The following is a 461,373-nucleotide window of genomic DNA, read 5'->3' on the forward strand; positions in this document are numbered from 1 at the left end:
GTAGGCCTTGTTTTTTATAAAAGTTTAATGCTTTTTCATTATATTCCCATACACCTAACCAAATTTTTGTTTTATACAACTCGCGTGCTTTTTTAATTGCAAAATCAAAAACATTTTTCCCTTTTCCTCCACCTTGTGATTGAGGTAAAAAGTATATTCTTTGAATTTCTAAGTAGGATTCACCCATTGCCTCAGTTTGTGCATCGTCTATATTTAATTTAAAATAACCTACAATTTCATTATTGCTGAGATAAAAATATGTGAATGAATGTTTATTATTCAATTCGTCTTTTAACGTTTCCACATTATATGCCTGTTTAAAATAGGTTTCAAAATCTTCCTGTGTATATCCACCTTCTTTGAATGTATGTTTAAATGTTGTAATACAAATTTCTCTTAACCGATGTACTTCCGATTGTTTTACCAATTCAATATTATCTGTCATACTGCATGCCCCCTTTTTACCATCTTGTCAATTAGTATACTAAAATGTTAAATATGTTACTATACGACTTAATATATTTTTTTGACAACTTAAAGTATAGTGGAATGACATAAACTTTACGATTATTAAAATTAAAACGCTTACTTTTAAATCAGCGCTTTTACACTTATTGTGAAATTCACAATATCATGATAAAGTAGTTCTAGTTTTTTAATTGTTCATAAATATATATACATAAGGGAGTGCCATAAGGCAATGACAAAAACATTTAAAGCTTTTGTGGTCAATGAACAAGACGGCAAAGTAACAAGCGAATTTAAAGATATGACAATAGATGATCTTCCAGAAGGTGAAGTGTTGATTAAAACGAAATACTCTGGAATTAATTATAAAGATGCATTAGCTACATTAGACAATTCAAAAATTGTTAACAGTTATCCAATGGTGCCAGGCATCGATTTAGCAGGTGTGGTAGCTCACTCTGACACACATGCTTTTGAACCAGGAGATGAAGTCATCGTTACAGGGTACGGTTTAGGAACAGACCATTTCGGAGGTTTTAGTGAATATGTTCGCGTAAAAGAAGAATGGATTGTACCTTTACCTAAAGACCTCACACTTGAAGAAGCTATGATATATGGGACAGCAGGTTACACAGCTGGTTTAGCAATTGAAAAATTAGAGCATAATGGACTATCTGTAGAAAAAGATCAAGTGCTTGTAAGAGGTGCAACAGGTGGTGTAGGAACATTAGCGATTATGATGTTAAATGGCATTGGATATGATGTGATCGCTAGTACAGGTAAGACTGAAGCTACTGAAACACTTAAAACCATAGGTGCAAAAGATGTTATTTCAAGAATTGACAAAGAAGATAATAAACCTTTAGGTAAACGCACATGGCAAGCAGTCATCGATCCAGTTGGTGGTGACAGTTTTTCACAAATCATTAAGCAACTTAATTATAATGGTAGCGTTGCGCTCATTGGCATGACAGGAGGCGCTACATTCGATAGTTCAGTCTTTCCTTTCATATTAAGAGGTGTAAACGTTATAGGTATTGACTCTGTATATACAGAAATGAGACAACGGAAACATATTTGGCGTCGTCTATCAAAAGATTTAAAACCAGATCAATTACATGATATAAAACATAATATAAACTTTAAAGATATTAAAAACAGCATAGATGAAGTGCTTCAACATAATAATTCTGGTAGAATTGTTATCGAATTCGACGCATAAGTTGATTTTATAAAACTCCGCACATCAAACAAAAATTGATGTGCGGAGTTTTATTTGATATCAACTTATATAACTATACATTTTTATTTAAACTACAAAAATATTACAATTCATATAAATATATATCAATAGATAAATTTATTATACTTTAACATTTACAATTAAAATATGAAAGCGTATACTTATTATTATTGAATATTATCAGGAGGGTTAATATGGGAATCAAAGTGAATAAAAAGCTCATCTTTTTCCTTGGTGCATTGGGAGGATTACTCTATGGTTATGACATGGGGGTTATATCAGGTGCACTGTTATTTATAAAAGATGACATACCGTTAAATAGTTTTACTGAAGGACTTGTCGTTGCATCGATGTTAGTCGGCGCTATCTTCGGCTCCGGTGCGAGTGGACCTATGTCTGATAGATTAGGTCGTAGACGTGTTGTATTTATTATCGCTATTATTTATATTGTCGGTGCATTAATTTTAGCCTTAGCACCATCAATGCCAGTATTAGTAATTGGTAGACTTGTTATCGGATTAGCTGTCGGTGGCTCAACAGCAATCGTACCAGTATATTTATCTGAAATGGCACCTACCGAACAACGTGGTTCGTTAAGTTCCTTAAACCAATTAATGATTACAATTGGTATTTTATCTTCATACTTAATTAACTATGCTTTCACTCCAATCGAAGGATGGAGATGGATGCTCGGTTTAGCAGTATTACCTTCACTCATTCTATTAATCGGTGTAGCATTTATGCCTGAAAGCCCTAGATGGCTACTTGAACACAGAAGTGAAAAAGCTGCTCGTGACGTTATGAAATTAACATTTAAGGAAAGCGAAATTGATAAAGAAATTGCTGATATGAAAGAAATAAATGCTATTTCTGAAAGCACTTGGAATGTATTAAAATCACCTTGGTTAAGACCAACATTGATCATTGGTAGTGTATTTGCTTTATTACAACAAATTATAGGTATTAACGCTATTATTTATTACGCACCAACGATATTTAGTAAAGCTGGTCTTGGAAATGCAACTTCTATATTAGGCACAGTTGGTATTGGTACCGTAAACGTCCTTATTACGATTGTAGCAATTATGATTATTGATAAAATAGATCGTAAGCGATTATTAGTCATCGGTAATATTGGTATGGTAGCTTCACTATTAATCATGGCAATATTAGTTTGGACAATTGGTATCCAATCTTCTGCATGGATTATGGTTGCTTGTCTAACGCTTTTCATCATCTTCTTTGGTTTTACTTGGGGACCAGTACTTTGGGTTATGTTACCAGAATTATTCCCTATGCGCGCACGTGGTGCTGCAACAGGAATCGCTGCTTTAGTACTATCTATTGGTAGTTTACTAGTTGCGCAATTATTCCCTATTTTGACTGATGTTTTATCAGTAGAACAAGTTTTCTTAATCTTTGCAGCTATCGGTGTCTGTGCTTTAATCTTTGTTATTAAATACTTACCAGAAACACGCGGACGTAGTTTAGAAGAAATAGAAGCTGATTTAAGATCTAGAACAAATGCAACTGATGTCAATGTTAAAGAATCCAAATAAACATTACATTGCTAAAACAAAATTAATATGAGTTTTTAGGGTATAAAGCCTATTCTCAAAATAAGAGAGCTAATCCGTTCTGGATTAGCTCTCTTTGCATCTTGCAAATTAATCCGTATAGCTTCCTAGAAGATGGTTTGGTATCATTCTCCCTGAATATGAACGCGTTGTATTATCGTTAAAAAATGATATCAATTAGCACAAAATAATACACGTCCATTACTCTATCTTTATGATAGAGCAATGGACGTGTGTTTCATAGATAACTATCTTTAAACTACTGCTTCGCATTTAAACATTCTTCAACATATTTAAATTTAGTATTTGATATACATCCCACAAGAATGAGGTTCAGTAGTCGTAAATCCGAATTGTTCATACAATTGATCTGCAGGATAATCTGCCATTAAACTCACATAAGTACCATCTTCTGCAACAGATGATATATATTTCATAATATTAGTCATAACCTGTTTACCATAACCCTGACCTTGATAACGTGGTTCTACTGCTATGTCAATAATTTGAAAAGCAGTACCGCCATCTCCAATTACTCTGCCCATCGCTATTAATAAGTCATCATCATATATTGTAATGTCAAAGCATGCATTTGATATCCCTTTTTCTGTCGCCTTTTGTGATTTTTCACTTAACCCAGCTTTTTTTCTCATATTTCTATAATCTTGTACTGTTGGCGCTTCGTACTTTATTTTAACCATGTATTTTCATCCCCCAGACTGCTAAAACATGATTTATAAATATTTTTTCATCACTACTTTATTAGATTCTTTGAATGCATCATTATGACTCGATACATAACCTTCAGGAGCTGCTTCTGGTTCAACATAAAGCTTTGCTAGATTAGCTGCGTTTGCTGAGTCGCTAAAAGCACTCGCGATTAAGTGTGCTTTTGCTTCATGATAAATAATATCACCACAAGCGTATAGACCTTCAATACTCGTTGCAGTGTTACCAAACCCTTTAATATTATATTCACTATGCATATCAACTTGAGTTGTAGATTGTTCTAATAATGTATTTTCTCTATCGAATCCATGACTGACGATGACTTCGTCAAAAGCACGTACCACTTGTTCCCCTGTTTCAATATTTTCCAATATCACTTGTTCTATACGCGACTGGGTAACGTCTCCTATTAATTGATAGATATGTGTGTTGGGTAACTTTTCTACTGACAATCCATCTAATATATTTTTCATTGCTTCATAACCCTTGATATCCGCTTTTCGATAAATTAATGTCACACTTTTAGCATAGCCACTTAAATCATTTGCCCAATCTAGAGCAGAGTTACCTGCCCCTGAAATCAATACGTTTTTGTTTTTAAAATGTTTTAAAGATTGCACAACATAATGTAAGTTTGTTAATTGATATCTTTCTGCTCCCTTGATATCAAGTTGTTTTGGATTAATGATGCCACCACCAATGGCAATAATAACAGATTTGGATTTATATATATTTCCTTTATTGGTCTCTACTTCAAAATGACGTTCAGCCAATTTCCTAATATCTATCACACGTTCCTCTAAATTTACTTTAGGATTAAAATGTAGTCCTTGATTAACAGTATCTTGTATAATTTCATAGCAAGGTTTCGGTGCCAATCCCCCGATATCCCAAATAATCTTTTCAGGATACACGTGCATTTTACCTCCTAGCTTATCTTGAATATCAATAATTCTTACATTCATCCCTCTTAATCCAGAATAAAAGCTCGCGAACAGACCGGCTGGTCCACCACCGATAATGATTACATCATCCATAATAATCCTCCCATATGTACTACTTATTAATACCTATTATCCTATTATTGATAATGCTTATCAATTAAAAAGGGTGACTTTTTAATAATTAATTACTTTATATGTATAATGGCTTTAAAATAAAATAAAAAGACGATCAAATTCGTATCGATCGTCTGCTATATCTATGATTGCTATATTTGTTTTAAAAATCTATTTAGAGAAATTATTTTTCTGATTTTTTGACAATGGCGTTTTTAAGCAAGAAGAATAATAAAATAAAACCAGCTGTAATCACTGTATGCCCCATTCCTGCATAGCCAGCAAATGATTCTGGAACTTTAAGTCCCATCACTTGGTAAGTGCCTTTCGTAAACATCATACCAATCGTTACCAATACACCTATATTATACACAATAAAGAACCAATTAAATAAATAATAACTACTCAAATTAAATACTTTTGTTACTGGTAATAAAATGAGATGCATAAACATTCCTAATATTAACGTATGCGTATGTACTACTACTAATTGTGTATCACCTGTAAAGTCATAAGCAAGTGTTAATTCACGATAATAAAAACCACTAAGCAATCCTAAGATTGTATAAATTAAAAAAGCGTATAATATTCTGCGCATTCAAAATCCTCCTTAAAAATTATTATAAAATAAATTTAATTAAAATACAGTGACAATTCACCAAACTTCACAAAAAAGCCAGTAATCAAAATCTGATTACTAGCTTAATCACTTATGCTTTATCTTTCTTTACGAGACTTTTTAAAAATTGCTATGAGCGCTAATATAATAGCTATGATAGATACAATCCATAAAGCGATAGAATCATTGCCCGATTGATTATTTTCAGAATCAACATCAGCTTTTTTGGATACTTTAGTCATAGGTGATGGTTTTTCTGCGTCTTCATCACCATTCCATTTTACAGTTTCTCCATCGTCATAAGTTTGATAAGCATCCCATTTAAATTCGCCTTCTTTATCAGGATTTGCTACTTGAATAGGTAAATCGACAAATTCATTGGGTCCAATACCTTTATCTTTAGCTGTCCAAGTGATTTTGGTAATATTACCATCGTCATCTTTAGTTAATTTATGATCAAATGTTTCCTGTGGTGCAACACCTACAACATTTACACCTTTGGGTACTTTCAACTCTATTTTTGTCGTGTTCGCTTCTTTTTCTACTGGAACTCTAACATCATATTTTTCATAAGAACCTGGTTCACTTGTGTCAGGATTCATAGTCACATGTGCATGAGCACTTTTGGAAAATACTAAAACAGTAAAACAAACTGCGATGGCTAAAATAAATTGTCTTTTCATCTTTTAAACTCCTATCCTGGGATATTTAATTGACTCATAATTACACCTGCTAATATGAGTAAAATACCTATACTTAGTTCTATGATTAATGCAAATCTATTTGTCTGACGATGCTTACCAAGCGCTCTAGTTGTTTGATAAAATCCTAACGTCATCATCACAAATGTTAGCAGAATCTTAATAAGTAATAAAACGCTCCACGTTTGAATATTTTTCCACAATGTTAAGACATTAGTTTGGTCAATTGACATAAGGACACCTGATATGACAATTAACATGACAGCGCTAATATTTACTTTTAATAAAAAAGGTCTCATTTGATTTACTGCAAATTGTTTTTTACCCAATACCATCACCACTAAGTATATCAAAGCGCCTAACCAAAATGAGATTCCAGTAATATGGATCACTCTGATAAAAATCGACCATATTGGTACAGATTGAGACCAAGCATGTCCAGACATACTAAGCGCAATTAATATTAGACTTGGAATGAATATATACCAACTTGTAGCCATATTTTTCAAAGTGAAAAGCAATAATAATATGATAACTGCAATCATTGTTAATATGAATGGTGTTTGCAATAAAGTTGCTTTTTGTAGACTTAACACATCTGACACAACATCAGAAGATAAAGTTATCATATAAATTAAAACTGTGATAACGGAAATCATGACCAACGTCAAAATGGTTGGCATCGTGTATGTTTTAAAATTTAAATGAGGTAAACTTTGTCTTTTAGCTAAGCGGTTGACAAAATAAAGGCCGGTAAGTGTAATCAATAATCCTTCTATTATAAAGCGCGTAACCCCAAACCAAAAATCTGCCTTTTCATAAAACGGTGGTGCTGTATCAATTCCATTTGCTGTCTGTTTTCCAACTGAAAATTCAAAACTATCATTGATCTCATGGCCATCTGCAGACATTGTATGCCACTTTATACTGTGCGTACCTTTATTTAAATTTTCAATAGGAAATGTCAATGTTTGAGAGGAACCTGTTGTACTTGGTTTTACTTCAGTCAATTCAGAACCATTGTCATCATAAATCTTTATGCTTGAATACTTTGAATGGACTGGTTCATTAAATTGTAATGTTATTTCTTTTGGCGCGTTTTCAACCACACTATTTTGTGCTGGAGTAACTTTTTCTAAAGTTGCATGTGCTGAAACTTGCTGAGAACAAGTAACTATCCCAATGATCAACGAAATTATAAATATAACATAAGAAAACTTATGAAGTTTAAATGTTAATTGCACTTTCATCCCCTTTTTCAAAAAGTTTATATTATCAATGATATTAAATGAAATATATATTCACAATATAAATTTCATTTTGTCATTTTTTGGACAAATAATTATAAATTAAATATTATTGTTCCAATTAATTAGAAATAAAATATTAGTTTTGTTTCCATTAAAAATATTTATAATGTGTTGTTATAAAAATAAGTATTAAACTAATGCTAAATTTGTTTTTATTAGAAATGCTAAGTTACAAATTATGTATAAATTTAAATAGCAAAGGACTAATCCGTCGACTCTCACACGGACTAGTCCTTTGCTTTAATTATGCGCTTTAGGCCCCAACTTCTTATTCTTCAAGAATGATATGGTTTACATAAATATAACGCATTAAAATTCATCTTGTTCAACTTGCACAATTTTATCTACTTTACGTTGAGAACCGCCTTCCCAACTTACATTTAAGTATGCTTCAACATTTTTTTTAGCAACTTCTATACCAATAATTTGTGCACCCATAGTCAGTATTTGAGCATTGTTACTTAACTGTGCACGCTCTGCAGAATAGTAATCATGCGCCAAAGCAGCGCGTATGCCTTTTAATTTGTTTGCTGTTATCGCAACGCCAATGCCAGTTCCACAAATAAGAATACCACGTTCATTATCTCCTTGTTGGATGCTTTTACCAACTTTAGCAGCAACATCTGGATAATCCGTCTTCTGCACAATGATGACAACCAAAATCTTCGACTTCATGGCCGAGTGCTTCTATATGCGTTTTCACTGCCTCTTTTAAGTCGTAACCATTGTGGTCTGCACCGATTGCTATTTTCATTCTAACTCCTCCTTATATACTTATCACTTCACTTATACATATGATTTAAATGTATTTAACATCAGATACGCTGACATCGCGCCAGGATCTACATGACCTTGCGCACGATAGCCTAATCGCTTAGAACGGCCTTTATTTGAAACAATATCCTTTGTACTTTCCATACCTTTTTTAGCCTCTAAAAGTGCAATCTCAAATGCTTCCTTGAAATTAATACTTTGATATTTAGATGTTTCTAATGAAAGATAGAATGGTTCAAGTGTATCAATCATCGTTTTATCACCTATTTCAGCTTTACCTCTTGCCTTAATTCCTTTACTGAATGCAATCCAAAATTGATATAAGTCTGTATCATCTAATTCAGTTTTATTTTTCACTGCAACTGCTGACTTTAAAAAACCTGAAGCATATAAAGGACCTACAGATGACCCGACTGCATCCAAAAAGCTTTTACCAACAGCAACACTGATTTTTGCAATATCATCTTGTACTTGTAACTCGTTATGAATCGTACTTTTTACAGCTTGATAACCAATATTCATCGTCACACCATGATCACCATCACCTATTTTTCTATCTAATTCACATAAGTTATCTTTTTGTTCTTCAAACAACTCAGCTAATGCTAGGATGAATGATTTATATGTTTCACTTGTTAATGTCATTACAATTTCCTCCTAGACTTCTTTAAAATTTGGACAATCGACAGGATGATCTATACATGACTTTAACGTTTCGTCCACCTTCATCAATGTTACTGAGAAGCCACCCATTTCCATTGATGTAATAAAATTACCAATATACGATTTGTACGTCTTTATATTTTTTTCATTTAATATTGCATCAACTTCTTTATTGATAATATATAATTCCATTTGTGAAGTTGCACCCAACCCATTTACTAACACAACCACTTCATCATCTGATTGATAAAGACCTTCTTTCAAAATGTTTTTCATAATAACTTGGACGGTTTCTTTTGCTGTGCGAATCGTTGTTTTTTCAATACCTGGTTCACCATGATGTCCTAATCCAATTTCCATCTCATTATCTTCAAGATCAAAACTTAGTTTTCCTGTTTGCGGTAAATAACAAGGACTTAACCCAATGCCCATCGAACGTGTATAATCATTTGCCAGTTGTGCAATACGACGTACTTCCTTCAAATCATAGCCAAAATCAGCAGCAGCACCTGCAGCTTTATAAACCAGTAATTCACCTGCTATGCCACGTCTCTCTTCAATTTCCTTCGCTGAAGCAACATCATCATTTCCTATAACTACTGCTGTTTCAATATCATCTTCGACTTCTGTCATTTCGCTGGCCATTTCAAAATTCATTAAATCTCCTGCATAATTTCCATAAATATATAACACACCATGGCCGTCATGAATTTCTCTAGTTACAGCTTGTATAGGAATTGGTGAAGGTGAAGCGAAAATATTACCTATTGCCACACCATCAGCCATACCTTGACCAACATATCCGATAAAAGCTGGCTCATGTCCTGATCCTCCACCAATTAAAACACTCACTTTACGATTAGGGTGTCGTTTTTTCCAATTAAAGCTCTTTGATGCAAGTTTGAACGTCTAATATATTCAGGATAAGCAATTAAATATCCGGCCATTAATTCTTCTATGACGTCATCAGGATGATTAATCATCTTTTTCATTTAAAGTCTCTCCTTTTAACTATCTATGTTATCTATTACTTTGCTGTTTTAAGGTACAAGCACAATTTTCAATGACTTATCTCCTTTTTTCATCAATTCAAAGCCTTCTTCAAAATCTTGCAGTGGCAATTGATGCGTTACTACGCCTTCAGTTGGATAATCACCAGTTTGTATACCATTTATCACAAGCGGATAACAGTAAGGTCCTAAATGACTACCCATTAAATCTAGTTCTTTACGATCAGAAATGATGCTCCAATCAACAGTTACTGGATCCCCAAATACAGAAAATTCGACAAATCTTCCTAGTTTTCTAATTGCACTCAAACCCTGTTCAACAGATTTAGGATGTCCTGTCGCTTCAATGTAAGTATCACAACCATAGCCCTCAGTCATATCCTTAATTTCTTTTACTATGTCAACTTTTGCTGGATTCATTACAATGTCTGCACCAAATTGTTTCGCTAATTCTAAACGATCATCTTTCATATCTAGTACAACCAAAGTTTCAGCGCCAGATTTTTTAGCAGCTCCTATCATGCCAAGCCCCAGTGTTCCAGCACCAGATAATACAACGAAATCTCCTAATTTGATGTTTGCACGTTGCACTGCATGTAAACTACAAGCATATGGTTCAATTAGAATTGCTTTTTCTATAGGTAGATTTTCAGGAACTTTATAATTTATTGCTTCTTTAGTGAATTTCATGTATTCAGCCATACCGCCATTGACATTATTTTGGAAACCGTATAAATCGTGTTTTTCACACATCCAATACTCTCCACGTTTACAAAATCTACATTCCCAACAAGGTACAATCTGTTCAGAAATGACACGATCACCTATTTCAAAATCAGTCACATCTTCGCCTTTCTCAACAATACGTGCAATAAATTCGTGGCCCGGTATCATCGGTGCTTTAATATTAAGAAGGTTGCGTTTCATCACCCCAAAAACTTGGCGCTCCGCCATACGCTTTAATATCTCCTGCACAAATACCACATGCTTCAACTTTCACTATAATTTCTTTTGAATTCTCAATTGTTGGCGTCTCTACTGTTTCATATTTATAATCCCCTGGTGCATATGCTACAACTGCATTCATTTTGTCTGGATAATTTTTATTTGTCATTTTCAACAACCCCTTCTCTTATTAGTAAACGCTTTCATTTATAACTATAATTCTAATATATATTTTCATTCTTTCAAATATTTTTTCGTTTATTTTCGTTTTGCTTTTGTTTTGTTATTTTTATAAAAAATTGTGTTAAACTAAATTATGAACATAAGGAGGTTGCGAATCATATGAAAATGTATGCAGATGAACGACGAGAGCACATATATACTTATATAAAGTCACATAAAAGAGCTACTGTAAAACAACTTTCAGATTACTTAAGCGTGACAGAAGCAACAGTTCGGAGCGATTTACGGCTTTTAGAAAGTGAAAATAAGATTACACGTACACATGGCGGAGCAAAAGTTAATGATACGATGACTTCTAAGTTAAACTTTTCTTACCGCTTAACACAAAAGCATCGTGAAAAACATAAAATAAGTGAGCATGCGTTAAATAAAATCGAACCGCAACAATGCATACTCATCGACGCAAGTTCAACTACATATGAGCTTGCAAAATTAATATCTGAGACAACAATGGAACTTACGATTATTACAAATGGATTGGAAAATGCAGTACTCTTAAAAGAAAATCCAAACTTAACAGTGCTCGTAGTTGGAGGGTTTGTATCACAAGATTCAAATGCAATTACCGGAAACATTGATTCACAAATTTTAGAAATGTATCATATTGATTATTTCTTTTTATCTGCAAACGGTTTTACCTTAGAAAATGGTTTGACTGATTTTTCATTACCTGAAGTTCAACTCAAAAAGCAGATGATTCAAGAAAGTGAAAAAGTAATTGCTCTGATAGACCACAGTAAATTTGATATTTCATCTACTTTATCATTTGCTAAAATCACTGATATTACTGAAGTTATTACTGATGAAAATCCCCCCAAAAAATGGCTACAAAACATGCCATTTAAGTTAACTGTTGTTTAATTTCAAAATTAACAATTTAAAAAGCTGTATCAATTAGAATAATTTAATACCTAATTGATACAGCTTTTTTTACTTAAAATAATTATCCAATCTTTTTATATACCACCTGACCATCCAACAGTAGTGAAGATATACAACACAATTGAACCTACGATGACCCAAATTAAAAACAATGGTGCCATAAATTTAAACCATGAACTAAAATTAGCTTTCGCAATAGCAATCGCACCTACTGTCGCACCCAATGTTGGTGTAATTAAATTACCTAATCCACCGCCAAAAGATAGTGAAGTTAACAGTATTTGGTCATTCACACCAAGTGTATGTGTAACTGGTTGTAATATTGGAACCATGACACTCATTAAACCTGAACCAGATGGCACTAAAAAATTAAATACTGTTGCTACTAAAAATATTAATATTGATACGACACCAGCTGACGAACCATCAAGTTGTGTCGTTAATCCGTTGACAATCGTACTTAAAATCTTACCTTTTTCTAGAATGACGCTGATTGTGTTTGCCATGATAATAGCAAAAGCAACCACTAGCATTGGTTTCGCTCCTGCTAGAAATCCATCCACCATTTCACTAGGCCGTTTACTTTTTATTAAGTAAGCAAGCACAAAACTAATACCAAAAACAGTAATGAATACACCATTTCCATATTTCTCAGTCCAACTTAACATGCCGTTACCTATTGCTAATACTATAGGTGTAAAAATCACTAATCCTACTACAACCAAATCTCTCCAATTAATTGTTCTATCTTTCAAATCAATTTCTATATTTGTTGTTTGCACATTATTTTGTTGCCAAGATGTAGTATTCATCAAACTTTTATTTGGTGATTTAATAACCCTTCTCGCATACCAGATAACATATAATAAAGTGACCAATAAAAACACTGTATACATAATTGCTCTCCCACCATATCCTGAATATAAAGTGACTTCCGGATAAACGATTTGACCAATTTTAGCCATACCTGAAGGAGAAACTGAAAATGCCATATACAAAGGTAGGAAGGTCATGCCAAGGGCAATAATTGGATCTAATTTTAACCTATTCGCTAAAATGACACCGAGCGTGACAAAAACAATCATCTGATCGCCACCTACAAAAAACCCTATAAACGCCATTAAAGAAAATAATCCTATAATGAGTGGTAAAGCACCTGCGTGTTCAAATCTATATATCATATAATTAGTTAACTTTGTCACTGAGTCCAATTGCAACATACCTCCAATTGCCCCACCAACAAATAGCAATAAAGTTACAGTTTGAGCTGATTGTATACCCCCATTTAATATTAAGGTAATTGCATAAAACGGATTAACTGGATTTTGTGAAATAGCATGATAAGTTCCTTGTACAATTTCACCACTTTTTGTCGTGTCAAATTCACCAGCAGGAATGACATATGTCAGTAAACATGCAAACATCATCATCATCAACATCATTAATAACACGTGTGGCAATTGAAATTTTCTTTTTTCTTTTATTTTTAATTGGTCTTGTTCAACATCTGTTTGCGAATGATGTGAAGTTGCACTATATTCAGACATTCTATTTCACTCCTTAAAAATCATTTAAATTAGATATGCTCTACTTTTGTGTTTCGATATCGATTTTCTTTAAACGGAATACCAAGATGATCACGTAATGTACTACCTTCATAAGATTTCGAATAATAACCTTTTGTTTCTAATATCGGTAACACTTCTCTTAAAAATTCATCATATATTTCACCATAGACATGTGGTCCAAAGATAAAGCCATCTGCTGCACCTTGTTCAAACCATTCAATTATTAATGCTGCTACTTCTTCATAAGTGCCTGTAAATGGTGAACGTCTTACAGTTTCTTCTAGAGCAACTTCTCTTAACGTTAAATTTTGTGATTTCGCACGTTCAGCAATTGCATCAGTAGTTGCACGAAAACTATTTTTCCCTACGTCACCTAACTCTGGAAATGGTGCATCTAATTCGTATTGAGTAAAGTCATGGTGATCATAATATCTTCCCAAGTAGTCTAAAGCCTCTTCAATTGTTGCTAATGATTTAAGTTCATTTAATCGTCGCTCTACTTCGGCTTTATCTTTTCCAATGACTGGTGCTAGCATTGGATAGACTTTAACATGGTCGGGATTACGCTCAAATGCTTGGGCTTGTTTTTTAATACTGTCATAATTACTTTTTGCAATTTCAAGTGACTCACCAAGTGTAAAAACGGCATCAGCATATTTAGCTGCATATGCCTGTCCTTTAGGAGAAGCTCCTGCTTGGAATATAACAGGTTGTCCTTGTTCTGACCGACTTGCATTCAAAGGACCTTTAACTTGGAAATATTGACCTTTGTAATCTAAAGTATGCATTTTACTTTTATCAACATATTCACCATTTTCAACATCGAACGTAAACGCGTCATCTTCGTACGAATCCCATAATCCTTGTACAACTTGGATATGTTCTTCAGCAATATCATATCGAACATCATGTTCTGGATGATCTCCTTTACTATAATTGTCAGCACTCCCAGCTAAAGGCGAAGTTACCACATTCCAGCCTGCACGACCTTTACTAATGTTATCAATGGTTGAAAGTTGTCTGGCCACTGTGAACGGTTCACTATACGAAGTTGAAATCGTACCAACTAATCCAATTTGCTGCGTTATAGGAGCAAGAGCTGCTAAAAATGTTAAAGGTTCATGTCTATCTAAAAAATGTGGTATCGATTTTTCATTAATATATAATCCATCTGCTACAAAAACGAAACTGAAGCCAGCTTTTTCTGCTTTGCGAGCAATTTCAAGTTGAAATTCAAAATTTGTACTTGCATCACTTGGAACCTCACTTGATTTCCAAGCATGCATATGACTACCAGGACCGTTCAACATAATTCCAAAATCTATTTTTTTATTTGTCATTTTACCCCTGCTTTCAAAGTCGATTTTTTATATACACGCGCTAATTGCTCTACTGTTTTTAATCGTAATGAATGATTTTGAACGGGCATATGAAACATAAATTCATCAACTTCATCATCTATATTTAATTCATGAATCTGTTGTTTTATGGACTCAGCTGTACCATTAAATACCTCTATTTGTTGTGCTTCAATTTCAAATGTCCTTGAACTTTGCTTTTTAAAATCATCAATTTGATGTTCACTTGATACCGTTAATTTTTGACCCTCATCAAAGTGTAAAACATAGTTTGTACGCCCTTCTTCAATTAATGCGTACTCCGCTTCGCTATTTGATACAACAGCAGCCAAGGCCACAATGATTCTCCCCTCAGGGTAAAATGCTTTGTATGTACGAATGGCTTTTTGTAAAAGTTCATTATCAGAATTCAAAAAATATGCATAAATAAATCCTACTTTTTCTTCTGCTGCAAAACGCGCTGATCGTTCACTGCCACCTAAAAGAAAAACATGCGGTTTTTCAACCTCTTTATTACGAATCGTTGTTTTTAAATTTGAATATGGATTTTCTTTAGGAAAGTTTCCATTATTAAATTGATTTAATAGATGAAATTTATCATTGAATGATGTAGGTGAACTTTTGATATCTTCTTGTAATGCTTGTGTCGCTAGAGGAAAACCACCAGGTGCTTTACCTATACCTAAATCTACTCTTCCCGGAGCGATTTGGCTCATAAAATGAAACTGCTCAATCACTTTAAATGGACTATAATGCTGTAGCATAACCCCACCAGAACCAATGTTTATTCTACTTGTTTGGTTTAATAGATGTGTAACTAATATTTCAGGACTCGTACCAACGACTTCTTGTATATTATGATGCTCTGCAACAAAATATCTTGTATAATTCAGGTTTTCTGCTAATTGAGCGAGTTCAACTGTTCTCTTTATCCCGTCGCTAACTGCTTCATTATGATCTATCGGACTTTGATCAAGTATACTAATAGATGTCATAAACAATCCCCCAATCGATTTCTGAAAATTATATTAGTTTCAATCTTATGCTCACGGTAACATTTTGTCAAGTATCCTTATCGTTTTACTAAGGATTAAGAGAGGGATTGCTTTTACCGTCTCGAGTACTCCATTTTTTACATACCATTTATCATTTAAATTGAAAATTGTTAACCAAGTACACTTTTCTCATAAAAAAAGAGCAGATTAACATCATCCTTTAATAAAGTGATGTTATTCCGCTCTAATTTAAAAGACTAAGCATAAAATTTATTTCTGTTATGGCTTGCCTCATTATATGATATTAAATTTTGCATACATTGTGGTTAAAATAACTTTTTAATATGACCAACCCAAAGTATGTTCCACTTCATCATCCTCATGTTCAATATTATCTATATCAATCATAGATTCTGAAATGTTTCTAGAATGGTAACCAATACGCTCTAAGATAGCAATCATATCTAGATATAGCAAACCACCTTCTAAAGAACATTCTCCAGAACTTAAGCGCTTGATATGTTTCTTCCTAAGATCATGTTCTAATGTATACGAATCGTTACTCAAACGAACGATTTCATCTTTTTTAACTCTGTCATATACGTTAAACATATCAATTGTTTTTTCAAGTGACGCATCGACATGGTCATATAGTCTTTCAATACTTTGTTCTGCTTTTGCAGATATTTGAATTGATTCTGTTTCTTTTTTCTTTAAATCCAATAAATAAGCTTCCGTTAAACTTGCTACTTTAATAAACGTTCGATTAACATCGAATAACACAGACATTCTTTCTGCATCTTGTTTGGATATCTTCTTCTCAGAGATTTTTGTTAAATATTGTCTTACATTGTCATACATACTTTCCACAGCTGCATGCTTCTGAATTATATCTTTTTCTGTTTTATCATCATAGTTCTTAGCATATCTAAACATATCGAAAATCATATGACCTATATTTTGAATTTCATCTTGAGCTTCTTGTAACGCGATGTTAGGAGCTCTGTTGATTAAATTTTTATCTAACATTCTTGGTTTATATTTTTCATTCAAGTCTTCGCCTGGTACTAACTTCGTCACTATCCATGCTAGGATGAAAATAAATGGCAATTGAATAATTGTGTTTGTTACATTGAACGTACCGTGTGCAAATGCAATAACCATTTCAGGCTTTAAATTCATAATCCCTTGCATCCATTCAATAACTAATTGATAGAGAGGCATGATTATTAAGAAAATGATAGCGCCAATTACATTGAAGAGTACATGTACAGCTGCCACACGTTTTGCCGCCAACGAGCCTGCTAAACTGGCAAGTACTGCCGTGATTGTCGTACCAATATTATCGCCTAAAAGTACAGGAAGTGCACCGTGTAAACTAATTAAATTATTGGCAAAGAATCCTTGTAAAATACCAATTGTGGCACTTGAACTTTGGATAATTACTGTTAATAATGTACCTGCTACCACACCATATAATGGATTCGAAGACATATCTAACATAATTTGTTTAAAAGAGTCTAAATTTGCTAATGGTTTAACTGCACCACTCATAAGTTCTAAACCATAGAACAATGTACCAAAACCAAATAAAATCATACCCACATTTTTCACTTTACGTTTTTGAATAAAGAAAATTAGAAATGCACCAATTGCTAAAATTGGCAGCGAATACTCACCGATATCAATACCTATAATAAATGCAGTAACTGTAGTACCAATATTCGCTCCCATAACTACTCCAATTGCCTGACGCATTGTCATAAAGCCTGCACTAACAAGACCTATAGTAATTACTGTTGTACCCGAACTACTTTGAATTAATATCGTTACAATCATACCAGCCAAGACACCCATTAAAGGGTTACTTGTAAAAGTATTTAAAATGCTTCTTAATCTATCACCAGCTGCGGCTTGTAAACCGTCTCCCATTTGTTTAATACCATATAGAAAAATACCTAATCCACCAATAAAGGTAAAAATAATCTCCATTACAGAAGAATCCATCGTTACACCTCTTTAAAATATTTGTAAACTATGTGAAGTATAACTAATTTTTGTTAAGCTAATGTTAATTTAGCATTAAAATTACATCGTATTTTCTCAACATTTCTGTAATCTTATTTCACCAATACATGCAAACCTTTCCAAATTCGTTAACCATGCAGATTTTACAATATGATACTTATAAAATCCTTAAATTAATCCTTTCTACAAGTATTACAATTAAAATTGAAAGATACTTGTCAACCGCTCTAATCTTCGCTAATATAATTAAGAATTTAATGAAGGGAAGATTTGTATTGTGATTACTGCTTATAAACATACTCAAACACAAGAAATAATAACATCAACTTTAGACCATGATGCTTCATGGATCAATGTCGTTGACCCAAATTGGGAAGAAATAGAACATTTAATAGATTTATACCATTTACCAGAAGATTTTATTAGAGACCCTCTAGATACTGAGGAAAGTTCTCGTGTTGAATACGATGAAGAAACGGGCTATTCCCTCATAATCCTTGATTTGCCAGTTGTTAATGATACAAATCTTAATGTGCTCTCGTTTATAACAATTCCTCTAGGTATTATTATTGGTAATAAAAAAATATTTACTGTATGTAATGTGGAAAATGAATTTCTAGAAAAATTTAGCCATCAAAATTTAAATTTACATTTTCATAGCCGATTCGCGCTCAATATTTTATTAACGATCGCGAATCATTATAATAGAAACCTTAGATTATTAAATAAAACGAGATTACGTATAGAACGTGATTTAAAAAATAATGTTACAAACAAACAACTATATAATTTAATGGAAGTTGAAAAGAGTTTAGTTTATTTCTTAGCAGCTTTAAAAGGTAATGAAACGATAGTAAAGAAACTTTTCAGATTACCTGCAATCAAACGATTTGAAGAAGATGAAGATTTGTTGGAAGATTTAGTCATAGAAAATAATCAAGCTTTAGAGACCACACGATTATATACGGATATATTAGAAAGTATTACAACTTCATATGCATCACTACTTTCAAATGAAATGAATAATACGATGAAAACATTGACATTATTTACTGTCTTTTTAACATTACCAACTTTGGTATTTAGCTTTTTCGGCATGAATGTTCCATTACCTATTAATGAACATAGCTATGTCTCTTGGGTTATCGTGATCGCTATTTCATTAATTATCGTTTCATGTGTAGGCGCATTTCTATGGCGAAAGCAAAAGTTTTGATATAAAGCAAACACACATTTAAAAATAACTAGATATAAAACTTATGCTCAATATAAAAGATTCAATCATGTGTTATTGTACTGAATCTTAAAATTTGTACTTTGGTTTTCTGTAATATTCTAAAGGCTTGTTTTCTCAAAAATTTTAGGAGACATGCCTTTTAAATTTATTTCACTTATTTTTATTAAAATTTATATATTTGAAATAGCTTGTCAACTCAGATTAAGGTTCAAAAATAAAAACGTCAATTTCTATATGATTAGAATTGACGTTTTTAAATATTATAATCCAAACTATTTTTTGGCTGATGATAAAAATGAATATTAGCTGAGTTTAATTTGATACTGGCCTTAACCTAAAGGCATAATATCTTCTTTAGTAATATCATCGTAATAATATTTTATTTTATAGATAAAATAATCTTTCAATCTATTCATGTTTTCCAATGTGCTTGAAGCTTGTTCCAAATGAATTAACCACGATCTTGCTGGACACTCGGTATCATAAAATTCTTTATGGATTCTTACTGTTTTTCTATTAACAGGCAATTGATATTTTTTTAAAATTGCAGCTGCTAGCCAAAAGCTAACCTCTTCTACCTTCATAAATGCACTATCTGTTAATATACCATTGATTTTAGACTGACATCTCTCGATACCAATATAATGCGTATTGGCAAATGTATTTCCGCAGTGCCATTCAGTATATTGTGTTGGATGAAACCAGTAACATGTGTTTTGGTCGATGTAGACGCTCGCCCATCCTTTTTCTAATTCGTTTTTTTCAATGCGCTTATTTAACCATGTAATGTAATTTTTGGCAGAATAATTTTCGGCATCATCGTGTAGAACGACACCTAAAATATCTTTTTTTAGTTCAGTGATTTTCTCTTCTATTTCATAATAATTTGAGTATATATGCTCCATTATTTCCCTTCTTTAATATTTAAATTTTTGCAGCATTAGTTCGTTTAATTGATTTATTTCAAAGTTAATGATGTGCACAATTTAATTTTATCGATTGAATTAGCGCTTGAAATAAGAAAATAGTTATATTTAATATATTAATATTCACAACTATTTATTATATAATGTAATTTAGTCAATATAACAATATGTTATCAGGAGTTGCTAGATAGAATGGAACATGCCACATTATGTATCCACGATTTTTTAACTACAGACACGCAACGTTGTATCAACCAAGTCATACTGTTATTTTCATTAAATAGTAAATTGAATATCAATATTAATGGTAAACAAACTTCGGTTGAAAACAATATCGCTATCATCAATCATAGTGATTTATTTTGTATAACTCACGCAGAACAACTTGTTGAACTAAAAATACCAATACAACAAATCATCCCGCTTAATCAATTATTTTTTAATTGTTATTATGATGCAAAAGCATTGCATGCTCAAGAATACTTGAAGTATTTAATACTAAACATGATTGAAAAATTAAATACTATGAATTCAATGGAATTACCTCAATTAACTGAGCTTATTTCTACCTTAGAGCAAGAAACTAAGAAATCAACTGATTATGTTTATATACCGACAATCCATTCTGAAAATGAACTTTTAAATAAAATATCAGATTATATTCAAAAGCACATTACACAACATATCATGTCCAAAGAAATTTCTTCAATTTTTTATATTTCTAGTTCATATATATCGATTTTATTTAAAAAATATTTAGGTATTAGCTTTAAACATTATGTAGTAAGTTTAAAAATTGCGCTTTCTCTTAATGAACTTATTAATAGTAACAAAACCATTTATCTTATTTCTGAAAATATGGGTTTCAATCATTATGCTAACTATACTCATCAATTCAAATATCATCTAAAGTTAACACCGCTTGCTTACAGAAAAAAGCTTAATATATTGCACAATAATCCTATTACGTTATTAACTACTGATATTAGCGGATATTCACACTATTTCAAAGCCTACTTAGATGACCATAATCAATCACTTGATAACGAAATTATCAATTTAGACCACTTAAAGTATAATGATTTGGCAAAACAACCTACCATCTTTATTCATATTGATAATCTAATGGATATAATTCAAACAAATTTAAATCAAAAACTTAATTTTAGTGACCTTACAAACTGCTATTTACTTATAAATAATGTGAGCAATCTAGCATCAGCTTCACTCAATTTAAATGGGATTGTCAATTTTATCGATGCTATTTTTTCTAACTGTATAGGCGTAGTTATTAGAATTAAATCCATGGAAGAATATAAAAAAATAGAACAAGTGATTTCCCAATTTTTAATATTCAAACCTAAATATCATGCTAATGGTAATATGTATAACTTTATGATTCTATTTGATTCAGAATACTTAAAGTTAAATGATATAAACAGATTGTACATTAAAGTCAGAAGTTTAAATATTAATATCAAATTAGCAATCAATGTAGAAGGCGTGTTAACCCAAACTCAAAGCCTTAAACACACTTTTACACTCTTACATAGATTTAATTTTGACTTTAATTTTATTGATGTAGAACGTAGCGAATTACGTACAATGTTATTAAAGCATAGCCATCAATTCGATAATGTATCAAGTTATAGTGATTATTATAATAAATTCGTCACACTTTCTAAGCTACAACCTAATAAATGTGTGTACTCAAAACTTACTAAAAATCACTTCACTCAATATAATCAAAAAGCGCCTTTAGGAATATCAGAAATTATGCAACATACAATACAATTAATTAAAAATGGTTCTGCTGTTGGCTATGAACTAATGAATAAATGTATATATGACGTTGCATTAATGAATCATCACGGCATATATGAACCCATTGTATATATAATGCAATTCTTAAAGCCATTTTATGGAAAAGCGATATTAATACAACCTAATTATTTAGTTGCAAAAGATAAACAATGTACACATTTACTATTATTCAATGCCAATACGCACACAACGTTAAACAAGCGAAAATTTATATTAAAACAACAAACAATTATTTCAAAATTAATTTTATTTATACGTACGTTAAATAGAGAACATGGTTTTATAGATTATGCTTTACCTCCTATATTTAATGATATTTTCATTGAACAATCACTGTTAAAAAATATAGAACGTTCAAATATGCCAAAATCAGAATTACGACACACTACCTATCCACACACACCTATTGAGTTTGATATTGGTCGAGATGAGGTGAAATACATTCGCTTATCACCTACAAATAAATAATAGTGCAGCATAGACATGAAACTTTAAAAATAAGTACATATTAGCACAATTTAATTTAAAAGTTTTGTCATCGCTTATACTTCAATTGCATTATGCTAAAATATCAGATATAACTGAAGTAAAGATATATAAAGGAGAATCTAATTTTGAAAAATAAAATGTTTGCAATTATTATCAGTGCAGTAATGGTGATTGTAGCTATTGTCTTAGTTATTATGATGGTTTCTGGTGGTCAAAAAGAGACATACTTCGGCTACATGAAAAATAGTACAACTGCTGATAAAGTAGTGAGTGAAAAAGACCATGAAGTAGAGGAAAATGTAAAAATACCTTCTAAATCAGGATTTAATCCTAAAAAAGGTGATTTTGTAAAACTTATTAAATCTGAGGACGAAGACACTTATAGTAAAATGGAAGTCGTTGATCACGATGACATTCCGCATGGTCTAATGATGAAAATTCACGATATGGACATGAAAGGCATGTAAATAAGTAAAACCGCGTCACAAAACAGCCCCATAAGCACTTCTTAGAAGTGAAGTGCTTATGGGGCTGTTTGTTGTTTGTGCCTTAAATAACATTAATTTTGTTTAACCCATCACTTGTTTTCAAAAACATCCTACTGTTGTTGTTTTATAATTAACATAATATAACCGTAATTAACAAAAAAGCACTGAATAGATTTATTTTCTATTCAGTGCAAAATATCAGAATTTTAATTTAGTTTATATCGATTTTAGATAGGCTTGACCTTTCTCTTTGTCATAAGCATTTTCCCATTTTGCAATAACAATGGTAGATAATGCGTTACCTAATACATTTACACAAGTTCGTACCATATCTAATAGTCTATCGACACCGATAATCAATGCCAGTCCTTCAGCTGGTAATCCCATTGTTGTCAATGTTGTAATAAGTACTACAATTGATACTCCTGGTACGCCCGCCATACCTTTTGAAGCAACCATCAAAGTAACCATTAACATGATTTGTTGGCCGATGGACATATCGATGCCATACATCTGAGCAACAAATAAGGCTGCTATTGATTGATATAATGCAGATCCATCAAGGTTAAATGTATATCCAATTGGTACTACAAATGATGTAATATCTTTTGGAGAACCAAAGTTTTCCATTTTTTTCATTATTATTGGTAACACAGATTCAGAACTTGATGTTGAAAATGCTAATACTAGTTCATTTTTTAGTATTTTAATAATAGAGAAAATACTAATACCGCATAATCTAGCTACGATACCAAGTACAACAATAATAAAGAATATCATTGCACCGATAACCACTAATAATAATTTTAATAGTGGTATTAATGCTGAAGCACCAAAAGTCATAATTGTCGTACAAATAAATGCGAATACGCCAATAGGTGCTAATTTCAATATTTTATTAATCATCCAAAACACAGCTTCTAATGAACCACTTAAAACCGCTTTTACAGGTTCTGCTTTTTTACCAATTGCTGATAATGCAACACCAAAAAACACTGCAAAGAAAATGATTGGTAGTAATTCACCTGAAGTCAAAGCCTCAAAAAGATTTTGAGGCACAATGTTTACAATTGTATCGATAAAGTGATTTCCATATGTAGAAGATTCGGCAGCTTTTGCCGAGGATTCATATGTTGAAATATCACCTTTGGGTAATTTATCTGGATCTAAACCTTTCCCTGGTTTAAATATATTCGCAAAAAGTATACCTAGTCCTATAGCTATTGTTGTTATAATTTCAAAATATAAGATTGTTTTAAAACCGTAACGTCCCACTGTTTTAGATTCACCTACATTGGATATAGATAATGCTAGTGAACAAAAAACAACTGGAATTACAATCATTTTTATTAAATTCAAGAAGACATCGCCAAAAGGCTTAATGTAATTTGCAATTTCATCGTGCCCATAAAGTAATAGGCCTACGATAACACCTAATACCAAAGCGATAATAACTTGCATTGGTAAACTGATTCTTCTTATAATTGCCATGATGTTTCTCCCCTTTTTCTGACATTGCTTAATTATATCAAAATAATTTTTATATAGATATAAATTTTTTCGGTAAAAAGAGTTGATATTACACTTAATTTTTATTTTTACTCATTATATATATATATAAGTAACATAATTATTTTGACAAATATACAAAATTGGCGTTAAAGACTATGATATCACGCTATGATCGCTTACTAAAAGTTAGATATAATGATATAATCACAAATAAAACCACTACTCTTTTAGTCTATTTTTTATTTGAGTAACATAAGAAATCGGTATGATTTTTATATACATTTCACTTGGAATAGTGCTCAAAATGCTTATGTTTTTTAATTTTTACTAAAGTAATCTATACGATAAAAGCATTCAATAAAAAATGGCTGATGCCATAAATAAATACGGTACCAGCCAACTTTATCTTATTTTGCTTTAATCTATAAAATAATAACATCATTAAAAATAACTTTTAATCTTTAGGTTGATATTTTTCTTTAAAAGCATTATGTTTTGCGCCTTTGACATTTTTCTTAGTTTCTGGATCAAAACCTTGCACCAATATACCTTTATATGTACTAATCGGTTGAACGACATAAGTATGATCTGAATCATCTTTAAATTTAATTTCTTTATAATACAAACCTTTTTTAGCACTATATAATGTTTTCTCTGTTTGGATTTTATCAGTTAGATGAGTTTCATCTAAATAGTTATCAACTAACTCTAAATTTTTGTGACCTTGATAAGTTCTTAAACCAAAGAAAAAAATTACAGCCAAAATTAACGAAATAATTAATAGTCCTAGTATTTTCAAAAACGTCTTCATTATTTATCTCCTTTTAAGTAAAAACAATTATTATACATACTCCATTGTTAATCCTCATACTCTTAAATTCCTAGACTACTTATTAAAATTCATAATATTAATATTATGAACGATAACAAATAAATTATAAAGTATTATTACCTTTTGTAACAAAATGTTCTTAATTTTTCGCTTATGTATAACTGTATATATTATAAAATATACATATATTCTTTATTACTTTTTGAATAATCCGTTCAGGACAATTTCACCTAACTTTAATATGAATGAAATCAATAAAATAACTCAAATAACACTTTCACAACAGTATAAAAATATTATGAATAAAGACACAACTGTTCCTTGACAATGTACGTAGTTCATAATAAGGTTAAATTTCAAAAGGGGTGATTAAATGGAGGACAAATTAAGTTACTTAGAAGAACAACTGTGCTTTCTATTTTATGTTTCATCAAAAGAAATAATAAAAAAATATACTTCATATTTAAAAGAGTATGATTTAACATATACTGGTTATATTGTTATGCTCGCAATTAAAAAAAATGAAAAAATCAACATCAAAACACTTGGACAACGCGTTTATCTTGATTCAGGTACGCTAACACCATTACTAAAAAAATTAGAAAAAAAAGGGTTTGTTAGTAGAACACGTGAGATTGATGATGAACGTAATTTACAAATTGCACTTACCGAACATGGTGCAAAAGTTCAAGATTCATTATCCGGTGTCTCTAGAAAAGTTTTTGGTGAATTTGATATGGATATCGATGAAGCCGTTCACTTAAAAGAGACACTACAAAATTTTGTGAATAAACATTTCACTAAAGAAATTTAATATATTAAGAGGCAAAGAAACGTTTAAAGTGTGTAGTTTATTTATGCTATTTTAAACTTAAACTTGCCTCTTTTTTATTTTTTCTAATTATACTTATGTTAACAATCATTGATACGCCATTTTTGATATGATCGTACATTTAGAATAATCAACGCTCATAGTTTGACTTTCTTTGACTAATGTATTATAATATAAATATAAGGTTAAAGGAGAGGTGAAAAATGATGCAAAACACTCAAAATCTTTCTACAGATATTCTAGAAAATTTATTAACTGAGCATCATGATTTTAAAGTAGATGTATATGAATCAAGTGCTGCATATCAAGTCATGGCTGAACTGCCAGGTTACAGTAAAGAAGATATAGATATTCAATTTGATGAAAAGACATTAACAATCAGTGTTACAAATACTTCTACAACAACTCAAAACCAATATAATTACTTGATTAAAGAGCGCAATTTTAATAATCAAAGTAGACAATTTATATTTAAAAATGTAGATGAACCTAATATTAAAGCAATGCTAAACGATGGTATATTAAATGTTACGTTACCTATTAACCATACAAAAAAACAAATTAATATTGATTAAATCGTAACAAAATAAATTTATTATATAAGGAGAGATGCTTTATGGCATTCAATATGAAACCATTCGATAATTCATTTTTCGATGCAAATCCTAGTGATTTATTCAGAGACTTTGGACGTCAATTTTTCGATCAATTTCCAGGAAGTAATAGCATTAAAACAGATGTCAAAGAACTTGAAGATGCTTACGTAGTAGAAGCAGAATTACCAGGTATGAAAAAAGAAAATATTAATCTTCAATTTGAAAATAATGTTTTAACAATAGAAGGCAAACAATCATTTGAAAATAATAAAGAAGATGAAAATGGACGCATGATTCATCAAGAACGTAGCTTTAGTGATGTAAAACGTCAATATCAATTTGATAATGTTGATGAAAATGGCATTAAAGCTGCTTACGAAAATGGCATGCTAAATGTGACGCTACCTAAAAAAGAGAAAAAAGAGTCTTCTTATAATATTCAAATTGATTAAACATTAAAAGCAACACTTCCTAAAAGTGAAGTGTTGCTTTTTTTATTAAATTTATAGTTTCAGTTTACACTTTTAACCATTCTCGACATTGTTGTTAATGCTATAATTCCAAATATCGCTAGTAATAAAAACGCTAAATGACTGGAACCTGTAACTATTGTGACATAAGAAATAACAATCGGTGGGAAGAATCCCCCCAAACCGCCCATCATAGAAACAATACCATTTGCAGTACCTGCCTCTTTACTAAAATATAAAGGCACAAGTTTAAAAATTAGTCCATTCCCCAAACCTGCACAAACACTAATTAGTAAACAACCTATCGTAAATAATAAAATATGGTTTGAGCATCCTAAAATAATTGCGCCTACAATCATCAATGTAAAATCTATCATCAATAACATTACCGCATTAAACTTATCTCCTAATATACCTCCTAATGGTCTCAAAAATGTTGCAAGTGCAATGAATACACCTGAGCGTAAACCAGCATCCACTTCACTAATACCAAATTGTTGCACTAAATAATTCGGTAAAAATAAACCAAATGCTACAAATGCACCAAAAGTAATGAAATACCAGAATGATAAGTAATATAATTTCGAATCTTTAAATAAACGTTTAGTTTGTTCAACTAAAGGCACCTTTACTTTTTCCTCTTTCGGATCACCAAAAAAGAACATGAAAATAGCAAATATAACGATCACTACTAAATAACTTCTGACCGTCGATTGCCATCCAATCATTGATGCAATTGAAGGAGCTAAAAATGAAGAAATTGCAGTTCCAATATTACCCATGCCATAAATTCCATTTGCTAAACCAACACGCTCTTTAGGAAAATATTTAGGTATTGATGTCACACCAACAGAAAATATCGCACCTCCAACGCCTAAAAAAAATCCTGATGCCATAAGCATTCTTGTCCCTTGAGCCTGACTCAAAAAATAAATTGGAAATAATAAAATGATAAAACTACAGAAAAACACCCATTTAGCTCCTATTATGTTCGTTAAATAACCAAAAGGTACTCTTAATATAGAACCTAAGATCACAGGTATGGCTAAAATAATTGAAAGTTGATTCCCAGTTATATTAATTTCTTGAGATATAAATGGTATTAGTGGTGCAATAATGCTCCACGCCATAAAACCCACAACTAAACTTAAAGATTGTAAAGTTAACTGAAATCCACCACTAGCTTTGTTCATTACATTCACCTACATTTAATTTTTTATCATTAAGCCTAGTATTCTACAAGTGCCTACATCAATATAATTTATTATGAAGTATTAAGAACTAAATTATGAAAGGTAAAACCGGTATAATATACGAAGTTTGTGAAATGTTAATCTTGTAGAATACTGGCTATATAGCTATTGTAAAATCTTTGTGAAATAATAAACATAAGGATTATCCCTTAAGTTCTCTAAAATTTCCCCTATTCTTTTTTAAATGAAAAATTCAACGTGAATTTTATTTGCACAAAAAACTAGAAAAAAGTTAAAGAACATTAGAAGAATACGGACTCATTTACCTAGGTTAATGGATAAATTTCGTATGTAAACGAAGACCAAAATAACCTTTGCTATATTAATCAAAATACTGATTCTAAATCATGTTTACTGATATTATTTATAACGAATTAATAACATACTGACACTAAGCAAAGAATAGATATCAATGTCAAAGTTCAAACCGTATCCACACGCAAGTATGCACGGTAAAAAATACAGTTTAGTCATATAAAAAGGATTAATCCATTAACGATACGGATTAATCCTTTTTCATTAGTTGTTTGATAAAACACTATATCCTAAAAATCTACATAAGTTTATAAATAAATTATGTCTCTATTCTTGTCATTTATTGCTCAAAGTAGCTCGATTAAAAATCAATCAGTTTTTTCTTCATCGCATATTCTACTAATTCTGGTTTTGATTTTAAATCTAATTTTTGCATAATATGTGTTTTATGTGCTTCTACTGTTTTTACAGATACAAACAATTTTTCTGCAATCTCTTTATTACCATAACCTTTGGCAATCAAAGGTAATATTTCAATTTCTCTTTTAGATAAAATTTTAAAAGGATCTGATGTAGCCGCTTCATCATTGGAACTATTACTAATAAATTCATTCACTAAAGAAGTCGTTAATTTCATATCTACATATGTTTCACCTTGATATACAGTTCTTATTGCTAAAATAAGTTGCTCATCTGGAGCATTTTTTAAGATATAACCTTTGGCGCCATTTTTTAATACATGAAATAAGTACTCTTCGTCATCGTACATTGTTAATATTAGAATTTTTGTTTCTGGAAAACTTTCCGCTATTTTATTAGTAGCAATCAATCCTGATTCTCCAGGCGGCATACTCAAATCCATAATTAATACATCTGGTTTATGTTCCATTACTTTTTGATAGGCTTCTAAGCCATCAGCAGCTGTTCCGACAACTTCCATATCATCTTGATAGTTTAGAATCATAGAAAATCCTGTTCTGACTACAGCATGATCATCCGCAATAACTATTCTCAAAGTTTATTCTCCTTACTCCCTTAAATTGGAACTTCCAAAGTCACTATTGTACCTCTTCCAATTTGACTGTCGACATTTACTTCAGCATTTACTAATTCTGCACGTTCATACATACCATAAATACCTAATCCAGTACCTTGTGGCTTATCAGTTTCACTAAATCCTGTACCTCTATCAACGACTTCAGCTATTAACCTATTACGATTATAATGTAAGTCAATTTCAACTTTGTCCACATTAGCATACTTAATTGCATTAAATAATGCTTCTTGTACTACTCGATAAACAACCGTTTCTATTTCATTGTCAAACCGTTGTGCATCTATACTTGAATGATAAATAATCTCCATGCCGTAATTAGATTCAACTTGTTTAAAATATGTTTTGAACGCTGCATCTAATCCTAAATCATCCAAAGATGAAGGCCTCAATTCAACAGAAAGGTTGCGTATATCATCAATGAGTTTGGACATAAGCCCTTCTATATGTTTTGAGTCAGCAACTAAATCTTGTATTTCTTGCTGATATTTTAACAACCTTAACTCAACATCAATATTCAGCATTTCTTGAACAACGCTATCATGTAACTCTCTTGAAATACGTTTTCTTTCATTTTCTTGAGCAGAAATTGTTTTTTGCATCATTTTACGTTGATACATCTTATCATGACGTTCAATTTGCGGAGATACATTTTGCAATGTAAATACTTTGATATCTTTTACCGGATCAATCGTTTGATACGTTGCAGTAAATGGTTCAATCGTACCTCTATTGGTTTTCATAAATACTTGAAAGCTTGTATTACCAACTTCTTCGGCTTCAAGAAAACAATTTTTGCAAGATTGTAAATCAAACTCATTAGTATATCCATCACATCGATTACAAATCATATTAGTCATATCTCGATAGTCCTCATCATTGGAAATGATATCTTTTGCAGCTTGATTCTTAGCAATAACTTTCCCCTTATTATCAACAAACACTATTTTTTCTCTTGTATTATTGAAATACTGCAATAATAATTCAGTCATATCTTCCATTTGATTTACTTGCACGATCATCACCTAATCTTCTTCTTTAAAAATGCCTAAAACATCAGCTATCGAAATGTCACCATGTGCCAAAGGTAATGGATTTCCATCTCTCTGACCTAATAACAAAACACCGTAAACTTGTCTGTTATACCACAAAGGTATAGCCACCATGGCAGTTAGTAATTCAGTTAAAACAATAGGATATTTATGTTTTTCTGAGGGTAATAAAATTTGATTTACGTCTTCAATGATCATGCGTTTACCCGTTTTCATAACATTGCCAGCAAGTCCTTTACCTTTTCTTAAGACGATTAACTTATATCTATTATTTAAATTGCCGGAAACATAATGCCATTTAATCGGTGATACTTGATTTTCTTGCTCATAAAATGCTAAACCTGCAAAGTCAAAACCTTCTCTAGTACGTATTAAATTTAAAGCTGCTTGATAATCAATTTTATTATTTAAAGGCAATGAACCCAATGCATGACCTCCTTTCACACCTTATGTTTACGATAAATGATATAGCTTCTACTCACATATGTTAACGGTACGCTCCACACGTGAACTAGTCGCGTAAATGGCCACAATGCCATAATGGTAAAGCCTAACAACACGTGAATTTTAAATGTTATAGGTACATTAGCCATTAATGTTGCATCAGGTGAAAAGACAAATAAATCTCTAAACCAAATAGATATTGATGCCCGATAATCAAAATCTGGTGTTACTGCATTGGTCACTAAAGTCGCATAACAACCCATGCAAACAATGATTAACAATAAAAAATTCACAATAATATCTGAGGCTGAGCTTAGTTTTCTAATGTTTTTCTGTGTAATGCGTCGTGTGGTTAACAACAGCATACCTATCAATGTTATTATACCAAATATACTACCAATATACACTGCACCAATGTGATATAAGTGGTCATTCACACCTAACATTCGTAACCAAGAGGCAGGTATGATTAAACCAACAAAATGTCCCATTGCTACTGGAATAATTCCCAGGTGAAACATTAAACTTCCCCATTGTAATCTTTTTTTCTCTATGAATTCACTTGATTTTGCAGTCCATGAAAATTTATCGAATTTAAATCTTGCAATATGTCCTAGGAAAAATATAGCAACACATAAATAAGGAAATATAACCCATAAAAATTGGTTAAACATTCGCTTTCACCTCATTTGTTGGCTCAATACATACTTTTAATGTCTCTCTTAACGCTTTAATTAAATAATAATAAGGACTATTTCGTTCTGCTAAATGATTTGCCATAGCATAAGTACCGTCTTCAATAATCATGATGACAAATTCAATGTTTCCTTTTGCTCTTGGATCATTTTGCCATTGTGCCACATATAAAAACTCTAGCATCAATGGTAAAAAATCAGATAGTTCATTGTCTGCCATTTTAAGTCCAAACATTTCATATAAAACTTTCAATTTCGCTAATAATTGTCCTCGTTCTTTTTGTGTATCAAATTTGTTATAAGTCATATACAAAGTGGCATTTTTATTAAAATCAAATGTATTTGAATATAATTGTTGAAATTCTAAAAATGTATACTCATGTACCTGCTGACGATATGTCATAAGATCCTTATAAGCTGGGTGTTGTTTATGAATGATGCTTTCAAAAGTATTAGGATGCAAAGTCATTTTTTTTGGAAATTCCAATTGTTGTGCAAAATACCCCAGTGTTTCTTGAAATGATTTAAACTGTTCTATGTTAATCACGGAATATCCCTCCATAGAAATTATCATTATATATTGCTTGCCCTGACTTTTCAGAAGTCGTTCCTACTGAGACCCCACATCCTTCACAATTTGCACCAAAATACTCTCCACCGTATCCTTGACTACCTTGTGCACGATACGTATCCATATACGCTTCCTTATGTGAAGTTGGAATAACAAATCTGTCTTCATGTTTTGCAATTGCTAATAAACGATACATATCTTTTGTTTGACGTTCAGTCAAACCCAATCTCGCTAATTTATCTTCATCAAAAGGTTTATTTGTCACTTGAGCCCGCATATAACTTCTCATCATGGCCATTTTTTGCAATGCTGCTTTGACCGGTTCTGTTTTTCCAGCGGTAAATAAGCTAGCTAAATACTGTATTGGCAAACGCATTTCTTCTATTGCAGGGAATATCATATCTGGATTTCTATTAGCATCTATAGCAGTTTTACCTTCGAAATAACTCATGATTGGACTCAAAGGTGGACAATACCATACCATAGGCATTGTACGATATTCTGGATGTAACGGAAATGCAAGTTTATATTCAATGGCTAATTTATATATAGGTGAATTTTGAGCTGCTTCTATCCATTCCATAGATACACCATCTTTTTGTGCTTGTTCAATGATACTTTCATCGTATGGATTTAAAAATAAATCTAATTGTTTTTCATATAAATCTTGTTCGTTTTCAGCTGTAGCAGCTTCTTCAACTCTATCCGCGTCATATAACAGAACACCCAAATATCTCATACGTCCAGTACATGTTTCCGAACATACTGTTGGTAATCCCGCTTCAATTCTTGGAAAGCAAAAAGTACATTTCTCTGCTTTATTTGTCTTCCAATTAAAATATACTTTTTTGTATGGACAACCTGTCATGCAGTACCTCCAACCTCTACACGCTTCTTGGTCAACTAACACAATACCATCTTCGTCGCGTTTATACATCGCTCCAGAAGGACATGAGGCAACACAGCTTGGATTCAAGCAATGCTCACATAATCTTGGTAAATACATCATAAAGGTTTGATCAAATTTAAACTTAATGTCCTCTTCAATACGTTGAATATTTGGGTCTTCAGGCCCTGTAACATGACCACCTGCCAAATCATCTTCCCAATTTGGCCCCCATTTTAAATCTAATTTATCACCAGAAATAATGGAATGTGCTTTTGCTACTGGCAAATGATTTCCTGCTTTAGCCTGAGTTAAGTGTTCATAATTATATGTCCATGGTTCATAATAATCTTTAATTACAGGCATATCTGGATTATAGAAAATTTTACCAAGAGCAATTTTTGACCATTTACTACCAGACTTTAGTTCTAATTTACCTTTTTTGTTTAAAAACCAGCCACCTTTGTAATGTTCTTGGTCCTCCCATCTTTTTGGGTAACCAATACCTGGTTTCGTTTCAACATTATTAAACCACATATATTCTGCACCTGGACGGTTTGTCCAGGTACTTTTACAAGTCACACTACACGTATGACATCCTATACATTTATCTAAATTCAATACCATTGCAACTTGTGCTTTAATCTTCAAGCCAGTCAACCTCCTTCAGTTTTCTCACTGCGACGTAAACATCTCTTTGATTTCCTATTGGTCCATAATAATTAAAGTGATAACTGATCTGAGCATAACCCCCAACAAGTTGTGTTGGCTTCAAATGAATGCGTGTAGGTGCATTATGAGAACCACCACGAGTGTCTGTCAGTTGAGATCCAGGTGTCTCAATGTGCTTATCCTGAGCATGATACATAAACATCGTTCCCCTAGGCATACGATGTGATACTACAGCTCTAGCTGTAACTACACCGTTACGGTTATAAACTTCTAGCCATTCATTATCTTGAATATCATGTGCTGCTGCATCCTCAGATGAAATCCATACTGTCGGACCACCTCTGAATAATGTCAACATATGTTGATTATCTTGATAAGTAGAGTGAATATTCCATTTACCATGTGGGGTTAAGTACCGTAAGACAAGCGTACTTTCATCTAACTGCACTTTCTTATCACGTGAACCAAAAACCATCGGCGGTAAAGTCGGCTTATAAACTGGTAGATTTTCCCCAAATTGTTGAAAAATTTCATGATCAATATAATAACTTTGTCTCCCAGTTAGTGTTCTAAAAGGCACTAAACGTTCTATATTCGTAGTAAACGGAGAATACCTTTGTCCATTTTTATTAGAACCAGGAAAAACAGCCGTTGGAATAACTTCTCTTGGTTGTGCGGTGATATTTAAGAACGTTATTTTTTCAGATGCACGTTCACTGGAAATATCTTTAAGTTTCATTCCTGTTTGTCGTTCCAAATCTGCATACGATTTTTGTGATAATTTACCATTTGTAGCTGAAGATAGATTTAATACAACATCTGCAGCACGTCTTGCAGTATCTATTCTAGGAAGCTCATTTCTAATGGAATGTTCATCTTCATCATGCCAAGTACCTACCATGCTTTTTAGTTCTTCATATTGTTCTGCCACAGTATAGCTCACACCATGTGCACCAATCTTAGCTTTTTCTAATAAAGGTCCTACCGTAACGAACTTGTCATAAATTTTTGTATAGTCCCTGTCAACCACTGCAAATCCCGGCATAGTCTTTCCAGGAATTGCCTCTATTTCATTTTTAGTCCAATCTTTCACTTGACCATTTACATTAGAGATTTCTTGTGAAGTATCATGAGCTAGCGGTGTGGTTACAATATCTTTATAGAGCCCGTTTAAATGTGTTTTAGCAGTTTCGGATAAGGATTTACTTAATGTTTTAAAGATATCCCAATCTGAACGAGACTCCCACAAAGGATCAATGGCTGGATTAAATGGATGTACAAAAGGATGCATATCTGTCGAAGATAAATCGTGTTTTTCATACCAAGTTGCTGCTGGCAAGATAATATCCGAATATAACGGGGTAGAAGTCATTCTGAAATCCAATGATACCAGTAAATCTAGTTTGCCTTCAGTATCATCTCTCCATTTGATTGCTTCTGGTTTTGTATCTTCATTTGCTTCTGCCATCAAACCAGATTTAGCACCTAGTAAATGTTTCATAAAATATTCTTGACCTTTTGCTGAGCTTGAAATTAAATTAGAGCGCCATAAAAACAAAGTTTTTGGATGATTTTCTTTAGCGTCTGGGTCTTCAATTGCAAATTTAGTATCTCTTGATTTTACAGATGCTATTGCTCTTTTTAAAATTTCATCGTTATTAAATGATCCATCATCTTTTGCTTCTTCTCCAAATAACAAACTATTTTTATCAAATTGTGGATAAGATGGTAGCCAACCTAATTTGGCTGCTAATACGTTATAATCTGCTGGATGTTGATGCTTGATATTTTCTGCTAAAGGTGACTTAATACTATCTACGTTTGATTCTTCATATTTCCATTGATCCGTAGCAAAATAAAACCAACTTGTACCATTTTGTAAGCGCGGTGGCCCTTGCCAATCTTTAGCAAAAGCTATGGTGTTCCATCCTTCAATCGGTCTACATTTCTCTTGACCTACGTAATGCGCCCAACCACCACCATTAACACCTTGGCATCCGCAGAGTAATACAAGATTCAAAATAGCGCGATATATCGTATCTGAATTAAACCAATGATTTATGCCTGCACCCATAATAATCATTGATTTACCTTGTGTATCGATAGCATTCTGTGCAAACTCTCTTGCAACTTGTACAACAACATTAGCATTCACACTTGTCACTTTTTCTTGCCAAGCAGGTGTGTAATACGAGGACGCATCATTGTATCCTTGTGCTTCTAATCTATGTTCAAAACGTTGTATACCATATTGACTCGTCATCAAATCATACACAGTCGCAATATATTTTTTTTCACCGTTAGCTAATTCAATTTTCTTAGCAGCAATGGGTCTTTCAAAAATGCCATTCCCTTCATTATTGAAATAAGGAAATTGAATTTGTTTGATATCATATTGATCTTCTGCAAGGCTTAGCGCTGGATCAATTTTAAATCCTTGTTCATCTTCTAATTTAAGATTCCATTGTTTATCTTCTTCCCAACGTTGACCCATTGTCCCATTAGGTATGGTTAATTGCTGCTGTGTTTTATCGAAAACAACAGGTTTCCAATCACCATTTGGTGTATCTACCCCTAAATCTTCTGCTCTTAAGAAGCGACCTGCTTTCAAGCCATTGGCATCCTCATCTAACATAATGATGAACGGCATGTCTGTATACTGTTTAGAATAGTTGATAAAATAATCATTGGGCTGATTTACGTAATATTCTTGCAAAATCACATGTGTCATTGCTTGCGCAACTGCTGCATCTGTCCCAGGATGTGGTGCTAACCAATGATCCGCAAACTTTACATTTTCTGCATAATCAGGCGCAACAGAAATGACTTTCGTACCTTTATAACGTACTTCTGTCATAAAATGAGCATCTGGTGTTCTAGTTAATGGCACGTTAGACCCCCACATCATAATGTATGAGGCATTATACCAATCACTTGATTCTGGTACGTCCGTTTGTTCTCCCCAAATCTGCGGAGATGCCGGTGGTAAATCTGCGTACCAATCATAGAAACTAAGCATTTCTCCTCCCAATAAACTAATGAAGCGGGCACCAGAAGCATAACTCAGCATAGACATTGCCGGAATCGGTGTGAATCCTGCTATTCTATCTGGACCAAATTTTTTAATCGTATATATAATTTGAGCCGAGATTAGTTTGGAAACATCTTTCCAGTTCGTTCTTACAAGCCCACCTTTTCCCCGAGCCTGTTTGTATATCTTAGCTTTTTCTTCGTCTTCTACTATAGATGCCCACGCTGCAACCGTATTGTCATCATGCTCTTCTAATGCATCTATCCATAATTCCCATAACTTACCGCGAATATATGGATATCGAATTCTTAAGGGGCTGTATTCATACCAAGAAAATGACGCACCGCGTGGACAACCTCTCGGCTCAAATTCAGGCATATCTGGCCCACAACTTGGATAATCAATTTGCTGATTTTCCCAAGTAATCACTCCATTTTTGACAAACACTTTCCATGAACAAGACCCAGTACAGTTAACACCATGTGTCGTTCTCACTACTTTGTCATGACTCCAACGTTCGCGATACATCTTTTCCCATTCTCTACTTTTACTTTCAAGTACTGACCAATTACCATTGAATTTTTCAGTTGGTTTAAAAAATTTCATACCAAATTTTTTCATTTTATACATCCTCTCAACATCATTACAAATAAGAAATATATTCTATGAACATCTTTGTCGTAATTACTTTTCATTTCTTAGTTAAATTGTACGTTTATTAATCCTTTCTATATATTAGGGATTTACCTAATTGAATATCAAAAAGCCCTAATTATTTCTAAAATTCATTTTAAATATGTAATATGCCATAGTTTATGGTAGATCTTTATTAATATAAAAAAGAACTAATCCACTAAAAATATGAACTGCACCCTGTCAAGTAGACAGTGAAAAAAACAAAATGTTTATGGCTACCTTATATTTACGATATAAGGGTAGCCATTTTTAATGTTATTCTTTCTTGATTAAAAAATTCTATATATGAATTAATTGCTTTTATTGCTGTAGCCTTGTCTTTAAAAATCACTTTTTTTCTTCCTCTAAACAATTCACTTTTAATAGTTCCCCATACACCTTCCATAGGTCCATTATCTATGCAACATCCTGGTCGTGACATACTTTGTTTTATACCAAGTTGCTCTAACGTAACTTTAAATAATCTGCTTGTATATTGATATCCTCTGTCGCTATGCAAGAGTATACCTTCGGTATTCGGCACAAGTTTGACTGCTTTTTTGAGCGTATCTAATACAAATTTATTGTTATTTGAGGTACTTAATTTATGACTGATAATCTGTTTGCTGCCTAAGTCATAAATAGCACTTAAGTAAAGTTTTTTACCATTGCTGAGTTTGAATTCTGTAACGTCAGTTAACCATTTTTTATTTGGGATTTGTTCTTCAAATTTTCTATTTAATATATTATGTGCTGTAATTTCAGGTGTTGTTTTAATATATCGTTTTCTTTTAGGGCGGATAGTAGATTTTAGATTAAGTTGATTCATCAATCTATAGACACGTTTATGATTTACTTTTTGATGTAGTTTAAGTCTTAAATATATGTATATACGACGATATCCATATATGCCTTTGTATTTATTGTAGATATCAACGATATCTTTGATCAATTTTTGGTTTTCAATTTCTTTATTTGATGGTTTGCGATGTAACCATTTATAGTAACTTGAACGTGATATCTTTAATACTGAACATAACCAAGCTATCGGATAAAGGTTTTTAAATGCTTTTACCGTTTGGTATGATGCTTTTTGTCTGATGCCTGTTTCATCAACTTCCTTTCTATTTCTTCTTCCTTTTTTAAAACGTCATTTTCCATTTGAAGAAATTTATTTTTCTCTTTAAGTATCTTAATTTCAGCTTTTAATGCCTCTTCAGGTGTTAATACAGACTGGGGTTTCCCTTTTCCACGTCCATCTTTAAGCCCATCATACCCATGCAAGTTGTACTTTTTTACCCAGTTATATACTTGGCTATAATTGATGTTAAAATGATTTGCTGTTGTCTTATACGATTGACCATGATTCATATAATAATCAACGATTTCCACACGATCTTCAAATGTTAATGATTTATATTTCAATTGATACACCTCGGGTTTTGGAGAATATGTTTTTAATATTTTACCCGATAAATACTTTGAAATCCATTTGTTTACAGTTGAAGTAGTGGGGATATTATATTTAACTACTAAATCAGTTAAAGATAGGCCATCATTTATATATTCGTGCACAACTTTAAGCTTAAATTCATTTGAGTAGGTATTATTTCTCTGAATTGGTAAAAGCACCTTTATTCCATGCTTCTTAAATTTATAATAGTTAATCAATAATGTTCTAGGAGAACAATTTAAATTTAATTTTTGAATTACATTTTTCATACTATATCCTTCTTCATATAAGCTGAAAGCTTTTTGATAAGTTTCAGGTGATAATTTTCTATGAGTCATAAAAAAACTCCCTTCAAAGTTTACATTTTTAAGTGTCTACTTTGAAGGGAGCATATCAAATAATTAACGGATTAGTTCCTTTATTTATGAAAATATTAAAATTTCAATTATATTGGCTTGCTGCTTAAAAGCATGGTTCGAGTCTCATTATATAGTCAAAAATATCAATGACTCTGAATCATTTAAAGATAAACTTTCTAGTACAACAAATTTGATTATTACATTAGTTTAATATGTTCATCAAATAAATATTGTCCTTTAATATCGTTCATAAATTCAATCTGTGTTTTATGGTAAATAGATGTATCTATAGCATCAATCAAACAAAAATGACCTTCACTATAGAGCAATAATGCCTTTTCTAAAGCTATTTGATGTTCACCAGTAATCAAATAACTTTTAGTTTGAGACTGACTTAAACGCGTAACATAAGGTAGTTCAGCCATTAAATTTCCTACTAAAACGACACCTGGCATAAACGAACAACTTTGTGTTTCAATCAATTGGTCAATCGTTGTTAATGTACCTTGGATCAATTGTTCTTTATAAGTAGATACATTATATATCACTACTACTGGATAATCTTTCTTGGTTTGTTGGTATATTTCTCGCATCATCGTTTTTAAATTTCTAATACCCATATAAATGGCTAATGTGCCACCAGATAATAATTTGTCCAATTCTACTTTATCAGTATGCATTTTACAAAAATGTCCCGTCGTATAAGTAACATGTGTCGCAATTTGACGTGCGGTAAGCCCTTGTTTCATGCTTGCAACAGCCGCACTAGCAGAAGTAATACCTGGTACGATTTCGCACTCAATGTTCTGTTTATTTAGCGCTGAGACTTCTTCATGTGTTCTTCCAAAAATAGCTGGATCTCCGCCCTTCAACCTTACAACGCAGTGGTGTGAATAAGCAGCATCAACAAGCAATTTATTGATTTCCTCTTGTTGAATATGTTTATGGTAAGGTTTTTTTCCAACATCAATTATTTCTACACCTGGACTAACCATCTGAATGATAAATGGATTCACAAGGCGATCATATAATATAACATCTGCTTTTCGAATTAAGCGTTCAGCTTTTCTCGTTAATAATTCTGGATTGCCGGGACCCGCACCGATAAGGTATACTTTTCCAACCTTATTCAAATCCATACATACACATCCCCATCCTGCACCTCTGTTCTGTATACCTCAACGCAACCTTCATCTGGCGCTTGTACTAAACCACTATTCAAGTCTATTTTTTGATCATGTAATGGACAAAAAACATAATCACCACTCATTGTCCCTTCTGAAAGTGGACCATCTTTGTGAGGACATCGATTTTGAATGGCATGAATACTACCTTCTTCCGTTAAAAAAACACCAATTTCTTTATTGTGTAATTTAATTTTTTTACCGACTAATGGTGTAAGTGTGTCTATTGATGTTACTTTAATCCTATTTTTGGCGCTCATATTTTACACCTTCTCCACTTCAAATATTTTTTGCTCTTTTTTACTATTTATAATCTCAGACCATGGCTCTTTTTCCACTGCACATTTAGCTTCTAAAATTCGTGCATAAAGTACATCTTGTTTTGCTTTATCCAACAAAATACTACTCACATGATTAAATCCTAATCGATTTAACCATGGTGCAGTACGTTCTGCATAGTTACCTGTTTCTCTATAATATTGCATCAATGCGCCACAAAGTTTTAATACTTCTGTTTCAGTTTCTACAGTTGTTAAATATTGTCCAATCGTAACTTCTGTACCGCCGTTACCACCAATATAAATTTGATATCCATTTTCTACTCCAATAACACCAAAATCTTTAACCCCTGATTCGACACAGCTTCTAGGACATCCTGAAACTCCCATCTTAAACTTGTGTGGTGTATCAATATATTCAAATGTTTCTTCTAAACGGATAGCTAATGTTGTTGTATTTTGTGTTCCAAATCTACAAAAAGCTTCACCTACACAACTCTTCACGGATCGAGTCTTTTTGCCATATGCTGATGCTGAACGCATGCCTAATTCTGACCAGATTTGTGGCAATAATTCTTTCTCAATGCCATAAAGTCCAATACGTTGTGAACCAGTCACTTTGACTAGGGGTACGTTATATTTTTTAGCTACTTCACCTAATTTTATAAGTTGTTCAGCATCAGTTACGCCACCTCTCATTTGAGGAATGACAGAGAAGGTACCATCATTTTGGATATTAGCATGATAACGTTCATTCGCAAATCTTGATTCAATTTCATCAATATGTTCGAATGGATAAATCATATTAAGATAATAATTAATGGCAGGACGACATTTAGGACAACCATTTTTATCCGTAAAATTTAAAACATGACGAACTTCTTTAGAAGTTTTAAGTGATTTCGCTCTAATTTGCGTTACGATTTGTTCTCGTGTTAAATCTGTACATGCACATATGCCTGTAGGTTTAGCCGCAATAAAATCATCACCCAGTGTATGTTCAAGAATTTGTCCTATTTGTCCCTTACATTTCCCACAAGAATTACCAGCTTTTGTTAGTTGTGTCACTTCGTCAATACGCGTTAAGCCATTTTGCTTTATAGCTTCAACAATAGTGCCTTTATTTACACCATTACAGCCACAAATGGTTTCGTCATCAGCCATTTCTGCGACATCAAAACCACTTGATTCTCCAACTTTGTGCAGCAATGATGCTATCTTGTAGTCTTGTATGGTTTCTTTTTTCTTCATCATATTAAAAAATCTAGAACCTTCTTCTATGTCGCCATATAACACCGCACCAACGATATGACCTTCTTTAAGAAATACTTTTTTATAATGTTTATGCATGCTATCAAAGATTGCGACACCTTTTACTTCATCACTCTCATGTATCAGACCAGCACTATATAAATCGCATACCGAAACTTTTAATGATGTAAATGTAGTAGAACCTTGGTATCCTTCAGTAGGATTATCAGTTAAATAATCTGCAAGTACTTTGCCTTGTTCATACAATGGTGCTACTAAACCATAAGTTTTCCCTCTATGTTCAGCACATTCTCCTACTGCAAAAACATGCTTATCAATTGTCTGCATAAAATCATTTACAACAATTCCTTTATTGACTTCAAGTCCAGATGCTTGTGCCACTTGCGTGTATGGACGAATACCAACAGCCATAACCACTAAATCTGCTTTTAAAATCGAACCGTCAGACAATTTGATGCCTGTTACATCTTTTTCACCTAAGATTTCTTCAGTACTTGCTTGCATCCTAAAGTGCATACCTTGTTTTTCTAAATCTGATTTAAGCAATTCACCAGCTTTTTTATCTAACTGCATTTCCATCAACCATTTTGCAAGGTGAATCACAGTTACATCCATACCTTGATCCATGAGTCCACGTGCACATTCTAAACCTAATAATCCACCACCTATAACGATGGCATGTTTTTTAGTCTGTGCAATCTCAATCATGCGTTCAGTATCTTCTATTGTTCTCCAACCTATGACACTATTCAATTGAGCCCCCGGTATTGGTAACACAAATGCATTTGAACCTGTTGCAAAAATACAAATATCATAAGTAAGGTACTTTCCTTTTTCTGTTACAATTTCATTGTTCTCACGATTCACTGATACGACAGGATCATTTACGATAAGCTTAATACCATATGACTCATACCATTCATAACTATTCATAATCGTTTCATCAACAGTCATTTTTTTCTGTAAAATATTCGAAAGCATAATTCTATTGTAATTAGGATAAGGTTCCCTACCGATAATCGTAATCTCATAACGTTCAGTATCTCTTTCTAATATTTCTTCTATCGTTCGTAGACCTGCCATTCCATTACCAATCATAACTAATCTTTTTTTAGACATGATAATCCTCCTTATATACCTCTATCAAAAATTTTTCCACTGCATGAGATATTTTTTTAACTTTGTTATAATCATTGCCATTTGATCTAAATAAAATATTTATATTTTTATATTGAATTTCAGACATATTATAAAAATCTGATTGTGTTTTATCTCCTGTGTGATTAACAAGCTGTGTTGGTCGTGAATCCTTTTTTATTTGGTTATTAACATGTGTGTCATTCGTAGCAATAATAATAATATCTGCCTTTTCAATATCATTTGGGTCATAGCATTTTGTTATTAATTTCAAATTTGCGTGTTTGTCTTGAAAAAACTCTGGCAAAAATGTCTTACTTACGATAGTTAATGAAGCTATTGATTCAGTCTTTAATTGTTGAAATTTTCGATAAGCAACCTTACCTCCACCTATAATTACAAGATGTTTATTCGCTAAATTAAGTTGGACTGGGTACATTGCGATATACCTCCAATTGTGTAATTTGATCCTTGATTATTATTTCTAATATTGGATGAAAATTTAATGATTCCGTGTATTCAATATGATGTGCCATATGCATTTTTGAAATTTTATTTTTCATTTTATTAACTAAATAACCATCATATAAAAAGATAGGAACAATCAATATGTTCTGTGTTTCTTCTAATATCTTAGGCAATATTTTTTGATAATTATATTCACCATATAGCGTCAACATATCAATTGATTTATTAACAATATTACATTGCTGAATCAGTTGTTTAAGTTGAAAAATAGGTTGCTCATAGTTTTCACTACCATGTGCAATAAGTACCACTTTATTTATTGATGGCCTATTGAACAATGCTGTATTAATTTTTTCTTCAATAATGTTGACTAAATGAGGATGCGTACTTAGTGGTGGTGTAATACGGTAACTCATATTTGGAAAGCCTTCTTTAATATGCTGTAAGATTTCTGGGATATCTTTTAAATAATGTTTTGCTGAAAATAATACTAACGGTACAATATTAAATACAAATTCACCTTGCTTTACTAAAGTCGAAATCACATTATATAAATCGTTCGTATCACTTTCTAAAAATGCGATTTGATAGTTGATATTACTATTTTTAAAAAGTTGAGATGTCAAATATTTCAGATCTTGATTCTGAGCACCTCGTCTCATACCATGTACAACGAGAACATTTTCTCCCATAATGACGCCCTCCCTCTACCCTTGCATTGTAATATATTTCCATTAATTTTTGTGAATACTTTCACATAAAAATATAAAAATAGGGAATTCCCTTAGCTAAAACCTAAAGGAATCCCCTACTACATATCATCATTTAAAATGGCGGTTGTCCTAATACTTCTTCATCAAAACGTTCTGGAATTAATACTTTTCTCATAATAACACCTAAATCACCATCGTCATTTTCATGTTCCGCATAAACTTCATAACCTCTTCTTTTGTATATATCTAATAGCCATGGATGCTTACGAGCAGATGTACCCAATGTCACTGCTGGTACCTTAAGCGTATCTCTAAGGAAGGTTTCTTCAACGTATTTTAATAACTTGCCGCCCAATCCTTGACCATCATACGAAGGTTTTGTAGCAAACCACCATACAAACGGATAAATAGAAATACGTCGTTTTGTCTCCCAAGGATAACGTACAGTTATCGTTGAAATAATTTCCGTGTTATTTTCCAAGACAAAAGTCGTACCCGTTTGTAAATTTTTTTCGACCATTTCAACACTAGCGTTGACAGATGGCCAATCAATTCCTAATTCTCTTAATGGTGTAAATGCTTCATGCATTAATTTTTGCAATGCTTCAGCATCATCTATTTCAGCAATTCTAATATTATAGTCAGACATTTTGTCACTCCTTAGCGTTTCTCTTAAAGCTTCATTTTATTAAATCTCAAACATTAATTTACAGTAATACAATATGGTTTCTTGATAAATGAGTCAATTTTTTTGTTTTATAGATAAAAAATAAAAGACAATACGATTTCATTAACGAAACCGCATTGTCTTTCTACTTTATCTTAAAATCAACTGCGCAAACTATCGCGTTTACCGTTTAAATAAGCGTAAACCAGCCCAACAAATATACCTCCACCAATATAATTACCTATAAAAGCAAAGACTATATTTTTTAAAACGTGTAGCCATGCGACAGCGTCAAAATTATAAAAGAGCATACCAGCATATAAACCTGCATTAAATACTACGTGTTCATAACCCATAAATACAAAGACAATAACACCACAGGCTATGAAGAAAGCTTTAGATAAACCATCTTTAAATTGAATTGATACGTAAATTCCAATATTTATGAAGAAATTACAGAAAATGGCTTTTACTAAAATGGCATACCATGTCGTATCTATGGTCTTTCCATCTACAAGCGTTGTTAAACTTGTCACCATTTCCGTTGTCATTATAGGCGTAAACTTCATTAACCCAAATAATACAATACCTCCAATAATATTAAAAAGAAGCATACTAACATGATGAGTAACGTCTTGTTCATACCGATAAGTTTATAATACCATCCAACTGTTAAATACATAAAATTACTCGTTAATAATTCTGAATGTGTTAATACGATTAATACTAAGGCTAAACTGAATGAAATAGCGCCTAATAAGTTAACGAGTCCTTCATTTGCACCATCAAATTGTGTTTTTATTGCAAGCATGAAAACTGTTACAATGGCTAACAAAAATCCAGACATAATCGATTTTAATGCATAACGCCCAGGTGTTTGGTCAAACATTACATCTTTCATTTGAACTTGATTATTAATGTTCTTAATTGTTTCGCCTGACATATATGTATCTTTGATGGCTTTATTATTCTCTATCAACATCGACACCCTTCCCCTTTAAAATATTTAGATTTCAAACTTATAGATTCATTGTATTATTTTTTATTCAAATTTAATAGACGTACTTCTATTTTACATAAAAAAACACCTCCGTATAAATTCTTTTTAATGTGAATTCAACGAAAGTGTCTTTATTTCACTCCAAATATTAGAGACAGTTCATAACGAATTAGCGCTCATATTGGAGCGTGGATAGCTCTAACTTAATCGCGCTGCTTGCTGTTATTTTTTAAATTTTGTTAATATATGTAGGCCATAAGCAAAAATACCATAGCCTGTTAAAGTACGTAATAACCATTTGAATGTACTGCTACTTAAACATTTTTCATTTAACATCATAGCTGGTACAAGCGTACTTATCGTATATAAACCTAATACTTTTAAATAACGTTTATTCAATACACTCACCTCTTTTCACTTTTATTATAACTAAAAGCTAAAGTGTACAAGTGTTTCAATTCTTACATATCTATGACTATTTATTTTTTAAAAGTGTTTCTAAATTATCAAATGTGCTATTCATACCCGCTTCTACACCCATATCAAGTAACTGTTGTGCTGATTTAGGATCTGGTAGTTCTGCAGTGGATATAATACGTGTTGAATTCTCACCTTTCTGTTCCAATTGAATGACATTACGCATACTAGCCATATTTTTATCAATATTACCTTCTTTATCAGTAAAGTAATCGTTATAATCAATTAAATAAGGTGCTTTGACTTCATTATACTTTGTTAATGTATAACTTGTACCTTGATCAGTATATATTGCAAAAAACGCTTGACCTCCAGTCACAATATTAAATTCGAACACTTTTGTTGTTGCACCTTGAGGGTGGAACCATTGTTCAAATAAAGACTGCTCAGTATATGCGTCAAATATTTCTTCTGCAGTTGCTTCAAAATCTCTTTTAAATATAATTTTATTTTCATTTACTTCTATACTCACTTAAAACGCTCCTTTTTATTCATCATTCATAATTACATAAGATGTCACTGTTTTAATTTTGGCATTTTTACGATTGCTTTCAAACTCAATAAAATCCGCAAAGTAGACTGCTGTGCCATCACTATTTAACTGAGTACCATGCATTGCACCAAACTTTCCGTGTGTTAAATTATGCGTCACTTCTATTCTTTTAATATCTACTTTATGCGCTTCAATTTCATTGTGAAATTCATCTAAACTGTTCAATTCAAAAGCACCAGGCACTTGCCACTTGAAATTTGACACAACTGTTTGTGATAACTTATTCTTATCAGCTAATGCAGATCCAATTAGAAAATCTAACATGATTCGCCGTTTGGGTGCATTATCACACCCTAAATCTCCAACCATTTCAAATGGAAATTCTGAAGCCGCTTCATTTTTAAATGATAGTCCTGCTTCTGTTAACGCATTTTCTAATATGCTGATTGCTTTAGGTCCTACGCCATGAGTATCTAATATAGTAGTTCGTTCATATTTTGCTAATTCTTCTAAAGTATTTATACCGATCGAAGCTAACGCATTCGTTGCTGGACGACCAATTTTAGGTAACATTGTTGCCACTGAAATCCCCCTTTTTAATACTTTATACCCGCATAAAAAGATTTTAAATTTTATATAACAAAAAAAGATCCAAGACAAACATCAGTCTTGGACCTTTTTACTATAATTTTTGTTATTAATCTTCTAATGCAAATTCAAGGCTTACTTGGAAGTTTATATCCTTACCAATCATTACGCCACCAGTTTCAAGTGGTTGGTTAAATGTCACACCATATTTTTCACGGTTAATTGTGCCATTAGCGATGAATCCTGCTGTTGTAGCTCCATTTAATGGGTTTTTACTTTGACCTTCATATGATAATTCAAAAGTTTCTTCTTCAGTTACATCTTTAATTGTTAAATTACCAGTAACTGAATTTCCATCTACTTTTGTTACATCAAATTTAATTTCAGGGTAGTTTTCAACATCTAAGAAATCACCACTTTTTAAGTGATTATCACGATCACCAACGCGAGTGTCAATTGAATCTGCTTTGATTGTTAAACCACCTTTAATTGTACTTAAATCATTTAAATCTCCTTCAAGTGAAGCTTCGAATTCATTAAATCTACCTTTTATATTTGAAATCACCAGGTGTTTAACTGAAAATTCTACTACTGAATGTGCTGGATCAAAATTAAATTTTGTCATAAAAATTCATACCTCCAAATTATTAACTTTCTATTGATACATTTATTATATCAGATATATTTTATATATCAATAGAAAAGCTCATATTTGTGTTTCTATGAAAAATATTCCCGTAAAACAAAATTTTACTCATTATCTATATAAATAATTAATTTCACTTAAATCCACACATTGATTTAGACTTTAATGTGCTAACATTTCTTTTTTAATTTGTGCTTTTGTTAATTCACTTGAGTAATATGTTGGCCAATTGTCTAATTCTTTTAATACTTTTTGTTTATTATCTCCCATAAATATATGGAAATGTTCTGCTTTTTTAGGTGCAATATTATGATCGCTAAATTGTACATATTTTGGTAAATCTTTATTGCTGCCTACTCGTTTAAATGAATATCTGACACCTCTATTACCTTTTTCATATTTCAAAATATCTTTCCCATCGTATTTGTATTGGCCAGTTAAGGTCTTACCGTCTTTTTTAAAAGTAACCGTATCCTCCGTAATATTTATATTACTAATATTTGTCTTATATCCTTTTTGGTAATATGCTTTATATTCTTTTGCAGTCATTTGATTATCTTCTTTTGCTTTGTGTTTCATGACATCATCTAACGTGCCATCTTTTAAAAACGGATAAACTGATTGCCATTCTCCTTCATAATCAGTTAATTTTCTATCTTTTACTTGACTATCCTTAAAGTAGCCATCAGCAATTGCTTTTTCATGTTTATTATGTGCGTGTTCATCATCTGTTTTAACATTGTCATTTAATGCCATATCAAGATGTTTTATATTTTTTTTCATTAGGGATTGATATGTCAGTTTATTATCTTCTGCTTGTTCTTTTGATAATGACTCCATGTTATTAAACTTCAATGGTTTTGCTTTTGTTTCTTTGCGAATCGTATCTGTGACTTTATTAGAAACATTGGCTTCATACAAAATGTATTTTGCTCCTGAATCATTAATCTCTTTCACAATTTTTGCTAATGCTTTTTGAGATGGATCTTCAGCATTCATGTTTTGTATACCTTTTTGGACAAATCCATATCTTTCTGAAAGATAACCAATAGATTCATGTGATATATATACGGTATTACCTTGCTTATCTTCAGTGATGTTTTGCATTTTTTGATCTATGCCCATCAAATCTTCTTTCAACTTATTATAGTTCTTTTCATAATAAGATTTGTGTTTAGGATCTTGCTTTATTAATTTATCTTTGATCTCTTTTGCAAAGACTTGATTAAATTTTGGGTCTAACCATACATGAGGGTCATAGCCGCCATGATGATGTCCATGTTCATGATGGTGACCATGTTCTTCATGTTCTTCGTCGTGTTGATCAGTTAATAATTCGCTTTTATCAATTTTATCTCCTAACGATACCTTTTTATCATCCTTTTTAATTGTTGCTGCCACTTTTTTAGCAATAGGATCCAAATCGTCACCTGTATACAGGAACATGTCTGCTTTACTCGCATTCATAATATCTTTTTGTGTTGGCTCATATGTATGTAAATCTGCACCAGTAGGATAAATAGATTTAACTGAAACATACTTTCCACCTATTTGATTGGCAAATGATTTTAATGGAAATACAGTAGTATTAATTTTTATTTTGTCATTATCTTTTGATTCGTTAGACTTTGTGGCACTACAAGCAGTAACGATGATCGCTAATATAATGACAAATGACAGTATGTATATTGACTTTTTCATTCTTATTCCTCCTCAGATAGTAATCATTACGATTTAAAATTATAACTGTACTTTTCGAGATATGCAATACATATTTTGATTTTTTCGTAATTGTTTCGATTTAATAAGTTAGTCCTTCTTTTTCATATAAACTAAAAAAGCCAGTTCCTAAATGTTTTATAAAACGTTCAGGAACTGGCTTTTGATATTAAAGTTTAAATCTAAATTTTAATATTTAACTTTCTTCAAGTATTTTTTTATAGTTCTTATATTTATACGGGTCCTCTACTTTTTTACCTGCTACAAAAACTGTAGGTGCTGTTTCAATATGGTTTTCTTTATATTGTTTTTGATCTTGTTCGGCTGATTTCCATGATTTACTATCTTTTGTTTTATAACTCGCTTTTATCTTTTCTTTTTTACCATTTGAAATTTCCAATTGATTTATTTGTTGATCAACGAGTTGTTCGGTAATCCATTTTTTTTCTGAGTTCGGTTGTTGCTTAAACATTAACTTTTGAAATTTTAAATATTGTTTAGGTGCATATTGCCTTACTGCATGACCTGCCCTTGAACCTATAATTGAATCTTTTCCTAAAAATGCCATATTAACAAATTGATAATCTACTTTTTTCGTATCAATATATTCTTTTTTTAATTTAGGCATAATATGTTCTTCTACTTTTTTACAATATGGGCACTTAAAATCACCATACTCAATAATTTTAATCTTTCCACCTTTTCCATATTTGTCATCTTGATGTACATTTTGATTGTCATTCGAACATGCGGAAACAAAAATGACTACTGCCATTAATAACAAACTTAACCAACATTTCTTCATTTGTTAAAAACACACCTTCTTATCTTGTTTTATTCTTCTAAGTTCATATTTTCTTCTTTATAATCCGCATCATGTGCATGTGAATATGATTTTGAATTAAAGTTTTTTAAGTAATGTGCTTTACCATCTGTTATTTTATATGTATAAAAATGAACTTCATCATCATCTTTTAATGGTTTATAAGCAATAGTCACATATTTACCTTTGTCATACACATAGATATTCGCATTCTTTTTTTCAAACTTAGATTCCACATCGCCATTTTGCTTATCAGCTAAAATCTTTTGTTGTTTTTTCTGTTGATGCACTGCTTTGTCAATCTCATCAGCATATTTCCCACTACTGCACCCAGCTATAATGATTATTGAAATGAACACCATCGTCATTAATTTTTTCATATTTACACTCCTAATATTACTTCTCATATCTAATATTATTTAACCATAAGTTTTATCTTACAACGAAAATCTTTGATGTGCTAGAACTATAACATTATTTTTATATTTATATAAAAACACTTCCGAAAAATTCATTCATAAATGAATTTAACGAAAGTGTCATATTTACCGTAAAAAATTAAATTTTCACCTATGGTACAACTTTATACTAGCTATAACTCAATTAATTTCATTTTCATCATATTAGTGCCACTTTGATTGCTAATGCACCGTAATTAAGTTCATCTGTTTGTGAATAAATTTGATATATAGCCGCTAATTTTTGAGAAAGTTGATCATCTGCTTTCGCTCCAACTTCTTCATTTGTATATTGATTCAACAGTGACTGAAACGAAGAAAACACTACAATTTCCTTAACTTGGACTGTTAATGTTTCTTCATTCATTAAATTTTGGAATACAATATAATCGCCGCTTTTAATTTCTTGTCTTTTTTCATCATTCAATCTAATTTCAATCGTTTTGACTTCGTTTTTCATTAATTGAAAAGGTTCATTATTTAAATGCATCGAGTGTTCTATAATCCATACGCTCCATTCATAATATTTATATTGATATCAAAGTATCATAATATTAATATCATTTACAAGACAATTTCGCTTAATGCAGTACGATGTCGCAAATTTAATTATTCAGCATTCTTTTCTTCTAATTTAAGTTGTCTTTTGCTTTTCAACATAAACACACTTATTAAACTGATAATTGATATAATGACTGCAAACCAAAAGGCACCGTGATACCCACTTAGCAATGCTTGATGTTGAATTTCTGCTGTCATTTGTTTTTGGCTCATATCTTTAAACTCAGACATATTTGGTGTGTAGTTTTTAGCAACCTGACTCATAATTGTAATCAAACCTGCTGTACCAATTGATGCAGATATTTGTTGTATAGTATTTGTCATCGATGAACCATGGGCATTCATTTCTGGCGCTAATTGATTCATTGTATGTGTCATTAATGGCATTAAACCAAGTGCGATACCAATCATACGAATAGCATATACAGTAGCTAATATCGCTGATGAAGTATGTTCATCCATGATTACAAAATAAGAAGTTGTTACAACTACAATAAACATACCAATGAATGCTAATATTTTAGCACCATATTTTTCATAGAGTAAACCTGAAATCACTGACATAATCCCCATTACGATAGCTCCAGGTAATAAAATCAATCCTGATTGAAGTGCTGAGTCATTCATAATATTCTGCACAAACATCGGTAACACTGTTTCAGAACCAATCATTGAAATCATGGTAAAAGCCATTATGATAATACCTACGGCAAATTGACTATCTTTGAATACTGAAAAATCAAGCAGTGGATTTTCCAAACGTGTTTGACGAAATATAAAAGCAGCAACTAAAATAATGCCACCAATTACAGTAGTCAATACAATTGGATCGTTCCAGCCATCACGAGAAATTGAACTTGTACCGTATAGCAAACCACCAAAGCCGAACACAGATAAGATTATTGATAAAATATCAATACGTGTCTTTCGATTAGTACCAACATTTTTGACGAATTTAAGTGCACCAATGAAAGTAAGTGCAGCTATTGGAGCAACGACATGGAATAATGAACGCCAATTTAAATACTCTACTAAATAACCAGACAGTGTCGGACCAATTGCTGGAGCTAAACCAATCACCAAACCAAAAGTCCCCATATATTTACCTCTTTCATGAGGTTCAAATACATCTAAAATCGTCGTCATCATCAGTGGCATCATGATACCAGAACCAAGTGCTTGAACAATTCTTGCACTTAATAAAACAGAAAAGTTTGGACTAAATCCTGCAATTAAAGTCCCGATAAAAAAGATAAATATTGCAGTTAAAAATACTTTTCTTGTTGAGTATCTTTGAATAATCATTGCTGACAATGGGATTATTACACCATTGGTCAATAAAAAGGCCGTAGTAAGCCACTGTACTTGTGTGTAATCTATTTTAAAATCTTTCATTATGCTTGGTAATGCTGTAGTTAGTAAGGTTTCATTTAATAATCCAAAAAATCCACCACACAACATCATCAAAATCATTATAATTTTCGTCTTTTGATCCATTTTTGTACTCCTATTTTCTATTAATTTATCAACTCTTTTTAGTCGCATTTCTGCATTATACATATTTTAGTTTAATTTATCATTAAAAATACTTAAAATATTAGTTTTATTTTAATCTTTTATTTTGAGAGATTTAAAAAATAATTATAAATCGTAATAATTACTATTTACATTTCAGGTTTTTTCTTACATAATATCTATAGATAAAGGAGGTCCTCACCATGAAATTAGATTTACAAACAGCACGTCGTAATTTAAATAGTCCTAATATTAAAACACGGAAACGTGCACGCAAAATTATCCAACAACATAAGCGCAATAAATAAAAATAGAAGTAACACTTCAAAACCAATGGTAATTTGTTTCTGGTTTTGTCGCATTACTTCTAAAATGTGGCTTGATTCCTGAAAATATACATTTATATACTTCAGGATCAGCCATTATTTTATTTAAACGATTCATTATCTATTTATGAGGTCTATTTTTACTTACATTTATTGAAAAACTATAAGTAATATTTATTTATTACTTTTAAATCATCTGTTAAATCATAAATCAAAGGCGCCCCAGTTTTAATTTCATATCCTACAATATCTTCATCTGATACATCTTCTAAATACTTAATTAATGCACGTAATGAATTTCCATGTGCTGAAACAAGCACAGTTTTTCCATCTAATAACTGTTGTGAAATTTGGTCGTTCCAATAAGGAATCACCCTAATTAAAGTGTCTTTCAAACTTTCTGATTCAGGCATAACTCTTCTATCTAAATGTTCATATTTTCTATCATTTAAGTAATCTTTTCTTTGTTCTTCACTTTGTTCAGGTGGTGCTATGTCATATGAACGTCTCCATATATGTACTTGTTCTTCTCCAAATTTTTCTCTTGCTTTATCTTTGTTTAAACCTTGCAATCCACCATAATGACGCTCATTTAAGCGCCAAGATTTAATAACAGGAATAAATAACTGTTGAGATTCATCTAATAAGTGAAATGTAGTTTTAATGGCGCGTTGTAATAAAGACGTAAAGGCGATATCAATCTCTATACCCTGTTCTTTTAATTTTTTTCCCGACGTTACTGCCTCAGTTCTTCCCTGTTCTGATAAATCTACATCAGCCCAACCTGTAAATAGATTCTCAGCATTCCAAACACTTTGTCCATGTCTACATAAAATTAGTTTTGGCATAATATTCCTTCTTTCCATTGAATAAAATTATATTATCACCCGTTTTACAAAAATATTACAGTGATATACAGATATAAATCTTGTTACGACAATACTTTATCTATAATTTCTCATGCCATACATTAAAATTATAACAATTTACACTTAATTTTGAAATGATTGTATTCATTTATTCATAAATGACTTTTTATTTTTATTTTACTGTAACCTGTCTATAAAAAAATGATGTTATAGTTGTAAACGTTGATAAACCGAGCAATACGACAGACAAAAATAAGCACTTTTAAAACAACTATGCAGATTAACAAATACAATTTGAAATTATTTAAAACAAACAATTATTAGGAGGATTTTTCAAATGAAAAAATTATTATTAGCTTCATTCGCATCAGTAACAATCGCTACTGCTGGTGTTGTTTTAACTTCAAATACATCTACAGCTGATGCTGCAGAAACTACTCAAGCAAACAATGATGTATATAGTGAATTTATTGCTGCTGGTGGTACAAAAGCACTTTGGGATAACATTGTAATGCCAGAATCAAGCGGTAACCCAGATGCGGTGAATGAATTAGGATATAGAGGTTTAGGACAAACGAAGGAAGCTTGGGGTACTGGATCTGTAACTGAACAAACAAAAGGTATGATTCAATACGCTGAAGAACGTTATGGCTCAATTGATGCAGCAATTGAATTCCGTGCTGCAAATGGTTGGTGGTAAAACGAATTTTATGCATTTCTTCAATATGTAAAAAAATAAAGCCCCACTTCTCAATTTATTGAGTTAGTGGGGCTTATGCATGGGCTGAATCTCAGGTGTTCCTCTATATTTTTTTTAAATTCTAGTCATTCTTGCCAGGGTGGAGCAGTGAAATCTTTTTGATAAAAATAGATTTCTGTTCCACTCGTTTTTTTACTATAAAATAAGCTAATAAAATTTCAGTTTATACATCAATATTCATTAAATACCTTAATTCAGGTTATCCTTTAGTAGTTTATTAACTTAATATGAATATAAGTCATGATAATAATCAAAATTATTTACTTTCTCGACATCTTAGTTACTGTATTGACTGTGGCTCAGGATGCACATAAACTGAAGAAATGCCTTTGCTATGCATATGTTGTTCTACTTTGTCGCAAATGTGATGTGCTTCCTCTAAAGACAAATCTGATTTTACTACAATCGTTACATCTACAAAAACACTACTACCGTGGTAACGACCTTTAATATTTTGTACTTCTATTACATCTTCAATTTCTAACACATAATTTTTATAAGCTTCTAATTCTTGCTCGTTAAAACCGTCACTTAATGTAAAAATTGATTCTTTAAAGATACCAAAACCAGTATATATTATAAGTAAGCCTAAAATAATGGCTAATATCGTATCAATGATTGGAAATCCAAATTGTGTAAATACTAAACCAATTGCAGTTCCTAAACTCACTAACGCATCCGACAAATTGTCCTTAGCTGCAGAATTCAGAGAACTACTTTGGGTATGATTAGCAATTCTTTGATTAATATAAAACACAGCTAGCATAATCAAACCACTAATGACACTGACATAAATATTTATAATATTAGGAGTATGATGTTCGTTTGTGAATAATTCAGGAACATTCTCTATAATGACTTGAATACCTACAAACATTATAATAAATGACACGAGTAATGATGATATATTTTCAGATTTCAAATGTCCATATGGATGGTTTTGGTCTGCAGGTTTAATAGAAATTTTCAACCCAATAATTACGGCCAAAGAAACAATAATATCTGTCATGTTATTTAAACTATCTGCTTTTACAGCTGCAGAATCATATAAATAACCTACAATAAATTTAGTCACTGATAATATGATATAGACGATTAAACTTAAAAAGGCACCTTTTTGTGCTGTTTCCAATTTTTCTTTTTGACTCATCTTACGTTCCACCTTCAGTATGATTGAATACTTATTATGACTCAATACAAACATATTTACAACGATTTTTATTCAAAAATTATTTAATATAAATAAACTAATTATTTTTTTAGCCAATCCTAATATTAATTATAAAATTGAGCAAAAATAAGAGACCAAGTTTGAAACAAATCATATTTTTGATTCCGAAACTTGATCTCATAAAAATAACTATATTTAAAATGTTGGTCTATTAATCATTTAACTAATCTCTCAAAATATATTTAGAGAGCACAAATGTTATAGGTATCGTAATGATAAGCCCTGCAAAAGGTGCTATCACAGATGATATACCAAACCATTGTACAAAAATGTACAATAATAAAGTTTGCATGCCCATATTGACAACTTGAGTTAATGGAAACTTTAGGAATTTACTCCAAGTTGGTGTCACTTTATAAACAAAGTAACAATTTAAATAATAAGAAATAACAAAACTAATGATAAATCCACTGATATGACTAACTAAATAATTCATTTCTAATAACTTCAATAAACAAAGATAGACAATGTAATAATTTAAAGTATTCATACCGCCTACAATCACAAATTTAATCACTTCATAGTGTGTTTTAGTCAAATTCATTTTTTACTCCTTAGTAAATTTCCATGTCTTTTTGAATAATTGCTATTAAAAACATATTATTAACGCGCTATATCTAGTATAATACTTTATCATATAAATGTATGTTTTGTATTATATTAATAATTACAACGAGCTCAATTAATATGCTCGTTTTTAAATATACATGGTATTTAATATATTACTTTTATAAGTAGTTACAAAACGAGATAACATGTATATAATTAAACATTAAAGAGTATTTTAAAGGAGTTTCAAACATGGACAAGATTTCAAATCGTCAACTGCCAATTATGGTCATTATTGTGTTAGGTATCATGACTACATTTGGCCCTTTAACCATAGATATGTATGTGCCATCATTACCGAATGTGCAACATGACTTTAGTACATCTGTATCTCAAGCACAGCTTACTTTATCATTTGCAATGATTGGTCTTGCTATTGGCCAATTTATATTTGGACCTTTGTCTGATGCATACGGACGAAAAAAAGTTGCTTTGTTTATCATTTCAATCTATGCGCTCGCTTCTTTACTGGCGGTTTTCACTGCTTCCATGGGTGTCTTACTCACTTTGCGACTCGTTCAAGGTTTAACTGGCGGAGGCGCGATAGTAATTGCCAAAGCTACTATGGGAGACCAGCATGAAGGAAAAGCATTAGCTAAAGGACTAGCAGCATTACTTGTAATTAATGGTATCATTACGATTATTGCGCCAATCATAGGTGGATACGCACTAACGATATCCAATTGGAAAGCAATATTTGTAATTCTGGCAATCGTAAGTGTTATTATTTTATTTTTGTCGATCCGCCATTTAGAAGAAACACATCAACCAAATCGAGCAAAACTTAATTTTAAAGTTATTTTTAAAGATTTTGCTCATTTGTTAAAAACGCCTGCATTTATTATTCCAATGATTTTACAAGGCTTAACGTACATAATGTTATTTAGTTTTTCATCTGCGGCACCGTTTATTACACAAAAAATTTATGACATGACGCCTCAGCAATTTAGTTATTTGTTTGCTTTTAACGGCATTGGCCTTATTATTATGAGTCAACTTACAGCCTTACTTGTGGCATATATAAATCGCTACTTTTTGCTAATTATTTTAACAATCGTTCAAATAATTGGCGTTGTACTTATTATTGTGGCATTAACACTGCATTTGCCGTTATGGGTATTAATTATCGCATTCTTTTTAAATGTATGTCCTGTAACAGGTATCGGACCTTTAAGCTTTGCATTAGCAATGGAAGCGCGTACTGGTGGTAGTGGTAATGCTTCCAGTTTACTAGGTCTATTTCAATTTATACTTGGTGGTATCATGTCACCATTAGTAGGATTACAAGGTGAATACAGTATCTTACCATATACGATTATTTTACTAATCACTGCAGTGCTAATCATTGGGTTAGAAATTGGGTTAAAGTCGTTTCTTATTAATAAGCATATAACATGAATTAAAGCTTAAAAAATACATTCAAAGCATTATCAACTTTCACAATTAATTTAATAACATATGTATTAATTTGGAAAACTTAGGTTAAAAAATTAATATAGACGCCGCTAAATTCATGTTTCAACATGCCATTTAGTGGCGTCTTTTCTTTTGCTTGCTCAATATACCAATCTATAAAATGCTATAAACACAATAAATGCCCAATTCTACTTGACTTGAAATAGAAATGGACGATTACATGACACAATTGTGTTTATATTTCTAACATTGTTGATTTCAAACTTCTATTCTACTATTTGATTGGAAACCAAATTTCAGTAATATAGTCGTTTGAATGTAATTCACCTGGTTTATACAACTCAAAAAAAGGAGCGCTTCGCAATTCATAATCTAGAGTATGTAAGATTTTTCTGTGAATGGTTTGCATTGCTTGTTTAATCGATTCTGGAACTGGACCTTTGGCATCAAATACTAAGTATCTGCCTTCTACTAATTCTACGTGTTCCAAATCACTTTGCGTTTCCTCATTTGTCACACCTATTAAATAATGCATTTCGCCATTTTCTTTAGGAAGACAAACACCTAATAACCCTTCGAGGTATTGATTACTTTGTGATATCAAGTGATTTTTGTAACCCATTGCTTCAAATTCCATCCAAAACTTAAAAATATTTTATTGTGCTTTTTGTCCAGTTGCATATGCTCTTTTTACCCCTACAACTGGCACTGGAATGTCGGATAATGTTTCTATTCTATAATCCATTGTTTTCAACCCCTTTCGCATATTATAACCATTTTCATTAAAATATATCTAATATTAACTATGATTTAAGCATCTTTGTAGTCACTTAAATCGATATAGATATATAATAAAAGCAATCATCAATGTTAATAAATCTTTAATATTCGATACAGGAGTCACTATCTATGAATAAAAAAATATTAGCCGTTAAACCAATTAGCCAATTGTTCCCGATACCTATGATTATGGGGTGCGAAGGCATAGCAAGTGCAATGATATTACAATTCAATAATCACAAAATACCAGCAACACATATCATGAAACACTGGCCGAAACACGCAAATAATCCATATAAAGGCTATGTAGGTCATCACTTATGGGTAAAATGGGGTTATCATCAAACGATTTTCCCTACAGCCTTAGCACCCTATTTACAAACGTATGATAAACGTATTGTTAATAGTACTGGGAAATCACTGGCTTCATTATGTGACGTCATTGATAAAGGGCAACCTGTCATCATTTATCACACTGTTTTAGGTCAAAAGCCTTTTAGCAAAACATTTAAAATTGATAATACACATCATCAATTGGTATCAAACATTCATGTTACCGTGCTGATTGGTTATGACGATAACCATTATTATTATATTGATCCATTATGGTCTAATTTATGGAAATCAATTATTATACCTGCTATTTTTCCGAATAAATATCAAATTATAAAAATTAACAAACAGAAATTAGAAAGCAGTTATAATGCTCCTGGACGTATGAGCATTCATTTACAAAAATGATTAATTAATTTCTATTTTGTGTAACGCATGGTTGATTTCCTGTTCTATATCTGGTGTATGCCATTCCCGTTGATAGCCTAAACACGGACAAATATATGTCACGTTGTTTTCTTCAAAAACATTTCGAAAATGAACATGGCCCATAATACTATATCTAATATCATATTGGGTATAAATTTCATCAAAATCCGAAGTACCTATAAATGCATTAAAATAATCAAATATTCTATGTGGCATTGGTACTGCGAATTTACGATGAGTCACGATGTGTGTCATTAATATAATTTTTTTATCTTTTACTTTTTCAATATCCTTCATCGCTTGTTTGGCCGCTATCATTGATAATTTTTGGTCTTCAATTTGCCAATCTATTTTCACTTTATCTTGCCAAGTAGCGCCATAATATTTCCTACGTGCAATGCGTTCCAAAGAGAATTTAGAGTGTGCATATGTATAGTCATACCAACCTGTATTACCTACAATCGCCCACGCTTCATTTATGACAAAAGGATCATCTATTAAGCAATTATCCATTTTGATATAAGTATCCAAGATTTCAGAAGAAGTCGCCCCAGTATCCGTTGACCAAAAATCATGATTTCCCGGTACAAACAGTACTTTTATCATTGTTTGTATCTCGATTTCCTTCACAAATGATTGCGTTAACTTATAATGATTTGAAACATCTCCAGCGATAAGTAATAATTCAATTTTTTGTTGCTTAATTACTGTAACTAATGCCTGTTCATAATCTTTGGGCGTTAGTTTATTATGTCTATCGATATGTAAATCTGAAATCATGCCTATTAACATATTTATCACATTCCTCTACTCGTTTAACAATTTCATTATGACACAACTTCATTTTATTCTTTAAATATTCCGCTTGTATTCATTTAAGTTTCGTTCAGCAAATCATTCTGTATATCAAACATACCTGTAAGTCATTCATTAAAATGTTTTTCGAAATTATTTAAATAATATTTAAAAATTGTATGCAATTGTGTTAAAGTTACATTGTTCAAAACCCGAGCAGGAGGAAATAACATATGAAGAAAAATTGGATTGTCTTAATGATGACGATGCTACCTTTACTTTTAACTGCTTGTGATTATTCAAAACAAGAGGATAGAAGTGGCTGGTTTTACTTTATTTTTGTAAAACCCATTGATATGTTTTTGCATGGATTGGGAAAGTTGTTTAACGACAATTATGGGTTAGCCATCATCATGATTGTACTGACCATACGCCTTATCTTAATGCCGTTTATGTTAATACAAGTTAAAAACATGCATCTGATCAGAGAAAAAACAAAGATAGTACAACCGCAAATTGATAACATCAAACAACGCGTAAGAGATGCGCAAACACAGGAGGAAAAACGTGAAGCTAATAGAGATTTGATGACCACTTATAAGCGTTATGACATTAATCCAATAAAAAGCGTTATCGGTTGTTTACCAATTTTAATACAGTTGCCCATATTATTTGGTTTAATCGTGACACTTAAATTTCCTAGCAGTGGTGGAATAGATCAATTCCCTCATTTTTTATGGTTCAATTTAACAAAACCTGATTTATGGATGTCATTAATTGCAGCTGCTATTTATTTCATACAACCTCTTGTAAATGCAATGCATTACCCTAAAAATCAACGCAAAACATATTATGTGATGATGATATTATCACCTATTTTTATAACTTACATATCTTTACATTCTGCAGCAGCACTTGGTTTGTATTGGACATTTAGTGGTTTGTTTTTAATTTTACAAATGCACTTTGCTCATTCATATTACAGTAAACAAGCAAAACAAGAGGCTTTAAAACTTGCGGATTCCCTCAATTAAACAAATATTGACTAAACAATGAGTCATGTTACTTTATTGAATTTTAAAATTCTTTCATTTACTTGTAATGAATTCAAAAATTTCTTTTACACATCGTTAGATGCTATAATATTTACAATTTGATAAACAAAGGGGGAAGATGTATGGAGTTTACAATAAGAGCATTAACTGAAGCAGATAAGTATGGTAAAGCACTTGTCCACTATGAAAGTTGGTTGGAAACTTATGACCATTTATCTAAAAATAATTACTTAGAAAACCTAGACAAAGCTCAATTTATCAGAAAGTCTTATTTGCACAATGTTCCGACATTAGTTGCCCTCGTCGAAAACGAAGTAGTAGGTTTCATATCTTATGGCAAAACGGAATCCTCATCTTCTTCTGACGACTGGAGTGAAATCTTCGCACTTTATTTATTGGAAGATTATCAGCGTCATATGATTGGTTATGCACTTACACAACGTGCCTTGGAATTATCTTATCCTGACAATGTAACCCTATGGGTAGTTGAAGAAAATAAAAATGCAATTCATTTTTATGAGCAAGTTGGATTTAAGTTGAGCAATGATAAACAAGCTACTTATTTTGGAAAAACTTATTATGAAGTTCGTATGAATTATTCAAGAAATGAACACGATTATTAAAATAACAAGTTACGACTTTATTACTACATTGTTTTACGCACTAAAAAAAGCAATGACACCCGCTATCATCATAGTATGTGTCACTGCTTTTTTATTTTAATATATGTTCTAAAAATAATTTAATGCGTTTCACCTAAAGCAATTTTAATGTCCTCATCTGATTCTATAATCGCTTTGAGAGCAGCTTCCAAGCCTTCTGCAATCGTTTGAATAGACATGGATGGTTTTTCAGGTTTGTCTGTGACTTGTTGAGGGATAAAAGGCACATGTATAAATCCAAATTTAATATTTGGAAATTGTGTTGCTTGTAAAAATCCAAGTTGATACAAAATATGATTACATACAAAAGTACCTGCTGTATTAGACAATCTCGCTGGTACCCCTGCAGACTTAATCGCCTCTGTCATACGTTTAACTGGTAAATTGGAAAAATATGCGGCATCGCCTGATGATTGAATAACTTCATCTATCGGCTGGTTACCTTCATTATCAGGTATACGCGCATCATCAATGTTTATACCTACACGTTCTGGCGTCAATTCAAATCTTCCACCTGCTTGTCCAATTGCCAATACAACATCATATTGTTCTTGTTTTAATTTATTAACTATAGTTTCTTTGCTTTTATTAAAAACTGTAGGTATTTCTATCTTATCAATCTGATGTGTTTCAATTTCATTTGGCAATAATTTAACAGCTTCCAATGCTGGATTAATCTCTTCTCCACCAAAAGGATCAAACCCTGTTACTAATATTTTCATCATTAACATCCCCTTTTCATTTTTTAATTTATACTTTTTACATTTTAAAACGCCCAAACATACATTAATCCTATATGCACCAAAATTAATATAAGTGCAATAGGCGCTTGCGCTTTAATCACACCGAATTCTCGTTTCATTTCTAATAAAGCAACTGGTAAAGTATTAAAATTAGCTGCCATAGGTGTCAATAATGTACCACAAAATCCACCAGTCATAGCCAGTGCACCGGCTATAACAGGATCTCCACCTTGTGCGATAACAAATGGAATACCGATACTTGCTGTGATAACGGTAAATGCAGCAAATGCATTACCCATTAACATTGTAAAAAGCACCATGCCAATAACATATGCTGCCGCACCTATAAGATGATTGCCCTCTGGTAAAAAAGAGGATATGCCTTTAGAAATAACATCCCCCACACCACTCACTGTAAAAAGTACGCCTAATGCAGCCAAGAACTGTGGTAGTATACCAACTGTTCCAATTTGTTGGGTTAGACGGTCACTGTCGTAAAGTATATATTTACCATTTGGCTTAATAACAATATATGCAGCAAGTAACCCTAATATCGAAGAAACACCTAAACCTATTGCTCCTCCTAATGGTGTCCAATTAGAAACGATAATCGCAGCTATAGCTAAAACAATAGCGGGGATAAATAATTTATTTCCATATTTTTGTGAACCCACGTTTCCCTGTGCTTCGTTGACATCTATAATATTTTTAATAACCACTTGTTTACATAGCGTTAATATTCCCATAACTATGATAAATATGCCATTGATTACGTTAGGTATATAAGGACCGGCAATAAATAAAATAGCTAATAAAATCCAAAATAAAGCTGTACCATATTTTTTGCTATTTGTTGATGCTTTTAACACGCGATATGCCGTATAAAGTAATTGTAAACCAATTAATATGTAAAATAGTTCTAAAATTTGATTTAATGTATGCTCACTCATGTCTTTCCACCTGCTTTTTACCATATTTCCGATCTAAATATTTATCAAATCTAATATTATTTATCCACACAATAAAAAAGACAATAACAGCTATAGGTAATGACGCTAATACAAGATCAATGGCATTCACTTTAATATCTAAAGACTGAAACGTACCAACCATTAACAATACACCCGCTGCCCCTACAAACAAATTTTGACCGAAGAAATTACCATAATTTTCCATCGCAGAAGTCTGCGCTTTAATCTTTTCGATATCCTTTTCGTCTACTTCATGTTCTTGCAAATGATAGCGTGTTCTTAACGCACCCTGTACCATTGGATTAATCAATGGACGTACAAACTGTGGATGTCCTCCGATACGTATTGATGCAACACCTGCTAATTCTCTAATGAATAAATAGATAGTCATCAATCGCCCACTCGTAACTTTATTCACCTTACCAATCATATTCGAGGCCTGCTTTTTTAAACCAAAACGCTCAATTAACCCCACCATAGGTAATGTTAAAATAAAAAGTGTAACTAAACGATTATCAACAAAAGCTTTTCCTAATGTTTCAAGAATAACGTACAAATTTAAACCTGATACAAGTCCCGTCGCTACAGCGGCGATTAAAATCACAGCAATCGTATCAATCTTGAATAAAAAACCAAGTACTATAATTAAAATTCCAATCAATTTTAACCATTCCATGTTATCTCCACCTTTCTTCTTTTATATTAAAGGTTTACTTTTTTTAATACAATGAATTTTCAGATAATTTTTATACCTTAACAACATAAACAAAAAAGTCCAAAACATCTTTTACATGTTTCAGACTTTTAATGACAACGGCTTATAAGCGATAAATTTTAATTTTTCATTTTTGGAAAATCACTTGAACATCTTTGTTAAAACGCGTGTATTATACTTATTCCTCTACTACGACATTAAAGTTCGCCATAATTCATACGTCTAAACACTTGCTATCTCATATCTTCATTCGCATTTAAAATGCTATAACCATTTTAAAGTGGCCTCCGCTTCATTACGAGAAGGTAGCAATGTTTCAATGATTAATAAAATCGTACATATCCATGCAATCACATTAAGTATGATGGCTATGCTATTGATTTGAATCAAATCAAATGAAATGTTCATAATAATAGACACAACTATAAGAATGATGGCAGAAGTTCTTCTTCTCCCTGCATCATAAAATCGTCGCAATGTTATAGCAAACATTGGTATAATCATTGCCAATACAAAAATCCCAACCAATATTGACAGGATTGTAGCAACAATAAAAGCACCTGAAATAAAAGCACCTGAAATAAAAGCAATAACACCAATAATAGCTACAATAAATATACTAACAATATGAATCAGCACCGGTGTCCAGAACTCTAATCTATTGGATTTACTTTGAAAATCTATATATTTTTTCCAAAAATCTTTATACGCCTCTATCATATTTGACACCCCATTTTTCAATTAAAGTTATTTAAACATTTATTATTCATAATAGCGTAATCGCACACCTTCTAACAAGTACTAGCTACATATCTAGTTTAAATATATGACTTAACTACTTTTTCTAGCACGACAGGTAATTCTATTAATGCGCTCTGCTTATGCAGACGCTCACTTAATTTATGAGCATCTTTGCCGATGGGTCCTATCAACAATGTAGGTGCACTGATGGCTTTTATTGATTCAAAAGGAATAGTGTATGTACGATTGAAATTTGGCGTATTTTGCTCATATATAACCATCTGTTCCATATCTCCATCAAACTTTAAATAACTCGTATCACTGATGCCATTAAAATAATATACTTGTTCACTACTACGCTGAAATTGTTCATTTAGTGTATGTTTCACTAATTCTATAGTTGAGGATACGTGCTTGTCGGATGAAGCATTAACAGCTGGATAATAAGGTGAAGCAAAAAATGTCACTACAGCTGGCGCTATATTCTTACATATTTGCATCAGCTTATCTGCAACATGAATATTCTGTAAATGTAACTCTGACGTTTCTTGAAGTGTTTGATCTATAAGATTAGTGATTGCTTCTTCACCGTACTGTTTAACAGCATATTGCTTAAGTTGCTCATATGTCAGAACATTAATTTTTTTATCGAATTGGTAATCTTCTGTTTCTAATACAGATAGCCAATCCGATTCACAACGCTCAACAGCAGTGATGACCGTATTTATGAATTCTCTAAAAACATCTTTAGGTGTTTTGTTAAATAGAAAGAAGTTAAATAATCCTATGGTTTTGTATGGCGTTTGCACATCATATGTATCTTTAATATCTTTCATCATTAATGTTACAGGTACAGGTGTGGATTCATTTTCAAAATGTTCTTTTAGCTGTGTGTTATATTCTACCGCTTGTGTAATATAACTCATCATAAAGTTAGCACTCAAACCTTCAAGAGGCTGACCGACATGTGTTTCCTTTCCATAACACAGTACTGCTGGCATGATTTTACCAATTGATCCTGAATATATATAATGTTTTTCATCTGAAGTAGCTTGCTGAAAAGTAGGTTCACTATTCAAATGTAATTGTATATCTAAATCGTAGTTAGCTTTTAATTCTGCTAATTTTTCTACCGCTTTTCTCATACCAGAAGAATTTACTTCCTCGTCTGGAACCGTAACTAAAATCAAATTAATATCCCATTGTTCAATGGATGCTAATTCAATTAAAGACATATGCAACATGAGACCTGCTTTCATATCCATAATCCCACGACCAAATAAGTAATCTTCACTAAGTAAGTCTTCTACAGCCCCTTTATCTAAATAATTTTGGTTTTCTAAAAAATACTGCTTTAATTTATCAGGATTACAAGCTAAATCATGAGCTAAACCAAATTCCGACACATCGACCGTATCATAATGACTAACAAGTACAATAGTTTTACCGGATTGGGAACCCTGATAAAAAGCAATTAATGCTTCTTTATCATCATCCGTTAGTATTTTTTGAATTTGATTGGGATTGGTCTTAAAATATTTAAGTTGAAATAACAATTGGTTTACCAGATTAGGGAATGTTTTCTCTCCTTGTGTATTCGTAATTGATTGGTGATTTACAAGTTGTTTTAGTAAAGTTAAACGATCTTGTTCATTTTGCCATAAAGTTTGCATCAATCCAGACCTCCTTGTAAGCGTTTACTAAATTATAATATGATTTCCCAATGATAACCAATAATTTTACTGTACATTTCAAACTAATTTACGCATATGAGGTTTGTCTATATCCTAATTTTTTCATATATACTACTCTAAAAAATGCACCCTTCTATGCTTGATGCTTAATCTAGCATAGAGGATGCATTTCATTTTGTTATTTACTTCAAAAATCTTATTACCATAACTAATTATTAAATTGCTTTTTCGGAACTAATAACCATACAAATACAAATGCAATGATTGCTAATGCAGCATTAAACCACAGTCCATACATGGCACCAACATGAATATTGTCACGAGCTGACATAATCGTAAATATTGTCCCTGAAATAGCTACGCCAAATGAGTTACCAAGTGAAGATGCCATTTTATATACACCAGACGCGACACCTACCTTATCTTCTGGCGCAGTAGTAACAGCTGTATCTGTTGAAGGTGTGGCATACATACCTAAGCCTACACCATAAATTAAGTAACCTAACACACAACTGATGACATAAACAGGCGTAGGTAAAAAGGTTAACGAGATTAATAGAATCCCTATCGCATTAAGCCCTGCACCTATAAGCATTGGTTTTTTAGGACCGACTTCCTGTAGAATTTTTTCTCCGACTCTAATCATGATTAAAACAGCTACTAAATAAGTAATAGTCATCATACCAGATTGGAATGAGGTGAAATGTAATCCCGATTGAAAATAAGTATTCGCAACAATAAGCGTTCCTGCTACAGCATTTAGTAAAAAGTTTGACACTGTAGCACCACTGTATGCTTTATGTTTAAAAAGTTTAAAATCTATCAATGGGTTTTTAACTTTGTTTTCAAATAATATAAATACAATAATTGAAATGATGAATATCACAATTAACATCAAAATAAGCGGTGAAAAGAAACCATAATTTGAAGATTGTGTAATGATTAAATTGACACTCAGCATTGCAACTATTAATATAATTAGCCCTACAAAATCAAATTTGGCACGTTTTGATGCCTCGGTTTGAACGGCTTTCGTTTCTGGCGTGTGTTTGATTAAATACATAGACACTAAAGCTACTATTATTGAAATAATAAATATAGATCGCCATCCTACAAAGGTAGCCATGATGCCACCAAAAAACGAACAAATTCCAGTACCACCCCATGAACCGATAGACCAGTAACTTAACGCACGTTGTCGCCTTCTTCCAATATAGTATTCATTTATAATTGCTAATGTCGAAGGCATGATACATGCTGCAGATAGCCCCTGTATTGCTCTCCCAAGTACTAACAAAGGGACAAATCCTGGAATGATAATAAGTAATGATCCAAGAACGCTTAAAGTCAAACCGATATAAGTCATTTTGACCCTACCATATCGATCTGCAAGTCCTCCTGTACCTACAACAAACAAACCACATAATAATGCGGTTAAACTTACGGCTACGTTAATCGTTCCATAACTAGTTGTGAAAGATGTTTCTAATGCAGGAACGATATTAACGAGCGATTGAGCAAACAACCAAAATGTTATTACGCTTAAAAAAATACCTAAAAGAAGTCTGTTATCTCCTTCAAATGGTTGTTCTGATTCCATATTATTTTGCCTCCTAAATCCCCGTAAAACAACCATAATCATTATTAATGATTTAACTTGTCCAGCTCCAAAACATTTTCTCTTGCCTTATAATAATGATTACATGGTAAACATGACTTTTTAAAATTCAAAACATTTTTTAAAAAAGTCAATAAGATAAAAATAACATTTACTTCAATTTATTGCTAAAAAAAGAGCACGCAAAGTGTATTAAGTAACTTTTTAATTATTCCACAAAATATATTGATAGCGTTTAGAAATTTTATTTTTTCTATAAGAATAATTAATACATAATCAAAATTATGTATTATACTAGATAGACAAATTATCTATAAAGGTGTATGAGATGTTAAATTTATTTATTTTATTACTAGAACGTGTAGGTCTTATTATTATTATCGCTTATATATTAATGAATATTAATCACTTTAAAACAATGATGAATCAAAGAGATAAACGAAGTTCACAATGGCAGCTCATCATCATTTTCGGGTGTTTCTCTATGATTTCAAACTTCACAGGTATACAAATCAATGGCAATGAAGTCGTTAATGGTAGCGTCTATAATCACTTAGATCCTGAGGCTTCTCTCGCAAATACGCGCGTACTTACCATAGGTGTTTCAGGGTTAATCGGAGGACCATTCGTCGCTATTTTTGTCGCAATGATTTCAGGCATTTATCGTGTTTATATTGGTGGTGCTGATGCTTATATTTATCTGATTTCATCTATATTTATTGCGCTAGTATCCGGTTATTTTGGTTATAGAGCAATGCGTGCACGTCAGTATCCTACCATAGTTAAAGGTACTATCATTGGAGGTACTACAGAAGTTATTCAAATGATTTGTATCTTAATCTTTTCTGATAATACGGAGCATGCTTGGTCACTAGTTAAATTAATTGCTTTACCTATGATTTCAATCAACTCAATCGGTACAGCAATTTTTTTATCAATTATATTATCGACAATCAAACAAGAAGAAGAAACACGTGCTATTCAAACACATGATGTTTTACAACTGGCAAATGAAACATTACCATTTTTCCGCTCAGGATTAAATGAACATTCTGCCAAACAAGCAGCTACCATTATTTTAGATCTTATGCGTGTTTCGGCAGTCGCTATCACTAATCGTAAAGATATATTAACGCATGTAGGTGCAGCAAGTGATCATCATGTTGCCCAAAAACAAATCATTACCAATCTTTCAAAACAGGCAATACAAGCAGGTACTTTAAAAGAAGCATATTCAAGGGAAGATATTGGTTGCAATCATCCTGAATGCCCGCTTGAAGCAGCCATTGTCGTTCCATTAAGAGTCAAGAATGATGTTATTGGTACTTTAAAACTATATTTTACTAATAGGCACGATGTTTCTCATTCCGACAAACAGTTAGCATCTGGTCTTGCAGAGATATTTTCTAGTCAACTTGAATTAGGTCAAGTTGAAACACAAAGCGCTTTAGTTAGAGATGCCGAAATCAAATCACTACAAGCACAAGTAAATCCGCACTTCTTTTTCAATGCCATTAACACAATTTCTGCCTTAGTCAGAATTGATAGTGAAAAAGCAAGAAAGTTACTGTTACAGCTCAGCCAATTTTTCCGCTCAAATTTACAAGGTGCACGTAACAATACGATTTCACTTGAAAAGGAATTGCAACAAGTTGAGGCTTATTTATCATTGGAACAAGCACGTTATCCAGACCGTTTTGATGTTTCATTCAATATTGAAGATTCATGTTATGGTGCACTTGTACCACCATTTGCAATACAAATACTTATAGAAAATGCCATCAAACATGCCTTTAAAAACCGTAAATATAACAATCGTATTATCGTAACCGCTTATAAAACAGCAGATGGATTATATATATCAGTTGAAGATAATGGTTCAGGAATCCCTGATGATAAAATTAATAATATAGGTAAAACACGTGTTTATTCTGATTTAGGCACAGGTAGCGCCTTAGAGAATTTAAATCACAGATTAGAAGGCTTATTTGGCATTACAGCTAAAATGCATATTCATTCCGGCAAAGAAGGTACCAACGTAAGTTATACTATTCCATTTTTCATAAGAGAGGACGAAAAACATTGAAAGCAATTATTGTAGATGATGAACCTTTAGCGCGTAACGAACTTCATTACTTATTAAATGAAATTCGTACGTTTGATGTAATTAATGAAGCAGAAAATGTTTCAGAAACATTAGAACTCTTACTTTATGATCGTTATGATTTAATTTTTTTAGATATTAATTTAATGGAAGAGAGTGGACTCGATTTAGCAAATAAAATTAACAAAATGCAAAACCCACCACATATTATTTTTGCGACGGCACATGATACTTTCGCCGTTAAAGCTTTTGAGCTAGATGCGACGGATTATATTTTAAAACCATTCGAACAAAAACGTATTGCACAGGCCATCCATAAAGTTGAAACAGCGCTCGATCACGATACTTATAAACAAGCAAATGATGTCAGCCAGCATCAAAATGATGCACACAAAGAAAATACGCCAACTTCACAAATGGTTTTACCTATTGAAGTAGATGAGCGTATTCATATCATTAATTTAGAAGATATTATTGCTATTTCTGTTAATAACGGTATTACTACGATCAACACCTTACAAGAAAATTATCATACAACTGAACCACTTAACCATTACGAAAAAAAAATTGCGGATCCTTTGTTTATGAGAATTCACCGTGCCACGCTTGTTAATAAAGTACACATACAAACAATAGAACATTGGTTTAACTATACCTATCAACTTACGATGACAAATGCATTAAAATTCCAAGTCAGTCGCTCATATATGAAAACGTTCAAGCAGAATATGGGCTTACTTTGAATGTCACACCGTAATTAATGCAACTCAGTATATACGTTTCGTAATTCACCTTTAAAACGACTAGTAGCAACCGTTTTCATATTATAATTAACTCAAGATTAATTCGGGAGGAAATACATTATGGAAACAAACAAAAAACAAGCTGAGAAGCAGCCTAGTCATTCAAAAACGTATAACTTTTTTCATCAAGTACTAGTGTTGGCAATCATCATGCTTTTATCAAATATTATCGAAAGTTTCATGCCTATTCCAATGCCAGCATCAGTGATAGGTCTAGTCTTATTATTTATCGCTTTATGTACAGGGATTGTTAAACTTGGGGAAGTTGAAAAAGTGGGTACGACGCTAACAAATAATATCGGTTTCTTATTTGTACCTGCAGGTATTTCAGTTATTAATTCTTTAGGCGTATTAAGCCAAAGTCCGATCTTGATTATATTGCTAATTCTCATTTCTACAATCTTATTATTACTATGCACAGGATTTTTCTCACAAATGTTAATTACAAAATCATTTATACCTAAGAAAAGAAAACCTAAACAGTTAGCGGAGGAAAAATTATGATTGAACATTTAGGCATTAACACACCATATTTTGGAATTTTATTATCTATTATACCTTTTATCGTAGCAACGATATTATTCAAGAAGACGAATGGCTTCTTTTTATTTACACCATTATTTGTCAGCATGGTCTTCGGTATAGCATTTCTAAAGTTAACAGGTATAGATTATGCAAATTATAAAATCGGTGGCGACATCATCAATTTCTTTTTAGAACCTGCAACTATCTGTTTTGCGATTCCTTTATATAAAAGACGTGACGTACTTAAGAAATATTGGAAACAAATCCTTGGTGGTATTGCTTTCGGAACGACAGCTGCTTTGGTATTTATCTATTTCATTGCAAGTGCTTTCCAATTTTCAAATGAAATCATTGCATCTATGTTACCACAAGGTGCTACCACTGCCATTGCTTTACCAGTATCAGCCGATATTGGTGGTATTAAAGAACTAACATCATTGGCAGTAATCTTAAATGGTGTCATTATTTATGCTTTAGGTTCCAAACTCATTAAATTATTTAACATTACAAACCCTATTGCTCGTGGGCTCGCACTTGGTACAAGTGGCCATTCATTAGGAGTGTCATCTGCACAAGAATTTGGTGAGACAGAAGCTTCAATGGCCTCTATTTCACTAGTAATCGTAGGTGTAATCGTAGTCGTTGTTGCACCAATTTTAGCAACAGTCTTACTATAATATCTAAAATCACAACGATAAAAAGTTAGAACATAAACAATGCTTGCTCAAGCTTAAGCGTCAATTTCTATGATAAATATAGAAGTTGACGTTTTCTTTAGTTTTATGAAACCTAAAATTTTCTCCCCCCGTTTTTTCTTATATTTAATACAGTTTAATTAAATATAAATGTTTATATCATTTTATATACGTTTTGAAATTTTTTAAAAATTAACGTTACATGTTTCCCGAAAGATTTTACTTTACATAGAATATAATTTTTAACAATTATCAGAAAATTAAAATAACATCCTTTTATATCCTTGTATTTTGATAAGAATTATAGTACTATGCATTTATTATAAACATTGGAGGTTCTATTAAATGACATTATATTTACTCGAAGCAAATAATCTTGATTTCGCAAAGTCTAAAAAAGACTTAGAAGATAAAGCAGCAAAACTCACTACTGGTGAAGTACCAACACTAATTGAAGTACAAGCAACAGAAGATTTAACACATGGCTATTTTATTGTAGAAGCGAATAGTGATACAGAAGCTAAACAATTTCTTGAAGATGCATCTATCAACATTAATTTAGTTAAAGAAGTGCGTTTAGTAGGTAAAGACTTAGAAGAAGTTAAAAAAGGTGATGCACACGTTGATTATCTTGTTACGTGGAACATCCCAGAAGGTATCACAATGGATCAATATTTAGCGCGTAAAAAGAAAAATTCTGTCCACTATGAAGAAGTCCCTGAAGTTCAATTCCAACGTACTTATGTATGTGAAGATATGTCAAAATGTATCTGCTTATATGATGCACCTGATGAAGACGCCGTTCGTCGTGCAAGAAAAGCTGTAGATACACCTATTGATGATATTGAAAAATTATAACTAAACTTTCTCTTTATATTTATAATTCCATAGGTTTAGTTAGCAAAAGTTATTTATAAGTATGTATCATACTCGTCACACCATTGCTAGCTAACAATCTTATTTAAGCTAAAAATTGGGGTAAACTTATAAATAACCTAAACACTATTCAAGGAGCGGCAATATGAAATCAAATGATACATTTTAGATTTCTGCCGCTTTTTTTTCATCAAAAAAACATATTAATTAGATAGGAATAATAGAGGTGTTGCCATGATTCGCATTAATCACATCCAACATCAATTTGGAGACCATCGTGTTATCGATGATTTTAATTTAAATATTGAAAAAGGTAAAATAGTTACTTTTCTAGGTAAAAGTGGTTGTGGAAAGTCTACCATGTTAAACATTATAGGCGGATTTTTAACACCTTCGTCAGGTACTGTTAAAATTGAAGATCAATTAAAACAAAATCCATCACCTGATTGTTTAATGATTTTTCAGCATCATAATTTACTGCCGTGGAAAAACATTAATGACAACATTCGTTTAGGATTAAATCGCGAAATGAGTGATGATGAAATCAATAATTATTTAAAATATGTTGATTTAGATCATAAAGGAAAGACGTTTCCAGAGCAATTATCTGGAGGAATGAAACAACGCGTAGCACTTTGCCGTGCACAAGTCCATCAACCCAAAGTCATATTGATGGATGAACCATTAGGCGCACTGGATGCTTTTACACGTTATAAATTACAAGATCAACTTGTACAACTCCAAAAACAATCTACAGCTACGATTATATTAGTTACGCATGACATTGATGAAGCCATTTACCTTTCTGATCACATTATCTTACTCGGCGATGGCTGTAATATTATAAGCCAATATTCAATTGAACAATCACATCCGAGAAATAGAAATGATAGTTATTTATTAACTTTAAGAAATAATATTATGGAAAAATTCGCATTAAACCACCATCAAGCAGAACCTGAATATTACATATAAGGAGTTGTAACTATTGAAAAAAATAATCATCTTTCCAATAATTATGATCCTTATACTAAGTGCATGTAATAATCAATCTATACAGAAGAATAATCAACATAATCAACCGCAAAAGACTTTAAAAATTGGTTATTTGCCAATTACACATTCTGCTAACTTAATGATGACTCAAAAAGTAAAAGCACAAGCTAAACATAATGGTTATAAATTAAAATTAATTAAGTTTAATAATTGGCCAGATCTTATGGATGCATTAAATAGTGGGAGAATTGATGGCGCATCAACCTTAATAGAATTAGCTATGAAATCTAAACAAAAGGGTGCTGATATTAAAGCAGTTGCGCTAGGACACCACGAAGGTAACGTCATTATGGGACAAAAAGGTGAAACGGTAAACAATTTTAATAATGAGCATCAATATCGATTTGCCATCCCTCATCGTTATTCAACGCACTACTTATTATTGGAAGAAATGAGAAAACAATTAAATTTGAATGCTCAAACATTCAGTTATCATGAAATGGCTCCAGCAGAAATGCCAGCTGCCCTAAATGAACATAGAATTTCTGGATATTCTGTGGCCGAACCATTTGGCGCATTAGGAGAAAAGTTAGGCAAAGGAAAAACTTTAAAACATGGTAATGAAGTGATTCCCGATGCATACTGTTGTGCTTTAGTACTTAGAACTGACTTAATAAAAGATCAAAAACATGTTGCTCAAAGTTTTATATCTGATTATAAAAAAGCTGGATATCGAATGAATGATAAATCACAAAGTGTTGATATTATGTCTAAGCACTTTAAACAAGATCGAAAAGTATTGGAACAATCCGCAGAATGGACATCATATGGCAATTTATCAATTAATGAAGATGGTTATCAAAAAATTACACAGTTGATTAACCAACATCAACTTTTCGAAACACCATCTTATAAATCATTCGTTGATCCAACATTGTATAAGGAGGCATAAGCAGCATGTCAGGTAATTTAATTAAAAAGCAAACTTTACCTATACTAACATTTATACTTTTCTTATTTATTTGGCAATGTGTCATTTGGATTGGAGATTATAAACCGATATTACTCCCAGGTCCTATCCTAGTAGCACAGAGCATTTGGCATTTTATTATTACCGGGGAAATATTTACCCATCTGGGCATCAGTTTATTTCGATTCTTTATTGGATTTAGTATCGCTATTTTAATTGGTGTCCCAACAGGTTTTATTTTAGGTCGAAGCACCTTATTGCACACTGCAATAGAACCGTTATTTCAACTTATACGACCTATTTCACCTATAGCTTGGTCGCCATTTGTTGTTTTATGGTTTGTTATTGGCAGTTTACCAGCAATGGCTATCATCTTTATCGCTGCTTTTTTCCCGATTGTATTTAGTACGATTAAAGGCGTTAGGAATGTTGAGCCACAATACTTAAAAATTGCGTCAAATATGAATTTAAGTGGTTGGACGTTATATCGTAACATCTTATTCCCCGCTTCATTTAAACATATTATGGCTGGTATTCACATGGCAGTGGGAACAAGTTGGATTTTCTTAGTTTCAGGTGAAATGATTGGAGCCCAATCTGGACTAGGATTTTTAATCGTAGATGCGCGTAATATGTTAAATTTAGAAGATGTATTATCAGCGATCTTCTTTATTGGACTCTTTGGATTTTTGATAGATAGAATAATTAGTTATTTAGAAAAATTAATTTTAATCAGATTTGGAGAATAAAGGAGTAATTTATATGACTTTACAAAAACGTATTGAAACAGAATTAGATCCCTATGTTATTGAAATTGATGAAGGGAGTTATTACCCACGACCATTCATTCAAGGCTTATTTAGAGATGGCTATTTTTCTGAAAATGACTTAAAAAATAATCTAGAAGTCATTGAAGAAGTCTCAAAATCCTGCTTAACTACAGGTTTTTGTCTATGGTGTCAATTAGCATTTTCAACTTATTTACAACACGCAAATCAACCACATTTAAATAAAACTTTACAGCAACAGTTGTTAAATGGAGAAATTTTAGGAGCAACAGGTTTATCTAACCCTATGAAATCTTTTAACGATTTAGAATCATTCAATTTAACACATCATTATAATGACAACACATTAATTATTAATGGCAAATTACCTGCAATAAGTAATATTGCGTCTGATCATTATTTTGGAGCAATTTCTAAAGCAAATGATACAGATGAGTTAGTGATGTTTATTGTAAAAGCGAATCAAAAAGGTATAACTTTAGATGAAAAATCAAATTTCTTAGGTGTCAATGGGTCGGCTACATTTGCTATTGAAATGAAAAACGTAGAGATTCCTGAATCACAAATTATAACAAAAGAAGCAAAAAGTTTTGCTTCTGCCATTCGACCACAATTTGTAGCTTTACAAATTCCTATAGCGCTCGGTTCAATCAGAGCTTCGTTAGATTTAATTCATAAATTTTCTGACGCACAAAATGGCATCAATAAATACTTAGAATTCGATATCAATGCGTATGAAAACCAATATAAACAGCTTAAAAACGCGTTTTATCATATTATTGAAAACGATGATTTAGACGATAATTTTGCTGAACTGATCAAAATTAAAAAAGAAGCTGGTTACCTATTATTAGAAGTAAATCAAGCTTCGATGGTAAACGGTGGTTCTAGAGCATATTCTCCACGTGCGCCACAAGCTCGTAAATTGAAAGAAGGTTTCTTTTTTGCTGCACTTACACCTACATTGAGACATTTAGGAAAATTAGAAGAAGAATACCGCACTACAGTTTAGTAAACGAGTATAGATGGAAAATCAAAATCATCGAAACATAATGACGACATCAAAAATTCGACAATGATATAAAATGATCGTCTAATATAAAAATAAATGGCTAATCCCTATCATCATCAAGTGGATTAGCCATTTTGTATTTAAATTGATTTCGTCGTCTCGACTTTAAACGTTACTCAGTGATATGAGTCAGCATATATTACCCTTTTACTAACCAGTCTATAGCACGTTTGATAGCATAGTCCCAATAAGCATAATCATGCTCACCTGGCCCATCCTCAAAACAATATGAAATTTGCTTTTCATCTAGATATTTAATAAATTTTTTATTATCTTCATGTAGTGCATCTTCTGTACCACACATAATTAATAAATCTGGTATCTCTTTACCTTGTTGAATTGCCTGGTCAACTAAATAATATGGGTCTAAGTCATTACCTGTAGCATTTTTTGAAACACCTGCAATTGCTTCTCCAGAATAATCGTACCAATCATAATCCATGAACGTCTGAGCATCATATACTGCCGATAAGGGACAAGCCTTTGCAAATCGATGTCCCTCAGCTAATGCAAACTTGATTGTTCCGTAACCTCCCATGGAATGACCAGCGATAAAATTATCTTCTCTCTTTTGTGACAAAGGTAAAATTTGATGTGCATAATCAAGTACTTCTAGCACATAATCATAATACTTATGACCAAAAACCATATTACTATAACCACTGTGATCTGCATTAGGCATAATAACTGCAAGTTGATGCTCATTCGCATAGCGCTCTATATTTGTGTAACGCATATACGAAGTTTCATCACTAGACAAACCATGCAGTAATAATAGTGTTTTTAGTGGTTTAGGCTGTGTACCTTTTTTGAAATAACTTTCATCCTCTGGAAGAATTACCATAAAATGATGATGCATACCTATTGTCTTTGAATTGTAATTAATCGATAATAGTGCCAATGATTTCACGACCTTCTATTCATTAATACTTTGCGGCTTAGTTTTACCTCTTTTTTCTGCTTTATGTGCAGGATCTAAACGTTTCTCCAATAATCTTAAACCGACATCTATAATAATAGCGATTAATGCGATTGGTATCGCACCAGCTAAGATAAACGTTGTACCATCTGTAGCGTTTGTTCCTCGGATAACGATGTCACCTAATGTAGGTGCACCAATAAATGAACCAACTGCTACAACACCAATTGCAACAACCAGTGCAATTCTTAATCCACCTAATATGACTGAGAGTGATAAAGGTAACTCAATCATTCTTAATACTTGATTTCGCGTCATACCCATACCTTTACCAGCATCTTTAATATTCGCATCAACACCCATTATACCTGTATAAGTATTTTTTATAATCGGTAATAGCGCATATAAAAATACTGTTACCACGACTGTAGTAGTACCTAATCCCATGACAAGCATGAGTATCGCTAACATTGCAATAACCGGAACGGTTTGAATAATATTCGCGATAGTAATAATAACACCAGAAAACTTACTATATCTTGCAATTATGATACCAATTGGAATACCAACAATAGATGCAAAGAGTACACCGTAAACAGACATTAATAAGTGTTTTAAAAATAAATCCCAAAGGTAGCCATAGTTGACTGAATAATATTCTACTAATTGTTGTAATAAATTACCTTCCATTAGTTTTGACCACCTTTCTTATCATTTTCAAAATAATTATGTTTTTTTAAGAAGTTCTCAGCAACGACTGCTGGCTCTTGTCCTTCACCATCTGCTTGATAATTAAGTTTTTGCATTTCAGATGTCGAAACTTTTTTGTCTAGTTTATTGATGATTGGTTTTAACTCTGGATGTTTATCTAACAATTCATTCGTAGCAACCGCACTTGCATCATATGGTGGGAAAAATTGTTTATCATCCTTTAAAACTTTTAAGTCATATGCTGCAATACGTCCATCCGTTGAATAACCTACAGCTACATCTAAATTATTAGAGTTTAATGCATCATATACTAAACCAATTTGCATTGGTCTGATAGTATCAAATTTAAAACCATATTCTTTTGTAAATCCAGGATAACCGTCACCTTCACGGTTTAACCAAGAACTATCTACACCGAGTTTAAGTTCAGGATGCTTTTTCAAATCAGATACAGTTTCTAAATTATATTTTTCTGCTGTTTCCTTAGTGACCATAAATGCGTATGTGTTAGCAAAACCGTAAGAGTTAAAGAAGGTTTGGTCGAATTTTTTTTGGAAACCATCTTGAGTTGCTTCCATAGCTTTTTTAGGATCTTTAATTGGATCTTCATTTAAGGCACCAGTTAAATCAGTACCATTATATCTAGCACCTGACATATTCGCGTCACCATTTACTAACGCATTGTGTTGAATGGTACTTGATCCTAAATTATTAATTAAAGTGGGTTTAATTTCACCATTTGTATCGTGTTCTATTAACAGTCTCAACATATGAGACATAATTTGTGATTCACTTGTTGCAAGTGCTGTGATTTTAATATCTTGTTCTGAACTGTTGCTACCTAATCCTGGTAAACTACATCCAGATAAGACCGTCAGACACAACACAAGCACAATACAATATTGTTTCAATTTCTTCATAATGTCCTCCTTAAATTATCTGGATACTTTTAACCCCTTAGGTACAGCCCATCTTTCTACTAGTGACAGTAGGAAATCTACGATCAATGCTAAAGCAGTCACTAATACTGCTGCACTTACAATCATTAATGGGTCATACAAGTTTAATCCATTAAATACAAAATCACCTAAACCACCTGCGCCTACATAACTGGCTAAAGTTGCCCAACTAATTACGTAAACAGAAGATAAACGAATACCTCCTAGTATAAGCGGTAAGGCTAACGGTAATTCCACATCTTTCATTAATTGAAAACGTGTCATACCCATACTTGTGCCTGCTTCTTTAATGTTATCATCTATGTTTTGAACACCTAATACAGTATTGTTTAAGATTGGCAATAATACATAAATAAACAAAGCTACAATTGCAGGTAATTTACCCACACCAAAGATTGGAATCATGACTGCTAACACTGCTAATGTTGGTATCGTTTGTAACACACCAGCAATAGTTAGCACAATATTAGATGTTCTTTTCATTTTTGATAATAAAATACCCAATGGTACAGCGATGACGATAGCAATTAACAAAGCGATGATTGAGATATAGAAATGTTCAACGGTTTTTGATATCAGTTGACCACCATACTGCTCTACAAAATCTTTCATTACTTATCAGCTCCTACATTATCGGGCTCAACAATAGCATTTTTTTGTGCACTAACATCTTCGTCTAACTCGCCCCAAATACTATCGTAAACGATGTCAACTAAGTTTGCTCTTGTAACTAGTCCAATCAATGTCTCTTCATCACTATCTACAACTGGTACATTTCTTACATTTCGTTTTAATATCGTACGCACCGTATCTTGTAATTTACTATCTACTCTTACTCTGTATATATCACGTTGCATCGTGTCAATAAGTTCTTTATGAGCTCGTAAGCCTTGGTTAATATCTTCTATATCTAAATATCCAAGTAATCTATCATTATTACCTACGACAAATAACGTATCGACACGTCGGTCTCTCATAACCTTAACCGCTTCATTTAATGAACTATCTGCATGTACAGTTACTGGTCGGATCATTGCATCTTTGACGGTTCTCATATTAGGTCTATCTTGAATCAATCTATTTTGACCGATAAAGTCACGTACGAAATCGTTTGCAGGATGTCGTAAAATATTATCTGGTGTATCATATTGAACAACATTCCCTTCAGACATAATACAAATTTTATCTGCCAATTTAATCGCTTCATCCATATCATGTGTGACAAAAATAAATGTTTTACCTAATTTTTGTTGCAGTTCTTTAACCAAATCCTGTAATGTATCTCTCGTAATTGGATCTAACGCACCGAATGGCTCATCCATTAAAATAACATCTTGTTCAGCTGCTAAAGCACGCACAACACCAATACGTTGTTGCTGTCCTCCAGACAATTGTGAAGGATATCTATCTAAGTATTCTTCTGGTAAATCTACTAATTTTATCAATTCTTTAGCTTTTTTCTCTTTCTTTTCATCAGACCATTTTAATAATTTAGGTACTAAGACTATATTCTCTTTAATGGTCATATGAGGCATTAGGCCAATTTGCTGAATCACATAACCAATTTTTCTACGTAATTCAACGGCGTTCATTTTGCGCACATTTTTACCATTGATTGCAATTTCGCCTTCTGTAGCTTCTATCATTCTATTTATCATTCTTAAAGCAGTGGTCTTCCCACTCCCACTTGTACCGATAAACGCTATAAATTCACCAGATTCGATTTCCAATGATATATTATCTACAGCTTTTTTTGTGCCACCATAGACTTTAGATAAGTTTTTTATACTTAACATGTGTTAATTCCTTTCTATTTTTGTATTTTCATTTAACATTTCATTTATAAATATAGGGCTAACTGTGGATGTTATACAAATCCGAAAATAAGTAAAAACATGTAGCACAACTAGCCCTACTTTGTTCATGTGTTGGTCAAAAATATCAATTTTGACTAATTTTTTTCATCCTATATCTATTAAGATAACTCAACAAATGAAAATAAACAATTTATAACCTTAAGTTTTGTTAATTAAACTATTGAAATTAATTGTCAATTCAATAGCTCAAAACAATGTTTCAAAAATATTATTTTCGTTTTATGCCAATCAGTCGACCTAATTCTTTTGGCGCTTCATGAATTGTTCCAACTTTAGCATAATCATCTATAGCATTTTTTATTTGTTCAGGGAAAGCTGCAGGTCTGCCTATTGTAGTGTCCATGCCCATAAGCATTACTTCATATGTTGCACAACGGTTATTTTGAGCATCTACTAAAGTCATAAAAACGTGTAAACGCTTGGCATCATAATCATATAGACTTACGTTCACAGTAATAAGCTCAGCTACGCTTATTTCTTTTAAATACACTACATGATTTTCTAAAGTGAACACTGTATAATTCAATTTTTTAATTGTACTCACATCTAAGCCTAGTGATGCCAACCATGCATCTGTGGCATCACTAAATACTCGATTATATTCAGCATCATTCATGTGCTGATTATGATCGACCCAAATATCTTTAACAGTGGTTTGATATTGAAATTGAGTCATATGAACCTCCAATTATTTAATACCCTTTTTCATTGATGCAGTGTCTTCTGGCCAATATGCTTCAGCTAATTCTTTCACTTTAACTAGGAATTCATTACGCTTTTGATCTAATTCTGACATCGTTTGCCCTTGTGAAGCCGTTTCACAACCATTTACCACATTATCATATAAATCCTGAGTTAGTTCAGGCGCAATTAATTTTGTCCATGGTTTCTTCAGTGCTGGACCAAATTGTTTCAACATATGACGCATGCCGCCTTCTCCTCCAGCAAGATGGAATGTCATAAATGGTCCATACTGTGCATAACGTAAACCTGCTGCATGGGTAAATGCTTTATCTACTTCTTCAGTAGTTGCTATTCCTTCATTAACAATGTGTAATGATTCTCGCCATAGTGCCTCCATCAATCTATCTGCGATGTGTCCTTCAATTTCATGTCTGACATGTAGCACATCCATACCAATGCTTTCGTACACTTTTTCTGATTCTACTGTGACAGCTTCAGTTGTTTCTTTACCAGGTACAATTTCAACTAATGGCAAAATGTATACTGGGTGAAACGGATGTGCAACAACCAAACGTTCAGGATGTTTTAAATTTTGTTGTAATTCTGAAGGCATAATGCCAGAAGTACTAGAACCAATAATGGCATCCTGACGTGCATAGGTATCGATTTCAGATAATACCTGTGCTTTTAGTTCTTCAATTTCTGGAACATTTTCTTGAATATGATCTGCATCTTTAACAGCCTCTTCTAAGCTTACCGTAAACGATAAATTCTCTAAAGATGCACCCTCTGCTAAACCTTGTTGCTCAGCATATGGCCAGTTTTGTTTCACTTGTTTTAACATGCTTTCATAAGCACCTTCACTGGGATCTGTCGCAATTACTTCGTGACCATGCGCTAAAATACGCGTAATCCAACCACTACCTATAACGCCCGTACCTACAACTGCAAATTTCATTATTTGCCTCCTTTAGGATCTCTAAGTTGGTATTGCTCACGCGCTTCAGCCGGTGTCATTGGCTCTATATCTAATGTTTTTAGTATTTCAACTGCACGTTCAACTAGTTGTTCATTTGAAGCTTTAACACCTTTTGATAAATACAAGTTATCTTCTAAACCTACGCGGACATTTCCACCACGTTTCGCCGCTTCTTCTACAGTAGGTAGTTGCATTCTCCCAATACCAAAAGCTGACCAATGTGCATTTTCAGGAATACGTGTTTTAAAATATTCAATTGTCTCTGCATCGTTTTCAGCACCCCATGGAATACCTAGACAGAATTGGAACATGGGTTCGCCTTCAATGAGACCTTCATTAATTAATTGTTTTGCAAATGAAATATGCCCACTATCAAAGCATTCTAATTCAGGTTTTACACCTGCATCTTTTACTAATTGTGCTTGTTTTCTTAACCAATCAGCTGGGCTTAAGTAAACAGCGTCACCCATATTCACACTACCACAATCAAGTGTGCACATTTCTGGTAATAATGCGCCAATCGCTTCATGTCTTTCTTCAGGTGTTTGCATATCTGAACCTTCACCTGCTGTATATGGATCTTCTAGGTTAGGGATAAAATCTCCGCCACCACCTGAAGTAATATTAATAATAATATCTTCATCAGCTTCTCTTATTAATCTTACTGCTTCTTTAAAAAATTCAACATCATGGCTTATGCCGCCTGTTTCTGGGTCACGTGCATGAATGTGTGCAACAGTAGCCCCTGCTTTCGCACATTTAATTGCTGAATCTGCAATTTCCTGAGGTGTTACAGGAACACTTTTATTTTTTTCTACAGTATCTCCAGCACCTGTTAAAGCTGCTGTTAGCATAACTTTTTTCATATATAAACCTCCAACAGAGTTTTGATCACAGTTGATAGTGTACCAACCGGACGGTTTAGTTTCAACCCTTGCTACAGCTAAAAAAAGGGATAAGTGATGGTTTCTCATCACTTATCCCTATAGCATCAATACTTTCAACGAATCGAAAATTTTATTATTTTTTTATAATTTCAACTTTTTCATGCATCTTTTAATCCGATTTGTTTGTTTTCTGTATAAGATGTTAGTCGTTCTAAAACTTTTGCTCTCATTGTTTCATCAAGTGCGTCTAGTCCAAATATTTCCGATAACCATAAGCCGTCCACTGCTAAACGTATGATTGTTGCATCGACTTTATCAATGCCATCTTTTTCAATTTTTTCTTGCCAATCTTTATAAGTATCTTGTAGTGGTAATAATAAATTACTATTAATACCCTGTGCAGCCAGCATACCAGAAGTAATTGATGCATTTTCTGAACGGTGTTCTCTAGTAGCTTCAATAAATGCACGCAATAATTTGCCAACTTCTTGTGACTCATTTTTAACATGTTCATTCACATTATTTCGATACAACTCATCTGCATGATCCACAAGTCCTTGTATCAATGCGAATTTATTTTTAAAATGATACAGTAAACCACCTTTACTAACACCTGCTTTTTTAGCAACTGCATCAAGTGTTAAATACTCACTACCTTGCTCATTTACGATAGCCGCTGCTGCTTCTAATAGTTGAATACGTTTAGACACTCTTGCCATATCTACACCTTCTCTTACAAAATATTACTTGATTCATCTACTATATTTATATTTGAGCAAACTATAAACGATAAATGACAAAGTTGCAAGATTAATCTAGATTTTATAAACGACGCGTTATCTATTTTTAAATAAATACGATGGTTTGGTTCAACCAAAATACGATTGAAAAATTTTGACAACCACGAACACTTTTTTGTCATTGAAGACTTAAGTCATGCTATAGCTTAATTGGTTACTTATCATTCATGCCTTTACCTTCTAGGATATGATTGATATACTTTTCGACTCTATTTTCCCTTGTTGAAGCAAGTTTAGCTTGACCTATATAATACATATATTGACGTTGTCTTCCAGGCGTTAAATTATTAAATGCTTCTTTTAACTCTGACGATGCTTCTAATTTATTTTTCAATTCCTCAGGCATATCGAATTCTTCTGTCGTTTTCATCGGTACTTTTTCACCCGACTTTTCTACTCTAATAGCTTCTTCTACATACCAAGCAATTTCATCTTTACGTCGTTCTATTTCTTCTAAACATTCAAATCTCAACTGGCGAGCAGCTTGAACATTTTTCGTTTGTTGAATTAAAGTATGATATGGGTCTTTCATAATGGCACCTTTTTCAAATAACAATGCACAATAGTGTTTAAAATCTTGAATGATAACAACATTTTTATTGTCCAAAGTATAACAAGGATGCATCCATTTATAATCTTCTGTTAATTCTGTTTGATTGATTATATTTCTTAATACTTTAAAAGCATCTTGCCATTGATCTAAGCGTTCAATAAACGCATCTACTTTATCGTTTTTAATTGATTCACTCATAAAAAACCGCCTTTTATTTTAATTTTACTATAAATATATACATTTAATCTATATTATCTTTTATATCATGTTAACGTCTTATTTTCTAAGAATATAATACTTATTTATATCTTTAATAATTCAAAATATTTCTTTAAACCATTTTTAAATGTGCTCAATTCAGATAATCCTTTATTGATCTTCTTCACACTACTCTGGTACAAAACCTATATATTGTAATACTAATACAATTCAAAAATACATTTGTTTTACTTATAATTTAATATAAGTAAAATTATATAAGTATTTATATATATTACTGATACACTTCGCTTTTCTCTGTTACACTTATAAATAATTACTTTTTAGAAGTGTGAACAATCATTGTTCAATTTTTTGTAAGCGCTTTAATATTTGGAGGGGATATTTTATGCAACAAGAGAGTGTTTGGCTAACAATTATGGGGCTAATTATTATTATTTCCATTGTTGGTTTACTAATTGCTAAACGTATTAGTCCAGTTGTAGGCATGATTTTAATACCGAGTGTAGGGGCACTCATATTAGGTTACAATATAGGCGATTTAGTAAAATTCTTTAATAGTGGTTTAGATCAAGTCATTAACGTCGTCATCATGTTTATTTTTGCAATTATTTTCTTCGGCATCATGAGTGACGCTGGCTTATTTAAACCATTGGTAAAGCGTTTGATTTTGCTTACTAGAGGTAATGTTGTAGTTGTTTGTATTGTAACTGCACTTATCGGAATATTCGCGCAACTCGATGGTGCTGGTGCCACAACATTTTTATTATCAATACCAGCATTATTACCGTTGTATAAAGCATTAAATATGAATCGGTATCTACTACTTTTGTTACTCGGACTGAGTGCATCGATTATGAACATGGTGCCTTGGGGCGGTCCTATGGCTCGTACAGCTTCAGTAATTCATTTTAAGAATGTCAATGAATTATGGTATGGTGTTATACCTGTTCAGATTATCGGTTTTATTTTAGTTTTACTATTCGCTGTATTTTTAGGTTTTCGAGAAAAAGCAATCATACAACGTAAAATCAATTCGGGAAAAGTAACTAATACACAAGATGTGGATATACATAAATTGGTTGAAATATACGAACAAGATCAAGATATTAAATTTCCAATTCGTGGTGTTGCCGTTACGAAACCTTGGATTAATTGGATTAACGTGATACTTACGCTCGCTATCATCGTAGTAATGCTAGCTAATATCGCTCCGCCTGAATTTGCATTTATGATTGGTGTTGCGATTGCTTTGATTATTAACTTCCCAAATGTAGACGAACAAATGAGTAGGCTTAAGGCTCATGCGCCAAATGCACTTATGATGGCTGCCGTGATTATTGCAGCGGGTATGTTTTTAGGTGTACTTAATGAAACTGGTATGCTTGAGGCAATAGCAGTAAGCTTCATCCACATTATACCGAATGCCGTAGGGCCATACTTACACATTATTGTCGGTATTTTCGGTGTACCACTAGATTTATTAACGAGTACGGATGCTTATTATTTCGCAATCTTACCTATTGTTGAACAGACAGCCGGTCAGTTTGGTGTGTCATCTGTGTCAACAGCATATGCAATGTTAATTGGAAATATTATCGGTACGTTTGTCAGTCCATTTTCACCTGCATTATGGTTAGCAATAGGGCTTGCAGAAGCAAATATGGGAACATATATAAAGTATGCGTTCTTTTGGATATGGGGTTTTGCCATCGTCATGTTAATTATCGCTATGTTAATCGGAGTCGTTACATTTTAAGTTCTAAACTGTGTGACTTTAGTAAAAACATTTGCACAAAAATTTAAAAAACAGGGTGTCGAACTGAAATTACATTTCAATGTTCCACGCCCTGTTTTATTTATTTATAACTAAATTTTGCAGACTTATATTACCATTAGTCCATGCTCAAATCATGATGCTTTATTGTATTTAGCGACATTTTTAAGGCTAATCACTAAAATAAATGCTACAAACGCAATTGCAGCTGAAAAATAAGTCGTTGCGTAGACATTTAAGTTCGATACTACTAATCCACCTACAATACCGCCGATACCGATACCTGCGTTTAAACTAGACATATTCCAGCTCATCACTTGGCTCGTATCACCCTCAACATGTTCTATAATGCCACTTTGCACAGCTGGATTCGTACTCCATTGCATGATATTCCAAATGAAAATAATCATGAGTAATAAACCTGTACCTGGTAAAAACATATTAAGAATAAGCATCATAACAATAAATACGGCTGTCGCAATAACCAACCAGCGTTTGCTCGTAAGTCTATCTGATAAAAAGCCACCCATTGATGTTCCGATTACACCTGCAATTCCATTGATTAATAATGCAATGGACACAAAGGATAGTTGATGCCCACCGGAAAGGATTAACGGATTAATATAAATAAACGTCACCGAGTTGGCTACTAATAATAAAAACGTGATACCTAAATATTTTGTAACTTCAGCGGGTCTTAACACTTTGGAATAAGCGTTTGAACGATTTGAACTTGTCTCTGTGTCAGTGTTTGACGATAGATGATCACTTAGCTTCGGTACATATATATACATTAGAATACCAACGAATAAACTAATAACCACAATAAATAAAAACGTATATCTCCAACCGACTAAATCACCAATGACTGTCCCGATTGGCACACCAAAAACATTTGCCCCACTAAAGCCGGAATACACAATACCAATCATTTTCCCTCGGTGTTGTGGCGCAGTTAATAACGCAGTTAAAGCTAATATTTTAACCACAATTAATGCTGCAGCTGCAGATGATAAGATACGTCCAATCACTAAAATAGAAAAATTAGGCGCAATCGCAATAGTGATATTGCCTACAACAAATGTTAACAGTGCCCACAATAAAACCATTCGTGGTGAAAAACGATTTGTTAGCTTTACTAAAATAGGTCCTGCTACTGCAAAAGTAATGGCATATAAGGTAACTAATTGTCCAATGATTGCTTCAGAAACATGTAAATCACTACTCATCAAGTTCATAATACCTGCAACCATCATTTCAACCATTCCTACAATAAATATACTTAATATAAAGGTAAATATGCGCATAACTGACATAAATATCCTCCTCTCTTTAATCTGATTTCAAAAATTCTATAACTGCTACATTATAAACCATTCGTCAATATATATGAATACTTAGCAATACATGCTATTAAATTCATTTCAAAAAACAGGAAACGCAAGAAATATCAATAACCATTTTGATACTTCTTGACGTTTCCTGCTCATCTAAATTTAAAATTTCTCATCAAATAGATTTGATTTTAGTAATTGTCATCATGTTTATTATAACAAATATACATCAAAAACTTTTAGCGATTGTCTTTGGGGATATGTCGCGCAATTAATTGGTCTCGTTCATTAAAGAATTGACGATAACTCAAGTATGTTGCAATCAACGCTGACATAATTGTCGCTGTCGTATGAATAAATACTACTAAAAGTTGAAATTTAACAGCTTCCAATGGATCTACACCACCGATAATCAACCCTGTCATCATACCAGGAATCAAAACAATACCATACGTTTTCACTGAATCTATCGTTGGCACAATTGCCGTTTTGATACTTTCACGAATCGTTCCTTTGGAAGATAGTTTTGGATTAGCACCTAATGCCAATTTGGCTTCGATTTGACTCATTTCTTTAACGAATTCACGATCTAAATTTTGATACGCAAGATTAATAGCAATCAAACCATTACTTCCAAGCATGCCTGCAATTGGAATTACTTCATTAGGTTTGAATTCAATTGCGCCAGTGATCACAATACCGACTAATGGTAGCGCTACGCCTATAAATATGGCAATAAAAGAAATCCAAAATACATGATGCATCACAGGTGAAGATCTACTGATCGTGTTCCACGATGCATTAATAATGATGATCAATACAAACAAGAGCAACAACCATGTTTGGTTTACATCAAATATAAAATGAAGTAAATAACCTAAAATCACCAATTGAACAACTGCTCTTAAAGTTGCAACGAGTAAATCTTTAATTATGTGTAATTTTTCTTTATATGACACGATGATTGGAAAAAGTAGGAGTGTCGCAGTAAGTACTAAAGCAGTGGTACTCATCATAATTCCTCCTCCTTTTCAATTTGTCCATCCACAATTCTAATGCGCTTTTGGAAATGTCTCATACTTTGATCGTTACTATGTGTAATCCATAAAATTGTTGTACCTTCCTCCGCAAGCTTAAAGATTAAAGATTCAATTTTTTCACTGTTATGTACGTCTAAAGCACTTGTTGCTTCGTCTAATAATAATACTTTGGGTTTATACATTAGCTGTCTCGCAATCGTTACACGTTGCCGTTCCCCACCAGAAAGATGGTTTACGCTTGTATCAAAGTTATAATGACCTAACCCTACCGACTTCAAAAGTGCTTTAGCTCTTTTACGATTAAACTTATCATTTCTAATTTGAGCGGGGAAAGCTAAGTTATCACCAATAGTACTTTCAAACAAATCGCTTTCTTGTAATAAATAACTAATTTCCATTCTTAACTTTTCTGGACTAATATCTTCATATACTTGATTATTAAAATATAATTCCCCTTCTGTAGGACTTATCAAATTATTCATTAAGCGTAACAAAGTACTTTTACCACTTCCTGAAGGCCCAACAATCGCAATCGTTTCTCCTGCTTCGATTTTCAAATTAATGTTATTGATAATTTGTCGGTTATCCACCTGGTATGAAACATTTCTAAGCTCTAACATTTTGAACCTCCTAGGTCATATATAGTTTATACCCTATTACGACTGTTTGATTTCCTATCATTGTAGCATTCAATCGTTTTATTCAAAACACAACATTAAATATCACACGCAAACATTATTTTAAAAATACAATCGCAATAAAAGATATTAAATTATTAAAAGCATGCAGTGATATGGATACTGCTAAGTTTTTCCCACTTTTCAAATATACAAATACTAGACCAATCGCAATAAAAATATAGCTTCCGATTTCAAATGGGGATGTAGCCCCTAATACATGAATACCAGCAAATAATATAACTGATAATACACTTGCAGCAGCATATGTAATTTTTTTACCTAATTCATGAATGATGAGATGCCTAAATAATAACTCTTCAATAATCGGCGTCAAAATAACAATATCTAAAAATAAAAATGGGAGCATCCAATTGTCTCGAAATAGTGCTTCTAAAATCAATTGATTCTGTGTTTCATGATATTGTAATGACTTCGGTAAAAAAGTCATAAGCCAATCATATAAATTATTCAACAAGAGCGTAGATATGTATGCTATAAAAATAAGCAAAATATATTTACGAACTGATTTTAACCTGTTGATCGCAATTGCTGTAATATTATCTTTAGTATGCATGCCATAAAAACTTATGATGATACATATTTCAGCAATAACACCACCAAAAATCAGTATATTCATATCACTTAAACGATACTTACTACCAATATTTAAAATGTCATATGATACGATTAATATCAGCGTTAATATAAGTGGTATAAGATAATTAGCAATGATGTATATAGGGATTAACCAAAAGTCTTTTTTAACAATTTTCTGATGTTGCCATATATGCTTTTTGGTTAATGGCGTTGCTGATGATTTGTCAGTCATATGTCACCTTCCTTGTAGCTGTTTAACAATAATATAACACAATATTTTATCATTATTATAAGTTGATTTACTTTTCTATTTGAAAATTACAATTAACCATTCTACCCCTTTACAGTGGAACACATTGTAAATTGCATAATTTATTGTATTATATAACTATATTAAGGGGGAATGTTACATGACTATTTTGACTATTTTACAGTTTATCGTCAACGTAATCATTGTCGTTTGTTTAATAAGCGTACTTGTTTTAGGGGCTGTATTGCTTTTTAAGGATAAACGACAAAAGCAACATAGCGTTTTACGCAATTATCCATTACTTGCACGTATTCGATATTTTGGTGAAAAAATAGGTCCAGAATTACGCCAATATTTATTTTTAGCAGATACCAAAGGCAAACCTTTTTCTCGTAATGATTACACCAATATTGTATTAGCTGGTAAATATAATTCAAGAATGACTAGTTTTGGTACACAAAAGGATTATGAAGATGGGTTTTACATTCAAAATACGATGTTTCCGTTGCAATCTAAAGAATTACATATTAATCAATCACCGTTGATTTCATCATTTATTTATACAATTGATAATGAACGACTCTTTAATCGTGACGAACATCGCACAAAAGCAGAGATAGATCCATTTTATTTAACAGATGAAGATGCCATTATTTTAGGTCCTGAACTGAAACATCCGTTCAAACTTAAAAGGCTTGTTGGTCAATCAGGAATGAGTTATGGCGCATTAGGAAGTCATGCAATCACGGCGCTATCCAAAGGATTAGGACAAGCTGGAACTTGGATGAATACAGGTGAAGGCGGTTTATCAAAACACCATTTATCGGGCGATGCAGATATCATCTTTCAAATAGGTCCAGGTTTATTTGGCGTACGAGATAAATCGGGAGAATTTGATATGAATGCTTTCCAAAGTTTAGCAAATGAAGATACGGTCAAAGCTTTTGAAATCAAGTTAGCACAAGGTGCAAAAACAAGAGGCGGCCATATGCAAGGTAATAAAGTCACACAAGAAATTGCTGATATTCGTAATGTTGAACCTTGGAGGACGATTAATTCCCCTAACCGTTTTGAATCTATAGATAATCCAACCGATTTATTAGAATGGGTTACACAATTACAAAATGTAGGTCAAAAACCTGTTGGTTTTAAAATTGTAATCAGCAAAGTATCAGAAGTAGAAGCGCTCGCACAAACAATGATTGAAACAAATCAGTTTCCGAATTTTATTACTATTGACGGCGGCGAAGGAGGCACTGGTGCAACATTTCAAGAATTGCAAGATGGCATAGGTTTACCTTTATTCACTGCTTTACCAATCTTAACAGGTGTACTCGAAAAGTATGGTATACGCAATCGAATTAAAGTATTTGCTTCAGGGAAACTTGTAACACCTGATAAAATTGCGATTGCATTAGGTCTAGGTGCTGATTTAGTCAACGTTGCAAGAGGTATGATGATTAGTGTCGGATGTATTATGAGTAGGCAGTGTCATATGAACACATGTCCTGTAGGTGTCGCAACAACAGATCCAAAACGTGAAAAGGGATTAATTATAGATGAAAAAAAATACCGCGTCACTAATTTTGTAACCAGCTTACATGAAGGCTTATTTAACATTGCTGCCGCTGTAGGTGTAACTTCCCCAACTCAGATATCGAAAGAACACATCATTATCAAAAAGAAAGACGGTAACATTCAATCCATACATGATTATAAATTAAACTTACTAAATCATAATTAACTTCAAAGATTAAAACAAACACCTCTTTTAAAAATAAGCTTCAACAACATTTCGAAGGATAAGATAAGCATACGTCTGGGACGAATCACTGATGTCCAGACGTATTTATTTTGCAAATAGATATTTAAGTCCGATGGTTCATTATCATATAAAGCGATTCAATTGCTTTGTTAGCTTAGATTCTATCGTTTCTTGTTGATCTTCTAATGGATTGAATTCAAATAAATTACCATTAATAAAAACGGTCGGAATGCCTTTAATTCCTCTTTCAAATGCTTCTTCATGAATCGCTAACGAACGATCGTCAGCTTCTTTATGAGGTGTAAGATTATATTCTTCTTCCATTTTGGCTTCAATTGTCGAAAAACTTACTTTCCATTGAGCTTGTGTTTGATATAACTCACGAATAATATCTAAGGTTTCTTCAGGTCGTTGATAGTTTAAATATATATTTGCTATTGTTCCTTTTAATAAGCCTTGCTTCGTTTTATCAAAATGTTTAATTGTATGTTGAACCTTCCCTTGATCAATGAATGGCTTTAATACAGTGTCTGCAGCGAAAAAGAAGTTTTTACAGTATGGACAAGCTAAATTGATAAAAGACTCCACTTTAATCGGTGCTGATTCTGAGCCTATTGTTAAATAATTAATTTCTGTCATCGTCTATCCCTCCACTTTGTTTATAATTATATTGAATCATGGACAGGTATTGAATGCACACGTTTAGCCTTACAATAGCGTGCAACGTAAACTTCATCTGATGTTATGTACATTAAATTAATAACACAAAGCTCAAACAATTAGCTTATATCGAAGTTCATGATAAAATGAATATAAATATTTGATTAGGGGGTATAACATGAACAATTCAATAAAATTACTAGAATCATTAACAAATGTTGACGGTATTGCAGGTCATGAAAAAGCAGTAAAAACACTTATGCGTGATTATTTGACGCCGGTAAGTGATGAAATTATTGAAGATAATCTGGGAGGTATTTTCGGTAAAAAAACGACCTCTACTGGTAATAAGACATTAATGGTGGCGGGTCATTTAGATGAAATTGGTTTTGTAGTTACTAAAATTGATAAAGATGGATTTTTAAAATTCACACCTATTGGTGGTTGGTGGAACCAAGTGATGTTATCTCAGAAAGTAACTGTCACAACTGATGAAGGCAAGAAAATCAGAGGTATTATTGGCTCCAAACCACCACATGCTTTATCACCCGAAGAACGTAAAAAAAATGTAGAAATAAAAGATATGTTCATTGATATTGGGGTTAAAAGTAAAAAAGAAGCTGAACAATTCGGCATTGAAATAGGCAATATGATCACACCATACAGTGAGTTTGAAACACTAGCTAATAGCAAGTATTTAACTGCCAAAGCTTTTGATAATCGCTATGGTTGCGCCCTTGCTGTAGACGTTTTAAACAACCTTAAACAAGAATCCATTGATATTAATTTAGTTTCAGGCGCTAATGTACAAGAAGAAGTAGGTCTTCGTGGTGCTAAAGTTGCAGCTAATAAGATTAAACCTGACTTAGCCCTTGCTGTCGATGTAGCTGTTGCCTATGATACACCAGGCATGTCTGGCCAAACTAGCGAGACAGCTATTGGACAAGGACCTGTAGTCATTATTATGGACGCTTCAAACATAGGCCATGTTGGTTTTACAAACCATATTAAAAAAATAGCTAAAGCACACAATATAGATATCCAGTTAGATTCTACACCTGGTGGCGGTACTGATGCTGGAAGTATTCATGTTGCCAATGAAGGTGTGCCTACGGTCTCTATTGGTGTCGCTCTACGTTATATGCATTCAAACGTCTCTGTATTGCATACAGATGACTATAAAAATTCGGTTGCCTTAGTCACTGAAATCGTTAAATCTTTAAACGACGATGCCGTAGATAACATCATTTGGTAAACCACTCAAATCTATAAAAAATAAAGCCGTAAACAAAGTGCTACCACTAATGTTTACGGCTTTTTGGTGCTTCTTAATAACTATTAAACTCAAATAATATCACTTTCACTCTAAATTATTCTGTAGAATCTTTCCAACGCGCATCACTCAACATTTCTCCTGGCCAAGTATATGCCGTCACACCACCATCAATTGTAATGGTTTCACCAGTTATAAAAGAACTGTCATCAGAAGCCAAGAAAGCAATGAGTTTACCTACTTCATCAGGTGTGCCCAAACGACCTAAAGGCGTAACCCACTTCTGATTTTCTCTAAATATTTTTCCTTGTTCATCTTCTTTAGTACCTGTTAATTTATCTACAAGTGGTGTTTCTATCGTACCTGGTGCGACTGCATTCGCTCTAATATGCTCACGTCCATATTCTATCGCTGTTGATCGAGTGAAATTGATGATACCTGCTTTTGCAGCATTATATGCTGAACGATTTAAATCTGCAGCATTTCCAGAAAATGACGCCATATTGATGATAGAGCCACCATTTGACATCATTAGTGGTAAAAAGAATTTAGTCATCAAAAATGTACCTCTTAAATCAACATTCATAATTCTATCAAACACATCGATTGGAAATTCATGAATACGTCCAGCGGCATTATCAATACCAGCATTATTACATAAAATATCAATATGATTATAATCTTCTTTAATAGATTGCGCAAGCCGTTCTACTGCATGTGCATCTGATACATCTACATTATATCCTGAAGCTTTATTACCGCCCTGGTTAATTACTTTTACTGTATCATGTACAGATGCAGAAATATCAATCGCTAAAACATGTGCCCCTTCTTTTGCCAATATTTGTGCAGAAGCAGATCCTATGCCAGTACTAGCGCCTGTTACCACAGCAATCTTATTTTCTAATCGTCTCATCTATGAACTTCCCCTTTCATTTCCCTACTGTTCAATATTAATTTATCTGTAATACATTTCCTTTTTAAATCAATTTTAAAACCTTTGTATAAAGCATTCATAGATGCCTTTTGCTTGGAAACATAAAATTTATCATACTCATTTCAAAATGAGTTTGTTATAATTTCGATAACTTATTGGGGAGGTAATAATAATGGGGTCAAATACCAGAGAAAAATCGACAATTATAAATAAATTTCTAAATATTGTAGAAAAAATTGGTAATAGATTACCTGATCCAAGTATATTGTTTTTTCTAATGTGTCTTGGGCTCGCAATCATTACATGGGTTGTTTCACTTTTTCATGTCACAGTAAAACATCCTGGAACAGGTAATACCATTGGCATCAAAAATATTTTAAGCAAAGATGGTATTGCTATGATTTTGAATGATGCGATCAAAAACTTTTCTGAGTTCCCTGCACTCGGTTTAGTATTATCAGTGATGCTTGGGGTAGGTATTGCTGAGAAAACAGGTTATTTTGATAAATTAATGGTACAAATTGTTCATAAAGCACCCAAGCAAATCATCGTGCCTGTAATAATACTTATAGGTATTATTGGCAATTCTGCAGGAGATGCTGCAACGATTGTTTTACCACCGTTAACAGCGATGGTCTTCATAAAATTAGGCTATCACCCTATTGCCGGGTTAGCGATGGCTTACGCATCAGCACTTGGTGGTTTTTCTGCGAATGTCATGATAGGAATGTCAGATGCATTGCTTTATGCCTTTACAGAACCAGCAACAAAGATTGTTTCTGATAAAATTGCAGTTAATGTAGCGATGAATTGGTACTTTATTGCAGCTAGTGTCGTTGTATTATTGCCAACAATTTATTGGGTTACAATGCGTTTTGTCATCCCCCGTTTAGGCTCATATGACGATACACAGTCTAATATTAAAGTGGATGATACTAATCAAGGATTAACACTTAAAGAAAGTAAGGCTGTGTTTTGGGCAAATATAAGCTTTTTCACTACACTTATTTTACTTATCATTATAGCAATACCACAAAATAGTTTCTTACGTAATGCCAAAACTGGCAGTTTATTGAATGATTCTCCTATTATTAATGGGGTTGGTTTAATTATTTTACTTATTTTTTTGGTGCCTGGTTTGGTGTACGGCATGTTAATGAAGGAATTTAAAAATTCTAAAGATTTAGGTAAAATGCTTGCTGATTCTATGGCTTCTATGGGGTCTTTTATTGTTATTGTCTTTTTTGCAGCACAATTACTGGCATTTTTAGAATGGAGTAATTTAGGTGTGATTGTAGCAGTACAAGGTGCTGAAGTACTTCAAGATCAAAACGGTATCGTCCTTATTTTAGAAGTGATTTTTTTAGGTGCGCTCATTAACTTATTAATCGGTAGTGCATCTGCTAAATGGGGAATTCTTGCTCCAATATTTATTCCAATGCTGATAATTGTAGGATTTCATCCTGCATTCACACAAATGTTGTATAGAATTGGAGATTCAATTAGTAACCCAATTACGCCAATGATGCCTTATTTGCCATTACTTTTATCTTATGCTCAAAAATATGATAAACACATGAAATTAGGCTCACTGTTATCTAGTTTAATGCCTTATACCATTATTCTAAGTATTGTATGGCCTATATTCATGATTATATGGTACTTACTTGGCTGGCCATTAGGCCCTGGAGGCCCTTTACACATCAATGAATAAGTCAAAAACAATATTAAATTTCAAACTATATAAAAATCATTACCGTGAATTGAACAATATTCAATTGATGTATCACAAATCATGCTATTTATTGTAATATTAAAGAGAAAAGTGGGTAAATAAATTTATAAACAACTATTTACCTCATATATACAGGAGGAGATTATGGAACGCATAGGATTAGTAGACATCGGATCAAATACAATAAGGTTAGTTATTTTTGAGTTCGATACTAAAACAGGATTAAATGAAATTTTAAATATTAAAACGCCCGCACGCTTAAGTCAATATTTAACCGATGATTTAAAGATGAACCAAGATGGTATCGATGTGTTGACAACAACATTACACAGCTTTAAAAGCGTCGCTAATAAATTTGAAGTAAACGAATTACATCCTGTTGCGACAGCTGCTATTAGACAATCTACCAATCAAAAAGAAATCATCAAACACATTAAAAGCGAACTTGACATCAACATCAAAATTATTCCTGATCAAGACGAAGCTTTTTATGGTTTTTATGCCATCACTCATACTACAGATGTAGAAGATGGTGTTTCTATCGATATTGGTGGTGGGTCTACAGAAGTCACTTTATTCAAAGATAAAACGATCATTGAAGCGCATAGTTTCCCATTTGGCGTTGTAACATTAAAACGAAAATTCTTCGAAGATAAAGATCATAATGATAAATCTGCAATTAAAGCAATGGAAAAATTTATAGCTAAGCAATTCGAACATCTACCATGGTTACAAGACCAAAACATCGCTCTAGTCGGTATTGGTGGATCAGCTCGTAACGTAGCACGCATTCATCAGTCAGAACATTCTTATCCCATTGGTGGTGTTCATAACTACTCAATGACTGAAGAAGATATGAATGAGGTATATAAAATAATTAAAAAGAGTTCACGTGATGACTTAAAAGATATTGATGGATTAAGCAGAGACCGTATAGACATCATATTACCAGCAGTATCCGTATTCAAAACTTTATTCGAACAAATCAATGCAACCCACTTCACTTTCTCACGTAAAGGGCTACGTGAGGGCTATATAATGAAGTTGATATCCGAACGTCACCCACAAGAATTTAAAAAAGAAAATATTAGAAAAGACGCATTATATCATTTAGCTAATGAATATAGCATCGAAGAATCTAGTGCAAAACAACGCGTTAAATTGGCTCAATCATTGTTATCACAACTGATTGACTTAGATAAAATTCAAGTTACTAAAAAAGAGCAAGAACTTTTTGCGGAAGGTGCATATTTATATTATTTAGGAAGATTTATTGACGCAGATTCTAGTTCACCGCATACGTATTATATTATAGCGAATTCAATGATTGATGGTTTTCCACATGAAGATCGCGTCAAACTTGCAATGTTAGCAAGCTTTAAAAATAAATCTCTTTTAAAATTTTATAGCCAAGAAACCGCATGGCTACGTGGCAAAGAGTTGGATCATATTCAATTTTTAGGCGGTATTATTAAATTTGTAAATGCCCTAAATATATCACATACTAGCCCAGTGGAGCGTGTGGCATTACAAGAAGAAGATGGTGCTTATACTTTGTATGTCCGTTATATTGGTGAACCGATTGCTGAAGAGTATCAATCACTTAGACAAAAAAAGCATATCGAGAAAATTTTAAAAGAAAATCTTTCTATCATCTTTACAAAATCTTAAAATTCATATGATAAATTGTACGTAGCAAAATATGTTAACAAGACTACAATAAGGTGGAATTAGAATTATGCAAAAGAAATTGGGAGAGAGAGATTTAAATTTACCACAATATTATAATAATAGAGAGCTCAGTTGGTTAGATTTTAATTATCGCGTATTACAAGAAGCTGAAGATAAAAACAATCCTTTATTGGAACAATTAAAATTTATTTCTATATTTAGCTCTAACTTGGATGAATTCTTTATGGTGCGTGTGGCCGGATTACAAGATCAAGTTAAAATGGGCTATGATAAACCTGAGAACAAAGCACAACTCACACCTAAAGAACAACTTGAGCAAATAAAAATAAAAAATAAAAAATATGTAGATTTACAGTATGCACGTTATAACGAATTAGTAGAACTGTTAAAACAACATCGTGTGGAAGTAACAAAACCTGAATCTTTACCAGAGTCTTTATTACCACAGTTAGAACGTGAATTTAAAACAGGTATCTTACCTACATTAACACCATTAGGTATCGATGCTTATCATCCTTTCCCAAAATTAAACAATAAAAGCTTGAATATATTTGTAGATATTGATACCGATGATGCAATTAATTCGGCTATTGTACAAATACCATCATTAATTCCAAGATTTTATACATTAAATCAAGGTCAAACTCAATACGTTGTAATGTTAGAAGATATTATCACTTATTATATTAATGAGTTATTCACTGGCTATGAAGTGTTAAATACCTTCACCTTTAGAATTACACGTAATGCCGATCTAACCATCCATGAAGATGGTGCCGAAGATTTGTTAATTGAAATAGAACGCTTCTTAAAAGAGCGTAAACGCGGAACAGCAGTACGTTTAGAGATAGACGGAAGACAAGCAACTTATGAAGACGTTGTTTGGATTATCAATCAGTTGGAAGTTCATGATAATGATGTCTATTTTGTAGACGGTCCATTAGATTTAACACTGCTTTTCGATCTTGTAGACCATTTATCTAATAGTTTAAAACATTTAACATATAATAAATATCTACCACAACCACCTCAATCTTTGGGTAATGAAGACATTTTTGATTTATCATTAAAACGTGATATTTTCTTTCATCATCCCTATGAATCCTTTGAACCAATTGTAGATTTCATTCGTGATGCTGCAAATGATCCGAACACGATTGCTATTAAACAAACATTATATCGTGTAAGTAAAGATTCACCAATCATTAATAGTTTGAAAACAGCTGCAGAAAATGGTAAACAAGTAACTGTGCTCGTTGAATTAAAAGCACGTTTTGATGAAGAAAATAATGTTCACTGGGCAAGAATGTTAGAAGATGCAGGCTGTCATGTTATTTATGGTATGACATATTTGAAAACGCATAGTAAAATTTCGCTTGTGGTCAAACGCAACAATAACAAACTCACATCTTTCGTACATTTAGGTACTGGAAACTACAACGATAAAACAGCTAAGCTCTATACAGATATGGGCATTATCACAACAAATCAAGAAATAGCAGAAGATGCTATTAACTTCTTTAACTACCTCAGTGGATATACATTGAAACCAGAATATAATAAACTCATTGTAGCTCCATACGACATTCGTGATGTATTCTTAGCTCGAATAGACAAAGAAATCAAATCACATCGTGAAAACGGTAATGGAAAAATTATGATGAAGATGAATTCATTAACAGATAAAGATATTATTCTTAAATTATTTGAAGCTTCTCGTGCTGGTGTCAAAGTTAAATTAATTATTCGCGGTATTTGTTGTTTAAAACCAGGCATCCCAGATGTCAGCGATAATATTGAAGTAGTAAGTATCGTTGGTCGTTTCCTTGAACACTCTCGTATCTATTACTTCCATAATAACGGTGATGAAAAAATTTACCTCTCTTCAGCGGATGCAATGACACGTAATATGATTAAGCGTGTAGAAATATTGTTCCCTGTCGAAGATAAAAACATTGCTAAACGCTTATTAGATTATATGAATTTACAATTGTCAGATAACCAAAAAGGTCGATATCAGGACGAACAAGGTTATTATCATTATATTCATAATAATTTATCACCATTAAATTCACAGGCTTATTTAATGAAAGAAGCGATGACATTTGGCCAAAAATTAAAAGAAGCTTCTACCCTACCACAAGAAGTTCCTATACAACATAAAAATCGATGGTTTTCTAAACTAAAAGATACGTTTAAACGATGATAAAGAACCACTTCCCAACTTGTTGGGTTAGTGGTTCTTATGCTTTCGAACGGCAGAGAGAAAGTAAACTTATTCACTTCCCAACTTGTTGGGTTAGTGGTTCTTATGCTTTCGAACGGCAGAGAGAAAGTAAACTTATTCACTTCCCAACTTGTTGGGTTAGTGGTTCTTATGCTTTCGAACGGCAGAGAGAAAGTAAACTTTTTCACTTCCCAACTTGTTGGGTTAGTGGTTCTTATGCTTTCGAACGGCAGAGAGAAAGTAAACTTATTCACTTCCCAACTTGTTGGGTTAGTGGTTCTTATGCTTTCGAACAACAGAGAGAAAGTAAACTTTTCCACTTCCCAACTTGTTGGGTTAGTGGTTCTTATGCTTTCGAACAGCAGAGAGAAAGTAAACTTTTTCACTTCCCAACTTGTTGGGTTAGTGGTTCTTATGCTTTCGAACAGCAGAGAGAAAGTAAACTTTTTCACTTCCCAACTTGTTGGGTTAGTGGTTCTTATGCATGAGCTAAAGCTCAGGTAACCCTTATTGCGAAATCATCTTTATCGGTTTCGTATGATATCCTCTTATTAAATAAAAAAATTCATCTCATTCTCAACTTATAGCATTTTGAAATATCAGTTATATAACATCTTATGTATCTAATTTTGCTATAATAAACACTAAATACTATTAACTTTATGAGGTGGTCACTTATGATAAATGTTGAAAAATTAAAAAGTAACTTTCCTTTAGTCAATGACATGCAACAATATAAACCGATATTTTGGAAAAATCCAAATTTTCGTAATGATGAAACATTCCCTTTTTCATTAGATGATATAGAAGATGCTGCAGCAAGGTTAGAACGTTTTAGCAGTTATATACGTAATGTTTTTCCTAAAACTGAAAAAGACCATGGTCTGATTGAATCCCCACTAAAAGCAATCCCTTTTATGCAACAAGCATTAGTTGACTCTGAACACCTTGAGCAAAGTGGTAAATTATGGCTTAAATGCGATAGTCATCTTGCTATTTCAGGCTCTATAAAGGCAAGAGGTGGTATATATGAAGTTTTAAAACTAGCTGAATCTATCGCTATAAAGGAATGTGGTTTAAAATATACAGATGATTATAAAATTTTATCCGAATCAAAATATAAAGCGTGCTTTCGTAAATATACTGTTGCTGTCGGTTCAACTGGTAACCTAGGTTTAAGTATTGGCATCATAAGTGCACAATTAGGCTTTCAAGTTATTGTACATATGTCTAGTGATGCGCGCCAATGGAAAAAGGACTTACTTCGGTCACGCGGTGTGAAAGTTGTTGAACACCAATCTGATTATCAATATGCAGTTGCTGAAGGACGGAAGGCTGCAGAAAACGACTCTACTTGTCATTTCATAGACGATGAAGGTTCTGCTGATCTTTTCTTAGGTTATACAGTTGCTGCTTTACGGTTAAAAACACAACTTAGCAATGAAGGTATACAAGTAGATGCACAACATCCCCTTTTTGTTTATCTGCCTTGTGGTGTTGGTGGAGGTCCAGGTGGTGTTGCCTTTGGATTAAATCAAGTATTTGGCGATCATGTGTATTGTCTTTTTGCTGAACCTACACATGCACCATGCATGACATTAGGAATGATGACACAACTGCACAACCAAATAGCTGTAACAGATATTGGATTAGACGGTCGTACTGATGCAGATGGTCTTGCTGTTGCCAGACCTTCAAAACTCGTTGGTCATATAATGAATTCATTATTATATGGTGCTTTTACTGTAGAAGATCAACAAATGTACCGATATTTATATTTGCTTAGTCAAAAGGAACGTATATTTGTCGAACCCTCTGCAGCATCAGGGTTTGCAGGTTTAAAAGCAGTGTTGAAACATACCGACAAAACTCATTTTAATTTATCTAATGCCAATCATATTGTATGGGCAACTGGTGGTAATATGGTACCTAAGGAAGAAATGTTAAAATATGTGGCTCAAGGCAAACAATCATAAACGTCAACGATTTAAAAACATACCTGACAACAAACATTTAACTTTAAGTATACACCCCACTTTATGTTTTGCTCGATACCTTATCTAAAAAACGCATATATAATAACCTTGCTTCTTTTTCAATGATGGCATTAGGCTTGGTTAAAATTTATAATAAATATAATATGTTCGAAGTGGCATCATCACACTTACTTTCACTCTAAAACCTAAAACAATATTTTAGGTTTTATTTTTTTATATAAATATGATAAAAGCGTCTAAAGTCACGTTGCTAAGAATATTTTCTGAATATTTATTGAATTCTAAAATCAACTGTGTTAAAGTATGTTTTATCAATTCACTTTAGTTCGGTAGAGAAACAAAGTATTTAATAAAGGATGGTCATTATATTATGGATACGAAAGCACTTATTAATAACAAAGAATATGAATTATCATTTTTAAAACATTTTCAACAAGCGGATTTTAAACTTGTTGATTTTAGTTTTATAGAATCATTATCCTGGCAATCACTTACGCCTGATGATTTACAACAAATGACAGAGCGTAGCTTTTGGCAACATGACCATCATATTTTTGCTTTGCGCAATGATTTCACTGACCAATTATTGCGTTACTACAGTAATTATCAACCTGAACAACAACGTTTAGCTTATAGTGGTCCAATCGTCAGAAATAATGAAGTTTACACTCAATTAGGTATAGAACATTACAACCCAACTGTTACAGATATGCAAAACGATTTTAAAACGTTTTATAACTTTATTAAATATACATTGAATGATGATATCGACTTTGTCATTTTAGGACATTATCAATTAATCGATTTATTATTAGCAGCTAGCGAACAAAGCCAATCGATATTAAATCTTATACAAGAGCGAAATATTTCAGAGTTAACTGCACAGTTAGGTCTTGCGCATCCTGTGGTACAGTTGCTCACTACAAAAACAACGGAACAACTTGATTTATTAACACAACTATTTCCGCATGACCATCGCACCATCCAGTCTTTACATCGGTGGGAACAATGGTTTAAATCACAAAATATTACTGAAATTCATCTTGATATAACCCCTAGACCACCACGTTCTTATTACAAAGGATCATTCATGAAATGTCATTTAAAAAATAATAAAACTCAGCGTCTCACTGGTGGGTTTTATAAAGGGAAATTAGAAGGCTTTGGACTAGGTTTTATACTATAAACAAGGAGTGAAAATCATGCTTACTGTCGCATTGGCAAAAGGTAGATTACTTAAAAGTTTTATAAAGTATTTAAATGAAATAAGAGAAACTGAAATAGCATATGCACTTGAACAAAGAGAGCGTCAATTACTTATAACAGTTAATGATATACAATTTATTTTAGTCAAGGGTAGTGATGTACCGATATATGTTGAACAAGGCGTTGCAGATATTGGCATCGTCGGCAGCGATATTTTAGAAGAAGGTAATTATTTTATTAACAACTTACTGGATTTACCTTTTGGCGAATGTCACTTTTCACTTGCTGCTAAACCAGAAGCTTATCAATTTAAAAAAGTAGCTACTTCATATACCCAAACAGCACGTCAATATTTTGAAGCACAAGGTTTAGATGTTGAGCTTGTAAAACTATCAGGTTCAATTGAATTGGCATGTTTGGTAGATATGGTAGATGGCATTGTTGATATTGTTCAAACTGGTACTACTTTAAAATCAAATGGCTTAGTTGAAAAAGAAAAGATTAAAAACATCAATGCTAAACTCATTACAAATAAGGCATCATATTTTAAAAAATCAACTGAAATTGATGATTTAATTAAAACTTTGGAGGTGACGCTCATTGATTACAAATAAAGAAACATTTATGAATAACTACCTGAACCAATCTGAACTAAACGAAGATTTATATCCAATCGTAAAAGAAATTTGTGATCAAGTGAAATTTCGAGGGGACGACGCCTTAAAGGAATACAATCTAAAACTAGACAAAGTAGAAACATCACAATTATCAGTTTCTAAGGAAGACTTATTTACTGCTTATCAACGCATTGACTCATCTATACGGGAAGCTCTTGAACAAAGTCATGACAGAATTAAGGCATATCAAATGTCTATTAAACAAGATCACCAGCAGGATAATTCAGAATGTTACGAAATATATCACCCGTTAGAGCGTGTCGGTGTCTATGTCCCAGGTGGTAAAGCTAGCTATCCCTCCACCGTGTTAATGACTGTAACACTTGCTAAAGTTGCTGGTGTTAAAAATATCGTCGTCGTTACTCCACCACAAATTGAAGGTATACCTGATATTGTACTTGCTGCCTGTTATATTGCTGGTGTTGATCAAGTTTACCAAGTTGGTGGCGCACAAAGTATTGCTGCACTTGCGTATGGTACTGAGACAATTCCTAAAGTGGATAAAATAGTTGGACCTGGAAATCAATATGTTGCCTATGCCAAAAAATATTTATATGGGCAAGTTGGCATTGATCAGATTGCTGGTCCAAGTGAAATTGCACTAATCATTGATCGATCGGCTGACATAAATGCCATTACTTATGATGTATTTGCTCAAGCAGAACATGATGAACTCGCTAGAACATTTGTCATCAGTGAAGATAAAGACCTATTACAACAATTAGAAAATAATATTCAAAAAACTCTAAGACAAATCAAACGGCAACCTATTGTTGAAGCCAGTTTAAAACACAATCACTTCTTAATTTCAGTAGAAAACTTTACTGAAGCTTGCGATTTGATGAATCAAATTGCACCGGAACATGCATCTATACAAACACAATGTCCACATGACTATATCAACCATGTGAAATATGTAGGTGCACTCTTCTTAGGACATTATTCTCCAGAAGTTATCGGAGATTATGTTGCTGGCCCAAGCCATGTACTACCTACAAATCAGACTGCTCGTTTTACCAATGGTCTATCTGTGAATGATTTCTTAACGAGACATTCTGTCATAGATTTATCACAACAAACATTTAAAAACATTGAACAATCCGCACGTAAATTAGCACATATTGAACACTTGTATAATCACGAACAATCCATAGAAATTCGAACAACAAAGGAGCCACAAAATGATTAGAATTAATAAAAATGAAAGTCCACTTAAACCATTATCTAATGAACAACTTGCAAGAATTATTCAACAGGCAGCATTCAACTTTTATCCTGATGATGAGTATGAACGCTTCAAACGAGCTTATGCAGCTTTTCATAATATTTCTCCTGATCAAGTCATAGCAGGTAATGGTTCTGATGAGCTCATTCAAAAATTAATGTTAATCATGCCAGAAGGACCGGCATTGACCTTAGATCCTGACTTTTTCATGTATCAAGCTTATGCCAATCAGGTAGCTCGACCTATTGAATTTGTACCAGCAAATTCGGATTTAACATTTGATTTAGAAATGATTTTAAAACGAATTGATGAAGTACAGCCTGCATTCTTTATTATGAGTAATCCACATAATCCATCTGGCTTACAATATAGTACGACATTTTTAATGGCTATTGCAGATAAGATGCAATCATTGGGTGGTTACTTTATCATTGATGAAGCTTACTTAGATTTTGGTGAATCTTATGATATTAAGATGCAACCTCATGTAATTCAAATGCGTACGCTCTCGAAAGCGTTTGGTATCGCTGGCTTAAGACTAGGTGTGCTCATCGGTACTAATGATACCATCAAACTCATCCAAAGCATTGAGCATCCGTATCCTTTGAATACAATTACGCTTCGTATCGCGATTTATATGTTTGAAAATCAAACAATGACTCGCGCGTTTATAAAGCAACAACGACAGCTTGCCCGAAAATTAAAAGATATGTTTCATGAACTTGTTGACGATGTCATGGTAGTCTTCCCTTCTGCTACAAATTTCGTATTAACCAAAGGAGAAGCTGCGCAAAGTTTAGGTGCTTATATTAAAGACAATGGATTCCTTCCAAGATTATACGATGAACCAGAAATGTCTGACTATGTACGATATTCTATTGCTACAGATGAACAATTAGATCAATTATTTATACTTATTAAAAATTGGAGGTCGCAATATGATACTAAATAAAACACGTAATACAGCAGAAACACAATTAAGCATTTCTCTGGCTGATGACCACCGTGAAAGTAATATCCATACAGTCGTTGGGTTTTTGGATCATATGTTGACACTCTTTACTTTTCACAGCCAATTATCCTTATCTATAGAAGCAAATGGAGATGTTCAAGTCGATGATCATCATGTGACAGAAGATATTGGTATTGTTCTTGGACAGTTACTGTTGTTGATGGTAAAGGAACGTAAATATTTTCAACGTTACGGGGTTAGTTACATACCCATGGATGAAACACTTGCGCGTACAGTCGTAGATATTAGTGGACGACCTTATTTATCTTTTAATGCTCAATTCAGTAAAGAAAAAGTAGGTACATTTGATACTGAACTCGTTGAGGAATTTTTCAGAGCACTTGTTATCAACTCACGTCTAACAACGCATATTGACTTAATTCGCGGTGGAAACACACACCATGAAATAGAAAGTATATTTAAATCTTTTGCTCGTGCGCTTAAAGATGCATTAGTCTCAAATGACGCTAATATCACTCCTTCTTCTAAGGGTGTGATTGAATGATTGCAGTGATTGACTATGGTTTAGGAAATATTAAAAACATACAACGTGCGCTTAATCGTTTAGGTTTTAATGCAATTTTAACATATCGTGTAGAGGATATTGAGGCAGCAGATACCCTTATATTACCTGGTGTAGGTCATTTTAAAGATGCTATGCAAGCGATTGAAAAACGGGGATTAAAGTCTATTTTACAAAATATATCACATAAACCGATCATCGGTATTTGTCTAGGTATGCAATTGCTTTATGAACACAGCGCAGAAGGTGATGTAGAAGGATTACAACTTTTCCCAGGAAATATCATACCTATTCAAACACCTTATCCGGTACCGCATTTAGGGTGGAATAATTTAATCAGCAATTATACAACATTAACGCAAGATGTATATTTTGTACATTCCTATCAAGCTGAAATGTCAGATCATGTTGTTGCTTATGCAGACTATGGCACGTTGATTCCTGCAATTGTTCAATATAAAAATTTTATAGGTATCCAATTCCATCCTGAAAAAAGTGGTGAAGATGGTTTAGCGATACTTAATCAAGCTCTGAAAGGTGGTTTCTTCTAATGATCAATATTTGGCCAGCTATTGATTTAATTAATGCAACAAGTGTGAGACTGACTGAAGGAAAATATGATTCAGAAGAAAAAATGACGCGCAGTGCCGAAGATAGCGTCGTTTTTTATGACAAGTTCGACTGTGTAGATCGTATTCATATTGTAGATTTAATCGGTGCCAAGCAGCAAACATCTATTGAACAGGACTACATCAAACAATTAAGAAGCCTGACCAATAAACCTATGGAAGTTGGTGGCGGTATACGTAGTTATCAAACACTCAAAGCTTATTTTGCTGACGGTATAGACTATTGTATTATTGGGACAAAAGGCATTCAAGATACTGAATGGTTAGCCAAAATGTCTCATCAATATCCGTACAAACTCTATTTATCAGTAGATGCATATCAGCGCGAAATAAAAATAAACGGCTGGGAACAAGATGCACATCTAGACTTATTCGATTTGGTTCAGCAAATCGAATCGCTACCATTGGGAGGTATCATCTATACGGATATTTCTAAAGATGGTCGCATGACTGGCCCAAACTTTGAAATAACAGCACAGCTTGTCAAAGCAACACAAAAACCTGTCATTGCTTCTGGTGGTATTCGTCATCAACAAGACTTAGAACAATTAGAAAAATTTGGTGTTCATGCAGCAATTGTTGGTAAAGCTGCACACAACCCTGCATTTTGGGAGGGATTATCATGATTAAAAAAAGAATTATCCCCTGCCTAGATGTGAAAGATGGCCGCGTTGTCAAAGGCATACAATTTAAAGGGCTACGTGACCTTGGAAATCCTGTGGATTATGCACTTTATTACAACGAGCAAGGTGCAGATGAATTAGTCTTTTTAGATATCTCTCGAACTGAAGCTGGCCATGGGCTTATGTTAGATGTTATTGAAGAAACTGCTGAAAAACTATTCATTCCACTTACAGTTGGAGGCGGCATTTCCACAATTGATGACATTTCCCAGTTGCTAAATCATGGTGCTGACAAGGTATCTCTAAACTCTAGTGCATTAAAGCACCCTGCTTTTATCCAAGAAGCCAGTGAAAAATTTGGAAGCCAATGTATTTGTATCGCTATAGATAGTAACTTTGATACAGAGTTAAATGATTATTTTTGCTATACACATGGCGGAAAGAAACATACAGATAAACGTGTCTATGACTGGGTTCAAGAAGTGGAGGCGCTTGGCGCTGGCGAATTATTAATAACAAGCATGACACACGATGGGATGAAACAAGGCTTTGATGTTAACCATTTACATGAGATTGAACAACTTGTGCACATCCCTATTATTGCTTCTGGTGGTGGCGGCAATCCAGAGCATTTTGTAGATTTATTCAAACAAACAAATGTCTCGGCAGGATTAGCTGCTAGCATACTGCATGACAAAGAAACCACAGTAAATGAAATTAAACAATCAATGGCTCAAGGAGGTATTCCAATAAGATGACACAACAACCTGATTTTAGTAAAGGGCTTATTCCTGCCATACTACAAGATGTTCAGACAAAACAAGTGCTTATGCTTGGTTATATGAATGAAGATGCATACAACAAAACGTTAGCTGAGGGGAAGGTTTGTTTTTATTCACGTTCTAAAGACCGCTTATGGACCAAAGGAGAAACTTCTGGTCACACCCAAGTCGTTCAAAATGTACACCTAGACTGTGATCAAGACACCTTATTGATAGATGTAATTCCCAATGGACCAACTTGTCATACTGGGAGCCAGAGTTGTTTCAATACAACGGTTCCTTTCTATGTACAACAGCTCGAAGACACTGTATCTTCAAGCGCTAACTCTAATAAAGAAAATTCATACACACAATATTTATTGAATGAAGGTTTAGAAAAAATCACGAAGAAGTTTGGTGAAGAAGCTTTTGAAGTCGTAATCGGTGCTATGAAATCTAATCAAGAAGAAGTAACAAATGAAACTGCTGATTTAATGTATCATCTTTTTGTACTTTTACATGCATTGAACATCAAATTTGAAGATATTGAGAAAACTTTGTCAAAACGTCATCAAGTTTCCAATAACTTTAAAGGAGAAAGATCAGATATAAAAAATTGGTAAATTCGATTTACTGATTGCTTCATGATTTTTCATAATCAGTTAATTTCACTCATATATCAAACTATAGGCTAAAACAGATCATAACTGTTTTAGCCTATAGTTTTGAATTTATTAATTTTTTATACAAATAACACCATCAAATCTTCATCATAATACCGTTTGCCATCATAAAGTGCCTTTGGTTCAGTGCCATATTTCTGAAATCCTAATTTTTCATATAATTTAATAGCACTTTGGTTTTCCGTAAGAACCGATAAACCTATAGTTTTAACCACACCTTGTTCAGTGACAATATCTATCATTTTTTGAATTAGTTGTTGAGTAAATCCTTGTGTTCTATATTGTGGATCACAATATACACCGACTAAATTACCTCTGTGCATCACTTTTTCTAATATTTCTCGATAAAAAGTTGCATAACCGATTAATTTTCCATCGTCAAATACACCCATTGTAAAATGTCTTTCGTTCGACCCTATCCTCTCTTCAAAACGTTCAATTGGTAAATGAAGCTCACGTTGATAAGTTGAAGCAAAACCTGTAGGATCAGTTTGTAGAGACTGTAAGCGCAATGAGCGATATGCTTCTACATCGCTTTTCTTAAGACATCTAAACTCCATGCTCTACCTACTTTCACATTATATTATCACTTTACTATTAACTGACTCAACGTCGTAACATTAAAAATATATATTAGACTGGTCTGACAGTAATTTCATTTACATTTACATGTGAAGGTTGTTGTAATGCATAAACTACCGCTTCAGCAATATCTTTGGGTTCTAGCTTTTTACGTTCTCCCCAATCTGTCTGGCCACTTAAAGGCGTATCTACCATACCTGGCGATATGCTTGTCACTCGAACGCCAGTTTTAGCCAGCTCTTTTTCCAATCCTTGCGTAATCGTGTGCACTGCAGCTTTCGTTGCACTATATATTGTACTCATTTTCGTCACTTCAAAACCTGAGATCGAAGCAATGTTAATAATATGACCACTAGATTGAGCTAAAAATGTTGGTATGACTGCATTAATGCCATATAGTGTCCCTTTCACATTTGTATCAATCATTGATTCCCAAGCCTTTACATTACCGTCCGTTACAGCAGAAGACATCATTTGACCCGCACTATTTACAAGTATATCCAAGCGACCGAATTGTTCTTTTGCATATGCTATTAAACGTTCAACTTCTTGTTGCTGTGTCACATCCACTATTAAATATTCAACCTGTGCATGATGTTCGTTTGAACGAATACGATTCACAACATCTTTCAGCTTTGTTTCATTACGACCAGTTAATAGTAATTGTATACCGTGACTTGATAGCACCTCTGCTATGCTAGCACCAATGCCACTACTAGCACCAGTGATGATTGCAACCTTGTTCTCTAATTTAACCATCGAATCTTCCTTTCATCAAACGTATTTTATATTTTATACCCTGTCCTCAAAGATTGTACCATGTGCCCTCCCCCTTGAAACAATGAGTTAGCTCATAAGCATGTGTACTTGTCATATACACTAAATCATTATAAAGTGGGTATATCATACATAACTCACTTATCTTTTAATAAATTAGGAGGATGATCCATGAACTTCACTGAAAGAATAAAAGAACTAAGAAATAATATTGATAGTACAAGTTTCGACTTTCGTTTTGAACAATTGTTTAATGAAGAAGAGTGGCTTGGACTATCGCTTAACCAGCGCCAGCAATATGAACGTGAATTCAGAAAATATGTCACCCAAAGTAATGTATTGCGTATTTCATATGCTTCACAAGATCACATTCGCATGCGTATGTATAACTCTATTTATAACTATAATGAAATCAAACATAACTTTAAATCTTATGTTTAATCATGATGAGAAAAGCCTACGTTACTGGATGAACAGTAACATAGGCTTTTCCACTTTGTAAGGGCTCTAAATAAATCATGAAAGGTGATACTAGGGAGAATAATATTCATGAAGTTTTACACACAAGATACGATAAAGTATATGTGTATAAACTTCAATGCTACTAGATGAATACAGTGTATTAATTACTTACTAGTAGCTTTTTTTCTAATCCATAGTTGTATAATTTTTCTGCATCAATATAAGCTATATAATCAATACTTCTGTATCCATCTTTAATGTCATTAATAATGCCTTGATTCACACCAGTATGTGTGTATATATCATAACTGCTTTCATTTGAAAAAATGACTTCTTCAATTACTTTTCTCATTTAATAATCACTCCGTATTTTTTCTTTCGTTAGGCATTGTTATCTTCTACACCCTTATCATAATTGATAACGTTAAGAATTTAAAGTGTTTTGTGATTAATTTCACAAAATAATCACTTTTAGTCCTTTTTAATATATTTCACACATTTTTAAATTGACAAATTGTTTAATTTTAAAAAATGATTGATTTTAAAAATACGCATCATAGGTTAACGATAAAATTCCATTTATAGTACTTATTTCGTTAATATTACGCTTAATCACGAAGCGTTAGTTATAGCATTAGATAAATTGCTGTCATATTTTAGCTAATCATTTAGCTCAAACGCACTGAATTTAATTTTTCTACAAATGCATGTGTTTGATGAATAATCATATCTAAGTGGTTTTTTTGTGTCCCTTTAGTTAATGCATTACCAATACCGATAGCATAGGCACCGCTTTTGTACCACTGCTCCATATTTTCTAATGACATACCACCATAAGGTATAATATGTATATTGGGGAAGATTTCACGAATGTTTTTCAAAAAAGGTACACCTAATATATTTGCAGGATACAACTTAATCACTGGTACTTCATACTGTATCGCTTTAGTTACTTCATCTTTCGAACCACATCTTGGCATGTAAGGTGTTTGGTATACATTACAAATATGCGCTATTTGAACGTCTAAATGCGACGTTGCTATATAGCGAGCACCATTTATAATCGCTACACGTGCGGTTACAACATTTTGAACTGAACCTGCACCAATGATAATTGATTTACCAAATTTTTGGGTTAACGCTTTTATGGCCAATTCTGCATAGGGCGTGTTAGATGTTATTTCAATATTTTTCATACCACCCTTAATCATTTTTTCACTTTTCAATATAGCATCATCACAAGTAGATCCCTTAACTACTCCTACCAAGTAGTTTCGGTGTAATTGTTCCAAAGTCAGCAATTTATCCATTAGCGTCTATCCTTTCCAATCCATTTTATTTCATTGTAATTTTTATCTAATTTTCGTCAATCGATGACTACGTAACCCTTTCATAGTAAGATTCATTATATTTTGTTAACAATTCGACCAATCATTAGTATCTATGTAGCATATTGATGTTTTATTTACAAAATGGATGCCTTAGATGACATACATCAAAAATAAAATCTAAGCACCTTTGATCACGTACTTCTCTCAAAACAGCCAATATTTTTATTAATAAAATAACTATTTTAGTAATAAAATGACATAAAACACCTGCTTTGTGATTACACTCACAAAGTTATACGAAATGCGCTAGTTTTTTTCTATTATGAATGCTAACTTTAATATTATAAAGAAAGCGCTTTATTATATTCTTGAGTTTTGCTTACAATAGTATTTTAAAAGTAAGGCAATGGTATATGATAAAGCACATATTTTAACTTGAGAGGAACAGATTAAATGATTGATTCTTTATCACATTACAAACCTAGGTTTAAAAAATTAATTTGCGTTGATTCTGACGGGTGTGCCATCGATTCTATGACTATCAAGCATGAGCGGGCATTTGGTCCAGCTATTGTTGAAGAATGGGATTTAGAAAATATAGAGTCCAAACTATTAAAGCGCTGGAATGATATAAATTTATATGAAATCACTAGAGGTATTAATCGCTTTAAAGGATTAGAACGCATGTTAAGTGAACTTGTTGAACAAGGGATTCATATTGAGGGATACGAGCATATTAAGCAGTGGGTGCAAACAACAGATGCTTTCTCTAATCCAGCACTCGAAAAAGCTATATCAAACAATCCGCAACAAAATGGATTACAAAAAGCATTATCATGGTCCCACCGTGTTAATGCAATTATCAAAACCTTACCAAGTATTGGACCATTTAAAAACGTACAAACGTCTCTACAAAATGCTTCAACTTTTGCTGATATCGCAATTGTGTCATCAGCAAATTTAGCGGCAGTAGAATATGAGTGGGAAACATACAAATTAACAGACTATTTAAGTGGCATGTTCGCACAAGAAGCAGGTACAAAAGAGCACTGTTTAGCGCACTTAAAACAATATTACAACTTAGAAGACATCATCATGTTAGGAGATGCCAAAGGAGACTTAGAAGCAGCAGAATCTCATGGTATGTACTTTTATCCAATACTAGCAGGTCATGAAGATCAATCGTGGCTAGACTTTAACAATAAATATTTAAAATTGTTTAAAGATGGTCATTTCAACCAATATACACATGACACTTTAAAACAAATATTTTTTAATAATTTTGAAGGAGAGAACTAACACTATGGTTAAAGTAGATTTGACAGCATCACCCTATCATTTAAATGACAATCAAATAGCATGGGTAGAAGAAACACTTGGTACATTAACAGACGAAGAAAAAATTGGTCAATTATTTTTTAACTTATTTTCTTTAGAAGGTGGCAAAAAATTTTTTGACGCAGACTTAACTAATAAAGATATACTTGAACGTTATCACATTGGTGGCGCTCGATATGAAGGTGGAAACAAAGAAGAAGTTCAAAACTTACTCAATGATTTACAAAGGCATACGAAAGTTCCAGTGCTTGTAGCAGCAAACTGTGATTCAGGAGGAAATGGTGCATGTAAAGATGGTACATATATCGCAAGTGCTGCTCAATGTGAAGCTGCCCAAGATACAAAAGTTTCATATAATGCTGGTCTCGTTTCAGCACGTGAATCCTCAGCACTTGGTGTACACATTAATTTCGATCCCTGTGTAGACATACTTAAGAATTGGCGCAATACAATCGTTAATACACGTGCATATGGCACAGATGCTGAAACAGTTATTAAATATTCAAGTGCATTTATTGACGGCTTTAATGCTGAACGCGATATGATTACATGTATCAAACACTTCCCTGGAGACGGTACGGAAGAGCGTGACCAGCACTTGGTGCTTGGAGTAAATGAACTATCTACCGAGGAATGGGACGACAGCTTCCGAAAAGTTTATCAACATCACATTGATCGTGGTGTACAGATGATAATGGCAGGTCATATTGCACAACCTGCTTATTCAAAAAAATTAAATCCAAGTCTCGAAGATAAAGACATTTTACCTGCAACTCTTTCTTCTGAACTAATTACTGATTTACTAAAAGATGATATGAAATTTAATGGTTTAGTCGTTACTGATGCTAGCCATATGTTAGGTATGACTGCTTCTATGCGTCGCGAAGATTATGTTCCATTAGCCATTGCAGCTGGTTGTGATATGTTCTTGTTCTTCAATGATTTGGAAGAAGATTACCAATTTATGCTCAATGGTTATAAAAACGGGGTCATCACAGAAGAGAGATTAAATGATGCCGTAAGACGTATCTTAGGTTTAAAAGCACAACTCAATCTTCACATGAAACAAGAAGACGGTTCAATCATTCAACCTCAAGAAGCATTAGATATTATCGGTTGTACAGAACATTTAGAAATGCGCGCAGAAGCAGCTGATTTAGGCATAACACTTGTAAAAAACACTTTAAATCAATTACCTATCCGACCTGAAACACATAAAAATATTATGCTTTATGTGATCGAAGGCGAAAAAGATGGCATCTATAAATCAGCGAATAACGTCACAGATGATATTATAAAAGAACTCGAATCTCGTGGATTTAATGTGACATTAAATGATGGTTCAACACGTATTAAAGGTAAAACATTAGAATATCGTGAAAAAGTAGACGCTGCATTAGTATTTGCAAATATTATCGGCTATGCTGCTGAAAATAACTATCGCATTAAATGGGGTACAGCCATGAGCAATGAAATACCGTGGTATGTACATGAAGTACCAACCGTGTTTATTTCTACCAATTTCACGACTCACTTGCATGATGCAACAATGGTTAAAGCTTATATAAACGCTTATCATTCCAACAGAGAAAATATTAAACAAACCATTGATAAGATTATGGGAGAAAGTGAATTTAAAGGTCAATATAATGACTTAGTATGGACAGAAAAATGGCAAGCAAAATTATAAAAAAGCGAGTTATAATATCATGCTTAGGGTATAATACCTATACTTAAATTAAGGACTAATCTCTCAGATTAAGATGAGATTAGTCCTTTTTATATTGAAATGCTTTCGTATAGGTATGGATAGCTTTAACTAGAGTAAGTTTGTTCGAGCTGTATGCATTCACTTATATCATTATCTACTGCGTCAACACAGTGCCCTTTCGTCTCCTTTTATAACGATCATAAAGCTAAACAACTAATTTATACTAAAACGCACTAAGCATACAAAGTATATTTTATTATATATAATGCCGCTAAATCATATTATTCAATTTGATACCCCCTTTTCTATAAAACCAAAATAACCCTAAAGCTTGTTATAGGCTTCAGGGTGAATATACTTATAATTGTATTTAGTTGTTTATGATTTATAGCCAAAGTTAGGTATGTTTTCCCAACGTTTCTTGAAATAATGTGCAACTGCTTTAGGGCGACGTTCAAGCGTGAATATTCCTTTTTTGTTTCCTTGGACACGGATAATATCTGCAGATGTTTCAAAATCTGCAAAATTCCATGTATGTTCACCAATAAATTGTGGATATTGATCAATGACTTCATGATTTGCTTCATAATAACGAATTTGGTACTCTTCCGTAAATAATTCATCATTTAGTGAATGTAATCCTGCTACTGTGTCCGCACCATATTCTGTAAACATAATTGGCTTATGCGGTTGTTTTTCACTCCAACCATCTAACTCAGTTCTTAAAGCTTCTTTAGCAGCTTCCAAGTCGCCTGTTTGTGTATACCATCCGTAATATCTGTTCAGACATAATACATCTACTAAATCTTGAACTTGGCAATTATCCGGCTGTGACATTAAAATGGTTACGATTGTTACAGGTCTGTTTTGTGGATCGCAAGAACGTGCTAAGTTGACCAAGGGCTCAAAATATTCTTTTGCGCCTTCTTCAGTTGAAGCTGGTTCATTAGCTATTGACCACATTACTACACATGCATGGTTTTTATCTCTATCAATCAAATCTTTGATAACAGATTCGTGTGCTTTTTTCGTTCCAATTTCTTTAAATGTATCTCTTGTAGACACACCATATAATACAGTGCTAAAGTTTAAATGCACGCCGACAGCAGTTGTTTCATCTATGACAACAATACCTTGTTCATCTGCCAATCGCATCATTTCTTCAGAATAAGGATAGTGTGACGTTCTAAATGAGTTACCGCCAATCCATTTAATCAGATTGAAATCCATAACGTTTGTTACTTCATTTAATCCTCGGCCATTATAATAGGTATCTTCATGCTTACCAAATCCTTTAAAATAAAACGGTTGATTATTGATTAAAAATTGCCCCTGTTTTACTTCCACAGATCGTATACCAAAACGCTCAGTATAACTATCTACAGCTTGGTTATTATCTACTAACGTTACTTCTAAATGATATAAGTAAGCATTCAAAGGTTGCCATAAATGCGGCTGTTCAACCTTGATAGAACCCTGTGCACCAGTCGTTTCTGCTACAACCTTTCCCGCTTCATCTATCAATTTAATTAAGATATCATCCACTGGTTCATTGATGGAAACATTATAATTTATTTCTGCCACATCATTTTTAACTTCTGGAACAATTTCAATATCTTTTATAAATGTTTGTGGTGTTGTATAAATTTTAACGGGTCTATGCAAACCAGCATAATTGAAAAAGTCAAAATTAGGTTTATTTCTTTTAATCAAATTACCATCTTTGTCTGTGGTTTCGCTATAATTACCAACAGGTAAAGTCGTTTCGTCTAATATATTATTTACACAAACCGTTAAACGATGTTTTCCTGTAGAGAATTTTTGATTTAATTCCACTTCAAATGGTAAAAATCCTCCTTGATGTGATGTGACTTCTTGACCATCGATATAAACAGTTGCTTTATGTGTAGCTGAACCAAATCTCAACACAATACGTTCATCTGATAGTACATTAGGTATCGTAAACATTCTTTCATACCAAACGTTTCCTACATGATTACGTATGTTTGCAGTTACGCCTTGATCATTATATGAACCAGGTACTGCCATAACTAAATCAGTGTCCAAAGGTTTCGTTACATCTATTTGATCATAGTTCTCTTCTAATTTAAACTGCCAAACACCATTTAAGTCTATGATACTTCTCTGTTCATTTGTTACTGGATATAGCATATAAATGCTCCTCTCATAAAATTAAATACAAAATAGTTATAATTCCTCTCTAAGTGCTAGTTCTTTAACAATTTGTTTATGTTTCTGATCTGTTAATGGGTATGCAATGAAGAAAAGTATCACTGCAACTAAACAAATGACCGCGGGTACCACAAAGAATAATATTTTCAAACCGAATATTGTATCAGGCGTTTGTGCCGCATTAGGTACATAACCAATAATTGTTAATGCCATACCTGGTATAAAACCTGCTAAGCCTTGTGAAATTTTTCTAGTAAAACTATAACTTGCATAAATAATACCTTCAGATCTAAGTCCTGATTGCCATTGTCCGTATTCTACAACATCAGCTATAAACGCCCATGTCACCGTATTTGGAATAACTAAGAATAATTGTGCAATCGTGTTAAATATTAAGAAAAGTACAATTTGCTCTGAAAATAACGAAAAGTTCACAATTTGGAAAATAATAAAACCACTTACGCCTATGACTGCTGTCATTTTTTTACCTACTTTTTTACTTAAGAAAGTAGTTAGGAATAATGCTGGTATTAAAACAATAAAATTCAATGTACTTACAATTCCTATTAAATTATCAAAACCAAGTACATTTTTGTAATAATATAGTTGCGCACCTTGTTGTAAAAATAAAGCAGTAATCGTTAGCAATGTATAAATTGCTAAAATTATAAATGGTCTATTTTTCAGTAAATTAAAAAACGCTTTACGCCCTAAACCTTTTACTTGTGGACGTTCAATTGTATGACGCTCTTTAACCCCCTTATAACACAACATATGTAGTGTCACACCTGCAATTGCAAGTATTCCTACTGCAATCGGATAACCAATCGCATGATTCGGAAATAGACTTACTAACGGAATAATAACAATGCCTGAAATAAACATGGCACCTTGTGACCCTAAATTACGAAACACTGATAATTGTGTTCGATCATCCGCATTAATCGTCATTGAGGCAGACAATGAACCATAAGGTATATTCACGACAGAATAAGCAGCATTGAATAGTAAATATGTTCCAAATGCCCATATAATTTTACCTGTTTCACTGATATCAGGAGAAATAAAAGTTAAAACAGTCAATATTGCTAAAGGAACGCTCCCATATAAAATAAATGGTCTAAATTTTCCTCGTTTTGAAAAATTCTTCTGATTATCGACAAGAGTTCCTACACCCGTGTCTACAAATGCATCGAAAAATTTAGCAACTAAAAATACGAGACCACCAACGGCAGACGGAATTCCCAAAATATCTGTATAAAAAAGCAATAAATAAATTTGCCCCATATCAAACATTAATCCGTTACCTAAATCCCCAAATCCATAAGCTAGTTTTTCTTTGAATTTCAATTTCGGTGATTCAATTTCATTAAATTTTTTCAATTTCTTATTTGCCGGTTTTAATCTGGCTGTAACCATAAGGATTACCTCTTTCCACTATCGAAACAACATTTGTACACCTCATCTTTGCAGTTTCATAGTCTGTTTTATTGAATGTGGCCATCAATCATAACTTCCCCCCATAGAATTGAAAGCGTTTTCTTACGTACATAAAAATTTTTAACCCTCTAGAATAGATTCGCTTATTATTTTCACGTGCATACACCCTTAACACTTTTTGATAGAGCTCTTACTTTTATTATATTTTTATAATGGCAACAGTCAATAAAAAATAACAACGTTGTTAAAAATGTGTCTTACTTATCCATCTATGCTATTTTTTTTCAACTATTGCTAAAGTCTGTAATAACGCCAATCCAAATTGATACTATACTTTATTACATGCAATTGCGCGAAAAATATTAAATTAGCTCTAAGTTTAATGTGAATTAGTGCTATTTTAATTATTTTCAGAGATAATTATGATTTTTTTGATATTTTCCTAATTTTTTTTACAATTTTTTTATTGAATATTTAATTTTCTGATTTTTCATTATATCTGCTAATAAAATTCTTTATGTTCTGTCCGATATTTTAATGGTGTCTTGCCATATTGCTTTTTAAAACATTGTGCGAAATAACTTTGTTCCTTAAAACCAACATATTTTGCCACTTCGGCAACAGTCATTTTTGTCCGAGCTATTAAGTCACGCCCTTTTTTTATTCTTAGTGCTGTAATAAATTGCGATAAAGATTGATGACATTCCTGATTAAAGATTCTTGATAGATAACTAGGCGCCAAATTTACATAATTCGCTAATTCTTCTAAAGTTAAATTACTATCTAAGTTTCTTTCAATATATTGAATCACTTTACTTACTTTAGGGCTAAAGGCATTCGCTTTAATTTTCATAGCCCTTTCTGCATATTCCTTAACAATTGTATACGTTAATTCTTCTAATACTTCTACATCCAATGTCCGATCAATCATTGCAGCATATCGAGCGGATATTTCATCGATGTGTATGAGACTTACACCCGCTTTTTCACCAGCTTTACGGCATAAAGTATTGATCAAATATGCTTTATATTGTTCATTTGATAAATCATCCTTCACTCGACGTAAACCAGTCACAGACAAACTCATCTTTTTTAAAATCGTTAATGCTTCTTCGACATTTCCGTTTTCTACTGCAGTCAACAATTGATTTTCTAAATTATATCTATATTCTATTTCTTGTAATGTGTAATCACTTTGAAGCTTAGAATCAGCTAAAAATGTTTCATTTGCATGAAAACTGAAGTCAATTTCTACCGTTTCGTAGACAATATTTCTTTTCTTCAAAAAACGAATTGCTAAACGACACATTTTTTGTGCTTTAACATGATGACATATTGGTATTTTAAGTAGATATTGTTTCAGTGTAGGCAGCTTAGAAATTTTAATATTTAAATTTAGTAACATTTCATTACATTGGCGCTCATTGGGTCGTTTATCCATATAAGGTCCAATAATATATATTTTTCTATATTTTTTAAATTTAAAAATCAAAAAGCTTACATTAAAACTATTTTTATAGTGATAAATTTTATTACTTTGCATATGCACAATAAAATGTTTTAACTCATTTCTATATTGTTTTTTGGTAGTATTCATAAAGGGTGTCTTAATATGGTTACTAATTGCCTTTATGTTGTCCATATCATAACCTTCTAACTGAATACCCAACAATTGTATAGCATGCATTTGCAATATTTCTAGCGTTTCATTTTTCATAAAAAACACCCCATTCCTTATATTTTTATTATATCTAAATATTAAGGAATAGAGTATCAAATGAATAAAAAATATTTAATTTATTTTTAGAATTTTATATATTTAGGCATGTAAGGCTATTGATCACTCTGTGTCTATTGTTTCTTACCAAATTTTAATTTAAACGGCGCATAGAATAAGACAAAGATAAGCACCAAACCTAAATAACCGATTAATGGATAGAAGATTGCTACTAAATCCGTAAATCCGACAAAACTTAAGCAAAGTCCTACAAGGATTGTAATAGTATAAAATATCTTAAAACGTATAGAATCTACAACAGTGAAACGTGTTGCAAATGCATAAAACATACCCAGTCCTGTATTGAATATCATACCAAATATCACGATTGCCATAATGATACCTAGAATTGGTGATATATGGTTCACAATACCTAACATAGGCATTTCCATATTACCGACAATATTGATTTGTGTAAAAATTGCTAAATGACTTAAGACAATCATAGCACCCAAAATCAGGCCACCTACTAAGCCTCCAATTGCTGCTACTTTTGAATTTTTTTCTGCTCCACCCATTACAATAGCCATTGAAGCACCTACTGCTGTATTAAATGAAGCATAATTAATACCTGCAACAAACCAATTAGGCAATGTCGAAGGCTTCGCATCTGAAATTGTATTTAATTCAGAAAATGGTACATTTGTAGTTAAGAAACTATAAATCGAAATAATTAATATAAAAATAATTAAAAACGGCGTAATATTGCCAATAACTTTAACTACACCTTCTACCTTTAACATTCCTGCAAGGATGATTAATACAGTCATTAATAATGTACCAACGAGCGATGGTACCCCAAATTGTTGATTTAAGTTTGACCCAGCACCTGCAATCATCACTACACCGACACCAAACAAAGTAAAGATAATGACTAAATCAATAATCCATCCCAATAATTTTCCAAATAATGATTTTCCAGTAATATTATGTATAACGACTTTATGTGAATCTGTATCAAACTTACTCCCTAACCAAACAAGCATCATCCCAACATAAGCAAACAACGCTGTGGTAATGATAGCACCCAAAGTGCCCAAAATACCAAAACTAGTAAAATATTGCAGCACTTCTTGTCCAGAAGCAAATCCAGCACCAACGATGACACCGATAAAAGCACTAGCAATCAGTAATATTCTTTTCATCATGTTACCCCCTTATTGAGTCTACTATATACAACTTAAATAAAATTTCAATTATAATAGCTATGATTATTGTATATTTGACATCTAAACTACTTAAAATTTCTACGATTACTCAATTTTATCATTTTATCCATAATTTATGTTGAAATACTTAAAAGACTGAGCAATTCATGCAAAATAACATTTGGAACATATACCCTAGAAAAATAACATACAGATGATTTAATTCAATCCATCTGCGCGATTCATTGTTACTCATCAATACTACGACTTATTTATGTCTAAATTCACATTAAAATATTTTTAAAAATATGGACCTATATTAACCCAAGTAGTAAATCAATGGCCTAACTATACTTAAAACAATATTGAAAAAGGCAATTTCTATATTATTTCAATAGAAATTGCCTTTTTTCACTTGTTCAAGAACTTTATGTTCCAGACTCTATTTCGTAACACACACCCATTTATATGTGTTTTTATGTGATTTTATTATACAAAGATACTTAATATAAAAATAAAAACTAATCCTGAAACAGAAATAACCGTTTCAAGTAATGACCAAGTTAGAAACGTTTCTTTAACAGTTAAACCAAAATATTCTTTAAACATCCAAAAGCCTGCGTCATTCACATGAGATAAGATAACACTACCTGCGCCAATTGCTAATACTACTAATGCAACATTCACGTCCGATGATTGTAGTAATGGCAATACAATGCCTGTTGATGAAATTGCGGCTACTGTAGATGAGCCTAAAGCAATTCTTAAAACGGCTGCAACTACCCATGCTAGTAATATAGGAGACATTTCAGTACCTTCAAACATTTTAGCTATTGTGTCACCAACACCACCATCTATCAGTACTTGTTTGAAAGTACCACCGCCGCCTATAATTAAAATCATCATTCCAATAGGATAGATTGCGTTTGATACAGAATCCATGATTTCAGCATTTTTTCTACCTTGTCTGACACCCATTGTTATAATTGCAAACAAAACGGCAATTAACATCGCTGTACCAGCAGTACCAATAAAGTAAATGAAGGATTCAAAGCCATTTGTAGCTTCTTCATTACCCGTCACTAACTGAACAATTGTAGAAAGTAACATAAGAATAACTGGTGAAATTGCAGTTAGTAAACTGATACCAAATCCAGGCATTTCAGACTCTGAAAATTCTTTTTGTGCACCTAAAGCTGAGATATCACCTTCGCGTTGATAAGCAGTTGGCGTAATTTTTTGTGCCACTTTATTAAATAATGGCCCTGCAATAATGGTAACAGGTATTGCTATGATTATGCCGTAAAGTAACACATGACCTAAATTAGCTTGTAGTTCTTTAGCAATTACAACTGGTCCCGGATGTGGTGGTAAGAATCCGTGTGTCACAGATAGTGCTACAACCATAGGAAGTCCAATTTTTAATTGTGATACATTCGCGCGTTTTGCAATTGTAAATACTAATGGTATTAATAGTACTAATCCTACTTCAAAGAATAACGCTATACCTACAATAAAGGCTGCAATCAACATTGCCCATTGTACGTGTTTGTATCCAAACTTTTTAATCAATGTATCGGCAATACGTGTAGCACCACCACCATCAGCCAATAGTTTACCTAAAATCGCACCTAAACCAAAAATTAGAGCAATATGTCCTAAAGTACTTCCCATACCATTTTCAATGGTTTCTATAATTTTATCTAACGGCATTCCGAGTAAAATAGCAGTGATAATAGATGTAATAATTAATGATATAAATGTATTTAACTTCAAGAATATAATCAATGATAATAATACAACGATACCTATAACCACTGTAATTAATGGCCAAATTGTTTCAAACATAATTGTTCTCCCCTTCAACACTTAACATAATCGTTCATAATATCAAAAGGGCTTACCCTCTCAATGATAACGCTTACTTAAATGTTTAAAATTTTAAATTTTTTAAACTGAATGAAATGATAGCCTTAAATGGAATTTACATATTTTTATTTATAGCTTATCATTCACTCAGTTTGTACCAATAAATCGTATCTACTATTTATCTTCAACCACATGTTCACGCTGAAACGTAGCGATTTCAGCATAGCGTTCTTCTAATGAGCGACTTAAATTGATGAAAATTGAAATGAGTTTTTGATAAACATTCACATTATCTTGATTTGGACGATGCTGATTTGTTGTACCCACCATTTCTTCAATAATAGAAAAATCTTCAATTTCACCAAGTGCCTTCATGCCAAGTACACAAGCGCCTAAACATGAGCTTTCATAACTCTCTGGTACGATTAAATTCGTATTAAAGATATCTGCCATCATTTGCCGCCACACTTCACTTTTAGCAAACCCTCCCGTTGCTTTTATCGTGGACGGTGTTTCATTCATTACTTCGACTAATGCTAAATAAACTGTATAAAGGTTATAAAGAACGCCTTCTAACGCTGCTCGAATCATATGTTCTTTCTTGTGAGCTAGCGTTAAGCCAAAGAATGAACCTCGTGCATCTGCATTCCACAATGGTGCACGTTCACCTGCTAAATATGGATGGAATATCAACCCATCTGCGCCCGGTTTCACACGATTAGCAATTTTAGTCAGTACATCATAAGGGTCGACGCCTAAACGTTTTGCTGTTTCCACTTCACTCGCCAATAATTCGTCACGTAGCCATCGTAATACCACGCCTCCATTATTCACTGGTCCTCCAATGACATAATGATCTTCCGTCAAAACATAACAGAAAATTCTACCTTTATAATCTGTTCGTGGTTTATCTATTACTGTTCTTATGGCGCCAGAAGTTCCAATGGTTACAGCAACTTCACCTTTTTTAAACGCATTTACGCCTAAATTTGACAATACGCCATCACTAGCACCTACAATAATTGGCGTATTTTCGTCAATACCCATTAATGTTGCGTAACGACGTTTCATTCCTTTTAATATATGTGTTGTCGGCACAATTTCAGGCAATTGAGATTTACGAATGCCTAACAACGCTAATGCTTCTTGATCCCAATCTAAATTCTCTAAGTTAAACATGCCAGTAGATGAAGCCATCGATTGATCAATCACATAGGTTTCAAATAACTGATAAAAAATATATGTCTTAATGTCTGCAAACATCGCTGTTTGATTATATATTTCTTGTTGTTCGTGTTTCATCCAAAATATTTTAGATAGAGGTGACATTGGATGTATAGGCGTACCTGTTCTACTGTATATCGCATCACCGTCATATTTGTCTTTAATCATTTCTGCATATTTTGTCGCACGATTATCTGCCCAAGTCAAATTCTCAGTTAATCGTTGATGACTTGCATTCATTGCAATCAAACTATGCATTTGAGCACTAAATGAAATTAATTTCAAATCATTTTTATGAACATTGGCTTCCCTCATAACATATTTAATCGTCATCAATACTGCATCAAATAACTCATCAGGATTTTCTTCTGACACCTCCACATTTGGTGTATGCAAAGGATAGCCAATATTATGTTTCATAATAAACTGCCCTTTTTCATCATAAAGCACTGCTTTTGTACTTGTCGTACCTATATCAACACCTATCATGTATTTCATAGTTTTTCCTCCTATTGTACCTCTTGTTTCACAATTACTCTTTCATCCAAAAACTATCTATATCTTCGCCAACATCGTCAAAATTCAAATGAAATGCTTCTCTTAGTTTTGTTGCACTTTGCTTTGCAACCGCATCGATAAACACTTCATGATTATGATGAATTCGTTCAAAATCAACCGGATTTTCAGTCATACGTTTGCGCATGGATAACAAGATAAGCGCTTCCATCACTGGCTTCAAATTGTTCCAAAATGTTTTTAGATACTGATGTTTAGAAGCTAATATCGTCACTTCATGAAATTTCATATCGTGTTCTGTAAATGCCTCTGCGTCTTCAAATTTAACAGCAACTCTCATCATTTCTAGTTGTTTCCGCATTTCTTTAACAATTTGCTCATGATTATCTTTTTTTATCTTATTAAAAGCAAATGATTCTAGCATAATTCTTAAATCATACAGTTCTTTTTTTTCATTATCATTAAAAGGTAAAACGTAGGCGCCCATACGTTCTAAATGAATCAACTGATCTTGCTTTAATAATTTAAATGCATCTCTTACTGGAGAACGACTCACATTAAATTCATTGGCAATTTGGTTTTCGGTTAACAATGTGTCTGGTGTAATCATGCTATCAACAATCCTTAAACGTATTTCCGAAGCAATCATTTCACCTTTAGAAACACCTTCAAGCCATTGTTCTGGATAAATATATTCCAAACGACTTCACCTCTCCACTCAATCGATATACTTGTATACAAGTATAGTAATATACATCCTGTATAATTGCAAGCGCTTGCAATTATGCGGAGCGTCTCCCAATTCCATAAAAAATCGGCATATCAAGTTTTCACTCGACATACCGATTTTTTCATTTTAATGATTTCCTGTTTTTAACGTTGTTACACAATGATGTGTTTGGTAACAATGCGGGCATTGTAATTTTCTAGTTTTAGGTGTATGTGCAGCAAACATCCACGTCGACAATTTAGGTTTAAATATTTGTTGACAATTCGGACATAAATAACTCACACGTTGATATATCCCTTTTGTCATAATGCCAGCATAAATTACTAGAATAGGTAATGTTGATAAAAAAGGCATCCATTTTTTTAATAATACGCTAGCGATGATAGATGTATATTGTATTATGATCGCAGGACTCAGCTTATATAGCAGTGGCATGTATAACGTCATGCCACGCTGATTTTGAATGACATATTTATGTGTGTTAATCAATTTTTCAATAGGTGCTTGCGCATCTTCACTGATACTGCTTTCCAGTTGTTTCATTTGATAAGCAGTAAGTTTCAATTTTTCAATTTCTTCATTAATTTCAGTTTTCTTTAGATGTAACATAACTTTTACTGCTTGTAACTTTTTGTCATCTGTTAGTAATATTTTTATGTCTTTCAATGAAAAACCTATCGATTTCAATATTAAGATAATTTCTAAATTTACTTTGCTTTGTTCGTCAAATAATCGTCTACCATTACTTGATGATGGCATCGATTGTAGGAGTCCTTTTTTATCATAATACTGAATTGTTCTTACTGTTACATTGCAATGCTTTGCTAGTTCTCCTGTTTGATATAGTGTCATAAAATAACCTCCTTGACGTTAATCATACATGGTGACCTAACGTAACGAGCAAGTGTAACATTCGTTTTTAGTGCATAATATTTGTTTAAGACTCTAATTCTCAAAAATTTCGGAATGAATATTTTGCATTTTACTTTCAACAGTTGTAATTTCATTGGCACATTGTTTTAAAATTTCCCTATAATCCTCTGTATTTTTATTATTTTTGTAACGTATTTTATGTTCTAAACTCGCCCACATATCCATACCTATTGTTCTAATTTGAATTTCTACTGGTACTTTTTCTACAGAATTCGCTAAAAACACCGGTATTGACACTACAATATGCAAACTTCTATAACCGTTATCTTTTGGATTCATAATATAATCTTTTCGTTTTAATAACTGAACATCCGCCTGTTTTAACAATAATTCTTCAATAACATAAATATCATCTATATAATTACAAACAACTCTTATACCTGCAATATCATAAATATATGCCTTCGCTGACGCTGTGTTGATTTGATATCCTTTTCGATCTAACTTTTTAATCAGACTTCTCATTTCCTTAACACGACGTTCCATGTGATGGATTGGATTATGTTTATACAATTGTTGAAAATGATCGTCTAAAATATCAAGTTTAGTGCTAATTTCTTTTAGTGCGGATGAATATAATTGCTCTAAAGCAACAAAATCAATGACCATTTCAAATGCTTCTTCATAATTATTTATATATGATAAACTCTCTTTAAATTCTTCTTTCAAATCATCCATATTCAACGTTGGTTTACGTTCAATGTACATAAATGGTACCTCCAATAATTCATCTCTTTCCAAACATTATAGCTAAATTTAAAGACTACTTGAAACAATACAGTGAATATTTATCAATGAATGGTTCGAGTCAGAGATTACTTGATATGTGAAAGGGCATTTTTCAGTTTCGGCTGTTTGAGCTCATAAAAATCCATAGCTGCCTATTGTTTGTTCTAAAGCCAACTACTTCAATTGACATGTTTTGTTTTTTCACTTATACATACAAAAGTCTCTATTCTACTAAATCAAATACATTTTCAGCTTCGCCTTCACGTTTTTTCACACTATTCGTCCATTTTATGTTCAATAATTTGAGTCCTTCTATTATCTGCAATGTTACGTGCTCGCTTCATAGCATCTGCCTTTTTATCGAAGCTATCCGTAGCTTGTTTCGCACCATCAGACTTTATTTTCCACTCACTATTCTCATAATAGACATGAACATCTTTATAATTTAATTGTGGATTTACAGATTGATCACGTTCATGCACAGTGATTTTTTTATTTTTCAACGCTTTCAATTCATCTTCAGTCGCATTTTTGTACCAATCTTCAGCTTGTTTTGTAGCGATTGGAATCGCATTGTCCTCTTGATATCCATCTTTAAGCATTGCATTTCCAATGTCTATCGCTTTTTTTCTTTCCAAGTTTTCCATATTTTTCCAACTTTGTGGATAATCTTCCATCGTCCAAGGCATGTGATAAAACCTCCATCTTCAAAACTTATATTAATTCTCTTTTACCTCTTTTTTCCTTTAACAAACTAAATAAATGCATTAAAAATGATATAAATATTTAAGACAACTATGATTTGTTCAATAATTGAAAGGGAATGAAGAGTAAGAATCAGTGTTAAATAAAAGGAGGTTTAACTAACATGAATCTATCCATTGGCTTAATCCCTTCTCCTGACATGCCTCATAAATTAATCAACAAAATTTATTCAGAGCTCCCAAAAGATTTCACAAAACATGTAGATAATGGCGTGGAATGGCAATTTGAAATACACGTTGCATCTATGATTGGTACTGCGGAACATATGGATAAAGTTTTGGATATTGCATCCAATATGAAACAACAAAAAAATTGGGATTATACAATTTGTATTACGGATTTACCTAATTTTTCTAAAAATAAAAGTGCATTATGTGATATTGATTTCGATACTAAAACAGCACTTTTATCATTACCAGCGTTGGGAAACTTTAAGTTAAAAGAGAAATTAAGACAGTGCTTAATATTTATTATTGAATATTTACATTCTTCTGGTAGAAACAAAAACACTTTAAACTTTAAGCATTTTAAATTGACTCAATTTAAAGAAGTCATACCTAAGGATAATAATGAAAATTATAGATCCCGTATCATTGCCAAATCTACATTTTTAGGTTGGCTTCATTTGATTTGTGGCATGACTTTTGCCAATGAACCTTGGTCTGCCATTTTTGATTTTAAAAAAATCATATCTGTTTCATTTGCCACAGGAACTTATATAGCAATATTTTCTACACCTTGGGATATCAGTCTTGATTATAGTTACTGGCGGTATATTTTACTGATGTTACTATCTGTATTAGGCATGGTTGGTTGGCTAATTTATTCTTATAAATTATGGGAAAGACCTAGCGCTAATACACAAAAACTTTATCGCTTTATTTATAACATCACGACCTTCACAACCTTATTGACCATCACCTTTTTAAATTTTATAGTACTATATATCTTGTTATCTCTAAGTACAATATTATTTGTACCTCCCGAGTTGTTTTCAAATTGGACATCATTAAACAGTGAGCATCCAACTATTTTAAATTATATTAACTTAATTTGGTTTATTACGTCATTAGGTATACTCGCTGGCGCTATGGGATCCACTGTTGAAAATGCTGAAAAAATTAAACGTGTGACGTATTCTTTTAGACAATACTATAGATCTAAATCACTGGAACAAGAAGATGAAGATAGCTCTAGCGCATATGCAAAAGCTGATTACTACGAGGGCGAAAAACAATCACATCATGAGGAGGGATTAAATGAACACAACAACGGCTAAAATAGGTATTATTGCTGCACCGGGCGTCACTGAAAAAGTAGCGCGTAATCTTGAAATTGATTTGCCCCACATCCTTAGTGAGCAATATGAGCATTCAGTTAAATGGGAAATCGATACAATTATTGATCCTTTGACTGGTTCAGCAGAAAGCGTCCAACAAATTTTCAGTAAAATTGCTGATTATCAAGAGCATAATCAATGGCATTTTACAATTGGACTCACTGACCTACCGATGATTGAACAACAAAAAGTAGTTGCCATTGATATCAATAGACAAAATGGTGCTAGTTTAATTTCTATCCCTGCTTATGGATGGCGTCCAATCAAAAAAAGAATTCAAAACTCTATATTGGCTATTCTAAAGGCAATAGATGAATTTAAGCATTCTGAAAAAATTAACAATAATCATGACGCTATGTCATTGATGAATGCACAGTTTCCTTTATCAAATTTACAATCACGAACTGTTTACTTTGAAAATACTACCTCTCAACATACGCAATATTACGTATCGTCCAAGTCTAAAGGTATTTTTCGTCTTGTTAGTGGTATGACATTTGCAAACAACCCATTTAACATGTTAAAAAGCTTAAGTAATGTTGTGGCAATCGCCTTCACTACAGGTGCCTTTGGAATCATTTTTACGACAATGTGGAATTTAAGCTTTGTATATTCTGAGTGGCGCTTGTTATTAATGATGCTTGTAGCAATTTTCGGTATGATGATTTGGATGATCATTGCACATAATTTATGGGAATCAAAAAAAGAGAGCACGAATAAGCAAATCACTACCTTATACAACTTAACTACAACGATGACTTTAACTGTTTCAGTTATTATTTATTACTTTATTTTGTTCTCACTCTTTTTGATTGCAAGTTTAATTGTGCTCCCCTCAGATTATTTAGGTCAAGCATTACAATTAAAAACATCTGCAGGTTTAACAACTTACATAAACTTAGCTTGGTTTGCTGCATCAATTTCGACTGTAGCTGGTGCAATAGGTGTTGGTCTAAATAATGAAGCACTCATACTTGAAAGTACTTACGGATATAGACAAAAACAGCGATACAAGCAATTGCATAAAGAACAACAACAACAAGAACAACAACAACAAGAACAACAACAAAGAAAAGCACAAGAAGATATAAAGAAAAAAAGACAAGAAGAAGAAGAAAAAGCTAGAAAACAACAAGATTCCAACTAGATATCGGAAAGTAGAAATGCTTATTAGAGCATTGTTATTTTTCCATATTTGTAAAGACTTCACAAAACACTTCATTAAATTTTAAATATAAAACAAGCCAATGTCATCGGATATTAACTACCGTAACATTGGCTTGTTTTGCATTATTCATGAGGTGATTTATTTGCTTGTCTTGCATTTTGACAATTATGTTGAATACTCATTAAAGAAGTTCTAATGTGCATGTATTGTGGTAAAGTTGCCATTTCTTGAACATTGATATTAGAACCGATTTCAAAATGTTTAGCAATGTTTTCAAATACTAACAAATACTCTCCCATGGTTTCATCATTAATATGGTAACGTTTTTCATTACTTAATGCCCTCGTCAGCATAAAACTGATTTCTTCTAGTGCATATATACTAGGATAATAGTATTGTATAACCCTTTTATTACTAAATACTTCACCATTCGCACTATTATATATTTGTTTCATATTGTTTAGTTGAACACTTAAATGCAACATTTCTTTTTTATCTCGCTCTCTCGATGAGTATTTGTTGCTTGAAAATAAATAATGGAATAACACTGCTTCATTACGAGCTACTGTAGCAAGCGTGCCTGGTAACATTGAAGAAGCAGTCTTTCTACCTATGATCAGTAGCGAAACAACAGCAATAATAATACCAACAATCACATCAATAATTCGTGGAAGTGCTATTAAAATCGAGAGATGGTTCGATGCTAAACCATTTAATAATATAACTTGAATTGTGATAAATATAACTGCAAATGAATAATTTGCTCCAACAAATATTTCTGTTATACCTGCTGCAACCGCAAGGAGTAATATAGCGATAGGTACAGGTGGTGTAGACAATAGTATTAATGACAGTACAAGTACACCTATAATCGTACCGATACCTCTTGATCCAGCACGTTCAAAACTGTGTAATGTAGTTGAACCTAATAATACTGTATGCGTACTAAGTGGAATCCAATATGCTTTGTCAAAATCAAACATCAATGCGATAAAAATCGCAATTGCCATAATAACGATATAGCGTATAGTATTTCTAAAGACAAATGAATCTATTGTCAAATTCGTAACTAATCGATGACCATAAATAGGTACACGTATATCCACTTCGTGTTCCAGTTGTGCATCATTTGCATTCATTATGGCATCAACTTTGAATATATTATCTACAAGTTTTTGATAAGCTTCATCAATATCAACTTGGCGTGTCCATGTTTTATTTGTCTTACCTTGCGTATATACTAAATTGATTACGTAGTCTACCATCAATTTAATATCTTGAGGTAAAGGCCGTACATTTTTTTCATTTAATTCCAGTAATTCTGAATGTATACCTTGTGCAATATTATGTAGCAATATTAAACGTTGGAATTGTGGTGACTTTTGAGATTTGGCAGAACTTGCAGTGATGAGTTGGTTATCAGTATTTCTAAAAGCAGTCACTGCAAATCGGGATGCTTTTGAAAATGCTTTTGGATCATCAAAATTATAAACTAATTGTTTTATAATATTATAATCATTTTTAATTGATTTAACTTCAGCTGATTCTTTTGAAAGTAAAATCACCACGATTACTACAAATGTTGCTAATAAACCTCCGATAAATACTGAAACACCTCTTATTAATGCTTCATCTGGAGCAACTGGTAAATTAATTGGCAAACTAAATGCCACAATAAAAAAAGTTGATGATGGTCCAGGAATGTTTAATGAACTAAATACATAATACGGTATTACTGCTACAATCAATAATAAAATACCAAATATGATGGGTTGATTGACAGTTAACGTGCCTAACATCATCGATAATGCAAATACTATTGAAGTAAAAAATACTGTACGAAGTTTAGACTTTGCCGTACCGCCAAACACATAAATATGTGCTAACGTACCTGTTGAAATTAATAGACCGATTGAAAAATAATCGACTAAATAACCAATCATTAATGGTAAAAACATTAGTATCGCTTGTCTAATACCTTTAGCAACATCGATTTTCATAGCATTAAATTTTGTGAGTGACTTTAAATATTTAATCAATGGCGATTCACCTCTCCTTTTTATTTTATTTTAACCATGATATTTCATCTGATTTGATGGAAAAACATAAAAAAGACGGGTTAGAAATCTAAAATTTATATTTCGATCTCATAGTCCCGTCCCCGTTAAGGTCATTTTGTTTTGTGAAAAACTTGTTATACATAGCTTTAAATATAAATACTTTGCTTTTATACAATATTAAAAATATTTAATTTATCCTTCAGCTCACTTTATCAAATACATAAATCTACAACTGGGGAAGTACATTGTAAAATAGTTCATTTCACAAATTTTGGTTGAGAAATCAGATACATTTTAATTAACGATTACTAAACTATTTTAACACTTTTATTGGTTTCTGCTAGGGCATTTCCTACAAATCGTTATAATGAATATGTTTAATCATTACTATATTCTACTTTAACGAGTAATTTTATTCTGATTGTTTGATGTCTTCGTGCACTGTTGAATAATCAATATCAGATTCTAAAAATGTCGCGTTATTTACTGGGAAATGTTGTTCAAGTGTTTCAATATTACTTATTTCTACATTGCCATGATTCATTTCAAAATCCAATACATGTCCACCTACTGTTTTATCTCTATCTACAAAATGTAAATGGAAACCTCCGGCAGCTATGACATGAAAAAGTGTTGGTGCATAAAAACCAACAATCGTACCTTCAATTTGATCATAATGAAACTCTGGTTGTTGTTTAGCCGATTCAATTAGTTTAGTATACGGTTTTTCTTGTTTTGGCATCATTCTAACATGTACGTTTTCAAATTTCCCAGATATTTTAACCGCAAAAAATAAGTTTTCACTGGCAGCGTGGCTTTTAGTTTGATTTAATACATATTCAGAATCAGTAATATGTCTCACTTCAAAACTAACATCCGGTTGAAATGGTGTGACCGTAGAAAAAGGTGTCATTTCACTACCATCTAGTTGTTTGAAATTACCATGTGCATCAGCATGATAAGCGACGCCGTCTAATATAATAACTTCACCGTCTGATCCTGTTAACGTACCGATACCTAAATCACCATGTTTTAAAATTTCATTCATTTCCATAGTGCCATCTAATAATCCAGCCATCAATGTACCGAGCGTGCCATGTTGATATAGCATGATATTTTCTCTCCTTATATCAGTATCTTTTTTAAAAATTTCACTATTCACAACATACTATTATACAATATAATTGTGTTTTCCAATAACTTTGTGCTCACAAAGCATTAATGAAACATGAATATTTCTCGATACCAACCTTATATGCTTTGCTTTAAAACTATGATAAAACACACTTTGATTTCATTTATATATATCGATTCAAGCTATAAATAAACGTCAACTTCGTTTTACCAAGATGGCATCCATCATAGGAAAATGTTCAGTTAATACGCTTCAATATTTCAAAAAAATGAAAGCGCCCGTTTCTATTCAATTGAATTTGAAACGGGCGCTTATGCGTTAATCATAGATGTTTATCTTCTATACGCTTATTTTATTAATTATTTAATTGTAGCAACTTCTATTTTAGGCGCTTCAAGTAAATAAGTTTCTATTTCTTTAAAAAATGTTTGAAAATGTTCTGATTGATTATGTGCTTCTAATGCAGCTTGATCTTTATATTTTTCTATAAAAGCAAAAGTTTGAGCTTCATTTGTATTTTCAAAGTGCGCATAATATAATGCACCTGCTTCTTGATTTGCTGCAATGACTAAGCGTTCAACCTCTGCTAAATAATTTTCTCTATGTTCTGATTTAATCTTCATTACTGCAGTTACTAAAATCATATATAACCTCCTGAGATAATCGCTCTTGCAAAGTTTGTTTATAAGAGTATTAAAGTTCTTCTTTTTCAATGATTAACGGTTGATCCGGTTTAACAAAAAACCACATAATTATTGCAAACACGACTGGGATAATAACTAATTCTAATGTCACTGTCCAACCAACAATATCAACCATCATACCTGCTAATAAAGGACTCAGCAATGCACCGATATTGCCCCATAAATTCATCCAGCCAGATACTGAACCAGAAAAATTACGTCCTAAATCTGTAGCTGCCGCCCAACTCATTCCTGTAGCAATTCCTATTCCGCCTAAACATAATGACAACCACAGCACATTTGCTACTAAATTGTTTGTTTGAATTGACATGAATAATGAGATACAAAATACCACAAAACCGATGATTGCAATGGACGCTCTCGCAACAAATCTTGATTTTCCATTTTGTAATAGCTTATCAGAGATTGCACCGCCACATAATATTAATAAGAACATAGCAATCCATGGTGCACCTGCTGCCCAAGCCATATCAGGGTCAGTTAATTTAACATTATATTGTTCCGTTAGATATGTAGGTAACCATATTAAGAATAGTGACACAACAAATTGTACAACAAAATATTGTGCAGCCAATGCATAAAAGCTAAATCTTCTTAGGAAGATATTCCACGGCGCGTTACTTTTTTCAGTTTTTATGATATCACGGTTTTCCATAATATATCTTTTTTCTGCTTCATTTACCATTTTATGTTGTTCCGGTAAATCTTTTGAAATAATAATCCATAATAATGCAATGACAATACCAATAGCACCAAAAATATAAAATACAGCTTGCCATCCAAACATATTAACGATAGCAATCGTAACTACAGGTGCAATCACTGGTCCAAAATATGAACCCGCTAACAATGCACTCGAAGCACGTCCTTTTTCACCTTTAGCAAACCAAAATGAGTTAAACACTGCATTCGAAGGATACATAGGTGCCTCACCTATACCAAATAAAAAACGTACAGCATATAATAAACCATGATTTTTAACAACACCAGTTAAAATCGTGAAAGCACTCCACCATACGAGCGCAATTGTTAACATTTTTTTAGATCCAAATTTTTCTGCCAAAAAACCAGAAGGTACTTGCATCAACGCATACCCTAACGAGAAAAATGATGCTAATAAACCAAACTGTGTTTTCGTCAAATGTAAATCTTCCATCATAGGTCCTGCAATAATGGAAATATTTGATCTATCCATATAAGCAATTACACCTATAATGAAAAACGCAATAGCAAAATACCATCTTATATTTGTTCTTTTTTGTTCCATTTTTTTACCCACACTCTCTCCCTATTTCACTAGTCATCATATGACCTATTGTGTGCCTAGATATTACCACAATATGAAATCGCTTACAACTACTTTTTTCATTTTATGATAATACCTTATTCATTCTTATGAGCAGCGTACACAGTTTATGTGACAGGTATTAACACCAGTTCTTTAAAAACCTAAATCTTCACTATAATATTAGTTGAAATAAGTTTTTCTTAAATCCGTCAGTGCATTGAAATTTCAAGGCAACAAATTTATTAATTATCTTTATATTACCTTAAATATGCATTACACATTAATTTAGATTATAATACAGAAGTAATTAAAAAATACCATCATGTTTGATTAAGAAAAGGAGCGACACTTATTGCCATGGAACAAATACTGACAAACTTTATAAATTCATGGGGTTATACTGCTATTGCAATATTAACCCTATTAGAAAATATATTACCTTTTATTCCATCTGAAATTATTTTGACATTTGCAGGACTGATGACAGTTAAATCTGATTTATCCATACCTTTACTTTTTATCATATCTACCATTTCATCGTTAATCGGTTTAATCATACTTTATTACATCAGTAGTATCGTCTCTGAAGCACGTTTATATCGTTTTGTTGATAAATATGGAAAATGGATCAAACTCAAAGGAAAAGATATTGCTCGCGCTAATGAATGGTTTAAAAAATACGGTGCTATTGCAGTCTTTCTTTGTCGCTTTATTCCTGTTTTACGCGTATTAATCACCATACCAGCAGGCATTAATAGAATGAATATTGTATTATTTACTATTCTTTCGTTAATAGGTACTACAATTTGGAACATTGCACTCATCTTCTTAGGTAGCATGTTGAGCAACAGTTTTGATACGTTAATGAATGGCTTACACACTTATTCATATATTATGTATGTCATCATCGCTATAGCTGTCGTATATCTCTTTATTCGTATCTACAAAAAGAATCGCACACATCAATAAGTGTACGCTTTGCTTTAGTTTAAAACTTTTTACGTCACTTGCTCGTATAACTGATATCTATCTTAGCAATCAGACAAAATCCGTAGGGTTTTTGTCTGATTTTTTTATAAAAAAAGACTAACTTCCCCCTTTGAAGTTAGTCTTTCACGATCTTTAATTTCTCCCTAAAATTTTGAGCAGAAAATTTTCTATTACTTATGTGCTCATTGAATATTTATATAATCAAAATACTACCCCTTTATCAAACTACAATGATAATGATTACTTATTACCTTTTACTATTTGACGAACTTCTTCTAAATCGCCTTCTACATCAATTTGAGGTTTCTTCGTCATTTTACTAACTAAAATGGTAACAATTAAACTTGTTAAAAATCCTGGAACAATCTCATACAAATTAAAGAAATCATTAATTTCACCTAATGGTTTAACAAACGCAATCCAAACAATTACAACAATTGCACCTGAAATCATTCCGCTGACTGCACCAGTACGACTTAAACCTTTCCAATATAAACTCATTAATACAAGTGGTCCAAATGCAGCACCAAAACCTGCCCAAGCGTTACCTACAAGATTTAAAATTGTATCATTAGGTGACCATGCAATGATAATTGATACAATTGCAACTAAAACAACTGACATACGTCCCACAAAAACAAATTCCTTTTCATGTTTTTTTGCTGCTTCCTCACCACGGAACAATTTATAAAAATCTTCAGTTAATGAACTTGATGTCACCAATAGTTGTGACGAAATCGTACTCATAATCGCTGCTAAAATAGCTGCAAGTAAGAAACCGCCCACAAGTGGATGGAACAATATTTGACCCATTAATATAAACAGTGTTTCTGGATCCTCAAGTGTTACACCACCACGATTGACAAATGTAATACCTACAAGACCTACACCAACTGCACCCAGTAAGCTAATTGCCATCCAACCTATGCCAAAACGTCTTGCTGTCGGTAATTGTTTCACTGATTTAATAGACATAAAACGCACAATAATATGTGGTTGTCCAAAATAACCTAAGCCCCAAGCAAAGAATGATATGATACCAATAACCGTTGTACCTTTAAATAAATCAAGGTTTGTCGGTTTCAAATCTGCCGCTTGCGATAAAGTATCCAATCCACTTAATTGCATCATCGCTACTATTGGTACCATGACCATAGCAATTAACATGATTACCCCTTGGAAAAAGTCTGTTAACGACACGGCTAAATATCCGCCGAAAAAAGTATACGCAATTACAATAATAGCAACTAATAATAATCCAAAATGGTAGTTTAAACCAAAAGCACTATCAAATAATTTACCACCTGCAACCATTCCAGAATGAGTATACAGTGTAAAGAACACGACAATAATACCACCTGATATAATTTTAACCACATTTGATTGATCATCTAAACGATTTCTAAAGAAATCAGGTAATGTTATTGCATCTCCAGCTTTTACTGTATACACACGTAATCGTGGGGCTACAACGAGATAATTTATGTATGCACCAATAGTCAGACCGATTGCCAACCATGCAGCTGATAACCCTGTCGTATAAACTTCACCGGGCAATCCCATAATCATCCAACCACTCATATCTGATGCTCCAGCAGATAATGCTGTAACATAAGGTCCTATGTTTCTACCACCTAACATATACTCACTGATATTACCTGTCGCTTGCTTATAGCCGTAATATCCAATGACTAATAGCACAACAAAATACGCACCAAGCATAATATATGTCTGCCAGTTTGGATTTACTTGACTGGATAACGATGCTCCCAAAGTAAACATAAAATAAACTCCCTTTTTATAATTTTGTTACATGCACTTATTATACAAAAGTTTAAAAATTTTTAAACCGCTATTTAAAAAATATTTTTTGAAAATACATTCCAAATCACCTTTAACACGCTCAAAACAATTGTTATCAAGCTGTTTTTATCGTTTTAAATAATATGTGTATTTTTACAATTTTAGGGTTAAATACTTATTTTTCTAATTCAAAAAAATGTATGTTTCCTACAACATTTACATTTATATGATAATTTTCTTATTTGAGTAACATCGTTATTTTTAACAATTTCACCGCTTTTTTGACAAAAAAATGAAGCCATTCCCATTAATTAAAAGATAGTATAAATAATGTAATCAATACTAGACACTCACCCCAAAATTAATGCTACAATATTACACATACAATGGAAACGTTTTATTAAATAGAATGAGTAACAAAACTACCTAATTGGAGTGACATAAATAATGCATGATGCAACAGAAAAAAGTGTAAAAGAAAAATATTTAGATTTATTATCTCAACAATTTAATAACAGAGAGGAATTAGCAACTGAAATTATAAATCTTGAGTCTATTTTAGAACTTCCAAAAGGCACGGAACATTTCGTCAGCGACCTACATGGAGAATTCCATGCATTTCAGCATGTATTAAGAAATGGTTCAGGAAATGTTCGTTCTAAAATCAGTGATATATTTCAAGATACTTTGACACGCCAAGAAATAAATGAATTTTCGGCACTTGTATATTATCCAGAAGAAAAATTAAAATTAATTAAAAATAGTTTCACCTCAAAAGAGCGCTTAGATGAATGGTATATCACAACGATTAATCGTCTTATCAAATTAGTCACTTATGCTTCTTCTAAATATACACGAACAAAATTACGCAAAACTTTACCTAAAAATTATATTTTTATAATAGAAGAGCTGTTATATAAAAGTAATAAATATAATAATAAACATTCATATTATCAGACACTAATGAATCAAATTATTGAACTCGAACAATCAGATGATCTGATTATCGGTCTGTCCTTTACAATTCAACATCTCGTGGTGAACCATTTACACGTTGTAGGTGATATTTATGATCGTGGTCCAGAACCTGATAAAATCATGGACACCTTAATTGACTATCCTTCTGTAGATGTACAATGGGGAAATCATGATGTCTTGTGGATTGGTGCCTATGCTGGTTCTAAAGTGTGCTTAGCAAATTTACTCAGAATTTGTGCGCGTTATGATAACTTAGACATTATTGAAGATGCTTATGGTATTAATTTACGTCCATTATTAACACTTGCTGAAAAATACTATTCAGGTGACAATCCTGCTTTCAAACCTAAAAATGCTGAAGGACTGTCTCAATCCGAAATAGAACAAATCACTAAAATTCACCAAGCAATCGCAATCATCCAATTCAAACTAGAAGCACCTATCATTAAGCGTAGACCTAACTTTGAAATGGAAGAACGATTAGTGTTGGAAAGCATCGACTATGAAAATCATACAGCCACACTTTATGGTAAAACTTATGCTTTAGAACATACTTGTTTCCAAACAATTGATCCAAGCAACCCTAACGCATTAACTGAAGATGAACACGAAGTAATAGAAAAATTATTATTATCAGTGCAACAATCTGAAAAATTAAAACGTCACATGACATTTTTAATGCAAAAAGGGAAACTTTACCTTCCTTATAATGGCAATTTGCTAATTCATGGTTGTATTCCTGTGGATGAAAATGGAGAAATGGAATCTATGGTTATTGATGGTGAAAAATGCTATGGCAGAGATTTGCTTGACCATTTCGAATACTTTGTAAGAGAGGCATTTGACCATAAAGACATACATGATGATCTAGCAACGGATCTTGTTTGGTATCTATGGACAGGTAAGTATTCGTCCTTATTTGGAAAAAGAGCAATGACAACATTTGAACGTTATTTTATTAATGATAAATCAGCACATAAAGAAACTAAAAACCCTTATTACTATTTACGTGAAGACGTAAATATATGCAAAAAAATGTTAAAAGATTTCGGTTTAGATCCAGAAGAAGGACATATAATCAATGGCCATACACCAGTTAAAGAAATTGACGGCGAAAACCCAATCAAAGCAAATGGTAAAATGATTGTCATCGACGGTGGATTTTCAAAAGCCTACCAATCTACAACTGGTATTGCCGGCTATACTTTACTCTATAATTCTTTTGGAATGCAGCTTGTAGCACACCAACACTTTAATTCTAAAAAACATGTCTTGCTCAATGGGGCTGACGAGCTTTCTATAAGACGCGTGGTAGACAAAGAGTTAAAACGTAAAAAAATACGTGATACTAATACTGGTAAAGATATACAAGAAAAAATTGATGTGTTAAAAGTATTGATGCATGACCGATTTGTCAACTAATTTTATCCATGACTTCTTCATAAAATGATAATGAAATGATGCTGTATCCAGTGACTAAAAGTCCAAAAAAACAACGCGGCGAATGCTACGTTGTTTCATAAAAATATAGAAAACGACACTATTTATAAACGCCGTTCTCTTAAATTGCAAACTTAATCAAATCACCATTTTCTAGGCTGTTAATCCCTAAATCCCATGGGTATACAGCCTAGTTTTTTTAGGTTCTGACTTTATGAATATTTGCAACTTGTTTACTCAACCTTTGAGCTGCTTCGTTCTCTCAAAAAATACAAATGTATATATGATATGAACTTTATGATTTATTTCTCGTTTCGTTTAAGATAAAATAAATCATTGTGATGTTTATTAAATAAGTATGATTACCATATGTATGGCAAGAAAGGATTCCAATTATATGTCTAGTTTAAAAGAAAGTATCATCGTTGCTTTTGCGTTTGTAGGTGTTGTTGTGGGTGCCGGCTTTGCGACGGGCCAAGAAATTTTCCAATTTTTTACTAGCAATGGTAAATTTAGTGTTTTAGGCGTTATTATCACCGGATTTATCATTACCATAGCTGGTGTATTTGTATTAAATACAGGCTACCGATTGCGTTCACACAGCCATACTGAGCCCATAAAGTTTTACCTACCTCGAACAATTGCGACAATGTTTGATATGATTTTAACACTGTTTTTACTTGCATTAGCTATGATAATGACAGCTGGTGGCGTTTCAACGATTCATGAAAATTTTGATATACCTTATGCTATTAGCGCTTTGATTTTAGTCATTATTATCTTGGCTACTTTATGCTTAAAATTTGATCGTTTAATCACTGTTTTAGGCATGGTTACACCATTTTTAATTATTATTGTATCAATAATTGCTATTTATTATTTCACTACTGGAAGTTTTGACTTTGATTCAGCGTCGCAATATGCCAATAGTGGCACACGTACAGATAAATGGTGGTGGTTTGATGCAATTAATTATGGCAGTTTGCAAATTGCAGCTGCGTTTAGTTTTCTTTCTGTAATGGGGGGACGTATAAAATCTGAAAAGGCAACATATTTAGGTGGTATTTTAGGTGGCATGGTCATAACGTTTTTATTATTAATGTTAAACCTTGGTATGGTCACAGAATTTACAAAAATAACAAATGTAGCGTTACCGTCACTTTTATTGGCAAAACAAATTTCACCTGTGATTGGTCATTTTATGGCCATTATCATGGTATTAGTGATTTATAATACAGTTGTGGGATTAATGTATGCATTTGCCTCTCGTTTCACAGAACCATATAAACAAAATTATTATATTTTAATTATAATTATTGCAGTTATTACATTTGCTACTACGTTTGTCGGTTTTATTGAGTTAATTGGAAAAGTATTTCCATTGATGGGACTCTTTGGTTTTATTTTGTTAATTCCTATATTAATGAAAGGTATCTTTTATAAATCACATTCATCATAACAAAAACCTCTAGACGAGAGTTTCAATATTATCATCATTCAATCATAATATTGAGTTGGTCTAGAGGTTTTTTATTTTGCTATCGCATCACTTACATATCATTATTCTAATTAAATTGTTATTTATTCATCTTCTAATAATGATTGGCCCGCAATAATGCCTTCACGTGTCAACTCGTGACTATTCACCCATATTTGTTTAACTGTTGCGCCAGCTTGATTAAAGATATCAATCACATGTTGACTATCCTGAACAGAAACGATAGGGTCATTTTCACCCATTGATAATAATACCTTGGAATTGGATAAATCTTTGTCATTTACTGACTCTAAAGGATATAAAGGTGCGTAAAGTAGTGCTTTGTTAAATGAAATATCTGGGTGTAACATCATGCTTATCGCAATATTAGAACCATTAGAGAAGCCTACTGGTATAGCTTGGGTCAAATCAAAATGATACGTTTCAGCCGCTTCTTTTAAAAATTGTATTAAATTGTTTGTTCTATATTTCAAATCTTCAACATCATATTGTCCTTCACCATATCTCTTGAAGAAACGATTCATACCATTTTCCGAAACTTCTCCTCTTACACTTAGTACATTATAACTTGCATTTAATGCTTGTGCTAAAGGTAAAAGATCATGTTCATCTCCACCTGTGCCATGTAATAAAATAAAAGTTGGACCGTTTAAATCACCTTGTTTAAAAATGTGTTCCATTATTTATCATCTCCTTATTAATATACTTATATTCGAATAGGTGGTAATAATTTCAATAATGCTTCTCTTTGGTCCTCATATTGTGGCGGTAACATAAGATGTGTACCCAAGTCTTCAAATCGTTCATCTATCGTAAATCCTGGTCCTTCAGTAGCAAACTCAAAAATAATGCCACCACGTTCTTTCATGTAAATAGCATTAAAATAATTGCGATCTTTCACTTCCGTTACATGATAGCCCTTGTCTTTCATTTTCATTTGCCAAGCTTTGTGTTCCTCATCATTAGGTACTGACCAAGCAATATGATGCACGACACCAACACCCCATCGTACACGCACATCGGCAACTTCTTTTTGAACTATCACATGGTGTCGCCATTCTCCTTTAGTTTCAAGGTGAATATGACGCTCATTTTCATCTATTAGCTCTAACCCCATATCCTCATTTAATGTTCGTACTGTTTGATATGGCTCAATTGATAGCATGCTAACACCATGAAAACCTATAATATTTTCTCCACTATCGTACGTATGCGCTTCATCAGTTTCCACAAGTGCTAATGGTAACGCATGTGTATCTGAAAATTCGACCGTAGCTTTATTAAATAATTGTGTTCTCGCAGTTTCTATCCCATGTGATTGCAAATGTTTTTCCCAATCTTCCAATGATCCTTTAGGCACCCGAAATGCTATACGTTGAACCTGACCAGAACCGATACGTCCTTTATAATTGTTGGGCCAATTAAAAAATGTCAATATTGTTCCATTATCCACATTGCCATTCGCAAAATATAGATGGTACGTGGAAGGATCATCAAAATTCACTGTTTTCTTAATTAATTTTAAATTGAGTATATCTCTATAAAATTGAATATTCTCTTCTGGATTACCTACAATCGCCGAAATATGATGAATATGACTAATATCTTCCATAAAATAACTACCCTCTCACTTTTTAATATTAAGATTTAAGCAATCTCACAATTTAATGCGAACGTCTTGTATCAAATGGACGCACTTCTGATTCTATATAATCACGTTTTTCTTCTAAAAATGGTGGTAATGCAAGGCTTTCGCCCAATGTTTCATATGGTTCATCTCCCATAAATCCAGGTCCATCTGTAGAAACTTCAATCAAAATATGACCAATACGTGCATATAATGCTTCAAAATAAAATCTATCTACTAAGCCTGAGTTACCAATACCATACTGTTCATATTTTTCTAACCATTTAGATATTGCCTCATGATCTTTTAATCTGAATGAAACATGATGCACTTCACCATAACCTTGTCTTGCTTCTGGTCCAGTTGCATCTTTTCTTAAAAAGACTTGGCCACCATTACCACCTTCACCTACTTCTAATACTGCAACGTTTTCTTCTTCTATAATTGTTGTCATACCAAATATATCTTCTAAAATCTTTTTAAAGTCTTCAAAATAACTAACAGTTATTTCAATCGGGCCTAGACCATAAATCGCTTTATCTGTTGGTACTGGGCCTTCTTTCCATGGTTGACCAGCTGCCACACCTTTATTGTTTTCATCTGAGATTAATTGATAACTTTGTCCATCTGCTTCTTCAAAAGGCAATACCTTTTTACCAAATAATGTTTGAATGCCTTCATGTTTAATATTATATTCATTAAATCTTTGTTCATAATATGCTAACGCTGCATCATCAGGCACACGAAATGACGGACGTGTAATTGAATTTGTACCAGAATGCCCTTGAGGAACATTAGGAAAATCAAAAAATGTCATATCTGTACCTGGAGAACCAACATCATCTGCAAAGAATGTATGATAAGTATATATATCATCTTGGTTTACAGTCTTTTTCACAAGTCTCATTCCTAATACTTCAGTAAAAAATTTATAGTTTCGTTCAGCATCATCTGTGATTGCTGTTACATGGTGTATTCCTAATAATTGAGTGTTTGTCATAATAAAACTCCTTTTTCCATTATATTTATCTCGATTTCGAAGTAATTTTGAATAAAATTTTTTAAGTGCTACGACTTATTGATAGGTTGAGCACTTAATTTTTTTAAAGCTTGTTGCAATGTTGCTAATTCTTCGTTTGACAATACTGAGAAAGTTGATTCTAACGTAGCTGCATGTTCTGGAAATATATCATTCATTAGTGCATGTCCTTCTTCTGTAATTGAAGCATTCGTTACGCGCTTATCCTGTATATTTCGAATTCTTACTACATATCCTTTTGCTTCTAACTTATCAACGACATATGTGATACTGCTACTCGCAATTAAAACTCTGTCACCAATACGTTGTATCGGCTGATCACCTTTATTATATAATAACTCTAAAACTGCAAACTCCGTTATATTCAAACCATAACGTTGAATATCATTTCTAACGATTTGTTCTAAATGATCTACGGTTCGATTTAAACCAATAAAGGTATTCAATGACTCTTTAGTACGATTCATTGCATCACCAACTTTCAATTTATTTCGATTTCGAGATAAATTATAATACCCTTTTGAACATAAGTCAACACATTAAGTATAAAAAATATACTAACATCCGATTACTTAACAAAACCAAAGTTTTATGATTATTTCTCAAACCGTTTCTTCTGCTCAAATAAGTGGTATATATCATAGTGTGGAGGTGTCGTAATGAATAAATTATTTATAAACAACCAATTTGTAGAAAGTGAGTCTAATGACACAATGAATGTCATTAATCCTGCGACAGAAGAAATCATAGACACAATTACATTTGCGACTAAAGACGAAGTAAATTCAGCTGTGGAAAAATCTAAACATGCACAATTAGAATGGGAAAAGGTCCCTCAACCAACACGTGCTGACCATGTAAAAATGCTAATTCCGTTATTAGAAGAACATAAAGAAACAATTGCAAAATTATATGTTCAAGAACAAGGTAAAACACTCAATTCAGCAATCGGTGAAATAAACAAGGCAATACACTTTATAGATTATATGACAAGTCAAAGTATGAATAGCAAAGGTGAAGTGATTCAAAATAGTCGTGAAAATGAGACGATACAATTAACTAAAAAACCTATTGGTGTGACAGCAGGTATAGTACCATGGAATGCACCCATCATGGTATTAATGAGAAAGGTCATTCCTGCTGTAATCTCAGGTTGTTCTGTAATAATAAAACCTAGTGAAGAAACATCATTAGTAACTTTAAAAATTGCAGAATTGTTCCGACAATCAACGATTCCTCCGGGTCTTATTCAAATTGTTCCTGGTAAAGGAGAAACTGTAGGTACGCAATTAGCAGAACATCCAGATATACAATTAATATCAATCACAGGTAGTATGCGCGCGGGTAAATCCGTTTATGCCAAAAGTGCCCAAACGGTTAAAAAAGTTAATCTTGAACTTGGCGGTAATGCGCCTGTAATAGTGACACCAAATGCCAATTTAAATAAGGCAGTTGATTACATTGTGGCTGCTAGAATTAATAACGCAGGACAAGTATGTACTTGTCCTGAACGCATCTTTGTTCATCATGATATTCACGAAACTTTCATTAATAAACTAAAAGATAAAATGGAGACTCTAAATGTAGGCGATCCATTCGATGATCAAACTGATTTCGGTGCAATTATCAATCAAAAACAATTAGCAAGCATAGATGAAAAAGTTCAAAAGGCAATTCAAAATGGGGCTCAATTAATTACAGGTGGCAGCATCATAAATCGTTCTGGTTATTTTTATGAACCAACGATTTTAGACAAAGTTAGTCCAGACGACGAAGCTTTTAAAGAAGAAATTTTCGGCCCTGTACTACCTATAATTAAATATTCTGATTTTGAAGCAGCTATTGAACACGCCAATCACACAAATGCCGGTTTATCATCTTATATATTTTCAGAAGATTTAAAAGAAGTAATGACAGCAACTGAACGTCTTAAATTTGGTGAGGTTTATGCAAATTGTGAAGCAGAAGAAGTTGTGAATGGATATCATGCTGGTTGGAGAGAGTCAGGTATTGGAGGCGCTGATGGTATTCGTGGGCTTGAAGAATATTATAATACAACAGTGTCTTACATCAGATATGATTAAAAATGTTAATTATTGAAAAATACAAAACATGTTGAAATGACTAAATGTATATTAAAAAACGATGATAGTACTTTCTATCACAAAATCAAAAGAGGTTGAGACAAATTTTTTGTCTCAACCTCTTATCTTTATATTAAAATTACTCATTAAGTGCTTTATTTAATGACTTCATATTTTCTTTCATTAAACCTTGATAAGATATTTGTTTATCCTCTATATCTTCTTTTGATAAGGTTGCCATATTATGAAATTTTAATGGGGTTGTATTAGATTCTTTTTGAATAACATTTGTAACTTTAGATGTTATATTTTGTTCATATAATACATAAGGTTGTTTAGTTTTATTTATATTTTGAACGATATTCATGAGTTCACGTTGACTAGGTTCTTCATTATTCATACCACTAACACCTTGCTGTTTAAAATGATAGCGATTTGCAAGATAACCTATAGAGTCATGAGAAATTATGGCTGTATCACGTTTAGGATGTTGTGTGATTCGTTTCATCTCATGATCAATTTCATTCATATCCTTTATCAAATGATTATAATTACGCGTGTAATACGTTTTGTGCTTAGGATCCTTCTCGATCAAATCATTTTTAATCACCTTAGCAAATTTTTTATTTAACACCGGATCTAGCCATACATGTGGATCTCCCCCCCCATGATTATGACTTTTATGTGATTCATGATGTTCATGTTCGTCATGTGCTTCATGATTTGAAATTAAATCATGGTGATCAAGGTGTGCAGCAACAGGTAACTTCAAATTATTATTTTTAATTGAACTTGCAATTTTCTTAGCAACGGGATCCATTTCTTCATTCGAATAGATAAACAAGTCACTTTTAGCGATATTAATCATTTCTTTTTGTGTCGGTTCAAAAGAGTGCATATCTGCACCAGGTGGATAAATCGAATCAACTTCTACATATTTGCCTCCAATCTGATTAGTGAAACTTTGGAATGCAAAGGCTGTCGTATATATTTTTAATCTATTGTTCGAACTGACGTCTTTTTTCTCAGAATTTATATTTCCGCATGCACTTAACAATACGATAAATATACAGGTCAGAATAAGTAACATAATTTTTTTCAAAAAACGCCCCTCCAAATCGAAATTATTCCGTTAAAACTATAAACTTATTTTTACATTTTTTCAATGGTTTTTTATTATTCTTCAATTTTTACTAACATCATTTATGCTTGAAATATATGCTTAATTTTAAAATTTGTTTAACTTAAGGCAAAATGTGATATTAAATATATATGATGTTAATAACATGGAGGTGTTAGAATGGCGGAAATCAAACAAGGTACAAATAAATTTTATGTAGGCGATAACGAAGATAATCCACAAGCGGAGATTACATTTCAATCTCAAGGTGACAATCATATAATCATTGACCATACAGGTGTACCAGATGAACTTGGTGGTCAAGGTTTAGGTTCACAACTTGTAAAATCAGTAATTGACTATGCACGTGATAACAATTTAAAAGTCTCCGCGACATGTCCTTTTGCTAAGTCAGTTATTGAGAAAAAACCAGAATTTCAAGATGTATATGCAGATTAATTAGGTGTCTACAACCTTTTTAAAGTCCAAAATAAATTTGGATATAAAACATCTTAAACTAAATCATCATTTTGAATGAGCCTGGGATGAATCAGTAGTCCCCCAGGCTCGTTTGCTTTGTTTATTCTTTAAACCTACATTCGATTCTAATGCATAACGAACGCACTTCCATAATTATAAAATATAGAGCTGCCTCAATAGTTCTTTGACTGCAACCCTTTTATTTTGACTTTTGATTGTTTAGTTTCATTTAAATTTTGTAATAACGTTAATTTCCATACTTCATTGATTTTGTTCAAAAATGGGTAATTTAACCATTTTGTAATGCATACATATTATAATAAATACCATTTTTTTTAATCAGCGTTTCATGTGTACCTTGCTCTACAATTTCTCCGTGATTTAATACAAGTATTTTATCTGCATCCTGAATCGTAGAAAGTCTGTGTGCAATGGCTAAAGTGGTTCTTCCCTTTCTCATTGTATTCAAAGATTGTTGTATTTGTTCCTCTGTTTCAGAATCAATGTTTGCTGTCGCTTCATCTAAAATAAGTATTTTAGGATTTGTAGCAATTGTTCTTGCAAATGCTATCAATTGTCGTTCGCCACTTGAAAATGAGCTTCCTTTTTCAATCACTCTATGTTGATACTGACCTGACAATTTTTCAATAAAATGATGCGCATGTACAAATTCTGCTGCAGCTTTTACTTGTTCAAATGTCATCGTTGGATGATACAGTTTAATATTTGATGCAACCGTACCATAAAATATAAATGCGTCTTGAAGCACTAGCCCTATTTTCTGTTTTAATTCTTGTTTAGGGATTGTTTTTATTGAATGTCCATCCACATTAATGCTCCCTCGTTCAAATTCATAAAAACGCATAAACAAATTTATAATTGAACTCTTCCCAGAACCTGTATGACCAACAAGAGCTACCATTTCACCAGGATTAACGGTAAAATTAATATTTTTTAATACATCTGTCTTTCCGTCATAGCTAAAACTGACTTCTTTAAATTCAATCTTTCCTTCTTCAATTGTGTACGATGGTACAGGTTGTTGTTCAGGTTCGTATGTGTCATCATCAATTAAAGTAAATACCCTACTCGCTGAAACTAAAGCTTGTTGCAAAATATTTAAATTTTGACTCACTTGATTAATTGGTTCAAAAAACCGTTCCATATATTGAACAAATGCAAATACAACGCCAGCCGTAATACCTGTCGTAAAGCTTATGATACCAAAATATCCCAAAATCATAACTACTGCAAAAATAGCTAGAGAACTTATTGCAGGTCTCAATAGTAAACTATCAAGTTTCACAGTTTTTAACATATATTGATAATGTTCATCATTAATACGATTGAATTCACTGTTTAATCTTTTTTCTTGGTTAAATGCCTGTATTATCTTCATGCCTTCTATAGACTCTGCTAATTTTGTATTTAAATCGGACAATTTTTGTCTGGATTTTGCAAATAAAACAGCTGAGTATTTACGATAACTCGCAAGAATAAATATAATAACTGGTAAAAATATTAAAGATATTAAAGCCAATCTCATCTCTAAAATAAACATCATTATATAACTAGAAATCATCATAAAAAAGGCTATAAGAAATGTTGAAAATACGCCTATAATCATATCAACAATTGTCTCAGTGTCATTCGTTAACCTAGAGACTATACTACCACCTGATACCTTATCAAAATATTTCATTCCCAATTTACCTAATTTATTAAAAGCGTCAATTCTTAATTGTTGAATCACTTTAAAAGCAAGATATTGAAAAAGATATTGACTTAAATACATTGTTACTGCACCTATTATTTGAATACTAATAAAGATAATCATCAGCCATATCATTGCTTGTTGGGGAAAAACGCGTGGCGTAAGATAATCATCAATAAATACTTTCACTAAGTAAGGCGTCAACATACTTGCAATCGTTGATATTGTTAACGTTAAAAATGCTAAAGCAATAGTTCCTTTATAAGGGGTCGTATACTTAAATAACCTAATCAAAGCCTGAGCTTGATCTTTTGCAGTTAAATTAACTTTCTCAGCCATTGGTATCATCCCCTTTCGTTAAGTCATCTAAATTACGCGTGAGCTTTTGTTGTAAAGCTTGAGCTCGATATGTTTCGTAATACCATCCTTTTTGATTCATCAAAGTAGAATGTGTGCCCTTTTCCACAATCGTTCCTTTATCCATAACAATAATTTCATCCGCTTGTTTCACAGCACTCATCCGATGCGCAGTAATAATATTAGTTTTTCCTTTTCTTAGTTTTTTTAAATTGCTTAGTATCACTTCTTCGGTTTTGGCATCTACTGCAGAAAGGGAATCATCAAGTATTAATACCTCTGGGTCTATTAATAGCGCTCTCGCAATGGATATTCTTTGTTTTTGTCCTCCTGACAATGATACGCCTCTTTCACCTACCACTGTTTGATATTGATTAGGAAAAGATAATATATCTTCATGAATATCACTTGCTTGACTTGCTGCAAATATTTGATTATCACCTATTTTTTCATTACTAAATGCAATATTATTACGAATTGAAGTTGAAAATAAAAAGTGTTCCTGTGGTACATATCCAAACTGATTTCTCAAAAGCTGTACATTATAATCTCGAATAGGATGCTCACCATATGTGATTTCATGCGTTTCTTTTGTATCATACTCTCTAAGTAGCAATCTAATCAGCGTACTTTTCCCTGAACCAGTTCTTCCAACGATGCCCACAGTAGTACCCTCCCTAACTTCAAAATGTACATTATAGATACCTTCTTTCGAATCACCCGGGAAATTAAATTCTTTAATATTAAAATCAATATTTCCAAAGGGTCTAGTGTTAAGTTTATAATCTGTATCTATATCATTAGGGGTATTTTCTATTTCTTCAATTCGTTCATATGATGCCTTTGCCCTTTGAACGATATTAAAAAATAGTCCTAGTGCTAGTAATGGCCAAACGAGCATCCCTAAATATGTCGTGAACGTAATCAGTTGACCAAGTGTGATTGTATTATTAAAAAGCAATTTTGCACCAAATACGATTGATAAAAAGTAACTCATTCCTATCACTAATGTGATTGTTGGATCAAATAATGCATCAATTTTCGAAACTTTTAAATTTTTATCAACTACATCATCACTTAAATCTTTAAAATCTTGTTGGTCACTCGCTTCATAACCGAATGTCTTAGTTACTTTGATACCAGCAACACTTTCTTGAGTCTTATCGTTCAATCTACTAAACGCTGCTTGTGCTTTTTTAAATCCTTTACTAAGTAACGATCCATAAAAACTTGTTAACAATACCATAAAAGGTAGTGGTATCATTGCAATCAATGTTAATTTCCAGCTTACTGTTACAGCCATTGTAATCACCACTGTTCCACCAGTTATCAAAGAATCTGCAATCATCAATATTCCAGCACCCGCGGCATTTTGCACTGCTCTTATATCATTAGTTGCATGTGCCATTAAATCACCAGTTCTTCGATTTTGATAAAAGATAGCACTCATAACTGTATACTTTTTATATAAATATGTTCTTAATACTTGCCCCAACTTTTGACTAGTTCCAAATATTGATAATCTCCATATATACCTTAATACATAAGTTAAAATTGCTACCAATACTAATACCAAAAGATAAATCATTAATAGTTTAGGCGTTAATTTGTTTCCCACCATATCGTCAATAGTTTTACCTATAATCTGTGGAGGTAAAATTTCAATTAAAGCAATTAAAAATAATGTACTCAATCCAATAAGATAACTGCCTTTATGTTGTTTGAAAAACCATCCCAATTTCCAAAAAACTTGCATACGCTCACCCCACTCCATCCTCCAAATTGTCCATGTTCACATATTACCATATGTTGTTAAATGTAAATATAGAAGTGATATTAAACTTTATGTAATTCTACGTCATGAGACAATTAAATTGACTTGGTATACTTTTTATATTAATTTGTATCTATAACTCATAACCGAATATAAAGGAGCAAGGCGATGACTTTTCACGATAAATCAGCAATTCAAGTAACAAATATCACCTTAAACATTAAAAATTTACAAACGATGTTGAATTTTTATTCACATATTTTAGGACTTAAAGTGGTATCAACAAATGATACTTCTGCAGTTTTGCAAGTAGGTTTGAGCGGCCATACAATTACGTTATGTGAAATACCAGAGGGACGTCAGCCTTCTTTAAGTGAAGCAGGACTATTTCACGTAGCATTTCTACTGCCCGACCGCAAAGACTTAGCTAATTTCTTATTTCATATTTCGCAATCAAACATTCCGGTTGGTGGTGGAGATCATCTAGTAAGTGAAGCTTTATACCTTAATGATCCAGAAGGGAATGGCATTGAAGTTTATTTCGACAGACCTAAGTCTGTATGGTTGTGGGAAAATGATAAAGTGAAAATGGATACGTTACAAGTAGATACGAATGATTTACTTAATCAAAGAACAGAGATGGGCTGGGATGAAATGCCAAATAATGCGAAGATTGGACATTTGCATTTGAAAACATCCGACTTAACCATCGCTCAACATTTTTACATTGAGCAACTAGGTCTCCAGCATATTTCTAACTTCCCGCAAGCTCTATTTATGTCATCTAAATATTATCATCACCATATTGCAGTAAATACTTGGCACTCACGCTTACCTAGAGTTGAAAATGATACAAGCTATGGATTAGCCCATATCGATATTTATAATCCAAGTATCGATACTGAAGAAACTTTTATTATAGATGGTTTAAGTATTAGATTACACAATAATATGTCATTAATTGCTGATAAAACTTAAAAACAGTGACATCACACGCCATCAGTATAATAATTCAACTCACTTTTAAAGTTCATAAAACAAAGAAAACGTCAATTTCTGTAATGAGAACAGAAATTGACGTTTATAATTCAATACATTGTATGAATGAATTGGCTTTCTTTTTTATGAATTTTAAATATTTGAGTTCTCGTAATGCTTATTATTCAACCCACTCTACTACATGTGATTGAGGTTGACGTACTTTTTCTTTTGCTGCGCTTTCTCTATAACCAAATGCAACCATTACAGATGGTGCAAAATGCGCTTCATCCATCAAGCCTTCATCACTTAAAAATTGCGTTACAGCATCTAAATCAAATCCTTCCATAGGGCAAGAATCAATATTTAATAATGCTGCACTCGTCATCATATTACCTAGTGCAATATATGTTTGTTTTTTAGCCCACTCCAACAATGTCTGCGCACTATCATTAATATGGAAACTTGTTTGGAAATTATCAAATTTTTCTTCTGTAGCAGGTATACTGTCTTCGCTATATTGTTTAATGTCTCGAATCATATGTTGTACAAATGGTGATTTAGAATTTACGTTTTTTCGCGCTAATAAAATTACAAAATGGCTTGCTGTCTCTAACTGCCCTCTTGCACCCCAACTTATTTCTTTTAACTTATTTCTAATTTCAGCATTTTGTACTACGATAAATTTCCACGGTTCTAATCCTAGAGAGCTTGGAGACAATCTACCCGCTTCTAAGATTGTGTTAAATTCACTTTCACTTATCTTTTTATCTGAATCAAACCTTTTTGTTGCATGTCTAAAATTAAACGCATTTATAATTGTCTGTTGCATATCATTCATTTCTTGTTTGCCTTCCTTTCCATTTGTATCTTATATTTTTTAGTATAAGATAGGTTGTTAGACGGATGAAAGTAATATGTTTAAGCGTAATACTGCCAAAATTTTAAATATTAATTTTTCATTTTAGTACTTTATCTTCAATAATTGATAAAACACCTTGTTTATCATTTGACGGTGCTACATACTTTGCAATTTCGAATAAGGTTTCATCTTCACAATTTTCCATTACATAACTATGTGTTACTAATTGCAGCATATCTAAATCATTATTTGCATCTCCAAAAGCCATGAGTTCATCTTCCGATAGTTCCCATTTTTTTAATAATCTTGCTAACGCATTACCTTTGGTCATACCAGGTAAAATGATATCGATACTATCTCGACCACTCGATACAAGTGATAAATCTTGTGAAAAGCGATTTGACAAATCTTCATCAAGTGTTGGATGTGTTGTTCTATCTATATTTAAGGCTATTTTTACATATTCGTCTTCTGGTAAATTTTGCAAGGATGCTATTTCTTTTAATTGTCGGTAATAAAAATGTGCATCTTTTTTAAATGATTGTCCATTATTCTTTAATATGTAAGCACTTTTTACGCCACAAACAATTATTTCATTGATACCACGCGTGATGTTTAAGTAATTAACAATATTATGGAAAACATCTTTTTCAAATGCTTGATAATCATACAACGTATTGTCTTCATAAATAACCGCACCGTTTTCCGCAACAAAAAACATAGCTTTATCTCCAAAAATAGATTTTAATTTTGCGTATTGATTACCACTTGCTGCTATAAATTTAATATTTTCATTTTTTAATTGTTGAAAGATACGATTAAACCTTTCTTGATCATATTGTTTTTTTGAATCCAAAAATGTACCATCCATATCTACTGCGATTGCTTTTATCATACTTATCATCCCCTCGAATACTCTGCTTATATCTGTAATTCATTATATCCATAATTTTCGAGGAATTAAAATGAATCACATATTTTATGCTGTAAATAACATGATTTTCAAAAATTAAAAAAAGAGGCAGAATAGAACGCATATACACAATATGCTTCATTCTACCTGCCTTTAATAACTTATTCATTTTCTCAAAAATATTTTGAGATAAACAGAAGTAAATTGTTTTATAACAATTCAACGCATCATTTATTATACCTAACTACATAAAGCTTTAGACTTCTTGATCGTCTTCTTTCATACGGACTATAGAGACATAATTAGATTTTTCTTTAATATCATAGATGGTTAAACCAGTAATGTCTTTTTGTTTGCCTGGCACAATAATACTTATGATATAAGAGAAAACAAAGGCTACTATAAACGAAATAATTGATACATAGAATGGTGAATTACCGCCACCCATACCATTAAAGATATAAGCAAAAATAATTCCAAAAATTAATCCCATCAGCACACCGAATGTATTCGTACGCCGTGTGAATATACCAACCGCAAACACACCAGCCAATGGCACACCCACTAATCCAGTAATTAACAAGAAAAGATCCCAAAGATCATTAGAATCTGCTGCAATTAGATATATAGACATGCCGAATCCAAATAAACCTGAAAGAATAATCATCCATCTCGCAAATCCTACTTCGCTTTTTTCATTTTTCTTGCCGAAGAATCTGTGCTTAATATCAACAGAAATACAAGCTGAAATTGAATTTAAACTTGAAGAAATGGTTGATTGTGCCGCTGCAAATATGGCCGCTATCAATAATCCAGCAACAAATGGTGGCATTTCAGTAAGTATAAAGTATGGTACTACAGATGAAGTATTAAAATCTTTAGGCAATGCACTTTCATGACTATAAAATGAGTACATCATTGTTCCCATACCATAGAATAAGGGCGCTGATATTAAAGCTAATAACCCGTTCGTCCATAAAGACTTTTTAGTTTCTGATATAGAATCTGACGCTTGATAACGTTGTACCACATCTTGACTTGCTGTGTATTGATGCAAGTTATTAAAAATGTTTCCTAAAAAGATGATAGGAATTGCTGCCGCGGCAGTATTAAATTTCCAGTTATCAGCACTAATGATTTTACTATGTTCCAGTGCATCACTGACAACGGTGCCCATTCCCCCTTGAATGTGGACGACACCTGAAATAATAATTGCTGCTGCCCCACCTAATAGAATGACACCTTGAATGAAATCACTCCATACTACACCTTCGAAACCTCCAAGAAATGTATAAAGAATACATAAGATACCAACCAAACTTGCCACAACATACGGGTTCATATCTGACACAGATGTAATCGCTAATGTAGGTAAATAAATGACAATGGCTACTCTCCCAATATGGAATAATACAAATAGTAATGAACCAATAACACGAATACTAGGTCCAAAACGTGCCTCTAAATATTCATACGCAGATGTCACTTTTAATTTTTTAAAAAATGGTACATAAAAGTAAATAAGTAAAGGAATAATTGCTACAATCGCAATATTACCTGCAATATATGACCAGTCTGTTAAAAATGCTTTTTCTGGCGTAGACATAAAAGTAATCGCACTCAAAGTCGTTGCATAGATAGAGAACCCTACTGCCCATGAAGGCAAACGACCACTAGCCGTAAAGAAACTATCTGTACTTTGGCTTGCGCGTTTGGTAAAATATGTTCCGACTAAAAGCATAACTAAAAGGTAAATAACTACTGCTATCCAGTTCCATGTACCAAAACCAACTTGTTCCATTTAATTCATCCCCTTATACGGTAACCTACAAATCGTATTTGCTAATTAATGTTTCTAATTTAGCTCTGTTATTTTCATTGAATGGTTTAAATGGGCGTTTCGGTAAACCTCCGTCAATGCCACGTGTCGCTAAAATTTCTTTTAATGTAGAATAAATGCCCATAGACAACACATTTTCAATTATGTCGTTAGTATCATGCTGAATTTGATATGCTTCATCAATTTGACCGCTTTTAGCTTTTTCAAAAATTTGTCTTGCGCGTCTACCATTAACGTTATAAGTAGACCCAATTGCGCCATCCACACCAGAAATAGCTGCTTGCACTAACATTTCATCAAAACCTGAAAGTATTAATTTATCTGGATACGCTTTTCGAATACGTTCTAATAGGAAAAAATTAGGGGCTGTATATTTTACGCCAACCACTTTTTCATGATTAAATAATTCACCAAATTGTTCTATAGAAATGTTAACGCCAGTTAAGTCTGGAATTGCATAAATAATTAAATTATTTTGTGTCGCTTCAATTAATTCAAAATAGTAATCTTTGATTTCTTCAAATGAAAATGGATAATAGAACGGTGTAACTGCTGAAATCGCATCATATCCTAATTCAGTTGCATATTTACCTAGCTCTATTGCTTCGTTTAAATCTAACGACCCAACTTGAGCAATCAATTTTACATTTTCATTAACCGCCTCTTTCGCAACTTTAAAAACTTGTTTCTTTTGTTCTTTATTTAATAAGAAGTTTTCACCTGAACTGCCGTTAACATAAAGTCCATCTAAGCCTTCAGTTTCAATGGCATTTTGAGCAATTTGCGCCAATCCTTTCTCTTTAACCTGACCATCTTCATCAAATGGTACTAATAATGCTGCATATAAACCTTTTAAATTCTCTTCCATCGTATAACCCTCCATCTATATATTTAAGTTATTATTCAAAATCATTTATATAACTGTATAATGCTTTAAAAAATATCTTTTATTTATTCTATTTACAGTTCAAATTGTAAACGCTATCATAGAGTGTGGCAATAGAATTTTGAAAAAATACATCATTTCGAAACAATATAAATGAAAACTTTTTTCAATATCGATTTTCTTTTAAAAATTAAGGAGGATTTGTATATGCATCCATATAAGATTGCTATTGATATTGGAGGGACAGAAATTAAAGCAGCTGTAGTTGATCAATCATTAAATTTTATAGAATATATCAAAACACCTACCCCTAACAACATAGATACATTTATTAAGGATAAAATTTATAACATTGTAGTGACGTTTCAAAAATCTTATCAAATATCCCCACTTTATGTCGGCATTTCTAGCGCAGGCGTTATAGACGAACGCCGTGGCATAGTTGAATACGCTGGTCCAACCATACCCAATTACGTAGATACTGACTTCAAGTGTTTGCTTAAACCATTAAATGCTCAGGTGAACGTATTTAACGATGTCAATGCAGCTTTGTTAGGGGAATTGGTTTTCCATGATTACAGCGCACAAAATATTTTTTGCTTAACACTGGGTACAGGAATTGGGGGCGCTTTTTATAATAAATATTCCCAACTATACAACGGGGAACGAAATCGTGCTAATGAAATTGGTTATTTACTTTTTGATAGACAAACAAACAAAACATTTGAACAACGTGCCTCAACAACTGCCTTAAAAACACTCATGTTAGAAAAAGGATTTATTTATCAAGACAATGTACCAAAATTATTTGAACTCGCAGATCAACAAGATAATCTTGCATTATCTATACTCAATCAATGGAGTGATTCAATCGCAGAAGGTATCGCTCAAATACAGATTATTTATGATCCCGGTTTAATTCTGATCGGTGGCGGTGTTTCTTCACAAGGACAAAATTTATTAAAATACATCGTACCTAAAGTCGAACATTACTTACCTGAGCAATACGGTCATGCTCATATACAAACAACGCGTACACAGAATCATGCTGCACTTTATGGCGCAGTCTCTAAATTTTAAAACAGCTATTGACGACGTTATGCTGTTATAGCCATGAAAATTACGTCCTTTATGTACCAAAACCATCAAAAATCCTACTATCAAAGAAATATTGATATTAAGCCAATTTTTCGTTTATGCAGGTATTTACTGTTGCACACGAAGAAAGCGGTCATAAATAAACACAATTAAGCGAGCACAGCACTTACTTGTTTCTTCATACTTTGAAATATATCCACCATATTAATGTCCATGGACTACAAAAGCGCCAAATTCTATATAATCTCAATAGAATTTGGCGCTTTTGTTTTAATCAAGGATACTTATATGCCTAACGAACCTCGTAACATTTATTTACGTGTTTACGTTCACAATGACTCTATTCATTTAACACTACTTTTTTCGTATGTTGATATACATTATGCATATATGTATCATCTAATAATAAGTAACTGACAATATCTATTAAAAACAATGTTGCGATTTGAGTATTAATAAATTGTGTGTCTTTATTTCTAGATTGATCAGTTGTTATGAGCACTAAATCTGCACACTCAGTAATTGGACTTCCTTCATAATTCGTTATAACTACGACATAAGCCCCACGTTCATGTGCTACTTTGGCTGCAGCTATAAGCTCTGTAGTTTCACCACTATTTGAAATCGCTACAAATGTATCTGATGCTGATAACAAAGAAGCAAATATTTTCATTTGATGAGCATCTGTAGACACATTCCCTTTCAAACCCATTCTCATCATACGATAGTAAAATTCTGTAGCTGATAATCCAGAACTACCAAGACCTGCATAAATGATTTGTCTACTTCGAATAATTTGGTTAACAAAGCTTTGAATTTTTTCATCAGAAATAAATTCTCCTGTTTGCTGAATAATATTTTGATGATATTTATGAATACGTTGAATTAAAGGACTATTTTCTATTACTCTTTCCGACATTTCTTGCTGTAAATTAAACTTCAAATCTTGAAAGTTCTCATAATCTAATTTATTACTAAATCTTGTAATCGTTGCAGGCGAAGTACCAATCGCATATGCTAATGAATTAATTGTTGAAAATGTGTCGTCAAAGTCATTGTTTTGAATATACGCTACGATTTGTTTATCTGTTTTAGTAAATAAATGATGGTAACGTTGCACGCGATTTTCAAATTTCATATTATCTATCCTCCCATCCCAATCATAGCTATAGTATAAATGAAAATGTTTTTCATAACAATGAAATATATTGATTATTATTTTCTTGGTGTTATATTAAAAATATGAATCTATTAGATAGTAAAGTATTTTATTAAATCTACTAAAGTTACGGAGTGTATTATTATGTTACCACAAGGATTAATTGTCTCATGTCAAGCCTTGGAAAATGAGCCGTTACATTCATCTTTTATCATGTCAAAAATGGCTTTAGCTGCATATGAAGGTGGTGCTGTTGGCATTAGAGCAAACTCTAAAGAAGACATTATGGCGATAAAACAAGAGGTGAATTTACCTATCATCGGTATTGTCAAAAGAGACTATGCAAATTCTGATGTTTTTATCACCGCAACACGTAAAGAAGTCGATGAATTACTAGAAAGCAAATGTGAAGTTATTGCCTTGGATGCTACACAGCAGGAGCGTCCTGAAGAATCATTACAAGAACTTGTTTCTTATATACGTCAGCAAGCACCAAATATAGAAATTATGGCTGATATCTCTACACTTGAAGAAGCACAATATGCTGATAAATTAGGTTTTGATTACATAGGAACGACCCTTCGAGGCTATACTGCTTATACTAAAGGACATATTTTGTATGAAGATAACTTCAAATTTTTAAAAGATGTGATTTCACATGTTCATGCAAAAGTTATAGCTGAAGGAAATGTCATCACACCTGAAATGTTTAAACAAGTTACAGACTTAAATGTTCATTGTACAGTCGTCGGAGGTGCGATTACACGCCCTAAAGAAATCACCAAAAGATTCATTCAAGCAATTGAAAATTAACATTTAAAAAAGCCCGTATTCAAACCCATGTTTTTACTTGGTAATGAATACGGACTTTTTATATGATTTTTTATTTAACGGTGCATGTTATAGTGCTTCGGCAATAAATATTTTTCTATCTTCCCACTCACCTGTTTGTTCATTGTAATTATCACATGTAATTAATGTTAGTTGCTTCTTATTCGATGCTTGTTCGTCCAACACTTCAACTTCATCTGGTTTCACATCATAAATTTTAGTAATCTGATACGTTCTTCGCTCATCTCCAACTTTAAAATAAACTTTGCTTCCCTTTTTCGTTTCAGGTAACCTAGAAAATTGATAATCCGAATGACCCGTTAATGTATGACCTGCAATTGCGATATTTTGATCCTCTAATGATTCGTTTGATTCCACAAAACTTACGCCTCTATCTAATTGTTTCGGCGTGGCCGGGCCAGGATAAACAGGTGTTTTAATATCTGCATCAGGAATTGATAAATAACCTGCCATCTTTGTCTTATCTTTAGGTATTTCTACTTTCTTTTTTTCAGAAGTTTTAGATTGTTGGTCATAATGTTCTATTTTATTTTCATTGTCTTTTTGAGTAAAATAATTATCAATCTTTGGTTTCATAAATAAATAAATTGCTATTATAATGAGTGCCACACCAATTAATGTGACAAGTCTACTTCCCCATTTTTTCATGTCACGCATGCTCCTTTGTCCAAATCAAAACATTCATTATAAGTATAGCACAACTCATTATCTAACAAAGCATATTTTTTTTGCATTAATCCTTTTATAGTTTTAAAAATTAATAATGTGGTAGATACTAAAGTATTCAATATATATAAAGGAAGTGTTTGTATGTCAGTATTTTCTAATGATGAGCATGTAAAGATATTGTCTGACATTGTTGAAATTCAATCTGTGAACGAAAAAGAACTTGATGTCGCACATTATTTACAAGATTTATTTAATAAATTCGGAATTCAAACCAAAATCGAAAAACTGGAAGGCGAAAACACAAGAGCTAACTTAGTTGCAGAAATTGGTGACGGAAAACCTGTGGTTGGTATTTCAGGGCATATGGACGTTGTCACTACAGGTGATGAAAATTTATGGAATTATGATCCATTTAAGCTTACAGAAGATAATCAAGGAAGATTACACGGACGTGGTTCTGCAGATATGAAATCAGGACTAGCCGCTTTAGCAATTAGTTTAATAGAAATTAAAGAAGCAGGTACATTAAATCAAGGTACTATTAGATTTATGGCGACTGCAGGAGAAGAAGTAACGAGTGACGGCGCTGCATTATTACATGAAAAAGGCTATATGGATGACGTCGAAGCCCTATTAATCGCAGAGCCTTCACAAGATGGCATTGTTTATACACATAAAGGTACCATGGATATTCAAGTGATATCCAAAGGTAAATCTTCACACAGCTCAATGCCTGAATTAGGTTATAATGCGATTAATCCATTGGTCGATTTTATTCATTATTTAAATAAAGCGTATAACAAAGTTGATATTAAAAGTGAGTTGCTCGGTACGCCAACAATGAATTCAACAATCATATCCGGTGGTGACCAAGTCAATTCTATACCAGCGTATGCTGAGTCACTGTTTAACATGCGTACCATACCAGATTATGATAATAATAAATTTGAGGCGTTATTTAACAGTATAAAAGATCAAGTTAACCAAGAAAGTGACGCCGATATAACTGTTAACCCTTATGTAAATCGCGATCCTGTATATACTAAGGGAGATAATACATTCTTAAAATTAGCTAAATCTTTAGGTGATTCCTATTTTGATAGAAATCTGGATGTGACTTCTTCTACTGCAACTACAGATGCATCATATTTAATGAAAGATAAAGATGAAAGTTTCTCATTTGTAATGTATGGCCCAGGTGAGACTGGACAAGCACATCAAGTTGATGAATATGTTTATAAAGATACTTATCTAACTTTTATAGATTTATATAGCCAGTTATTACCACAATATTTAAATACGGCTAAATAAAATCACTAAGCACGTGATATAACACGCTTACAATCACTAAACAAAGCTTAATACAGAAACTGCGTACTCTATAAATGGCTAATCCATACGAAGTGGATTAGCCATTTTGTATTTAACATTTTCAATTTTACCATCACATATTTAGCTAGAATAAATAGTATAAACATTCAAAACTGACATCTATTTTTTCATTCAAATTACTATGATGATTTTTCACTTTTAATGACTGTAAATACTCTCTGGACAATCTTAAATGTTTATTTATTCATCTCTAACCAATTAATTAATTCATTTAAATTATTAACTGTTATTGTAGGATTTTGTCCATTATAATCAAAATGTCCATTTTGTCTATTCACCCAAGCTGTATCAAAACCGAAATTGGTTGCTCCCGTTACATCCCAAGAATTAGAAGAAACAAATAATATCTCTTCTCTTTTCAGATGATGATATTTCAAAATCAATGCATAACTTGCAGGGCTGGGTTTATATTGTTTAATTTCATTAACGCTCATAACTGTATTAATATTTTCACCTAACTCAGAATTATCAATCAATGGTCTAAGCATATTATCATTTCCATTAGATAGTATACCAACATCGATATTCATATTATTAAGTTGCGCAAGTATTTTAGGTACTTCGTAAAAATACTCTAAATTTAAAAAAGCATCAAACAACCTATTTATATCTTCACGATCATATTTTATTTTGTGTTCATCCATTGTATAACGTAAAGCTTCTTTCGTTAACTCATCAAAGGAAATATATCTTTGCATAATTTGTTTTAAAAACATGTGATTTAATTGCGTTTTTCTCCACAGCTTTGAAATTGATGTTGCTTGTTCATCATCAAATTGCGTCATACCTTTTTTTAAAGAGGACATGTCAAAAAGTGTTCCATAAACATCAAAAATAATTGCTTTATACATTTTAAACCTCCTATTCAAAACACACATTTACTTATTCTTTATCACATTTCAACAAAGTCAAACAGTTTATTCTCATTTTTATTTTTATGTAAATTGATAAGGACAATTGTAAAGATATTCACTCTATCGTTTGTTAATTTTTTGTAAATTTCTTTAAATATAGCTTTATTACACTACAAATCGGTTATAGAACAGTAAGAAGGGAGGCTGGTTGTTATGAGAAGGATGTTTCTATTAGATTTACTAAACCTCTTTTTTATCGCCGTAGGTTACATGTTGATGATTACTTTGATTTTACTTTCTTTTGACTTCTTACAAATAAAAACAACCGGTTCAGTATTTTTAGAATCATTAAGTTCAGTTACTATTTTCCAATTTTTCAGCAATCCTATTTTTAACGGATTATTCACTTTATTTTTAATTGTATCTTCCCTAATATTTCTGTACAAAGCATTTGAACTTTATCAAAAAAATAAGTAATTATCATTGCTCTTCAATTAATTCAAAGCTTAATTTTATATCACTACAAATAAGCACCTATTTTTTATTTATAACGCATATCATTTATTTATTTTAATTTTTTTGAATTTTATATTGTAACAATACATTTTAAGATATATAATATTCTAAGAGAATGTTTCGTGCTATATCTCTAGGCTTTTATTGCCATCTATCATCATAGTTATATTCCATTCCCAGAATTAAACTTTATGCACCCATTAACACTAATGGTATCGCACTGCATTCTCAACAAATGTGCTAAAGTTGCTCATTTGAAAAGAGATCTAAAATCACTTTCAGGCAGTGATTTTAGATCTTCTTATAATACTATTACTTTAATTTTCCATTAGGATAAACCATAACTTTTAATGATCCGCTTTTATTGGTTCTTGCTCTTTCCATTGCCTCTTGTGCATCTTCCAAATCATATGAATCGGTAAACATTGTATTTAAATTAGCTGCAGTTGAAGATAACATCTCAATGCCCATTGGATAAGTATTGGCATATCTAAAGATACCTACGACATTAATTTCATGGTTAGCGATAAAAGGTATATTTAACTCAATATTTTCTTGTTGTGGCAAGCCAACTATTGCTAAAGTTCCGTCATTGTTCAAGACCGCTAGTGCATTTTGTAAGGCTGTTGGATTACCTGCAGTTTCAAAAGCATAATCTACACCGTTATGATTTGTTATTTCATTAATACGGGTAATAACATCTTCTTCTTTAATATTTATAACATGTGTTGCACCAAGTTCTAATGCCTCATCCAATCTTATTTGTTCAAGATCTGACACTATAATCCTTGTAGCACCAAAAGCTTTTGCTGCTACAACAGCCATCAAACCAACTGGGCCCATACCCATTATTACTACTGTGGAACCTGGTTGAACATTTGCACGCTTACATGCTTGTACGCCAACTGAAAATGGTTCATTTAATGTTGCTTCTTCATATGATAGTGCATCAGGAATATGGAATAAAAATCCCTCAGGATGACTTATATATTGACTAAATGCACCATCAATAGGAGGCGTAGCTAAAAACTTAACATCAGGACATAAGTTATATTTACCAGCTTTACAGTATTCGCACTCTCCACAGGGAACTCCAGGTTCAATGGCAACTCTATCCCCGGGTTTAAAATGTGTTACTTTTGAGCCGATATCAGCAACGATTCCTGAACATTCATGTCCTAAAATCAATGGTTTTTCAACAACAAATTCCCCTACACGACCGTGTTCATAATAATGAACATCCGATCCACAAACACCTACCGCCATCACTTTTACTAAAACATCTGTAGGTCCTAATTTAGGAACGTCTACTTCTTTAAGTTCCATCTCAAATGGTTTATTTAATAATGAAATGTTCATAGTTTCTGGAATATTATTATTCATTTTAAATTCCTCCTAATAGTTAATTAATATTTAATAAGTTTTCTGTTATCGTTTTTGTCTGAGCGTATATATTCTTATAAATTTCAAAATACTGTTTATATTTTTTATGATTTTCTATATTTGGTTTATATGTCTCTCCTAGCGCTATAAATGTTTCAGCACATGCTTGCATTGTATTAAACCAACCTAATCCATATGCAGCTAACATGGCTGCTCCTACACCTGGACCTTCTTCATATTTCAATGCAGTGACTTGAGTATTGAAAATATCTGCTTGCATTTGTAACCAAAAACTACTTCTAGCGCCACCACCAATCGAAATAATTTCATCAATATGCCTACCGTTTTCTCTCATATATACAATGGATTCATATAGTGAATAAGTAATGCCTTCCACTGTAGCTCGTGCAAAATCCGCTTCTTCTGTATTACTATTTATCCCAATGAAACTTCCTCTAATATATGCATCACCATGTGGTGTTCGCTCACCTTGAATGTATGGTGAAAACAACAAACCATTTGCTCCAATAGTAGATTTCTCAGCAAAATTCAAGATTTCATCAAATGAATATGCTTTAAAAAGCTTTTCTTTGAGCCAATTTAAACTATGACCTGCACTTAATGTGACACCCATTGCATACGACATATTAGGCATGGCATGTTTAAAGAAGTGAATGTTATGTCCATAATCTACTTGATTATTTGTAGTACACGATAAAATCACACCTGAAGTTCCTATACTACATAACGTTTGACCTTCATTAATAACACCTGAACCTAAAGCGCCACATGCATTATCTGCACCACCAGCAAAAACAGCAATATCTTCTTTAATGTTTAGTTCTTTTTTAACTATTTCTGTAACATTACCTACATAACTATGCGACTGTACTAACGGTGGGTATATATCACCAAGTTCCAACTTGTCCCCAATTTCTTTTTCCCAGTCATTTGTTTTTGGATTGAAAAGAAGCGTACCTGCTGCATCACTATATTCCATAGCAATATGACCTGTTAGTCGATAGCGTACATAATCTTTAGGTAACAAAAACACTTCTAATTGTTGCCAATAATTTGGTTCGTTCTGTTTCATCCATAAAAGTTTAGGTAATGTAAAACCTTCAAGTATAGGATTATTTAAAAGTGTCTTCCCAAATTTGTTTTCTAATTCCTCGCATTGTTTAGTAGTTCTAGTGTCATTCCATAGTATTGCATTTCTAATAGGTTGGTATGTTTTATCCAGTGGTACTAAACCATGCATTTGTCCAGAAAACGAAAGGGCGCTAATACGTTTATTTGTCATTGTCTCTGTATTTATTAACTTTTTTATACCTTCTTTTACTGCCTCCACCCATGATTCAGGATCTTGTTCACTGTAGCCAATATATGGCTGACTCAATTTCAAAGGAATACTTGATTGTTCAATAACATGACCACTTTTATTCACAGCAATAATTTTCACTGAACTCGTACCTATGTCTATACCAAGTACAACCTGTTCCAATTTACATCTTCCTTTCTTAATAATTTTCAATTTGTGCATTTAATGCTTCAACTTTATCGTCCCCAATGCCTGGTTGATGAACTTTAATATAATAAGTGATTGCTGCACCTACGAAATAACAAATAGCAAAAGCCCATACGACGCCTACTTCGTTGAATAACGGTAATATAAGCGTGGCAATTAATGGTGCAATAAAATTACTCAATCCAGCAGCAAGATTATGTGAAGAAAGTGTAGCACCAATATGATCAGGCTCTAAAGCTGTAAAAATTGCAAAAATAGGTACAAATGCTGATTGTGTAATACCGAATAATACTGCACATAAAATTGCAATTGCAAACACATCACCACTAAGTAGTGGTAAATAATAAAATAATAATGTCGTGATGCCACAACCGATACAACCAAATAACATCACTTGACGTTTCCAACCAATTTTATCAGCAATAATACCCCAAACTACATCACCAACGATACACGTCACATGCATTGTTCCCCATGTCCATAACCATTGTTGCATTGAAAATCCAATAGTTTCCGTGAATAATACTGGAAAGATAATAACTAGCCCAAACAAAGACAATTGATTAATGATGCGTACGATAAAGACTTTAATAATTTCTGGATTCTTATAAACTACGCCGATATCTTTTAATACTTTAGTATATCTTTGTTTAACCGAAAGCGTTATATTCGGCTTTACATCCCGTTTTCCTACAACGATAAATGCAATTAAACCTCCTATAAAAATCCATATTAATGACATCCATAGTGTTCCATTAAAACCTATAAATGGAATAGTGAAACTAGGTAAATAAGTACCAATTACCCCCATTCCAACTGAGAACATTGCCCAAAACCAACCAATTGCTGTGGCTAATCTTGCTTTATCAGTGATATAGGTTACCCATACTAAGAAACCATATAAAAACAAAGGATAACCTAATCCTCTAATACCATATAACACTAACATCATAGGCAAATTTTCCATTCCTATTCCAAACACTAAAAAAAGCACGTGGAAAATTAACCATATTATTGTTCCTAAAGCCATTATTTTCCTAGGACCGTAAACATCAGATAAAACAGCCGCTAACCAAGAACCCACAACTACCATCACGCCATATACTGTAAACACTAAGGAAGCTTGACCACCAGAAAAACCGATATCAACAATATTTTTTGATAAAAATGCCTGTTCGATCCCATCTCCTGTCATAAAAATAAATATAGCTATAAGTGCAATAAAAATAATTTTCGGGATTCCCATCCATGTTTTTGGACTATCTTTAGAAATTGTAATGTTATTCAAAATATTTCCCCCTTATTTAAAAATATAACTAAAATAAACTTAAACGTTTAAGTTTTAGCGATTAAGTTAACGGGATTAAAATCAAATGATTTCAAAAACCCGTCTTGCTTAAACAATTCATAATACAATATCTGCTCCACTGTATATAATCATAACAACAATCAACAAGTATCAGACTTGGAATACATTTTAGTTTTTATCATAATGACTTATCTTTTATAAATGAACAAGATTCACGTATGATTAGTTTTGTATTTAGTTCAATCGAAGAGACATTTTCCCCTTGAATTAGATGATTGATCATTTCTCCTGCGACACGACCTATCTCTTTTGTAGGTTGTGAAATGACAGATAATTTTGGAGTATAAATTTCATTCCAGTAACTATCATCAAAACCAATGATAATCATATCTTGAGAAATTTTTTTGCCACTTTCTTTTATTGCCTGTAAAGCACCTAATAACAATAAATGATTAGTTGCCACAACAGCCTGAACCTGTTTGTTAATTAATGATTTAGTCGCATGATACCCACTGTCAATTTGTGCATCCGTACCCAATTGCTGATTGCTATAATAAATGAGTTGCTCATCTAACTTAATATTATTTTTTTTCAACGCTTGTTCATATCCAGATTTCCGTTCTGACGTTGTGCTAATATCAGGATTCGCTAACAGTAACCCTATATTTTTACAGGTACTATCAATAATTCTCTGAGTTGCATCAAACGCTGCTTTCTTGTTATCCACGCTTATAGAAGGTAAATATGTACCATCTACTTTCCTATCTATAGTCAAGATAGGTGTTTGGCTCCACTCTTTTTTAAATTTTAATTTAGACTTCACTGGAACTAATATAATAGCGCTTACATTTCGCGCGATAAATGTTTCTATCAACGCTTGTTGTTTTAACTCGTTTTCCTCAGACGACACAACAGCTACATGCAATTGATGTTTTTGACATTCGTTGTTTAATTCTGTCAGTATCTCAGTAAAAAAAGGATTTTGATCAGGTACAATAAAAACAATTAAATTAGACTGCCCTGTTTTTAAACTTCTTGCAAATTGATTCGGTTCATAATGCAATTTATCAATTGCATCTAATACTTTCTGCCTCGTCTTTTTTCCTAATTCAGTACTTTTGTTATTCAATACATTGGAAACGGTCGCAATTGATACCCCAGCAACTTTTGCTACATCATGAAGTGTAGGTTTATTTTTTTCCATGCCACTCACCTTAAACGTTTAAGTTATTTGCTTCGACTTATTCATGTCAGCTAGATTCATTATATATATTCACCACAATAAATGCAAGCGCTATCATTAATATTGAGATTTTTCATTTTCGAGTAAATTAAATAGAAACCTATCATTTTATTACTACAAAAGGCATTTTATTTTCCAAAATAGTGATTTTTCTATCTATACTCATATCCAAAACACGAATTATTAATTCTTAATATCATTTTAACAAACTTTATTTGTAACCTAACTATTTTGTCTGTGTCAGTTGTACAATAACGTTAATCATTTAATTGTGAGTGTAACAAAATAAAGTAAAGGTGATCTTTGTGATAAGCTCTCTATCAATAAAAAATCATTATATGACTGAGTTGGCAAGATGCATAAATGAAATTATTATTTTAATTCCTATAAATAAATCATGTAAAATAAATTTAAATGGATCGATGATAACTATTGATCACGCTTGTATAATCAATAATGCAGACCTTTATCAATATATCGATATTGAAAATTTAATAGAACTTAAGATTCCATTACCTTTATTTATAGAAAAAGATAAATCCATCGCTAATGCTTTGTTTGATATCAAACAAATTAAATATATAGAGCAATTTCGAAACTTAGTTTTGCAAAAATTACAGAATCATAATCAAAATAGAAAATGTATGCATCTTTATATATCTAATATTATTGAGTTTTTACTTAAAGAAGCAAAAGTTGATTTAGACGATCAATATCTACCTATTTTGTATACTAAACACCCTCTGGTTCAACGTTTGACTCAATACATACATAAACACATCAATGAACCTTTAACTACAAAACAAGTATCTAATGCTTTTTATATATCACAATCATATATATCTATTTTATTTTCCAAAATATTAAATATGAACTTCAAACAATATACAAGTTCTCTTAAAATTGCATTATCTTTATTTGATTTATTAGAGAAAGAACAAAGCATTTACGACGTCGCATTAAAATATAGTTTCACTAATGTTAGTACATATTCTAAAAATTTCAAATTCTATATAAAGATGCCGCCAAAATTCTATATTCATCAATTCAGAAAAAATGATTTAAATTCACCATACCAAGTTTCGTTAAGCACTCCCAACTTAAGCAAGACTATCAACAAATTATATAATTTTTCTCATAATCAACATATTTCGTCTAATCAAATCGTCTTGAATAAACTGAAGTATACTCAGAAATTTAATATGACACGTACTTTTATCACGTTTAATGATTTACATAAGTTAATCTCATTTAATCAATCTACTTTTTCAATTAATATGCTGTCGCTAATTTCAAAACCAAATTTAATTTTACTTCACACTAATTTCGATGATTTAAACAAATTAGACCATCACAATGTATTTGTTGCAATCAAACAATTGCTTATCAAAGGTTTTGAAATAACTTTGAAAGTTGATAATCCATCCTTTTCACAATCAATTGATTACCAAATTATAAAACTATTGACTTCATTAACGCTGCTTAATGAACATATTTCAAATGTCAGTTTACTTATTGAAACAAACCATAAAACATTTAAAAATGATCAAAGATTAATTGATAACTTTAAACAACAGTTCCCCACTATAAAATGTGCGGTTAATGTTGGACATATCTTGGAAAACAGTGGCAACTTTTCAAGATTTCAAAAAAATATTAGTTCATTAAATGCTGATTTTTATTTCATTGATACAGATTGGTATTTACTAAAAAACATTATATCAAGAAACTGGTTCAACGCTGATAATGCTTTTGATACCCATCAGACCATTATGTTATTTTTAAATCAATTACATCCAACTATTGCCAAAAAAGTGGTTTTTAATAATCTCACACATACCAATTTAAAACATTATTATAAAGATATGTCCATTTCGCCACATATCTTACTGATGCATTTGTTAATTGATTTTCAAACATTAATTGGTGGCTTTGCATTTCCATATTTTTCTGAAGATGATGAACAATTTATGCTGATTAATCATAATTGTAGTACCATGCCAATCGTTCACGTTTTCAGTTTATTAAAACCTTTTTTTAATTTGCATATTGCTAAATTCCCTTATGGTTTAATTGGTAAATCTAAACATCATTTTCACATGCTATTATTTAATAGTTTAAACTATTCAACACCAACATCTGACCTAATTGCAAATATTGTTCATAATTACATCACTGATTTTCCAGTTTACACACGAGTGCTTAACGAAAATCATGGTATCATTTCACATTTGATCCCAAATAACCTGGACTTAAGCGCTATTGATTCCAAAATTCTCGAACAAATCAACAAGGCTAATACTCCACTTTCTAAGTTAACGATGCATAGTTATCATAATTTACTAACTATTACAGTTACAAAATCAGAAATAAAATATATCATGTTTCCGATTAATTCTTGATTTATCAAAAATACATTAAAAACATGACAAACGAGATAGATATCAATAATATCTATCTCGTTTAATTATTTACATCTTGTATTTTTCAAATGATATTAAAAAATGATTGTAAATATTCAATTGTATCGTTGTTAATTTCATATTGCTTTTTTACTTTTCCTTTTTCTAAATGAAGCACTTCATCTGCACAAGCGAGTAACATTTCATAATCATGAGTTATAACTAATACTGTGTGTCCTTCATTTGCCAATTGGTTAATAATTGTACTCATTTCCCGCATATGGTGACCATCTAAACCGCTAGAAGGTTCATCAAAAATCAATATATCCCTTTTCGTTTCTACTGCACTAGCAATAGCTAAACGCTGCTTCTCACCTCCAGATAGTGACAAAGGATGTCTGTCTAGATGTTCAGAAATACTATAGTTTTGCAAACACCGCTTAATTGTCTCATCATTTAAAGTTGGATTACTTAACCTCAGTTCTTCTTCCACACTTTCAGCAAATAATTGATTGTTAACATCTTGAAATACCAAATAAGCTTCTGCAAGACTTTGTTGTGGTGTTACCCACTTTTCTCCAGTATTAATAGTCCCTTTAAATTTTTTCTCGACTCCAGTTAAACAGCGCGCAAATGTTGATTTACCTGAACCATTATGGCCAATAATCGCTGTCACTTTTCCCTTACTGATACTGATATCATCTATATCTAAAACTAATTTTTGCCTTCTCTTATATCTAAAATAGTAATTTTGTAAACTTAAGTAACCCACTTTATTATTTACTTTAGTTTTTACTTGCAATTGTTCTAAATGAATAGCTCTTAATCCTAGCTTTGCTAATTGTTTATTTGATAACTTATTAAATTGTTCATTTTTATAAATTGCACTTATTTTTCCGTCATCCATTATCATAAAACGGTCAGCTATTTTAGTTAAATAGTGTAATCGATGTTCAGCAATAATAATTGTTTTACCTTCCGCTTTCCAAGTTTTGATCATTTTTTGTAACTTTAACATTGTATTAAAATCTAAATTTGACGATGGCTCGTCCAAAATAATCAATTCGTGACCATATACTTGAATAGCACTGCAAGCTAGCAATTGTTTTTCACCGCCAGACAAATTAAATATATCCCTATCTAAAAGGTGTTTAAAATTAAACTGTTCAGCGGTTTCTTTGATTCGTGTCATAATCCGACTAGCTGATACACCATAATTTTCAAGTTCAAATGCCAGTTCACTTGTCGTATTCAAACAAAAAAATTGTGATCTTGGATTTTGGAAAACTGAACCACTTTGCTGTGTTAACTCATAAACATCTTGTTGCTGTGCATTTTTATGATTTATTAAAATTTGACCTTCTATCTGTCCTTTATAAAAATTAGGAATAATACCATTTAGCAACCTTGTTAAAGTTGTTTTTCCACAACCTGAAGTTCCTGTTAAACAAATAACCTCACCATCATCAATAGTAAGGTTAATATTATTTAATATTTTACTTTTGCTTTCATCGTATTTAAAAGATACGTCTTTAAATTGAATCATATCCTACCCTCACATTACATAATAAATGATACAAAGGAACAGTATTAACACTAACAACAACCAATCTAACCAACGTATTTTAAGCGAAATGATTGATGTACGTCTATGCGTTAAATTCAACCCACGTGTAATTGAAGCAATAGTTAATTCGTTACCAATTTTCACAACACTGTTTAGTAATGGAACAACTCGATATTCAACATATTGTATTGGATGTATAAAAGCAATTTTCAAAGATATACCTCTCATCTTCATAGCATCCTTTATAGCAGCCGATTCTTCTCTAATTGTCGGTAAAAACCTAAACATAACGGCAATTGGAATCGTGATTTTTCTAGACAATTTCATTCGTTCTAAACCTGTTATTAGCACTTCAATTTGTGTGGTTTTAAATATATAATAGCCCATTGCGAGGGATGGTAAAAAACGTGTTATGATGCCTGCCGGTACAAAAATTAACAATGTAGCAACTTGGTTACCATCAATCGTTACAAACGCTTCTCCATACCACGCCATCACAGTTAATATCAAGATGACTAGCCCTATAGTATATTTTTTAATGCATAATAATAATAATGCTGGCACAAGTATGATTACTGCCCTTAAATACACTTCAACACCTGTAACGCCGCCTGTTAATGCAACGAGTGATATCATCAAGATAAGCGCAATTTTAATTCTAGGATCTAAATTTAGTAAGTGGCTTTGTGGGATCGTTTGACTATACATGTTAAATCATACCTGTACGTTTGAAATGTTTTTTTAAAATTAATTTTGCTATATAAACGCCGATCCATGCACCAATGATTGTAGTAATAATAATAACTGGTATCATTTCTACAGAAAATAAAGTGGCGACCGTTTGCTCATATTCAATACCGTATTTATCTTGAATAAAGGATAAATATGAATTTCTCATAAAGTAAAATGGTATAAATGTACCAATGGGCCAAAAGGAAAAGAGAATGTACCCTAAACAATTGTGTTTCCAACTTTTATAACGTTTCATAGCCATTAAGCCATCAGCTAGTAATATCACAGGAATACTAAATACCAACGCAATCCATGGATGTCCCATAATAGCTAAAATAAGACTTACAATCGTTCCGCATATTGTCAATGCACCAAATTTTTGAACTTTTGATATTAGAAATATAATAGGTATGCCACCTACTAAACCAACCATTGCAGGAAGCAATAACATGAATATAGGTATAATACCTAAAATGCCAGGAGGTGCTATAAAAATAAAATATATAGCCGTAAAGAGTCCTATATTTATTAAATCTTTAACTTCTATCTTACTATTGTTCATCTAAAACTCCCTCTTTACATATAACGATAAATATTATTAATACAAGTAAACATAACTATGCTATAACATTAGTGTAGACTCAAGATACTATAATTGAAAACAATTATCAATTACATCGAATTGTATCGCTCATATCATTTATATTATAAACGAAAAACTTCTCAAAACCTAACTATCCATTTCATCGTTTTATATATTTCATCTTCCCTATGTTTTGCTCAATTATCAATACATCATTTCTATAAAATTTTAATAAATGCATATTTTGTCTTCATACAACGCATTTCGCAAGATTATATGTGTCATATTACAAATTTTAAGTGTTATTCAACTTTAAATTTTCAGAATATATTTACAATTCCGAATTTTCTTAGTATATTCATACGTATCACCATTTCATTATATTTAAGAATATTAATGAAATTATATAAAACATATTTAATAACACCTCACTCTTTAAAAAACGGCGGGATATGAAGTTAAAGGTGCGAATTGAATTTGTATAACTTTTAAACCAATTTATATTGAGTAATACATGGGAGGAATGATATTTATGGACAGAATGGAAAAAGCCACTCAATTAATCAATGAAGATAGTCAGTATTTTGCTAAACCAGGACGAATAAAATATTATCCATTAGCTATTTCTCATGGTTATGGTGCAACACTTGTTGATATGGACGGCAATACATATATCGATTTACTTGCTAGTGCTAGCTCACAAAATGTAGGGCATGCACCCCAACCAGTGTCAGATGCTATTAAATCACAAGTAGATAAATTCATACACTATACGCCTGCTTATATGTATCATGAGCCTTTAGTTAAACTTGCTAAGAAACTCTGTGAAATCGCACCAGGAAACTACGAAAAACGTGTTCTTTTCGGACTTTCTGGTTCAGATGCAAATGACGGTATCGTAAAACTTGCAAGAGCATATACAGGAAGACCTTATATCATCAGTTTCGTGAATGCTTACCACGGATCAACTTATTGGTCATTATCGATGTCCGCAATAAGTCTAAACATGAGAAAAAATATGGTCCAATGTTGCCAGGCTTTTATCATATTCCATTCCCTGATAGCTACAGAGGCATGTTTGGTAGTCCAAATGCTAACACCGTTGATGAATACCTCGCGCCACTTAAAGAAATGTTTGAAAAGTATGTACCAGCTGATGAAGTAGCTTGTATCGTTATTGAAACAATACAAGGTGATGGGGGATTATTAGAGCCAGTAGATGGCTACTTTGAAGCTTTACAAGATTTATGCAAGACACATGGCATTTTATTAGCAGTGGATGATATCCAACAAGGTCTTGGTCGAACTGGCGAATGGAGTTCAGTTTCACATTATCATATTGAACCGGATTTGATTACCTTTGGAAAATCATTAGCAGGTGGACTACCTATGTCTGCAATTATAGGACGTGCTGAAATCATCGACACATTAGAAGCGCCAGCACATTTGTTTACAACAGGAGCTAACCCAGTAAGCTGTGAAGCGGCCTTGGCTACAATTGGTATGATTGAAGATGAGCATTTACTTCAAGCGAGTACAGAAAAAGGTGAATATGTACGCAAACGCATGGATACGTGGATCGAACGATTCAAAGCAGTTGGGGACGTCAGAGGCAAAGGATTGTCGATTGGTATTGATATCGTTGCTGATAAAGACAGTAAAACACGTGATGCGGAAGCGGCATTAAAAGTTTGTAATCGCTGTTTTGATAATGGCGTCGTGATTATTGCAGTAGCTGGAAACGTACTCCGTTTCCAACCTCCATTAGTCATAACGTATAACCAACTTGATACGGCATTAAATGTCTTAGAATCTGCAATTGAAGATTTAGCATCTGGAAAATTAGATAATTACGACATTGCTGGTCAAGGTTGGTAAAATTGGGGGAATCAATGATGCAACAACAAATTAAACTCACAAATATTATAAAACTTAGCGGTGCTTACATCGCTTATCTCATAGGATCTGGTTTTGCAACAGGACAAGAAGTGATGCAATTTTTTGCTTCCTTTGGCATATATGGTATATTCGGAGCTTTAGTTAGCGCATTATTGTTCTGTTTACTTGGTTCAACTTTAATGATGAAGGGATTTGATCTTCAATTAAAACAACCTGGCAGAATATTTAAGTATTATTGTGGCAATATCCTGGGAACAATGATTGAATACTTTACAATTATTTTTATTTTTAGCATTGTTGTCATCATGATTGCTGGTACAGGAGCTGTAGTTGCAGAGCAATTCCATCTTCCCAATCTAGTTGGTGTACTAGGTATGGGCATTATTGCAATGATTACAGTGATTTTAGGTTTAAAAAAATTGGTTGATATTATTGGTACTGTAGGTCCGATTATCGTCATCTTGACAATAGGTATTTGTCTAATTGTCTTTTTCTCAAATATCGGTAATTTATCTAATATGCTCTATTTACCAGAAAGCGCTAAAAATTTACAACCAACAACACATTGGTGGCAAGCTGGCGGTTTATTTTTTTGTTATAACATCTTAGCAGGAAGTATTTTCTTTTCACAGCTTGGTCAACAATCTAATAGTAGAAAAGAAGCAGGTATTACAGGTATTGTTGGTGGCTCTGTGTTGATGTTAACTGTGGTTGTAATGATTATTGCACTATTAGTGCATTCTGATCATGTATTTGAATTAGAGGTTCCTGTACTTTATTTAGGTAATACGATTGCGCCATTGATAGCATTTATATTTTCAGTATGTATTTTATTAGGCATTTATTCTACAACTGCACCAATGTATTGGTTAGTTAAAAATGAATTTATGAAGATTTTTCCAGCAAAACTTAGCGTGCCTGTTACAGTTGTGTTAGGTGTTATTTTTATTATTTGTGGTACTTTACCTTTTGGAGAATTAGTTTCCATTATATACCCATTTGTAGGTTACATAGGTGCAATTGTTGTAGTTATTATCTTTGCGCGTACGTTATATAATAATTTCGCCAATAAGCACAGTACATGAATGATAGAAATTAAAACTCAATAAAAAAGTCCAAGACATCATTTGATGCCTTGGACTTTTTTATACATTTTTTAAACAATCTACCTGTTACCCACATCATGACCGATTTCTACTGTTTTATCATTTTTATTATATAGTGCAGCTTGTACACTACCAAAGTTAGGGTCATTACGTTTTTCTTCAATTTCAAATCCTAAACTTTTGAAAATGTCTATATCTTGCTGATCTGTGGCATTTTCGTAAAAGATTTTTCCTCCATCGTTATAAAAACGTGGTTTATCAATAGATTCTTGTAGTGTGCCATCGCTACGTAAGTAATCAATAATCACCTCATTTAATGTAGTTGGAATTTTGTTACCACCTGGCGTTCCTATACCCATGTAATAATCAGGTCCAACTACGATGCTCGGTGAAGTAAATGAGCGTGGTTGCTTATGCTTAGCACCATAGTTTGGACTAGATGGATTAGAAGAGAAGTTACTTAATGAATTATTCATATAGAATCCTTCTTTTACATACTCCCCTGAACCAAAGAAGCTTGCTAACGTATTCGTTGTACTTGTCAACTGTCCATCTTTATCAACAACCACAAAGTGTGTTGTGCTCGTATTATCGATGTTATTTGTATTGAAATTACTTTCAAAATTAATTTCATTTAATCTACCTAACAGGTAATCTTGAGAAAGATATTCATCATAGTCTTCATCTTGTCCATTTACAATATCCCTATTTCGGTACATCAAGTCTCTAGATTTTAAAATACCAGTGATATAATCCAAACGATCACCTTGAGCTGCTTGATTATTAGTAGCTTCATCAATTTCTAAACCTTGTAGCATCAGTGATCCTCCTAAAGGATTAGATGCAGCATAAACTTTATTATTTAAATAGTCTGTACTTACTGGCTCTTTTTTCTCTGTTTTATAACTTTGGAAATCTTTTTCGGTTAGTTTGTCATCCGTTTGCTTAGTGATACTTTTACCAACTTTATCATAGAAATAATTAGGCCCGTTATCTCTAATACCTTTTAATGTTTTAGCTAAAGCTGGTTGCTTAATGACATCACCTTCTCTTTTGGTTTGCTCTCCTTCAAAGAAAGGTGAATCTCTATCTACATCTGAACCATATAGTTTCAAACTTCTTTCTAATTCTGAATCAACTTCAAAGCCTTCTTCAGCTAAAGGAATAACATAGTTCATGATTTTCTTTCTATCCATTTTTCCTGCCTCTTTATGAGCGTCTTCAAGACCTCGAACGAAACCTGGAACACCAATTTTATCTTTTTGCTTGTAATTAAAAGAAGAAATATCTTTATACTGCCATTGTTTTGGTGCAACATTTTCTTGACCATCGTAAGCCAGCATCGCACCTCCACCGCCTAGGCCAGAAGAGTGTGGTTCAGTGACAGCAAGGGCATATGACACTCCGATTGACGCGTCAACTGCGTTACCACCATCTTTCAATATTTTTTCTCCAACACGTGTAGCAATCGGATTATTTGAAGCTACACCGTAATTTTTATCCGATATGTCTTGTTGATGATCCGCAATTTTATTTTCATATAAATCATCTTTATCATAATTATCCTTTTTTGTAATCATATAAAATGCAAAGGATATGATAATAGTAAGGAGTAATATTACGATGAGCGTTTTTTTATTATAAATACTCATAGCTAAGCTCCTTTAGATAAATATTGATGGTGTGAAGATTTAAGTTCATTTTGTTCATAACGGTCTAAACCTTCGTTCGCTCTAGCGAATACAATTAGTAAGAATATTATCAACACAACTACAATTATTGTAATACTTACCCAATGATCTTTAATGTTCATACGTATAACCTCCATTCTCTTTTTTAAGATTTATATTGTCACCTTTAATATTATTTAATAATTTTGTTTCTTCAATTTTGTTAGGTGTAGATTTAGTCAATTTACCGCCCACTGATTTGATAGGCGTAATCATGAATTTAGAATTTTTACCGTTCCAATTCTGTTGTACAGCTAAACCTTGTTTATTTTTTGATAAAAAACCTTCTGAAGTTACATTACCTAAACTATAAAAAATGCTGGCATCTTTATAATTTTCAATTTCCTGAACAACTGTGTTATGTCCGACGATGACATCAGCACCTGCATCTACGAGTGAGTGTGCATACTGTTTTTGCCTTGTTGTTACTGATCTTTCATCGGTTATACCCCAGTCCACATTAACGACTACATAATCATTTTTTTCTTTCAATTTTTTTATTAATGGAACATAAATATTAGGTTCCAAGCTGATGGATGTAGTGTTTTTTAAAGGATCTGTGTAATCAGACTCAACGTCTGTAAATGAAACATTAGCTACTTTTTTACCTTTTACTGTTTGTTGTACTGTTTTACTGTTGATAGGATTAGAACCATTACCAGTTAAAAAATTATATCCATTTTGTGCCTCAACAGCTTTACTAAAATCTCTTGCTGTAATGTTATCAGTAACTTGATTTATAATATTTAAACTTTTAATATTTAAGCTTTTTAAAAACATTACATTTTCTAAATTTTTATTAATATTTGTTTTTCTATCATCTGAAAACTTGGTTAAATTCAAGCTTGCTGTAGAATAATCACTATCTTTTAACATGTTTTCGACAGCACTAAAAGTATCATTAATATTGTTTTTTCTTGTATGATTGTTTAATTCCACATTACCTAGATATGTTAGCTTAATTTCATCTTTTCCTTTATTCATAGCTTTAACAGGTTCAAAATCCTGTTGCTTTAATACAAATACTAACAAAATGATCGCTATAATTAATATCAAGACGGTATATATGGAATTCCTTCTTTTATGGCGCTTTGTCCACTTCAAAACACGCTCATCGATAGAAAATCGTTTAGATTGCTTCATATATCTGCTCCTTACTAATTAATAAAGCTATAAAAGAATAAGACAATGTATGTAATACATGTTAATAACATACACGTAGATAAAGTTATTACGACACCTTGTTTTTGTATAGTATTTGCGATGATACCTGGTATTACAACACCAATACCGGACATTTCTACCATCTCAAATGGCGTTAATGGATAAATTAAATCAAATATAAATTTTAAAACCATTCCAGTTAATATCATTGCAGCAAATTTCCTACGCCCATAAAGAATAACAAAGCAGCTAATACCATGGTTCACAATAAAATATGTAATGCAACTAATGATTAGTACAGATAGCAGCATGATTGGTTGATCGAAAATCAGCGCTAGATATCCTGGAACAACTAATCCAGCAGGACTAATGCCGAATTTTTCGGCAAATATGAGGCTTAAAACAATCCCCACGAATAATGAAAAATATAACTCTGAACCTATCATATTAATGTATCCCTTCTATCTATATATTGTGCGATTTCTTTTCCTGGTCCATGAATATTACCAACACAGAATATCAAAGCATTATGTGATTCTGCATAAAGCGCACGTTCAACTTCACTTATATTTTTACCTTCAAAATTCAAATATTTTTTATCGGGTAATTCTCTCATCACTTCCGATACCATTTGGGTACTTTTTCCAGTACAAATTAATGTATCGAACGGTACATCTTTTATGAAATTTTCTACAAATTGTCGGGTTCTATCTACCCTATCTGAGCGACAATTTAAAATTATAACAATTCTTTGATATGGGTAATTATATGATTCTACTTTATTTAAAATTGCTTTAGTAGATTGTGGCTCATTTGCTGCAAAGGCATTCACATAGACATTCGTTGTATTGTTTGCATTAAAGTATTTAACTTCAACAGCACCTACATCTGGTGGTGCGTTTAACATACCTCTTAAGGCAGTGTCTCTGTCGATGCCTAATGCTTCAGCAACTCCCATTGCAATTGCTACATTATCCGGAAAGACAATATATCCAAATTCTCGTAAATATGATTCTGGTACTTCTTCTTTATCGACTACAATTAATTTTGTTTTACGCCGTTTAGCTACTTTAGCAAAAAATTTAGTATAGTCGTCCTTCATTACCACGAGATGTCCTTTATATGGAATCGTTGCTGTAAATGCTTGAGCAACTTCGTCTAAAGTTGGCCCTAACACATCCATATGGTCTTCCATCACATTAACAATGACACCAATGTTCGCTTTCACTAAATCTTTTTGGAATGTAATTTGATAGTCTGGATTAACTGCCATACACTCATTGACTAATGCGTTAGCTCTTTGTTTCACAACTTTTCTGACGATATCTCGTTGTTCGCCGATATTTGCACCCTGAGGTTTCCTATATACTGGATATTCTCTTGGTGTAAACCAGTACATCATACGTGCATCTGTACCAGTTGTTTTACCAATCACGCGGTATTTATCTTCCCGCAAAATACTGTAAATCAAGCGTGTAATCGTTGATTTACCTCTAATACCATTTATATTAATACGTATAGGAATCTTTTCTAATCTGTCAGAATGTCTTCGTTTCTCGACAATTCCTAACCATAGAATAACGCCTACACAAATTATGATTAGTAGCAAACTCTGTCCCTCTTTTCATCAGCGTATTTATTAATTACATGCTAAAATCATTAATTTAGCCAAAAACCATTACAAAAATGACCTTGAATTTATAATCTAATCATTATACCTTTCAATAATGACATGCTACCACGTAGTTGTTGATTTTATATAAAGTCTATAAATTAACTGTTAATTGAATGTAAATACACATTTACATTTAATGTAAAATTATATTAAAGATTATATTAAATACTTTCATATCAACGATAATGCTTTTTCTTCAGTTAAAAATTTTAAGCAAAAAATAATATAAAAATTTTTCATCAATTACTAATTAAAGTTAAAAATACGAAATATAATATTTACTTGAAATTTACACATTATTAAAATTCGAATGTTATCTTAAGGATGAAAGGAATTAAAGATATTCTAGGAGGATGGACATGAGCAAACCTGTAAAGTTAACTGTTTCACTCTATCTCATTATTGTTGCGCTTATAACTTGTGGTTATTTAATCATGATTTTAGTAGGCAGTTTCCAAGGCAATGATATGCGTGGTGCAGTACTTGATACAGATAATACGAGACATATTGAAAATGTAGATGAGACTAACAACACAACAAAATCTTCCGAACCATCTACTTCATCTACACAAGAAAATCGTTCTACCCCTAAACATTTGCAATCTAAACACATAGGTCAACCAACAATCAACCAATATAAAACGATAAAAACATGGTCTTTAGATAATGACGCATCTAAAAACCATGTTTAATTTTTGTAACTTATTTTTGACAATTTGTTCAAATTCTCATTATTATGCCTTTTTACGAAGGGGTTTAACTTCAAAAAGTCTGAATTTTCAGATATAATTATGGTGTTAGTTTTCTTATTATATCTGAAATGGGGTTTTTATTATGAGTAAGTTTACTGATCAAGAGAAAATTCAAATCTTAGAAGACTTGATTAGCATTAAATCCGTTAATAACAATGAAATCGAAGTTTGTGAATATCTGCAAAAGTTATTAGCAGAACATGACATAAATTCCGACATCATTAAAATTAACGACAGTCGTGCAAACTTAGTGGCTGAAATCGGTAAAGATGGCCCAATATTGGGCATTTCTGGTCATATGGATGTTGTTTCTGCTGGTGATGAAAGTAAATGGACATATGATCCATTCAAACTTACTGAAGTTGATGGCAAACTGTATGGTCGTGGTTCAGCTGATATGAAATCAGGTTTAGCAGCATTAGTCATTAGTATGATAGATATTCATGATCAAAACTTATTACAACATGGGAAAATTCGTTTATTGGCAACTGCTGGTGAAGAAATTGTAGGTGAAGGTGCAAAAACTTTTCAAGATAAAGGATACATGAATGATGTCGATGCACTTGTGATTGCTGAGCCTTCTCAAGATCGAATTATCTATGCACACAAAGGCTCTATGGACATTCGTGTCACTTCCCGTGGTAAAGCTTCACATAGTTCTATGCCACAGCTAGGTTTCAATGCAATTTCACCATTAGTAAAATTTGTTTATAAAGCTGATGAGGGTTTTGAAAAATTCACTAAAAGCAATGATTTGTTAGGCAATGCAATTATGAATGCCACAATTTTCAACGGTGGTAATCAGGTAAATTCAATTCCTGAACATGCTGAATCTGAATTTAATATTCGTACAATCCCTGAGCATGATAACGAACAATTCATCTCATATTTCAATGAAATCTTAAAGCAAGTCGAAACTGAACAAACGGATATTGATATTGACACATACATGTCTAGACCGCCTGTTTATACTACAGGAGAAAATAAATTAACTGAACTTGCTGTTGAAATGGGAGAAAAATATTTAAATACTACATTACCAACTGAAGCTTCACCTGGTGTTACCGACGCGTCTGATTTACTGGTAGACAAAGATGAAAACTTTTCATTTATTATGTATGGTCCCGGCGCTGTTAATCAAGCACACCAAGTAGATGAGCATGTGGAAAAAGATGTATATCTAACATTTGTTGATTTATTTACAGATTTCTTCTCTACTTATTTAAATAACTCAAAATAAGCATGATTATAAATCGGCCATCATTACGCTTTTGATATAATCTTATAAAAACATAATAGAATTTGGTACATAAATCCTAGAAAAAAACACGCAAATGATTTAAATCAATTCATCTGCGTGCTTTTTTGTTACTCAATACTTCGTATTGTTGGCTCGCTCTTTTATGGGGACAGTTTCAGCCTGTCGTCTTCAACTTATCCTGTTCCCCTCAAGCATCTCGCCAAAATACAACGCATCCATATGTAATTTTACATTAAAACACTTAAAAACAAGTCACTTTGATAATTTAATAAACACTAACTATACTAAATTATCAAGGTAACTTATGTATAATGGTTATAACATGGCTCAACATACACTACCAATGGAAACTTCAGTACTTATTCCTACAAATAATATATCAAAGACATGTGAATGAAATTGTTGAAATACCTCTAAATATATATTCAATGAATTCAAACCTCATCGTGGTGTTTATCATATCAACCCAAAATGTTTACCGTGTTAATATGTGATTATGTTAGTCTATAATCTTTTTTAACTTTTTGATAAATTGTGCTCTTTCAGGAATTGGGAAAATAGGATGAATATGAAATAGTTGGTATCCTGGGATAAAGTTATGGTGAATACCTTGAGCATTTAACATTCGCGATAGCTTAACAGCATCTGGATAAAGTGTTTCTTTGGTACCTATTGAAATAGTCATTCTTCCTAATCCATTGAATGTTCCATATATTGGCGATACTCTCCAATCCGTTAATGACAGTTTGTCAGCCCATAAGCTAATTAAATATTTGCTTCCTTCAACACCTAACATAGGATCAATTTTTTCATAGCTATGAATTTCTGGATGACTAAATGTACCATCTAGCACAGGTGAAATCATCACAATATCACTTGGCTGTGGTAAGTCCAACGTTTTCAAATATTGTGCGAAAGATAATGCTATTTGACCTCCAGCCGAATCGCCCATAATAACAATACGCTCAGAACTCATCTTTTGATCTAATTCATATCTATAAATTTCTTCTAGTAATTCGAAAGTTTCCTTATAAGTTGCGTGTGGAATTTTTGGATATATTGGCATGATTACTTTTGCGTCAAATGCTGTTGCCAACATATCTATATATTCGAAATGATATGGCAGCGGATCTTGAAACCATGCACCACCATGAATGTATATCACTACTTTTTGTTGATGATCTTCTCTATCATTCACAACATAATTGGTTATATCGTGCAATTTTTTAGTATAAACGGCATTATCAAAGTTATAATCCGTGCCTGCATACTCGCCTTGCGTTTGTGCTTTTACAGACGCAAGCGCCTTTTGTGCGTTTATTTTCTTTTCAAATGGCTGTTTCATCTTTGTCGCTCTAATCATTATTTCATACAAAAAGCTTTGATAACTACGTTTTTCTATAAGCTTGGCAAATAAGTATGAAGCTATCACGCTAACACTTGCAAAGGTTAATATTTTTTTTAGCATCTTATACTACCTCCAATAAACGATTGATTTATGACTAGAAGGTTAAGCTCAATTATTAGATAGGTCACTCAAAATATTAATATGTATTGATAACTTATATTAAGTTAACGTTCGAGTATAGCTGAATCTATTGAAAATGATTGATTTATCATCATTGACATATATAGTTCATCATAAAAATGATGATCCATATAAATAGATTCATGTTTAATACCTTCAATTTTAAAGCCTAATTTTTCATAAAATTTAACTGCCGGAGTATTGGTTGTAATGACCGTTAATTCAAGTCTTCTTAACCCTTTCCGCTCTGCCCACTTTATTGTTTCTTGAAACATCTTTGTAGCTAATCCTTGATGATGTTGTTCATTTAACACGCCTGTCACGATGTAACCGATATGTTTAATTTTAGCTAACCTACTAATATGTACAGATAAATATCCTAAAATATCATTTTCATCTGTTTTAACACCAATATAAAAATTATGTTTAATATCATCAACCAGGCTATCTTTATTAAAACTTCTTTCATCAGGTAAATAAAGCATGTATTGTGTCTCTTGATCAATCTTTTTCATGCAAGTATACAGCGCTTCAGCTTCATTCGGACATATTCTTTCTATGCGCATAAATACTCCTCCTCAATTCAATAGATTAATCTTATCATACATTATTTTTATTATATATGATACTTGTGTTTTAATTTACCTCTTTTTTATTTTAGACAATTTATTTTTAAATATAATCCTTTTAAATTGAAACATCCTATTATTAGTATTACTTTTATGTTAATACACTAACAACAGGATGTCTAAGCACTTATAATATACAATTTTTATCTATTTCACTTATGATTTTAAACTTTCATGCATCATGGATAATTGGTGTTCTAACTGTTGAATATCAATAAATCTGCCTTGGCGATGCATTTCTTTACCGTTGAGAAAGATTAAATCAACTGGTACCGTAAATATTGATAATTCACCAGCAATTGCTTCTACATTACTTTGATTAATCACGCCTAACGGTATGTCTGGAAATTCGCGCATCAAGTCTTCAATTTGTGGCAATACCGCGTGACAAACACTACAATTTTCTCTCATTACGTGTACGACTACGAGCGGATGTTTGTTAATAAATGAATGATATTCATCCATAGAAGTTAATGTTTGCGTCATTTAGAACACCCTCCTTAATTATAAAGTGTTTAATATTATGCACTATATACAGTCTGTTTAGCAATTTATTTGCTTTAGACTAAAAAAGTTTTCATAATCCTCAATCTCAATTTATTATAAATTATTATCGAAATGTGGCAGCAATTGTTGAATACGTGTTCTTGTTTCTTCTGTATAACCTTGTAAACCACCCGTATGAATAAACAAAATTGCTTGTTGATCATCATATTTTCCTGCTTGAATTTCTTTAACCATACCTCTAAAAGCTTTCCCTGTATAAGTTGGGTCTAATACAATACCTTCTAGTTGTGCAATGTCAATATAAAATGCTAATTCTTCATCTGTTGCTTGCGCATAACCTAATCCAATATAACAGTCGTTAATGGTGATTGTATCGAATGTGTCTATGCTTTCATCTAAATGATTAATGATTGTTTGCACTTTATTTTTAAAGGCCTCTGCACTTTCATTGACTGCATAGCCAATTATCTTAGTATCAATTTTATTACTGTGCTTACCAAACCATAAACCTGCATATGTGCCACCTGAACCTACGGCGACATTAATAGAGTCAAAATGACAACCTAGTTCAGTTTCTTGTCTTAAAATTTCTTCAAAGGCATTGATGTAACCATGCGTGCCTATCCAATCTGATGCCCCCGTTGGTATCATAAAAGGTGTTTTATTTTTGCCTTCTAGTGTATGTCTCAATTGAGTCATCGCTATTTCTCTAGACTGATCGTCGGCGATTACATGTATATGTGCGCCAAACATAGCGTCTAAAAATAAATTACCTTCAAAAGCTTTCATGGTGCCTTTTAGTACGAGATGACATTCAATTTGATACTTTGCACATAGTGCTGCTGTTGCTCTAGCATGATTAGATGTGATTGCACCGGTTGTAATAATTGTGTCGTATCCATGATCAATTACATATTGTATCGTATATTCTAACTTTCTTACTTTATTCCCTGATATTTCTGTGCCAGTATAATCATCTCTTTTAATATAAATTTCTTTGCCTAAACGTTGACTTAAGTGCTCTAACTTATGAATAGGTGTGGGTAAGTTGGCGACATCTAATTTTTTGCTTAACATTACTTTTAACCTCCTATGTCAATATTTGTTACATGTCTGGAATAAATACGCTTGCCTCGCTATCTTTAGGATAATAATAACCATTTGGTATTGTTTGTAATTCAATCAAACTTCCCCAGGGTGTTTTCACATATACAGTACGATTACCATCTGTATCTTCATATTTTGTATTACTATGAGGTTCAGAGATAGGTCGTCCCCCAGCTTGTTTAATTTTATTAAGCGATGTTTCAAAGTCATCCACGTAAAACGAAATATGTGTATAACCAATATCTTGTAAATTTACGGCGCTTTTTTGATTAGCTTGTGCAAATTCAAACATCTCTATATTAGGACCATCATTGAATACCATCATTCTTTTTTTTACAATTTCAGCGCCATTCTCCAATCCTAATACATGTTCAACAAATTGACCTCCTCTAGGTTCATCCATTTTAGTTTGGCTATCATAAGCAATACGACCACCTAAACCTTCCTTGAAGAAAGCTGTTGCTATTTCAATATCAGGTACAGTTAAACCAATATGATTAATGCCTCTAGCCATCAAGTCCGTAACCCCCTTTTTATCATCTTTTTGTCAGCGTATTGCCAAAGTAAATATGGGTCATTTCAATAATTTAACAATTGCTTGAGGATTGGATACACCAGATACAGTTAAGTATGCTTGATATAGACAATCAATCTTACGTTTAATTATTTTCTGCCAAATCATAATGATCTCTTAATAAAACATAGCGATTCATATCTTGAAAATTTTCACCATCATTCATATCTTGAACGTCAGTTGCGACAAAATGAAAACCTGCATTTTCAGCAACTTTATTGCTAGCAATATTTCGCACATCAGCAATAATCGTGAGTTTATTCAGTCCTAAAATTTTAAATGCATAGCCACATATAAATGCAACACTTTCTGTCGCAATTCGTTTACCTGTATAGCCTTTCGCCAGCCAGTAACCTATTTCTGCTTTGCTGTTTTTTAAATCTATTTTATGTAAATCTATTGTGCCAATCAATTTATCTTCGTAATAGATTAGAAATAATTGACCTTTACTTTCAGCTTGATGTTGTATCATCATTTTTAAATATGATTTTTCTGCATCTACAGTGAGATCCTCTGTAATAAAATCTAAAAATCGAGATAAATGCGCGAAATTTTCTTGAATGGTTTCAAATAATGCCTCGGCCATTTTAAGATCTGGCGGTCTCAATGTAACTTTTGGCAGTATTTCTATAAATGGTCTATATTGCATTGCCTCACCTTCTTTACTAGTGTCTTATCTCATATCTTATTTGTAATTTCTGAATATTTCAACATTTTAATAATTAATAATATAAAAATAGGCGTATATCCAATACTCAATTCATACTTTAATATCAGATACTACGCCTAACAACATAAATTTCAACTTAATTGTATAACTTAATCCATATTGATTAATAACCTATCATCAGGCCTATTGACATACCAATGCAACATATAATGACCCACACTAAAATTAATTTCCAAGCAAATTTAAGCCACTGTGTATAGGATATCTTTCCGACAGCTAAAGCACCCATTAAAATTGCAGAAGTTGGAAATAAGACGTTACTGATTGAATCACCATATTGGAATGCAAGTACAGTAATTTGTCTATTGATATGTAACAAGTCGGAAATTGGCACCATGAGTGGCATAGTAGTTAATGCTTGTCCAGAACCTGATGGTATAAAGAAATTTAAAAAGAATTGTAAGATAAACATCGCGATAATTACTGCCGACGAAGGGACATCTGTAAGCAAGGTAGTCATACCATGGACGATAGTATCTATTACCTGCCCATCTTCTAAAATAACAATAATACCTTTAGCAAAACCAACAATCATTGCACCAAATAAAATATCTTTCATACCTTCTATCATAGCTTCAAAAGTCCCATTGATGCCCAATCCACCAATGACACCTGCAAGTAAACCTGCTAATAAGAAATTAGCACTCATTTCGTTAAAGGACCAACCATAATTAAAAATACCAAACACATTTAATATAATCGCTGCAACAATGAGTAATAAACCTACTTTTTGTCGCTTTGTAAAGCGTGGTGTATCCATCGTTGCCGTTGACTGTCCTTCAGCTTGTTCCAGTTCGTAAACAATACTTTTCGACATATCTTGTTTCACTTTACGCGCATATATCATTACTGTTGTAATAGCTGCCAATAAAATAAAAATATAAATAATCGAACGCAGTCCCCATCCTGAAAATAGTGGCAACTCCGCTACAGATTGCGCGACACCAACAGTAAATGGATTTAACATACCACCAATAAAACCACTTGCTGCTCCAAGTATAACCATTGCAGCTCCTGTCAACGCATCATATCCTAATGTTCTTGCTATAATAATCCCAATAGGAACAAAGATAATTGTTTCTTCTGCTAATCCAATTGAAAATCCTAATATAGAAAATATCGTCATAGTCAATGGAATCATCAATACTTTATAAGAACCTAATGTGCTCATAGCTTTATTCACACCATTTTCAAAGGCTCCTGTTTTATGGACAATACCGAATGCGCCACCTACTAAGAAAATGTAAAATACAATTTCTCCTCCACTCAATAACCCTTCCGGAATCGCACGAAATATATCAAAAAAAGAAACGCCATGTTGTGATACTTCTTGATATGAACCTGATATAACCAATGTTTGTCCGTCTTTTTTTTCACGTGCATATTCCCCTGCTGGTATTAAATATGTGAGCAAACTTGCTACAACAATGATAAATAACAACAATGCATATGTATGCGGCGTTTTAAATGTCATCCTTTTGAAAATTGATTTGAACATTTTAAATATCCCCCCATTAAATTGTTTTTAATTGAAAAATACTGTGACTTAAAACTGACCTGATAAATCAATTTAATAAATAACTATTATAATAATACACTTTATAGATATTATGCTGAATTTTCAATCTATTTTTATATAACTTAAATTAAATTATCAAATCATCTTTTTGAAAAAGTTTTAAAAACTGTATTATTAATCTCTTGATAATTAAAATATTGTGATTTTGTCCGTATATACTTGCCGGGGACATGATTCGATCCTGTAGCATCTCACTCATACCTTTCCCTTGAGCATCAACACATTACAAAACCACTTTGTATTTATTAGATTTCTGTCCAGTAGCAAACTGATGCAAAATTTTACAAAGCAAAAAACGCCAATTTCTATAATATTTCAATAGAAATTGGCGTTTGATTTTAGTCTGAGAAATTAATGTCTCTAAATCTTTTATTTATAATGATTTAGAAGAAGCGTTTGATAGCTGTTGACATTGGTGGAATTTCATCTAGGTCTAATTTTTTATCTTCTGTAATTGATCTATATGCCCATTTTCCATAGTTAATCGCTTCTTCATTTACAATTTTACCTGGTAATGGTGCCGCAGTCTGATCAACGTAGACATTGACAATTGTTGGTCTATCTTGTGACATAGCTTCTTCAACAACATCATCTATTCTATTTGGATCTTTAAGTGTATAACCAATACCACCACAGCTTTCAGCAAATTTTTCTAAATCAATATCTGTAAAGTCAATAGCATATTCTAACTCACCTGCAGCTTGTTGTTCATATTTAATGAATGAAAGTTGTTCATTATTTAATACAAACAATGTCATTGGTAAGTTATACTGAACTGCAGTCGCAAAATCTTGCATGACCATATCAAACGCGCCGTCACCTATAATACCAACAACTTGGCGATTTGGATATTCACGTTTGGCAGCTAATGCAGTAGGTAATGCACAACCCATTGTACCTAACCAACTAGAAATTATAAATTTATTATTTACTGTTAAGTTTAAATAGCGTGTAGACCAAACTGTTGATGTACCTACGTCTATAGAGAAAATCGCATCGTCAGTTCTAACTTTATTTATTGCATCCATTAAACGTTCTGGTCTGATAGGTTTACTTTCATTTTCCATATCTTTAATCATCCAAGCATCCCACGTCGCTTTTCTTTCTAAAGTTTTATTTAAGAAATCACGATTTGTAACATGCTTAGCCGCATCAGTTAATTGCAGTAGCGCTAGTTTACTATCACCAAGAATACCGACATTAACATTAAAGCGGTGTCCAATGTTATTTGGATTTGTGTCGATTTGTATCGCTTTGATATTTTTCTTAGGTAAATAATCTACATAAGGATAATTCGTACCCACCATAATTAATAAATCCGCATCTTGCATCGTTTGATATGAGGTTTTAGTACCTATTTTACCAAGATTTCCTAAATTATAAGGATGTGAATCTGGCAGAACTGTTTTTGCTGGTAACGTTACAATCGCTGGTATTTTAAATGTTTCTATAAATTCACGGAGCTCATCTTTAGCATTTTGTGCACCAGTACCAACTAATACAACTGGTTTTTTACTTTTATTGATGAGTTTAGCCGCTTTCTTAATTGTATTTGGTTTTGGCGCTACACGAGCTGGTGGTGCAGTGTCTACTTTTTGATTCGTAGTGTCTTTAACTTTGCGCGTCAATAGGTTGTTAGGCAAAATCAAGACAGCTACACCTTTTTTCTCATAAGCTGTACGTATAGCTTCGTTTACAATGCCGAAGATGTCTTTATCACTTTCAGTTACTTGATGTTTATATACTGCTACATCATCAACCATTTTACTGATATCAGTTTCTTGGAAAGCTTTTGTTCCTAAAGCGTCACTGTCTGTTTGACCTGCTAAAATCAATTGAGGCACATTATCCATTTTTGCGTCATACATACCATTTAATAAATGAATAACACCTGGACCACCGATACTTAAAGCTACACCAATTTTACCTGTTAATTTTGTATAACCTGCAGCTGCTAAACTTGCAACTTCTTCATGACGAACATGAACAAACTCAATATTGTCTCTTTCAGTTCTTAAACTATCTACGACTGCATCTATAGAATCACCTGGAATACCATATAAGTGATCAATATCCCATGCTTGTAATGCTTTTACTAATGCTTCATTTGCTTTTATTTTTGCCATTGAAAAATTGCTCCTTCCAAATTTTAACGATTTATTTGTTATCCCTTAAAATAGTTAATACTATGCTTTAACACTATTGCTTAATATAAAAATATTATGAGTATCGGGAGAACGATTGAACTTAATAATGCAGTCAAAATCATACCAATTGAACTAAACGCGCCTGCTTCTAAATCAATATCAAGTGCTTGGGCTGTACCAAAGGCATGTGATGCATTACCAAAAGTTAGACCTTTTGCAATAGAAGTTTTAAATCTTCCGAACTTAATCAAATACGCACCTAAAATGCTCCCGATTAAACCAGTTGCAACGATAAATAACACTGCTATTGCATCAACACCACCCATTTGGTGAGATACCTGAATACCTACTGCAGCTGTAATTGATCTTGGCAACATCGTAACAATAACTTCTTTTGAATAACCAAACATTTTTAATATGACATATACAAATGCAAAGTTCAAAATTACTGCTGTAATTACACTGCTAAATATAATTTTACCATTTGCTAATATTTTATGACGATTTTGATATAGTGGATATGCTAATGTGACTACTGTACAATTTAATAGTTGGTGTATCCACTTACCACCGACCATATACTGTTGATAATCTAAGTTAAATAATAATAATACAACGATAATTCCAATCGATGATATAAGGGCAGGGTTTAAAAATGGGCTCCGGTATTGAAATTGTAACTTTTTTGCTCCAACGTACATAAAAACTGTCAATAGTATCATTAACAATGCTTTTAGAAGTACCATCTAATCTTGGCCATTCCCGTATTGTTCAGCTTTAACCATTTTTTCAGCAATAAGACCTGAAATTAAAGCAACACAACATGTGCCTAGAACAATCATAATAAAGAATAAAATAAAATTAATATTAATCATACTAGCGACATCCATAATGCCTACGACAGATGGAACAAAGAAAAATACCATGGTAGCTAAGAAAAATTTAGAACCTTGTTCTACCCATTTTGTCGGAATAATTTTAAATTGTAGTAATAAGAAAAATAATATTAATCCAACGATACTGCCTGCAATCGGAATATCAAAAATCATTTGAATTTTATTACCAATAAAAGTAATACCCATAATAATTAATGCTTGAAACATAATTTTGACAATCTTTAGCGCTACCTGCAATACTCATCACCCTTTTTATTACTTTTGAACTGCTGACTTTTTAACTACTTTGTTGATTACATGACTAAGTATAACGCGCCATTAAATATAATAAAAATATTGTTTTTTCATAATACTTATTACTTTTTTCTATGAAAGCGATTTTACATATTCCAAACAGCTATAATATATTAATTAGATCAACTATTTTTCGATGAGTCTTGTCAAATGACTTTTTTAAGTATCGTTTTTACAGCTAAAAAATTAAAAATAGCGGGAATAGGGTTGAAAATAAAACATTCGTTTGATTCCCAAACTACTCCCACAAATATACGGGTTACTCAACATCATGATTAACGTTTACACGATTATTAACATATTATTGAGTCAATCATTCTATTCAAATGTTGCCCATTCTCCTAGTTAAATACGTAGCGCCAAGCTGCTTCTTTTATAAACGTTGCTTCATAAAATCTATCCACTGTCTGGTTGCATAACTTAAATATTTATCTCGTTTCCATATCACACCTAATTCCCAACTCATGCCTGGATCTTCAAGTGTTATATTTTTAAAGTCACTGTCTAATAAACCTACGATATTTTCCGGTAAAATACTGACACCTAGATGAGCATTTAAAAGATTTTCAATAAAGTTCCATTGTGAAATCTTAGATATTGTATTAGGTATATAACCGGCATTCTTTGCTGCTTCAATAATTTTATCATTCAAGTAAAAATCTTCATTAAAAAGGATAAAGTCTTCGTCTTTTAACATGCTCATTTTCACTTGTTGATATTGGGCAAGACGATGTTCTTTATTCAAAACTAATTTCAACTCTTCTTGATATAATGGCAACGAATGGAAAATAGACTGGTCTACTGGTAAAGTTGTAATACCAATATCAATTTCATCATTAATTAATTGATGTTCAATCATTTTGCCACCATTTTCCACTAAATTATAAGTCACATTAGGATATTGTTGATGGAATTCACCTAAAATATGTATAAATTTATTCATATTCATGACTGCAGACAAACCAATACTAATATGACCTGTTTCTAAACCTAGTAGACTATTAATTTCTTTAGGTAGGTCTTTGTATAAAGATAGGATTTCTTTACTTTTATGATAAAAAACTGAGCCAGCATCTGTTAGTACAAGTTGGCGTTTGCTTCGATCAAACAGTGGCATATCCAATTCTTTTTCAATGTCTTTAATCGCTTTACTTATTGTTGGTTGGGCGATATATAATGATTTAGACGCATTTGTCATACCATGTTGATTTACGACTTCCACAAAATACTTCATATGTTTAATATCCATATATATGCTCCTCTATATTAAACTTCAATTTGTATTTCCTAGTATACGGTTAAATACTATTTTTTCAATCTTTTAATTTAATTTATCATTTGGAACATTAGCATGATTAGTACGTTGACAAGCCAAAGTAACTTGAATGATCAAATTTTTATGCTAAATTTCACTATAAGAGGAGAAAACAAGTAAGTTTCACTTGTTTTCTCCTCTGTTTAGATTAAATGGTTAATTTTTATAAAATTCAAAAAAATTAAGCTAAGTTAGTATTATCTGTATGCGCCTTATCTAAATCTTTTAATTTAATTATTTTAAACCCAATGTAGCCAAAAATGACTGAAATTATAGGAACAGTGTAATTTACAATAGCAAATGGTGCATATTCCATTACCGATACGCCTAGCGTTGATGCAATAAATACGCCACACGTGTTCCAAGGAACGAATACTGACGTCAACGTCCCACCATCTTCTAATGCCCTAGATAAGTTTTTAGGATGTAAACCCTTGTCTTTAAAAGCACTTGCATACATTCTAGAAGGTACAATGATAGATATGTATTGTTCTGAACATGTAAAATTAGTACCAATACAAGAAACAATGACTGATGCAATCAATGAACCAGTTGTTCTCGCTACTTTTAAAATCACTGAAATCAATGCAGATAACATGCCTGAGTATTCCAGCACACCACCAAAAGTCATCGCTACTAAGGTCAATGAAATCGTATAAAACATTGATTCTAATCCGCCTCGATTGAATAATTCATCTACAAGTTTATTACCTGATTCAATCGTATATCCTGTTTGCAAAGCTGTCAGGGCTTCTGTTATTGTTCCACCTTGCACAAAAATTTGAGCAAAAAAACCAAATATAATACCGACGCAAATGGCTGGTATCGCTGGGACTTTGAACGTGACCAATACAATAACTACTAAAGGTACTAACAACAACCATGGTGAAATTACAAAATTATCTTGCATAGTGCTAAGAATTGCATCGATGCGTTTCGTATCAAAATTTTTATTGCCATACTGCATACCAATAAAGAAAAATGCAATTAATGCAATCATTACTGCTGGAATAGTTGTATAGAACATATGCTTAATATGTTCAAATAATTCAACGCCAGATAAGCCTGAAGCAAGATTTGTTGTGTCCGATAATGGGCTCATTTTATCCCCAAAATAGGCACCACAAATGACTGCACCAGCAACCATACCAGGAGAAATCCCCATGCTAACTCCAATCCCCATTGAAGCTACACCAACAGTCGCCATCGTAGACCAACTACTTCCAATCGCTAACGCTACGATACCACATAATATAACTACAACTGCTAAAAAATACCGCGGATCTATTAATTGTAGTCCATAATATATCATCGTTGCTACAACACCACTACCAATCCATGAACCAATAACTAAACCTACAAGTATAATAATAACAATCGCTGGCAACGCATGCCGTATACCCTTGTACATCATTTCTTCTACTTCACTAAATTCATAACCATGTAGCATTGTCACAATAATCGCTACCGCAGTACCTATCATTAATGGTATATGAGGTTCTTTTTCTAATACCGCCACAGTTATTAACATAGTAATAATCATAATTGACAATGTAACAACTGCCGACGTAACTCCTAATGGCTTCTTTAAATCCTGTTTTTCATCGTTATGCTTATCTTTTGACTTTAAAATAGCAAACACCTGCCTTTGTTAATTTATATCATACTTAAAAATGTATGCGCTTTCAATGATGTATTTATAAATTTTTAATGAATTTTATCTCAATTAATTTATTGTTATACTTAAAATTAACAAAATACCTCGCCGTACAATCGTGCTTATAAACTTCAATTAACAATTTAAATGCTATGATTTCTACATAATTAATATATAAAAACTACTAACAAAGGTAGTGTATACTGAAAAAGCCTGGGACGACGTTGATTCGTCCCAGACTTTCATATTGTCAGTCATTAAGTTAGTAGGAGTTAAACATGTACGTTAGCTCAGTTAATCACTTTATGCTTTGTTTAATGCTTGTTGTTCTTGTCGCGATGAGATGACGAAACCTTTTTAAGAAATTGAGATTCCTGTCCCACTCAATGACTTAAAACGCTTTTTATCCTACTTTAATGAAACTGATAGCTATGATGACCTTTTGCAAATCCCTTTGCTGTATAAATCCAAGAACCGCCACCTTGTTCAATATCATTGGCACAAATCACTAATTGATCCGTACCTGGAATAAATGCAGGATGTGTTGAACGAAGCATATGCCCTTGATCGCGTCCTGGTATTAAAATTTGTCCAATAGGATAACCTTTTTTATTAAACACTAACACTCTGCCTTGTCCGTACATTGCAACATATAAATTATCATCACTGTCTATACAACATGAATCTGGCCCTTCATGGCCAGTAAAATGATAAGGTATAGAAGCGCCAAATGGTGCAATGGTTACGCCATCTTCTAGTAAATCAATGCGATGTAATCGATTCGCATTTGTTTCAGTTACCCATAGTGTTTTTTCGTCAGTACTTAAAGCTATGCCATTAGCAACTGCTAAATTTTGAATCACAGGCGTTATGGATTTATAATCTGGCGCAACATAATATACACCACCTTTAGGATTTGTAGAGTATCCTCTAAAATCAGTGAAATAAAATCCACCTTTACTATCAAACACTAAATCGTCCACACAGTATTCTGTATCAATGTCTGACACAATCGTTTCTTCTGCTTTTCCTTCAGCATTAACCGCAAACACGCCACCCGAACGTTCGAAATCACCCAAATAACAAACAAATAGTCTTCCATCTTTATGGATTTTAACAGCTGCAGGATTTTCTTTATGTGATTTAAAAAGCTGAGTGACTTTTTTGTCTGGTAAAGTCACGTGAAAGATAATTCCACCAAATACTTCACAAAGTGTTAAATCTCCATTTCTATTAAAGCATAACCCTTCTAATTGTAATCCTTCATCTGAAATTTCCAACCACGGTTCTGCAGTAACTGTTTGTAGACTTTGTTCCGATGCTAAAAGTGGCACCACAGAATGATTCGTGTAATCATATGATAATGCCGGTATATTATTGCCCATCATATTCCCTCATTTCTTTTAATCTTTTCATTTATATTATATTGAACTCAAATCCCAAAATAAAATATTTATAGTTTAATTCATAATGATTGATTGTACAAAAAGACAGAGTAATGAAAACAATGTATCATCACTCCGCCTTTCATATAAAATGTTTTTAAAGACACGATTACACCTATTATAAAAACATCATTTAATTACTAATGCGCATCTCTCATTTGATTGAGAATCTGTTCTGCCATAGCCGCATTTGCGCTCGGCTTTTCTTTTAACAATTCAGCGACTTTCGTAATTTCGTCACCTTGAGCACCTACGACAATTGCTAATGATTTATATTGTAAACTCATATGACCTTTTTGAATACCTTCTGAAACAAGTGCACGACATGCAGCGAAGTTCTGAGCTAAACCAACTGCAGCTACAACATGACCAAGTTCTTGTGCCGAGTCAACTTTCATTAAATCTAAGGCAGCACGTGCAATAGGTAATACACGTGTCCCTCCACCAACTGTTGCCAATGTCATTGGCACCTCAATCGTACCAACTAATTTTTGACGTAATGCATCATATTGCCAAGTAGCTATGCCTCGATACTGTCCATCTTTACTCGCATAAGCATGAGCACTGGCTTCGGCGCCGCGTGTATCATTACCTGTAGCTAAAACAACTGCGTGAATACCATTCATAACACCTTTGTTATGTGTTGCTGCACGATGAATATCTACTTGCGCTAACACAGATGCCCTTTCCATTCTATGTGCTACTTTGGCCCCGTCACGTCCATCTTTCGATAGTGATTGGACATCTATCTCACCTTGTACTTTAACCACAGAAGCAGTGGCATGGTTAGAAAGAATACTCATCAATATATCTACATCTTCAATTTCTGTTTTTAAATATGCAGAAATCCCCTCTAATATTGTATTTAACATGTTAGCGCCCATTGCATCTTTCGTATCTACAAATACTTTGAGTGATACTAACTGTGTTTCAGGAAAAGTATCTATTTCAACTCGACGATAACCGCCACCTCTTTTAATAATACTGGGATAAGACTCATCTGCAATTTGCTTAATTTTTGGTTCAAGATTTTTAATATTTTGAGATAAGCGTTGGGTATCTTTTACGTTATCAAAAACAATTTGTCCAATCATTAACCGCTCACTAGCGATGACATGAAAACCTCCTGTTTCATTAACTAATTTTGCACCATAGCTTGCAGCTGCAACAACAGAAGGTTCTTCAACCATCATTGGAACAACATATGATTTGTCATCTACAATAATTTCAGGTAGTAATCCGACAGGTAATGCACCTTGACCGATCACATTTTCAATTAAACTGTTAGCTATTTCTTCTGGAATTAAAGGATGTGTTAATAACATATCCTGATTTTCTTTATTCAACCAACCATATTCGACTAGACAGTTTAACTTTTCTTCACGTGATAAATGACGAAAATCTTTGCCTAATGGTAACATCATGCATCCCCCTTTTCTACATATAGTGCAATACCTAAACCGCCACCAATACATGCAGTTGCAATACCATTTTGTTTATTTTCTTGCGATAAGATATTCACTAAAGTTGTCACCAACCGCGTTCCACTCGCACCTATCGGATGACCTATAGCAATAGCACCACCGTATAAGTTAAGCTTATCAGGATGTATGCCCAAATTATTTTTAACCGGTATACTTTGAGCAGCAAATGCTTCTGTCATTTCTACAACTTCAATATCATTTATATCTTTCTTAGCTTTTGCTAATAATTCCGTCACTGCATGGTACGGTGCGTACCCCATATAGGCAGGATCACAGCCAATTTCCGCGTGTTCACCTAATGTTGCAATAATTTCAAACCCTTCTTGTTTTGCATAATCTACATCCATCAAAATAATTGTTGATGCGCCATCGTTGATACTTGAAGCATTCCCTCCTGTGACAGTACCATCTTCTTTAAATATTGTTTTTAATGTGCTTAATTTTTCAACACTGCTATTTCCACGAATACCTTCATCTGCTGTCATTAATTGGCCTTCACTATCTGTCAAGGGAACAATTTCATTATCAAATTTACCTGAGCTGGAAGCTTGCGCCGCTTTATGTTGCGAGCCATTCGCAAATTCATCTTGTTGTGCTCGTGTGATATTATATTTTTCTGCTATTTTCTCTGCAGTAATGCCCATTGGCACATTTAGAAATGCATCAGTTAAACCGTCATGCATAAAACTTTCTACTGGCGCTGCATCTTCATTAAGTAATATTTGGGGAGCATTGGTCATACTTTCAATGCCTCCTACTGCTACTACTTTTGCTTCACCTAATTGAATTTGTTGTTTGCCTAATATAATCGATTTCAATCCTGAACCACAGACTTCATTAATAGTCATCGCAGGTGTAGTATTAGGTACACCTGCGTTGATACTAACTTGTCGCGCAGGATTTTGACCATTTCCAGCTTGAAGTACATTGCCATAAATGACCTGCTCTATCATTTCAGGTTTGAGATTAATTGCTGACATTGCAGCTTCTAACGATTTTGTACCTAATTCTACTGCAGTATAATTACTTAATTTTCCTCTGAATTTTCCTATAGGTGTCCGCTTGGCACTTACGATTGCTATTTTTTTCATTATTATTCTCCTTCTGAACATGTGGTAAATCATTGTATTTTATACATGTGATTTGATATGATACAATTGCTTATTTATTAAAGAAAGGTGTCGATACACTTTATGACAATTGGTATTGATCAAATCAATTTTTATGTTCCAAATTTTTATGTAGACATGGCTAAACTTGCCGAATCTCGTCAAGTTGACCCAAATAAATTTCTTATTGGTATTGGGCAAAATGAAATGGCAGTCAGCCCAATGAGCCAAGATATTGTATCTATGGGTGCTAATGCTGCCAAAGAAATCATCACTGAAGATGATAAAAAACAAATTAGCATGGTTATTGTTGCAACTGAATCTGCTATAGATTCTGCTAAAGCATCTGCAGTTCAAATACATAATCTTTTAGGTATTCAACCATTCGCACGTTGTATTGAAATGAAAGAAGCTTGCTACGCTGCCACGCCTGCAATTCAATTAGCGAAAGATTATATCGCTAGCCGTCCCAATGAAAAAGTTTTAGTTATTGCTAGTGACACTGCGCGCTACGGCCTAGAATCTGGCGGTGAGCCAACGCAAGGTGCAGGTGCAGTTGCTATGATGATAACACAAAACCCACGTATTCTTGAACTAAATGATGACGCAGTTGCATTTACAGAAGATGTATACGATTTTTGGCGTCCGAGTGGACAACCGTATCCACTTGTAGATGGTGCATTATCAAAAGATGCCTATATCCACTCATTTCAAGAAAGTTGGAATGAATATGCACGTAGATATAATACTACACTAGATACATTTAAATCATTATGTTTCCACGTGCCATTTACTAAAATGGGTAAAAAAGCACTTGATTCTATCTTAACTGAAGATATCAACACAGAAACTAAAGAACGATTAACTACTGGATATGACGCGGCAACTTATTATAACCGTTATGTAGGTAATATTTATACTGGGTCATTGTACTTAAGCTTGATTTCATTATTAGAAACACATACCGAATTAAACGCTGGTGATACAATTGGTCTATTCAGCTATGGTTCAGGCTCTGTTGGTGAATTCTTTAGCGGTAAATTAGTAGAAGGTTATCAAGATGCGCTTGATATAGAAAAACATAAAAACCTATTAAATCATCGTACAGAAATCTCTGTTGACACATATGAAACATTTTTCAAACGTTTCGACAACCTTGAATTTGACCATGATGTTGAGCTAGCAAATGAAGCAAAAGGTATTTTCTATCTCGAAAGTATCAATGATCATATTCGTAATTATAATACATTAAATTAAGTTTCAATTCACTTAATCTTATCTCACTTTATTCAGAATGATTAATGACATAAAAAGGTCTATATCTGAATAACTTTATCTAACATCAAAGATTATTTATAAACCCGTAAATGAATTTTTAATATTCACTTACGGGATTTTTTATATAAAAGAAAGAGGATGCCTTTTACTTCACTTACATAAAGGCATCCTCTTTTATCATATTAAAGTCACTATGTTGAAATTTCCTATAAAAATTAATCACGATTTGTTTCGTTTAAATCTTGTGTTTCAATCTCTCTTTTAGGTTGTAACGATAACCCTAAATATTTACGCTCTTCATTTCCATCTTTATATAAGGAAATCATCATTAAGATAACGACAAAACTAAACGGTAAAGCAGAAATAATTGCCGCTGATTGTAATGCATCTAGTCCAGTGTCACCACCAGCTAGTAATAATACGTAAGCGATCGCTGCTAATGCAAGTCCCCAAACAATTTTGATAAATCCTGAAGGGTTCAATGTACCATATGCAGTTTGCATACCTAGCACAAAGGTTGCAGAGTCTGCAGAAGTGATAAAGAATGAAGCAATTAATGCTAACGCAATAATTGATAATATAAAACCAAATGGTAACTCATTAAAAATACCGAACAATTGCGTTTCTGGTGGCATTTTAAATATCTCGCTATGAGCTTGTCCAACATCTATACCAGTTACACCAAAAGCACTAAACCAAATAATACTAATCACAACTGGTACGCCTAATACGGCAATTACAAATTCGCGAATACTACGACCTTTAGAGATTCTCGCAATAAATATACCCACGAATGGACTCCAACTCATCCACCAGCCCCAATAATAAATCGTCCAACTTTTCAACCACTCAGCTTTTTGTTCATTTAATGGTGCTACATCTAAACTATTAAAAATCAGTGAATTAAGGTAATCACCAGTACCGCTTGTCATCATATTTAATATCAATACGGTTGGTCCTACAATAAAGATAACAATAAGCAACAATGCTGCTAAAAACATATTTAAATTACTTAAATACTGGATACCTTTACTCAAACCACTCCATGCACTATATAAAAATAATACGGTAACTACAGCAATAATAATTCCTTGAACAACAGAGTTATTCGGCACACCAAATAAATAATTTAAACCACCGTTTATCTGTATTGCCCCTACGCCTAAAGAAACCGCAACGCCAATAATAGTTGCAAATACAGCTAAAACATCAACAATGACACCAATTGGGCCATCTACTCTATCGCCCAACACTGGTCTTAGCGTTCTAGAAATTAAACCATTTTCTCCTTTACGAAATTGAGAATATGCCAAACCTAATGCCACTACGCCATATACTGCCCAAGGATGAAATCCATAATCAATAAAAGAAGACCTAAAGGCTTGTGCCATCGCTTCTTTCGTTTCAGGATCTGCTGTTGGTGGTGCTAAATAATGTGATATCGGTTCTGAAGAACCATAAAACACCAGACCTATGCCCATACCTGCACTGAATAACATCGCTAACCAAGATACTGTATGAAATTCCGGTTTATCTGTTGGTTTGCCTAATTTCAATTTTCCAATAGGACTGAATACTAAAAATACACAAAAACCTAAAATTACTGTATACAGTAACATATAATACCAACCAAACGTTTTCGTCACCCAAGAAGAAATAACACCAGTAATTTCCCCAAATTTAGCTGGAAAAATAGCTCCAATAACTACTAATAAGCCTACGACTAGTGCTGAATAAATAAACACACTAGAAAACGACTTTTTTGTATTATCCAAATTTTCCACCCCTCTAATAATAATAAAAAAGACGTTTTATAGGATAACACACTGAGCAAGAGAAACAACTTTATATTTTCAGAAAATTTTATTGATAAAAAATACAAAATGTATAAAATAATAATATTTATTTACAATAATTTTCAGTCATGCGCAGATTTACGCTTAAGGTTTCGTACTATATTTTGGTCTGTAAAGCGGTTGCATATCTACTTTTTCCAATTTCAACAACTCTATTTTTGTATCAATGCCACCACCGTATCCAGTAAGACTGCCGTTTTTTCCAACGACTCTATGACATGGAATTATAATAGAAATCGGATTTGTACCAACCGCACCACCAACTGCTTGTGAAGACATATTTGGCTTATTTCTTTTAATACCTATTTCTTTAGCAATTTCACCATAAGTAACAGTCTCTCCATATGGTATTTTCAATAAAACATCCCAAACTTGCTCTCTAAATTCGGTTCCTATAGGTTTCAGTGCAAAATCAATTTTCGGGTTATTTCCTGAAAAATATTTATCGAGCCAACTAATAACTTTTTCAAAAACTGGTAATTCCGCTTCTGTTAATGCCTCGTCATAATTTGATTCGAAATCTTCGTGTTTCGGTAACCACAAGCCGGTAATTGCTTCACCATCTGACGTAAGTACAATCCGACCAATCGGTGACTCATAATATGTTTTATAGTGCATCATACCACTTCTTTCTAGTATATTTTGTGATTATCATAATCTTTTTATATTTTAATGTAAAATAGATACAGTTGATACAAGTCATGATAGAAAAACACGGTAATCGCGCTTTAAGTCATTGTGTAGCAACAAGATTAGTTATACTTATTAACAACATTTTGTCATGATATATATTCCTCATAATCACTCCATTTCACATGTTTAATAAAAAAAGGCGTGGAACGAATCATAATATCAGACTCAACCTAGCGATTAATAAACGAAATACCCTTCACTGACTGACTTTCCGTGTTGGTATAACAAGTGCACTTGCTAATACACCACATAATACTAAACAAGTCCCCATGATAAAACCTACACCCGCTGCAATGTGTATGCTATGACCACTTTGAATTATACCAGTAAAAATAGAAGTCATAATTGCTATACCGAATGCACCGCCTAATGTAGATCCCATTTTAAAAATCCCTGAAGCAACACCTACTTTTTCCGGTGGAGTCGTAGAAACCGCCGTACTTAAAGCTGGTGTCGCAAATAATCCTGTACCGCCACCAAAACATATAGCACCAATTAGCGCTACAACAACATAAAGTGTAGTATCAAAAAATGTCAAACTGAACATTAATACACCTAAGCCAGTAAATATTGGGCCAATAATCATTGCGCGTTTTGCACCAAATCTTTTAATACTCTTCTCACCTAAGCGAATGACTAGCAATAATGAAATTAAATAAGGTAAAGTTAACAATCCTGCTTGGAAAGCTGTTAATTTCAAGCCGGATTGTACGTACATATTTAATAAAGCAATCACACCTACACCAGTATTCAATAAAAAGTTAGCTAAAACGGCACCAATATAAGGTCTATTTTTAAATAAATCTAAATCGATAAACGGCACCTTTTTGACACGTTCTACTTTGAAAAATATGTATATACAAATTAAAAATATGACAAATAAGATTACTGTTACAGCATTTAACCAACCTATTTTATAACCTTGCGTGATGACAAAACTAATGCTACCAATCATAATAATAAAAATGATTAAACCGATATAATCAAACGGGCTCGTTTCTGCTTTATTAATCCGACTTTCTGGTAATTTGCGCAGTAAAACTAAAGCTACAATTGATAATATGATCGATAATATAAAAATAGACTGCCAAAAAATAAATGTAGCCAGTGCTCCTGCAAAAAAGGAAGATAACCCAGTACCACCAAATGCACCGATTGACCAAAAACTGAGTGCTTTTTGTCTATCGTCACCATCAAAAAAATCGTTCACTATAGAAATTGTGGCTGGCATGATAATCGCTGCAGAAAGTCCCTGTACAATACGACCAAGTAGTAGCATTACAACATTTCCTGAAACAATCAACATCAAAGAACCAACAATATTTAACACTAAAGCAATTCTCGTCAATTTCACTTTACCAAATTTATCTGATATATTCCCAGCTACTACCATAAATACACCTGTTACAAATGAGGTTAGACTCACTGAAATATTTACGATATCCGGACTCGCATCAAAAGTAGTTTGTATTTTAGGTCCAATATTTAAAAATGCTTGGGCAAATAACCAGTATGTTAATATAGATAAAACAATGCCAGTTAATAACTTACTACCTGAAACTTTTTCTATTTTCACTGTCATAAAAGCATCCCCTATTTCAATGTTAATAACGATATATTCATTCATGTATTTTACAAATCTGAAAATTTCAACCAGTGATAATACAATTTATAAAAATACATATAATTAAAATATTACCATTGTTTTATTGAAAAAGGGGATATTGACCGCAGATTATTATGAATTTTCTGGTAATTTAAACTAAATACTTAATTTTTTCTTAAAATTGACAATATCAAAATAATTTCTTAATTGCTTTAGCAAAATAGCTTTTAAAATACAATACATTGTGTTTACCGTTCCTATTAGTAGTATAATAAAATATTGCTTTGTCAGAAAACAGTAATTCACTTAATATATCTACAGCGAATTCTGTTCGAACAAACATCTCTTGTTTCATGCTAAATTGTTGTTGTCCTTCGAGCGCTCCGACATACCAATAAATTTGTTTGTCATCTTTAATAACGGTTTGTTGTTTCATAAACTGTACAAATCCTGGGTACCATACAGAAGGTGATATTAATATGTAGCTGCCAAAATTTTCTGGACTTTTAAATAATGTGTACAAAGCAAGTAGTCCACCTAGTGAAGCGCCAGCTATACAGATATCTTTGTTTCTTTGTGATATATTAAAACATTTTCTTAAATAAGGAAGCAAATGCTTAGTCATCCATAAAATATAAGCATCCGCTTCCCCTTTATAATGAACCCCATCTACAACCGTTTCCCATGGGCTATAATCCTGATTTCTATTGTTGGACTGTACTCCAACCAATATCATATCTCGCTCAATATCTTTAAATAACTCGTCTCCATCTTGCACTAATATAAGTGAATAACCACTTTCTTTTGCTTCATCGTATGCTTTGGGCAATTTCACAAAAATATCATGTTGTTGAAAATGAATTTTAAATGTTCCAATATTCATTTTAATCACCACTTTCTCAGCAGTTCAAATACACATAGATTTTAACTAAGAAAAATTAAATAAGTTTATTTTATTTTTCTTAGCATATTCTAATGCTAAAATTTCTAAAATATTGATAAAAGCTAAATTATCTTTAACCTTAATGTATTGAAACTTTAAATTTTTTTCACTTGCCTTAATATTTTTCGTTTCTGCTTCATCTAAACCATGATGCGCTAAATACGCTTTTCTAAATTTTGCAGTACCAACGTCTGAAGCTGAATTAAATTGGCCTAATTTATCAGATAAATCTTTTTGTGTAAATTTAAAACCAGTCATAAATCCACCAGCTTGTCCAACAAATATTGGTTTTTTATTTTCAAAAATTACAAAAACACCTTTTTGTTCTGCGACTTTACTTCTACTTTCATTATCAAAACTCAGTGCGTTTGCTTTATCATACTTAAATAATTTCTTTAATTGCTTTTGATAATCATCTAACAGGGCGTTTATTTTTTTCTCGCCATTCAATGTAATCATTCCTTTCTTTTTTTCAATTTACATATACACTAAATGACCTAATATTAAACCTTTTGTTATCATGATCACTTTTTTAATTAACGAAAAACCTCATTAGTTATTTAATGTAATTTTATTTTTGTCCTATATCAACGTGTGATATATACAACAAAAAAACAGGTGTATACGTATGGTTTATCAAGTAATAAACCTCGTATGCGCCCGTTTTTTATTCATAAATATTAATTAGGTTTATCATACTAATCAATATTCTACTATCGTAAATCATGCATTCTACGGCAATAAAAATGTATGGTAGCTTTCATAAGTAATAGTATTATTTAAGATAATTTAATACTGTTAATCCTACTGCTTCTGCAGAAACTCGCATTGAACTTTCACTGATATTAAATTTAGGATGATGGTGGGGATGGATTTCACCATTTTCTGGTGCAGCACCAGCATAAATAAATGTGCCTGGAATTGTTTTTGCATAGTAAGCAAAATCTTCTGAAGGCGGTTGTGGTTCACATCTTTCAACATTTTTAATGGCATCAGTATCCGCTTCTTTTATTGTGTCTACAACAAATTTTGTAAACTCAGGATCATTGTACAATGCTGGGTAATCATCATGGTAGTCTAATTCACATTTGACACCAAACATCGCTTCCAATCCATCTGACAAACGCGTCACTTCTTTTTTAATTGTGTTTTTAGTATCATCTGTTAACGCACGTACGTCACCTTCTATTTCAACACTATCTTTAATCACATTGAATTGTCCTTTACCATCAAATGAACCTATGGTAACAACACCTGTTTCAAATGGATTTAAGCGTCTGGAAACAACGGTCTGTAAAGCATTTACAAAATATGCACCTGCTACAATACTATCATTTGCTGTATGTGGCGAAGAGCCATGTCCGCCTTGACCATTGACTTTAAGCTTAAAGAAGTCACGCCCAGTTTGTACATTTCCTTCTCGATAATAGATATTACCTGCAGGCATATGACTCATGACGTGAACACCTAGTACGTGATCAACACCATCTAAAACACCATCTTTAATCATTGACTGAGCACCACCAGGAGGTACTTCTTCGGCAGGTTGATGTATAACAACCACTTTACCATTAAATTGGTCTTTCATTTCAATAAGTGTCTCTGCAAGAATCAACATATATGCAGTATGTGCATCATGCCCACATGCGTGCATCACACCATCATTTTTAGAAGAAAATGCTAGACCCGTATCTTCTTGAATTGGTAAAGCATCGAAGTCAGCACGAATTGCGATTGTCTTACCTGGTTTACCGCTATCTATAATAACTTTCAAACCATTTGGTCCTACATTCGTTTCAACCTTACAATCTTTACCTTCATAAAACGACTCTATATATTTAGGTGTTTCTTTTTCACAAAATGATAGTTCTGGGTGTTGATGTAAGTATCGACGTATCTCAATCATACGTGCTTCTTTTTCTTTCAATTTTTCAATCAGTTGTTTCATGATAATCATTCCTCCAATGAAATATACGATACCTTAATGTCATTATATACTTTTCAAATGACAACGTTGTAATATTGAATTATGCTTTATTTTGTTTCTTAAATGATGGCACAGCTAAAAGAATAATAACGAATGAAAGCAATGCCATTAATACATTTAGCCATAAACCAGCCATCGCTCCAAATTTCACATTTGTAGCTTCTGTAACAATGCCATATAATGCTCCTGATAAAGCTATACCAAACGCACCACCTAATGAGGAAGCCATTTTATAAATACCCGATGCTACACCAACTTTATCTTCAGGAGAATTAGATATCGCCATATCTGTAGAAGGTGTCGCATAAAAACCTAATCCTAATCCGTATAGTAAATAACCTATGATACATACTACGACATATAATGCGCTTGGCAAAAATGTAAATGATATTAAAATAATACCAACCATATTAAATGTTGTACCTAACAACATCGGTTTTTTAGCACCCACTTTTTGTAAAACTTTTTCACCGACTCTAATCATCAACAATACAGTAACCAAATATGTAATCGATAATAGTCCTGTTTGGAATGCGTTGAAACCTATACCTTTTTGAACGAATGTATTGGCTACCAGCAAGGCACCTGCAACACCATTAAGTAAGAAATTGGATAATGTCGCGCCTGTATAAGCTTTATTTTTAAATAATTTAAAATCAATTAATGGATTATGCTTTTTGTTTTCAACTATGACAAAAGCTATAGTTGTGATAATAAATACAATAAGCAATCCTATTATTATAGGTGAAAGCATGCCAAATGTACCACTTTGCGTAATCACGACATTAATACTTAACATCATAACTACAAAAAGAATTAGCCCAGTAAAATCAAATTTCAAGTTTGTTGTACTATCAGATTTCGTTTCCGGTGTCCCTTTTATTAATAACATTGCAATTAGTGCAACAATGATAGATAAAATAAAAATCCATCTCCAACCAATAAAAGTTGAAACCATACCACCGAATAAGGATGCTAAACCTGAGCCACCCCATGAACCAATCGACCAGTAACTCAGTGCACGCTGTCTATCTTTACCTTCAAAATATGTCTTCATAATTGCTAAAGTTGAAGGCATGATTGCTGCTGCTGATAAACCTTGAATTACCCTTCCTATGATAAGTAGTATTGGTAGATTACTAATTATAATCAATAAAGAACCAATGATACTTAACCATAAACCAAAATATGTTATTCTCACACGTCCTACTTTATCCGCTAGACTTCCTGCACCAACAACAAACATCCCTGAGAATAATGCTGTAATACTAACAGCAATACTGATTGTACCAATATTACTATTAAATGATTGTTGTAACGTAGGAACTACGTTTAATAAAGATTGCGCAAATAACCAAAAAGTGACAACCCCTAAGACAATACCTAATATTAATTTGTTGTCACCTTGATAACTCTTCGTATTTCCCTGTTGCGTCATTTGTTCATCCTCCTAAAATATTTTTAAAATGACAAATAGGGAAGATTAGCTTAGTTGGAAAATGTACTTATCTCTCGACATTTTCAATAAATCAATAAATGATACTTGCTATCCTCTCTATAAAATATAGTAGTCGGATATATTTTGCTAAAATATATAATAATTGTGGTTTTAGTATCGATTATTTTCTAAATAGCATTTGTGGTTTTAAATGACAAAAATGGACTATGCTATTTTTGTCATTTTGCATTTAACATTAAACAAATTTGATGACCATTTTATCGTCAAACATACTACTCAGCGAATCATATTGTATTTTTTCTCTATAAATATAATTAAAAGTATTTTTTAAATTCAATTATCTGTATGGCGTTGGTTTGTAATTTCAAATGATAAGATATCGTATCTACGACATCAACTTCACTGACATCTAATTTAGGGTAAGAGATTCTATTCACATAATTAATTGTTTCTATATCCATACCATGTTGTGTATTGTACTGTTGCCAAACTTGATAAAGCGCACCATTATTTTTATCTAGTGTTAAATGTTTTATTTTATATGATCCAGTAGTAGCATTTAATATATTGAGTTGATACTCTTTATGACTTAAATAATCTGTTTGTTCATTCGTCATATAATATGGATTGTAATGTTCTGCATCCCATATTACGATTTGAAAATGATCACTCTGTCCTACAACCATACAGTCTTCATTTTTAAAAAGTACTTGATTAAATAATTTTTTAAAAAACATACTTGTAAAAAATGCAGGTCTTTTTCCATCAAACTGATGATATAAATCAATACCATTTAATTCAGAAGTAACCTCATTTGAATTATATTGATGGTGTAATTCGTGATTGAGCCAATACCCAATTGCGTTAATTTGATGATTCATATCAATCAATTGCTCAAATATGATACCTGCTCTAAAATATTCACCATTTGTAAGGCTTGTATTACCTGTTAAAGTGTTCCAATTAAGTAGGACAATTGAAATATCTTTTCCTTTTATATTAAATCGTTCAGTGATCTTATTATACTGTTCTATGATATGTCTTTTAGCTAAATCATACTGTTGACTTTCAATTGATTTGAAATTAATAATATCATTTTGGTTTGCGCTAAACGCTATACTATCAACATCTTCACTGGAACTATCCAAGATTTGTTGGGCAGTTGTCACTTCATTAATATCAGTGATATCCGTATTAAGTATAATCTGAGTATGTTCAAAGTATTCCTTAAATAACATTATTATTTTTAATAGCATATTGGCTTTTTTGCCCTTCAAGTAAATGACTAATTTGAATTGTTGTCTATTCGGCACAGTATTATAAATATGCTCTAATAAAAATTTTAATTCTTTTGTATATTCCGCAAATTGGGATGGTAATGTTGGAGGATCAATTTCAATTCCTAAACCTATGTGATGTTCAAATAAAAAACTTAAGCATTCATCTACTTTCATATAAGGATGCATAGTAGGAATAAGTTCATCACTTTCAATAACTTTATGATCAATGTAGCCTTTTAAAATAGGATCTTTAATCAAAACATGATCCAAGCCTAAAAATTGTTGCACTTCTATCAGTTGTTTTCTGTATCTTTGAAGGCGCAATGTATCAAAACTACCAATTTGAATCACATGGTTATAATCTGATAAATCGTGTGTTTGATCGTAATTCAATGTAATATCAATAACTTTTTGATTATAGGGGGATTGGATCATAGTACCTAGCGTTTGTTGTATATAAGAATTTAAATAGTATAGATACATTTGATAGTTTTCTGACTCAGTGGTTTTTTCGGCGGTGCTCACTATATCTTCTACCTGATATTTTTTTCTATATTGCGAAGGTGTTAATGCTGTGTCTAATTTAAAATATTTCAACAGCATATTAGAGTTACTAAAGCCATTTTTAAAAGCAATTTGAGTAATAGCATCATCTGTTTGTATTAAGTCATTTTTACAATGTTCAATTCTAATATGGTTAACATAGTGATTGAAACCGATACCCATATGTTTTGTAAATAATTTAGACAAATATGTGTGACTTAAATGCACCTTTTCAGCTACTTCACTTAACGTGATTGGTTTGGTGAAATTTCTTTCAATATATTTACATACAAATGCTAGACGATGATCATTGACATGATGTTCATGATTTATATTTTCATAAGCTGGTAAATATCTTACAATCATAAACATTAAGTCAATTAACAGTTGTTCCATATATAATCTATAAAATTTACCTTTTCGAATATAGACGACACCTATCTTAGCCACAACATTCAGAATTTGTTGATAAATGACGTTTTGCAATGTCTGGGAATTTAAAATATATACTTTATCATTATAATCACTGATATATTGTTTTAAATACGATGCTTTCAAATGAATAGCGGTATATAAAGTGTCATCCTCCTCAATCAGTCGATAACGCTCTCGATGATTGATAATAAAAACATCACCTGCTTGAAATTTATGAATACTAGTCCCACTGACAAATTTTAATTTATTTTTTAATACGAGAACGATACGTACACCATCATTAAAATTAAATACTGAATTATTGCTTGGATTAAATTCGATATCATAAAATTTTTCCATAACACACCTCTTTATTAAAATATATTTTAATAAAATAAGTGCGTATTTGCTATTTTGATTTTAATTTGTCGTTAATTGGACAAAAATCTACCTATCTTCAAATAAAGTCTCTGATTTTGTTGACGGTCATTTATGTGCTTAATATATCTTGCTAATTTATGGATATGCTAAAACGATGTTAAAGTGTGTTAAACTGGTATGCTTTAACACTTCAAGTAAAGTAGATACAGAATCGAACGATACTCCAACAGACTTTTAAAAACTTTAGCTCTAGGAATATTATAAATATAAAAAAAATACTAATCCGTACACAACGGATTAGTATTTTTCTGAGAACAGTGTTAATTCCCGGAATATTTACTTTTTATTAATTGTTTTTTCAATTAGTTCATTTAAATGTCGAATGTTTTCACTTTGTTGTGCTAATAGCTTAACAATTTCATCATCTTCACGGCCACGCGTACTTTCGTTTTTATTCTCTACGTGTGTAGCGAAGGATGTTGATTGTTCACTATCATTTTGCAACTGTGTTAAATCTTCTTTATATGATTTTAAAGCTTCATATAAGAATGCTTGTTGTGTTGTTTGTTGTGCAATTTCGTTATATAGCCTTTTTGTTTTTTGATCTACAGATATCGTATTAGTTTCTCCATTGTACGCGTTTTGTTGTTTGCGAATGCTAAATGTACGATCATAACTATCATTACCAGCAGACTGATTGATACGTGAATAATTAGATGCAGGCATCTCGCCTTGTAAAGCATGCCCTTCAATATCTACGTGAGGTAATATTCTATTTAACCATGCAGGCATATACCAAGACGCTTTTCCAAATAATTGTGTCAACGCAGGAATCAATAATAAACGTACGATAAATGCATCAAACAATATACCAAATGCAAGTGATAATCCCATAGATTTAATCATTACATCATCTTGGAAGACGAATGCAATAAACACACTGAACATAATAAGTGCTGCCGCAACAACGACTGGACCACTTTCTTTAATACCTACTTTAATCGCGTGCTCATTATTACCTGTTTTACTGTACTCTTCATGAATACGAGACATAAGAAATACTTCGTAATCCATCGCCAGACCAAAGAGCAAGCCAATTGTAATAACCGGTAAGAAAGCTAGTAATGGTCCCGTTGTATCTACGCCAAACAGTTCAGACATAAATCCTTCTTGCATTATTAAAGTCGTAAAGCCTAATGTTGCCACTAAAGAAAGGACGAAACCTAGAACTGCTTTTAGTGGAATAATGATAGAACGGAAGACAACCATTAATAGTACGAACGCTAATGCTACGATTACGCCAGCAAATAATGGGATAGCTTCATTTAGTTTTTGCGACATATCTATATTAATTACACTTTGTCCAGATACTTCAGTTTTGAAATTATATTTGTCTCTCGCATCATCATTATAATCTCTCAAATCATGAACTAAATCATTGGTAGATTTAGCATTTGGACCTTTATCAGGAATTACCGCTACTAATGCATAATCTTTATTTTTGCTTAATTGGGGCGGTGCAACCATTTTCACATTATCCATATCTTTAATATCTTTGCTCAAGCTTTGTAAGTCTTTTTGCAACGCTTCAGGATTATCATTTTGATCTTTCACATTGACAAGCATTGCAATTTGACCATTATATCCTTCTCCAAACTTATCAGATACAATATCATATGCTTTTTTCTGAGTTGTATCCGCTGGTTTCATACCATCATCAGGTATACCTAAACGCATATCATTAATCGGTATAGCAGCTACAACTAAGATAATAAGTCCAATAAGCACTGCTGCAAGTGGTTTTCCAACTACAAATTTGGACCATTTCGTATCTACATCTCCCTCAAACTCAGTTTTCGTTTGTTTAGGATGAATTTTCTTATGGAAAATACTAATCAATGCTGGTAATAAAGTTAATGCACTAATCACTGCGACAAATACACTAATTGCAGAAGCGAAGCCCATTACGGCTAGGAAATCTATACCAACAAGTGATAAGCCACAAACAGCAATAATAACTGTAACACCTGCAAAGATGACTGCACTGCCTGCAGTTCCTACAGCTAAACCTATTGCTTTAATGTGATTTGGTTCGCTTTTAACAATTTGACGATATCTAAATAAAATAAATAATGCATAATCGATACCTACTGCTAAACCAATCATAACCGCTAATGTTAAAGTAACATTTGGAATATCAAATGCATACGTCAATAACGATATGATACCTACACCCGTGCCTAAACCAAGTAAAGCACTAATGATTGGCATACCTGCTGCAATAAACGATCCAAACGTAATTAGAAGTACAACAAATGCGACAATCACTCCGATTAATTCAGAAGAACCGCCAATTTCAGTCGATTCCATACCTGTACCCATCAGTTCTACTTGTACATTATGCTCATCTTCTAATTTTTCAACTTGGTCTTTCACTTTATCTTTTGAATCTTCTTTTAATGACGTTGCAGACACATCATAATTAATATCAGCGATGGCTGTCGATTTATCCTCACTGATTTGTTTATTGTCATAAGGGTCTGAGATATTTTTAATATCTCCATCATCATCTTTAATATCTTTCAATGTATCTTTGATATCTTTAGTCATATCTTGCTTCACTATGCCATTATCTGAATCACTTTTAAAGACTGCTCTAATTTGAGCTTTCTCACTGTCTTGCCCAAATTCGTCTTCTATTTTGTCATTCGTATCTAATGACTGTAATCCATTCATAGTTATATCATTATCAAACTTAGGTGAACTTATTGTAAGCGGTATAATAATTGCTGCAAGAATAATCACCCAAGCAACAACACTCCACCATTTGTGCTTTGCAACAAATGAACCTAATTTGTATAAAAATTTCGCCAAACTATTGCCTCCTTAATTAATCAACGTTATAGTTTATACATATACTGTAGATTATTTCTATTGACATCTTATAATGATTTACCCTATTTAAAAAAGAACTAAATATCCAATTCCGTATATTTAAACTACAGATTAGGAGAATTGTAGAATGAATGAAAAAGATTTGCGTGTAATCAAAACAAAACGGGCATTATCTCAAAGCTTATATGTACTATTAGAAAAATATGCGTTTTCAACTATTTCTGTTAATCAAATTTGCAATGAAGCGTTAGTTCATCGTACAACCTTCTATAAGCATTTCTATGATAAATACGATTTACTTATTTATTTAATGACTTACTTAACTCAAGATTACTTTTCCACAGATATTAAAGATCGCATCAATAACCCTTTTACTAGCTTAGATCAATCAATTACACACATTGATGAATTTAGTAAAATAAAGCATAAACAAGAAGACGATAAAGAATTTGAACGTACAGTTGAAAATCATTTTATCCGTATACTACAAAATGATATAAAAGCAAACGAACACCGTATAACGGTTGACCAAAGCGTTCCAATAGATTTAGTGTTTTATGTTTATGGTGCTACCTTATATGGTTTTATGGAGTGGATGCATGAACATAATAATAATAATATGTCGCCTCAAGCCATTGATGCACTTTTTCATAAAATGATTAATATTCAAGTTAATGATGAATAAAAAGAAGCACTCAGATGAATTGAATAAATCATCTGAGTGCTATTTTTCTGGGATTTATCCCAGAATCTTTATTTTACTAGAAATGTTATCCTAGCCGATTGTTAACAATTAAAACATTTCTGAAACAACTTTTTGTTCTAAGAAATGTAATAGATAATCTGGGCTACCTGTTTTTGCATCTGTACCAGACATTTTGAAACCACCAAAAGGATGATAACCAACAACCGCTGCAGTACAACCACGGTTTAGGTATAAGTTACCAACGTCATATTCTTTAACAGCTTCAATCCAGTTTTCGCGATTATTAGTAATAACTGCACCTGTTAATCCATAATCTGTGTCATTAGCGATTTCTAATAACTCATTAAAATCTTTTCCTTTTACAAAACCAACAACAGGCCCAAAGATTTCTTCTTGCATGATTTGATCGCTTGATTTAAGTCCAGAGAAAATCGTAGGTTCAACAAAGTAACCAGTAGCACCATCTGTACCGCCACCCTGTTCTAACTTACCTTCTTTTTTACCAATTTCGATATAATTTTTAATTTTATCAAATTGTTTTTGGTTAATAACTGGTCCCATTGAAGTGTTATTTTCTGTATTTCCTAAAGTTAAATCTTGTGTAAGTTTAACTGCTTTTTCTAATACTTCATCATATACATCTTGATGAACGATCGCACGTGAACAAGCAGAACATTTTTGACCTGAGAAGCCAAACGCTGATGAAACAATAGATTCTGCTGCCAAGTCTGTATCGATCTCTTTGTCAACAACAATCGCATCTTTACCGCCCATCTCAGCGATAACACGTTTTAAAAATTGCTGTCCTTCTTGAACTTTTGCAGCTCTTTCAAAGATTCGTGTACCTGTTGCGCGTGAACCTGTAAACGTAACAAAGTGCGTATGAACACTATCAACAAGATAGTCGCCAATTTCTTTTGGATCACCTGGTACAAAATTCACAACACCTTTTGGTAAACCTGCTTCTTCTAATACTTCCATTAATTTATACGCTGTTAACGGGGTATCTTCTGCAGGTTTTAAAAGTACTGTATTACCAGCAACAACTGGCGCTAAAGTAGTACCCGCCATAATTGCAAATGGGAAGTTCCATGGTGGGATTGTTACCCCAGTACCAATTGGTTTATAAAAATATTTATTGTGTTCGCCTTCTCTATCTAATACTGGTTTACCGTCTGCTAATTCCATCATTGATCTAGCATAATATTCGATAAAATCAATACCTTCAGCTGCGTCACCAACTGCTTCATCCCATGGTTTACCAGCTTCATACACCATCACTGCTGATATTTCTTCTTTGCGTCGTCTAATAATAGCTGCAACTCTAATTAAAAATTCAGCACGATCTCTGTGCGTCCAACGTTTCCAAGATTTATAAGCTTCATTAGCTGCATCAAAAGCTTTATCTACTTCTTTTGTTGTAGCTTTTGATACTTCAGCAATAACTTCAGAAGTGTTCGCAGGATTGATAGACTGAAATGTATCCTTAGTAAAAATTTTCTCCCCATTAATCACTAACGGAAGTTTTTGATTTAATTCACCTTTAACTTTCTTTAATGCTTCTTTGAATGATTCGACATTGCTATTATCAGTAAAGTCAATGCCTGGTTCATTTGTATAGTTGACAACCATTTTTTCTACCCCCATGTAAGTTTGTAAATAGAAAACTAAAATGGAAAAATTCCATTCTTATTTTCATTGTATAGGTATCACACAACAAATGCAATCGCTTACAATAACTTTTATAAAAATAAATCGTATTTTATGTCTAACTTTTACTTTTAAAAACTGTATTGCGCTTGATTTATATCGTTCAAGTGACTTCAAAAAACACTTTCCTTAAATTTTTTACATTTATGAACTTAAAGAAAGTGTTTAATTCGTATAATGTCACATTAAAATTGTTACAACGTCCATTCAATTCAACCATCGTTGAATAATGACATTTATCAAGTCAACAAACAATATTTAATTTTTATGTACTTTTTTGACTTTTATTATGTTTATGTATTTTTTTAACTAACAGTATGATGCCTGCAATTAGCCATAACAATGCTGTAAATATATTTAATGTAAACACACAGACAATTGCAAGTAATATAAATACAACACCTGCAGTTTTTGGTATCTTCTTGATTAATAAAACAAATATTAATGCTAAGATTGTCGTTACAATAACTAAGCCTAAAGCAACGATAAATAATTGACTAATACTATCTAATAATTGTGATGTTTCTGTTTGAGTTAAATTATCGCTAATAGCATCTTGATTTTTAAAAGAACCCATTAATGAACGTTTAAAACTCCGATCGTTTAAAAATGGTGCAGCAATAGCCATTAAAAAAATCAGTACAAATTGTATGAAAATTCCTAGCCAAATTAGTACTTTTTCCAAAGTACGTTTCATATGCAACCTCCTTTGCAATTTATAGTTTTTCATATGTTCTATACCCACAAAAATATGAATCATGCAACGTCATCCATATTATAATATTCGCTAGCATTTTCAATGAATAGTGTCATTGTATTAGGGTAATTTCTTAATATAAATGAAAACAAAGGGATGATTTAACACTATTATGAGTGACAAAAATGCACACGACAGAAAGAAGAAACATAGAAATCTTGTTTATATGATATCTGTTGCAATTATTGTACTTATAACATTAATTGCAGGTATTTTCCCTAAAAGTTTTGGTAATCACGCACAACAAGTCTACGATTATATAGCAAATAGTTTTGGATGGCTGTTTTTAGTAATTATTTTTATTTTAGATATATTTTTAATTGCGTTAGCCATTTCACGTTATGGTCGCTTTAAATTGGGTGATGATAATGAAGCTCCAGAATTTTCTATGATGTCTTGGATTGGGATGCTCTTTTCTGCAGGTTTGGGTGTCGGCATTGTATTTTGGGGTGTAGCAGAACCACTAACGCATTATTTACACTCTCCATTTCCTGGAAAAACGCCAGACGCTTCATCAGAATCAGCGCGTGTTGCTATGGGCTATACTTTTTTTCATTGGGGTATTTCTCAATGGTCTATCTTCGCAATTGCCGGTTTAACAGTGGCGTACTTCCAATTTAGAAAAAAACGTGATGGGCTCATTTCAACGGCGATGGAACCTGTATTTGGTGAATCTTACAAACGACCATATAGAAATGTGATAGATGTATTAGCCATTATAGCTACAGTAATGGGGATTGCCACATCTATTGGTTTAGGTATTATGCAAATTAGTGGTGGGCTACAACATGTCTTTAACGTTCCTAACAATAATGTTACCAAAATATCAATCACTATTTTAATGGTAGGTATTTTTTTAACATCAGCGATTACTGGTTTAAATAGAGGTGTAAAATGGTTAAGTAATATCAATATTGGCTTAGGCGCAATATTACTTATCTTCATGTTTATTTTTGGTGATTTTAAATTTATTTTAGAATCTTACACATTAGCAATCGGTGATTATCTACGTCATTTCATTGAATATAGTTTACGCATCAGCCCATATACAGGCGATAACAGTTGGATACAACAATGGACTGTTTTCTATTGGGCATGGGTTATATCTTGGTCACCGTTTATTGGTGGTTTCGTAGCTCGTGTCTCTCGCGGTAGAACGATTAGAGAATTTGTTATTGGTGTATTAATTATCCCACCTTTAATTTCATTTACTTGGATAGCTGGATTTGGTGGTACAGCTGTTAAAATAGCATTGAATGGTAACGACAATATCGCTAATATTGTCGACAAGGATTATACTGTTGCTCTTTTTGAATTATTATCCAAATTTCCTATTGCTGACATCACAAGTGCATTAGCAATCGCACTTATCTTTATATTTATCATTACGAGTGCTGATTCTACTACACATATTGTTGCGGGTATGGCAACTGGTGGTATTGCTAATCCTAAAATCAAACATAAAATTATTTGGGGCATATTAATTGGTGCTATATCTGTTTCTATGACAATTGCAGGTGGTTTAACAAGTTTACAAACTGCCTCAGTTGTAACAGGTCTACCATTTTCAATTATTTTATTACTCATGATTTTTTCTCTAATGCGTGCATTGAGAAGAGAACCAACGGAACACTTTAAAATGACCTACATCAATGATGATAAAGATTATTCTATACCACTAGAAGAACGCGAAACAAATCATTTAGAAACCGATGAGGATGCCCCGATAGAAGAAAATGAACCAAGTAATCATAACGATAATGACAAAAACCATGTTAAAGATACCAAAAACAAAGATGATTAATCTATCATACTGTTTAAACCCATCTAGCTGACTCAATAAATTACCATTGTTTATACGAATGTTAAATATCACAAACGGACATCGTATTGAAATCCAAATGTACTTTAATTTCAATACGATGTCTATTTATATTTTCCAAAAGATTCTGAACATTTTATACAACTTATATGCTACTTTTTGCTAAAATGTATCTAAGACGTTAAATTTAAGGGGATGAACACTTAATGAATTTACAAAACCAACACCCAAGTATATTAAGAAAAATGATTAGTAAAAATGAACTTACAGGTCATACAAGCGGAATGGCTAAAGGTTATGTCCAAGCTAATGTAGTCATATTACCCTCTATTTATGCATATGATTTTTTAAAATTCTGTTTCAGAAATCCAAAAACATGCCCACTTTTAGATGTTTCAGAAATTGGTTCAACCTCTTTTCCTACTTATGGTAAAGAAGCTAACATCACAAATGAAGTAGCACAATATAAAGTATACCGTTATGGCGAATTAGTAGAATCTCCTACTGACATATCTCATTTATTTAATGATGACATGGTCAGTTTTTTGATTGGCTGCAGCTTCACTTTTGAGCATGCTTTGTTAGAGGCGGGTCTACCAATACGTCACATTGAAGAAGAACATAATGTTCCAATGTACATAACAAATATTCCAGCCGCACCAAGTGGCCATTTCTCAGGAAATATCACTGTTAGTATGAGACCGATGACTATGCAACAAGCTATAAAAGCAACAGAAATTACGACACACTTTAAAAATGTTCATGGTACGCCAATACATATAGGAAATCCATCAGCAATTGGCATCGAAAACATAACAAATCCTGATTTTGGCGAACCTGTCACGATTAAAGAAAATGAAGTACCAGTATTTTGGGGCTGTGGTGTTACGCCTCAATCTGTTGCGTTAGATGCTAAACCAGAATTGATGATTACACATGCACCAGGACATATGTTTATCACTGACGTCCCAGATAGTCAGTTAAGCGATTAATTTCACTTGATACACATTTTTACACACTAATTTTAATGATGGAAATTTAAAAAGCAGCATGATAGCATCCACAAATACTAAGTGGCTGCTATATGCTGCTTTTCATTTTTATAATGGTTTTTATGAACAGTATGAAACAAGGTTGACTATTTTAAGATTAACATTTACATCATTTACTTATAACGTAGCATTATCGTGCTTCTATCTCTTCTTTCGAAACGACTGGATAATTTTTAAACCAAACTGAACATACATATCCTACGATTAAACCTATAACACCTACAATGGCGCCATAAATAATTATTTTTATCGGGTTATTGAAACCGAACATAACAAGAAAACCTGCGAGCGGGGTAGCTGTACCTGTCGCATCATTAATCATACCTGATGATGCTATCACCGCACCTGCTAAAGCACCACCAATAAAGTTAGCGGTATAGACGGGTACTGGATTGGCTGACACAACATCTGCTTGTGATAATGGTTCAATACAAACTGCAATTCTAGATTTACGATCTCCTAGTTTAAGTTTATTAAACATCGTACCGTTAATGAAAGATGATGCAAATGAAACCATGGCTGCAATTGCCATTGGCATCCCAGTTAAACCTAATAACGCAGTCAATGCCATGGAACTTAATGGTGCCGTTCCAACAACTGTAATGACGCCACCAAGTATAAGACCCATAATAATCGGGTTAATTTCTGTGGAACTTTGAATAATATCCCCAATTTTCAATAATGAATTATTTACTAATGGCGTAATTACAGTAGCTACTAATCTTGCTAGTGGCGCTATAATCAAAATACCCACTATTAAATCTACGCCGTCCGGCACTTTATGTTCTGCAAACTTCATTAAATAACCAATTGCATAACCAGCAACAAATCCTGGTATTAAATCTAAACCGCCACAAGCTGCTGCAATCACTAAAGCATACACAGGCGAAACCCCGATTGCTAAAGCTACCAAACCTGCAGCTGCCACGCCGCCAAGTCCACCAGCAGCATCACCAAGATCTCCTAAAAATTTAATACCAAACAGATCTCCACCAACATACTTATGAAAAGCTTCCACTAAAAATGTTGCTATCGCTGCATTGGCTAATGCTCCCATTGCACGCATGCCATTAGGAGCACGATATGTAAATAATGTAAATAACACTAGTACAACAATTAAAAACAAGGTCCCTATTAAAATATCCATGAATCATTCTCCTCTTTCTTTGAACTGCTCACACAATAAATTTGTGCAATAAATCGTTCAATCCTTTCTAAATATGGATGCCAAAGCTACTTGCAAAAAATAAATATTAAAATATTTGAAAATCACAAAATATAAACTTTTCAATTTCCATATTTATATATTCTAACATAATTTTTTATTATATTCCGAACAATTTTATTAATTTCTATTTAAGCTCCGCGGAACATTTTTTAAAACAAATTTAATTTAGTTTAAAATTTCACGCAATAATATTTTATTTATCCTGTTAAAAAATAAAAAAGAGTCGTAACATGATCCGTTGCAAACGTTGAATCATGTCACTAACTCCTATCGAAAAAGTTCAATATTTAATATCATCATGTCGATGCGTTGTTTTCAATCGTTTTTATTGGTTTTGCCGGAGAGCCAACTGCAACTACATTCTCAGGAATATCCTTAGATACAACACTTCCCGCACCAATTACTGAGCCATTACCTATTGTTACTCCTGGTAAGACTATGACATTTGCGCCAATCCATACATTATCTCCTATTTGTATGGGTAACGCTTGTTCCAATCCTTGATTTCTATCTTGATATGCTAATGGATGTATCGCAGTATAAAAACCACATTTTGGTCCAATAAACACATGATTGCCCACAAAAATTTTACCACCATCCATAAAATAACAATCATGATTGATAAACACCTGTTCACCTAAAAAAAGGTTATAACCATAATCGACATAAAACGGACTTAATAATTCCAAATTATTTGGTTCAGCATGTAACAATGTCTTCAAAATAGTTTGACGCTTTGCTTTATTGCTAGGTTTCGTTTGATTTAATTCAAAGCATAAGTCTTTAGCTATATTTCTTTCTTTATCCAAATTTTCATCGTAATTTGCGTCATACCATTGTCCAGCTAACATTTTTTCTTTTTCCCTCATATTACATCCCTCACTCATCTATAATAATTCACCAGATTAACTATATCATCGCGTCATGATATTTCTAAATAATTGTCTTACCACTATGCAATATAAGATAACCATTGATACATTAATGTACCTGCATAATTGCCAATCACATAACCTAATGTACCTACAATTAATATAGGTCCGACTAAATCAGTCCAACCTTTACCAATAGCTAATGCAGCTGCAGTAGTAGGACCTCCAGCAGTTGCATTACTTGCAAGTAATATCTCTTCAATGTTGAATTTCAATAATTTTCCTAACAACAAGCTCAAACCCAAGTTAAAGATTAAAATTATCATAACAAAAATAAATAACAACGGTGCCGTTTTTATAATCGTAACAAACGAGGCTGGTGTACCTATGACAACAAAGAAAATATAAATTAAGAATGTTCCAATTTCAGAGGCACCTGCTAATTTTTCAAAGAAGTCTCCCCAAATTGCAACGATGACAAGTGTTAAAGTTGTAAGTAAGAGATAGAAATCCCCAAAAAATGACACAAGTATAGTTAAGAGCAAATTACTTTGAGGTACAACATGTTGTATTAATTCAGAAAGTTTAAAACTGATTGCAACGATTGCTATCGCTGCAGCGATTGAAAATGCGATATCTAATAATTGAATTTTTTTGGGTTGCCAAAATGATTGTTGTGCTGCCGGTGTATGATCACTATGATAATGTGTTTTAAAATGTTTTTTTATAAACGGAATGGATGGTATAGCAATTAATAACAGAAAATATAATGCCATGACACTATTATCTGCAACAACTGTGGATGAAACCATTTCTCCAGGCGTTTTTAATTTGGAACTTAATGCCGCAAAATTCACTCCCCCACCAATGTAACTTCCAGTCATCATTGCCCCTATTTTTGATAAATAAGGTACTGAATGATTTAATATAATAAAAGCTACAGTTGTCCCTATCATGGTCCCTATTGACGCGATTAAAAAAATAAATAATAATCGCCGACTTTCTTTCCAAATTTTTAATATATTTGAACTAAAAAGTAGCAACGGTATAGATAGAGGAACAATATAATCCCACACGGTATCATAAACTGGTGCACTCGTTGGGATAACTTTAAAGTTAGAAAGTAACATCGCTCCTACCAATGCAATAATCGCTCCTGAAATCGTACTTGCCCATTGATATCGTTGTTCTAAAAAGATACTTATTGTGGCCCAAACTATAATAATCGCCCATAATACCCATGTATCATCTTTTCCTACTAGTGTACCCAAAACCATAAAATCACTCCCCTTTATTTTGCATGCATGAGATTAAATTTATTCTAACAATAAAACAGTTGTTTTTTACAATTTTCTGAAAAAATAAATTGTCATTACTTTTTCAACTTGATATTCTTACTAATGCAAGGGTACAAACAAGGGGGATTTTTATGAAACAAAAAATTGGTTTGATACTAGGACCGTTGCTTTTTCTTACTTTTTATTTTATTCCTGAGATTACTGGGCTAGATGACGCTCCTAGGGCCGTACTTGCTGTAACACTTTTTGTCGCCACGTGGTGGATTACAGAAGCGATTCCTATTCCGGCTACTTCACTCATACCACTTATTCTACTACCTTTAAGTGGAGGCACAGACGAACAAGTATCTGCAAGTGCTTATGCTGATCCGATCGTCTTTATGTATATGGGGGGCTTCATTATTGCCTTGGCAATTGAAAAATGGAACTTACATAAACGTATCGCTATGACGATTATCGCTATGATGGGTTCTAATAGCAATAGGATTATTTTAGGTACCATGATTGCAACGGCATTTATATCGATGTGGATTTCAAATGCTGCAACAGCCTTAATGATGTTACCGATTGCATTGGCTTTAATACATGAAATCCAAAACGCACAATTTTTAAAGCCTGAGTCAGCACATAAGTTCAGTAAAGCTTTATTACTTACGGTCGCTTATTCCGCTTCTATAGGTGGTCTCGCAACATTAATTGGCTCAGTGCCAAATGCAGTTTTTGCTGCAATCGCTTCTTCAAGCTTAAATAGAACAGTTTCTTTTGCACAATGGATGATTTTTGCATTACCATTAACAATTATATTACTTATCATATTATATTTGTTAATGACAAAATGGCTCTTTAAAATTGAAGATGCAGATCAAATATCTTCTGATTTTGCTAAAAAATCATTACGTGATTTAGGACCTATGAGTCTAGAAGAAAAATTAACAGGTATTGTATTTCTATTTGTCAGTATATTATGGATTTGTGGTAGCCTGCTTCCATCTTCTCTCCACTTATCAGACACAGTTATTGCAATGATAGGTGCAGTGCTTTTATTTTTAATTCCAGCTAAATCCCACAAAGGTGGTTTACTTGTTTGGGATGATATGAGTAAACTCCCTTGGGGTATATTACTATTGTTTGGTGGCGGTCTTTCGTTAGCTGCTGCTTTTGAAGACTCTGGTTTAACAAAGTGGTTTGGGGGTATGCTAGGCGTTGTAAAACCGTTGCCACTCATTTTAATTGTTATCGTGCTTACGACTGGCATTTTATTCCTTACCGAAGTGATGTCTAATACAGCCGTATCAAATATGTTAATGCCAATCAGTATTGGATTTGCTGCAGCTATCAGCCAAGACCCTTTCATTATTATGGGTATTGTAGCAGTATCATCAACATGTGCTTTCATGTTGCCCATTTCAACACCACCAAATGCAGCGGTATTTAGTTCTGATGAATTAGAAATGAAAGATATGGTAAAAGCTGGTTTTATATTAAATATATTCACCATTATTGTCATATCACTATTTGCTTATTTCTGGTTACCAATTGCTTTTGGTCTCTAATTGAAACTTTAATTAGAATTGATGACCATATATTTTCATAAGCACGTCGTATACAACTAAGGTACGATAGTATGTAAATACTCTGGACGCATGTCACAGACTAAATTTTCATTTATAATATATGTATTATCATTAAAAGGAGTCATTACTTATGAAAACAATCATCAAAGGTGCAATAGCAGTCCTCTTAATCTTAGGTGTCGTAAAAACATTTCAAGATCACGATATTGTAGCAGAAACTACAAATTATTATCAACAATTTAAAGAAGGAGAAATACTACAAAATATTGAAAATGTTAACTTTGACTCTTTAAAAAATATCAATGTCGATGATTTCATTCCTTCAGATTTCTTTTAGCATTTTAAAACGTATGCATCAAACTTGATGCCTTGGTTATAAATGATTAACATACCTTTTAGATATAGATGTACATGCAAGCTAGCATCTCTCAATTCAAAACTAGATCAATAACATATCTATGTTAAATATCATATTAACAATACACGTTCAACTTTAGAAAACTTTACAAACATTGCAAAAGCACTTTCATCTTTCAAAGGATTTTACAATTGCTATAAAATATAACAAAACACTTTCGTTCAATTCATGCTTTTACATGAATTGATATGAAAGTGTTTTTTACTACTACTTAATATAGAAGGTATTATCAAAGTCTATCCCCTTAAGGGCTACAAAATGATAATGCTAAATCAAATATTTCAATTAACTTTAAAACAAGACACACCCTACATTCATTACTAATTTTATAGAGTAAGCTTTACTATCACAGTTGCAGTAAGTTGTTATTTCGTTAGTCCATAATAATCAAACTACACACTATACTTAAGAAGTAATATAATCACCGCCATTTACATGAATGACTTGTCCTGTAATGTAAGAACTATCTGCATAAGACGCTAAAAATACATACGAAGGTGCTAGTTCTGCGGGTTGTCCTCGACGACCCATTGGCGTTTCTCCACCTTGATGTGCTACTTTTTCTTCTGAAAATGTAGCAGGTATTAAAGGTGTATATATCGGACCAGGTGCAACAGCATTTACACGTACGCCCCGTTCTATCAGACTTGTCGCTAAAGATCTTGTAAACGCTACAATTGCCCCTTTGGTTGCTGAATAATCAATAAGATGCGCTGATCCTCTATATGCTGTTACACTTGTAGTATTGATAATGGCATCACCGTCTGCTAAATGTGGCGCTGCTGCTTGAGATAAAAACATCATGCCAAAAATATTAGTTTCAAACGTTTCTTTCACTTGCTCTGGCGTAATTTCTTGAAAACTATCCTGTGGAAATTGAACGCCACCATTATTTACTAAAATGTTTAAACCTCCAAAGTCTTTAACCACTTTATCAATTAATGCTTGAGCGTCTGACACTACCTTTAAATCATGTGCATAGGCTTTAGCTTTTACACCTATTCTTTTCAAATCATCCACTACTTTTTGAGCATCTTCATGTTCATCATAATAGCCAATAGCAACATTTGCACCTTCTCTTGCAAATAGCATCGCTACAGAACACCCAATGCCAGAATCACCGCCAGTAATCAGAGCAACCTTGCCCGTTAATTTGCCACCGTTTTTATAACCTTCCATCTCTGTTATAGGCTGTGGATTCATCTCTTTTTGAATACCTGGTTGTTTATTTTGTGTATAACCTTTAATTTGCTTATGAAATTCTAATAAATTCATCATTATACCCCCATGTGTAATCATTGTATCGTGTACTACATACCACGAATAGACAACGACAAACATATTTAAAAAAACCCGATACATAAACTAAAAATGCTGTGAATCATGTTATATGTTTATAACTTCATTCACAGCATTTTATTTAAGCTTATTTATAGAATGTTTTATTTTTTAAATTGAATGTTTTACAATTCGGCTTGAATGTATAAAAGACATAATTGCAAATATACAATACACAATTGAATATACTATCATGACAACATAAACTGGTGTCATACTTGTCGCATTATAAATCCCCATAAAAGCTTTTGCTGCAAAGTAAGCATGCATCAGTGACACAACTAAAGGTAAGCCAAAGTTGAAAATTACTTTTAACCCTAGTCCTTTCAACATATCCTGATGAGTATAACCAATTTTTCTTAAAATGCGAAAGTTCGGGATTTCATCTTCAGTCTCATCCATTTGTTTAATATAAATAATACATCCTGCTGCCACTAAAAATGCCAAACCTAAAAATGAAGTGACAAATAATAAAATGCCGACACTTTCATTCATTTCTTGTTTTATCATACCTTGTGATTGGATACTCGGTTCAATAGATTGTGCAATTTTCGTTGCTTTTGTCAAATCTGTATGATGTTTCAAATCATAACCGTATTGTTTATTCGTTTCTTTACCTTCTTGCTTGATTTTCTCATATTTATCCGAACTTACTAATAATACTGGACCACCGTAACTTACTTCGCTCATAAATGTCGCTTTATTACTGTCGCCAATCACCTTAAATGTTTCCGTATGACTATTTTTTAACTGAATCTCTTTATTTAAATCATATTTTACTATTCCAGAACCAGCTGCTAAGTTAATCAATTTAGCTTTATTTCCAGAAACTGCTTTATCATTAAAGTATTGATTGCTTGTAACAAACAAGGTTTTCATATTACCCATATTTGATTTTTGAAATACTTGATCATTTAATATATCGTCGCGTGTCACTTCTTTATAGTCTTTCTTTACTTCAATGTGTGCTTTTTGTAATTTACTTTCAAATTGTTTTGCTTGTTTACTATCTTTAAAATTTAAGTCATGAGGTGCCATTAACTTTGTATTTTCATCCATCGTTGATTTACTAATTGCACCAAAACATAATACCGTTACGGTTACTGCTGAAATAGTTGCAATGATTGTTAATGATAATGCATTTTTCTTCATTCTGTGCATGATAGATGATGTAAACACAACGTCAGTGATTGACACATTGCCTTTTTTTGAACGTTTTAACGTTTTAAATATAAGCGAAACGGAACTACGGAAAAATAAATATGCCCCTAACACCGTTAAAAATAAAATGATAAATGGTGAATAGATTACCATATTGAGAAACTTACCAAACATTTCTGTTGAGATATAATATCCTACACCAATCATCACAATACCTAACACACCGAAGATCACTTCGATCACAGTGATTTGAGATTTGGTTGCTTCTGTGCGTGCATTGTCATTCATCATCATTAAAATACTACGCTTACGTAAAAAGATAAAGCTTTGTATGAGTATGAGTACAAATGACACCACAATAAGCATCAATGTTTGTATGACTGCTGGCAATTGGAACGATAACGATACGCTCATATTGATGTCTAATATTTTGAGCACGATCATCAGCAGCAATTTCGAACCAAATATGCCGATAATCATGCCGATAACGCCAGTTAATAAAAGCATCATCGCTTGCTCAATGACTAACATTCTCATGATGTTGTTTCTTGTTAAACCAATCAATTGATACAGCGCAAATTCACGCGTTCTACGCTTAATAAATAGTTGGTTTGCATACATTAAAAATATAACAATTATAAAGAATAAAAATACTGCGCCAATTTCTGAACCTTTTTGAATTGTCTTTAATGATTGCTCATTATTAATACTATTTGTATATTTTAAAGTTACAAAACTAAAATATAAAACGATACTGACAATTAAGGAAAATAAATACATGGCATAATGTCTAACGTTTTTCCTTAAATTCTTGATAACGATTTGATTAAAATTCATTTGCCACACCACCTAAGGCAGTTTGCATGTGAATGATGTTTTTATAAAATGCTTGATTACTATCCTCACCTTGATATATTTCTGAATGTATATCACCATCTTTTAGCATAATGACACGATTTGAATAACTAGCTGCAACGGGGTCGTGAGTGACCATTACGATGGTAGCATTCGTCTTTTGATTTAACTCTTCCAAACGGTTTAGTAAGTCTTGTGCACTTTTTGAATCTAAGGCACCCGTTGGTTCATCTGCAAAAATAATAGCAGGTTTGTGTACTGAAGCCCTTGCCGCAGCAGTACGTTGTTGTTGTCCTCCAGATATCTCATTTGGATATTTATGGCCCAGTTGACTAATACCTAATGCTTGCGCGACTTCGTTATAATTTTGCTCTTTTTCTTGTTTAGATAATTTTTGAATAGATAGTGGTAACATTATATTTTCTTTAACAGTTAATGTATTAAGCACACTATAATTTTGGAAAATAAAACCTATTTCTTTTTTACGAAAGTCTGCTAATGCTTTATTACTCATTTTATTAATTTGATGACCATTAATTTCAACAGTACCACTCGTTATATAATCTATGGAACTAATCACATTAAGCAATGTCGTTTTTCCAGAGCCTGATGGCCCCATAATCGTCACAAATTCACCTTTTTCTATTGCAAAATCTATGCCTTTGAGTACTTCTTGTTTTCTATGTTTATTACCATAATTTTTAGTTAATCCTTCTACTTTAAGAATAGACATGTGTTACACTCCTTCAATCACTTTACTTTTATTTATATTTGTATCATAGCGAATTCACTTTATTTTCTCGTTTGATTTTACTAACAAATACATATTTTCAAATTACAAAACTGTCACATGTTTATTTCGTAATAAATTATATTTTTTTAAATTTTTTTGTCATAAAGTACTATAAACTTTTTTTATGCTATGTGCTATACTATTAAAATTGACTTTTAATAAAGGAGCACAGTTTATGCTAAATAAATTAAAGAAAGAATGGCTCACTGCACCAGGTACAAATATATTAGCAGGTATTGTTGTAGCACTTGCGTTAATTCCTGAAGCAATCTCATTCTCTATCATTGCAGGTGTAGATCCAATGGTTGGATTATATGCCTCGTTTATCATCGCTGTTGTCATTTCATTAGTTGGGGGTAGACCCGCAATGATATCAGCTGCTACTGGTGCTGTTGCTTTAGTTATTGTGCCATTAGTTCGAGATCATGGTATTCAATATTTACTTGCTGCCACCATTTTAATGGGAATCATTCAAATCATCTTTGGGTTGTTGAAAATAGGTAGACTTATGAAATTTATTCCAAATTCTGTAATGATTGGGTTTGTGAACGCATTAGCTATAATGATATTTATGACACAACTTAAACATATCTTTGGTATCTCCATGCCTACATACTTATTTGTCATTATCACACTATTAATCATTTATTTATTACCTCGTGTTTTCAATCGTATACCTGCACCATTAATTGCTATCGTCGTATTAACAATCGCATATTTAGTTACCGGGGCAGACGTTAAAACGGTTGGAGATTTAGGCGAAATTAAAAAAAGCTTACCGCAATTAATAATCCCAAATGTACCATTTAATATGGAGACTTTTAAAATTATATTTCCCTATGCCATATCAATGGCAATCGTAGGTCTTGTAGAAAGCTTATTAACCTCACGCATCGTCGATCAGGCAACCGATAGTTATAGCAACAAGAATCAAGAAGCTCGTGGACAAGGTATCGCAAACTTTATCACGGGCTTTTTCGGTGCAATGGGAGGTTGTGCTATGATTGGACAGTCGGTTATTAATGTGCGCTCAGGTGCAACCACACGACTTTCCACATTTACAGCGGGTGTATTTTTAATTATCTTGATTATGGTCTTTGGTGACTGGGTTGTTGAAATTCCAATGCCAATTTTAGCAGGCATCATGGTGATGGTTTCGGTAGGTACATTTAACTGGGGATCATTTAAATTTATTCAAAAAGCCCCACGTTCTGATGCATTTGTGATGATATTAACGGTCGTTATCGTTTTGTTCACAAGTAATCTAGCGCTTGGCGTCATTGTTGGTGTTATCATCAGTGCATTATGTTTTGCTACAAAGATATCCAATGTTTCTGTCCAATATGAGGAACAAAATCATCACGTCTATTATAAAGTTAAAGGACAAATTTTCTTCGTCTCTATCGATTCTTTAATGAACCAATTAGATTTAGAAATAAGAGATCAAACAATTTATCTCGATTTTAGCCAAGCACATCTATGGGATGATTCAGCTGTCAATGCAATAGATACTTTAATAGAAAATTATAAAAAGAAAAATAATATGATTTATGTAAAACATCTTAATAAAGACAGCCGTAAAATTGTTTCTGAACTCAGCAAAGTCAATCAGCAGCAACATCTAATATAACTTTGATTTAAATCATAAGCTAACATCACTTGTTACATACATACTGATGTTAGCTTATTTTGTTTCAAACAAACACATTGACTTTTATACCTATAGGGGGTATATTAAATTTAACAGATGACATACAAATAGCGTTTCGTTATAAATCTATAAAACAAAAGGAGGCAGTCACTGAGATGAGTAACAACAAAAAAACGACACTAGGCATTACGGGCATGACTTGTGCCGCGTGTGCAAACCGTATCGAAAAGAATTTAAATAAAATGGAAGATGTCACAGCAAATGTCAATGTCACAACCGAGAAAGCAACGATTGAATATAATTCAGATCATACTTCAATCGATGCTTTAACTCAAAAAATTAAAGATACAGGTTATGATGTTGTCACTAAAAAAGCTGATTTAGATGTCATCGGTATGACTTGCGCTGCATGTTCAAATCGTATTGAAAAAGTTCTTAATCGCACTGACGGTGTTGAACAAGCCAACGTCAATCTCACAACCGAAAATGCAACGATAAATTATAATCCAGAAGTGACATCTATAGATGAATTGATAAAGAAAATACAAAACATCGGCTATGATGCAAAAACCAAAGCAGCTCCTTCAGAAAAGAATTCACGCAAAGCTCAAGAATTAAAAGGGAAACGAAACAAATTAATCATTTCAGCCATCCTTTCTTTACCTTTATTATTGACGATGTTTGTCCATTTATTTGGACTACCATTACCGAGTTTCTTAATGAATCCCTGGTTTCAATTCATATTAGCTACACCTGTTCAATTTATAATTGGTTGGCAATTTTATGTAGGCGCTTATAAAAATCTACGAAATGGCTCAGCCAATATGGACGTATTAGTTGCTTTAGGTACGAGCGCAGCATTCTTTTACAGTATTTATGAAATGATAAAGTGGTTGAGCAATACAAATGATACACCTCATTTGTATTTTGAAACGAGTGCCGTATTAATAACACTTATCTTATTTGGTAAATATTTAGAAAGCCGTGCCAAAACACAAACTACCAATGCTTTAAGTGAATTGTTAAGCTTACAAGCCAAAGAAGCACGTATAATCAGAAATGGTAAAACACAGATGGTGCCACTCAGTGAAGTTGTTGTGGGAGATTATATACAAGTAAAACCAGGAGAAAAAATACCAGTTGATGGTCAAATAATTAAAGGTATGACTGCGATAGATGAATCTATGTTAACCGGTGAATCTATCCCTGTTGAAAAAACATTAAACCATAATGTGATAGGATCAACAATGAATAAAAACGGTACGATTACAATAGAAGCAACAAAAGTAGGAAAAGACACTGCTTTATCTTCTATTATTAAAGTAGTTGAAGACGCTCAAGGTTCAAAAGCGCCTATACAACGTTTAGCTGATACGATTTCTGGTTACTTTGTTCCTATTGTCGTAGGCATTGCTATACTCACATTTATCATTTGGATTGCTTTTGTTCAAACGGGCCAATTTGAACCTGCGCTTGTAGCAGCAATCGCTGTATTAGTGATCGCTTGCCCATGTGCATTGGGCCTCGCAACACCCACTTCAATTATGGTGAGTACTGGTAAGGCTGCTGAAAATGGTATTTTATTTAAAGGCGGCGAGCACATAGAACGTACGCACCAAGTCGATACAGTTGTTCTAGATAAAACAGGAACAATCACAAACGGTAAACCAATTGTGACTGATTTTGAGGGTAATAATGAAACCCTACAACTATTAGCTAGCGCAGAAAAAGATTCTGAACACCCATTAGCTGAAGCAATCGTCAATTATGCAAATGAAAAAAACATCGACTTATTAGAAACATCTGCTTTTGAAGCCGTACCTGGACACGGTATTCAAGCAATGATTCATAACCAAGACGTATTTGTTGGCACACGTAAATTCATGAAAGATGCGCATATAGATGTTTCAATGTATGAAGATAATTTAGTTAAATATGAATACGAAGGTAAAACGGCTATGCTCATTGCTATTAATCAAACACTGCAAGGTGTGATTGCAGTCGCTGATACAGTCAAAGACTCTGCCGAGGAAGCAATACAACAACTACACGAATTAGGTATTTCCGTAACAATGCTTACAGGAGATAATGCACGAACAGCACAAGCGATTGCTAAACAAGTAGGTATAGACGCTGTAATTTCAGAAGTATTACCAGAAGAAAAAGCTTCAAAAATCGCTGAACTACAAGATAATAATAAAATTGTTGCTATGGTTGGAGATGGCGTTAATGACGCACCAGCATTAGTTCAAGCCGATATTGGTATTGCTATTGGTACAGGTACAGAAGTAGCAATAGAAGCAGCGGATGTCACTATTTTAGGCGGAGAATTATTATTAATTCCTAAAGCAATCAAAGCTAGTAATTCAACGATAAGCAATATCAGACAAAACTTATTTTGGGCGTTCGGCTATAACGTTGCCGGTATCCCTATTGCCGCTTTAGGTTTACTTGCACCATGGGTAGCTGGCGCAGCTATGGCATTAAGCTCCGTAAGTGTAGTAACCAATTCGCTTAGATTAAAACGAATGAAATTATAACTCAATTTTGTAATAATACTAATAATAAATATCCTTAATTTAAGGAGGTGATTCTTATGGCAACAGAAACAATTAAAGTTGATGGCATGAGCTGCGATCATTGTAAGCATGCAGTAGAATCTGCGCTGACGAATCTAAATGGCGTATCAACAGCTGATGTAAACCTTGAGGCTGGTAATGTTGAAGTCAATTTTGACGACAATAAAGTTACAATGACAAGCATGAAAGATGCTATCGAAGATCAAGGCTATGATGCTAAATAACCTGTACATTTATAAAATAAGGGCTGAGACGAAATCAAACGTCTTAGCCCTGTTTTTATATTACCTATTTAATTAACGCGAAGTTTACTATCCCCTGTATATATTACCTCTAATGTTGCATCTAGCGCATCCACAATAAGATTTTTCACAGCTGCATCTGTATAAAAAGCAATATGTGGAGATAGAATGACATCTTGTCGCTCTATCAATTCAACTAATACTGCATCATCCAATTGTGTATTGCGTTGATCACTTGGGAATAAGCCTTTCTCACCTTCATAAGTGTCTAATGCTGCTCCTTTTAATTTCCCACTATTCAATGCATCTATAAGCGCTTTTGTATCAACAATCGTACCGCGCGCACAATTAATAAACACGGCACCAGTTTTCATTTCTGTAAATACTGTCTCATTAAACAAATATGTATTATCCTTTGTCGCTGGGATATGTACAGTGACAATATCCGCGTCTTTAATTGCTTCACTCATGCTTTCCTGATATGTCAAATACGCTTCGCATGAAATTTGAGGTTCAATATCATATGCTATTACTTCTGAACCAAAGCCTTCTGCAAAAATTTTACCAACAATGGAACCAATACGACCTGTACCAATAACTGCAACTTTTAAATCTTTTATAGAACGTGACAAAATACTTGGTTGCCATCTAAAATCATATGTTGCAGTTTTATTTTGTATATCATTAAAATTTCTAATTAAATTTAATGCTTGGGATACGGTATATTCAGCGATTGAATTTGGAGAATATGAAGGTACGTTGGTTATAACTAGTTCATATTGCTTAGCTAACTCAAGATTGTAACTATCAAATCCAGCACTTCTCTGAGCAATTTGCTTAATGCCATAATCATGTAATTTTTTATATACTGTTTCATCTAATTCAATTTGTTGTGACAATGACACCCCATCAAAACCTTTGACACGATCTACCGTTTCCAAAGATAAAATGTCACTATCTAAATCTACTAAAACCTGATTTTTTTCTGACCATTCATTAATAAAAGGGATATCTTCTTCTCTGACACCAAAAAGTTTAATGCTTTTCATTAATCGTTTCACTCCTAATCTGCTTCATATAAATGTTTTAATGATTGAATGCGTTCTGCGGCTTCCATTAAGCTATCATCATCCACTGCTAATGAAATACGTACATAGTGCCGCCCATGTTCACCAAATGGAACACCTGGTGCAACCAAAATGGATTTTTCTTTTAATAAATACGTTTCAAATGTTTCACCATCATAATGTTTAGGGGTTTTCAACCATAAAAATATGCCACCATTCATCGGTTCAAAAGGGATTCCCACTGCATTCAATTTAGCAGTGAACTTATCTCTACGAACTTTAAATATTTCATTTTGACTCAAGAGGAAATCATCATAGTGATTTAAAGCAAAGGTAGCCGCATCTTGCAGTGCACCAAACATACCAGCGTGCGTATGTGTTTGATATTTTTTCAATGCTTGTATCATATCTTTGTTTCCTACAGCAAAACCAACTCTAAAACCTGACATATTATATCCTTTTGATAAAGAGAAAACTTCTATTGCTAAGTTTTTAGCACCCTTTGATTGTAAAATACTTGGATTTTTATAATCAAAACCAAATGCACTGTAGGCAAAATCATGAACAATTTTAGTTTTTGTGCCTTGAAATTGTTTAATTGCTTTATCAAACACATCTTTTGTAGCAACTGAACCTGTAGGATTATTTGGATAAGTTAGATAAACTAAGCGCGTATTCAATAAGACATCTTTATCTATCGTATGCCATTGTGGCAAATAATAAGGTGGCTTTAACACAAGTGGTTGTGGCTTAGCATCTGCCAATAATACACCTGCTAAATAATCTGTATAACCTGGATCAGGAAGCAGCACATTTTCCCCTGGATTAACGATGCATGTAGGCAAAGCGACTAAGCCGTTTTTCGTACCATATAAGATACAAACTTCTTCATCCTTATCTAATTCAACCTCATATTGTCTTTTATAAAAATCCACGATTGCTTGCTTAAATGTTTCTTTCCCATGAAAAGCGACATATTTTTGATTTTCTGGTTTATAGATGGCTTCTGCGTAACAATCAAGAATACCTTTAGGCGTTGCACCATCAGGTATACCTACTGCCATATTAATCAATGGCAAAGGACCAGGCTCTATTTTACGCCCCATCGTTTTGCCAAAGTAACTATCCGGAATTTGTGATAATCGATCTGATATTCCCATTAAAAGTCCTCCTTAAAATAAAAAACTATATGCCCCTTAAGTGACATATAGCTCTCACATGACACTTATCTATCAAGTATTTTACTTGTTGAATGTAGCACAGTACTTATGATAATAGATAAGTCTGTTGCTGAAGTTTCAACGGGTCAAGTCCCTCCACTTCTCTGGATAAGTTACTTTATAATTAAATTAATATTAATTTTATCAGAATATTCTAACATGTCAATATAAAAAAAGAGTGACTCGCTTGAGTCACTCTTTATCTATATAGTTATCACATTAATTTTTGATTGAATCTTACCAACCAACCCAAGCGCCAGAACCTTGTGATTTATAAACTCCAACTGCTGTATCAATTTGGTCTTGAACAGACATACCCGAATGTTCGCCATGGCCTAATAGTTGGAATAATCCGTATGCTCCAGATGAAGCATTAACAGCATTTGCATTACCACCGCTTTCGCGTTGAATAACACCTTTCCATTGCGCAGCTGACACACCAGTACGCGATGCCATTTGATTAGCAATTGCATCAATACTTGACGTATTTGTAGTCACTGATGTAGATTTTGCACTTGTTTGTGCTGTTCTAACATTTGTAGTTGCTGAAGCTTTTGGTGCTTCTACTGCTGCTGGAGCAGTGTATGATTGTTGTGAACGTACTTCACTTGCAGATTTTTCATTTGTATTAACACTAACTTCTGAACTTACATCTTGTGTAGTGTTAGATGTTGAAGCTTGTGCACCAACTGCATGGTATTCCCATGACCATGTATTACCGTCTGATGTAAAAGTAAACTCGTTACCATCTAGTACAAAATTATAGTTATACGCACCAGCGTGTAATGGTTTTTGATTTAATTCAGCTGAATCATTTAATGCTAATTCTGCTAAATGTGCTTTGTCGATGTTTTGTTCTGAAGCGTGAGCTTGATTGTTGTCAGATGCTGCTGCATATCCTGTTACGCCTAATGCTACTGCTAATGATGAAGCTAAAATTGATTTTTTCATAATAAAATAAATCCTCCAAATTTAATTTCTAATAAAATATATTTTCGATAACTTTTTTGTCGTATTTGCTAAAATTCTTTAAATTTTATGTTTTGTTTTTTGACCATAGTTAATATACCACATATTTTTATCAAACATATTACACTTACATAACAAAACTTTACAAAAATTATTCTGATTTGTAACATTGCAATCTTTTGTAATCATTTTATACAACGTTCTCAAATAATTATTATTGCTCATACGATTTATGGATACTGGCATAAAAAAGTATTTTTACTTGAATCACTTCATTTTTTATATTGTCTGAAAAATTACAAACAACCGTTTTGTTACATAACTGTAATAATATATTTCGATATCTTTTTTATATATTGGGGCCAAACTTGCAAATTTTTTTGTACAAAATTAAAAAAGGCCTTTGATTTGAGGCCTTTTTTAATCTTTTCTCTTACATTTTAACTATACGTATTTTCAATATATTACATTAATCAAGCATATATCTGCTTATTTTATGCTAAAAATTTAAATACTTCCTTATTATATAATTTCAAAACTTTCATATAGAACATATGGATTAAGAAACCTATCATAAACGGAACGACAAAAAAAGCGATAAATACATATAATAGATTAAGTAGTAACGGCGCTTCCATATGTCTAAATGCACTGATTGGCCCAACGAGTCCAATGATACCAAAACCTGCAGATTCTTTGGTACCTGCAATACCTAGCAATGCACCAAAAAAACCAGTGATTAGCGCATTGGTAAAGATAGGTAATAAAATGATAGGATGTCGAACCATATTAGGAATCATCATTTTTACACCACCTAAAAATATTGTGATAGGTACACCTGATCGATTTATTTTCATCGTACCTGCAACGAGAACTCCTTCACATGCTACGATACCTAATGAGGCTGAACCTGCTGCTAAACCACTAATACCAATAGCTAATGCTGTAGCCACTGTAGAAATTGGTGAAATGATGATGAAACTAAAGACAAGTGCAATAAGCATTGACATGATGATAGGTTGTAATTCTGTAAATGTATTAACTAAGTTACCGATACCAGTCGTAATTAATTGTATGTATGGTAATAACGTCAAACCAATCAAACCTGAAATTACACCAACGATGGTTGGTAAAATAATCAATGTGAGACTACCAAAACGTTCACCAATTACCAATATAAAAAATACTGCAATTGCTGCTGTAATCATTGTATTAATTAAGTCTCCTACTCCAGCAAGTACCCATACGCCATCTTTAAATTGCGCAACACCACTGCCAACAAAAGCTGAACTAGCAACTACAGCGGTCGCTAAAGGCGTTAAACTAAAGCGCATTGCAATCAAAGCACCTACCAATAGTGGAACTGTAAATTGAATACCTAAAACAACCTGTAGTAAAGATTCAAAAATGGCATGTTTCGGCGCTAAAAGCTTAAACACCTCACCTAAAATAGCATTAGGTATGAGCCCAGCAACAATTGCAATTGCTACTCCAGATAATACATTATTAATAAATTGTTTCGGACTTACTTTGATCATTGTGTGCCTCCTATGTTGTGATAAATAAAATATACCATATTATCGCAATTTTCAGAATATTTATTTATGTAAAATTTTCCATTTCAAATTAAAAATGTAGTTAAGTATATTCTCAAAATTTTCCAACTCTACAGTATGCTTACAAATCACAAAAATTGCACACAAAATACGGACAGACATTCATACCTATTGCATGAACTTGTCTATCCGTATACTTTGGTTGCTATTCAAAACGATATTAAACCTTGTTGTCGCTAAAATTTATCATACTCTAGTACATGCGTATTATTGATGAAACCGTGTTATTAACATACCTTATTTTTCGTCCATGAATTCACGCGTCAATACTAAACCTTGTGTTGCATTCTCAAAAAATTCTAGCTTTTGTAGTGTATTTTGCTCTGGCAAGTGTTGCTCAAATTGTTCCCATATCCAAAAGGCAATATTTTCAGCAGTTGTATTCATTGATGGCAATGTTTCATTAACGAGTTGACCATCCAAATAAGTTGCGATTTTTTGATTATATATTTTATCTACTTCATTAAAATCTAATGCCAATCCGGTATCGTCTATTTCAGATAAAATTTCAATATCGAACTTATAATGTTGATTTGCTAAATCTTTGTGTGCTGTTTGACTGAAATATATTCGATTATCACAAGTGAATTCATAATAATTTTTAATAAGCACTGCATTACTACGGTATTTAAATTGTTCGGGTGGTTGTACTTGATCAAAATTCGTCATAGTTAAAATCTCCTTTTCAGCATTATATTTATCTATACCCTTTAAGCTAGAATATATGGCCTCTTATGTTTTTGATATTACATTTTAGGCTATAGAAAAATAATTGAAATAATTCAAATTAAAGGAGTATTTTATGACTATTCAAATACAACGCATTTATGAAAAACCACTTAAAGAAGGCGTACGTGTACTTGTAGACCGTGTTTGGCCAAGAGGTATATCAAAGGATCAGGCCAATTTAGACCATTGGCTAAAAAATATTGCACCTACATCCGAGTTAAGAAAATGGTTTAATCACGATCCTCAACTTTATGCTGCATTTAAAGAAAAATACGAGAAAGAATTACGTGAAAATGAGGAACAACAAGAAGCTTTTAGTGAATTGCAAGATATTATTGCTAACAGTAAGCAAGATGTCATTTTGCTATATGGTGCAAAAGATGAGCAACATAACCAAGCAATTGTGTTGCAACAATTATTACAATAAGGTGTGAGTATGATGACTCAGTGGCAAATTGACATAAATGATCCGGCTGTACAAACGCTTATGAATCAAGATGAGACACTTGCAAAACTTATAAAGCAAATTGGCAACATAGAAATAACATTACGTACCAATCCGCTAAAATCGTTAATTCGTTCTATCATTGGACAGCAAATTACCAATAATGCCGCTTCAGCAATTTTCCAAAGATTTTCCGATGCTATACACAATCAATGGACCCTTGAATCGATTTTAAGTTTGAAGGAAACACAAATGAAACATATTGGTCTTTCAAAAACTAAAATCAACTATATTCAAAATTTGCTTGGGTATATAGAACAAAATAAATTGGATTTTGCTAATTTACATGAATTAGATGATGAAGCTGTAAAACAAGTTTTAACACAGGTCAAAGGGATTGGTCGTTGGACATCAGAAATATTTTTAATTTTTACATTAAAACGTGAAAATATACTACCCATTTTTGATGTAGGTTTACAGAGAGCCGCACAATGGCTATATCAAACCTCAACCGCAGAAAGAAAAAAACAGCTCACTCTCTGTGCAAAACAATGGCATCCATATGCTTCATATGGAGCATTTTACTTGTGGGAAGCAATTCATCGAAATTTATTAAATTACGATTCTATTGACTCAGTTATAGATAAATCAACTTCTTAATAAGTTAATTTTATAGTTCCTAACTATGCCTTCAATATGGTAGAACAAAATTATTTTATATAATTTTGTTCTACCACACTGTTATCATTACATTATTTAGTAAATTGTGCCGTGATAGGCTAAAATATTTTCTAGACATTTATTGCTTATACAAACTTTTTTCACCTTTTGGCAATGATTCTATAAATTTTCTTGGGTTTTCCGCATAATCGTTGCCAACGCCACCTTTCATTCTTTGGAAATGTAGATGCGGTCCTGAAGTTTGAGAACCAGTATTACCAGAAAGTGCGATGATTTTTCCAGCTTCAACTTTGTCTCCAGGTTCCACTTTAAATTCATTTAAATGCATATACCATTGATGGTATACACCATTTTCTTCCCTAATTTGCACTACCTTACCACCTAACTCATTTTCAAAAGTTCTAGTTACCTTACCATCTGTTGCAGCAGTTACTGGTGTGTTTTTAGCTATACCATAGTCGATGCCATAGTGTTTACCATCAAAGTCATTATATTCATAATCACCAAAAGATTCTGTCTCTCTACTAATATTAAAAATACTTCTATCTGTTTCTTTTTCATCTTTATTTCCATCATTTTGTTGCACTAAATTTTCTCTTATATATCGTTGTACCGTATCTATATTTGTTAATAATAGTATTAACGGCACTAACACAATAATTAATAATAGTATCATTTTAAATGTATTTTTCACTATCTGATTCACCTTTTAAATTATGATATTAATATCATAATAAATGCTTTCATCTATATTTTGCTAATTATTCAACTTAAAATCTTCTCATACTTTCGTACTAAATGAATGGCATCAAAATATCAAAACACTTTTAGTAAACATATATCCATTGAATTCAGATATGAAAATCTCTTGATACCATTAATGTAAAATAAACGTCAATTTCTAATTTATTTTACTAGAAACCGACGTTTATTTTCAGTGACAAATATTTAAGCTCTATGCTTTTCTATTATTTTAATAAAATTTAAGAAATGCTAACGCGCACGTTCTTACAAGTGATGTATATTAATATCTTTAAAATTTATGAAGCAATACCTATTCATTTAAATTACACGTTATAACTTTCTAACATATGTTCCATCAAAGTCCAAACGCGTTCAACATCTACAGATGTAGCAAAATATGCATTTTTTTCTTTGTTTGTAACATTATTTAAGTCGACTGACATTGTACCGTAAGTGAGTGAACTTTGATGTTCTATGTCGATATGTGTCTGTTGCATGGTAAATAAGTCTGGCTGCAATAAGTATAAAATTGTACACGCATCATGAATAGGACCGCCATCCATATTAAAATGCGTTTTATACGTAGATTTGAAAAATTTTAGTAGTTCAACAACAAATTTAGATATTTTATTATCAATAGCACTAAATCTTTGAATAACTTCATCTGTTGCTAAAACTTGATGTGTCACGTCTAGCCCAAAAACATTAATGTTAATACTACTTTCAAATACACGTGTAGCAGCTTCTGCATCTACCCAGATATTAAATTCAGCAGTAGGTGTCCAATTTCCGAAAGTACCGCCCCCCATGATAGTAATAGAATCAATGTATTGAGCAATACTAGGATCTTTAATTAATGCGGTAGCAACGTTAGTAAGCGGCCCCGTTGCTACAATTGTTACAGGGTCAGAGCTTTGTTTCAATGTTTTAATGATTACATCTGCAGCGTGATATTGTGTTGGTTTCAACGATGGTACTTCTGGTAATTTAGGTCCATCTAATCCAGAATCTCCGTGAATTTCAGAAGCAAACGAAGCAGGTTTTATGAGCGGACGTGAAGCACCTACTGATACTTCGATATCTCGTCTTCCCATAACTTCTAATACATTAAGTGCATTTTTGGTGTTTTTTTCAACTGCTTGATTTCCAGCTACAGTGGTCACTGCTAGTATATCAAGCGTGCTATGTTTCGCACCTGCAAGAATCAATGCTATCGCATCATCATGACCTGGGTCACAATCCATGATTATTTTTTTAGTCATTTAACACACTCCAATCTTCTTATATAAATATAAATTGTACTAACTTTATCTAAGTATCATTTTGAAGTTAATATTTTATTATTAAACACAACTACCTAAATCGCAACAACATGCTTTCAATTATATTGCTCTGTCTTTTTATACTACTGTTAAATCTATCATACTACTTTTCCATTGCATCCGCTTTTTATTTTTCCGAAAATTCACTTATTTTTATAAAATATCATCTTATTTGTACGAATTATGTTTGCTGTAATTAAAAAAGCTGGTAAGTTAGTATCATTAAACAACTTGAGGTGGTCTTAAATGCGAGCAATTTTAATTGGTATATTAGCTGCTTTCTTTTTTCTATTACATTCATATTAAACCATGCAATGTCTAACGACGGCGGAAGTTGGCTTTTTAGTGCGTCACTACGTTTTATTTTTATGTTTCCGTTTTTTAATTAATAATGGTTATTGGGAAGCATAAAACCCGCCATCATGTTGTTCTGCTGCATATTAAACAACATTTTTTCGCGTGGCTATTGTGGAGTTCTCTTGCCTTTGTCTTTTTCTATGTGCCTATAACTTTTGTATCAAATTATAGCCCGGGCTGGCTTATTTCTGCAACATGGCAATTAACTATTATTTGCGGCCTTCTCACTGCTCCTTTTTTCTACACATACATACAACAAGATACAGCTACAATTAAAGTGCGAGAACGAATCGCATGGCGCCCGTTAATTACATCGAGCATTATGATTCTAGGTGTTATTATTGTACAAATACCACACATTTCAAATATAGACTTGCATATATTTTTATTATCGGTTTTACCGTTAATCGTTGCGGCATTTTGTTATCCATCAGGCAATCGTAAAATGATGGTGCTTGTTGGCAATGACTTAAATACGATTGAACGGATTTATGGTATGACCTTAGTCACCTTACCATTATGGTTGCTCATCTTTCTCATTGGATTGGCTAGGCAAGGACCGCCATCTTCAAATCAAATCATGCAAACTTTCTTAGTTGCAATTTTCTCTGGTATTATCGCAACAACATTATTCTTCTATGCTACAAATATGGTAAAACACAATCAAACTAAGTTAGCTGCAGTTGAAGCAACACAAGCGATGGAAATCGTTTTTACATTAATTGGTGAAATGTTACTTTTAGGTTTAGCGTTACCAAATATATTGAGTATCGTTGGTATTATGATCATCACATTTGGTATCATTATCTATTGTTTTTTAAATAGTAAAATAAATAATCGTAAAATAGAAATAAAATAATGTTATAGTCAGTTATGTTTATTGACAACTTGTGCGTAAAGCAAGATAATTTGTCTGATGCTAATAACAAATATAGAGGTGTAATCAATTGAATCATACTCATATAGATCCCCGTATTATAAGAACAAAGAAATTATTAATGGATGCTTTTCGTGAAATTGCAAAAGAAAAAAAGTTAGTATCGATTACAGTTAAAGATATCACCGAACGTGCTACTGTCAATCGCGCTACTTTTTATGCTCATTTTTACGATAAATATGACATTATGGATTATACATTGTCTGAAACAATCTTAAAAAATTTAAATCAATCACTCAGTATGGTTGCAGAATTAAATGAAAATGCATTGTGTCAATGTTTTATTACAATCACTAGCTATATTCAAGATACGCACGAAGAGTGCCGTCTAAACAGTGAAGCATATGGTGAAATTGTCGAAAAAAGAATTAAAGAAGAATTAGAAGATATTTTTTTAAAATTAATGTCTGATGAACACAAAGATATAGATAGAGAAACGCTTGCTACAAGTGCACGTTTTCTTTCATGGGGGTTATACGGCATTGCCAAACATTGGTTTCATTCAAGTAAATTGCCTGCTGAAACGTATATCAACAAGTCATTACCTTTCATTACATCACAACTTTCAAAACAAAAATAATTCACATACAATGAGTTTAGACAATGAAAATAGTTGTTCTGTAAACATTCACCCCCTCGTTAAACCATCAGTTATCATAACTTTATTTCACGAGGGGGATAATATATTTGAGTACAACAATTGTTTAAACATTGTGTTTCTTGATAAATTCTAATACTTCACCTGTTATCGCCACTGCATTATTGCTTTCTCCTTCCACTCCCCCGTAATGTAGGCCGATTAGTTCATTATTATCATTAAAGACAGGTGAGCCTGAATTCCCACCAAATGTGCTAGCACTATACGTCAATATGTTATCATTATTACTTTTGACTTTACCGGAACTTTCCCACATCGTTGCTAAAGGTTTGTCACCTGGATAACCAGTAACTGTTATTGGCTCATTGCTCGACACAGTGGTAGATTCTCCAATAGTGGCAGGTGTCACAACATCACCAACCGATTGTCCTTCACTGTTTTTATTAAAATGAATAACTACTAAGTCAGCATCACCAGGATATGCTATCACTTCTTTTGCCTTAAAAGTACCGTACGGAAAACTATTTTCATTTTCAGCAGCGGGCGCAAACGACAGATTTGCATTATTGTTATCCGCTACATGTTTATTCGTCAGCACTGTATTTTTACCAATAACCACACCGGTAGCAATCATTTCTCCTTTTTCTACGTAGCCAATTGATTGGTAATGACTCGTTCGAGTATTTTTAATTTGATGTCTATTTTCACCTGGTAGCATTACCCTTGGCGTGGCAGTATCTATTTGGTTGTGTTCATTACTCTGTTGTGAATCTGGCAAAGTTCCATTTTGCGTTTGTGCTTGCGTCTCATCATTGATAGCGCTTGATAAAAATAATAGAACACCTATAACGATGCTAACTAAAATATTTTTCAACAAAAGTACCTCCTATTTAAAAGATATTACTTTTTAAATTTACAGAATTTTAAGATTTTAATCAATAATCATTAATGTTTCATTATGATTTTATAAATCGTTAATATTCATTCACAAATTCAACAATCATTGGGACATTAACTAAATAACTTAAACAACATATTGCTCACGTTGTTGTTTATACAATGAATCTATAAACATGTTGTTTGCATTATAATAAGTCGTGACATATAATCAATCTAAACAACATATGTTTCTTAGTTTACAATCGTTGTTTAATATGATTGAAGAGGAGGGATAGACGTGACAACAATTCAAACACACAATGGTTTCAAACGAACTTTTCAACAGGAACATTTAACCTTAGGATTAATGTTACCCTTTGACGATTCTGAAAATATCGCATTGCCGTTTGATCAACAAATAGCATTAGTTCAATATGCTGAAAGACTTGGATTCACAAGCTTATTTGTGCGAGATAGTCCTTTATATAGTCCGCATCTTGGTAATGTAACGACAAACTACGATCCGTTTGTATTTTTAACTTTTATCGCTGCCAACACATCCAAAATCGCTCTCGGAACATCTAGTATTGTTGCAACATTACGTCATCCTGTGCATATAGCTAAAGCATCTGCTTCTCTTGATTTAATATCAAACGAGCGATTATTATTAGGGATTGCTACTGGAGATCGGCAATTTGAATTTCCAACTTTTAAAATCAATCCGAATGTGCTAAGTCAACATTTTCAATCAGCTGTATCATCTTTAAAAGAACTATGGCAATCATCATCACCACAAACGTCAAATCATTTATTTGAACTGTATGAAGATTCTGGCCTACAAGTATTACCAAAGCATAAGCATATTCCAATTTTCGCAACAGGATACGCCAAACAGCATATAGATTGGTTAAAAACGCATTTGGATGGGTGGCTATTTTATCCTCAACCATTCCAACAACAAAAGGCATTATTACAGCAATGGCATCAAAATGAAACATTCAAACCATTTATGCATCCTTTAGTCATTGATTTATCAGCGAATCCAAATGAACTTGTAAAACCAGTTAAAGGTGGTTATCGCTTAGGAAGAAACACTTTGTTAAACATCCTAAAAGCGTACGAACGCATCGGAACCAATCATATCATGTTGCAGTTTATAACCAACAACAGAACTTATAAAGATATATTAACAGAGGTCGGCAATGAAATAATCCCACACTTTCCACCTCGACATTTACAGGAGGACAAAATTTATGAAACTACTAGATAGAATTAACCAATTAGCAAATAAAGAAAAAGTACAGCCTTTGACTGTAGAAGAAAAACAAGAACAGCAAGTATTAAGACAAGAATATCTTCAAATGATTCGTGGCCAAGTCGTTAACACATTTTCCACTTTAAAAGTTGTGGATCCTTTAGGTGAAGATGTTACGCCTGATAAAGTTTATAAATTGCGTGAAGAAATGGGCACGCTAAATTTAGATTAATAAGAAACCCGTCAAGCAGAAAATGCTTAACGGATTTTCTTTGTATCAATTAGATTGAAATATACTAATGATTCAGTTCATCATATTTAATTTTATACTAATCTCATCATTCTAAGTGACTATTACCGTCTATTTCATTTTTAAAAATTGTATATTCATCATGAATACAATGTGTAACGTCACTTTATAACAATAGAAAATCATCTTTATCATGTTTAACCATTTAATATGTTTTCCATGGAGCGATCTACACTGCCTGCATACATACTTCCAAATTTTAATAAATGCACCATTAATAAATATAAACGATAAAATTCTAATCGCTGATTCGCACCTTTACTTAAAGGATAATGCTTATTATAGGAATCATAAAAAGTTTGAGTAAAGCCACCAAACACAGTAGTTATACCTAAATCAAATTCTCTATCACCATATAATGGTGCCGGATCAAACAATGCAGGTTGACCATTTTCTAAGAACATATAGTTACCACCCCATAAATCACCGTGTAATAATGATGGTTTACTCGTATGGTCACTCAACGCATTTACAATGACTTCCCGCACGCTATGATAAGTTTGTACATCTTCCTCTATCCATAAACCTTGATCTACCAATCTATCTTTTAAATGATCTAGACGACGTTCAACAAATATGGTTGTCCAATTATCAGACCAATCATTGTCGAATGATACATCACCGCCTTCATAAGGTAAATCAAAACCAAACTTGCCATCTGGCTGCTGTTGTTGATGCATTTTAGCTACCAATTCTCCAAGTTCAGCTTGGCTACCTTGGTTTCCTTCATTTAAAAAACTTAGCAAAAGATAGGCATCTCCATCGATTTCGCCACTATCAATGACTATCGGCGCAGTAATTCCAGCTTTTTCAAACAAATTGAGGCCAGCAACTTCTGCAGCAAAAAAGGCTTTACTTCTCTGACGTTGTACTAATAAAAAATATGGCTCTTGAGATGTTTCTACACGATATGCTTCATTAACATCTCCACCACTTACTGGTGTAATAGACTGTATATTGTCTAATGGTAATTGTGATTGCCATTGTTTTTTCATAAAAATATCCCTCCATTATTCCATCACATCATTGTACTATTACCGTTTTATTTAAAATTTAATCAAAATCAGTGTCTTCCCTAATAATTTGAAGGTTATATTAATATTTCTTATATATACTAGGCATACGAATACTAAAATGCTAGTCTATTAAAGACAATTATTTTCATCTACTACTAATTAAACAAATGGAGCGATGACAACATGTATAAGTTAATTAAACCTATATTATTTCAATTAGACCCTGAAAAGGCGCATGGCATGACGATAAATGCTCTTAAAATCCCACAAAAGCATACTAAATTGTTGCCGATACTTGAAAAATTATTTCATTATCAACATCCGATATTATCGCAAAATATGAAAGGGATTCATTTTGCAAATCCAATCGGATTAGCTGCAGGATTTGATAAATCTTGTGAAGTTCCTAAAGCATTAGATAAAGTAGGTTTTGGTGCTTTAGAATTAGGCGGAATAACACCTAAACCACAACCTGGCAATGCTAAACCACGCATGTATCGTTTAGTAGAGGACCATGCTCTGATCAATCGTATGGGATTCAACAATTTAGGTATGAACAAAGCATTGAGCAACTTAAGAAAATTTAGTTACCATACACCTATTGGTATAAATGTAGGTGTAAATAAAACAACACCATATGAATCACGTTATCAAGATTATATAAAAGTCATCGACACATTTAAAAATGACGTTACATTTTTCACTGTTAATATCAGTTCGCCTAACACGGAAAACTTACAAAGTTTTCATGATAAAAATGAATTTTCTCAATTATGTTCTGCTATACAAAATTACAAAATCCAGCATGAACTAGATGTACCTATTTTTATTAAATTAACATCTGATCTTAGTCCAGAAGGTTTATCACAAATACTTAAACCTATCACACAAACGTTTGATGGCATCATTTTAGCTAACACTACGCAAAAACGTGAACAGTTACACTCCATTAATCAAAAAGAAACTGGTGGGTTAAGTGGTAAACCTTTATTCGAACGTAATTTAAAACTTATTGCACAAGCATATAGGGAAACGCAGGGGCAGTTTTTAATCATTGGTACGGGCGGTATTTTCACAGTGAATGATGTCATCAAAATGTTACGTCATGGTGCATCATTGGTACAAATTTATAGTTCGCTCGTATTTGAAGGCCCCGGATTAACTAAAAAGATGAACAAACAACTCGTACAATATTTGCAAAACAATGGATACAATCATGTCAGTGATATCATAGGATTAGATGTGTAAAATATTTTAGTTTTTCTAATCGAATTATTTATTGTAAAATATTAATAGTGAAATTATGATAATTTTTTATTATATAGGGTAAATAATTACTGAAGGAGGCGCTAAAATGTATAAAAATATATTGTTAGCATATGACTTTGATAATTCTTTTAATAATGTTCCCCAAGAATTACAAAATTTAACTACTGGTGTTGATAATGCAAAAATCACTATTTTCAACGTGATACCTGAAGGTGATTTACAAACCTCAGTTCGCTATGATGGCAAACATTTTGAAGAATTAGCTGAAGAAAAAGGCAAAGAGATATCACCTTTTGTAGAAAAACTAGAATCACTCGGCTTAAAAATCCAAGTGAAGTTTCGTTCTGGCTACATTAAACAAGAAATATTAAATGAAATCGAAGAAAACAACTATGATATCGTCGTTATGAGTAATAAACGTGCCAAACCAGACATAAAAAATGTACTAGGTAATGTTACTCATAAAATCGCTAATAGCGCAAATATTCCTGTACTTATTATAAAATAATGTTACACCATTAATAAAACTCATTATTCTGTTAACAAATCTCTCGTAAGGATATGTCGTAATGGAATAATGAGTTTTTTGTCGTTGTTTTAGTTTGTCATATTGTTAGCTTGTTTTAAATATCGTTCAATGACTTGCAACACACCTGATTCATCATTAGATGGTGCTTTGTAATTTGCGACTTCAGCCACTTCTGGACTACATTCAGCCATTGCATAACTATTTGGCGTCATAGCTATCATTTCTATATCATTATTTGCATCTCCAAAAGCCATCAATTCATGAGGTTCAATCTTCCATTTATCTAAAAGTGTTTTAATCGCCACACCTTTATTCACTTTAGGTAATATTAAATCTAGACTATCATTTCCACTCGTTACTGGCTTTATTTCTTCTCCGTATTGTTCAGTCAAGCCTCTCATCACTTCATCTAAAAATTGTGGGTCTTTAATTCTAAGCGCAATTTTAACAAATTTATCTTGATTAATTGTGTTAAAGTCTGTAACTTTTGTTATATTAAAATAATATTTATATAAAAATGATAAAAAGTCGTTACTCACACTTTCTAATACATAAGCCGTTTTAACTCCACTTAACACAATATCTTCAATATGATAATGATTAATGATCAAATTCAAAACGTCAAAAACCAATTGTTGATCAAAATATTCAGCCGCTTCTAACTTGTTATTTTGATACGTCACTGCACCATTTTCGGCTATATATGCTATCTGCTGATCTTTTTCAGGAAAAAACGAACGCAATTGCGCATATTGGTTTCCACTAGCAATGATAAATTTCATATCCCTGTCCATCATGCTCTTAAAAATTTTATTGAAATAAGCTTCATCAAAGGTATTATCAGATTTAAAAAAAGTACCATCTTTATCTACCGCTATTGCTTTTATCAAATGTTACACCTTCCATTCCTGTACAAATCATTCAAAGATGAGATTGTCTTGTAAGTCATTACATTACAATAACATTGAACAAATGGCCATCTATATCACTAAATAACGCCCCATAATACCCTTCATGTTCTGTGCCTGTTTCGAGTACTTTTCCACCTGCCTGTTCAACCAATGAAACCAACGTATCAACTTCAGGTTTTGTTGAAACTGAAAGTGATACTAATGCTTCATTACTACCTATAGATGAAAGTCTAGAAACATTTTCAAATTGTTCTTTTTCTATCAGCATAATGATTTGGCCATCTTTCGTTTGAATACCTCGCATTTTATTCATCATGTCTTTATGTTTTTTGATTGTAAACCCAATCGTATCATAAAATTTTTCACTTGCTTCCAAATCTTGTACTGGTAAATTGAGCCATGCAGCGTTAATTTCCATCAGCATTCTCTCCCTTTTCAAATTTTTCAATGTATTACACACTTATAGTAAAACATAAAATACATTAGAACGCATGACTTAATCATTTTTTCATTTCAATAGCGTAAAGTTTTAAAATTTTTATTTCTTACGACAAACATTAATCACTATCATCCATTTTTGCTAGTGTTCTAATACTCTTTAAATTCACTTGCTTTAATAATTGGTCGTAAGTATGAAGTGCTTTTTGGGTCACTTTTTCTCCATTACTAGTTAAGTAAATATACATGGCTCGTTGATCTTCTACACACTCTTGTCTATATACAAGCTCAGTCTCTGTATTTTCCATTCTTACAATAAGTCTAGACATCGCACTTTGACTTAAATCAACCACTTTTATCAAATCATTGATCTTGTATTTTTTATTTTTTGACTTATAAATTCCATATAATACATAAAACTCTTTAATACTTAGATGGTATTGTTCTTTCAATTTCCTCTCGATCATCGCTTCAATATAATGTATATATTTCGTCATTTTAATCCAGTTATCCACTTTTTGTTCTTTTTTCATGATATATCTCCCCACTAACCATACATTTGAAAGTTTCTTCAGTTCATTAATTAATTCTTAAATGATGTTGTACAAAAATTATTAATTCTAGCTTCTGGGTTTTGTCTAACACTACCTATATAAATACTTGGCTTCAACAATAAATTTGGTAATCTATATCATTCAATATACTCAACATTTTAGCATTTTCTTTCTAGTTTAAAGGATAAAAATATCGAGTTAAAGACTAGATACTCACAACCCTTACTATGTATAGCTAATCATTTTGTTATTTTTCTAAACCATTTGCCTACATTCATTTTAAAAGATTTTAAAAATTATATATGCTTTCATCAACCCTATATAATTATGACATTATTTATCATTGAGCATAATACAAAAACCATTTTAGTGTACTAACAACAACTACTAATAAAATAAGTTCAATTCTATTAGTGTTTAAACTGTTAATAGTAACTAAAATGGTTTTAATTTATAAAATTAATCCGGTTTATATTTATTGCTTTTTCAATAATTGATCTTTCAAATCTTTACGTTCATATTCTAAAGAGTAAGGATCATTTAGCCAATAAATACCCTCGTCTACTTTAATTGTATGTCCATTTTTGACAGCCTCGGTACTTTTCCATAGATCTTTATTTTCAAAAGATAATTTAGTTCCTTTAGCTACAGGTGTAACCACGTAATCACCCGCCATATCTGGAATTTCCTCTTCAGAGATATCAGCTAAATCATTTTTCTTAGTAGCTTTTTCAACATTCTCTGGCATTTTTAAGCCAAATGCATCATACAACACTTCACTACCATGACCGTATGTCTTACCGAGTGCATACACTTTTTTATCAAAATCTTTAATAATTGAAACTGTTGTGTTTTCACCAATAGCTTCTTTTATTGTTTTACCATCATTTTTTGTTTTTTTATCCCACTTATCAATCCATGCATTCGCTTGTTTTTCCTTACCTATAATTTTCCCTAATTCTTGATGTTGCTCTTTGTAATCATGTTTCAAATAATCAAAAGCAATTGTAGGAGCAACTTTATTTAATTTTTTTAAATTTTTATCTGTATTGTAAGTAATAATTAAATCTGGTTTTAATTTTGCGACACTTTCCACATTCTCTGCATCTACTTTTTTGACATCTTTAAATTTATCTTTTAACACTTTGCTATCATTCACGATGTTAGCTACACCTACTATGTTCCCATCAAGTTGTTTTAAGCCACCTGCATAAGTAGCCCCCAGTACGACAATGCGTTTAGGTTTTTTAGGAATTTTCACTTTATCCCCTGAATCTTGAACATACGTCTTTGTTTCTTTCTTACTTTTTGATGATTCATTATTTGATTGATTACCACATGCTGCTAATACCAAAATAAGTGCAAGTAATGGTAATAATAATTTTTTCATTTCTAAATATCCCCTTTTCATATAATTACAATTTAAACTGAGCTTAATTATATATTATACTTCATTTATATTGAGCAAACCACAAAAATTTGTTGATTGTACTTTAATTATTGCTCAGCTTAATATAGAGAAAGTAGCGCTTTCGTATAATGATGGCGATCTTCAGAAAATAAATTAGTAATCATAAAATCATCGACAATTTCTCCATCTTTCATAACAACAATACGCTCAACAAATTGATTTAAAAATGCGATATCATGAGAAATCATAATGATGCCTTTGTTTGTTTGATCACAGTAATCTTTCAAAACTTTTATCATTCTTTGTTCAGCGATGACATCTAAGCTCGCTGTTATTTCATCACAGATTAACATATCAGGTTCTAGCATTAATGTGCGTATGGTGTTAAATCGTTGTAACTGACCACCACTTAACTCGTCTGGAAATTTTTGTAATAATACTTCTTCTAACTGCATGTATGACATTAAATATTTTAGGTTTGAGCGAATATCTGATGTTGATTGTGAACCTTTGTAATATCGTAATGGCTCTTCAAGCGCGGTTTGTATTTTGAATTTGGGATTAAAGCTGTCATATGCATATTGGAATATTGGAAGCATACTTAATCCTTGTGTTGAATAATAACCTTGGTAATCAGTTAATAATCCTAGCATGATATGGGCCAAAGTCGTCTTACCAGAACCGCTTTCACCAACAATACCTAGTTTTTCATTTGGAGATATAGTTAAGTTAATATTTTTTAAAATAGGCGCATTTTTATAAGCAAAGTTAACCTGTTTCAACTTAATCATTTATGCCATCCTTCCTTAACTGACTACGCGCATCAAATAATTTAAGACTATATGGTTTTACATTCCCATCTTTAAATGCTTGTACATGGTTAAAGTCTATGACCTTACCATGTTGAATAACACTAATCCAGTCACTAAAATCGAGCACATGAGATAAATTATGTGTAATCATCAATAAAGTCACCTTATGGACTTCCGCTAAGTGCTTGATTAAATGCATCACATTATAGCCAGTGATTGCATCTAATGATGCTGTAGGTTCATCAGCGATAATAATACTTGGCTTTAACATTAAAACACTGGCGATTTGCACCCTTGCAAGTTGACCTCCTGACAAGTTAAATCTATAACGCGTCATCACTGTTTCTGGATCTAAGTCCACCCATTTAAGTGCTTGTTTTACAAACTTATTAGCCGTTGTCTTGTCTACCTTATTATGCATTTTATAAATCGCAAGTAATTGCTTACCTAATTTTGTATGATCATTAAAACTATGTGTATAATCCTGAGATATAAATCCAATTTCTTTTCCTAGTAAATTGCGCACACCTGTGATGGATTGCCCTTTGTAAACTAGTGAATCAAAATGTGTGGTTAGCATATTAGGAACTTGTTGCACAAGTGCTTTTGCAGTTAAACTTTTTCCAGAACCGCTTTCACCCACCAAAACATTCACTTTACTTTTTCGTAATGCTAAATCAAGTTGATCTACAAGTCTTTGTCCGCTGTTATCTGTGATGGTTAAGTTCGCTATTGCTAAAAGGTTACTATTAGCCATCTACATCACGCTTTCTTTTTAAAAGTTTATCTCTCAATGCATCACCAGTTAAATTAAACAATAAAATAGTTAATGTGATTAGAAATGCTGGTACAATCAATAGTAAAGGATATGAACTGATATAATCTCTACCTGCATTTAACATTGCCCCCCACTCTGGTGAAGGTGGCTGTGCACCTAAACCTAGAAATGAGAGTGAAGAAATATAAAGTATAATCTTCCCAAAGTCTACGGTCATTAAAACAATCACAGATGGCATCACTTGTGGGAAAAAATGTTTAATAATAATACGATGTGTTGGTACATTAAATAGTTTAGCCATTTGAATATATGGTTTCCCTATTTCACTACTTACAATCGAACGTGTCAGTCGCGTGTATGTCATCCATTTTATAATCGTAATTGCTATCACTAAATTCCAAATACTAGGTTTAAAGAAACTTGCCATAGCAATCATTAACACAAACTCTGGAATACTTAATCCTATGTCAATAACACGCATAATTACAGTATCAACAAAGCCTTTTTTATAACCTGCTAAAAGCCCCAATGGTACACCGATTATTACAGTAATTAACAATGTGATTAAACTGATGATTAATGTATATCTAGCACCTATGATTACTCTTGCTAGTAAATCGCGACCATAATCATCTGTACCTAGCCAATGTGAACTACTAGGAAGCTCTAGTGTATGATTCAAATGTACCTCCAAAGCACTATCTGTTGAAATAAAAAATTGAGCAATGATGAGCAACAATACGTAAATACCAAACACGCAAAAGATAAAACTGCTTTTATTCATATCTTTCATTCCATATCACCATCCTGACCGTGGCGTTTTAATGTATCATTGATTTTATTAAAACGACGTTTAGGATCGATCCATAAAAGTAACAAATCACTAATCGTATTGGCTAACACCACAAAGCATCCAATCATGATAACGGCACCTTGTACTACCGGATAGTCCCTCGCTCTAATACTATCCACAAGAAAGTGACCTAGGCCCGGTATACCAAATAAATTTTCAATCACTACCGTACCACCAATTAAACTCCCAACAGACATTCCTAATACAGTAATCACGGGAATAATAGCTGGCTTAAATAAATCTTTCCATAATATATATTGTTCTGACATCCCTCTTAATCTAGCCGCTTCAACTTCTTTAGATTGATACAATTCAACTAAAGTCGAACGCATCAATCTTACATAATATGCACTCATTCCAACACTCAATGCAATGACAGGTAATATATAACCAGCAATGGAATCTAAACCTGATGAAGGAAGTATATTTAATCGTTGTGCAAATATATAAATTAATATCGTTCCTAAAAAGAAGGAAGGCACACTTACTGTAAATGAAGTCAGTATTCTTATCCATGTATCTACCCAAGTATGATAACGCTTAGCTGCTAACATACCCAAAGGAATGGCAACTAGAAATACGATAACTATCGTTAATATTGCAATCGTTAAGGTTGGAGGTGTATAGAAAATCAATTCCTTAATCACAGGTTCACCAGTTTGATAACTGGTACCAAAGTTCAATTGTATTATTTGACCTAACCATTGAAAATATTGCATTATCGGGGATTGATTAAGCTCTAATCGCTCTTTCGTTGCTTCAATTTGATCACTCGAAACATTCGCTACATCTAAGTGCAAAACCTTGTCAACTGGGTCTCCGGGTGTAAGTTTCATTAATATAAAAGTAATAGTAGAAAGGACAAACAATACAATGATCATTTGTCCAATTCTAGAAAGTATCTGTTTTAATATCATTCTTTTTTATCAACCTTATAATCAATAAGGTAAATACCTTCTGGTGTTGAAGTTAAATTTTCTACATCCTTATTCATTCCAACAATATTGTCATTGTAAGAAATATAACTGTTTGCGATGTCATCATTTGTAATATCAATGATTTGATTGGTAATGCGATTTCGTTCTTCTTTATCCACTGTTTTATTTAACTCATCTATTAATGCTGTGACCTTATGATTATCATAACCCCCTGCATTAATTGCACCTTTTGGTTTATAAGCTTGGTTAAAGAAATAACCTGTATCTCCTCTAGGGATTGTGCCGAAGCTGTAAAGTGAGGCATCCCATTGTTCTTTATCTTTTAAATACCCCTGTATGTCATCCACATTGCGTAATTTGATATCAATATTTGCCTTTTTAGCATCTGACTGAATCACTTGTGCAATTTTAGGTAATTCGGGACGACCATTATACGTAGATATCGTCAGCTTTAATGGGTGTGCTTCACTGTATCCAGCATCTTTCATTATTTTCTTAGCTTGCGCAATATCTTGTTTTTGCACATCTTTATTTTCTATAAAGTCGAGTTTATTGTTGAACGGTCCAGTTGCTGATGTTGCATAACCTTTTGAAACATTATCTGTAATACGCTTGCGATCAATGACTTTATCTAAGGCTTCACGAACCTGCTTTGTCATTTTGTCACTCGTGTGATTATATAATAATAATCCAGTTCTAAAACCAGAGACAGATGAAATTTTTGTCTTATCACTCTCTTTTAATGATTTAACTTTTTCAACTGGTACATCTGTAATAACATCTGCTTTTCCAGAATCTAAATCACTCGTGCGGGCATTGCCGTCTTCTTGATATGTAACATTGACGTGGTCTAGTTTAGGTTTGCCTTGCCAATAATCTTTATTTCGGTCCAATTGAATTTTCTGTGATTGTTTATAATCTTTGATTTGATATGGACCAGTGCCTACAGGGGTTTTATTGATATCTCCTTTAGCTTTAGTATCATAAATAGCTGAGAATGGGCTAGCTAATTCTGAAATGAGCTCAGGATATGCGGATTTAGTTGTGATTTGCAACTTTTGTCCATTCACTTTGATATCTTTGATTGGTAGTGAACCTTTGACTAAATCACTTTTTTGAATACTTTCCTCCAAACTAGCTTTAACCGCTTCGCCTGTCACCTTTTTGCCGTTTTGGAATTTAATATTATCTTTTAATGTTAAATCTAATTGAGTCGGTGATGTTTGATCATAAGATTTAACTAACAACTTTTGAACTTTGCCATCAGATGTCGCTTTAAACAATGATTCTGCAGCACCTATTTTCACAGGCACATCCGTTTCATATGGTGCGATAGATGTCGTTTTCAAAGGTAACTCTACATCTAAAGTTTTGCCTTTAGACTCGCTGTTAGAGCCACTACAACCAGCCAAAATCACTGCTGCAGAAGCTAATACTGTGATGATTTTTTTCATAAATATACCTCTTTTCAACAATTTTTATTAAATAATAAACGCATAATCAAAGTTCATCCTTTTTCATTATACTTAGTTTGTACATTTAATTAAACCGCATGCCTCAGTGGTTACTTATTTTTGTACACGCATACTATTGCCTGCGAATAACATAATCCATGTAGCAATAATAAACGGTAAGGTAAATACAGGTAATCCAAATGGTGTTAGCAATGTAATCATGCCTGCATGTATAACCACTGTTAGTAAAACACCCAGTACAATACTCATATACCTTGGAATTCTAGTTTTAAATGCCACGCCTAACGCTAAAACTGTAAGAATGACATTATAACCAAATAAACCGTCATTAATCTGATCATGATTTGCACCGAGTATTGTAACTGCTACAAAGCCAATAACATTAGCAATCATTGCGTAGCATCCTGCTTTTCTGGAAGCAATAAAAATTCCAATTAAAATGAATGTACCTGCCAAAACACTTTTCAATAAAAAAACTTCACTAAAACCTGATAAAAAGGCACTGATAAAATCGATTTGATGTCCCGAAAATGTAATTTCTTTGACTGTGTTAGGCAATATCTTTACATCTGCATTTACAAATTTGAATTGGAAAGACATCAATAAAACGACCCAGCTTACAAACACATATGGCATCGTTAACATTGGTACACCAAAAGGTTTGAAAAATTCCCTGAATGCAGATCCTAATGGCATTGTTATGACTATTGCAACTAAGACTATCAATAGGCTGTACCATTCAGGTACTAAAAATAACGTTAATGCAATTGCTGTCAATACTGGATTGAACCCTGCTAAACCACTATTAATCTCTTCCTCTGAATAATTCGTATGTTTAGCTAATAATAACGATATTAAACTAGCAATAAGTGCCATTAAACCGACTTTCAAACTACCTACAAATAGGCCTATTAAGATAAATAAACCTGTCCATGCATTGTTCAACAACAAAACCTGCGCGATATTTTTTAATAATATTTGAATCGCATTCACAATGTCACCTGATTTCTATAAAATTTACGTTATTTATCTTATATCATACAACCTATAATTAAAAGTCTTTCAAATTTTACTGAATTTGTTATTTTTGCATTTTTCACTAATGTGTAATTCTTGTAGTTAGCCTAGCAACCCCTTATTATAAAAATGTAGAAACTTATACATGAGTGTTGTTTTCAACAGTTTTGGAAAGGGAGTGAAAAACGTGCATTTTACACAACGTGAGCAAGATAAATTAATGTTAGTCATTGCATCCGATTTAGCACGTAGACGTCAACAAAGAGGATTAAAGTTAAACTATCCTGAAGCAGCTGCTATCATTAGTTTTGAATTATTAGAAGGCGCACGCGATGGGAAATCAGTAGCAGAGCTCATGAGTTATGGAAAACAAATATTAAGTGAAGATGATGTCATGGAAGGTGTTGCAGATATGTTAACTGATTTAGAAATTGAAGCAACATTCCCTGATGGTACAAAATTAATTACTGTCCATCATCCGATAGTCTAAAGGAGGATACTAGATGAAACCAGGTGAAATTATTGTTAAGCGTACAGAAATCGATGTTAACAAAGGGCTTCATGCCACAGTCATCACAGTAAAAAATACAGGTGATCGGCCTATACAAGTTGGTTCTCACTTTCACTTTTACGAAGTGAATCCTGCTTTAGATTTCAATCGTGATCACGCATATGGCAAACGTTTAGATATACCCGCAGGTGCTGCAGTTCGTTTTGAGCCAGGTGATGAAAAAGAAATTCAATTAGTAGAATATAAAGGGAAACGTAATATTTATGGTTTCCATGGCAAAGTAAATGGTCCAATAGACGAAACCCGTGTAGTTAAACCTGATGATTATACTAAAGACTCAGAAATTATCGATGAAGCTAATTTATCTGAAGGTAATGCTAATAAAGAAAGTGGGTATAAAAAATGAGCTTTAAAATGACGCAATCTCAATATACAAGTCTTTATGGCCCAACGATTGGTGATTCAGTTAGACTCGGTGATACAAACTTATTCGCCAAAGTCGAAAAAGATTTTGCTACGTATGGTGACGAAGCTACTTTCGGTGGCGGTAAGTCCATCCGAGACGGTATGGCTCAAAACCCTAACGTAACAAGAGACGATAAAAAAGTTGCAGATTTAGTGATTACTAATGCGTTAATCTTAGATTATGACAAAGTAATCAAAGCAGATATCGGTGTGAAAAATGGTTATATTATGAAAATTGGTAAAGCAGGCAACCCTGATATTATGGATAATGTTGATATTGTTATTGGAGCAACAACTGATGTTATTGCTGCAGAAGGTAAAATCATAACTGCGGGTGCCATTGATACACACGTTCACTTCATTAACCCAGAACAATCACTCGTTGCACTAGAAAGTGGTACAACGACATTGATTGGCGGAGGTACAGGTGCTTCTGAAGGCTCAAAAGCAACAACCGTTACACCAGGTCCTTGGTATATTCATCGCATGTTAGAAGCGGCAGAACAAATTCCATTAAACGTTGGCTTTACTGGAAAAGGACAAGCCGTTAATCATACGGCTCTCGTAGAACAAATACATGCGGGTGCCATTGGCCTTAAAGTCCATGAAGACTGGGGTGCAACACCGTCTGCCTTAGATCATGCTCTACAAGTCGCAGACGACTATGACATTCAAGTAGCCTTACACGCAGATACTTTAAATGAAGCCGGCTTTATGGAAGAAACAATGGCTGCAGTTAAAGACCGTGTGTTACACATGTACCATACAGAAGGCGCTGGTGGCGGGCACGCACCTGACTTGATTAAGTCAGCTTCATACTCAAATATTTTACCATCATCCACTAACCCTACGTTGCCTTACACACACAATACCATCGATGAACATTTAGACATGGTTATGATCACACACCATCTTAACGCTTCCATCCCTGAAGATGTCGCTTTTGCTGACTCACGTATTCGTAAAGAAACGATTGCTGCAGAAGACGTATTACAAGACTTAGGGGTATTTAGTATGGTTAGTTCAGACTCTCAAGCTATGGGACGTGTGGGTGAAGTAATTACACGTACATGGCAAGTGGCTCATCGCATGAAAGAACAGCGTGGCGCACTTGAAGGAGACGGTGAATATAACGATAATAATCGAATCAAACGTTATATTGCGAAGTACACAATTAATCCTGCAATCACGCATGGTATTTCAGAATATGTTGGGTCTATTGATGAAGGTAAACTTGCAGACATTATTATGTGGGAACCAGCGTTCTTTGGTGTTAAACCTGATGTAGTACTTAAAGGTGGTATGATTAGTACTGCTATTAACGGTGATGCTAATGGTTCTATCCCAATTTCTGAGCCTTTAAAATATCGTAATATGTATGGTCAATTAGGTGGTAACATGCAAAGTACATCAATCACTTTTGTTTCATCAACTGCTTACGAAAACGATATCGGCAGAACATTGGGGTTAAATCGTAAATTAAGACCTGTTAAAAACATTCGTAATTTAACTAAAGCAGATATGAAAAATAATAACGCTATGCCTGATTTAGATGTAGATCCGCAAACTTATGAAGTATTTGTCGATGGTGAAAAAATAACAAGTGAACCAGCTACTGAATTACCATTAACGCAACGTTATTTCTTATTCTAGGAGGATAAAATATGATCATCGAAGAAATTAAAGGTAATATCGCAAATCTTTCGCAAGATGAAAAAAATAAACATGTTGAAAAAGTTTACCTTGAAAATTCTGACTTAGTTAAACGTATTCAACGTGTAACTACAGATCATGGTAATGAAATTGGTATTCGTTTAAAACAACCAATTGATTTACAATATGGCGATATCTTGTATCAAGACGATACCAATATGATTATTATTGATGTCAATTCGGAAGATCTTTTAGTGATCAAGCCACGTACCTTACAAGAAATGGGCGATATCGCGCATCAATTAGGTAATAGACACTTACCTGCTCAATTTACAGAAACAGAAATGCTTGTACAATATGACTATTTAGTAGAATCATTGCTGAAAGATCTCGGCATACCTTATAGTCACGAAGACCGAAAAGTAAACCAAGCATTCAGACATATAGGTCATTCTCATGATTAATCACGCATATTTACGCCTATTTCAATTTTGTGATTCTCAATTTCCGACTGGTGCTTTTAGCCACTCATTCGGACTTGAAACATATATTCAGCGAGATATTGTTCATGATGAAGCATCATTTAAACAATGGCTTGAATTGTTCTTAACTGAACAACTTTCGTTTGCTGATGGTTTAACGATGCGTCTCGTCTATGATGCACTCAATCATCAGAACACAGAAAAAATCTTGTATTTAGATAAAATACTTTTTGTACAAAACCTATCTAAAGAAACCAGACAAGGTTCAAAACAAATGGGTAACCGCATGGTCAAATTAGCAGCAGAACTTTATGATAGTGAATGGTTAAAGTGGTATCAAACGCAAAACAAAAATAAAAATGCAAAATTGCATCCTGCGATTTGTTTTACGATGCTCGGTCACCATTTGGGTGTCGATATTGAAATGATTATCGATTACTATTTATACCAAAATGTTTCGAGTTTAACACAAAACGCCGTTCGTGCAATTCCTTTAGGACAAACTGCTGGTCAAAGAATCGTGCATGATATGATTCCTTTCATGAAAGAAACAAGAGATCATATTATGACGTTAGACAAGTCACAATTAGGTATCACTGCACCCGGATTAGAAATCAACCAGATGGAACATGAAAACGTAAACGTAAGAATATTTATATCTTAGGAGGGCATTTAAAATGAAAGAGACAGTTAAGATAGGTGTCGGTGGCCCTGTAGGTGCAGGGAAAACACAACTTATCGAAAAATTAGTAAAACAATTATCTAAAGAATTTAGTATCGGAGTCATTACTAACGATATTTATACAAAAGAAGATGAAAAGATTTTAGTTAATTCCGGTGTGTTACCTGCAGACCGCATTATCGGTGTCGAAACAGGAGGCTGCCCACATACAGCAATTCGTGAAGATGCTTCAATGAACTTTGCTGCAATCGATGAATTAAAAGAGCGCAATGACGATATCGATTTAATCTTTATCGAATCTGGCGGTGACAACCTTGCTGCGACCTTCAGCCCAGAGTTAGTCGATTTTTCTATTTATATTATCGACGTTGCCCAAGGGGAAAAAATTCCTCGTAAAGGCGGACAAGGCATGATTAAATCTGATTTCTTTGTAATTAACAAAACCGATTTAGCTCCATATGTTGGTGCTTCATTAGAACGTATGGCCGAAGATACAGAAACATTCCGAGGCAAAAGACCATTTGCATTTACTAATCTTAAAACAGATGAAGGCTTAGATAAGGTTATCGAATGGATAGATCAAGACGTCTTTCTTAAAGGTTTAGCTTAATGGACGATGCACAGCAAAAATGGACTGGCATATTAGATTTAACCATTTTTAATAATGGTAGAAAATCTGTAGCGCGTAATATCTTTTTTGAAAAAGCATTAAAAGTCATACGCCCAGTCTACTTAAACGGCTCAGATATACCTACATTTTATATTGTAAATGTAGGCGGTGGTTATTTAGATGGTGACCGTTACAAGATGGATTTTACAGCAGAAGAAAATGCACATGTGACGCTAACTTCACAAGGTGCGACAAAAATTTATAAAACATTAAATAATCATGTCGAACAATATCAAAATTTTACCATTAAAGATAATGGTTATATTGAATATGTCGGCGATCCTATTATTGCATTTGAAAACGCTAAATTTTTCCAACAAAATACGTTTAATTTGAGTGCAAGCGGTTCACTGTTCTATACAGATATACTGACACCTGGTTATTCAAAAGAAGACAAAGCCTTCACATACACATATATGCATCTGCTTAATGAAATTTATGTTGATAATGAACTCGTAACTTTTGATAATTTGTTACTTGATCCAACTAAAAATAAGGTTGATGGCCTAGGATATATGGAAGACTATACACATTTAGGCTCATGTTATTTCATACATCCTGAAGTAAATCAATCCTTTATTGATGATGTATATGATCACATCAAGCATTATCAAAAAGTATATAATTGCCGTTTTGGCATTACTCAAATACCGACACACGGTTTTAGTATTCGAATATTAGCAAATAAAACGCAAATCATCGAGCGTATTTTAAATGCAGTTCAAACGTATGTTGTACATCAAATCTTTGATAGAGAAGTCAATTTCTTAAGAAAATATTAATTTTCATTGTGCCAAATATCAAACAACCACCTTCACGTCAAAAATAATAAGACTTACAAATTAACTTATACAAAAGAGAACTAATCCATACAAAAGATGGATTAGTTCTCTTTTTATACAACATATTGATTTTGACCGTGCCTGACTGAGGCTATCATTTATATCATCAGAGCCAGTCAGTTTCTGCTAATTTAACAATCAGAGGCTGAGACAAAGTGCTCCGTTCTAGCCTCCTCTATTGCACATCTAAAATTTTGTGTTTGAGTCAGCTATTTGTGATAGCTTATCAACACGTAATGCTTAAATAGCTTTTTTACCATTCATTTAAACTATATTTAGCAACCATACGATACTAATTACTAACAAGATAATTGTCGCAATGTAAATCGCTAGCTTTTGTCCTTTTTTTAATGATTTTTCTTCATGTGTAAACAAGCTAAATAATGATCCATCTTTCCCCATCAGCAGTGCAATAGAATAAATCAATAATATAATCGCTATTATCAGTAACAACAATGCCACATAAACCATTTGCGATTGGCTCCTTTCGGATTTCAATAGTTATCATTTCTTATACGTACCTGCTAGCTTAACATTTAAACTATAAAAATATATACCTATTTTCATATGATATTTTACAAATCTTGCAATGATTTACCTTGTTTTTTTATTCGTCTCACCTTAAATGGTGCATAAATTAATACGATTATAATAATGATTCCCATATAACCAATTACTGGATAGAAAAATGTCATTAAATCTGTAAAACCTGCAAAACTAATTGCAAAACCGATTAAAGTGAATATCGTATAAAATATTTTAAATTGTTTCGTTTCAATTTCAGTGAAACGTGTAGCTAATGAGTAAAACATACCTAGGCATGTGTTAAAAATCATTAAATAAATAACAATTGACATGAATACGCCTAATATAGGTGAAATATCATTGACTAATCCTAACATTGGTAACGGCAAGTGACCAACTGTTTCAATCTTAGAAAAAATTGCCAAATGGCTGATCATAATCATTAAACCTAATACTATACCGCCAACTAAACCACCCCATGCCGCTACTTTACTATTTTTCTCATTGCCTCCCATGACAATTGACATTGATGCACCTAACCCTACATTAAGTGAGACATAATTCACACCTGCGATAAACCAATGTGGAACAGCTGAGGTATGACTTTTAGCCAATGTATCCAATTCGCTAAATGAACCTGACATCGTAAATAAACAATATATCGCAACGATAACAATACAGATAATCAATAGCGGCGTAATGTTACCAATCACTTTTACAACGTTATCCACACGTAACATTCCAAATACAAGTACTAATATAACCATAAGAGCGGTACCGTACACAGCTGGTATGCCAAATTGTTGTTCAAAATTCGAACCTCCACCTGCAAGCATAACGACACCAAATCCAAATAAGGCAATAATGAGCACAATGTCTACTAACCATGCAATCACTTTGCCAAACATTGTACCACCAGTCAATTTATGTATCACGTCGTTATGTCCTTCAGCTTTAAATATACTACCTAGCCAAACTAACATCATACCTACGTAAGCGAATAACACGGTAGAAACAATTCCCGCGAGTATACCTAACGTTCCAAAGCTAGTAAAATACTGTAGTATTTCTTGACCTGAGGCAAACCCTGCACCCACGATGATACCAATGAATGCACTACCTATTAAAAATATCCTTTTCATATAAATCCCCTTCGTTAAAGTTACATTAAAGTTCAATTATAAACATTTACAAATGTCTATAACACTACTTTGCTCGCTTGCATCTTTGATCTTGATATAGGATGAACGAGCTTAAAATATGTTTGTGGTTTTCACAGAACCTTAAGTCTGTACCCGTTTTTCCTAGTCACCCAAACCTTTGTTACCTACCGATTTCTGTTTAAATTCAAAATTTTTATATCTTTTATTTTAAATTTATAAATACTGATATAAACTTAAAACATTCAAAATGCAAGCGTTTACATTTTTTATAATAACTTACTTACATTTGTTTATCAATGGTCGCATTTTTAATAATTAATGCTGAATTATGCTTAGATTCAATCAAAATACTAACTTAAACTGTTTAATGTTGTTACAATAATATAGGTTACTATTAATTTTTACTCGAGGAGTGATTTTGTGGCAGAGGAATACATTTATAAAAACACCGTGCAACCATCTTGGATAGATAATAATAACCATATGCATGATGCACAATATTATTCCACTTTCAGTGATGTTGTCGTTGGCTTTTTTGAATCAGTCGACTTATATGTTTCTTATCGACAAACACATGAAATTACCATTTTTAGTTTGGAGGCACATATTTCATTTTTAAAAGAACTTGTGTTAGATGATGCCTTTTATGTTAAAGTACATATTTATGATTATGATGCGAAAAGAGTACATTTATTCCTGACAATGTATAATGACAATGATGAGCGTATTGCTACATATGAAGTTATCATGATAGGTGTTAGTAAAGTTACACGTCGGAGCATGGCGTTCCCTCAACCTATACTAGAGAAAATACAAGCAGCTTTTAATATGCAAACGCCGTTTAATCCGCCATCACAACTAGGACACGTTATTGGTATACCTAGAAAATAAAAAAAGAAAAGTAGAACGGAGATGCTAACTTCCATTTCTGTTCTACTTTCTTTATTTTAAATAAGCTATTATATTGTTAGGCTTTAAACATGTAGTAAAGACTTTCTTTTGTATAAAGTAAATGTTTTTCATACGCTTCGTCACATTGATAATTCAAATCAATTAAACAACTTATATTTAAATTGATTGTTTGAGCAATTAAACTACGTACAAAAAACTCCGCTTCGACATCTCGCATTTCACCACAACGTATCATCTTATTGATTATCGGCTTTAAATGAGCAACTAAACGCTTATTAAATATTTCTAATAAAACTGATTGAAATGTTTTACTTGTCATAGCCTCATTAAAGAATATCTTTATCAGCATTCTATTTTCATAAATAAATTGAGAACGATTGTCCACAAATGTATTTATAAATATTTCCAAGTTGCTTGCACGATTCAATTCACTTAAGAATTCTTCTGCTACAGTTGGCGCTATATTATCTTTTATGATAGGCACTAAACCTGCATATAGCAATGCTTCTTTATTTTTAAACTGTTTGTATACTGTACCTTCAGCAACACCTGCCCGCTTCGCAATATCACTTGTACTTGTTTGATTATAGCCTTTTTCACTAAAGAGTACGAGGGCACTTTCAATCACTGAACGTTGCTTTTCAGTTAAATGTTCTAACTTAGGTACAATTTCTTCCACAATATCTTTAATATTTCGATTCATTTTTGATACCACCTATATTTAAACTTTTCTATAACGCTTCATTCCTAAAATATTCAATATCAAGAGCACTACAAAAATACCAAATAATATACATAAATTGATATAAATATCTTGTATACCAAATCCTTTAATCATGACATCTTGCATAGCTTGCCCCGTATAGAATAGTGGCATCAAATGTGCAAAGTATTGCAACCCCATATTCATCGACGATATTGGTATTAATCCTGCAAATAGCACTTGCGGTACAATTACAAGTGGTATAAATTGGATCATTTGAAATTCTGATGATGCAAAAGTAGACAGCAGTATACCAAAAGTTAAAGCTACGAGGGCCGTTAATACCGTTGTAGCTAAGACAAGCCAAATCGAACCTGCAACAGCTATATTTAACACATATATGGCATATATAACTACTACAAAGGTTTGTATCACGCTAAAAATACCATAACCCATTATATAACCATAAATAATATGACTGCGCTTAATTGGTGAAGACAACAACCGTTCCAACGTCCCTGAAGTTCTCTCTTTTAATAAACCGATGCCAGAAATTAAAAAAGTGAAGAAGAATACGAAAAATCCTATTAAAATGGGATTAATTGTATCAAAATATGTAGCATCTTTATCCCCATATAAATAATGTGTATTAACTTTTGTTGGCTTGCTGATATTTTGCTGATTATCAGTCATGCTTTGACCTGTATTAGCATTATCAGGCATTTGCGATTGAACTTCTTCAAGTGCCTTTTTTAATGATTCTGTATTTTCTTTCATTTGATTCATATTATGATTGGTTAACCATTTTTGGTTTGTAGAAGCCATGATGCTCTTATCAGTTGGATTATCATTAGCAAAAGTGACTTCTAACTCATTATTTTGCATATACATAAAACCAGTCAATTGATCTTCTTTTATTTTATCATCTATATTTTTATGGTCCTTAAAATTTTCTATCGTAATATCTTGTGATTGTAATTCATCCTTCAGTGATGCAGGAATATCATGAACGCCTACTTTCACACCATTCGAGTTATCTGAAACTGTAAATATATAATACAGTAACGTTAATATTAGCAAAGGTGCTACTAGTAATAACATTAACGTACGTATGTCTCTGATTGTTTGTTTGAAAATTCGTTTAGTAATATAAAATGCATTCATATTTAGTCCTCCATTTTCAAAAACACATCTTCAATTGATTCAGCTTGATATTGCGTTTTAATTTCTTGTGGTGATCCTATTGCAATAATTTCACCATGATTCATAAGTAATAGTCTGTCACAACGTGTTGCTTCATCTAATACGTGAGTTGTGACTAGAATACTTTTCCCTTCTTTTTTGGCTGCATCCAAATCCCTCCATACCGCTTGTCTAAGTTTAGGATCAATTCCAACAGTTGGTTCATCTAGTATCAATATTTGTGGATCTTGTAGAAAACTAATAGCCAAAGACAACCTACGTTTCATGCCGCCAGAATAGGTAGATACCTTTTTATCTAATGCTTCTTGAAGTTTTACCATATCACTACAAATTTCCACGCGTTTTTTGATGTCTTTTCTTTTTTTTATATATATACTTCCAAAAAATTCTAGGTTTTCTCTCCCCGTCAAATCTGTGTAAAGTGCATCACTTTGAGCCATATATCCAATGTCACCTAAAATTTTTCTATTGGGCATTTCAACTCCATTTATCGTTACCCAACCTACATCAATACGTTCCATTCCTAACATGCATTGGATTAGCGTTGTTTTTCCAGTTCCAGACGGACCAATTAATCCAACGATTTCACCTTTTTCAAAAGCAACATTTATATCTTCTAATACTTGTTTATTACTAAAAGATTTACTTAAATTATTCACTTCAATCATTTCTACACCCCACTTCACAAATAGTGAGTACACACTCACTTTGTTGTTATATTACACTTCTAAATATAAAATGTCAAAATCATAATATGTTGATATTACTTTGACATTTTGCTATTTAGCTGTTAACTTTAAATAGAACGGTCATTCTACTAAGAAGAAAGTGTGAGACGATTGTCACAAAAGCGACAAGATATATTATCAACTGCTGAAAGGTTATTTTATGAATATGGGTTTCGTGGTATCGGCTTAAAGCAAATTATACAAGAAGCCAATGTAGCTACGATGACTTTATATAATCATTTTGAATCTAAAGACAATTTAGTTGAGGCGGTGTTAAAACAACGTGAATCTAGATATTGGCATTATTTAGACACTTATGTTGAAAAACAACCACACCAACCTTTTATTTCTGCAGTCAAAGCACATTGTCAGTGGCTTAATGATCATTCTTATAAGGGTGATATGTTTATGAGGGCTATCGAAGATTATGCGAATACAGATAACGAAATTGAAAATATTGCTAGAGGACATAAACAAAAGTTGTTAAATTACTTAGAGCAATTGGCAAATAATGCTGGTATCGTCAATGGATTGGATTTGGCAATTCAATTCACACTATTACTTGAAGGTACAACCTCAATGACAGCATTACTAGGTTCAAAAAAAGCTACATCGCACGCCATAACTATGGCTGATTTATTACTTAACGAAGCACACAAAGAAATTTAATTCTTAAACGAGCATGAGCATCTTACTTTATATACTCATCTCGTATTTTTTTAAAATTAAAATAGAATGAACATTCTATCTACTAAAGGAGAAATTTATAGTGAAATTTTCTAAACTTGTATTTCCTGGTATAGCTATGATAGCAACAACCTATGGTTTAGGACGTTTTAGTTTTGGTTTGTTTTTACCCGAAGTAACCACTGATTTACATTTATCTGCATCACAATCAGGGATTATTTCCTCATTATTTTATTTATCCTATTGTTTTACAATTATCTTTTCAACATTACAAACTGATAAAATTGGCCCTAAACGTATGATTATATTAGCAGGAATCTCTGTACTAATAGGTTTATTAGGGATAGGCATTTCAACAAGCGCAATCGTTTTATCTATCGGTGTCATCTTTGCCGGTGCGAGTACTGGACTCATCTCACCTCCATATGGCTACACCATTTCTTTATGGATTAAAGTGCATGAACAAGGAAAAGCCAATACTTGGATTAATTCTGGCACAAGTATTGGCCTTATGTTTACGGGTATAACAGCCATGTTCACTTTTATAGATTGGCGACAAACTTATTTTATCTATGCGATATTGGCACTTATCGTTTTACTTTGGAACTATCTCATCATTCCATCATTAAAGCAAAATATTAAAATTCATACAGGTTCATTTAACATTCGTGATATTTCAGCTAGTACACGTATCACGACTGCTTCTATATTATTAGGTGTATCTACTGCAACCTTTTGGACATTTTCCAAATCATTTGTTCAAAATACTGGTAATTATTCTGATATTGCACTTTCACTCTTCTGGATTTTGATAGGATTATTCGGCATGATAGGTGGCATATCAGGTGCAATTATTGATAAACGCGGACTTCGTTATGCATTTAATTTAGGTGTTATAGCACTTGCCATCGCAACAATCGCCCTTGCTTTCACACCCAAAATTTGGATTATTCCCTTTGTATCTGCTGCACTATTTGGTATGAGTTATATATTCTTAACTGGCGTACTTTTAGTTTGGGGAATTAAAATATTTGTTAAAAATGCCTCTTTAGGTATAGGCATACCCTTCTTAATGTTGGCTATTGGACAAGTGATTGGATCTACTTTTGCAGGATTATTTATAGATACGTTTAATTTTATGTTTACATTTATGATATACGGTTTAATTGGTTTTATTCCCCTATTTATTTATCCTAAAGTTGAAGCTCTCGAGAGCAAATTACCAGAAGGAGATTACAGTCAGCTACAACAGCAAAACGCCGAAGTTTTAAATCATGAAAATATGGATGATACACACGATCAATATGCGCATGATCAACATTACTAATATATAAAATTGCCTAGGAGATAATGATCCTAATCGAATGAACAGACTTGGCCTATAAAGTTCCCCATGAATATTGTTACATATTAATATTCGTGGGGACATATTATTGTTATAAATATAAAATTAATCCTTACTTTCTTAGTAAGGATACTTGAAAATAAAAAAATGCTCTTGTATAGTGATAATTATCAGAAAATTCAAATATATAGGAGGGACAATGTATGTCTCAAAATCATTGGCATTTAGATACTTTATCGATTCATGCGGGTCAAGAGGTAGACGCATTCTCAAAATCACGAGCAGTACCGATTTATCAGACCTCAAGTTACGTGTTCGATGATACAGAACACGCAAGAAAACTTTTTTCACTAGAAGAACCCGGAAACATTTACACCAGAATTATGAATCCTACACAAAACGTTTTTGAAGAACGCATTGCTGCACTTGAAGGTGGTGTCGGTGCACTAGCCACATCTTCTGGACAAGCTGCAATTCACTTAGCCTTATTAAATATTGTTGAAAGCGGCGATGAAATTGTAGCATCTTCAAATCTTTATGGTGGTACCTACAACTTATTTAATGTCACTTTCAAAAAACTAGGCATTAAAGTACACTTTGTGGATCCAAGTAATCCCGAAAATTTCAAAGCAGCCTTAACGGATAAAACCAAAGCAGTTTATGCCGAAACAATTGGTAATCCTAGAATAGACGTCTTAGATATTGAAAAAGTTGCTCATATTGCGCATGACCACGAGATACCTTTAATTGTTGATAACACTTTCCCAACTCCGTATTTATTACGCCCATTTGAGTATGGCGCTGATATTGTGATACACTCAGCCACAAAATTTATAGGAGGCCATGGGACTTCCATTGGTGGCATCATCGTCGATAGTGGTAAATTTAATTGGGATAATGGAAAGTTCCCTGGTTTAGTCGAACCGGATCCAAGTTATCATGGTGTTTCATATGCAAATGATGTAGGCGAAGCTGCTTATATTACAAAAGCACGCGTACAATTATTACGTGATCTTGGTTCTGCTGTTTCACCGTTTAATGTACATGAATTTCTACTTGGCTTAGAAACGTTACATCTTCGTTTAGAACGTCATTCAGAAAATGCACTTAAAGTCGCACAGTTTCTTGAAGAACATCCTAAAGTTTCTTGGGTGAATTACCCTGGCTTGGAAAGTAATGCATATCATAATCTTGCTAAAAAATATTTACCTAATGGCCAAGGCGCAATTTTAACCTTTGGTGTGGATGGTTCAGTTGAAGATATTGCCAAATTTGTTGAATCTTTAAATTTATTCTCACATTTAGCAAATGTAGGCGATTCAAAATCATTAGTTATTCATCCTGCTAGTACGACTCATTTACAACTTTCACCTGAAGAACAACAATCATCTGGTGTCTTACCAGAATTAGTAAGATTATCAATTGGTACTGAAAATATTGATGATATTATTTCAGATCTTGAACAAGGCTTACAAATATTATAAAAACGTCTGCATGTCTTTAAGTCATTTGATAAAAATCTAATTCATTCAAAATGATTATGACGGTCTGCAATAGAATGGCTAAAACTTGAGCGAACAAGCTTACATTAAGTCCCACTGACTCAAATCATTTGAGAAGTGGGACTTTAATTGCTAATTAAATGTTAAAGGCTGAAACGATAACGTCTAATCATTACTTTAGACATCTCGCAATGTAACCGCAGACAACCCGAAGGCTAACGTCAGCAATGCATATTGTTTATTCTTTTTTACTTTAGTAAATTCTTTTTGAAATTACATAATAATATTGGGATAATAATGATAATTATTTATCAAGTCGGAGGTACGCTTTTGGATAACTACAAAGATAAAGTTACGATGAATGTGATATTACTTGCTGGTAAAATTTTATTGTCATCTGGCGCTGAGGTTTCTCGTGTTGAAGATACAATGAGACGAATCGCCATTTGTATGGGTTATTATAATAGCCAAGGATATGTCATTAATGTATTTATCAATTTTTCATTAAGTGAAGAACACGATACTCGAATTTTGCGTATTGATAAAAACAGTACTAATTTACTTAAAATATTTCAAGTCAATAATATTTCCCGTAAACTTACAGACAATCAACTTGCTATAGAAGAAGCTTTTGAAGCGCTGAAAAATATTGATAGATCCAATTTAAGTATTCCACTATGGAAAAAAGTGATTGCGGCAGGTATTATATCGTTAAGTTTTTTATACTTACAAGGCGGTACTTGGTCTGATGCAATTACTACAATTATTGCTGGTGCTATAGGATTTTTAATCGTTGAGTATATGCAAAGTAAATCACTCACCATGTTTATACCTGAATTTGTAGGTTCATTTATCTTGGGTACGACTGTTATATTTGGTTCAGAACTGTTTCAAGTCAATCAATCTTTCGGACCAGCTATGATTGCCTCCGTTATGCCAATTGTACCTGGTGTACTAATAACGACTGCGATACAAGATTTATTTAGTAGACACATGTTAATGTTTACAGCAAAATTTTTAGAAGCACTCGTCATTGCCTTCGCAATTGGCTCAGGTATTGCGATTGCTTACTTAATTTTTTAGGAGGTCACATAATGACAATTTTATTTACTTTTTTATGTAGCTTTAGCGCATCATACTTTTTTAATGTGATTTACGATGCCCCTAAAAAATTATTTTTTCCAGCTGGGTTTGCTGGCTCAATGGGCTATTTTGTCAGCTACATTTTAGAACAATCCTTCGAAATGGATAGTATATATTCTAGCTTGCTTGGTAGTTTAACATTAGGTTTGCTTGCCCATATTATGAGTCGTATTTTCAAAGCGCCCGTTGTACTTTTTATGATTCCTGGCATCATTCCACTTGTCCCAGGTAGTATTGCTTTTAGAGCGACACAGCAATTGGTGACTTTAAATTTCACAGATGCAACCAATACCTTTATACGAGCGATTTTAATTGCAGGTTCAATTGCATTAGGATTATTACTTTCTGACCAACTATCTAAAACATTAAACATAAGAAAATATATTTTGATTAAGCGCAACAGACTATAAATCAACTTAAGCATTTTAGACATCAAAAGATAGCGAGCATCTGAAATTTCCATTAAATCATTTCAGATGCTCGCTATCTTTATGAATGTGCAAACTGTTTTTATTGTTCATTTACATAATAAAGACCAGTAAGCACATTTTCTGCCAAATTACTTACTTTAATATGAAATGGTTTGTTTTGAATCAAATGGTGCTTTTGCGCATACGCTTCAATGTGTGCTTTATATGGTAATGCACTTTGTGTAACACCACCACCAAGAATAATATGATATACATTAAAGATATTAAATAAATTCGTACATAGTTGTTGTGTTAGTAACACTACTTCATTCATCATACGACTGATATTTTCATTGTCATTATTCATGTAGATGTCGATTGCTTCTCTAGTACTCACCACTTTTTGTAAAATATCACTTGCTTTACGACTGATCGCTAAACCTGACAGTTCATTTTCAACACATCCAAATTGGTGACACACCGGACATTGATAATCGCTATTATTTTTTATGATAGTATGACCAATTTCTCCAAAATTACCATCAATGCCAGTAACGAGTTGACCATTTCTTATATATGCCATACCAATACCTGTGCTAATTGTTAAGTATATGACATCTTCTACATCTGAATTTAAATATTGATATTCCGCTAATATCGCTGCATCAGTATCATTTACAAAATGTGGTTGAAATGCACTTTGCGCCTTTATAAAATCACCAGCATTAAAGCCTACATATTTCTGTAAATTAGGAGGATTCAAAAACAATCCTTCAGTATAATCACAAGGTCCTGGCATCGCGATATTCAATGTACTTTGCGCTACATTATTATATTTTTTGCTGAATTCATTTGCTATATTAATAATTTTTGTAAATTCTGCTTCCGGGTGATCTACATCCGTCTCGAATTTTTGACTGTCAATCACTGATAAGTCTTGGTCTATAACCCCTACAATGGTTTTCGTGCCACCTATATCTGCGCAAATTTTAAGCATATCCATACACCTCATCACTCATATTATTACTTCAATTTTGGATAAAAAGAGGTGTAGGTTAAATGAATCTGCCTTAACGCAAATCCATGCCCTCACCTCTTAAACATTATACATAACTTATAATCATTGTCATATCACCGTTAAATGCTATGTTTTTATCTTCTGTCGTTAATATAAAATGTATTCCTTTTTCTATTTTATAAACTTCATCATTCGTTTCTACATTACCATTACCCTCAACTATGGATACAAGACAATATGCGCTTGGTTTTTCATAATTTAATGCACCATTGATCATCCAGCGTTCGACCGTGAAGAAATCATTTGAAACAAATTGCGTATATGTTTGCCCTTGTCTCACCTCGTGTTTGGGTGTTGTATTGGGCGAAGTCGCAGCAAGATTAATCACAGCTTTACTCTGCGCTAAATGTAGTTCACGTTGGTTACCTTTGTTGTCAGTGCGCTCATAATCATAGATTCTGTATGTTGTATCGGAAGATTGTTGTGTTTCTAATATTAAAATACCTTCTCCGATAGCATGTACTGTACCAGCAGGCACATAGAAAAAATCTCCCGCCTTCACTTTAACTTTATGAAATAACTTATCAAATTGTTGTTGATCTATCATATCATTCAGTTCATCTTGATTTTCAGCGTTTACACCGTAAATAATTTCAGCATCTTCTTGTGCGTCTAATATATACCAACACTCTGTTTTACCGTATTCACCCTCATACTTTTGGGCATAGTCATTATCTGGATGGACTTGTACTGATAATTTATCTTTTGCATCTAAAATTTTAGTTAGCAATGGAAATTTAACATCACCTGAAACACCAAAAAGTGCTTTATCCTCATTCCACACTTCTTCTAAAGTTTTACCTTGATGCCTTCCATTTTCTATTGTATTTGTACCATTTGGATGCGCCGAAATCGCCCAACATTCTCCTGTATAATCACTTGGAATATCATAATTAAATGTTTTTAGAGCTGTTCCACCCCATATCCGTTCTTGAAATACAGGTTTTAAAAATAATGGCATTGCATGATACCTCCATTTAAATATCTTTTAATATATTATAAATCTGCTTACTATTTGTTGCATTTATTAAATTTTGCCTAGTTTCATCATCCATCAATGTTCTTGATAATCTTTGTAATAATTTGAGATGTGTGTCACTGCTATCACTTGGTACAGTAATTAAGAATATCAATTGAGGTAACGTTCCATCTAAACTTTCCCATTTCACGCCGTGCTTATTATTCATGACTGCTACGATAGGTGCTTTAACCGCATCCGATTTTGCATGAGGAATGGCTACGTTCATTCCAATCGCTGTCGTTGATTCCATCTCTCTCTTTAAGACATCGGATTTTAATTGTGATTGATCTGTAATATACCCTTGTTCATTTAAATTTTCTATTAACTGGTCTATTGCTTCATCTCTAGATAAAGTTTGTTTTGAAATATGAATGACTTGTTCACTAAATACACTTTGTTCTTCTAATGCTTGATTATCCATCGTTGAAACACTATTTTTTTCTGTTTCTATCTCATTTTCTGATTGATCCATACCCATTTCAATATTATTCGTATCAACTGCAAGTGATGGCGTTTGTCTTCTTAAAATTAAAATCACACTCATTGTAACGATACTACCAATGATTACTGCAATAAAAAACCACAATATTTGATCAATTCCGCCTAGCACTGCAACTATTGGGCCTCCGTGTGCAACTCTGTCACCTACACCACCAATTGCAGCAATAACGGCAGCTACCATCGCACCAATCATATTAGATGGTATAATTCTAAACGGATCTTGTGCAGCAAATGGTATAGCACCTTCCGTAATACCGAACAATCCCATGGTAAATGATGCTTTGCCCATTTCAATTTCACCTTTATTAAACTTACGTTTATTGATAAATGTAGCCAATCCTAAACCAATAGGAGGTGTACATACTGCAACTGCAACCATTCCCATAACAGCATAGTTACCCTCCGCGATTAATGCTGAACCAAATAAAAATGCTACTTTGTTTACTGGTCCACCCATATCAAAAGCAATCATAGCACCAACTATTAATGCTAAAATAATAATATTTGTCCCTTGCATACTCTTTAACCAAGTTGTTAAACCTTCAAAAATACTCGCAATTGGTGCGCCAATCAAGAAGATAAAAATTAATCCTACAATCAATGAAGAGATGATTGGAATAATAATGATTGGCATAATAGGTGCCATCGCTTTAGGTACTTTAATATTTTTTATCCATTTTGCAATATAACCTGCGATAAATCCTGCAACAATACCACCTAAAAACCCAGCGCCTGCATCACTACCATAAAAGCTACCGTCAGCTGCGATTGCGCCTCCGATCATACCAGGTACCAAACCAGGTTTATCTGCAATACTCACTGCAATATACCCAGCCAATATTGGAACCATAAAACTAAATGCTAGAGAACCAATATTTTCAATTGATTTCCAAAAAGAATCATCTGGTATAACTAAACCTTTTGATGTAGCCTCACCACCTAATGTTAGAGCAATGGCCATCAATAATCCACCAACTACAATGAAAGGTACCATAAATGATACACCATTCATTAAATGTTGATAGACCATTTGCATCCCACTTTTTTGCTCTTGATCATCATCTTTTTGATTTGTATCCCCATTACGATCATGATGAATATGTCCGTCTTTATCAATGATACGTTGAATTAATTCTTTTGGTTTATGAATGCCTTCACGAACACTTTCATTTATAATTAATTTACCATCAAAACGTGACAAATCTACTTGCCTATCGGCTGCAATGATAATGCCATCCGCTTCTTTAATTTCTTTTGATGTTAAAACATTTTCTGCCCCTACACCACCTTGAGTTTCTACTTTTATATTGACGCCCATTTCTTGAGCAGCTTGTTCTAACTTTTCTTGTGCCATATATGTATGCGCTATACCATTTGGGCACGATGTAATCGCTAATATTTTCATCATTTCATCCTCCTCACATTCAATTGTAAACGCTTTCTAACATTGATAAAAAAACATAATTGCCGTTGATAACGGCAATTATGTTTTGATGAGTTTAATCATATACTGTTTTAGATGTTGTGCATCCATAGTCATAAGTTGATCGACATCATACTCGTTTAATCCAGCTATCACATGTATGATTTTCTTCATTGCTGAGGTATCAGAATTTGCGATGGCTAAAAAGAACACTAATTTAACTTTATTTTGTTTCCATAGTAAGCCATGAGGGCATTTAAATATAATAACATGTGAACGCAACACTTTCGCAGGATCACCATGTGGCATACTAATACCATTCCCTATATATGTTGAAGCAAATTTTTCACGTTCCAATGCACTCTTCATATAACTTTCCGTAATAGCATGTTGTTTCATCAGCATTGACTGTGCGTTTTCAAAAACATGGGTTGCAGTTTCCTCATCTGTCATCGTTTGAACATCAAATTGAATTGCAGATATTTCATCCTGTTTCAACACAGGGTTTCTTTTATTATTGATAAATGATTTAATTTGATTTATATCATTATCCGAAAGCAAAGGGGATACCTCTATCACGTGTAATGTATTTGGTAAATCAGCAGTGTCAATGGGATGCGTGGTAATCAACATATCAATATTTGAAAAATTGTAATGAGACAGTCTCTCTAATTTTAAAGTATCAACAATATTTATATGACTATCTAGATTCGCAATTTTCACTTCCAACAAACTTGATATTCCTAAACCATAATAACAGGTTATCACAATGTTAACTTCGTCTTTTTTATTACGATCAATAGATGATTGAAAATGTAATGCTAAAAAAGCAATTTCATCTTCTACTAAGCTTAAATTTGAATCTTTAGCCAAGTATTTTACAGTTTCGTACAATGCATTAAAAACAAAAGGATAGTATTTTTTGATCTCATCCGTTAATGGATTATTGATATATACATTTTTAGCGATACGCAAATACGCTCTGCTAAAATGTACTTGAATGTTTTCACGCAAAATATTGTCTTGGGTAAAATTGATACCAACTATTTTTTCCATTTGATGAATCATGCGCGCTACATAGCTTTCAACAAAAAAGGTTTCTATACCCAAATCATATTTATTAAAGTAATAACTAATGAAAAAAGAAAATAACTTAGCTGTATCTTTCGATAATCCATAAGCTAATTTATGGTTGATATCTTCTATACACTGCATCGCTATTTCTTCAGCCTCTTCATTTATCACCCATGAATCTTCACTTATCTTTTCCCTTTTTATAATAATGACTAAATGAATGAGTAATTGTTGAATACGCATATCAGAAGTAAAAATATAATGTTGTGCTAATCTGTTTTTAATAATATGACATATGGTTTTGATGTGCGCTTGAGGTATTTCATTAAGTATCAAACCCTCTACTGTCTTTTCATTATTAGACAATTGATTTAAATGTAATATCGCATTCCTTATATTCATTTCATTACCAGTTATGGTAACACCTTTTTTCTTAACGACCTCAACGTTAATATCAAATGATGCACACCAAGCCTTTATTCTATTTATATAATCATTAGCTTCTGCTTTCGTTACCATAAATGCTGATTCTATTTGATCAATGGTAGTGGGTTTCTGATACATTAATAATTCATATCCAATTTTCATTAACTTTTCATTTTCTTTTGTTAAATACGAATGTATCAATGTCTCTAATTCTGTCTCATCATAATGGTCATGATTGAGTTTATATCCTTTCCCTTTAACACTTCTAATCAAGCGATTTATAATTTCACCATTAATGTATTGTATATCATTTCTCACTGTTCTATTGGAAATATTTAAATAATTAGCTATTTCATCTGCGCTTAGGTAATGATTACTGTTGTTCAACAATAACCTAATGAGTTTAGCATGTCTCATCAACATGATTGCACCGCGCTTTCTAATCGTTTAATTTTTTATTAAATTCAATATTAATATTTAAATACATTGTAGCCATACCTTCATATTAAAGCAAGCAGTCACACTATGATACTTCTGACATAATGATGAAACAAAAATATGAGTACAAAATAAAAAAGTGGCAATTTCTATATAAAATCTAGAAATCGCCATTTTTTATGCTATGTGATACTTATGTTTCTCACTCTATATTAAATGAGCTTATTTTTGTGCTATATGAATTGTTTGTCTGATATATTGATATGCTTCAACGAGCTGCTGTTCTTCTTGTTCGTCCAATGTGATAGGATATCTTTGTACAATACCATGCTGATCAATTAATGTCGGCAAACTATACGCCCCGTCATCTAGCCCATATTCCTGACTGATTGATGTTAGTGGCATAATTGTGCGTTGATTCAAAGCAATCGCTTGTATCAATGTAGTAGTCACCCTGGAAATCGCTGCATTGGTCCACCCTTTTTGATAAAAAACATCCATTGATACTTCATTGATAATTGATGTAATATGTGCTTTATCAATTACTGGTGATTGACTTAAAGCTTCATACTCTGATAGTTCCATACCATGAATGGGCACTTTGCTCCATACAGGCACTGCATACTGACCATGTTCACCAATAACAAAAGCTTCAACATTTTTAGGATCAATTTGGTAATGCTGAGCGATAATGGTTTTGAACCTAGAGCTTTCCAATGCTGTACCCGTTCCAATGATTTTATGAGTTGGATAATTGACTTGATTAGCAAAATATACCATCGAATCCACTGGGTTAGAAATTAAAATAATAATAGCTTCTTGTGTTACTTCAGCAATTTGTTTCATAACATATTTTATAATATCATGATTATCTTGTGCCAATAGTGTACGATCACCATCGTTTTTATCCGTTTGTATACTTGCGGCAATTACTATAAAATCTGCATCAGCTAAATCTTGATATGCGCCAGCTTTAATTCGCACATGACTTGTATTAAACAATCCTTGCGAATGATTATGATCAAGCGCCTCACCGCTTGCAATTTCTTCTTTGCTATCAATTAATACAATTTCTGAAAATAAATTCAAATATTGAACGTCTGTCAATACTTGGCTGCCCACTCTACCAAGTCCGACAATTCCTAACTTAGACATGTGTAACCATACCTCCTCTGTTTGTTAAAACCTATATCATAAATTAATGTTTTTATTTTTCATACGGTATAACATCTTCATTATATTCTTTTTTTATGAACTTTTTCATATCTTCAGATTGTAAAACTTTTAATAGAGTTTGATACTTTTCATCATCTTTATGGCCTTTTTGAACTGCAATAATGTTAGCAAATGGTGATGATTTACCTTCTATTGCAATAGCATCTTTGTGTGGCGTCAAACCATTATCTATCGCATAATTAGAATTCATGATGACAGCTGCGCCTTCTTTACTTTTATATGTTTTAGGTAAAAATTCTGCACCCTGCTTATTGTTAAATTTGAGATTCTTTTTATTTTCCACGATATCTTCAAATTTGGCATCTTCAATTTTGATACCTTTTTTAATTTTTATTAATCCTTTATCTACGAAAAATGATAAGAAACGCCCTTCTTCAGCTGGATTATTGGAAACGTAGATTGTAGAGCCTTTAGGAATGTCTTTGATGTCTTTATATTTTTTACTGTATACGCCCATTGGTGTCGTAAATACTTTTCCTACTTCCTCAATATTATAATTATGGTCATCTCTTTCAGCCTTTAAATAAGGTACATGTTGAAAGAAGTTTGCATCAACATCACCTTTGTCTAAAAGTTTATTAGGTACTTTGTAGTCATTAACAACTTTAATTTCTAAATCATACCCCTTTTTCTCCATTTCATCTTTCGCATGTTTTAGAACTTCGCCATGAGGTGCTGGTGATGTAGCAATCGTGATTTTTTTATTTTCTTTATCTTTGGACGAACCACAAGCTACGAGTATTGCAGCAAAACATACTAAAATTGTTAAACTAATCAACTTTTTCATAACATCTCTCCTTAACCTTGTCTGAAAATAAAATTCACTCATTATGTAAAAAAATACTTTCTCTTATTGTAATAAAGAGAAAGTATCCACCTTCTCTTATCTTTGAAAGTAATCAAGATTACTTTCTGTGAATTAGCACCATTTCGTTTAACGATGGTTGCCGGGTTTCATCGGGCACATCCCTCCACCTCTCTAAATAAGAGTCAATTCTATGTATTTGAGTCGTATTAATCCTAGCATTCCACTCATGTATAGTCAATCAATTTTAAAAAATTCTAATTAATTATTGATTAATCTAATGTTAATAAAATTGTTCCATGTGAAACGAATATATTTACACTATGAACCGGCAATGCACTCACATCTTAATTATTTAATTTGTAAGTTTACATAATGGTTTTACTTCTATTTTCAAATAAACATGATGCTGTCCGTATATGAATCCACCAATATTGTGTGGGTTTTCTAAAATATAAAACATTCGTTTATAATCATTGTTGGCATTTGAAAATATAGATTTCTATTACGTTTTGTATAACAGTTAAGTGGAATATTAATACTGTACTATCTATTAGGAGGTAATACAATGACTTTTGAATTTAAACATGATTTAGGAACGACTGATTTACCAGAAGATATTCATTCAGCAGTAGCTTTAGAATTTTCTTTTGTTGATGCATTCGTTGCTTTAAATATAGATGTTAAAGGCATTGCTGATGATAATGATAGCGCAAATTTAATATCACCAATTAAAGAAGCAGTTGGTAAATATAGATCTGTTGGCACTCGTATTGATCCAGATTTTGAATCAATTCGTTCTGCCTCTCCGCAACTTATCATTGGAGATGTTAATCGTCATCAAGATATATATAATGAATTAAGTGAGATTGCACCTACTATTTTATTTAGAAGTTTTGATGCTGGCTATCAAGAAACGTTAGAAATATTCCAACGTATTGGTACAGCAGTTAATAAATCTAAAGAGGCTAAAGAACGCTTAGACAAACACAATGAATTAATCAATGATTTCAACAAGCAAATTGATATAGATAAAAACAAAGAAACATTGGCGGCTGTAGTTTCTGAACAAGGTATAACTGCACATTCTAACAAAACGTATGTAGGTGAACTTCTAAGTAAATTAGGTTTCAATAATGCACTTACTGAAAACATTGCGGATAAACTACCTGCATACAGAGAATCAAATTATTTAGAAATGTCATATGAACAGCTTGCTGAGGTTAATCCAGAAAGATTAATTATAATGATTGATGAAAATAATGATGAAGATTTAAACAAATTACAAAACAGTAATCAATGGGACCAACTTGATGCTGTAAAAAATAATAATGTTCATTTCGTAAATAGAGATGAATGGTCAAAACTGCGTGGCTTATTTGCCTCTGAAGATATTGCAAAAACTTTAGCCAATCTTAAAGAATAATGTATCTTTATAATTGTATTATCAGTTTACTCGTTTTTTAATATTAGTTATTAATGATGAAAGGTTCATTTGGTATGATTGTTATAGATTTTAATAAGTAGTACCATTGAAACACTGAACCCGAAACTTACTAGAGTAAGCTTCGGGTTCTTTTAGATGTGCTGTGTTGACAATCGTAAATAATGCACAATGTAAAGCTATCCTCAATAACGGCATATTGTCCATCATTGGTAATATAGGCGGTTTCGCTTTATCATTCAGATGTATAAATAGTAAATAACATTAATATTTTGATTTCAAAGACATTTTTATCTCCACTAATATACACCATAATACTATGCTTTATTGAATATTATGTAATTAATTAAAAATCTAAGAAAGCCTTAACGATAATACTTTTAAGGCTTTTTTACATAAAAAACATACATTAATAATATCTCGCAGCAATGTTTATGCCACTTTCTAATAAATTTCTAAATCTAGTTTATAGGATTCATTCCAACTTTCCATGTTTTATAAGTTAATTTACCACCTTGCCTTTTAAACTTTTCATTACTTACACCACGTTCATAGGGTGCGGCAGCTTTTATATTAATATGAGGTGTGACGTTTAATAAGTTTGCATACCAGTCATCCCAAACATTGCCACTTACAGGATCATCATCTGCTACATTATATATACCCGAATCAAAGTTTAAAGCCTGAATTGCTGTTTCAATTGCATCATCTATATGAATAAATGATTGAACACAATCTGTGATTGAAATTTCATTATTCATAAATTGATTATAAATCATGCCGTCTTTACCATACCAAGTACCTGGACCATATAATAAACCATAACGCAAAATGACATAATTTTTTATTCGAGCTGTTTCTTTTTCTAATCCATCAACGCCATCTACTGTAATTTTACGATCTCCACTAGATTCGTAATCTAAAGGCGTATCCTCAGTTGCCAACCCATTACCGCCTTCATATGCGAAAGCAATGCTTTGTGATTGGATATGTTCCACGCCGTGCTGAATTGCTGCATCAACAAGATTTTTTGTACCTTCAATTCTAACTTTTGTGTTAGCTGACATATCAACTTGCTTTAAATCAGTAATTTCATTCATGATAATGTCTGGTTTGAAATCACCAATACTGCGTTCTATCGTTTCGTATTCTAAAATATTACCGATATATGCTTGAATACCTGCATTAACTAGTTTCTCCTCACCCTTTTTAGATGTTGTTAATCCAGCTACTTCATAGCCTTCTTCAAGTAAACGCTTTGTCAGTTTCATGCCAATAAGACCTGTAGCACCAGTTACAAATACTTTCGTCATAATCATCCTCCTTCATGATTCACATTTTATAATCATTTTTATTATTCTTGTCTAAATTTTATACTACTTTCAAAGATGATAATACACGCGACCTTCAAAAGCTTATGTAACATCTTAAAGGTCATGTTCATTATAAATATCAAAATAATAATATGAGCATGGTTCTACATTTCAAATAATTGCTATATAGTAATCACCACTTTCACTCCATGCTTCATTTATTAAATATACCCACAGAGTATTTAACAATAAACAATGAATTACGTTATATATCACTTGCTTTTGCAACTACTCGGCCAATCCATTACATAATCATCAAAAATTTAATGTTCTTATATTTTGACTTAGATTATTAAGTCTCATTTCTCAAATACGAAGGATGTTCTTTGATATTTAAAATTTATTGTATATTATGCAATGAGCATGCCTTTAAATTTTCTGTTCATTTCCAATGCGTAACTTTGAACTTTTAGTGGTATATATATATAACAATATGAATCATTACATAGATTAAGGAGTGTTTAAGATGCGTATTTTAGTCTTAGGAGCAGGTGGAATTGGAGGCTATTTTGGTGGTCGTTTAGTAGAAAACCATAAAAATGTCACTTTTTTAGTAAGACCGAAAAGGAAATCTTATTTGGAAAGGAACGGTTTAGTCATCCATAGTGAGAACGGTGATTATAGTTTTACCCCTCAATTGATTACTAAAGAAGACAAAGCAGAACCATTTGATGTAATTTTGCTATCTTCAAAATCCTATCACCTTGAGCTAGCAATCGATGACTTAAAACCATTTGTTGGTGACCACACAGTGATTATCCCACTGTTGAACGGTGTTGCACATATTCCAAAATTACAAGCTGTTTTTGGTGAAAATAAAGTCATGGGTGGATATTGCATCATTGAAACCTCATTGAATGCCACTGGTGAAGTCGTACAAACTAGTGATTTCGATAAGCTTTTCTTTGGAGAATTAAATGGTACGAATAGTGATAGAGCTAAATTAATAGAAGATACTTTCGCTAATACAAAATCTGAATTTATATTAACTTCAGATATCATGCGTGGTATGTGGCAAAAATATCTAATGATTACAGTATTATCAAGTGTAACTACGATGATGCATGCACCAATCGGACCAATACGTGATAGTGAAGGTGGCACTGATTTTATCAAATCATTATATGAAGAAGTTTCATCCATTATGAGAAGTCACCAAGTGCCCATTGACGATACAATAGTTGATCAGTATATGAAAGGACTTACTAAGCTCTCATATCATTTCAAAACATCAATGCAACGTGATATGGAAAAAGGCTTAAATATTGAAGCCGATCACTTACAAGGCAATTTACTGAATTTAGCCGAAGAATATCAACTAAACGCACCATTGCTTTATGCTTCATATCAAAATCACAAAGTTTATAAAGAAATGCTTCAATAAAATCTTCTTAAAACTTAGCTAAAAATTATAAGGAGGCATATCAATGAGCTTAAATACGTACGCACACCCTTTTGATATCGCAACAAGCCTAAAACAACAAGAAATTGGCGTTTATCATGGACATACTTCTGACGATTATGCCAATATGGTTGGCCCTTTTGGTGGTGTGATTGCATCAACATTATTATGAGCAATTATAGAACATCCTGACTGTCTTGGTAGCCCAGTTTCATTTACTGTTAATTACGCAGCACCTGTCAAAGACGGCTCATTTATTATTAAAGCAAATCCTACAAGAACCAATCGTTCTACACAACATTGGTATGTTGAACTGTGCCAACATCATGAAATAGTTATCACAGCGACTGCAGTTACTGCAAAGAAAAGAGATACATGGTCTTCAATCGAATTAAGCATGCCAAAAGTGCCAGATGCAGAACGTGTAGACAGTTTATCATTAACTGAAGTCCCACCCTGGGTAAATCATTATGATATTAAAATAGTAAAAGGTGCACCTAGAGCTTACACAAAATCAAATCATGCAGATTCAGTTACATTACAATGGATGAAAGACAAGCCAAATAGACCACTAGATTATTTATCACTTGCTTCAATGTGTGACGCCTTTTTCCCAAGAATATACGTCCGTCGTGAAAAAGTTGTTCCAATAGGTACAGTTTCTCTTACTGTTTACTTTCATTCTGACACGGAAGCATTAGAAAAACACAATAATCATCATGTATTAGGACATACACGGGCACAAAATTTTAATAACGGTTTTTATGACCAAACCGGCGAAATTTGGAGTGCTGATGGATCGTTATTAGCTACGACAACACAACTTGTTTACTATAAAGAATAAAACAACACAAAATCCTAGGTTTATGATTTTACATAGCCTAGGATTTTTATGATTACTGTTCTTTCATCTCTTTTTGGTTCGAACGTTTTTGTAATAAAATTGACACTACAGCGACAACAACAATTAAGCCAACAATACCAATGATGCCCAAATATTTTGCTACATTACCAAGCACGACACCCACTACTAAGAAATCTGTATCTGAGAACGTAGTAGCAGCACCACCTAAATCCCCTAAAAATGGCAAGAATAATAATGGTAGGAACGTGATTAATAAGCCATTTAAAGCTGAGCCAGCTACCGCACCTCTAATACCTCCGCGTGCATTACCAAAGACACCTGCCGTAGCGCCCAAGAAGAAGTGTGCCACCACACCTGGAAGTATCACAACACCACCGAATAAGAATAAAATGAACATCCCAATCACACCTACAATAAAGCTGACAAAGAAGCCGATTAACACTGCATTTTGTGCATAAGGGAAGACTATCGGACAGTCTAACGCAGGTTTCGTATTGGGAACCAATTTTTCAGATATACCTTTAAATGCAGGCACTATTTCTGCAAGAATTAAGCGAACCCCAGTTAAAATAATAAATACACCTGCTGCAAATGTAACGCCCTGAATAAGTGAAAATACAATAAAGTTTTGCCCATCGCTGATTTCTGAATGTACGAAAGTAGGTGTAGCAAACAATGATGCTACAAAATAAAGCAATGTCATTGTTAAAGAAATACTGATCGTACTTTCTCTTAAAAAACTTAACCCTTTAGGAAAGTTGATCTCTTCAGTCGATTTTGATTTACTTTTAAATAATTTCCCAATTTCTCCAGCAGCCCAATAACTCAATGTACCAAAATGACCCAAAGCAACTTGATCGTTTCCAGTGATCTTTTTCATTGTAGGCTGTGCTAAAGCTGGTAATATTGCCATAATCAAACCTAAAATAATCGCCCCAATAATCACTGTTAACGTACCTGTCACATGACCAACTGACAACAATATCGCTAAAAATGCGGCCATATAAAATGTATGGTGGCCAGTTAAGAAAATATATTTCAAATTAGTAATACGTGCAATAATGATATTCACTAGCATGCCAAACACCATGATTAACGCTGCAGTCGTACCATATTGTTCCAATGCAATTGATATGATCGCTTCATTATTAGGCACAACACCCTGCACACCAAATGCATGTTGGAAAATTTTACCAAATGGTTCTAATGATTGCGTTACTACATTAGCACCCGCACTTAAGACTAAAAATCCTAAAATTGTTTTTATCGTACCTGAAGTAATATCAGTTGCTGACTTTTTCTGAACAATTAATCCAATCAATGCGATTAGGGCAACTAGTATCGCAGGTTGACTCAAAATATCGACGATAAAATCAAGAATTGGCTTCATCGTCCCACCTCCTTATTAATGATTAAAGTACGTTTAAATCTTTTAATTTTTCATCTAGTTTTTGCTGTAATTCTTCTTTATCTAATATATTATCTAACACAATGACATCACCTAAATTTTTTGTGTTTTCTTCTAAATCTCTTCCACAAATAAATAAATCTGCCATATCAGGGCTCGCGCTCATAACATCACTATGTTCAACCTTTATGTCTGATGGTGCATTTAAATTTTTAAGTGCTTCTTGCGCATTCATTTCAACCATAAAACTACTTCCTAATCCGTGACCACATACTACTAAAATTTTCATTGTCCTCATTCTCCTTTAAATATATTTATAATTTCACTTGATGTTTGTGCATTTAATAAATGTTCTACTGTCTGTTGATTGCCTAAAGTTATAGCTAAATTTCTCAATACTTCTAAGTGTCCTTCATTATCTATAGCACTTAATACAAAAACCAATGAAGCATAGTGCCCTTCTTCTGAAAAGTTAATGTGCTGATTTAGTTTTAACAAACTTAGACCTATCTTTTTTACATTATTATTCGGTCGAGCATGTGCAATCGCTATTTCTGGAGCAATAACGATATAAGGGCCTAATTTTTCTACACTATGAATCATGTCATCAATGTAATCTTGCTGAAAATAGCCTTGTTCTTTCAAAGGATTTGCAGCTATACTAATTGCTTCACGCCAACTTTTAACCTGTTCAAGTACTTGCACTTTATCTGATGATAAAATTTCCAAAGTCATTTTCCCCTCCTTAATGTTGACTCACTTCATTTATGCAGTGCATAATTGCTTCAATATTTCCTGAAAGTAATATATTTCTAGTTTTATCATTCATAATCAGTTCACTAAGTTGTCTCAATGCATTTAAATGAATTTGCGGCTGAGCGGTTGCTAACGTCACAATAATATATACAGGATCATATTGTTCATGCCCAAAGCGAACACCTTTTTGATAGTGTGTCAAACTAAAACCTACTGTCCCTTTAACATGTGTTGGCTTAGCATGAATTAAAGCAATGTGCGGACTGATAACCATATATGGTCCAAATGCATTTAATTGTTCAATGATTTCATCGGCATAAATACAATCAACAATTTGAGTATCAATCAAAGTTTCAATACTTTGCCTAATTGCATCATTTCTACAAAGCGAAGGTTGTTGTGTTAAAATTCTATTTTTTGGTAAGACTTCTTTTAGAGTAGGCCCTAGTCCTTTGATATCATACACATATTGTTCTCTTGATTTATTAATGATTGTGTTAATTTGTTGACGGTCATTTTTATCTAAAAATGGAGAAACATTGAGTATAGGTATCGACGCATGTTCAAACGGTACCGTTGATATGATATAGTCAACGCCTTCATGCTTTAATAACGTCTCATCAATTTCGTAGATTGAATAAGCATCTACAATTTCAAGTTCAGGATAAATATGTCGAATTCTACTTCTCAATAATTGTGAAGTACCGATGCCTGAGCCACACAGTAAAACTACTTTTAGAGCATTTGTAGTAATTGCTGAAATACGTTCAATTGCTGAAGCAAAATGTAACGTAATGTATGCAAGTTCATCTTTGTCAAAGCAAATACGATAATTCTCTTCCACGCCCCAAATATGATTGCGTAATCTTTCTACGATGTGATGGTACTGTTGAAATATTTCATCTGTCAGAGGATTATTATGCGTCATATCGAACTTCAACCGGTGAATTGCTGGTCTTAAATGAACAATTAAGCCATTTAATAATTTAGTATCGTTAATTAAATCTATGCCTAAGTCACCACTCATGCGTTCTATCAATTGTTCGGTTAGAATTTCTAAATCATCTATTATTTCGTTTTTTTGATTCATCTCTGAAGTTTTAGCCCCTAGCAAATGTAACGTAATAAAGCCTGCTTCGCTTTTAGGGAATTGTATATCGAGTTTTTCTTCCAAAGATGCCTTTATAAGTAATGCCACGCGAAATTGGTCTGTTTCTGCTAATTTGTTATATTCCATATCTGGTATTTCAAAAACAAACTTTTCTTTCGTTCGGTGTATTGCAATTAAAATATGATAAATCAGACCATCAATTGCACTTTGGACTAACTGATAATCCGCTTCAAATAATACTGACACTACAGTTAATCGAATCGTTTCCAATGCTTTATTCGAAAATAGCTTATGCCCTATTTGATGTGTATGGTTTTGAAAATATTCATGGACACGTGTCGCATATGCTTTTCGATAATCTGTTTCTTCACCTTGTATGATAAATCCCTTGTTTTTAATATATTTTAAATTCAAATTATAAGAAGATAACCAAGTCTGTACATTTTTCAGATCTTCAACGATCGTTCTACGTGTCACAGAAACCATATCGGCCAACGTGTTAGAAGATGTTGGTGTATTAGATTCAAATAGCTTTAATATGATATATCGAATTCTTTCTTCTTTAGAATAATGTATTGAAGTCGCTATATATTGAGGAACAATATCATCCAAAGGTTTTTTAGATTCAATCTTTATACCTGCATTTTTATTTCTAAAAATCGTTAAATCCAATTGTTTTGCCATACTTTCTATATATTCTAAATCGTACTGTATCGTCCTTTCTGAAACATTGAATTGGTTAGCTAAGTGATGAATAGTTATAAAGGATTCACGTTCAAGTAAGAATGTTAAGATATGATGCTGTCTCTTGCTTAACACATGAGCAACCTCCTTATATTTATATTGTAACCGCTTACTTTCATTTTTAGATGTGTAATCTCTTTCGTCTCATAATCCGAAAAGTTGCACATCTATCATAAACGATCACTTTTTAAAATTATAATTTATTTAATTATAATTTTATATAAATACTTCAATAAAATATTAAAAAGAGAATCCAACGTTAATGTGTTGCATCCTCTTCTCCGTACCTATAATTTTTAATGTATTTAATCAAACTAAAATAAGCCAATGAATATTTGTAACCATGGATTTATGCATGGCGCTTTTATTAGCGATTTATGGAACGTGCAATCATCGATATCGTGTGTCTCTCTCCACGCAACGCCTTACTCAATTCAAATATATTTTCCACAGGAGCTAAACCACAATAACTCCCATCACCAATGTGTTGAATATCCACGCCACATATTTTATTTCGAATGGCAAAATCTCTAATAGTGCTCGGATCAGCGCTCTCTTGACTCGTACCAATTGCTGACATGACAAGTCCCCCTTCACGATGTACTTCTTTGACAATGTCTTTAAGTTGCGCTTCATCGAAACCTGGCACTGTACCCACAGCAGGTACTAGTATAATATCAGCACCCGCTTCAATAAATTGCTTTACATATGCCCTGGTAATCACAGGCTCATCTACACCTGAACTATGCATTTTCCCAGCGATAATCAAACCTGAAAAATGATTTCTTGTATTTTGGATTGCTTCAACTATTTTCTTATTAGATACACCAGTTGCAGGATTTCCAGTCATACATATAAAATCCACCCCTAATGCTTCAAGTATTTGAACAGTTTCTGGACTTGCCTGACGTCCTTCTGCAATTTCTAAGTGTTGCTCATATATATTTGTTCCGTCATCAACAGGTTCTAAGTTCACGCCAATGGGTCTACCAACAAATTGTTTTAATGTTTCGATAACCTGTTCATGTTCTTCTATATTTTTAATTTTTGGATGAAACGCATCAAAGCCATTTAATAAAATCAAATCAGCACCAAACGCACGCGCTATTTCAGCATTGGTAATATCAGGCACGACAGGTGTTTCTGTAACTATATTTTCAGATAAAACTACACGCCCAGCACTCGCCTTAATGCTCTGTTTTAATTCTTCACCTGACATTGCTAGTAGTTCTGAAGCATTGTTACTCAGTATTCGCTTAACCATTTGTATTCCACTCCTTAATATATACTTTAGCTGTCATCTATTTATTATAACTACATGATATAGTAATGATGTTCTTTCTTCCGTAACGACGTCACTGAATCCCCCTATATTTCATTATACACAGCCTCTACTTATTATTATTATTTTTTAAATAAAATCTACTACTATATGCATTTTCATTTTTTTGAATTTAAATTTAGTTAATTTTCAAAATAGTAGTGTAACACAAATATAAATGTGATAATATTATATTTTAATATACATATTACAAGGGGGAAGCTTTATGCAGTGTCCAAAATGTGGAAATCCTATTGAAGCATCAGATTTATTTTGTGGAGAGTGTGGTACAAAATTATCTCATCAAACAAATACAACAAACGAAACTAAAAACAAACCGAACTATGCATCCGAACAAAATTCAATGGAGTCTAATGCAACACAAATATCAACACATGATTCAACACAGTCTAATCATAAAAATGAGCAGTTTTCAAAGCATACTTCAGATATTTTCAATGAAGCTAAAACGTTCTTTTCAACTGCTTTCAGACATCCTGATAAAGAACTTGTGAGTTCTCATTTTTTTCTTACAAAACACTTTTCAGTTTAATCATAGCAGGATTACTTTTATCCATTATATTACTAACGATATTGATACCTGCAGAAGTTGCATATTTCATGACAAGTAAAGCAAGCGTTGTGTTTAACATTTCACTTTTCTTATTAATAGCAATTACAGTACTATTTGGTATCACTTTTGCACTAATAAAAATATTAAATATTAATTCGACGTTACATAAAGTATTTTCAGATTTCGTTTTAGTCAACACCCTTTCTGTTATTACACTTTTGTTTGGTTTATTATTTTTAGCAATTCATGTTCCAAGTTTTGCAGTATTCCTTATCATTATTGCTATATTATTTACACTCATTGCACCAATATATTTAATTACGAAATACAGCCACAATCAACTTATACGTATGCCTGTCATTTATTCTATATTTATCTATATCATCATTTTAGGAATCATTTTACGTATTATAGTGGAAAGTACTGTTTCTAATACATTAAGTGATTTAAGTTCATTTTTTAATACAGGTTATTAAGGAGGATATTTCAAATGAAGTATTGTAGTAATTGTGGTGCTGAAATCAAGCCTGGTCAACGCGTTTGTACTCAATGTGGTACGCCTGTTCAACAACGAACAACGCATCAACCACCTAATCGTAAATCAAAATTACCTATATTTATCATTATTGCAGTGATATTAGTCATTATTATTGCTTTGTTTGTTACTTATAAAATAATTGACGCGCAACTATCACCTACAAAACAGGCAGAAACCATTTCTAAAGATTTAAAAAGCAAAGATACAGATCGCCTAGCCAACCATTTAAAAGCAAATGGTGAAGCTATTTCTAAAGATGAAGCTAAAGCTATTTATAAATATATTGACGAAACTGATAGCATAGATCGTGTTGCTGATGAACTTCAAAGTAGTGCAAAAAATATTAAAGAAAATAAATCAAATGAACATGCTGTCACTGTTGGTGACACTGCTTTAATTAATATTACCGAAGATGGAAAAAAATGGGGCATATTCAAAAATTACATTTTTAATGTTAGTAAGGAGCCTGTTTCGATTACCTCAGAAGAAGACACAACTCTATCTTACAAACTTAATGACAAAACAACCCAAGTTAAATTAAAACAAGGTAAGACGAAGACACTCGATGATTTTCCAGTTGGCATATATGATTTAAAAGCAACACAAAAGGTTGATAATAAAAAATTCGACGGCGTTATTCATATCGATATGTCTGAAAGTAACAGTGCAGATTTACAATTCAAACAAAAACGTTTTACAGTTAGTATTGATTCAACTTATGCAGATTCTGATTCTCTGAAACTTTATATTAATGGGGATGAACAATCAGATTTTGACGAATATGAATCTGTCACTTACGGTCCTTATGCACCAGATGAAAAAATCGAAGTCTATGCTACAACTGAAGTTGAAGGCAAACAATTCAAATCAAGTGTAGAAAATGTTTCTAGTCCTAAAGATGATGAAGATGAAATAGACGTATCTTTATCATTTGACGATGATGCAATAAGCGATTATGAAGACAAAATGATCGAAAAAGAAGCAGATTCTGATGACGACGATAGTAGTAACGCCAGTTCTGACGAAAAAGTAACGCGTGATAATGTTATTGATAAAGTCGAATCTTATGAAGGTAGCACTTTGGATACAGATAATTATACTTATAAAGAACCAGAAAAAACTGGAGACGGTTGGGGATTTTCTTTCACAGATAAAGACGGAGACCTAGCAGGTTCTTATAAAATTGATGAGGATGGTTACGTAACTGAATATGACGAAGACGGTGAAGAAGTAGATTCAGGATACTAATAAACTACAAGTAGTAAATACAACATGCTACTTGTAAAAGTCAATAACATTGCATTAATACTTAAACACACTATACAAGGGAGTGAGATAGAAATCTGATATTTTAAAAAAGATTTCTGTCCCGCCCCTTTTATTTTTATCTTTGTTAAAGCAAACTAACATTACACCAAATACATTAGCTCAGTCTAAATGATGATGTTTTATTAATGAGAAGTTAGTAATATATACTTAAGATTATTAAAACAAGCAATGTTTATACTACCAGAGTTGGGTAATTTAAAAGTAAGCACTTAATATCTAAATACAATTGAAGGTGAAAAAATGACTAACAACAACTCTTTCAATGATTATCCTAAAATTTTAAAAATTGAAGATGATGGAAAAATTATTGCGCTAGACAAATATGGAAACGTTAATACTGATTTAAATATTCACACTGTGAATGACCAACAACAACAAGATATCTACGGAAAGATCTTATACAATCCTTATCGTCGTACTGTGAAAAACAGTGAATCTTATAATGACCATAAGTACAATGATTACAAGTCGGAAACAAGCTACAATCAGCGAGATCGTGAACGAGAGTTGCAGTTATTAGAAGAAAATAAAAAATCAAAGCGCAAGCAATTTTGGCTTGGTTTAGGTCTGGTGGCTTTATTAGTCATCATTGTCATTTTTGCAGTTAGTACTTTTATGAATAATAACAATGATAATCAACAAACTGGTAATGAAACAAGTGAACAATCCACTGCCAATCAAAATCAATCGAATGATACGCAAGGTGATAATGTCAATTTCGAACGTCAGAACAATCAAGTCAAAGATGATATTCAATCGTTAAAGTCAGATATTTCAAATTCTAATGAAGCAACAGATTCTAAATTACAAGCATTACAAGATAAAATTAATAGCCTAAAACAAGAAGCTGATTCTAATAAAACAAATAAGTTAGCTGATAAATACCAAACTACAGTAGATGATTTAAAACAGGCAAAAAACGAAAAAGATAATGGTAATACTGATAAAATGCAAGAAGAATTAGATAAAGTAAATAGCAAACTAGATGATATAAAATCTAAATTTTCTTCGTTGTTTAGTAAAGATGAACAAACAAATAATGAGGATGTTGAAAGTTAACGCAAAAAATTAATATATGCTTTTACAAATACGAGATATAGATTGTATTCGCTAAATAATAACTGTCGACTAAGGACTCACCTTGTCGACAGTTTTTTATTTATGTTCACCTGCTGTCTGACATGTCTATCTATTACCTTAATCTCTCGCTTCCCTAGCTTTTTACTAGTTATAAAACTATTAAATATATATCTTTTTATAAACACTCCCATTTCTATTCAATTTCATTAACGTTCAAAAATACACTTTCCACAATTCAAACATGAAATTATTGAAGTCAATTATTAATTGAAAAAAATTTTCATTCAAACTAATTAAATAAATTACACGAATTATAAAAAGCCATAAAACTCCTGATTTCCAGCAATATGTAGCATATTCAAATTGATATTTCGCAGTTATATAGATATTACAATTTTACGAACTCTTTTATGTAAGCGTATACATTTCAGAATATTCGTGCTATTATCTTATCAACTTAAACAAATGTTTAATTTGTAAACTTAAGTTTAATTTTGCATAAAGGAGGTTCCCATATGAATAAAAATGAACAAGCAGTTTTAAATCGTATTCAAGAAAATCCATTCATTTCACAACAAGAATTAGCACAATCCATTGGATTATCTAGGCCAGCAGTTGCAAATATTATATCCGGACTTATTCGTAAAGAATATGTTTTAGGAAAAGCATATGTTTTAAATGAAGATTATCCAATTGTATGCATTGGCGCTGCGAACTTAGACAGAAAATTTTATGTTCATAGCGACTTACAATTAGAAACGTCTAATCCTGTTACCTCAACGAGATCTATAGGTGGTGTTGCGCGCAACATTGCTGAGAATCTAGGCCGTATGGGAGAAACGGTCGCATTTTTATCTGTGAGTGGCAATGATAGTGAGTGGGATATGATTCACAAATTATCAACCCCATTCATGAATTTAGACCACGTTCAACAAATTGAAAATGCAAACACTGGTTCCTATACTGCATTAATCAATAGCGACGGTAATATGGAATATGGCTTAGCAGATATGGAGGTCTATGATTATATCACTCCAGAATTTTTAATTAAGCGTACACACTTATTAATAAAAGCAAAATGTATCATCGCAGACCTCAACATTTCAAAAAGTGCAATGGATTTTTTATGTGCCTATTCAGAAAAACACAGTATTAAATTAATAGTGATTCCAGTTTCATCCCCAAAAATGAAAAATATGCCTGATTCATTACATGCTATAGATTGGCTTATTATTAATAGAGATGAAACCGAAACTTATTTAAATATGACTATACAAAACACTGATGATTTGCGTATAGCTGCACAAAAATGGAATCAGTTAGGCGTTTCAAATGTTGTTATTACAAATGGTGTAAAAAAACTTATTTTTAGGAATCATGACGAAGAAGTAATTAAACCTGTCATACCTTCTAAGCATGTCGTTGACGTAACAGGTGCTGGTGATGCTTTCTCTAGTGCAGTCATTTTCAGTTGGTTAAATGATCTAGACACCGAAAGCATACTGACAGCAGGCATGATTAATTCTCGTAAAACAATTGAAACAGAATATACAGTGAGACAAAACTTAGATAAAAAACAATTATTTAGAGATTTGGAGGACTATAAAAATGAAACAATATATTGAATTTTCCACAGAAGTAGCACAAGCTAAAGCAGACAAAAAGCCCATCGTAGCATTAGAATCAACAATTATTTCACATGGTATGCCATACCCACAAAATGTAGAAATGGCTACGACTGTTGAAAATATCATACGTGAATATGGCGCTATTCCAGCAACAATTGCATTAATTGATGGAAAGATCAAAATTGGATTGGAAAATGACGAACTTGAATTACTTGCTAAAAGTGATAATGTCGCAAAAGTTTCACGTCGTGATTTTGCAGAAGTACTCGCTACTAAACAAATTGGTGCAACTACTGTTGCATCAACAATGATGAGTGCAGAATTAGCAGAAATTCAATTCTTTGTAACTGGTGGTATTGGTGGCGTACATAGGGGCGTTGAAAACACTATGGATATCTCAGCAGACTTAGAAGAATTAGGTAAAACAAATGTAACAGTAATATGTGCAGGTGCTAAATCTATTCTAGATTTACCAAAAACAATGGAATATCTTGAAACAAAAGGCGTACCAGTAATTGGTTACCAAACAGATGAATTACCAGCATTCTTCACACGACAAAGTGGTATTAAATTAAACAGTTCTTCTGAAAATCCAGACGACATCGCACATATTTGTAAAATTAAAAATGATTTAAATATTGAAGGCGGTGTTGTCATCGCTAATCCAGTTCCTAAAGAAGATGAACTACCAAAATCATATATTGACGGCATTATTGAAGAAGCAGTTAAAGAAGCAGAAACGCAAGGTATTAGCGGTAAAGATTCTACGCCATTTTTACTCAGTAAAATTGTCGAAAAGTCTGAAGGCAAGAGTTTAAATACAAATATCAAACTAGTTGAAAACAATGCGGTACTTGGAGCTAAAATTGCAGTTGCTTTCAATAAATTGTAGGTGATACTTATGTCAATCATATTTGCCATTACTGGTATACTTTTTGCGTTATTCGTCGCTTTTTTATTTAGCTATAATAGAAAGGCAATTGATTTCAAAAAACCAGTCATTATGTTAATCGTTCAAATCGTCATTGTATTATTCATGATGAATACGACTATTGGTTTAACGATATTAACAACACTAGGTTCATTTTTTGAAGAATTAATCAATATTAGTAAAGCTGGTATCGAGTTTGTCTTCGGTGGTTTACAAAACAAAGGTGCTTCAACTTTCTTTATTACAGTGTTACTACCTTTAGTATTTATTTCAGTACTAATCGGTGTATTAAACTATTTTAAAATTCTTCCGTTTATCATTAAATATGTTGGTATCATTATCAATAAAATTACACGTATGGGCCGTCTCGAAAGTTACTTTGCAATCTCAACGTCAATGTTAGGTCAGCCAGAAGTTTATTTAACTATTAAAGAAATGATTCCTAAATTATCTAAAGAGAAATTATATACGATTACCACTTCTGGTATGAGTGCTGTCAGTATGGCTATGTTAGGTTCATATATGCAAATGATTGAACCTAAATATGTTGTTACTGCCGTTATGCTCAATATTTTCAGTGCATTAATTATTGCAAGTGTCATCAATCCATATCAATCAGATGATAGTGATGTGGAGTTTTCCAACTCATCCACAGCTAAAAGCAATTCAAATAGTGATGACACAAAGTCGAAAAAGGTTCCATTTTTCCAAATGATTGGTGATAGTGCTACAGATGGTTTTAAAATTGCCGTAAGTGTCGCTATTATGTTACTTGCATTTATCTCCTTGATGGAAGCAGTCACAGTGTTATTTAGTTTTGTTGGTTTAGATTTTAAACAATTAATCGGCTTTATTTTTGCACCGATTGCTTTTATTATAGGTGTTCCTTGGAACGAAGCAGTTCAAGCGGGATCATTGATGGCAACTAAATTAATTACTAATGAATTTGTTGCTATGTTAGACTTCCAAAAATTAGCTGGAGATTTAACACAACGTACACAAGGTATCATTTCTGTCTATCTTGTTAGTTTTGCTAATTTTGGTACTGTAGGCATTATCGTTGGCGCTATCAAAGGATTTAGTGATGCACAAGGTAATAAGGTGGCTTCGTTTGCCCTACGCTTGTTGCTAGGTTCTACACTTGCTTCAATTATTTCAGCATCAATAGTTGGTTTAGTATTATAATATTAAAAAAAAGTGTTAAAGAAATTAAATTTATTTAAAATGATTTCGTCGTCCATTCCTGTAATCAAATAATAAAAGGCTGAGACAATTCAATTTGTCTCAGCCTCTTTCAATATTTATTAGTTAAAGAAACCTAAGATGAAATCAGCGCCTTTAGCTAATGCATCCGCAATGCTAGTTCCCATTGTTACCCAGTCAGCACTTAAACCTGCTTTTACAGCTTCACTGATTGCGTTTACGAAATCAGACATTTAACACACCTCATTCCTCGATATATTATTTATTAAAGGTTGATTACCTTTAACTAAATTATAATAAAAATTATTAATGGTGTTGTAAATATTTCTTGATTTATCGTTTTTTATACCTAAGTGTGATTACAATACTTAATTTTTACAATTAATGTTTCCTAGTTGTCATTCAGTGATAAAGTTTTATATTATTTTTATAATAATGAAAGAATTAAATCAAAATTAAAAGGCTTATCTCCTAAAATTTTAGGAAACAAACCTTCGAAATATTATACTAAACCAAAGTACAACTTTTGGGGTTCAGTACAATTCAATTCATCTGAGTGCTTCCTTTTTATTCAATACTTCGTATTGTTGGTTCGCTTTCTTAAGGGACGACTTCATCCTATAGTCTTCAGCTTGTCCTGTTCCCTCAAGCGTCTTGCCAAAGCACAACGTTTTCTAATCTCTTTATGACAAATGCCTTTCTAATCGCTGAACTTTATCTTGATCTAATACTTCGAATATTTCATTATCTACAATTACATCAACATGAGGATGTTGATGTAATATAGATGCAGGTAACGTTTCGGAAATTTCTCCCTCTATTAATTGTGAAACGGCTTCTGCTTTATTTCTACCCATCGCTAACAAAATGATACGTTTCGCACACATAATGGATGCCAGCCCCATAAAAATTGCTTGCTTAGGAACATCGTCTATTGAATCAAAATAACGACTATTCGCTTTCATCGTTGAAGAAGATAAGTCTACAACCCTTGTAACACTTTCAAACGAAGATCCAGGCTCATTAAAACCTATATGCCCATTTTCACCTATACCCAAAATTTGTATATCTACAGGACCTTTATCTTTTAAATATTTTTCATACATTAAGCATTCTTGTTCTAAATTATTGGTATCTCCTTGTGGTATAAATATATTTTCTTTATGCCACGTTTGATGGTGTTTAAATAACTGCTGATACATATATGTGTGATAACTTTGCTCACTGTCTGCGTTTAAACCTACATACTCATCCAAATTAAATGTCACTATTTGATCTAGTTGCAAATGATTATGATTAATCAATGTTTTTAAATATTTGTAAACATCAGTCATAGTATTACCTGTAGCAAGACCTAATACTGAATCCAGTTTCATTTTTATTTGTTTTAACAGTTCAGTCGCAACATATTGACTTGCAAGCTGTCTATTCTCTAAATTTAAAATATACATATACTCACCAATCACTTTCTAATTTCTGTATATTACCTTTGTTTAATGATAAATTGAAAATTTTTTTATTACGCTTGTTCACTGTCTAGTAACTCTTCTACTTCATTTTTTATCGTTGTGACATGTGGTCCATAAACAATTTGTACACCATTACCTTTTTGGATGATACCTCTAGCTTCGGTAGAATTCAGCAGTTGCTTATTGATTGGAGCGTCTGACTTTAATGTCACTCTTAGCCTTGTAGCACAACAATCGACAATTTCTATATTTTCTTTGCCACCTAAACCCTCGATAATTGTTTTAGCACGTTCTGTCGCTTCAACAGTTTCTGTAGTTGTTTCCGCTTCTCTACCAGGTGTTTTAAAGTTGAATTTGTTAATTAAAAATCTGAAAATAATATAATATAAAATAAACCAAACGATGCCAATCGGTATTACCCATAAGAAGTTCGTCTTAGCATTACCTTGCAAAACGCCGAATAATAAAAAGTCTATAAAGCCACCACTGAATGTTTGACCTATCGTAATATTAAATACGTCTGCCATCATAAACGCTAAACCATCTAAAAATGCATGTATCACATATAAAATTGGTGCAACAAATAAAAAACTAAACTCTAACGGTTCTGTAATACCTGTTAAAAATGAAGTTAATGCTGCAGATAACATTAGCCCACCCACGACTTTTTTATGTTGCGGTTTCGCAGTATGATAAATTGCTAAAGCTGCACCACATAGTCCAAACATCATTGTAATAAAACGACCTGACATATAACGCGAAACACCTGAATAGTATTTCGTTACGTCTGGATCACCAAGTTGAGCAAAGAAAATATTTTGAGTGCCTTGAACAAGATGACCTTTAACTTCTAACGAGCCACCTAATGCAGTTTGCCAAAACGGTAAATAGAAAATGTGATGTAAACCAAATGGCCCCAATAGCCTTAATATAAATCCAAAGAAAAAAGTACCAATGACACCAGTTTTATCTACGATACCTCCTACACCAAATATCCACCCCTGTACTGTTGGCCAAATAAAGAACATGATAACCCCGAGTATGATTGCAGAGATTGCTGTAATAATTGGAACAAAACGAGATCCTCCAAAAAATCCTAAATATGATGGAAGAGAAATCTTGTGATATTTATTATGTAAAAGCGCCATCATAACTCCTGTGATAATCCCACCAAACACGCCCGTTTCTACTGTTTGAATTCCTAGAACCATACTTTGTCCTTCTTCTGCTAAATTGCCTTTTGCTAACGTATCTGTAATGATTAGCAATCCATTCATCGAAGCATTCATAATAAGGAATCCTAACATTGCTGCTAATCCTGCAGTACCTTTATCACTTCTAGCTAATCCAATTGCAACACCTATGGCAAAAATTACTGGTAAATTTTGAAATACAATATTACCAGCTGATGACATAAGAACAAATATATTTTGCAATAAGTTAATATCCAACACGGGATATGCTTTGATTGTATTCGGATTACTTAATGCGCCACCGATTCCCAACAACAATCCAGCTGCCGGTAATATAGCGATAGGTAACATAAATGATTTACCAAATTGTTGTGCCTTTTCAAACAATTTACTCATAGTCATTAACCTCCTAATTATCATAAATATACAATTAAAGAAAATATTAATCAATATAAAATACCATTATGAAAAACTTTTTCATAATGGTGATATATGTATTCTTTTTTAATGAAAAAAAACTCACAAAGCCACGTTACTTTGTGAGTTTCTTTATTTATTCAATTAAGATATGTGTTAAAAAATATCCCCTAATGTTCCTGCCATAATTGCTTTAATTGAATGTAATCTATTTTCCGCTTGCTCAAATATAACAGCATGTTCACCTTTAAATACATCATCTGTTATCTCCATTTCAGTTAAACCATAAGTCTTATAGATTTGTTGTCCCACCTTTGTATGCACATCATGGAAGGCGGGCAAACAATGTAATACAATAACATCTGGATTCATTGTATTGACAAGCATAGCTTCATTAATTTGATATGGAAGTAATTTTTCAATACGTTGTGTTTGAACTGATTCATCTTCTCCCATTGAAAACCAGACATCTGTATATATTGCATCTGCTTTATAAACTGCTTGTTGAATATTATCTGTAATTAAAATATTACTGTGCGATAGTGTTGCATAATTTTTAGCAAGTTGCTGAATATCTTGATCAGGCTGTAGCGATTGAGGGGCTGCAATATGAATATTCATACCTAATATTGCGCCGGTAACCAATAAATCATGTGCTACGTTATTTCTTGCATCACCAACATAAGTCAATGTTTTGCCTTGTAATGTGCCTAGGTGTTCTTTTAAAGTATAAAAATCTGCAATCATTTGAGTAGGATGCCATTCGTTTGTTAAACCATTCCATACTGGAACTTCGGCATGTTGCGCTATACTTTCCACATCTTTTTGATAAAAACCTCTAAATTCAATACCATCATACATACTCCCTAATACTTTTGCTGTATCTTCTGTCGATTCTTTGACACCTAGATGAATTTCACCTTGACCAAAATAATCTGGAAAGGCACCTAAATCATTTGCTGCTACACTGAATGCTGAACGTGTTCTTGTAGATGGTTTTTCAAATAATAAAGCAATATTCTTACCTTTAAGATAAGGATGAGGAATGCCTCGCTTTTTCTTTTCTTTTAATTCTCCAGTAAAGTCAATCAAAGTGACTAGTTCATCTGAAGTAAAGTCACTCGTTTTCAAAAAGCTCTTACCTTTTAACAATGCTAGTTTTTTTAAATCTGTTGTGTACGCCCCAATTTCATCACTCCAATATATTTATAAGATTTATATACATATTAAACTTAAATAGAGTTATTTTCAAGTATAAATATACTATTTATTGTATATTTATAAAATGTTTGATTATTTTACTAGTTTTGAAGTATAACCTACGTTAAATGTATATTTCCATACAATCACGATCTTATTTGCAACAGTCAAGCAAGTAAGATGTCTGACAATAAACACCGTGGCAATGATTTAACTAAGTTGTGCTTTCCTACACAATATTTTAATAATATATAGTAAATTGAACATGTAACCACTAGCTCATGGAGGTGAACATACATGTTAGATTTACTATTTGCCACTATTAAGCAAATTGCTGCTCATTTTGTTTCAGGTGGTTTCCAAGAAAAATAATTATATTTATCCCACGTCATCTCAAAATCATTGCATAATCATCCCTTAAAATGAATACAAAAACGGGCAAACAATATCAAAATCCCTCATTTTGAAACTGTTCGCCCGTTTACTATTATTTATTAATCGTTAGCTGAAGCTATTAAAAAAATCATCCATTAAGCCATATCCTAACTTTTTTATAGCTACTATAATAGATTATTTACTGTATGATACAAAATTTTTAGACTTTCTACGTTCCCTTTCCTCAGGTGTCTTTAAGAAACGTGTCATAATTGCACTAGCAACATATAATCCAAATATTAAGTACATCATGCCTTTAACACCAATACTATCATAAAACAATGCCACTAACCCTGGTCCTGCAAATACACAAAGACCAGCGCCTAAATTTAATATTGCCATTGCTGGTCCTTTATCACCATCATGAACTAAAGAAGGGACAAGTGCAGAAATAGGGACAAAGCCTGCTAAACACATCCCCCATAGAAATCCTACCGTACCCACAATAAAAACATTACCTGTAAATAACTCTGGCACAAAATATAGTCCTAACGTAAATATCGCACATCCAACACCACCAATATAAGAAATCGTATTTTTCCAGCCAATTTTATCGCTCAACGCACCAAATATTAGATTGAATATAATATTAGCAATAAAAATTGTTCCCCAAATATTTAACCAAGTTGTAGTAGCAATACCTTTGGAAGCTAAATAAATCGGCAAAAATAATGGAAAAGCATATTGTGCCGCCTGGTTTATGATTCTAACAACACAGGCCACTGCCACACGCGGTTCTCTTTTTAGTATCGTTATACCTGCAAGCACCTCACTAAAGTGTTCTTTAAATCCGTGCCCTTTTTCTTCAATCATAAACTGGTCTCTATTTACAAATACTGCTAAAAATGTTCCTATTAACACCCAAATAATCGCTGTCCACAATGTAAAGAAGTGTCCAAATAGTTGAATCGCAAACGAAGAATAAAATGATCCTAGGACACTAAGCCCTCCTGTAAACACAAACCAAAACCATCCTACTGCAGCACCTAAACGCTTTTGCGGAGAACGATAAGCAACCCAAACCAAAAAAGAATAAGCAAACAAAGGATAGCCAAACCCTCTTATTGCATATGACGGAATCATGATATTATAGTTCATCGTTGGGATTGCCAAACCAACAAATATTGCATGACCGATTATATATAACCCTGTTCCTAACAGCATCACTTTTCTTGGACCGATAATTTCTACCAAGACACCTGATAACCAAGAACCAATAGCTATCGTTACACCATAGCAAGTGGTCAAAATCGCAGTTTGTTGCACGGATAGACCATGATCATGTAAATAAGGACTAATCCATGCCAGCTCTAAACCGTCTCCCATCATAAATATTAATACACCAACATATCCCCAAAATAACGTTGGAGGCATTCCCATTTTAGTTAATTTATCACTCATATTACGCACCCCTTATAAATCAATCGTTGATATTAAGATTAATTTAAATATTTTCTTGCAATTTTTGTAATCATTTTTGTAAATGCTTTCAAATATTATCATTATATTATTATATTTTTTCTAATAACGCAAATTTATTTTCATTTATTTTCGTTTTAAGATATAAATAAGTAAAACCGAAAATACAGCTTATTAAAATCAACGAAAAATATTTGTATACGATTTAAATTGTTTATATGAAAAATTCATTTTTTATACATGATTGAAAATTCATTTGTAAACGTTTACAATGAGAGTTGTTTAAACATCATATGACTAGATGATTATTAAATTTTTATGAGGGAGTTTTATATAAAATGATGTTATTAGTCGCTTTCAGTGCAGTAATCGTACCTTTTTTATTTCTCGTACTCTTACGTATGTCAGCTTTAAAAGGGATGATTATTAGCGCTATCGTTGTAACAGTTTTGGGGATTTTTGTATGGGGGATGCAAGGTAATGTCGTTATAGCTTCAATACTTCAAGGTACGCACAAAACATTAACGATACTTTATATTTTATTCGGTGCGCTCGTGTTACTTAATACATTACGCCAAACGGGTGCAGTAAACCGTATCAATGCAGGATTTAAGAAAATTTCACCAGATATGCGTGTCCAAGTCATCATTGTCGCTTTCTTATTTGGTTCACTTATTGAAGGCGCTTCAGGATTTGGTACACCTGCAATGGTTACAGCACCTTTATTAGTTGCTTTAGGTTTTAGACCTATGATAGCTGTTGTTACAGCTTTAATTGCCGATAGTATTGCAGTGTCTTTCGGAGCAGTAGGCACGCCAGTTATTGTTGGATTAAGTACTTTAAAAGAAGCAAATCAATCCTTTTTCCATTCGACAGCTGAGCAAATAACTATATTAGATTTATTGAGTGGTATTTTCATACCTATCATTGTTATCTCTACGATGATTATTTTCTTTGGGAAAAATAAAAAGTTAAAATCCATTATTGAAATGCTACCATGGCTAGCATTAATAGGAATTGTATATGCCGTATCTGCCTTTGTATATGCACATGTTTTCGGCGCAGAATTTGTTGCTATATTAGGCTCATTAACTGGTTTAGTAGTTGCCGTCTTAACTGCAAGTAAAGGTTGGTTGTTACCTAAAACAGTGTGGACAGATGGCTTAGATAAAACATACGAAGCAGATAGTACAGAACATTCTATGAGTTCACTAACTGCTTGGGCACCTTATGTAATGGTTGTTATCTTACTTTTATTAACGAGAACGGTTCCAAGTGTTGAATATTTCACCACACATGTTCTTGATTTTTCTTGGAATAATATTTTAAATTTCTCTGAAATATCATCTGAATGGCAATTTCTTTATTCACCTGGGACAATTTTATTATTATCAGCAATTTTCGCCATTATAATTCAAAGAAAATCTATTAAGGATTTAGGTAATGCAAGTATCACATCCTTATCAACAATAAAAATTACTGGTATTACACTAATTGCCACACTCGCAATGGTGCATGTTTTTATCAACTCAGGTATCAATGCGCATGATTTAATAAGTATGCCAGAATATATCGCCAAAAATATGGCTAATACTTTAGGTCCTGTATGGCTATTCGTAGCACCATTCTTAGGTGCTTTAGGTTCGTTTATTACAGGTAGTGCTACTGTATCAACGTTGACTTTCTCACCTATTCAATTAAACATTGCTAACTCTATTGGTGCAGATCCATTTATTGTATTAGCTGCACAAATCATTGGTGCAGCTGCCGGTAACATGATCTGTGTGCATAATGTGGTCGCAGTTTGTGCGGTAGTTAATATGCCTGGTAAAGAAGGTAGTGTCATAAGAAAAACATTAGGCCCTGCACTTCTGTATTGTATTCTAGTTGGGATTAGCGCGTATATTATCTCATTATTTTTCGCTTAGTCTATGCAAGTCTGAGATACAAATATCTTGAACTTAAAAACGAAGTGAGATATTCAAATTTAATTGATCTAAAATCACTTCGTCATCGCACAGCGATAAGAAAAAAGGCTGAGACAAATTGAATTGTCTCAGCCTTTTTATGAAGTTTTATAAATCACTATATTATCATACCAATATATTAACTCCGTTCTGTTTTGCTGCAATATAACTTTTATGATTAAAAAGCAATCATGACTTTTGAAGATAATTTTGAATTTGCTGCTATTGCAAAGGCTTCTTTATATTTTCCAACATTATATATTTGTGTTACAACATTACCTAAACTGTCATTTTTTTCTAATACTTTTAATGCCTCTTCTATTTCACTATTAAACCTATAACAACCACGATAAGTAGCTTGTTTAATATTAATAGGACTTAAATTTATCGGCGCATCCTTATCTTGTAAATTGCCAACTTGAATAATAATTCCACCAATATTTACTGCTTTAAATGCGGTTGATATCGCTGGTGTTGCACCTGAACATTCTAAAACAACATCAAATTGATCTTCAGGCACTTCATGTTCCATTATATTTAATATTTGTATATCTCCCATATCTTTCGCACGCGATAATGGTTCTGCTAACATATCTGTAATTGTGACACTATCAGCACCTAGTGTATACGCAGCCCCTGCAGCAAGTAAGCCAATGGGACCTGCCCCAGAAACAAGTACAGATTTACCTTTGACTCCGCCAGCTAAATTAATTGCATGCATTCCCACACTAAGTGGTTCAGCTAATGCACCTAGCTTTAGTGATACATTTTTCGGTAAGGCTATAATTTGAGATTTATCTACTAACATTTTTTCAACCATAGCTCCCTGTTTATGAGGTAAATACCTAGCTGATCCTAAATATGAACCATTTGGCCAAATTTCAGGGTTGTTAGGCAATCTATCAATTTTCTCACCATATGTGGCAGGGTGCACAGTTACTTCGGTTCCTTTTGATAAGGTTGCACCTTGATACACCATCTCTTCAAGTAATATACCACTGAGTTCATGGCCTGGTATTAATGGCTCACGTATCACTGCAGCTCCACTAGTACCATCTGCTAAATAATGTAAGTCAGATCCACAAATACCTACATATTTTACTTCAATTAACACTTTAGATTCATCATTATGACTTTGAATATTTTCAACTTCTTTTAGTTCGATATCTTCTTTACCATTAATATATACTGCTTTCATAATTAATGATACTCCTTCCATCTTATACAATTATATTTAATATTAATACAAATGCTAACCCACAAACGGAAATCGCAGTTTCTAATACTGACCATGTTAAAAATGTTTCTTTCACTGTTAATCCAAAATATTCTTTAAAAATCCAAAATCCTGTATCGTTAACATGTGAAAAAATAATACTTCCTGAACCAATTGCAAGTGTTACTAATGCTAAATTTGTATCTGTTGCTTGTAGTAGTGGCAGCACTATACCAGTTGTAGAAATGGCTGCTACTGTAGCTGAACCTTGTGCAATACGTAGCAAAGATGAAACAATCCAAGCTAATAATATTGGAGACATACTTGAACCAACAAACATATGCTCAATTGTCTTGCCGACACCACCATCTATTAAGATTTCTTTAAATGAACCACCTGCACCTAAAATCAGTATCATCATACCTATCGGAATAATTGCAGAAGAAGCACTGTCCATTACTTGCTTCATTGTTCTTCTTCGACGCATACCCATAGAATATATTGCGAATAATAGTGAGATTAACATTGCTACAGGTGCATTACCTATAAAATACACAATACTTTCAAATTGATTTGTAGCACCATCTTGATGTCCGGTAATCATTTGTACAATTGTCGAAAGCAACATTAATATTACAGGTAATAAAGCAGTAAAAACACTAATACCAAAACCCGGTTTATACTTATCGTTAATCGCAACTTCAGAAATGATATTTGACATGTCCACTTTTTTTGAAAAAGCACTTGGTGATAATTTAGGTAACAAATGCACTAAAAGACCACCTACAATCAAAACTGTAGGAATAGCAATAATAATTCCATATAATAATACTTCTCCTAAATTCGCGTTCAATTCTTTAGCAATAACCACTGGTCCTGGATGTGGTGGTAAAAAACCATGCGTTACTGATAATGCAATTGCCATTGGAATACCTATCTTCATATGTGATACGCCTAAACGCTTCGCAATCGTAAATGCTAATGGAATCAACAATACTAATCCCACTTCAAAAAACAATGCAATACCAATAATAAATGATGCTAAAATCATTGCCCATTTGATATATTTTTCCCCAAACTTATCAATAAGTGTGTCAGCAATACGATTCGCACCTCCACCATCAGCAATTAGTTTTCCTAAAATGGCACCTAAGCCAAATATAATAGCAACACTACCTAAAGTATTGCCCATCCCTTTTTCTACTGTTTCAATAATATTATCTAGTGGCATTCCCAAAATAATACCTGTAAAAATAGATGTAACGATTAAGGAAATAAAAGTACAATAATACCTAATACAACACCTATTAGTGGCCATAATTCCCCAAACACTGAAACACTCCCCTTCTTTTATTGACAATTTGTAAGCAATTCAACTTGTATTTTTATGTTTATTCCATATTATGAGATAATATATTGCATTAAGGAATTAATTTATATTATAATGATGTTATGAAAGCGTTGTCAATAAAATAAAGAAAACGTTGTTATTTCAGGAGGAAGATTATGTCAAATGTTCAATCACTTGATCGTGCACTAAATTTATTAGAGTTAATCTCAAAACATAGCCCAATATCATTAAATCAACTTGTGTCATTGAGTGGTCTTTCCAAGACAACGATACACCGTTTAGTACAATCTTTAATCGAAAATGACTATGTAAAGAAAGACCATTTAACACATCAATATGAGCTCTCCTATAAATTATTTCAACTTGGATACGCTAGTATACAAAATATTGATTATTTAAATATCGCTAAAAGTTTAATAAGTAAACTTGCAATTAATGTTGGCGAAACATGTCATTTAGTGTTAGAGGATAAAAATGAAGTTTTATATATTGAAAAATTCATACCTAATGAATCTCAACAGTCTATGTCTTCGAAAATTGGATTACGCTCGCCCATGTATTGTACAGCAGTAGGTAAAGTAATATTATCTACTTATAGCGATGATGCAATACACCAAATATGGCAAGCAACAACTGTTAAAGCTTACACAGAAAATACCATCACAAATTTTGATGATTTAATGGATGAAATAAAAGTAATTCGTCAAAAAGGCTATGCTGAGGATAAAGAAGAAAATGAGAAAGGGATATTTTGTGTTGGTGCTTATTTTGTGAACTTTAGAAATGAAGTTCAAGGTGCCATAAGTTTGTCTGTACCAACTTCCAAATTAGATAAAAAAGAATTTTTTATAGAACAATTAAAAGCAACTACTCATTCTATTTCTAAAAATTTGGGCCATATTGTTACTTAATGCGTATTATTTCATATAAAATTCTTATTATTATCATATTGATTATTATTTTGATAAAGTACAAGTAAATTATTTCTTATATTTATATGATAAACATGAGGATTAGGTGGGTTTGTTTATGAAAATTGAAAACATTAAATTATTCACTTCAGAATTTGAAAAGACATTCCAATTTTATGAAGAAATTTTAGAATGTCCAGTTTGGATGATTGGCCAAGAGGCTTTTACAGTTAAAATTGGAGAGACGCATTTGTGTTTTCAACAAGCAAACGACGATGTCCAACCATTTTATCACTTTGCGATTGACATTCCATACAACCATTTCTACGACATGAAACAACATTATCAAAATATTTTATTTCTATTGATGGAGGATGGTCAGCATACGACGTATTTCGAATCTTTTGTTGCACATTCATTTTACTTTCAAGATCCTTCTGGAAACGTCGTGGAACTCATTGCACGCATTTCTAATATAACTGATGAACCTGAATTTTCAAGAATTAGTGAGATTGGATTCGTATGTAATGAAACGAAGGAAGTCTTTGAAGCATTGTCGAAATTTCATTTAAATACATATGAAAAGCAACCCTTTGCACCACATGATTTAAACTTTATCGGCGATCATTATGATGACAGTTTTATTTTACTGACACCGGAAGATAATAAATGGCTGTTCTCTGACCAGTTTTCCGAATCTCATCCCATGTGCATTCAAACAAATGAATTTAAGTTAAGCATGGATAACCAAGCCAAATGGCACTTAAATAAACTTTAAATCTAAAAATAATGAGCACACAATATCAATTTAGCAAGTTTTGATACTGTGTGCTCATTTTTTATTAATATCGTTTTATAACGTCATATTCTAAGCTTATCGTATATTTTGATCTTAACAGTTTTACAATCAAATTTACTCTTTAACTTGTGACTTATCGCTGACAAATTTCTTTAAAGTTTTATTTAAACCATCTTTTGCTTCTTGGTCATAACCATAACTACCATCTTCATTTTGTGTGATGTGCTTATCTAATATAAATCTGCCTTTATGAATAGTATCTGCACCTAGTTCTTTGATAACTGGATCAAGACTATATTGGATTGCCAGCACATGTGCAAACGTGCCTCCTAAAGCTAATGGTAGTACCGTTTTACCTGTAAATGCCCCTCGTGGTAACAAGTCTAAGTACGTTTTCACTATACCTGAGTAGGCAGCTTTAAATACTGGAGATACTATAATAACACCATCCGCATCTTCAATCGTTTTATGCGTATCATTTATCGATTCATTAGAAAAATCTGCAGTAATTAAAGCCTCAGCATCTAATTGATGTACATGTATGACATTTGTCTCGATGCCCTCAGCATTCAAATATGATTCCGCGTAATCTATAATACCCGTGAGTCTTGATTTTAGTTTATTGCCTCCAGCAATAATTGCTACTTTGGCCAATATGATAATCCCCTTTCTATATAAAATTTTTCATATATACTTTCGATATTTACACGCTTATCTATTTATAAATATATGAAAAAATAAGATCCATTGGAACCAATTTCCACTTCTTTAGCGTATCATCAAATATAGGTAAAATCATAGGAAATGATTTGAATTATCGCAATTATTATTGTATCAATAATTTTATATATTAAATTTATGACATCGATTAGGCATTTCCTTGGAAATAATTATATTTTCATTTACCACTTTATGTTGATTATTATCTAAATCCATTGATAACTTATCATTTATGCTACTGCTTCAAAAGCTATGACCTTTTAATTCACCTGTTAATGCATTTTTTTAATTTCTTAACACATTATTAATTCTAAACATCATAAACGATTGAGTGTAATAGTACAAAATCAGTTTTTTTGTTTCAATTCTAAAAAGTATTACAATATAAATAATTTTATTATATTCTTTTTTTAAAAATCGTTTCACTTTAAAAACCTTTTTTTCTAGATGTATACTTAATTTAGACATACAAAGGAGTGATACACAATAAGTACATTTTCTAATGAAGAAAAAGTACAAATCTTATCAGATATTGTAGCGATTGAGACAGTAAATGATAATGAGCTTGAAGTTTGTAATTATTTACAGAAACTATTTTCTAACTACGGAATTGAATCAAAAATTCAAAAAATTGATGAACGACGTGCTAACCTCATTGCTGAAATCGGTGAAGGCAAGCCGGTAATCGGTATCTCAGGTCATATGGACGTTGTTTCTGCAGGTAATAAATCTCAATGGACATACGATCCATTTTCGCTTACTGAGGATGATGGATTTTTATATGGTCGTGGCGCAGCAGATATGAAGTCAGGACTTGCTGCGTTAGCAATTGCACTTATTGATATTAAATCTTCTCAAGCACTGCAACATGGTCGTATTAGATTTTTAGCAACTAGTGGTGAGGAAATGGAGCAACTTGGTTCTCAAACTTTGTACGAACAGGGTTATATGGATGACGTTAATGCATTACTTATAGCAGAACCTTGCCAAGATATCATGGTGTATGCACATAAAGGTTCAATGGATTATCGTATTACTTCCTACGGTAAATCAGCACATAGCTCTATGCCAGTAATGGGCACTAATGCCATAAAACCATTAATCTCATTTATACAAGATATTGATGACGCCTATGCTAGAATTTCAAAAGAAGTTCAGGGAAAAGCGTTAGATTTCACAAAATTCATTGAAAGAATTAAGCCATCATTGCCTGCAACAACAGCACTTGAAGACGTAGAATCTGCACTTCAAGGTTTAGTTATTAGCAATACATTAATTAACGGTGGGGTACAGGTGAACTCTGTTCCTGAAGAGGCAGATGCAGATTTTAATATTCGTACAATTCCAGAATATGATAATGAACAAGTAAAAACGTTATTCTCAAACACAATTCAAAACCATAATGATAAAGGCGCAAATTTATCAAGCGACCTATACTTAGACCTAGATCCAGTACTCACTACTGGTGATAACAGCTTAATTAATACTGCTCAGAATATAGCTAAATCTCTATTTGACAAGGACTTTATCGCTTCTCCAATCGGTGGCGTTACTGATGCTTCAAACTTATTAAAAAATAAAGATGAAACTTTCCCATTCTTAGTATTTGGTCCAGGTATTAAACCACATCAAATTGATGAATGTGTAGAAAAAGACATGTATTTAAAATTCATTGATTTTTACAGTGAACTTTTAACAACTTATTCTAAAAAGCTTTAGTTTTAATTAAATTAACTTCAGCCATTTAAAAAAGCTCAGACACACTATGTTCTGAGCTTTTTTATAACATCGTGATAAGGTAAACGTGTGTACATACTGTTAAAACCTTGTCCTGACAATAGTGGAACAAAACAACACATTTAAAAATTTGTTATTTACGCTTTTGTACATTGTTACTTGCAAATTGTAGTACCTACATTATGGCCATGTTGCATTTTTTGAATAATGTGCGCTTCATTTCCTGCTGCAATAACTACTTTTTGACATCCCTTTTCTATTGCTTTAACAGCATCTTGGACTTTAGGTATCATACCACCATATATTAATTTTTGTTCAATATATGTTTCGATGTTTTTCGCATTTAATGACGGTTGTACTTTTTCGTTGATTAAAACACCCGGAATGTCGCTTAATAAATAAATTGGTGCATGTAAAGCTTGCGCAATTTTATACGCAAGCGTATCGGCATTAATATTATATACCTGGTGCGTCATTTGATTTACACCTATAGATGCGATGACTGGTAGAAAGGATTGAGTTAAAGTTGCGATAACACTTGTATCTATATGAATAGGTTCGCCAACAAAACCATATTTTAAACCTAATGGTTTAATATCAAATAATTGCGCATCTATGCCATTCATGCCGATACTTTGAACACCAAATTGATTGATTTTATTGACTAAACTAGGATTCACTTGTCCAATTAATGTTTGAGTCGTAACAGAAAGTACTTCGTGGGTAGTAACTCTCAGACCATCTTTAAATTCTGTTGCTACTTCTTGTAATTCCAAAGATTGATTTATAAAAAGCCCACCTCCGTGGACGATTAATGGTTTATAACCTTGCTTTTTTAATGCAACAATATCTTCAATTATCGAATCATGCATATTCGTCAAAGTGCTCCCGCCTATTTTAATTACAATGTAATCCATATCAAACACCTCTTAAGTTCTATACGACGCATTTATGCGCACGTATTCATATGATAAGTCGCAGCCATAAGCGGTAGCTTCCCCATCTCCATCACCTACAGTAGCTTCTATAATGATATTGTCTGCTTCCAATTGTTTTTTTAAATAAGCTTCATCAAATGCCACTGACATGCCTGCTTTAACCACAGCAACTTGGCAAAATGCTACGTTTGTCGCATGAGGATTTATATGTTTTGATGCGTAACCCATCGCTGTTACAATTCTTCCAAAATTTGCATCTTCACCATGAATTGCTGTTTTAACTAAATTAGATGAAACAATACTTTTCGCCATTTTTCTTGCCTCATGGATATCTATTGCCCCTTTAACTCTAGCTGTCACCAATTTAGTCGCACCTTCGCCATCTTTTGCAATCGACTGAGCCAAATAACGTGCAACATAATTGATGGCGTAAACAAATTTTTGCCATTCAGGATGATTTTCATCTAGCCAATGATGATCAACTTGACCATTTGCCATACATAGAACCATGTCATTCGTGCTAGAGTCACCATCTACAGTTATCATATTAAATGAGTGATCTGTAATTTGTTTTAAACATTCATTCAATGGCTCACTACCAACTTTTGCATCTGTCGTTATAAAACCAAGCATGGTTGCCATATTGGGATGTATCATCCCAGAACCTTTTGCTGTACCACCTATTGTCACTATTTGGTTGTCTATATTTAATTTTACAGACACATGTTTCGTTGTCGTATCTGTCGTTAAAATCGATTGATTAAAATAGTCACTCTGGTTAAACGCATCGTGTAAAACATGATCGACGCCACGTTTCATTTTATCCATAGGCAAAAATGAGCCAATGACACCTGTCGAAGCAATACCAACATGATGTGGTTCTATGTTTAATCGTTCAGCCACCCAACTTTGTGTATCTTTCGCATCTTGTATACCTCTATCTCCAGTACATGAATTCGCATTTGCTGAATTAACTACAATTGCCTGCAATGTTTGATCGATGTTGATACTATCTTCAGTTACTTTAAGTGGTGCTGCTTTAAAACGATTAAGCGTATATACACCTGCTGCAGTCGCTTTTGTCGTAGAGTAAATCCATCCAAAGTCTTTTTTCTTTCTTCTTAGGCCAGCATGAAATCCACCAGCCATATACCCCAATGGCGATCCAACGTCACCATTGATATCTACAGTGATTTGATTGAATGTATCTATCGTTTCAATATCTTTCATCTCATCTCTCCTTTCGCATTTCATTAAGGATAAATTGGTAGCTGATTCAGACCAGTTGTCTCGTCTAAGTCATAAAGTAAATTTAAATTTTGGATTGCTTGACCACTCGCACCTTTAACTAAGTTATCTATAACTGATACGATAATAGCCCATTGATTTTTTTCATCTACATACAGACCTATATCGCAAAAATTACTACCATACACTTCTTTTGTTCTGGGGTATTCTCCCAAGTCTCTAATTCTTATAAATGGTTTCTGTTCATAATAATTTTTATAAATGTCATGTAAATGCTCTGCTGTCATATATTCGTTTAACTTCACATAAATTGTAGATAAAATACCTCTTGTCATCGGTACTAAATGTGGTGTGAACATCACGTTACACTTTGTTCTTGCAATTTTAGATATATACTGTTCTATCTCTGGTTTATGTTTGTGGTTTCCAATTGCATAGGCACTAAAATTTTCATTCATTTCAGCGTAATGAAGGTGTTGTGCTAATGCACGTCCTGCTCCTGAAACACCTGTTTTTGAATCAATAATAATTGAATGAACATCGATTGCATTTTGAGCAATCAGAGGGTGTAACGCCAATAAAATAGAAGTAGGAAAACAACCAGGATTCGCTATCAACTTTGTGCGTTGTGAATCTATTTCACTCCACTCCGCAATACTATAAAGGGCCGAATCTAAAAAATCTTGTTCTGCTGCTGCTTCACCATAATATGTTTGATATAGGTTTCTATCTGTCAGTCTAAAATCTCCTGATAAGTCAATCACTTTAACACCATTATTAATTAAATTTGGCACTAAATGTTTGCTGACATTTGAAGGTGTTGCAAAAAATATAACATCACAAGACGTCGCTTGTTCATTTAATTCAGTATAGTTAAGTGCGATATGGTTTAAATGTGGAAATGTTTTACTGATCGGTTCATCAATCTTAGAATGCGAAAATACATATTTAATTATGACGTTAGGATGATGTTGTAATAAGCGTATAAGTTCTACAGCACCATAACCACTTCCACCTACTATTCCAACTGTAATCATCTTCCTCATTCCTTTCTGAATATTCGGAATTTTTAATGTGCTTTTTTATTTTTTTCAAGTACTTCTTTAATCACATCAGCAATTTGATTAATCTCATTTTCATTAATGACTAACGGTGGTGCAATTCTAATAACATTGCCCTGTGTTTCCTTACACAACACGCCTTTTTCTATCATTTCTAAACAATATGGCTGTGCTTGTTCTGTTAATTCAATACCAATAAATAACCCTCTCCCTCTGACATCATCAATAATTGGACTATCGATAAGTTGTAATTGATTCAACAGTATTTGGCCTAACTCAGCTGAATGTTCAATTAAATTTTCATCTAATAAAACATCTATGGATGCTATCGATACTGCGCAAGCAAGTGGATTACCACCAAATGTAGAACCATGCGTGCCTGGTGTTAAAACATTCATGATTGTTTCATTTGCTAATATAGCTGAAATAGGATAAAGTCCGCCGCCCAATGATTTACCGAGTAAATAAATATCAGGCTCTACGCCTTCCCATTCCATAGCAAACATCTTGCCTGTCCTACCTAGTCCAACCTGTATTTCATCGGCAATGAATAAAATATTATGTTGATTACATAAATGACGTACTTCTTGAATAAAATAGTCTGGATGAATATTCACGCCACCTTCACCTTGAATCGGTTCTAAAATAATGGCCGATGTATTATCATTAATCAATCGTTTTAAATGTTCAATATCTCCAAATTCTATATAATTAATATTTTCTAACAATGGACCAAATCCTTTTTTGTAACTATCTTGTGCAGATAAAGATAAAGACCCTAATGTACGACCATGAAAGTTACCTTTCATAGCAATGATTTCACTTTCATTTTCTTTAATACCTTTGACATCTGAACCCCATTTTCGTGCAATTTTAATTGCTGTTTCCACAGCTTCAGTCCCAGTATTCATAGGTAGTACTTTGTCTTTGTTTGCTAACTTGCAAATTTTTTCTTCCCATTGTCCTAAGTTATCACTATATAATGCACGTGATACCAAAGTTATTTGCTCGCTTTGTGCTTGAAATGCTTCAATAATTTTCGGATGACAATGTCCTTGATTGACCACTGAAAAGCCAGCTATACAATCAATATAACGCTTACCTTCAACATCCCATACATGAGCACCTTTACCTTTTTTTAATGCTAATTTCAAGGGGCTATAATTATTTGAACTATATTGATCTGTTAATTCGAATAACGTATTCATTAAATACACCAGCCTTATTATTATTCTATTATTTGTATTAATATTCATGAATATTACACTTTTAAATATAATAAGTCAAAGGTTTATTTAAATAATTTTTTATAAAAATATTTAAAAAGGCTTTAAAATAAGCAAAAAGCATCTATCAAAATTATAAAAATTTCAATAGATGCACATAAATCATTGTATACAATTTGCATATCATCATTTAAGATTTAAGATAATATCCATACCTACCATTCAAATCATACATTCAATCGTTTTAACAATTGTGGTAAAAGATATATTTAAGTAAAACGCCATATTAAATAACTAAAAAGAGATATAGAGTAGAAAAAATCACCATTTTTCATTCCGCTCATACTATCGTTGCTTTACATAAATAGATCCATGATTAATACAATAACCAAACCAACAATAGAAGATGTAAATAACAAAAGACCCCAGGTTTTAAATGTATCTTTAATCGTTATATTAAAATATTCTTTAAATAACCAAAATGATGCGTCATTCACATGTGTAATTGTATTACTACCAGCAGCAGTTGCTAGAACCATCAATACTGGATTAACATTAAATGTAGGAATTAAAGGCCCTACAATTCCAGCTGCAGTTATTGCTGACACCACGCCTTGTCCTGTAGCAATACGTATAAGTGCTGTAATTAACCACGCCATGATTAGGGGTGAAATATTTGTATTTTGCATAATTCCCGCAATATAATCGCCTACATTTGCTTTTAAAATAATTTCTTTAAATGCACCACCAGCACCTACGATAAATATAATCGTTGCCACACCTTTCAAGCCACTTTCGAAAGATTTCATCAATTCATCCATCTTTTTACCTTTTCTCAATCCAAAGACAACAATTGATGTAAGAATTGCGATTATAAGACTAATTTCTGCACTCCCAAAAAATGATACAATTTCATGCCATAAAGTGTCTTTCGTTAGAAACATACTTAATATTGTTGAAAGTGAAATTAAAATCGCAGGAATGAGTGGTATTAATAAACTCATCCCAAAATTAGGCATTTCTCTTTCACTAAACGCTTTATTTTTCTGCAACAACGGTGGCACAGGGTAATTCAAATTTTTCATAACTTTCGGTAAAAGGATACCAGCAATCATTACACCAGGTATAAAGACGATGATTCCCAAGATATATACCTTCCCCATATCAGCATGATAGGCGTCTACCAATGCAGTCGGACCTGCCTGAGGTGGAAATAAACTATGAGATAGTGTCGTTGCAGCTACCATAGTAATAGCCAATTTCATAAATGGTGTTTTAGCTTCTATAGCAATACTAATCACTAAAGGAGCTAAAATCATAAAAGCCACTTCGTAAAATACAGAAATACCAAAGACAGCACCAATAATAATCAATGCCCAATGCACATGCTTTGCACCGAATTTATCAATTAACGTGGTAACTATTCGTTGAGCTGCTCCAAAATCAACCATTAACTTACCTAAAATTGCACCAAATCCTATAATTAGTGCAAGACTACCTAACGTTGAACCTAATCCATCTTTAATTGTATCTAAGATTACCATTGGCTTCATACCGTTCAGTAAGCCAACAGCAATAGCTGCAAAAATCAAAGAAAAAATACTGTTAATCTTTAATTTAATATTTAAAAATAATAGCAATGCTACGCCAATAATAAGTGATATTATCGGTAAATTTTCACTCACAAATGACAATTTAAGTCCCCCAGTCAAAATCGATTTTATGAAAGCGAATTCACAAACTAACATTATACACCTTTTCTCCTTTAATAACAACGTTGTTATTTTGTGGTTTTAAGATTTCTTAAAAATAAAAAAGCACAGACAAAATAAATGATTGACATTCACTTTGTAAGTACTTTTTAAATATAAGTAAACAAATGATTTAGAAACTTAAAGTTAATTATGATAACGCTCAAATTGCCATTGTTTGTCTGATAATACTTTTTTATAAAACGGATCGACGCCTATGACTTTAATACAATCAGCCAGTGCCTCTACCTCATCTAAATGATGTGTCGTCAATATGATCAAACAATTTCGCTTCATTTGATTGAGTAAGTGATGGATATCAAACCTTGATTTTAAGTCTATGCCTACCGTTGGTTCATCTAGTATCAGAACTCGTGGATGATTCAGTAAACCTATTAATACATTCACTTTACGCTTCGTCCCCCCAGATAGACGAGAAACAGTAACATCTAAATCTTTGATGTTTAATTGTTCCATGTATTTTGTAATTAACGCATCAGATATTGGATGTTTACATAATGCTTTAAAACAATTAACGTTTTCAGCAACAGTCATATGCTCAAATAATGCAATATCTTGTGGTACATATCCAATCATTGCTTGTAATTGTTTTTTAGACAATTTTTTCCCAAAGTACGTAATTTCCCCTTGATTAGGTTGTTCTAACCCCGCAAGCATTCTTAATAGTGTCGACTTTCCAGCACCATTTTCACCTAATAGCACAGTTAATTGTTGGTTTTCAAAAGTCATATTCAGAGATTGAAAAATTGTTTTATTATGATATCGTTTCTGCACATGTTTTAAAGTTATCATCCCATCCCTCCTAAATTTGTATAAGGATATAAATCACGCTTATGACAAGCGCATATATAAACGTCATAAATAACCTATGACTAAGTGTATTAATTTTAAATAATAAAAAAGCAACACCGGCTTCAAATAATACAATAATAAACAGTGATTTTAAATAAAATATCCATGTTAATGATTGATGAAACAATAATGCACTTATGATTAATATCATTAACAATAGCATCGTATGTATCAGTATGTAAGTAAGATACAATTTCACCTGACTATATTGAACTAAAAAAATTCTTCTCAAAGGCCCATTCTGTTTTAATCTTTGGTGCAAAATAATTTGCACACTGCTCATACTCAACAATATCGCAAAAACAACACTCAATGAAATAGAAGTATCTGAATGTGACTTTACAAAATAATGTACAATTTGAGATTGAGGTGTCTTATCATTCAATATTTTATTTACTGTGTTCAAAGATGTACGATCACCATTATCATCTAAATGACTTTTAACGATATTAGGTATCTGTTGTTCATATAATGACATGCTTATGATTTCTAAGGTAATATCACCAATAAAATCATCTCTTCCATATAATAAAATTGTTTCTTTTAAACGATTATCATGCAACTTTTGACTGTAATTTTTAGGTATTTGTAAACTTACTACCGCTTCTTTTCTTTCTATATATTCATCCAAATACGTTTCTTCAGTTGGCACTTTTATTTTAGTAATGAATTCGTTACTTGTGATGTTTTTGATTAAATTTTTAGACGCTGCAGATTGATCTAAATCTTGTATTGCTACAGGAATTTGAAATGATTTATTTAGTGTTTTGTATATCCCCCAAATAGCAATTAAAGAGAATAATAAGATACAAATAAAGACTAAATGTTGTTTCCACTGTTTTTTTATAATTATGAAGAAATAGGGTTGAATCATAAGCGATACCTCCCAATCAATATCAAGACTAAGATGAAAATTGATATAAATAAACTGCTATAAAAAGTTATTGGTACATCTAAAATATAATTATTCAATACAATTTCCAGCATTTGATTTGTTACAAAACTAAATGGTAAGTAATCAACCATCCCTAATATAGAATGTTTAAAATAAATGGTTGGTATCGTCATCCCTGACAATAGAACAATCAATATGCTCAATATACTTTTCAGTACATAGTTCATCCATTTAAAAGCAATTAAATCAATAATGGTTAACCAAATGATAATCATCAAGACATAATAGCTCAGTTGAATTACAATCGTTAACCAATTATAGCTTTCAAACTGATTTGGCAAGGATTTAATCAACCAAAGCACACCAAAAATCGTCCATAATCCTGTATAAAACAGTGTAAATAAACTTCTTATCAGTGTTAATTTTTCAAAAGAAAAATGGTGCATGCTTAATCTTGACCACAATGCAGTCGTTTGATTCATTTTCAAAATAGTAAATATTGACAAAGCAAAAATATAAATAGATGTTAAATACGTTGTAATTACATAATAACTTGCACTGTCATATATATGTATAGGTTCATATTCAAATGCGCCAGCACGATTTAGTCCTGTAAACAATAAATCCGTTAGCAGCATTAATGTATGATCTTTATAATTATGTGAGGACAACGTTGTATAGGTTAGACCTCCACCCATCGATAACATAAGCCTTTGATATACTGAGTCTGTTAACTGATTAATGACTAAACTTTTGGTAGACTGTTGATCATATGTATGTACTGAAATAGGCAAACTTCCATTTTTATAAAAATCCTGTGTCATACCTTTTTCAAACACGTAATAACCCTCTAATGCTTTATTCTCTAACTTTTTTTCAGCTACTTTTTGGTCATATTTTTTTATGCTAATATCTTTCCCCAAATTCGCACCATCACCTAGTGATTTCAATATGATTTGCGTCTCTGGAGATCGATCTTTATCCACAACACCAATTCTAAATTTCTCATTATCTTGATTTAATTGTTGAATCACTATTAAAGTAGTAAACAACCCTATAACTATAATCAATAAATATAGTAGTAAATACCATTTTTTTAATAAAAAAGAGTGGTAAATGCGAAACAATTGTAATGTTTTCATTTTACCACTCTCCTTTTAGTTATTTTTTAAAATCTTTTGCTAAATCTTTAATGATACCTTCTGTTTTTTTAGAAATTTCCTTTTGTAATTTTTTCAAATCATCATCGGACAATCCATTTAAATCTTTGGCACCTGATTTTTCGAATTTAATATCTTCTTTAAGTTTTGTTTCACCTTTGATATTAAATGTTACTGGTTGATATCGAATATCTGTAGTCAATTTAAAATCTTGCTTTTGCGTATTATTCTTCACATCGGTTTCTAAATGATTATTATATTCAAATTCAGTTTTGCGATAATTTGCATCAACGCTCACTTTACCTTTGTCTGTACGTTTGTCACCATCTTGAGTCTCATTGTTTGATAACTTAATCGTAGATTTTTTGTAACGCTCATTAGCCCCAATTGTATAATTGTCTTTATACTTATCATCGTCTTTTGCAGATTTACCTTTTAATGATAACTCAGTATCATCTGCAGCAATTTTATAATTCACAGCTAGTTTATCATCATCAATTTGATTCGTTCCTGTTAATTTTACTTCTGAATCATTTTTATCTTTAGCAGTTAATTCACGTTTTAAAATTAAATTATCTTCTTCCCAAATTACAGATTTAATACTTGGAAAATCATTTTTATCTTTATCTTTCACTTCTTGTATCGCTTCATCAATTTTATCTTCATAATCCTCTGCTTTGAATTGATCTTCGGCTATTTTTTTAATATCTTTATCCTTCTTAGCTTTTTCCAAAACTGATTTCACAATCGCTTTTGTTTCGCCTTTACTAAGTTTCAATGTTACTTTCTTAACATCTTGTTCATCGCCATCTACATCAATCGTAGCATTTTCTTTTTCAAAATTATCTTTGTCTAATTTATCAATGATTACATCTGTATATTTACTACTTATTTTTTCTATATCTTTTTGTGAAATTTGTGACCCCGATAATAATGAATTTAAGTTTAATGTATCATTTGTCACTACATTCTCTTTACCTGTAGTACTTGATGTATCTCCAGTTATTTTTTCAAAAGCATCTACAAGTTCATCATTTTTAGCTTTATAAACATCGTTAAATAATGGTGATGCATAATATTGATTGTCTTTGTCTGCAGCCCATTGAAACTTACCGATTTCATTATCTGCTATCGTTGGGTTTAAAGCCAAAATTGATTTTTCTTTTTTAGGATCGTGTCCCACTGTCAATCCCACTTCAGAAGCATCTGCGACAGATTTAGGAATACCTGATGATTCTAATAAATTTTTAGGCACATCGGCGTCTCCTTTTAAATTGATCAGATATGATTCATCTTTCATCTTATCTTGAAATTTAAATTCATTTTCAAATCGATCTTTAGTATATTCTTGAAATTGATTAGCTGTTTCCTTTTCGCTCAATAAATATGTGTTTTTAGGTGTGTTTTTGATAAAAAAGTAATAAGCAGCTCCCCCAATACCGGCAATTAAAAGCACACCAATCACAACTGCGACAATTATTTTTACTGTTTTAGACATACCCCTCAACCTCCCATTAAGTTTGATTGTTTTAATAATACCATAAAAGACTTAATATTAATTTATTTATTTGATTTTTCTTTTATTTTTCACTTGTTATTTAAATTAATTATCAAACATTTTTAATATTTGTAATATATCATTACATCCAATCAATTGTGCACTCAATACATATGTAGTCACCTTTATATTTCCTCTTAATTTGTAAAATAATTATTATCAATGAAATTCAATACGAATATAAAATGAGCCCCAAAAGATTACTTTTATTAGCAACCTTTTGAGGCTCAATCTTAAAACCAAAATTCTAAAATATTTTGTTAAAGAACTGTGATTTCAATCATGCTATGTTGTGCTACGTTTTTCGTGTTTAACTTCTTTTTCCCACCACAATGCATCTTTTGGATTTTGAATCACATCTTCGTAATCTTCTTGGGATTCTACATTTGGATATGATCCTCTTAAAGATTTATTAGATGTTGATTTGAACATTGTTACAAAGATTATTAAGCCAACAATATTTATAAACATCAAATAATAGGAAGGTGCAATTTGTTGGCCAGTTGTCTCTACAAGTGTAGAAAGGATAAATGGTGTTAAACCACCAAAAATAGCAGCACCTATATTATATACCAGCGATAGCGTACGCAATCTGACTTTAGTGTGGAACATACTTGGTAACACTGAAGGCATAACACCTTCAAATGTTGACATAAATAATGCAATGATAAATAAACCTAAGATAACTAAAGGCAACATCGGTATGCTCATTAACCAAAATGCTAACACTGAGAATAAGCTGAAACCTGCTAAACCAAATATAATCGTACGTTTATTTCCAATTTTATCACTATACCACCCAAAGAAAAATACAGCTGGAATCATGAGCAACATAGTGATTGTACTTAATATTGAACCCATTGTCCCACCTAAATTAATCGTCGTATTCAAGAACGAAGGCATATATGACAATACCATGTAATTGGCTACATTCAAGAAAGCTACGCCTGTAAAACAAACTACAACGTCTTTCCAATAATATTTAAAAATATCTAAATATGAATATTCTAATTCTTTTTGTTCTTCTAATGTGGACTCATAAGCTGGACTTTCATCAAGACTCGAACGAAGTATAATACCAACAATACCTAATGGCGCTGCTATAATAAATGGAATTCTCCAACCCCATTCAGCCATTTGCTGGTCATTCAACAAACTATACATTGTACCAGCAAGTATTGCAGCTAATATATTTCCTGCAAGTGTTCCTATTTCTAGTCCACTGCCTAATTTACCTCGTGTTTTATCTGGAGATGTCTCAGCAATATAAGTCATCGCTCCTGCATACTCCCCACCAGTGGAGAATGATTGAATCATTCGAACTACTAATAATAGTATGGGTGCCCAAATACCGATTTGTTCCTGCGTTGGTAACAAACCGAGCATTAATGTAGAGGCAGCCATCAATAAAATGGTAGTAGATAAAACTATTTTTCTACCATATTTATCTCCCAAATGACTGAAAAATATTCCTCCAATTGGTCTTACAATAAATGCAAAAGCAAAAACTGCAAAGGTTGACACAATTTGCATTTCTTGTGGCAAATTACCGAAAAAATTCGCACTAATCACCACTGCTAATTGTGCATACAATCCAAAATCAAACCATTCGATTGCATTACCTATCCCCGTTGCTACTACACCTTTTTTAGCTTGATTTGAATCTACATGATTCACTTTTTCTTTTTTAAACTTCACAAATAAAAACACCCCTTATTTACTTCCATAGATATAACATAACCTTTACACATATATATAAACACTTACAATTTTTATTTTCAGAATTTTCCCGCCCTGTGGCTTTTAATATCACGTGCTAAAGATTTATGAATTTTTGTTTAAATTGCTTATACTAATAACTGAGTTTGGTATAATGATTTAAAATCATTGAATTCGGAGGATTATATTTATGAAAAAAGTTTATTTTAATCATGACGGTGGTGTAGATGATTTAATCTCGCTTTTCTTATTACTTCAAATGGAAGAAGTCGATTTGATTGGTGTCAGTGCAATCGGTGCTGACAGTTACATAGAACCAGCTGTGAGTGCATCACAAAAAATAATAAATCGTTTTTCATTAACGCCTGTCCATGTAGCAGCATCAAAAGCACGCGGCAAAAATCCTTTCCCAAAAGATTGGCGTATGCATGCTTTCTTTATGGATGCATTACCTATACTGAATGAGCCTACTTCGCAACATTTTAAAATATTAACACATGAGGCATATGAAGATATTATCGAAAAAGTAAACGCGAACGATGAAAAAGTTACATTATTATTTACTGGGCCGCTTACGGATTTAGCTAAAGCTATCTCCGTTGAACCAAAACTCGTAAATAATATTGAACGGTTAGTATGGATGGGAGGCACATTTTTAGAAAAAGGGAATGTAGAAGAACCCGAACATGACGGCACGGCTGAATGGAATGCATTTTGGGACCCTGAAGCTGTTAAAACCATTTTTGATACAGAACTAAAGATTGATATGGTCGCTTTAGAAAGTACGAATCAAGTACCTATGACTTGGGACATTAGACAAATGTGGGCCAACGAACGCGCTTATACTGGTGTTGATTTTTTAGGTGTAAGTTATGCTGCTGTGCCACCGCTCACACATTTCCAAACAAATTCTACATATTTCTTATGGGATGTTTTAACAACTGCTTATGTCGGTAAACCAGACTTAGTAAAACAACACGATGTAAAAACTTCTGTTCATGTTGATGGTCCTAGTCAAGGATGTACATATATCGATGAAGCAAATGGCCGGTTAGTTTCTGTGGTACATCATGTTGAACATGATAGCTTTTTTAATTACATTACAAGTTTAGCTAAGCAAGTAAAATAAATACACATAACTCAAAGAAGAAGCACAATCAAAACATGTGAATTGATTACGCTTCTTCTTTTTATGCTATTAAATAAGCATATTCATTTTATAAATAAATAATAATCAGAAACTTTCGTTAGTCAAAAATTCAGGATCAATGTTTGCTTTAGTGATTTCCTCTAAACGTTCCACGTTAACATTACCTTGATTTTTTTGATTTAAACCATGCTTACGTGCTAACTCATTATTATATTGATTTAAAGGATACATTTTAAAATTTTGTTTCTTATTGCTATATAAAGTCGGTTCCAGCTCATAATGTGTTACTAGTGATTTCCATCTGACTTGCTTGATTTTAGTTTGCTTCGGTGTTTTTTCAATATCGAACGCTAAATTACCTCCCAGTACATTGTTTTCATCACCTGTTGTTTGACCATTCAAAAAATTTCCCAGGGAATAAGCCACTAATGTTTTATGATTATCTTTACCCTTAATCCACTTCACAGGTTGAATGACATGAGGATGCGTTCCAATCACTACATCTACCCCAGCATCAGCAAACACTTTCGCATATTTCTGTTGTGTTTTATTTGGTTTATGTTTACCTTCATTACCCCAATGTGCTGAAACGATAACAACATCACTTTGTTTTTTTGCCTTAGCCACGTCTCTTTTTATTTGTTTTTCATCAAAGTAATTTATGTAATATGGTTTATCCGATCGAATACCATTCGTGCCATATGTATAACTCAATAAAGCTATATTAATATCGTTTTTATTCATAATTTGAACTGTATCTCTATTGTTTTGTGAATTATATGTTCCAAAATATTCAATATCATCAAATTGCTTCCAAAGTGCAATTTCATTCATAAGTCCACTCGTCCCTTGATCTAATGCATGATTATTAGCACCGTTCACTAAATTGAACCCTGAGTCAGATAAATCTTTTGCTATAGCTTCTGGCGTATTAAAGCGCTTAAACCCAGACAATCCTTTGCTATCTCCACCAATGGGAGATTCTTGATTTATATAAGCTATATCCGAAGCTTCAATGTCTTTTTTCAAATGACTATACATTGGTTTAAAATCAAAACTTCCGTTATTCACTGAAGCATCATGATAAACTGCTGGATGAATTAAATTATCCCCCACCGCATAAAATGAAACGTTCTGACTCAAATGCTTAATATTTAATAAGCAACATGCACCAACTATGATAAAACACAAAAACAATAAAGGAAGTAAAATTTTATATTTCAACACACAAACACCTCTACTATACAATATAAATTGTTAGCTTGTTTTTTTAATTACGAATCCTACCGTTTCCTACATTTATAAACTATTTATAACATAATAAAGTTCAAAAAGTTAAGCTTTTATTACACATATTTATAGAAATGTATTTTTGGTTATGTAATAAATACCATAAAAATAAGCACGCAAACCTTATTTAGATTCACCTGCTTATTTTTGAGTATCAACTTTTTATGTTCAAGCATTTATTGCTTTTTGCTAATTTATCATTTTAGTCATCTTAGAAATGACATTCATAGCTAGCTAACGATAAATTATTAACATTCTTCAGCCATTCAATATTCAAGTCGTTATTACTATTTAACTTAGCTTCCTTAAAATTATAAATTTTAAACATATTTTGTAACAGTCTCCGCTGACAATCTATAAGAGTCATGACCCGGATTTTTAGCTTTTCCTATAGCAACAATCATTACTGGTTCAAAGCGTTCTGGATCTAAATCAAATGCTTCAGCAATTTGATCTTTTTCAAAACCACCAATAGGATTTGTATCATAACCATAAGACCTAGCAACGAGCATAAATTGCATTGCTGCTAAGCTACTATCAATTTTTATAATATCATTCATTTCTGCACGATTTAAACTTTTATATAAAGGCAATATTTTGCCTAACATTTCAACCTTTACTTCTTCAGGCATATAACCATTTAAAACTGCATTATGATAGATGTCTTCTCCATATTCATAATTTTGCATATCGCCAAATATAATAACCATAGCTGCGGATGTATCATTTTGACGGGTATTAAAACGAACAAGTGGCTTCAATTTTTCTTTTCCTGCTTCACTTTCAACCACTAAAAATCTCCACGGTTGCATATTCACAGACGATGGCGCTTTTGTTGCTTTTTGTATCATCTCATCCATTTCAGTTCTAGGAATTTTAACTTGTTCATCAAACACTTTTACAGATTTCCTATTTAACACAACATCTTCAAAATCATTATTCTTCATTCCAAAATTCTCCTTAATATTTTTTACAAAATCAAATTATACGCAATTTGTTATATTTTACAAATCATCTGTTTAAATATTTAATGATTTCTAGTTTGGAAATATTTTATTTTGCCTCTAGAATTCCCTATAATGAAGTTATTAATTTATCAAAATAATTAAGATTTAAGTAAAACGTTTATTTCAATAATTTTTATAAAAGTGTAATTGAAAATAAACAATAGTTGATGTTTTGAATATATATTTATATTGTAGTAAAATAAATAAATCCGTTTTAACTCCTAAACGGTGAAGTTATTTTAAAAAAACACCCTATTATTTTGAATATTATCAGCACAAGTATGCTATTCAAATAATAAATAGAGTTAATGGAAAAAGAGGTAAAATAATGAAATCTGTATCAGTAATTGTAACTTATTACAACTCCGAAGATTATATTGAAAATTGCTTAAACAGTTTAAAAAATCAAAGGTTCCAAGATTTTGAATTAATATTAGTGAACGATGGTTCAACTGATAGTTCAAAAGCTATTGCAACTGAAACAATCAAAGATTGGAACATCTCAATTAAAGAAATTGATTTAACTCAAAATTTCGGACATGCTTATGCAAGAAATATTGCGCTAGATTCAGTAACATCACCTTATTTTATATTTATAGATTCTGATGATTATCTTGCGTCTTATGCGTTAGCTTTCTATATGAAACATTTAAATCAATACGATGCTTTAATTGCACCTATTCATTCTTTCACTTTAGATGTGCCACAATACGTCGATCAAAATTTAGTGAAAGTGCAATATTTAAACACTAAAACAAAATCAAATCAATTTCTACGTAAACATTCTGTTTGTAATATCGTTTTTAAAACAGCAATTATGCGTGGACATAATATTAAATTCAATGAAGATTTAGATATCTTTATCGACTGGTCTTTCGTCTTAGAATTCATTAAATATTCAAACGGTTTTGTAAGAATCAGTAGATTCCCTTTCTATATTAAAGGAGAAATTTATGATCCGTTTGAAAAACCGACGTTGTCAACTCAAGATTTCAATATTATTTTTAATGACTACGTTTATAGTTTTTCAGACGCTGTAAAACGTGCGCCTTTAAAAGAAAACAAAAAATTCATTAAAACTAAGATGAAAAATTTATATAGAGATTCGTTTGAGCCATCATTAAGAAAAACACCTGAAAGATATAAATCAAATAGTGAGCTTTTACCAAAAGTCACAAGACAGTTAATGACTACAATATTCAAAAGCGAGAAACCATTATTTATTTTAGAATCATTAATGCTTATGTTTAATAAGAAAAAGCCGGCATTTAAAGTAAATCGATTTAGAAAGCGTGCACGCTTAGCTAAAAATGTTGTTTTACGTCGAAAAAATAAAAACCGTTCATTATATCAACTTACAGATAGCGAAAACAAAGTTAAGCCGAATACAATCGTTTTCGAAGCTTTTGGTGGTAAAAATTATAGTGACAGTCCAAAGTATATCTATGAGTATATGATGAAATACCATCCAAACTATGAATTTATTTGGGTATTCAGAAAACCTGATCAAGTCTATTTACCAGGACCTGCCAAAAAAGTTAAAAAGGGTTCTAACGCATACTATGAAGCTTACGCTAGTGCAAAATACTGGGTAACAAATGCAAGACTCCCATTATACCTAAATAAAAAAGCTAACTAAGTTTATATTCAAACTTGGCACGGCACGCCTTTAAAACGCTTAGCAAATGATATGAAAGTCATCCGTATGCCTGGAACAACAACTGATAACTATAAACGTAATTTCAAAGAAGAAACAAGCAGATGGGATTACCTTGTCTCTCCAAACGCTTATTCATCTAAGATATTTGAAACAGCTTTTTGGATGCCACCAGAAAAAATACTTGAAATTGGTTATCCTAGAAATGATGTCTTAGTTAATCGTGCAAATGATCAAGCTTACATTCAAGAAATTAAAGAAAACTTAAATTTACCTAAAGACAAAAAAGTAATTATGTATGCACCAACTTGGCGTGATGATGAATTTGTCAAAAAAGGAAAATATTTATTCGACTTAAAAATCGATTTAAATAATTTACAGCAAAAAATTGGTGATGACTATGTTATTCTATTAAGGATGCATTATCTTATTGCTAACGCATTAGATCTAAGAGGTTATGAAGATTTTGCAATCGATGTATCAAACTATAGTGACATCTCAGAATTATATCTCATTTCTGATTGCTTAATCACAGATTATTCTTCTGTAATGTTTGACTATGGCGTATTAAAAAGACCTCAAATTTTCTTTGCTTATGATCTAGAAAAATATGCTAAAGATTTAAGAGGCTTCTATTTAGACTATCACAAAGATTTACCAGGTCCTATTTATCAAGATGCATATCAACTAGCTGAAGATTTACAACATTTAAATCAAATTGAAACTGATTATAAACCTAAAATTGATAAATTTTATAATGATTTTTGCTCAATTGAAAATGGTAATGCTGCTAAAGCAATCGCTGATTTAATTACCAAAAATCAATAAATATTAAAAGATATCATGCGCATAGCTTATATATGGCTGTGTACAAACAAGCGCGCTAATCCATGATGGATTAGCGCGCTATTATTTTTAAAATCTTACATCTTTGATCCACTGAAGTACAATATGTGTAAGTAGTTTAAACTAGTAGTCTTGCACGCAGACTATACTTGGAGAAAAATACGTTCTTAAATCACTGTCACTGAAGTACTATAGTTTAAAGGAAACACACCTTCAACTTAGCGTATTCAGCTTCATAAATTAAAGAGGTTGTTATTTCATAACCAATGGTTTCAATCCATTAAAATAAACCTCCCGTTTTCATTTATTACGAATGAAAATAGGAGGTTCTTATATATTAATAGCATGTACTTTATTTTACTGTACCTGCGTCTTTATCATGTACACCATGACGATAAAAATCAATATATTCAGGTTCTAATGGTTTTTTACCTCTAATTACATCAGCAGCTCTTTCAGCTATCATCAATACTGGAGAATGGATATTACCATTTGTCGTACGTGGCATAACTGAAGCATCTACGACACGTAAATTTTCCATACCATGTACTTTAAATGTCTCAGGATCTACTACTGACATTTCATCAGATTTTGGTCCCATTCTACAACTACAAGATGGATGTAATGCTGTTTCTCCATCACGTTTTACCCATTCGATAATTTCTTCATCTGTTTGAACCTCAGGTCCTGGTGAAATCTCTCCACCATTGAATGGATCTAAAGCTTTTTGAGATAAGATATTTCTAGCTACTTTAATTGCTTCTACCCACTCACGTTTATCTTCTTCAGTAGACAAATAATTGAAGACGAAATCCGGTTTTTCAAATGGATCCTTAGATTTAATCTTCAAGTGGCCACGTGAATTAGAGTACATTGGACCAACGTGAACTTGATAACCATGTGCAGTTGGCGCTTTAGTACCATCGTATCTTACTGCAATCGGTAAGAAGTGGAACATTAGGTTTGGATAATCTACTTCATTGTTAGAACGAACAAAGCCGCCACCTTCAAAATGATTGGATGCTGCAGCACCCTTACGACCTAATATCCATTGCAAACCAATAAATGGCATTTTCAATTTATTCAAACTTGGTTGCATTGATACAGGTTGTTTACATGCATGTTGCACATACACCTCTAAATGGTCTTCAAAGTTTTCGCCTACACCTGGTAAGTGTAAACGTGGCTCGATACCTACAGAACGTAAATGTTCTGAATCACCAATACCAGATAATTGTAATAATTGTGGTGAATTTATCGCACCACCTGATAAAATGACTTCTTTAGCATGAACTGTATGTTCTTTACCATTTTTCTTAAATGTAACACCAGTTACTTTATTTCCTTCAAAATTTAGTTTAGTAACAAAAGCACGTGTTTGTACGTCTAAATTTTTACGTTTCATTGCTGGATGTAAATATGCTCTTGAAGCTGAAACACGACGACCATTATGAACTTGGCTATCAAAAGGACCAAATCCTTCTTGTCGGAAACCATTAACATCTGGTGTCTTGTTATAGCCCGCTTCTACACCTGCATTAAAAAACGCTTGGAATAATGGATTCGATGCAGGGCCTCTTCTTAATTTAATCGGACCATGATGGCCACGGTATGGATCATCTTTACTTGAACCAAATGTTGTTTCTAAACGTTTAAAGTATGGTAAACAATGTGCAAAATCCCAATTATCCATGCCTTCAGGTTTTGCCCATTTTTCATAGTCCATTGGGTTACCTCTTTGATAAATCATGCCGTTAATAGAACTTGAACCACCAAGCACTTTACCACGGGCATGACCTACTTTTCTACCGTCCATATGTGGCTCTTCGTTAGTTTCATAAATCCAATCATACAGTTTATTACCTGCTGGATACATTAAAGCAGCTGGCATTTGGATTAATAAATCCCAAGGATAGTCACTACGTCCTGCCTCAAGTACAAGTACGTTATTAGATACATCTTCACTAATTCTCGCACCTAATACTGATCCGGCACTACCGCCTCCGATAATAATATAATCATATGCTTCTCTCATTTTTATATAGCCTCCTGATATACATATTTATAAGCTTCATCGTAAATTTTGTGATTAACGTTACGCTTTACCGAACCAATTTACAGGCTCTGGTTTTGTGTTACGAAGGATATGTTTCTCAACTTGGTACTCTGCTAGACCTTCTTTTCCAAGTTCTCTACCAATACCTGACTGTTTATATCCGCCCCATGGTGCTTGCGCAAAATATGGATGGAAATCGTTAATCCAAACTGTGCCCATTCTTAATTGATTAACGACACGTTCTGCTTTACCAACATCGTTAGTAAATACACCGCCAGCTAGTCCATAAATAGAATCGTTAGCTAGTGTGATTGCCTGCGCTTCTGTATCAAAACCTTCGATTGTTACTACAGGTCCAAACACTTCTTCTTGAACGATACGCATTGAAGTATCACAATCAGTAATCACTGTTGGTTCAAAGAATAAGCCGTCTTGTAAGTCCTCACGTTCTGGGCGTTTACCGCCGATAGCAATAGTGGCATTTTCTGATTTAGCTATTTCTATATATTTCTCTATTTTTTCTCTATGTTCTGCAGAGATTACTGGACCCATTTCAGTTTCTGGGTTAAAGCCGTCACCCAATTTAATATTTTTAATTCTTTCAATTAACGCTTGTTCAAATTGTTTTTTTATTTTGTTATCTACTATGATTCTTGCACCAGCTGAACATACTTGACCTGCATGGAAAAAGCCACCATTTAGCGCTTGATCAACTGCAAGTTCAAAGTCTGCATCTTCGAATATAATATTAGGGTTTTTACCACCGAGTTCTAAAGCAACATTTGTTACATGATCTGCCGCTTGTTTCATGATATGTTTACCTGTTTGAATGCCGCCTGTAAATGAAACTAAATCGACATCTTTATGTGCTGATAGTGGTTCTCCAACTTCAGAACCTTTACCTAATACTAGGTTAATGACACCTTTAGGGAAGCCAACTTCTTCCATCAATTCAAACACACGGATTGTTGTTAATGGTGTAATTTCACTTGGTTTCATTACTAAAGAACAACCAGTCGCTAATGCTGGCGCAATTTTCCAAGATGCTTGAAGTAAAGGATAATTCCAAGGTGTGATTTGTGTTACTACACCAACTGGTTCTTTAACGACTTTACTTTCTGTATTCGGAATAGGAGAATCAATAATTTCTCCCCCATCTTTATCTGCTAACCCAGCGAAAAAGTTAAATACATTTGCAATATCGTCCATATCAGCATAAGACTCTTCTAATGTCTTACCTGTATCTAACGTTTCAAGTTTCGCTAATTCTTCACGATGTTTTTCAATCATATTAGCTATTGCTCTAACTTTTTTACCTCTATTTTCACTTGTTTCATTAGCCCATGTGCCTGCTTCAAAAGCGCGTCTTGCTGCTAAAATTGCACGTTCACTATCTTCTGCAGTTCCTTCTGCTACTTCAAGAATAACTGCTTGATTATATGGATTAATAATCTCTCTCGTTTGCTTATTTGAGCTTTCCACCCATTCTCCATCTATATATTGAAGACGAGATAAATGATCTACAAGTTCCATTAAAATTACCTCCGTTAAGTTTGTTAAATTTTTATTTAACGAATTTTATGAACTTTATGTTATCATAGTAGTTGAAAAAGTGTCAAATGTGTTTAAATATGATAGGGGTTTATGCATGCATCTTTTTTATATGGAAGGTAAACTATAGAAACTCACTATTTATTTTTCACTTAACTCTATAAGGACTTGAACGGAGGTGGACAATTGGTACATTCGACCAACCCTGATTATCAATTAGAGGAAGCTAAGGATATCGTTATTAATGCTATTGGCGAAACCATGGATTTGTACGGCATCAATAGAAGTGTAGGAAACTTATTTGGAACAATGCTCTTTGAAGACAGTATGACACTTGATGAAATGAGAGAACAATTACAAATGAGCAAACCCAGCATGAGTGCTGGTGTTAAAAGATTGCAAGAATTTGATATTGTTAAGCAACAATTCACAAGGGGAAGTAGAAAACAACATTTTGTCGCTGAAAAAGATTTCTTTAATTTCTTTAGTAATTTCTTTTCACGCAAATGGCGTCGTGAAATTGTTATTAATTCAGAAGGTGTTCATGATGCAGTAGCCATCCTTGATAAGATTATTGATAACAGCAAAGCAGATGAAGCTACAAAATCTGAAGCAGAGGAAGTTAAACAACAATTATTAGATACTTTACCTTATTATGAATGGTTAGATAATTTAAGCAATGCATTAGAATCTGGTGAAATATTTAAATATTTCCCAATTCCAGAAAAAAAAGAGTCATAGTTATGTTGGAAGCTTGCTTTTAACATTTTTAGTTAAAAAGCTGAGACAGTTTATAATGTCTCAGCTTTAAGTATGTGTTCATAGTGATTGAATACTATACATGCTACTCGTTTTACAAAGTAATCCGAATCACTGTCTCTATACAAAATAAGCGCACCACTATCTCACCGTAAAATAAGATAGTGGTGCGCTTGTTTTATATTACTTATCATTTTCTTTCCGTTCTCTTACTTGTGTTATACGTAACGAACGTCTTTCTACTTCCCTATATTTTTCGGCTCTATCTTCTAGTTTCAATCTATCTTCGGACAATGTCCTTAAGAATGAAATCATCATCATGACAAATATAGCCAACAGCGGGACACTAGCTAATAAAGAAGCTGTTTTCAAGACTTCTAACGCTCGTTCACCACCTACTAACATCAGTCCAAATGGTAATAGACATAATGCAAAAGCCCAGTACAATCTATTTGCTTTTAATGGCTCGCCGATGACTTTCTTTTGAGAAGCTGCAGCCAAGATATATGAACCTGAATCAAATGTAGTCGCTAAGAATAAGAATGCAGATAACAAGAATAGTACAATGATTAAATTAGGGAATGGTAATTGATGCATAACTTCTATAATAGTAGCTTCTGTACCATGCGTATTTAAGAAATGGATCACATCGAATGAACCAGTGATTTGTAAATAAACTGCATAGTTTCCAAAAATACCAAAGAACAGTGCACATCCTAACGTCCCATAAACAATTGTTCCAAGCACAATTTCTTTAAGTGTACGTCCTTTAGAAATACGCGCAATAAACAATCCTATAAATGGCGCATATACAATCCACCATGACCAATAGAAAATCGTCCATTGTTGTGGGAAATTCGTTTCTTTACGACCACCTATACCGCCAAATGGTTCAATCCATGTAGCCATTTGGAAGAAATTTTTAATCATGTTACCCATACCAGTGATGGACGTTTCCATAATGAATACAGTCGGTCCAACAATAAATACAAATCCTAGTAATACAAAAGTTAAAATAACATTCGCATCACTTAAAACTTTAATTCCTTTTTTCAAACCAGAATAAGAACTATATGCGAAGACAGCTGTAATTGTGAAGAGAATAATGCTACGCATCAACATACTGTCTCCAATACCTGTTAATTTTTCTATGCCTGCAGAAATCATTGGCACACCCAGTGCTAATGAAGTAGCTGCGCCACCAAGCAGACCAAAAATAAATAGAATATCAACTATTTTTCCTATAATACCATCTGTCTGACTTCTTAAAATCGGACGCATTGTTTGACTAATTTTATAAACTGGTTTTTTCTTAATAAAAACAAGATAACCAATTGCTAGTGCTGGCAATACAAATGTGGCCCAAGCAATTGGTCCCCAATGGAACATGCCATACATAGTAGCGTAATTCAATGCACTATCCGTCATTCCTTTACCGCCATGTGGAGGATCTTGATAATAGAATGCCCATTCAATAACGCCCCAATATAAAATATCTGAAGCAATTCCGGCACAAAATAGCATAGCTGCCCAACTAAAATTATTAAATTCAGGCTTGTCTGTCGCTTTACCAAGCGTCACATTACCATATTTACCAAATGCAATATAAAGTACAAATATTAACGTTGCAAGTCCAATCAATAAATATATTGAGCCGAGTGTACTCGACACGACCTCATTTAAATGCGTAATTATGTCCTGACTGGCCTTAGGAAAAACCATCATCGGAATAACTGCAATCAGTAATATCAATGAAGACCCTATAAAGGTCGTCCAATCCATTACTTTTACTCTTTCTTTTTTCACAATAGACACCCCTTATTGTTAGTAAAATATGTAAAAAATTTGCTAATCACTATAATTTTTTAGCAAAACCATTTATTAAATTACAAACATGAGCCTAACGAACTTTTAATAATAATGCAAATTGCATTCAAAAAACACAAACACAAAAGATGAATAAATATATAATATTTCTATTAGTCACAGTCTCTAAAATCGTTACAATCACAGTGTTAAGTTTAAATTTAACGAAATTAACGAACGGAACAAACTTTCTTTTTGTATTATTATGCGTTATTTGTGTATTAATATTATTTTTATATTTTTTCAAACAGTTGCTATTTTCCTTTTTCTATAGTAAATTCAACACACAATTAAGTTTCAATATACTTTAATTTTTTAAAAATAATATTGGTGATTATCGATATTTAACAAAGGGAGTTTATATCATGTGGCATTATTATAAATTGTATTGGAAAAATGCGCTTGATTTTAAAGGGCGTGCTAGAAGAAAAGAATTGTGGTTTCCATTTTTAGTCAATATATTAATCACTATTCTATTGGCTATACTATTAGACTATATTTTCAAAATACCAACGTCGATAAGTGACGCAATTAGCGCTTTATTTACAATTATTATCTTTATTCCTGATTTTTCAGTGGCTACAAGACGCATGCATGATATTGGTCGGACGATGACTTTTCCAATTATATTCGGCGTCTTTTTCGTGTTATTTTTAATTGCCTCATTTATCCCATCTGGTGACGGCTTATTTTTCAATATTTTAGCAGTTATTTTCGGCATTAGTAGCATTATTTTCTTCATTTTAAATATTGTCGCTTTCTTTTACATGATTACCGATAGTGACAAAGTAGTTAATCAATACGGATTACCACGTAAGTAATTAGAAAAACGCACATAAAGAACGGGTCAGAAATCATGCTTTACAAGCGATTCCTGTCCCGTTTTTCTTTTTGCAAAACTATTAATCCCATACTTTTCAACTAAAATAGCTTATAATTCATATATAATGTATTTATAATAAATGAGGTATTTAACATGAACAAAAATAAAATCATTAATTATTGGAATAAGCGTGCGACTTCTTTTAGCAAAGACAAGCAAGCAGAACTTAAAAGTGTGCACGCAGAAAGATGGCTATCTGAAATAAACCAAATTATAACAATCGAACCCGGTATGAAAATCTTAGACATTGGCACAGGCGCAGGTTTTCTAGCAATTCTATGTCAACTTTCAAGTCATGGATGCTGAACATTTACATTTTGACGATGCGTATTTTGACCTAGTCATTTCTATAAATGTTACATGGTTATTACCAGATACAAAAGCTGCCTACCAAGAATGGTTACGCGTTTTAAAACCAAATGCTACACTCATTAATATCGATGGAGATTATGGCAACGATGCTTTTACAGATTATAGTGATATACCAAATCACCACGCGCATCATACTTTAGGAGACACGATGTTAGCAGAGAGTGAAAATATAAAACAAAGTATTTCAATTAATCACTACGACCGCCCTCAATACGATTTAAATATCCTTAAGCAAATAAATACAAAACCCATCCATGTAGATACGACCATTCATAAACGTATTTATCAATCACATGATGAATTTTATAATCCAACACCTATATTTTTAATAGCATTAACGAAATAATATATGATTATGAAACATACAACATTGCTAACCATATTAAAATATGAATAATTCGTTTCACTTAGAGCCTACAACTTGCGTTGACACCTAATTTTTATCATACTATATATGAATAAAAGCAAAAGGAGTGGTAAGAATGAATAAAGAACAATTTGATAAAGTGAAAAACGGCAAAGGATTCATTGCTGCATTAGACCAAAGTGGTGGCAGTACACCTAAAGCATTAAGTGACTATGGTGTAACTGAAGATCAATATAACAGTGAAAATGAAATGTTTAAACTTGTACATGATATGCGTACACGAATTGTTTCATCACCTGCATTCAGTTCCGATAAAATCATTGGTGCAATTCTTTTCGAACAAACGATGGACCGTGAGGTAGAAGGTAAACATACTGGTGACTATTTAGCTGATAAAGGTGTCGTTCCTTTCTTAAAAGTTGATAAAGGCTTAGCTGAAGAACAAAACGGCGTGCAATTAATGAAGCCAATTCCAGATTTAGATAAATTATTAAACCGTGCAAATGATCATAAAATTTTCGGTACAAAAATGCGTTCTAATATTTTAGAATTTAATAAAACTGGTATTGACCAAGTTGTACAACAACAATTCGAAATTGGAAAACAAATCATCTCTGCTGGATTGGTCCCAATTATCGAACCAGAGGTAAATATCAATGCTGATAACAAAGCAGAGATTGAATCATACTTATCAAGTGCAATATTAGCTGAGCTAAATAAATTAAATGACGATGAACTCGTAATGTTAAAATTAACAATCCCAACTAAAGCTAACCAATATCAAGAATTAATCGCACACCCTAATGTGGTTCGTGTCGTTGCTTTATCCGGTGGTTATAGTAGAGAACATGCTAACGAAGTTTTAAAACAAAACAAAGACTTAATTGCTAGTTTCTCTCGTGCATTAATCAATGACTTAAATGTCAATCAATCAGATGAAGAATTTGATAAAATTTTAGCAGATACAATCGATTCTATCTATGATGCATCAGTAAACAAAGCTTAATAACCATTCAGCAATAGCTTTATATTTCCCAGGAAACATGGCAAAAATAAAGCTTAACACACACCCTGATCTTTAATGTCAGGGTGTGTTTTTATATAACAATGTTTAAATGCGATTTGTAATAACGTCTTACACACCTCAGTCAATATTACTTATCTTGCTATACTCAATCTAACTAACGCATTTTTTTATCATAAAAAATCGAATCCTGCATTTGAAATAACATGTGCTCACTGAGACTATTCCTTAATGTTTTCAATATTTTTTAGCAAGCATGTTTAATGTAAGTTTTTAAGAAATCCTTAAATAGACTAGCTATAAACCACGACAAACTATATAATTATATTAATTTGCTAATTATCAATGGTTTTAAGGGGAGGAAGTATGAAAAATTATCTACATAGATGGATCATTGAAGCGCTAAGTTATATGGCTTTAGGGTTATTTGGCTCTTTGATTATCGGATTGATTTTAGAAACGCTTGGAGAACAAACATTATTACCACAATTAAATCTGACATTTTTATCAGCAATCGGTCAAGTAGCAATGTCCATGACTGGTGCCGCTATTGGTGTGGCGATAGCTTACGGTTTAGGCGCAAAACCACTCGTTACATTTTCTAGTGTTATCGTAGGTACATTAGGTTATACAACTTTTAATGGTGGTCCAGTGGGCGCTTATATCGCTACAGTCATCGTTGTTGAACTGAGTAGATTATATGCTGGCAAAACAAAAATCGACATCATTTTATCTCCACTACTAACGATATTAATTGGTGGTTTTATTGCAAAGGCTTTTGGACCAGCATTAAATCAATTTATGACAGGCTTAGGCAAAATTATCATTGCATCCACGGATCAACAACCATTCATCATGGGTATTTTAGTCTCTGTTATCTTTGGTTTAGCTTTAACTGCACCGATCTCAAGTGCAGCTTTAGCGTTGATGTTAGATTTGAATGGCCTCGCTGCAGGCGCAGCAACAATTGGTTGTGCATCACAAATGGTTGGTTTTGCAGTTACTGGCTATAAAGATAATGGTTGGGGTGGTGTGCTTTCTGTAGGTATTGGTACAAGTATGTTGCAAGTCCCAAATATCATTAAACATCCAATGATTTTACTACCACCTACTCTTACAAGCGCTATTGTTGCACCTATTATGACAACGTGCTTCCCTATGACAAATAATGCTGCAGGTGCTGGTATGGGCACAAGCGGCTTCATCGGTCAAATTATGACTATCAATACAATGGGGGGCTCTATACAGACTTGGTCCTTAATTCTTACTTTCCACATTTTATTGCCAGCCATTATCAGTTTCTTTCTTTATAGAATTTGTTTTAAAAAACAATGGATACGTCCTGGTGACCAACTGATTCACATTGCAAAATAGCAACGACATACAATATAAAACAAATCCTGAGACAATTTACACGCCCCAGGATTTATTTATGTTCATCTAAATCAATGTAATGATAAATATATTTTCAATCTCACTCTACTCTTTATCCACACGTGCGTTTACAGGGACATTTGCAGTAGCTTTTCTTGTTTGTGTTACATATAAAATTGCTGCGATTGCATACCAAGCCAATACGATAAGCCATTCGGAAGGCCATGCTAACGATGATGGCATACCTGGTAAATAAATGACTATAAACAAAACGCTTAAAACAATAGCAATACTACCAACGAGTTTTCCATTCTTTATACGATAGGGTCTAGCTAAATCAGGTTGCACTTTGCGTAACTTCATAAAAGAAATCGCTACAAGTAAATACCCTAATACCACACCAATACCACCAGCATTAACAATCCATACAAGTGCTGCTCTACCTAAAAGTGGTGCAACAAACGCTAAGATACCAAGAAACAAAATACCATGTGTAGGTGTCTTATATTTAGGATGAATAAATGCAAACCATTTAGGAATCATGTGATTTTTCGCCATAGCATACAGAATTCTACTACCACCAATAATAAAAGCATTCCAACTTGTAATAATACCAGCTACGCCACCTAATACGAGCAAGACGCCAAATCCACTATGACCAAATAAGTTAGCCATTGCATCTGCTGTCGCCAAATTACTGTTGCTTAGAGCTTTAGGTGATAAACCTGTTGCTACACCAAATACAATGAGCAAATAAAAAATCACAGAAGCGATAATTGATAATATTAAAATACCGCCAATTTTTTTCGCAGGTGCTTTAACTTCTTCTGCAATTTGTGGGATGACATCAAAGCCCACAAACAGAAATGGAATCATCATTAATACAGACATCGTTCCACCAATACCATTTTCAAATGGCTGTAAATTGTTGAAATTACCATTAAATCCTGCACCAAATACAAGTAATAAGCCAACGCCTACAATAAAAATTGTGAAAACTGTTTGCATGATTGCTGCAGGCTTTACACCAAAATAATTAAGTGAAGTTAAAATGACACTTCCAATTGAGCCAATGATAACCCATGTGAAGTATACATCCCACCCCGCGATATTCCACATCAATCCTTGATGTTGAAATGGAATAACATAGTCGATCACTGTGGGCAATGCGACCGCTTCAAATGTAATAACTGAAACATAGCCAAATAATACGGACCAACCTGATATAAAGGCAACGCCTGGTGAAAAAGCTTTTTTAACAAATACAAAACCGCCGCCAGTTTCTGGAATTGCTGCAGCTAATTCTGCATATGTAAGTCCGATGACAATGACTAAAAATCCACCGAGTAAAAATGCCACAACACTTCCTACAAAACTAGCTGTTGATACCCATTCTCCTGATAATACGACCCAGCCCCATCCAAGCATTGCGCCGATTGCCAGAAATAAGACATCAACAATATTCATCGTCTTATTAAATTGAGATTTCATTTTACATACCCCATAACATTCATTGAATTAAAAGTGAATGAGCTTAAATTTTCTATATTAGTTTCAATCTAATCATCACTTTCTTGTTCGTTTAGATTCATACGTTTTGCTTTATTTACAACCAGTGCTTTCTAACTTGCACTTTAAATACCTATGGATAAATATTTTGTTTCTAAATATGGCTCTATACCTTCAGTGCCACCTTCTCTGCCATAACCACTTTCTTTCAAACCACCAAATGGTGCATGAGCAGCTGAAGGACCACCATCATTCCACCCAACAACACCATATTCTAACTCATTATAAAGCTTTAATCCTGTACGATAATCATTTGTGAAGAAGTAAGAAGCTAAGCCAAATTCTGTATCGTTTGCCATTTTTATTGCTTCATCTAAATCTTCATAAACCATAACCGGTGCAACTGGACCGAAAGTTTCTTCATGCATTACTTTCATATCTAAATTCACATTAGAGATAACCACTGGTTTTAGGAAATTTCCTTTTAACGCTTGTATTTCATCTACTGACCGTGATAATTTTCCACCTTTAGCTTGTGCATCTGTAATATGTGTCATCACTTTTTCAACTGCAGCTTTATCAATGAGTGGTCCTATGTTTACATCATTTTGCAGACCATCACCAACAGAAAGTTCGTTGACTTTCTCAATCAAACGGTTTGTGTATTGATCAGCAATATCTCGATGTACAAAAATACGATTCGCGCAGATACATGTTTGCCCTGCATTTCTAAACTTAGAAGCAATCGTACCTTCTACAGCTGCTTCAATATCAGCATCTTTATGCACAATTAAAGGGGCTAAACCACCTAGCTCCATCGTTACATTTTTCACACTTTGCGCTGACTGTTCAATCAGTGATTTTCCAACAGCAGTCGATCCAGTAAATGTCACTTTATTAATCAGTTTATGTGTGGTGAAGATATCACCTGCATCTTTACCAGACGCAATAATATAGGATATCGCATCTTTGGGTATGCCGGCTTCATGTGCTAGTGCAACTAGTTTAATGGTTGTTAAAGGTGTTTTGACAGCAGGTTTACAAATGATTGTGCATCCAGCAGCTAATGCAGGCGCCATTTTACGCGTTATCATCGCTGCCGGGAAATTCCAAGGTGTTATCGCGCCTACTACACCAACCGGAAATTTATCAATCACTATTTTCTTAGATGACGTATTTGCAGGTATCGTACGTCCATATACTCTCTTAGCCTCTTCCGCATACCATTTTACATAAGCATTCGCATATATGACTTCCCCTTTAGCTTCTGCTAAAGGTTTTCCACCTTCAAGTGTAATAAGCTTCGCCAGTTCATCCTGATGTTCATCAATGAGTTTCCCCCATTGATATAACTTTGCTGAGCGTTCGTGTGCATCAACTAATTTCCATTCTTCAAATGCTGTACGTGCACGTTCAATTTGTGAATGGATTTCATCATGACTTGTGTAGTTTAAACGTTCTATAATTTCATTGGTAGAAGGATTATAAACTTCTAATTGACTCATTATTGTTCTCTCCTTTACATTTATTTTTGTTATGAGGTATGACTTAACTATACCCGTTATTTAAAAATAAAATTTTAAGCGTCCAGATGTGCTTCCGCTATGCTCACTTTTTCAAATGTTTCAGACAATATTTCTAATCCTTGTTGTAATTCATCGTCTGTAATAACAAGCGGTGTTAAGAATCGTAAAACATTACCTTTAATACCAGCAGATAATAATAACAAACCATTTGCATTCGCTGTTTGAATAATTTTTCCAGTCAATGCTTTATTGGGCTGACCGGTTTGATCATCGATGATTTCACAGGCAACCATAGCACCAAGTCTACGAATGTTTGTGATAAATGAATATTGTTCTGCACTGCGATATAAGAAACTTTCAAGTTGTTTTCCAATTTGTTCTGCTTTATTGTTTAAGTCTTCTTCTTCAATGATTTCAATGACTTTTAAAGCAGCTTCACAAGCTAAGGGATTTCCAGCATATGTGCCACCTAGTTCTCCAGGAGATGCACTGTCTATAATTTCCGCTTTTCCAACTACACCGCTTAATGGAAATCCTGCAGCCAATGATTTAGACACAGTTATTAAATCGGGTTCTATATCAAAATGTTCAATCGCAAATGTTTTACCTGTTCGTGCAAAACCTGTTTGAATTTCATCTGCTACAAAAATAATGTCATGCGCTTCACATATTTTTTTAACTGCTTTCACGAATTTTTTATCCGGAATAATAAATCCGCCTTCTCCTTGGACTGGTTCCATCACGATACAAGCTACTTCACTAGGATCTACAGTCTCTATGAAAAAATCATGTAACTTATCAATCATTTGATCAATATAGGCTGCTTCAGATAAGTATTCAGATTTTTCTGAAATATTAGGGTATGGCGCTTGGTAAACCTCTGGTGCAAATGGGCCAAATCCAAGTTTATAAGGCCTTACTTTACTTGTCATAGACATTGTTAAATTTGTACGTCCATGAAAACCTCTTACAAAGGAAACAACTGATTGCCTTCCAGTGTGTTTCCTAGCAACTTTCACTGCATTCTCTACAGCTTCTGCACCTGAATTAAGTAAAATCACTTTTTTATCAAAATCACCAGGTGTAATCTCTGTTAATTTTTGAGCTAAGTTGAGATAGCTTTTATACATAATGACATTGAAGCCAGGATGTATAAAGTTGTCTAGTTGTTCTTTTAAATGTTTGGTTATCTTAGGGTGTGTGTGTCCAACGTTTAATGTACCAATTGCTCCCGCAAAATCTATGAAACGTTCACCTTCTACATCTGTGATCGTAGCACCTTGTGCATGATCTGCAACATGCAGATTACCATTCCCAACACCACGTGCTACATACTTATCACGTTGTCTCTTATAGCTTTCAAATTGATTTGTCATCAATAACCCCTCCTCTTTGCTTCTACATAAGACCTGTAGTTTTCTAAAATTTAAGGGATTATTGGTACAGTGTAAAGTACCAGTTATGACAAATTAATGGAACCAGATTATTCCCAAATGACTTCTTTTAATCTCTGTACTGCCTGAGGAATCTGCTCTTGCTTGATTTTTGAAAATCCTATAATCAGTGTTTTATATGAACTATTTTTTTCAAGCGCTTTCACAGAAAATCGATTTAGTGTATAAAGTTCAAGTTTCATTTCTTTAGCTCGTGATTCAATTTCTTGGTAGGAAAAGGGGGTGTTAACTTCTACAATAAAATGTAAACCTGCTCGCGTATCTTTGATTCGAATATTATTTGTAAAGGTATTGGATAGATGTGTGATGAGTGTTTCTCGTTTCTTTCCATATATTTGATGCATCTTTTTTACATATTTTTCATAGTAGCCTTCTTTGATCATTAAATTTAATGTAAGTGCGTGAATCGTTGAAAAGTCAGGAATCATATTTAAATTATAGTGATCAAATTGTTTTACTAAATTAATTGGCAAAATCATATAACTCATGCGCAATCCCGGCATTAGCGTTTTCGAAAAAGTACCTAAGTATATCACGCGTTCATTTTTATCAAAACTAAACAGTGGGGGGATATTATCTGTTTCATATTTAAACTCACTATCATAGTCATCTTCTATGATGTAACTTTGTGTTTGACTTGCCCAGTTCAAAAGATCAATACGACGCGATACAGGCATGATGATTCCCATTGGAAATTGATGCGATGGTGTCACTATCGTAGCATCAGGTTGAGCTTGTTTAATTGCTTCAATAGATATCCCCTTATGGTCTAAAGCAATCGGTTTTAACTGTGCAGTTGTTTGACGGATTAGTGTTCTAAACCTTGAGTACCCTGGATTTTCCACTGCGATCTTGATTTCATCTGGTAATAATTGAATCAATTTGGTTAACAGTATATTAGTGCCTGATCCAATGACAATTTGTTCCGGATGACATTGGATACCTCTTTGATAAGACACTAATTTGGCAATCGATTGTCTTAACTCTATTGGTCCTTTAATTTGAGGTATTGAAGATAATTCATGATCATAATTTTCAAATACACGCTTAACGAGTTTAGTCCATACCTCCACTGGAAACGCTGATATATCGGTACTCATATGAGAAAATGAATAATCGTATGCATCTTCAATTTGCTGTTCTTGAACATTCAAAGATATTTGCGCATTTGGATCAATGATCAATTTTTCTAATGGCTCAATAAAATAACCCTTCCGCTCTTCAGTATAAACATATCCCTCAGCCAGTAGCTGTTCATATGCTGCTTTTACACTATTCACACTAATATTTAAATGTTGTGACATATCTCTTTTGGAAGGTAACTTTTCATGACTTTCATATTTGAATGCGAGAATATCTTCTTTTAATTGGCTATATAATTGACGATAAATGAATTGACCGCTTTCCCGTTGCATTCAATCCCCCCTTTTTTACATCATCTGTTCTCCAGTTTTCTCATATCACTCATTATAATGAAAATGAGGACGGTATAGAAATCAAAACGTAAATTTGATTCCATGTCACCGTCCTCATCAGACCAATCTTATGGTTGGAAAATTACAATATGTTATTGGAACTCCAGTGGCACCACGACCGATTGTTGCATTGATAAATACATAAAGTTTTAGAACCTGCCACTTCAATATGCTTTATATTTTATAGAATTGGTGACGCTAATTTAGCAATCGATTGTTTGAACTTAATCCAATTTGATCGCTGTTCATAGCGTTCTTCTGTTAATTCCTTAGATACTTTCATATCTTCTATAAATGCTGCTTTAAGTTCTTTGACAATGTTTGCATCATACATAAATGCATTAATTTCAAAATTTAATTCAAAACTACGTATATCCATATTTGATGAGCCTACACTTGCCACTTCATCATCAATAATCATCATTTTTGAATGAATAAATCCATTTTCATACGTATAAACTTTGACACCATCTCTAATCAACTGCGCGACACTTGTAATTGTGGCCCAGTATACAAAAATATGGTCTGGTTTATTAGGAATAATTAACCGCACGTCTACCCCAGCTTTTGCAGCTATACGCAATGCATTGATATAACCTTTATCTGGTATAAAATACGGACTGTGCATATAAATTGATTCTTTAGCGTTCATAATCATTTTCATATAGCCAAACTCTATCTGATGCCAGTTATCACTTGGGGCACTGAGTGCAATTTGCATCGGCACATCTCCACCTTGATTTGCATTGTCTGGGAAATACTTATCATTATATTCCAATTGTTCACGGTGTGATTGAGAATTCCAATCGTGGATAAAACTGAGCTGTAACGCGTCAACGCCATCACCTTTAACTCTTAAATGTGTGTCACGCCAATAGCCAAATGTTTCATCTAAACCTAAATATTCGTCACCAATATTAAATCCACCCACATAACCAGTCATACCATCAATCACTAAAATTTTACGGTGATTTCTATTGTTTAGTCTGAAATTTATTAATGGAATTTTAGCTTGGAAGAAAGCCTCTACTTGTCCACCAGCTTCTTGGAAGTTTTTGAATTTTGATTTATGTACCGTTTTAGATCCTACTGCATCATAAAGTATTTTAACTTCCAATCCTTCTTCAGCCTTTTGTTGCAAAATATCGACAATTTCAGATCCCAACTTATCTAATTTCAAAACATAATACTCTAAATGAATATACGATTTCGCATTGCGTAAATCTTCTTTCATTTGGTCAAATAGCGCATGACCATCAGTATAAATGTCGACATTATTATCGTAACTTAAAAATGTTGGTTCTTTCGTTAGCAAAGTATTTACAATATCTGCATGTTTTTTAACTAATCGGTTATCTGAATGATTAATCTTGTTGGTAGCATCTGATAACTGTGTTTTCATTCGTTCTTTCACGTCATCTATCTGATTATGGTGAAAGCCTTGTTCCCGTTTTTTCCGTACTGCTCGACCAAAGAATATATAAATAATAAAGCCTAAAATAGGTACTACAAATAGTAGAAATAACCATGCCCAAGTTGCTGTAGCATCTCTGCGATCTCTATCTAAGAATACAATAATAAAGGCAAGTGCTATATTAATAACAAAGAAAAACGCAAGTATACCTCGATAAATCGGGCTTACACTTGGATCAAAAATAAGTTGCATAATGACACCTCATCGTTTCTTTTAGATTTTAATGAAGACTACATAAGTCATCTATGTGACTATTAATGTAGCTCAACTTATCAAATCCAATTAATTTTAAAACTCATAGAAAAAACAAAGCATGTTGTAAAATATCGTACAATATTTGAATGATACTGTCTATTGTTCTATTGTTTTTTCTATTGTTCGATTAAGCCCTGCTTGTGAGCCGAAAAATGTGATTAATAGTGCAGTGATTAATAAAATACTTAATGAACCGATCCATTGACCTGTAACATCGTGTAATATACCAAATAGTAAAGGACCTATAGCTGCAAAAAGATAACCCACAGATTGAGCCATACCAGATAACTTTGCTGACGTTTGACTATGTTCTGTTCTTAAACTAAAGAATGTATTAACAAGTCCAAACGCTAAGCCACTTGCAACACCAATTAAAATCGTAGCAATTAAAGCAAGTTGTGGTGAAAATAACATTATTGAAACACCCACCACAAAACATAAACCAGTGATAAAAGTTAATAAAAACTGTGATTTCATTTTGGTAGCAAATATAGGTGTAATAAATGTTAAGGGTATAATAGCGATTTGCATAATTGATAAATACATCCCCGCTTCACTGATAGCCATACCACTTTGAGATAAATATGCTGGTAGCCAATTAATTAGAGAATAAAAAATGAGTGACTGTCCGCCCATAAGTATCGTTATTTGCCATGATAATGGCGACTTCCAAACATTGACACTTTCTTTGGGTAATGATACCGTTGTTTCTTCTTTATTTTTCAATTGAAATGCCCATATAATAATGGTAATCAACGTAATGACACCAATCGCACTAATGGCAATATTATAATTAAACGCTTTGACAAACGGTGCCGTTCCATATGAAGATAACCCACCAAATACGTTCATAACGACAGTATAATAACCTGTCATCACACCTATATGTAATGGAAACTTCGCTTTGATAACTGCAGGTGCAAGTACATTACCAAAACCAATACCAACGCCTATAAGGATGGTACCTATATATAACCATGAAACACCTGTGATAGAACGTACGATTACGCCAATCAGTATTAGCCATAAAGCTACAAAAATCGTTCGTTCTAATCCAAAACGATAACTTGTTTTTGCTGCAAATAGTGAAATGATTGCGAATGCGATTAATGGGACGACTGTAATTACACTAACAGCACTGTTAGACATCGCCAAATCGTTTTTTATATCAGGTAGCGCAACTCCGATTGAAGTAATTGGCGCCCTTAAATTTGCACCTACTAACAAAATACCTATAAATAATAGCCAATTAAATGGTTTTACTTTTCTATAATTTTCCATTTTGCTCACCTTACATCATAAATTTTCTAAACAACATTATATATGGTACAATATGTACGTTATAATGTAAATAGGAGCGATTCACATGTATCATATTCAAAATGTTATTGCCAAAAATTTAGCAACTTATCGTAGTAAACACCAACTTAGTTTAGATAAAATGGCCAATCTAACTGGCGTTAGTAAAAACATGTTAAGCCAAATTGAAAAAGGCACATCTAATCCAACAATTACAACATTATGGAAAATTGCTAATGGTCTTCATTTACCCCTGTCACAACTGACATCAACAATGCACGAGCCTGTAGATTTTGTAGATGAATCTGATATTATTCCTATTGTTGAAGATAAAGTTAAGATCTTTCCATACTTTCCTTACAATGATAGAAAGCATTTCGAAATGTTTAAAATGGAAATTCAACCAGGGGGTAAAATGATTTCTGATCCACATCATATACAATCAGAAGAATTTATCATCGTTAACTCAGGTACTTTAAAAATTGAAGTTGGTCAAACTTCTTATACAATTAGCAGTAACCAAGCATTTCGTTTTAATAGTGATGTAGCGCATCGTTACTATAATCCAACGGATGAAGTTGTTATACTCACCGCCACTATTCATTATCAAGCACAATAGTAATCAATTAAATTTTCATCTAACATTAGATACTATCAATGCTACATACACAGTGGAAAAGAAAAATATATCAAAATATGCTTCAGCCTTTTTAAAATAACGGCAAATGAATATAGATTATGCTGTTGTCGATATATTTCACAATAAACGACGAACCCTCATATACAATAAAAAGCGGGATAGAAATCAAATAATTTCTATCCCGCTTATTTTTCGAACCTATTTATATAGCGTGCTTTATTTACTATATCAATATTTATTAAATTTTATGTTGTCTTGACGAGCAAAGAAATGTCATATATATTTGACACATAAGGAAGAAGTGATGATTTAAATTGAATAAAGTTAAATACTTTCGCAGTCAACAACAAATATCTCAACTTGCGCTTGCACGTTCCGTAGGCGTTTCACGACAAACGATTAATATGATTGAAAATGATAAATACAATCCATCATTAAATTTATGTATCAATATTGCACAATCATTAAATGTTACATTAAACGATTTATTTTGGGAGGATCATAACGATGAAAAAAAGAGATAAATGGTTATATCAAAACTTCGCTGGTTTAATAGATACACCTGATGAATATCAACGACATGAAATTGATAAGACACTGGCAAAAATTTCAATTATTGCTTTATATACGTTACTCGCACTTGTTTATTTATCTATTTTTCTCGATTTAGAACGTGAATTTTTATCACCATTTACCATTGGTGGTGTGCTATTAGTTATTATTTTAGTCTGTAGGATGAGCATGAATCGTCTCGGTGCAGATGCTATTGAAATTGAAGTACATCAGCGACATACATATCATAAACTACTAAAAGAAACACGAAATAAAAGGATTATTTTCTTGGTTATAGCCCTAATTTATATGTTAGGGACTGCAACAATCACCGCACCACTACTTGCAGGAAATCCAATGAATTTTAGTTATTTATTAAATATAAGTACCTATATACCCTTTATATTGATCGTCATCTTTACAGTTAACAAAGATTCGCGCATAAAATTAATAGAATAGGAGGCCAATCATCTTGAATAATGAAAAAACACTTCGCTTAATTCCAAACTATAGATTTACTGATGAATATGAACGGCAAGTATTATTAAATCTCTACGCCAAACTATATGTCTGGATATTTTGGGGAACATTGATGATTTCCGCACTAGATTGTTTTATCTCTATGTATTTTCAACAAATACCATTTGTTAGTATCATTGCATTGATTGGATTGATGGTGGCTTCAATCGTACTCACACGTGCACTTCACAATAAAAAAGTAGACCTATTTGATGTCGATTCTAAAGATGAATACCACAAATATATCAAAAAAGCACGTAACGGCAGTATCCTATTTGCATTTGTTATGTTTATAATTTTCAACATCAATAATTACCTTATTCCCTTTGTGACACACCAAGAACTTCCTAAAATCACAGCTTTAAGTTCTCAAATCCCAACGACTGCAATCATTGCCATGATTACAGGATTGATCATATATATGATAGCTAAATCCAAAATCATTCGTACTTATAAAAAATGAAGGCCTAATTTTATGTTGAAAGTAGCGTGAAAAACACTGCTTTCAATTTTTAGTTATTTTAATAGATAAAGTACGACGTGCCATTTAAAATAAAAAATGCAAATCCATTCGAAAGTACAGCCCTCAAGTTATCGCAGTAAATAGCAATGCAATTTGAGGTGCTATCTTCAAAAATGAAAATGCATTTATTTTAATTATATACTGTTATACCTTAATAAACATCTTTTTATGTTTGAACAGATTAAGATACATGTGCGTGAATATTTCTATTCCAATTGCAGTTTAAGTTATTGTGGATATGTGTAACTTAAATCCCAACCGATATCATATTTATCAATCAACTTGGCATATTTCGCTCCCCAAAACATAGTATCTAGCTCCATTTGAACATTGCCTTCATCTTTCAATTGTTCATAAGCTTCTTCGACTGCTGCTTCACTATCAAATTCTAAAACAATATATACATTTCTATCTTGTAGCATTGTATCATCATCTTTAGGTATATCTGACAGCATGAATAAGTTACCATCAACTTCTAATTGGGCATGAATGATACGATTAGGATCATCTGCAACACTTTCATTCGCTTCACCGTACGTCATTGTATCTTTAATCTCTCCGTTCAACACCTTACTATAAAATGCTAAAGCGTCTTTACATTGACCGTTAAAAAACAAATACGGTACTGTCGATTTCAACATAGTATCCCCTCTTTTTAAATATCGTTTTCTATTATCAAACATACCCTTTTAACATAAATTTAGACAATTCAAGTTTGATATCTAGATTTGAAACACACATACGTAATTACAATTTTTCATCTTTATAAAAACTTTTCAATATAAAATGCTGATTCTTCAATCGATTTGAATTCCGTATTAATAACTGTAGCATTTAATTTAGCAAATATTTCTTCGGCATACATTAGTTCTTCTTTAATTCTATCGACACTATTATAATCTGTAGGTCCATGTAAACCTAATACTTTCACGCGTTCAGTACGAATATTCAAGATATAGGTAGGACTTGCAGTCAAACCAAATACCTTTAAATTTTTATTTCTAAAGACCTCATCTGGAATATCCACTTCTGGAACTAAAGGGATATTAGCGATTTTATAACCTTTGTTTGCTAAATACATACTTAAAGGCGTCTTTGACGTTCGAGAAACACCTAAAATCAAAGCATCAGCTTCTCCTATATCCGTAAAATGTTTACCGTCATCATATTTCACAGAATATTCCATTGCCTCAATTCTTTTAAAATAGTTGTCATCTAACTTGCGCAAAGCACCACTTTCTAAGATGGGTGAACAATTCGTATGTTCTTGAATAATGCTAATTAAATCAGACATATAATCAACATATGGAATTTGTTGCGCTTGAGCATATGCCTGACCTTTTATATTAAATTCTGGATTAACTAAAGTCGTTATAACGACTGCACCACGCGCCTTAGCCAAAGAAAGCACATTGAGTAATTCATCTTGATTTTTGATAAAAGGAAATTTTTTAATTTCTATACGCGTGACATCTGGAAATTGTGTTAAGGTCGCATGAATCATTCGCTGTGCTGTCTCACCTATAGAATCAGATACAACGAATAGCGTTAACTGTGTTCTATCATTATCATTTAACACGTAATCTACCGCCTTCGACTTCACTTTGAGCCGTTGATAATAAGGCTCCTGGAACTCTAAATGGAGAACATGATACATAATCCAAATCTAGTTGATTAAAGTATTGAATTGATTTGTGGTCACCGCCTAATTCTCCACATACGCCAATTTTTATCGTTGGATTTGTGACTTTTGCTTGCTCTGTCGCTTGCTTAATTAATTGTCCAACGCCATCTATATCAAGTGTTTGGAATGGGTCTATTGTTAATATGCCTTGCTCTGAATAAGCGCTAATAAATTTACCAGCATCATCACGTGAGAATCCAAATGTTAATTGTGTTAAATCATTTGTGCCAAAACTAAAAAAATCACATTCTCGTGCTAAATCTCCAGCGATTAGACATGCTCTTGGTGTTTCAATCATCGTACCAATCATATAGTGAACACTTGCTCCTATTTCAGCTTGTAAGGCTTCAATGCATTCAACAACTTGTGTCTTTAAAGTTGTGAATTCTGAAACAGTTGATACGAGCGGAATCATAATCTCAGGTTGACAATCAATGCCCTGCTTTTTAAGTTTCAATGCACTTTCCATAATAGCTTCTGCTTGCATAATATAAAGTTCAGGGTAAGTAATCGCCAAGCGACATCCACGATGCCCTAGCATTGGATTAACTTCATTTAAACTTTCTATATAATGGTCTAACTCTGCAACAGACACGTTGAGTTGGCTTGCCACACTATTTTTTTCCTCTGTTGAGTTAGGTAAAAATTCATGTAAAGGTGGATCTAATAAACGGATAATCGTCGGGCGTTCGCCAGATAACTTTAATATCGTTTCAAAATCTTCTTTTTGATATTGTTTAATTTTATTTAAAGCATTCACTCTTTTATCTTGTGTATCAGATAAAATGAAACGTCTCATTTCAATCAAACGTTCAGGGCCAAAAAACATATGCTCAGTACGAACTAAACCAATACCTTTCGCACCAAATTGGTAGCCAGCTTGAATATCTTGTGATGTTTCTGCATTCATGCGAACATCTAATCTTGCTATTGCTTCTGACCATTGCATAAATTGTTCAAAAGCCTTACTTCTCTCAGCTTTAATCGTTTTAACTTCTCCTAAATAAATATCACCTTTAGCACCATCAACTGAGATAATGTCCCCTTCGTTTAATGTTCCGTTAGGATATGTTACTTTTTTATCCTTAACATTAATTTCAACGTCTGAACATCCTGTCACACAACATTTACCCATTCCTCTAGCTACAACTGCAGCATGGGAAGTCATACCACCATGTGTGGTAACTATCGCTTCACTTGCAACCATACCTTCAATATCTTCAGGTGAGGTTTCAGGTCTCATCAATATTACTTTATATCCCTGTTCAGCTTTGAATTTTGCAGTTTCAGCAGAAAACACGATTTCACCACTCGCTGCACCCGGACTAGCAGGAAGTCCCATTTTCGAAACAGCTGTAGCTCTCTCAAGTGCTTTATCATCAAAATTAGGATGTAATAATTGCTCAATTGATTTTACTTCTACATTCATAACTGCTTCATTTTTAGAAATAATACCTTCTTCGACTAAATCTACTGCAATATGAATGGCTGCATTCGCAGTTCGTTTACCACTGCGCGTTTGTAAGACATATAGTTGCTCATTTTCAATAGTAAATTCAATATCTTGCATATCTTTATAGTGTTTTTCTAATTGTTGAGAAACTTCTAAAAACTGTTGATGAACATGAGGCATTTGTGCTTTTAATGTGCTGATATCTTTTGGCGTTCTAATACCAGCGACAACATCTTCTCCTTGAGCATTCAACAAATATTCACCAAACAATTTTGCTTCACCAGTTACTGGATTACGCGTAAATGCAACACCTGTCCCACTTTGTGCACCACTATTACCAAAAACCATCTCCTGAATATTAACTGCAGTGCCAATATCGTGTGGTATTTCATTTAATTGACGATATACACGTGCGCGATCATTGTCCCATGATTTAAAAACTGCTTCAATTGCTTCTGTTAATTGTACAATTGGCTCCTGTGGGAATGGTTTATAAACTTCTTCCAAATAAACACTTTTAAAATGATCACATATTTCTTCTAATCCTTCAGCTGGAATATCTGCATCATTTTGGTAATTGTGTTGTGCTTTATATTGATTAAAATATGTATCGAATGAAGTCATCGGTATGCCGTATACGACTTCGCCAAACATTTGTAATAATCTACGGTAACAGTCATATGCAAAACGTGCATCATCTGTTTTTTCTGCTAATGTTTTAACATTAAAATCATTCAACCCCAAGTTTAAAATGGTATCCATCATGCCTGGCATGGAAATTTTTGCGCCACTTCTTACAGAAACTAATAATAAGGATTCTTTAGAAGAAAATGATTTTTGAGTGCGTTGTGAAAATGCTTCTAATTGTTCATGTAATTGTCCAACTAATTCATCTGAAAGGTGAGCGCCTTGCTTTAAATACTCAATACACGCCTTTGTAGTAAGCGTAAAACCGTCCGGCACAGGTAACCCTAACCGTTTCATTTCAGCTAAATTAGCTCCCTTACCTCCTAATAAATCTTTCATGGCTTTATTGCCTTCATCAAATGCATAAATATATTTTGTCATACTGATTCACCTCAAATTTTTAATATGTCATACTAATTATTATAGAGTATGTCATATTACTTTATAAAAAACAACCAAAATTTTAACGGTTGCTCTTTATCATTCACTTTCGTAACCTACTGAGCTAAAAAAAGCATATAAAAAGCCTTAAGCAACACGAGTTCCTCGTATTGCTTAAGACTTTTTATTTTTTATCGTATGACATAATTAAAATATTAAAATGATTATCCGTTTAGACTGCTATTATTTTTAAAATTTGTATGTCGTTGCATGCTAGCAGCGCATCTATTACTTGTATGATTGATCTTTGATTGCTTCAAAGTGTTTTTTTATGTGTCTAACCTTTTTATCATTCTTACTAAACTTTCTAATGAAGTGATTTTATTGCTTTCGTCGCTAACACCATATTGCAATCTGTAATTTAACAGCATCAGAGTATTTTTTTGGGTTTAATCCTGTTTCTTTTTCACATTTTTCTAACCTATACAATAAAGTATTTCTATGGATATACAATTTTTTAGCAGTTTGCGTTATATTTAAATCATTTTCAAAGAAACTTTTTAGTGTATCGATACTCTGTTGACCCACATCACTTAATATTCTTTTTTTAAATCGTTCTCTTATGTTCTTATCAATTTGATATAAAAGTGTTTTTTCTTCTATATCTTCAAATGAGGTTACAACCTTTCCATTTTCAGCCAACATAAACACTAACTCACACTCTTCATATGCATTTTTAAAATCTTTTAATCTTTTAAACATAAGACTTGAAGCCATTTGAACGTTAAGCTCTAAGTTTTGAAATATTTGATATATGTGATTGATTTTATTATCTAATGCTTGCACTGACTGAGCAGTAGCAAGAATAACAATACGGTTATAATTCGTAAATGCAATTGTAAATGAACGGGCGTCTATCCTACTCGTTAATGAACGTACAATGCTATTTCTAGAAAAAATCTGCTTTTCAATATCGATAATAATACATTTTCTATAGGTTAATAAATCGATATTGAGTTGTTTCATTAAATATTGAATAAAGGATTTTGATGATTCACTTTTTAACAACTCCTCTATAAATAATTCTTGACTCCGTATTTGCCCTTCCAATTCATATGTAAAATAATTCTGATAAAGTAACAATTCTGTAGACATTTTAACTAAATCTGCTACATGCGTAATATGACTAGGATTACCTGTAATACCGATAACACCTACTATATTATCTTGAAAAATAATAGGTAAGTTAATACCTGCCTGCGTACCTTTAAGATGTAAACTGTCTTTCTGGTTAATTACCACGGTTTTTTCTTGTTTCAACACTTCTATAGCACCTTCGTGTAGCGTACCGATACGTCTTTTATCGAATGACGCAATAATTACTCCATTAAAATTCATAATATTAATGTTAGTTTTGGTTCTTTTAGCTGTTTCATTAACGATTAACGTTGCCATTTCTTCAGTCAATATATCCATTTATCTCACCACTTGTTATTTATATACAAATTTAAAATATTATTTTTGTATAGTTTAACCCTTTTTCCAAAATAGTAAAATCGTTAAACTTAGAACAATACATTTTAGAAAACGCTTTCTTATAAAGGAGAAATTCACAATGCAAATCATATTAGCACCTGATTCATTTAAAGGAAGTATGAAGGCAAGCGAAGTAACCAAGTATATGAAAGATTCTATATTAGAAGTTTTCCCTGAATCCACCATTCATGATTTACCCATCGGTGATGGTGGCGAAGGAACAATGGAAGCATTAATAAATGCAACAAATGGTTCGTTTACTACAGTTAGTGTAACCGGACCACTTGGTGACAAAGTAACAGCTCAATACGGTATTTTAGATAATCATACTTGTGTCATTGAAATGGCAGAAGCTTCAGGATTAAAGCATTTAGATCAAGACGAATTAAACCCTTTATATACGACAACGTATGGTACAGGCGAACTAATTTTACATGCTTTAAATCACGGATATCAAAATTTCATCCTGGCGATTGGTGGTTCAGCTACAAATGACGCTGGCGCAGGTATGTTGCAAGCTTTAGGAGCAGATTTAAAGAATAACCAAAATCATTCAATACATTTTGGAGGTGGAGAACTACAAAATTTAGCTCAAATTGACTTATCAAATTTTGATCCTCGAATCGCCTATTGTAATTTTATTATAGCGACTGATGTTCAAAATCCATTAGTAGGACCTAATGGCGCATCATTTATTTTTGGGAAACAAAAAGGTGCATCTGCACAAAATATGCATCAACTCGATGATAACCTCACTCATTGGGCTAATCTAGTTGAACACACTACAGGCATAAGGCTACACGATTTACCTGGTGCTGGCGCAGCAGGTGGTTTAGGAGGTGCTTTCAAAGCATTTTTCCCAAGTTACTTTAAAGAAGGTATCCAGGTAGTTATGGAATATATACAATTTGAGAAATACTTAAAGCAAGCAGACTTAATCCTTACTGGAGAAGGAAAAATCGATCAGCAATCTTTTTATGGTAAAGCACCAATTGGCATTGCAAAATGTGCTAAAAAGTATAATGTACCAGTTATTTTTATAGGAGGATCAGTAGAAGTAGATGAAAAAGACTTAAAAGACAGTGGTATACTCAGCGCATTTAGTTTAAGTAATGGACCTATGTCATTAGAAGAAACATTTTCAAAGTCGGAAAAATTGATAAAACAAACAACCAAGAATATTGTAAAAACATTTTTCCATAACCAATAACATATTAAGGGGATGTTAGTTATGAGAATTAAAGATACAATAGAAAAAATTCCTGGAGGATTGATGGTAGTCCCGTTGCTTTTAGGCGCTACAATAAACACCGTTGACCAATTACATTTAACTCCTATAATGAACCTACTTAAGTCGCTGGGCGCACCTAAAACTGAACAAGGATATTACGAAATGCTTCAAATTGGGGGTTTTTCACAAGAACTATTCAAAGATAGTGCTCTTGTCTTAATTGCACTTTTTATATTTTGTGTAGGAAGTCAAATGAATTTAAAAATTGGCGGTAAGGCCTTAAAAAAAGGTATGCTATTAACAACAACGAAATATTTTTCTGGGTTAGCAGTAGGACTCCTATTAGGCTCATTATTTGATCCTTGGAGTGGACTATTCGGTTTGTCTACAATAGCTGTCATCGCAGCAATGACAAATAGTAATAGTGGCATGTATGCTGCTTTAACAAGTACTTATGGGAATCGTTCAGATGTTGGTGGCCTGTCCATACTTGCTATTAATGACGGACCATTGTTAACTTTGATTTCATTGGGATTTATTGGTACAAGCTTTCCAATCATTTCATTTATTTCTGTGCTTTTACCTTTAAGTATAGGCATGATATTAGTCAATCTTGACCCTAAAATATCAGAGTTTTTACGTCCAGGTGAAACCATACTTATCCCCTTTTTCGCCTTTTCTTTAGGTGCTGGTATGAATTTAGCTGAATTCTTTAATTTTTCCGTATTATCAGGAGGCTTAACGTTAGCAGTTTTAACCTTTATTTGTACCGCATTTACTGGTATCATTGCCTTTAAAATATTTAAAGAAAAGAGTGTAATTGCACCAATTTCTGAATCATCTACAGCAGGTAACGCAGTATCTACACCTGCTGCAGTAGTTGCTGCTGCTTCTACGGCGCTCGCAAATGGTAATCTGAGTCAAAGTGAGTATGCTATGATTGAGAAAGTAGCACCTATCGCCACAGCACAAATTTCAATTTCGGCTATTACTACAGCAATATTATGTCCAATAGCAGTCATATTGATTGATAGGTATCAAAAAAGTAAAGGAATATATGGAACAAAGGAATATGTTACTCAATCGACCCAAACACATTCTAATGCGGAAATAAAAACACATTTTTATGAAAGCGCTTCATATAAGGAGGAAGATCGACCTTGAATACAGAAATATTATATGGAAAGTCAAACCTTAATATAGAATTACCTGAAAACAGCGTCTTAATAGAGCCAACACCTATACCTGCACTCGAAAATGATAAACAAGCCATACGTGATGCATTAAAGAATCCTATAAATTCGGATCCGCTGGAAGATTTAGTAAAATCCAATCAGACTGTTTCAATCGTTATTAGTGATATCACGCGCCCTACACCCAATCATATACTTGTACCTCTTATTATAGAATGCCTTGCACATGTACCTTTAGAAAATATTGTTATCATTAATGGTACTGGTACACATCGAGATCAAACTAAAGATGAATTGATACAAATGTTAGGTGAAGATATCGTAAACAATATTAGAATTGTACATAATCATTGTAATGATAAGCAAACTTTAAAAAAAGTTGGCCATAGTAAATACGGCTGTGATGTTTATTTAAACAAGGATTATGTGGATTCTGATTTCAAAATTGTAACTGGCTTTATAGAACCACATTTCTTTGCTGGATTTTCAGGAGGACCAAAAGGAATCATGCCTGGTATTGCAGGTATAGAAACGATTATGACATTTCACAATGCCAAAATGATCGGTGATATTCGTTCTACTTGGGGGAATATGACAGACAATCCAGTACAAGATATGACTCGAGAAGTTAATGCCATGTGCAAACCTGACTTTATGCTCAATGTAACATTGAACAAAGAAAAAGAAATTACAGAAGTCTTTGCTGGAGAACTGTATAAAGCACATGATTTGGGATGTGCTTATGCTAAAAAACACGCTATGTTCAAATGTGACCATCGCTTTGACGTCGTTATCGCATCTAATTCTGGTTATCCACTTGACCAAAATTTATATCAAACAGTTAAAGGAATGAGTGCTGCTCATAAAGTGGTTAAAGAAGGCGGCAGTATTATCATGTTATCTGAATGCAGCGATGGTTTTCCAAATCATGGTAATTATGCAGAAATACTGAAAATGGCAGACACCCCAGAAGCACTTGTCAAAATGATTAATGATCCAAACTTCGCCATGCTAGATCAGTGGCAAGTTCAAAAACAAGCTGTGATTCAAACTTTTGCCAATGTGTATTTATATTCCAAATTAACTGATCAACAAGCAAAAGATGCTATGTTACATCCTGTTTCAAATATTGAAGCAACATTAAAAACTTTAGAACGACAATATGGGAAAGACATGACTATTGGCGTTATGCCACTCGGCCCACTTACCATACCGTATGTAGAATCATAATTTTCAATACGTCCAAAAATATTTAAGGAGGAATTTTAAATGATGACTAAATTACAGAATAAAGAATTTAAACTTGAAATGCTTTTAAAAGAAATGGAGACAGTAGTTATTGCTTTTTCAGGCGGTGTCGATAGTAGCTTAGTTCTAAAAAAAGCAATTGATGTATTAGGTACCAATAATGTAAAAGCAGTGATAGTTAAATCAGAATTATTTAGAAACGAAGAATTTAATCAGGCTATAGAACTTGGAAACACGTTAAATGCAGATATCGTAGAGACGGAAATAGCAGAATTAAAAGACCCACACATCATAAAAAACACACCCGACAGTTGGTATTACAGCAAATGTTTATTATACGCAAAACTAGAAGCGTTAAGAAAAACATTTGGATTCAATTATGTGTTAGACGGCATGATTATGGACGATATTTCAGATTTCAGACCAGGTCTTAAAGCGAGATCTGAATACGGGGTTAGAAGCGTTTTACAAGAAGTTGAACTTTATAAAGATGAAGTACGAGAACTAAGCAAATCAAATGGCTTGCCTGTTTGGGATAAGCCTGCACTTTGTAGCTTAGCTTCTCGAATCCCTTATGGTGAGCCACTTAGTTTCAACAAAGTTAATAAAGTTAATGAAGCTGAAAAATTCATTTTAGATTTAGATATTAATAACGTGAGAGTACGTTATCACGACAACATAGCACGTATCGAAGTTGATGAAACAGATATTGTTACGATGATTCAACATAAAGACGAAATTTCACTACGACTTAAAGAGCTTGGTTTTGACTATGTCACAATTGATTTAGAAGGCTATCGCACTGGTAGTATGAATGAGGTCATACAATCTTAATTTTAACGCTATAGTATAAAGGTGGTTTAACTATGACAGATAAATATGATTCCATCGAATCATTATTGCAAGCAGTAAAATCAGATCAATTATCAATATCTGAGGCTAAATCAGAATTAAGTCAATATGATGAATTAGGTTTTGCAAAAATCGACCTACATCGTAGAAAGCGACAAGGATTCCCAGAAGTAATATTTGGCGAAGGTAAAACTGAGCAACAACTAGTGAAAATTATTCACTCATTAATATTACACGAAGAAACAATTTTAATTACTCGTGTTAATAATGAAAAAGCCCATTTTATTTGTGAAACATATCCTCAATTGGTACATCATGCAACAGCACAAATCGTTTGTACATCTTTAGAGCATATTACCAAGACACAACGTCAAGCTGCTATTATTTGTGCAGGTACGTCTGACCTTCCTGTAGCGGAAGAAGCTGCTATAACAGCAGAAGTAATGGGAATCTCAGTAAAAAGATTTTACGATGTTGGAGTTTCTGGTATCCACCGTCTTTTCGCTCATATTGATGATATTCGCAATTGCAATGTATCTGTAGTAATAGCTGGCATGGAAGGCGCGTTAGCAAGTGTAGTTGCTGGCTTGGTTGACCATCCTGTCTATGCCGTACCGACAAGTATTGGTTATGGTGCAAATCTAGATGGTATCACTACATTATTATCAATGATCAATTCATGTGCACCTGGTTCTAGTGTACTTAATATTGATAATGGCTTTGGCGGTGGTTATAACGCTGCTATGATTGTCAATATGTTGGAACAACATTAAGGAATGGAGTGAATAATATGACGAATACAATATATTTAGATTGCCATGCGGGTATTGCAGGTGACATGTTGCTATCTTCTCTAGTAGACTTAGGTGCAAATATAGCTTACATTGAATCTCATTTACAAAAGTTGCCACTTAATGATTTTAAATTGCATTTTTCTAATCAAACCAAGCAAGGTATTCAAGCCAAACAACTAGATATTGATTTTAGTGAAACAACACACCATAGAACAGCTTCTGATATTACAAAAATGATACAGGATAGTGATTTACCCGCAAGAGTTAAAGTACGAAGCCAAAAAGTCTTTGATACGATTGCTCACGCAGAAGCTAAAATTCATGGGATGTCCGTTGAAGAAGTACATTTTCATGAAGTAGGCGCTATGGATTCCATTATCGATATTATCGGCGGTTGCCTTGCTTTAGAAAATTTGAAAATTGATGAGTTACACGCTTCCCCAATTCCAACAGGTGGAGGTAAAATAAATATCGCTCATGGATTATATCCTGTGCCTGCACCAGCAACGGCAGAAATTTTAAAAGGTATACCGCTTGCTTCTTTTGATATTAATAGCGAATTAACGACGCCAACCGGAGCAGCTTTTATTAAAGCATTAGCATCTAAAATTGGTCCTTTACCTTCTGTCACAATAGAAGAAATTGGTTATGGAAGTGGCACCAAAGACTTTGATTTTCCAAACATTTTAAGAGCAATTCAATTTAAAACTAAAGACAATACACCAACACAAGACCAAGTAATAGAAAGTCAGATAGATGACATGTCTGCTGAGATGTTAAGTTACTTTCTTGAACAAGTTTTAGAAGATGGTGCATTAGATGCATACTTCACACCTATCACCATGAAAAAAAGCAGACCAGCCACTCAAATCACAGTCATTTGTAAATTAGAAAATGCACAATTTTTCGAAGACTATGTTTTAAAAAATACATCTACATTAGGAATTAGAAGTTACACGGTTAATCGTAAAGTACTCCATAGACAATTCGAAACAATTCATACAAATTATGGAGCGATTTTAGTAAAAACAGCCATGTTAAATGGAAAAATAATTAAGGCAAAACCAGAATTTGAAGATGTGAGAAACGCTGCAATTCAAGCAAATAAACCATTCTTACATGTATACAATCATATTAATCAAGAGATTCAAAAACATATACAATTTGACTGAATTTCTTAAACCTTATGCCACATAAGTACTAATAGAATAAGCCTATAACTGAAATTTATAGAATTTCAGTTATAGGCTTACTTCATCTTAGTAGTTAATATGTTTAATTACTTTTAGCGTTTTCTGGCTTTTGAGCATCCGGATTGGTGTATTTTGATGGATTGTAATCGGCGCCTTTCGTATAGTCAGCAGAAGCATCCCATAATAAAAATTCATGAATATTATGATCTTTTAACGCTTGTACTTGTGCAGTTACTTCCGCTTTGTCATAGGATTTATACTGCCCTTCTCCTAAATAAGAGGCTGTAAAATCTTGAAGCCATGGACGAGATTTAACCTTTTTAGGGTCGATACCTTGCAGTGCTTCTTTTTCTTTATCAAGATAACGATCCACTGTTTTATATGGTTCTGTATCTGGCGCTTCTAACCCAAAATCTCCTGGGCTCCAATGAGAAGGATAAATCATCGATGAAATGACATCTACATTTTGGGCGATTTTAGGGAAGCTTTGCCCAATACCTGGTGTTTCTTTAACCGTAGCTGCGTAACCAAAAACATCCGCAGATGTTTGAACATCATATGATTTTAAATCTTTACGTGCAGTTTTCAAAAAATTAGTAATCGTATCTACACGTTGCTCAACATGGTTTAAATCACTATTTTTATACTTTCCATTTGAATATTGTAGTGATTTATCTTTGTTTTCAAATCCTTCAGGAAATCGAACATAGTCAAATTGAACTTCTTTAAATCCTGCTTTAGCCGCTTCTTTTGCAACTGCAATATTATATTTCCATACTTTATCATTAAAAGGATTTAAAAAACTATCCCCGCCTTCACTTTCCCAAACATTACCATCAGACGTTTTAAATGACCATTCAGGTTTTTCTTCAGACAATCTAGAATCTTTAAATGTAACAATACGTGCAATTGGATAAATATTGTTTTTTTCCATTGCTTTTATGATTTTCTTTACGTCAACACGATTCACGGTATTGCTACTAATCAATTTATTGTCACTTTTAAAGTCCATCGTTATATTTCCTTCATCATCTTTAACGTCAATTACCATGGCATTTAATTCTGTTTCATTTATAAATTGTATAAGTTCTTCAAAATTTTCCCCTTTTGCTGAATCCGGTGTTACATAGATACCTTTCACACCATCTTTTGGATAATCAATATCACTATATGTATGCTTTTTTGATTTGTTTGAACTTTCTTTACCTTCATTTGTTTCTTTCTCATTGTTAGAACCACTGTTACAAGCTGACATCATTAATACGGTCACAAATAATATCACTATAAATTTCCATACCTTCATTGAATTATCTCCCTCTCCCTTAATCAATTCAAAGACAAAAACATTTAAATCGCAAATAAGTATTACACTACACATATTATATCATTTTAATATTTTAAACAACGTAAATTCCGAACTTTTATTTATAAAAAAAGACAGAAATAGTTATCAATTACAGGATTGACGACTTATTTCTGTCTTTTAAGCTATTATTTTTAATTTTATCAATTCAGTTGTGCTCAACTTTTACTTAATTGAAGGCCCAATATTTAAATTGGCACTCGCTAATGCTTGCTCTAACACATCTAGTACATGCATACTATGCTCTAATTGTCTTGTTGCAAATATAATGTTTTGTTCCCGAATTACTTTTTCAATTTTCACAAATTCTTCGTACATTCGATGCTTGTGTGCGTTCACCTGATAATACTGTGTACCACCAGTGTGATATTTTAATTCGAATGCATTCAACTCATTTGTAGGACCTTTAAGATTGATTGTTGCTTTATCTCCTTGAATATAAGATTGATTATCAGAACTAGAATCTTTAGCCCCAATACAAACTACTTTCATCTCTTCATATTCTAATTGTAAGATACCAGAAGTATCGATATTTTTTTCAATATTTGCAAAGTATGTCACTTTATTAGGTTTACCAAATAAGCCTACTGCTAAATGAACATTGTAAACATTAATATCCATTAATGCACCGCCACCCTTACTCGGATCAAATGCGGGTTGAATAATGTCATTTTTAAAGTCATCAAATCTTGAGGAATACTGGGAATAGTTGAACTGAGCAATTTTGCAATTTCCAATTTCTGGTATACTTTGCTTAAGTACATCATAATTACTTAAATACAAATTGGTAATCGCTTCAATAATAATCACCTTTTGTTGCTCTGCCAAATCTTTAAGTATGATAAGCTCCTCTGTGGTTAATGTAAAAGGTTTTTCACAAATCACATGCTTATTTTTTGCTATAGCTTTACGTGCGTAATCAAAATGAAGATGATTGGGAACAGCCAAATAAACAGTGTCTATCTTTTCATCTTCTATAAACGCTTGAAAATCTTCAAAGACTTGCTTAATATCAAATTGCTTTTGCATTTGAGCTACATTCTCAGGATTACGTCCAGTAGTCACTATGCTTTGTATATGAATTTCTGGTATCTCTGACATCACTGGCAATGCTTCTTTTACAATTTTCCCGGCTCCAACTATACCTATATTCATAAATTTCCCCTTTTTTATCATAAAAATTTATTGTCTATAATGAAATATCTACAATTTTTGAATCATAAAATTAAATCATCTATAACGATATTAATGGCTGTGACATTTACCTATCCAACCTTATAAAACATAATACGTCACAGTTTATTTGTTCATTTCATCATCTTTTCTATCATTATTACGACAATTTTATATGTTTAGCTAACAACTCTTTAATCCTTTTTTGTGCTATTTCCCAAGAAATAACTGCTCGTATATAAGTCAGTACTGCTACATTGCTTTCAGCTAATGCTTCTTTTTAGTATTAACTTAAAATTAAATCAACAAGTTCTTCTGCTGACGTTTTACCGAAATAGTAAGGAATATCCATTTTACTTAAAGCATCAAACAAATCTGCTTTAACAACTCGAACACCGATAAGTTGCTTTTCAACTTCTCTAATATCACCTTGACCAAAAAAATCACCATAAATACGACATGCCTTGATACGACCATGTTCAACAGCTAGTGTAATATCAATGGTACCTGCCGCTAATTTCGCATCTCTATTATATTCATAGCGCGGGGAACGTCCATAGTTCCATTCCCAATTCTTATATTTATTTGTCACCATTTCATCTATCGCACGCCAGTCCGCTTCACTTAATTCATAACGTTTAACGTCATTGATATCGTCTAAGCCCAATAATTGTTTAATCATCAAGTCTTTAAACTCATGTATTGTAATATTTTGATATTCATTTGCTAAATGTTCGCGAATAGCTCCAACTCTCGATCTAACAGATTTAATTCCTTTAGATTCAATTTTTTTACGATTCGGCTTTAAAACTTTAATCATTGCTTCGTAATCAACATCTAATAAAAGTGAGTAACCTCCATAGATACGTCCATTGATTAAAGTCATAGCAGCGCCAGAAATTTTCTTTCCATTAATCTCTAAATCATTACGTCCACTTTGAATGACTTCGGTAGCACCTAAATTATGTAACGCCATAATTGCTGGCTCATAAAACTTTTGAAAATCACCATATATCGAATGATCATTCTGTAAAAGACAGCACATATTCACAGCACCACGATCCACATAAACTGCGCCACCTCCTGTTTCACGACGCATCACTTGTATACCATGTTCATCTACATAATCTTGGTTAATCTCTACGGCTGTGTTTTGAAAACGACCTATTTCCACTTTTGGATCACAATAATAAGGTAATAAAATATCATCATCTAAAAATATATTTTGACTAACATAGACTTGCATTGCAGTATTAACTGCACCATCTGTTATATATTCACCGTTACGAATCGGTTCAATTAAATACATAGTTTTCTCCTACTTTGTTAATTTATTATTTGCTTCTAAAATTAATGTCGAAATATCGTCCGTTAAATGTATCGTTCTTTCGCGTATGTTTTGAGGAATTCTATATGCTTTTTTATTTAATGTCATAAATAATGCATCAGGATTTTGCCTTGTCATACGTTGAAAAGGATGCTTCACAAATTGCGGTGTAGTATAGCCAATACCAATTTCTAAATATAAGACTTTGCCTGTCTTATGATTTTCAAGAAACTGATTGTAACGAGATAATTGTGCCTCAAAATCTGTATTTTCTACCATACCGACTTGTGCTTTTCGCTTATTAATTTCCATAGGTGCATCACACTTAGGGCAGTGTGGCACGAGTTCACGCGGTACTTCCATATTTGATTGCGCTTGAATCATATGACGGATTGCCTCATCGTCTCGGTAGGTTTGGGGATGACAATGTTGACTACACTGCCATAGGATATATTCTCCTTGGATATGAAACACTTTGTTCAAATCATATCCTGCTACTGCAAACGCATTATCTGCATTAGTAGTAATAACATGATGCGCTTTGTTTTTTAGTATTTCTTTTAGCGCAACATAAGATGCACCTACTGGTTGATCTAAATAATTCAATGCAACAAATCTACTTTGAAATGCCCAATATTCTTGCCAACTTTCAAATGTATGCAGACTTGCTTGTAACATATCAAAAAATCCGTATTTTTCTATGAAATCCGGAAAATTTTGAGTAAATCTTTTTCCTATATACGTAAACCCATCTGATGCAGACATACCTGCCCCTATGCCAACAACTATTGCATCCGCTTCATCTATAGCTTGTGCTAATACGTCAGATTGGCAACTTTGATTTGCTGACATGACACGCCATGTTGGTTCAGTCATAACGTTTTAGCTCCTCCTTATATAATTGTGCATCGGTATCAGTGAACACATTAAAAACTATCTTTATATCATCCAAATGATACTCTTTTTTATAATTTAATACGGTGTTAATGGCTATTTTTGCAGCTTCTGCTTGTGGGAAGCCAAACACACCTGTAGAAATACAGCAAAACGCTATACTTTTTAGTGAATGTTGTTTTGCAATTTCTAAACAACTTCGATATGCGCGCGCCAACAAATCTTTATTCATCTCAGATACTGGCAATTTGCGAACTTGCGGCCCTACTGTATGAATTACATATTGGGCTGGCAAATTATATCCTGATGTTATTTTAGCTTTTCCTATACCTTCTTTTTTCCCTTGTGCTTCCATGATTTCATGACATGCCAAACGTAGCTGTACCCCGGCTTTAGTATGAATGATGTTATCAATACAATTATGATTGGCTTCAAAACAACCTAGTAATTGACTGTTTGCTGCATTCACAATCCCATCTACTTTGAGTTGAGTGATATCTCCTTGCCATAAAAATACATCGTCACCAATCATTGGCGACAATGTATCAATATGCGTAACATGTTGACGATTCATCGCTTGTAAATATGCATCTTGCACGTCTAAATAAGTGTCAGCAATGGGTTGGGGTGCTCTTACATTTGTTAGCCCTCTATACATTTCCCAACGCGTTGCTTCATCTTCTGGCAAATTTAAAGTTGCTTCACCGTGTGCTTCACGCCATAAATATTCAATTAAATAAGCTAAGCGTTCTTGTTGTTGCATATATTATACCTCTGGTAGAGCGTTAAATGCTGCTTCATCAACATTTTCTAATTTAACTAACCAGTTCTCTTCAGGTTTTTCTGAATTCAAAATTGTTGGTTCATCTTCTGCTTTTGTATTTCTTTCTACAATTGTACCAGCTAATGGAGATTGAACATCTAAGACTGTTTTAGAAGCTTCAATACTTACGATTTCATCATCTACTTTTACTTCATCGTCCCCTATAAATTCCACGTAACCAACGGTACCTATATCGTCTTGTAACTCTGGTGTCATACTATAAACATATTGTGCTCCTACTTTTTCTACCCATAAATAATTCGCTAATTTTTTCATCATAAATACTTCCCTTCATTAATATTTTATAAATATATTTCTGCAAGCAATTCAACAGCTCGACAACGTGCTTCAATACTCGGTATCAAAGGTACCACCATGACTTCATCTGCATTAAAATCTTGAATCATACGATCGATTTGTGGCTTCGCACTTTCTTTTGTGCCTACAATGATACGTGCACGACTTTGAGCGATTTGTCGCTCATCTTTCTCTGTACAATGATAAGATTGTGCTGTTTCAGGAGAGGGCATACGCTCAAACTCAGCAAATTGTTCCTTGCCTAATAACCATATATCTAAACTTTGGGCTAAAGTTTCCGCTTCTTCTACTGAATCAGCCAATGCAATAAAGACAGTAATCATCACAGACGGCACCATATTTAATGACGATGGTTGAAATGCGTCTCTATACATTTTCACACTATCTTTTGCTTTATCTATTGCTTTCGCATTAGGTAATAGAAAAGTACCTAATGTGTACCCCATACCTTGAGCACCTGCCTTTTTAGCTGATGCTACACTGGTACTGAGCAACCACATACTTGGAATAAATGTCGTACTTGGTTGTGCTACAACGCGATGATGCCGTTGCTGCGTCTGTTGCTCTGTTAAATAATGTCTCACATCTTCAATAGACTGCCCGTAGTCTAAAAAATGTGATTTTGTTTCATTCATCGCTGCTTTCACTTGAGCAGTACCTGCATTATTGCCTATACCTAAATCGACACGTTCAGGATGAAGTGCTGCTAACATACGAAAGTTTTCGGCAACTTTATACGGGCTGTAATGAGGTAACATCACCCCACCAGACCCCAGAGCAATGTTCTGTGTTTTATTCAGTATTTGCATCATTAATAATTCAGGACTACTACATGCAAATGCTGGTACATTATGATGTTCTGTTAGCCAAAATCGTTTATAGCCGAGTTTGTCAGCTAATTGTGCTAAATGAACAGTATCTTGTAAAGCTTCTTCGGCAGATTTGCCTTCATCAATCACAGCGTAATCTAACACATTAAATTGAACCACGTGAACTACCACCTCCACCAATCATACATCATACAATATGCTTTGTTAACGATTGCACTTAAAGCGAGTATATTTGAGTATCTTATAACTTTCAGTTAAGATAAATGCAACGCAGTACCACAATACACTTTGCATCATTCAACATACGTCCACTTTAAATTGTCTACACCTTATAGGATAACGGATATAGAGAATTTTTGTTAGATTTTGCTTAAAAATTTTTTACTTTTCCTAGTTTTGACCCTTTTATATTTAAGTGTTACTTTAAAATTAATAATAACAACGAAGATAGAGGTTATAATTATGAATATGAATTACAATACTTTACTAAAGCCACTCACTTTGCCAAATGGTATTGTCTTAAACAACCGTTTTGTTTTATCTCCAATGACAACTAATTCTTCTACACAGGACGGACATATCACAGTGGAAGATATTAACTATGCACGACGTCGTGCACATTCAGCACCACTTCAAGTTACTGGCGCCGCTTATATTGAACCTTATGGACAATTATTTGAATATGGTTTTAGCATTACTGATGATAGTTGTATTCCTGGCTTAACTACTTTAGCCAATGCCATGAAACAAGACGGAAACAAAGCAATACTACAACTTACGCATGCTGGTCGTTTTTCAAATCAAGCAATTTTAAACTTTGGTCAGGTGTACGGACCAAGTGCAATGACCTTAAATTCACCAATTAAGCATGAAGTTTTATCTATGACTACAGACAAAATCAAATCCGTAATACAACAATACGCAGATGCAACCTCACGCGCAATTAAAGCTGGATTTGACGGTGTTGAAATTTCAGCTGCACAACGCCTATTAATTCAAACATTTTTCTCAACTTTCTCAAATTTAAGGACTGATGCATACGGAAGTCAAAATTTAGAGAATAGATCACGCTTTGAATTAGAAATATTAAAAGCTGTTCAGAATGTTATTGATCAAGAAGCACCCCCACAATTTATTTTAGGTTACCGTGCCACGCCCGAAGAAAGACGAGGTAGTGATGTAGGTTACACTGTTGATGAGTTTAACCGTCACTTAGACTGGGTGCTAGAAACTGCCAATATTCAATATTTAGCGATTGCAAGTTGGGGACGTCAAATCTATCAAAACAAAGTACGTTCTGAAGGAAAATATAACGGAGAATATGTCAATGCAGTCGTTTATCAATATCTTAACGGACGCATTCCGCTCATTGCTAGTGGTGGGATTAATTCTCCGGATAGCGCTTTAGACGCCTTACAAAATGCAGATATGGTGGGCATGTCATCACCATTTGTAACTGAACCAGACTTTGTTACCAAATTAAAAGAACAAAGACCAGAAGACATTGATTTGCATATAACCTTGGAAGATATAAATGAATTGGCTATTCCTTATGCTGCTTTTAAAGATATTGTAAAAATGATGGATTACGGTGAAGGATTAAAGAAAGAAACTCGAGATGAATTGCGTAAACTTGAAACAAATTATGATGCAGTAAATTATAAGGAAGTAGATCATGAAAATGAGACTTAAGACTTCCACGATATAAGAACCATGATTCTTAAAGCATATGTATCGTTTTAAAAAAGCAGCCGCAAAAATTAGAGTTCTAATTTTTGCGGCTGCTTTTTATCATCATTTTCACAAAATTTATAGAAAAACACTTAATATAAGCCTTTTAATTCATTACTTGTATCTATAAATATATTTTTAACTTGTTGATAATTACTCAATGCTTCTTTATACGTTTCACGACCAATACCAGATTTTTTATAACCACCAAATGGTGCACCTTCTGGCACTTGGTTATACGTATTTATCCAAATTCTTCCTGTTCTGACTGCTTTAGCAATATTCAGTGCGCGTGTAATATCTTGTGAGAATACGCCACCTGCTAAGCCATAGTCAGAATCATTAGCAATTTTAATCGCTTCTTGATCATCTTTTACTTTGATTACTGTTAAAACAGGACCAAAGATTTCTTCTTGGGCCAACTTATTATTATTATCGCTAACCGCAATAAGTGTTGGTTCTATAAAGTAACCTTTATCTAATCCATTTTCGACAATACGTTTACCTCCAGTTAGTACCTCAGCATTGGATTGTTCAGCATAATCGATATAAGACAATATTTTATTCATCTGCTCATCGCTCGTTTGGCTACCCATTTGCGTGTGCGCATCTAATGGATCTCCAACCTTAATATTTGAAAATGCCTCTTTTAATCTAGAAATTAACGCGTCGTATATACCTTCTTGGACTAATAAACGTGAGCCTGCACTACATACTTCACCTTGATTAAATAATATACCGAGTTGGATACCTTCAACAGCTAAGTCTAAATTTGCATCATCTAGAATAATATTTGCACTTTTACCACCAAGTTCTAAAGTAGCAGGGACAATACGTTTTGCACCTGCATCAGCAACTTGATAGCCGACATCTGTTGAACCTGTAAATGATAATTTATCTACACCTTCATGATTAAAAATAGCATTACCTGATTCTGAACCTTTACCAGTTACGATATTAACCACACCTTGTGGCAATACTTCTTGAAAAATCTTACCTGCTTCTAATAAGCTTAACGGCGTTGAAGATGATGGTTGAATAACAATTGTATTCCCTGCCGCAATGGCTGGTGTAATTTTCCATGCTGCTAAGAGCATTGGGAAATTCCAAGCTACTACAGCACCTACAACGCCAATAGGTTCATGCCGTACGATACTCATAGTATCTTTATCAATATCATTCACTGAACCTTCATGTGTTTCAATAACACTTGCAAAATAGTTAAAATGTCTTGCAGCGTACGGTATATCAATTGTTGAGGTTTCACGGATCGGTTTACCATTATTCAACGTTTCCACTGTTGCAAGCTTATCTTTATTTGCCATCAATTTTTCACTAATTTTTCTTAATAAATCCGCACGCTCCGTTTTAGAAGTTAAACTCCATGATTCAAAGGCGCTTTGAGCTGATGATACAGCTTTGTCGATATCTGTTTCGTCAGCTTTGGAAATATTTGAGAGTATCTCCCCTGTGGCTGGGTTAACAACTTCTAATGTTTCTCCACTATTACTTTTTACAAATTCACCATCAATTAACAATCCGTAATTCTCATCAACATAATCTTTTATATTTACTGTCATGACAATCTCTCCTTTGCTTTGACGTTATTGATAATAACTTTATTTAAGTCAATAGTTAACCTAACTTCTCAATTTCATTGTAAACGAATATCACTGTTTTTTAAAAAATTCCAATCATCACCCATTTTGTTGGGCAAAAGCCTTACCTATAGCATCTAATTTTTCTGGTGCATCATGTACATCCATGTGAACTTCTACAAAATGCATTATGTTAGGGTTTTGATTAATTTCGTCTAATGCCGTTGCCAACGTATTACTTGTTGTAACATCATGTATTTGAACGTCTGTTTCCTTCATACCAAACACGAACGGTAACTGCTTGTAGTTCCACATTTTAATATCGTTGTATGGTGCAGTTTCACCGTGAATTTTACGTTCCACTGTATATCCATCGTTATTGATGACAAAAATAACTGGTTTTAATGCCACACGTATGATTGTTGATAATGCTTGAACAGTTAGTTGAAGTGAACCATCACCAATCAACAGCACGTTTCTACGTTGTTTGTCAGCAATTTGTGTTCCTAAAGTCGCAGGTAAAGTATAACCGATTGATCCCCATAATGGTTGTCCTATAAATGTATTATCTTTAGAGAAAAGTAAATCATAAGCACCAAAGAATGACGTGCCTTGTTCAGCAAGTATAACGTCTTGAGGCTGAATAAATTGCTGCATTAATTTGAAATATGTTGACTGTTTTAATGGTTCATCACTTAATTCAACCGTTTCGTTAGTTACTTGATAACGTGGATAATTCACGTCAACTTTATAATCAATATTCAACAAACTATCTAGTAAATCTACGAGTCTTACTTCTTCATCACGTAATTCGTCAACTTTAAAATAATGATGATTCATCATGATTACATTTTCTAAATTAAATCCATAAGAAAATCCAGCAGTAGCAGAATCTGTAAGTTTTGCTCCGATATTTAAAATGACATCACTTTGATCTACATAAGCTTTAATTTGTTCATCTGCAATCTTTCCATCATAAATACCCATATAATATAGATTCTCTTCATTGAAAGCCCCTTTACCTAAGGACAATTGAGCAACTGGTATATGTGTTTGGTTAACAAATTGTTCTAGTTTATCATGCAACGCAAAACTATTGATTTCATGTCCAGCTATAATTAAAGGTTGCTTTGCATTTTTTAATTTGTTTTCTATTATTTCTATATAACTGTCAACATCTTGTTTGGCTGGTGCAGTATATTGGTATGGTGTTTCTACTTCAATATCTACAGCAGCTACATCTATAGGTAAATGTATATGAACGGGACGTTTTTCATTAATTGCTGCATTGATTAATCGAGGAATTTCAGTCTGTGCATTTTCTGGAGTGATATATCCTTGTGCTGTTGTGATATGTTTGTACATTTTACGATAATCATCAAATGTGCCTTCACCTAATGAATGATGTACATATTTACCAGCACGTTCAACTTCACGTGTTGGTGCGCCTGTGATTGCTATGACTGGTACACATTCTGCATATGCACCTGCAATACCGTTAACCGCACTTAGCTCTCCCACACCAAATGTTGTTACCATTGCACTAATGCCTTTGATTCTTGCATAACCATCTGCTGCGTAACTTGCGTTAAGTTCATTTGTGTTACCAATCCATTCCATATCTTCTCGATTGATAATATCGTCTAAGAATGTAAGATTAAAGTCACCAGGTACACCAAATACTTTATCAACACCAACTGAGCGAATTGCATCCATTAAATACTGTCCTACTCTTTTTTGCATACATCATTTCTCCTTTAATGTGTTTCGTTTTCATTACACATTAAATATAACTTGTTAAATAAATTAGGTCAAGTTTATTGACTTATTTACACAACCAAACAAAGAGGCTTTTTCTAAAATCTAGAAAACAAGCCTCTGATATAAACGATTGTATTAAGTAGGTACAATTTTGCTATTCTATTGACATACACATACTTTAAAAATTATTCTTCTCATCTTTTAAATATTTTACTGATTGGAATCCTTCTCTATATGAAGCAAATTCTTCCATAATCGCATACCAATCATTGCCAACTTTTTCTTGAATTTCTTTAAACATATCATTTTGTGCTTTATTTAATTTACGCACTAAGTTGCGGCCTTTTTCTGTTGGATATAACGTTTTAATACGCTTATCTTCTGGTGCCTGTTTTTCTACAATGAATGCTTCATCTCTTAGTTTTTTTAAAGTTGCATGGCTACCTTGCTTAGAAATTTCTAACTTTTTCAATAAATCTTTAATCGAGATGCCAGGGACTTTTTCAATAAAAAATAAAAATCTATGGTGTTGACGATTCAAACCATAATCTTTAATGATTTCATCCGCTGTCGTAATAAATGTTTTATATGCGAAGTAAAATAGCAAATTTTCATAGTCATTATTTTTTATTTCCATAAGTCACTGTCCTTTTAAAATTTTTGGGGAACCTTTAACTCAAAGCTTTAATAAAACGTTGAACACCATCTTTGGCAGTTTGAGGCGCACAAGCTACATTCATTCTTAAAAAGCCTCTGCCTTCTTCACCATACTTTGTACCAGGTTCAAGCGCAATTTTGCCTTGTTCTAATAACTTTTTCATCATTTCTTCTTCAGTTAAACCCGTTTCTCTATAGTCAATCCATAACAAATAGGTTGCTTGAGGCTTTTTAATTTTTATTTGTGGGATGGCTTTAGTAATTTCTGAAATAGCATAATCCATATTTGAAGACACAATATCTATGAGTTCATCAAGCCAATCTTCCCCGTGAGTATAGGCAGATTCTAGTGCAGCTGCACCAAATGGACTAATACGGTTAACGCCTAAACCATGTGCCGCAAAATTTGACTCTAATGCTTGTCTAATATCTTTATTGGGTGAAATAATCAAAGCAGCATGAATACCTGCTAGATTAAATGTTTTTGTAGGTGCAGTGCACGTAATGATTTTTTGTGCTTCTTTTTCAGATGCTAATTTATCAAGCGGGATATGTTGATAATCAGTAAATACCAAATCAGCATGAATTTCATCTGATAGTATTAACACATCATATTTCACACATAATTCAATCACTTTTTCCAAAGTGTCTTTAGACCAAACAATGCCGCCTGGATTATGTGGGTTACATAAGATAAACATTTTTACGCCTTGCTTTAACTTTTCTTCAAAGTCTTCAAAGTCGATTGAGTAATTTCTCTCATCTTCTACCAAAGCACACGTTATTAATTGTCGATTCATACCTGAAGGCAAATTGGAAAAAGGTGGATAAACCGGAGGCGTGATTAAAACACTATCTTTTGGAGTCGTAAATGTTTCAATAATTGATGCTATCGCAGGAACTACACCTGAATGCGCAAGAATCCAACCTTTCTCAATATGCCAATCATGACGTTTATGAAACCAAGATTGAATCGCATTTTTGCAGTCTTCATCTAAATAAGAATAGCCAAACACACCGTGATCGACACATTTCTGTAACGCTTCAATCACTGGTTGTGGCGCTTTAAAATCCATATCCGCAATCCACATTGGCAGTACATCTGAAGCATCATCAATATGATACACATCCTCCATCGTATCCCATTTAACTGATCGCGTCTGCTTTCTATTAACCACTTCATTAAAATGATAAATCATTACAACCACTCCTTTACCTTAAAACACATTATTGTTGATTCTTTTTCTCAAAAAAACAATATAACCCAAAATGACATACACAACAGCTAATAACGCAAATATAATTTCACATATCAACATGAATTGTAATAAATTTTGTAATACGCTCGGAAAACGCACATGAATCATAAAGTTAAAATAAGCAGTCGCTGTTGTTACCCACGGAAATGTTAAAGCGGCAAATGAAAATTTAAAATTTATAGCCATTAACTTAGGAATAAACGTTAATGACACCATAAAAAGTAGTTGGGATATTATAAAACCACTTACCATTATAATGATGTCATTCGATTTTGCACTGATTAAAAATCCATTAAGACAAAGTGCTGCAGGAGCCGCTATAATGATTGACATTGGAAATTGATTTTCATTATATAAGCGCCAAGTTTTTTTGATTAAAATAATCGCTATTAGTATTATAAAACAAAAGGTTGCTATATATACCGTGAATTCACCTATGACTGGATTAAATTCTTTTGCAGTTTCAGCTATTACACCTATCCCTACAAATGTTACAAACCAACTCGTATTCGGCAAAACAGTACCTTTGTTATGTAATATTAGATGATAGTAAATAAAACCTGCAATAATGATAAATTGGATGATAATCGTTAACCACCATAACCATAATAGTAAACCAAGATTGACATTCAAGTGATGCTTTATGATGTAAATGATTGTCATTAAAGCCATAGGAAACGTTGGGAAGGTAGCGCAGATATGACGATCACTCAATTCATTATATATTGTATGAGGATACAATATGCACTTTTTAATAAATAACACTAAAATGATGAAACTCAATATAAAAAATAACACTGCTAAACCATACCAAGACATATTAAACAGTAAATTACTAAGCGAAGCGATACCTAATGCTAATCCACAAATAGCCGTTGGTAATACTTTAATCAATTTATAAAACATAATTTTAATCCTTTTACAATATTTAGTTATATCATTACTATACTATGCTTAAACTATTTATGTGTAAAATAAGATTATTATTTCGTTACCATTTTATCATCTTGCCTAATCTTCTGTGCCTTTATTTTTGTATTAATTCAATATATGCACATATTTGAATGTGACATTCATATCGATATATTAATCTTCAATAACATCTAATCCTTTATCTCTCAACTGCTTTAAACCCTTGAGCATTTGGTTAACATCGTCATCCGAATGTCTTTCCCATACGCTTAATTCCGCGACAATTTTTAGTGGTTCAGTAGAGCGATAAGAAAGCGTTGGATTGCCAGGTAATTTTTTATCTGTGACGTTCGGATCGTCTTCAAATTCTCCCAATGGTTCAACAACATAAATATGCTCTTCTGCCCTTTCCTTAGATAAAGCAACTGCAAGTTCAGCTCCCCATTTTGCGGCTTCTAATGTACCTGTGAAATATATGTGGTTCATAATTCGATCTTGATAATTCGATTTATATAATGGATGCAGTAAATCACCTATCTCTAATTTAGCTTTTGTACCATGTAAATATAAGTTTTGTCCAAACTGTGCTGTTTCACTGTTCATCGCCTAAGTCCCCCTCATAATCAGTATGCTGTTCGATTATTATATGCAATATCTATTGGAAAATATAGACTATAATATCTGACACTCGCATCGTATAATTAAAGCAAAGGAGGTTTTATATTTATATTATTTTTAACAATTGTTGATTATAAAAATAATGTACGACATAGCGCTTGCTTAAACGAAACTTCTGTTACATCTAAATTAAAAACGGAGCTAATCAACTTCAAAAAGTTTTGCAGCACCGTTTTATATATGATAATTATATTAATTTAATCAGCATTAAACCCACTATTTAAATGGACTAACTCATCAGCTTTATCTGTAAACACGCCGTCTACGCCCCAATTGGACAATTGATTTGCCCTCGCTTTACTATTCACCGTCCATACATTTAATTCGTAACCAGCATTTTTAATTGAACGCACGCGTGCTTGAGACAGTTTTGCATCTTCAATATTGACAATCGTTGATTCACAATAGTCTAAAAGTGTTCTCCAATCACCTGTAAATGCTGCTGCTTTAAAAAGAACTGCTCGCTTATATTGTGGCATTAGCTGCTGTGCTAATTTCAATAAAACAATATTAAAACTAGATAATAAAATATCTAAATTTGAATTTAATGTGTTTAATTTTTCAGCAACTTGTTTAATCATACTTTCTGATAACACACTACCATCTTTCCCTGTTACACCTTTTAATTCAATATTTAAATTCATTTTATATTTATTAGCTAATTCAACCACCTCATCAAAAGTCGGCAGTTTTTCCTCTGCATATTTAGCATTATACCAATTGCCAGCAGATGCTTGTTTGATTTCATCATAATTCAATTGTGTAATTTCGCCATTCATATCTGTTGTTCTATCTAAAAAATCATCATGAATAATGACGAGTTGTTCATCTTTTGTTATTGCAACATCAAGCTCAATCCATTTTAATCCAGGCACATGCGCAGCTGCTTCAAATGCTGCCATTGTATTTTCAGGTGCTTTACTTGATAATCCTCTATGAGCATAAACTGTAAACATATCATCTTCCCCTTCAATGTGATTTTAGTGTAATTATGATATGTCATGAACCATAATTCAAATTATCTAAGCTATTATCAGAAAAAAACATTTTATAGTCGAAAATCAAACAAAAAAGTCGCCTTCTGTATCCTTAATAGGACTTCAAAGGCGACCAATAGGTGTCATATATTATGATTTTGAATTTACATATGAAGTTGGATCAACAGAATATCCGTTACCCACGCCACCTGACATACGTTGGAAATGTAAATGAGGTGCAGTAGAATTTCCTGTACTTCCTGATAAACCAATTTGTTGTCCTTCTTTAACTTCTTGGCCAGATTTAACATTTAAAGAATTCATATGCATATACCATTGATAGTTATCACTGTTTTTCTCTTGGATTGTAACTTGGTTACCACCACCATAGTTACTCCAACCACTTTGAATTACTGTACCATCTGCTAATGAATAAACAGGTGTGTTTTCATCCATTGCGTAGTCAACGCCATAGTGTGCACCACCGCCATGGTAACTACCATAAGGTTGTAATTGACGATTTTTAGTTAACCAATTTGATGAATGTGTACTATTATTACTACTGTTTGATGCTACTTCTGATTGTGTAGTGTTTTGTTGTGGTGCAGCTTGTTGTTGTGGTGTTGAATCATTACTTGATGTAGTGTTTTGTTGCACATTATTCGTACCATTATTTTGTGTGTAACTTGTTCATAATTGTTATTTGTTGATGCGTTATTTTGTGTATGATTTACATTATTAGAATTACTTTGTACTGTTTGTCCAGATTCAGTGCCATGGTTCGTTGTTGCACTATTATCAACATCATCGTTTTCTGATGTTTGGTTGATGTCATAACCTTCTGATTGTACTTCTTCATGACTTTGGTCATCAGTGTAGTTATTATCATCTGAGACATTTACATTATCTACGTTTGAAGTGTTGTTTGAAGTGTTATTAGCACTTTGATTATTCATTGGGAAATAATAGTAATGATAATTCCCCTCATCGTCTATTAAATAGAAATAATATTGTTGTTGATCAAACATAGATTGATCCCAGTTTCCATCTAATGTGTGATGATAGTTCCCATTATCATCTTGATCAATATATCCATAATTAAAAATATCACTATAAGACTGATTGCTTGTGTACTGTGTATTAGATTGATTATTTTCTGAAGCGTGTGCTTCACCTTGTGCGATACCAATTGCACCTAAAGATAATGTAGCAATTGTTGCTGTAACCATTTTTTTCATAATTAATAAGTCCTCCCAAAATTTTTACATACATAATAGTATCAGAGAAACTGTATAAAAAGAATAGCAGAAACTGTTTTTTAATTTGTTAGTAATTTATTTGTGATGTAACGTAAATTTTTTGAAAATTCCTAATATGTATTACGATTGCACCTTCAAAATTTCAAAAAAATAGCGTGTTATGGTATTTCATTTTCTAAAAAGCTTTCCTTATTCTATTACATAGTTAACAATCGAATAAATACATTTTTAAGTACATTTATATACAAGGCTAATAATTATCTAATTAACATTAGCTTGATACAAAAAAACCGAGACATCATTATCTATGTCTCGGATGGTTTAATACTATTTTTTGTCTACTGTATTACTTTCTTATTAATGCTAATATACCGGCTACTAATATTAATATACCTGATAAAATACCAAAAAAGCTTATAAAAATTATATTTAAAATACCACCTATGATTAATAATATTCCTATTAAGACTCTTTTTTTGTTTATAATACAACTAAGAACCAGTGTTATTATACAAGTTATTATAACCGCTACGCCTAATCCAGTTATACTGCCACTATCTGTTGCTCCAAATTCTTTGCCAATACCGTCGACCATTATAGCGAATAAGCCACCTATAATACCAAAGATACTTCCTAATATTCCTAAAATCATTTCTGCTACTCTATTTGTTTGTTTTTTTCCAATATACTCATTCATATAAATTACTCCTTTTCTTTTTACTACGCTGCTTCATCTTCAGCAGTTTCATCTTCTTCGCTTTGTTTCATATCTTCTTCATACTCTTTATCTATTTCATCCATTTCTTCTTCATATTCTTTATCTATCTCATCCATTTCCTTTTCGTATGCTTCATCTTGCTTTTTCATTTCTTCTTCAAATGCTTGATCTTCTTCTTCCATCTTTTTATTGTATAATTCATCAACACGTGCTTCTAATTGATCATATTCTATCTCTAATACCTCATGATCAACATGGTCCATTTTTTCACCATCCGTGAGTTCATTATATTCATCAACTAATGTGTTATACATTTCTGCTGGATATGTTATTTCATCGCTTTCATCATCTTCTTTTTCGGTATCAGTTTTTTCAGCATCCGCTGTTTCACTTGTACTTTCATTATCATTACTTGCTGATACAGAATTACTAGTTTGTTGATTACTCGCTTCTTTAATATCTTCTTTCTTTATGTTCCATTTTGCTTTAATATTTTCAAAATTTGGCGTAGCATCCATTTCTAAAGTATATGTATCATTTTCAGGAACGTCATAAGTAATCATACCTGACCCAGTATTTCCTTTGTTCAATTGATGTGAAAACCCTGAGTCTCCTTCACTCTCCCCGTACCATTCTTGATAATTTTCACCGTTCACTTTCATGCTAAAATCAGTCGAATCAACTAATACTTGATCTTCATTATTATTTTTAAATTTCAAATATACTTTTATAACTCTGCCATTTTCAGGTTCACTATATTCATCATAATTATTTACATATTCTACTTTTGCTAATTTCACATCTACACCATCAGCGTCCACTACTTGTCCAATTTTAAAATTCTTCATAGTATTCGTAGCTTTTGACTTATTATCTTCTTTTCTGTCAGATTTTGTTTCCTTACCTTCCGTATTACAACCAGCTAAGATACATATGATTAAAATAGCAAAAAACAATAGTTTTTTCATTTTACCACTTCCTCATTTTACATTTACAGTTAATTTGAATTTTGTTCAACTTTAAAATTATTTTAAACCATACTACATAATCTTATAACATATTTAGTTAAAATCAATCATTTTTTTGAAATTTATGTTAATTTAAAATTTTATTAATGTGCTATCTTAGGAAAACCAATTTTTGTTACAAAAATGACTGTAGAAATAATTATCTTAGAAACGAAATTTCATAAATAATTAGTCCTACAGTCATATTAAAATTTTTCTTTTTATATGATTTATTCAAATCTCTGTTCAAATTGTTACAAAGCTATAAGTGTTCAATTATGTGATATGTCATAAAAATGAACTTTATGTTTTTAACAAAAAATGCAAGTATAAATAATATATTTTTTATATTATTAATTACATGCTACCATAAATATATCAACTAATAAGCGGGGCATGACATTGAATAATTTAAAAAAACATTATGTGACAAAAGGTTCGAAAGACTATTTAAAAATCATTATTGCACTTTTTATTTCCGGTTTTACTATCTTTTCTATCTTATATAGTGTTCAACCTTTGATTCCACATTTCACAAAGTCATTTAATATTAGTGAAACTGTTTCAAGTTTAGCTTTATCAGCAGCAACCATTACCTTAGCAATTGCTATGCTATTTTTCGGGGCACTATCCGAAGTGTTAGGCCGTAAACCTATAATGATTTTTTCTGTTCTTTCTGTATCCTTACTCGCCTTAATACAACCATTTTTAACAGATTTCAATACTTTTTTAATTTTGCGATTAATCCAAGGCATATGTCTAGCTGGTTTACCATCAATCGCAATGGCTTATATTGGTGAAGAAATTTCATCACAAAATTCACCTGAGGCGATGGGCATTTATATTAGTGGAAATGCTTTTGGCGGCGCCTTTGGAAGAATATTCACCGGTTTTATTTCAAGTATATATGGATATCAAACTGGCCTAATTTCTATAGGTATAATCAGTCTTATTGCAGCCATTTTATTTACATTTTTATTACCGTCATCTAAACATTTTGAAAAACAGCGTTTTTCTGTAAAAACATTATTAATGAGTTATTATAAGCATCTAACAAATATCAGATTGCTCAAACCATTTATGATTGGCTTTCTGCTACTTGGGTGTAACATCGCAGCATTTAACTATATTGGTTTTGTGTTATCAGAAAAACCATATAATTTACATGATAGTATCATTAGTTTTATTTACTTATTATTTTTAATAGGTATGATTTCCTCAATACTAAACGCAAAATTACGTATGAAATTAGGTACTTTAAATGCCTTGAAATTCAGTGTTTTATTGTTAATTTTCGGTATTAACATCACTTTATTGCCACCGCTAACATTCAAAATTATTGGCTTAGCCTTTAGTGTTTATGCTTTTTTTAGTGGGCATGCAATTGCAAGTGCAGTAGTTACCAGTCGTGCAGAAGACCATAAAGCACAGGCCTCTAGCCTATACTTATTATTTTATTATATGGGTTCTTCTGTAGGTGGTACTTTAGCCGGTGTGTTTTATAACTATATTCAATGGCCTGGCGTAGTTTTAATGATTACTAGTTTTATGGTCATAGCATTCGTTATTGCTCTTACCATTAAGCAAAAATAGGCTTGAAAATCTAAAATTTTAAGATTTCCAGGCCTATTTATATATTCAAATTTTTACTATTGTATTGTTGTTTCCATATTTGCTTCAAATTCATCTAGTAGTTCACGTGCTTCATCAGTCGTATTTGTACTCATCAGTTGATGTCTTAACTCACTTGCACCTCTGATGCCACGCACATATATTTTAAAGAATCTGCGCAACGGTTTAAATAAGCGTGTTTCTTCTTGTGAATATTTGTCGAACAAATCAAGATGAAGTCTCAACAAGTTTAAAAGTTCTGCACTCGTATGTTCTCTTGGTTCTTTTTCAAAAGCATAAGGATTATGGAAAATCCCACGTCCAATCATGATACCATCGATACCATACTTTTCTGCCAGTTCAAGCCCAGTTTTTCTATCTGGAATATCACCATTTATCGTCAATAATGTATTTGGTGCAATTTCATCACGTAGTTTTTTAATTTCACCGATTAATTCCCAATGGGCGTCTACTTTACTCATCTCTCTACGTGTACGCAGGTGAATTGATAAATTCGCAATATCTTGCTGAAAAACATGTTTCAACCACTCTCTCCATTCATCAATTTCAGAATAACCCAAACGTGTTTTAACACTTACAGGTAACCCTCCTGCTTTAGATGCTTGAATAATTTCAGCTGCAGTTTCAGGACGTAATATTAGTCCTGAACCCTTACCTTTTGTTGCAACATTCGCAACTGGACAACCCATATTCAAATCAATGCCTTTAAATCCCATCTCTGCCATGCCAATACTCATTTCACGAAAATGTTCAGGTTTATCACCCCAAATATGTGCAACGATGGGTTGTTCATCTTCTGTAAAAGTTAAACGGCCACGTACGCTATGTACGCCTTCAGGATGGCAAAAACTTTCCGTATTTGTAAACTCAGTGAAAAAGACATCAGGTCTTCCCGCTTCGCTGACTACATGACGAAAGACTACATCTGTTACATCTTCCATAGGCGCCAAAACAAAAAATGGACGCGGTAATTCACGCCAAAAATTTTCTTTCATATATATTTTAACCTTCTTATCTATTATTATCTCGAATTTTTATCCATGACGATATTACCACAAAAATTGGACTTATACAAAAAGATTATAAACTTCCAAAACCAACTCGAAAACAGCTTATCTAAAAACTTATTACCTAAATAATCGAATAGTTACGTATTCGAAATAAATCTATTGTCACCTTAAATATTTTCGAAAGCAGTTCAAGTTATACACTTAGAAGGCGATCTATCTAATGATTTTTCTTCACTTTTTAACAAAATTATCAAAGTTATAAGAAAATATTCATTTAATACCTAGTCCGGTAACTATACATACTACTAAATAACCCTACACATAAAATAGCAGCAGCAAAAATCAAGGCTGCATTGAAGTTCCCTGCGCTTCCAATTAATAATCCTGACAATGCAGGTGCAATCATTTGCCCCAAACTGTATATAACAGTCAATATCGCAACTAAGTTCAGCTTACTATTATTTTGATACATTAAAGCTTGTGCTTTGGACATAAATAATGTAGTAAGCCCTAAAAACGTTGAACCAAATAATAATGAACTTAGAATCAAACTCAACATACTTTCTGATAGTATTGGCAAAGTAACACTTATTATTTGTAAAATAAAAGCTAAATAGGTCGCCTTACCATGGCCTAACATATCAGCCAACATAGACCAAAGAATGGTCGATGGTATCGCGCCTAACCCAACAAACATCCAACTTAATGCTGCATAGTCTGATAACGAGGGTATCGATTTAACAATGGCAACCAAAAATGTGCCCGTAATAATATATCCAGCACCTTCGCAAAAATATGCAATGGAAAAACCCCAAATAAATTTTTTCTTCAACTTACTTGATACATTAGATTGACTTTCGTTTGTTTTATGGCTTTCGTGATCAGTACGATCATTTTCACGCATACCAAATATAATAAAAATAGCCATGATTAATGAAAAAATACCGAGCAAAACCCAAGTCGTTTTCCATGTATTCACTGAAGTAAATAAAAAAATAAAGATACTACTTGAAAAAATACCTAAACCTACACCACTATAAAGCAGACCTGATATACGTTCTTTTCGAACCATTTTTAATGCTTCTAACGCAACATTTGATGCTAATACAAAAACAGTACCACTAGACACACCAGAAACAAATCTAAAAATAGCCCATAAGATATAACTATCAAAAATACCCATGAATAGTGTTGAAATAATATTAATCATTAAATATATTTTAAGATCGACTACCTTATTAAATACAATAATCCAAATTGGAATTATTGCGCCAATAAGATACCCTAAATAATTATATGTAACCAACATACCAGCACTCGGATTGTCCATACTGGTATTAAGCTGCATAAAAGGCATGATGGGCGTATATGCAAAACGTCCAATTGCCATAACAATAAACAAACACAACATACCTAAAATAAGTTGCTTATACGCTTCTTTCATACTTTACACACCTTTCAATAAATTAATTACATTATACACTTTTCATGGTATTTACAAATACTTTTTCATTAGCAATCAATAATATTATCTTCAACCCCTTTTAATTTTGAAATAGTAAGTATAGAATAGGCATTATTATTATTTTGAATTTTCAGATTTTTATTAGGGGGATTGTTATGCAACAACAAAATATACTTTGGAAAGATTGGAGATTACATGGCATTGTCCTAATCATTATGATCATTTCTGAAGTGATTGGCGCACATAAAATTCCATTAGGTATAACTTCAATCCTATTGTTACCAGTAGTTTACGCAGTATTACTTGGTTTGGGAGTATATTTCACACCTATTATAGGTAAAAGACAAGCTAAGCACTCTGAACCAATGGTCTTTATTTCTGTAGCATTACTCATAGCAAAATTCGGGGTAGAGGCTGGACCTGCCCTTCCTAAAATTATTGCAGCTGGACCCGCTTTAATACTTCAAGAAGCCGGAAATTTAGCTACTATTATTATTTCATTACCGCTAGCTATACTTTTAGGTTTACGTAGAGAATCTATAGGCATGACACATTCAATAGGTAGAGAACCAAATTTAGCACTTATTACTGAAAAATATGGTATTACCTCTCCTGAATGGCGAGGAGTCATGTCCATGTATATATTTGGAACGATATTTGGGGCAATATTTTTTAGCATTTTCTCCGGCATACTAATCTCTATTTTACCTTTTAGCCCATTAGCATTTGCAATGGCGACAGGTGTAGGAAGTGGTGTGATGACTGCTGCTGCACTAGGTCCCTTAGTTGAAATGTATCCTGACCAAGCTAGTACAATTACAGCATTCTCTGGTGTGAGTAATTTACTTACATCTGTCACAGGGCTTTATGTGGGTATATTAATTGCTTTGCCATTAACTCGAAAATATTACAGCTTTATTATGCATATTAAATCAAAATTCACAAAAGATAAGGAGCAATGAGTATGAATTCAAAAGTTACAAACTGGATACTCACATTATGTGTGGTAGGGATTATTTCACTTTTTAGTAATTGGATTGGTTACAGTGTTATGCCAATAGAAGCTTTACCGGGCATTCTTACATTAATGGGCATTGCATTAAGCGGTTTAATCTTACGTGATATTGTCCCTTTAAATATACCTAGTATTGCTTATATTGGGATAATCGGACTCATCATTACAATACCAGGCATCCCTGGATCATCAAACATTGTTGAATGGACTGAAAAAGTAGATCTATTGTCATTAGCTACACCAGTGGTTGCATATGCAGGTGTTTCTATAGGAAATTCGTGGGCCGATTTTGCTAAGTTAGGTTGGAAAACAATTGTCGTAGGAACCGTAATATTGCTCAGTACATACGTAGGTTCTGCCCTTGTAGCAGAAATTGTTTTAAGCATTCAAGGTTTAGCATAATCTACACATAATCATCCCCGTACAAACAATTCAATCTATCGTTTGTACGGGGATAATTAAAGTCAGAAAATATTTTAAATATAATAAATGAATACTATAAAGTTCAATAAAAAGAGTACAATAGCTGGAATCGCTTTTTTAATTGGATCCTTGCCTAAGAAAATCAATGAAATTGCACCAACAAACATCGTTGCACCTAGTAATATACTTGATAATAAAGCAATCACATTATACAACACACCTATCAACATCCCCAGACCACCTACAAATTCAAAAATTCCTGTAATTTGATTAAAAATAGGTGGGTAGCCAAGACGCGCAAAATCTTGTTTCATTGCACCAGATAAAATTTTAGATCCTGTCATGATAAAAAATATCCCCAAAATTATTTGCAATATAATGATAATAATACTCATTTTAACGACCCCTTTTCATTTTTATCTTAGTCATACGCTAGCAAACCAGAAATCATATAAGGCGTAATGCGTTTAATATAATTTTCAGGTAACATCTCACTATCCTTTTGGTACCATGTTTCAGCTGCTTTATAGATACTTGCACTTATCATGTTTGCAGCCAATTGTCGTGTACTATCTTCTTCAAAGTCAATATCATTCAACAATTTATACAATACATTTGCAATATGTTCTTGAACAATATGGTCTATTGTCTCAGGATAACTCCTATGACATCTTCTATTTAAAGACAATTGAAACTCTGCCACTACTTTAAAAATGTCGACAATTGTATTTTCACTCAATGGTTTATATTCAAAATATTCATAATTTAAATTAATTAATAGTTCCTCAGCAAGCGCTTTTTCTAACAAATCATAGATATCACTGAAATGATAATAAAACGTAGCTCTATTGATAAGTGCCTCTTGTGTAATATCTTTTACAGTTATACTTTTAAAATCTTTAACACCAGACAATTTGATAAAAGCTTGCATGATAGATTTTCTCGTTTTAATGACGCGCAAGTCTGATTTTGATTGTACCATTCGACTCCCTCATTTTCTCCCAACATTTAATTCTGGATGTTGAATATTCAACATTTTCTACAATTTGTTGGTACTTATTATTCATATTACTACTTATCATAAGAGTATATCAATTTAATTAATCTACGGAGGTACAATTATGGAAAAAAATATGGTATGTGATATGTATTCGGGTGTTTGCAAACCGAGTGGAGAAAATGAAGTAGAAAACATAAACTTGAACAACCAAAGTCCTAATTTAACTTTATATTATATAACTGATCCTATGTGTTCACATTGTTGGGCTTTCGAACCAATTTTAAATAAACTGTTAGTTCAGTACGGTCATTTGTTTAATTTTCAAATGATTATGGGTGGTCTTTTAGAAGCTTGGGGGGATGGTCCTATTGATCCTGCTAATGGCATTTATAAACCAGCTGATGTGACACCACATTGGCAAGAAGTAGGTCAATATTCACGCATGCCTATCGATGGTACAGTTATGGAATTAGATCCTGTGCAATCTTCATACCCAGCATCTCGATTGTATAAAGCAATTCAGCAATTAGATTCCCCGACTTCTGCTATTGAATTTATTAGATTAGTGAGGGAAGCTGTTTTCGTCTTTAACCAAAATATTTCTGATAACAAAATACTTAAATCAATTGTACAAACTTTATATAAAAACAATAAAACAATAAATATTGAAACTATTTTTGATTTAGCAAATAGTACGCAAGGCCAGCAACTACTTTCAAACGATTTTAACTTAGTACGAGAATTAGGTGTCAGAGGTTTCCCTACAGTTGTCATAGTAAATCATGATAACCAAGGTACCAAAATTGTAGGTGCTAGAGATTTAAATGTTTATATAGATACACTTAAAAAACTTAACAATAATGGAAAAACCGTTTCAAAACCATTGCCATATTTAGAATTATATTTAAAAAAACAACATCGTTTATTTTCTAAAGAAATTGAAATTATGTATGATATTGCGCAAGGCGAAGTACCAAATTTCGTTGAACAAAATTTGAGTCCTTCAGTTTACACAGCCAAAAATATCCTTGGTGAAAATTATTATGAATTTATTTTATCGTAATATATGACAATCTAACTGACATTGTGAGCGAAATAGCTTACGTTCATCAAACACTATATGTACTTGCTCAATGCAGGTGAAATTCAATCAATTTATCAAATATGTTTATATAAAGTGTCACTTTATTGCATTTATATTCTTACTCATGTCGTTTTATATTTTTTCAAGTATTCGTTGTAATTAAAAGTTTCTATACTATTAGTTACAATGATATTTTTATTTAGCTGCGCTTCTAAATACCTACTCACTTCACAAACTGCATTTATTTTTATTGATTCTATGTCATTCATTTCTATTACTACAAAGTCTATTTCTTTAACACTATGATTCGTTTGAGAAAGTATACTATAGATGTGATGTAACAATCCTTCATTATATTTGGTTTTAGAAATTGCTACTACTTTTGAATTAATTGGTTCTTGATTTCTATTACGCAAGTAAAATAGTGTGTTACCTCTGCTATATTGAACGATGATATACATACAGAAACCCCATTTTAATTTTTTATATCTATAATTAGTATATACACATTACGCACAATTAATAAACTATTTATAATAAATAAAACTCAATTTATCATCAGTTTTATTTAAGCAATAATTAGATAGTAAAAAAACACCTCCGTATGATTCATTTTAAATGAATTCAACGAAAGTGTTTTTATTTCATTCCCACTATTTGGGGTCAGTTCAGCACATGTCTCAGGTTTCTTTATTTAATACTATTTTTATAATTTATTAATTATTTATCTTCTTCATTTTTTCTACGACGTTTGAAAACTAGTAATAACGCACCCAAACCTGCAAATAATGAACCAAATAAAGTACCTTTATTAATTTCATCTTTTCCTGTTTCAGGTAATTCAGATCTATTATCATTAATTTTTCTAGAGTTATCGGAACGATCATTTACTATTTTTGAAGTTTGATTTTGTTCTAACTCTGAAATATGATCACGTTTAGATGGTTGGCTTATATCTGAACTTTCTCCTGATTTCGGTTCTTGAGTATTAGAGTTTCCTTCTGTACTTGGATTTTCTCCCATACCTGGATTTTCTGCAGAATCACTTACTATAACAATACTTGGTTTAGATACATTACCATTTTTATCTGTAGCTGTTACTTGTAATTCTTCTCCACCTTTTAGATCAACATTGGATGGAATATCAACTGTGTAGTTACCTTCACTGTCTGCTGTTCCTGTCGCTGTTGTTCCGTCTGGGAATGTGACTGTCACTTCTGAGCCTGGTTCGGCTGTTCCGCTAATTTGAGTATCTTCACTTGTTACTTCTTCCACCGTCGGTGATTCTGGTGCCGTTGTATCCGTTACTGTTGTTGTCGCTTCTTCTGATGTATTTCCATCTTTATCTGTTGCTACAACTTTGATTGGCTCTCCACCTTCTAGGTCAACATTGGATGGAATATCGATTGTGTAGTTTCCTTCGTCATCTGCTGTTCCTGTCGCTGTTGTGCCATCTGGGAACGTGACTGTCACTTCTGATCCTGGTTCGGCTGTTCCGCTGATTTGAGTATCTTCACTTGTTACTTCATTCACCGTTGGTGCTGATGGTGCTGTCGTGTCTACTACTGTTGTTGTTGCTTCTTCTGATGTGTTGCCGTCTTTATCTGTTGACGTTACAACGATTTCTTCTCCACCTTCTAGATCAACATTGGATGGAATATCAATTGTGTAGTTTCCTTCGTCATCTGCTGTGCCAGTTGCCGTTGTGCCATCTGGGAACGTGACTGTCACTTCTGAGCCTGCTTCGGCTGTTCCACTAATTTGAGTATCTTCACTTGTTACTTCATTCACCGTTGGTGCTGATGGTGCTGTCGTGTCTACTACTGTTGTTGTTGCTTCTTCTGATGTGTTGCCGTCTTTATCTGTTGACGTTACAACGATTTCTTCTCCACCTTCTAGATCAACGTTGGATGGAATATCGATTGTGTAGTTTCCTTGGTCATCCGCCGTGCCAGTTACTGTTGTTCCGTCTGGGAACGTGACTGTCACTTCTGAGCCTGCTTCGGCTGTTCCACTGATTTGAGTATCTTCACTTGTTACTTCATTCACCGTTGGTGCTTCTGGTGCTGTCGTGTCTACTACTGTTGTTGTTGCTTCTTCTGATGTGTTGCCGTCTTTATCTGTTGACGTTACAACGATTTCTTCTCCACCTTCTAGATCAACATTGGATGGAATATCAACTGTGTAGTTACCTTCGTCATCTGCTGTGCCAGTTGCTGTTGTTCCGTCTGGGAACGTGACTGTCACTTCTGAGCCTGGTTCGGCTGTTCCGCTAATTTGAGTATCTTCACTTGTTACTTCTTCCACCGTCGGTGATTCTGGTGCCGTTGTATCCGTTACTGTTGTTGTCGCTTCTTCTGATGTATTTCCATCTTTATCTGTTGACGTTACAACGATTTCTTCTCCACCTTCTAGGTCAACATTGGATGGAATATCGATTGTGTAGTTTCCTTCGTCATCTGCTGTGCCAGTTGCTGTTGTTCCGTCTGGGAACGTGATTGTCACTTCTGAGCCTGCTTCGGCTGTTCCACTGATTTGAGTATCTTCACTTGTTACTTCATTCACCGTTGGTGCTTCTGGTGCCGTTGTATCCGTTACTGTTGTTGTCGCTTCTTCTGATGTGTTGCCGTCTTTATCTGTTGACGTTACAACGATTTCTTCTCCACCTTCTAGATCAACATTGGATGGAATATCGATTGTGTAGTTTCCTTCGTCATCTGCTGTGCCAGTTGCCGTTGTGCCATCTGGGAACGTGACTGTCACTTCTGAGCCTGCTTCGGCTGTTCCACTGATTTGAGTATCTTCACTTGTTACTTCTTCCACCGTTGGTGCTTCTGGTGCCGTTGTATCCGTTACAGTTGTTGTCGCTTCTTCTGATGTGTTGCCGTCTTTATCTGTTGACGTTACAACGATTTCTTCTCCACCTTCTAGATCAACATTGGATGGAATATCAATTGTGTAGTTTCCTTCGTCATCTGCTGTGCCAGTTGCCGTTGTGCCATTTGGGAACGTGACTGTCACTTCTGAGCCTGCTTCGGCTGTTCCACTGATTTGAGTATCTTCACTTGTTACTTCATTCACCGTTGGTGCTTCTGGTGCTGTTGTATCCGTTACTGTTGTTGTCGCTTCTTCTGATGTGTTGCCGTCTTTATCTGTTGACGTTACAACGATTTCTTCTCCACCTTCTAGATCAACGTTGGATGGAATATCGATTGTGTAGTTTCCTTGGTCATCCGCCGTGCCAGTTGCTGTTGTGCCATCTGGGAACGTGACTGTCACTTCTGAGCCTGCTTCGGCTGTTCCACTGATTTGAGTATCTTCACTTGTTACGTCTTTCACCGTCGGTGCTAATGGCGCTGTTGTGTCTACTACTGTTGTCGTCGCTTCTTTTGATGTATTGCCATCTTTATCTGTTGCTACAACTTTGATTGGCTCCCCACCGTCTAAGTCCACATCTGATGGAATTTCAATTGTGTAGTTACCTTGATCATCAGCTGTGCCTGTTGCTGTTGTCCCATCTGGGAACGTCACTGTAACCGTTGATCCTGGTTCTGCTGTGCCACCAATTGTTGTATCTTCGCTTGTTACTTCGTTCACCGTTGGTGCTGATGGCGCTGTCGTATCTACTACTGTTGTCGTTGCTTCTTCTGATGTATTACCATCTTTATCTGTTGCCGTTACGACAATGTTTTCTCCACCATCTAATTTGACACCTGATGGAATTTCAATTGTGTAGTTGCCTTCACTGTCTGCAGTACCTGTTGCTGTTGTTCCATCTGGGAACGTTACTGTGACTGTTGATCCTGGCTCTGCTGTGCCACCGATTGTTGTATCTTCACTCTTCACTTCGTTCACCGTTGGTGTGTCTGGCGCTGTTGTGTCTACTACTGTTGTCGTTGCTTCTTCTGATGTATTACCATCTTTATCTGTTGCTGTTACGACAATATCTTCTCCACCATCTAATTTGACACCTGATGGAATATCAATCGTATAGTTACCTTCATCATCAGCTGTTCCTGTTACCGTTGTTCCGTCTGGGAATGTTACTGTGACCGTTGATCCTGGTTCTGCTGTGCCACCAATTGTTGTATCTTCGCTTGTTACTTCGTTCACCGTCGGTGCGTCTGGTGCTGTTGTGTCTACTACTGTTGTCGTTGCTTCTTCTGACGTGTTGCCATCTTTATCTGTTGCTGTTACGACAATATCTTCTCCACCGTCTAAATCTACATCTGATGGGATTTCAACTGTGTAGTTGCCTTCACTATCTGCAGTACCTGTTACCGTTGTTCCGTCTGGGAATGTTACTGTGACCGTTGATCCTGGTTCTGCTGTGCCACCAATTGTTGTATCTTCGCTTGTTACTTCGTTCACCGTCGGTGCTGATGGCGCTGTTGTGTCTACTACTGTTGTCGTTGCTTCTTCTGATGTATTTCCATCTTTATCTGTTGACGTTACAACGATTTCTTCTCCACCTTCTAGATCAACATTGGATGGAATATCAATTGTGTAGTTTCCTTCGTCATCTGCTGTGCCAGTTGCCGTTGTGCCATCTGGGAACGTGACTGTCACTTCTGAGCCTGGTTCGGCTGTTCCGCTGATTTGAGTATCTTCACTTGTTACTTCATTCACCGTTGGTGCTTCTGGTGCTGTTACGTCTGTTACAGTTGTTGTCGCTTCTTCTGATGTGTTGCCGTCTTTATCTGTTGACGTTACAACGATTTCTTCTCCACCTTCTAGGTCAACATTGGATGGAATATCGATTGTGTAGTTTCCTTGGTCATCCGCCGTGCCAGTTGCTGTTGTTCCGTCTGGGAACGTGATTGTCACTTCTGAGCCTGCTTCGGCTGTTCCACTGATTTGAGTATCTTCACTTGTTACTTCATTCACCGTTGGTGCTGATGGTGCTGTCGTGTCTACTACTGTTGTTGTCGCTTCTTCTGATGTATTTCCATCTTTATCTGTTGACGTTACAACGATTTCTTCTCCACCTTCTAGGTCAACATTGGATGGAATATCGATTGTGTAGTTTCCTTGGTCATCAGTTGTGCCTGTTGCTGTTGTGCCATCTGGGAACGTGACTGTCACTTCTGAGCCTGCTTCGGCTGTTCCACTGATTTGAGTATCTTCACTTGTTACTTCATTCACCGTCGGTGCTTCTGGTGCTGTCGTGTCTACTACTGTTGTTGTTGCTTCTTCTGATGTGTTGCCGTCTTTATCTGTTGACGTTACAACGATTTCTTCTCCACCTTCTAGATCAACGTTGGATGGAATATCGATTGTGTAGTTTCCTTGGTCATCCGCCGTGCCAGTTACTGTTGTTCCGTCTGGGAACGTGATTGTCACTTCTGAGCCTGCTTCGGCTGTTCCACTGATTTGAGTATCTTCACTTGTTACTTCATTCACCGTTGGTGCTGATGGTGCTGTCGTGTCTACTACTGTTGTTGTTGCTTCTTCTGATGTGTTGCCGTCTTTATCTGTTGACGTTACAACGATTTCTTCTCCACCTTCTAGGTCAACATTGGATGGAATATCGATTGTGTAGTTTCCTTGGTCATCTGCTGTGCCAGTTGCTGTTGTGCCGTCTGGGAACGTTACTGTGACTGTTGAGCCTGGCTCTGCTGTGCCACCAATTGTTGTGTCTTCGCTTGTTACGTCTTTCACCGTCGGTGCGTCTGGCGCTGTTGCGTCTACAACAATTGTAGATGATTGTGGAGATTTATTATTATATTTATCTTGTGCAGAAGCTTGAATTTGCTCTCCACCTTTTAAATTAATGTTTTCAGGAATATCAACAATAAAGTTTCCTTGTGCATCTGCTTTAACATCAACTGTTGTGCCACCTGGGAACGTTACTGTTACAGTCGCATTTGCTTCAGTTGTTCCAGTTACTTGTGTGTTTTCACTCGATACTTCATTTAATATTGGTGCATCCGGTGCTGTTACGTCTATAACAGTCGTTGAAGTTGGAGATGAAATATTCCCTGTTTCATCTGTTGCTGTAATTTGTAATACTTCATCGCCTTTCAGATCAATCCCCTCTGGAATACTTATTGTGTAATTACCTTCATCATCTGCAGTAGCTGATGCTGTTATATTATCTGGGAATGTCACTGTTATATTTGAACCTGGCTCTGCTATACCACGGATTTGAGTATCTTCATTTGTTACTTCATTCACCGTTGGTGCTCCTGGTGCTGTTACGTCTGTTACTGTTGTTTTAACTGGGTCTGTTTCGTTACCTGCTTCATCTGTTGAAGTAACATACAATTCTTCTCCACCTTGTAAATCAACTTCATTTGGAATAGCGATTGTATAATTTCCTGTTTCATCAGTCTTACCAGTGGCAGTTTCACCAGTAGGGAATTTAATCGTTATCGTCATATTTGGTTCGCCTGTACCAGTGATATTTGTATCTTCACTTGTCACTGCATTTACAGTTGGTGGTGCTGGTGCTGTAGCGTCTGTCACTGTTGTTGATCCTGGTTGTGAAACATTGCCTGCTTTATCTTGAGCTGTCGCACTAATCGTTTCGCCACCTTGCAACCCTTCATTTTCTGGTATTGCTACTGTGAAGTTACCATCTTGGTCTGCTGTCGTTTCTACCACTTCTCCACTAGGGAATGTCACGCTTACCGTTGAGTTCGGTTCTGCTACACCTGTTACTTCTGTACTAATACTCGTCACATGACTGATTTGTGGTGCACTTGGCGCTGTGGCATCTACCACTAGTGTACTATCTTTCTGAGAAACATTGCCTGCTTCATCTTCAGATGTAGCCTCTATTGTTTCGCCACCTTGCAATCCTTCATTTTCTGGTATTGCTACTGTGAAGTTACCATCTTGATCTGCTGTCGTTTCTACCACTTCTCCACTAGGGAATGTCACGCTTACTGTTGAGTTCGGTTCCGCTGTGCCTGTTACTTGCTTACTATTGCTAGTAATATCATTTAATACTGGTGCGTCGGGTGCCGTTACATCTGTTACTGTTTGTGTTGCAATAGGTGATTCATTACCTGCTTTATCAGTTGAAATGGCTTTAAATACTTCACCACCTTGAAGTGTAACACCATTTGGTATATCCACTGAATAGTTACCTTGATCATCAGCTGTTACAGATACTTTACCTCCACCTGGAAAAGCAACAGTCACTGTTGAATTAGGCTCTGCTGTACCCGTTACTTGCGTGTCATTACTTGTTATTGAATTTATCACAGGTGCATCTGGTGCTGTAGCATCTGTTACTGTAATCTGGTCTGAAACTTCACTTGTCTTACCATCTTTATTAGCCGTTGCTGTTAAAATTGTCCCAGCTTCCAATGGTTGATTTAAAGTAATAGTTGCAGCTGAACCATCATTTGGAATTTGAACTTTTCCAATTTCAACATTGTTACCATCTACAACTGTAACAGTGGCACCTGCTGTACCATTGACTTTAATGACTTTGTCATTGTCATCCACTGGATTAATTGACGGTGTTGGCACTTTGGAAATGTCTATAATTTCAAATGTATTCACTTCATCATTATCATAATTAGGTGAATCAATGGCGATAGTATACGTTCCTTCTGGTGATTTAGGAATTGTCACAGAGAAAGTACCATCTGAATTGACAGTTGTTGTGCCAATCACTTTACCATTGGCATCTATGACTTTCGCTGTTTGAGATGCGGCACCATCTTTTAATGGAACCGAACCAGTGACAACTGTAGCTTCATTCGTAATATCTGCAGCTTCAGGCTTGCCAACTAATGGAGACGTTTTATAGTTGATGACTTCATCTCCATCATTTTTACCATCTCCGTCTGTATCTTCATTTTCAGGATCTGAAAGTGATACTTGTCGTTCATATCGATCTAGCAAACCATCTTTATCATAATCTTGTAGTGCTAAATTTGAAGTCCCTAACGTATTATTTATTAAAAGATTATTACTATCAGTTAAATAACCTGCAAAAGTAAAGTCTTCTTTTTGTTTTGTTGTTTCTCTAATAAGGTTACCTTCAGCATCATATTCCGCATCTTTAGTTAATATATTATTCACGCTTTGATTTAACTTGAGTACAATTCGAACCCCTACCGTTTCAGGCAAAGCATTGTTAAACTCAATTAATTTATTTAAATTATCACTGGTAATTGTACCATTACCAATGCTGTCAATTTGTAAATCAGCTACTTTATTTCCAGGGTAGTATGATTTATCAAATCCTTTTAAACCATTGTAATCATATGTGTGAAGCTCTACGCCTTCGATATATGGTAATAAATCTTTATCTATTTGATAATTATATGACCATTGGTTTGCTTTCGTTTTACTATAGGTGAATATGCCATTTTTCATAATTTGCTGGTCTATTAAAATACCACCATGTTCTCCGACTGTATCATCGTATGTAGCTGAGCCGCTACTTGCTTTAAATACATTACTATTTTCTGTAGAAATATTATTTTCTAATTGTACTAAGTCTTTATCAGAGGCAGTTAAGAAATAACCACTACTTTCAGACGTTCTTACAATCTTGTTATCTCTTGAATCTCTCACGAACAATTGATAATTCAATTTGTTGTTACTTAAGTCTCCAGAATCCTTCAAGATATTTGCTACTGTATCATCTAATTCGATTTTACCATTAGATGCTGTATACTGAGATAAGATTTCAGCACCACCAAACAATCCATCATTTGCTCTGATAAAATTGATTTCCCAAGTATTAGTGAAATTACCGTTTTCATCTTTTAATCTTATAAATTCAACAGGGGTATTTCTACCACTAGGATTAGCAGATATTTTTGTGACATGACTTGCTATTTTCGGATCCAATTTCAAATCAATTTTATAGCGATCTCCTGAATTTGACCCTGACATGTAACTATGAATATCAAAAGGAATGACATTACTATCTAAGGTCTTTTGTGAATCTAATTTTCCTGGATCAAAAATCAATGATGCAAATGTATAGTTGTCCATATAGCCAAGTGATTTTTCAACTTTTTCATTTTGTTCTACTGCTGCTCGTAATGCAGTTGGCGTAGCCATTGAACGCAACAATGTACGTTTTGGAGTGGCTAACGTTTTCGCTTTATCTTGCTCATTCGAAAGTTGAATAATTGAAGCCTTTAAAATTTCAATATTTATTGCTTCATCAGTTGTATTTTTATAATCAATATCAGTGTTTTCTAAAATTGCTTTAGTGTCTTCTGTTGAAAGTTGACTATTTAAATAATCTTCAACTGCCTTTTGTTTATTCTCTGTTTCTGACAGTTGTTTTGTTAATTTTGACTGTGTGTGATTACTCGTTTCAGGATTTTTCGTCATTTCTGTAGTTTTGTCGTCATCAGAAGATGGTTCAGTTGATGGTTGTTTATCATTTTGTCCATCTAAATTTTCTGTTCTAGTGCCTTCTTTTGTATTATTAGAAGTGTCAAGATTTTTTTCTAGTGATTTTTCAGTTGGCGCTTCATTGCTAGATACATCTGTATCTTTTGTTGTTTCTGTTGATGTCTCATTTGTTGAATCTTTCACTTTTTTGTTATCCGTTGTTGTTTCATTACTTTCAGTTGTTCTTTCTTGATCAGGTTCTTCTTTGTTCGTACTATCTTCATCTAAACGTGAAGTATCACTGTTTACATCTTGTTTTGTTTCAGATGTATCTGCTTTTTCTGTTGTTTGCTTATTCAAAACTTCATTTGTAGATTCATTCTCGTTTGTAGACTCATTAGTGTTATTATAGTCTTCTTTTTGACCTAAGGTTGCGTCGCTATTATCTGGCTCTTTTTGATCCGTACTTAGATCGTTATCAGTTTCTTCTTTTTGTAATTCATTTTTAGAATTTTCTGTCTTTTCTTCAGTAACCGGATTTTCACTACGACTTGAAGTTGTGTTATTATCTTCTACACTTTTTATATCTTGCACATCAAGTGCTTCACCTTTATCTGAATCATTAGCCTTATTATCATTCGTAATTGAGTCTAATTCAGCAGCTTTTGCTTCACTACTTACTCCAAATACAAGTGTCGCCCCAATCAATAATGATGCTGTTCCAACTGTAAACTTTCTAATAGAGTATTTGTTTAACCTATTAGGTAAAAATCCTTGTTTGTTTTTCATCTTTTCCCACCTCAAAATAAACTTTATCACAATTTAATTCTACTCAATTAATTTGAAAAATCAAGATATTTCTTAAATGTAAGTTATTAATATGAAAGAATGCCGCAAATTACAGTTGTTCGCCATTTTAAATATATAGGTTTTAGCATACCGCAATTAATAAATTTTCGACATTGTTATTTTTTATATAATTTCAGAAGTTCTGTGGTGCAATCAATTTTCCATTAAACATGATAAAATAAATTATTTCAAATTGTAAAGTTGAGTAAGTAATGAAAGGTTTTGAAGAACAAATACTACACAACCACATAAATACCATACAAAAATCAAAAATTTTTCAATCGTTCATATAGAGTTCATAATCTTACCTTATATTAAAATTAAAGATTCATTACAGGAGGTCGTAAAAATGAAAAAATTAATGTTCAGTTCAGCTTTTTATACTTTATTAGGCATGCTCAGTGGTCTATTTTATAGAGAGATGTCAAAAGCAGAAAATTTTAGTGGTTATTCACAATTAAATGTAACGCATACACATTTACTCGTATTAGGTACAATCATGTTTTTAATATTTATGGTGATAGAACACCAATTAAAACTTACTCAGCACTATACTTTATTTAATTATTTCTTTTATGTTTATCATGTCGGGGTATTATTAACGGTTGCTATGCAATTTGTTAATGGTATAGCAACGATAAAAGGTTTTGAAGTGAGTCCTGCTATTGCTGGGATTTCAGGATTAGATCATATTGCTATTTCCATTGCTTTCATTTTATTCTTTGTATTATTGAATAAAAGTATTAATGTCAATTCTAAATAATAGTAGATATAGTTAAAGGTCGAATCACGTTTCTAAAATAGAACGCAGTTCGACCTTTTGTTTTTATATTAACAATAGTAAAAATCCTAAAAATGTAATAAACAAGTAAATCCACTTTTCAAAATTATGATAAGTCGTATGATTTATTAGATACTTTCCAATAATGACTGAAATAATCAAACAAGGTATGCTCAATAAAAATAATGATACCGTTTGACTGGTCCATATACCTCCAGATGCTTGTCCAATTACTACAAATATCGCTGTAATTAAAAAATGTGCTTGTACCGTACTTCTAAAATCTTTAATATGCCAAGGTGACATTGTGCCATAAATTACAACTGGTACACCGTGTGAATTATACAAACTTCCTAATACACCTGAAATCATGCCTGTTAGGGTCGCCCAAATGTTAGATTTCAATATGATGTTATATCTGTTTTTAAAAAACGTGATTTTTCCAAACGCATATATACCATAAAATATTAAAAATAGTCCTAACATCAATTGTATATAAGAGGTTGTAATATGCTGTAAAATTAATATGCCGATTGGAACACCTAATAAACTCCCTAACAACATCAATAATAATACTTTGATTTTTATATTTCTATAATCTAAAAATATATTTAAACTCGCTACTGTTAGTCCAGCCAACCCCACCAGTGAAATAGATGTATGTAAATTTAATCCTATCAATGCTAAAAGTGGCATACTCACGAGTGCTTCCCCAAAACCAAAATATGTTCTGACTAATCCACCTAAAAATATAGAAATCAAAATGTAAACTAAAAATAAATCCATGCTTTAACTCCTGATTCAATGCGTCATCAATAACAGCCATATCTCTTCTATTAATATTATGTTACTTATTAATTTATTTTGTTAACACTTACTAACGCTTATAATAATAACATTCATAAACTATCAAATTGATTATATCAAACTTTCATTATAATATTTTAAAAATCAGAGCACGCTTTATTCTACTATCATTCATAAACGCTCAAACTTGCTTTTTTTCTAAAAAGGAAATATATTATACAAAACTAGTATATTTTTTATACCATTAGTGTTTAATCTACACGATAGTGGTTATGAGTATTGAGAAGTTTTATTACTACCATACTTAAAACACAAGCAACTAGAAAGTTTATTACGAGGAGGTATTATATGAATATCGTTGGTCACCATCACATTTCAATGTATACAAAAAACGCTCAAAAAAACAAAGATTTTTATACTCAAATTTTAGGACTAAGACTGGTTGAAAAGTCAGTTAACCAAGATAATCCTAAAATGTACCATTTGTTTTTTGGAGATGAAATTGGTTCGGCTGGGACACTATTAAGTTTTTTTGAAATACCACTTTTAGGAAAAAACCGTCCTGGAACTGATTCTATATATCGCTTATCATTACTTATACCTGACGAAAGTGCTTTGAATTTTTTTAAAGAAAGATTAAGTCAATTCAATATTACATGGACACCGTTAGTTTATTTAAATCAGCCTGCCATTACCTTTAAAGATATAGATGGTTTGGAGATCATTTTATTAGTTAATGACAATTATTATACACCAAATGCTTGGAGAAAAAATCCATATACTGAGATACCTGAGCAATACCAAATTTTAGGAATGGGTCCTGTAGAACTAAGAGTTAAAAATGCTCAAGCTACACTCGATTTTTTTAAAAATAGCTTATCATATACACTTAGAAGTGATTTAAACGAAACCGTGATGACTTTAGATCATAACGGATTATATACTGATTTTGTTATTGTAGAACAACAAGGTGAACGTGCTCGACCTGGCCAAGGTTATGTGCACCATATTGCTGTTAATACACCAAAAGATAGTGATTTAAATTCAATTCATAAAATAATAGAGCAACAACCTGAAAATAACTCAGGAATTATAGACCGATATTTTTTCAAATCTTTATATTTTAGACAAAACCGTATTTTATACGAATTTGCCACGGAAGAACCTGGGTTTACAGTAGATACAAAAATAGAAGATTTGGGCAAACATTTAAATTTACCAGACTTTATGGAACCACAACGTACAGAAATTGAAAATAATCTACTTGAATTATAGAAAGGTGATTATATGGCACAGTTAAAAATGAATGAAAATACTCCATTAGAATTTGGACTCTACTCATTGGGTGACCATTTATTAAATCCACATAATGGAGAAAAAGTGAGTTATGAACAAAGAATTAATGAACTTATTGAAGCTAGTCAATTAGCTGAACAGGCTGGTATTGATGTATTTGGTATCGGTGAAAGCCATCAAGAACATTTTACAACACAAGCACATACAGTAGTTTTAGGTGCCATAGCACAAGCCACTAAAACAATAAAAATTTCCAGTTCTTCTAGTATTATAAGTGCTGCAGATCCTGTAAGGGTATTTGAAGATTTTGCTACTTTAGACTTAATTTCACATGGCCGAGCTGAAATTGTAGCAGGTCGCGCTTCACGTACAGGTATATTTGATTTATTTGGATTAGATTTGAATAATTATGACGAACTTTATGAAGAAAAACTTAATTTATTAATGGAATTAAATAAAACCGATAAAATTACTTGGTCAGGCAAATTTAGACCTGATTTAAATAACATAAAGATTTTCCCACGTCCAATTGATGACACATTACCTATTTGGCGTGCAGTTGGAGGCCCTCCCGCAAGTGCTATCAAAGCAGGTAGACAAGGTATACCTATGATGATTACAACACTCGGCGGTCCAGCAATGACCTTTAAAGAGTCTATTGAACAATACAGACTCACTGCACAAGAAAATGGTTTTGATCATTCACCGGAATCTTTACCAGTATCCACAGCAAGTTTATTTTATACTGCTAACACAACTCAAGATGCTTTGAAAGAGTTCTATCCACATCTAAATGTTGGAATGTCATTTATCAGAGGTACAGGTTATCCAAAACAACAATTTGCAAAAGCTCCTGATTATAGAGATGCTTTAATGGTTGGTAGCCCACAACAAATCATCGAAAAAATTCTGTATCAACATGAATTATACAATCACCAACGATTTATGGCTCAAATTGATTTTGGTGGTGTTCCGTTTAATAAAATTATGAAGAATATAGAACTTATAGGTAATGAGATTATTCCAGCTGTAAAAAAACATTTAAGAAAGTAGGTCAATGATACTATGAATATTGTATTACTATCTGGCTCTATCGTTGGTTCAAAAACACGTACTGCCATGACTTATTTGAATCAAGCACTTAATAATCAAGATGATACGCATCACGTTAATTTTATAGATTTAAAAGAGTTAGAATTGGTGTTTAGTGATGGAAGAAATTATTTAGATTATAGTGGCGATACGTTATATCTTACTCAAACTTTGATGAATGCTGATGTCATTTTCATCGGATTTCCTATCTTCCAAGCTTCCATTCCAGGTACATTAAAAAATGTGTTTGATTTACTACCAGTTAATGCATTTAAAGATAAAATAGTAAGCATACTTGCTACTGCTGGATCACCAAAACATTATCTCATCCCAGAAATACAACTAAAACCAATATTAGGTTATATGAAAGCACATATTATGCAAACTTATGTATTTATAGAAGAACGCTATTTTTCAAATAATGAGATTGTAAACGATGATATTTTATTTAGGATAGATGATTTAGTTTCATCTACATTACGTACTTCAAAAGCATATGCACAAGTTTTGAAAGAAGAAGAAGATCAATATGATTTCTAATTAATGATCATCAATATATTAAAATTCACGGTTACTAAGTTTTAAGACTTATTTTGTTTACATTATTAGGAACAAAATAAGTCTTTTTTAATTACTATATATCATTAATTTTATTAAAAAAGCACTTTAGAGACTAGACTTTTAATCTAATCATTCCAAAGTGCTTATAAATCCAATGAAACTTTTTAAATTTTAAACTTAATGTTCTGTGTTTTTATCACTTTTTAAGTATCTTCTATAAACAATCATTAATCCTAAAATTCCAAATAGAATTTCGAATGCATAAGGGTTATTTTTGTCTAATCCACTATACGGTAAATTCATATTGAAATTATTTTCTTTGTTTGGATTTACAAATAATTTTTTGTTTAATCTTTCAAGATTGTGGTGATTATTTTGAACATTAAATTGACGTGAATGTATGTCTAGCGACTTATTATTTTTAGTTGCTTTTTCGTCATTTTCAAAATGACTTGAATTATATTTGTCATTTATTTTATCCATACCTAATGACTGTTTCTTATCTGATATACCATTATTTTCTATATCTTTTACTTTTGATAGCATTTCAGATGTGACTTTATCTAAGTTAGTCTGTAATTCAGCAATATTTGATGTACCGTTTGGCAAGTTACTTATTTTTTCTTTTGCAATTCGTTTTAATGAATCTAATTTTTCTATTAGTTTGTCTAAATCAGCTTGCTCACTAGGAGTAATCAGACCATCTTTTCTAATCTCTTTTATCTTATTAATGATTTTTGTTTGTGCTGCTTTAGCGTCTGCAATTGCTTTTTTGGCTTCCGAAACTTGTTTTGTATCTTGAACACCATTACCATCTGCGTCGTTCACTTTTGGTGATGTTACAGATGTAATTTGATCTAGTTTTCTTTGTAATTCTGCTTTTCCTGCTGTGCCGTTCGGTACTTGGGCTAGCTTATCTTTCGCTGCTTGTTTTTCTTTATCTAATTTTTGAATCAATGCATCTACTTCGGCTTTCTCTTTTGGATTTACTAAACCATCTGATGTAATATCGGCCAGTTTAGTATCTACTGCTTCTTTTGTTGATTCTACTGCTTTGATTGCTTTTTCTGCCTCTGATAATTGTTCTACATCCAGAACACCATTGCTATCTGCGTCATTCACTTCTGGTGATGTTACGGAAGTAATTTGATTCAATCTTGTTTGTAACTCTGCTTTTCCTGCTGTGTTGTTCGGTACACTATCTAGTTTCTCTTGCGCTGCTTGTTTCGCAGTTTCTAATGTTTGAATCAATGCATCTACTTCGGCTTTTTCATCCGGTGTTACTAAACCATCTGCTGTGATCTCAGTCAATTTAGTATCTACTGCGGATTTTGCTTGTTCCGCATTCTCTATTGCTTTGCCTACTTCAGAAACATGTTGATTATCTATGTTACCGTCACTATCTACATCATTCACTTTTGGTGATACTACGGATGGGATTTGATTCAATCTTGTTTGTAGTTCATCTTTTCCTGCAGTACCATTTGGTATATTATTGAGTTTCTCTTGCGCCGTTTGTTTTGCAGTTTCTAATGCTTGGATTAATTGATCTACTGTGGATTTTTCATCTGGTGTTACTAAACCATCTGATGTTACTTCGGCTAATTTATTGTCCACTGCTGTTTTCGCTTGTTCCGCATTTATCACTGCTTGGTCTGCTTCGGATAACTGTTCCGTATCCAAGACTCCGTTACTATCTGCATCGTTCACCTCTGGTGATGTTACTGATGTGATATTATACAGTCTTGTTTGTAGATCGTCTTTTCCTGCAGTACCGTTTGGTACACTATCTAGTTTCTCTTTCGCTACTTGTTTCGCTGTTTCTAATGTTTGAATCAACGCATCTACTTCGGCTTTTTCATCAGGTGTCACCAGACCATCTGATGTTACATCTGTTACCTTATTGTCCACTGCTGTTTTCGCTTGTTCCGCATCCATCACAGCTTGAGTTGCTTCAGACAATTGATCTGTATCTAACACACCATTGCTATCCGCATCGTTTACTTTTGGTGATGTTATAGATGTGATATTATCTAGTCTCGTTTGTAACTCTGTCTTACTTGCAGTACCATTCGGTACATTATTGAGTTTTTCTTGCGCTTCTTGTTTCACGGTGTCTAATGCTTGGATTAACGCATCTACTTCGGATCTTTCATCAGGTGTTACTAAACCATCCGATGTTACATCTGTTAACTTCGTATCCACTGCTGTTTTTGCTTGTTCTGCATTCGCCACTGCTTGAGATGCTTCTGATAATTGGTCTGTATCTAAGACTCCGTTACTATCTGTATCATTTACTTCTGGTGATGTTATAGATGTGATATTATCTAGTCTCGTTTGTAACTCTGTCTTACCTGCGGTACCATTTGATACATTATTGAGTTTCTCTTGCGCCGTTTGTTTTGCAGTTTCTAATGTTTGAATTAACGCATCTACTTCGGATTTTTCATCTGGTGTTACTAAACCATCTGATGTTACATCTGTTAACTTATTATCTACTAAAGCTTTCGCTTGTTCCGCACTTGCTACTGCTTGCTCTGCTTCTGACAATTGATCTGTATCTAAGACTCCGTTACCATCCACATCATTTACTTCTGGTGATGTTACGGAGGCGATGTTATCTAATCTTGTTTGTAAATCATCTTTTCCTGCTGTACCATTCGGTACATTATCGAGCTTCTCTTTTGCTGCTTGTTTCGCACTTTCTAATGTTTGGATTAACGTATCTACTTCTGCCTTTTCATCTGGTGTCACTAATCCATCTGCTGTGATTTTAGTTAACTTCGTATCCACTGCAGTTTTTGCTTGCTCCGCACTCACTACTGCTTGACTTGCTTCGGATAATTGTTCAATATCTAACACGCCGTTACCATCCGCATCATTTACTTCTGGCGACGTTACAGATGTGATATTATCTAGTCTTGCTTGTAGCGTATCTTTTCCTACTGTACCATTTGGTACACTATCTAATTTTTCTTTAGCCGTTTGTTTTGCAGCTTCTATTGTTTGAATTAACGCGTCTACTTCGGCTTTTTCGTCTGGTGTTACTAGGCCATCCGTTGTGATTTCAGACAGTTTCGTATCCACTGCTGCTTTTGCTTGTTCCGCACTCGCTACTGCTTGCGATGCTTCGGATAATTGCTCCGTATCTAACACACCGTTATCATCTGCATCATTTATTTCCGGTGATATTACAGATGTGATGTTATTCAATCTTGTTTGTAATTCATCTTTACCCTCAGTACCATTCGGTACATTATCCAGTTTGTCTTTCGCTTCTTGTTTCACGGTGTCTAATACTTGGATTAACGCATCTACTTCTGCCTTTTCATCTGGTGTTACTAAACTATCTGCATTTATTTCAGTCAATTTTGAATCTACTGCTGTTTTTGCTTGTTCTGCACTCGCCACTGCTTGTTCTGCCACTGATAACTGTTCTGTATCTAACACGCCGTTACTATCCGCATCTGTTACTTCAGGTGAAGTTATAGAGACGACGTTATCTAGTCTTGTTTGGAGCGCATCTTTACTCGCAGTACCGTTTGGCACATTGTCTAGTTTTTCTTGAGCCGTTTGTTTCGCACTTTCTAATGCTTGGATTAACACATCTACTTCAGATTTTTCATCTGGTGTTACTAGGCCATCTGCTGTAATTTCTGCCACTTTTGTATCCACTGCCGTTTTTGCCTGTTCGGCATTCACTACTGCTTGAATTGCTTCGGACAATTGATTTGTATCTAGCACGCCGTTACTATCCGCGTCTGTTACTTCAGGTGACGTTACAAATGCGATGTTATCTAATCTTGTTTGTAAATGAGTTTTACCTACGGTACCACTTGGTACGCTATTTAGCTTATCTTGCGCTACTTGTTTTGCAGTTTCTAATGTTTGAATTAACGCGTCTACTTCAGACTTTTCATTCGGTGTTACTAAACCATCCGATGTTACATCTGCTAATTTATTATCCACCGCTGTTTTTGCTAGCTCTGCATTCGCTACTGCTTGAGACGCTTCGGATAATTGATCTGTATCCAAGACTCCATTACCATCCACATCGTTTACTTCTGGTGATGTTACAGAGGCGATGTTATCTAGTCTTGTTTGGAGCGCATCTTTACCCGCAGTACCGTTTGGCACACTATTGAGTTTCTCTTGCGCGGTTTGTTTTGTGCTTTCTAATGTTTGAATTAACGCGTCTACTTCGGCTTTTTCGTTTGGTGTCACTAATCCATCTGATGTTACATCTGCCATCTTAGTATCTACCGCGGATTTCGCTTGTTCTGCACTCACTACGGCTTGATTTGCCTCAGACAGTTGATCAGTATCTAAGACACCATTGCTATCCGCATCGTTCACTTCTGGTGACGTTACGGATGCGATGTTATCCAATCTTGTTTTCAACTCTGTTTTACCTGCGGTACCATTCGGTACATTATCTAACTTTTCTTGTGCTGTTTGTTTTGCAGTGTCTAATGCTTGGATTAAAGCATCTACTTCTGCTTTTTCATCCGGTGTTACTAAACCATCAGATGTTACTTCTGCCATCTTAGTATCTACCGCGGATTTCGCCTTTTCTGCATTCACTACGGCTTGAGACGCTTCGGATAATTGATCTGTATCCAAGACTCCATTACCATCCACATCGTTCACTTCTGGCGATATTACAGATGAGATACTATCCAATCTTGTTTGTAAATCACCTTTACCTGCAGTACCGTTCGGTACGCTATTTACCTTCTCTTTCGCCGTTTGCTTCGCTGTTTCTAATGCTTGGATTAACGCATCTACTGCTGTTTTCTCATCTGGTGTTACTAAACCGTCTGATGTTACTTCTGCCATCTTAGTATCTACCGCGGATTTCGCCTTTTCTGCATTCACTACGGCTTGAGATGCTTCTGATAATTGATCTGTGTCCAAGGCTCCATTACTATCTGCATCGTTTACTTCTGGTGATGTTATGGATGCGATGTTGTCTAATCTTGTTTGTAAATCTGTCTTACCTACGGTACTAGATGGCACACTATTTACCTTTTCTTGTGCTGTTTGTTTTGCGCTTTCTAATCCTTGGATTAACGCATCTACTGCTGATTTCTCATCCGGAGTCACTAAGCCATCTACTGTTACTTCTGCCAACTTCGTATCTACTGATCTTTTTGCTTGTTCTGCATTAGTCACTGCTTGCGTTGCTTCAGACAATTGATCTGTATCTAACATGCCATTACTATCCGCATCATTCACTTCTGGTGACGTTACTGATGAGATACTATCCAATCTTGTTTGGAGATCAGCCTTACCTTCGGTACTAGACGGTACACTATTTACCTTTTCTTGTGCTGTTTGTTTCGTTGCTTCTAATGTTTGAACCAACGCATCTACTTCAGATTTTTCATCTGGTGTTACTAGACCATCAGATGTTACTTCTGCCAACTTCGTATCTACTGATCTTTTTGCTTGTTCTGCATTCGCTACTGCTTGAGACGCTACGGATAATTGATCTGTATCCAAGACTCCATTACTATCTGCGTCATTTACTTCTGGTGATGTTACTGACACGATGTTATCTAATCTTGTTTGTAGCTCGTCTTTACCTACGGTACCGCTCGGTACAGTGTTTAGTTTTTCTGTTGCCGTTTGTTTTGCTGTTTCTAATGTTTGTATTAACGCATCTACTGCTGCTTTTTCGTCCGGAGTCACTAAACCATCTGCTGTTACTTCTGCCAATTTCGTATCCACTGCGGTTTTTGCTTGTTCTGCATTCACTACAGCTTGCGTTGCTTCGGACAATTGTTCCGTATCCAAGACTCCGTTACCATCCACATCGTTTACTTCTGGTGATGTTACTGATGCAATGTTATCTAATCTTGTTTGGAGTTCACCTTTGCCTGCAGTACCGTTCGGTACGCTATTTACCTTCTCTTGGGCTGTTTGTTTCGCTGCTTCTAATGTTTGAACCAATGCATCTACTTCAGCTTTTTCATCTGGCGTCACTAATCCATCTGCTGTTACTTCTGCCAATTTCGTATCCACTGCGGTTTTTGCTTGTTCTGCATTCACTACAGCTTGCGTTGCTTCGGACAATTGATCTGTATCCAAGACTCCGTTACCATCTGCATCATTTACTTCTGGTGATGTTACTGATGCAATGTTATCCAATCTTCTTTGTAAATCATCTTTACCTGCAGTACCGTTCGGTACGCTATTTACCTTCTCTTGCGCTGTTTGTTTCGCTGCTTCTAATGTTTGAACCAATGCATCTACTGCTGATTTCTCATCTGGAGTCACTAAACCATCTGCTGTTACTTCTGCCATCTTAGTATCTACCGCGGATTTCGCTTGTTCTGCACTCGCTACTGCTTGGTCTGCTTCTGATAATTGTTCAATATCTAACACACCGTTACCATCCGCATCATTTACCTCTGGTGACGTTACAGATGTGATATTATCCAGTCTTGTTTGTAACGCGTCTTTTCCTGCTGTACCATTCGGGACGTTATTGAGTTTCTCTTTTGCTGCTTGTTTCGCAGTTTCTAATGTTTGAATTAATGCTTCTACGTTTGTTTTTTCATCCGGTGTCACTAATCCATCTGCTGTAATCTCAGATAATTTCGTATCCACTGCTGTTTTTGCTTGTTCCGCACTCGTCACTGCTTGCTCTGCCTCGGACAATTGGTCTGTATCTAGCACACCATTACTATCCGCATCATCTACTTCTGGTGACGTTACTGAAGTGATATTATCTAGTCTTGTTTGTAAACCAGTTTTACCTGCGGTACCATTCGGTACGCTACTTACCTTCTCTTGCGCTGTTTGTTTCGCACTTTCTAATGCTTGAATCAATGCATCTACGTCTGCTTTTTCATCTGGGGTTACTAAACCATCTGATGTTACATCTGCCATCTTAGTATCTACCGCGGATTTCGCTTGTTCCGCATTCATCACTGCTTGTGATGCTTCCGACAATTGATCTGTATCCAAGACTCCGTTACTATCTGCATCGTTCACTTCTGGTGATGTTACAGATGTGATATTATCTAGTCTCGTTTGTAACTCTGTCTTACCTGCGGTACCATTTGGTACATTATCTAGCTTTTCTTTAGTCATGTGTTTCGTAGTTTCTAATGCTTGAATCAATGCATCTACTTCTGCTTTTTCATCTGGGGTTATTAGACCATCAGATGTTACTTCTGCCAATTTCGTATCCACTGCTGCTTTTGCTTGTTCTGCATTCACTATGGCTTGAGATGCCTCAGACAATTGTTCAGTATCCAAAACTCCGTTACCATCTACATCGTTTACTTCTGGTGATGTTACTGACACGATGTTATCTAATCTTGTTTTCAACTCTGTTTTACCTGCGGTACCATTCGGTACGTTATTGAGTTTCTCTTTTGCTGCTTGTTTCGCAGTTTCTAATGCTTGAATCAATGCATCTACTTCTGCTTTTTCATCCGGTGTTACTAAACCATCCGATGTTACATCTGCCATCTTAGTATCTACCGTGGTTTTCGCTTGTTCTGCATTCACTACGGCTTGAGATGCTTCTGATAATTGATCCGTATCCAAGACTCCATTACTGTCTACATCGTTTACTTCTGGTGACGTTACAGATGAGATACTATCCAATCTTGTTTGGAGATCAGCCTTACCTTCGGTACTAGACGGTACACTATTTACCTTTTCTTGGGCTGTTTGCTTCGCGCTTTCTAATGTTTGAACCAATGCATCTACTTCAGATTTTTCATCTGGCGTCACTAATCCATCTGCTGTTACTTCTGCCAATTTCGTATCCACTGCGGTTTTTGCTTGTTCTGCATTCACTACAGCTTGCGTTGCTTCGGACAATTGATCTGTATCCAAGACTCCATTACTATCTGCGTCATTTACTTCTGGTGATGTTACAGATGTGATATTATCTAGTCTCGTTTGTAACTCTGTCTTACCTGCGGTACCATTTGGTACATTATCTAGCTTTTCTTTAGCCATGTGTTTCGTAGTTTCTAATGCTTGAATCAATGCATCTACGTCTGCTTTTTCATCTGGAGTCACTAAACCATCTGCTGTTACTTCTGCCATCTTAGTATCTACCGCGGATTTCGCTTGTTCTGCACTCGCTACTGCTTGGTCTGCTTCTGATAATTGTTCAATATCTAACACACCGTTACCATCCGCATCATTTACCTCTGGTGACGTTACAGATGTGATATTATCCAGTCTTGTTTGTAACGCGTCTTTTCCTGCTGTACCATTCGGGACGTTATTGAGTTTCTCTTTTGCTGCTTGTTTCGCAGTTTCTAATGTTTGAATTAATGCTTCTACGTTTGTTTTTTCATCCGGTGTCACTAATCCATCTGCTGTAATCTCAGATAATTTCGTATCCACTGCGGTTTTTGCTTGTTCCGCACTCGTCACTGCTTGCTCTGCCTCGGACAATTGGTCTGTATCTAGCACACCATTACTATCCGCATCATCTACTTCTGGTGACGTTACTGAAGTGATATTATCTAGTCTTGTTTGTAAACCAGTTTTACCTGCGGTACCATTCGGTACGCTACTTACCTTCTCTTGCGCTGTTTGTTTCGCACTTTCTAATGTTTGAATCAATGCATCTACGTCTGCTTTTTCATCTGGTGTTACTAAACCATCTGATGTTACATCTACCATCTTAGTATCTACCGCGGATTTCGCTTGTTCCGCACTCGTCACTGCTTGCTCTGCCTCGGACAATTGGTCTGTATCTAGCACACCATTACTATCCGCATCGTTCACTTCTGGTGATGTTACAGATGTGATATTATCTAGTCTCGTTTGTAACTCTGTCTTACCTGCGGTACCATTTGGTACATTATCTAGCTTTTCTTTAGCCATGTGTTTCGTAGTTTCTAATGCTTGAATCAATGCATCTACTTCTGCTTTTTCATCTGGTGTTACTAAACCATCTGATGTTACATCTGCCATCTTAGTATCTACCGCGGTTTTCGCTTGTTCTGCACTCGTCACTGCTTGCTCTGCCACCGACAATTGGTCTGTATCTAGCACACCATTACTATCTACATCGTTTACTTCTGGTGACGTTACTGACACGATGTTATCTAATCTTGTTTGAAGCTCTGTCTTACCTTCGGTATTAGACGGTACGCTATTTACTTTCTCTTGTGCTGCTTGTTTCGTAGTTTCTAATGCTTGGATTAAAGCATCTACTTCTGCTTTTTCGTCCGGAGTCACTAAACCATCTGCTGTTACTTCTGCCAATTTCGTATCCACTGCGGTTTTTGCTTGTTCTGCATTCACTACAGCTTGCGTTGCTTCGTACAATTGTTCCGTATCCAAGACTCCGTTACCATCCACATCGTTTACTTCTGGTGATGTTACTGATGCAATGTTATCTAATCTTGTTTGGAGTTCACCTTTGCCTGCAGTACCGTTCGGTACGCTATTTACCTTCTCTTGGGCTGTTTGTTTCGCTGCTTCTAATGTTTGAACCAATGCATCTACTTCAGATTTTTCATCTGGCGTCACTAATCCATCTGCTGTTACTTGTGTCACCTTATTATCTACTGCTGCTTTTGCTTGTTCCGCATTCGCTACTGCTTGACCTGCCTCTGATAATTGGTCTGTATCTAGCACTCCGTTACTATCCGCATCGTTCACTTCTGGTGGCGTTACGGATGTGATGTTATTTAACCTTGTTTGTAAATCAGTCTTTCCTGCTATAATATCTGCTACACTATCTACTTTCTCTTTTGCTAATTGTTTCGCAGTTTCTAATGTTTGTATTAAAGCGTCTACTTCTGCCTTTTCCTCTGGTGTTACTAAACTATCTGAATTAATCTCAGTAAGTTTTGTATCAACTGCAGCTTTGGTTTGCTCGGCATTCGCTACCGCTTGAGCTGCTTCAGATAATTGTTCTGTATCTAAGACGCCGTTGCTATCCGCGTCGTTCACTTCTGGTGATGTTACTGGTGTAATATCATCTATTCTTTTCCGTAATACATCTTTATTCGTAATTTCGTCCGGTAGAGCGTTTAACATTTGCATTGCTGATGATTTGGCTTTTTCAATATCTACATTCATTTTATCAATTTCAGCTTTTTCAGATGGGTTCACTAATTGATCTCGTGTTATCTCAACTAGTTTTGTTTCAGCTTGTTGTTTTAATTGTGTTACTACTCCGATTGCATCTTCTACTTTTTTTATTTTTTCTTTCTTTAAGGCCCCATTTATTGTATCTGCGACTTCTTGAATATTAACAGCTTTGTTAGTAATATTTACACCTCTTAATACATTTTGATCCAAAGTATCACTTAGAATATAACCAAATAACTTGTCTTTATTCACATCAATATACTGGTTGGCATCAAATGAAATATAAAATTTAACTGTACCTCCTGAACCGCCGCCTCTATCAGGATCTCCATTTCTACCACTGTCTGGACGTGTATATGAATAATAACCTAAATGATCTTGTCGCAGAATAAGTCTTTGTCTGCCTTCATAAACTGCTATAACTTTTTTTATTTTTTTATTAAGACTATCATTAGGTCTTATTGCATAATTTTCAAATCTGTATGTTCCTCTACCTTTTTCTTTTGACAATTCCATTGTTGCAATTAACGCTTCACCATCATGTAACACTTCATCTTTTACGATACCAAAATCATTTTTAGTTACATCATTTTGATTTGTAAATGTATATATATCTCGATAATTCGGATTATCACGATTAGCAGTTAAATTTTTCATTTTATATAGTAATTCGTTTATATTATTCGCTTGGCTCGATGTGAGTTTTCTATTTCCTGCTACAGAATAATCTCTATTAAAAATTCTGTCATAAGCAGATTTATTATTTTTTAATGAAGTTTGTCTAATAATATTTCTCAGAAATAATTTTCTTTCTTCTTCGGTTAATTCCGTTCTATTTTTTTCTACTTCATAAAATGCTGTTGTAATATTATCTCCCGCTCTTAGAGAATTATAAGATAATCTAGGACCAAAATAATGATAATTATTGTGCATGCCATTATAGTATCGATTTCTATCGATACTTCTGACTACTCGCGTTTTTGGAATATATTGCTTTTCTGGTTGCTTGTCATTCTTGATATCTTTTTCATTCGTACTCAAGCTTTTTTCTGCTTCGTTTTTCTCTATATTATTGTTTATCGTTTCAATTTTCATTTCAGTAACTCTATTTTCCATAGAAGTCAAATTTTGATTAATCTGTCTTTCATTTTCGTTCAATTTTGCTTCACTTTTTATTGCAGTATCTGTTTTTTCGAGCTTTTCGATACCCTTTGGTTTTATATCTGTATCTGTTTTTTCAGTATCTAATGATTTTATTTCTTCACCATTTTTAATAGTTTCAGGTGTTTTTTCTTGTTTATCTCTTTGTTTATCTGATTCTTTAACATCTGAATGCTTTGGTTGTTCTATATTTTCAATAATAGCATTGGCATCGGCTTCTGATTGTTGCTGAGTTATATTAGTGCTATCCTGAATTAATTTTGTATCATTCGAAACACTTTCTTTTTCTATTTCTTTATTTTCAATTTCAGCTTGAGTTGGTTGCTGTATCGTGTCATTATTTTTTCTTTTTCTAATATATTATCAATGTTTGAATCATTTTTTGTATTCTCTATTTCTACTTTAGGAGGTGTTTCTTTTACTTCTTGTTGTTCTTTTTGTAAAGTATCAGCTTGGGCTTCTTCGCTGTGGTTAAAAATTAAAAAACTACCTAAAAGCACTGAAGCAGTTCCAATCGTAAATTTACGTATAGAATATCGATTATTTTTCCTAGCCATATACTCTTTAAATATCCTCATTGTTATCTAACTCTCCTTTTCGATAGTAAAATCATTTTTGATATTATTAAATTTAATGCAATTTATCCTTCTTAAATCATTATAATTTCAAATTTAATACTCAACACTACTTATAATGCGTCAGTAAAAAAATTGAATTTTTAAGTAAAATAGTGAGATTAAAACGTTTTACCATCAAAAATGATTGTTAATAAACATAAAAAAAGACATATAAAAACTGCAGTTTTTATATGTCCTTTATTAGTTATTTATTATTTAAAGTTCATTCGATACATGTGCTCGCTTTGAATTTTAATTCAAACGCGTTATTGCTAATCCTTCAGTTGGCTCAAAAATTGTCATTTCTTTTTTATTTAGTAAGTCTTCTGATAAATGTAATTCAGTAATTTTATTAGAATTATACCATTTAATATAAAATGTGCGTGTCGTTAAATTTAATACGGTTTGATACAACGTATAATGTAACTCATTTTCTTCATCTCTAACTGCACCTTTAGGTATACTCATGATTTCCAATAATTTAAATGCATTAAGTATGTCTTGTTCTGAACTATTTGTTGCTTCTTCTAAATAATTTTTCAAGTAAGCAATGCGAATAAATCTCTCCGCTGAAGTATATCCACCTGGTAAGTCATACGTGCCGCCTTCATTTCCTAAGGATTTCAAATTAATATTAGCAAAATTTCTTTCTTTTGGTTTTTGGGGTGAAATGTTTATATAATTCCTTAAATTTTCATAATGCCAATTTAAATCAGGGTTGTTAGTCAAAACGGCAACAGGATTGTCATTAACCACTATTTCACCTTTATTAAAAGTAAGCTCTACTGTTCTACCCGTATCATCAGAAATATGATAATGTAACGGCGGAACTTCAGAGAGGTCATTCAGAGTATGCGCCACAACATTGACAGATTGGGCATTTTTTATTAAATCAGCTATATTTTTGTTATAACCTAGTATCCAATTTATCACTTCATTTTGAGCAATATTCATATAGCCTGCTTTAGTTTCATTTGCGTAGGAAGCATAGCCTCTAAAATATTGTACTGAAACGCCAATGCCATGCTCGTTAACACCATCTCCAAATAAAAATCCTTCCATATCGCTGCCAGAACCTACGAAGCCATACAATGTTTCACCTTTATACTCTACACGCGATTCCCAGTAATAGTGGCGTGGTTGAACCGCTGGATTACCTTTTAAGTGATAAACAAAATCCATTGTTCGACCTAATATAGCTTGATGATTTTCAGACATAAATGAAAAACCTGTACACATTGCGCATACGCTCCTTTATTAGCAATTTGCTAAATCTATTTTTTTTCTTAATTATGATTGTAATTAACTTTAAATCATATTAATAGCAATTCGCCTCAGTTTCAGGACACAGATATAACCACAATGTTAAATTATATACTCATGGATTCTACCATCGACTAATGATTTTTGCACATCGATTACACGTTGATTTAATGAACCTTTATAAGGTAAATTGGGCTTATATAAGTGATGCATGAAAGGACCGTCGACGAGTACATCTATAATTTTCAATAATTCATTTCTCTGAGATTGATCGTTCCTTAAGTATTCAAATAAAAATCCAGTCCATACCCATAAAGTTTTTTCATAACCAAAACGTTGTCTAAATGCATGAGCACATTTGAGTGTTATGTCTAAGTTGCAAAATGGCTCCCCACCTAAAATGCTTAAACCTTCTATATAATTCGGTTCACAATTTTCTATTACTTCTTTCAAAATTTCATCATTAAATTTTTCACCATATTTAAAATTTTGTGCTACTTTATTATAGCAATTTAAACATGCAAATGGACATCCTGAAACATATAAACTACATCTCACACCTTCGCCATCTACGAAACTTTGCGACTCTATTTTGGCAATATAACCTTGTCCATTTATGATATTTAATATTGTCATATCGATTGATCTTTCATATGTTTTACTCTTGCACAAATTTCTTATGTCTACCTTCGATTGTAGGACGTTGCACTGGATTACCTAAATAGCCACATGTTCGTTTTACTACATCTACGGTTTTAGGGTCGCTATTTCCACATTCTGGACATTGATATCCTGATGCAGTTGTTTTAAAGTCACCTTTAAAATCACATAAACGACAATGATCTATAGGAATATTTGTTCCTAGATAACTAACTTTGTCATATGAATAATCCCAAACCGCTTCTAATGCTTTAATGTTATGGTCTAATTTTGGATATTCACAATAATGTATGTAACCACCACTAGCATAAAATGGATAATCTTTCTCAAAATCTATCTTTTCAAATGGTGTAATATCTTTTCGCACATCGTAGTGGAACGAATTTTGATAATACCCCTTGCTTGTAATATCTAATATATCGCCGAATTTTTCTCTATCTAATCTGCAAAAACGATCTGTTAATGATTCACTTGGTGTACTATATATACTAAACCAAATGTCGTAGCGTTCAGTCCATTCCAATTGATAAACTTTCATAGCTTTTAAAATTTGTAAGGTGAAGGCTTTACCTCTTGCAGTTTTTTCCCACTCAGGGCCATAAAAAACAGTAGCTGCCTCATACAGACCAATATAACCTATCGATAACGTAGCACGTTTGTTTTTAAATAATGACATAACACTCTCTTCATCACTTAAACGATGTTTAAACGCACCATTTTTATATAAAATTGGAGCGTTATCAGGTGTAGCTTGTTCCATACGTTTAATGCGATAAACTAATGCGTCGTGCATAATTTGCATTCGTTTATGAAAGATTTCCCAAAACTTTTCCATATCACCATCTGATTCTATAGCTATTCTCGGCACATTAAGCGTCACTACACCTAAATTACATCTTCCATTATTTTCTGCTTCACCTTGCTCATTTTTCCATACTGGTAAAAAAGAACGACAACCCATTGGCGCTTTAAAATCACCTAAAATTTCTACAGTTTTATCATAATTTAATATATCTGGATACATTCTTTTTGTAGAACACTCTAATGCTAATTTTTTAATATCATAATTAGGGTCATCTTCACTAAAATTCACACCTTTTTTAATAGAAAAAACTAATTTAGGAAAGATAGCTGTTATACGGTCTTTTCCAAGTCCTTTTATTCGTGTTTTCAATATCGCTTGTTGAATTTTTCTACTATATTCATCTATACCTAGACCAAAACCAAGAGTGACAAATGGCGTTTGTCCATTTGAAGTATAAAGTGTATTTATTTCGTATTCTAGACTTTCAATTGCGTCATTAATATCTTGGGTGATTTGATAATCAACATATGCATCAATATGTGTATCATCAACAAATTGTTGTGCCAATTTTCTATGTTTTGCTTCGTTATATTTTACGTAATCACTTAATAATTCGTCTACTCGATCAATGGTACAACCCCCGTATTGACTACTAGAGACGTTGGCAATAATTTGTACAAGCTGAGCAGAAGCTGTTTGAATTGATTTTGGCGATGTCACAGATGCATTGCCAATTCGAAATCCATGTTTCAACATATTTTTAGCATCAATTAAACAACAGTTAGTGAGTGGTTGAAATGGGTGATAATCTAAGTCATGGAAATGTATATCTCCACTTTTATGTGCTTCAGCTATATGTTTAGGTAATAAGTAATCCAAAGCATATGATTTAGATACAACACCTGCTGTTAAATCTCTCATTGTAGAAAAAGTGGCACTATCTTTATTAGCATTTTCGTTAATAACTGTTGGATCTTTTGTAATAAGTTTCGTTAAATTTTGTTCTAATTTATTCATTTTACCCCTTCTTTTCTATATATTGTATATAAAAATAATTTATACCACAATATATAGTGTTTCAATGTTGAGAAGAGCTGTTAACAAATATGTCACAAATTTGTTACGATTTAAGAAACTTTAATTTTTATTCTAAAATTTTTGCTTTTGAGAAATGTAAATGTCCTATTTTATGCTTTTAGCAAAATGTGTATATAATGCTTGCGCCTGTCCTTCATCTTCCAAGCCATAAACATTCATACGACCATCTTTAAATAAAGTAATATTGATTTCGTTATAAGAAAGTAATTTAGCAAAGCTATTGGCCTTTTTAATTTTGGCAGGTAGGTAATGTGCATATTCAAAAATATTTTCATCGAAACGAAGCAAAAATGTATTGCCACATTGAGATTCTACGTTTGTATGTTGAGGTTGGTTCAGTAAATCATATCTCTGATGTACACAAATGCTACAATCGTCATTTTTAAGTTGGTTGATATTCACTGTATGGTACTGGATTGAAAAAGTATCTAGCGTTATTAATTTTTGAGAGAATCCAGATGCTGTTATCCAACGTAATAATTCCGAAACTTCCATGCTAGCTACTTGGTAAATAACTGTAGGTAACACACCATTAATAGAACAACTTTCTGCAGATTCTGGCATCTTATCGAGCACGCATTTTAAACATGGGCCTTTATAATCAATACCATAAACGGTACCTTGACTTCCGATTGCTGCCCCATAAATCCAAGGTATCGAAAATTTATGGCATACTTCGTTAATCAAGTATCTAATTTTAAAATGATCCATGCCATCCATGACGATATCAGGATTTGATTTTCTTAAAATGTGTTCAATGTTGGTGCAAGTTATTTCTTTGTATAATGTGTTGATTTTAATATTAGAATTTATATCTAACAAATGCTTTTTTAGTGCTTCTACTTTAGGCATCATCGTTTGTGCATCGTTTTCAGTATAAGTGGCTTGTCTATGCAAATTTGATAATTCTACAATATCCATATCAATAATCGTAAGCTCGCCAATCCCCATACGTGTTAATATTTCTGCACAATGACTTCCTAACGCTCCTGCTCCTACAATCATCACATGTGTTTGCGCTAGTTTACGCTGGCCTTGTTCACCAAAATTTTTATAGCGTATTTGACGAGAATATCTTTCCATCATAAAAATCCGATGCCTTCTGTTGGACTTGAAGCTTGAGCTGTGTACTTAACTGGTATTCTCCCTGCTTGATAACTCATTCTTCCTGCTTGAATACCCAACTTCATGGCTTCTGCCATTTTCCCTGGATCTTTCGCACTAGAAATTGCTGTGTTTAATAAAATGGCGTCGGCCCCTAATTCCATAGCATGACATGCATCTTTTGGTGATCCAACCCCTGCATCCACAATTACGGGTACATTGGCGCGTTCAATAATATAACGTAGATTTAAAGGGTTGTTTATTCCTCTTCCTGTACCAATAGGTGAAGCTAGTGGCATAATCGCGTGTACTCCTAATTCTTCTAAACGCTTAGCAAGTACAACATCATTTGAAATGTAAGGACACACTGTATAACCTTTTTCTAGTAAAACCTTGCACGCCTCATATGTTTCTAGCGGATCAGGTAGTAAGGTTTCCTGATCACCTATCACTTCTACTTTAATCATGTCACAAAGATTGGCATGATTAGCAATTTCTGCAATTCTTATCGCTTCCTCAGCTGATGTTGCTCCAGCAGTATTAGGAAAAGTAACAAAATTTGATAAGTCAACTTTTGCTAAAGGGTTAGGAAATTTCTCATCATATAAGTTCATTCGACGTACTGCAAAAGTTAAAACCTCTGTTTCAGACGCATTTATTGCCTCTTTTTGAATGGCTTCTGTTTCAAATTTACCAGTACCTAATAACAATCTTGAATTGAATTCAAATTTTCCTATTTTAAACATCTTATCCGCCTCCTACAAATTCTAATAATTCTAAACAATCTTTATCATTAACGATATGATTCTGAAATTGGTTTTGCTTAATTAATTTTTTATTATGTTCAACAATCACTCTTTTTTCGTCTAAACCAAGTGTTTGCAATACCTCTTGTATATTCAAAGGATTTTCAAATGTGAAATTATCACCATTAATAATGCAATGCATCATGATTCATTCCTTTCTCGCTAATTGATTAGTAAATCATTAATTTTGTGTTGTTTCATAATTTAACCATGCTCTGTGTAACGCTTGCACTGTTTTTATTGAGTGATTAAAAATAGAAATACCTGCGATACCTTGAAATCCCTTAGGCAAATGAGGCATAGTTGTTAAATTAATACCACCTAATGCGATTACGGGAATATCACTTTTCAATGCTTCATTGACCTCACTAAATGATCTAGGGGTTAACCCCTTTTTAGACTTTGTTTCAAATACGTGCCCATAAAGTACAAAATCTAAATTTAAATCTGCTGCATATTGAATTGCATGACTACTGTGTGTAGACATACTTATTTTTATGTCTGAACAATGTTGCTTTAAAGCACGGATTTGCTCATCATTTTCTCTAAAATGTATGCGTGATAAGCCGCAAGATTGGAGTACACGATAATCACTGTGAATAATAATTTTATCTTTTGGAAAATGTTGTTGCTTTAGTTGGTTAACCCATTCAATCTTCTCAGAAGTACACATCGGTGACCTGACGATGAGATAATCAATATAAGGTTCAATTTCACAATAATTCGCGCTATCTTTCTTGGTTAATTTATGATAATTGGTAATCGCAATAATCACTATAATCACTCCTAAAAATAAAAAAACGTTACTTTTCCAAATAGGAAAAATAACGTTAATATGAACGGACTAATACGGTTTATAACGCCACTTTTCCTACGCCAGTACAAACTGGATCAGGTTCAAGGAATTCTAGCGTATCACGCTCGTCTCAGCCTTTTATCATAAAGGCACTTCCAGTGGTCTAAACTTATCTCTATTTAATTGATATGCATTTTATGTTTATTTCATGTTTAATTTAACGTAAAAACTGTATTTTTTCAACCGTCTATATTTTTCAAGCTTTTTATTTTCCAAGAAATATCATAAGAAATAGTGACATAATCGCACGGATATCATAATTTTATTGCGATAACTTTAATAATTCTTTTGTTATTTTTTTGGTATCACCATAGATTTTTTTATATATTGCAAAATACTGCTTATATTGCATATGGTTTTCTATACATGGTTCAAATACTTTATCATATTGTATAAATTGTCTTACCATCTCAGCGGTATCATGAAACCACCCTACACCTTTTGCTGCTATCATTGCTGCACCCATACTTGGTCCCTCTTCATGCTTTAATTTATATACTTTAGCGTTGAAGATATCAGCTTGTAATTGAAGCCAAAAATCACTTTTAGCTCCACCACCAATAGAAGTCATTTCTTTAATTTTTTTATCATTTTCACGTAAATAATAGATAGATTCATATAATGCAAAAGTGATGCCTTCAATCACAGCACGAGCCATATCTTTATTATTATGCATATGACTTAAGCCAATAAAACTTCCTCTAATTTGACTATCACCATGGGGTGTACGTTCTCCTGATAAATATGGTGCATATATTAAACCATTACTCCCTAGAGAAGATTGTTTAGCTTCATCCAAAATTTGACTATAAGTTAAGCTTGGCGTAATGTTTTTTTGAAACCATTTTAAACTATCGCCTGCAGCTAATATGACACCCATTGCGTAAGATTTTTGAGGGAGCACATGATTAAAATGATGTATATTGTGACCATAAGTCCCTGTATTCTCAGAATCACACGCTAATATGACACCAGAAGTACCAATACTACATAATGTATCGCCATCACTAATAGCGCCTGCTCCTAATGCGCCACAGGCATTGTCTCCGCCCCCAGCATATACTGCAACATTTTTATCTAAACCTAATTCCTCTGCAATTGAAGTATTAAGGTACCCTACAAAATCTTGTGATTCAATTAATTTTGGACAAAGTTGGTATACACCATAATATTCACAAATATTTTTATTCCAACACTTATTTGCTATATCCATTAACAATGTGCTTGATCCGTCAGAATATTCCATATATATCGTATCTGTGAATTTAAATCTCACATAATCTTTAGGCAATAAGAACACATTTGCTTTGGTCCAAATCAATGGTTCGTTTTCTTTTACCCATAACAACTTAGTTAATGTAAATCCTTCTAACACAGGATTATCCATGACATATTCACCAAATTGTTGTTTTATTTGTTCACACTGAAATGTGGATCTTGTATCATTCCATAAAATGGCATTTCTAAGTGATTGAAATTGATGGTCAAGTAACACTAAACTATGCATTTGACCAGAGAATGATATACCTTTAACCTTCATATCTACTAACTTCTCCGAATTCAATAAGTACTTTATACAATCTTTAGAGGCTTCAAACCAATCTTCTGGATTTTGTTCACTAAAACCTGTTTGTTGATTAATAACATGAATTGATTCACTAGTAACATTTAAAACGTCACCTTTTTTATTAATAGCAATGGCTTTAACAGAACTTGTACCGATATCTATGCCTAATACAATCTCTTTCACATATACCATCCTTTAATTTATAGTTATTTTTTAACTATTTATTTTCAATGTCATTCACGTTATATTTATAGCACAATATATTTGAAAATAAAAATTGTTTTTATAAAAAAATATTTTTAGTTCAATTTTTATACATCAAACAAGTAACAACAATGAATGACATAACATTTTTACATCCAGAAATGTAGTGATACTGTTTTCAATGTTTTAAAATACATTAGCTATTTTTAAGTTCGTACAAATTTATTAAAACTAAAACAAAAAAGCACTGAGATATTTTTTCTCAGTGCATAAAAGTATAAGTAATGATAATGCATGTAACCTTTTAAGTATCTAAAATAGTAGTTTAGAAGCGTAAATAACAACCACCACAGTAATTGAACTTAATAAAGTAGATAAAAAAACAAGCTCTGCTGCAAGTTCTGGGTGATTGTCATACTCCTGAGCAATCACAGAACTATTTACTGACGTCGGCATTGCTGAAGCAATAAACAAAGTTTGCGCAATAACGCCTTCAATACCCATGATTTTTATAATTATTAATGCGATGACTGGTCCAATCACTAAGCGTACAAATATAAAAATATATGATAATGACCACTTAAAAGTAAAGTTTATATTGGCAATTTGTGCGCCTAACATAATTAAAGCAATTGCAATCATCGCATCCGCTACATAGTTAGCTGGCGTCCAAATAAATTCTGGTATAGGGATATCAGCATAATTTAAAATAATTGCAAACAGCAAAGCGTATAATACTGGCATTTTAAAATAACCTAACATCGCTTTCAATTTTCCAATTTGTGCAGATTGTATTGCGAAAATACCATATGAAAAAGTGAAAATATTTTGTAATGATAGAACGATGACTTGTACTGACATCGCTAGTGGATCACCCTTGAATACTAGATCATTGACTGGTACACCATAGTTTCCAGAATTAAAAAATAATACACTATTGGTTAGCGTTGTAGCCTCGCCCTTATCCCTTTTGTTTACTAAAGTTAAAACTTTTCCCACTATATATAAAAAAATGATGTATATTATGAAAAACACTACAATATACAATAATAAACGCAGTTCAAAATTTGTTTTATAAAATTTTACAAAAATAAATCCTGGAACAAACACATAGATATTTAATTTAGCTAAAGTCTTCAAATCTAGAGTGAACTTTTTCTGCAAGATAAATCCTAATGCTATCATTATAAAAATAGGTAATAACACACTCTGTAATATATAAGCCATTTCACTCATTCTAGAACACTCCCTCGTAAGAAACTTTAACACTAGATATATTCATTTGTATTTAAGCTAAATTTAGATATCTGACTTTTAAAACTATGTTGTTTGTATACTTTAAAAATATAAAAATCAGGAGTGAAATAAAAATTGATAAATTAGAAATCAATTTCATATTTCAACTCCCATATTGTATCAATAAAAATTCTACACTTTACTAAGGTTACACTATTTTAATTTGTACATCATTTAATGGATTTGCTTTATTATTTAAAAGGGATTTATAACAATAAGATAATATATCATTCGTCTCTTCGGTTGTCTTCATCGTTATTAGTAGTATTATTAATCTGCTTTTGTTCATTGCTGTTATTTTCTTGCTTTCTTTTGTTTCGTTTTTTTTCTTCCAAAATTGACATAACTATAAAGCCAACAACTAATAGTGGTGTAAGTATACCAATCATCATCATCATTTAGCTCACCTCATTCGTTCATTTCAATTTAATGTCTATATTAACCTTTACTATCAATTTACATGTTTTTATTATCTTCCTCAATAGAACAACTTATTTTATTGCATTTTAATTTAGTTTAATAACAATCCAATTCATGCTACTTGATTTGATATCACCCCAATTTGTATACAGCATTCTATTTTTTGGGCGCTAAACTCACTAAAATGCTACTTTTATGACTCACATTTCACATTTTATGGAAATCAATAACCTATGACATCTTGCCAATTAGATGGAATACTGACTTTATACAACGCTGAAAATTTTTTCAATTATTCAGTACTTCAAAATTATTCACGAATTGTTCGAATTTATCACTATTTTTGCGCTCAATAATAGAATATATTATAAACAGATGTAAAAATTATCCATTTTTTTAGTTTTAGAATTTTATTTTATTATAATTACGCAAAATTAATTGACGTATTAATTTTAAAAAGAGTACTATTTAAATAAATGAAATTAAATTTAAGTATATCTACATTTCCAAAACAAATTTATTGCTCTCACTCCCAATACCTTAATACTTAATCTGATTCTCATTTTACATAAATTGATGCTAACTTTTCTAGCAACATTTAAGGAATGGAGGGTTTCAATGGATTATAATCACATCATTTATGATGAAGGTGATCAATTAGAACATTTAAATACACCTAACTTTTCCAATATATATTTGGTTATTTCAGGTATGATTCATTTCCAAAAAGTAAAATCAAATTTTATATTTCATCGAGGCGATGTATTTGTGGTATACGATTTCGAAGAAAATCTCATTGTACATCGAGAAGGTATGCTTGCTTGTATTTCAGTAAATAATTTAAGTTATCATCGTTTCACCTTAATCAATCGAGAAAATCTTCTAGAAAAATATAAATTAAGTATGTTGATTACCGAAACTTATATTACAACTTTAAAAAATATTTTAGAAAATAATTTATTTAATGGAGACATCGGAGTTATTAAATTAATTAATTACCTCAATTCATCTCAAGCAAATATATATGGTCAGTTGACTTACTCGAATAAATTAATTAAAAACGTTGTAGAATATATTAACCAACATTACAAGCAACCATTAACGCTTAATTTACTAGCTAAAACATTTTACGTAAATAGTAGTTATTTATCTAGAGAATTTTCAAAAAAAATGAATATTTCATTAATCAAATACATTAAAAAAGTTAAAATCTATAGTTTATCTAGGGATTTATTAACAAATGGCAATAGCGAATCAATTTGGGTAGATTATGGGTTCCGTTCATACAATACTTATTTGAGAGATTTCAAAAATGTGATGCATATGACACCAAAAGATTTTATAAAACAACATAATTCTAAAAATACAAATACGAAGATAGAGCCACATCAATTATATAACCAACTCCAATTAATTTTAGATACAATCAAATCTGAATAATATATAAAAAATCCAAGTTTACCTATCAAAGGCAAACTTGGATTAAAAATTAATATTTATATTTATTATCCTCGTCAGTATCGGAATAATTTTCTTTGATTTTTTCTTGTTCGTTCTCTTTTTGATTTTCAGATAATACATATGAGTTATTATGTTCATTTACTTGTGACCCATCTTTGATAAAGGGATTAGCATCGTCTTCTTCATCTCTGCTATAAATAGGTTTTTGAGGTTTTCTTACTAGCAACATGATACCGGCTACTAACCATAAAATGGCAGTAATCCAGTTACCGATTAATGAAATAACACCCACAATAATTAATAAAATGCCGGCAGCTTTGGCTTTTTTACCAATTAACACTGCACCAATAATCGCCACTATAAGTAGCACAATAGATAATACTAGTCCTGCAGTTACCAAGGCACTTAACATATTAATAACCGCTTCTCCATTTTCATATGTGATTGAACTATCATCTTCCATCATTGCTTGTATCATTGCATTTTTATTGTCACCATTTCCAACTAATGGTAAGAATATTGCCAGAACAATTACACCTAATAGCTGTAAACCAATACCAATCCAGGCAAGTATACGTTCAGCTGTTCTTTTCATTATGTTTCACCCCTAATCAAAAATTTATGTTTTTCAGTTAGTATACGCTTGAAATTATATCATTTAGTATACTAATACTGTAGCTACAAGTCCATGTATAACTCATTTAATTGCTTAGTAATTATTTACTTTTTCTAAAGGCTTCATCGATTCGTTCCAATTGATTTACAAAATCTTCTATTTCTTCAAGTGAAAATTGGTTACCTAAGCGATTTTTCACTGATTCACTCATTGCTGAAGTCGCTTGTTTTAAGAAACTTTCACCTTCTAAACTTAATTGGACTAATTTAATTCTTTTATTGTTTGAGTGTGCCCTTTGCACATAACCCATTTCTTCAAGTTTACCGATTCTTTTTGAAGCAGCTGTTTTAAATATATTTTGTAGCCCAGCTAACTCATTAATCGTAACTTGACCTTTTGTTTGAATAATTCTCATCGCTTCAATTTGTTCTCTTGAAAGTAGGTTTGTGAGAGATGATTCATTCACCATTTCAATAATTTCTTTGTTTAAATACAGCATCACGATTTGAAATTTGGTTATCGCTTTCTCAATCGATGCATCTACATCATTCATCACTTTATCCCCCTTTATAAGTTACTTGAATTCGATAGAAAGTGGTAATTTTTCACGTTTATTAAACCATAATAAAACTAAATATTGTAAAATCATCATTACGATAATGATTCCGATAAGTAGAGCTACAACAAATCCAAAGTCGAAGTGACCTGCATTAGTGAATATTGCTTCTCTATATCCTTGAATAGCATATGACATTGGTGAAAATGGATGTATCCATCTATAGAACGTTGCAGAAAGCTCTATTGGGAACATACCTTCACTTGCACTCAATTGTAAGATTAAAAGAATCATTGATATAAAGAGTCCTATTCTATCTAAGAATAATGTTAGGAATGATGTGATTGTAATTGCTGCAATAGCCCACAATAACCCTACTAATATAAATTTCCAGACATTACCAACTGACATATCAAATACAAATAATACCCAACTACTCATGAACAATGCAGATAACGCACCTTGAACAATATATAATGCAAATTTTCCTAAAGTTTGTCTTATTGAAGTTGTAGATTTATCAATCGTTTTTCTCAATGGATAAATCGCACTAAACGATAGCGCACCAACAAATAAACTTACACTTGCCATATAAGGAACAATTGTTGAGCCATATTCATCAGCATTCGTCGGATTATTTTCTTTTACTTTAGTAACATCATTAAGCGCTTTTTCATTTTCGGATTCAAATGAAACATTGTTTTGCTGACTCACTGCGTCGTCTATTTTTGATTTTAATTCGTCATTATTAGCCTGAAGCTCTTTCAACCCATCTGTTACTTGCTGATTTCCTGATAATAACTTTTGAGCTGGTTGACCTACCATCGGCGCCATTTGTTGAATACCATCTGTCACTTCTTGATTACCATCAATAAGTTGTGTTTCTGCATCAGACATTTGCCCTAATGCATCAGATGTATCTTGATAACCTGATTGTGATTTTTTGGCACTAGCGAATAATTCATTCAAATAATTTGATCTAATATTATCTTTTATAGATTCAGTCACTGTATTGATAGCTGAATTTGCAGATTGACTGCCCGTATAGCTAGAACCTGGGTTCACCTTAGTTTCCAGATTTATTTTTTTAGGATTTTCATCTAAAATTGTCGTTGCATTGGATGAAGCATTCTTGGGAACGATAATTGTTCCTACACTTTCACCTCTATTCAATTGCTTATCTGCTTCTTTTTCAGAAACAACTTGAAAATCAAATTTATCATTATCTTTTAATTTGTCTACTAAATCATCACCGATAGTAATATCTTTATTATTAAGCTTTGCTTTTTCATCATGGTTGACAACAGATATTTTTAGATTTTCTGTCTTGTCGTATGGATCCCACATTGAACCAACAAACAAAGCTACATATAGCAATGAAATAAGCGATATTGCAATCAAAGATACCACTAACATTTTATTTTTAAAAATAAATTTAAATTCATTCAACATTTTTCCAACTACCTTCCTTTAATTGTACATCCCGTGTACTATAAGTTAAAAAAGACTAAAATAAAAATATTTTTCCCAGCTTAGCAAACATGACCAACTATTTATAAGGGTGACATCATTTTAGTACACCCCATGTACTTTTTATATATTACGCTCCTTAAATTTAAATGTCAAACTAATTTTCCAAAAAATTCATGGTGATTTTGCACAAAAATGCTTTTAAGATATACAACGAGGTTTTAATTTTGAATTCACTTTGCTTTATCATTATTTATATTTATTAACTAGTGCTTTGGGTAAATGACAGTAATCATTTGGAAATCTTGATAATCTGTCTTGATGTGTTTCTGCGCTTTTAACATAATTAGTCAATGGTAATACCTCTGTGGCGATAAGGTGATGGTCTTCAATTGCATCTATGTATGTTTGTGCTTCTTTTAAATGTTTTACGTCTTCACTATATAACCCTGTTCTATATTTCAAACCAATATCTTGGCCTTGTTGGTTTACGCTATAAGGGTCAATAATTTCAAAAAGATACCCCATTAAATCAGTAACAGACACTTTTTCAGGATCAAAAGTTGTTTTAATAACTTCTACATAACCGTCGTATTCTCCATCAAGGGTATGCGTAATACCATTTGCCCTACCACCTTCTGTTTGAATGACACCTGGTAATGTCTTAACGAATGCCTGAACACCCCAGAGACAACCTCCTGCTAAATATACAGTTTCCATTCTATCCCCTCCTGATTTAATACATTATTTAATAAAAGTATAGACACCACAATCATATGATGCAAATGCTCATATATTTATGATTTATTTTTTGTTAATAGGGAAAATTTATATTAGAGAATAAGGAGGTATTATATGCCTAAAGTTAAAGAAAGATTATTAGAAGATATTGAAGAAAAGCCTTCAAGAACCGACAGTGATTTTAATTCTGAGAAAGAAATGCAACAAAATGCTTTTGAACGATTAGGCAAAGATGTAGTGATTATAGAAACACTTTCGATCATGAATATTGTCTTTGCAATCAGTACAATTAGTTTAGTAGTTGCACTTATCTTTACAAATAAAAATAAATAAATTTATATACATGCTCTTTTCATTGATAATAACAAACTTGAATAGAGCATGTTTTTTATTAATAACCTAACATTCTTCAAAAAAATTTTGACAATATTTAGTTTTACAAAATTTTTAAATTGAATATTGTACCTTTTTTGTTACAATATAGTGAGGAGAATTTCGTCCTTTTATAAAAGCATATAACAAATATACATTCATCATATCATTATGGATTGTAGCCGCACGATACTACTAAACTATTAATTTTATATAAAACTATTATAAACAGAAATAAATTAGAGGAGAATAGAATTATGGATTACAGAGTATTATTGTATTATAAATATACAACGATTGAAGACCCAGAAACATTTGCTACAGAGCATTTAGATTTTTGTAAAGATTTGGAGCTTAAAGGACGTATCTTAGTATCAACTGAAGGTATTAATGGTACTGTATCAGGAACAGTTGAAGCAACAGAAAAATATATGAACGCATTACAATCAGATGAAAGATTCAAAGGAATTACTTTCAAAATTGATGAAGCAGATGGTCACGCGTTTAAAAAAATGCACGTGCGTCCTAGAAAAGAAATTGTAGCATTAGATTTAGAGCAAGATATTAACCCTAAAGAACTTACTGGTAATTATTTATCACCTAAAGAGTTTAAAGAAGCATTATTTGATGATGACACAATTGTTATCGATGCGCGTAATGATTATGAATATGATTTAGGACATTTCCGTGGTGCGATTCGACCTAATATTACTCGTTTTAGAGATTTACCAGACTGGATTAAAGAAAATAAAGATCAATTTATGGATAAAAAAATCGTCACTTATTGTACTGGCGGTATTCGCTGTGAGAAATTCTCCGGTTATCTACTAAGAGAAGGTTTTGAAGACGTAAGCCAACTTGAAGGTGGTATCGCCACTTATGGAAAAGATCCAGAAACAAAAGGTGAGTATTGGGACGGCAAAATGTACGTATTTGACGAACGTATCAGTGTAGATGTCAATCAAGTTGAAAAAACTGTTGTAGGTAAGGAATGGTTTGATGGGACACCTTGTGAACGTTACATCAATTGCTCTAATCCTGAATGTAACCGTCAAATTTTAGTATCTGAAGAAAATGAAGCACGTTATTTAGGCGCTTGTTGCCATGAATGTGCTGAACACGAAAATAATCGCTATGTTAAAAAACATGGTATTAGTGATGAAGAAAAAGCAAAACGCCTAGAAAACTTTAAACAACTTGTCTAGTAAATGATGCTTTGAAACACTGGATGAACATATGATAATGTCATACAAAATATTAGACATATCTATCAAGTTAACTAAAAAATAGTCTGGGACATAAAGTTCTTAGACAAGTGAAAAAGGCAATTTCTATATTATTTCAATAGAAATTGCCTTTTTCAATACTGTTTTAATTATAGTTAGCTCATTGAGTTACTACTTGGATTGATATAGTGTCTTATTTTTTAAAGTATTTAACGTAAAATTACATATGAATACATTGTATTTTGGCGAGACGTTTGCTGGAACAAGACAATCTGAAGACGAGACAGACTGAATCTGTCCCTAAGAAATCGAGCCAACAATATGCTGCAGTATTGAATAATCAAAGAAACACTCAGATGGATTGAATTAAATCATATGAGTGTTATTTTTCTAGGGTTTATGTTTCAGTACCTTGTCTTTTTAAAATTACTTTTTTTACATAATTAGCTACCGCACGCTTTATATTTATTGAGATTTTTTACATTTCACTTATTATTTGAGCAACATAATAATAACCTTTACTTATCAATTCTAATTATTAAGATTTATTTTACTTATAATAAATATGTGCTAACGTAAAAGTAAATGAATATTGCATTATTTTTCATCACATAAAATATTTAGAGATAGAAGGTTGCTTATGTTTATTTTTATTCTTTCAGAAGTTATTTTGCCTATTTTACTTCTGATATTGTTGGGTTTAATACTTCAAATAAAATTTTCTTTTAATCTTAAACACTTTTCCACTTTAATAACATACTGTTTAATGCCGGCATCAGTATTTGTAAACATTTACCAAATTAACATTGATATACCTTTATTACTAAACATAATATATTATATTATCATTTTCAGCGTTATTTTAATTTTACTTGGCAATTTAATTTCTAAATGTCTACATTTGGAAAAAGGAGAAAGTGCTGCTCTAAAAAATAGTATTTCGTTAATGAATTCAGGAAATTACGGGTTACCAGTCAGTCAACTCGTATTTAGTCATAATCCAATCGGTGTCTCAGTCCAAATTTTCATTTTAGTATTTCAAAATTTACTCACATATTCTTATGGTATGTATAATCTACTATCAGCAAGTAAATCAATGGCAGATATCACACGCGGATTTTTACGTCTACCAGTTTTTCATGCACTTCTGCTAGGAATTATCTGCCAAGTTTTTACTGTTAAGCTTCCCAAAACGATTTTAATCCCTCTCGATCAACTCTCTGATGGATTTGTAGCTATAGCACTGATTTTGTTAGGAGCACAACTTGCCAGAGTTAAAATCAACTTTTTCCATCGCGTTATTTCATGGTCACTTATTGGGCGTTTAATAATAAGTCCAATACTTTCTTTAGCAGTTATCTATTTATTAGGCTTAGACGGTGTTGTAGCACAATCACTTTTTATTGCTAGTTCTTTTCCTACTTCAAGAAATACTTCTACGATTGCCATGGAATATCAAATTGAACCGGAATTACATGCACAAATTGTATTATTTTCTACATTATTTAGTATTTTTACAGTTACCACTATTATCTTTTTATCTCGTATCTTATTTTAAAAATTGGTAATGATAACATATTTATCCCATAACAAATGCGCATATAAAAAAACCAGCCATCCAATATATAAATGAAAGACTGGTATTTTCAAATTTTTGTAGTTAATTTGAAGATATTTGCTTTTCTATGCTTATTGTAATTTCATAAACCCATTTCCTAGGACATCTCGTACATCATGGATTACTAAAAAGGCATTTTCATCATGACGATTTACAATTTTTTTAATTCTAGCTAACTGATTTTGAGGAACGACTACGTAAAGTACATTCGTCTCTTTTTGTTGATATCCTCCTACACCATTTAGCAGTGTTGAGCCACGACCTGTTTCTTCATTAATTTGTTTACTAATGTCTGCATTAAAATCTGAAATAATAGTAATCGCTTTTTTAGGATTAAATCCTTCTATTACAAAAGACATGCTTTTTTCAACGATAAACAACATGACAATAGTATAAAGTACATTTTGTATAGGTAAGACAAGTAAGAATGATAAAACTATCAATGAATCAAGTATAAATAATGCTTGTGACGTTTTAATTTCGCTGTATTTGTTTATAATTTTTGCAATAACTGAAGTACCGCCCAATGTACTACGGGCAGATATCACAAAGCCTGTACCGATACCAATGAGCACGCCTGAAAAAATAGTATTGATAAAATCAGACTCTAAATTTAAATTAAAAGATTCAGTAATACCCAAGAAGAATGAACTTGCAACCACAGTAATCAAAGTATAAAGTGCAGTTGTTTTACTTAGATATTTCCAACCAACACCAATTAATATGATGTTAATGATAAGTGTCGTCAACGCTGGAGAAAGACCTAAAGTATATTTTAGATTCAAAGAAATACCGACTGTGCCACCTTCTCCTAAATTTGAAGCTAAAACAAAAGAATTGACGCCTATTGCAATTAAAAAAGTACCTAAAAGACAAAAACAAATATTTTTCAGATGAATTTTATATACCATTGAACCAACACCTCTTTCTATAGATTAATCTATTTTTTGAACAACCATTTTCTTAACTATACTTCGTCCATTTTGCTTCCAACACAAAAAGAAACTTTTCAGCAATAGCTAAAAAGTTTCAGAATTACAATTTCAAATTATAATTTTTTTAATACAGAAAGCATAATAATAAAAATACGTTTGTTTTTCAATGTATGCGGGTTATGTTGAATTATAAGTATATAATGTTTACTTCAATTTATTATAAGCTGTTTAATATTATGCTCTAATTTAATCATTTTCATGTTCCACTAAAAAATGAAAAATCCCTAGATTCTATAAAAGAACCTAGGGACTGATGATACAATATTTCAAAATTAAATATTATTTTATTATGCAGTAACCCACTGTGAAGGGCCAACTTCATCATATAATTTTTGAGCTGCTGCATCTTGAACTGCTTCTGGTGCGTTAGCAGCTGGTTGACCTTGATATTCAGCTGGAGCTACTGAATCCCATGTACTTTGTAAGAATTGGAACTTACCTGAAGCACCTGATGATGGGTTTGTAGCATGAATATCGCCACCTGATTCACGTTGTGCAATTTGTTGTAAGTGTGCATTCACACCTGATGAGCTAGTTGAAGCTTCATTTGAGCTTGATGATTGAGTTGAAGCTTTTGTAGTTGCTTCTTGTTGTGGTTGTTGTGTTTGTTCAGTTTGTGGAGCAGCTTGTTGAGCTGGTTGTTCAGTTTGTGCTTGTTGAGGTTGTTCAACAGAAGTTGTTTGTTCTGATGATACATCTTCACTAGAACCTCCACCAAAACTCCATGACCATGTTTGGCCATCTGATTCAAAATTATAATTTGTACCATTATAATTAAAGTTATAGTTATATGCACCCTCTTGTACAGGTGATGCATTTAATTGTTCTGGATTAGATTGTGCTAAGTTTGCTAATTCTGCTTTGTCAACACCTTGTTCAGCTGCGTTTGCTGAGTTTCCTGCTGCAAATCCTATTACGCCAAGTCCTACTGCTAACGTTGAAGCTAATACTGTTTTTTTCATTATTAATAAATCCTCCCAAGAGATAATACTTTTAAATTTGTTTTTAAATTTGTGTTTCGTTTTTTGCAAAATTACTTTTATCAAATTTGCTAATTCCCACTGTAACATCTAGAAAAAGCTTGTGGGTTACAGTGAAGTTAAAAAAACATCTAGATTTTTTACGTCCTAATGACATAAAAGTTGAATATTACACTCATCAAAAAACCTTAGAACGCCATCATCATCGTTTTAGGGTTAGTTATATTTTCAATTTTATTGTAATGATGTTGTAATAAAAGCACTTTTTATTTTATTATTGTAAGATTTAGTTCATTAATTAATAAGTTAGCAGTTTTAAATTAAGTATTATTTTTAGTATATTATTTAAATATCTTTTTTTAAAATTAACTTTCCTATTAATTTTCTACAATTAATTCTATAACTTTCGAAAATATATGTCTTTCCTTCAATGTAAAAAGGACTAATCCATGTTGTTGTGATATGCTCCCTTCAAAGTAGACACTTAAAAATGTAAACTTTGAAGGGAGTTTTTTTATGACTCATAGAAAATTATCACCTGAAACTTATCAAAAAGCTTTCAGCTTATATGAAGAAGGATATAGTATGAAAAATGTAATTCAAAAATTAAATTTAAATTGTTCTCCTAGAACATTATTGATTAACTATTATAAATTTAAGAAGCATGGAATAAAGGTGCTTTTACCAATTCAGAGAAATAATACCTACTCAAATGAATTTAAGCTTAAAGTTGTGCACGAATATATAAATGATGGCCTATCTTTAACTGATTTAGTAGTTAAATATAATATCCCCACTACTTCAACTGTAAACAAATGGATTTCAAAGTATTTATCGGGTAAAATATTAAAAACATATTCTCCAAAACCCGAGGTGTATCAATTGAAATATAAATCATTAACATTTGAAGATCGTGTGGAAATCGTTGATTATTATATGAATCATGGTCAATCGTATAAGACAACAGCAAATCATTTTAACATCAATTATAGCCAAGTATATAACTGGGTAAAAAAGTACAACTTGCATGGGTATGATGGGCTTAAAGATGGACGTGGAAAAGGGAAACCCCAGTCTGTATTAACACCTGAAGAGGCATTAAAAGCTGAAATTAAGATACTTAAAGAGAAAAATAAATTTCTTCAAATGGAAAATGACGTTTTAAAAAAGGAAGAAGAAATAGAAAGGAAGTTGATGAAACAGGCATCAGACAAAAAGCATCATACCAAACGGTAAAAGCATTTAAAAACCTTTATCCGATAGCTTGGTTATGTTCAGTATTAAAGATATCACGTTCAAGTTACTATAAATGGTTACATCGCAAACCATCAAATAAAGAAATTGAAAACCAAAAATTGATCAAAGATATCGTTGATATCTACAATAAATACAAAGGCATATATGGATATCGTCGTATATACATATATTTAAGACTTAAACTACATCAAAAAGTAAATCATAAACGTGTCTATAGATTGATGAATCAACTTAATCTAAAATCTACTATCCGCCCTAAAAGAAAACGATATATTAAAACAACACCTGAAATTACAGCACATAATATATTAAATAGAAAATTTGAAGAACAAATCCCAAATAAAAAATGGTTAACTGACGTTACAGAATTCAAACTCAGCAATGGTAAAAAACTTTACTTAAGTGCTATTTATGACTTAGGCAGCAAACAGATTATCAGTCATAAATTAAGTACCTCAAATAACAATAAATTTGTATTAGATACGCTCAAAAAAGCAGTCAAACTTGTGCCGAATACCGAAGGTATACTCTTGCATAGCGACAGAGGATATCAATATACAAGCAGATTATTTAAAGTTACGTTAGAGCAACTTGGTATAAAACAAAGTATGTCACGACCAGGATGTTGCATAGATAATGGACCTATGGAAGGTGTATGGGGAACTATTAAAAGTGAATTGTTTAGAGGAAGAAAAAAAGTGATTTTTAAAGACAAGGCTACAGCAATAAAAGCAATTAATTCATATATAGAATTTTTTAATCAAGAAAGAATAACATTAAAAATGGCTACCCTTATATCGTAAATATAAGGTAGCCATAAACATTTTGTTTTTTTCACTGTCTACTTGACAGGGTGCAGTTCATAACACCTTATCAATTTTTATTAAACAGCAAAATTGAAGAAGCAAAAAATATCATAGAAATAGATAAAGATATACATTTATCAGTTAATGAATTAGGATTTTCTGATTTAACACACTTAAATAGACAATTCAAAAAAATATACGGTATCACTGCAAACAATTATGCTCAGTCTTTTTAAACTTTATTACATATAGTTAATTTCACAAAATTTGATAATAGTATGATGTTAAGACATCAATGTTTTTGATTTACGAATTGACATTTACTTTGTTTCTATGGAAATTTTATATTTTAAAAATTGTTGTTTTTTGAAAATAAGCTTCTATTAAGAAGAAATGATAATGAAATCATCTTTCATACACTTTTGAATGCTTTATTGTTATATTTTTTTATTAAATTCCATTTTGGAATAATTTATTACTATTTAGGGAATTTCAAACAAAATTTAGCACAAGTCTTTTATAGTGAAGTTAACAAATAAAAGTGAGGTGAAGGACATGGACTTTATCATTGATATCATCAAAAAAATCGTTGGTTTATTCACAGGTAAATAATTTCTAACCTCTATAAAGAGACTGGTACGGTATGTATCAGTCTTTTTTTGATACATACTATAACCAATAGTTGCACTGAAACCATTCACTGATGTTGTTCTTTTTTATATTTCTCTCATCCTTCTTTAACGTCTTGTTTCACTTCCTTTACCCGTTCAATAAGCTTATTCACCTATCATACTTCATTATTATACAAAAATTGTATTCAAGAAAATATGACTCTAATCATAGTACGCTTAATAAAAAATAAGCGAGGATAAAATCAAAACCTTAATTTTGATTATTTATCCTCGCTCAATTTTTCATATCAAATCGCCTTAAACCATTCTCTTTATATAATAATATTTAATTTCCTTCATTAAATTTATCAATTTCTACTTTCTTACGAAAATAAAGTTTTCAATATATTAAATAATGAACCTACTAAATCAAAAAAGTCTCCACTCATTATTTACCCTCACCTTCATAAAATATATTTGCATCGCTTGATCTATGCTTCAGCGTTTTCAGTTTTTACTAAGTCTGAGGCAATGCCTTCATAAAATTGTCTTAATTCTGCTTGTGAACGCTTTGTATCATTACTATCTTGTCCGACAAAGTCCGCATGATCCCAATCATGCATAATTGGTGTCACTTGCCAAACACCTTTTTGAACCTGGTTCGATGCTTCTATATGTGCTTGATTAAATGGATGTAATGCTGAAATTGTTGAAACCAGACCATCATTGACACGCCATTCTTTTTCAGGTGCTTTTCCAATCACATTACCTGTTAATCCCATAGGTAAATACATGTTAATATCTGATTTTTGTTTACCAAATAATCCATCTCTTGTAGATTCTCCAGTATATGTCTTATAAACGATGTTCGGATTTAGTGATGTTTTTTTATTTAATTCAGTCGCTCCTGCTCTGGTTAAATCATAAAAGCCATTATCGTTTGTCGTCCATAATTTACTATCTTTCAATCGTTTAACATATTGATTATATGTCTCATCATCTTTTTGTTTTAAGCCCCATTGCTCAAGACCAAAGCTAACTTTAGAATTTTTATTACCTTTTAGTTTCGCGTAATCAAACGCAACTTGTCTGATGAGCGTTTCATTACCTAATTGATCAGCTGCGTGTGTACCATTATGGGGTGTTGCTAAGGTAGTAATTGAACTAATCATGTTATCGTTATTACCTTGAAATACTGGTGCTATATCGCCACCATGTTGTTTTTGATATTCTATTTCTTCTGGATTACCATTACGTAAATATTCTTCTAGTTGCCTAATCGTTTGTCCACCCATGCTATGACCAACTAAATGAACTTTTTGACCTGGTTGCCAGTCTTTATATACACCTTCATATGTCTTGCCATAACGTTCGTGACCATATTTTTCAGCATGTGCAGCCCCATAATCTACTGTACCGCCTTTAATGTAATAGTATAATTCAACTGCTCTGTCATGGTTACTACTTAACGCACCAATACTTGCTTCATATGCATTGTAACCCTTTTGTTCTAAGTCTTGTTGAATATTTAATTTGTCGCCTCCCCAATAATGAGGTAAAACAGAGGGTTTAATATCGTCTGTAAAACCATTAAAACCGTGTACTAATATAATGGGATCTTGGTTTTTATATTGGCCTTGTTTCGCTTTTTTTGTTGGTTGTTCTTGCGTTTTTTCAGCGTTCTGTTGATTCACTTGATTATTTGTTGTAGCAACCGCATTTTTCTTAAGTAAAGTTAAATTTTTATCTGGATCGTTTTTCTGTTGATTGCTTTGGCTATCTTCGTTAGCTAAATTGTCATTTTTTAATTGTCCAAATTTAATATTATTTTGAGATTCTGATTGGGATGCACTTTCATTTACTTTCATCTCTTTTACTTTATCTTGTTCATTGTAGTTTGGGTCTACTTCTTCTGTTGTCTGTGCTTCGGTTTTATCTTGCTTGTTGTAGTCCGGGTCTACTTCTTCTGTTGTCTCTTTTTAGTTTTATCTTGTTTATTGTAGTCTGGATCTACTTCTTCTGTTGTCTCTACTTTGGCTTTATCTTGTTTGTTGTAGTCTGGATCTACTTCTTCTGTTGTCTGTGCTTCGGTTTTATCTTGCTTGTTGTAGTCCGGGTCTACTTCTTCTGTTGTCTCTGTTTTAGTTTTATCTTGCTTGTTGTAGTCCGGGTCTACTTCTTCTGTTGTCTCTGTTTTAGTTTTATCTTGTTTATTGTAGTCCGGGTCTACTTCTTCTGTTGCCTCTGCTTTGGCTTTATCTTGTTTATTGTAGTCCGGGTCTATTTCTTCTGTTGCCTCTGCTTTGGCTTTATCTTGCTTGTTGTAGTCCGGATCTACTTCTTCTGTTGCCTCTGCTTTGGCTTTATCTTGCTTGTTGTAGTCTGGATCTACTTCTTCTGTTGTCTCTGCTTTGTCTTTATCTTGTTTGTTGTAGTCTGGGTCTACTTCTTCTGTTGTCTCTGCTTTGTCTTTATCTTGTTTGTTGTAGTCTGGGTCTACTTCTTCTGTTGTGTTATTTTTATCATTTTCTAAGTCTACCTTTTCATTATTTACGTTTTCTGCATCAGTCGTTAATTTATCATTATGTAAGCTTTGATTTTCTGAAGTTTGTTTATCATGCTCTAAATTATTATTCTTATTAACCGGTACACTACTTTCCCCAGTAGTGTTATCACTATTTGTTTCCCCAATATGTTCCCCAATGTCCTGATAGCTCATTTCGCTTGCTTGTTTTTCTGTTTCAGCAGCTTGCGCACTGTCTACGCCCATAAAGAGTAAAGATCCAATTAATATAGATGATGCGCCAAAAGTGAATTTACGAATACTATATTTGTTTTTTTTCTGTTCCATACTAGACACCTCTTGGTTAATAGAATTTAATAAATAACAAACTTCCTTTTGCTAAATGAATAGATTTAAAATAATACGCGGTACTAATTCGAAAATTTTACCAATAATCTCTTTCATAAATTACTCCTTTCAGAAAACGTTTTCAAATAATAGTAAAAATTAAATTATCTATTTAAAACAATTAATGCAATACAACAAATTTTTTAAATAAATAATTTAATTTGACCTTACTAAACAAATAAAAAATAGTCAACAATATAAATAAAAATATAATAACTTAATTCATACTTTACAAATTATTAAAAAAAGCCCTTTATCAATACTCAATTTTCACATTGATATGATAACGGGCTAATAGTTAATGTTATTTAATTTCTATAAAAATTGTACGACAAATATTAATATAATAACGACTGGTAAAATAAATTTAATGAGATAATACCAAGGCATAAACAATCTAAATTTATCTTTTCCAAAGTGTTCTTTTAAAGCTTGTTTATCAAGTAATTGTCCTACAACAAGTGTTGTTCCCAACGCACCTATAGGCATTAAAATGTTGGAAACTAAGAAATCCATGTTGTCAAAAATAGTACCTGCTGCAAATTTTACATGATTCAGACTTCCAAAAGATAATGTTGCAGGAATACTTATCATAAAAACAAGTACACTTATATAAAACGATACAGATTTACGTTTCAAATTATCATTTTTAGTAAAGTTTGACACATTGAGTTCTAGTAACGAAATTGAAGAAGTAAGTGCTGCAAATAAAAATAATATTAAAAAAATAAAATAGAAACCTGAACCATATGCCATCTGATCAAATACTTTTGGTAACACTTTAAATAGTAATCCAGGTCCTTCAGTTGGACTATAACCGAAAGCTGAAATCGCAGGGAAAATTGCTAAACCTGCTAACACAGATACTAGAATGTTCATCGCTACAATAGAAACAGCCGAAGTTTTAATAGTCATTTCTTTAGATGCATAACTAGCATATGTAATCATGCCTGTTGTTCCTAATGACAGTGTAAAAAACGATTGGCCTAGCGCAAATAAAATCCCCTCTATTGAAATATCTTCTAAGCGTGGTTGCAATATATATTTCAATCCTTCAAACGAGCCATCGAGAGTTAGCGATTTTACAACAATAATAATAAGGAAGATAAATAATAATGGCATCATAAATTTAGATGCTTTTTCTAATCCTTTTTCAACTCCCATCATTACAATGAACATCGTCAACAAAATAAATATCCCTTGGCCAGTAACCGTCAACCATGGATTACTTATAATAGATTCAAATTCTATTTGGCTTAATTTACCACCATTAAACGAGCATATTTGAAGTAATACATTAAATATATAAATGATAATCCAACCACCGATGACACTATAAAAACCAAATAAGATAAAAACAGCTAAATTACCATTCCATCCTATAATATTTAACCATTTTCTATTTGTTAATTTTTCATATATTTTAGTAGTATATGTTTTGCCCATTTTTCCCACTGTAAATTCCATCATTAATAATGGCAGTCCTACAAACAGTGTAAATATTAAAAACATTAATAAGAAAGCCCCACCGCCATAAATACCTGCCATATATGGAAATTTCCACATTGCGCCTAGCCCTATCGCAGACCCCGCACTTGCCAATATGAAACCAAGCGATGACTTCCATTGTGATTCATTATGCATCTTTCATACATCCTTTATACCCTATTATTCTTTACTGCGTTAAAGCGTTTATGTAACATAGGAAACTACTATAACATTTTTTTGAATTGAGCTCAATAGTTAATTACTTAAAACACTCGATATCATCACATTTACAAACATGACATTAAAAACTACTTCATTTAACATTTTAGACATTCTAATTTTCTGAAATTTCATTGAATTCATATAACTTTTGTGTTATATTAATGTACGTTTTGCAACAAATAATTTTAAAAATAATAGAGGTATTAAAATGAATAGACTCATACTGATTTCCGGTCTTATGTTATTCTCATTTTTCTTTGGAGCCGGAAATCTAATATTTCCACCTATGTTAGGATATACAGCTCAAGAAAATATGTGGGTTTCAATGATAGGATTTTCAATCACCGGTATTTTATTGCCATATTTAACGGTCATCGTAGTAGCTTATATGAATGGTGGCGTTGAAAGTATTGGTAACAAAGTCCATCCAGTATTCGGTACGATTTTTGCAATCTGTATTTACGCGTCTATTGGTGCATTATACGGGATTCCACGTGCTGCAAATGTCGCTTATGAAATTGGTACAAAAAATGTTTTACCTGTACATAATCAATTAACTTTAATTATATTTTCAGCAGTCTTTTTCTTAGTTGTTTACTTGATTGCACTTTATCCAAATCAAATCATAGATAATTTAGGTAAATACCTAACACCTATTTTAATATGCATTATCGCTATTTTATGTATTTTAGTGATTATCAATCCTGAAGGTTCAATTGGTAAAGCTGATGGCGACTTTGCGCAAACTCCACTTGTGTCAGGTATCTTAGAAGGTTATTTCACAATGGATCTCGTTGCTGCACTCGCTTTTTCAGTAGTAATTGTACAAAGTTTTAAATTAAATGGTGTTAATGAGCCAAAACTATTAGTTAAAAATGTTGTAAAAGCTGGCTTTATTTCGGCTGTACTGTTATTTATCATTTATTTTGCTTTAGCCTATGTTGGCGCAACAACCGATCAGACAGGCTTTAAAGATGGCACAGATATTCTAACTTTTAACTCATTACGTGTGTTTGGTGCTTTAGGAAACTTAATTTTTGGAATCATTGTGATATTAGCTTGTTTAACAACATGTATTGGACTTGTGAATGCTTGTTCAGCATTTGCAATGAAAAAATTACCAAAAATTTCTTATAAATTATTTGTACTTATCTTTTCAATATTAGGTTTTATTGTTTCTACATTAGGATTAGAGCTTATTTTGGAAATTGCTGTACCATTACTTACATTCATTTATCCAACATCTATCGTATTAGTGCTTATTTCATTATTGAGTATATTTATCTCATTTGAAATGAAATATAGCTTTATCATACCAACGATTGCAACATTGATTATTTCTTTATTACAAATATTAAATGACTTTAATTTAATTAAAATACTTAATGTTGTATATGCGCATTTCCCATTAGCGAATATCCAACTAGCATGGTTGATACCATTTATGGTATGTCTGCTAATCGGTATCATTATCGATTTCTTTTATGCTAAATCGCAAACTGAAATGACTTAAGTTAGTGCGTACTGTTAATCAAACGATATGCCAACACATATCTATGCTCATCAATACATCCCTTCAAATTGGGATGTATTTTTTATATGTAAAATAGCAAATTTCTGAAATTATCATAAACTGTTTATACACTCAAATTGGAAATTTAGATTAAATTCACTCGCCTATAAAGTGATATATTTGCATGTAATTGATATAATACGCTTACGCTATATAATAAAATTCACACTTTAAGGATGGAGATATTGTATGACTGAATTTAATGACTTTTTACAGTCACTGGAAAATGACAAACAAACAGCAACGATGGAAGCTATCTTTAATTGGATTTCTAAAACTTTTCCTGAACTCGAAACAACTGTAAAATGGAATCAACCGATGTATACGCATCATGGTACCTTTATAATCGCCTTTAGTAAGTCCAAACAGCATTTCTCAGTAGCACCCGAAGCTAAAGTAATGGCTGAATTTACGGAACAAATTGAAGCAGCTGGATATTCGCAAACCAATAATTTATTTCGTATTAAATGGACTCAAGACGTCAACTATGCATTATTGAAGTCCATTATTCAATTCAATATCGAAGACAAAGCGGATTGTACAACATTTTGGAGAACTTAACTTTAAACATATTGAAACAAAAAGGATGACTGCTACTCAATTTGGTAGCAATCATCCTTTTAATATTTTCATGGCTTATGTATAATCTTCAAAAAATGCGATCACATCTTGCTCTACATCCAAATGACCTTCACCATACGTCATTAAATGTTTACACGTAGGATAACCTTGAATTTCTTTATCCTCATGCTCAATTTGATTATAAATATAATTTGCACTAGCTTCATAAGCTTTTTCATCTTGTTCGCCAAACTTTATAGCAATAGGGACAGAAATTTGATTTAAATGTGCCATCGCATCATCAACAAGTTTTTTAAATTTATCAAAACCAACGGCATAGTTTTCAATTTGATTAATCTGTTGTTGTATTACTTCTTGTGACAAACCTACTAAGTTTCCCATGCGTTCTCCATAAAATTCCAGCCTTTTTGCAAGTCCAGCATCGTCTTTACTAAACGGTGTCGACATCACTGCAACAGAAGCAACCTGCTTTTCTTCCGCCAATTTTAAAGACAAAATACCGCCTAATGAGATGCCGCATACACTTATATTTGAATAACCTTGATCTTGCAAATATTGATATCCTTCTAGCGCATCTTGCCACCAATCCTCTGCGTCATTAGCCATCAATGATTCGAGCAATAAGCCATGCCCTTTATAGGAAGGAGCATAACATGTAAAACCAGCTTTATTTAATTTTGTAGCTAATAATTTGACATCTCTAATCGTACCTGTAAATGAATGTAATAACAATATCGCACGTTCAGAAGATTTATTTTCCAAAAATATCGGATTAGGTTCTTTTACATTTATCATCTATTGTCACTCCAACTTTTAACATCCATACACATTGTAATAGAAAATCGTTTACGTTACAACGCGTTATGATTAATGAAAATCAAGATTGCTCAAACGACTATCTCTCAAAAAAATACAAGCCACTTCCTTAATGGAAGTAGCTTGCTTCTATGAGGAAGTCTGGAAACATGCCTAAGGCATGCTCACAGCGACCCATAGTGTGTGTGCATGCCCTTGGCATGCTTATATAGTGTACAATTTTATGTAAGTTCTTTCAAACATTTATAAATACTGAAACTATTGAAATTCATTTTATCTACATGCAAGTATATAGGATAATTTCTATGTATCTTCTTTATTTTTGTAATATTCAGATAAATGATTGTTAAATAATTATCGATTTTGACGAATATAACTCAGCTTTAATAAAGTATAATATATAATGACGGAATTTAAAGGAAAACGAGGTAATAAATATGGATGATTTAAAAATCAACAAAAGATTAATTATGACACCTGGCCCTGTTAGCGTAGACCCCCGCGTTTCACAATCAATGTCAAACTCTATTTTAGGTCAATTTGACTATGAATTTGTAGACATTATGAATCAAACAATGGAACTAATTCGTAAATCTTTTTTAACAAAAAATCAATGGTCATTTCCTATTGATGGCACAAGTCGTGCTGGCTTAGAAGCTGTGATTTCCAGTATTGTTAAACCTGGTGATGATGTCCTAGTTCCAGTCATCGGACGTTTTGGCTATTTATTCGCTGAACTGGTTACGCGTGCTGGTGGTATCGTTCACAGCATTTTTAAACCAATGGGAGAGGTATTTGAACAATCAGAAATCATTGAAGCTTTAGATCAATATCAACCAAAAATACTTGCTATTGTACACGGTGAAACATCGACTGGTAGATTGCAACCAATTGATCAACTTGGTCGAGCATGTAAAGAAAGAGGGATATTTTCTGTTGTTGATGCTGTGGCTACATACCAAGGTATGGTTATTCCAGTAGATGAGTGGGAATTAGACGCAGTTATTGGTGGAGCTCAAAAATGTTTATCTATTCCTTCAGGTATTACCCCAATTACTTTCAACGATAGATTTAGTGATGCCATCAATGCGCGCAAACGTGTAGAACTTGGCATTCGCTCTACTGAAACCACAGAACCAGATCATTTTATCAGAAGTAATTATTTAGATTTAGCACAATTACAAGATTATTGGAGCCCAAAACGTTTAAATCACCATACTGAAGCAACGACTGCAATATATGCACTTCATACTGGTCTAAGATTAGCACTATCTGAAGGACTGGAAGCACGTGCGCAACGTCATGCCTTTCACCAAGAAGGTTTAAAAGCAGCCTTGAAGGCATTAGGACTCGAAATATACGGCAATGAATCGAACGAAATGAAAATGGTTATATGCGTTAATATTCCTGATGGTATAGATGATATAGCATTCAGAGACAGTTTATTAAAAAATTATGGCATAGAAATTGCAGGATCCTTTGGAGAGTTAAAAGGTAAAATATGGAGAATCGGTATCATGGGTTATGCTATCCAAAAACAGAATATCTTAACATTTTTAGCTGCATTTGCAACTCACCTTCTTGCTCAAGGTCATATCAAAAATCTTGATATAGAAAACGCAATTAAAACACTTATCAATCACTATGATAATAATGCGATATCATAAGATTTCAACACATCATTTGACTATATAAATCAAAAAAGGTACAACTCCAATCCTAAAATGATGCACATCTCAGAAGTTAGATTTTTAGTCCAACTTTAGAAGTGCCCATCAAAAACCATTGGTGTCGTACCTTTTTAATTTTTTCATTATAAATTTAAGTCTTTGCTATTATTCATCTTCTACAACTCTATTTTTAGCTGCAGGATAACCAAAAATAAAAAATAGTAATGACATGAGTAATAATGCAACAATGCCTGATATCCAATTTCCTGTGAAATCATGCAAGTATCCAATTAAAAATGGTCCAATCGCTGCAATTAAGTATCCTACAGATTGACCAAAACCGGATAATGAAATACTACCATCACTCGTCCGTGCACGAATTGAGAAGAATGTCATACATAAACTGAAACATGCTCCCATTGCTAAACCAGCAATAACCATACCAATAACAAGTAACACTAATGATTGTGTAAAGAATAAGCTAAAACCAGTTAAGAATAAAATTGTGATAATAACGACCAATATGCGTTGGTCTTTCAATTTAGATGCTATAATTGGAAATGAAAATGTCATAGGTACTTGAGAAAATTGATTGAGCATTAATAAATAACCTGCTGTGGATGGATCTACCCCTCTATCAACTAATATAGATGGCACCCATGCGACAACGGTATAGAATACCATAGATTGGAAGCCCATCGTCAAAGCAACCATCCAAGCTAATTTAGATTTGACAATATTGACTTTCTTACGATGTTTGATTTGTGTTTGATCAATTGTATGTTGTTCTAATTGCGCACCTTGACGTGCTTTAGGAATCCACAAAATAATCGCGATAATACCTAGAATAATCCAAAATGACAGTGACAACCTAAAACCGAGTGATGTTTGTGATAATGGGAAGCTTAACCCGCCACCTAAGCCTGCTGTAAAGTTCATAGTTCCACTATAAATGCCCGTAGCAATGCCGATTTGCATTGGGAAATACCACTTTACATAGCTAGGTAATACAACGTTACCAAATGCAATTGCTATCCCTAATACTAATGTACCAATAATAAATAAAGTAAAATCACCAGCTACACGTAAATACAATCCAATTATTAGTAATATAGTAGAGTACAGAATTGTACGTGACATTGTGATACGCGACGTTACTCTCGATACTAATGGAGAAACAATCGCAAAAATAATGAGCGGTATAGTAGTTAAGATGCCAGCAACACTGTTATTAATTTCCATTACATGCTTGATCTCATCAACTACAGGCCCTACTGATGTGAGTGGCGCACGTAAGGTAGAAGCAATAAACACAATTGCCAAAATTA

At 32.9% G+C, this 461,373-nt stretch carries 394 protein-coding genes, 12 pseudogenes and 3 riboswitches (2 of these 409 only partly in view); of the genes and pseudogenes, 145 read left to right on the forward strand and 261 right to left on the reverse strand.

Translation table 11 applies throughout. From position 1 onward, the window contains the following. Positions 1-445, reverse strand: the 5' portion of a protein-coding gene (locus MUA21_RS10095; protein WP_064209332.1) for a GNAT family N-acetyltransferase. 74 nt of this gene lie to the left of the window's left edge; 445 of the gene's 519 nt are visible here — the first part of the coding sequence; its start codon is at positions 443-445; its stop codon lies off the left edge, out of view. A gap of 255 nt (positions 446-700) precedes the next feature. On the opposite strand from MUA21_RS10095, the gene MUA21_RS10100 reads away from it, so the two are divergent. Together MUA21_RS10100 and glcP are read left to right on the forward strand one after the other, a co-directional pair. Beyond that, complete coding sequence (locus MUA21_RS10100) at positions 701-1,690, forward strand: acrylyl-CoA reductase family protein (RefSeq protein ID WP_046208541.1); 990 nt, start codon at positions 701-703, stop codon at positions 1,688-1,690. 215 nt (positions 1,691-1,905) lie between these two features. Next, the gene (glcP, locus tag MUA21_RS10105; RefSeq protein WP_019468854.1) at positions 1,906-3,270 is read left to right on the forward strand and encodes a glucose transporter GlcP; all 1,365 of its coding nucleotides are present in this window, start codon (positions 1,906-1,908) and stop codon (positions 3,268-3,270) included. A 317-nt stretch (positions 3,271-3,587) separates the two neighbouring features. On the opposite strand, the gene MUA21_RS10110 is transcribed toward glcP, so the two are convergent. From MUA21_RS10110 to MUA21_RS10150, 9 genes and pseudogenes are all read right to left on the reverse strand, one after another. Further along, positions 3,588-3,989, reverse strand: coding sequence for a GNAT family N-acetyltransferase (locus MUA21_RS10110; protein ID WP_064209331.1), 402 nt, complete (start codon positions 3,987-3,989; stop codon positions 3,588-3,590). A gap of 33 nt (positions 3,990-4,022) precedes the next feature. After that, on the reverse strand, positions 4,023-5,054 hold the full coding sequence (locus MUA21_RS10115; RefSeq protein WP_262561193.1) for an NAD(P)/FAD-dependent oxidoreductase: 1,032 nt from the start codon (positions 5,052-5,054) through the stop codon (positions 4,023-4,025). Between the two features lie 205 nt (positions 5,055-5,259). Next, positions 5,260-5,673, reverse strand: a complete 414-nt coding sequence (locus tag MUA21_RS10120) for a DUF2871 domain-containing protein (protein WP_019468851.1) — start codon at positions 5,671-5,673, stop codon at positions 5,260-5,262. 119 nt (positions 5,674-5,792) lie between these two features. After that, positions 5,793-6,377, reverse strand: coding sequence for a YcnI family copper-binding membrane protein (locus MUA21_RS10125; protein WP_019468850.1), 585 nt, complete (start codon positions 6,375-6,377; stop codon positions 5,793-5,795). Between the two features lie 11 nt (positions 6,378-6,388). After that, positions 6,389-7,639, reverse strand: a complete 1,251-nt coding sequence (locus MUA21_RS10130; RefSeq protein WP_438873788.1) for a copper resistance CopC/CopD family protein — start codon at positions 7,637-7,639, stop codon at positions 6,389-6,391. A 375-nt stretch (positions 7,640-8,014) separates the two neighbouring features. Beyond that, a pseudogene (rpiB, locus tag MUA21_RS10135) lies at positions 8,015-8,459 on the reverse strand (ribose 5-phosphate isomerase B). A gap of 32 nt (positions 8,460-8,491) precedes the next feature. Next, positions 8,492-9,124: a dihydroxyacetone kinase subunit DhaL gene (gene dhaL, locus MUA21_RS10140; protein ID WP_019468848.1), complete on the reverse strand. Its 633-nt coding sequence runs from the start codon at positions 9,122-9,124 to the stop codon at positions 8,492-8,494. Between the two features lie 12 nt (positions 9,125-9,136). Beyond that, positions 9,137-10,134: pseudogene (locus MUA21_RS10145) on the reverse strand (dihydroxyacetone kinase subunit DhaK). A gap of 48 nt (positions 10,135-10,182) precedes the next feature. Beyond that, positions 10,183-11,266 (reverse strand): annotated as a pseudogene (locus tag MUA21_RS10150) (MDR/zinc-dependent alcohol dehydrogenase-like family protein). A gap of 173 nt (positions 11,267-11,439) precedes the next feature. On the opposite strand from MUA21_RS10150, the gene MUA21_RS10155 reads away from it, so the two are divergent. After that, positions 11,440-12,201, forward strand: a complete 762-nt coding sequence (locus tag MUA21_RS10155) for a DeoR/GlpR family DNA-binding transcription regulator (protein ID WP_073344029.1) — start codon at positions 11,440-11,442, stop codon at positions 12,199-12,201. Between the two features lie 95 nt (positions 12,202-12,296). On the opposite strand, the gene MUA21_RS10160 is transcribed toward MUA21_RS10155, so the two are convergent. The 4 genes from MUA21_RS10160 to MUA21_RS10175 all read right to left on the reverse strand — a co-directional run bounded on the left by MUA21_RS10160 (position 12,297) and on the right by MUA21_RS10175 (position 18,150). Then, entirely contained in the window at positions 12,297-13,769 is a 1,473-nt protein-coding gene (locus MUA21_RS10160) for a Na+/H+ antiporter NhaC family protein (RefSeq protein WP_262561195.1), read from the reverse strand. A 29-nt stretch (positions 13,770-13,798) separates the two neighbouring features. After that, a complete protein-coding gene (locus MUA21_RS10165; protein WP_064209325.1) occupies positions 13,799-15,130 on the reverse strand; it encodes an LLM class flavin-dependent oxidoreductase in 1,332 nt (443 codons plus the stop codon). Then, the gene (locus tag MUA21_RS10170) at positions 15,127-16,143 is read right to left on the reverse strand and encodes an MsnO8 family LLM class oxidoreductase (RefSeq protein ID WP_107525374.1); all 1,017 of its coding nucleotides are present in this window, start codon (positions 16,141-16,143) and stop codon (positions 15,127-15,129) included. Before MUA21_RS10170 ends, MUA21_RS10165 begins: the two co-directional genes overlap by 4 nt. Before the next feature lie 339 nt (positions 16,144-16,482). After that, positions 16,483-18,150: a Na/Pi cotransporter family protein gene (locus MUA21_RS10175; protein ID WP_262561197.1), complete on the reverse strand. Its 1,668-nt coding sequence runs from the start codon at positions 18,148-18,150 to the stop codon at positions 16,483-16,485. 298 nt (positions 18,151-18,448) lie between these two features. On the opposite strand from MUA21_RS10175, the gene MUA21_RS10180 reads away from it, so the two are divergent. Continuing rightward, the gene (locus tag MUA21_RS10180) at positions 18,449-19,387 is read left to right on the forward strand and encodes a magnesium transporter CorA family protein (protein WP_107525372.1); all 939 of its coding nucleotides are present in this window, start codon (positions 18,449-18,451) and stop codon (positions 19,385-19,387) included. A gap of 350 nt (positions 19,388-19,737) precedes the next feature. Here MUA21_RS10180 and MUA21_RS10185 read toward each other — a convergent pair whose 3' ends face one another. After that, positions 19,738-20,313: a peptidoglycan recognition protein family protein gene (locus MUA21_RS10185; RefSeq protein WP_262561200.1), complete on the reverse strand. Its 576-nt coding sequence runs from the start codon at positions 20,311-20,313 to the stop codon at positions 19,738-19,740. 213 nt (positions 20,314-20,526) lie between these two features. Here MUA21_RS10185 and rsp point away from each other — a divergent pair, with 213 nt between their 5' ends. Both rsp and MUA21_RS10195 read left to right on the forward strand, forming a co-directional pair. Further along, positions 20,527-22,626, forward strand: a complete 2,100-nt coding sequence (gene rsp, locus MUA21_RS10190; RefSeq protein WP_262561201.1) for an AraC family transcriptional regulator Rsp — start codon at positions 20,527-20,529, stop codon at positions 22,624-22,626. A 146-nt stretch (positions 22,627-22,772) separates the two neighbouring features. Continuing rightward, positions 22,773-23,114: a DUF4889 domain-containing protein gene (locus MUA21_RS10195; RefSeq protein WP_019468837.1), complete on the forward strand. Its 342-nt coding sequence runs from the start codon at positions 22,773-22,775 to the stop codon at positions 23,112-23,114. A gap of 237 nt (positions 23,115-23,351) precedes the next feature. Here the strand turns inward: MUA21_RS10195 and MUA21_RS10200 are convergent, their stop codons facing one another. Both MUA21_RS10200 and MUA21_RS10205 read right to left on the reverse strand, forming a co-directional pair. After that, positions 23,352-24,626, reverse strand: a complete 1,275-nt coding sequence (locus MUA21_RS10200) for a cation:dicarboxylate symporter family transporter (protein ID WP_019468836.1) — start codon at positions 24,624-24,626, stop codon at positions 23,352-23,354. 475 nt (positions 24,627-25,101) lie between these two features. Next, on the reverse strand, positions 25,102-25,458 hold the full coding sequence (locus MUA21_RS10205) for a DUF3139 domain-containing protein (RefSeq protein WP_019468835.1): 357 nt from the start codon (positions 25,456-25,458) through the stop codon (positions 25,102-25,104). Between the two features lie 394 nt (positions 25,459-25,852). Here MUA21_RS10205 and MUA21_RS10210 point away from each other — a divergent pair, with 394 nt between their 5' ends. From MUA21_RS10210 to MUA21_RS10220, 3 genes are all read left to right on the forward strand, one after another. Continuing rightward, positions 25,853-26,293 carry a MarR family winged helix-turn-helix transcriptional regulator gene (locus MUA21_RS10210; protein WP_046207582.1) on the forward strand — a complete coding sequence of 147 codons (441 nt, stop codon included), beginning with the start codon at positions 25,853-25,855 and terminating at the stop codon, positions 26,291-26,293. Positions 26,294-26,514: 221 nt separating this feature from the next. Then, on the forward strand, positions 26,515-26,886 hold the full coding sequence (locus MUA21_RS10215; RefSeq protein ID WP_262561206.1) for an Hsp20 family protein: 372 nt from the start codon (positions 26,515-26,517) through the stop codon (positions 26,884-26,886). A gap of 41 nt (positions 26,887-26,927) precedes the next feature. Further along, positions 26,928-27,359, forward strand: coding sequence for an Hsp20/alpha crystallin family protein (locus MUA21_RS10220; protein ID WP_019468832.1), 432 nt, complete (start codon positions 26,928-26,930; stop codon positions 27,357-27,359). A gap of 59 nt (positions 27,360-27,418) precedes the next feature. Here MUA21_RS10220 and MUA21_RS10225 read toward each other — a convergent pair whose 3' ends face one another. The 25 genes and pseudogenes from MUA21_RS10225 to MUA21_RS10350 all read right to left on the reverse strand — a co-directional run bounded on the left by MUA21_RS10225 (position 27,419) and on the right by MUA21_RS10350 (position 53,758). Then, positions 27,419-28,570, reverse strand: a complete 1,152-nt coding sequence (locus MUA21_RS10225; RefSeq protein ID WP_262561207.1) for a nitrate/nitrite transporter — start codon at positions 28,568-28,570, stop codon at positions 27,419-27,421. Positions 28,571-29,246: 676 nt separating this feature from the next. Continuing rightward, a complete protein-coding gene (nreC, locus tag MUA21_RS10230; RefSeq protein WP_107525140.1) occupies positions 29,247-29,900 on the reverse strand; it encodes a nitrate respiration regulation response regulator NreC in 654 nt (217 codons plus the stop codon). 20 nt (positions 29,901-29,920) lie between these two features. Continuing rightward, entirely contained in the window at positions 29,921-30,961 is a 1,041-nt protein-coding gene (locus MUA21_RS10235; protein ID WP_272884802.1) for a sensor histidine kinase, read from the reverse strand. 3 nt (positions 30,962-30,964) lie between these two features. Next, the gene (nreA, locus tag MUA21_RS10240) at positions 30,965-31,417 is read right to left on the reverse strand and encodes a nitrate respiration regulation accessory nitrate sensor NreA (protein WP_107525141.1); all 453 of its coding nucleotides are present in this window, start codon (positions 31,415-31,417) and stop codon (positions 30,965-30,967) included. 14 nt (positions 31,418-31,431) lie between these two features. Then, positions 31,432-32,109: a respiratory nitrate reductase subunit gamma gene (gene narI / locus MUA21_RS10245; RefSeq protein WP_107525142.1), complete on the reverse strand. Its 678-nt coding sequence runs from the start codon at positions 32,107-32,109 to the stop codon at positions 31,432-31,434. Then, positions 32,102-32,677 carry a nitrate reductase molybdenum cofactor assembly chaperone gene (narJ, locus tag MUA21_RS10250; RefSeq protein ID WP_262561208.1) on the reverse strand — a complete coding sequence of 192 codons (576 nt, stop codon included), beginning with the start codon at positions 32,675-32,677 and terminating at the stop codon, positions 32,102-32,104. Before narJ ends, narI begins: the two co-directional genes overlap by 8 nt. Beyond that, entirely contained in the window at positions 32,670-34,238 is a 1,569-nt protein-coding gene (gene narH, locus MUA21_RS10255; protein WP_107525144.1) for a nitrate reductase subunit beta, read from the reverse strand. The genes narJ and narH overlap by 8 nt, the downstream gene beginning before the upstream one ends. Next, positions 34,228-37,911 (reverse strand): nitrate reductase subunit alpha, encoded by a 3,684-nt coding sequence (locus MUA21_RS10260; RefSeq protein WP_107525145.1) that lies wholly within the window; start codon positions 37,909-37,911, stop codon positions 34,228-34,230. The genes narH and MUA21_RS10260 overlap by 11 nt, the downstream gene beginning before the upstream one ends. Positions 37,912-38,212: 301 nt before the next feature. Further along, a protein-coding gene (locus MUA21_RS13365; RefSeq protein ID WP_437129139.1) for an IS3 family transposase occupies positions 38,213-39,756 on the reverse strand; the annotation gives its coding sequence in 2 pieces (ribosomal slippage) (positions 38,213-39,079 and positions 39,082-39,756; 1,542 coding nt in all). Positions 39,757-39,974: 218 nt separating this feature from the next. After that, positions 39,975-40,916: a uroporphyrinogen-III C-methyltransferase gene (gene cobA, locus MUA21_RS10275; RefSeq protein ID WP_107525146.1), complete on the reverse strand. Its 942-nt coding sequence runs from the start codon at positions 40,914-40,916 to the stop codon at positions 39,975-39,977. Continuing rightward, positions 40,907-41,221: a nitrite reductase small subunit NirD gene (gene nirD / locus MUA21_RS10280; RefSeq protein ID WP_107525147.1), complete on the reverse strand. Its 315-nt coding sequence runs from the start codon at positions 41,219-41,221 to the stop codon at positions 40,907-40,909. The genes cobA and nirD overlap by 10 nt, the downstream gene beginning before the upstream one ends. 3 nt (positions 41,222-41,224) lie before the next feature. Further along, the gene (gene nirB, locus MUA21_RS10285) at positions 41,225-43,630 is read right to left on the reverse strand and encodes a nitrite reductase large subunit NirB (protein ID WP_262561209.1); all 2,406 of its coding nucleotides are present in this window, start codon (positions 43,628-43,630) and stop codon (positions 41,225-41,227) included. Then, positions 43,623-44,087: a precorrin-2 dehydrogenase/sirohydrochlorin ferrochelatase family protein gene (locus MUA21_RS10290; RefSeq protein ID WP_107525149.1), complete on the reverse strand. Its 465-nt coding sequence runs from the start codon at positions 44,085-44,087 to the stop codon at positions 43,623-43,625. The genes nirB and MUA21_RS10290 overlap by 8 nt, the downstream gene beginning before the upstream one ends. Continuing rightward, positions 44,068-44,808, reverse strand: a complete 741-nt coding sequence (locus tag MUA21_RS10295; protein WP_107525150.1) for a sirohydrochlorin chelatase — start codon at positions 44,806-44,808, stop codon at positions 44,068-44,070. The genes MUA21_RS10290 and MUA21_RS10295 overlap by 20 nt, the downstream gene beginning before the upstream one ends. A gap of 133 nt (positions 44,809-44,941) precedes the next feature. Continuing rightward, a complete protein-coding gene (locus MUA21_RS10300; protein ID WP_073344050.1) occupies positions 44,942-45,478 on the reverse strand; it encodes a GNAT family N-acetyltransferase in 537 nt (178 codons plus the stop codon). A 179-nt stretch (positions 45,479-45,657) separates the two neighbouring features. Next, positions 45,658-46,475: pseudogene (locus MUA21_RS10305) on the reverse strand (formate/nitrite transporter family protein). Between the two features lie 243 nt (positions 46,476-46,718). Next, positions 46,719-46,895: a hypothetical protein gene (locus MUA21_RS10310; protein ID WP_046207579.1), complete on the reverse strand. Its 177-nt coding sequence runs from the start codon at positions 46,893-46,895 to the stop codon at positions 46,719-46,721. 76 nt (positions 46,896-46,971) lie between these two features. After that, positions 46,972-47,445, reverse strand: a complete 474-nt coding sequence (locus tag MUA21_RS10315) for an SRPBCC family protein (RefSeq protein ID WP_046207578.1) — start codon at positions 47,443-47,445, stop codon at positions 46,972-46,974. 15 nt (positions 47,446-47,460) lie between these two features. Beyond that, positions 47,461-48,039 carry a helix-hairpin-helix domain-containing protein gene (locus tag MUA21_RS10320; protein ID WP_037539911.1) on the reverse strand — a complete coding sequence of 193 codons (579 nt, stop codon included), beginning with the start codon at positions 48,037-48,039 and terminating at the stop codon, positions 47,461-47,463. Positions 48,040-48,163: 124 nt separating this feature from the next. Further along, on the reverse strand, positions 48,164-48,679 hold the full coding sequence (locus MUA21_RS10325; protein ID WP_019468826.1) for a YceI family protein: 516 nt from the start codon (positions 48,677-48,679) through the stop codon (positions 48,164-48,166). 183 nt (positions 48,680-48,862) lie between these two features. Continuing rightward, positions 48,863-50,401 (reverse strand): zinc ABC transporter substrate-binding lipoprotein AdcA, encoded by a 1,539-nt coding sequence (gene adcA / locus MUA21_RS10330; protein WP_262561211.1) that lies wholly within the window; start codon positions 50,399-50,401, stop codon positions 48,863-48,865. A 214-nt stretch (positions 50,402-50,615) separates the two neighbouring features. Beyond that, entirely contained in the window at positions 50,616-51,224 is a 609-nt protein-coding gene (locus tag MUA21_RS10335) for a DsbA family protein (RefSeq protein WP_107525152.1), read from the reverse strand. Positions 51,225-51,253: 29 nt separating this feature from the next. Beyond that, positions 51,254-51,622: a DUF4467 domain-containing protein gene (locus MUA21_RS10340; protein ID WP_019468823.1), complete on the reverse strand. Its 369-nt coding sequence runs from the start codon at positions 51,620-51,622 to the stop codon at positions 51,254-51,256. Between the two features lie 238 nt (positions 51,623-51,860). Continuing rightward, on the reverse strand, positions 51,861-52,190 hold the full coding sequence (locus MUA21_RS10345) for an ASCH domain-containing protein (protein WP_019468822.1): 330 nt from the start codon (positions 52,188-52,190) through the stop codon (positions 51,861-51,863). Between the two features lie 119 nt (positions 52,191-52,309). Then, a complete protein-coding gene (locus MUA21_RS10350) occupies positions 52,310-53,758 on the reverse strand; it encodes an MDR family MFS transporter (RefSeq protein WP_019468821.1) in 1,449 nt (482 codons plus the stop codon). A gap of 221 nt (positions 53,759-53,979) precedes the next feature. Here MUA21_RS10350 and MUA21_RS10355 point away from each other — a divergent pair, with 221 nt between their 5' ends. Further along, positions 53,980-54,084: a putative metal homeostasis protein gene (locus MUA21_RS10355; RefSeq protein ID WP_017722768.1), complete on the forward strand. Its 105-nt coding sequence runs from the start codon at positions 53,980-53,982 to the stop codon at positions 54,082-54,084. Between the two features lie 179 nt (positions 54,085-54,263). On the opposite strand, the gene MUA21_RS10360 is transcribed toward MUA21_RS10355, so the two are convergent. Next, positions 54,264-54,950, reverse strand: coding sequence for a 2,3-diphosphoglycerate-dependent phosphoglycerate mutase (locus tag MUA21_RS10360; RefSeq protein ID WP_040030126.1), 687 nt, complete (start codon positions 54,948-54,950; stop codon positions 54,264-54,266). A gap of 358 nt (positions 54,951-55,308) precedes the next feature. On the opposite strand from MUA21_RS10360, the gene MUA21_RS10365 reads away from it, so the two are divergent. Next, positions 55,309-55,671 carry an aggregation-promoting factor C-terminal-like domain-containing protein gene (locus tag MUA21_RS10365; RefSeq protein ID WP_262561216.1) on the forward strand — a complete coding sequence of 121 codons (363 nt, stop codon included), beginning with the start codon at positions 55,309-55,311 and terminating at the stop codon, positions 55,669-55,671. A gap of 340 nt (positions 55,672-56,011) precedes the next feature. Here MUA21_RS10365 and MUA21_RS10370 read toward each other — a convergent pair whose 3' ends face one another. Then, positions 56,012-56,881, reverse strand: coding sequence for a cation diffusion facilitator family transporter (locus MUA21_RS10370; RefSeq protein ID WP_019468818.1), 870 nt, complete (start codon positions 56,879-56,881; stop codon positions 56,012-56,014). Positions 56,882-57,125: 244 nt separating this feature from the next. Continuing rightward, positions 57,126-57,506 (reverse strand): GtrA family protein, encoded by a 381-nt coding sequence (locus MUA21_RS10375; protein WP_019468817.1) that lies wholly within the window; start codon positions 57,504-57,506, stop codon positions 57,126-57,128. 257 nt (positions 57,507-57,763) lie between these two features. Between MUA21_RS10375 and tcaB the strand changes: the two genes are divergently transcribed. Beyond that, positions 57,764-58,969 carry a putative multidrug effflux MFS transporter TcaB gene (gene tcaB / locus MUA21_RS10380; protein ID WP_107525155.1) on the forward strand — a complete coding sequence of 402 codons (1,206 nt, stop codon included), beginning with the start codon at positions 57,764-57,766 and terminating at the stop codon, positions 58,967-58,969. Positions 58,970-59,261: 292 nt separating this feature from the next. Here the strand turns inward: tcaB and MUA21_RS10385 are convergent, their stop codons facing one another. After that, entirely contained in the window at positions 59,262-59,639 is a 378-nt protein-coding gene (locus MUA21_RS10385) for a GyrI-like domain-containing protein (protein ID WP_498370490.1), read from the reverse strand. A 257-nt stretch (positions 59,640-59,896) separates the two neighbouring features. On the opposite strand from MUA21_RS10385, the gene MUA21_RS10390 reads away from it, so the two are divergent. Further along, a complete protein-coding gene (locus MUA21_RS10390) occupies positions 59,897-60,508 on the forward strand; it encodes a C39 family peptidase (RefSeq protein WP_019468814.1) in 612 nt (203 codons plus the stop codon). On the opposite strand, the gene MUA21_RS10395 is transcribed toward MUA21_RS10390, so the two are convergent. Further along, positions 60,509-61,321 (reverse strand): metallophosphoesterase, encoded by an 813-nt coding sequence (locus tag MUA21_RS10395; protein WP_262562254.1) that lies wholly within the window; start codon positions 61,319-61,321, stop codon positions 60,509-60,511. A 236-nt stretch (positions 61,322-61,557) separates the two neighbouring features. Between MUA21_RS10395 and yidC the strand changes: the two genes are divergently transcribed. Both yidC and MUA21_RS10405 read left to right on the forward strand, forming a co-directional pair. Next, the gene (yidC, locus tag MUA21_RS10400; RefSeq protein WP_019468812.1) at positions 61,558-62,358 is read left to right on the forward strand and encodes a membrane protein insertase YidC; all 801 of its coding nucleotides are present in this window, start codon (positions 61,558-61,560) and stop codon (positions 62,356-62,358) included. Positions 62,359-62,501: 143 nt separating this feature from the next. Beyond that, a complete protein-coding gene (locus tag MUA21_RS10405) occupies positions 62,502-63,002 on the forward strand; it encodes a GNAT family N-acetyltransferase (protein ID WP_046207571.1) in 501 nt (166 codons plus the stop codon). A gap of 119 nt (positions 63,003-63,121) precedes the next feature. Here the strand turns inward: MUA21_RS10405 and pcp are convergent, their stop codons facing one another. The 6 genes from pcp to MUA21_RS10435 all read right to left on the reverse strand — a co-directional run bounded on the left by pcp (position 63,122) and on the right by MUA21_RS10435 (position 69,505). After that, positions 63,122-63,763: a pyroglutamyl-peptidase I gene (pcp, locus tag MUA21_RS10410; RefSeq protein ID WP_046207570.1), complete on the reverse strand. Its 642-nt coding sequence runs from the start codon at positions 63,761-63,763 to the stop codon at positions 63,122-63,124. Between the two features lie 44 nt (positions 63,764-63,807). Then, entirely contained in the window at positions 63,808-64,734 is a 927-nt protein-coding gene (locus MUA21_RS10415) for a DUF979 domain-containing protein (RefSeq protein ID WP_070657952.1), read from the reverse strand. Beyond that, on the reverse strand, positions 64,727-65,431 hold the full coding sequence (locus MUA21_RS10420; RefSeq protein WP_019468807.1) for a DUF969 domain-containing protein: 705 nt from the start codon (positions 65,429-65,431) through the stop codon (positions 64,727-64,729). The genes MUA21_RS10415 and MUA21_RS10420 overlap by 8 nt, the downstream gene beginning before the upstream one ends. A 303-nt stretch (positions 65,432-65,734) precedes the next feature. After that, on the reverse strand, positions 65,735-66,190 hold the full coding sequence (locus MUA21_RS10425) for a DUF805 domain-containing protein (RefSeq protein WP_262561218.1): 456 nt from the start codon (positions 66,188-66,190) through the stop codon (positions 65,735-65,737). 98 nt (positions 66,191-66,288) lie between these two features. Further along, positions 66,289-67,884: a M20/M25/M40 family metallo-hydrolase gene (locus tag MUA21_RS10430; protein WP_262561219.1), complete on the reverse strand. Its 1,596-nt coding sequence runs from the start codon at positions 67,882-67,884 to the stop codon at positions 66,289-66,291. A gap of 229 nt (positions 67,885-68,113) precedes the next feature. After that, positions 68,114-69,505: an MFS transporter gene (locus MUA21_RS10435; protein WP_262561220.1), complete on the reverse strand. Its 1,392-nt coding sequence runs from the start codon at positions 69,503-69,505 to the stop codon at positions 68,114-68,116. 346 nt (positions 69,506-69,851) lie between these two features. On the opposite strand from MUA21_RS10435, the gene MUA21_RS10440 reads away from it, so the two are divergent. The 9 genes from MUA21_RS10440 to MUA21_RS10480 all read left to right on the forward strand — a co-directional run bounded on the left by MUA21_RS10440 (position 69,852) and on the right by MUA21_RS10480 (position 78,292). Continuing rightward, on the forward strand, positions 69,852-71,609 hold the full coding sequence (locus MUA21_RS10440; RefSeq protein ID WP_262561221.1) for a sensor histidine kinase: 1,758 nt from the start codon (positions 69,852-69,854) through the stop codon (positions 71,607-71,609). Continuing rightward, positions 71,606-72,370: a response regulator transcription factor LytR gene (locus tag MUA21_RS10445; RefSeq protein ID WP_107525161.1), complete on the forward strand. Its 765-nt coding sequence runs from the start codon at positions 71,606-71,608 to the stop codon at positions 72,368-72,370. Before MUA21_RS10440 ends, MUA21_RS10445 begins: the two co-directional genes overlap by 4 nt. Before the next feature lie 120 nt (positions 72,371-72,490). Next, positions 72,491-72,934: an antiholin-like murein hydrolase modulator LrgA gene (gene lrgA, locus MUA21_RS10450; RefSeq protein ID WP_107525162.1), complete on the forward strand. Its 444-nt coding sequence runs from the start codon at positions 72,491-72,493 to the stop codon at positions 72,932-72,934. Further along, on the forward strand, positions 72,931-73,632 hold the full coding sequence (gene lrgB / locus MUA21_RS10455) for an antiholin-like protein LrgB (protein WP_019468801.1): 702 nt from the start codon (positions 72,931-72,933) through the stop codon (positions 73,630-73,632). Before lrgA ends, lrgB begins: the two co-directional genes overlap by 4 nt. A gap of 363 nt (positions 73,633-73,995) precedes the next feature. Then, positions 73,996-74,508, forward strand: coding sequence for a DUF4242 domain-containing protein (locus MUA21_RS10460; protein ID WP_019468800.1), 513 nt, complete (start codon positions 73,996-73,998; stop codon positions 74,506-74,508). Positions 74,509-74,760: 252 nt separating this feature from the next. Continuing rightward, positions 74,761-75,501, forward strand: a complete 741-nt coding sequence (locus MUA21_RS10465; protein WP_073344084.1) for an ABC transporter ATP-binding protein — start codon at positions 74,761-74,763, stop codon at positions 75,499-75,501. Between the two features lie 13 nt (positions 75,502-75,514). Beyond that, entirely contained in the window at positions 75,515-76,474 is a 960-nt protein-coding gene (locus MUA21_RS10470; protein WP_046207560.1) for an ABC transporter substrate-binding protein, read from the forward strand. Between the two features lie 5 nt (positions 76,475-76,479). Then, positions 76,480-77,241, forward strand: coding sequence for an ABC transporter permease (locus tag MUA21_RS10475; RefSeq protein ID WP_262561223.1), 762 nt, complete (start codon positions 76,480-76,482; stop codon positions 77,239-77,241). A gap of 13 nt (positions 77,242-77,254) precedes the next feature. After that, positions 77,255-78,292 carry an acyl-CoA dehydrogenase family protein gene (locus tag MUA21_RS10480; RefSeq protein WP_046207558.1) on the forward strand — a complete coding sequence of 346 codons (1,038 nt, stop codon included), beginning with the start codon at positions 77,255-77,257 and terminating at the stop codon, positions 78,290-78,292. Positions 78,293-78,491: 199 nt separating this feature from the next. Here the strand turns inward: MUA21_RS10480 and MUA21_RS10485 are convergent, their stop codons facing one another. The 10 genes from MUA21_RS10485 to MUA21_RS10530 form a co-directional block, all read right to left on the reverse strand. Next, the gene (locus tag MUA21_RS10485) at positions 78,492-79,253 is read right to left on the reverse strand and encodes an alpha/beta hydrolase (protein WP_073344091.1); all 762 of its coding nucleotides are present in this window, start codon (positions 79,251-79,253) and stop codon (positions 78,492-78,494) included. A gap of 15 nt (positions 79,254-79,268) precedes the next feature. Beyond that, positions 79,269-79,961, reverse strand: coding sequence for an ABC transporter permease (locus MUA21_RS10490; protein WP_019470117.1), 693 nt, complete (start codon positions 79,959-79,961; stop codon positions 79,269-79,271). Then, positions 79,961-80,902, reverse strand: a complete 942-nt coding sequence (locus MUA21_RS10495) for an osmoprotectant ABC transporter substrate-binding protein (RefSeq protein WP_070657958.1) — start codon at positions 80,900-80,902, stop codon at positions 79,961-79,963. The genes MUA21_RS10490 and MUA21_RS10495 overlap by 1 nt, the downstream gene beginning before the upstream one ends. 15 nt (positions 80,903-80,917) lie before the next feature. Further along, entirely contained in the window at positions 80,918-81,553 is a 636-nt protein-coding gene (locus tag MUA21_RS10500; RefSeq protein WP_019470115.1) for an ABC transporter permease, read from the reverse strand. Beyond that, positions 81,553-82,737, reverse strand: coding sequence for a betaine/proline/choline family ABC transporter ATP-binding protein (locus MUA21_RS10505; protein ID WP_262561224.1), 1,185 nt, complete (start codon positions 82,735-82,737; stop codon positions 81,553-81,555). Before MUA21_RS10505 ends, MUA21_RS10500 begins: the two co-directional genes overlap by 1 nt. 289 nt (positions 82,738-83,026) lie before the next feature. Continuing rightward, positions 83,027-83,494, reverse strand: a complete 468-nt coding sequence (locus MUA21_RS10510; RefSeq protein WP_064209301.1) for a thioesterase family protein — start codon at positions 83,492-83,494, stop codon at positions 83,027-83,029. Between the two features lie 12 nt (positions 83,495-83,506). Then, entirely contained in the window at positions 83,507-84,460 is a 954-nt protein-coding gene (locus tag MUA21_RS10515) for a 3-hydroxyacyl-CoA dehydrogenase NAD-binding domain-containing protein (protein ID WP_107525163.1), read from the reverse strand. Beyond that, positions 84,460-85,347: a beta-keto acid cleavage family enzyme gene (locus MUA21_RS10520; protein WP_019470111.1), complete on the reverse strand. Its 888-nt coding sequence runs from the start codon at positions 85,345-85,347 to the stop codon at positions 84,460-84,462. The genes MUA21_RS10515 and MUA21_RS10520 overlap by 1 nt, the downstream gene beginning before the upstream one ends. A gap of 179 nt (positions 85,348-85,526) precedes the next feature. After that, the gene (locus tag MUA21_RS10525) at positions 85,527-86,087 is read right to left on the reverse strand and encodes a TetR/AcrR family transcriptional regulator (RefSeq protein ID WP_262561226.1); all 561 of its coding nucleotides are present in this window, start codon (positions 86,085-86,087) and stop codon (positions 85,527-85,529) included. 235 nt (positions 86,088-86,322) lie between these two features. Then, positions 86,323-86,919: a YdeI/OmpD-associated family protein gene (locus MUA21_RS10530; RefSeq protein ID WP_262561227.1), complete on the reverse strand. Its 597-nt coding sequence runs from the start codon at positions 86,917-86,919 to the stop codon at positions 86,323-86,325. Positions 86,920-87,328: 409 nt separating this feature from the next. On the opposite strand from MUA21_RS10530, the gene MUA21_RS10535 reads away from it, so the two are divergent. Then, positions 87,329-88,699, forward strand: a complete 1,371-nt coding sequence (locus MUA21_RS10535) for a CitMHS family transporter (protein ID WP_107525165.1) — start codon at positions 87,329-87,331, stop codon at positions 88,697-88,699. Positions 88,700-88,851: 152 nt separating this feature from the next. Here the strand turns inward: MUA21_RS10535 and MUA21_RS10540 are convergent, their stop codons facing one another. The 4 genes from MUA21_RS10540 to MUA21_RS10555 form a co-directional block, all read right to left on the reverse strand. Continuing rightward, positions 88,852-90,033 carry an MFS transporter gene (locus tag MUA21_RS10540; RefSeq protein ID WP_262561228.1) on the reverse strand — a complete coding sequence of 394 codons (1,182 nt, stop codon included), beginning with the start codon at positions 90,031-90,033 and terminating at the stop codon, positions 88,852-88,854. Between the two features lie 257 nt (positions 90,034-90,290). Next, complete coding sequence (locus MUA21_RS10545) at positions 90,291-91,064, reverse strand: ABC transporter permease (protein WP_262562255.1); 774 nt, start codon at positions 91,062-91,064, stop codon at positions 90,291-90,293. Then, on the reverse strand, positions 91,064-91,711 hold the full coding sequence (locus MUA21_RS10550; protein WP_019470105.1) for an ABC transporter ATP-binding protein: 648 nt from the start codon (positions 91,709-91,711) through the stop codon (positions 91,064-91,066). Before MUA21_RS10550 ends, MUA21_RS10545 begins: the two co-directional genes overlap by 1 nt. Before the next feature lie 115 nt (positions 91,712-91,826). Beyond that, positions 91,827-92,600 (reverse strand): CPBP family intramembrane glutamic endopeptidase, encoded by a 774-nt coding sequence (locus tag MUA21_RS10555; RefSeq protein ID WP_262561230.1) that lies wholly within the window; start codon positions 92,598-92,600, stop codon positions 91,827-91,829. 178 nt (positions 92,601-92,778) lie between these two features. Here MUA21_RS10555 and MUA21_RS10560 point away from each other — a divergent pair, with 178 nt between their 5' ends. Beyond that, positions 92,779-94,362, forward strand: coding sequence for an FMN-binding glutamate synthase family protein (locus MUA21_RS10560; protein ID WP_107525168.1), 1,584 nt, complete (start codon positions 92,779-92,781; stop codon positions 94,360-94,362). A gap of 144 nt (positions 94,363-94,506) precedes the next feature. Here the strand turns inward: MUA21_RS10560 and MUA21_RS10565 are convergent, their stop codons facing one another. After that, the gene (locus MUA21_RS10565) at positions 94,507-95,022 is read right to left on the reverse strand and encodes a thioredoxin domain-containing protein (protein WP_262561232.1); all 516 of its coding nucleotides are present in this window, start codon (positions 95,020-95,022) and stop codon (positions 94,507-94,509) included. Between the two features lie 199 nt (positions 95,023-95,221). Between MUA21_RS10565 and MUA21_RS10570 the strand changes: the two genes are divergently transcribed. Continuing rightward, the gene (locus MUA21_RS10570; RefSeq protein ID WP_019470101.1) at positions 95,222-96,298 is read left to right on the forward strand and encodes a M42 family metallopeptidase; all 1,077 of its coding nucleotides are present in this window, start codon (positions 95,222-95,224) and stop codon (positions 96,296-96,298) included. 115 nt (positions 96,299-96,413) lie between these two features. On the opposite strand, the gene MUA21_RS10575 is transcribed toward MUA21_RS10570, so the two are convergent. Continuing rightward, on the reverse strand, positions 96,414-97,232 hold the full coding sequence (locus MUA21_RS10575; protein ID WP_064209297.1) for an SDR family oxidoreductase: 819 nt from the start codon (positions 97,230-97,232) through the stop codon (positions 96,414-96,416). 193 nt (positions 97,233-97,425) lie between these two features. Here MUA21_RS10575 and MUA21_RS10580 point away from each other — a divergent pair, with 193 nt between their 5' ends. The 14 genes from MUA21_RS10580 (at position 97,426) to hisIE (ending at position 112,183) form a co-directional block, all read left to right on the forward strand. Further along, entirely contained in the window at positions 97,426-98,967 is a 1,542-nt protein-coding gene (locus MUA21_RS10580; RefSeq protein ID WP_262561233.1) for an AbgT family transporter, read from the forward strand. Positions 98,968-99,129: 162 nt separating this feature from the next. Further along, positions 99,130-100,659, forward strand: coding sequence for an exopolyphosphatase (gene ppx, locus MUA21_RS10585; RefSeq protein ID WP_262562256.1), 1,530 nt, complete (start codon positions 99,130-99,132; stop codon positions 100,657-100,659). 67 nt (positions 100,660-100,726) lie between these two features. Beyond that, positions 100,727-102,886 (forward strand): RNA degradosome polyphosphate kinase, encoded by a 2,160-nt coding sequence (locus MUA21_RS10590; protein WP_107525173.1) that lies wholly within the window; start codon positions 100,727-100,729, stop codon positions 102,884-102,886. After that, positions 102,883-103,395 carry a leucine-rich repeat protein gene (locus MUA21_RS10595; RefSeq protein WP_262561234.1) on the forward strand — a complete coding sequence of 171 codons (513 nt, stop codon included), beginning with the start codon at positions 102,883-102,885 and terminating at the stop codon, positions 103,393-103,395. Before MUA21_RS10590 ends, MUA21_RS10595 begins: the two co-directional genes overlap by 4 nt. A gap of 189 nt (positions 103,396-103,584) precedes the next feature. Then, positions 103,585-104,883 (forward strand): D-serine ammonia-lyase, encoded by a 1,299-nt coding sequence (dsdA, locus tag MUA21_RS10600; RefSeq protein WP_107525175.1) that lies wholly within the window; start codon positions 103,585-103,587, stop codon positions 104,881-104,883. Between the two features lie 391 nt (positions 104,884-105,274). Then, positions 105,275-106,090 carry an ATP phosphoribosyltransferase regulatory subunit gene (locus tag MUA21_RS10605; RefSeq protein WP_046206802.1) on the forward strand — a complete coding sequence of 272 codons (816 nt, stop codon included), beginning with the start codon at positions 105,275-105,277 and terminating at the stop codon, positions 106,088-106,090. Positions 106,091-106,106: 16 nt separating this feature from the next. Further along, on the forward strand, positions 106,107-106,724 hold the full coding sequence (hisG, locus tag MUA21_RS10610) for an ATP phosphoribosyltransferase (protein ID WP_019470094.1): 618 nt from the start codon (positions 106,107-106,109) through the stop codon (positions 106,722-106,724). Next, on the forward strand, positions 106,714-107,976 hold the full coding sequence (gene hisD, locus MUA21_RS10615; protein ID WP_262562257.1) for a histidinol dehydrogenase: 1,263 nt from the start codon (positions 106,714-106,716) through the stop codon (positions 107,974-107,976). Before hisG ends, hisD begins: the two co-directional genes overlap by 11 nt. Beyond that, a complete protein-coding gene (locus MUA21_RS10620; protein ID WP_262561235.1) occupies positions 107,969-108,964 on the forward strand; it encodes a pyridoxal phosphate-dependent aminotransferase in 996 nt (331 codons plus the stop codon). The genes hisD and MUA21_RS10620 overlap by 8 nt, the downstream gene beginning before the upstream one ends. Then, a complete protein-coding gene (gene hisB, locus MUA21_RS10625) occupies positions 108,951-109,529 on the forward strand; it encodes an imidazoleglycerol-phosphate dehydratase HisB (RefSeq protein WP_262561236.1) in 579 nt (192 codons plus the stop codon). The genes MUA21_RS10620 and hisB overlap by 14 nt, the downstream gene beginning before the upstream one ends. After that, the gene (hisH, locus tag MUA21_RS10630) at positions 109,526-110,098 is read left to right on the forward strand and encodes an imidazole glycerol phosphate synthase subunit HisH (protein WP_262561237.1); all 573 of its coding nucleotides are present in this window, start codon (positions 109,526-109,528) and stop codon (positions 110,096-110,098) included. The genes hisB and hisH overlap by 4 nt, the downstream gene beginning before the upstream one ends. Next, positions 110,098-110,802: a 1-(5-phosphoribosyl)-5-((5-phosphoribosylamino)methylideneamino)imidazole-4-carboxamide isomerase gene (gene hisA, locus MUA21_RS10635; protein ID WP_107525180.1), complete on the forward strand. Its 705-nt coding sequence runs from the start codon at positions 110,098-110,100 to the stop codon at positions 110,800-110,802. Before hisH ends, hisA begins: the two co-directional genes overlap by 1 nt. Beyond that, a complete protein-coding gene (gene hisF, locus MUA21_RS10640; RefSeq protein ID WP_107525181.1) occupies positions 110,799-111,557 on the forward strand; it encodes an imidazole glycerol phosphate synthase subunit HisF in 759 nt (252 codons plus the stop codon). Before hisA ends, hisF begins: the two co-directional genes overlap by 4 nt. After that, positions 111,554-112,183, forward strand: a complete 630-nt coding sequence (gene hisIE, locus MUA21_RS10645) for a bifunctional phosphoribosyl-AMP cyclohydrolase/phosphoribosyl-ATP diphosphatase HisIE (RefSeq protein ID WP_019470087.1) — start codon at positions 111,554-111,556, stop codon at positions 112,181-112,183. The genes hisF and hisIE overlap by 4 nt, the downstream gene beginning before the upstream one ends. A 119-nt stretch (positions 112,184-112,302) precedes the next feature. On the opposite strand, the gene MUA21_RS10650 is transcribed toward hisIE, so the two are convergent. Together MUA21_RS10650 and MUA21_RS10655 are read right to left on the reverse strand one after the other, a co-directional pair. Beyond that, the gene (locus MUA21_RS10650) at positions 112,303-112,803 is read right to left on the reverse strand and encodes a GNAT family N-acetyltransferase (RefSeq protein ID WP_107525182.1); all 501 of its coding nucleotides are present in this window, start codon (positions 112,801-112,803) and stop codon (positions 112,303-112,305) included. 73 nt (positions 112,804-112,876) lie between these two features. After that, on the reverse strand, positions 112,877-113,584 hold the full coding sequence (locus MUA21_RS10655) for an SDR family oxidoreductase (RefSeq protein ID WP_019470085.1): 708 nt from the start codon (positions 113,582-113,584) through the stop codon (positions 112,877-112,879). A gap of 189 nt (positions 113,585-113,773) precedes the next feature. Between MUA21_RS10655 and MUA21_RS10660 the strand changes: the two genes are divergently transcribed. After that, a complete protein-coding gene (locus MUA21_RS10660) occupies positions 113,774-114,043 on the forward strand; it encodes a DUF1413 domain-containing protein (RefSeq protein WP_019470084.1) in 270 nt (89 codons plus the stop codon). Positions 114,044-114,224: 181 nt separating this feature from the next. Here MUA21_RS10660 and MUA21_RS10665 read toward each other — a convergent pair whose 3' ends face one another. Together MUA21_RS10665 and MUA21_RS10670 are read right to left on the reverse strand one after the other, a co-directional pair. Beyond that, the gene (locus tag MUA21_RS10665) at positions 114,225-114,416 is read right to left on the reverse strand and encodes a hypothetical protein (protein WP_019470083.1); all 192 of its coding nucleotides are present in this window, start codon (positions 114,414-114,416) and stop codon (positions 114,225-114,227) included. Positions 114,417-114,732: 316 nt separating this feature from the next. Beyond that, a complete protein-coding gene (locus MUA21_RS10670; RefSeq protein WP_262561238.1) occupies positions 114,733-115,374 on the reverse strand; it encodes a beta/alpha barrel domain-containing protein in 642 nt (213 codons plus the stop codon). A 474-nt stretch (positions 115,375-115,848) separates the two neighbouring features. On the opposite strand from MUA21_RS10670, the gene MUA21_RS10675 reads away from it, so the two are divergent. After that, positions 115,849-116,694 carry an HAD hydrolase-like protein gene (locus MUA21_RS10675; RefSeq protein ID WP_064209288.1) on the forward strand — a complete coding sequence of 282 codons (846 nt, stop codon included), beginning with the start codon at positions 115,849-115,851 and terminating at the stop codon, positions 116,692-116,694. Positions 116,695-116,698: 4 nt separating this feature from the next. Beyond that, entirely contained in the window at positions 116,699-118,423 is a 1,725-nt protein-coding gene (locus MUA21_RS10680) for a glycoside hydrolase family 3 protein (RefSeq protein ID WP_064209287.1), read from the forward strand. A gap of 399 nt (positions 118,424-118,822) precedes the next feature. On the opposite strand, the gene uidA is transcribed toward MUA21_RS10680, so the two are convergent. The 10 genes from uidA to MUA21_RS10730 form a co-directional block, all read right to left on the reverse strand. Beyond that, positions 118,823-120,616, reverse strand: a complete 1,794-nt coding sequence (uidA, locus tag MUA21_RS10685) for a beta-glucuronidase (RefSeq protein WP_262561239.1) — start codon at positions 120,614-120,616, stop codon at positions 118,823-118,825. Positions 120,617-120,652: 36 nt separating this feature from the next. Continuing rightward, positions 120,653-122,056 (reverse strand): MFS transporter, encoded by a 1,404-nt coding sequence (locus tag MUA21_RS10690; RefSeq protein ID WP_046206794.1) that lies wholly within the window; start codon positions 122,054-122,056, stop codon positions 120,653-120,655. Positions 122,057-122,579: 523 nt separating this feature from the next. Next, positions 122,580-123,794 (reverse strand): helix-turn-helix domain-containing protein, encoded by a 1,215-nt coding sequence (locus MUA21_RS10695; RefSeq protein ID WP_073344147.1) that lies wholly within the window; start codon positions 123,792-123,794, stop codon positions 122,580-122,582. 134 nt (positions 123,795-123,928) lie between these two features. Then, positions 123,929-124,999 carry a YkvI family membrane protein gene (locus MUA21_RS10700; RefSeq protein WP_073344150.1) on the reverse strand — a complete coding sequence of 357 codons (1,071 nt, stop codon included), beginning with the start codon at positions 124,997-124,999 and terminating at the stop codon, positions 123,929-123,931. Between the two features lie 492 nt (positions 125,000-125,491). Further along, positions 125,492-126,850 (reverse strand): gluconate:H+ symporter, encoded by a 1,359-nt coding sequence (locus MUA21_RS10705; RefSeq protein ID WP_262561240.1) that lies wholly within the window; start codon positions 126,848-126,850, stop codon positions 125,492-125,494. Positions 126,851-127,045: 195 nt separating this feature from the next. Beyond that, on the reverse strand, positions 127,046-128,593 hold the full coding sequence (gene gntK / locus MUA21_RS10710) for a gluconokinase (protein WP_262561242.1): 1,548 nt from the start codon (positions 128,591-128,593) through the stop codon (positions 127,046-127,048). Between the two features lie 34 nt (positions 128,594-128,627). Then, a complete protein-coding gene (locus MUA21_RS10715) occupies positions 128,628-129,311 on the reverse strand; it encodes a GntR family transcriptional regulator (RefSeq protein ID WP_073344153.1) in 684 nt (227 codons plus the stop codon). 156 nt (positions 129,312-129,467) lie between these two features. Beyond that, positions 129,468-130,193 carry a MerR family transcriptional regulator gene (locus tag MUA21_RS10720; protein ID WP_262561244.1) on the reverse strand — a complete coding sequence of 242 codons (726 nt, stop codon included), beginning with the start codon at positions 130,191-130,193 and terminating at the stop codon, positions 129,468-129,470. Positions 130,194-130,286: 93 nt separating this feature from the next. Beyond that, positions 130,287-130,982 carry a GTP pyrophosphokinase gene (locus MUA21_RS10725; RefSeq protein WP_064209284.1) on the reverse strand — a complete coding sequence of 232 codons (696 nt, stop codon included), beginning with the start codon at positions 130,980-130,982 and terminating at the stop codon, positions 130,287-130,289. Between the two features lie 296 nt (positions 130,983-131,278). After that, a complete protein-coding gene (locus MUA21_RS10730; RefSeq protein WP_107525189.1) occupies positions 131,279-131,692 on the reverse strand; it encodes a DUF2188 domain-containing protein in 414 nt (137 codons plus the stop codon). 179 nt (positions 131,693-131,871) lie between these two features. Here MUA21_RS10730 and MUA21_RS10735 point away from each other — a divergent pair, with 179 nt between their 5' ends. Together MUA21_RS10735 and MUA21_RS10740 are read left to right on the forward strand one after the other, a co-directional pair. Beyond that, positions 131,872-133,047 carry a hypothetical protein gene (locus MUA21_RS10735; protein ID WP_107525190.1) on the forward strand — a complete coding sequence of 392 codons (1,176 nt, stop codon included), beginning with the start codon at positions 131,872-131,874 and terminating at the stop codon, positions 133,045-133,047. Next, positions 133,028-134,254: a 5,10-methylene-tetrahydrofolate dehydrogenase gene (locus MUA21_RS10740; protein WP_262561246.1), complete on the forward strand. Its 1,227-nt coding sequence runs from the start codon at positions 133,028-133,030 to the stop codon at positions 134,252-134,254. The genes MUA21_RS10735 and MUA21_RS10740 overlap by 20 nt, the downstream gene beginning before the upstream one ends. Before the next feature lie 143 nt (positions 134,255-134,397). Here MUA21_RS10740 and MUA21_RS10745 read toward each other — a convergent pair whose 3' ends face one another. The 4 genes from MUA21_RS10745 to MUA21_RS10760 form a co-directional block, all read right to left on the reverse strand. Continuing rightward, positions 134,398-136,314 carry an FUSC family protein gene (locus MUA21_RS10745; RefSeq protein ID WP_019470067.1) on the reverse strand — a complete coding sequence of 639 codons (1,917 nt, stop codon included), beginning with the start codon at positions 136,312-136,314 and terminating at the stop codon, positions 134,398-134,400. Between the two features lie 433 nt (positions 136,315-136,747). Next, complete coding sequence (gene budA, locus MUA21_RS10750) at positions 136,748-137,446, reverse strand: acetolactate decarboxylase (RefSeq protein WP_262561247.1); 699 nt, start codon at positions 137,444-137,446, stop codon at positions 136,748-136,750. A gap of 383 nt (positions 137,447-137,829) precedes the next feature. After that, the gene (locus MUA21_RS10755; protein WP_107525194.1) at positions 137,830-138,114 is read right to left on the reverse strand and encodes a putative quinol monooxygenase; all 285 of its coding nucleotides are present in this window, start codon (positions 138,112-138,114) and stop codon (positions 137,830-137,832) included. Between the two features lie 49 nt (positions 138,115-138,163). Beyond that, complete coding sequence (locus MUA21_RS10760) at positions 138,164-139,441, reverse strand: pyruvate MFS transporter (protein WP_070037731.1); 1,278 nt, start codon at positions 139,439-139,441, stop codon at positions 138,164-138,166. A 378-nt stretch (positions 139,442-139,819) separates the two neighbouring features. On the opposite strand from MUA21_RS10760, the gene uptA reads away from it, so the two are divergent. Next, entirely contained in the window at positions 139,820-140,431 is a 612-nt protein-coding gene (gene uptA / locus MUA21_RS10765) for an undecaprenyl phosphate transporter UptA (protein ID WP_262561249.1), read from the forward strand. A 261-nt stretch (positions 140,432-140,692) separates the two neighbouring features. On the opposite strand, the gene putP is transcribed toward uptA, so the two are convergent. After that, complete coding sequence (gene putP, locus MUA21_RS10770; RefSeq protein ID WP_107525197.1) at positions 140,693-142,234, reverse strand: sodium/proline symporter PutP; 1,542 nt, start codon at positions 142,232-142,234, stop codon at positions 140,693-140,695. Between the two features lie 468 nt (positions 142,235-142,702). Here putP and MUA21_RS10775 point away from each other — a divergent pair, with 468 nt between their 5' ends. Continuing rightward, positions 142,703-144,655, forward strand: coding sequence for a fructose-1,6-bisphosphatase (locus tag MUA21_RS10775; protein ID WP_262561250.1), 1,953 nt, complete (start codon positions 142,703-142,705; stop codon positions 144,653-144,655). Positions 144,656-145,070: 415 nt separating this feature from the next. Beyond that, positions 145,071-146,132 (forward strand): YkvI family membrane protein, encoded by a 1,062-nt coding sequence (locus tag MUA21_RS10780; RefSeq protein WP_258085458.1) that lies wholly within the window; start codon positions 145,071-145,073, stop codon positions 146,130-146,132. Between the two features lie 122 nt (positions 146,133-146,254). Here MUA21_RS10780 and mhqD read toward each other — a convergent pair whose 3' ends face one another. The 4 genes from mhqD to MUA21_RS10800 all read right to left on the reverse strand — a co-directional run bounded on the left by mhqD (position 146,255) and on the right by MUA21_RS10800 (position 149,304). Then, on the reverse strand, positions 146,255-146,851 hold the full coding sequence (gene mhqD, locus MUA21_RS10785; protein WP_046206782.1) for a methylhydroquinone degradation carboxylesterase MhqD: 597 nt from the start codon (positions 146,849-146,851) through the stop codon (positions 146,255-146,257). Positions 146,852-146,877: 26 nt separating this feature from the next. Then, positions 146,878-147,783 carry a VOC family protein gene (locus MUA21_RS10790; protein ID WP_262561252.1) on the reverse strand — a complete coding sequence of 302 codons (906 nt, stop codon included), beginning with the start codon at positions 147,781-147,783 and terminating at the stop codon, positions 146,878-146,880. Positions 147,784-147,835: 52 nt separating this feature from the next. Then, positions 147,836-148,798 carry a ring-cleaving dioxygenase MhqE gene (mhqE, locus tag MUA21_RS10795; RefSeq protein ID WP_019470059.1) on the reverse strand — a complete coding sequence of 321 codons (963 nt, stop codon included), beginning with the start codon at positions 148,796-148,798 and terminating at the stop codon, positions 147,836-147,838. Between the two features lie 68 nt (positions 148,799-148,866). Continuing rightward, positions 148,867-149,304, reverse strand: a complete 438-nt coding sequence (locus MUA21_RS10800; RefSeq protein WP_046206973.1) for a MarR family winged helix-turn-helix transcriptional regulator — start codon at positions 149,302-149,304, stop codon at positions 148,867-148,869. 192 nt (positions 149,305-149,496) lie between these two features. On the opposite strand from MUA21_RS10800, the gene aldA reads away from it, so the two are divergent. Continuing rightward, positions 149,497-150,921, forward strand: a complete 1,425-nt coding sequence (gene aldA / locus MUA21_RS10805) for an aldehyde dehydrogenase (protein WP_262561254.1) — start codon at positions 149,497-149,499, stop codon at positions 150,919-150,921. Between the two features lie 139 nt (positions 150,922-151,060). Here the strand turns inward: aldA and MUA21_RS10810 are convergent, their stop codons facing one another. Continuing rightward, positions 151,061-152,023: a metal ABC transporter solute-binding protein, Zn/Mn family gene (locus MUA21_RS10810; protein ID WP_262561255.1), complete on the reverse strand. Its 963-nt coding sequence runs from the start codon at positions 152,021-152,023 to the stop codon at positions 151,061-151,063. A gap of 198 nt (positions 152,024-152,221) precedes the next feature. Between MUA21_RS10810 and MUA21_RS10815 the strand changes: the two genes are divergently transcribed. After that, on the forward strand, positions 152,222-152,500 hold the full coding sequence (locus tag MUA21_RS10815; RefSeq protein WP_073344186.1) for a GNAT family N-acetyltransferase: 279 nt from the start codon (positions 152,222-152,224) through the stop codon (positions 152,498-152,500). A gap of 310 nt (positions 152,501-152,810) precedes the next feature. Here the strand turns inward: MUA21_RS10815 and MUA21_RS10820 are convergent, their stop codons facing one another. Both MUA21_RS10820 and MUA21_RS10825 read right to left on the reverse strand, forming a co-directional pair. Then, entirely contained in the window at positions 152,811-154,574 is a 1,764-nt protein-coding gene (locus MUA21_RS10820) for an ABC transporter ATP-binding protein (RefSeq protein WP_073344189.1), read from the reverse strand. Beyond that, the gene (locus MUA21_RS10825; protein WP_262561256.1) at positions 154,567-156,348 is read right to left on the reverse strand and encodes an ABC transporter ATP-binding protein; all 1,782 of its coding nucleotides are present in this window, start codon (positions 156,346-156,348) and stop codon (positions 154,567-154,569) included. Before MUA21_RS10825 ends, MUA21_RS10820 begins: the two co-directional genes overlap by 8 nt. A gap of 186 nt (positions 156,349-156,534) precedes the next feature. Between MUA21_RS10825 and MUA21_RS10830 the strand changes: the two genes are divergently transcribed. Continuing rightward, positions 156,535-157,344, forward strand: coding sequence for a VOC family protein (locus tag MUA21_RS10830; protein WP_107525211.1), 810 nt, complete (start codon positions 156,535-156,537; stop codon positions 157,342-157,344). A gap of 181 nt (positions 157,345-157,525) precedes the next feature. Here the strand turns inward: MUA21_RS10830 and MUA21_RS10835 are convergent, their stop codons facing one another. From MUA21_RS10835 to MUA21_RS10850, 4 genes are all read right to left on the reverse strand, one after another. Continuing rightward, complete coding sequence (locus tag MUA21_RS10835; protein ID WP_262561257.1) at positions 157,526-158,185, reverse strand: NAD(P)H-dependent oxidoreductase; 660 nt, start codon at positions 158,183-158,185, stop codon at positions 157,526-157,528. A gap of 118 nt (positions 158,186-158,303) precedes the next feature. Further along, the gene (locus MUA21_RS10840) at positions 158,304-159,101 is read right to left on the reverse strand and encodes a Cof-type HAD-IIB family hydrolase (protein WP_262561258.1); all 798 of its coding nucleotides are present in this window, start codon (positions 159,099-159,101) and stop codon (positions 158,304-158,306) included. A 274-nt stretch (positions 159,102-159,375) separates the two neighbouring features. Further along, entirely contained in the window at positions 159,376-160,920 is a 1,545-nt protein-coding gene (locus tag MUA21_RS10845) for a sodium:solute symporter family protein (protein WP_262561259.1), read from the reverse strand. Between the two features lie 25 nt (positions 160,921-160,945). Beyond that, entirely contained in the window at positions 160,946-161,827 is an 882-nt protein-coding gene (locus tag MUA21_RS10850) for an N-acetylneuraminate lyase (RefSeq protein WP_258085466.1), read from the reverse strand. Between the two features lie 225 nt (positions 161,828-162,052). Here MUA21_RS10850 and MUA21_RS10855 point away from each other — a divergent pair, with 225 nt between their 5' ends. Further along, complete coding sequence (locus tag MUA21_RS10855) at positions 162,053-162,925, forward strand: ROK family protein (RefSeq protein ID WP_107525217.1); 873 nt, start codon at positions 162,053-162,055, stop codon at positions 162,923-162,925. Between the two features lie 358 nt (positions 162,926-163,283). On the opposite strand, the gene MUA21_RS10860 is transcribed toward MUA21_RS10855, so the two are convergent. Further along, positions 163,284-164,081: a MurR/RpiR family transcriptional regulator gene (locus MUA21_RS10860; protein ID WP_019470049.1), complete on the reverse strand. Its 798-nt coding sequence runs from the start codon at positions 164,079-164,081 to the stop codon at positions 163,284-163,286. Between the two features lie 165 nt (positions 164,082-164,246). Between MUA21_RS10860 and MUA21_RS10865 the strand changes: the two genes are divergently transcribed. Next, entirely contained in the window at positions 164,247-164,915 is a 669-nt protein-coding gene (locus MUA21_RS10865) for an N-acetylmannosamine-6-phosphate 2-epimerase (RefSeq protein WP_107525218.1), read from the forward strand. Positions 164,916-165,002: 87 nt separating this feature from the next. Here the strand turns inward: MUA21_RS10865 and srtA are convergent, their stop codons facing one another. Then, complete coding sequence (gene srtA / locus MUA21_RS10870) at positions 165,003-165,602, reverse strand: class A sortase SrtA (protein ID WP_019470047.1); 600 nt, start codon at positions 165,600-165,602, stop codon at positions 165,003-165,005. Between the two features lie 162 nt (positions 165,603-165,764). Between srtA and MUA21_RS10875 the strand changes: the two genes are divergently transcribed. After that, a complete protein-coding gene (locus MUA21_RS10875; protein ID WP_262561260.1) occupies positions 165,765-166,934 on the forward strand; it encodes an ArgE/DapE family deacylase in 1,170 nt (389 codons plus the stop codon). Positions 166,935-167,191: 257 nt separating this feature from the next. Here MUA21_RS10875 and MUA21_RS10880 read toward each other — a convergent pair whose 3' ends face one another. Further along, entirely contained in the window at positions 167,192-167,866 is a 675-nt protein-coding gene (locus MUA21_RS10880; RefSeq protein ID WP_107525221.1) for a haloacid dehalogenase type II, read from the reverse strand. A gap of 216 nt (positions 167,867-168,082) precedes the next feature. Between MUA21_RS10880 and MUA21_RS10885 the strand changes: the two genes are divergently transcribed. Beyond that, a complete protein-coding gene (locus MUA21_RS10885) occupies positions 168,083-168,346 on the forward strand; it encodes a hypothetical protein (RefSeq protein ID WP_019470044.1) in 264 nt (87 codons plus the stop codon). A gap of 351 nt (positions 168,347-168,697) precedes the next feature. Here MUA21_RS10885 and MUA21_RS10890 read toward each other — a convergent pair whose 3' ends face one another. The 4 genes from MUA21_RS10890 to MUA21_RS10905 all read right to left on the reverse strand — a co-directional run bounded on the left by MUA21_RS10890 (position 168,698) and on the right by MUA21_RS10905 (position 173,809). Further along, complete coding sequence (locus MUA21_RS10890) at positions 168,698-169,768, reverse strand: NAD(P)-dependent alcohol dehydrogenase (protein WP_107525223.1); 1,071 nt, start codon at positions 169,766-169,768, stop codon at positions 168,698-168,700. A 19-nt stretch (positions 169,769-169,787) separates the two neighbouring features. After that, positions 169,788-171,272, reverse strand: a complete 1,485-nt coding sequence (gene xylB / locus MUA21_RS10895) for a xylulokinase (protein ID WP_046206971.1) — start codon at positions 171,270-171,272, stop codon at positions 169,788-169,790. 16 nt (positions 171,273-171,288) lie between these two features. Continuing rightward, positions 171,289-172,584, reverse strand: a complete 1,296-nt coding sequence (locus MUA21_RS10900; RefSeq protein WP_262561261.1) for an MFS transporter — start codon at positions 172,582-172,584, stop codon at positions 171,289-171,291. Positions 172,585-172,783: 199 nt separating this feature from the next. Beyond that, positions 172,784-173,809 (reverse strand): LacI family DNA-binding transcriptional regulator, encoded by a 1,026-nt coding sequence (locus tag MUA21_RS10905; RefSeq protein ID WP_107525228.1) that lies wholly within the window; start codon positions 173,807-173,809, stop codon positions 172,784-172,786. Between the two features lie 461 nt (positions 173,810-174,270). Between MUA21_RS10905 and MUA21_RS10910 the strand changes: the two genes are divergently transcribed. After that, positions 174,271-176,250 (forward strand): helix-turn-helix domain-containing protein, encoded by a 1,980-nt coding sequence (locus tag MUA21_RS10910; protein ID WP_262561262.1) that lies wholly within the window; start codon positions 174,271-174,273, stop codon positions 176,248-176,250. An 85-nt stretch (positions 176,251-176,335) separates the two neighbouring features. Here the strand turns inward: MUA21_RS10910 and MUA21_RS10915 are convergent, their stop codons facing one another. The 3 genes from MUA21_RS10915 to MUA21_RS10925 are packed head-to-tail and all read right to left on the reverse strand — an operon-like array spanning position 176,336 to position 179,111. Further along, the gene (locus MUA21_RS10915; protein WP_262561263.1) at positions 176,336-177,796 is read right to left on the reverse strand and encodes an ABC transporter ATP-binding protein; all 1,461 of its coding nucleotides are present in this window, start codon (positions 177,794-177,796) and stop codon (positions 176,336-176,338) included. Positions 177,797-177,805: 9 nt separating this feature from the next. Then, positions 177,806-178,525: an energy-coupling factor transporter transmembrane component T gene (locus MUA21_RS10920; protein ID WP_046206766.1), complete on the reverse strand. Its 720-nt coding sequence runs from the start codon at positions 178,523-178,525 to the stop codon at positions 177,806-177,808. A gap of 1 nt (position 178,526) precedes the next feature. Next, the gene (locus tag MUA21_RS10925) at positions 178,527-179,111 is read right to left on the reverse strand and encodes an MptD family putative ECF transporter S component (protein ID WP_262561265.1); all 585 of its coding nucleotides are present in this window, start codon (positions 179,109-179,111) and stop codon (positions 178,527-178,529) included. 676 nt (positions 179,112-179,787) lie between these two features. Between MUA21_RS10925 and MUA21_RS10930 the strand changes: the two are divergent. Together MUA21_RS10930 and MUA21_RS10935 are read left to right on the forward strand one after the other, a co-directional pair. Next, positions 179,788-181,010: pseudogene (locus MUA21_RS10930) on the forward strand (aspartate aminotransferase family protein). A gap of 14 nt (positions 181,011-181,024) precedes the next feature. Next, entirely contained in the window at positions 181,025-182,116 is a 1,092-nt protein-coding gene (locus MUA21_RS10935; protein ID WP_241957522.1) for a YkvI family membrane protein, read from the forward strand. 80 nt (positions 182,117-182,196) lie between these two features. On the opposite strand, the gene MUA21_RS10940 is transcribed toward MUA21_RS10935, so the two are convergent. Genes MUA21_RS10940 through pgsB form a run of 5 tightly spaced genes read right to left on the reverse strand, consistent with a single transcriptional unit; the run spans position 182,197 to position 186,640 of the window. After that, positions 182,197-183,789, reverse strand: coding sequence for a gamma-glutamyltransferase (locus MUA21_RS10940; protein WP_019470032.1), 1,593 nt, complete (start codon positions 183,787-183,789; stop codon positions 182,197-182,199). Between the two features lie 2 nt (positions 183,790-183,791). Then, complete coding sequence (locus MUA21_RS10945; RefSeq protein WP_198644442.1) at positions 183,792-183,950, reverse strand: hypothetical protein; 159 nt, start codon at positions 183,948-183,950, stop codon at positions 183,792-183,794. Beyond that, positions 183,940-185,010, reverse strand: a complete 1,071-nt coding sequence (locus MUA21_RS10950) for a CapA family protein (RefSeq protein ID WP_262561266.1) — start codon at positions 185,008-185,010, stop codon at positions 183,940-183,942. Before MUA21_RS10950 ends, MUA21_RS10945 begins: the two co-directional genes overlap by 11 nt. 14 nt (positions 185,011-185,024) lie before the next feature. Further along, positions 185,025-185,477 carry a poly-gamma-glutamate biosynthesis protein PgsC gene (gene pgsC, locus MUA21_RS10955; RefSeq protein WP_262561267.1) on the reverse strand — a complete coding sequence of 151 codons (453 nt, stop codon included), beginning with the start codon at positions 185,475-185,477 and terminating at the stop codon, positions 185,025-185,027. Next, positions 185,474-186,640 (reverse strand): poly-gamma-glutamate synthase PgsB, encoded by a 1,167-nt coding sequence (gene pgsB, locus MUA21_RS10960; RefSeq protein WP_262561268.1) that lies wholly within the window; start codon positions 186,638-186,640, stop codon positions 185,474-185,476. The genes pgsC and pgsB overlap by 4 nt, the downstream gene beginning before the upstream one ends. Positions 186,641-187,065: 425 nt before the next feature. On the opposite strand from pgsB, the gene MUA21_RS10965 reads away from it, so the two are divergent. From MUA21_RS10965 to MUA21_RS13370, 3 genes and pseudogenes are all read left to right on the forward strand, one after another. After that, positions 187,066-187,398 (forward strand): hypothetical protein, encoded by a 333-nt coding sequence (locus tag MUA21_RS10965; protein WP_046206759.1) that lies wholly within the window; start codon positions 187,066-187,068, stop codon positions 187,396-187,398. 142 nt (positions 187,399-187,540) lie between these two features. Continuing rightward, positions 187,541-188,698, forward strand: a complete 1,158-nt coding sequence (locus MUA21_RS10970; RefSeq protein WP_064209257.1) for an ArgE/DapE family deacylase — start codon at positions 187,541-187,543, stop codon at positions 188,696-188,698. A 325-nt stretch (positions 188,699-189,023) separates the two neighbouring features. Further along, positions 189,024-189,197, forward strand: a pseudogene (locus tag MUA21_RS13370) (IS5/IS1182 family transposase); the annotation flags it as partial. Positions 189,198-189,218: 21 nt separating this feature from the next. Here the strand turns inward: MUA21_RS13370 and MUA21_RS10975 are convergent. The 15 genes from MUA21_RS10975 to MUA21_RS11045 all read right to left on the reverse strand — a co-directional run bounded on the left by MUA21_RS10975 (position 189,219) and on the right by MUA21_RS11045 (position 205,702). Continuing rightward, positions 189,219-190,187 (reverse strand): alpha/beta hydrolase fold domain-containing protein, encoded by a 969-nt coding sequence (locus MUA21_RS10975; protein WP_107525241.1) that lies wholly within the window; start codon positions 190,185-190,187, stop codon positions 189,219-189,221. Between the two features lie 104 nt (positions 190,188-190,291). Further along, the gene (locus tag MUA21_RS10980; RefSeq protein ID WP_046206756.1) at positions 190,292-190,813 is read right to left on the reverse strand and encodes a GNAT family N-acetyltransferase; all 522 of its coding nucleotides are present in this window, start codon (positions 190,811-190,813) and stop codon (positions 190,292-190,294) included. 219 nt (positions 190,814-191,032) lie between these two features. Continuing rightward, positions 191,033-191,362 carry a thioredoxin family protein gene (locus MUA21_RS10985; RefSeq protein ID WP_262561269.1) on the reverse strand — a complete coding sequence of 110 codons (330 nt, stop codon included), beginning with the start codon at positions 191,360-191,362 and terminating at the stop codon, positions 191,033-191,035. Between the two features lie 114 nt (positions 191,363-191,476). Further along, positions 191,477-192,460, reverse strand: coding sequence for a D-cysteine desulfhydrase family protein (locus MUA21_RS10990; RefSeq protein WP_262561270.1), 984 nt, complete (start codon positions 192,458-192,460; stop codon positions 191,477-191,479). Between the two features lie 28 nt (positions 192,461-192,488). Then, positions 192,489-193,004, reverse strand: a complete 516-nt coding sequence (locus MUA21_RS10995; RefSeq protein ID WP_107525246.1) for a VOC family protein — start codon at positions 193,002-193,004, stop codon at positions 192,489-192,491. A gap of 145 nt (positions 193,005-193,149) precedes the next feature. Continuing rightward, a complete protein-coding gene (locus MUA21_RS11000; protein ID WP_107525247.1) occupies positions 193,150-193,713 on the reverse strand; it encodes a GNAT family N-acetyltransferase in 564 nt (187 codons plus the stop codon). A gap of 184 nt (positions 193,714-193,897) precedes the next feature. Next, entirely contained in the window at positions 193,898-195,292 is a 1,395-nt protein-coding gene (locus MUA21_RS11005; RefSeq protein WP_262561271.1) for a YfcC family protein, read from the reverse strand. A gap of 464 nt (positions 195,293-195,756) precedes the next feature. Then, positions 195,757-197,499 (reverse strand): pyruvate oxidase, encoded by a 1,743-nt coding sequence (locus MUA21_RS11010; protein WP_107525249.1) that lies wholly within the window; start codon positions 197,497-197,499, stop codon positions 195,757-195,759. 80 nt (positions 197,500-197,579) lie between these two features. After that, a complete protein-coding gene (locus MUA21_RS11015) occupies positions 197,580-198,266 on the reverse strand; it encodes an LrgB family protein (RefSeq protein WP_107525250.1) in 687 nt (228 codons plus the stop codon). After that, the gene (locus MUA21_RS11020) at positions 198,267-198,653 is read right to left on the reverse strand and encodes a CidA/LrgA family protein (protein WP_107525252.1); all 387 of its coding nucleotides are present in this window, start codon (positions 198,651-198,653) and stop codon (positions 198,267-198,269) included. It lies immediately after the preceding gene. 430 nt (positions 198,654-199,083) lie between these two features. Further along, positions 199,084-199,959 carry a cidABC operon transcriptional activator CidR gene (gene cidR, locus MUA21_RS11025; protein WP_046206747.1) on the reverse strand — a complete coding sequence of 292 codons (876 nt, stop codon included), beginning with the start codon at positions 199,957-199,959 and terminating at the stop codon, positions 199,084-199,086. A 247-nt stretch (positions 199,960-200,206) separates the two neighbouring features. Then, complete coding sequence (gene nhaC, locus MUA21_RS11030; RefSeq protein ID WP_107525254.1) at positions 200,207-201,667, reverse strand: Na+/H+ antiporter NhaC; 1,461 nt, start codon at positions 201,665-201,667, stop codon at positions 200,207-200,209. A 428-nt stretch (positions 201,668-202,095) separates the two neighbouring features. After that, positions 202,096-203,070 carry an SMP-30/gluconolactonase/LRE family protein gene (locus MUA21_RS11035; RefSeq protein ID WP_107525255.1) on the reverse strand — a complete coding sequence of 325 codons (975 nt, stop codon included), beginning with the start codon at positions 203,068-203,070 and terminating at the stop codon, positions 202,096-202,098. 197 nt (positions 203,071-203,267) lie between these two features. Next, on the reverse strand, positions 203,268-204,548 hold the full coding sequence (locus MUA21_RS11040; RefSeq protein ID WP_107525257.1) for a hydroxymethylglutaryl-CoA reductase, degradative: 1,281 nt from the start codon (positions 204,546-204,548) through the stop codon (positions 203,268-203,270). After that, complete coding sequence (locus MUA21_RS11045; protein ID WP_107525258.1) at positions 204,548-205,702, reverse strand: thiolase family protein; 1,155 nt, start codon at positions 205,700-205,702, stop codon at positions 204,548-204,550. Before MUA21_RS11045 ends, MUA21_RS11040 begins: the two co-directional genes overlap by 1 nt. Before the next feature lie 102 nt (positions 205,703-205,804). Between MUA21_RS11045 and MUA21_RS11050 the strand changes: the two genes are divergently transcribed. Next, positions 205,805-206,977 carry a hydroxymethylglutaryl-CoA synthase gene (locus tag MUA21_RS11050; protein ID WP_262561273.1) on the forward strand — a complete coding sequence of 391 codons (1,173 nt, stop codon included), beginning with the start codon at positions 205,805-205,807 and terminating at the stop codon, positions 206,975-206,977. Positions 206,978-207,213: 236 nt separating this feature from the next. On the opposite strand, the gene MUA21_RS11055 is transcribed toward MUA21_RS11050, so the two are convergent. From MUA21_RS11055 to MUA21_RS11095, 9 genes are all read right to left on the reverse strand, one after another. After that, positions 207,214-208,773: a BCCT family transporter gene (locus MUA21_RS11055; RefSeq protein WP_107525261.1), complete on the reverse strand. Its 1,560-nt coding sequence runs from the start codon at positions 208,771-208,773 to the stop codon at positions 207,214-207,216. Between the two features lie 165 nt (positions 208,774-208,938). After that, positions 208,939-209,472, reverse strand: a complete 534-nt coding sequence (locus MUA21_RS11060) for a methylated-DNA--[protein]-cysteine S-methyltransferase (protein WP_258085556.1) — start codon at positions 209,470-209,472, stop codon at positions 208,939-208,941. Between the two features lie 271 nt (positions 209,473-209,743). After that, positions 209,744-211,129, reverse strand: a complete 1,386-nt coding sequence (locus tag MUA21_RS11065; RefSeq protein ID WP_262561274.1) for an MFS transporter — start codon at positions 211,127-211,129, stop codon at positions 209,744-209,746. 214 nt (positions 211,130-211,343) lie between these two features. Further along, positions 211,344-212,036: an alpha/beta hydrolase gene (locus MUA21_RS11070; protein WP_107525265.1), complete on the reverse strand. Its 693-nt coding sequence runs from the start codon at positions 212,034-212,036 to the stop codon at positions 211,344-211,346. Positions 212,037-212,081: 45 nt separating this feature from the next. Then, the gene (locus MUA21_RS11075; RefSeq protein ID WP_107525266.1) at positions 212,082-212,546 is read right to left on the reverse strand and encodes a hypothetical protein; all 465 of its coding nucleotides are present in this window, start codon (positions 212,544-212,546) and stop codon (positions 212,082-212,084) included. Between the two features lie 325 nt (positions 212,547-212,871). Further along, a complete protein-coding gene (locus MUA21_RS11080; protein WP_064209399.1) occupies positions 212,872-214,047 on the reverse strand; it encodes a M20 family metallopeptidase in 1,176 nt (391 codons plus the stop codon). 76 nt (positions 214,048-214,123) lie between these two features. Beyond that, positions 214,124-215,521 carry an MFS transporter gene (locus MUA21_RS11085; RefSeq protein WP_107525267.1) on the reverse strand — a complete coding sequence of 466 codons (1,398 nt, stop codon included), beginning with the start codon at positions 215,519-215,521 and terminating at the stop codon, positions 214,124-214,126. 335 nt (positions 215,522-215,856) lie between these two features. After that, positions 215,857-218,139, reverse strand: coding sequence for a transcriptional regulator AryK (aryK, locus tag MUA21_RS11090; protein WP_107525269.1), 2,283 nt, complete (start codon positions 218,137-218,139; stop codon positions 215,857-215,859). Between the two features lie 357 nt (positions 218,140-218,496). Beyond that, positions 218,497-221,034, reverse strand: a complete 2,538-nt coding sequence (locus tag MUA21_RS11095) for an MMPL family transporter (RefSeq protein ID WP_262561276.1) — start codon at positions 221,032-221,034, stop codon at positions 218,497-218,499. A gap of 148 nt (positions 221,035-221,182) precedes the next feature. Here MUA21_RS11095 and MUA21_RS11100 point away from each other — a divergent pair, with 148 nt between their 5' ends. Next, positions 221,183-221,740 carry a TetR/AcrR family transcriptional regulator gene (locus MUA21_RS11100; protein ID WP_103161502.1) on the forward strand — a complete coding sequence of 186 codons (558 nt, stop codon included), beginning with the start codon at positions 221,183-221,185 and terminating at the stop codon, positions 221,738-221,740. Positions 221,741-221,848: 108 nt separating this feature from the next. Here MUA21_RS11100 and pruA read toward each other — a convergent pair whose 3' ends face one another. Together pruA and MUA21_RS11110 are read right to left on the reverse strand one after the other, a co-directional pair. Next, on the reverse strand, positions 221,849-223,393 hold the full coding sequence (pruA, locus tag MUA21_RS11105) for an L-glutamate gamma-semialdehyde dehydrogenase (RefSeq protein WP_046206733.1): 1,545 nt from the start codon (positions 223,391-223,393) through the stop codon (positions 221,849-221,851). A 343-nt stretch (positions 223,394-223,736) separates the two neighbouring features. Further along, the gene (locus MUA21_RS11110; protein WP_262561277.1) at positions 223,737-224,168 is read right to left on the reverse strand and encodes a DUF4064 domain-containing protein; all 432 of its coding nucleotides are present in this window, start codon (positions 224,166-224,168) and stop codon (positions 223,737-223,739) included. A 172-nt stretch (positions 224,169-224,340) separates the two neighbouring features. Here MUA21_RS11110 and MUA21_RS11115 point away from each other — a divergent pair, with 172 nt between their 5' ends. After that, a complete protein-coding gene (locus MUA21_RS11115) occupies positions 224,341-226,032 on the forward strand; it encodes a BCCT family transporter (RefSeq protein ID WP_107525275.1) in 1,692 nt (563 codons plus the stop codon). 224 nt (positions 226,033-226,256) lie between these two features. After that, positions 226,257-227,042, forward strand: a complete 786-nt coding sequence (locus MUA21_RS11120; protein WP_073344302.1) for a putative hydro-lyase — start codon at positions 226,257-226,259, stop codon at positions 227,040-227,042. A 190-nt stretch (positions 227,043-227,232) separates the two neighbouring features. Here the strand turns inward: MUA21_RS11120 and MUA21_RS11125 are convergent, their stop codons facing one another. From MUA21_RS11125 to MUA21_RS11135, 3 genes are all read right to left on the reverse strand, one after another. Next, positions 227,233-228,249, reverse strand: coding sequence for a PTS sugar transporter subunit IIC (locus tag MUA21_RS11125; RefSeq protein ID WP_064209237.1), 1,017 nt, complete (start codon positions 228,247-228,249; stop codon positions 227,233-227,235). Positions 228,250-228,626: 377 nt separating this feature from the next. Further along, positions 228,627-229,199, reverse strand: coding sequence for a sugar O-acetyltransferase (locus tag MUA21_RS11130; RefSeq protein WP_107525276.1), 573 nt, complete (start codon positions 229,197-229,199; stop codon positions 228,627-228,629). An 83-nt stretch (positions 229,200-229,282) separates the two neighbouring features. Then, complete coding sequence (locus MUA21_RS11135; RefSeq protein WP_046208802.1) at positions 229,283-230,479, reverse strand: DUF819 family protein; 1,197 nt, start codon at positions 230,477-230,479, stop codon at positions 229,283-229,285. A 152-nt stretch (positions 230,480-230,631) separates the two neighbouring features. Between MUA21_RS11135 and MUA21_RS11140 the strand changes: the two genes are divergently transcribed. Beyond that, positions 230,632-232,053, forward strand: coding sequence for an SLC13 family permease (locus MUA21_RS11140; protein ID WP_107525277.1), 1,422 nt, complete (start codon positions 230,632-230,634; stop codon positions 232,051-232,053). Positions 232,054-232,204: 151 nt separating this feature from the next. Next, the gene (gene cwrA / locus MUA21_RS11145) at positions 232,205-232,411 is read left to right on the forward strand and encodes a cell wall inhibition responsive protein CwrA (RefSeq protein ID WP_019469992.1); all 207 of its coding nucleotides are present in this window, start codon (positions 232,205-232,207) and stop codon (positions 232,409-232,411) included. A gap of 486 nt (positions 232,412-232,897) precedes the next feature. Here cwrA and MUA21_RS11150 read toward each other — a convergent pair whose 3' ends face one another. The 3 genes from MUA21_RS11150 to MUA21_RS11160 form a co-directional block, all read right to left on the reverse strand. Continuing rightward, a complete protein-coding gene (locus MUA21_RS11150) occupies positions 232,898-233,767 on the reverse strand; it encodes an SDR family oxidoreductase (protein WP_107525278.1) in 870 nt (289 codons plus the stop codon). A gap of 174 nt (positions 233,768-233,941) precedes the next feature. Then, positions 233,942-235,828 (reverse strand): FtsX-like permease family protein, encoded by a 1,887-nt coding sequence (locus MUA21_RS11155; protein ID WP_107525279.1) that lies wholly within the window; start codon positions 235,826-235,828, stop codon positions 233,942-233,944. Beyond that, the gene (locus tag MUA21_RS11160; protein ID WP_262561280.1) at positions 235,818-236,579 is read right to left on the reverse strand and encodes an ABC transporter ATP-binding protein; all 762 of its coding nucleotides are present in this window, start codon (positions 236,577-236,579) and stop codon (positions 235,818-235,820) included. The genes MUA21_RS11155 and MUA21_RS11160 overlap by 11 nt, the downstream gene beginning before the upstream one ends. Before the next feature lie 235 nt (positions 236,580-236,814). Here MUA21_RS11160 and MUA21_RS11165 point away from each other — a divergent pair, with 235 nt between their 5' ends. The 3 genes from MUA21_RS11165 to copZ all read left to right on the forward strand — a co-directional run bounded on the left by MUA21_RS11165 (position 236,815) and on the right by copZ (position 241,093). Next, positions 236,815-238,269: a SulP family inorganic anion transporter gene (locus MUA21_RS11165; RefSeq protein ID WP_064209231.1), complete on the forward strand. Its 1,455-nt coding sequence runs from the start codon at positions 236,815-236,817 to the stop codon at positions 238,267-238,269. A 176-nt stretch (positions 238,270-238,445) separates the two neighbouring features. Continuing rightward, on the forward strand, positions 238,446-240,830 hold the full coding sequence (locus tag MUA21_RS11170; protein WP_262561282.1) for a heavy metal translocating P-type ATPase: 2,385 nt from the start codon (positions 238,446-238,448) through the stop codon (positions 240,828-240,830). A 56-nt stretch (positions 240,831-240,886) separates the two neighbouring features. After that, a complete protein-coding gene (copZ, locus tag MUA21_RS11175) occupies positions 240,887-241,093 on the forward strand; it encodes a copper chaperone CopZ (protein WP_046206719.1) in 207 nt (68 codons plus the stop codon). Positions 241,094-241,161: 68 nt separating this feature from the next. Here copZ and MUA21_RS11180 read toward each other — a convergent pair whose 3' ends face one another. The 5 genes from MUA21_RS11180 to MUA21_RS11200 form a co-directional block, all read right to left on the reverse strand. Continuing rightward, positions 241,162-242,160, reverse strand: coding sequence for a D-lactate dehydrogenase (locus tag MUA21_RS11180; RefSeq protein ID WP_262561283.1), 999 nt, complete (start codon positions 242,158-242,160; stop codon positions 241,162-241,164). Between the two features lie 14 nt (positions 242,161-242,174). Continuing rightward, complete coding sequence (locus tag MUA21_RS11185) at positions 242,175-243,338, reverse strand: aminotransferase class I/II-fold pyridoxal phosphate-dependent enzyme (protein WP_107525282.1); 1,164 nt, start codon at positions 243,336-243,338, stop codon at positions 242,175-242,177. 62 nt (positions 243,339-243,400) lie between these two features. Continuing rightward, positions 243,401-243,513, reverse strand: a riboswitch (SAM riboswitch). A 122-nt stretch (positions 243,514-243,635) separates the two neighbouring features. Continuing rightward, on the reverse strand, positions 243,636-244,349 hold the full coding sequence (locus MUA21_RS11190) for a transglycosylase family protein (RefSeq protein WP_107525283.1): 714 nt from the start codon (positions 244,347-244,349) through the stop codon (positions 243,636-243,638). 512 nt (positions 244,350-244,861) lie between these two features. Beyond that, the gene (locus MUA21_RS11195) at positions 244,862-245,905 is read right to left on the reverse strand and encodes a PTS sugar transporter subunit IIC (RefSeq protein ID WP_046206715.1); all 1,044 of its coding nucleotides are present in this window, start codon (positions 245,903-245,905) and stop codon (positions 244,862-244,864) included. A 315-nt stretch (positions 245,906-246,220) separates the two neighbouring features. Then, positions 246,221-246,652 carry a 6-pyruvoyl trahydropterin synthase family protein gene (locus MUA21_RS11200; protein WP_046206714.1) on the reverse strand — a complete coding sequence of 144 codons (432 nt, stop codon included), beginning with the start codon at positions 246,650-246,652 and terminating at the stop codon, positions 246,221-246,223. A 133-nt stretch (positions 246,653-246,785) separates the two neighbouring features. Between MUA21_RS11200 and MUA21_RS11205 the strand changes: the two genes are divergently transcribed. Both MUA21_RS11205 and MUA21_RS11210 read left to right on the forward strand, forming a co-directional pair. Beyond that, a complete protein-coding gene (locus tag MUA21_RS11205) occupies positions 246,786-247,139 on the forward strand; it encodes a DUF488 domain-containing protein (RefSeq protein ID WP_107525284.1) in 354 nt (117 codons plus the stop codon). Between the two features lie 12 nt (positions 247,140-247,151). After that, a complete protein-coding gene (locus tag MUA21_RS11210) occupies positions 247,152-247,817 on the forward strand; it encodes a DNA-3-methyladenine glycosylase family protein (protein ID WP_262561285.1) in 666 nt (221 codons plus the stop codon). A gap of 139 nt (positions 247,818-247,956) precedes the next feature. Here MUA21_RS11210 and MUA21_RS11215 read toward each other — a convergent pair whose 3' ends face one another. Together MUA21_RS11215 and MUA21_RS11220 are read right to left on the reverse strand one after the other, a co-directional pair. Continuing rightward, on the reverse strand, positions 247,957-248,514 hold the full coding sequence (locus MUA21_RS11215) for a M23 family metallopeptidase (RefSeq protein WP_226857789.1): 558 nt from the start codon (positions 248,512-248,514) through the stop codon (positions 247,957-247,959). A gap of 391 nt (positions 248,515-248,905) precedes the next feature. Further along, on the reverse strand, positions 248,906-249,844 hold the full coding sequence (locus MUA21_RS11220) for a nucleoside hydrolase (RefSeq protein ID WP_262561286.1): 939 nt from the start codon (positions 249,842-249,844) through the stop codon (positions 248,906-248,908). Positions 249,845-250,218: 374 nt separating this feature from the next. Between MUA21_RS11220 and MUA21_RS13390 the strand changes: the two genes are divergently transcribed. The 3 genes from MUA21_RS13390 (at position 250,219) to MUA21_RS11230 (ending at position 251,778) form a co-directional block, all read left to right on the forward strand. Beyond that, a complete protein-coding gene (locus tag MUA21_RS13390) occupies positions 250,219-250,293 on the forward strand; it encodes a multidrug resistance efflux transporter family protein (protein ID WP_498370491.1) in 75 nt (24 codons plus the stop codon). Positions 250,294-250,295: 2 nt separating this feature from the next. Next, positions 250,296-251,120 (forward strand): DMT family transporter, encoded by an 825-nt coding sequence (locus tag MUA21_RS11225; RefSeq protein ID WP_336606218.1) that lies wholly within the window; start codon positions 250,296-250,298, stop codon positions 251,118-251,120. Positions 251,121-251,208: 88 nt separating this feature from the next. Continuing rightward, the gene (locus MUA21_RS11230) at positions 251,209-251,778 is read left to right on the forward strand and encodes a TetR/AcrR family transcriptional regulator (RefSeq protein ID WP_103161494.1); all 570 of its coding nucleotides are present in this window, start codon (positions 251,209-251,211) and stop codon (positions 251,776-251,778) included. 124 nt (positions 251,779-251,902) lie between these two features. Here the strand turns inward: MUA21_RS11230 and MUA21_RS11235 are convergent, their stop codons facing one another. Beyond that, on the reverse strand, positions 251,903-252,670 hold the full coding sequence (locus MUA21_RS11235) for a trypsin-like serine peptidase (RefSeq protein WP_262561288.1): 768 nt from the start codon (positions 252,668-252,670) through the stop codon (positions 251,903-251,905). Positions 252,671-252,973: 303 nt separating this feature from the next. On the opposite strand from MUA21_RS11235, the gene MUA21_RS11240 reads away from it, so the two are divergent. Next, a complete protein-coding gene (locus tag MUA21_RS11240; protein ID WP_262561289.1) occupies positions 252,974-253,945 on the forward strand; it encodes an LLM class oxidoreductase in 972 nt (323 codons plus the stop codon). Next, entirely contained in the window at positions 253,929-254,162 is a 234-nt protein-coding gene (locus tag MUA21_RS11245) for a DUF896 domain-containing protein (protein ID WP_046206707.1), read from the forward strand. Before MUA21_RS11240 ends, MUA21_RS11245 begins: the two co-directional genes overlap by 17 nt. A 215-nt stretch (positions 254,163-254,377) precedes the next feature. Here the strand turns inward: MUA21_RS11245 and MUA21_RS11250 are convergent, their stop codons facing one another. Further along, complete coding sequence (locus MUA21_RS11250; RefSeq protein WP_262561290.1) at positions 254,378-255,235, reverse strand: fructosamine kinase family protein; 858 nt, start codon at positions 255,233-255,235, stop codon at positions 254,378-254,380. Between the two features lie 204 nt (positions 255,236-255,439). On the opposite strand from MUA21_RS11250, the gene MUA21_RS11255 reads away from it, so the two are divergent. Both MUA21_RS11255 and MUA21_RS11260 read left to right on the forward strand, forming a co-directional pair. Then, the gene (locus MUA21_RS11255; protein ID WP_262561291.1) at positions 255,440-256,504 is read left to right on the forward strand and encodes a quinone-dependent dihydroorotate dehydrogenase; all 1,065 of its coding nucleotides are present in this window, start codon (positions 255,440-255,442) and stop codon (positions 256,502-256,504) included. Positions 256,505-256,610: 106 nt separating this feature from the next. Further along, positions 256,611-257,033: a universal stress protein gene (locus tag MUA21_RS11260; RefSeq protein ID WP_070037261.1), complete on the forward strand. Its 423-nt coding sequence runs from the start codon at positions 256,611-256,613 to the stop codon at positions 257,031-257,033. Positions 257,034-257,122: 89 nt separating this feature from the next. Here the strand turns inward: MUA21_RS11260 and MUA21_RS11265 are convergent, their stop codons facing one another. From MUA21_RS11265 to yut, 10 genes are all read right to left on the reverse strand, one after another. Continuing rightward, positions 257,123-257,944, reverse strand: a complete 822-nt coding sequence (locus tag MUA21_RS11265; protein WP_262561293.1) for a Cof-type HAD-IIB family hydrolase — start codon at positions 257,942-257,944, stop codon at positions 257,123-257,125. A gap of 58 nt (positions 257,945-258,002) precedes the next feature. Next, a complete protein-coding gene (locus tag MUA21_RS11270) occupies positions 258,003-258,383 on the reverse strand; it encodes a VOC family protein (protein ID WP_064209218.1) in 381 nt (126 codons plus the stop codon). 139 nt (positions 258,384-258,522) lie between these two features. Then, complete coding sequence (locus MUA21_RS11275; protein WP_107525291.1) at positions 258,523-258,936, reverse strand: transcriptional regulator, SarA/Rot family; 414 nt, start codon at positions 258,934-258,936, stop codon at positions 258,523-258,525. Between the two features lie 496 nt (positions 258,937-259,432). Further along, the gene (locus MUA21_RS11280; protein ID WP_046206700.1) at positions 259,433-260,347 is read right to left on the reverse strand and encodes an ABC transporter substrate-binding protein; all 915 of its coding nucleotides are present in this window, start codon (positions 260,345-260,347) and stop codon (positions 259,433-259,435) included. 119 nt (positions 260,348-260,466) lie between these two features. Next, positions 260,467-261,159, reverse strand: a complete 693-nt coding sequence (locus tag MUA21_RS11285; RefSeq protein WP_262561294.1) for an ABC transporter ATP-binding protein — start codon at positions 261,157-261,159, stop codon at positions 260,467-260,469. Next, positions 261,152-261,937, reverse strand: coding sequence for an ATP-binding cassette domain-containing protein (locus MUA21_RS11290; RefSeq protein WP_262561295.1), 786 nt, complete (start codon positions 261,935-261,937; stop codon positions 261,152-261,154). Before MUA21_RS11290 ends, MUA21_RS11285 begins: the two co-directional genes overlap by 8 nt. Then, positions 261,930-262,751 carry a nickel transporter permease gene (gene nikC, locus MUA21_RS11295; RefSeq protein ID WP_107525293.1) on the reverse strand — a complete coding sequence of 274 codons (822 nt, stop codon included), beginning with the start codon at positions 262,749-262,751 and terminating at the stop codon, positions 261,930-261,932. Before nikC ends, MUA21_RS11290 begins: the two co-directional genes overlap by 8 nt. After that, positions 262,748-263,728 carry a nickel ABC transporter permease gene (nikB, locus tag MUA21_RS11300; RefSeq protein WP_107525294.1) on the reverse strand — a complete coding sequence of 327 codons (981 nt, stop codon included), beginning with the start codon at positions 263,726-263,728 and terminating at the stop codon, positions 262,748-262,750. The genes nikC and nikB overlap by 4 nt, the downstream gene beginning before the upstream one ends. Further along, positions 263,725-265,203, reverse strand: coding sequence for a nickel ABC transporter substrate-binding protein (gene nikA / locus MUA21_RS11305; protein ID WP_107525295.1), 1,479 nt, complete (start codon positions 265,201-265,203; stop codon positions 263,725-263,727). Before nikA ends, nikB begins: the two co-directional genes overlap by 4 nt. A gap of 114 nt (positions 265,204-265,317) precedes the next feature. Beyond that, on the reverse strand, positions 265,318-266,217 hold the full coding sequence (gene yut / locus MUA21_RS11310) for an urea transporter (RefSeq protein ID WP_262561296.1): 900 nt from the start codon (positions 266,215-266,217) through the stop codon (positions 265,318-265,320). A 211-nt stretch (positions 266,218-266,428) separates the two neighbouring features. Between yut and MUA21_RS11315 the strand changes: the two genes are divergently transcribed. Genes MUA21_RS11315 through MUA21_RS11345 form a run of 7 tightly spaced genes read left to right on the forward strand, consistent with a single transcriptional unit; the run spans position 266,429 to position 271,486 of the window. Further along, complete coding sequence (locus MUA21_RS11315; RefSeq protein WP_046206693.1) at positions 266,429-266,731, forward strand: urease subunit gamma; 303 nt, start codon at positions 266,429-266,431, stop codon at positions 266,729-266,731. Between the two features lie 13 nt (positions 266,732-266,744). After that, the gene (locus tag MUA21_RS11320) at positions 266,745-267,158 is read left to right on the forward strand and encodes an urease subunit beta (RefSeq protein WP_262561298.1); all 414 of its coding nucleotides are present in this window, start codon (positions 266,745-266,747) and stop codon (positions 267,156-267,158) included. Next, a complete protein-coding gene (gene ureC / locus MUA21_RS11325) occupies positions 267,155-268,870 on the forward strand; it encodes an urease subunit alpha (RefSeq protein ID WP_262561299.1) in 1,716 nt (571 codons plus the stop codon). The genes MUA21_RS11320 and ureC overlap by 4 nt, the downstream gene beginning before the upstream one ends. 11 nt (positions 268,871-268,881) lie before the next feature. Further along, positions 268,882-269,334, forward strand: a complete 453-nt coding sequence (gene ureE / locus MUA21_RS11330; protein WP_096808326.1) for an urease accessory protein UreE — start codon at positions 268,882-268,884, stop codon at positions 269,332-269,334. Then, positions 269,327-270,016, forward strand: a complete 690-nt coding sequence (locus MUA21_RS11335; protein WP_262561301.1) for an urease accessory protein UreF — start codon at positions 269,327-269,329, stop codon at positions 270,014-270,016. Before ureE ends, MUA21_RS11335 begins: the two co-directional genes overlap by 8 nt. A gap of 13 nt (positions 270,017-270,029) precedes the next feature. Next, positions 270,030-270,644: an urease accessory protein UreG gene (ureG, locus tag MUA21_RS11340; RefSeq protein WP_262561302.1), complete on the forward strand. Its 615-nt coding sequence runs from the start codon at positions 270,030-270,032 to the stop codon at positions 270,642-270,644. After that, positions 270,644-271,486 carry an urease accessory protein UreD gene (locus tag MUA21_RS11345; RefSeq protein WP_262561303.1) on the forward strand — a complete coding sequence of 281 codons (843 nt, stop codon included), beginning with the start codon at positions 270,644-270,646 and terminating at the stop codon, positions 271,484-271,486. The genes ureG and MUA21_RS11345 overlap by 1 nt, the downstream gene beginning before the upstream one ends. 324 nt (positions 271,487-271,810) lie before the next feature. Here MUA21_RS11345 and MUA21_RS11350 read toward each other — a convergent pair whose 3' ends face one another. Both MUA21_RS11350 and MUA21_RS11355 read right to left on the reverse strand, forming a co-directional pair. After that, complete coding sequence (locus MUA21_RS11350; RefSeq protein WP_046206686.1) at positions 271,811-272,017, reverse strand: hypothetical protein; 207 nt, start codon at positions 272,015-272,017, stop codon at positions 271,811-271,813. 104 nt (positions 272,018-272,121) lie between these two features. Next, positions 272,122-273,213, reverse strand: a complete 1,092-nt coding sequence (locus MUA21_RS11355; RefSeq protein ID WP_107525298.1) for a YkvI family membrane protein — start codon at positions 273,211-273,213, stop codon at positions 272,122-272,124. 441 nt (positions 273,214-273,654) lie between these two features. Between MUA21_RS11355 and MUA21_RS11360 the strand changes: the two genes are divergently transcribed. After that, the gene (locus tag MUA21_RS11360) at positions 273,655-274,125 is read left to right on the forward strand and encodes a thioesterase family protein (protein WP_262561304.1); all 471 of its coding nucleotides are present in this window, start codon (positions 273,655-273,657) and stop codon (positions 274,123-274,125) included. A 76-nt stretch (positions 274,126-274,201) separates the two neighbouring features. Here the strand turns inward: MUA21_RS11360 and MUA21_RS11365 are convergent, their stop codons facing one another. The 3 genes from MUA21_RS11365 to MUA21_RS11375 are packed head-to-tail and all read right to left on the reverse strand — an operon-like array spanning position 274,202 to position 276,720. Then, on the reverse strand, positions 274,202-274,849 hold the full coding sequence (locus MUA21_RS11365; RefSeq protein ID WP_046206683.1) for a TetR/AcrR family transcriptional regulator: 648 nt from the start codon (positions 274,847-274,849) through the stop codon (positions 274,202-274,204). Between the two features lie 18 nt (positions 274,850-274,867). Continuing rightward, complete coding sequence (locus tag MUA21_RS11370) at positions 274,868-276,013, reverse strand: ABC transporter permease (RefSeq protein ID WP_145381125.1); 1,146 nt, start codon at positions 276,011-276,013, stop codon at positions 274,868-274,870. A gap of 2 nt (positions 276,014-276,015) precedes the next feature. Then, positions 276,016-276,720, reverse strand: a complete 705-nt coding sequence (locus tag MUA21_RS11375; RefSeq protein WP_107525301.1) for an ABC transporter ATP-binding protein — start codon at positions 276,718-276,720, stop codon at positions 276,016-276,018. 171 nt (positions 276,721-276,891) lie between these two features. Here MUA21_RS11375 and MUA21_RS11380 point away from each other — a divergent pair, with 171 nt between their 5' ends. The 5 genes from MUA21_RS11380 (at position 276,892) to MUA21_RS11400 (ending at position 281,867) form a co-directional block, all read left to right on the forward strand. Next, entirely contained in the window at positions 276,892-277,449 is a 558-nt protein-coding gene (locus MUA21_RS11380) for a TetR/AcrR family transcriptional regulator (RefSeq protein WP_019468982.1), read from the forward strand. 100 nt (positions 277,450-277,549) lie between these two features. Further along, complete coding sequence (locus MUA21_RS11385; RefSeq protein ID WP_046206679.1) at positions 277,550-278,794, forward strand: MFS transporter; 1,245 nt, start codon at positions 277,550-277,552, stop codon at positions 278,792-278,794. A gap of 221 nt (positions 278,795-279,015) precedes the next feature. Next, positions 279,016-280,296, forward strand: coding sequence for a homocysteine synthase (locus tag MUA21_RS11390; protein WP_107525302.1), 1,281 nt, complete (start codon positions 279,016-279,018; stop codon positions 280,294-280,296). A 348-nt stretch (positions 280,297-280,644) separates the two neighbouring features. Then, positions 280,645-281,397, forward strand: coding sequence for a threonine/serine exporter family protein (locus MUA21_RS11395; protein ID WP_064209204.1), 753 nt, complete (start codon positions 280,645-280,647; stop codon positions 281,395-281,397). Positions 281,398-281,408: 11 nt separating this feature from the next. Next, positions 281,409-281,867: a threonine/serine exporter family protein gene (locus tag MUA21_RS11400; protein WP_046206676.1), complete on the forward strand. Its 459-nt coding sequence runs from the start codon at positions 281,409-281,411 to the stop codon at positions 281,865-281,867. Positions 281,868-281,967: 100 nt separating this feature from the next. Here MUA21_RS11400 and MUA21_RS11405 read toward each other — a convergent pair whose 3' ends face one another. The 6 genes from MUA21_RS11405 to MUA21_RS11430 all read right to left on the reverse strand — a co-directional run bounded on the left by MUA21_RS11405 (position 281,968) and on the right by MUA21_RS11430 (position 289,851). Further along, on the reverse strand, positions 281,968-282,864 hold the full coding sequence (locus MUA21_RS11405) for an ROK family protein (RefSeq protein ID WP_107525303.1): 897 nt from the start codon (positions 282,862-282,864) through the stop codon (positions 281,968-281,970). A gap of 106 nt (positions 282,865-282,970) precedes the next feature. After that, positions 282,971-283,906: a mannose-6-phosphate isomerase, class I gene (manA, locus tag MUA21_RS11410; RefSeq protein WP_046206674.1), complete on the reverse strand. Its 936-nt coding sequence runs from the start codon at positions 283,904-283,906 to the stop codon at positions 282,971-282,973. A 16-nt stretch (positions 283,907-283,922) separates the two neighbouring features. Then, entirely contained in the window at positions 283,923-285,872 is a 1,950-nt protein-coding gene (locus tag MUA21_RS11415; RefSeq protein ID WP_262562258.1) for a PTS fructose transporter subunit IIABC, read from the reverse strand. Between the two features lie 78 nt (positions 285,873-285,950). Next, a complete protein-coding gene (locus MUA21_RS11420; RefSeq protein WP_262561306.1) occupies positions 285,951-287,813 on the reverse strand; it encodes a BglG family transcription antiterminator in 1,863 nt (620 codons plus the stop codon). Positions 287,814-288,050: 237 nt separating this feature from the next. Continuing rightward, positions 288,051-288,983: a lactate/malate family dehydrogenase gene (locus tag MUA21_RS11425; protein ID WP_262561307.1), complete on the reverse strand. Its 933-nt coding sequence runs from the start codon at positions 288,981-288,983 to the stop codon at positions 288,051-288,053. A 52-nt stretch (positions 288,984-289,035) separates the two neighbouring features. Further along, entirely contained in the window at positions 289,036-289,851 is an 816-nt protein-coding gene (locus MUA21_RS11430; RefSeq protein ID WP_145381118.1) for a MetQ/NlpA family ABC transporter substrate-binding protein, read from the reverse strand. 93 nt (positions 289,852-289,944) lie between these two features. After that, positions 289,945-290,054: riboswitch (SAM riboswitch) on the reverse strand. Positions 290,055-290,437: 383 nt separating this feature from the next. On the opposite strand from MUA21_RS11430, the gene MUA21_RS11435 reads away from it, so the two are divergent. Beyond that, entirely contained in the window at positions 290,438-291,295 is an 858-nt protein-coding gene (locus tag MUA21_RS11435) for an ABC transporter substrate-binding protein (RefSeq protein ID WP_145381117.1), read from the forward strand. Positions 291,296-291,774: 479 nt separating this feature from the next. Here the strand turns inward: MUA21_RS11435 and MUA21_RS11440 are convergent, their stop codons facing one another. Beyond that, the gene (locus MUA21_RS11440) at positions 291,775-292,626 is read right to left on the reverse strand and encodes an NAD-dependent epimerase/dehydratase family protein (protein WP_262561309.1); all 852 of its coding nucleotides are present in this window, start codon (positions 292,624-292,626) and stop codon (positions 291,775-291,777) included. 526 nt (positions 292,627-293,152) lie between these two features. Here MUA21_RS11440 and panE point away from each other — a divergent pair. From panE to MUA21_RS11455, 4 genes and pseudogenes are all read left to right on the forward strand, one after another. After that, positions 293,153-294,070 carry a 2-dehydropantoate 2-reductase gene (gene panE, locus MUA21_RS11445; protein WP_262561310.1) on the forward strand — a complete coding sequence of 306 codons (918 nt, stop codon included), beginning with the start codon at positions 293,153-293,155 and terminating at the stop codon, positions 294,068-294,070. Between the two features lie 43 nt (positions 294,071-294,113). Further along, the gene (locus MUA21_RS11450; protein WP_262561311.1) at positions 294,114-294,260 is read left to right on the forward strand and encodes a hypothetical protein; all 147 of its coding nucleotides are present in this window, start codon (positions 294,114-294,116) and stop codon (positions 294,258-294,260) included. Between the two features lie 6 nt (positions 294,261-294,266). Next, a pseudogene (locus tag MUA21_RS13265) lies at positions 294,267-294,386 on the forward strand (thioesterase family protein); the annotation flags it as partial. Positions 294,387-294,485: 99 nt separating this feature from the next. Further along, positions 294,486-294,932 carry an acyl-CoA thioesterase gene (locus tag MUA21_RS11455; protein WP_336606219.1) on the forward strand — a complete coding sequence of 149 codons (447 nt, stop codon included), beginning with the start codon at positions 294,486-294,488 and terminating at the stop codon, positions 294,930-294,932. 52 nt (positions 294,933-294,984) lie between these two features. On the opposite strand, the gene ulaA is transcribed toward MUA21_RS11455, so the two are convergent. The 5 genes from ulaA to MUA21_RS11480 all read right to left on the reverse strand — a co-directional run bounded on the left by ulaA (position 294,985) and on the right by MUA21_RS11480 (position 300,236). Continuing rightward, entirely contained in the window at positions 294,985-296,343 is a 1,359-nt protein-coding gene (ulaA, locus tag MUA21_RS11460; RefSeq protein ID WP_107525311.1) for a PTS ascorbate transporter subunit IIC, read from the reverse strand. 22 nt (positions 296,344-296,365) lie between these two features. Next, positions 296,366-296,650 carry a PTS sugar transporter subunit IIB gene (locus tag MUA21_RS11465; RefSeq protein ID WP_046206662.1) on the reverse strand — a complete coding sequence of 95 codons (285 nt, stop codon included), beginning with the start codon at positions 296,648-296,650 and terminating at the stop codon, positions 296,366-296,368. Between the two features lie 5 nt (positions 296,651-296,655). Continuing rightward, positions 296,656-297,096 (reverse strand): PTS sugar transporter subunit IIA, encoded by a 441-nt coding sequence (locus tag MUA21_RS11470; protein ID WP_046206661.1) that lies wholly within the window; start codon positions 297,094-297,096, stop codon positions 296,656-296,658. Between the two features lie 10 nt (positions 297,097-297,106). Continuing rightward, positions 297,107-299,047 carry a BglG family transcription antiterminator gene (locus MUA21_RS11475; RefSeq protein WP_107525312.1) on the reverse strand — a complete coding sequence of 647 codons (1,941 nt, stop codon included), beginning with the start codon at positions 299,045-299,047 and terminating at the stop codon, positions 297,107-297,109. A gap of 292 nt (positions 299,048-299,339) precedes the next feature. Further along, entirely contained in the window at positions 299,340-300,236 is an 897-nt protein-coding gene (locus MUA21_RS11480; RefSeq protein ID WP_107525313.1) for a DUF7916 family protein, read from the reverse strand. A gap of 283 nt (positions 300,237-300,519) precedes the next feature. Here MUA21_RS11480 and MUA21_RS11485 point away from each other — a divergent pair, with 283 nt between their 5' ends. The 7 genes from MUA21_RS11485 (at position 300,520) to MUA21_RS11515 (ending at position 307,558) form a co-directional block, all read left to right on the forward strand. Continuing rightward, entirely contained in the window at positions 300,520-300,846 is a 327-nt protein-coding gene (locus MUA21_RS11485; protein WP_262561312.1) for a zinc ribbon domain-containing protein, read from the forward strand. A gap of 68 nt (positions 300,847-300,914) precedes the next feature. Continuing rightward, the gene (locus MUA21_RS11490) at positions 300,915-301,343 is read left to right on the forward strand and encodes a hypothetical protein (protein ID WP_262561313.1); all 429 of its coding nucleotides are present in this window, start codon (positions 300,915-300,917) and stop codon (positions 301,341-301,343) included. 14 nt (positions 301,344-301,357) lie between these two features. After that, positions 301,358-302,653: a TcaA second domain-containing protein gene (locus tag MUA21_RS11495; RefSeq protein ID WP_070658027.1), complete on the forward strand. Its 1,296-nt coding sequence runs from the start codon at positions 301,358-301,360 to the stop codon at positions 302,651-302,653. Between the two features lie 321 nt (positions 302,654-302,974). Further along, entirely contained in the window at positions 302,975-303,793 is an 819-nt protein-coding gene (locus tag MUA21_RS11500) for a hypothetical protein (RefSeq protein ID WP_064209189.1), read from the forward strand. 536 nt (positions 303,794-304,329) lie between these two features. Then, a complete protein-coding gene (locus MUA21_RS11505; RefSeq protein ID WP_107525314.1) occupies positions 304,330-305,439 on the forward strand; it encodes a carbohydrate kinase in 1,110 nt (369 codons plus the stop codon). Beyond that, entirely contained in the window at positions 305,423-306,334 is a 912-nt protein-coding gene (locus tag MUA21_RS11510; RefSeq protein WP_107525315.1) for a pseudouridine-5'-phosphate glycosidase, read from the forward strand. Before MUA21_RS11505 ends, MUA21_RS11510 begins: the two co-directional genes overlap by 17 nt. A 9-nt stretch (positions 306,335-306,343) precedes the next feature. Beyond that, positions 306,344-307,558 carry a NupC/NupG family nucleoside CNT transporter gene (locus MUA21_RS11515; protein ID WP_107525316.1) on the forward strand — a complete coding sequence of 405 codons (1,215 nt, stop codon included), beginning with the start codon at positions 306,344-306,346 and terminating at the stop codon, positions 307,556-307,558. A gap of 119 nt (positions 307,559-307,677) precedes the next feature. Here the strand turns inward: MUA21_RS11515 and MUA21_RS11520 are convergent, their stop codons facing one another. From MUA21_RS11520 to MUA21_RS11540, 5 genes are all read right to left on the reverse strand, one after another. Further along, positions 307,678-307,809: a beta-class phenol-soluble modulin gene (locus MUA21_RS11520; protein ID WP_019469020.1), complete on the reverse strand. Its 132-nt coding sequence runs from the start codon at positions 307,807-307,809 to the stop codon at positions 307,678-307,680. 450 nt (positions 307,810-308,259) lie between these two features. Beyond that, positions 308,260-309,027 carry a glucosamine-6-phosphate deaminase gene (gene nagB / locus MUA21_RS11525; protein WP_262561315.1) on the reverse strand — a complete coding sequence of 256 codons (768 nt, stop codon included), beginning with the start codon at positions 309,025-309,027 and terminating at the stop codon, positions 308,260-308,262. 68 nt (positions 309,028-309,095) lie between these two features. After that, positions 309,096-310,634, reverse strand: a complete 1,539-nt coding sequence (locus MUA21_RS11530) for a PTS transporter subunit EIIC (protein WP_262561316.1) — start codon at positions 310,632-310,634, stop codon at positions 309,096-309,098. Positions 310,635-310,811: 177 nt separating this feature from the next. Further along, the gene (argF, locus tag MUA21_RS11535) at positions 310,812-311,843 is read right to left on the reverse strand and encodes an ornithine carbamoyltransferase (protein WP_262562261.1); all 1,032 of its coding nucleotides are present in this window, start codon (positions 311,841-311,843) and stop codon (positions 310,812-310,814) included. Between the two features lie 582 nt (positions 311,844-312,425). Next, positions 312,426-313,691 (reverse strand): MFS transporter, encoded by a 1,266-nt coding sequence (locus tag MUA21_RS11540; protein WP_107525321.1) that lies wholly within the window; start codon positions 313,689-313,691, stop codon positions 312,426-312,428. 356 nt (positions 313,692-314,047) lie between these two features. On the opposite strand from MUA21_RS11540, the gene MUA21_RS11545 reads away from it, so the two are divergent. Then, positions 314,048-315,637, forward strand: a complete 1,590-nt coding sequence (locus MUA21_RS11545) for an L-lactate permease (protein WP_107525322.1) — start codon at positions 314,048-314,050, stop codon at positions 315,635-315,637. Positions 315,638-315,854: 217 nt separating this feature from the next. On the opposite strand, the gene MUA21_RS11550 is transcribed toward MUA21_RS11545, so the two are convergent. Then, positions 315,855-316,874, reverse strand: coding sequence for a zinc-binding dehydrogenase (locus MUA21_RS11550; RefSeq protein WP_262561317.1), 1,020 nt, complete (start codon positions 316,872-316,874; stop codon positions 315,855-315,857). A 22-nt stretch (positions 316,875-316,896) separates the two neighbouring features. Next, positions 316,897-318,224, reverse strand: a pseudogene (locus tag MUA21_RS11555) (gluconate:H+ symporter). Positions 318,225-318,398: 174 nt separating this feature from the next. Here MUA21_RS11555 and MUA21_RS11560 point away from each other — a divergent pair. Both MUA21_RS11560 and MUA21_RS11565 read left to right on the forward strand, forming a co-directional pair. Then, positions 318,399-319,154 carry an IclR family transcriptional regulator gene (locus MUA21_RS11560; protein WP_186297043.1) on the forward strand — a complete coding sequence of 252 codons (756 nt, stop codon included), beginning with the start codon at positions 318,399-318,401 and terminating at the stop codon, positions 319,152-319,154. A gap of 118 nt (positions 319,155-319,272) precedes the next feature. Beyond that, on the forward strand, positions 319,273-319,932 hold the full coding sequence (locus MUA21_RS11565) for a toxoflavin lyase-like VOC family protein (protein WP_262561318.1): 660 nt from the start codon (positions 319,273-319,275) through the stop codon (positions 319,930-319,932). Positions 319,933-320,067: 135 nt separating this feature from the next. Here MUA21_RS11565 and ssuE read toward each other — a convergent pair whose 3' ends face one another. Continuing rightward, on the reverse strand, positions 320,068-320,607 hold the full coding sequence (ssuE, locus tag MUA21_RS11570; protein WP_073344510.1) for an NADPH-dependent FMN reductase: 540 nt from the start codon (positions 320,605-320,607) through the stop codon (positions 320,068-320,070). A 552-nt stretch (positions 320,608-321,159) separates the two neighbouring features. Here ssuE and MUA21_RS11575 point away from each other — a divergent pair. Then, positions 321,160-322,392 carry an ArgE/DapE family deacylase gene (locus MUA21_RS11575; protein ID WP_107525325.1) on the forward strand — a complete coding sequence of 411 codons (1,233 nt, stop codon included), beginning with the start codon at positions 321,160-321,162 and terminating at the stop codon, positions 322,390-322,392. Positions 322,393-322,565: 173 nt separating this feature from the next. Here the strand turns inward: MUA21_RS11575 and argB are convergent, their stop codons facing one another. The 10 genes from argB to MUA21_RS11625 all read right to left on the reverse strand — a co-directional run bounded on the left by argB (position 322,566) and on the right by MUA21_RS11625 (position 334,818). Beyond that, positions 322,566-323,327, reverse strand: a complete 762-nt coding sequence (gene argB / locus MUA21_RS11580) for an acetylglutamate kinase (protein ID WP_262561319.1) — start codon at positions 323,325-323,327, stop codon at positions 322,566-322,568. A 12-nt stretch (positions 323,328-323,339) separates the two neighbouring features. Next, the gene (argJ, locus tag MUA21_RS11585) at positions 323,340-324,578 is read right to left on the reverse strand and encodes a bifunctional glutamate N-acetyltransferase/amino-acid acetyltransferase ArgJ (protein ID WP_145381106.1); all 1,239 of its coding nucleotides are present in this window, start codon (positions 324,576-324,578) and stop codon (positions 323,340-323,342) included. Positions 324,579-324,601: 23 nt separating this feature from the next. Further along, the gene (gene argC / locus MUA21_RS11590; protein WP_145381105.1) at positions 324,602-325,633 is read right to left on the reverse strand and encodes an N-acetyl-gamma-glutamyl-phosphate reductase; all 1,032 of its coding nucleotides are present in this window, start codon (positions 325,631-325,633) and stop codon (positions 324,602-324,604) included. Positions 325,634-325,665: 32 nt separating this feature from the next. Further along, on the reverse strand, positions 325,666-326,865 hold the full coding sequence (gene rocD / locus MUA21_RS11595; RefSeq protein ID WP_262561320.1) for an ornithine--oxo-acid transaminase: 1,200 nt from the start codon (positions 326,863-326,865) through the stop codon (positions 325,666-325,668). A gap of 374 nt (positions 326,866-327,239) precedes the next feature. Beyond that, positions 327,240-328,577, reverse strand: a complete 1,338-nt coding sequence (locus MUA21_RS11600) for a gluconate:H+ symporter (RefSeq protein ID WP_262561321.1) — start codon at positions 328,575-328,577, stop codon at positions 327,240-327,242. Between the two features lie 204 nt (positions 328,578-328,781). After that, positions 328,782-329,447, reverse strand: a complete 666-nt coding sequence (locus MUA21_RS11605) for an ABC transporter ATP-binding protein (protein ID WP_046206634.1) — start codon at positions 329,445-329,447, stop codon at positions 328,782-328,784. A 10-nt stretch (positions 329,448-329,457) separates the two neighbouring features. Continuing rightward, on the reverse strand, positions 329,458-330,381 hold the full coding sequence (locus tag MUA21_RS11610) for an ABC transporter permease (RefSeq protein WP_262561322.1): 924 nt from the start codon (positions 330,379-330,381) through the stop codon (positions 329,458-329,460). Next, a complete protein-coding gene (locus tag MUA21_RS11615) occupies positions 330,378-331,544 on the reverse strand; it encodes an ABC transporter permease (protein WP_262561324.1) in 1,167 nt (388 codons plus the stop codon). The genes MUA21_RS11610 and MUA21_RS11615 overlap by 4 nt, the downstream gene beginning before the upstream one ends. A 19-nt stretch (positions 331,545-331,563) precedes the next feature. Further along, positions 331,564-333,060, reverse strand: coding sequence for a DUF6583 family protein (locus MUA21_RS11620; protein ID WP_262561326.1), 1,497 nt, complete (start codon positions 333,058-333,060; stop codon positions 331,564-331,566). 345 nt (positions 333,061-333,405) lie between these two features. After that, a complete protein-coding gene (locus tag MUA21_RS11625; RefSeq protein ID WP_046206630.1) occupies positions 333,406-334,818 on the reverse strand; it encodes an MFS transporter in 1,413 nt (470 codons plus the stop codon). A 211-nt stretch (positions 334,819-335,029) separates the two neighbouring features. Here MUA21_RS11625 and MUA21_RS11630 point away from each other — a divergent pair, with 211 nt between their 5' ends. Continuing rightward, a complete protein-coding gene (locus MUA21_RS11630; protein ID WP_262561327.1) occupies positions 335,030-335,968 on the forward strand; it encodes a nucleoside hydrolase in 939 nt (312 codons plus the stop codon). Positions 335,969-336,073: 105 nt separating this feature from the next. Here the strand turns inward: MUA21_RS11630 and MUA21_RS11635 are convergent, their stop codons facing one another. Together MUA21_RS11635 and MUA21_RS11640 are read right to left on the reverse strand one after the other, a co-directional pair. Further along, positions 336,074-337,216 carry a CapA family protein gene (locus MUA21_RS11635; RefSeq protein WP_262561328.1) on the reverse strand — a complete coding sequence of 381 codons (1,143 nt, stop codon included), beginning with the start codon at positions 337,214-337,216 and terminating at the stop codon, positions 336,074-336,076. A gap of 383 nt (positions 337,217-337,599) precedes the next feature. Next, a complete protein-coding gene (locus tag MUA21_RS11640; protein ID WP_064209169.1) occupies positions 337,600-338,226 on the reverse strand; it encodes a nitroreductase family protein in 627 nt (208 codons plus the stop codon). A 388-nt stretch (positions 338,227-338,614) separates the two neighbouring features. On the opposite strand from MUA21_RS11640, the pseudogene MUA21_RS11645 reads away from it, so the two are divergent. Continuing rightward, positions 338,615-340,771, forward strand: a pseudogene (locus MUA21_RS11645) (bifunctional glycosyltransferase/CDP-glycerol:glycerophosphate glycerophosphotransferase). Between the two features lie 370 nt (positions 340,772-341,141). Here the strand turns inward: MUA21_RS11645 and betA are convergent. Together betA and betB are read right to left on the reverse strand one after the other, a co-directional pair. Then, complete coding sequence (betA, locus tag MUA21_RS11650; RefSeq protein WP_046206626.1) at positions 341,142-342,824, reverse strand: choline dehydrogenase; 1,683 nt, start codon at positions 342,822-342,824, stop codon at positions 341,142-341,144. A gap of 60 nt (positions 342,825-342,884) precedes the next feature. Then, positions 342,885-344,378 (reverse strand): betaine-aldehyde dehydrogenase, encoded by a 1,494-nt coding sequence (gene betB, locus MUA21_RS11655; RefSeq protein ID WP_105873984.1) that lies wholly within the window; start codon positions 344,376-344,378, stop codon positions 342,885-342,887. A gap of 204 nt (positions 344,379-344,582) precedes the next feature. Here betB and cudC point away from each other — a divergent pair, with 204 nt between their 5' ends. Then, positions 344,583-345,137 carry a choline uptake/conversion transcriptional regulator CudC gene (cudC, locus tag MUA21_RS11660; RefSeq protein ID WP_046206624.1) on the forward strand — a complete coding sequence of 185 codons (555 nt, stop codon included), beginning with the start codon at positions 344,583-344,585 and terminating at the stop codon, positions 345,135-345,137. Positions 345,138-345,338: 201 nt separating this feature from the next. On the opposite strand, the gene MUA21_RS11665 is transcribed toward cudC, so the two are convergent. Next, a complete protein-coding gene (locus MUA21_RS11665) occupies positions 345,339-346,961 on the reverse strand; it encodes a BCCT family transporter (RefSeq protein WP_107525337.1) in 1,623 nt (540 codons plus the stop codon). A 425-nt stretch (positions 346,962-347,386) separates the two neighbouring features. Here MUA21_RS11665 and MUA21_RS11670 point away from each other — a divergent pair, with 425 nt between their 5' ends. The 5 genes from MUA21_RS11670 to MUA21_RS11690 all read left to right on the forward strand — a co-directional run bounded on the left by MUA21_RS11670 (position 347,387) and on the right by MUA21_RS11690 (position 351,041). Next, entirely contained in the window at positions 347,387-347,842 is a 456-nt protein-coding gene (locus tag MUA21_RS11670) for a DUF805 domain-containing protein (RefSeq protein WP_105873983.1), read from the forward strand. A 155-nt stretch (positions 347,843-347,997) separates the two neighbouring features. Then, complete coding sequence (locus tag MUA21_RS11675; protein WP_241957524.1) at positions 347,998-348,210, forward strand: hypothetical protein; 213 nt, start codon at positions 347,998-348,000, stop codon at positions 348,208-348,210. Beyond that, positions 348,200-348,622, forward strand: coding sequence for a class I SAM-dependent methyltransferase (locus MUA21_RS11680; RefSeq protein ID WP_241957525.1), 423 nt, complete (start codon positions 348,200-348,202; stop codon positions 348,620-348,622). Before MUA21_RS11675 ends, MUA21_RS11680 begins: the two co-directional genes overlap by 11 nt. 136 nt (positions 348,623-348,758) lie before the next feature. Continuing rightward, positions 348,759-349,649, forward strand: coding sequence for a fructose bisphosphate aldolase (locus MUA21_RS11685; protein WP_262561335.1), 891 nt, complete (start codon positions 348,759-348,761; stop codon positions 349,647-349,649). Between the two features lie 384 nt (positions 349,650-350,033). Further along, on the forward strand, positions 350,034-351,041 hold the full coding sequence (locus tag MUA21_RS11690; RefSeq protein ID WP_107525338.1) for a PTS sugar transporter subunit IIC: 1,008 nt from the start codon (positions 350,034-350,036) through the stop codon (positions 351,039-351,041). A gap of 105 nt (positions 351,042-351,146) precedes the next feature. Here the strand turns inward: MUA21_RS11690 and MUA21_RS11695 are convergent, their stop codons facing one another. The 6 genes from MUA21_RS11695 to MUA21_RS11720 form a co-directional block, all read right to left on the reverse strand. Next, positions 351,147-352,532: an APC family permease gene (locus MUA21_RS11695; protein ID WP_262561339.1), complete on the reverse strand. Its 1,386-nt coding sequence runs from the start codon at positions 352,530-352,532 to the stop codon at positions 351,147-351,149. A gap of 143 nt (positions 352,533-352,675) precedes the next feature. Next, a complete protein-coding gene (locus MUA21_RS11700; protein ID WP_107525339.1) occupies positions 352,676-354,055 on the reverse strand; it encodes an NAD-dependent succinate-semialdehyde dehydrogenase in 1,380 nt (459 codons plus the stop codon). 74 nt (positions 354,056-354,129) lie between these two features. After that, a complete protein-coding gene (gene gabT, locus MUA21_RS11705) occupies positions 354,130-355,452 on the reverse strand; it encodes a 4-aminobutyrate--2-oxoglutarate transaminase (protein ID WP_107525340.1) in 1,323 nt (440 codons plus the stop codon). Between the two features lie 107 nt (positions 355,453-355,559). Continuing rightward, positions 355,560-356,945, reverse strand: coding sequence for a MocR-like transcriptional regulator GabR (gene gabR, locus MUA21_RS11710; protein WP_262561343.1), 1,386 nt, complete (start codon positions 356,943-356,945; stop codon positions 355,560-355,562). Positions 356,946-357,186: 241 nt separating this feature from the next. Next, entirely contained in the window at positions 357,187-358,671 is a 1,485-nt protein-coding gene (cls, locus tag MUA21_RS11715) for a cardiolipin synthase (RefSeq protein WP_107525342.1), read from the reverse strand. A 159-nt stretch (positions 358,672-358,830) separates the two neighbouring features. Then, positions 358,831-360,015 (reverse strand): CynX/NimT family MFS transporter, encoded by a 1,185-nt coding sequence (locus MUA21_RS11720; protein WP_107525343.1) that lies wholly within the window; start codon positions 360,013-360,015, stop codon positions 358,831-358,833. Positions 360,016-360,100: 85 nt separating this feature from the next. Between MUA21_RS11720 and MUA21_RS11725 the strand changes: the two genes are divergently transcribed. From MUA21_RS11725 to MUA21_RS11740, 4 genes are all read left to right on the forward strand, one after another. After that, complete coding sequence (locus MUA21_RS11725) at positions 360,101-360,652, forward strand: helix-turn-helix domain-containing protein (protein WP_107525344.1); 552 nt, start codon at positions 360,101-360,103, stop codon at positions 360,650-360,652. 335 nt (positions 360,653-360,987) lie between these two features. After that, on the forward strand, positions 360,988-361,197 hold the full coding sequence (locus tag MUA21_RS11730) for a helix-turn-helix transcriptional regulator (RefSeq protein ID WP_145381097.1): 210 nt from the start codon (positions 360,988-360,990) through the stop codon (positions 361,195-361,197). Continuing rightward, the gene (locus MUA21_RS11735) at positions 361,181-361,684 is read left to right on the forward strand and encodes a hypothetical protein (protein ID WP_107525346.1); all 504 of its coding nucleotides are present in this window, start codon (positions 361,181-361,183) and stop codon (positions 361,682-361,684) included. The genes MUA21_RS11730 and MUA21_RS11735 overlap by 17 nt, the downstream gene beginning before the upstream one ends. 13 nt (positions 361,685-361,697) lie before the next feature. Continuing rightward, entirely contained in the window at positions 361,698-362,207 is a 510-nt protein-coding gene (locus MUA21_RS11740; protein WP_157948011.1) for a DUF3278 domain-containing protein, read from the forward strand. Between the two features lie 287 nt (positions 362,208-362,494). On the opposite strand, the gene MUA21_RS11745 is transcribed toward MUA21_RS11740, so the two are convergent. The 4 genes from MUA21_RS11745 to MUA21_RS11760 all read right to left on the reverse strand — a co-directional run bounded on the left by MUA21_RS11745 (position 362,495) and on the right by MUA21_RS11760 (position 367,948). After that, entirely contained in the window at positions 362,495-362,908 is a 414-nt protein-coding gene (locus MUA21_RS11745) for a VOC family protein (protein ID WP_064209155.1), read from the reverse strand. Between the two features lie 122 nt (positions 362,909-363,030). Then, positions 363,031-363,846, reverse strand: a complete 816-nt coding sequence (locus MUA21_RS11750) for a pyruvate, water dikinase regulatory protein (RefSeq protein ID WP_046206608.1) — start codon at positions 363,844-363,846, stop codon at positions 363,031-363,033. Continuing rightward, positions 363,836-366,472 (reverse strand): pyruvate, phosphate dikinase, encoded by a 2,637-nt coding sequence (ppdK, locus tag MUA21_RS11755; protein ID WP_262561348.1) that lies wholly within the window; start codon positions 366,470-366,472, stop codon positions 363,836-363,838. Before ppdK ends, MUA21_RS11750 begins: the two co-directional genes overlap by 11 nt. 396 nt (positions 366,473-366,868) lie before the next feature. Beyond that, entirely contained in the window at positions 366,869-367,948 is a 1,080-nt protein-coding gene (locus tag MUA21_RS11760; protein ID WP_107525349.1) for a CdaR family transcriptional regulator, read from the reverse strand. A gap of 139 nt (positions 367,949-368,087) precedes the next feature. Here MUA21_RS11760 and MUA21_RS11765 point away from each other — a divergent pair, with 139 nt between their 5' ends. The 6 genes from MUA21_RS11765 to larC are packed head-to-tail and all read left to right on the forward strand — an operon-like array spanning position 368,088 to position 374,498. After that, entirely contained in the window at positions 368,088-369,218 is a 1,131-nt protein-coding gene (locus tag MUA21_RS11765) for a glycerate kinase (RefSeq protein WP_262561349.1), read from the forward strand. Positions 369,219-369,239: 21 nt separating this feature from the next. After that, positions 369,240-370,403, forward strand: coding sequence for a 2-keto-3-deoxygluconate permease (locus tag MUA21_RS11770; RefSeq protein ID WP_262561350.1), 1,164 nt, complete (start codon positions 369,240-369,242; stop codon positions 370,401-370,403). Further along, positions 370,400-371,662, forward strand: coding sequence for a nickel-dependent lactate racemase (gene larA, locus MUA21_RS11775; protein ID WP_107525352.1), 1,263 nt, complete (start codon positions 370,400-370,402; stop codon positions 371,660-371,662). The genes MUA21_RS11770 and larA overlap by 4 nt, the downstream gene beginning before the upstream one ends. 42 nt (positions 371,663-371,704) lie before the next feature. Beyond that, positions 371,705-372,514: an ATP-dependent sacrificial sulfur transferase LarE gene (gene larE / locus MUA21_RS11780; RefSeq protein ID WP_198644447.1), complete on the forward strand. Its 810-nt coding sequence runs from the start codon at positions 371,705-371,707 to the stop codon at positions 372,512-372,514. Between the two features lie 32 nt (positions 372,515-372,546). After that, positions 372,547-373,305, forward strand: a complete 759-nt coding sequence (gene larB / locus MUA21_RS11785) for a nickel pincer cofactor biosynthesis protein LarB (protein ID WP_046206603.1) — start codon at positions 372,547-372,549, stop codon at positions 373,303-373,305. Positions 373,306-373,322: 17 nt separating this feature from the next. After that, the gene (gene larC / locus MUA21_RS11790; RefSeq protein WP_262561351.1) at positions 373,323-374,498 is read left to right on the forward strand and encodes a nickel pincer cofactor biosynthesis protein LarC; all 1,176 of its coding nucleotides are present in this window, start codon (positions 373,323-373,325) and stop codon (positions 374,496-374,498) included. Between the two features lie 103 nt (positions 374,499-374,601). Here larC and MUA21_RS11795 read toward each other — a convergent pair whose 3' ends face one another. The 7 genes from MUA21_RS11795 to MUA21_RS11825 all read right to left on the reverse strand — a co-directional run bounded on the left by MUA21_RS11795 (position 374,602) and on the right by MUA21_RS11825 (position 381,406). Continuing rightward, positions 374,602-375,822, reverse strand: a complete 1,221-nt coding sequence (locus MUA21_RS11795; RefSeq protein WP_262561352.1) for a putative glycoside hydrolase — start codon at positions 375,820-375,822, stop codon at positions 374,602-374,604. A 225-nt stretch (positions 375,823-376,047) separates the two neighbouring features. Further along, positions 376,048-377,037: a Gfo/Idh/MocA family protein gene (locus MUA21_RS11800; protein WP_262561354.1), complete on the reverse strand. Its 990-nt coding sequence runs from the start codon at positions 377,035-377,037 to the stop codon at positions 376,048-376,050. Positions 377,038-377,341: 304 nt separating this feature from the next. Continuing rightward, positions 377,342-378,364, reverse strand: a complete 1,023-nt coding sequence (gene lplA, locus MUA21_RS11805; protein WP_064209147.1) for a lipoate--protein ligase — start codon at positions 378,362-378,364, stop codon at positions 377,342-377,344. 9 nt (positions 378,365-378,373) lie between these two features. After that, on the reverse strand, positions 378,374-379,258 hold the full coding sequence (locus MUA21_RS11810; protein ID WP_262561355.1) for an SIR2 family NAD-dependent protein deacylase: 885 nt from the start codon (positions 379,256-379,258) through the stop codon (positions 378,374-378,376). Continuing rightward, complete coding sequence (locus MUA21_RS11815) at positions 379,251-380,039, reverse strand: protein-ADP-ribose hydrolase (protein WP_064209146.1); 789 nt, start codon at positions 380,037-380,039, stop codon at positions 379,251-379,253. The genes MUA21_RS11810 and MUA21_RS11815 overlap by 8 nt, the downstream gene beginning before the upstream one ends. Before the next feature lie 3 nt (positions 380,040-380,042). After that, positions 380,043-380,375: a glycine cleavage system H family protein gene (locus MUA21_RS11820; protein WP_262561356.1), complete on the reverse strand. Its 333-nt coding sequence runs from the start codon at positions 380,373-380,375 to the stop codon at positions 380,043-380,045. A 26-nt stretch (positions 380,376-380,401) separates the two neighbouring features. After that, positions 380,402-381,406, reverse strand: coding sequence for an LLM class flavin-dependent oxidoreductase (locus MUA21_RS11825; RefSeq protein ID WP_107525359.1), 1,005 nt, complete (start codon positions 381,404-381,406; stop codon positions 380,402-380,404). Positions 381,407-381,709: 303 nt separating this feature from the next. Between MUA21_RS11825 and MUA21_RS11830 the strand changes: the two genes are divergently transcribed. After that, the gene (locus tag MUA21_RS11830) at positions 381,710-382,939 is read left to right on the forward strand and encodes an NADH-dependent flavin oxidoreductase (RefSeq protein WP_262561357.1); all 1,230 of its coding nucleotides are present in this window, start codon (positions 381,710-381,712) and stop codon (positions 382,937-382,939) included. Between the two features lie 131 nt (positions 382,940-383,070). Here MUA21_RS11830 and MUA21_RS11835 read toward each other — a convergent pair whose 3' ends face one another. The 10 genes and pseudogenes from MUA21_RS11835 to MUA21_RS11885 all read right to left on the reverse strand — a co-directional run bounded on the left by MUA21_RS11835 (position 383,071) and on the right by MUA21_RS11885 (position 393,765). Beyond that, a complete protein-coding gene (locus MUA21_RS11835; protein WP_262561358.1) occupies positions 383,071-384,558 on the reverse strand; it encodes an aldehyde dehydrogenase family protein in 1,488 nt (495 codons plus the stop codon). Positions 384,559-384,675: 117 nt separating this feature from the next. Continuing rightward, positions 384,676-386,319, reverse strand: coding sequence for an alpha-keto acid decarboxylase family protein (locus tag MUA21_RS11840; RefSeq protein WP_262561359.1), 1,644 nt, complete (start codon positions 386,317-386,319; stop codon positions 384,676-384,678). Positions 386,320-386,515: 196 nt separating this feature from the next. After that, complete coding sequence (locus tag MUA21_RS11845) at positions 386,516-386,974, reverse strand: MarR family winged helix-turn-helix transcriptional regulator (protein ID WP_064209143.1); 459 nt, start codon at positions 386,972-386,974, stop codon at positions 386,516-386,518. Between the two features lie 34 nt (positions 386,975-387,008). Continuing rightward, the gene (locus tag MUA21_RS11850) at positions 387,009-388,193 is read right to left on the reverse strand and encodes a MalY/PatB family protein (RefSeq protein WP_262561360.1); all 1,185 of its coding nucleotides are present in this window, start codon (positions 388,191-388,193) and stop codon (positions 387,009-387,011) included. Between the two features lie 18 nt (positions 388,194-388,211). After that, positions 388,212-389,159, reverse strand: a complete 948-nt coding sequence (locus MUA21_RS11855; RefSeq protein ID WP_262561361.1) for an SLAC1 family transporter — start codon at positions 389,157-389,159, stop codon at positions 388,212-388,214. 180 nt (positions 389,160-389,339) lie between these two features. Next, complete coding sequence (gene arr / locus MUA21_RS11860; protein WP_145381083.1) at positions 389,340-389,768, reverse strand: NAD(+)--rifampin ADP-ribosyltransferase; 429 nt, start codon at positions 389,766-389,768, stop codon at positions 389,340-389,342. Positions 389,769-390,040: 272 nt separating this feature from the next. After that, complete coding sequence (locus tag MUA21_RS11865; RefSeq protein ID WP_107520720.1) at positions 390,041-390,799, reverse strand: glycerophosphoryl diester phosphodiesterase; 759 nt, start codon at positions 390,797-390,799, stop codon at positions 390,041-390,043. Positions 390,800-390,970: 171 nt separating this feature from the next. Further along, a pseudogene (locus MUA21_RS13375) lies at positions 390,971-392,058 on the reverse strand (M23 family metallopeptidase). 367 nt (positions 392,059-392,425) lie between these two features. Further along, positions 392,426-392,776, reverse strand: a complete 351-nt coding sequence (locus tag MUA21_RS11880; protein ID WP_046206585.1) for a DUF4064 domain-containing protein — start codon at positions 392,774-392,776, stop codon at positions 392,426-392,428. A 23-nt stretch (positions 392,777-392,799) separates the two neighbouring features. After that, on the reverse strand, positions 392,800-393,765 hold the full coding sequence (locus MUA21_RS11885; RefSeq protein WP_262561364.1) for a DUF4352 domain-containing protein: 966 nt from the start codon (positions 393,763-393,765) through the stop codon (positions 392,800-392,802). A gap of 435 nt (positions 393,766-394,200) precedes the next feature. On the opposite strand from MUA21_RS11885, the gene MUA21_RS11890 reads away from it, so the two are divergent. Further along, positions 394,201-395,397 (forward strand): MFS transporter, encoded by a 1,197-nt coding sequence (locus MUA21_RS11890; RefSeq protein ID WP_438873789.1) that lies wholly within the window; start codon positions 394,201-394,203, stop codon positions 395,395-395,397. A 56-nt stretch (positions 395,398-395,453) separates the two neighbouring features. On the opposite strand, the gene MUA21_RS11895 is transcribed toward MUA21_RS11890, so the two are convergent. Both MUA21_RS11895 and MUA21_RS11900 read right to left on the reverse strand, forming a co-directional pair. After that, positions 395,454-396,431: a tRNA dihydrouridine synthase gene (locus MUA21_RS11895; protein WP_073344702.1), complete on the reverse strand. Its 978-nt coding sequence runs from the start codon at positions 396,429-396,431 to the stop codon at positions 395,454-395,456. Positions 396,432-396,720: 289 nt separating this feature from the next. Continuing rightward, positions 396,721-397,890 (reverse strand): YbfB/YjiJ family MFS transporter, encoded by a 1,170-nt coding sequence (locus tag MUA21_RS11900; RefSeq protein ID WP_262561366.1) that lies wholly within the window; start codon positions 397,888-397,890, stop codon positions 396,721-396,723. A 176-nt stretch (positions 397,891-398,066) separates the two neighbouring features. Here MUA21_RS11900 and MUA21_RS11905 point away from each other — a divergent pair, with 176 nt between their 5' ends. After that, positions 398,067-398,873, forward strand: coding sequence for a DUF3100 domain-containing protein (locus tag MUA21_RS11905; protein ID WP_064209135.1), 807 nt, complete (start codon positions 398,067-398,069; stop codon positions 398,871-398,873). Positions 398,874-398,875: 2 nt separating this feature from the next. Continuing rightward, the gene (locus MUA21_RS11910; protein WP_262561367.1) at positions 398,876-399,328 is read left to right on the forward strand and encodes a hypothetical protein; all 453 of its coding nucleotides are present in this window, start codon (positions 398,876-398,878) and stop codon (positions 399,326-399,328) included. 74 nt (positions 399,329-399,402) lie between these two features. On the opposite strand, the gene MUA21_RS11915 is transcribed toward MUA21_RS11910, so the two are convergent. After that, positions 399,403-399,744 carry a DoxX family protein gene (locus MUA21_RS11915; RefSeq protein ID WP_070658088.1) on the reverse strand — a complete coding sequence of 114 codons (342 nt, stop codon included), beginning with the start codon at positions 399,742-399,744 and terminating at the stop codon, positions 399,403-399,405. Positions 399,745-399,770: 26 nt separating this feature from the next. Beyond that, positions 399,771-400,331, reverse strand: coding sequence for a TetR family transcriptional regulator (locus tag MUA21_RS11920; RefSeq protein ID WP_262561368.1), 561 nt, complete (start codon positions 400,329-400,331; stop codon positions 399,771-399,773). Between the two features lie 139 nt (positions 400,332-400,470). Between MUA21_RS11920 and MUA21_RS11925 the strand changes: the two genes are divergently transcribed. Continuing rightward, positions 400,471-401,412, forward strand: a complete 942-nt coding sequence (locus MUA21_RS11925) for a DsbA family protein (protein ID WP_262561369.1) — start codon at positions 400,471-400,473, stop codon at positions 401,410-401,412. 143 nt (positions 401,413-401,555) lie between these two features. Here MUA21_RS11925 and MUA21_RS11930 read toward each other — a convergent pair whose 3' ends face one another. Both MUA21_RS11930 and MUA21_RS11935 read right to left on the reverse strand, forming a co-directional pair. Beyond that, positions 401,556-401,894, reverse strand: a complete 339-nt coding sequence (locus MUA21_RS11930; protein WP_107526203.1) for a hypothetical protein — start codon at positions 401,892-401,894, stop codon at positions 401,556-401,558. Between the two features lie 259 nt (positions 401,895-402,153). After that, positions 402,154-411,537, reverse strand: a complete 9,384-nt coding sequence (locus MUA21_RS11935) for an Ig-like domain-containing protein (protein ID WP_262561370.1) — start codon at positions 411,535-411,537, stop codon at positions 402,154-402,156. Positions 411,538-411,946: 409 nt separating this feature from the next. Between MUA21_RS11935 and MUA21_RS11940 the strand changes: the two genes are divergently transcribed. After that, positions 411,947-412,360, forward strand: a complete 414-nt coding sequence (locus MUA21_RS11940; RefSeq protein ID WP_262561371.1) for a DUF2871 domain-containing protein — start codon at positions 411,947-411,949, stop codon at positions 412,358-412,360. A gap of 63 nt (positions 412,361-412,423) precedes the next feature. Here the strand turns inward: MUA21_RS11940 and MUA21_RS11945 are convergent, their stop codons facing one another. After that, positions 412,424-413,164, reverse strand: a complete 741-nt coding sequence (locus MUA21_RS11945) for a sulfite exporter TauE/SafE family protein (protein WP_262561372.1) — start codon at positions 413,162-413,164, stop codon at positions 412,424-412,426. A 369-nt stretch (positions 413,165-413,533) separates the two neighbouring features. Here MUA21_RS11945 and MUA21_RS11950 point away from each other — a divergent pair, with 369 nt between their 5' ends. Genes MUA21_RS11950 through MUA21_RS11960 form a run of 3 tightly spaced genes read left to right on the forward strand, consistent with a single transcriptional unit; the run spans position 413,534 to position 416,113 of the window. Next, positions 413,534-414,460 carry a VOC family protein gene (locus MUA21_RS11950; protein ID WP_262561373.1) on the forward strand — a complete coding sequence of 309 codons (927 nt, stop codon included), beginning with the start codon at positions 413,534-413,536 and terminating at the stop codon, positions 414,458-414,460. A gap of 12 nt (positions 414,461-414,472) precedes the next feature. Next, a complete protein-coding gene (locus MUA21_RS11955; protein WP_262561374.1) occupies positions 414,473-415,534 on the forward strand; it encodes an LLM class flavin-dependent oxidoreductase in 1,062 nt (353 codons plus the stop codon). Between the two features lie 12 nt (positions 415,535-415,546). Beyond that, a complete protein-coding gene (locus tag MUA21_RS11960; RefSeq protein ID WP_262561375.1) occupies positions 415,547-416,113 on the forward strand; it encodes an NADPH-dependent FMN reductase in 567 nt (188 codons plus the stop codon). A 198-nt stretch (positions 416,114-416,311) separates the two neighbouring features. Here the strand turns inward: MUA21_RS11960 and MUA21_RS11965 are convergent, their stop codons facing one another. From MUA21_RS11965 to MUA21_RS12020, 12 genes and pseudogenes are all read right to left on the reverse strand, one after another. Further along, complete coding sequence (locus MUA21_RS11965; protein ID WP_262561376.1) at positions 416,312-427,375, reverse strand: GA-like domain-containing protein; 11,064 nt, start codon at positions 427,373-427,375, stop codon at positions 416,312-416,314. A 290-nt stretch (positions 427,376-427,665) separates the two neighbouring features. Next, positions 427,666-427,956 (reverse strand): YSIRK-type signal peptide-containing protein, encoded by a 291-nt coding sequence (locus MUA21_RS11970; protein WP_262561377.1) that lies wholly within the window; start codon positions 427,954-427,956, stop codon positions 427,666-427,668. Positions 427,957-428,247: 291 nt separating this feature from the next. Continuing rightward, positions 428,248-429,234 (reverse strand): choloylglycine hydrolase family protein, encoded by a 987-nt coding sequence (locus MUA21_RS11975; protein WP_107520822.1) that lies wholly within the window; start codon positions 429,232-429,234, stop codon positions 428,248-428,250. Positions 429,235-429,360: 126 nt separating this feature from the next. After that, positions 429,361-429,894 (reverse strand): anaerobic ribonucleoside-triphosphate reductase activating protein, encoded by a 534-nt coding sequence (nrdG, locus tag MUA21_RS11980; RefSeq protein ID WP_107520821.1) that lies wholly within the window; start codon positions 429,892-429,894, stop codon positions 429,361-429,363. Next, positions 429,891-431,740, reverse strand: a pseudogene (gene nrdD / locus MUA21_RS11985) (anaerobic ribonucleoside-triphosphate reductase). The gene nrdG and the pseudogene nrdD overlap by 4 nt, the downstream one beginning before the upstream one ends. Before the next feature lie 165 nt (positions 431,741-431,905). Further along, complete coding sequence (locus MUA21_RS11990; RefSeq protein ID WP_262562263.1) at positions 431,906-432,904, reverse strand: ThiF family adenylyltransferase; 999 nt, start codon at positions 432,902-432,904, stop codon at positions 431,906-431,908. Further along, positions 432,904-433,671 carry a thiazole synthase gene (locus MUA21_RS11995; protein WP_046206951.1) on the reverse strand — a complete coding sequence of 256 codons (768 nt, stop codon included), beginning with the start codon at positions 433,669-433,671 and terminating at the stop codon, positions 432,904-432,906. The genes MUA21_RS11990 and MUA21_RS11995 overlap by 1 nt, the downstream gene beginning before the upstream one ends. A 1-nt stretch (position 433,672) precedes the next feature. After that, positions 433,673-433,873 (reverse strand): sulfur carrier protein ThiS, encoded by a 201-nt coding sequence (thiS, locus tag MUA21_RS12000; protein ID WP_046206950.1) that lies wholly within the window; start codon positions 433,871-433,873, stop codon positions 433,673-433,675. A gap of 39 nt (positions 433,874-433,912) precedes the next feature. After that, positions 433,913-434,506, reverse strand: coding sequence for a thiamine phosphate synthase (locus tag MUA21_RS12005; RefSeq protein ID WP_107520818.1), 594 nt, complete (start codon positions 434,504-434,506; stop codon positions 433,913-433,915). 75 nt (positions 434,507-434,581) lie between these two features. After that, a riboswitch (TPP riboswitch) is annotated at positions 434,582-434,694 on the reverse strand. 155 nt (positions 434,695-434,849) lie between these two features. Continuing rightward, the gene (xylB, locus tag MUA21_RS12010) at positions 434,850-436,337 is read right to left on the reverse strand and encodes a xylulokinase (RefSeq protein WP_262561378.1); all 1,488 of its coding nucleotides are present in this window, start codon (positions 436,335-436,337) and stop codon (positions 434,850-434,852) included. 333 nt (positions 436,338-436,670) lie between these two features. Continuing rightward, positions 436,671-437,594, reverse strand: coding sequence for an AEC family transporter (locus MUA21_RS12015; RefSeq protein ID WP_019469164.1), 924 nt, complete (start codon positions 437,592-437,594; stop codon positions 436,671-436,673). A gap of 287 nt (positions 437,595-437,881) precedes the next feature. After that, a complete protein-coding gene (locus MUA21_RS12020) occupies positions 437,882-438,052 on the reverse strand; it encodes a hypothetical protein (protein WP_157948020.1) in 171 nt (56 codons plus the stop codon). A gap of 640 nt (positions 438,053-438,692) precedes the next feature. Between MUA21_RS12020 and MUA21_RS12025 the strand changes: the two genes are divergently transcribed. Next, positions 438,693-439,514, forward strand: coding sequence for a helix-turn-helix domain-containing protein (locus MUA21_RS12025; protein ID WP_073344750.1), 822 nt, complete (start codon positions 438,693-438,695; stop codon positions 439,512-439,514). A 49-nt stretch (positions 439,515-439,563) separates the two neighbouring features. On the opposite strand, the gene MUA21_RS12030 is transcribed toward MUA21_RS12025, so the two are convergent. The 4 genes from MUA21_RS12030 to MUA21_RS12045 all read right to left on the reverse strand — a co-directional run bounded on the left by MUA21_RS12030 (position 439,564) and on the right by MUA21_RS12045 (position 442,897). After that, positions 439,564-440,130: a DUF4064 domain-containing protein gene (locus tag MUA21_RS12030; protein ID WP_081370532.1), complete on the reverse strand. Its 567-nt coding sequence runs from the start codon at positions 440,128-440,130 to the stop codon at positions 439,564-439,566. A 121-nt stretch (positions 440,131-440,251) separates the two neighbouring features. Next, complete coding sequence (locus tag MUA21_RS12035) at positions 440,252-440,704, reverse strand: MarR family winged helix-turn-helix transcriptional regulator (RefSeq protein WP_046206946.1); 453 nt, start codon at positions 440,702-440,704, stop codon at positions 440,252-440,254. Between the two features lie 21 nt (positions 440,705-440,725). Beyond that, positions 440,726-442,159, reverse strand: coding sequence for a YhgE/Pip domain-containing protein (locus MUA21_RS12040; protein WP_262561379.1), 1,434 nt, complete (start codon positions 442,157-442,159; stop codon positions 440,726-440,728). A gap of 267 nt (positions 442,160-442,426) precedes the next feature. After that, positions 442,427-442,897 (reverse strand): peptide-methionine (S)-S-oxide reductase, encoded by a 471-nt coding sequence (locus MUA21_RS12045; protein ID WP_224396323.1) that lies wholly within the window; start codon positions 442,895-442,897, stop codon positions 442,427-442,429. Between the two features lie 135 nt (positions 442,898-443,032). On the opposite strand from MUA21_RS12045, the gene MUA21_RS12050 reads away from it, so the two are divergent. The 3 genes from MUA21_RS12050 to MUA21_RS12060 all read left to right on the forward strand — a co-directional run bounded on the left by MUA21_RS12050 (position 443,033) and on the right by MUA21_RS12060 (position 446,074). Continuing rightward, a complete protein-coding gene (locus tag MUA21_RS12050; RefSeq protein ID WP_040030347.1) occupies positions 443,033-443,251 on the forward strand; it encodes a hypothetical protein in 219 nt (72 codons plus the stop codon). 296 nt (positions 443,252-443,547) lie between these two features. After that, entirely contained in the window at positions 443,548-444,495 is a 948-nt protein-coding gene (trhO, locus tag MUA21_RS12055; protein WP_046206942.1) for an oxygen-dependent tRNA uridine(34) hydroxylase TrhO, read from the forward strand. 661 nt (positions 444,496-445,156) lie between these two features. Then, a complete protein-coding gene (locus MUA21_RS12060) occupies positions 445,157-446,074 on the forward strand; it encodes an AEC family transporter (protein ID WP_262561380.1) in 918 nt (305 codons plus the stop codon). 131 nt (positions 446,075-446,205) lie between these two features. Here MUA21_RS12060 and MUA21_RS12065 read toward each other — a convergent pair whose 3' ends face one another. Both MUA21_RS12065 and MUA21_RS12070 read right to left on the reverse strand, forming a co-directional pair. Beyond that, the gene (locus tag MUA21_RS12065) at positions 446,206-447,045 is read right to left on the reverse strand and encodes a YitT family protein (protein ID WP_046206940.1); all 840 of its coding nucleotides are present in this window, start codon (positions 447,043-447,045) and stop codon (positions 446,206-446,208) included. Positions 447,046-447,416: 371 nt separating this feature from the next. Next, positions 447,417-448,091, reverse strand: a complete 675-nt coding sequence (locus tag MUA21_RS12070) for a transglycosylase family protein (RefSeq protein WP_262561381.1) — start codon at positions 448,089-448,091, stop codon at positions 447,417-447,419. 534 nt (positions 448,092-448,625) lie between these two features. On the opposite strand from MUA21_RS12070, the gene MUA21_RS13380 reads away from it, so the two are divergent. Further along, a protein-coding gene (locus MUA21_RS13380; protein WP_437129139.1) for an IS3 family transposase occupies positions 448,626-450,169 on the forward strand; the annotation gives its coding sequence in 2 pieces (ribosomal slippage) (positions 448,626-449,300 and positions 449,303-450,169; 1,542 coding nt in all). A 50-nt stretch (positions 450,170-450,219) separates the two neighbouring features. Beyond that, positions 450,220-450,408 (forward strand): helix-turn-helix domain-containing protein, encoded by a 189-nt coding sequence (locus MUA21_RS12085; RefSeq protein ID WP_262561382.1) that lies wholly within the window; start codon positions 450,220-450,222, stop codon positions 450,406-450,408. Positions 450,409-451,274: 866 nt separating this feature from the next. Here the strand turns inward: MUA21_RS12085 and lip are convergent. Both lip and MUA21_RS12095 read right to left on the reverse strand, forming a co-directional pair. Then, a pseudogene (gene lip, locus MUA21_RS13255) lies at positions 451,275-453,634 on the reverse strand (YSIRK-targeted triacylglycerol lipase). 375 nt (positions 453,635-454,009) lie between these two features. Continuing rightward, a complete protein-coding gene (locus MUA21_RS12095; protein WP_262561383.1) occupies positions 454,010-455,338 on the reverse strand; it encodes a sodium-dependent transporter in 1,329 nt (442 codons plus the stop codon). A 274-nt stretch (positions 455,339-455,612) separates the two neighbouring features. Between MUA21_RS12095 and brnQ the strand changes: the two genes are divergently transcribed. Continuing rightward, positions 455,613-456,917: a branched-chain amino acid transport system II carrier protein gene (brnQ, locus tag MUA21_RS12100; RefSeq protein ID WP_262561384.1), complete on the forward strand. Its 1,305-nt coding sequence runs from the start codon at positions 455,613-455,615 to the stop codon at positions 456,915-456,917. Positions 456,918-457,166: 249 nt separating this feature from the next. After that, the gene (locus MUA21_RS12105; RefSeq protein ID WP_262561385.1) at positions 457,167-457,538 is read left to right on the forward strand and encodes an iron chaperone; all 372 of its coding nucleotides are present in this window, start codon (positions 457,167-457,169) and stop codon (positions 457,536-457,538) included. Between the two features lie 75 nt (positions 457,539-457,613). On the opposite strand, the gene MUA21_RS12110 is transcribed toward MUA21_RS12105, so the two are convergent. Continuing rightward, entirely contained in the window at positions 457,614-458,354 is a 741-nt protein-coding gene (locus MUA21_RS12110) for an alpha/beta hydrolase (RefSeq protein WP_262561386.1), read from the reverse strand. Between the two features lie 458 nt (positions 458,355-458,812). On the opposite strand from MUA21_RS12110, the gene MUA21_RS12115 reads away from it, so the two are divergent. Next, on the forward strand, positions 458,813-460,042 hold the full coding sequence (locus tag MUA21_RS12115; protein WP_262561387.1) for a pyridoxal-phosphate-dependent aminotransferase family protein: 1,230 nt from the start codon (positions 458,813-458,815) through the stop codon (positions 460,040-460,042). A gap of 168 nt (positions 460,043-460,210) precedes the next feature. Here the strand turns inward: MUA21_RS12115 and MUA21_RS12120 are convergent, their stop codons facing one another. Further along, positions 460,211-461,373: the 3' portion of a CynX/NimT family MFS transporter gene (locus tag MUA21_RS12120; RefSeq protein WP_262561388.1), read on the reverse strand. The gene runs 46 nt beyond the window's last position; the window shows 1,163 of its 1,209 coding nt (coding positions 47-1,209); its start codon lies off the right edge, out of view; the stop codon is at positions 460,211-460,213.

This window comes from Staphylococcus ureilyticus (assembly GCF_025558845.1).
Lineage (GTDB): Bacteria > Bacillota > Bacilli > Staphylococcales > Staphylococcaceae > Staphylococcus > Staphylococcus ureilyticus.

What these genes read in the sequence shown, in the direction of transcription:
- MUA21_RS11890 (WP_438873789.1), top strand. Translation starts at nt 394,201, where the DNA reads ATGACATTGAATAATTTAAAAAAACATTATGTGACAAAAGGTTCGAAA.
- MUA21_RS11845 (WP_064209143.1), bottom strand. Translation starts at nt 386,974, where the DNA reads ATGGAAATAAAAAATAATGACTATGAAAATTTGCTATTTTACTTCGCA.
- pgsC (WP_262561267.1), bottom strand. Translation starts at nt 185,477, where the DNA reads ATGATAGGTTCAGAGTTATATTTTTCATTATTCGTGGGGATTGTTTTA.
- MUA21_RS10425 (WP_262561218.1), bottom strand. Translation starts at nt 66,190, where the DNA reads ATGATAGAGGCGTATAAAGATTTTTGGAAAAAATATATAGATTTTCAA.
- MUA21_RS10215 (WP_262561206.1), top strand. Translation starts at nt 26,515, where the DNA reads ATGATGCAAAACACTCAAAATCTTTCTACAGATATTCTAGAAAATTTA.
- MUA21_RS11610 (WP_262561322.1), bottom strand. Translation starts at nt 330,381, where the DNA reads ATGATTCAACCCTATTTCTTCATAATTATAAAAAAACAGTGGAAACAA.
- lrgA (WP_107525162.1), top strand. Translation starts at nt 72,491, where the DNA reads ATGGAAACAAACAAAAAACAAGCTGAGAAGCAGCCTAGTCATTCAAAA.
- MUA21_RS10720 (WP_262561244.1), bottom strand. Translation starts at nt 130,193, where the DNA reads ATGACACTATATCAAACAGGAGAACTAGCAAAGCATTGCAATGTAACA.
- MUA21_RS11290 (WP_262561295.1), bottom strand. Translation starts at nt 261,937, where the DNA reads ATGGCTAATAGTAACCTTTTAGCAATAGCGAACTTAACCATCACAGAT.
- trhO (WP_046206942.1), top strand. Translation starts at nt 443,548, where the DNA reads ATGGATTACAGAGTATTATTGTATTATAAATATACAACGATTGAAGAC.
- MUA21_RS11260 (WP_070037261.1), top strand. Translation starts at nt 256,611, where the DNA reads ATGTATAAAAATATATTGTTAGCATATGACTTTGATAATTCTTTTAAT.
- MUA21_RS11520 (WP_019469020.1), bottom strand. Translation starts at nt 307,809, where the DNA reads ATGTCTGATTTCGTAAACGCAATCAGTGAAGCTGTAAAAGCAGGTTTA.
- MUA21_RS10935 (WP_241957522.1), top strand. Translation starts at nt 181,025, where the DNA reads ATGATGCAACAACAAATTAAACTCACAAATATTATAAAACTTAGCGGT.
- MUA21_RS10525 (WP_262561226.1), bottom strand. Translation starts at nt 86,087, where the DNA reads ATGGCAAGAGTGTCTAAACGTATTCAACTATTAGAAGCAGCAGCGGCT.
- MUA21_RS11950 (WP_262561373.1), top strand. Translation starts at nt 413,534, where the DNA reads ATGAATATCGTTGGTCACCATCACATTTCAATGTATACAAAAAACGCT.
- nirD (WP_107525147.1), bottom strand. Translation starts at nt 41,221, where the DNA reads ATGAGCGCCAAAAATAGGATTAAAGTAACATCAATAGACACACTTACA.
- MUA21_RS10580 (WP_262561233.1), top strand. Translation starts at nt 97,426, where the DNA reads ATGGGGTCAAATACCAGAGAAAAATCGACAATTATAAATAAATTTCTA.
- MUA21_RS11150 (WP_107525278.1), bottom strand. Translation starts at nt 233,767, where the DNA reads ATGAATTTATTAGAATTTCATAAGCAAATTAAAGGTTATACACAAAAT.
- MUA21_RS10800 (WP_046206973.1), bottom strand. Translation starts at nt 149,304, where the DNA reads ATGAATCGTACTAAAGAGTCATTGAATACCTTTATTGGTTTAAATCGA.
- nikA (WP_107525295.1), bottom strand. Translation starts at nt 265,203, where the DNA reads ATGAAAAAAATCATCACAGTATTAGCTTCTGCAGCAGTGATTTTGGCT.
- pcp (WP_046207570.1), bottom strand. Translation starts at nt 63,763, where the DNA reads ATGAAAATATTAGTAACAGGGTTTGATCCTTTTGGTGGAGAAGAGATT.
- MUA21_RS12035 (WP_046206946.1), bottom strand. Translation starts at nt 440,704, where the DNA reads ATGAATGATGTAGATGCATCGATTGAGAAAGCGATAACCAAATTTCAA.
- MUA21_RS10205 (WP_019468835.1), bottom strand. Translation starts at nt 25,458, where the DNA reads ATGAAGACGTTTTTGAAAATACTAGGACTATTAATTATTTCGTTAATT.
- MUA21_RS11125 (WP_064209237.1), bottom strand. Translation starts at nt 228,249, where the DNA reads ATGGATATTTTAATAGGGACCTTGTTTTTAATTGTTGTACTAGTGTTA.
- MUA21_RS10170 (WP_107525374.1), bottom strand. Translation starts at nt 16,143, where the DNA reads ATGACATCTATTAGTATACTTGATCAAAGTCCGATAGATCATAATGAA.
- MUA21_RS10420 (WP_019468807.1), bottom strand. Translation starts at nt 65,431, where the DNA reads ATGGAATGGTTAAAATTGATTGGAATTTTAATTATAGTACTTGGTTTT.
- MUA21_RS10495 (WP_070657958.1), bottom strand. Translation starts at nt 80,902, where the DNA reads ATGAAGAAATTGAAACAATATTGTATTGTGCTTGTGTTGTGTCTGACG.
- cidR (WP_046206747.1), bottom strand. Translation starts at nt 199,959, where the DNA reads ATGGATATTAAACATATGAAGTATTTTGTGGAAGTCGTAAATCAACAT.
- MUA21_RS11895 (WP_073344702.1), bottom strand. Translation starts at nt 396,431, where the DNA reads ATGAAAGAAAATTTTTGGCGTGAATTACCGCGTCCATTTTTTGTTTTG.
- MUA21_RS10115 (WP_262561193.1), bottom strand. Translation starts at nt 5,054, where the DNA reads ATGGATGATGTAATCATTATCGGTGGTGGACCAGCCGGTCTGTTCGCG.
- MUA21_RS11065 (WP_262561274.1), bottom strand. Translation starts at nt 211,129, where the DNA reads ATGACAGTGAAAATAGAAAAAGTTTCAGGTAGTAAGTTATTAACTGGC.
- lplA (WP_064209147.1), bottom strand. Translation starts at nt 378,364, where the DNA reads ATGTATTTAATTGAACCGATTCGTAACGGTGAATATATAACAGATGGT.
- MUA21_RS11280 (WP_046206700.1), bottom strand. Translation starts at nt 260,347, where the DNA reads ATGAAAAAATTATTATTACCATTACTTGCACTTATTTTGGTATTAGCA.
- MUA21_RS11035 (WP_107525255.1), bottom strand. Translation starts at nt 203,070, where the DNA reads ATGATGGGCAATAATATACCGGCATTATCATATGATTACACGAATCAT.
- MUA21_RS10260 (WP_107525145.1), bottom strand. Translation starts at nt 37,911, where the DNA reads ATGAAAAAATTTGGTATGAAATTTTTTAAACCAACTGAAAAATTCAAT.
- MUA21_RS11745 (WP_064209155.1), bottom strand. Translation starts at nt 362,908, where the DNA reads ATGTTGAAATCGACAGTACCGTATTTGTTTTTTAACGGTCAATGTAAA.
- MUA21_RS11275 (WP_107525291.1), bottom strand. Translation starts at nt 258,936, where the DNA reads ATGAAAAAAGAACAAAAAGTGGATAACTGGATTAAAATGACGAAATAT.
- MUA21_RS11925 (WP_262561369.1), top strand. Translation starts at nt 400,471, where the DNA reads ATGGAAAAAAATATGGTATGTGATATGTATTCGGGTGTTTGCAAACCG.
- uidA (WP_262561239.1), bottom strand. Translation starts at nt 120,616, where the DNA reads ATGCTATATCCAGTAACAAATGAACAGAGAAGTATCATAGACTTAAAT.
- MUA21_RS11960 (WP_262561375.1), top strand. Translation starts at nt 415,547, where the DNA reads ATGAATATTGTATTACTATCTGGCTCTATCGTTGGTTCAAAAACACGT.
- MUA21_RS10505 (WP_262561224.1), bottom strand. Translation starts at nt 82,737, where the DNA reads ATGTTAAGTATAAAAAACTTATCTAAAGTCTATGGTGGCACAAAAAAA.
- MUA21_RS11630 (WP_262561327.1), top strand. Translation starts at nt 335,030, where the DNA reads ATGAAAAAAGTTTATTTTAATCATGACGGTGGTGTAGATGATTTAATC.
- MUA21_RS10835 (WP_262561257.1), bottom strand. Translation starts at nt 158,185, where the DNA reads ATGAATGATATGCAACAGACAATTATAAATGCGTTTAATTTTAGACAT.
- hisB (WP_262561236.1), top strand. Translation starts at nt 108,951, where the DNA reads ATGATACTAAATAAAACACGTAATACAGCAGAAACACAATTAAGCATT.
- MUA21_RS10300 (WP_073344050.1), bottom strand. Translation starts at nt 45,478, where the DNA reads ATGTCTGACTATAATATTAGAATTGCTGAAATAGATGATGCTGAAGCA.
- MUA21_RS11690 (WP_107525338.1), top strand. Translation starts at nt 350,034, where the DNA reads ATGAAAAATTATCTACATAGATGGATCATTGAAGCGCTAAGTTATATG.
- MUA21_RS10390 (WP_019468814.1), top strand. Translation starts at nt 59,897, where the DNA reads ATGAATAAAAAAATATTAGCCGTTAAACCAATTAGCCAATTGTTCCCG.
- MUA21_RS10325 (WP_019468826.1), bottom strand. Translation starts at nt 48,679, where the DNA reads ATGACAAAATTTAATTTTGATCCAGCACATTCAGTAGTAGAATTTTCA.
- ureC (WP_262561299.1), top strand. Translation starts at nt 267,155, where the DNA reads ATGAGCTTTAAAATGACGCAATCTCAATATACAAGTCTTTATGGCCCA.
- pruA (WP_046206733.1), bottom strand. Translation starts at nt 223,393, where the DNA reads ATGGTTGTCAACTATACAAATGAACCAGGCATTGACTTTACTGATAAT.
- MUA21_RS10655 (WP_019470085.1), bottom strand. Translation starts at nt 113,584, where the DNA reads ATGGTTAAATTAGAGAACAAGGTTGCAATCATCACTGGTGCTAGTAGT.
- MUA21_RS10355 (WP_017722768.1), top strand. Translation starts at nt 53,980, where the DNA reads ATGAAATTAGATTTACAAACAGCACGTCGTAATTTAAATAGTCCTAAT.
- MUA21_RS12065 (WP_046206940.1), bottom strand. Translation starts at nt 447,045, where the DNA reads ATGGTATATAAAATTCATCTGAAAAATATTTGTTTTTGTCTTTTAGGT.
- MUA21_RS11450 (WP_262561311.1), top strand. Translation starts at nt 294,114, where the DNA reads ATGAGCTTAAATACGTACGCACACCCTTTTGATATCGCAACAAGCCTA.
- MUA21_RS12025 (WP_073344750.1), top strand. Translation starts at nt 438,693, where the DNA reads ATGGATTATAATCACATCATTTATGATGAAGGTGATCAATTAGAACAT.
- uptA (WP_262561249.1), top strand. Translation starts at nt 139,820, where the DNA reads ATGGAACAAATACTGACAAACTTTATAAATTCATGGGGTTATACTGCT.
- MUA21_RS10100 (WP_046208541.1), top strand. Translation starts at nt 701, where the DNA reads ATGACAAAAACATTTAAAGCTTTTGTGGTCAATGAACAAGACGGCAAA.
- MUA21_RS11255 (WP_262561291.1), top strand. Translation starts at nt 255,440, where the DNA reads ATGTATAAGTTAATTAAACCTATATTATTTCAATTAGACCCTGAAAAG.
- MUA21_RS11335 (WP_262561301.1), top strand. Translation starts at nt 269,327, where the DNA reads ATGATTAATCACGCATATTTACGCCTATTTCAATTTTGTGATTCTCAA.
- MUA21_RS10185 (WP_262561200.1), bottom strand. Translation starts at nt 20,313, where the DNA reads ATGGAGCATATATACTCAAATTATTATGAAATAGAAGAGAAAATCACT.
- MUA21_RS10790 (WP_262561252.1), bottom strand. Translation starts at nt 147,783, where the DNA reads ATGGAAGATATTAGTCATATTCATCATATTTCGGCGATTGTAGGTAAT.
- MUA21_RS11050 (WP_262561273.1), top strand. Translation starts at nt 205,805, where the DNA reads ATGACAATTGGTATTGATCAAATCAATTTTTATGTTCCAAATTTTTAT.
- MUA21_RS11180 (WP_262561283.1), bottom strand. Translation starts at nt 242,160, where the DNA reads ATGAAAAGCATTAAACTTTTTGGTGTCAGAGAAGAAGATATCCCTTTT.
- thiS (WP_046206950.1), bottom strand. Translation starts at nt 433,873, where the DNA reads ATGCATTGCATTATTAATGGTGATAATTTCACATTTGAAAATCCTTTG.
- MUA21_RS11390 (WP_107525302.1), top strand. Translation starts at nt 279,016, where the DNA reads ATGTCTCAAAATCATTGGCATTTAGATACTTTATCGATTCATGCGGGT.
- MUA21_RS11820 (WP_262561356.1), bottom strand. Translation starts at nt 380,375, where the DNA reads ATGAAAAAATTAGCGAATTATTTATGGGTAGAAAAAGTAGGAGCACAA.
- MUA21_RS11350 (WP_046206686.1), bottom strand. Translation starts at nt 272,017, where the DNA reads ATGGTTTATGTGGCATTGTTGTTACTGATAATAGCGATTATATTATTG.
- MUA21_RS11210 (WP_262561285.1), top strand. Translation starts at nt 247,152, where the DNA reads ATGACTCAGTGGCAAATTGACATAAATGATCCGGCTGTACAAACGCTT.
- MUA21_RS10225 (WP_262561207.1), bottom strand. Translation starts at nt 28,570, where the DNA reads ATGAACAAAGCTAGTGGTGGATTTCAGTTAACTTTACAATCTTTAAGT.
- MUA21_RS11465 (WP_046206662.1), bottom strand. Translation starts at nt 296,650, where the DNA reads ATGAAAATTTTAGTAGTATGTGGTCACGGATTAGGAAGTAGTTTTATG.
- MUA21_RS11670 (WP_105873983.1), top strand. Translation starts at nt 347,387, where the DNA reads ATGTGGCATTATTATAAATTGTATTGGAAAAATGCGCTTGATTTTAAA.
- MUA21_RS11640 (WP_064209169.1), bottom strand. Translation starts at nt 338,226, where the DNA reads ATGAAGAATAATGATTTTGAAGATGTTGTGTTAAATAGGAAATCTGTA.
- MUA21_RS11070 (WP_107525265.1), bottom strand. Translation starts at nt 212,036, where the DNA reads ATGAATATTGGAACATTTAAAATTCATTTTCAACAACATGATATTTTT.
- MUA21_RS11735 (WP_107525346.1), top strand. Translation starts at nt 361,181, where the DNA reads ATGAAAAAAAGAGATAAATGGTTATATCAAAACTTCGCTGGTTTAATA.
- MUA21_RS10840 (WP_262561258.1), bottom strand. Translation starts at nt 159,101, where the DNA reads ATGATAAAAGCAATCGCAGTAGATATGGATGGTACATTTTTGGATTCA.
- MUA21_RS11165 (WP_064209231.1), top strand. Translation starts at nt 236,815, where the DNA reads ATGCTAAATAAATTAAAGAAAGAATGGCTCACTGCACCAGGTACAAAT.
- MUA21_RS11885 (WP_262561364.1), bottom strand. Translation starts at nt 393,765, where the DNA reads ATGAAAAAACTATTGTTTTTTGCTATTTTAATCATATGTATCTTAGCT.
- betA (WP_046206626.1), bottom strand. Translation starts at nt 342,824, where the DNA reads ATGAGAGAAGCATATGATTATATTATTATCGGAGGCGGTAGTGCCGGA.
- MUA21_RS11935 (WP_262561370.1), bottom strand. Translation starts at nt 411,537, where the DNA reads ATGAAAAACAAACAAGGATTTTTACCTAATAGGTTAAACAAATACTCT.
- MUA21_RS11085 (WP_107525267.1), bottom strand. Translation starts at nt 215,521, where the DNA reads ATGACGCAACAGGGAAATACGAAGAGTTATCAAGGTGACAACAAATTA.
- MUA21_RS11130 (WP_107525276.1), bottom strand. Translation starts at nt 229,199, where the DNA reads ATGAGGGAAAAAGAAAAAATGTTAGCTGGACAATGGTATGACGCAAAT.
- MUA21_RS10175 (WP_262561197.1), bottom strand. Translation starts at nt 18,150, where the DNA reads ATGGATTCTTCTGTAATGGAGATTATTTTTACCTTTATTGGTGGATTA.
- MUA21_RS11420 (WP_262561306.1), bottom strand. Translation starts at nt 287,813, where the DNA reads ATGTTGATGAGACATGCTAAACTCATTAGGTTATTGTTGAACAACAGT.
- MUA21_RS11615 (WP_262561324.1), bottom strand. Translation starts at nt 331,544, where the DNA reads ATGAAAACATTACAATTGTTTCGCATTTACCACTCTTTTTTATTAAAA.
- yidC (WP_019468812.1), top strand. Translation starts at nt 61,558, where the DNA reads ATGAAGAAAAATTGGATTGTCTTAATGATGACGATGCTACCTTTACTT.
- MUA21_RS10970 (WP_064209257.1), top strand. Translation starts at nt 187,541, where the DNA reads ATGAGTAAGTTTACTGATCAAGAGAAAATTCAAATCTTAGAAGACTTG.
- MUA21_RS11160 (WP_262561280.1), bottom strand. Translation starts at nt 236,579, where the DNA reads ATGTCTATTCTTAAAGTAGAAGGATTAACTAAAAATTATGGTAATAAA.
- MUA21_RS11620 (WP_262561326.1), bottom strand. Translation starts at nt 333,060, where the DNA reads ATGTCTAAAACAGTAAAAATAATTGTCGCAGTTGTGATTGGTGTGCTT.
- MUA21_RS10590 (WP_107525173.1), top strand. Translation starts at nt 100,727, where the DNA reads ATGCAAAAGAAATTGGGAGAGAGAGATTTAAATTTACCACAATATTAT.
- MUA21_RS10160 (WP_262561195.1), bottom strand. Translation starts at nt 13,769, where the DNA reads ATGTCTGAATATAGTGCAACTTCACATCATTCGCAAACAGATGTTGAA.
- MUA21_RS11425 (WP_262561307.1), bottom strand. Translation starts at nt 288,983, where the DNA reads ATGTCTAAGTTAGGAATTGTCGGACTTGGTAGAGTGGGCAGCCAAGTA.
- MUA21_RS11800 (WP_262561354.1), bottom strand. Translation starts at nt 377,037, where the DNA reads ATGAATATAGGTATAGTTGGAGCCGGGAAAATTGTAAAAGAAGCATTG.
- cwrA (WP_019469992.1), top strand. Translation starts at nt 232,205, where the DNA reads ATGAAAACAATCATCAAAGGTGCAATAGCAGTCCTCTTAATCTTAGGT.
- MUA21_RS11405 (WP_107525303.1), bottom strand. Translation starts at nt 282,864, where the DNA reads ATGCTTAAAATTTGCGCAGATATAGGTGGCACGAAAACCATTGTAGGG.
- MUA21_RS11725 (WP_107525344.1), top strand. Translation starts at nt 360,101, where the DNA reads ATGTATCATATTCAAAATGTTATTGCCAAAAATTTAGCAACTTATCGT.
- MUA21_RS11515 (WP_107525316.1), top strand. Translation starts at nt 306,344, where the DNA reads ATGTCAATCATATTTGCCATTACTGGTATACTTTTTGCGTTATTCGTC.
- MUA21_RS10510 (WP_064209301.1), bottom strand. Translation starts at nt 83,494, where the DNA reads ATGACTCAATTTCAATATCAAACCACTGTTAAAGATATTTGGGTCGAT.
- MUA21_RS12095 (WP_262561383.1), bottom strand. Translation starts at nt 455,338, where the DNA reads ATGCATAATGAATCACAATGGAAGTCATCGCTTGGTTTCATATTGGCA.
- MUA21_RS11140 (WP_107525277.1), top strand. Translation starts at nt 230,632, where the DNA reads ATGAAACAAAAAATTGGTTTGATACTAGGACCGTTGCTTTTTCTTACT.
- MUA21_RS11550 (WP_262561317.1), bottom strand. Translation starts at nt 316,874, where the DNA reads ATGAAAGCAGTATATATTAATGGTAAAGAAGATATCGAACTAAAAGAA.
- MUA21_RS11490 (WP_262561313.1), top strand. Translation starts at nt 300,915, where the DNA reads ATGACAAGTAAAGCAAGCGTTGTGTTTAACATTTCACTTTTCTTATTA.
- MUA21_RS12105 (WP_262561385.1), top strand. Translation starts at nt 457,167, where the DNA reads ATGACTGAATTTAATGACTTTTTACAGTCACTGGAAAATGACAAACAA.
- MUA21_RS11005 (WP_262561271.1), bottom strand. Translation starts at nt 195,292, where the DNA reads ATGTTCAAATCAATTTTCAAAAGGATGACATTTAAAACGCCGCATACA.
- MUA21_RS10235 (WP_272884802.1), bottom strand. Translation starts at nt 30,961, where the DNA reads ATGATCGTGCAAGTAAATCAAATGGAAGATATGACTGAATTATTATTG.
- cobA (WP_107525146.1), bottom strand. Translation starts at nt 40,916, where the DNA reads ATGGATTTGAATAAGGTTGGAAAAGTATACCTTATCGGTGCGGGTCCC.
- MUA21_RS10295 (WP_107525150.1), bottom strand. Translation starts at nt 44,808, where the DNA reads ATGGGAGAAAATGTTCTCGTTGTACATGGTATGAGACGAGGTGCTCAG.
- MUA21_RS10560 (WP_107525168.1), top strand. Translation starts at nt 92,779, where the DNA reads ATGACTATTTTGACTATTTTACAGTTTATCGTCAACGTAATCATTGTC.
- MUA21_RS10480 (WP_046207558.1), top strand. Translation starts at nt 77,255, where the DNA reads ATGACTTTACAAAAACGTATTGAAACAGAATTAGATCCCTATGTTATT.
- MUA21_RS10885 (WP_019470044.1), top strand. Translation starts at nt 168,083, where the DNA reads ATGAGAAGGATGTTTCTATTAGATTTACTAAACCTCTTTTTTATCGCC.
- MUA21_RS10620 (WP_262561235.1), top strand. Translation starts at nt 107,969, where the DNA reads ATGATTAGAATTAATAAAAATGAAAGTCCACTTAAACCATTATCTAAT.
- MUA21_RS10975 (WP_107525241.1), bottom strand. Translation starts at nt 190,187, where the DNA reads ATGCTAAAAAAAATATTAACCTTTGCAAGTGTTAGCGTGATAGCTTCA.
- MUA21_RS10575 (WP_064209297.1), bottom strand. Translation starts at nt 97,232, where the DNA reads ATGAGACGATTAGAAAATAAGATTGCTGTGGTAACAGGCGCTAGTACT.
- MUA21_RS10760 (WP_070037731.1), bottom strand. Translation starts at nt 139,441, where the DNA reads ATGGAACAAAAAAGAACAAATATAAGATGGTATTTTGCTATTGCGTTT.
- MUA21_RS10335 (WP_107525152.1), bottom strand. Translation starts at nt 51,224, where the DNA reads ATGAAGAAATGTTGGTTAAGTTTGTTATTAATGGCAGTAGTCATTTTT.
- MUA21_RS10550 (WP_019470105.1), bottom strand. Translation starts at nt 91,711, where the DNA reads ATGTTAGAGCTTAGAAATGTTTCATACCAGGTGGATAACCGACAAATT.
- MUA21_RS10690 (WP_046206794.1), bottom strand. Translation starts at nt 122,056, where the DNA reads ATGGTTACAGCCAGATTAAAACCGGCAAATAAGAAATTGAAAAAATTT.
- MUA21_RS10860 (WP_019470049.1), bottom strand. Translation starts at nt 164,081, where the DNA reads ATGAAATTTGAAAATCGCGTGCAACGTTACCATCATTTATTTACTAAA.
- MUA21_RS11545 (WP_107525322.1), top strand. Translation starts at nt 314,048, where the DNA reads ATGATGTTATTAGTCGCTTTCAGTGCAGTAATCGTACCTTTTTTATTT.
- MUA21_RS10605 (WP_046206802.1), top strand. Translation starts at nt 105,275, where the DNA reads ATGGATACGAAAGCACTTATTAATAACAAAGAATATGAATTATCATTT.
- MUA21_RS11770 (WP_262561350.1), top strand. Translation starts at nt 369,240, where the DNA reads ATGAGAATTAAAGATACAATAGAAAAAATTCCTGGAGGATTGATGGTA.
- MUA21_RS10360 (WP_040030126.1), bottom strand. Translation starts at nt 54,950, where the DNA reads ATGCCAAAACTAATTTTATGTAGACATGGACAAAGTGTTTGGAATGCT.
- dhaL (WP_019468848.1), bottom strand. Translation starts at nt 9,124, where the DNA reads ATGACATTAACAAGTGAAACATATAAATCATTCATCCTAGCATTAGCT.
- MUA21_RS10460 (WP_019468800.1), top strand. Translation starts at nt 73,996, where the DNA reads ATGACATTATATTTACTCGAAGCAAATAATCTTGATTTCGCAAAGTCT.
- MUA21_RS10120 (WP_019468851.1), bottom strand. Translation starts at nt 5,673, where the DNA reads ATGCGCAGAATATTATACGCTTTTTTAATTTATACAATCTTAGGATTG.
- MUA21_RS10490 (WP_019470117.1), bottom strand. Translation starts at nt 79,961, where the DNA reads ATGGAAGGTAATTTATTACAACAATTAGTAGAATATTATTCAGTCAAC.
- MUA21_RS10680 (WP_064209287.1), top strand. Translation starts at nt 116,699, where the DNA reads ATGGTTAAAGTAGATTTGACAGCATCACCCTATCATTTAAATGACAAT.
- aryK (WP_107525269.1), bottom strand. Translation starts at nt 218,139, where the DNA reads ATGGAAAAATTTTATGATATCGAATTTAATCCAAGCAATAATTCAGTA.
- MUA21_RS11455 (WP_336606219.1), top strand. Translation starts at nt 294,486, where the DNA reads ATGCCAAAAGTGCCAGATGCAGAACGTGTAGACAGTTTATCATTAACT.
- MUA21_RS11110 (WP_262561277.1), bottom strand. Translation starts at nt 224,168, where the DNA reads ATGAAACGTACTTTGGAAAAAGTACTAATTTGGCTAGGAATTTTCATA.
- budA (WP_262561247.1), bottom strand. Translation starts at nt 137,446, where the DNA reads ATGCTATATCAACATGGCACGCTCGGTACATTGATGGCTGGATTATTA.
- MUA21_RS10555 (WP_262561230.1), bottom strand. Translation starts at nt 92,600, where the DNA reads ATGACTGACAAATCATCAGCAACGCCATTAACCAAAAAGCATATATGG.
- MUA21_RS11695 (WP_262561339.1), bottom strand. Translation starts at nt 352,532, where the DNA reads ATGAAATCTCAATTTAATAAGACGATGAATATTGTTGATGTCTTATTT.
- MUA21_RS10345 (WP_019468822.1), bottom strand. Translation starts at nt 52,190, where the DNA reads ATGCATTTAAATAATGAACCTTTTCAATTAATGAAAAACGAAGTCAAA.
- ulaA (WP_107525311.1), bottom strand. Translation starts at nt 296,343, where the DNA reads ATGAAGCCAATTCTTGATTTTATCGTCGATATTTTGAGTCAACCTGCG.
- MUA21_RS11830 (WP_262561357.1), top strand. Translation starts at nt 381,710, where the DNA reads ATGAATATGAATTACAATACTTTACTAAAGCCACTCACTTTGCCAAAT.
- MUA21_RS11795 (WP_262561352.1), bottom strand. Translation starts at nt 375,822, where the DNA reads ATGAAGGTATGGAAATTTATAGTGATATTATTTGTGACCGTATTAATG.
- MUA21_RS11485 (WP_262561312.1), top strand. Translation starts at nt 300,520, where the DNA reads ATGCAGTGTCCAAAATGTGGAAATCCTATTGAAGCATCAGATTTATTT.
- argB (WP_262561319.1), bottom strand. Translation starts at nt 323,327, where the DNA reads ATGGATTACATTGTAATTAAAATAGGCGGGAGCACTTTGACGAATATG.
- MUA21_RS12030 (WP_081370532.1), bottom strand. Translation starts at nt 440,130, where the DNA reads ATGAAAAGAACAGCTGAACGTATACTTGCCTGGATTGGTATTGGTTTA.
- MUA21_RS11910 (WP_262561367.1), top strand. Translation starts at nt 398,876, where the DNA reads ATGAATTCAAAAGTTACAAACTGGATACTCACATTATGTGTGGTAGGG.
- tcaB (WP_107525155.1), top strand. Translation starts at nt 57,764, where the DNA reads ATGGACAAGATTTCAAATCGTCAACTGCCAATTATGGTCATTATTGTG.
- ureE (WP_096808326.1), top strand. Translation starts at nt 268,882, where the DNA reads ATGATCATCGAAGAAATTAAAGGTAATATCGCAAATCTTTCGCAAGAT.
- MUA21_RS11120 (WP_073344302.1), top strand. Translation starts at nt 226,257, where the DNA reads ATGAATTTACAAAACCAACACCCAAGTATATTAAGAAAAATGATTAGT.
- MUA21_RS11060 (WP_258085556.1), bottom strand. Translation starts at nt 209,472, where the DNA reads ATGCACTATAAAACATATTATGAGTCACCGATTGGTCGGATTGTACTT.
- MUA21_RS11480 (WP_107525313.1), bottom strand. Translation starts at nt 300,236, where the DNA reads ATGGTTAAGCGAATACTGAGTAACAATGCTTCAGAACTACTAGCAATG.
- nagB (WP_262561315.1), bottom strand. Translation starts at nt 309,027, where the DNA reads ATGTATATTTTAAATTTAGAGAATAGACAGCTTGCAAGTCAATATGTT.
- MUA21_RS10910 (WP_262561262.1), top strand. Translation starts at nt 174,271, where the DNA reads ATGATAACTATTGATCACGCTTGTATAATCAATAATGCAGACCTTTAT.
- MUA21_RS11990 (WP_262562263.1), bottom strand. Translation starts at nt 432,904, where the DNA reads ATGGAAAGATATTCTCGTCAAATACGCTATAAAAATTTTGGTGAACAA.
- MUA21_RS10290 (WP_107525149.1), bottom strand. Translation starts at nt 44,087, where the DNA reads ATGTACCCAGTCCAACTTAATTTAGCGAATAAACATCTTGTAATTATA.
- MUA21_RS11810 (WP_262561355.1), bottom strand. Translation starts at nt 379,258, where the DNA reads ATGACTGAACCAACATGGCGTGTCATGTCAGCAAATCAAAGTTGCCAA.
- MUA21_RS11945 (WP_262561372.1), bottom strand. Translation starts at nt 413,164, where the DNA reads ATGGATTTATTTTTAGTTTACATTTTGATTTCTATATTTTTAGGTGGA.
- MUA21_RS11215 (WP_226857789.1), bottom strand. Translation starts at nt 248,514, where the DNA reads ATGATACTATTATTAATTATTGTGTTAGTGCCGTTAATACTATTATTA.
- gabR (WP_262561343.1), bottom strand. Translation starts at nt 356,945, where the DNA reads ATGCAACGGGAAAGCGGTCAATTCATTTATCGTCAATTATATAGCCAA.
- MUA21_RS11840 (WP_262561359.1), bottom strand. Translation starts at nt 386,319, where the DNA reads ATGCAAAAAAGAGTAGGACAGTATTTAATGGATGCAATTCGCTCAGTT.
- MUA21_RS12045 (WP_224396323.1), bottom strand. Translation starts at nt 442,897, where the DNA reads ATGGAAACTGTATATTTAGCAGGAGGTTGTCTCTGGGGTGTTCAGGCA.
- MUA21_RS10435 (WP_262561220.1), bottom strand. Translation starts at nt 69,505, where the DNA reads ATGGAATCAGAACAACCATTTGAAGGAGATAACAGACTTCTTTTAGGT.
- MUA21_RS11880 (WP_046206585.1), bottom strand. Translation starts at nt 392,776, where the DNA reads ATGAATGAGTATATTGGAAAAAAACAAACAAATAGAGTAGCAGAAATG.
- MUA21_RS10925 (WP_262561265.1), bottom strand. Translation starts at nt 179,111, where the DNA reads ATGAACAATAGTAAGATAGAAGTTAAAGATTTAATAAATATAGGACTC.
- MUA21_RS10530 (WP_262561227.1), bottom strand. Translation starts at nt 86,919, where the DNA reads ATGAGTGAATCAATTAAAAACGATAAAGTAGATGCGTTTATTGAACGC.
- nirB (WP_262561209.1), bottom strand. Translation starts at nt 43,630, where the DNA reads ATGTCTAAAAAAAGATTAGTTATGATTGGTAATGGAATGGCAGGTCTA.
- MUA21_RS11510 (WP_107525315.1), top strand. Translation starts at nt 305,423, where the DNA reads ATGAAACAATATATTGAATTTTCCACAGAAGTAGCACAAGCTAAAGCA.
- MUA21_RS11415 (WP_262562258.1), bottom strand. Translation starts at nt 285,872, where the DNA reads ATGAAAATATTAGCGATTACATCGTGCCCAAATGGTATAGCGCATACA.
- MUA21_RS10780 (WP_258085458.1), top strand. Translation starts at nt 145,071, where the DNA reads ATGTCTAGTTTAAAAGAAAGTATCATCGTTGCTTTTGCGTTTGTAGGT.
- hisA (WP_107525180.1), top strand. Translation starts at nt 110,098, where the DNA reads ATGATCAATATTTGGCCAGCTATTGATTTAATTAATGCAACAAGTGTG.
- MUA21_RS10540 (WP_262561228.1), bottom strand. Translation starts at nt 90,033, where the DNA reads ATGTCAGTTATGCGCATATTTACCTTTATATTAAGTATATTTATTGTA.
- MUA21_RS11530 (WP_262561316.1), bottom strand. Translation starts at nt 310,634, where the DNA reads ATGAGTAAATTGTTTGAAAAGGCACAACAATTTGGTAAATCATTTATG.
- aldA (WP_262561254.1), top strand. Translation starts at nt 149,497, where the DNA reads ATGAATAAATTATTTATAAACAACCAATTTGTAGAAAGTGAGTCTAAT.
- argC (WP_145381105.1), bottom strand. Translation starts at nt 325,633, where the DNA reads ATGATTACAGTTGGAATAGTAGGTGGAAGTGGTTATGGTGCTGTAGAA.
- MUA21_RS10535 (WP_107525165.1), top strand. Translation starts at nt 87,329, where the DNA reads ATGCAACAAGAGAGTGTTTGGCTAACAATTATGGGGCTAATTATTATT.
- MUA21_RS11915 (WP_070658088.1), bottom strand. Translation starts at nt 399,744, where the DNA reads ATGAGTATTATTATCATTATATTGCAAATAATTTTGGGGATATTTTTT.
- MUA21_RS10995 (WP_107525246.1), bottom strand. Translation starts at nt 193,004, where the DNA reads ATGGCTAGAGGCATTAATCATATTGGTTTAACTGTACCTGATATTGAA.
- MUA21_RS10670 (WP_262561238.1), bottom strand. Translation starts at nt 115,374, where the DNA reads ATGGATAAATTGCTGACTTTGGAACAATTACACCGAAACTACTTGGTA.
- MUA21_RS10520 (WP_019470111.1), bottom strand. Translation starts at nt 85,347, where the DNA reads ATGAAAAAAGTTATGCTAACAGCAGCTTTAACAGGTGCTGGAGATACT.
- MUA21_RS11375 (WP_107525301.1), bottom strand. Translation starts at nt 276,720, where the DNA reads ATGATTGAAGTGAATAATTTAAGTAAATCTTTTAGTAATAAACAAGTA.
- hisH (WP_262561237.1), top strand. Translation starts at nt 109,526, where the DNA reads ATGATTGCAGTGATTGACTATGGTTTAGGAAATATTAAAAACATACAA.
- MUA21_RS12020 (WP_157948020.1), bottom strand. Translation starts at nt 438,052, where the DNA reads ATGATGATGATGATTGGTATACTTACACCACTATTAGTTGTTGGCTTT.
- MUA21_RS11605 (WP_046206634.1), bottom strand. Translation starts at nt 329,447, where the DNA reads ATGATAACTTTAAAACATGTGCAGAAACGATATCATAATAAAACAATT.
- MUA21_RS10945 (WP_198644442.1), bottom strand. Translation starts at nt 183,950, where the DNA reads ATGAACATTAAAGATCATTGGGTAAGTATTACAATAATTGTAGTTGTG.
- MUA21_RS10920 (WP_046206766.1), bottom strand. Translation starts at nt 178,525, where the DNA reads ATGTATAGTCAAACGATCCCACAAAGCCACTTACTAAATTTAGATCCT.
- MUA21_RS11835 (WP_262561358.1), bottom strand. Translation starts at nt 384,558, where the DNA reads ATGACAGTAAATATAAAAGATTATGTTGATGAGAATTACGGATTGTTA.
- MUA21_RS10200 (WP_019468836.1), bottom strand. Translation starts at nt 24,626, where the DNA reads ATGGCAATTATAAGAAGAATCAGTTTACCAATGCAAGTTATTATCGCT.
- MUA21_RS12015 (WP_019469164.1), bottom strand. Translation starts at nt 437,594, where the DNA reads ATGAGTGAAATGGCTTATATATTACAGAGTGTGTTATTACCTATTTTT.
- MUA21_RS10650 (WP_107525182.1), bottom strand. Translation starts at nt 112,803, where the DNA reads ATGGAGTTTAGATGTCTTAAGAAAAGCGATGTAGAAGCATATCGCTCA.
- MUA21_RS10660 (WP_019470084.1), top strand. Translation starts at nt 113,774, where the DNA reads ATGAACTTCACTGAAAGAATAAAAGAACTAAGAAATAATATTGATAGT.
- MUA21_RS10565 (WP_262561232.1), bottom strand. Translation starts at nt 95,022, where the DNA reads ATGACAGAAATTAATTATTTAACAATAGGCTCAGAATCAGCACCGATT.
- MUA21_RS10735 (WP_107525190.1), top strand. Translation starts at nt 131,872, where the DNA reads ATGAATCTATCCATTGGCTTAATCCCTTCTCCTGACATGCCTCATAAA.
- MUA21_RS11155 (WP_107525279.1), bottom strand. Translation starts at nt 235,828, where the DNA reads ATGAATTTTAATCAAATCGTTATCAAGAATTTAAGGAAAAACGTTAGA.
- MUA21_RS10940 (WP_019470032.1), bottom strand. Translation starts at nt 183,789, where the DNA reads ATGAGTATTTATAATAAAAAAACGCTCATCGTAATATTACTCCTTACT.
- MUA21_RS11220 (WP_262561286.1), bottom strand. Translation starts at nt 249,844, where the DNA reads ATGACTAAAAAAATAATCATGGATTGTGACCCAGGTCATGATGATGCG.
- MUA21_RS11320 (WP_262561298.1), top strand. Translation starts at nt 266,745, where the DNA reads ATGAAACCAGGTGAAATTATTGTTAAGCGTACAGAAATCGATGTTAAC.
- MUA21_RS11505 (WP_107525314.1), top strand. Translation starts at nt 304,330, where the DNA reads ATGAATAAAAATGAACAAGCAGTTTTAAATCGTATTCAAGAAAATCCA.
- MUA21_RS11560 (WP_186297043.1), top strand. Translation starts at nt 318,399, where the DNA reads ATGTCAAATGTTCAATCACTTGATCGTGCACTAAATTTATTAGAGTTA.
- MUA21_RS11355 (WP_107525298.1), bottom strand. Translation starts at nt 273,213, where the DNA reads ATGAAAAGGATATTTTTAATAGGTAGTGCATTCATTGGTATCATCGTG.
- MUA21_RS10430 (WP_262561219.1), bottom strand. Translation starts at nt 67,884, where the DNA reads ATGCAAACTTTATGGCAAAATGAACAAGATCGTTTAACTTTACTAAAA.
- MUA21_RS10365 (WP_262561216.1), top strand. Translation starts at nt 55,309, where the DNA reads ATGAAAAAATTATTATTAGCTTCATTCGCATCAGTAACAATCGCTACT.
- MUA21_RS11470 (WP_046206661.1), bottom strand. Translation starts at nt 297,096, where the DNA reads ATGACTTTGGAAATTTTATCATCAGATAAAGTGCAAGTACTTGAACAG.
- argJ (WP_145381106.1), bottom strand. Translation starts at nt 324,578, where the DNA reads ATGAAAGATATTGAAACGATAGATACATTCAATCAAATCACTGTAGAT.
- MUA21_RS10675 (WP_064209288.1), top strand. Translation starts at nt 115,849, where the DNA reads ATGATTGATTCTTTATCACATTACAAACCTAGGTTTAAAAAATTAATT.
- MUA21_RS11100 (WP_103161502.1), top strand. Translation starts at nt 221,183, where the DNA reads ATGAATGAAAAAGATTTGCGTGTAATCAAAACAAAACGGGCATTATCT.
- MUA21_RS12070 (WP_262561381.1), bottom strand. Translation starts at nt 448,091, where the DNA reads ATGAAAAAAACAGTATTAGCTTCAACGTTAGCAGTAGGACTTGGCGTA.
- MUA21_RS10740 (WP_262561246.1), top strand. Translation starts at nt 133,028, where the DNA reads ATGAACACAACAACGGCTAAAATAGGTATTATTGCTGCACCGGGCGTC.
- MUA21_RS11115 (WP_107525275.1), top strand. Translation starts at nt 224,341, where the DNA reads ATGAGTGACAAAAATGCACACGACAGAAAGAAGAAACATAGAAATCTT.
- MUA21_RS10775 (WP_262561250.1), top strand. Translation starts at nt 142,703, where the DNA reads ATGCATGATGCAACAGAAAAAAGTGTAAAAGAAAAATATTTAGATTTA.
- MUA21_RS10905 (WP_107525228.1), bottom strand. Translation starts at nt 173,809, where the DNA reads ATGGAAAAAAATAAACCTACACTTCATGATGTAGCAAAAGTTGCTGGG.
- MUA21_RS11365 (WP_046206683.1), bottom strand. Translation starts at nt 274,849, where the DNA reads ATGAATCGAAATATTAAAGATATTGTGGAAGAAATTGTACCTAAGTTA.
- MUA21_RS10665 (WP_019470083.1), bottom strand. Translation starts at nt 114,416, where the DNA reads ATGAGAAAAGTAATTGAAGAAGTCATTTTTTCAAATGAAAGCAGTTAT.
- ppdK (WP_262561348.1), bottom strand. Translation starts at nt 366,472, where the DNA reads ATGACAAAATATATTTATGCATTTGATGAAGGCAATAAAGCCATGAAA.
- cls (WP_107525342.1), bottom strand. Translation starts at nt 358,671, where the DNA reads ATGCAACTTATTTTTGATCCAAGTGTAAGCCCGATTTATCGAGGTATA.
- MUA21_RS11250 (WP_262561290.1), bottom strand. Translation starts at nt 255,235, where the DNA reads ATGAAAAAACAATGGCAATCACAATTACCATTAGACAATATACAGTCT.
- MUA21_RS11440 (WP_262561309.1), bottom strand. Translation starts at nt 292,626, where the DNA reads ATGACGAAAGTATTTGTAACTGGTGCTACAGGTCTTATTGGCATGAAA.
- narI (WP_107525142.1), bottom strand. Translation starts at nt 32,109, where the DNA reads ATGTTTAACCAATTTTTATGGGTTATATTTCCTTATTTATGTGTTGCT.
- MUA21_RS10725 (WP_064209284.1), bottom strand. Translation starts at nt 130,982, where the DNA reads ATGTACATTGAACGTAAACCAACGTTGAATATGGATGATTTGAAAGAA.
- MUA21_RS11135 (WP_046208802.1), bottom strand. Translation starts at nt 230,479, where the DNA reads ATGGTTTTGGGTACACTAGTAGGAAAAGATGATACATGGGTATTATGG.
- MUA21_RS10595 (WP_262561234.1), top strand. Translation starts at nt 102,883, where the DNA reads ATGATAAAGAACCACTTCCCAACTTGTTGGGTTAGTGGTTCTTATGCT.
- larE (WP_198644447.1), top strand. Translation starts at nt 371,705, where the DNA reads ATGACTAAATTACAGAATAAAGAATTTAAACTTGAAATGCTTTTAAAA.
- MUA21_RS11195 (WP_046206715.1), bottom strand. Translation starts at nt 245,905, where the DNA reads ATGATCAAAGTAAGTCCGAAACAATTTATTAATAATGTATTATCTGGA.
- MUA21_RS11540 (WP_107525321.1), bottom strand. Translation starts at nt 313,691, where the DNA reads ATGAGTGATAAATTAACTAAAATGGGAATGCCTCCAACGTTATTTTGG.
- putP (WP_107525197.1), bottom strand. Translation starts at nt 142,234, where the DNA reads ATGTTTACTTTGGGAGCATCGTTATCCAGTCAAGTAAATCCAAACTGG.
- MUA21_RS11185 (WP_107525282.1), bottom strand. Translation starts at nt 243,338, where the DNA reads ATGGGAATATCAGATCGATTATCACAAATTCCGGATAGTTACTTTGGC.
- adcA (WP_262561211.1), bottom strand. Translation starts at nt 50,401, where the DNA reads ATGAAAAAGTCAATATACATACTGTCATTTGTCATTATATTAGCGATC.
- MUA21_RS10210 (WP_046207582.1), top strand. Translation starts at nt 25,853, where the DNA reads ATGGAGGACAAATTAAGTTACTTAGAAGAACAACTGTGCTTTCTATTT.
- MUA21_RS11010 (WP_107525249.1), bottom strand. Translation starts at nt 197,499, where the DNA reads ATGGCAAAAATAAAAGCAAATGAAGCATTAGTAAAAGCATTACAAGCA.
- MUA21_RS12115 (WP_262561387.1), top strand. Translation starts at nt 458,813, where the DNA reads ATGGATGATTTAAAAATCAACAAAAGATTAATTATGACACCTGGCCCT.
- copZ (WP_046206719.1), top strand. Translation starts at nt 240,887, where the DNA reads ATGGCAACAGAAACAATTAAAGTTGATGGCATGAGCTGCGATCATTGT.
- MUA21_RS11955 (WP_262561374.1), top strand. Translation starts at nt 414,473, where the DNA reads ATGGCACAGTTAAAAATGAATGAAAATACTCCATTAGAATTTGGACTC.
- MUA21_RS10500 (WP_019470115.1), bottom strand. Translation starts at nt 81,553, where the DNA reads ATGAAAGATTTTGTAGAGCAGTATGGTGGTCAACTGATATCAAAAACC.
- MUA21_RS10570 (WP_019470101.1), top strand. Translation starts at nt 95,222, where the DNA reads ATGAACAATTCAATAAAATTACTAGAATCATTAACAAATGTTGACGGT.
- MUA21_RS10855 (WP_107525217.1), top strand. Translation starts at nt 162,053, where the DNA reads ATGCATCCATATAAGATTGCTATTGATATTGGAGGGACAGAAATTAAA.
- MUA21_RS11435 (WP_145381117.1), top strand. Translation starts at nt 290,438, where the DNA reads ATGACTTTTGAATTTAAACATGATTTAGGAACGACTGATTTACCAGAA.
- larB (WP_046206603.1), top strand. Translation starts at nt 372,547, where the DNA reads ATGACAGATAAATATGATTCCATCGAATCATTATTGCAAGCAGTAAAA.
- MUA21_RS10705 (WP_262561240.1), bottom strand. Translation starts at nt 126,850, where the DNA reads ATGTTTGAAACAATTTGGCCATTAATTACAGTGGTTATAGGTATCGTT.
- MUA21_RS11700 (WP_107525339.1), bottom strand. Translation starts at nt 354,055, where the DNA reads ATGAGTCAATTAGAAGTTTATAATCCTTCTACCAATGAAATTATAGAA.
- MUA21_RS11430 (WP_145381118.1), bottom strand. Translation starts at nt 289,851, where the DNA reads ATGAAAAAGTTGATTAGTTTAACAATTTTAGTATGTTTTGCTGCAATA.
- hisF (WP_107525181.1), top strand. Translation starts at nt 110,799, where the DNA reads ATGATTAAAAAAAGAATTATCCCCTGCCTAGATGTGAAAGATGGCCGC.
- MUA21_RS12060 (WP_262561380.1), top strand. Translation starts at nt 445,157, where the DNA reads ATGTTTATTTTTATTCTTTCAGAAGTTATTTTGCCTATTTTACTTCTG.
- MUA21_RS10220 (WP_019468832.1), top strand. Translation starts at nt 26,928, where the DNA reads ATGGCATTCAATATGAAACCATTCGATAATTCATTTTTCGATGCAAAT.
- manA (WP_046206674.1), bottom strand. Translation starts at nt 283,906, where the DNA reads ATGCCATTATTTTTAAAACCTGTATTTCAAGAACGGATATGGGGTGGA.
- MUA21_RS11270 (WP_064209218.1), bottom strand. Translation starts at nt 258,383, where the DNA reads ATGGAAATTAACGCTGCATGGCTCAATTTACCAGTACAAGATTTGGAA.
- MUA21_RS12110 (WP_262561386.1), bottom strand. Translation starts at nt 458,354, where the DNA reads ATGATAAATGTAAAAGAACCTAATCCGATATTTTTGGAAAATAAATCT.
- MUA21_RS11200 (WP_046206714.1), bottom strand. Translation starts at nt 246,652, where the DNA reads ATGACGAATTTTGATCAAGTACAACCACCCGAACAATTTAAATACCGT.
- larC (WP_262561351.1), top strand. Translation starts at nt 373,323, where the DNA reads ATGACGAATACAATATATTTAGATTGCCATGCGGGTATTGCAGGTGAC.
- MUA21_RS10415 (WP_070657952.1), bottom strand. Translation starts at nt 64,734, where the DNA reads ATGAGTGAGCATACATTAAATCAAATTTTAGAACTATTTTACATATTA.
- lrgB (WP_019468801.1), top strand. Translation starts at nt 72,931, where the DNA reads ATGATTGAACATTTAGGCATTAACACACCATATTTTGGAATTTTATTA.
- MUA21_RS10440 (WP_262561221.1), top strand. Translation starts at nt 69,852, where the DNA reads ATGTTAAATTTATTTATTTTATTACTAGAACGTGTAGGTCTTATTATT.
- MUA21_RS10830 (WP_107525211.1), top strand. Translation starts at nt 156,535, where the DNA reads ATGACTTTTCACGATAAATCAGCAATTCAAGTAACAAATATCACCTTA.
- arr (WP_145381083.1), bottom strand. Translation starts at nt 389,768, where the DNA reads ATGAACAGTGAAACAGCACAGTTTGGACAAAACTTATATTTACATGGT.
- MUA21_RS11900 (WP_262561366.1), bottom strand. Translation starts at nt 397,890, where the DNA reads ATGAAAGAAGCGTATAAGCAACTTATTTTAGGTATGTTGTGTTTGTTT.
- MUA21_RS11190 (WP_107525283.1), bottom strand. Translation starts at nt 244,349, where the DNA reads ATGAAAAAATCAATTTTAGCTTCATCATTAGCAGTAGCATTAGGCGTA.
- MUA21_RS11400 (WP_046206676.1), top strand. Translation starts at nt 281,409, where the DNA reads ATGACAATTTTATTTACTTTTTTATGTAGCTTTAGCGCATCATACTTT.
- MUA21_RS11245 (WP_046206707.1), top strand. Translation starts at nt 253,929, where the DNA reads ATGAAACTACTAGATAGAATTAACCAATTAGCAAATAAAGAAAAAGTA.
- MUA21_RS12050 (WP_040030347.1), top strand. Translation starts at nt 443,033, where the DNA reads ATGCCTAAAGTTAAAGAAAGATTATTAGAAGATATTGAAGAAAAGCCT.
- MUA21_RS10155 (WP_073344029.1), top strand. Translation starts at nt 11,440, where the DNA reads ATGAAAATGTATGCAGATGAACGACGAGAGCACATATATACTTATATA.
- mhqE (WP_019470059.1), bottom strand. Translation starts at nt 148,798, where the DNA reads ATGACAAACACTCAATTATTAGGAATACACCATGTAACAGCAATCACA.
- MUA21_RS11850 (WP_262561360.1), bottom strand. Translation starts at nt 388,193, where the DNA reads ATGATTTATCATTTTAATGAAGTGGTTAATAGAAAGCAGACGCGATCA.
- hisG (WP_019470094.1), top strand. Translation starts at nt 106,107, where the DNA reads ATGCTTACTGTCGCATTGGCAAAAGGTAGATTACTTAAAAGTTTTATA.
- MUA21_RS10825 (WP_262561256.1), bottom strand. Translation starts at nt 156,348, where the DNA reads ATGCAAGTTTTTTGGAAATTGGGATGGTTTTTCAAACAACATAAAGGC.
- glcP (WP_019468854.1), top strand. Translation starts at nt 1,906, where the DNA reads ATGGGAATCAAAGTGAATAAAAAGCTCATCTTTTTCCTTGGTGCATTG.
- MUA21_RS10350 (WP_019468821.1), bottom strand. Translation starts at nt 53,758, where the DNA reads ATGGATCAAAAGACGAAAATTATAATGATTTTGATGATGTTGTGTGGT.
- MUA21_RS10110 (WP_064209331.1), bottom strand. Translation starts at nt 3,989, where the DNA reads ATGGTTAAAATAAAGTACGAAGCGCCAACAGTACAAGATTATAGAAAT.
- dsdA (WP_107525175.1), top strand. Translation starts at nt 103,585, where the DNA reads ATGATAAATGTTGAAAAATTAAAAAGTAACTTTCCTTTAGTCAATGAC.
- MUA21_RS10950 (WP_262561266.1), bottom strand. Translation starts at nt 185,010, where the DNA reads ATGAAGCAATCTAAACGATTTTCTATCGATGAGCGTGTTTTGAAGTGG.
- MUA21_RS10990 (WP_262561270.1), bottom strand. Translation starts at nt 192,460, where the DNA reads ATGTTAAGCAAAAAATTAGATGTCGCCAACTTACCCACACCTATTCAT.
- MUA21_RS11000 (WP_107525247.1), bottom strand. Translation starts at nt 193,713, where the DNA reads ATGCAATATAGACCATTTATAGAAATACTGCCAAAAGTTACATTGAGA.
- gntK (WP_262561242.1), bottom strand. Translation starts at nt 128,593, where the DNA reads ATGAAATACATGATAGGTGTTGATATAGGTACGACAAGTACAAAAGCA.
- MUA21_RS10820 (WP_073344189.1), bottom strand. Translation starts at nt 154,574, where the DNA reads ATGGCTGAGAAAGTTAATTTAACTGCAAAAGATCAAGCTCAGGCTTTG.
- MUA21_RS10985 (WP_262561269.1), bottom strand. Translation starts at nt 191,362, where the DNA reads ATGACGCAAACATTAACTTCTATGGATGAATATCATTCATTTATTAAC.
- MUA21_RS11905 (WP_064209135.1), top strand. Translation starts at nt 398,067, where the DNA reads ATGCAACAACAAAATATACTTTGGAAAGATTGGAGATTACATGGCATT.
- MUA21_RS10845 (WP_262561259.1), bottom strand. Translation starts at nt 160,920, where the DNA reads ATGGAACAAGTTGGTTTTGGTACATGGAACTGGATAGCAGTAGTTATT.
- MUA21_RS11015 (WP_107525250.1), bottom strand. Translation starts at nt 198,266, where the DNA reads ATGGTACTTCTAAAAGCATTGTTAATGATACTATTGACAGTTTTTATG.
- MUA21_RS11685 (WP_262561335.1), top strand. Translation starts at nt 348,759, where the DNA reads ATGAATAAAGAACAATTTGATAAAGTGAAAAACGGCAAAGGATTCATT.
- MUA21_RS10370 (WP_019468818.1), bottom strand. Translation starts at nt 56,881, where the DNA reads ATGAGTCAAAAAGAAAAATTGGAAACAGCACAAAAAGGTGCCTTTTTA.
- MUA21_RS11495 (WP_070658027.1), top strand. Translation starts at nt 301,358, where the DNA reads ATGAAGTATTGTAGTAATTGTGGTGCTGAAATCAAGCCTGGTCAACGC.
- MUA21_RS11930 (WP_107526203.1), bottom strand. Translation starts at nt 401,894, where the DNA reads ATGTATATCATCGTTCAATATAGCAGAGGTAACACACTATTTTACTTG.
- MUA21_RS10695 (WP_073344147.1), bottom strand. Translation starts at nt 123,794, where the DNA reads ATGAAAAATGAAACGCTAGAAATATTGCAAATGCATGCTATACAATTG.
- MUA21_RS10875 (WP_262561260.1), top strand. Translation starts at nt 165,765, where the DNA reads ATGTCAGTATTTTCTAATGATGAGCATGTAAAGATATTGTCTGACATT.
- srtA (WP_019470047.1), bottom strand. Translation starts at nt 165,602, where the DNA reads ATGAAAAAATGGGGAAGTAGACTTGTCACATTAATTGGTGTGGCACTC.
- mhqD (WP_046206782.1), bottom strand. Translation starts at nt 146,851, where the DNA reads ATGGAACACATTTTTAAACAAGGTGATTTAAACGGTCCAACTTTTATT.
- MUA21_RS11045 (WP_107525258.1), bottom strand. Translation starts at nt 205,702, where the DNA reads ATGAAAAAAATAGCAATCGTAAGTGCCAAGCGGACACCTATAGGAAAA.
- MUA21_RS10395 (WP_262562254.1), bottom strand. Translation starts at nt 61,321, where the DNA reads ATGTTAATAGGCATGATTTCAGATTTACATATCGATAGACATAATAAA.
- MUA21_RS11225 (WP_336606218.1), top strand. Translation starts at nt 250,296, where the DNA reads ATGGTTATTGGGAAGCATAAAACCCGCCATCATGTTGTTCTGCTGCAT.
- MUA21_RS11500 (WP_064209189.1), top strand. Translation starts at nt 302,975, where the DNA reads ATGACTAACAACAACTCTTTCAATGATTATCCTAAAATTTTAAAAATT.
- nrdG (WP_107520821.1), bottom strand. Translation starts at nt 429,894, where the DNA reads ATGACAATATTAAATATCATAAATGGACAAGGTTATATTGCCAAAATA.
- betB (WP_105873984.1), bottom strand. Translation starts at nt 344,378, where the DNA reads ATGGAACTTGTAGATCATTTATCTCGTCTTCAATATATAGATGGAGAA.
- MUA21_RS10865 (WP_107525218.1), top strand. Translation starts at nt 164,247, where the DNA reads ATGTTACCACAAGGATTAATTGTCTCATGTCAAGCCTTGGAAAATGAG.
- MUA21_RS10815 (WP_073344186.1), top strand. Translation starts at nt 152,222, where the DNA reads ATGGCGGAAATCAAACAAGGTACAAATAAATTTTATGTAGGCGATAAC.
- ureG (WP_262561302.1), top strand. Translation starts at nt 270,030, where the DNA reads ATGAAAGAGACAGTTAAGATAGGTGTCGGTGGCCCTGTAGGTGCAGGG.
- MUA21_RS11170 (WP_262561282.1), top strand. Translation starts at nt 238,446, where the DNA reads ATGAGTAACAACAAAAAAACGACACTAGGCATTACGGGCATGACTTGT.
- MUA21_RS10165 (WP_064209325.1), bottom strand. Translation starts at nt 15,130, where the DNA reads ATGACAAATAAAAAAATAGATTTTGGAATTATGTTGAACGGTCCTGGT.
- panE (WP_262561310.1), top strand. Translation starts at nt 293,153, where the DNA reads ATGCGTATTTTAGTCTTAGGAGCAGGTGGAATTGGAGGCTATTTTGGT.
- MUA21_RS10700 (WP_073344150.1), bottom strand. Translation starts at nt 124,999, where the DNA reads ATGAAAAGAATATTACTGATTGCTAGTGCTTTTATCGGTGTCATCGTT.
- MUA21_RS11285 (WP_262561294.1), bottom strand. Translation starts at nt 261,159, where the DNA reads ATGATTAAGTTGAAACAGGTTAACTTTGCTTATAAAAATGCGCCTATT.
- rsp (WP_262561201.1), top strand. Translation starts at nt 20,527, where the DNA reads ATGGAACATGCCACATTATGTATCCACGATTTTTTAACTACAGACACG.
- MUA21_RS11765 (WP_262561349.1), top strand. Translation starts at nt 368,088, where the DNA reads ATGCAAATCATATTAGCACCTGATTCATTTAAAGGAAGTATGAAGGCA.
- MUA21_RS11920 (WP_262561368.1), bottom strand. Translation starts at nt 400,331, where the DNA reads ATGGTACAATCAAAATCAGACTTGCGCGTCATTAAAACGAGAAAATCT.
- MUA21_RS11940 (WP_262561371.1), top strand. Translation starts at nt 411,947, where the DNA reads ATGAAAAAATTAATGTTCAGTTCAGCTTTTTATACTTTATTAGGCATG.
- nikB (WP_107525294.1), bottom strand. Translation starts at nt 263,728, where the DNA reads ATGATATTAAAACAGATACTTTCTAGAATTGGACAAATGATCATTGTA.
- MUA21_RS11040 (WP_107525257.1), bottom strand. Translation starts at nt 204,548, where the DNA reads ATGTTACCATTAGGCAAAGATTTTCGTCATTTATCACGTGAAGAAAAG.
- MUA21_RS11995 (WP_046206951.1), bottom strand. Translation starts at nt 433,671, where the DNA reads ATGTTTAAAATAGGAAAATTTGAATTCAATTCAAGATTGTTATTAGGT.
- MUA21_RS10475 (WP_262561223.1), top strand. Translation starts at nt 76,480, where the DNA reads ATGTCAGGTAATTTAATTAAAAAGCAAACTTTACCTATACTAACATTT.
- brnQ (WP_262561384.1), top strand. Translation starts at nt 455,613, where the DNA reads ATGAATAGACTCATACTGATTTCCGGTCTTATGTTATTCTCATTTTTC.
- MUA21_RS11865 (WP_107520720.1), bottom strand. Translation starts at nt 390,799, where the DNA reads ATGTTTACAGTTTATGCTCATAGAGGATTATCAAGTAAAGCACCTGAA.
- rocD (WP_262561320.1), bottom strand. Translation starts at nt 326,865, where the DNA reads ATGAATACGTTATTCGAATTAACAGATCAATATAGTTCAAATAATTAT.
- MUA21_RS10850 (WP_258085466.1), bottom strand. Translation starts at nt 161,827, where the DNA reads ATGGAAGAGAATTTAAAAGGTTTATATGCAGCATTATTAGTACCATTT.
- MUA21_RS10340 (WP_019468823.1), bottom strand. Translation starts at nt 51,622, where the DNA reads ATGAAAAAATTAATGACGATGGTGTTCATTTCAATAATCATTATAGCT.
- MUA21_RS10320 (WP_037539911.1), bottom strand. Translation starts at nt 48,039, where the DNA reads ATGTTACCTAAAATTGGTCGTCCAGCAACGAATGCGTTAGCTTCGATC.
- MUA21_RS10465 (WP_073344084.1), top strand. Translation starts at nt 74,761, where the DNA reads ATGATTCGCATTAATCACATCCAACATCAATTTGGAGACCATCGTGTT.
- MUA21_RS11760 (WP_107525349.1), bottom strand. Translation starts at nt 367,948, where the DNA reads ATGGATATATTGACTGAAGAAATGGCAACGTTAATCGTTAATGAAACA.
- MUA21_RS11720 (WP_107525343.1), bottom strand. Translation starts at nt 360,015, where the DNA reads ATGGAAAATTATAGAAAAGTAAAACCATTTAATTGGCTATTATTTATA.
- MUA21_RS10755 (WP_107525194.1), bottom strand. Translation starts at nt 138,114, where the DNA reads ATGATTTTAGTAACTGCAGTAATGAAGATTAAATCAGAACATAGAGAA.
- MUA21_RS11680 (WP_241957525.1), top strand. Translation starts at nt 348,200, where the DNA reads ATGGATGCTGAACATTTACATTTTGACGATGCGTATTTTGACCTAGTC.
- MUA21_RS10730 (WP_107525189.1), bottom strand. Translation starts at nt 131,692, where the DNA reads ATGCCTTGGACGATGGAAGATTATCCACAAAGTTGGAAAAATATGGAA.
- gabT (WP_107525340.1), bottom strand. Translation starts at nt 355,452, where the DNA reads ATGACAAATCAATTTGAAAGCTATAAGAGACAACGTGATAAGTATGTA.
- MUA21_RS11970 (WP_262561377.1), bottom strand. Translation starts at nt 427,956, where the DNA reads ATGAGGATATTTAAAGAGTATATGGCTAGGAAAAATAATCGATATTCT.
- MUA21_RS10375 (WP_019468817.1), bottom strand. Translation starts at nt 57,506, where the DNA reads ATGAATTTGACTAAAACACACTATGAAGTGATTAAATTTGTGATTGTA.
- MUA21_RS11815 (WP_064209146.1), bottom strand. Translation starts at nt 380,039, where the DNA reads ATGCAACAACAAGAACGCTTAGCTTATTTAATTGAATATTTATGGCGT.
- MUA21_RS11855 (WP_262561361.1), bottom strand. Translation starts at nt 389,159, where the DNA reads ATGTTTTATAAATTGATTAAAGTATTACCAACGGCTATTTGTGGATTA.
- MUA21_RS12040 (WP_262561379.1), bottom strand. Translation starts at nt 442,159, where the DNA reads ATGTTGAATGAATTTAAATTTATTTTTAAAAATAAAATGTTAGTGGTA.
- MUA21_RS10545 (WP_262562255.1), bottom strand. Translation starts at nt 91,064, where the DNA reads ATGAGTACCACTGCTTTAGTACTTACTGCGACACTCCTACTTTTTCCA.
- MUA21_RS11205 (WP_107525284.1), top strand. Translation starts at nt 246,786, where the DNA reads ATGACTATTCAAATACAACGCATTTATGAAAAACCACTTAAAGAAGGC.
- MUA21_RS10980 (WP_046206756.1), bottom strand. Translation starts at nt 190,813, where the DNA reads ATGCGCATAGAAAGAATATGTCCGAATGAAGCTGAAGCGCTGTATACT.
- MUA21_RS11975 (WP_107520822.1), bottom strand. Translation starts at nt 429,234, where the DNA reads ATGTGTACAGGTTTTTCATTTATGTCTGAAAATCATCAAGCTATATTA.
- MUA21_RS10880 (WP_107525221.1), bottom strand. Translation starts at nt 167,866, where the DNA reads ATGTATAAAGCAATTATTTTTGATGTTTATGGAACACTTTTTGACATG.
- MUA21_RS11370 (WP_145381125.1), bottom strand. Translation starts at nt 276,013, where the DNA reads ATGAATGCATTTTATATTACTAAACGAATTTTCAAACAAACAATCAGA.
- nikC (WP_107525293.1), bottom strand. Translation starts at nt 262,751, where the DNA reads ATGAAAGATATGAATAAAAGCAGTTTTATCTTTTGCGTGTTTGGTATT.
- MUA21_RS10890 (WP_107525223.1), bottom strand. Translation starts at nt 169,768, where the DNA reads ATGAATAATAATATTCCAGAAACTATGAACATTTCATTATTAAATAAA.
- MUA21_RS10915 (WP_262561263.1), bottom strand. Translation starts at nt 177,796, where the DNA reads ATGATTCAATTTAAAGACGTATCTTTTAAATACGATGAAAGCAAAAGT.
- MUA21_RS11345 (WP_262561303.1), top strand. Translation starts at nt 270,644, where the DNA reads ATGGACGATGCACAGCAAAAATGGACTGGCATATTAGATTTAACCATT.
- hisIE (WP_019470087.1), top strand. Translation starts at nt 111,554, where the DNA reads ATGACACAACAACCTGATTTTAGTAAAGGGCTTATTCCTGCCATACTA.
- MUA21_RS10965 (WP_046206759.1), top strand. Translation starts at nt 187,066, where the DNA reads ATGAGCAAACCTGTAAAGTTAACTGTTTCACTCTATCTCATTATTGTT.
- MUA21_RS10125 (WP_019468850.1), bottom strand. Translation starts at nt 6,377, where the DNA reads ATGAAAAGACAATTTATTTTAGCCATCGCAGTTTGTTTTACTGTTTTA.
- MUA21_RS11565 (WP_262561318.1), top strand. Translation starts at nt 319,273, where the DNA reads ATGAAAATTGAAAACATTAAATTATTCACTTCAGAATTTGAAAAGACA.
- MUA21_RS10405 (WP_046207571.1), top strand. Translation starts at nt 62,502, where the DNA reads ATGGAGTTTACAATAAGAGCATTAACTGAAGCAGATAAGTATGGTAAA.
- MUA21_RS11675 (WP_241957524.1), top strand. Translation starts at nt 347,998, where the DNA reads ATGAACAAAAATAAAATCATTAATTATTGGAATAAGCGTGCGACTTCT.
- MUA21_RS10515 (WP_107525163.1), bottom strand. Translation starts at nt 84,460, where the DNA reads ATGAAATTTGCAGTTGTAGGTACGGGCGTTATAGGTAGTGGTTGGATT.